The following is a 335,600-nucleotide window of genomic DNA, read 5'->3' on the forward strand; positions in this document are numbered from 1 at the left end:
CAAATGAGGATAAAATGACTGCTAACAGGTCGCTCAAGGCCGCTCACATACGTTCGCTGGACAGCTTCAGTCTGGGCATGCTTCGCATTTTATGCCCAGCCTTACGCTGCCCCTTAGCTCTGCGTTAAATTTCAGAAAGAGTATCAAAGTGTCCGAACAACAAATACCTATTGCGTCTCTCGATGAAAAACTATCGTACTTTGCAGAGCGCCTCAAATTGTTCGGCAATGTGATCGGTGGTTGGCCTACAAATTTGGAAAGCACAAGTCAAAAAAAAGAGATTCGAGCATTATGGGAAAAAGATTTTTCTCATGCACTAACGCTATACAAAGAATATCCAAATGAAATCGACGTAAAATTTGTGGTCGCCGATTTAGCAAGAATGGGACATAACATTGATGTACCAGACGCTGCGCGTAAAGCGGATTTGGTTCTGAACGAAATATTCAGAATTGACCAATTCAACATAAAAGCTATGGTATGTCGTGCTTCCATGTATGTAAGTCTTGCGCCGCAGTTTTTTCCAGATGCTGAACGACTATTTGCAAAAGTAATTGAGTTGACCAACCCAAGTGTTGATCCCATGATTTATCAGGGGTTGGGTTTTGCATGTCTTAATCAAAATAAGATAGAGGTAGCCATATCAAATTTTGAAACTTATCTTTCTTTGGTTCCAGAAGACGAAAAAATCACTCAACTCTTATCTCAATTAAAATCGGGAAAACGTGGTGAAGTTGTTCATGTAAATGGCGAACTTTCTCCCGCATCGGTTATCCCAGATACTGTTTCAAATAAACCTAACGAAAAACCGTGGTGGCAATTTTGGTGAAATTTAACATGACAATCGATCGGACTGGCCGCGACGCGGCTGAGTTCATTATGAATTCGTGGGCGGCCATCCGTTCATTTCTGCGTTAGGCCTCGCAAACCGCGCACCTGATCACCCACAGCCCGATAGTTTGCGACCCAAAGCACTCGGACAGATTTCTACTTGAAGATTGGACTAATCAGCATGAAAACCCTCATACCAAAGACGCTCCACACGGACGACATTGACCTGCAAGCACTATCAGAGATCTCTTCGTTTACCAAAAGCATCGGCCGTGTCCTCACAATGTTGGGACTTCTTTCGGCAGTCGCAATCGCCCTTGGCAGCAAGGATGTGCTACGAATCATCATTTCTTCTACGACTGACGAGACCAAATCGGCTATCGGCGTAATTCTATGGGCAACAGTTGCAGTGGCTGCGTGGCTCGCATTCGTTTTCCGCGCGAACTTTCTGGCGGACTACGATATTTCGAGACAGAGACAGCTCAATATTAAGTCAAGGTCCAACCAGTTGAACGCGCTCGTCGCGTTCCCCATTCTGGGCAGCCAAGACGTCACTTGGACGATCGAAGGCGAAGCCCACGAGAGTGCAGCGCACAAGATCACAATCGTTAGCAGACAAGGTTCACAGCGTGAACTTGAAGTCACCTTGGGAGACCAAGAGCTTGGAACTGACTCTTATGCGGCATCGTCTCGCGACCTGCTCATTGCATACTTCTCTCGCAAACTGATTGCATACTATTTTCCAATAGCATCTGCAGCTTTGGTCATTGTTGCGGCATTCAATGTTCCAGGCTAGTCACCTTGAGACCTAACATGGCGATTGAAAAAGGACGCGCATGAGTCATTTTCTATTTTATTTGTAAGCGCTCGCGACTTACAACTCGGCATTAAATCCAAGGAAAATAAGTGTCAAATTCGTCAACCTGCCCAGAATGTGGCAACAGTAACTTGTACTCAAGTGATGAAGTATCTTCCGGCGGCGGGTACGCGCCGAACTACCTTCCCGGCCTAGGTGGTTTCCTGTCGTCCGCTAAGTTCACGGTTGTAGTGTGCAAGGATTGTGGACTGTCGCGCTTCTTTGCTTCCAAGGAGGCGCGCGATAAGATCTCGGAGTCAGCCACGTGGCGCAAGATACGGTGACTCGGATTTAGGGCTGCGGTAAGGTTCTACTTATTCATTCAAGGGGAAACAATGTATGCAATTGTGTTCTCTTGACTTAGTCGTGACCTATGCTTTTCGAATTGAACTTGTACTGCACTTCTTGTCGTTTTGGTTAAACCGTATTTCTGTACAATATAACCAAAACGAAGCAAGCTACATGCGGGTTCCGAGGGAGTTGAAACAAATTGCATTTATTTTTGCAGTCGGTTATTTTTGTATTTTGCAAATTAATTCACTTATGCTTCAGAATAACCATCGCCGCGACGTTCGGAGCGACTACTAAATGAAAACAAAGTACGCAGCATTCCTTCGAACGGCATTTAGTCGTCATCTTTCGAAGCTCGACGCTGGAGACATCGAACCAAAGCTTGATTACTTGCCATATGACTTTGATGGAAAGATTGCTGAGCGCAAGTGGCACGTTTTCGGCGCGATGATGGTCGTAGATGAGCTTCGTGAGATAACAAATATCATAAATCACTGGCACGGCCTCCTTCTTCGTTGGCATGCGTGGAATAAGGTGATAGCGGACTACAACGAGGAAGACGCATGGGAGCTTCGCCGCGAATTCTTGGAACCATTGGCTCATCACTGCTTACTAAGCCCAAGCGCGGCACGCGATACGCTCACATTTGTTGCTACAAACTCAATTCACCAACTCCGCCTCGCCTTAGGGGGCGGCTATAAAGATCATATGGATGGCGATTCCGCGCCAGGAAAGAAGCCAAAGTACTTGACGAGAGCACGTAAGGAAGAGCGGCTGAAGAATCTTGTTTCGCCGTGGATCGAGGGTGGCGCTCTACTCTTAGCTATAGAGGCAATCGACGACAATACCTACCGTGAGGCAACCTCCGACTATCGCAATCGCTCAAGCCACGCGATTGGGCCGCGGCTTGCGCTCGGCCACACCCAAGCTGTTACAAGGTCGGTGGTACCCGCAACTAAACTAAAGAAGCAACCTGATGGAACCTATAAGGATGAACTGATACCTGGAAAAATGTCGATTTGCTATGGTGTTGGTGGTACACCGCCCTTAGACATGGAACAGGCACGAAAGGACAACCTTGTGCAGTATCATCGAGCTCGACATGGCTATGTTATCTATCGTAATCTCCTGTTTGCCGAAATTAACAAGCTTCCAAAGGCGGTATAAGCAAGTAGCTTGGGCTGAAAAGCCCAATAGTCGATGTCCGTATCGATCCATGTTGGGCTTCGCAGGCTCAGCGACAGCCTACACTAGATTGAGTTAGGTTCTGACATGACACATTTCGAAGATCAAGGTTTTCAAAAAAACACTTGTTCATTTGGACTGTAGCTGAAGCATAGGTTTGTTGAGAACGTCATACCGCACTCAACGTTCAGGTATAGAAAATGGATTAAAAACCTCAACACCAAGCGCTTTGAAATCAGCGATATTTCTCGTCACCACTATCAAATTATTCACGCGTGCAGTTGCTGCAATCATGGCGTCTTCGTATAAGGTGTCGGACTTTCTGTGCATGAGCTGCGCCCAATCCCGAAACGCAACGGCGTCCATAGGTAAGACGTTATAAGCGGCAGCCAAGAGCTCTAACCATGTTTGTATTTCTGCGGCTTTGTCGGGATCTTGTTCTCTGGTCAATTCGATACCAGCCTGAATTTCGCCTATGGTGACCGCAGATAAAAAGAGTTTCGCCTCGTCTACCGACTCTAGCCAAGCAACGACCGCACCGTGGGGTCGCGGTTTGCGTAATTCGGAAACGATATTGGTATCCAATAAGTACATGATCGTTACCGCATCAAGTCAACTGTTCGTCGTTTCGCATTGCCACGAGTTGGAATATTCAGGTCGCCACGTGCAGAATCTGATAGTAAAAGCTGTTTCAGCGATGGTCGGGCAGCGGATTGTAAGCGACGCCATTCCTGCACAGGTACCAAGACAGCAGCTTCCGCTCCACGTTTGGTGACCATTTGCGGTCCTTCGGCGAGGCAGGCGTCTAAAAATTCGCTAAATCTGGCTTTAGCATCCTGTACGGCCCATGTGTGCATGATTTTCACCATTTGTTAACTAGTCAGGTAACTAGTCTGTCAAAAATAATGGTGCTTGTCAAATGGCGCTTGGGGTGGCGTAACGATGCTGGAATAAATTGTCTTTCCTTTGATATTCAGTTATCTTTTTATTTAAAAATTAAATTTCAACAATCTTTAGGTAGGCAGCGTTATGAGTGATGACCCAGCTACTCGATGACTTCCGCGTCATCTGACAATTTCCCTCGTTCCATAAACACTTGCAAACATGTCTCAGCAGCGACGCGTAACTGCTGCCACGCTGGTGCAAGTTGTATGTATTCCAGTGCTGGTAGCGGGCGAACTAGTGTGTTATGAGTCTCTTGCCAGATCGCTTGAAACTGCGTGATGGCATCTCTCTCGGATTCTGAGAAGGTTGGGATTTTGAGCTCTTGTTGCCAGTTGGAGCTGACCCAGTCTGCCCATTGTTCTAGGACTTCGGTTGCCACGTGTAGTTGTGGTGATTGCGCTTGAAATTCTTGTTGGGCTTGGAATGAGGCGGCGATTTCTAGGTAGTCGATCAGGTGATTTCTCACGCGTTGTAAGAGTACGCGTTCGCTAGGGCGGGGGCTGCTTGTTGACATGACTTCTTCCGGCTTCTTAACCCAGAATTTCCAATGGAAAATCGGGGTTTAATTCACAATATCTTGAACTTGGGCGTACAAAAAAATAAAGCATGAGACGGTAAAGCCTCATGCTTTATCGATCGCTAGAAATTATTTCGCGCGGACTTTGCCTAGTGGATCGCCGGCTTTCCATGCTGGCATTTTAGCGGCATCGGCAACAGCACGACCAAGATTCAAAGTGAATTGCGCTTGTTGCACCATGCCGGATAAATCCCAGCTTGGATCGTATTCATCGCTGACTTGGTGATAGCGCTTGCCATAGGCTTTGGCTTTTTCTTTGGCGGCTTCTGGATCTTTAATGTAGTCCTTACCGCCACCGATAGAAAATGCTGGTACGCCAGCTTTCGCAAAACTGAAGTGATCGCTGCGGAAATAGCCTCCTGTTAAATCTGGCTGTGCGGGAGCGATTTTTAATTGCATGGACTTTGCGACTTTTTCTGCAATTTCACCTAATTCTGTGCGTTCACTGCCTTGGGTGCTGACATCGCGGGTGATGCCGACGAAATTTAAACTATCCAGATTCAGATTGGCTGCGGTTTTTTCTAGCGGCCATAAGGGTTGGGCTGCATACAAGGCGCTGCCTAACAGACCTTGTTCTTCAGCTGCTACCCACAAAAACATTTGGCTGCGTTTGCCTGGGGATTGAATCGCGGCCTTTGCCATTGCTAACAGACCAGCGGTGCCGGAAGCGTTATCCACAGCACCGTTGTAAATGGTGTCGCCAGTCGTGCCTTGTTTGCCTAAATGATCCCAATGCGCGCTGTAGATGATGACTTCGTCTTTTAATTTTGGATCCGTGCCTGGTACGACCGCGGCGACATTGTATTGCTCAATTTGACGAATCTCGGCTTTGGCTTCACCTGCTAATTTAGCATTGAGAGTGACTGGTTTGAAGTCTTGCTGTTCGGCGGCGGCGCGTAATTTATCTAAGTCCTGACCAGCGCCACTGAATAGTTTGCGTGCAGTATCTTCACTGATCCAGCCTTGAAAGCCCGTGCCAGGGGCAGCACCGCTTAATTGAAATTTTTCTACGGTGCCGCTGTTTTGCACCACTGACCAGCCGTAACTAGCTGAGGCATCGGTGTGAATTAAGAGGACACCAGCAGCGCCACGACGCATGGCTTCTTCATATTTGTAAGTCCAACGACCATAGTAAGTGAGAGCTTTGCCGCCAAAGCGTTTGGCATCGTCGGCTGTTGGTTGAGGATCGTTGACCATCATGATCAAGAGCTTGCCGCGCATGTCTTGGCCCTTGTAGTCGTCCCATTTTTCTTCTGAGGCGCTGATGCCGTAGCCGACAAACACGATCTCGTTATCAAACTGATGTGTGGCTTGCGCATCGCCTGGTGCCCACACCCAGTCTTTACCAAAATCGATCGCCAGTGCTGAGCCGCCAGCGATTAATTGCACACTACTTTGTGGTGGCAAGGCGCGGACGCCTGCGATTTTGACTAGTTGACGATAGCTGTTGCCATTGCCTGGTTTTAAGCCTATGACCTGTGATTGGCTTTCTAAATATTGTACGGTGAGGTCACCGCCACGTTGGCCGGTACCACGGCCTTCAAAGCTATCGGATGACAACAATGCCATATGGGCGCGCAGTGGGCCTTCTTCTACCATCGCGGTTTTGTTGGCGCGCACTTTGTCGGCGGCATGGAGTGGAAAGGCGATTGCCAAGCTGATGGCGATGCTACTCAATAAAAGCGGTTTGTTCATGATTCTCCTAATGCTGTTTTTAGTCTATGGGGGAAACGCGGGTCTTATTTTACCTGCATACAGACCCGGTGGCGTGGCGTAAGTTCCCGCTGTGGCGTGGACTTATGTGCCGCGCCCGTGTGACCAGTCTAATTCGATATTGGGGTCGAGTGAGGTTTTGACGACAATATGGCCTTGCGCAATTTGTTGCTCGACTTCGAGGGCGATATTGGTGATGTGGTCTTTCGCATAGTAATTGCCGAGCAAAAACAAGCCTACCCAGGCATTGCGACCACCGTGCTTGGCTGCATATAGACATTGGTCGGCGATATCCACCACTTGTTCCCAAGTGAAAGACTCGACCGAAGTCGGAATGAATGGATAGGTGGTTAAACCGATCGAGCATGTGCGATGTAAGGTTTTACCATCGGGTAGAATGAAGTTATGGTCGGCAATGCGGGTGCGGATGCGTTCGGCTAAGACTTCGGCTTCCAGATAGTTGGCATTGCGAGCGACGATCAAGAACTCTTCACCACCCCAGCGGATGATGGTGTCGGTTTCGCGCACCGCCTCACGCAGAATTGCCGTCGTTTGGATTAGTACGAGATCTCCCGCAGCATGGCCAAATTCATCATTCACAGATTTGAAGTGATCGATATCGACCATCATAAAGATGATGTCGACATTGAGTGAGGCGCGATTAATCTCACTGCCTTCGAGTTTTTGATAAGCGCGATTAACATGCGCGATGTCTTCATCAATCACCATATTTAAATAACGACGATTGCGCAATCCTGTCAGATGATCGGTCAGGCTTTGTTCTTCGAGCATTTTGCGCGACAACTCAAGTTCTCGGGTGCGTTCTTGTACCAGTTGTTCTAGGGTCTTATTGGCTTTGCTTAAGCGCCATAAACGCCAGCGAACTACGCCGACAATTAGCAAACTTAACAATAACAGGTATAGCGAATATGCCCACCAAGTTTGAAACCAAGCGGGTAATACTTTGATGGATAAACTCAGATGGTCTTCGCTCCAGCTGCCATTGCGGTTCGAGCCGCGTAATAGCAAGCGATAATTGCCCGGCGGCAGATTGGTGTAAGCAGCGAGGCGGCGGCTGTAGTCGGTTTCTATCCAGTTTTTATCGTAGCCTTCGAGACGATAAGCGTAGCGATTCCGCTCTGGAGCAGAAAAATCTAATGCGGCAAATTCCACCACCAGACTGTTGGCATCTGCTTGTATTTGAATATTTTTGGCTTGTTTGCCAACGAATCCGACATGACTTGCTGCCAGTGTTTTACCGCCGAGCTGGATGTTTGTGACTACCACTGGTGGTTGATAATCATAGGGTTTGACTAGCTCTGGACGGATCACGGTAAAACCGCCAACGCCACCAAAAATCAATTCACCATCGCGCATGCGGCCACCAGAATTGCTCCAATAGCCGGTAATTGCCACCCCATCAGATTCAACAAAGGAATCAATTTTCATGGTTTGTGGTTGGATGCGCACAAATCCTTCGTCGGTGCTCGCCCAGATATTTCCCTGTTTGTCTTCTAAGACCTTGTTAACCAGATCATTGGGTAAGCCTTCTTTTTTGCCAAAGTGTTCAAACACATATGGTGGGCCAGAGTTTGGTTTGCGCAACAAACTCAACCCTCCACCTTGTAGCCCGACCCACAACCAACCACGCGAATCAAATAAGATGCTCGACACGTTGCGGTGGGCTAGGCTGCCTTTGTTTTTTGAATCGGGTGCGAGATTGCGTAGCTCCTGAGTCTTGGGGTCATAGCGAAAAATACCATCTTGCGATGTCCCAATCCAAATCGCACCATCGCTTGCAGCTAACATAATGGTGATAAATTTATTGGCGATTGGCGCGGTCCAAGCAGGCCTGTTTGCTACCCCATCTTGTATTTGCTTTAAGCTAGTTTCCCAAATTCCTTCCGGACCGCCAATGAGCAGTTGATCGCCCTGCTGAAGTAAGGAGGCAATACGTAGTGAAGGATTTCGCGGGCTGAGTTTTACGTGCTTGACCCCGTAATTCTCATTGGTGGCAATGTATAGACCTTTGTCAGTGCCTATTAAAATTTGTCCATCGGTGGTCGGGTGGATTGTGAAAATAGCACTCTGTGGTAAGGCGGCGTGTAGCTTATTTTCGTCAGCTGTTATGTGTTTAAATTGACTGGCGTTTGGTTCCAAAATATTGATGCCATGGTTTTGCGAACCGATCCACGCATCACCGTTGTCAAAGCCGAATACCGAAAAGAAATCGATCCCGATCAAACCGTGGCTGCGATTCTCGCCGCCGTAAATCGTCAAGAAAGCGTTGGAAGAAGGGTCATGCATACTGAGACCTCGTTGACTACCAACCCAGATCAGTCCAGAACGGTCACGTAAGATCGACCAGATGGAATTGTTGGCCAAGCTGCTTTGACGGGTCGCTTCACTTTTGATCCATTTGGTTTGCAAAGTTTTCGTGTTGACAATGATGATGCCTTTGCCATAGGTGCCCAACCAGATTTCCTCGTTACTGGTTTTTTTGATGGTGAAAATATTATCATTGCTGGTGAATAATTCTCTGCTGCCGCTATTTTGTACCCATAAGCGATTGACGACCGGGGTATTGCTAGGCTCACTCGTATCTAAGTAAAACGCGCCTGAATCGAAGGTGCCTATCCATAAGCGATGATCGTCACTTAGGCCAAGGCTGACGATTCTTTGCACTTTGCCTGAGTCCAAAGGCAGATGAACTTTCACAAAACGATTGTTTTCCGCATCAAATTTAACCAGACCCTGACTCGTACCAACCCAAACACCACCTTGCTGATCGACCACGACGCTGCGAACGATGTCGCTGGGTAAACTATCTGGATTATTGGGATCGTGGCGGTATTGTTTGACCAATCCGGTATCTGGCTGAAAGTGATTGAGGCCACCGCGTGTCCCTAGCCACAAACCATTGTGACCGTCACTCGTAATGAAATTGACAGTGATATGACTGATGCCAGTTGCGCCAACTGGAACGCGGATAAAGCTATCGGTTTGGGGATCATAACGTGCCAAACCACCGCCATTCGTGCCTATCCATAAGCGATTGCGACTGTCGTTATAAATGTACGTCACATAGTTGTCGGGCAAACTAGCGAAATTATTGGGAATCGGTAAGTAGTTGCGAAAACGGTAGCCATCCCAACGTGCCAAACCGCCTTGCGTGCCGACCCAGATAAATCCCTCGACATCCTGTTCAACCGCAGTCGCGCTAAATTGTGGAAGTCCTTGTTGGGTCGATAGATGGTGGAATACCATATCCGCCATGCTGGCCCAATCATGCGTGATGGGTGTGCTGATTTTGTTGGTGCTGGTGGTATTGTTGACGATGGCGGATGCGCCAATCGAAAATAAGCTACTGAGGACAAAGCAAAGTAAGAGGCGTGAATGGGAGCGTGCCGATAACGTCATTTCTAGAAAAGCTCTTACGAAGTGAGGCATGCCTGAATTCCCAAAAAAGAACGTGACCTACTCGCGTCTTTGTTTGACCACGGTGACGGTACATTCCGCCTCTGCAACCACTTGTGCCGATACGCTGCCCAGATACCGGCGTAAAGTCGAACTGCCACGCGAACCAATAATAATCTGGTCCACATTATTATTATGCGCGTAGTCGATAATCGCAGCAGCAGGATCGTGTGCTTCTAATACATGAAAGGTAATTTTATCGTTGCGTACAAGCAACGGACGCGCCCAATGCTTGAGTTCGACCAATTGCTTCACGTGCATATTTTGACCATCTTGCACCATGCCTTCATCCAGGCCGATTCTGCTGGTTTTACGAATGGTGACACAGGCCAGTCGAGCGCCCGGTTCAGTTTGTAGTAGGCGCCTAGTAATCATACGTATGTCGTCGGCGAGTTCGGTGTTACTTTCGCTTAGATGCAAGGCAACCATGATGATAGGGGATTGTGATAAGTGATCTGACACGCTGTATTGCGCAAAAGGTTCTGCGCCTGCAGCCTGAAAGCGTCGCTTTAAGACCGACATAAAGCCATCTTGGCCTGTTTTGTCGGCACGTGCGGTTAAGCTGACTTGTGTCGGATTTTGTAACATCAAAGCGAGCTGTGCGGCGGTATCAAAACGCGCTTTGGGATCGACTTCTAGGCAGCGCAAAATGATTTCTTGCAGCCAGTTGGGAATGTCTGGATTGTGGCTACGAGGAGGCACTGGATCGCGATACAAGCGCTTCTTTAACCCCGCAACAGATGTTGGATGGCCATAGGGACGTTCACCAGTGGCTAGGTGGTATAACAAAACCCCTAAAGAAAATTGATCGCTACGCGGTTCATTGCGTATGCCCAAAACTTGTTCGGGGGCGATGTAAGGACCGGTGCCCATAGGCAAACGAAATTCTTCGCCCAGCAAATCAGGTAGTTTGTCATGGCGTGATAGACCATAGTCAATTAATACCGCATCGCCATCAGCACGGAACATGATGTTAGACGGCTTGAGGTCGAGATGCATAACATGTTGTCGGTGCAGATCTTGCAAAGCGGTCGCGACTTTGATCCCGATGTTGACTACCTCATCGATGGGCAATGGTGCGGCATCAAAGCGCGTTCTCAAGGAGACGCCACCAATTTGTTCCATCACGATAAACGGCTGGGTATCAAAATCGCCTGCGCCATAGTATTTGGGCACGTGCTTGCCTTTGAGTTTAGGCATGATCATTTGCTCGACTTCGAAGGCGACGATGGCAGTTGGATCGTCGATGCTAAACATTAGCGGCACCTTCATGATCAGGGCTGGTGCTTTAGATTCTGCATCGACAAATCGTTGTTGCAGGTCGGTGATGCGCCATAGCGCCGCCATACCACCCATGTGTAGTTTTTCCTCTAACTGATAGCCGTCAACCACCATACCAACCTGTAGTCGGCTCAGTTTTTTTGGCGTGGCACTCGTGGTTTCGTCCTGTGTGATAGCTGACTTTGACTCTGACATACGTTTATCCTCCGTGAATTAAACGCTGCGCCAGACTGGCTGGCAAACCGGCTGCCAGCACTTTTTGCGAGGCAGTTTCCGTGTCATAAGGTACGCGAAAAAAAGTCAGTTCTAATTGTTGTGTATCAAACAGTGCGTAACAGGCAGCGGGATTTCCATCGCGGGGCTGACCGACTGAGCCAGGCTGCGCCAACCAGCGGCGCAATCTGCTGAGTGGCACACTCAGATCGGAAATCGGGGTAAAGCTACCAACTTTACCGGAATGATTCATGTGATACAGGCTAGGCGTATGGACATGTCCGCAAAAGGTGATGGCGGCATTCGTGGCGCGCATGCTACGGGCCGCTTCCATCGCACCATCGACATATTCCCAGCGCTCCGGTGCCCAGGCGTTGGCGTGCACGAATAAACACTGTTCGATCTCAAATTGCATAGGCAGATCGCGAATGAAATTACGTTGCCCCTCGTCTAGCTGCTCGCGGGTCCATTCGACGACCAGGCGCGCATTGGGATTCATATCTTTGCGATCATCTTGCAGCACACCCAGATCGTGATTACCCATTAGGACATAGGCGCCGCGATTGACATAGGCCATCACCGTATCAAGCACCCAACCCGGGTCGGCGCCATAGCCCACCAGGTCACCTAAAAAAGCGAACTGGTCCGCCTGCCGTTCTTTGGCATGCGCTAAACAAGCCTCGAGCGCTTCGCGGTTGGCATGTAAGTCGGTGAATACAGCAAGTAACATGGAAATTACCTTCATTCGGAAAAAAGATTGTCAGGCTTAATTTTAGGGGCTGTTGTGGCTGCGATTGCATCAACGCGCGAAAGTCGATAAAAAAATCCTTGGCAAGGATACGAATACAACGCTAGCCGAAGAAAAAACCGCATAATCACAGTTTAAATTTCTGAATTAAGCTTATTTTTGGTCTTTTAGGCATATACTAAAAGAATTGATTAGAAGAAACTTTCTTCATTTATCATAACCCACTTCCCCGAGTGTGCGCGCAATGGCCGAAGTTCATCCTCAATTTATTAGTCCTGACGATCTGAAAATAGGGATGTATATTTATCTGGACATTGGCTGGATGGATCATCCGTTTCCGGTCAATAGTTTCGAGGTGCGCACACAGGATCAACTCATGAAGTTGCGTGGTTTGGGTTTGCAACAAATCCGCTATGCGCCCGAGAAAAGTCACTTACCAACCACGTCTATCGTGGTGAACCAAAGCGATACGCCTCACCCATCACTCACGCCCGAAGAGATCGCCGCAAAACAGCGCAAAGCCTTATTGCATCACCAGCAAGCGAGTTTAATGCAATGCGAGCGCCAGTTTGGTCAAGCGGCTCATGAGTTTAAACACCTCACTGACATTGTCCATTCAAAGCCATTGCAAGCACGAGATGCGGCGACGCAATTAGTACAAGGCATGCTACAAGGCATTCTCAATGAGGAAGAATCAGCAATTCGGTTGTTATCAGAAAAAGCTGGCGAGAAAACGGCTTTGCACAGCGTTAATGTCACCCTGATCTCGCTACTGTTAGGCAAAACTTTAGAATTGCCTAAGGACGATATGCTTGAGCTAGGCATCGGTGCGCTTTTGCACGATGTCGGTAAAATGGAATTGCCGGATCGTTTGCGTTGGCTTGATGAACAAAGCAGTCCAGCGGAACGTCAACTGTACCAAAGTCATGTTGCTCATGGCGTGAATATTGCACGTAAACTGCAATTGTCGACCGATGCAACATTGCTGATTGCTCAGCATCATGAGTATGCCGATGGCAGTGGTTATCCCAGCCAGATACACGTCGAAAAAATGACGCAGCTTAGCCGTATTATTTCCTTGGTCAATCGTTTCGATAATCTGTGCAATCCTAGTAACGTCGCCTACGCGATCACGCCCCACGAAGCCCTGTCACAGTTATTTACTAAGAGTAAAACGCAATCCGATACGCCGACGCTAACTGCCTTTATCAAGATGATGGGAATCTATCCGCCAGGTTCCGTCGTACAACTTAGCGATGAACGTTATGCTTTAGTCGTATCGGTTAACTCCGCCCGTCCGATTAAACCCAAAGTCATCATTCACGACCCGCAGGTGCCGCGCGAAGATGCTTTGATGATCAATCTGGAACATGAGACGCAAATCGGGATTCGACGCAGCCTAAAACCTATCCAATTGCCAAAGGCCGCCTACGATTATTTATCGCCTCGGAAGCGTTTGTGCTATTTCTTTGAGCGCGCCAGCGATCCTTTATCCTTGGCCAGTAATTTATCGGGATCATTGACATGATGCCGGGACAATGGGACGCCTTAATTGAGGGGATGTTGGAAGGCGTCCTATTAGTTGATCCTCTACAACTAGAAATTCTGGCGGCAAATCGTTCCGCCCATAAATTGTTGGGCTTAAGCGCAAACAGTCTGGTTGGTATGCCGGTCGTTGAGTTGGCGTCATCGCCGGAAGATATGTTTTTTTGGGAAGATGTCGCTGCCGGTTTATCGAATAATATCTATTCGGAAACGTTGTTGAGACGAGCAGATGGCAGTATCGTACAGGTGGTGCGACGGGTCAGTCTGGTACATCTGGATCAGGCTACAGCAATGTATGTCGTGGCGATTCGTGACCATACGGATCAGCGTCATGTTGAAACCGAATTAGAAAAACTCATCGCCGAGTTACGCGCGACTTTGGAGTCGACCGCGGATGGTATTTTGGTGACGGACTTGGATGGTGGTATCCGCAGCTACAATCACCTTTTTGCTAAGTTATGGAATTTGCCAGAGGAACTATTAACGCAGCGCGAAGATGGTGCGATCTATTCGTGGATGGATCAATGCATGGTCGACGCTAGTCACTACAACGAGAGACTAGCAGCAATCAGGCGCTCACCTTTGCTCGAGGCCAATGATGTCTTGGTACTGCATTCAGGCAAAATTTTAGAGCGCGTCACACTGCCGCAATACGCACGCGGAAGGCCAATCGGACGGGTTTATTCCTTCCGGGATATTTCACAAAAACTCGCCGATCAAGCGCGCATACAGCTGGCTTCAAAAGTATTTGAAGCCAGTACCGATGCGATCTTTATTACAGATCATGAACAAAAAATTATCACCATCAATCCCAGTTTTGTACGTCTGACCCAATTCAGCGAAACTGATATGTTGGGCACCACGATCAGTGATTTTTTGCTCAATCAAAACAACGCCGAACTACTCAAACGCTTACTGGCCGATTTAGATCATCAAGGATTCTGGGAAGGTGAGATTTGGAATCGTCGCAAAGACGGACATGCGTATTTATGCATGATTTCTCTGGTGCGGGTGCAAGACGATGAAGGACAAATTTTACATACCATAGGTTTCTTTAAAGACCGAACCGAGAGCTATAACGCCAAACAAAAAATCGAAGAATTGGCATTCTCCGATGCCTTAACTGGCCTGCCAAATCGGCTCTTGCTGGAAGAACGTATCAACCAATCGATCACCCACGCTAATCGTGGAAATGGTGAATTTGCCTTGCTGTTTCTTGATCTTGATAATTTCAAGCAGATCAATGATTCACTCGGTCATCCGTTTGGCGATCGCGTTTTAATTGAAGTCACAGAGCGTCTCAAAAAATGTTTGCGTCAGGTTGATACGGCGGCACGCCTGGGTGGTGACGAATTTGTTTTATTACTGCATCAAGCCAATGCCAGTGGCGCGGAGATTTGCGCACGGCGTGTACTCGCCGATGTCGGCGCACCTTTTGGTATTGACGGCATACAGTTCAGTGTCACCTGCAGTATCGGCATTGCCTTGTATCCGGCAGATGGTAGCAAAATTGAGGATCTGATTAAGAACGCGGATAGCGCGATGTACTATGTTAAAGAACGTGGTCGATCGGATTTTCGATTCTATCAACGCCAGATGAACATCGGCTTACTATCGCGCATGAAGATCGACCACGCGATGCGTCAAGCGCTCGAGCATCAAGAGTTTCGACTGTATTATCAACCATTAGTTTGCTTGCGCAGTAACCAAGTATTCGGTGCTGAAGCATTGTTACGTTGGACCGATAAAGAGTTGGGTGAAGTCAGCCCAGCAAAGTTTATTCCGATTGCAGAAGAAAGTGGATTAATTGTTTCCATCGGCAATTGGGTCATGCACACGGCGATTGCCCAAGCCGCCGCCTGGAATAAAGATGGCCGTCATTTGCGTATCTCGGTCAATGTCTCCGCCTTACAGTTTCAACAGACGAATTTTGTCGATGATCTCGCCAATGCACTCGACGAAGCCCATCTGGATCCGGATTGTATCGAATTGGAATTAACCGAATCGATCTTAATTCGCGACGCTGAAGAAACCCTAAAAAAACTCCAAGCGATTGCTAACTTAGGCGTCAGAATGTCAATTGACGATTTCGGTACTGGCTATTCTAGTCTCAGCTACTTAAAACGCTTTCCCATCAATAAGCTCAAAATCGACCGCTCTTTCATTATGAATTTGCCCAATGATGAAAGTGACATCGCGATCGTCACCGCCATTATTAGCTTAGCGCACGCGCTCAAACTCAGAGTCATCGCCGAGGGTGTGGAAACAGTTGAGCAAAGAGAATTATTGTGCGAATTAAACTGCAATGAAATCCAGGGTTTCCTAATTGCCAAAGCCCTCGATCCACACGAGTTTGAAGCGAAATTCTTGCCACCCGAAACGCCTTTGGAGCATCAATCAGGTGATTTGTTGGTGCGGTAAGTCAGTTGACATTGTTCGAAATGCAACGCCTCGTAGGCTATTTTCGACCTAATATGTTGTTCCGCCATGCGGATTGTGCTTTTACCCCACCAGTAAACAAGCCAGAAAATGATACGATAGCGAGCCCAAGCTTCGCCGATATGGCGTAGTTCTCAAATTTGTCGTTTTATAAAAATAATGCAGCCACTTATTATCAACTTAGCCCCTACCGGCATGATTCCCACTAGGGCGCAAACGCCGCATGTTCCCTTGACTAGCACAGAAATAGCCGATGAAGCTTTAGCTTGTGCCAAATTGGGCGTATCCATGGTGCATCTTCATGCTCGTGATGTCGATGGCTTGCCAACGACAGATTCGCGCTTATTTGCGGACATTGTTTCCAAAATCCGCACTGTCAATTCGGAGGTCATCATTACCGCTACGACGAGTGGGCGTAAAGTACCCGATGTCGAGCAGCGCGCGTCAAGCTTGTATCTGGACGGTGACTTACGGCCAGATATGGCGAGTCTGACCTTAGGTTCGATGAATTTTGCAACGGAAGCCAGTATGAATTCACCAGCGACTATCATGCGTCTGGCAGAAATCATGCAGAACAAAGGTATCCGCCCTGAACTAGAAGTGTTTGATTTGGGTATGATTAATTTTGCGAAGATTTTGATTGATAAAGGCCTGATAAGCGCGCCGTACTATTTCAATATTCTCTTAGGTAATCCAGCAACAGCCCAAGCGAGCATGTTACATCTGGCCACGATGGTGAATGAATTACCAGCCGGATCGATTTGGGCAGTGGCTGGTATCGGCCGTTTTCAAACTCGTGCGAATGCCTTGGGCGTGGTACTCGGAGATGGTGTTCGGGTCGGGCTTGAGGATAATTTATGGTGGGATCAAGAACGGACGCAATTAGCAACGAATGCCCAATTGATCGGCCGTGTGACGGCACAAGCGCAGGCCTTGGGACGCCCAATTGCCAGTGCACTTGAGGTCAGACAGCGACTTGATCTGCAAATTTGGTAAGCAAGCATGAAAAAGTCCTTAGTGATATTTGGTACCAGTAATATTCTCTCGGATATTTTTGATTGTGCTATCGCGAATCATTTATCTGTCGCTAAAGTTGTGCTGCATCTGCCCGAAGAGGTCGGCGAGCGTGACCGGACTTTAGCTGATCGTTTACAGGATTTTGGTACGACAGGCGCGATTCCTGAGGTATTGCCGTTGGATGAATTTATCCCAGCGGATAATGAAGTGTATATTCTAGGGCCAACCACGCCGACCCGGGCCGTTTTAGCGGCAGAAGTTCAGCGCCGTTTCGCGATTACTTTTACTAAATTAGTGCATCCGACTGCCTATGTCTCGCCCTTGGCAAGCTTGGGTGAGGGCGTCTTTGTTGGTGCCAACAGCGTGATCGGGCCAGGCGCAAAGTTGGCTGATCACGTCTTTGTAAATCGCGGGGTGACGATAGGTCATGACACTTGCATAGGATCTTTTTCACGGATTCAACCTGGTAGTAATCTGGGAGGTTTATCGCACATTGGCAGGGGTGTCACCGTTGGCATAGGCGCGACTTTGATTGAGCGCCTGGTGGTCGGTGATGATGCGTTTATTGGCGCTGGTGCCGTGGTGACCGCCGATGTCGCTACCAGCGTTTTGGTGGTTGGGATCCCTGCTAAGTTTAAGAAAAATCTCTCGGCATAAGTACTTTTTTTGGGTCAATTCAACTCAGAGTGACTGGTGTCGCACGCCGCTTGAATTTTTCATGTGTCAGGCTGATAGCACGCAACAAAGATGGTCCGGAATTATGTAAATTAATGCTAGTTTCAAATATTTGCTTTAACTGTTTTCCCTTGCTTTCGCGTGCTGTGGGGTCGTTAATTAATGCACTCAACTCGCTAAAGTAGTCTTCATGATTTCTTGCCGCCAGTGCGCCTAATTTTTTGCCACCATCGGTCTCATGATAGGCCAGTGTTGCAAGGCCTTCTGCCATCGCTTCGGCAACGCTAAAGCCTCCACCTAATCGTGGCGGATTGACGTAAATATCGCAGCACGCATAAACCCCTTTCAAGTTTGCTTGATACGGTAGTGATTTTATGTTGGGAATCTTGTTGGCTTGCAAGCCAATCGGAATGCCCCCATCGGCACCGACGATTAGCCATACTACCTGCGGGAAGCGAACACAAATCTCTTGCATCATACTTGCCCATTCACCGGTGATTTCTTTGTGCAATCTGGCCCCGGCCGTAATCAACACGACAGCATCGGCAGCTAAACCAAGTTCTTCACGTTGAATCGTGGCCAGCGTCTCTTTTGGAATGGTACGGAAAGGGTGGTAGTAGGCCTGACTTGTCGCTTCGGGTTTGCTCTCTTTTGCTGCGATATCTGCACTGAGCCACACATCAAGTTCGCCGCATGGCGCCACTGAGGTGACATTGAGCCCCAACAAAGGATAGCGTTGATAAAGTGACTTTAGGAGCAAAGATTGGTGTCCGATAAAAAAGCAAAGGTCGGGTTGAAATAGATCCATCAACTGCAAGATGCTTTGTGCCCGCAATGGTAACGAATATTGCTCTTGTGCCCTGACGATTTCTACTGGGGAAGTAAATGTGATTTGATGCTCGAAATTGGTCTCTGGTGGGGGAATTTTCAGGTGCCCATCATTACTTAGGTATTCCCTCATATTAAGAATGCTTTGTTCTTGGCAACTAAATATGCGGATTTCTATGCCCTCTAATTGCAGTAAACGCGCGTGTTCAAATGCCATCTTCGTAGGCGGATGCTTGTAATTGAACAATTGCGGAGTGTAGATGGCGATCCGCTTTATCGTCTTCGCAACTCTGATTGTCTGAGGCGGTGTACTTTGTTGAACGACCGTACCTGCCATTTCCATTAAGCGTGGAATATTCGCCTCTTCCATCTTCTGTATAAATTCGGTGCTATTTTGATTTTCCGCGACGATGTCGCCCCATTCAAAATTGACATAGGACATCAGGCGATCAATATGGATGGGTCTGATCTGTTCCAAGGATTTGCCAGCATTAATGATTTCACTCTTGATCCCCAACACATGCCGAAAGAAAATCGCGCGATAAAATCCTGCAAGACCATGCTGGTCAACTTCTTTGTTTAGGCGATATCTAATGGTGCGGAGAATTTCGGGATTCGTATTTTTGTGGCTTAGCATCCCTAGGCGGCGCCAACCATGTCGACCAAATGGATCAGTGATAACTTGATCGAGAGCGTCTAGGATGAGGAGGATGTCGGTTTGTTGCGTCATGAGTACATCGAATAAAAAGAACTACAGAGTGAATTGAAATGGGCGATGAAAGCTTGAATCGAGCTCCGAAGTATACTCAAGAAACAATTCCGACCTTCGTTATTTAGACAGATCTCTGGAATAAATCCAAATTAGTAGCTTTTATCGTTACACTATCGGCACTTTATTTTTGCCATGCTTGGTTTATTAAAAGGATCTCTTATATGAAAAAAAGTTCGATTGCACTCGTTGTGGTCGCTGCATTGGCCGTGGCCTATCCTGCTGCGTCCTGGATGACAGGTAAACGCTTGGAGGAAAAATTAAGTAAGATGGAAAAGAAGGATGTGCTGTTTTCCAATTTCAAAGTGGTAAAGCAAAGCTATACGCGTGGCATTTTTTCATCTAAACAAGAGAGTACGATAGAACTGGACGCAGGCGGGATGTCACCAGTGTTGACACCATCAGCCTTGCCCCATAGCTTGCAGGATACTGCCGCTACTACGCCAGGACAGGAAAGTGCGGAGGCTAAGGCAGAACCAGACATCAGTTCCCCAGTTAGAAAGCCCTTGCAGATCCAGGTTATTAATTACATACAGCATGGCCCAGTACCGGGTATTTTGGGTGTTGCCGCCGGTAAGATCGAAACGGAATTGGTACTGGATGCGAGTACCCTGGCGGAAATTAAGAAGGTCTTTGGGGATAAAAAGTTTGTCGAAATCCGCACGCTATTAAATTATGGCGGCGGTGGTAGTTTCGCTATTACGAGCCCGGCGGTCAAAACCAGCGTTGGTGTGAACCAAGATAAATTGGATTGGAAAGGTCTGCGATTTGAAATCGGCTTTGATGCGGCCTACAAAAAATTGAATTTCAATTTTAATTCCCCCGGGCTTGAGGTGAATGCCGCCAATGGTGGTATTTCAGCCAAAGTTGGTGAGATCAAAATGCAAGGTGATGCAGAACGGGTGTATCCGGATGGCTTTATTTATCTTGGCACCTCTAAAGCCACCATTAGTTCGTTTAGTTTTACGAACGCTCAGGCGCAGAACAAAGGGGTTAATTTAAAAGATATCAGCTTAGAGAGTAATACGAGTTTAAAAAATGATTTGCTCAACGCCGGCCTCAAATTTGGTATCGCGAATATCATGATGAATGACACTAATATAGGCAATTTTCATTACGACTATTCCTTGCAACGCCTACATGCACCAAGTGTGAATCAATTCTTTGTGCTGTTAAGAGAGATGGATCGACTTCAGCAAGATGCTGCGGCCGTGGTGGAGACGCAGAAAAAATTGAAAGAACTAGGCGTTGAAATCTTAAAACACGATCCGGTGGTTGCCTTAGATAGATTGAGTTTGACCAGTAAAAATGGTGAATTCAAGGCCGCGGCCAAGTTCGGCTTTGTGGGTGTTCAAGCGGAGGACTTTGAGGTACCGACCGCACTGCTTTCCAAGATGGAAGTGAGCGGGCAAGCGAGTCTAACTGGTAATTTGGCCGATGACTTTATTGATGCGAGTCAAACGGATCCTGAAGCTCGGGCGATGATGCGTAGTTTGTTTTACTCACAAATCGATACGTGGGAAACGCAAGGCTACATCAAGCGCGACAACAAGGTTTCCAGTGCCGATTTTTCTTGGAAACTGGGACAGATGCTGGTCAATGGCAAACCATTTCCACCTACGCCGACGGTAGGCGCAGCAGAGGCGGCTCCAGTAGAACGAAAGTAGAACAACAAGAGACAAGTCCTTTCGACGATACAATAAAAAAAGCGACCTCAAAAACAGGTCGCTTTTTTTTGAGCGAGGAAGGCGGTAGTGAACGTCAACAAAGTCAGCTACCGCCTTTCTGGCTGAGATACTTACTTCACGCCATGCATTAATTTTTGCATTAATGGTGCGATCAGGAATAAGACAATACCGGCACCTAGCAAAGAGTAGAAGCCAAATGTGTAGCCGCTCAATGCAGAGGCAACTGACATACCGCTATCGCCACTGACGTGGCTGGCGAAAATGCCGGACAAATTGTTACCAATACCTGTGGACAGGAACCAGCCACCCATGCCCAGACCAACTAAGCGGACTGGTGCGAGTTTTGTCACCATCGACAAACCGATAGGAGATAAGCACAACTCACCAATAGACTGGATCACATACACCATGAACAAAGTCCAGAATGGAATCTTGCTTTTATCATCGACCAAGAATGTCAATGCGTACATCAATAAACCGAATGCCAAGGCATTACCAATCAAGCCCAAGCCGAATTTACGTGGAATAGATGGGTTCAAGTTGCGACGACCAAGCATGACCCAGATTGCGGCAACGACAGGTGCGAAGCCGATGATCGCTAAGGAATTCACACTTTGGAACCATGCGGTTGGGAAGATAAATCCACCCAGATCACGGTCAACAATGCTTTCCGCCAAGAATGTGAATGAGCTGCCTGCTTGTTCAAAGAACATCCAGAACAAGATATTGAATGTAAAGATCAATAACATCGCAATGACTTTATCGCGCGCGACGTTACCATTACGGATACCTTCAATCATTAGCATGACTGCTAGGCCAATAAACAATATGGTCAAAATACCCTGTAATTTCGCTGCGCCCATCGACAACAAGAAATACGCAACAGGGATCATGCACAAGCCGCCAACGGCAACATAGATTACGCGTGAGAAGCTTTCTGTGCCTGCCGCTGGTGCGCCTATGCCCTTCAACATGCGGCGACCGATGGCAAACCAGACTAAACTTAAAATCATGCCGACACCAGCAGCGATGAAGACGATCTTATAAGCAGGTGTATCACCAGTGTTAAATATTTTTTGAGCCAAGAACTGAGTAAAGATAGGCGCTAAGAAACCGCCGACATTGATACCCATGTAGAAAATCGTGAAACCAGAATCACGACGCGTATCCGAGATGCTGTACAACTTACCAACCATCGTGGAAATATTTGGTTTAAACAGACCATTACCGATAATAATCGTTGCCAGGCCCATTTTAAAGATGTCTTGATTTGGAATCGAAATCATGAACAAACCAGCTGCCATGAAGACCGCACCGATCAAAATTGAACGTTGGTATCCAATGACACGGTCAGCTACATAACCACCAAACAAGGCTGCCGCATAGACCAGTGCTAAGTAAGAGCCATACGTTAGGTTGGCATCGGCCTGTCCCGCGCCAGAGCCTTGGTAAAACTGCTCGACGATATAGAGCACCAAAGCCCAACGAATACCGTAGAACGCGAAGCGTTCCCAGAATTCGGACATGAATAACATCCACAGTGGGGCTGGATGCCCCATGATTTGCTTAAACTCTGGGATTGGGGTCTCTTGACCCGGTGTGATTGCAGCACCGCTCATGCAATTTTCTCCTGTTTATATTTTGTAAAACGCATTTTAGATTTCTTAAAAGCTCGGTTTGTTCCGTTGTATCCCTGATGACTTTTCCCATTGCAGGATAGGAGCCCCCCAGATTGAATAATTACAAAAAATACAGGGGATTTTCAACGACGGTGCATTCTAAACTAGAAATGCCTGAGATGAGGCCAATTTGTCGTTTGAGTACGCTGAAGTTTTATTGCGCAATGCGGCAAAAAAGTTTGTTTGTAGTTTGCGGTTTGAGACGCGCTACGCAATCCTCTAGTGCATGCACGCAATAACTTCATCCGATGGCAAATGGTGCCAAACGCGCATAGTTATCCAAATCGATAAACGCATCTTCACGTCGGGCGATCTGACGCATACGACCTTCATATTCGAAGCCCAATTTTTGAATTAGCTTGGCGCTGGCAATATTGGCGGGTTCGATTTCCGCCTGAATTCTGTGTAACGCCAAATTGTCAAAGCCAAAACGTAAAATGCTTAATAGACACTCATGCATAATCCCCAATCCCCAGTAGTCGGGCAGTAACCAATAGCCAATATCGGCATTCTTGTTATAACTATCGATTTCATAAAGACCACAAGTTCCCAGCAACTTGTCAGGTTGATCCAAAGTACAGATCGCCCACCAATAACCAGTTTGCGCTTGTTGCATCGATTCATACCAATCAATCTGCTCTTGCGCCGCGATTTCGGTGTCGTAAGCAATGCCGTAATGGGCGATGACTCTAGGGTTGGATAAGCCGGCGAAAATCTGTGCTCTATCAGCTTGTTGGATTTGCCGTAGTAAGTAGCGACTGGTTTGTCGGATGGGGAAGCTTGGCTGAGCTGACATGGCTGAATGGAGTGCTGTTGGAAACAAGAGTCTAGCGGATTCTTCGTCATCCGCCTGTCAATTTCTTCACCTATGATTGTCAAAAAACCAAATTGATGAGTTTATTAGGAGGATAGACAATGTACCCAAACCGACAAAAAATGATCATTTTTGATGCTGATGGCACCATTATCGACGCCTTTAGCGCAATTGAAAGGACCTTTGCGCGCCATGACATGGCGATTGGTGATCTAGAGAGTTTTCAAAAACGACACAAATTCTTTAAATATCTAGGCGGACTGAAAGAGTTTCCGATCAATATCAAAAAGCAATTGGGCAAAAAGAGTCGTCAGCAAGTGCTCACCACCTTGACCGATATCTATCGTGAAGAAGCGCAGTTTTACGCGGGCTTCGCCGATTTAATCAAACAATTGATTGCACAAGACGATATCCGTGTCGGCCTGGTGACGCGTAACGTCAGCCATGAACCACGCATCACCATGGAAAAACTATTTGCCCGCCATGATATTGACTTAGACGATCTGGATTATTTCGCCCATGTCCCTATCAGAGCGAGTAAAGCTGATTTCTTCAAAGCAGCGCGTAAACAATTTGAAATCAATCCCGCACGCGCCTATGCCTGTGGAGATGAACATAAAGATTACGCATCCGCGTTGGCGGCAGGCATGGTGCCATTTGTGGTGTCGTATGGCTTTGAAGATCATAAGCGTTTGACAAAAAAATTTGATATCCCCGACGACATTATTTCGAATACGCCGCAGGAATTGTGTGCTCGTATTCGTAATAGCCTGGATCTGCCCGGCTAGACATGCGCAATTTTTTCAATTTTTAAAGTTTTTTGTTTTTCGATGAGCTGTTTTCTGATTTATCCCGCGTAAACCAGTGAGCAATCGAAAAGCGCAGCTTGCCCGCACTGAGCCATTTCTTTTTATGTTGATGCGCAGCTTGATTACGGTGAAGTTCTTACGGTTTGCATTCACGAAGTGGTTAAAAATTGAGAAAGGTGTCGATATGAGCAAGGTCTTTAAATTACGCCAAAGCGCATTGTTGTGCAGTATTGTTGCTGCTTCCCTAGTTGCCTGCGGTGGCGAATCTGCTACGCAAATCCCTGGCGCGCAATTGCAATCGGCGCCACCGGCTGCGCCGCCAGCAGCACCAGCCGAATCGGTGAGCTTCAGCGGTATCCGCAACGCTTACACCATCACCCGTACGGCGACGGGTTTTGCTGTAAAAGAAACTACTGGCATGGGCGCTACCGTCAATGTCTCTGCCACCGCGAGTTTGAAATTTAGCGACGTTATCGTCAATTTGGCTATAGGCGATAAAGCGAAAACAATATCAGATGCCAATCTACAAACCCTGATTGAACTCTATATCGCCTTTTTCAATCGCGTACCTGATGCCGATGGTATGGTCTATTGGATAGGAGAAGTCAAAAATGGCATGACAGTGGATGCCTTGGCGACGAGTTTTTACAATGCTGGTTTGGCGAATCCCGCTGTTACTGGCTATACAGCGAGTATGACGGACGCCGATTTCGTCAAAATCATTTATAAAAATGTCTTGGGTCGCACCGGTAATACCGCACCGCCAGATGAAGACGTAAATTACTGGGCTGGTGAGTTAAGTTCTGGTCGCGCAACGAAGGGCGATCTAGTTGTGAAAATGCTCAATTCAGCCCGTACATTTGTTGGACACCCAACATGGGGATGGGTACCGCAATTACTCGACAACAAAGTCAATGTTGGTCTGTTTTTCGCAATCGAACAAGGGCTTAACTATTTGACGCCTAAAGAATCAATAGAGAAAACCATGGCGATTGTGGCGAAGATCACTTCTAGCAATATTGCCGACGCAAAAATTGCCATCAACATGCTAGATCTCCTGTTTAAATCAGGTGCGCCTTATACACCGAATGGTAATGGCAGTGGTACGGGGTCGTCACGAGATTGCTATAACAAGAATTTGATCAAACAAGGCGTCACTTATAGCACGGAGTATTCTTCTAAAGTGACGACCTTAGGCACAACGACGCTATATGTCGTGAATTACAAACCAAATGGCACCGTGAATTTCAAAGGCATTAATGCCCAAGAATTGTTGACCGACACTGTCGTCATTAGCGGCATCGCCACTGGACTTGCTGGTAAAATTAAATCGTATATGAATGTATATGACGATGAGTCGCTCTACTACGGTAGCAACGTCACTGTCACTTTGCCTGGATTTGGCGACTACAGTGTGATTGGCACGATGACACCGCCACGTCGCACTCCATTTTCAATGGCGGTGAACGCGACTGATACGCAAACCTATACGTTCAAGCAAGAAGCATCTGGTTTGCCTTTCCCAATGTTGATTCCAGATGTGACGCAGACGGATAAATTAACATTCTTAGGCATCGAGAGTGTGACAGTACCCGCCGGTACTTTTTCTGCCTGTAAGTTTAAAAATGAGAGCACAAGCAGCGGTGTTGCTAGCACGAGTTATACCTGGCAAATTGCGGATGCAAGTTATCGTGGTTTAACCGCCAAAATCGAAGCACAAGATGTGATTACCGTGGCGACCAAGCTGAGTATTCAAGGTCAGTAAGTTTGTCACGTGCATTGCATCAAATCATTAAAAAAGGCAGCCCGTGCTGCCTTTTTTACTTTGTGAAGTGACTAGAATTTCGCTTGATCTACATCTTGGATAAAACGGATTAAGCCAGTAAAGTAATTGACGCTATCGTCGTACATCGACATGTGACTTCCATTCGGACAAGTTAATGCACGTCCATGTTTCACTTTGGCTGCCATCGCCGCCATATAAAGTGGGTCCATGGTGTCGTGTTGCCCGCCGATGGTGAGCGTCGGCACCGTGATTGCTAATAGATCCGCGCTACGATCCCATTTTAATAGCTTACCGCTGGCACCTAGTTCACTAGGGCCTTGCATCGATACATAAATCTTCGCATTCACATGTTTAAACGAGCGATTGACCGGATCTGGCCAAGTCGCTTGCGGCATTCTCAGCACGTGTTTTTCGTAGTGATGTGGAATCAGTAATTCCATATAGCGCGGGTCTTCATATTTCCCGGCTGCTTCCAAGGCTTGGGTTTCTTTTAAGACTGCTTGATCCATCGCTGGCATTAAGACCTTTTGTGCATAGTCATTGTAGGCAGGGATGCTGTCAACCATATTCGAAATAATGAGTGCCTTCAAATTTTGTTGATACTTTAGTGCATATTCCATCGCCAAAATGCCACCCCAAGAATGTCCCAATAAGTAGAAATTGGATGCGTCTAAGCCTAGTGCTTTACGTACCTGTTCCACTTCCTCAACATAGCGCGGTAAATCAACCAAACTTTGGTCGTCGGGCTGATCACTGAAGTGCGAGCCAAGTTGATCGTAGTAATAATATTCAATACCAGCATTTGGAAAGTAACTGTCGAAAACTTCAAAATATTCGTGCGTCATACCGGGGCCGCCATGTAGTAGCAAGACCTTAATTTTAGGATTATTGCCGACGCGTTTAGTCCAGACCTTGAAAGCACCTTTGGGTGTATTGATGGTGATTAACTTGACACCACCGGATAAGAGATCGTCACGCCCACTGTAGTCTAAGTAACTGCTGCTGGGTTTATTCGGACTTGTGTTTTCTGCCAATTTGGCTTGATCAGCCACGGGTTTATTGCAAGCCCCTAGGGCTAAAAGCATTAAGCAACTCCAGATGAATTTCATACTATTCCTTTAAATAAATTTGAGCGTTCACGAGTCAATATTGAAAAGCTGACGGTCATCAACGATCTTCTTTTAAAGCACTCTCGATGCGACGATCAGGGATTAGCCACATTAAGGCAACGGCCACATAAATCGCTTGCGATAACAATGCGATTTGAAATGCCAGCAGAATGCCGAGTCCATACAGTAGCAAGGACAACTTACCTTTGATATCACCACCAATGGCTTTTTTCAAGATCGAACTATCGCCGGCGGAGCAAATCAAACTGTATTGCAATAACCAATATGCCAAAGCCGCCATAAATAAATTGACGCCGTACAAAGCCGTAGGCGCAGCGGCAAAGTGATTTTCACCCATCCATCCGGTTGAGAACGGGATCAGGGAAAGCCAAAATAACAAATGCAAGTTCGCCCACAGATTTCCAGCACTAATTTTATGGGTGGCATGCAACAAGTGGTGATGGTTATTCCAGTAGATGCCAATATAGATAAAACTTAAAACGTAACTGAGAAAAACAGGAAATAAGGGCAGTAAGGTCGCGAAATCGCTACCATGTGGAACCTTAATTTCCAATACCATGATGGTGATAATAATCGCGATGACGCCATCGCTAAATGCTTCAAATCGTCCTTTTCCCATCATTGATCGATCTCCTTTTTTAAGTTCTTAGGTCAAATCATTATTTAAATTGACGCTTACTTTGACTGCGGAGCTGCAAGGCTCGGCTGTCTAGATCACATTCTAGCCATGTATGTTCAATGAAGTGAGACAGTAGGGCTGTACCGAGGGCACCACCCCAGTGCGACTTGCGTTCACTTCAGTCTCAGTCAAGTTATAGGACGTCGACTCTGTATTGCTGGCCTGATCGGTGAACGCAAAAGATGGTTTATCGGATTGGAAGCTCACCCGTAAACCATCACATTGGATTTGGCTTACTTCGATACAAAAGCTAGAGAGTATCTTAAAAGCCAATGATTGTAATGATTTTGATTGAGTCGCACTATTTTGTGTACTAACTTGTGTACTAAAAAACGAATGTGCCTATTCTGTACTGACTTGATCTGTTTATTAATCACAAGACTGGCTTACTAATTACCGCGCCGCTTAGGTGAATGTTTTGAATTGCCGTTTAACATATTCAAACAACTGATTATTTTCTGCGCGTGAAAATACTGTCGATGTCCCACCTCTTTGCCTTCCAATGTTTTGCTTCCCCCCCCACTGCACCAACTTCCAAAGAATCGCACTAATCACAATCCGTATGCAAACCCTCGCCTTCAAACCATGACTCCACCTCTTTTTGAATAGCTTGCTTCTTTGAGACCTTCACCGAAGGCTTCACAAACTCACCTGTCACTTCATCGAAGCAACTTGCCAATTGTTCGTTATCAGATTCGCGTGTGAAATCATCCTGAATCAACTGCTCATCACTTGAAATTTTAGCCTCAGAAAATCGAACCTCTACACAGGATAGAGGTTGACTTTTTGGTGTGTCATTTAATTGATGAATGTCTATAGGATTTGGTTGTTGAACCTCTATAGATATTGCTTCGAGGGTTTGCCATGTTCTGCTTGGCTTCCTTTCCTTAACTGGCTTAGTCATGATTCCCGCGAACGTGCCTTTAATTTTTGGCGTAGGCATGGCTAAACCTAGTGCTTGCATTATTGGCTCAGGGTTTTTGAAATGCGGCGCTAACAGGACGTGCAGAATGTCGCTACATAGTCCGCTATTCGCTTCCAAGACAGCAAACGCCGCATCTATCGCTTTAGTTCGTATAGCTGCACTGAAGCGCTTTAACGGGCTTTGGCGAACTAGTCCGTACTGCTTGCCTACCTGCTCATAGAAATCATCTTGCATAGCAAGGATGCGCTTCTTATTGCCCATTACCTCGCTTCCGCAAAGTCTGTCGCTTTTTATCGGAATCAGGATCGTGTGGCAGTGTGGCGCGTCCTCGTCCAAGTGAATCACGGCACTTACAATCGGGACTTGAAAGAAGCGATCTGCCCACATCACGGCATCCTTAAAATATGCATGATGTGCAATAGCGGCATCGCTAGGTAAGCTAAAAATCAATTCAATCGCACTTATGGTGTCTTTGCGCCACTTACTTACGCGCACATCCTGCATGAGTGCTTGCACTGCCATACTCACCGCGCCGGAGGATGTATTGCCTCGCAAAATGATGTTGTCCTTTGTTTTGATCGGGTCGATATGACTACCACTCGATACGCCAAACTCAGCTATGCTCTCACGTAGGTTGTGCGCCATGACACGCGGCATCACTAATTCACGCCCAGATGATCGCGTGCTTTTAGCGCTTAATCCTTTGATGCGCAAAAAGTGGGCATGAATCATTCTGCTCCCCCTAAATCCAATTCGCCTTGCGGGTTAGGTTCGGTGTTATCACGCAGTAGCACGTAACGCGCTATGCCTCGGTGCACCAAACCATCCGCACCAATGATCGTTTCCCGATTTGATGTAATAACGTAATTGGACGCTTCCATCTCTTGAATGCGCGTGGCAATCCGATAGTAACCGCAGCCTTCTGCCTCTTTAGTATTGATGCCACGATTGCCCAAATAACGCAGGACTTTAGGTAAGGTGCGGGCTTGCGATTCCCCATTCGCACTCAATAGTGCTAGACCTTTACTAGCTAGTTCTTTCCTTAGATTGCTGATATGCTTTGTATCGCATCGAAGCATATTTCCTTGCCGTTTCACGTTGCCTGCCAGCTTTGTGATTTTTACGCCTCCCTTGCCGGAGGCGTTTTGTTTTCTTGGACGCTTTGAAAATGTCATTTCACCACCTCCACTTTGTAATTTAGTGGGTCTGCAAAGAAGCGGTGCAGTTCTCGATTTGGGTAAGCCGTGCAGCGCTCAGAGAACTTGACGGGCTGCGGTGCTCTACCTGCTTTGACGAGTTGGCGGAATTTCTCACGACAGAAAGGTGAGAAGGGTGCTATCTGGTTCCAGCGGCTCAAACCGTCTGCTGGTAGTGTTTTGCTGGGGTTTGCTGCTGGGTTTGTGGTGTTGTTCATATTTGCCTATCCTTCACTTGTTACCGCTAGGTTTCACGGATTAAGGCAAAGAATAATTCGGCATTAAAGCTTATAAAACTTGCGTACTAGTAGGGTGCGCAGTCTGCTAGTAGGGTTACATTATTTTTGTTTTTTCCCATTCTCGACACCAATCGGTAATTACCTTTTCACTTGTTAATGCCTCATACGTCTTTAACATCTCCTGAGCAAAGTCTGTTTTTGTCTTGTACACCGTTTTGGGGTTCGGGTCGTTCATCCACAATTTCCAATGCATCTTCACGGCTTCTTTTGCTTTTTGTTTTCCATCTAGGTCGTTTGTTTTTTTTGTAGTGCCGCCTTTACTTCGATCGATTTCTGACATTGCGCCAATTCTAGCAAGCGGCAAAAGTTTGCTATTTACATATTCGTACCATGACGCATTTAATGCACAACACCAGCCCTCTATCGCGAGTTCATTGTGAATTTTGACCGCGTGAAGTGCACATGATCGCCATTCAAGTAGCTGTGTTAAACGCTCTGACTTTTCTATTGACTCCAAAAACGTGTCAAATTTTTCTAAGTTAAATCCATAACCCATTAGTACAAATGCTGCTATTTGCACTTCTTGATCTGAATAAGTGCAAAACCCTTTGTCATCAATGACGCGATTTATTTGTAATCCCATTAATAGTGCCTTTGTTTAAAATGGAAATCATGCCAGCAGAATGAAGCCGCAAATTAGTCTTCGCTTCTTCGGAGTAGGCACAATTAAATTGGTTATGCTGCTGTCTTACCAAAACTACCGATCACTACTTTTCTCTGTGTTTCGATCTGTGCATCTACAAAATCCGCCCATAGCTGCAAAATTTTCCTTCGTTCGTCCGCATACTCTGCACGGTTATATACGCCCTTAATGCCCTTGATGCTATGCGCTAATGCCTTTTCGATTGCGTCCGAGGATTGCCCCATCTCGTGCAAGTGGGTTGATGCTGTACGCCTAAAGTCATGAATCACAAAGTGCTGTACTCCAGTGTCCATTGCTCTAACTGCTGCATTAAGCGTAGATTTTGAAATAGGACGGTCTTCATATCCGCGCCGCATAGGGAATACATATTTTTGACTGTGTGACAGTTCCTTTAACTCTGCAAACATTGCGAGTGCTTGCCGTGAAAGGTGTATCCAATGCTCTTTGTCTTTTTTCATACGTTCGGCTGGTATGCGCCACATCCCATTTTCAAAATCAATCTCTGACCATTCAGCCTCGATCATTTCTGACTTGCGCACCATCGTAATCACTAGCAGGTGTAATGCCAGTTTTGAGGGTCGTGCCATATCGGAGGCGTAGATTTTGCGTAACATTAAGCCTAATTCATCCGGTGACAATACGCGGGTTCGGCTCTGTGGCGTAGCAATGAATCTTGCTACTAGCTGGTGTGCTGGGTTGATGGTGGCGACTTGGCGCGATATGGCATATTCAAACATACGCTTAATAATATTTCTGGTAAGCAGTGCAGCTTGTGGTGAGCCTCTGGCTTTGATCTTGTCGCAGATAACCAGAATATCCCCTGCATTCACCTCTGCTAGTTCCTTACTCCCTATCGCTGGGTAAATGTCTTTATCCAAAACTCTGCGCGTAACATTGCGGTACGACTCAGATTTATCGGCGATTAATGACTGATACCAATGCTCAGAAAATTCACGCACAGTAGTTAGTGACTTGGCAAACCCTCGGTCTTTTTGTGCGTCCGCAATCGGGGAAACACCTTTCGCTACGATCTCGGTGTATTTCACAGCCAGCTTGCGCGCCTCTTTTAATCCGACTGCTGGGTATTCGCCAATGGTGACTAGGGGCTGCTGTTTGCCGTTTAGTGAATAACGGTAGCGCCAAATTTTAGTACCTGAAGTCATTATCTCTAAGTACAAGCCTTCACCATCCGCTATAAGGTAACGCTTTTCCTTAGGCTCCAAGGCGCGGATTTTCGTGTCGTTCAGTGGGGTAGCTGCTTTAGGCATTTTAAGTACACAGGTTAGTACACAGGGTGAGCATTAATGATCTTGTGTACTAAAGTGTGTACTAAAAACTAGTGGTAGTCAATGGTCAATGATGGGCGAACTTTGCATAAGTCTAGCTATTTTCATAGGTAAAACTACTTGAAAATGGGCAAACCTAGCAAACCCTAAAACACTGTTTATTTTCCGATACAAAAACGCGAGAAAATCACACCGAGCAAATCATCCGAAGTAAATTCACCCGTAATGCTATTGAGACGATCCTGCGTTAGACGCAGCTCTTCGGCGAACAGATCGAGAGACTGATCATTTTGTGCCGCATAGGCAGCCGCTTGTTCTAGGTGTTCATGCGCATGTTTGAGGGCAATCAAATGACGTTCGCGTGCCAAGTACAAAGACTCACCAGTTTGCTGCCATCCTGCGATACGTAATAATTCATGTCGCAAGAGATCCATGCCTAGATGTTCTTGTGCTGACAAATAGACTTGGGTTAGGTCGCCGACCGTATCAACGCTGGCGTGATGACCAGAAATATCGATCTTGGTCCAAACGCAGATGACAGGAACACCTTCTGGAAAACGTTCAGCTATCTCTTCATCAGCGCGGGTCGGACCTCGACTGGCATCGAGCAAATGTAAAATAACATCGGCTTTTTGCACTTCGTTCCAAGTACGTTCGATGCCGATACGTTCAACCGCATCGATCTTATTGGCGACTTCACCAAGTTCAGGTGTATCGTGATCGTGACGTATGCCGGCGGTATCAATAATATTGAGAGGAATACCTTCAATGTGAATCGTCTCTGTGACCTTGTCGCGGGTAGTGCCGGCAATCGGCGTTACGATGGCGATGTCATCGCCAGCCAAGGCATTGAGCAAAGATGATTTACCAACATTCGGTTGCCCCGCCAGCACGACATTTAAACCTTCGCGCAGTAGTGCCCCCTGAGCGGCTTGTTCAAAAACAGCGCGCAAGGATTTTTGGATGCCGCTAAGTTGGCCGCGGGCGTCGGACTTTTCTAAGAAGTCAATTTCCTCTTCTGGAAAATCTAAAGTTGCTTCGACCAACATGCGTAGATGTACAACTTTTTCGACTAGCGCATGAATGACTTTGGAGAAAGCACCCGACATTGATTGCGATGCGGATTTCGCTGCCGCCTCGGTCGAGGCTTCGATTAAGTCAGCAACCGCTTCTGCTTGCGCCAGATCGAGCTTGTCGTTCATGAATGCACGTTGGGTGAATTCACCTGGCTCAGCCAAACGTAACCCTTGTTCTTTACCCGCTTCCAAACATCGGCTCAGTAACATCTGCATGACCACTGGACCACCATGGCCTTGTAGTTCAAGAACCTCCTCACCAGTGTAAGAATGCGGTGCTCTAAAAGCGATTGCCAGACCCTGATCGATCACAGTGCCATCGGCTTGCGTAAAATCTAGGTAGGTCGCGTGGCGCGGCTTTAGTATCACGCTGCCAAACAGCTTGCGACTAATGTCGCTCAGATCTCTTCCGGATATTCTCACCACGCCAATGCCTCCGCGGCCTGGTGCGGTGGCAATCGCTACAATGGGAGTGCTGTCGTATGTGTGTGTCATGAGGAAATTTTAACCTTGCTATAGGGAAATCTGTTGGGAATTCGTTGCTCGCTACGTTCCCAGATGTATCGTAAACACGACATGATCTGCAGCAAAAAGCAGAGCATTTGCTTACAAAAAAAGCCCATGATTCATGGGCTTTTTTGATTGATTGCTTTTAAATCTTATCGATGTTCTGGTGGAACAATTTTGTTATTGATGACCCATTGTTGACCAATAGATAAAACGTTATTGACAACCCAGTACAACACTAAACCGGATGGGAAGAACAAGAACATCACAGAGAACAGTAAAGGCATAAACAACATCATCTTAGCCTGTACCGGATCAGCGGGTGCTGGGCTGAGTTTTGTTGTGATGTACATAGAAATCGCATACAAGACTGGCAAAATGAACCAAGGATCTGGCTTGGATAAATCAGTAATCCAACCCACCCAAGGCGCACCGCGCATTTCGACTGAAGCCTGCAATACCCAGTACAGAGACAAGAAAATCGGCATTTGGATCAAGATAGGTAAGCAACCACCGAGAGGGTTAATCTTCTCCGTTTTGTAGAGCTCCATCATCGCCACATTTAATTTTTGTGGCTCGTTTTTGTATTTCTCTTTCAAAGCCGTCATTTTTGGCGTCACGACTTTCATCTTCGCCATACTGCGATAACCAGCAGCGGACAATGGGAACAAAGCCAATTTGATCGCAATTGTAAACACCACAATCGTCCAACCCCAGTTATTCAAGATGCTATGGATTAACTCCATGACCCAAAACATAGGCTTGGCAATCATCGCGAAATACCAATAATCTTTAACCAGTTCCATCCCTGGTGCGACTTTTTCCAAGATCGCCGACTCTTGCGGCCCAGAGTACAGACGCGCGTTCGATGAGGCAGTAGCACCTGGTGCAACGCTACCCAAAGCAATCACTGAGCTCACAGAATAAATATTTTCACGCACACGTTCGGTACGGATTTCGCGTTTTACTTTATCTTCTGGAATGAACGCCGACACAAAGAAATGCTGAATCATGGAAACCCAACCATTTTCAGAAACGGTTTCATGATCTGGCTTGGCATCTGCCTTGCCGTGACGTTTTTCAATATCTTCAAAACTAAGCTTTTGGAAATGCTTGGCTTCGGTATATACGGCGGGGGCATAGAATTCAGTTTGTCCTGACAACATGCCACCAGAAGTTGGCTTATTGCCATCGTGAATCAATTGCAAATACACAGAAGGCGCAATCGCAGCTGCCGTATTGTTAGCGACGGTGTGTTTTACATCGATCACATAGCTGCCTTTTTTGAAGGTCAATGTCTTGATCAACTTCACGCCGGCTTGCTCTGATTCCAGCACCAAATTCAATTCATTCGCGCCCTCTAAGGAGCGCGGACCTGGCAAGGCAACAAAACCAGATTTGTGGTTAGGGAAATTACCGCCTAACAAACCTGTCTGCGCAGCATAAGTGCGGGCTGGGACAGGAACTTCTTTTGTACCCTTGAACAAGCCAAAGAAACCAGTCTGTTCAATGCGTGTCTTGCCGCTATGACTGTCAAACAAAACCACGTTTTTCTTAGGATCATCACTATCTGGATATTTGAGTAATTCCAGACGTTTGATTTCACCACCAACAGTATCGATGTCTGCTTTGATCAAATCAGTTGTAATCGTAATTGTTTCGCTTCTGAACACCGGCGCAAAGATTGCCGCTGTGTCCGTCGCAGCAGTTGCTGCACTCGCGCTTGCCGCGGCGTTCGTTGGTGTAGTAGTTGCCGAAGCACTAGCATTCTTAGCTTGTTGTGCTGTCGTTGCAGGGAAAAACATGGATTGTTTTCCATTATGACGCATCCAGTTATCCCATAGGAGTAACAGAGACATCGAGAAAATAACCCAGAGGACGGTACGCTTTATATCCATTTTATCCACTTGTGTAGGAGTTAAAGATCGGGAAGTTAATGAGTTTGACTGATGCTTGATGTTGGGGGATTTGTTGAAATTTCATCCCCACTGTTAACATTTTTTTCACCAGATTTGGGTGGGACTAAATCGATGCCACCGGGATGCCATGGATGGCATTTGCAAAGTCGTTTGCCAGCCATCAACGAGCCTTTGGCTGCGCCATATTCACGAATCGCTTCCATTGCATACTCCGAACAGCTAGGATAAAAACGACAATTTTGACCCAACATAGGACTAATCGCCAGCTTGTATCCACGCAAGATCAGCAGCAGCAAAGGTTTCATGAGGAGGACTCGGGAATAGAGACAGCTTGTACACTGATTGCTGATTTTGCCGTCCGTTGTGAGACAAATAGACGTAGTACTTCGTCCCGCAAAGCACGCTTTAATTGCGCGTTAGTGGCAGGACCGGCTTTGCTATTGACTGGCTTAGATAAGCGCACAATGCAATCCACATTCATCAATTCAGACTGTCGAAAAATCTCACGTGTAACACGCTTGATCATATTGCGCGTAGCAGCGCGCGGTGCGAAACGTTTTGCAGCAACCACGCCAAGGCGGGCATGCGGCAACTCATTAGCGCGCGCATATAGTGCAAAATGCGCCGTTTTTTGCACAGGACGAAAACGAAAAGCGGATGAAAATTCATCCGCTTTAAGAATTCGTCGCTCCCGGGCAAAACTACCGCCGGACAACTGTTTTTGAGCTAGGTCAGGAGTTGTAATCAAATTAGTCACAATAAAAATTTCAGCCTATTGAACAAACTAAATTGACGAGGTATCAGACCAAGACGCTCGGTATTCAAGAAATTCAATTATAGGGATGCAGCGAAAGGCGCTTCCCGCAGCAATACTAAAGTATTGCGAGGACAAGCAACGAAGCGATGCGCCCTAGAATTGGATTTATTGGATGCCGATTAAGCTGCGAGGCGTTTACGGCCCTTAGCACGGCGTGCGTTCAAAACTGCGCGGCCACCACGTGTTGCCATACGAGCGCGGAAACCGTGAGTGCGCTTACGACGAACTACGGAAGGTTGATAAGTACGTTTCATGTTGATCTCACTATTTGAGCAAAAAATAAATCGGAATTACGGGTAATAGTGCATTGCGCCGTTGCTTCAATAATGTCCCGTTATGGAAGGACGCTACATAAACAATAGCAACACGCTATTCACACCATTACTGCCCCAAAACCGCTGCTCATGCTTGGTTTCATCTTGTGACTTCACTCTGATCATCAGCAAACTATCAAGATAGTACCGATGCAATAAAAGATCACATCTAACAAAACAGGGTAGGGAACCCGTAATTAGACACTATTTCGCAGATTGCTGTCAATTCATTTGGTCGCTTTTCTTCTTTTTTCTGAAGTGTTATTCAAAAGAAATTTCACATCCCCTGTGGATAACTCTACCCGCGAAGGGTAGAATAGAGGGTCTGAAGTATTGCCTCACGTAATCAAAAAAACAATGCTAATTAATGTTGTCAGCCAATGTCTTAAGTGCTGATGTATAGATTAAATAGTCAAGTGTGGTGTTTGAGCTAGCTTCAAAATAAAAATGGAATCGATATCTAAAGAGCTATAGTAGATCTTGGTTTTGATAAGAACAAAAACTTAAGTAATAAGTAAATAAACAGTAAAGCGATTCATGGAAAATTTCTGGCAAGCCTGCTCCTCACAACTTGAACAGGAACTCACGCCTCAGCAATTTAGTGCTTGGATTAAGCCTTTGACGATGGTTGACTTTGAAGAAGGTCATCTACGCATCGGCGCGCCTAATCGCTTTAAATTAGATTGGGTTAAAGCCCAATTCGCTAGTCGCATCGCCGAATTTGCCGCGCAATTTTGGGATGATACCGTCGATGTCGAGTTCATCATCGATCCACGCGCTGGCAAAAAACCGATTTCAACCACGACTGCACCAACTAATGCCGGACAAGGCAATGGTGCTGACCATGGACAACGCACCTCGCAAATCGGGCAAGCTGATGGCATTCCTAACGAACCGCCGCCAGAAACCGCGCCACGTCGTGACAACGCACGGATTAATTTCGACCTAACTTTCGATAGCTTTGTTACCGGTAAAGCTAACCAATTAGCACGCGCCGCAGCGATTCAGGTCGCAAACAATCCGGGCGTTTCTTATAACCCACTATTTTTATATGGCGGCGTTGGCCTAGGTAAAACGCATTTGATCCACGCGATTGGCAATCAAATTTTGCACGACAAACCGAATGCGAAAATTCGCTACATTCACGCCGAGCAATATGTGCGCGATGTGGTCACAGCGTATCAACGCAAAGGTTTTGACGAATTTAAACGCTACTACCATTCGCTCGATTTGTTGCTAATCGATGATATTCAATTCTTTGGCGGCAAGAGCCGTACGCAAGAAGAATTCTTCTACGCGTTTGAAGCCTTGATTGCCGCGAAGAAGCAAATCATTATTACCAGCGATACCTACCCGAAAGAAATCACGGGCATGGATGATCGCTTGATTTCTCGTTTTGATTCTGGTTTGACGGTCGCAATTGAACCACCCGAACTCGAAATGCGCGTCGCGATTTTGCTGAAGAAAGCATATACCGAAGGCGTACAGTTTTCAGATGATGTCGCCTTTTTCGTCGCCAAACATTTGCGCTCCAACGTGCGTGAATTAGAAGGCGCATTGCGTAAGATTTTGGCGTACTCACGCTTCCACGGCAAAGACATCACGATTGATGTCGTCAAAGAAGCGCTCAAAGATTTGTTGTCAGTACAGAACCGCCAAATCTCGGTGGAAAATATTCAGAAGACCGTTGCCGACTTTTTCAACATCAAAGTCGCCGACATGTATTCAAAACGTCGTCCAGCAAATATCGCTAGACCACGTCAGATTGCGATGTATTTAGCCAAAGAATTGACGCAAAAGAGTTTGCCAGAAATTGGTGAACTATTTGGCGGGCGCGATCACACCACGGTGTTGCATGCGGTACGCAAAATCACGGCAGATCGCGCTAAGAGTCCTGAGTGCAACCATGAGATTCATGTGTTGGAGCAGACTTTGAAGGGGTAAGAAGTAAAAGTATTTGCCGCAGAGATTTATTTCTCAGTCATTCCCGCGAAGGCGGGAATCCAGTGACGTAAAAACGGCGAAGATACTGTTACTGAACGAAAGACACTGGATCCCTGCCTTCGCAGGGATGACAGTAAAAAGGATACGGAATTTTTTGCGTATTCGGCGACAAATGAATTTGAATATAGCAGTAAGTAATCAGCAGTAAAGACCGGCGTAGGATTTACGTAAAATTGGCCACACCAACAATGGGCAGTTTTTCGCAAGTCCTCCCAATGCAAGAAGCAATGAGTTGCGATAGATGCAGCATCCTTTAACATTGAATTCATTAGTGAGGATATAAAAATGCAATTGGTAAAAACTCACAGGGATACCCTATTACGGCCCCTGCAAATCGTGAGTGGTATTGTCGAGCGTCGGCACACATTGCCGATTCTGGCCAATATCCTTATCCGTAAAGACGGCGAAAAAGTGTCCTTCTTATCGACGGATATCGAAGTGCAGATCACCACGCACGCAGAAATCGGCTCAGGTGGCGAAGTCACCGCAACCACAGTTGCAGCACGTAAGTTGCTCGACATCTTGCGCGCGCTACCAGATGACAACGACGTCACGCTGAAACTCGACAACAAAAAGATGACCGTGCAATCCGGTAAGTCACGCTTCTCTTTGCAGACTTTAGCAGCGGAAGAATTCCCAACCGTCGCCCAAGCTGAGCATTTCAATGCCAGCGTCAGCCTGCCGCAAAAAGCTTTGAAGCATTTGTTCAACATGGTGCATTTCTCCATGGCGCAGCAAGATATTCGTTACTACCTGAACGGCTTATTGTTAGTCGTCGATGGTAAAAACGTGATTGCGGTTGCGACGGATGGTCACCGTTTGGCGTATGCGCAAGTGGAAGTCGAACAAGAATTCGCACGTCAAGAAGTCATCATTCCACGCAAAACGATTTTGGAATTACAACGTCTGTTGGAAGACAAAGACGAACCAGTCCAAATCGACATCGCTAACAACCAAGTCAAATTGACGTTTGCGGATATCGAATTGATTTCCAAATTGGTCGAAGGCAAGTTCCCTGACTTCAACCGCGTGATTCCAAAAGGTTACAAAAACAATTTCACCTTAAGCCGTGAAAAACTCCTGCGCTCTTTGCAACGCGTCGCGATTATGACTTCGGACAAATTCAAAGGCGTACGTTGCGTGATCGAACCAGGTTTGATGCGCGTCTTGTCCACCAATGCGGATCAAGAAGAAGCCGTTGAAGAAATCGAAATCGATTACGGTGGAGACAGCGTCGACATCGGCTTTAACGTCACGTATCTGTTAGATGTATTGAACAACCTCAAAGTCGATCAGATTAATGTCGCCTTGGGGGATTCCAATTCATCGGCCTTGATCACGATTCCTGAGAATGGTGATTTCAAATATGTTGTGATGCCGATGCGGATTTGATGTCCTACTCCCTTCTCCCGCAAGCGGCGGGGTTGAAGATAAGGGGTCGGGGATGAGGGGCGTTCAGCGCACGATAAAAGTCTTCGTAGTCAAAACTCTGACTTTGCTAAATTTTCAGCTTGATTCGTGATTTAACCACCCTCACCCCAACCCTCTCCCGCTTGCGGGAGAGGGAGTATCAGAACTAATTTGAACTTGTAACAAAGCACGAATGAAGCACTGCTTAAGCGTAGCGAGCGGCCTAAGTTTGAATTGAGAAGCGGAGCTGTAGTCAAGTACAGTGAGCATCGGAAATTCAAAATTTGGTCGCGCAGTAACTTAAGCAGTGTTTCAAAAAAATCGCAGCCAAAAACTGCTCGTTAATTTCAGAAGGTAGCCATGTCCGAGAATACCCAAGACAACACAGCAACGCCAGCACCCGTACCAGCAAATGCACCAGCAACTGAGTCCGCCACATCCGCTGGCTATGGCGCATCGTCCATTCAAATTCTTGAAGGTCTCGAAGCCGTACGTAAGCGTCCCGGCATGTACATCGGTGACACCTCTGATGGCACTGGTTTGCACCATTTGGTATTCGAAGTTTTGGATAACTCCATCGACGAATCCTTAGCTGGCCACTGTACAGAAATTAACGTCACCATTCACACCGATAATTCAATTTCGATTACCGATAATGGTCGCGGTATTCCGACTGGCATTAAGTGGGATGACAAACACGAACCTAAGCGTAGCGCGGCTGAGATCGTCATGACCGAATTGCACGCAGGTGGTAAGTTCGATCAAAACTCCTACAAAGTGTCCGGCGGTTTGCACGGTGTGGGTGTGTCTTGCGTGAATGGCCTCTCCAAATTATTGAAGCTCACCATTCGTCGCGATGGCAAAAAATACGCGATGGAATTTGTCCGTGGCGTACCGCAAAATCGTGAAATCGAAACCATCGATGGCGTCGTTTGCTCACCGATCAAAGTTTTAGGCGACACAGACAAGCGCGGTACCGAAGTCCACTTCTGGGCCGATGAAGAAATCTTTACGCACGTTGAATTCCACTACGAGATCTTAGCAAAACGTATCCGCGAACTCTCCTTCCTGAACAACGGCGTACGCATTAAGCTGAACGATCACCGCACAGGCAAAGAAGAATTGTTCGCTTTCGAAGGTGGTACTCGCGGTTTCGTGGAATACATCAACAAAAACAAATCTGTCTTGCATCCAACGATTTTCCAGGCGACCGGCGAAAAGATGTCAGACCAAGGCACCAACATCACGGTTGACGTTTCCATGCAATGGAACGACGCCTACAACGAACAAGTGCTGTGCTTCACCAATAATATTCCGCAACGCGACGGTGGTACTCACCTCACTGGTTTGCGCGCAGCGATGACACGCGTCATCAACAAATACATCGACGAACACGAATACGCGAAAAAAGCCAAAGTCGAAGTCACTGGCGACGATATGCGCGAAGGTTTGACTTGCGTATTGTCCGTCAAAGTACCAGAACCAAAATTCAGCTCACAAACCAAAGACAAACTCGTCTCCAGCGAAGTGCGCGGCCCTGTCGAAGAAATCGTCACCAAGACTTTGACTGACTATTTAGCAGAACGTCCGAACGACGCCAAAATCATTTGCGGCAAAATCGTCGAAGCCTCACGTGCTCGTGAAGCCGCTCGCAAAGCACGCGAACTCACGCGTCGTAAAGGCGTAATGGACGGTTTGGGCTTGTCTTCTAAACTGGCTGACTGCCAAGAAAAAGACCCAGCGCTATGCGAACTCTACATCGTCGAGGGTGATTCTGCGGGTGGATCTGCGAAGCAAGGCCGTGATCGTAAATTCCAAGCGATCTTGCCACTGCGCGGTAAAGTTTTGAACGTAGAAAAAGCACGCTTTGAAAAAATGCTGTCCTCCGAGCAGATCACGACACTGATCGCGACACTCGGTACCAGCATCGGCCCTGACGAATTCAACGCCGACAAATTGCGCTACCACCGCATCATCATCATGACCGATGCGGACGTCGACGGTGCCCACATTCGTACGCTGTTATTGACCCTGTTCTATCGCCAAATGCCACAATTGGTAGAACGCGGCCACATTTACATCGCGCAACCACCTTTGTACAAAGTCAAAGCCGGTCGCGACGAACGCTATTTGAAAGACGATGCCGAAGAAGCGATCTACATGACCACAGTTGCATTGAACGGCGCAGCGCTTACACCAAGCACTGGCGCAGAGCCTATCGTCGGCGAAGCACTGGGCGAATTAGTCCGCCAGTTCAACCTGGCCAACGCCATCATGACACGCTTAACCCGCGTCATCGACCGCGCTGCTTTGACCGCGATCATGACCGGTGTCGCACTGAAAATGGACACGCCAGAAAACGCCGAATTGTCCGCACAAGAGTTGACCAAAACCATGAACGACCCAGCCGTCAAAGCCGTCGTTCGCAGTGACGAACTCTCAGGCATGCTCAGCCTGCGCATAGAACGCATGTACCACGGCAACGTCAAAGTCAGCAGCATCGATGCCGACTTCGTCGAAAGCAGCGATTACAAAGTATTAGAAAACGCAGCACAAACCTTCAAAGGCTTATTAGGCGAAGGCGCATTCATCCGCCGTGGCGAAGGCGAACGCATGAAAGAAATCGCAGTACAAGACTTCCACCACGCCATGCTCTGGTTACGCGAAGAAGCCGAACGCGGCGTCTCCAAACAGCGCTACAAAGGATTGGGCGAGATGAACCCAGACCAATTGTGGGAAACCACGATGGACCCGAAAGTACGCCGTTTGCTCAAAGTACAGATCGAAGACGCGATTGCTGCGGATCAGATCTTTACGACCTTGATGGGCGACGATGTAGAACCGCGTCGTGCGTTTATTGAGTCTAATGCTTTGCGGGCTGGGAATATTGACGTTTGATGTAGTTCAGTATCAAAGAAGCCCAGCAAAATTGCCGGGCTTTTTTATTGCGTATAAGTTTAAAGAGTACCGGCGGAGCGACTATGGCAATTCAACTCGATCTCAGTTCACTAGAAAATGCATTGAAGCGCCTTGATGAGGCCTTACAAGCCAATGCTACCGAACCGCAAAACTCGCTTTATCGTGACGCATGCATTCAACGATTTGAATTCTGTTACGAGTTATCGCACAAGATGCTCAAGCGCTATTTAGAATTAGCCTCACCCAATCCAGCAGAAATAGATGAACTTGCCTTCCCTGATTTAATTAGAACTGGAAGCGAACAAGGGCTATTGCGTAACGGCTGGGATATATGGAAAAACTACCGTCAAGCGCGCAGTATCACTAGCCACACTTACGACGAATCCAAAGCCATCGCCGTCATGCAAATCATCCCTGATTTTTTGCTAGAAGGCCAAGCGCTACACAAAGAACTCAGCCAGCGCACAAAAGGGTAGCGCTAAGCATGAAACCCTTACCCGACATCGCGATCACACTAGAGCAATGGGAAATCGTCGCAGCGATCTTACAGAAACATATCCCGAATAAAGCCATTTGGATCTTTGGCTCACGCGCTAAACATCAAGCCAAACCCTTTTCCGATTTGGACATTGCGATTATTGGTGAGACGCCTTTATCAATTAATTTACTCGCAGCGATGACAGAAGACTTCACCGAATCGGCATTGCCGTTTAAGGTTGATTTGGTCGATTGGGCGTCTGTCAGTGCTGCGTTTCGGGGGATTATCGAAAGCCATAAAGTGGTTATGGAATTTTGATAAATATTAAGTAAATAAAAGGGGTACGCTGCAATTAACCACTTAGTGATACCGCCCCTATTGATCGCAATTTCAGTTGATCAGATCATTACGACATTGATGGGCGACGATGTGGAACCACGTCGGGCGTTTATTGAGTCTAATGCTTTGCGGGCTGGAAATATTGACGTTTGATCGTCAACGCGATCCGGAGAAGCCCAACCTTGTGTTGGGTTTTTTTCGCTCTGAAAAACATAGTTAATAGGAACTAATTCGCGAAACACTGATTACACATACAGCGCTATTGTGGTTTAATGTGAAATTCTAGCGTGTCCATTTAGTTGGAGAGTAGTAAATTTTTCAATTGTTAATAGTCGTCTGAAGCGATCTTGATTCAGGCTAACCGTAAATTTTCATTTACCTATTAGGTAAAAATAAGTATTATGCACTGCGGAGAACATATCTTTGGAAATTCTCTTCAAGAACAAAAAATTACGTGACATTTGCGAAAAGCAAGCACACGCAAAAAAGCTTTTGGGCGATATCGGTGCAAGAAAGCTATTTTCTCGACTGTCTGATTTAGCGGCTGTTAACCGAGTGACAGATCTCATCGCTGGAAACCCTCATCCGTTGAAGGGCGATAGGTTAGGTCAATTTGCATTAGATCTTGCTGGCGGATGGCGCTTGGTGTTTGAGTCTGCAAATGATCCTATTCCACGTAATCTGGACGCATCAATTGATTGGTCCCGTGTGACCATCGTAAGTATTGAATTTATTGGTGATTATCATGACTAATCTCACTTTACAAAAAGCAAGCGATACCCAATCGTTCGCACCCGACTGGGTATCGCCACCTGGCGATACCATTTTGGATCTTTTGGAAGAACGTGATTGGACGCAAAACCAATTAGCAGATCGACTAGGCTATTCCACCAAGCACGTCAGCCAACTTATTAACGGTAAAGTTCCACTCAGCGAAGATGCTGCCATACGTTTACAAAATGTATTTGGTGCCTCCGCTGGTTTTTGGCTCACGCGCGAGGCGCAATACCGTCAACGTATCGCCTCGATTGAGGCCGCAGAGCAAAATGCGAATATGGTGTCTTGGCTCGATCAGTTTCCAATTAAAGCCTTGATGGATGCAGGCGTGTTAGACAAATGCAGAGTCGATGCCAAATCTAAACCGCAACTGGTTGGCAAGCTACTGGCATTTTTTGGAGTGGCGACACCGAATCAATGGCAAAGCCATTACTGCGACATGCAATTAGCGTTTCGTCGTAGTCGTGAAGAGCAGTCGAATATTGGTGCGATTTCAGCGTGGTTAAGGCTAGGTGAGCAAGCTGCAGAAAAACTCTTGTTAGATAAGTCGGCAAATCCCAAATACGATGAAGCACGCCTTCGCGCAAATCTGCCACACATTCGCGCGTTGACGACCTTAACACCAACAGAGTTTCTTCCGCAATTAAAGCAGCTTCTACAAGAAGCAGGAGTCGCACTCGTTCTTGTACCTGCGATTACCGGCACCCATGTCTCAGGCGTTGCGCGTTGGCTCAACCCACATCGCCCATTAATTCAGCTGTCGTTATACGGTAAGAGCAATGATAAATTCTGGTTCACGCTTTGCCACGAAATCGCACACATTCTGTTGCACAGTAAGGAAAAGAAATCCGTGTTTCTTGATGACACAGGACAGGCTGGTTCAAATAGCAAACAAGAGCAAGAAGCCAATGCTTGGGCACGGGATTTTTTGATCTAATAGACGACGCTACGCAGCTATGACTAACTTAACTGGTCGGCATCAACTATTGTTTAGTCGATACGAACCTTTTGATTGAATCTATTTCGAACTTGCAGACAAATTTTGAGAGCCACAACACAACAAATACGTAGCGCTCTCATCTGCACGGTATTGGGAAGCATCGAAGTAAATAGTCGGTGCCGCACATATCTTTAAGCTGATTCCCCTTCAAATCGAAATACATTCTCAATTAAAAACCGCTTCGCTTCACTAATCACATCCGCACGCAACGGAATACCAAGGATTTTTAGCCTAATTTCGGTTTGATTGATCCGATTCAAATACACAGTCTCGGTCACTTCTAATTGGTTTGATGGATAACAGAGAATCGCTTGTTTCTCCGAGCAAGTATCAAACGATGCATAGCCCAAGACTTGGTGGAGATCGTGGCGATAATCTGTTTTCAATTGTTCGCTGCCACTGGTTCTATTCAATAAGTGTGATTTGTATTTGGCGTCTATATACAGCAAGCTGTCGTTTTTCTTAAAGATGCCGTCTGGCTCCAGATGGTGTAACTCCCAAGTGTAATGTCGTTGAGAGTCGCGATTGATTCTGAAATTAGCAAAAAAACTTCCCCCGATTTGCTTTGCCACCGCAATGAATAGGTGTTGCACAAATTTTTCAAAAACATCAGAAAAATCCGCCCGCCAAGCCGTTCCTATATTTGCTTGATAACTTAAAACGCGATTCGCTTGTTGTTTGCAGCCATTAACGATGGGCAAATCAGATGGCCTTTCGATCAAACGATCTGTTTTTATTGGGCGATGAAAGTATAATTTTTCTTCCAGTACTTCAAGTTTTCTCTTGATGCGTAACTTCAGGCTTACTGGTGTGCGTGGTGAATTGATTTCATTTTTACAGAGGCCAAATACATAAGCGAGTTGCGCATATTCTGCGTGAAACACTGTCATTACGTTGGTGGTAACTGGATACCGCTGTTGATTCTCCACCTTGAATTGATTGGCGATGTATTTATTCCAGTTTACTTGTCCAACCGGTGCTTGCGCGATCTTTTCAATTCGCGAAAATTTTTGCCAATGCGTTTTTGAGAGTTCGGTAAGATAATCGACAAATTTGACCGCTTCTAAATATAGCGGTGGTCGAAAGTGGTAGCCAGATTTAAGTGGCAGGCTTTCTATAAATTGCGCTTCTATCTGATTGTCTAGTAAATTGAGAATCTCAACATAATCGGCGTAGCGATCACGTGCGATAAATCTCGGCACCACAACGAAGTCGCCAATTTGTTTGCCCGTATCTGGTGCGCGTAGCGGAACAGTCCCGACAAATTCGGAGGTTCTAAAACAAATCGATACATCTTGGTCGATGCCGACGATAGATGGCGTTATGCCGAGGAATTCGAAGGATTTGGCGTTGTAATTGACGAATTTTTGCAGCGCTTGAGCGAGATAAAATTTATCAACCTTTTTAAAGATTTTTTTCTGTAATTCCAATCCACTAAACAATTTTGATTGCTCAGTTAAGCATGGAAGTTCACAGAAAATGTCGTTAAACTTTTTCATTCAAATAATGCCTGACCTATTTCGCCAACGAAGTAACTGTTCAGTTCTTCCTTGGCATTACTGAGTAAACCTTCTTGCAGATATTCACGCATGAGTGGGAATAACTCATAACGAATTCGATTCTTCATCTCATCTTCATTTTGTGCGAGAAAATAGCCTTGCCCTGGCTGCAATGCGAGTTCAGTTGAGCTAGCATACCAATTGAATATTTCTTCAAACTTAGAAAAATGTTTTCCGTGGAATTCACTAGAATTTATCGCTTGCGGTTTGAGGTCATACCAAGCAAATCGTCTACGCAATGCGAAATCGACCACCGCCAAACTTCGATCGGCCGTGTTCATCGTAGCTATCACGTAAAGATTGCTTGGCATCTTAGAAATCGCGAGTTCCGGTGTAAGCACGATCTCGACGTTGGCAAAATCTTGCTTGTATTCGAATAAGTAAAACAATGGTCCTAAAACGTTCGATAAATTGGCGCGATTAATCTCGTCGATGATGAGTATGGTCTTCTCATTTGGATTCATTTGTGCGTGCTTAATTGCTTTCAGTAACACGCCTTCTTCACCAGAATAGGTCAAAGACGCTGCTTCCAAATTTGGACGTATGCCATAAATAAAATCAGAGTAAGACGTTTCTGCATGAAATTGTGTGAAGAAGGTTTTAGCTGTCCATTCCTCCGCAATACTTTTTGCGAGCCGTGTTTTGCCGGTACCCGGCGCGCCTTGCAGTACGACGTATTTTCGTTCCATGAGAAGGCGAGACACTCCTGCCTTATCGTCACTAGCCTTGTCGCTCGTGACTTCTTTGATCGCTTTGGTTATTGCTTTGCGCTGGGACTCATTCGTCGGCCAATTTCGTAATCTTGCATAACCAGCCAAGATAGCAGAAATTCGTCTTTTACCATGTTCAGAATTTGGGTCTTTGACGATTTGTGCGACCGGCAAAACATTGCGATATTTGTCTAAAGTTTTTTTGATATGCGTGAGTTCTTCCTGATCCAAGAAACTCCTCGGCAAGGACGATTCAATATCCGAAAAATCTGATTTGCAGATCCCATCTGCATCGATCAATTTTGAAAAAAAACGACGCGGCCCGGGATAAGTTGCTAGCTCATAATCATTTTTAAAACCACTTGAACCTACACCTAGACAAATTAGCCAAGCTTTGTTTTGATCATTAGGGAAAATTGTGAATGAAAAATCATGAAAAGGTCCTGAATTTTCCTCAGACGGATGAATGAACCCAAAATAGGCACCATTGTCGTTTAATGCATCAGCCTTGGTGTTATTTCGCTCGATGTAAAATCCCTTAGCGCCGAATTTTTCCGCTTCTTCTTTGACAAATGTTCTGATCGTTTCAATCATGCGGCTAATCTCCTAATTCTCATTGGATGTTGCTTGTTCTGATGTGTTCTCGCGGCAATGCGTGATTTATTGAAATGCGATAAACAGAAATTTTCTTACTGTTTGGGAGAGAATAATTCAGCTGACTCGACGTCTAAGGCTTTAGCAATTTTGAAGATATTGGCTAAGCTAACATTACGGACACCACGCTCGATGCCGCTGATATAGGTGCGATCGAGTTCGGCAATCAGACCAAGTTGTTCTTGGCTCAGCCCTTTTTCTTGTCGCAAATGTTTAAGATGCAGCCCAAAAGCCACTAGATCTTGATTGATCATAATCACCAGTACCGTTTCAATATATCGACGGGGCAATCATGCTGCTATGTGACTTATGAGTCTACGGACTATGAGTCACATATAAAATTTGAAGAAGAGACTTAGAAACTTTGATATTCGCGATATCGCTGTTTTAAGATACGGATCATTCGCAGGCAAGGAGGTGCTTAATTTGACGTGCTAGACCGATTTCTGTGAGTGACGATACGTAATGCTTGATTCTGAATTCAACACGCACATCATTATGCTGCGCCTCTGTCACAAGATAGCAAACGCGGTTTACGTAATGAATACCGGGGACTATCCATTGATCATTTGCTTCTCCATCGAGAACGGTCCAAATGAATTCGCTACACAGACTACAAACTAGTTCGTAGTTTGCATCGAAAGTTTCTAAATCAAATCCGCCCCAAATATCATAACTTGCTTTCGGATGGTGGTAGGGTTTGAAGTGTTTGTAGAAAGTATCTTCATGCAGTGTCAGAGTGGACAACTCATGTTGGTCTTTCCGCGAGCTTTGAAATGAATGCGGTGATGTCTCTGCTATGCGAATCGGTGGGTACGCTTTCAACTTCATTTATGCATTCAAACTCATGCCAATCGTGGTCCAGTTCCTCGTCATAGTCATCAAAGAAAAGCGAAGGAACACCCGCATTGACCGCATCAAAAAACATCTCATCAATGAGTCTCTGTTTGATCATTTCATTGAGCTTTTCTAGCGAAGTTTGATTTTTATTCGCAAAGACTACGGTGCCGAAATTTTTGAAATTTCCAGCATCACGATATAAGTAAGAAAATTCGATGTTCATCGCAAAGCCCCGATTTTGAGGCGTCAAACCAGAATGAATAATTATTCTACCCTGGTAATATTTGCAACGGTAGTCATCGTGTTTCTTTACTACCCACCCCATCTCTCACACAAGTTGACGTTATCCAATGAAAGGCCTCAGCATCAATTAATTTGTTATCGATGCACCCTTTCACTCCATATTTAAAAAACCCATGCATAAACTATGTGGCCTACCGAATCCCACCCGGCAAAACCCCCAACTCCCGCTTAACCAAATGCCGCAGCATAGTCCCATTCTGATAGCCGACACGCTCTGCGACTAACTCTATGGATAAGTTGGTCGACTCTAACAAATGTACTGCGCGCATCAGTTTTCGTCTTTGAATAAATTTGATAGTCGAGTCGCCGGTGGCTTCTTGTATTTTTCTTGATAGCGTTTTAGTCGAGACTGCGAATTGCGATGCGAGCTCTTGTACTGTGAGTGGGCGGGCGATGTTTTTATCTATCCATTTTTCGGCCGCGATGACGATGGGGTCGAGATGTTGATTCTGGGTGGGAATCATAAATCGTGCTTGCGATGAGCGTTGTTCGATTAAGAGATAGCGCGAGCACAAATAGGCGATGTTTGAGCCTACTACTTCCGCGACGATATCTAGCACCACATCCATCTGTGAAAAAACCGCACCCGCTGTGAGGATGTTACCGTCGCGCACCAGCATTTTGGCTTCGTCTAAGATGACATCGGGGTAGCGTTGCCTGAACGCCGTTGCTAGCCACCAACTGGTGGTTGCTGCCCTGCCTTTGAGTAAGCCCGCTTCTGCTAGCATAAAGGTCGAGGCGCAAGAGACGCTGAGGCAGCTTCCTCGTTCTGCATAGTGGTTAAGTACGTCCATGACTTGCGAGACTTCTTTGCTGCTCAAACTGTCTTCTAGTTCCGCGAGCAATTTTTTGCCTGAGCCTGGTAGTAGCACCCAATCGGCTTCCACCTCACCGCGTAGTAGCTGCTGAAACGTGTAGTCACATGTGAGCTCTAATCCCGCTCCCGTGCGAATTTTTTTGCGATGCCCGGCGGTGACGATACGAAAGCTTTGCGACTCGTGGTTGCGCTCGATGAGGAAGTTAGCCGTGCGCAAAATGTCCAGCGTAATTGCCAGACCGGAATCCAATATGCCTTCTGTGGCTAAAACAAGAAATGTTTTCATTTGTCCATTATCACATGAAATATGTCAGATTAGACACTTCAAAAACACGCACCCACATTCTATAGTTTGCCCACTGTCGCATTATTGAACTATTAAATACGAGGTGAGGTTTCATGAGTCAGGTTCCACAATCCAATGCAGCGCTACTACCTGCTGATCAGCCAAGTCCTTTGCTAGCGGGTTTTGAAGGGAAGATGTTGAGCTTCATTGGCAGCACGAAGAAAGTCTATGTCGCTGGTGATGGCCCAGCAGTGATCGTGCTCACCGAGATGCCTGGCATCAGTCCTCAAGTGATACGCTTCGCCAAGTGGGTGATTGATGCCGGCTTTACCGTGTATTTGCCGTCTTTGTTTGGTGTCGATGGCGCAGTGCCGAGTGCCGAAGACGGTGCTGCGATTTTGAAACGGGCTTGTGTCAGTGCCGAGTTTCGCGCCTTTGCTAGTAATGAGTCTAGCCCAGTGACGCAGTGGTTACGACAATTAGCCAAGCACGCGCATCAAGAGTGCGGCGGCGTCGGTGTGGGGGCAATTGGCATGTGCTTTACGGGGAACTTTGCACTCACCATGATGCTGGAGTCGGTCATGCTAGCGCCGGTATTGTGCCAACCTTCGTTGCCGTTCGATGATCCCTCAGCGATTAATATGTCGGACGATGAGCTGCATGCTGTCGTCGCTAGACTAGAGAAAGACGATTTGTCGGTGCTGGCCTATCGCTTTGAAGGCGATCGCTATTGCCGTGCTGAGCGCTTTGATGCGTATAGCAAGGCCTTAGGCAAAAGATTTGTCGCCAAGGTTTTACCCGATAGCGCCGCGCATCCTCATCCTCCCCCGTTCTTTGAAGAAATCGTCGCTTGTCCGCACAGCGTGGTAGCGGCTCATCTGGTGGATGAGCAAGGCCAGCCTACCATCGCTGCACGCGATGAAATTCTACAATTTTTCAAAAGCAAATTGTTGCCTGCGACGGACACCACGCTGTCTGAAATAGCGCCAGCGTCTTCCAACAATCATTGTTAGTGAAGGATGTGCAAATGACGATCAACACAGCAAACTTATCCTTAGGTGCAGATCAGTCGATACGCGCACTCGCGCCGCATGTGATTGCCGAGCTTAATTACTATCGACCTAGCTCTATCCGCCCCGTTAGTTATACCTTCGAACCACCTTTGGGAGTGCCTTGGGAGAGTGGCGACTATGACTTGCACAAAATGGCTATACACGACGCTAGGCAATTAGCCACGAGACCGCGACTTCAGGTGGAGGGTTTTGAGTTGTGGGATGCGAGTACCGAAGTGAGCGATTTTAGTGATCGTGCAAGTATCGAAGACATGTATTACCGAGAAGCCCGTCAACTTGCTCTCGCGGTGACGGGTGCCAAGCAGGCCTATGTATTTGATCATTTGCTCAGGCGTCGAGCGCCGAGAGGCAATCCTCTCGATTTTGGTAAGCGTGGCGCGAATGGTTATGCGGCAGCGAATGGTCGTATTCATAATGACTATACCGAGGAATCAGGAAAGCGACGACTCGCACTCGTGATTGAGGATTTGCACCAACGCGAACAAGTCACACGTTTTAGCATCATCAATATGTGGCGCGCACTCAACGGTCCCGTTCAAGATGCGCCTTTGGCGATTTGTGACGCGAGAACGGTGTCGAGCAAGGAATTATTCCATTGCGATGTGCGCTATCCGAATCGTACTGGCGACATCTATTTGCTTCAGCATTCTCCTCAACATCGCTGGTTTTACTACCCATCTATGCGTAAAGACGAAGTCCTGATCTTCAAGCAATACGATTCCTTGCACAACAGCACCTCACGCTTTACACCACATTCGGCCTTTGACTTACCCGCAGTTCCGCCCGATACGCCGCCACGTGAAAGTATTGAATTACGTTGTTTAGTCACCTATTAGAGTTCTCCATGCATAAAAACACTTCTGTAAAAGCTTTGCCAGAAATCGAATTTTGGTTTGAATTTGCCAGCAACTATAGCTACCTCAGCGTAATGCGCATTGAGGAATTGGCTCGTCTCTATCAAGTCAAAATAAAGTGGTGTCCGTTTTTACTCGGGCCTATTTTTAAATCGCTGGGCTGGAATACATCACCCTTTGTTCTGCAAAAAAATAAGGGGGACTATGTGTGGCAAGACATGGCGCGCCAAGCAAAAAAGTACGGCCTCGCATGGACGCAACCGACACAATTTCCTCGCTCTGCTTTGTTGCCAATGCGGGTCGCGGCTGCTTATATAAATGTGTCATGGATTGCTGATTTCTGTAAAGCGATCATGCACATCAATTTTGTGCGAGATAGTGATATCGATAGTGCTACGGTCGTTCATCAAGTGTTGTCGGATCTCGCACTAGACGCCAATCTCATATTGAGAGACATGGAGAGCGACGGGAATAAGATCAAGCTGAGACAACAAACCGAATTGGCAATGACGAAGAAGATCTTTGGCGCACCGAGTTTTATCGTAGAGGGGCAGCTGTTCTGGGGGGATGATAGATTGGAGGATGCTTTGCATTTTGCACGTGGGGTTTATGAGCGGAACTGAAACGCTTTGTTGTTAGGCTGGGCTTGGAATAGAACGATAGGTGGGATGGGAAATATCCCCTCTCCCGCAAGCGGGAGAGGGCTAGGGTGAGGGTAGCCCAGTGACAGCAAAGTGCTTGAATGCTACGAAACAGGACAAAAATCTAAGTATTGCGTGTTTAAAAATGGCATTCGAAATTGAACGTCCGTCAAAGCATGCTTTGACTCCCCAACCCTTCTCCCGCTTGCGGGAGAAGGGAGTATCAATCAAAAACTATTCTTATGATCCGGCATTCAGAGTTCACCTTTATTGAGAGATTAAAATGACCATGCCCAACCCAATCACAGAAGATCATCCAAAGCCACCAATTGCCGCTTCACAAGTCCCTGCGCGACTGACGCCATCTAACTATCCATCGATTTTCGCGATCCAAATGGTCGGACGAAAAAAGCAAGCGTTAGGTGACTATTTTGGTTTGAATAACTTCGGCGTGAATTTGACTGAGCTACAACCAGGTGCGCGTTCATCATTGGTTCACTATCACACGCGGCAAGATGAGTTCATCTACGTGTTGGAAGGTTGTGTGACGCTGATCCTTGGTGATAGCGAGCTATTGCTGCAAGCCGGTATGTGCTGTGGTTTTCCAGCGATGGGCGCTGCGCACTCGCTCATTAATCACAGTGATAAGATGGTACGTTATCTCGAGATCGGTGATAGAACAGAGGGAGATGAGGGAATCTATCCGCAGGATGATTTACAGGCGCTGCGCGTTGATGGGCGCTGGCAATTCGTGCATAAAGATGGGCGTCCTTATGGTACCGATGTCTAGTCGGGTTGTTCGCAATGTTGATTAACAAGGATAAATAAGCCAATGATGAATGTTTCTTCAAGAGCCTCCAAAGTCGCTTTGGTCACCGGTGCCAGCAGAGGGATAGGCGCGGCCACCGTCTTGGCACTTGCACGTGACGGCTATGCAGTCGGTATCAACTATTTGAGTAGTGACAGCGCTGCACAACAATTGCTGAACGAGGTATTGAAATTGGGTGGGCGTGCCGTGTTGTTGAAGGCCGATGTGTCACAGCAGAACGAAGTCGAGCAGATGTTTCTACGGTTGGATAAAGAGCTAGGAACGATCGATGTCTTGGTCAATAACGTGGGTATCTTGTTGCCGCAATCTAGCGTCGTCGATATGGATGCGGAGAGAATTCTTCGCTTGTTGCAGACTAATGTACTGAGCGCTTTCTTATGTAGTAAGTATGCAATCCAACGCATGTCAACGCAGTTTCATGGCAAAGGTGGTGCGATTGTGAATGTCTCCTCAGCCGCAGCCCGTCTTGGCTCGCCTAACGAATACGTCGACTATGCTGCATCAAAAGGCGCGATCGATACGCTGACCAAAGGCTTGTCCTTGGAGCTTGCGCCACAGGGAATACGGGTAAATTGCGTCCGTCCCGGATTCATCCATACCGACATCCACGCTGCCGGAGGTGATCCGCAGCGAGTCGATCGCCTAAGTGCAGGGATTCCCTTGGGACGTGGCGGGTATCCTAACGAGGTTGCAGAGGCTATTTGTTTTTTAGCGAGCGAGGCGTCGTCTTATATGACGGGTGCCTTTTTGGATATCGCAGGCGGTAAATAAGTAATTGTGTCATTCGGTAGTCTTCGCATTTTGCATGCAGACTGGCGAATCACCATAATGGAAACGGATTGAATAAATGATGAGCATCAGTGGACCAGAATTAAAACTTCGTGAACTCGGCATCGTCTTAGCTTCAGTAAGCCCACCCGCAGGGAATTACGTGTCGGTCATCAGAACCGGAAATTTGGTGTTGACATCTGGCCGAGCAGCGCCAGCAATAAACGGGGTCGTGCCTAAGGGCAAATTAGGCAGAGAATACACCAGCGATGAGGGTTATCAATTTGCGCGCCTCGCCTGCCTCGATTTGCTGGCGGCAGTGCAAAAGGAACTAGGCTCTCTGAATCGGATCGTGCGACTCGTTGAACTGCATGGTGCTTTGAATACCGCAGAAGATTTTACGGATCACGCGCATGTACTTGATGGCGCATCTGATTTGTTAGTGGAGATTTTTGGCGAAGCAGGCATGCACGTGCGCTCTATGGTTGGGGTGCACTCACTGCGCAATGGCGTGCCGCTGACCGTCAAGGCGACACTAGAAGTTTAATAACCGATTAGTATCGATCAAATTTAAATAGAGGGGTAGCAATTGATTTCACATGTCTTCATAGGAATTACCGAACACGCACGTGCCCATGATTTTTATTCCGCGATCATGGATGAGCTGGGCTATGTTTTGAAGTTTTGTTATCCCGAAAAATCTTGGTCGGGCTGGGTGGAGAAAGGTACGCTTCGGCCCATCGTCGGTATTGGTAAGCCCTACGACGGCGAGCCCATGAGTGTCGGTAATGGTCAGATGCTGGCATTGTTAGCCAAAACTCGAAAGATAGTGGATGCAACTTATGCTAAAGCTATCGTACTCGGCGCAACTTGCGAAGGTGCGCCTGGCTTACGCCCGCATTACCATCCCAATTATTACGGTGCCTATTTCCGTGATCTTGATGGCAACAAGATTTGCATCTGCAGTCATGAGATTGAAGGCTAGAATGTGTCGCCGTGGCAATTTGAGAAATACTTGCTGACGACAGTAAGATGGATGAAAGGCTGCGATTGCAGCCTTTCTTGTTTTTTTGCTCATGCAATTCACAGCGCCTTTTAAAAAGCAGTCGCTAGTAAGCGATAAACCGCACAGAAAACATGAAACAACTAGACGGCAAGTGCTCCAAAGGAATATTCTTTCATTATTCCCTCAGGTAACGGTTCTTTCGGATTGAGTATCTTGCTTAATGAACAAACTAATGTACATTGACTAAGCTTTTATCGAGTATTGAGTGGACAAATGATTAATTCAGTAAGCCTGTTTGCTGTACAGATCATTGATCAATAAAAATTCCACGCCACCGACGGCGACGATCAGTATCATTTTTGACAGAATATTTAGGAGTTGGTTATGGGTAAAGACGAAAACGGTGTCGTATATGGGACGGAAGATTTACTGACCAGTTTATGTAATTCGGTCACTCGCGTGCTGAATGTGGCAACACAGACCAAAATCCACTACTCCGCCATGGTGCAGCGTATTACCAAGATCGGCCTCAAGCCCGATATCGGTTGTTTCGTATTGTTTGATGGTGGCTTCTCTGGCTTGGTGGTATTGAATTTCTCAGGCTCTGCTGCTTTAGAAATTTACGAAAAATACATGCTGAGTATGGGCATGCCTAAATCCGAGCTTGCGACAGCGTTCACTTCTGATGAAGTGTCGAATATTTTAGGTGAGCTGATGAACCAAATTGTTGGTGATTTCACCGGGAAAGTTCGTCGTGAGCTGCAAACGAACATCACGCAAAACCAACCAAAGATGTTGGTACTGAACAAGCAAGTCATGCTTAGCGTTGATACGCCGCTAGACCGTCCAGAAATCCGTCGTGTCTCCTTCTTCACTGATAGCAATAATATCTTTTATCTCGAACTGGCAATTGATCGCACTGAATTCATCAAATTGCATGACTTTGATTCTAGTGAAGTACTCGATCCAGATGCTTTGCTCGATAGTGAGCAAGCTGATAAAGCAAAAGGTGCATCGGAGGCTGCCGTTGTGCCGGCTGGGGATGACGATAGTGATGAACTTTTGCGCTCGTTGGGAATGTAATTTCACTCTAAGAGTCACCGGTCAAAAAAATCTGTGTCGGTTTATATTTGAACGACACAGATCACTTTCAATACTGCGGCGAGTTTTTCGTCGTTAATCGCCAAACGATGTTCTTTAAGTCGCTAAGCCATCAATAGCGCATTTAAAAATTAACGTCCCAATGTAAAATCAAACCCAGCAATCACCTGCAAAAATATCTGCAAGGCGGGATTGGTATCGCCTTGACGCCAGAGCACTAACAGGTCTGAGGTCGGTGGCATTTTTATAAAATGGACTTCGTGCTTTAAGTGGTGTGAGTAAGAAATTGGCATCACAGAAATCCCCAAGCCTTTGGCGACCATACCCAACAGGGCGACACCGAAATCTGATTCGAGATGGATGATAGGGTCGAAACCTGCCACTTCAAAAATGGCGCGCAGTTGGGATGCATGTTCGCTTTTACCGGTGAGTGAAGGGAGTACAAATTCCTCATGTCTTAGCTTGTAAAGGTCTTCTAGTTTTAAGCCTTTTTTTCCGGCGAAACGATGTTGAGCGGAAACCACAAGTGCAAAATTTTCTGTCATTAAATGTCTGCTGGTGAGTTCTTTTGCCTTCGCTGTTTCACGATTAAAGGCAATGTCGATACGATGGGATTGCAGAAATGGATCGACATCATTGGCGTCAACTTCAATCATTTGTGCCACGATATGCGGGTGTTGTTGATGCAAGGCTAGCAGGAGATCAGGTAACACCGAAAAAGTAATCGACGCCGGAAAACCGATGCGTATCGCGCCAACTTCTCCCGATGCAATCAAGCTAGCCCGACGCGTAACGCTCTCATAGTCGGCCAACAATTTCGCATATTGATCGCGTAAAAATTCACCCGCTGGCGTCAGTTTCACATTGCGTTTATCGCGTTCAAATAAATCGAAACCTAGCTCTTGCTCCATGCTCTTAATGTGCCTACTCAGCGCTGATTGCGTAATGAATACTTTTTCTGAAGTCTTCCAAAAATGCAGTTCATCGGCTAGGGCCAAAAAGTATTGAATTTGTTGCAGGTTCATCGTCGCAGCCTAGTTATGGTGGATGTAACTAATTCATGTTTCACATTAATTGACTCGAATTTAGCATTTTTGCGCATTAAACGTAAGTGTAAATTACGTCTCTAGCAGTGGTGTACAACGCTGGCTGCACATCACGCCAAAGGCATAGGGAGAGAAGCATGGAAGTTGAGCAAATGAAGAACGATAACTTTTTGAATGCCTTAGGCTGGGGCGGCGGCATCGTCTGTTTGATTGCCTATGGTTTAAATACGCAGCAGATACTGATGAGTACCTCGCTCACCTTTTTGTTGATGAATGTATTTGGATGCTGCTGTCTGATTTATTACACCTACAAGAAACAAGCTTTCGCGAATACTTTTTTGAATGGCGTGTATCTATTCATGACGGTACTGGCACTGTTTGAACAGTTTTGAATCAGCATTATGAATACGCAAAGATAGATGGAGAAGACGATGATCAGCTTACAACGCACCGATTCGGATAATGTCGATTTTCAGCGACTGGTAGTGGCTTTAGATCGCTACTTGGCAATGACCGATGGCGACGAACACGCTTTTTATGCGCAATACAATAAGTCGGACGGATTGAAATACGTGGTAGTTGCCTACGATGGCGATAAAGCGGTGGGCTGCGGTGCGATCAAAAACTATGATCAACAGACCATGGAGATCAAGCGCATGTATGTCGATCCATCGGCGCGCGGTTTGGGTATTGCATCGGCGATCTTGCAGGAACTAGAACAATGGGCCTTGCAGCTTTCGTATGCCAAATGTTTGCTGGAAACAGGCGTCAAACAAATTGAGGCAATCAGGCTGTATGAAAAGAGCGGCTATGCCAAGATTCCCAATTATGGACAGTATCAAGGTCAAGCGAATAGCGTGTGTTTTGCTAAAGATTTGCCCAGAGCAAGCTCTGTTCACATTCGTTTCGCCGAGGCCAGCGATGTAGAATTATTGAGTCGACTAGGTAGAGAGACTTTTCATGAGGCGTTTTCTGTCTATCCACAAATGCCAGCGGCTGATCTCGCCAGCTATATTGAACAGGAATTTACTGTTGCTAAATTGGCCGCCCAATTAGCGGAAGAGAATTCGTTTTTTCTGCTGGCGGAACAAGCAGGGCAAGCGATAGGCTATGCAAAAATGGAAGTGAATCAAAGTATGCCTGGCTTAGATTTGAAAAACCCGATCAAACTAAGACGCTTGTATTGCAAGCAGCAATTTGTCGGACTAGGTGTCGGTGCCAGCTTAATGGAACGATGTGTACTTGAAGCGCACAAGCGACAGCATGATGGAATTTACCTTACGGTGTGGGAACATAATCTTCAAGCACAACGCTTTTACCAAAAATGGTCTTACGAGCCTTGTGGCATGCTCGACATTGTGCTCGGGACAGCGGCCTTACGCGACGTGGTCATGCAAAAGCATCTTAAGTAAAATTCCAGAGATCGCGTTCGGTATCGATTAAAATTCACGCTCTACATTGGGAGGAGTTGCGCATGGAGATGAAACGCATCAATGCTGGCAAGCTGCGTGCAATTGGCTATGATGCTCGCGAACGCCTGCTGCGGGTGGAGTTAGATGACGGCACAGCGATTGATTATGCAGGCGTTGGGCAAGAAGTCTGGCGTCGCTTATCGACTGCATCGTCGAGCACTGCCTGGAGTTTTTACCGCGACAATATCGAAGAAGAATTTCATGGCAAACGTGGTGTTGCGCGTTCCTCGTCTACTTCTGCTAGCCGTGCTGCTTTGGAGGATTTGTTTAAGCCGGTAGACCCACCCGACAATGCTTGAAGCATTTCTCTGTACAGCATTTCTTATTCGATCTCATCTGACTTGAAATGTCGATGAGCTATTTAAAGGAAGTGTTCTGGTTCTCGCTTTTTCCGTGCGTTCGCTAGCGAACAAACTTCCCTTCATTATGGGTGCATGCTGAACTTTTATCGGATGTTAAACGAAAAAGAGACAGCAAATGAATAGCGATCCAACTAGTGGCATTTTGATTCAAGTGCGCCAAAATCATGCGGCGCAGTGGGAAGTCAATCAAACCGGTGTTCAAACACCACTAGCGAGTTTTGAGACCAAAGAGCTCGCGGTGGAATACGCAACCGGCATCGTCGATTCGATACCAGACGCACGCATAGAAATCGCCGTCGAACCTAGCCAACAACAAATTGAAGAAACCCTGCTTGATGATGTTCTAGAAATGAGCTTTCCATCGAGCGATCCTATCTCCGTGAATTCCGGTATCAGCAGAATAGAAGTGGCACCCGAGATGGTGGATGCTGGGATCGATCACCAAAACAGCCAACGCATCGTTCCCGCAAAAACGGAAGAATAGATTGACCTCGTATCCACACGCTACTTCAAGTTAGGAAAACCTATGTCTCAATATCAAATCGCCGTCATCGTTGGCAGCCTTCGAAGTGACTCGCTGAATCGAAAACTCGCTACAGCAATGGCCGCCATGGCACCGCCAGATTTTACGTTTACCCAAAGTGAAATTGGGGATTTGCCTTTGTATAACCAAGACGACGATGCACATCAATGCGCTGCAGTGAAACGATTAAAGTCTGAAATAGCGCATTCGCAAGGCGTGTTATTCGTCACCCCAGAATATAACCGCTCGATTCCCGGTGTATTAAAAAATGCGATTGATCATGCCTCTCGTCCGTATGGCCAGAGTGCTTGGGCGGGCAAGCCTGTCGGGGTACTTGGTGTCTCTATTGGTGCGATTGGTACGGCGTTGGCGCAGCAGCATTTAAGAAATATTTTAGCGAATCTCGATGTGCCGACCATGGGACAACCTGAAGCCTTTATTCATGCAATCGAAGGATTCTTTGATGCCGATGGCAAGGTCAATCCCGGCTCAGAAAAATTTATCCAAACGTGGATGGACTCCTATGTGGCTTGGGTTAAAAAGCACACCACATAATCCGTCTGAAATTTTCAACGAATTCCCTGATTCCCTTTTTCACCGAAAGAACACCATGACCGATTTAAAAAAATCAACACACACTGGTATCGACACTGATGCCATCCGTGCCGCAGCTAAGAACTTTGACGATGGTGCCGTCACTGCCGGCTATCAAGGCGACCGCAAACAAGTCATCGCCATGTTAAATGCTGCATTGGCGACGGAATTGGTTTGCGTGCTGCGCTACAAGCGACACTATTACACTGCCAGCGGTTTGCAAAATGGACCAATCAAAGCTGAGTTTTTACAACATGCGATTGACGAACAAGCGCACGCGGATTTATTGGCGGAACGTATCGTTCAGTTAAACGGCAAACCTGACTTCAATCCAGCCACATTGATGGGACGCAGTCATGTTGAATACGACGAGGCCGACGATACTCAATCCATGATTAAAGCCAATCTAGTTGCCGAGCGTGTCGCGATTGAATCCTATCGTCAAATGATAGAGCAAATAGGTGAGACTGACCCGACCACACGCCACATGCTGGTCGGCATCATGGCGATGGAAGAAGAGCATGCGGATGATATGCGCGACTTATTGGCCTAATTCAGTTTGACTTTGTTGTTCATGGCGCTGCATGCGCGAACATAGTGCAATGAACAATGCCAGCATGATTAGCGCTGTCGCTACCGCGAATGTCATTTGTAGTCCGACTATGAGATCAGGTGTTGGCGTGTGATTAGTACTAGCCGCAGTAAATATGGTCGCCATGAATGATGCTCCCGTGATGAGGCCAAGGTTACGTGCAAGATTTAACATGCCTGAGATAATTCCTCGCTGCCCGGCATCGACACTGTGCATGACGGCTGTATTATTCGCAGTTTGAAATAGCGCGTAGCCGGCGGTAATTGAAACTAGGGGGGCGATATAAGAGGCGAGCCCAAAATTCCCAGCAAACGCAGTCAAAGAAGCACTGCCGATTCCCATGATCATCAAGCCAGCCGTGCACATAGTCGCTGCACCATAGCGATCGACCAAACGACCGGCAGGCAGGCCAGTGAGCGCGGCCACCATCGGTCCCGACGACATCACGAAGCCTATGTTGACCGCCGATAAGTGGTAGATGCCAGCGAGATAAAAAGGGCCAACTACTAAGCTAGCCATGACCACGGTAGTGACCAGTCCGCTCATGATAAAGCCACTACTGAGACTGTGACTACGTGTCCGATTGTGATGGCGATTGCGAAAGAGCGACAAAGGTATCAATGGTGCATCGGCTTTGCTTTGGTGGCGTAAAAATATTCCTAGGCCTATCATGGATACCAATAGTATGGCCGCGTTCAATCCATGGAAGCTGCCATGTCCGAGTGTCATCGCGAGCGCATAAGCGGCTAAACAACATGACAGTAAGAGGGTGCCGACAACATCAAAACGAATAGCTTGCTTCGGCTTGCGTGTTGGATCCGCAGGCAAATAGTAATAGGCCAGCACGCCAGTCAATAAACCGAGTGGCAAATTGATATAAAAAATCGATGGCCAACCAAGGCCAAAGATTAAAGAACCACCGATTGTTGGACCGAGTGCGGTGCCAATGGCCGACATACTTCCAAGTAGCCCCATGGCACTCCCGGTTTGGTCTTCCGCCACAGTTTCGGTCACCAATGCCATCGCTAGAGCCATCATGGTGGCAGCACCGCTGCCCTGCAACGCGCGTGCCGCAATGAGCACGTAGATGTCAGAGGCGATGGCGCATAGGGAGGATGCCATGGTGAAGACGAACAAGCCGGTCAATAATAATCTGCGCCGCCCGAACAGATCGCCCAATCGCCCGACGCTGACGATGAGTGTCGTGATCGCCAGCAAATACGCCAGTACTACCCATTGCACCACTTGCATGCTGACGTCAAAGCTGCGCGCTAGTTCGGGTAGGGCGACATTCGCGCTACTCGTGCTCAGTGAGGACAGCAATGCGCTTAAGCTCAGTGCCGCCAGCGCTAGCTTGGTCTTGAGATTTTCCGCTTTCATTTCGCCTATTTCCTTTCTGTATAAACTGTCTGTTGACCTCGTGAAAAGCGCAAAGTAAGGACAACCCTGTTGTGGCTGCATAAGTCGCAGTACACCTCGCGGCAATTGCTAGCTTTTAGGCTTGTTGCAAACTGGTCGGTGCTCGCAGCGATCAATTGTGCTCAGATTACGATATGTCTGGATGTGGCGGAAGACGCAATATTTGCACTTTATTCGTGCATGCAACGCCATATGTCGATGTCCTCGCGCTACAATCTCGGAATGATACGACCGGGCTTGAATCTACTCATCACACTTGACGCCATACTGACCGAGGGCAGTGTGGCCAAGGCTGCACGGCGTTTACATTTGAGCCCTTCGGCGATGAGTCGCGCCTTAGCGCGATTGCGGGACACCATGGGTGATCCATTGTTAGTGCGCGCAGGTCGCGGCCTAGTGGCAACACCGCGAGCTGTCGAATTACGTGAACAAGTCAGTCAATTGGTACAACAAGCCGAGGCCGTTTTGCGGCCATTGAGCGACGTCGATCTAAGCCAACTCACACGTACATTTACCTTGCGCAGTAGCGAGGGCTTTGCCGAGAATTTTGGCGCTGAATTAATCCAGCGCGCCCATACGCAAGCGCCCGGCGTGCGGCTAAATTTTATGATCAAAGCAGATAAAGACAGTCAGTTATTGCGCGATGGCGAAGTCGATGTAGAAACAGGCGTGGTCACTAGCACGATGAGCCCAGAGTTGCGCACTCAGGCCTTGTTTCGCGATCGCTTCATCGGTGTGATGCGTGCCGATCATCCAGCGCTTGTGCGCCTTCAACAAAATAAGAAAGCCGGTAATATAAAAATCAGTTTGGCTCGCTATCTGGACAGTCAACACATCGGCATCTCACGTAAGGGCCTTGTCTCTGGCCCAGTCGATAGCGCTCTGCAAGAGTTGAACAGAACCCGCCACATTAGCACTATCGTCGCAGGTTTTTCCACAGCGCTGGCGCTGGCACGCAGCACCGATTTAATCGCCAGTGTGCCTGAGCGCCACACTGGAAATTTGCGCGATGGCATGTACAGTTTTACCCTGCCGTTCACCGTACCTGAGATCAGTGTCGCCTTAATCTGGCATCCTCGTATGCAAGCTGATCCCGCGCACCGTTGGCTGCGCGAGTTGGTGCTGGCAACTTGCAGCAAGTCTTGAGACGTCATCGACTTCGTCTTCAAGAATTCTATTTATCTAAAAATTTCCCTTGAAATCTCTGCTCGCATCGTCCATATTGTTTTTAAACAGCTTTGCTTTTTCTTCTTTTGTTCTATTGATCTATTACTCCTACCAGATCATTTCAGTACCAACGCTGTATCCAGCCCTACCTTGTACTTCGCCAGTTTTTTGAATGAGCCAGTCGAAAGGATATTGTCATGGAACATAGCAAGCCTCCCACCAAAGCCCATGCCGATCAGGATAAATCGGTGCCGATGACAGAACTCAATATGACACCGATGATTGATGTCATGCTAGTGTTGATCATCATGTTCATTACGACTTTGCCTTTGTCACAAAACGCAGTAAATTTGAATTTGCCCACCGCCTGCAAAGCTAATTGCGCAAAGCCTGAGGTGGTGCGAGTGGATGTGGATTTTGATGGTACTTTGAGTTGGAATGGAGAGGTGCTGGAGAAATCTCAACTAGATCGCCGATTTTCGATTTTAGCCGAGATGCGCAAACAACCCGAAGTGCAATTGCTCGCACATCGTTTAGTCGCCTATAAGGAGGTTGCGGCAGTGTTGGCCTCTGCGCAAAGTCGCGGCGTCAAATCCATGGGCATTATCGGCAATGAGCAGTACATGACTCGGTAGTATGAATACTGATTAGCTTAAAGACGACTTTAGTGCGTCTGTGCCGCGTGGCAAATTGCACGCGGCTTTTTTGTTTTATTGGGCTGAAAATGGAGTGGTCTGTGAACAAAAAATTGATGCGTGATATGATCTTTCCCGCTTGTTGAAAAACCATTGGAGCCCAAGAAACGGCTCCATTTTTCTCCTCCCATTACTTCAGGAAACCATCATGCCACAACTCAAAATTACCTATTTCGATACTCACGGTGGACGTGCAGAACCAGTACGATTGGCTTTAGCCATTGGCAATATCGCATTTGACGATCATCGTTTTTCCTACCCAGAATTTGGCGAAGTTCGCAAAAACACCCCGTTTGGCCAAGTGCCGACTTTAGAAGTCGACGGCGTTCAAGTCACCCAGTGCGACTCCATGTTGCGTTATGCTGGTCAACTCGCTGGCCTCTATCCAAACGATGCGTATCAAGCTTTGTTGTGTGATGAAGTCATGTATGTCGTCGAAGAAGCTGGCGTTAAAATGGGACCAACCTATCGCATGGCAGGCGAAGAACAAAAAGCTGCACGCCTCGCCTTGGTCAATGGCTCTATTCCTGTTTATTTGCGTTGGTTAGAAAAACAATTGTTGGCACATGGCGGTGAATACTTCGCCGACAATCGTTTGACCGTCGCCGATTTGAAAGTATTCATCGATGTGCGCACGTTGAATTCAGGACGCTTGGATCACGTGCCGACCGATTTGGTAGAGCAAGTTGCGCCAGCGTTGAATGCGCATGCTAAGCGTATTGGTGAGCATCCGGCGGTGGTGGCCTATTATGCGAAGTTTGCTAAATAATCGATGAATTCGTGCTGATTGTTTTAGCCTGAGTTTGGTAAATTTGTTGGAAAGAATGCCCGCAATTGGGTTTGCTAATTGCGGGTGTTTTTTATTGTGGAATGTGTTTGGGGTGCGACGTTTTTGATACGATCGTTTTGCTATTTATTTTTAGATGACATCGTTGTCGTACATAATTTTGCTTTGTCAGGAATATTGGTGATCATTTCTTGTGCCTGATAATTACCCCAAATTGACAGAACTAACAAAGGGAGAAACGCCGTTAAATGGGCGTAAGCGATAAGTCGCGCGGCTTTACCTCGGCGGATTCTGGTTGGTCGATAAACCCTCTCACCGGCTGGTGGAAATTGATCATCGCGAATTATTTTGTATCCGCGCCAACCAAGCAAGGTGGCAACTAGCACGCTGATACTTGCGGGAATACCGACAAAAATGCCGTACCAAAAAATGCTTACGCCATCTATGCCGAACAGCTTATGACAAGGCGCAGAGACGGCAAACTCGGCAAGCCAAGGAAATACGTAAAGTTTGCCGAGGACGATGATTAACGCACCAAGAGTGATGCCAACAATCAGAGTCCTGAAGCGTTCGGCTGTGGTGTATTTTTGTGCAAATTCTGGTTCTGGTGACATATTCAATCCACTAACTATGTGACGTTTCTTTGATCGTTAAAAACAGTTTGTTCAGATCTTTCGATCTGTAATTGTCGCGTTAAACTCTATTTGGTCTTTTCATGCTTTTGTAGCCGTAGAGATAACGCCCATAAAAAACATAAAGCGGACACATAGAGAAAGCCGATGCCGTAAATGACACCCATGTGCATATCATTGCTGTTGTTAAGCACCAAAAAGACCTCGCTCAAAGGCTTCTGTGAAATCAAAGTTCCAAGTAAAGCGGTAAGGCCGAGTAAGGCGATGCCACTTAATGCAATTCGACCTGATAAGTGAAACGAAATTTTTTGATGCTGACGCGCCGCTATCCAAGCAAAGCATAAAGAAAAAATCAGTAAATTGATGAGTAGCTTTTGCATAGGCATTGATGTCAAAAGTGGGGCCAGATTTGGGTCTGCTCAGATACATTCTTGAGTTTGATCGCGCCCGTCTTCAGATGGAGATACTTGATAGATTGTAATTGCAAAGCTAGCGCCAATCGTCGCGATCTTGAGCAATGTATCCGCTGATATTTCGCTCTTATAGTATGGCAGTGTATTTCCACTTTCAAAACCAAAGTCAAATGTTCTTGAATTCGCTCTATTCCACAAGTCCCTCAGTTCAATAGGAAGCTTACTTATCTGCTCGACAAAGAAATTGGCGCAATTTTCGGGAGTCTTGTCTTCCTCATTAAACCAACATGGTTCTAAACTCAAATGATATAAATTATCGATCTTTTGATTTCCAAGGACGAAGGCGGGTTCTTCGAAGTGATCGGCTAATGGACTCAAGTTTTCGTCGGAGATTATCTCAACATCGAGCGTTATAAAATTTGGTGGAATGAGAGAGTCCATGGGCAAAAGTGTCTTTAAGGTGAAAATGCTGGGGCGCTGATTTCTCCCTAATTCAAAAAGGAAAAATCTACTTCTATCGGGAATTGAGTCTAGTTTTTCGCTAATTATTTTTCAGTCTAATTATCGATGGTGAAAAAGCTATTTTGCATTTTAATCCACATCCAACACCAGTTGTTGATCAACCAACGCCGCTAGACTCCTGCCTGCGCAGGAGTGACGACAAATTCGTGCTGATGTGAGTTTAGCAAAGCTGGCGTTACAGAAAGTGGCACACACTCATGCCTCGCAGTCATGCCTTGCACTAAAACCAGGCCACATCACCAACCTGACTTCAACCACCATTTGCACTACAATGCCGAACTTCCCAAGCTGATCGCTAGCTTGTCCTTGCCGCATAGATAATCACCATGAGTCAGACCTTTCCCCCGCATGCCGTTTCTCGTCTTCGTTCTGCACGTTTAGAACGTAGCACCCGTCCGTTTTTGGCGCGTGGTGGGCCTAGTGGTGAGCGTTGTGCTGGTTGCCGTTTGATTTTGAGTCATTGCTTGTGCGATTTGCGCAGTGTGGTGCCGACGCAGGCTGGGGTTTGTTTGTTGATGGCGGAGCATGAGACTTTGAAGCCTAGTAACACGGGTTGGTTGATCGCGGATGTGATTCCGCAGACCTGGGCTTTTGGGTGGGCGCGGACTACTGTGGAGCCAGCTTTGTTGGCACTCTTGGCTGATCCGCAATGGCAGCCTTATGTGGTGTTTCCTGGTGAATTCGTGCCGCCTGAACGGGTGGTTTCGCAGCTTTTGCCTTCACAGCTTGTCGGTGAAAGTCCGGTAGAGAAAAAGCCCTTATTCATTTTGCTCGATGCGACTTGGCCTGAGGCGCGTAAGATTTTTAAGAAGAGTCCTTACTTGAATGCCTTTCCGGTATTGAGTTTGGCACCGGAACAACTCTCGCGTTATCGCTTGCGTCGTTCTCGTCGCGATGATCATTTGTGTACGTCGGAAGTGGCGGCTCTGTGTCTTGCTCTGGCAGGTGAGACGCTGGCGGCGCAAACCATGGAAGCCTATCTCGATGTGTTCACCGAGCATTATCTGAGCGCCAAGCAGCAGCGCAAGATTGATCGTGAGGATGAGGTGCATCAACGCTTATTGGCCTTGCGCGCCTGACCATGGCTTGTCTTTGGGATTTGCTCCTACTGTATATCTCCTTGAAAAACGGCTAAACTAGCGCACTTCGCGGCGGGCTTGCTATGTTTGGACATCGCCAACGCCAGTTTTCACTCTTTTATAAGCTCATCATCATGACAGATACTAGCAAACCAGCATTCCCAGATCGTCTCTCTGTAGATCCACGTAATAAATACTATGTAGCTGAAATTTTTGATCATGAAGTCGGTATTTTGCTGAACGGCAAAGAGCGTTTGGGCGTGGAAGAATACTGCATCAGCGAAGGCTGGATTACCGTGCCAGCGGGTAAGACTTTAGATCGTAAAGGCATGCCGATGATGATTAAAGTTAAGGGCGTGGTTGAGCCGTTCTATCGTTAATTTGCGCTAAGACTTCAGCAACGTTCTCATGGCCAACTACAGCAAAGTGCAATTCATTTCCTGGGAGTTGTACACAGGAACGGCGAAGAAGTCGACTGATCCCAGTCAAACCTATTACTCTGGATTATCCAACACCACCAGCGACTATCGTACCGATGTGCTTGGTCAGTGTTGGGATATCGAAGCGCGCCTTGCGTTTATTGCCGACGCGATGCGCAAGGCTTTCGCCGCAGCCGATCCTAGCCCAACTACTTTAAAGCTTTTTATCGCGCCTGAATTTTTGTGTCGTGGTGCGGGTGGTGCGTATTTGCATGATTTGATTGATGGTTGGGTCGGTCCCGCGCCATCCGACTTCGGATTAAGCGCACCATACGACCGCGCTTGGGGTGGCTTGTTTGGAGGCATGCAAGATTTGGCGGCAAAGCCAGAATATGAACATGGCTTGTTTGTGTTTGGGACGGCGATTACTGCCTCGTTCCCAACTGCGGAGGCGCTCAACGGACAGTTTCTGTTAGACCCTACGCAGCCGGGCGAGGTGTATAACACGGCATTGATACAACGCGGTGGTGAGGACAACACCGAAGCGAACTACGCTTCACGCAAACAGTACATGTCGGGCATCGACTTTTTGAAATGGAGCGGCTCAGTCGCACAGCATACCTATCAACAAGTACACATGCTCGATCCTGAATACGTGATTCCTGCGGATGTGTTGGGCGTGACCGAAGGTGGCGCGAGATTTCGAATAGCTGGCATTCACGATGCGGCAGGACAGCCGATCGACTTTGGCATCGAGATTTGTTTGGATCACGCCAAAAGTGGCGGCAATCGCCAGCATCCCTATGGACGTTTGCGGACAGCGAATCAGTGGGTCAAGATACAACTAGTGCCCTCTGCTGGCATGGGCTTAATGCCTCCTTCTATCCGTTTATTGCCAGCGGCTGGCCCGACGCCACATGCTTATGCGATCAACTGTGATGGCTACACCACCTTAGAAAATAATGTGTTTGGCAGTCATACGCAAATTTGGAATGGCGCTAATGGCGCGGATGTACCCGAGGTGAACAGGTTGGTTGAGGTTGGTGGCGGTGATGCTTATCCAGGCACGCAATTACTACCAATTGCTGAACAGGTGATGACTAGCAATGGGATCGTGTTCGCCAAGCAGTTGTGGGGGAATGGCGGCTCGGTTAACGGCGCTGGTCACGTTCGCGTAATGCCACCGCTTGATTTGTAGGTCTGGTTTTTTAAAGAAGAATTTAGGAACGAATTTAGGAAAGAGTTTAGGAACAGCGATCATGTCAACAATAGAAAAAGCAATCCAAGTCGCCACACGCGCCCACGCTGGACGCATCGGTGAAGACGGTGATCCAGAAATCTTGCACCCATTGCGGGTGATGATGCGCTTGCAGGCTGACGATGAACGTCAGACGGCGATCTTGCATGATGTGATTGAAGATGGTGGCATGACGCCAGAGGAATTGCGCGCGGAAGGTTTTTCTGATGAGATTATTTTGGCGGTCGAAACACTCACGGGCCGCATGGGCGAGAGCTATGACGACTACATTCGTCGCGTGCTGCCTGTGCCACTAGCTGCACGCGTCAAGCGCGCGGATGTCGAAGAACATGCGTCCGTGGTCAGTCGTTTGCCAGTCTGCGCTGAACAAATCGAACGCATGGGTAATTATGAACGTGCGCGTGCGGCTTTAGCTACTGCTTAAAGCGCTGATGGCGATCCATCTTTGAGATATAGATCGCCAATCAATCGGCTCGCCAAGCCGTCACACTCGCTGGCACACCTTCGATAAACATCATGCCATTCCAGATTTTGCTATAGCCTGCGGGGGGCTGATCGGTGCTGAGCGTTAGTTTGAATGCGTTTGGTCGGGTTAAATTCAGTTCTTCAAAATTCATGCGATTGACGTTGCCTTGCGGTGCGCTGACCATCGTCGCATCGACAAAGCTTTTAAAATAAATCTCAAAATAGGCAATCGCTGCCTCGGTTTTTTTTAGAGAAAAATTACCATCACTCTCAGTTTGTGTGTTTGCCATATTCACTCCGTTATCGAATTAGGGGATTGCTTAGCAAGATTATTTGACGGTGATGCCAACGCTTTTGAGCGCGTCACGCCATGCCTGATCATTGCCTGGGTTGAATGCTGCCGAAATCGCATCGCTTGCCGCCGTAAAATCGCTGTAATTGATCGGCTTTCCAGTTATTTTGCTCATGATGGCATTGATCTTTTGTAGATTCTCTGGCGTGTTGGTCTTTAAGCTCATTAAGGCATCTGAGAGACTGAGGGCTGCTTGTATTTGTTCAGGGGTTGGGTCAATTAATTTTTGTAATTTGACATCGGCCTCTTGATTTTTCATGGACGAATCCAATTGAATCGCGTCAATTGCACCAATCAGTGTACCCGCCATTTCATAATTATTTAAGTCGTCCAAGGCTTGCGTAAATGGGTATTGGTCGATGTCCAATTTGACGCCATTTAAGATGCGCAGCAAGACCTGCTTTCTTTGCGAATTCATGGTCGCAATCAGCGCAGGGATGGTTTTGTCGAAGTAAAAATATTTGTCGATCGTCGATTTGCCGCCCGTGATTCCGGCCGCCGCCAAGGCGATATTGGTCTTGGCACGGATCGCACCGGTGGCTGCGCTCGCCAAATTTAATCCTATCAATACGCCATCGGTACCAGCATCCAGATGCTGTTTGTCCACGCCCAAGTCGCGTACAAAACGTTGGTAGCGAATATTATATAAAGCAATGCGGCCATTGACGAAATCATTGCGCTCTTTGGCGGTCGCATTTGCTTTGTAGGTTGATAATTTGGCTGCGGTTTGGTACATGTCTTCCAGCGCTTTGAGATCTTCCTCGTAGCTGAAAGAGGGTGCGGGCGCACCGCCATTTTTCATGCTGCTGCAGGCGCTCATGGTGAAGCAAGCAAGTGCGAGTAGGCTCCATTTTTTGATCGTGGTGTAGAGGCGATTTTTTGCTTGATGCATATCAGATTTCCTTTCTAAAAAGAGGCGAGCAGTGCCGCTCAGAAAAGCATAATTTTTGTGACGTAAAATCTAAGACGCTGTATTTCTGCCTTTGCAGGACTGACGTCTCGATGTGTTGTGCTTAACTGCTATACGTGACAGGACAATAACAATAAATGGCAATAAAAACGAGTGTAAATTTGCCTAGCTAAAACTATCTTTGCATTTAGCACCAATTTTGATGCAAGGAGGCGACACAATGCGATTTGCATTCGACACTTAGGCATTAAGATAGCGCCTGCAAACGCAGTAACTGCGAACGAAAATGTAAGACAGTGGGAACTAAGCGCACGCTAACTTGCCTAAAATCTTTTTCAAGGCTCGCGCAAGTCCAAATTGATTCAAATAGCTCCTAACAAGTCCAACCAAATTGAGAATCCAATTCATGAAACCTACCAGCATGTCCTTACTCATCGCCGCTGCGCTGAGTACCCTCGCCGTATCGCCAGTGTCAGCCACAACCCCCGCTGTCACGTCCAAGCAGTCAGTTAAGCCAGCAAAAGCCAGTCTCAAAGTCGACTATCAAAAATTCACATTAGCCAATGGCTTAGAAGTGATCTTGCATGTGGATCGCTCTGATCCTGTGGTTGCGGTGAATTTGACAGCGCATGTGGGCTCGGCCCGCGAAAAAGCAGGTCGTACTGGGTTTGCGCATTTGTTTGAACATTTGCTGTTTTTAGAATCAGAAAATCTGGGCAAAGGTGGCTTAGATAAAATGTCAGCACGCATCGGTGGCTCAGGCGCGAACGGTTCGACTTCACAAGATCGCACTAATTATTTGCAGACCGTACCAAAAGACGCTTTAGAAAAAATGATTTGGGCAGAAGCCGATAAGCTAGGTTGGTTTATCAATACCGTCACCGATCAAGTGCTGGCGAAAGAGAAGCAAGTCGTCAAGAACGAAAAACGCCAAAGCGTCGATAACAATCCTTATGGCCACAATTCCTATGTGATTGATAAAGCTTTGTATCCAGCTGATCATCCGTATAACTGGCAAGTCATCGGTTCACTCGAAGATTTGCAAAACGCGACGGTCGATGACGTTAAAGAATTTTTCCGTCGCTGGTATGTACCCAACAATGTGACCTTAGTGATCGCAGGTGATTTCGATGCCGCACAAGCAAAGAAATGGGTAGAGAAATACTTTGGTGAAATTCAACGCGGCGAAGAAGTGAAGGCGCTGCCGAAACGTGCAGGTGTGGTGAAAGAGACCGTCAAGCTCTACCACGAAGATAATTTTGCACGCGTACCGGCCTTGACCATGGTGTGGCCTGCAGTCGAACAATTTCATGCTGACTCCTATGCTTTGGATGTGCTCAGTGAATATTTGTCATGCGGCAAAAAAGCACCGTTTTACCAAGTCTTAGTCGAAGATAAAAAACTCACCTCCAACGTCAGCATAGGCAATCGCACTTCGGAATTAGCTGGTCAATTCATGCTCAATGTGCGCGCCTTTGATGGTAAATCTTTAGATGAAGTCGCCAGCGCAGTCAACGACGCATTCGCCAAATTTGAAAAAGATGGCATCTCAGAAAAAGATTTGAATCGCATCAAAGCCGGACAAGAAACCCAGTTTTATAACTCACTCTCCAGCGTACTTGGCAAATCTGCGCAATTAGCTGAATACAATTACTTAACCGGCAATCCAGGTTTCGTTGAACAAGACATCAAAAACATTTTGGCAGTCACGCCAGCCGATGTCATGCGTGTTTATGACAAATACATCAAGGGCAAAAACTTTGTTGCTACTAGCTTTGTACCAAAAGGTAAAGTCAATCTCGCCTTGAGCGGATCAAGCAAGGCCGAAGTCGCTGAAGAAAAAATCGTACAAGGTGCAGAAGCGGCAGTCGATCCAAATATCAACGCGACTTACACCAAAACACCGTCCAAGATCAAACGCGATCAAGAGCCAGCCTATGGTGCCGCAGCAGAAGTTAAAACCCCAAAAGTATGGGAAGGCAAACTGAACAATGGCCTGCGCGTGTACGGCATACAAAATGATGAAGTACCGTTAGTCCAATTTGAAATGCAAATCGATGGTGGCTTGCTGTTAGAAGACATCAACAAAGTCGGCGTTGCCAATTTGATGGCACGCATGATGACCCAAGGTACCGCCAAGAAAACGCCACAAGAATTGGAAGAAGCGATACAGCAACTCGGCGCTTCCATCGTGGTCACAGCACGTACCGAAGACATCCGCATCACAGTCAATACTTTGGCGCGTAACTATCAAGCGACTTTGGCTTTGGTGGAAGAAATCTTGTTAGAGCCACGCTGGGATGAAAAAGAGCTCGCCTTGTTAAAGCAAAATATGTTGAGTCAGATTCGTCAACAAGAAGCGAATCCAAATGTGGTAGCCGCCAACGCTTACAACAAGTTGATCTATGGCGACAAGAATATTCGCTCACGGAATATCTTGGGATCGGAAGAGACAGTCAAGGCGATTACGATTGACGATTTAAAAGCCTACTATCAAAAAAACCTGTCACCATCGATCACGCGTATGCACATTGTCGGTGCTTTACCTAAGGCCACGATTCAAAATTCATTAGCGTCACTGGCAAAGACATGGCAAGCGAAAAAAGTCGAATTGCCAGCTGCGAATATCGCTAGTACAGACGCTAAGCAAACGCAAGGCAAAGTGTTCTTTGTCGATATTCCAGATGCCAAACAATCCGTTTTGCAAATCGGCTATCCAGCACTAGCGGCAACCGATAAAGACTATTACCCAGCCAATGTCATGAACTACATCTTAGGTGGCGGCGGCTTTGCATCCCGCCTTACTCAAGAGCTGCGTGAAGGCAAAGGCTACACCTACGGCATTCGTTCGGGCTTTAACGGCACCAAGAGCATCGGTGAATTCAACATCAACAGCAGTGTTCGTACCAACGTCACGCTGGAATCAACGCAATTGATCAAACAAATTCTGCAAGACTATGCAGTGAGCTACTCAGATGCGGATTTGCAAACGACCAAGAGCTTCTTGATTAAGAGCAATGCCCGCGCTTTTGAAACGTCTTCAGCCAAACTCGGCATGTTAGACAACATCAGCAAATACGGCTGGACACCCAACTATGTGAAAGAGCGCGAACAAATTGTGAAGACCATGACCGTCGAACAGATCAAAGCGCTATCGCAAAAATACCTCGATCCAAACAAGATGATCTGGTTGGTCGTCGGCGATGCGAAAACCCAGTTGCCACGTATGAAGGAATTGGGATTTGGTGAGCCTGTGTTGTTGAGTAAATAGGGTTGGCTTCTTGGGCACGGCGAGCACGTGCCCAAGGATTTTCTGCGTTGATAGAAACTCGACTAAACGAATGCGAATCGTGATTTTCAAAAAGATCGCGATTCGCGTTGTTGAGGAAATTTTGTAGGTTGGAGCTGAGCTTGCGAAGCCCAACGTCTGTTAGTCGACCTGTTCTTACACAATGGTGAGTAGGCAGCGAAGCAGGCTGCTGGAACAGTCAGTTAATGCTCACCATCTACTAGCCACCGTCCATTCTTGCTCTAGTCGCCGGGCTTGGTCGCGTCCTCTTCATTCCAGACACTTAGCACATTTTCGTGTCCATGCTGAATAGCTAGGCGCTGCTTTGCGTCAACGAGATCGCGCGCAACAACTGTCGTTCGAAAGACGGCAGCACTTGCATCGGTTTGTACGATTAGTGCTTCGAATTCACGCAGTGGTTCTTGGACTGGCATAGCGGTTTTTGAGCCTTAACGCCCGTTAGATGACATTTGTGGACAAGAGATCTCCGCTGGGAAGTAAAAGATTCCACCATCGCTGAAGTTTTTTTTCGTTTGTAGCAAAGGCGCCCTCTAACAAGCCTAGCGTCAAGTGTTGCATGTCGTGCAAATCGTGCTCAAGTCGATCGAGCACGCCTGCCGTAAGCATTTCATCCACTTGGTCTTGGTACCGGAGGTGAATGTCAAGTGCGAACAGCATCCTCACTTGAAGCCAACGAAGAAGTGCCCATGATGAATTGATGTTTTGAGCGGATGGATACGGAAGGTTTGGGTCAGGTGATTCTAAAGTGCCAAAAAAATTTCTGACTTCGTCGCAGTTCGCGATGAGTATCTCTGCATTCTGCTTGGCTCGGTCTTGCTCTTCCTGTGTGCCCGTGAGCAATGATCCAAACAATGACTCTGATGTTTTTGAAAGTTCGATGATTTGGTACAACTCTGAACGTAGCTCTAATGATTGATGATCAAGAGCCCTTGCAGATTCAATGGGTAGTTGATAGTCCGCCTCCAATAGTCTCGCGTTGAACTCAAAGTCGATATTGATACGGTTATTGGAAGGCTTTCCAGCTGGCCTTGAGTGCTCGATTTCTTTACGAAGCAAAATTCCAATGTGCTCAACTAGCAAGACTGGATTACGCTTTGACGGGAGTTTCCTGAAGCAGCGTACCCTCGAAGTGCTTCTTGTTGTTAGCATCTCGTAGAACAGCGGGCCGCTGACAATCAGTTTATATTGATTCGATAGCTCAAGCAGGCGACTCTTGCTCACGCCTTCCAGAAAACACTTGTCGAGGATCAGACCCTGTTTCATGTTGCCTCACGCAATTTAATTTTCAAAATGCAAAGATACCCGAACACCCAAAATAAGACAATTTGTTTCAACTCTCTCAAAACCCGCATGGCAGCGACTTGATTTTGTTTATACCCAATGACATCAGCTTTGTAGGTGCGATTAGTGAAACGTAATCGCACGTATGTTAGGTATTCGTACAAATCAATGAAATGCTGGGGACATCTCCACCTAATAATCGATGGCGCAAGCCCAATTTAAGTTAGATTCTATTTTTCCGTTCGGTGGTGAGACACATGCGTGCGATTACGTTTCACAAATCGCTCCTAGATCCTTCGAATATCAAGCTACACTGCGCCACCGACCTGCCAAGCTGCTAAAGCCAAGCCGCCGAATAAGCAAATCTCTGCAATGCGCTGGATCAGCCCACGAACAGGATGTGGAAAGGATAATGCAATCGCGACACCGATCACAATGTATCCCGCAGTTTCGAAAGGTTCACCCAAGCTCTCAGCGAGCCTCATGAGTGCGATGCCGCCACCAATGTACTCAACAGCACCAGCAAAAAAATGAAGTGTATGGCTGACCGTACCGTATAAAGGTGCACCCGCGTCACAGGGGAATACAGCTGCACCAATGTAGCCAATTGCGATACAGAGCGCGAGCGTCGCTGCTGCAGGGGCGGCGGTGTTAATAATGTAGGCAACGATCAGGAGGGAAATGCCTACGGGTAGGAAAAGGCCGAAGGCAACAAAGCGCTGATTGTGCGCGCCAATCTCACCGATCTCGCTGATCGTGTGCTTGATGTGACTATAGCCAGCCTTTTTGGGCGCCAGTACTACAAGACTGGCGAAGAGGTAAATAGTAGCGATAGCTGTTACTACTGTTGCGAGCATTAGTTTCTCCACAATTAAAAGTGATTTAATTTTCAAAATGAAAAGATACCCGAACATTAAACTAAGGACAATTTATTTCAATTTGCACAGAACCTGCATGGCAGCTACCTGATTTAGTTCATATTGAATGGCATTGGATTCAACAAAGTCGATAAAAAAGTATGGTTGAGCCATAAGAAAAAAACTTTAAAACTTTATGTAAAGGACGCTTGACAAAGATTTTTTTTGGTTTACTATGTCAAACATGCTTTACACATTCGGCGAACTCTAGAGGAGCGGTGAATGGGGTAGGCAACAAAAACCAAGCAGCTCGCAATGAAGTTTTCGCACGCTGCTTATTTTTTAGTTTGGTGTGTCAAGCGAGCTTTACATGACGTTGAAATGATATCGTGTAGTGCTGTTAAAGGTAGCAAGGCGTCGTTGGATTCCCTGCTTTTTTTATCACCTGATGTGTCAACTTTGCTTTACATGCTTGTGCCGAAACGATTGCAATACACCAAAAACTGTCATCAAAAATTTATTTAGGAGAACATCATGAAATCAATTTCTATCAACACACAATCCCGTAACGAACTCAATGCATCGATCATATTCGCAGCCATGACTTGGTCGCTGATGATGATTTTTAAAACGGAATTGATCGCTGAGATTGGCGCAACGTTTTTCAATCTTTTGCCAATGTTGCCGATCGCTGCTTTTTGCTTCGCCTTTCACCGCCATCATCAACGTGGTGACCAAACGGCGTGCCGCGCGATCTCTCGCAAGATGGGAGTGGCAATGGCATTGACTGCCGTGTTTGTTTGCAATTTCAGCGCAGAAAAAGGCGCAGGCTTTTCGCAAATTAGTGCAATGTCTAGCTATTGTTTTTTTGCCGTGGCATTGGTGGTATTACTGTTGATTCGTCGTGGTCGCACTTGCTGATCGCGACACCATTATTTCACTAAATTGTCACTACCATTTTTGAATCTAACCCTACTTTATTTAGAGAGAACATCATGAACTTCACATCCACTGTAAAAATGACTTTGTCCGCGATGGCTTGCATGACCGCCTTTGCTATTACAAACGTATCGACCGTGTATGCCGCGCCCGCAGCCGCACCAATTAGCTCTAGCGCGAATGCGGCTGAGCAGTTCCAAGTAGGCAGTATGTACGTCGAGAAGTATGCCAACGCCGCTGCCAAAGGCGCACCCATCATCTTGATTCCAGGTTTATCGAGTGGCGCTTATGTGTGGGATGAGACTGTCAAGCATCTACAAAAAGATCACGAATTGTATGTGATCACCTTGGCCGGTTTTAATGGCAAACCGGCGATTGCTGGTCCTAAATTAGCGAAGGCGAAAGAGTCATTGTTGGAATTGATTCAAACGCAGAAAATCCAAAAGCCGGTCTTAGTTGGCCACAGCCTAGGTTCCGCGTTGTCGATGTGGTTTGCGCAAACGCACTCGAATTTAATCAGTGGTGTATTTGGGGTTGACGGTTTGCCGGTGTTCCCACGCACCGAGTTTATGAGTATGGAACAGCGTCTCGTTATGGCGGAAAATATGCGCCAGCAATTGGCGAGTGCGGATCAAAAAACCTTTGCACAACAGCAGACGCAATACATGCGCACCATGGGAATGGTTGATCCACAAATCGCCGATAAAATCGCGGCCTTTAGCGCAACGAGTGATTCCGTAGCGACTGCAGAATACATGGCAGATTTACTTAAGATGGATATCCGTAAAGATCTACCTGCAATCAGTGTTCCACTCGCTTTGGTCTCACCTTACTATGCACCAGATTTTGAGGCTATGAATGTCTCGGCAGAAGCCAAACATGCTTACTACGAAGGCTTAATGAAAGGCACGCCGAAATTGCGCATGGTACCGATTGCTGGCTCACGTCATTTCCCTATGTACGACCAGCCCCAAGTGTTTCAGGAGAAGTTGGCGGCGTTTTTGAATACGCTATGAGGGTTTAGATGGTCGATAGCACCGATTGTCGATCATCTCGGTGTTCTGGCGAATGTGGCTTAGGCCTGTTTGGGTCTGACTAGTTTTAATTTTTTAAGTGTTCGATGATAAGATAGGTAAATGTTTTAATACCATCTTGATTCGACTATTTGGCATTGCGTTTTTCTAGTCCACTCCCTACATTCGCTTTTACTTATTTATGATTTCACAAACTTCTATGGCCTTTAAGGCGAAGGTTTTTCTTGCTGGCTGGAAAAGCACTTTTGCCGTGTCTACCCTTTTGTTTTTAAGCGCTTGCGGAGGTGGTTCTTCGACGCCACCAGCTTCAATTCCCTCAATCGATATTGCACTGACCTCCTTGAGTTCAGAGGTCGAGGCTGGCGCACCAAATCTCGTGATTTCAGCGAGCATTAGCGGTAGTGCGGGTGCGCCAAATTGGCGGCTTGAAGGAAATCTCGGAAGTCTAGGTGCAAGTGCCGGCAACACAGTTGACTATATTCCACCACCGCTGGGCACGGTAGAAGCTGCGAGCAATGTCAAAATCACGGCAAGCGTGGGTACGGTGAGTAAATCGATCACCTTGCTTGTACGCCCTAGTGCCAGTGGCACCTATGCTTACGCTGGCGCCGTTCGTGGCTGGGGCTATATCGACGCTTTAGGAAATGCGGCACGATTTGCTCTTCCTAACGATATCGTGGCAGACGCTGAGGACAATTTGTACGTATGGGACGAGGGTAATAATCGCATTCGTCGTTTGAGCAAAGCAGCTGCGGTTAGTACGTATGCAGCCATCATTAAACCCTCCACGGCATCATACAAAGTATGGTTGAAGCTACGTCATTTTTCTGGCAGATTCATGTACACCAAAGACGGGGAAGAAGCGCTATTGATTTCTTCAGATGGAAGCAAAATCCCAGTCGATTATACCGACCTGCCAGACATCGCTGACTATCGCGATATCGATGGCAATATTTATCATCGTGGCTCGACGGTCTATGGTAAAAGTTTCGCCACCGTGACAAAAAATCGACAAGTGCTTGCCGGTAATGCGCCCGCCACGGTCGCAAAAGATGGTGTCGGCAGTGATGCGAGTTTTGTGGCAATTAGCAACTTGGTGGTCTTCCCAAATAAGATGGTCTATGTGTTGGACCAAGAACTCGCTAGCGGTAAATATCAGTTGCGCCAAATAAGCCCAGCGGGCGTAGTCTCGACTTTGAGTACAGCGAAATTCGAATCTCCTGCACGCATCATTCCAAATGCGGGCGCTCTTCCGACTGTGTTGGATCGTAATGGTATCCACAAATTGCAAGCCGGAGGCAATTGGAGTTTCACATCAATTAGTGATGGCAAGCTCCTTCCCGCTAAAAATCTTGAGTTCGATTCGCCCGATGCGACAGCCGATAAGGATGGCAATATTTATCTGACAGATCCTATTTTGGATCGAATTATTCGGGTTGCCCCACAGGGGAGTGTTAGCGTCTTTGCTGGCATGCTTGATGGGAAGCCACAAGGTAAGCGTCTTGACGGTCGCGTAGATGCCGCACGTTTCTTACGCCCTTTTGCGATGAGTAAAGATCCTGCGGGCAATCTCTATGTTATTGAAGACACGCCAAACCTTTTAGAATCTGATGGCCAATCTTGGAAACAATATGCCCTGACTTTGCGCAAGATCGCTGTCGATGGCACCGTCACGACATTATCTGCGCCAAATCTTTGGTGGGGAAAAGCTGATAGCACTAAGATGGCTGAAACTTTTACGGCACCGAATCAGCTAGTGGTCGATAACGATTCCAGCATCTGGATTTTCAATCGACTATTGATGGTAGGCAGCGTCTTTGTTCCGCCTACTCCTTTTGGCGAAAATGCTATTTGGAAAATTACCCCTGATGGCAAGCGCACGAAAGTGACGGCAAAAATTGCAGACTGCCCGACTGGCGTTCGTGAATGGAAAGTTTGCGATATGGTCTTTGATGGCAAAGACAATTTATTCGTTGCGGATGGAGATGGTGTGCACAAATTGCACGCCGACGGCAGCCTGACAAAATTATCAGGAATGGAATCTATAGGAGCGGTAAGCGCTTTGGCTTCGGATGGCAAAGGCAATTTGTATTTTGCCCGCGATCCCAGCAGTGACCCAGGTATTTACAAACGAACCGCCTTAGGCTCTGTCGCAAAACTGCACAACACAAATCCCCATTTGAACAGCAAGATGCTTGCTGATGACCAAGGCAATATCTATTTTTCCAAGGCTTGCGCTTTGTATAAACTTAGTTCTTCTGGGGTTGAAACCTTGATCGCTGGTGCGGCCGGACAGTGTGGAATGCAGCTTGGCAATCTGCAAAGTACCAGACTGCATCAAATTACCAGTTTCCTATGGTTAGGGTCAAATTCGCTGTACGCAACTGTGGATGACGCCATCTTAAAAATTGTGTTGCCGTAAATGACCACTGCGTGCCTGCTCGGATGATGAAAAGTGAACACAAGACGCGCTTGGCTGGGTTAGATGCTTAGGCCAGAATTTAATAAGCTTTGCCGCTTTGCGTGCAAATGACTGACAATGCCGCAAGAACGCCTATGCGGCATTGTCATTTTGACAGAAGATAATTTTTTATTACTGAAATGTCGGTGTTTTCAAGCTAATTGCATGATTTTTAAGCGAAAAATCGCAAAGCTATTAGGCATAAACAGCATCTAAGAGTAAACTACGGCCTTATGCTTTTTCGCATCCTGTGAAAAACGCGCCTCTTGTACCCGATGTTCCTCTAGTGAGCCCGCCCCATGTCTGAAGCCCAATTATCCCCGTCTATCACCTTTGCTGACTTGCAATTGAGTGAAGCCATCCAACGCGCCTTGAGCGACGTTGGTTACGAATCGCCATCGCCGATTCAAGCCGCAACCATCCCAACTTTGTTAGACGGTCGTGACGTCTTAGGTCAGGCGCAAACAGGAACGGGTAAAACTGCGGCGTTCGCGTTACCGATTTTGTCGAACATCGACATTCGTCAAACTGCACCGCAAGCACTGGTATTAGCACCAACGCGCGAATTGGCGATTCAGGTTGCAGAGGCATTTCAGACTTACGCGCGTTATATCCCAGGCTTTCATGTCTTGCCGATTTACGGCGGTCAAAGTTATGGTCCACAATTGTCTGCCTTGCGCCGTGGTGTGCATGTCGTCGTCGGTACGCCGGGTCGCGTGATTGATCATTTGGATAAAGGCTCACTCGATCTATCGCAGCTCAAAACTTTGGTGCTGGATGAAGCCGATGAAATGCTGCGCATGGGTTTTATCGATGACGTAGAACGCATCTTGCAAGAGACACCAGAAGGTCATCAAACTGCGTTGTTCTCTGCGACTATGCCTTCCGTGATCAAGCGCATTGCGCAAACTTATTTGAACAAACCTGCTGAAATCACAGTAGCGGCGAAAACCGGCACTGCCGACAATATTCGCCAACGCTATTGGCTGGTCAGCGGCATGCACAAGCTCGACGCATTGACGCGTATTTTGGAAGCTGAAACTTTTGACGGCATGATTATCTTCGCCCGCACGAAACTCGGTACCGAAGAGCTCGCTTCCAAATTGGCGGCGCGTGGTTTCTCAGTAGCAGCGATTAATGGCGATATTCAACAGCAACAACGTGAACGCACGATTCAACAATTAAAAGACGGCAAGATCGATATTCTGGTCGCGACCGACGTTGCAGCGCGCGGTCTGGACGTAGAACGTATCAGCCACGTCGTCAATTACGACGTCCCGCATGATCCAGAAAGCTACACGCATCGTATCGGTCGTACTGGTCGTGCAGGCCGTAGCGGTGAAGCGATTTTGTTTATCACGCCTCGTGAAAAAAATCTCTTAACCGCGATCGAACGTGCCACGCGTCAAAAAGTGTCGCCGTTGGAATTGCCGACCATTCAAGCTGTCAATGATGTGCGTATTTCACGCTTTAAAGATCAGATCACTGAGACTTTGGCACAGGGCGAACTCGAACAATTCTTGAACGTAATCTCTGAATACGAAAGCGAGCATAACGTACCCGCATTTGAAATCGCTGCGGCATTAGCCAAGATGGCACGTGGCGACGAGCCACTGCTGCTCGATAAGAATAAACGCGAAGTCAAGAGCGACGATAGCTGGCGCGATGAGGCGCCTTCACGTAGCAGCCGCACCGAACGTGGTGATCGTCCAGCTCGTGGCGACAGCAATGAGCGTGGCAGCCGATTTGGCGACCGCAGTGATCGCGAAAGCCGCGGCCCACGTCGCGAACATAGCCCACGCACAGCTGAGCCAGGTATGCGCACTTTCCGTATCGCGGTCGGTCATGAGCACGGCGTTAAGCCAGGCAATATCGTCGGCGCGATTGCGAACGAAGCGAATATCGATTCCAAGCATATCGGTCGCATTGACATCTACGACGATTACACGGTCTTGGATCTGCCAGAAGATTTGCCAAAAGATATGTTGTCGCATTTGAAGAGGGTACGTGTCGCTGGTCAAGCATTGAACATTCGTGCAGATGGCGAAGCTGCGAGTAGCAACGACGAAGCACCACGTAAGTTTAGCGAACGCAGCGATCGCGCAGAGCGCGCTCCACGTGCCGAGCGCACAGAGCGCAGTGATAGTTTCGAAAAGAAAACCGATCGTAGCAAACTCGACAAAGTGGTCGAACGCGCAGCCACTTTCCCAGCCGATGAAGCCCCAGCCAAAGCCGACAAAAAACGCGCTGACAGCAAAGGCAAAGTCGCGATTCCCATGCAAACCTTCCGCATTGAAGTCGGCAAACAACACGCAGTCACACCAGGCAATATCGTCGGCGCGATTGCAAATGAAGCTGGTTTAGACGCGAAGTTAATCGGTCACATTGGTTTGTTTGACGACCATTCTACGGTTGACTTGCCAGTTGGCATGCCAAAAGACATCCTCACGCATTTAAAAGGCGTGTGGGTCGCTGGTAAAAAACTTGATATCAAAGAAGTTGGCAGCAGCACGATGTTAGTGAATGCCAAGCCAGTCCCTTTGAAAGAACGCATTGCTGGTGGCAATCGTCGTGTAGCCGAAAAAGAGGCAGCCCCACGCGTCAAAAAACCAGCAACAGCACGCGGTGGTAGCAGTAGCCGTTTTGAAACAGTTAAAGGCGTTAGTAAGGCCAAGAAGTATTGATGTGAAGTCGAGCGACTTTGATCTGTGACCAAAGTCGACGTGACAAAACCCAATAAAAAGTCCACCCTAACAGTGATTAAGGTGGACTTTTTTTATGCAAATTTGACGACAGAAAATTGTAGTCTGCCATCCAAGTTGTTCTTGCTTGCTTCGATACGACGGTCTTAGCGGACTTCACAAAGTTGGCCAACATCGCCGGAGTAGATCAGGCGATTGCAGCGGCTAGCACTGAACTGTTGGCAAGCGCTTTGCTCACCTTGTGCGCAGGCGCATAAGAGATCAACGCAATATTCATAAGTAATGGCATAGGCGGGACTCATAGAAACTGCGATACCGAGTCCAATTGCAAAGCTAAACAGGGCTTTTTTTAATTTAATCATTTTTATCTCCGTTGATGAATAGGTTGAGTGACATGTTTCGAACAAGTCACAAAAAATAGTATCATGGAAAGTTTTTTTAAAAAATGAATTTGAGTAGATTTTAAGAATTCTTGTTGTTGATTGGCTAGTCGCCTAAAGATCATCCGCCTTTGGTCGTGGGCGAATGATCTTTTGCTCGTCGTTAGGCGATGATTTTTAGAGGATTGGTGGTCTTCCAATCACCACGCGTAAAGTCTGGGAAGACTTGAGAGTTACCATCTTCGGCAACTGACTTCTCACTCAGTGGGCCGACGGCTGACCAGAAGCAGCCTTCGTAGACATTTTGATCCAGTGCTTCGCCTTTGCGCAGGCACTCGATGATACGGTAGAGCATCAAGAAATCCATGCCGCCATGTCCGCCCATTTTCGTGGCTAGCTCACCTAAGCGCACATAGAGTGGATGTTCGTATTTTTGTGCAATCGCTTCCCACTCTTTGCCTTCTGCCCATTTGTGATAATTACTGGTGATCCCTTCAACAGAAATACGATTTGGGAAACCAGCTAATACGCCATTCACACCCCAGATCGTATTGTGGCGTGAATAAGGTCGTGGTGTGGTTTCATCCCACTGCACCATGATGGTACGGCCTAGTGTGGTTTTGATGATGGAGGTATTTAAGTCACCACCTTTAAAATCGAGCTCTCTAAATTTCTCCGAGGTCAGTTTTGTGGACTTTTTCGCATACGCTGCACGGCCTTTGGCTGGTGACGAAAAGGAGGAGATGCGGCCAAACGTATCTTCGCTACGCGCCAGATTCATGTATTGTGCGACCGGACCTAAGCCATGCGTTGGATATAGATTGCCGTTGCGTTTAGCGTATTCAAAAGTGCGCCATGAACCAGTGGAATCGCCATTCTCCATTTGGAAGCGTAGTGCATGAATATAGGAGGCTTCGCCATGCAACAAATCGCCCAAGACACCTTGTCTAACCATATTCAGATATAGCAATTCTTCGCGGCCGTAGTTGACGTTTTCCATCATCATGCAGTGACGGCCTGTCGCTTCCGAGGCGTCCACGATGTCCCACATCTCTTTGAGCGTGGTGGCAATCGGCACTTCAACAAAGGCATGCGCGCCAGCCTGCATGGAGGCAATTGCCATCGGTGCGTGCAGGCTCCATGGGGTGTTGATAAAGACGGCATCTGGCTTGGTTTCTGTCAGCATAGTGCGCCAGCCGTTGTCGTCGCCAAAATAAACTTTCGGTGTGTGTCCAAATTTAGCGACAGCCGCTTCGGATTTTTTTGCACGTGCTTCGACCACATCGGCAATACCGACAAATTGCACGCCATCGATGGCGGCGAGCTGTGACGCATGGCCTGAACCGCGTGCACCGACACCAATGATGGCGACTTTCACTTTATCCAGTTTAGGGGCAACGAAGTCGCCCATGTATTTGGCCTGGCGTGGACGTTGCGCGGTGTTGGTTTTTTGTGCCTTGCTTTGTGCGGCAGCTTGCAGGCTGGTCAAGCTGGCAAGGCCAGCGGTCAAGCCGCTTAAGGTTTGTAAAAAACCACGGCGCGTGGCGTTGTTAGATGAGGTCATAGATCGGTCTCTTTTGTTGGTGTTTATTGGTGTTGGTTCGTGTTGGTTTTGGCGTTGAATACAAAGCTGTCCGATCAAATTTTACCCAAACACCATACATATAACAGCGATTAATATTCAAGGCTTCGTTTAGTTATTTTTTAGGAGCTGCACTTGTCTATTCACCTGTGTTGATTGTGGTAGAGTCATTCGCATCACTTTTATTTGATGATTATCGCCATGCCACAGCTAACTGTAAAACAACTACAAGATTTTTTGCAAACCGATTTTCCGCAGAGTTCGGTGATCGTAGAAGCTGTCGGGGATCAGTGTGCGACTATTCGTCAAGTGATCGACGGCTCGCATTTACGTCCTGGTGGGACAGTGTCGGGTCCAGTTCTAATGGCGGTTGCCGATATTGCGATGTATGTCGCTTTACTCTCTGAAATCGGTATCGTGCCTCTGGCAGTGACCACAAATTTAAGCATTAACTTCTTACGTAAGCCGGCGGCTGATCGTGACATCGTCGCGCAGTGTCATTTGCTGAAAGTCGGTAAGACCTTGGCGGTGGGTGAGGTCTCCTTATTTTCTGAGGGCGTCAGCGATTTGTTGGCGCATGTCGTGTGCACTTATGCGATACCGCCACGGGTTTAGTCATAGTGTCTTTTTAATGTGGCTAATCATTTAAACTAATAATCCACAAAGCTTTGACAAGGTAGGCGCAAATTCGTATGCTTCGCTTGCCGCGCAGAAATTTTTTGCTGGCGGTACTTATTTCCTGCTCGCTAATTGTAGATTGATCGTCCTTATTTAATGAATCATCGTTGTATCCAATTGCTACTCGGTTTGTGTATCTGCAGTCTGTCGACACAGGCGTTTGCTGCGGATGCACTCAAACTGTTGTACGAAATTCGTGAACCGATGTCGTATCGCGATAGCCGTGGCAAAATTACTGGATTGGTGGTGACACCGGTAGAGCAGGCGATGCTCGCTGCTGATATTTCTTACGTGTGGATAGAGACACCGTTTAAGCGGCAACTGAACGTAGTCGAAGCCAATGATGACGCTGTGTGTGCAGTCGGTATGTTTAAAAACCGAGATCGGCAAAAGTACGCCAAATTTTCCCTCGCAATATTGCGTGATACCACGCGTCCATCCGTCATGCTCGCGCATAAGGATTTTCAGCCAGATAAGGGGATGGATCTATTGAGAACCTTGAGTCTACCTGGTATCAAGATACTGAAAAAAGAATCCGCTTCTTATGGCACCGTGATCGATGACGCGATTGAGCGTTCACGTATCACCGTGGTGGGTACTACTGCAGAATCAATGAACATGGCAAAAATGATCGCGGCAAGACGCGCTGATTTTATTTTTGTGCCAGAAGACGAAGCTTTAAATATGATCAAGTTAATCGGTGAAGATAAGCTGTACATTTTTAAACCGCTAGGAATGCCACAAGGGCCAGAACGGTTTTTGATGTGCAGCCAGCAAGTGTCGGATGAGTTGCTACAGCGGTTTAATAAGGCATTGCCGAAATAAGTATGTCCCCATGTTGTGAGCAATATTGTCAGCTGTATTGACAGGATAGAGACTATGACCAGATTACGCATCAGCTCAGGTTCGAGCTTCGAAGAGAAAATAGGCTATTCACGCGCCATCGTTCACGACAATTGGGTATTTGTTTCCGGAACCACTGGCTTTGACTATAGCAGCATGACCATTGCTGACGACATCGTTGTCCAAACTGAACAGTGCTTACAAAATATTATTGCTGCGCTCACTCAAGCTGGAGCGAGCTTGGCCGATGTCGTCAGGGTTAATTATGTCGTGCCCGATGCGACGCAATTTGAATTGTGTTGGCCAGTGTTGCGGCAATACTTTGGCGACATACGTCCGGCCGCTATGATGATTTCGGCGGGATTGGCCGATCCTCGGATGAAAATAGAAATTGAAGTCACGGCGATTAAGCAAGCAAAATAAAAGCTGACGATCTCAAAAAAAATCGCAACATGGCAGAAACCATGTTGCGATTTTTTTTGGGTACCTAGTTTTAGGCTCAGGCATCCAACTCGTTTTGTTGCACAATAATGCGCGACACTAAACCGTATTCCTTCGCTTCCACCGCGCTCATCCAATAATCGCGTTCGATATCATTGGTCACACGTTCTAAAGTCTGACCCGATTCCTTGGCGATTAAGGCCGCGATGCGTTCGCGAATCTTGACGATTTCACGTGCTTGAATCGCGATATCAGTGGCTTGGCCACCAGCGCCGCCACTAGGTTGGTGAATCAAGAAGCGCGTATTTGGTAAGCACACGCGAAGTTCTTTAGGCACTGCTAAAAATACATTAACGGCAGCGCTACCAACCCAGCCCGTGCCAACCACATGCACCGGTGCGTTGATAAAACGGATCATGTCATGGATCACGTCACCAGATTCTACGTGCCCACCAGGAGAGGATACCAATAAGGTAATTGGTTCATTTGATTCCGCAGACAAGGCGATTAAACGCTTGCTGACTTCTGCTGCCAACTTATCGTTGATGGTGCCAAAAACGAGTACGGTGCGGGATTTAAACGCTTTTTCTTCCAAGAATGGACTAGCGGCTTCGGCTTGCTTTTCTTTGTCTTCGGACATAATCACTTTCTCATTCAAAATAAACTGTGGTATCGCTGTTGCCACAGGACTGCAGGATTTCGGTAAAACCGACATGCTACTCGATTTTTAACGATGTTGGCGCTGGCCCGATATTCTTTAAATGTAACCAAAGGCGCTCTGCGTACCATTTTTGTGCCCAGATTTCGAACTCATCTGCAGGCATAGGGCGGGCGATGCCATAACCCTGTGCCAGATGGCAGCCCAGATCGAGTAAGGCCGCGCCATGTGCCAGTGTTTCGACACCTTCGGCAATGACCTCTCGGCGAAAGGCTTTGGCCAGGCGAATGACGCCTTCAACGATTCCCAGGTCATCGTTATCTTGCAACATGTCGCGCACAAAACTTTGGTCAATCTTTAAAGTATCAATGGGTAATTTGCGCAAATAAGTTAAGGATGAATAGCCAGTACCAAAATCATCCAGGGAGAAGTGCACGCCGAGTTGACGACATGTTTGCAAGATGGTGACCGCTTGTTCGATATCGGCGATGGCGGCGGTCTCCAAGACCTCCAACTCAAAGCATTGCGGGGGCATGTCGGGATGTTGCGATAAAGCGAACGCCAAGTGTTCGGAAAAATCTTGTTGTACCAAGTGATCGGCACTGATATTGACGCTAATGCTAAGCAGCAGTCCTTGTCTATGCCAAATTTCCCCCTGCGTTAGTGCTTGTCGTATTACCCATTCCCCCAGCTTTTGATCGAGTTGGCTACCATGGATATAGGATAGAAATTCTGATGGCGGTAAAATGCCTCGTTCAGGGTGCGCCCAACGTATCAGGGCTTCGGCGCCGATGATGTGACCATCGCGCAGATCCACCTTAGGTTGATAGTACAAGACAAACTCGTGATTGGTTAATGCCTGCGTTAATAGCTCTAGATAGCTGCGATGGAATTGCGCTTTTCGGTCTCCCTCAGGATCAAACAAGTGGTAACGATTTTTGCCAGCATTTTTTGCGATGTACATCGCTTGATCAGCGTGTCGCATCAGACTGTCTGCATCGACGTTATCATCGGGAAAGAGGCTAACACCAATGCTAGCGGATACCTGTAATGCTAATGCATCGAGTCGCACCGGGCGACTGACTGCCATTAAGATACGGTCCAACACTTGATTACTTTCAAAGCTGCTCTTGATGTCTGACAGTAGGATGACAAATTCGTCACCGCCCAAGCGCGCCAGTGTGTCATTGCTGCGTAACACGGTACGCATGTGTTCGGTCACGCCAATGAGCAGTTGATCACCAACATGATGGCCGTGTTCATCGTTGACCGCTTTGAAGCCATCTAGATCGAGAAAGCACACGGCCAATAAACTGCGGTCACGTTGCGCACGGATCAATGCTTGATTGAGCCTGTCGCTTAAGAGGCGGCGGTTTGGTAAGCCAGTTAAGGTGTCGTAATTGGCAATTTTGTCGAGTTCTGCTTCATGCGCTTTGAGTTGACTGATATCAGAAAAAACGCCAATGTAATGCAAGACTGTGCCGAACTCATCGCGTACCGTAGAGATCGATAAGAGCTCAATAAATTCCTCGCCGGTTTTTCGACGATTCCAAATTTCGCCACGCCAGAAATCATTTTTGATTAAGTCTTTCCAAAGGTGTTGGTAGAAATCGTCGCTATGATGTCCGGAGGATAAAATCTTAGGACTTTGGCCTAACACCTCATCCTCTCGAAAGCCCGTGATACGCATGAAGGCAGGATTGACTTTGCTAATCAAGCCATTGATGTCCACCACCATGATGCCCTCATAACTGCTGGTAAAAACCGTGGAGGCGTCACGTTGTGCGTGTTCAAACTGCTTCCTCTCGCTAATGTCGGTGTGGGTGCCCGACATGCGCAAAGCTTGACCCTCGCTATCCCATTCAACGACCCGTCCACGAGTTAGTATCCAGCGCCATTCGCCTGTTTTAGTCAGACAACGTAATTCCATCTGATGGCTCGGGCTAAGTCCCGCGAGGTGCCTTTTGATCGAGTCTAAAGCTTTTGGATAGTCAAGCGGGTGCACGTAGTTCGACCAGTATTCAGGTGTCTTTACTAATTCTCCAGCGGTATATCCGAGCATGGTTTCACAGCGGGCGCTCAACTCGAATTGGTCGGTTTGCAAATTCCAATCCCAATAACCTTGATCGGTACCTTCAAGTACACGCGCCAATTGTTTCTCCCGCTCCTGTAAAGCCTTTTGCGCGCGATGGACTTCGCTTAGGTCGCGACCAAAAGCCATGTAGCGACCATCGGGCAATTTCTTGGTAATGATCTCTACGTCGACAATCTCACCATTTTGATGCAACAAACGCCAATCGCGTCGAATAAAATTATCCCCACTTAGTTGTTCCAAATGCCCATCTAGCTGGGCTTTTTCCTCATGTGCTAATACATCCGCGATGTGCATTTGCCTTAATTGTTCTAATGCATGTCCGGTTAGTTTACAGGCGACCGGATTCGCAAACAAAAATCGTTGGCTAGCGTTGCTAATCCAAATAGCATCCCCGGCTTCTTGTAAGACCACCCGCAGATCTGCTTCAATTTGTTTGATGGCGCTGATCTCATGCGAGATCCCGTAAACGCCACAAACTTCGCCTTTCTCGTCAAATAGTGGTCCTTTAGTTGTCAGAAAAATCAGGCGCTTACCGGAAATGGTAACTAAAGAAGCCTCGTGGGTTTGTCTAAGCCCGGTCGTGGTAATTTCCTGATCTTTCGCGAGAATAAATTGGCAAGATCCTTCGTCAAATAAATCGCCATCGCTTGCCCCCAGAATGTCCTCGATTGGACGTTCCAGATAGTGACTGATGGCTTGATTTACAATTAGGTAACGGCCTTGCAAATCCTTCACGTATACCGCATCCGAAGTGCCGGAGATGATCGCATCGAGCAGACGCCGGTGATGCTCATCTTTCATGACGGATCGCTGTAGTAGCTCACTGAGGATGCTGACGGCTAAGCCATTGACGATAAAAAATAGCCACTGAAATAATTCTTTCGAATCCGGGGTCGTCAAACCATAAATTGGTACGAAGGAAAAAAAATATACGGCGATTGTTGCCAGACTGGTCGACAATAAGCCTGGCCAAAAACCACCCAACATGGCGCTTAAGACCACAGGAAAGATGAATAAGATCAGCATCGGCTTGGCGTGTATGCCAATCGCAATGAGCTGATGCAAAGTGAACATCCCTATGGTGAGCGCCAATGTCAGTCCATAAACTAACCAAGGAGAGTGTCGTTGACGGTGGTTGCTATGGTTGAGTAAGTTCAGCAGGCTCGATGCTTGCGCACTTTTGGCGGGTGGCACCGCACACATGGCAAAATAAAACAAAGTCGCCGTCGCTGCGACAAAGAACACACCCTTGGCGGTCGATAACCAAATCATCGAATCGACGTCGGTGAACATCGATAATAATTGATCGGATAAAAAAATCCATGCTAGTGCGAAAACGCTATACAACAGGGTAGCGAATAAAATGAAGCGTTGCCGCGTGACGCCCAATGGTGAGTTCATCGCTTAATGCCTTGGTTGTGCGGATTGACTTGACAGAGCAGGGTAGTTAGATTGCCTGAAAATTGGGAAGTGGTCTATGACTTATTACAAATTTTTGTGGAAAAACACACTGATGCGAGGCGAGATAAAAATTCAGATTGGTATGCGATTAATTTTGTTTCAACTCTTGATCTAAGATATCGCATAATGACCGCTTCAATTGCTATTTCATCACCGTTATGTCTCATCACATTATCCGCCCAGCGATCGCTGACGATGCCAAAGTACTCAGCGCATTAGCGCATCTAGTTGCGCCTTATTTTACGCTTCATGCCGACGGGCGCGACGCTGAATTATTTTTTGCCTCAATCACAGAAGCCGCCACGCTTGAACGCTTGAGGTCGTCGCAGTACCGCTATTGGGTTGCTCTAGATGGCAATGACAATGTCGTTGCCACTATTGCCATTCGTGATAACACTCATGTATATCATTTATTCGTCAATCCCGACCAGCATAGGCACGGCTATGCCAGCCAATTATGGTCACATGCAAAAGAGGCCGCAATGGCGGCTGGTAATCCTGGTGAGTTCACTGTCAATTCCTCTGTATTTGCACGAGCGATGTATGAAAAATTTGGCTTCCATGCCACTGCGGAGCAACAGCAAATGCACGGTCTGGCTTTTATCCCAATGGCATTTAAGAATGGCAGTCCACAATGATGCATTTATCGCGATTCGTCAGCTTTTGGCTTTGCGGCTTAATGAGCTTGTTCTGCGCGACACGATCGCAAGCGCAAATGTTGACGCAGACGACCACAGAGTTGAGTCATGGCTATCGTGTTCAAGAGTCGCAGCAAGTGAATGTAGCAGGACGTTGGCACAGTGACCTTCGCTTTAAGTTCTTATACTTTGAAAAACGCTATCTATGCCAATGTACCGAATTTAGCATTTCGCCTTCAGGGAAATATGCGGTTTATCAGATCAATGGTAGCAATGCGATCGTCAGCTTTAATCGGGATAAGGCAACGGCTACTAAGCATGACAAACTGCCGTCTGGCAAATTACTGCAAGTGACTTGGGGCAAGCAAGAGCGGCAAATTGAGATGCAATTCCGATCCGCCGAAAGCGGATCTGGCGACGTGATAAAAAAACGCCTAACGCTCAAGTAGTTCACTATTCAATATCGGAGCAAGCATGAAAACTTTGGGCTTAATTGGTGGCATGAGTTGGGAGTCGACCATTCCCTATTATCGTCACATAAATCAAATTGTGAAGCAAGAACTCGGCGGCCTGCATTCGGCAAAAGTGATTGTCTTTAGTGTGGATTTCCATGAAATCGAAGTCTTGCAACGGTGCGGGGATTGGGATGCCGCTGGAAAAATATTGGCAGAAGCTGCCCAAGTTTTAGAGCGTGCCGGAGCTGACATGCTGGTCTTGTGCACCAATACCATGCACAAGGTCGCCGCTACGATTGAAGCCGCAGTGCAGATTCCCTTATTACATATTGCCGACCCGACCGCTGCTGAAATTAAGGCGCAGGGATTGCAATGTATAGGTCTGTTAGGTACACGTTTTACGATGGAGCAGGCCTTTTATAAAGACCGCTTACAAGAACAGCACGGCTTACAAGTGGTAACGCCAAATGCCGCCGATCGCGACATCGTGCATCGCATTATTTACGAAGAACTTTGTCTGGGCAGCATACAAGACGCCTCCCGTCAGGAATATATTCGCATCATGGCAGAGCTGGTGCAACAAGGCGCTCAGGCCATCATTCTGGGATGTACGGAGATCTCACTATTAGTACAGACAGCACACGCCAGCGTGCCGCTGTTTGATACGACAAGTTTGCATGCACGCCGTGCGGCCTTGTGGTCTTTGGGGTGTTAGCCTCGATTTCGAGCGAAGAAACTGTAGATAGACCATAATCATCGCATCTATCTTTTGTATGAAGCAAGCATGAACACGCAAACCCAACCCGCCATTTTCCTTGGCCATGGCAGTCCAATGAATGCGCTGGAAAATAATCAGTTCACGGAAACATGGAAGCAACTCGGTGCGCGTTTTCAGCCGAAGGCGATACTGGCGATTTCTGCGCATTGGATGACGACGACGGTGGCCGTGACCTCCATGTCAGCGCCGAGGACGATACACGATTTTGGCGGTTTTCCGCCAGCTTTGTTTGCTGCGCAGTATCCTGCACCTGGTAATCCTGAATTGGCGCAAAGAGTGGCGCAACTGTTGGCGCCTATCCATGTTCATCAGGATCGCGACTGGGGCTTGGATCATGGTAGCTGGTCAGTGTTGATGAAAATGTACCCTGAGGCCGACATCCCGGTGGTGCAATTGAGTTTAAATATGAATCAGGATGAGGCATTTCATTTCGCCTTGGGACAACGCTTAGCAAGTTTGCGCGATGAAGGGGTAATGCTACTTGCCAGTGGCAATGTGGTACATAATTTACGTCGTTTAGATCCGCGTGTTGGTGGATTTGACTGGGCGCAACGTTTCAACCAGCAAGTTCGTGCAGCGATTGAGAATAATCATTTTGAGGCGCTAGTTAATTACACCCAGTTTGGACAAGATGCTCAGTTGGCTGTTCCGACCGTTGAGCATTATTTGCCTTTACTCTATATATTGGGTGCCAAGCGCGACACGGATCATGTGGAAATTCTTAGCGATGAACTCGTGATGGGCTCGATCAGTATGATGTCACTGGTAATTGCTGAAACCTTAAGTTAGAGGACTAAAAGTGAGTGTCGATAATCCGAGAAGACGAATGACTTTGAATCGAAGAATTATGTTTTTTCTCGCTTACGTTAGCACAGCCGTGATAGCCGGCTTTTTTATTAGCGATATGGAGTCCTATTGGAAAGCTAATTTATGGTTCCCCAAAAGCATACAAGACCTCGTTGTCGCCTTTCTGTTGTCTGATGATGTCTATGTGGCTGAACAGCAGCTTGAATTTTTCCAGGCGTGTTTTCATGCAGCATTCGCACTAGCGATACCGGTAGCTTTATTTTTTGCTATCCAGGGGAGGCGTGTTGCTCGCATTAAAGCCGCCCTCTAACTCAACGATCGACTCGGACGCTTCGCGCCAATCATTTCAGCGTTAGTTTTCTTGTAGTCGCCGTTCTATTTTGAACTCTCTCCCTGTGAGAGAGTTCCTATTTGCCGCCGATAAGTCTGGACAATGAGTTAAGACCGATTCTTTGGTCTTTCTCGCTGTTTCGACTTTTCTTGGCACCGCTTAGCATTTCCGCAAACTCATTTCAATCCGCATTTTTTGCGTTTCATCCCCCAATTCTCGCAACTCACAACATTGCACCTTGAAGCCAAGATGCTGCTGAGGAATACTCACCATCGCGAATTCCTCCATTACTTTAGCAGGTGCCTATCATGTTACGTAAAACCCTACTCGTTGTTGCGATTGCCACAGCTTTTTCCGCTATGACTGCCTGCAGTAATGCGCCACAAGACGGCAAAAAAGCCAGCGCGAGCGCCAGTGCGTCCGCGACAGTGGCTAAAAGCGACGCCAAAGCGGGTCCTGAGAAATTGATTATTGCGAACGAAGATATATTGAATTTGCAGAGTAATGCGATGGCATCAGGTCCGGTGGTAACAGGCTCCATCCAACCTGAGCGTAAAGCTGATTTGCGTGCAGAAGTGTCAACTGTGGTACTGCAGGTTTTGAAAGAAAATGGTGAGGCGGTCAAACGTGGCGATGTGATCGTGCGCTTAGATGAAACCTCAATTCGTGACAATCTCAATTCAGCCAACGATGCGGCGCGTAATGCCGCGTTAGCCTTGGATCAGGCGGATCGCAATTTGCAGCGTTTAAAAACCTTACGTGCCTCAGGCATGACATCGATGCAAGCCTTGGACGATGCCGAAGTGCGTAGAAATACAGCGCAGTCGGAAGTCTCTGCTGCCAAAGCGCGAGCCGCACAAGCGCAGCAGCAATTGCAACGCACGGTGGTGCGGGCGCCATTTGATGGTGTGGTAAGTGAGCGTAAAGTGTCCGCCGGCGACACCGCTTTAGCCGGCAAAGAATTAGTCAAAGTGATTGACCCGAATAGCATGCGCTTTGTCGGTCGCGTCTCGGCTGACAAAATCGGCATGGTCAAGACCGGACAAAATGTCAGTTTCCGCATCAATGGCTATGCCAATCAAGAGTTCCGCGGCAAAGTGACGCGTCTCGATCCAGCGGCAAATGATGTGACTCGTCAAGTGGAAGTCTTGGTCGCCTTCTCCGATAGCAAGCAACCACGCGTTTCTGGTTTGTATGCAGAAGGAAATATCGAAGCAGAATCTGTGTCAGCCCTGATGTTGCCAGAAGGTGCGATCGTCAAATCTGGTGACAAGTCTTTTGCCTGGAAAATACAAGGTAAGACTTTGAATAAAGTGGAATTAGCCTTGGGCAGTCGTGATGTTCGCACTGGTAATTATGAAGTGCGACGTGGCGTGGCGGCAGGTGACATCATTATGCGTAATCCTAGTTCTAATTTCAAAGAAGGCCAGGCAGTTGAAATGGCTACGGCACCTGTCACGAAGACAGCGATGGCAAGCACGACCTTGGCAATGGGGAACTGATCATGTTTCTATCTGATTTCAGTATTAAACGACCAATCGCTACCATCGTTTTGATTATAGCGATGATGGCGATGGGCTTACTCGCGATGAGTAAGTTGCGCGTCAATCAAAATCCCGATGTCGAGATTCCGGGCTTATTCGTTAGCATCCCTTATCCTGGTGCATCACCCGATACGGTAGAGCGCGAAATTATCAATCGCATAGAAAAATCGCTGCAAAGTGTATCCGGTGTGGACGAGGTATATTCTTACGCGAACGAAGGTAGCGCTGGTTTCGAAATGCGTTTCTCGTTCAAGAAAAATATGATTGAGGCCGCTGAGGAAGTGCGTAATGTGATTTCCACCGTGCGCTATAAATTGCCAACTGAAATGCGCGAACCTATCGTGCAGCGCTTTGATCCGTCGACGCAGCCGATCTTGAATCTGGCATTGTCGTCCAGTAGTCAAACGCATGCGGAAATTTCACGTTTGGCTGAAGATACCTTAGCCACTCGCTTGCGTGGTGTTCCGGGTGTAGCGACAGTCACTGTGAATGGTGCCTTACGTCGTGAGTTGTCAGTGCTGTTGCGTGCTGAACGCTTGCGCGAATTCAATGTTTCTGCTGGCGAAGTGGTTGCCGCATTGCGCAGTCAAAATACCAATGCACCTGTAGGCAAAGTGCGTGGTGACTTAGAAGAAGAGAGCATACGCTTGGTTGGTCGCATCGAAAGCCCAGCCGAGTTTCAAAACATCGTCGTTAAGCGTCGTGGCGACCAGATCGTACGCTTGGGTCAAGTCGCGACCATCGAAGATGGATTCGCGGATATCAATGGTCTGAGCATTCGCAGCGGCAAACCGAATGTCGGCATTCAAGTTACACGTTCACGTGAATCGAGTACCGTGAGTGTCGCGAAGAGCGTCGTCAAAGCAGTGGAGGAGATTAACAAAGATCTCGCTAAAGATCATCCAGGTACCAAACTAGAAGTGACGCGTGATGGTGGTAAAGACGCGCAAAACAGTCTGAATAATGTGATTGAGTCGCTGATTTTTGGTGCTGTTTTAACGATCTTTGTGGTGTATGCGTTTTTGAATTCATGGCGTTCGACTTTGATTACGGCATTGAGTTTGCCAACCTCGGTGATCGCGGCGTTTATCGCGGTCTGGTTGTGTGGTTTTACTTTGAATTTCATGACCTTGCTCGGTTTGTCCTTAGCCATCGGGGTTTTGATTGATGATGCGATTGTGGTGCGGGAAAACATTGTGCGCCATATGCAAAATGGCTCTGATCGTCGTACGGCTGCTTTAGAAGGAACCGCCGAAATTGGACTCGCGGTTGCTGCGACCACGTTCTCTATCATCGCTGTGTTTATTCCAGTGGCTTTCATGCCAGGTATTTCTGGTGAATGGTTCCGTCCATTTGCCTTGACCGTGACGTGTTCTGTGTTGGTGAGTCTTGGGATTTCCTTCACTTTAGATCCTATGCTGTCGGCCTATTGGGGCGATCCTGCTGATCATCACACTGCACCGAAAAAAGGTTTGAGCAAAGTATTGGCGCGCTTTAATGATTGGTTTGACAGTCAGGCAGATCGCTATGGTCGCGTGATTGCTTGGGCTTTGCATCACCGTCGTTGGATGGGCGCGATTGCCTTGGCGAGTTTTGTTGGTGCTTTGGTGTTGCAAGTGACTTTGGGCGGTACGAGCTTTTTGCCGACCGCAGATTCCGGTAATCTGATGATCGAAGTTCGCACCCCTGCATCGTCATCTGTTGAATATTCACGCCTGAAAATGGAAAGAGCCGCCGCCTTGGCACGCACGATTCCAGAGGTGAAAGAAACTAATAGTAATATCAATGCCTCTGGTGGCCGCATCTATGTCGATATCGGTAAGAAAAACTCCCGTGAGCGTAGTGCTAAAGAGATTGCCGTGGAATTGCGTGAAAAAGTGAAGCAATTGGTGGGTGCTGAATATGTAGTCTTAGATGATTTGAACAATGGTGCACGTAAGCCGATTCAGATTGAATTTACTGGTCCAGATTCGCGTAAGTTATTGGAGATCACCAGCGCTTACATGGATGAATTACGCAAGGTTCCAGGTGCGGTTGATGTTGGTTTGTCGCAGCAAGATCCTAAGAAAGAATTAAAGATAGAAATGAATCGTGGTCTGGCTAACTCGATGGGAATTTCTATCAACGATGCAGCACAAGCTTTACGGGTCGCCTTCGCTGGCATTGAAGTTGGTGACTGGGTCGATCCTACTGGTGAAACACGTGATGTGGCAGTGCGGCTACATCCGGCGGATCGCGTGAGTAAAGAAAATATCGAGCGTTTGCCGATTGCGATTGCAGGCACCAATGAGATGGTTCCTTTAGATCAAATTGCCACTGTCAGTATGGGTAAAGGACCATCCGCAATTGAGCATAGCAATGGCAAGCGTACGATCACCGTGTCTGCTAATGCGCAAGGTCGTGCCAGCGGTGAAGTGACCAAAGACGCGATGGCATTAGCGAAATCCTTCAATTACCCACCGGGCTATGGTCTGTCTTTGGCCGGTGCTGGTCAAGATCAGGATGAATTGTTTACTGAAATGTTGATTGCTTTGATTTCTGGTATCGGTTTGATGTACTTAATTCTGGTGATGCAGTTTAGCTCCTTCACCGCACCTTTAGCTGTGATGCTGTCTTTACCTTTGTCCTTGATTGGCGTGGTGATCGCTTTGATGATCACTGGCAGTACGATTAATCTGATGAGTTTTATCGGCATCATTATGTTGATGGGCTTGGTGGCGAAAAATGCGATTTTGTTGCTCGATGCGGCGCGCAAACAAGAGAAGGATGGGATGAATCGCGAAGACGCCTTAATGCATGCAGGCCGGGTTCGTTTGCGTCCTATCTTGATGACGACGTTTGCCCTGATTGCCGGCATGATTCCTGTGGCTTTGGGCTTGGGTGAAGGCGGGGAATTTTATCGCCCATTAGCCATCGCCATTATCGGCGGTACCATCACGTCTACGATCTTAACTTTGTTAGTCGTACCAAGTTTTTACGACAGCATCGAGATTGCACGTGATCGCATGATGGCAAAATTAGGCCGCCGCGCTGATCGTTACAACCAAGCTTTAGCCCTGATTGTGACGTTGATCGAAGCGGTGTTGACCTTAACTTTCGTACGCTTGATTTACCGTCTGGTTATGAAAGCCTTCTATGCCATCAGTGGCAAGAAAGCGAAGGTGGCGGCATCGTGATTTAATTTTTGTTGGTAAAGTCGACCTGAGTAAGCACCACTTCCTCGGCAAGACTAAGTGAGTAGTACCGGTTTGAGCCTGCTTGGTTTTCCACGCAGGCTCTTTTTTTGACTCAAGAATTTATGACGTCGTGATGACTGAGAAGTGTTCACTTAAGAGGAAAAATCGAAAAAATTCGGTCACAAATAGGTCATAGAGTCTTGTTATAGTCCACGCTTTTAGACCACGTAGGATGGACAACATGAAACCGAATCTTCTCTTGATCTCAGTTCTAGGCGCACTGAGCGTACTCGCTTCTGGTTGCAGCAGCAACACCAGCAATACTAACAATTCCAGCACCGTACAGCCCGTAGTCGAACCACCGAAGAATGTGATTTTCTTCTTAGGTGATGGCATGGGTATGACAACCCTGACTGCAGCGCGTATCTATGCCGTTGGCGAAGACGGCGAAATGACGATCGACACCTTGCCAGAAACCGCCTTCATTAAAACTTTTTCAAATGACGCACAAGTCACTGATAGCGCTCCATCCATGGCAGCGTATATGACAGGCGTGAAGATGAATAATGAAGTACTCTCCATGTCAGCAGAAACAATCGCAAAATCGCCAATTGCGGATGCGAATGGCAACTTTTTAGCGAACAATTGCGGCACAGGTAACGGCACTCCAGTCACTACGTTGTTGGAAGCGGCAAAAGCGAAAGGTCTGTCTGCTGGTGTCGTGACGACCACACGCGTAACGCATGCAACACCAGCGGCAACCTATTCCCATATCTGTCATCGTGATCTAGAAAACGACATCGCTGCAGCGGCTGTTCCAGGTGGCGTGGGTTACAACGCGGCTTTGGGCACAACTGGTTTGGATGTATTGCTCGGTGGTGGTAAGCAATTCTTCGTACCGGCAAAAGATGGCGGCAAGCGCGCTGACGGCCGTGATTTGATCGCCGAAATGAAAGCGAAAAACTATGCATTCGCGAGCAATAGCACAGAATTTGCAGCAATCGATGCCAGCAAGACAGATCGCCTGTTTGGTCTGTTCACGTCTAGTCACATGAGTTATGACTTAGATCGCGATCCAACAAAGGAACCAAGCTTGGCAGACATGACAACCAAAGCCATGGACGTTTTAGCGAAAAACAGCAAAGGCTATTTCTTGATGGTGGAAGGCGGTCGTATCGATCATGCTTTGCACGAAACAACAGCAAAGAAAGCTTTGCAAGACACAGTCGCGTTTGACAATGCGATCAAAGCGGCGATTGCAAAAGCGAAAGTAGCAGACCCAGAATTGAAAAATACCTTGATCGTCGTGACAGCGGATCATGATCACACTTTGGTATTGAATGGGTACGCAAAACGCACCGGCAAAACGTCGGCAACTAACCCAGGTGTCTTGGGTGTGGTGAAAAACTATGTGACCGGTGCAACGGACAAAGATGCAGACGGCGTTCCTTACTCCATCATTGGTTTCGGTAACGGTGAAAATCGTGCGCAAGGTGCACGTTCGATTTTGACGAACTTTGATGAAACCCTCACCAGCGGCAATACCTATCACCAAGAAGCCGCCATCCGCGTCGGTGCTGGTAGCGAAACTCACGGTGGTGCTGACGTATTTTTAGGTGCCATCGGTAAAGGTGCCGATACCTTCTACGGCACGATCGATAACACCAAGGTCTTCAATTTGATCAAGGCAGCAGTTGGTCTGTAATTCATTTACATGCTTATCGACACGCGCATCGACATCAAGAATCAAACAAAAATTGGAATTCATCATGAAAAATACTTCTATCGCTAACGCATTTGTAGCGCCGCTGGCTAAAACGCTGGCACTCACTTTAGCTATGGCATTCGCCAATACAGCAGCTGCCCAAAGCACAGCAAAAAACGTCATTTTCTTTTTGGGTGATGGCATGGGCCCAACCACAGTGACAGCATCTCGTATTTACAAATACGGTGAAGACGGTAGCTTGAATATGGATAAGTTGGAACGTACAGCACGTATCAAGACTTTCTCTGCAGATGCACAAACAACCGATAGCGCGCCATCGATGGCGGCATATATGACAGGCGTGAAGATGAAGAACGAAGTCATCTCCATGACTGCGGACACAGTCGCCACGCCGCCAGGTAAAGATGCTAACGGCAATCTCACAGTCAACAACTGTGCAGCAACTGGTAACGGCACGTCGGTACCAACTATTTTGGAGTTAGCTAAAGCCAAAGGTAAAGCAGTTGGTTCTATCACCACTACAGAGTTGACGCACGCGACGCCAGCAGCGACTTTTTCTCACATTTGCAACCGCAATGCGCAGTACCATATCGCTGCTCAGATTGTACCTGGCGGCGCTGGTTACAATGCTGCCTTGGGCGATGGCGTTGACGTATTGATGGGTGGCGGACGTAATCACTTCACACCATTCAATGCGACTAGCAACAAAAATGGTCGCGCTGACGGTCGCGATTTGTTAGCGGAAATGGCAGCAAAAGGCTATGTGGTTGCTGCGAATAAAGCGGAAATGGCTGCCGCACCAAACACCAAAAAATTTATCGGCTTGTATAGCAGCAAGAGCCAATTGGAATTTGAATTAGATCGTACTGCAACGCCACCATTGGGTGAAGGGGCGAACCAACCTAGTTTGGCGGAAATGACGACAAAGGCGATGGATATTCTTTCGCAAAACACCAATGGTTATTTCTTGATGGTCGAAGGTGGTCGTATCGATCACGCCTTGCATGGTACGAATGCTAAACGCGCTTTGACTGACACCATTGCATTTGACGATGCGATTAAAGCCGCTTTGGATAAAGCGAAATTGACTGACCCAACTTTGGCTAATACCTTGATCATTGTGACGGCTGACCATGATCACACCATGGCATTCAATGGCTACGGCAAAAAAGGTAATCCGATTTTGGATATCAATCGTGACTACAAAACTGGTCAACCAAGCAAAGATGCAGACGGCAATACTTACACGACTTTGGTATTTGGTAACGGCCCAAATCGTCCTGCTACACGTACCAACTTAGACAGCGTGACCGTATTGGGAGATAACTATTTGCAAGAGACAGGTGTACGTTTGAGTAGCGAAACACATGGCGGTGGCGATGTGAAATTACTTGCCACTGGTAGTAATTCGAAACTGTTCAAAGGCACGATCGACAATACCAAAGTATTTAATTTGTTGAAAACGGCGTTTGGTTTCTAAGTCGTATTGAGTCGTCATCGCAATAAAAATGAGTGAGTCCTCGACTCACTCATTTTTTGTTATTGAAATCTGTTATTGCAGTTTGTTTTTCCCATTTAGGTATCGTATGAAATTCGTTCCAAGCACACTACTCGCCCTTGTACTTCTCGGTTCCAGCCTTGCACTAGCCAATGATCTTCCCAAAGCACCTGAGCTTGATTTAAGCATCAGCTATTACAGCAAAGTGTTGACCCCAGAAGGCGTTACCCGTGAAGCAAAATATCAAGACAATATGCAGAGACGAGATGGACACATCTGGCTGTATCGCGTCTTGCCTAAGGCCGGTGGTGCTGCGCATGACCATGAAGCACCAACAGTCAAAAAAAACAATACAAAAAAAATAGTGAAGATACGCATCAGCATTTTAACCATGTGCTCGTACCGCGCCACGTGACTTTCGAAAACAACAAAGTGCAGTTGGAGTACATTGACACCGTCAATAAAATACGCATCTCGATCCCACCTACAGACTACGGCAATGTGAATTTCGATGGTTCGTGGGAAAACAGCTATTTCTTAGTCGATCCCAAATTAGTGAAAGCGATGCCGATGTCGAAACGAGTCTCTAATGTGCCGAATGCGGTTTGGTATGAACGCGAAAAGAATGGCGCCTTTCAACGTGTCTTGTGGGATGAGCAAAGACAGATTCCCCTGATCATTGAAAATGGCGACAAAGCCAGTAGCTCTTACCGCCTTATCGAGATACAAGTGAGTAACAAGTTGAGTAAAGAAACACCTTGGAAAAATACCAAAGGCTATGCGCAGAAGGAGTATTCTGACTTTCTCGACTAAGTTTCTGGTCTAGGCTCCAGCAATTGGTCGGTACCAGCCGACCATTTGCTCAGATATGTAGCAATTACTGTTAGCCAACAATTGTCCCGACAAATCGTATTGCCAAACTAGCTGCAGCACGCCATGCGATGACCCACTTCACATTCCATTTCAAACGAAGCAAAGCGATCGCTGCCAATCCTTCGATACCATCAGTGGTAAGAAAGAGAAGGTGGCTGCGCTATACATACATTTAGGAATTTTGTTGGTAAGGCGTGGCAAAGTCAGCACAACTTTCTTTGATGGGCTTTTGAGTCGTATTGAGTCGTACCGGCTTGAGCGTGCTTAGCTTTTCACGCTGACCCTTGTTTAGATTTTTCGCTCTAGATGTTGCCGTGTCATCTTATTGTCATGAATCCGTCATTTAGACGTCACACACGCTGACTATGATTCCCCGCTTCCTTCCCCCTCATCTAAACACCCACAGGAAAAGAAGCTATGAGTAAATCGAATGACAAAGCCCTATCGTTTGTAGATCCAGATGATATTGGCAATAACCACTCCAATAATGAACACTTTAGTGCGATCTTGGACTCACGTCTGAGCCGTCGTAGTTTGTTACGTGGCGGTGCCGCTTCCATTGCTAGTGCCTTCATTGGATCTAGCGCGCTCAGTGCCTGCGGAAGTAATGACACGCCGGTGGTGGTCACACCTGAGGTACCAAAGCCAGTAGAAAAATTATTGGGTTTTGCACCTGTGGCTAAGAGCTTGTTAGACAGCGTGATTGTGCCTGTTGGTTATACCGCTAGCGCCATTTATGCTTTGGGTGATCCTTTGACTGCAAGCACTGCTGCCTATAGAAACGACGGTACTGATACTGATTATGAAAACCGTGCAGGTGATCACCATGACGGTATGGAATGGTTTGGTTTATCCGCTGATGGTAAGGCGTCATTGACTTCAGTTGAGCGCGGATTGCTGGGTGTGAATCACGAAGCGACCACCAACGAAAAGCAAGCATCATTCTTCTTGCACGCGAATGGTGGTACATCCAGCTTGCCACGCCCAGCGTCCGAAGTTGATAAAGAAACCGCGATTCACGGCGTTTCTTTCGTCGAAGTGCGCAAGGCTAACGGCAAATGGGAATACGTTAAAGATTCAAGTTTCAATCGTCGCTTTACCTGCTTAACCGAAATGGAATTGTCTGGTCCAGTACGTGGTAATGCCTTGGCGATTACGAAGTATTCCGCCACCGGACAAAAAACACGCGGTACTTTAAATAATTGCGGCACTGGTAAAACACCATGGAACAGCTTCGTCACTGGTGAAGAAAACTGGGCTGGCTATTTCACCCGTAACGCCACTGATGACACCGCACGTGTCGGTGAAAAATCGATCGTTGCCTTAAAACGCTATGGTAGTTCTCAAGGACTCCCATCACGCCACGGTTGGGAAACTGGCGGTACAGAAGATAAATATGTGCGTTGGAATATCAGTAAAACAGGCAGCTCCACGAATGGCAGTGATGACTATCGTAATGAGATGAATGGCATGGGTTACATCGTTGAGATGGATGCTTATGACAAGACAAAACTGGCTAAAAAACGTACAGCACTCGGACGTTTTGCGCACGAAAGCGCGGCGTTTGGTAAGCCAGTTGCAGGCAAGCCACTAGCGGTTTATATGGGTGATGATTCCCGTAACGAATACATTTACAAATACGTTTCTACTGCCAACTGGGATGCGGCTGATGCGAATTCAACTAACCCATTAGCGACTGGCGATAAGTATCTCGATAGCGGTAAATTGTATGTCGCACAATTCAACGCTGATGGCAGTGGTAAATGGATAGAACTGAGTTTGAGCAATGCGCAAATCGCTGCTTACGCTAACTACAAGTTCGCTGATCAAGCGGATATTTGCGTCAATTCACGTTTAGCCGGCGATGCTGTCGGTGCGACGAAAATGGATAGACCAGAGTGGTGTTCTGTTAACCCAGCGAATGGTGAAATCTATTATTCACTAACGAATAATAGTAACCGTAACGTGAATGCGACTGGCTCTTCACAGTTAGTACCTGACTCCGCTAACCCACGTGCTTACACCGACATGAAAGGCACGACTGCGCAAAATGGTAACCCTAACGGTCACATCTTGCGTATGAAAGAAGGTACAGACGGTTCTGCAGCTTTGACATTCACATGGGACGTGTATTTGTTCGCAGCTGAAGCTAGTGCGGACGCGGGCAAAATCAACTTGTCTAGTTTGACTAATGACCAAGATATGTCTAGCCCAGACGGCTTGGCGTTTAGTCCAGCCACAGGAATCTGCTGGATACAAACTGATGATGGCGCGTTCACTGATGTGACTAATTGCATGATGTTAGCTGGTTTGCCAGGCCAAGTTGGTGATGGTGAAAAAGTGACATTAAACTATACCAAGACAGATGGCACACCACTAGCAGTGACAACCTATGTCGGCAAAAAGCCAACTGCGGATACTTTGAAGCGCTTCTTAGTCGGCCCTGTCGGTTGTGAACTTACTGGTATTGCTGAGACACCAGATGGTAAAGCTTTGTTTGTGAATATTCAGCATCCGGGTGAAACCACGGCAGCAGCAAATATCGCTGACCCAACAAAATACACTAGTCAATGGCCAGCAAATACCGGCTACGGTTTAGGTAAGCGTCCGCGTTCAGCAACGATTGTAATCACTAAAAATGATGGCGGTCGTATCGGTAGCTAAGAGCTAAGTTATCGCACCAAAAAAGAAAAGCGATACGCAGATTTGCTGCGTATCGCTTTTCTTTTGTGCTTTTTAAATTTCTAAATACCCGATCCTGTTACTTGGGATGCTGCGGATCTAAAAAATTACGTTTGAAGTTGATTTCATTCAGCTTTAAGCTGCCATTCTTTCATTTTGTAGTCTCGAATCCTGACGTGCCACCATGAGGTCGTCATCGTTGACTTTTGACTCAATATACAAGGTCAATAAAATCGCCAATGGCGATTGCATACACATGCCTTGTTCAAACCGACTTCCTTGCGACTGAGTAACGCCAAAGCGTGACCAGAATTCGGTTTGATTTTCTTTTAATTTCCTTCGCAGCCATTTGAGTTTATGTGCTGTTGGCATGCTTGACATTGTGGATATTTCAGGTGGGATGTTGTTCATCATAGAGCGCTCAGCTTAGTTATTGTTGATCCGTGGTTAAAAGTAGTCTTATCGAGTATTCCTGTATGACGGGGGGATGTTGAATGTAATCAGCATGGTTGCGTCATTCAATATGTCGTCAGTACAGAAGTGTTTGGGTAATCTTCGATAAGAGCGGGAGTAACGAGTTTTTCAACTATCACAAATAGGATGACAGACAGTGCAAAATAAAAAACCTAGTAGTTCTACTAGTTATTGATTTATGCATTTCGCATAAAAATGAAGACTTCAAAACCCGAAACCTACGGAGATATCATGCAATTACAAGTACAAATCGCTGCACGTCAAAGTTTCCAAAAACCTGTTCTTTGCGCGATGCATAGACTGCGTGCGAAGGTTTTCTGTGATCGTAAAGGCTGGGCAATTCCCACTATGGGAGGTATGGAGATTGATGGCTACGATGCGATAGATCCTCTGTATATGATGATGCACGAACCAAATGGACTGTTACGCGGCTGTTGGAGATTATTGCCGACGGATGGTCCCTATATGTTGAAGGACACTTTTCCTGAATTGTTGCATGGTCAAACTGCGCCGGAAGATCCACGTATTTGGGAGCTAAGCCGATTTGCTATCGAAACGGAGGGTCAGCAATCGTTTGGTTTCTCTACTATCGCAATGCAATCGATTGGCGAAATCATTCGTTACGGACATGAACATGGAATCGACCAATACGTGACCGTCACGACAACATCGATCGAACGGATGCTGCGTCGAGCCGGGGTCGTTACGCGTCGCTTTGGTCCTGCTTTGAAGATTGGTGTAGAAACCGCAGTGGCTTTGTATGTCGACATTGAAGCCTCATTAGTGGTCCTGAACGCGAATTCAGTGACAGGTTCAAACTTACTTAACTAAGAATAGTCAAGAGCTGAATTAAATTGAGTCAATTGATCATTCGCTAAAATGAAGGGCTAGAGATAACGGCCTTTCATTGCGGCAACACCTATTTTCAATATTAAATTTTGATCCAAAAGAGGTTTCATAAAGTCAAAAAACAGCTGAAATCGCGAAAAGTGATCTGTGATCCTCCTTCACGTAATCAGATTGATGATAAGATTAAAAACTACATATGCAGATTGCATGATTCGTTAGGCGTCAATCGTGGTCATTGATCGAGCGATACAAGTTATCAAGGCGTCGTTTGCGGATGTTAATTCGAAATTGTCATTGAAATGTCCCTATTACAAACGAATCAACTACTCAGTTTATTTGAGGCAAATAGCCAAACTGAATGGAATGCCAAACTTGAGGGCTTAGCCTCGCAACTCGGTTTTAAAAACATCTTGTTTGGACTTGTTACTGATAAACGCCAACCGCTTGAAACCGCCTATTTGGTGAGCAATTTCCCACATGCTTGGCGTTCGGCTTACGACCAGCAGCATATGCATAATGTTGACCCCACTGTGGCACATTGCCTAACTAGTTACTTGCCGATTGCCTGGCAGTCTGAGACTTTTCATGGGCCTGCACAAGGAAAATTTTATGAACAAGCCTGCGGCTACGGTTTGCGCTCTGGCATCAGTTTTCCTATGCATGGCAGTGGAAATGAGTTTGGTATGCTGAGTTTTGTTGCCAACGATAAGGATCATGCCGCCAATTCGCCACATATAGAAGAATTGGCTGTGATGTCGATGTTGCGTGATTATGCATTAGAGTCATCTCGAAAATTCGTTACGATGGCGTCGCAGCCCGCAGTGAGAATTAAGCTAACCGCAAGTGAATTGGAATGCTTAAAGTGGGTGACCGCGGGGAAATCCTCTTGGGAAGTCTCGAGAATTTTGAACCGTTCGGAAGCCACGGTGAATTTTCATGTCGCCAATATCATGCGGAAATTTGATGTACAAACACGTCAGCAAGCCGTAGTGAAGGCGATCAAATTGGGCATTATTACGCCAAGTTGATCGCTGATTGTCCTGCGCGATTTTGGGTGATTTAGTTTGTACCCAGAAAAGATATGATCCAACCAAACACAGCGCAACTGATAATCACCATCACCGCATTGACTTTGAATCTCCATATTGCAAGCAAGGCAGATATAGCGAAAACCGCGGACGTTAGGTCGATACGTGAACACCAGCCATCTGGTCACTGCATATGAATAGTAAAAAAAAGATCGTGAAGTTGGCAATCACGCCGACGAATGCTGCACCAGCAATTTCCACATTTTGGCATTTTTTATGCGTACGCACATCTATACGATGGGTGGCATGAATCACGATGGCGGTAACAGCGGATTTGATGCCATAAAAATTCCGGCTACTAGTGGCAATGGATAATTAGGATAAGAGAATTCAGAGCAATAACGAAGGTAATACAAAAATTGTGCCCGCAATGATGCTACCCCGACTACCATGCAATAACTTACTCAGATAAGTGGTTAGCTGCGGTGCTTCTGGGCCAAGCATTTGCATGCAATAGTTGAGCACATGCAGAAATCAATTTTCTAAAATCCAATGACGTCTTTCGACCAGCTCTTGATGCATGATGGCAATCTGTCCTGCCGGCCCTCCGAAACTGCTACAGCCAAGTTCTAGCCAAAAAAGACAGGCTTGCCGAATGCTTGGTGCAATAGGGGAATTTGACATGTTGGTGCGGGATACAATCGATTGAAAATAAAAAAAGCCCCGTATTTTATACGAGGCTTGGGTTGAAGTTAGTTTGCTAGTCGGCTATAGGCGATAAGACAAACGTAGGCGCAGAGCGTTTGAACTATTGCCTTCGTTAGAACGGTAATAGCCATAATTTAGAATAATGACCCATCCATTTTCTAACAGTAAGTCACCACCGATTCCCATGTGGAATAATCGGCGATCTAATTTGCTACCGTTGATAAGATACGGCGTGCTATTAGGATTGTCGACGAAATTAATTTTGATATCGTCACGTTTACCGACATCTTTTTGATACTCAAAACGTAGGCGTGGCGTGAGTTCACCGAAACGGGTTTTGATCAGAGTTTCGGTATTCATGCCCAGCGTAGTTCTTTGGCTGTTAAAGCTTTGTGGCTGGTAACGCAGGGCGCTACGTTCATCCCCAGTCTCGGTATAGGCACCAATGGTGATGACCGAGCGATCCAATCGCAGATATGGTGAGATTTTGAAGTCGGTAAAATCGACATCAAAGCCAACCGAAGTGGATCCCATTTTTTGTTTGCCTGACCATTTGCCGGTGTGCTGCGTTGTATTCGCTGGCGCCGCTGCGATGCCATACATCGGTGGACTCGCCATGCCGGATGCGCTGCTCAATTGTTCTGTTGTCCGGGTGTAGTCACTACTGATGTCATTGACACCAACGACCCAGGAGAAATTAAAGAATGGCAAAGGACTGAGTTGACCGTAATTCGCGATATTGCGCGCCTGTGCATTCATTGTGGCATTTTGCCCGCGTAATTCACCACGGCTATTGGCATAGCCAACGCCAAAGCCGATGAAGGTATCTGGACTGCCGATACAGCGATCTCCCCCAAAACTTGCCCCGCCATTGTGCTGCTTAATTTCATATTCAGCCGCAACTGAGCTAAAAGAATTTAAGCCGCCAGCCCAAAGTGCCACTTTGCTGCAGGCATCTTCATTTTTCTTTTTGTCTTCTTTGCTTCGCAAACCTGAGTTCTGACTGGCGATCTCGTTGAGACGGCTATTGAAGTTTTCGAGTTGCAGACGTTCAAATTGTGTGATGACAGCAGCTTTGGTGGTCTGAAGAGCCTGCACAGTCCGATCTTTGGCGGGATCTGGCCTGCCCGTAATAGTGAGTGTGATGATGGCGATATTTGAAGTAAGTCCATTGACACTGGCCACTATCCGCACCTGATCGCTGCCGGTGTAATTGAGGTTTGCATTGACGGTTAAGCGTGAGCCATTCATCGTGGCGTTGGCATGGGCGGCTTGCGAGGCAATGCTAAAGGTCGCAGTCGCGCCAGCGCTAGTGCTCAAAAGGCTAGCCAGATCGATGCTAGCGGAAGTGCCAGCTAAGATTTGAAGATTGCCATTCGCGAGTGTCGGTGGTTTGGCTTTGACAACCACGGTCACCACTGCTGGCGTCGAATTACCGGCGGCATTCGTGGCAAAATAAGTGAAGCTGTCAGTGCCGACGAAATTGGCTGCAGGTGTGTACAAAATGTCGACACCATTCACGACCGCAATACCATGGCTAGCTGGACTACTAATCGTGATCCTGTCGAAAGTGCCATTCGTATTGACTCGCACGACAATATTGGATTGAGTCGACTCAACAACCTCACTGATTGCATTCGCAATTGGCGGGGTTTGCTTGACGTTGATATTGACGAGTGCGTCGTTTGAACGTCCGCTGGCGTTCGCTGCTTGGTAACTAAAACTATCCGTACCGCTAAAGTCTTTGTTCGGTGTGTAGATAAATTGATTTCCGCTGATGTTGACTGTGCCGTGCGCAGGACTTCTGTTGATGTTCAGTTGCGTGAAGCTACCTGAAACACTTGCCGCAATCGGATTAGCATTGCTATTCATCATCACTTCACTACTGACCGGATTAGCGATCGGCAAAGGCAGTGTCGGTAAAGCTTTTACTGTGATAGTGACAGTCGCCGGGGTGGACTCACCGTAGGCATTTTTGGCGATATAGGTAAAGCTATCCGCACCCGAGAAATTGGCTTGCGGTGTGTAGGTCATGCCGAGACCGGATACGCTCGCACTTCCGTGCGCTGGCGCTGTGAGCAGCGCAATACTGACGGTGTTATCTGAGGTATCGCTGACAATGGCATTATTTCTGCTGTCGGTATCGACGGTCACTGCGATCGCATTGGCAGTTGGGGCGATGCCGTTGACCGTGACGGTGACTGCCGCTGGCGCAGAACTTCCATTGCTATTCATAGCCACATAGGTAAATGTATCGACCCCAATAAAGTTAGCTTGTGGCGTGTAACTTAGCTGCATGCCATTGATAGTGGCGATGCCATGTGCTGGATTGCTATTGATGCTAATGCTATTGGCGTTTCCAGTGATACTTGGCGTGAGTATTTGATTGCTGCTATTCGTCAGAATGCTGGTAGTAATGGGATTCGCTACGGGAGCTGTGCCTGTGACGGTGATTCTGACCGTGGCTGGAGTGGAGTTGCCCGCATTATTGGTGGCGAAATAGGTGTAGCTATCCGTACCGACAAAGCCTGCGGTCGGGGTATACGACATGGACAATCCATTGACGCTGACGATGCCTTTGCTTGGCGCTTGCCCGATACCAATGGTCGTGACAATACCACTGGTAGCGGCTGCGATTGGATTATTGCTACTATTGCTGATCACGTTGATGCTGATATCGCGTGCTGTGGGTAAGTTTGGGGCATCGATTGGATTGACCGTGATGTTAACGCTGGCAGCTGGAGAATTGCCAAAGCTGTTACTAGCGATATAGGTGAATACATCATTGCCAACGTAGCCTGAATTGGGCGTATATAAAATCGATGTTCCGCTCACTTGCGCTACGCCATGCTGCGGTACGCTCAAGATGGCGATAGAGCTGACCACACCACTGGTTTGGCTAGGAATAGCGTTGCTGCTACTATTGGTCAAGACCGCCGTCGTAATAGGGTTGGCACTAGGTGCGTTTCCGGTGACGCGAATGTTAACCGGAGTGCTACTAGAGCTACCAGTGGCATTGAACGCACGGTAGCTAAAGCTATCGTCACCGATGTAATTGCTGCTCGGTGTATAAATAATCTGTAATCCACTAATGCTGGCGGAACCGTGGCTAGGTGTGCTCGTTAACACGATGTTAGTTGGATTACCAATCACATTTGGCGTAATGCTGTTGGCTGTGCTATTCATCAAAACGGTCGCATTGACAGCACTTGCGACTGGCACACTATCCTTGACGATAATACTGATGCTGGCTGGAGATGACGTACCAAACGCATTTTGCGCAGCATAGCTGAAATTGTCCGTACCAATAAAGCCTGGATTCGGCGTGTAAGAAATCGACATGCCGCTAATGTTCGCAGAACCAAATGATGGCGCGCTGACCAAAACAATGCTGGTTGCGCCACCACCTGTGGCACTAGCAATGAGATTTCCGCTGCTATTGGAGAACACATTGGCGTTGATTGCATTCGCATTCGGTGCAATGCCGTTGACCGTCACTGAAACAGTCGCAGCGGCAGAGGTACCATAATTATTGGTGGCAGTGTAGGTAAAGGTATCGCTACCAACATAGCCACTGGTAGGTGAGTAAAGAATAGTTAAACCACTTACGCTGGCAGTGCCATGTAAAGGGGCACTGGCTACGGTAATACTGTCGACTGCACCAATGACGCTGCTGGCAATACTATTGTTGTTACTATTTGCTACTACCACTCTAGCCACAGGATTGGCGACGGGAGCAATGCCATTGACGTTAATATTGACATCGGCCACGGCAGAAGTGCCATAGGAGTTTGTAGCACGATACGTAAAATGGTCCGCGCCGACGTAACCAGCCGCGGGTGTGTAAATCATAGTTAATCCGCTAATGCTGACCGTTCCGTGAGTAGGCTGACTGACGATCGCAATGCTATTTGCCGTGCCAGTGATGTTGCTACTAATCGAATTGCTACTGCTATTTTGTAAGACGGTGGTGGTGACCGTATTCGCGACTGGTGCAACGCCGCTGACGGCGATGAAGATCGATGCATTGCTAGAGGATCCTGCGGCATTCGAGGCAATGTATTTGAAATTATCGGTGCCGACAAAACCTGCATTTGGCGTGTAGATAATATCTAAACCACTGACACTAGCCGAGCCATTGGCTGGTGCGCTGGTTAAAGTAATGCTGGTCGCGGTTCCGAGAATACTGCTGGGAATGACATTATTGCTGCTGTTCGCCAAGACAAAGCCATTGACGGTGTTGGCAGTGGGAGCGACTTGGTTGACCGTGATAGTGACGTTTGCCGCTGGTGAAGTGCCGCTCGCATTCGAGGCAATATAGCTGAAACTATCTGGTCCGACATAGTTGGGGGACGGTGTGTACAGTATCGTCATGCCGCTCACCGTCGCATTGCCATGGGCTGGGAGCTCGCTGATTGCAAGGGTAGTAGCAGTGCCGATGATGCTAGGGCTAATGACATTACTAGAGCTATTTTGCGCAACGCTGGAACTCACGGGGTTCGCGACTGGCGGGGTGCCGTTGACATAGATCGACACGGATGCAGGAGCTGAATCCCCAGCGATATTGCTTGCTTTGTAGAGAAACGTATCAGAGCCGATATAGCCTGCAACTGGCGTATAGATGATGCTTAATCCACTGACGCTGGCGCTGCCATGCAGAGGTGTGCTAACCAAACTGATGGTGGTCGCCGTGCCGACGATATTGGCAGGGATGATATTGTTGATCGAATTGGCTGTGAGATTCACACTTACCGTATTCACGGTCGGTGCGATTGGTGTCACGGTAATGCTAACTAACGCCGGTGCCGAGGTGCCCCCTGTATTTTGCGCGGTATAAGAAAAACTATCGGGTCCACTATAGTTAGCATTCGGTGTATAGATAAAGTTCATCCCACTTACCGTGACCACACCGTGTAACGCTGGAGCGCTAACTTGTACGCTGAGTGCGCCACCCGAGGTTAACGATGGTATGACATTGTTCGCACTGCTTTCCTGAACCGATGTACTAATTGGGTCTGCAATGGGCCCAGTACTCGGCAATGGTTGCATCTGTGCGATTGCGACATTCGATAGTATCAACGCCAGCCAACATAACAAACTCTGCCAAAGTGTCAGCATTCCTAGTTGTTTTGCATTGGGCATTCTGCTTGTGACTTGGTCGCATTGATTGCGCCTTGGATTCTTGTAGTTTGTCATACCTTCCCCCTTCGATATTCAAAAATTACATCGAAGGAAGTATAGAACGATTATGTATGAATGCGGTGTTGGTTTTAAATGTATTTTTGATATTTTATGGGTTCTTGTATGGCATATGGCAGAGTGAAATCGTCGCTATTACGCTATCACTTTGTTTTCACCTTGCATTGAGTGTGGTGTTGTTTTGTCGAATGCAGCGTGATTTTTATGAAAAGCCTAAAGTGCATTTAAATCACCCGCCTGTTCCAACGCGAGATTTGACCTGACGCTTATACTTGGTTATCCTTCGAACATTGCGCCGATTTGAAATCAGCTTGCGGGCGCGGTTTAATTATCTAAATAGATATTTGAACAAATAAATACGGCTAAAGCGAGCTTGAATGCCGCAGTACCTTCCTTCATTCAGCCCCTCTTTTAGCCCCCTTTTAAATTTATTTTTTTAAAGTTGAGACCGCTGGTCTCTAGGGAATAGCTTATGTCATCCGTTGGAATCGTCACGCCACAAGCGTATCGCTTCATTGAACCTCTGCCTTTGCAGAGCGGCGCTCGCATCGCCGACTACACCTTGATGGTGGAAACCTACGGCACACTCAATGCCGACAAATCGAATGCTGTGCTGGTCTGTCACGCCTTAAACGCCTCGCATCATGTGGCTGGGTATTATGCTGATCCGCCAAAAAATGTTGGATGGTGGGACAACATGGTTGGTCCCGGCAAGCCGTTGGATACGAATAAATTTTTTGTCATTGGTATTAATAATCTAGGCTCGTGCTTTGGCTCGACTGGCCCTATGCATATCAATCCCGCGACCGGTAAACAATACGGCGCAGATTTTCCGGTCGTGACGGTAGAAGATTGGGTACGTGCTCAAGCGCGTGTTGCGGATGACATGGGCATCACCCAGTTTGCCGCTGTGATGGGGGGCTCGCTCGGCGGCATGCAAGCTTTGGCTTGGAGTATTTTATTCCCTGAACGCCTGCGTCACTGTGTGGTGATTGCTTCAACGCCGAAGCTTTCCACGCAAAACATTGCGTTCAATGACGTAGCACGTCAGGCGATTTTGACGGACCCAGATTTTCATGGAGGCGATTTTTATGCACATAAAGTCGTGCCGAGAAATGGTCTGCGCGTGGCACGCATGATCGGTCACATTACCTATTTGTCGAACGACGACATGGCTGAGAAATTTGGTCGTGAACTCAAAACCGCCGACTACCAATTTGGTTATGGTGTTGAGTTTGAAATCGAATCCTATCTGCGTTACCAAGGCGACAAATTCTCTGACTATTTCGATGCGAATACCTATCTGTTGATTACCAAGGCACTCGATTACTTTGATCCTGCGCGTGAGCATGGCGGTGACCTGAGTAAAGCATTAGCGGTGACCAAAGCACAATTTCTGCTCGCTTCATTCACGACCGATTGGCGATTTTCTCCAGAACGTAGTCGTGAAATCGTTAAAGCCCTAGTGGATAACAAGCGCACCGTGAGCTACGCTGAAATTGATGCGCCACATGGTCACGATGCATTCTTATTGGATGATGCGCGCTATTTGAATTTTGTCGCCGCCTATTACAACCGTATCGCGCAGGAGTTTGCATGAACGTCCAAGAATTGAAATTATTACGGCCTGATCTCGCTTTCATCGCGGATTGGATTCGACCACAGGCGCATGTTTTGGATGTGGGCTGCGGTGATGGCGTCATGCTCGATTATCTGCAAACGGATAAACAATGCACGGGTTACGGTATTGAAATCGCTGACGATAAAGTGCTGGAATGTGCCAAGCGCGGCATCAACGTGATTCAACAGGATATGGAAAACGGCTTGAGCATTTTTGCCGAACATGCATTTGATACCGTCTTGTGTTTGTCATCTTTGCAGATGATGAAGCATGTCGAGCCACTTTTGCGGGACATCGCGCGCGTTGGTAACGAGGCAATCGTGTCCTTCCCTAATTTCGGTTATTGGCCGCACCGCACGGCACTGCTGCGTGGCAAGATGCCAGTGTCAAAGTCGCTGCCGTTTGAATGGTATGACACGCCCAACGTACGTTGTGCAACGATTTATGATTTTGCCGATCTGGCCGACGATGTTGGCTTAGAAGTGATGGAATGCGTCGCGCTGCATGAAGGCAAACAGATACACTGGCTACCGAATTTGCGTGGTAGTCTTGCGGTTTTCCGTTTACGCAAGAAATCTGCATAATGAGTCAAATCGAACCCGCTGCGAAATCGCATTTATTACGTTCCAAGTTATTTTGGGTAAGCCTTTTGTATTTTTCAGAAGGCTTCCCTTTGGGTTTGTTCTACGATCTATTTCCTGTATATTTCCGGCAGCAGGGCGTGGAGTTATCCAAGATTGGCTTGCTTAGTTTGCTCGGGTTGGCGTGGTCATTAAAATTTTTGTGGGCACCTGTCATTGATTACACTCGTCGGCATCGCTACTGGATGGCCGCAGTCGATATTGGCATGGGTTTGGTGATGATGTATTTCGCCTATAACGCTGGTTTTGGTTCCGGCGTTTGGGTGGCGATCGGCGTGTTTACCGTATTGTCGGCGACCAATGATATTGCGATTGATGGCTATACGATAGAACGTTTGAATAAGCGTGAATTCGGTCTAGCGAACGGTTTTCGGATTGGTTTTTACCGTGTCGGTATGCTGACCGCGGGTGCCTTATTATGGTTCTCTGATTATGCTGGCTGGAACGCGACTTATTGGTTGTCTGCGGTGATTTTTGTCGGTATGGCGATACTGAGTTTATCTGCACCAAAAGAAGATGCGCGTATTGAGAACGCGAACAAAGTTAGTGCGAATCAGGAGTTTGGTTTTCTGACTGAGAGCCCAGCATTGATGCTATCGATTGCGATGTTTATCTTGGCCTTGCTCTGGCCGATCTTTAACGCACTAAGCATTGAATCCATCGCGGTATTGAAGAAGGCTTGGTGGTTTAAGTCGATTCCAGTTGCGCTCATTTTGTTGGCGGCATTCATCTTCCGATATGGTTTCAAACGTATTTCGGCAACGCATTGGGAATCACTGCAAAACGGTCCGGTATTTGGTGCCTTGATTTCGCTACTAAACCGCAAGCACGCGTTCGTGATTATCTGTTTTATTTTGATCTTCAAATTAGCGGATTCATCGATTGGCTTTATGATCAAGCCGTTCTGGGTGGATAGCGGATTTACGAATACGCAGATTGGCATGATCTCGGTCAATTTGGGTTTGGCATTATCCATCGCTGGCGGTGTGCTCGGCGGTTGGTACACGGATCGCGTTGGTATTTATAAGGGCTTGTGGTTACTAGGATTGACGCAGGCATTTTCCAACTTAGGTTACGTGATTGCCGCGATGATGATTCCGCAAGTCGCGCAGGGTACTGACATTGCGCTGTCACATCAGGCGATTATGTACAGCGCGAGTGCGATTGAATCGTTGACGCAAGGCTTGGGCACTGGTGCCTTCTTGGCCTTTATGATGGCGATTGTGGATAAATCAAAAGCCACAACAGAGTACGCAATTTTGTCATCCATCTTCGCCTTCTCACGTTCCATTGCTGGATGGGCCGGCGGTGTTGGTGCGCAAGAAATGGGTTATACCTCGTATTTCTTGCTCACCTTTTTGCTGGCTTTTCCAGCCTATTTGATGCTGCCTTGGATTAAACAAGTGTTAGGCGATGCGGGAGCTGCTCCATCGGGCTCAACCAGCGGCAAAGAATCTGTATGAAAATCAACTTTGTTTGCCTACGCGGTTTGAGTTCGGGCAAGTCAAATTCACAATACTTTGCAGTTTTATAAATTGGAGAGTGCTATGATAAAAGTATTCAAACACCATAATGTCGCTATGAAATCTTCTTCCCTATCTTTGTTGCTTGCAGCAGGTTTGACTTTCAGTTTGCCTCTGATGGCGCAGAACAGCGCACCTCAAGAAGGCGTCAACGTCGGCAAAATGTCGATTATGCGAAAGATTGTGCCGAGTGGCGCCTTAGAAGGGCAAGCCGCCCAGCAATACACAACGACGATGCAAACCGCGCAACAGAAACGTGAATTGGCCCCGGATAATCATCCGCAAGTCATACGCTTGCGAGCGATTGCAAAGAAAATGATCCCGTTCGCTTTGCCATGGAATCCCCGCGCTAAGGAATGGAAATGGGAAGTAAACCTGATTGCCTCCCCGCAAATCAATGCGTATTGCATGCCAGGCGGAAAAATTGCATTTTACACGGGCATCCTCGATACCCTCAAGCTGACTGACGATGAAGTCGCGATAATCATGGGACACGAAATCGCCCATGCACTGCGTGAGCATGGTGCTGAACGTGCAGGTAAATCGATGGCGATGAATAGCGCAGCAAAATTGTTAGGCCTGTTTGCCGAATCAAAAGGTTATGACGGTAATATGGTCGCAGGCATTGCTGGCACGGCAGGTAATGTCGCCATGTTGAAATTTTCCCGTGAGGACGAAACAGAAGGTGATATCGTCGGTATGGATTTAGCCGCACGCTCAGGTTACGATCCCCGAGCCGGTGTCACTCTGTGGCAAAAAATGGGTGTGGTAAATCAAAAAGCGCCGCCAAAATGGTTATCCACGCATCCTGCCGGAGAAGATCGGATCAAAGAAATTCGCAAACATTTTCCTGAAGTCATGCCTTTATACGCACGAGCTAAAGGTGCCAACCTCGCGAGTTTGCCTCCCTACCGCAGTAATGTGAAGGGCATTCCGGACGTGAATTGAAGCGACTAGATTGCAGAATAAAAAAGCTTGGTGAACGTGAATTCACCAAGCTTTTTTTGCGTCAAATACGCGCTTATCAATAATTAATAATTGATAATTAAAGGTGCATGATCACTAAAGCGCTCTTCTTTGTATATCGCAGCGGATTTCGCTTTGGTCGCAATACCTGCGGTCGCGACATGGTAATCAATACGCCAACCCACATTATTCGCCCAAGCCTGACCACGATTACTCCACCAAGTATAGGCATCGCCAGTCGTGTCTGGATGTAGGCGACGATACACGTCCACCCAGCCCATCTCTTCAAATAAATGCGTCATCCAAGCACGTTCTTCTGGCAAGAAACCAGAGTTCTTTTGATTGCTTTTCCAGTTCTTGAGATCGATTTCTTTGTGCGCGATATTCCAGTCGCCACAGATCACCAATTCTCTTCCAGCATTGATTAAGTCTTTCAAATGCGGCGCAAATTCGCCCATAAAACGGAATTTTGCTTCTTGGCGCTCAGGAGAGGATGAGCCAGACGGACAATACACAGAAATCACCGATAAATCGTCAAAGTCGCAACGCACATAGCGTCCCTCTGGATCAAATTCTGCACTGCCAAAGCCGATGTGGACGGCATCTGGTTTTTTCTTGCTATAGACCCCAGCACCCGAATAACCTTTCTTTTCTGCATAGTGAAAATGACCATGGTAGCCGTGCGGCTGCAGAAACTCATCAGTCATATCCGCCTGCTGTGCTTTCAACTCTTGCACACAAAGAAAATCAGGCGACTCCTTCTCCATCCAATGAAAAAACCCTTTTTTTGCTGCGGAACGAATGCCATTTAAATTGGCAGAAATAATTTTGGTCATGGTGAGATCGTGTTCATAGTATTGATTGGTATGGCAACAGCGCTTGCCGACGTGTAGCAATTGTAACTTGCTTGCGTTTTGCACTTTCTATTAATGAGCGAAAAATGGGCGGAAAATGAAAAAAAATGAGCAAAACCAGGGGGGGTATTTTTTCCTTCGTAATTCTATGCTTTTATTCATGAGCCCAAATTCATCAGTTTTGATCGTGGATTTTTTGGTAAAATCTTTAACATTTTTTTGAGTTCAATGCGGCATCAAGATACGTAGTTGTGACGGTATTTTATGTTTCCCATCGGTGTATGAAAATAGCCTCTTCAATCTTAGCGCTGAGTTCGTGGCGTTTAAGTGAGTTTGGCTGTTTTTGTAATGGCAGCGAATAGATCAGTTGGGTATAGCGAATTTTAAGAATAGAAAGATCGGGCAAGCCAATCGATACAAACGGTACAAAATACTGTGCGTGAGCTGTGACAACGTAAAATAAAACATGTTTAAAAAAATAACTAGAACCCATCAATTTATCGTTCTTATGGCGATCATATGTTTGGCCGTATTCTTTTCAAAAAAAGTGCTGTTGCAGGGGGATATTGATGAATATGTCTTAATGAGCGACGCGCTTGGCACACACTATTCACCGGACATTCAACTGAATGATATACAGCGTTTGCAGACACTGATTCCTGAAATGAAAGGACATTTGCAATTGACTGTCAATGGCATGCAAACTGACTCACAGGTTCCCAAGCCAGGGTTTTATCGCGGGATGAACGGCCAGGTTTATGCGATCCATTTCTTTACCTACTCGGCACTTGCAGCCATTCCATTTCAGATTTTTCAGAAGATGGGAATAGCACCGATTGAGAGCTTTTTATTTGTTAACCTGAGTTTTATTTTGCTATTGGGAATCTGTTTTTTTAGATTCTTCGATAGTCAACGCAAAGCGTTTTTCAGCATTTTGCTTTTCTTACTTTCTGGCGGGTGGAGTTATTGTTTCTGGTTAGGGCCAGAAACGCTGAGCGCGGCCAGTCTGTGTGCCGCGATACTTCTTTACTTGAATGGGCGACCTATTTTCGCTGGAATATTGATCGGTCTAGCAGCAACACAAAACCCTCCGATTATCTTGGCGCTGGCTTTTGTTCCCTTGCTACGATTAGTGCACGACTATCAGCCAAGTAAGAATGCCTTGCTTAATGTTAAGCAGCAATTCTCTATCCCAGCGGTACTTGGACTTGCCATCGGTGTGCTGCTTTTTCTGAGTAGCATCGGCTTCAATTTGTGGGCGTTTGGCGTGTCCAATATCATTGTTAAAGTCGCGACAAATACCAGTTTGGTGAGTTGGGAGAGATTGGTTTCATTCTTTTTCGATTTGAATCAAGGGATGATGATTGGTTTTGTTGGAATTTGGTTGGGTATCGTTTTTCTTGTGGTACGGCTCGTTAAGTCTCAACCAGATTTTTTACGATACTTGGCTTTGGTTGTCGTCACCGTTTTATTTTCGATTGCGCTGTCTTTGCCTGCGCTGACGACTGGAAATTGGAATTCAGGTGCAATCGGCATGATGCGTTACGCTTTTTGGGCTGGGATGCCATTTCTGGCTCTTTTTCTAATGCTGTGGCGACAATTGGAAAGTAAAAATAGCTCGCTATTGATCACTGTGTTTGTGATTCAGCTGCTATGTGCTGTGAGTGCCCTTCGATACAATGAAATTGAATTTAGTCCAATCGCTAAGGCATTTGTGAAGCATCTTCCCGAATTTTACAATCCAGAGCCTGAGATTTTTGTAGAGCGAATGACCCATAGAGACGGCGCAGAGCTGGCGATTGATCAATTCTACAAATTTGAATATCGAGGTAAAGCCAGCAAGATTTTGTTTCATGGTTCGAATGCCAATGTCGATCAACAGCTCTGTGGTAAAGGACTGGTATTAGGCTTGGACAATCGGTACGCGAATGCCGCTCAAGGGTGGCGCTATTTGAATGGCAATTTACATTGTGTCGACGCGAGAGTGATTGATTTCGCTGCATTTTCAGATACAGGAAAGATTCAATTTAGTAGTGGTTGGAGTGGCATTGAGACTGGGGGCGGAGTGTGGAATGGACGTTGGTCTGATGGGGATAGCTCAGTCATCACCATTCCAGGAAATTCCCAGCAGAAGATCGCAGGTGTTAAATTAATCGGGCACTACTTTGGTAAGAACACACGAACTCGTGTTGTTATCAATGGTAGTGACTTAGGCTGGTTTGATCTGTCGCAGGCGCCAATTATTCAATTCAATGCGTCAGCAACAGGTGTCAAGATAGATCTGAAACATGAATTTCCACATGAGCCATCGAAAACGCCTCAATTCCCTGATGGTCGGCGTTTATCCGTATTTCTCCAGTCTTTGGTGATTTATTAGGTGAAATCGGAGGGAAGCTGGCGAATCCACACGATGTAATGTTGGGCAATTAAAAACACATAGTAAGTACAACCTCAATCCATTATGCAAAATAGGCTTTTCCCCTCCCGCTTCGACATAGATTCGTCATCTTTTGTTCTTAAACTCGCGTTTAGTTTCGTCGCCGTTTTATTGTTCCTGATTTGTTGGCGGGTTTGGGACTTGGGTCCTATGCACACCGATGACGCGACATGGATTTTGTTTGGTCAAAATCATGCTAAAGATGTGGTCGGAGAGTGGGCTAAAGAGCAGGGACGTATTTGGGCTTATGTGTCAGGCAGTCTTATGCTTTATACCTTGAAGGCACAGGGCACGATATGGGGCGAAGTGCTGCGACTAGGGAGCTTTGTATTATTCTTTATGTCGTTTTTCTTTTATCTGTCTAGAATTGCGGGCAATCGTTTTGCACTGTTGAGTGCCAGCATTTTCACTGCTTTTTTTGCAGTGAAATGGGATGGCTCGATACTGGTAACCTATCCCCTGTTAACTTGGGTGGCCGCAACGACGTTTATTGCTTCCTTGTATTTGGCGCGCCAATATGTACAAACAGGGCGACGTGGATTCCTTATTTTTTCCATTCTTCTATTCCTTTTCTCGTTGTTTAATCACGAGGGAGTGACTGTACTTTTTGTTCTGCTATTTTTGTCTCATGCAATTTTCCTGAATCATCAATTTGACAGCAGTAGCGTTGTTGTTGGTGTTCGAAAGCTTCAAATTCGTCATCGTGGTGCATCGGTATTTTTAGGTTTTTTTATCGCTAGCCTGACGTACGCCGTGCTCTACATCGCTTGGAAACATTTTCATCCCAGTATTTACGACGGGCATGTCGTCACAGCGTTTGACCTACATCGGTTTGTGACCACGTTATTTCACTTTTCAATGAGTGGATCAGCGCTCTTTGAATTCTTCTTCCCTTATGTGTTGGCGTTCAATGATCCCGTTAGCGGATCTAGTGAAACCATCACCTATTATCTTACTCGGAATTTACAAAGATCCTTGCATCAGCCCATCGCATTTGCGGCGTGTTGCATTACCTTATTCTTGTTCTATATCGCTATTTCAAGCAAGGGGAAAGAACAAAAAACCGTACTGTCTCTTCGGGGTATTGTGTTAGTCGGATTGACTATCGCCATTCTACCTATCGTGCCAGTAGCACTCACGGCAAAATACCAAGCTTGGGTGATGGAGGGGCAAGCTAGAGCTTATTCGCATACGATTTTTTCGCACTTTGGTTGGAGTTGCGTTTACGCTGCGGGGATACTTGGTCTGTTTGATTACCTAAAAAATGCAGCGGTTGTTCGCAAGCTTGCCATGATCATTGTGCTTGGTTTTTCTGGTTTGCTGGCAGCTCAGGCGTTCACTGCTAACGATGACAAAGCAGCAGATATGCGTCTGGAGGCGCGTCGTTGGAAAACTGTCGAAGAGATAGTCGAGATTAATCGTGATTTTTTTCATGCGTCCAAAATTTTGTCGCCACGACTCAATAGCGGCAGCCGCTTTACTCCTTTGTGGCCGAGCTATTGGTCAGATTATGCCGATGCAAAATGGAATGAAAAAATTAGTATTTTAAGTGTGGGTGCAGATCTCGATGAGCAGCTGGATAATGTGGCATTGCATGACGCCAATTATGACAAAATCGCGCGTAGTTTTGTCGCTCTCATGACCGCAGCGCCGCAACATGCGGGTGAGGATACGCGTATCTTGGTCTATCTAGAACATGGCATTCGCAGTCAGACTGATACTTACGTTGTGCATTTTAAAAACCGCCGTGGAGAAGCCCAGCAACTTCGTGTGAATCAACAGAAGTTAGATACTCAACATCCACATTGGATCGTCATTCAGCGCGCCGATGTCATCCCAAGTAGTGTTCGTTTAACTCGCTTAGATGAAAAAAATCAAATTCGTGAGTTGTGTGCCTTTCATTCAAAAGTTGGTGTAAAAATTCGCATCTCAGATCGCCATGCTAATGGCAACAAGAATGAAGAACGGTATTTTCACAATGCTCAAAATCGCTACACGGGATGGCACTCTGCTGAATTGAATGGAATGTGGAGTAGTCAGCCAGTCGCCCACTTATCAATTCCTCATTCCGCGCTCAAAGATGGCGATACAACTCTCCGTTTTGAGATGTCAACACTGGTTAGTATGGGGGCTCAAGGAGAAACGCAGACGGTCAGTGTGCAAGTACAAAATCAAAGCTTAGGGGAGTGGACTTTTTTAAATACGGACATACCAAAGGACATGCTTATCGTTGTTCCGGAGCGTTTGCGCAATCAGGCGAAGGGCATCGATCTCAATCTGCTTGTTTCAAAGGTGTTGAGTCCGGCAAAACTCAAAATGAACCAAGATAGTCGTGATTTAGGTGTTTATTTGCACGCTATCGAAATTAGTCAATGAGCGTGTAGAGCATCTTGAGAGACTGCGGATGACAGCCTATTTCAGAAATTACCTCTAAGATATTGCGCTTTTTTAATTATTAAGTCGCAAGAGTGCTTCTAAGTTTACGTACAGCCATGTAGCGTGCTGAGCTTTGCAGGCTCAGCGTTGATGGCGTCGGTTTTCAACTAAGATAATCAAGCACTATCAGTTATACTAGCGCACCTATGTATCTTACCTTGTATTGACTATGAATGAAGAGCAATTGCGAGCGGAGTTAGACTCGGTCTATCGCAGCCTATCTTGGCGAATTACAGCACCTTTAAGGTATCTGTCCTTGAATGTCAAACGCTTGCGTTTCGCTTTGAGGTCTCCCAAAAAAGCACTGATTCGTGCCATACAATTAGCAATTCGCAATCAAAAAATCGCGGCGTTTGGTCGACTTGTCGTGAATCGGTTTCCCGCACTGAAAACGCGACTCAGAGCATCGCTTGGCAACGCCCACGCCGTCAGCTATAACCCAGCACCAAGTCAATCGGCCATATCTGATATCCCGGTCGCTACTGATGTCGTGGCTTTGACGCCTGCGGCGCAAGAGATTTATGCGATGTTTCAGACTTACCATATAACGAAAAAGTAAATTCATATTCATGCGTATTCTTATTGATTTACAAGCCTGTCAATCGACTGGAAGTCGAAACCGCGGCATAGGACGTTATTCACTCGCTTTGGCTAAAGCGATGGCGAAAAGGTCCGCGCAACATGAGTTGCATTTTGCTTTGAATGGATTGTTCCCCGAAACGATTCCAGTTATTCGAAGTGAATTTGCCGACCTATTACCACGTCAGCATATTCATACTTGGAATTCGATTCCTTCCGTATTTGATGTCAATCCGGATAACAGCTGGCGTCGGCGTGCAGCTGAATTGGTGCGTGAGCATGCTATTAGTCAATTAAAACCCGATCTGGTTCATGTTAGTAGTTTGTTTGAGGGCTTGATGGATGACGCGATTGTCGATGTCCGGAGCTCTTCGCGTTCGCTGACCGCGGTCACACTGTATGACTTAATTCCTTTTATTCACAGTAAGCATTATTTGAATGATGAGAAAGTCAGTGCTTGGTACTTCAGGAAGTTACAAGCATTAAAGAATGCGGATTTGCTATTGGCGATTTCCAATTCCTCTATGATCGAGGCATTGGAGTGGCTTCAGTTACCAGCTCAGAATGTGATCAATATCTCTTCGGCGGTCGATGATCGTTTCGTGGTCACCAATTATTCTCAGCAGACAATGCAAGATGTCTTGTCGCGTCATGGTTTACGGCCACAATTTGTGATGTATACGGGCGGTATTGATCTTAGAAAAAATATTGATAGCCTCATTTCTTCTTACGCAAAATTGCCAGTCAATTTACGCAAGGCACACCAGCTCGCCATTGTCTGCAGCGTGCATGATGATGAAAGGAAGAGACTGTTAAGTCTGGCGAAAAAAGAAGGCTTGCTTGACGGCGATGTGGTGATGACGGGTTTTGTTTCGGATGAAGATCTGCCAGTGCTGTATCACGCTTGCCGCCTGTTTGTATTTCCTTCGTGGCATGAAGGATTTGGTCTGCCCGCGTTGGAAGCGATGGCTTGTGGTGCGCCCGTGATCGCGGCAAATACGAGTAGCCTACCCGAAGTGATTGGCCGTGAGGATGCTTTATTTGATCCCTTCAAACAAAGTGCGATTACAGAAAAAATGCAGCAAGCGTTGACTGATGAACATTTTTTAGAAAGCTTGCGTCAGCATGGCGTGCAGCAATCGAAGAAATTCTCATGGGATGAGTCCGCTCGACGTACTTGGGAAGGTTTTGAGGCGACGTATGAACGGCAGCAACATGCACAGAAAACCCAAGTGGCCAATGTCAGTGTCGCCAAGAAACCAAAATTAGCCTATGTTTCACCACTTCCACCAGAGCGAAGTGGGATCGCCGATTACGGCGCAACTTTATTGCCGGAGCTCGCCCGTTACTATGATATTGACTTAATTAATGATCAGCCTAGCCTCAGCAATCGATGGTTGGCCGCGAATTTTGCTTTGCGATCCGTCGCATGGTTTGAGGGAAACGCACATAAGTTTGATCGCATCATGTATCACTTTGGGAATTCACCTTTCCATGGACACATGTTCGATTTGTTGAAGAGATATCCAGGCGTGGTTGTGCTGCATGATTTCTATCTCAGTAATATCGTTTCCCATTTAGACTATATTGGAAAAACTTCGGGGGGATGGGTAGAGTCGCTCTACGCTTCGCACGGTTATAGCGCCCTGTTGGAAAATAAAGCGAACCCTGATATTCATCAGGTGATTTGGAAATATCCGACTAGTTTGCCCGTGTTGCATAACGCGACTGGCGTGATACTGCATTCTAACTATTCGATCGAATTGGCAAAAAAATGGTTCGGTGTAGCGTATGCGAACAAATCCAACTTTATACCGCTGCTAAAGGGCCTGCCTTCCAAGTTTGACCGCGAAGCAGTTCGCACGGCTTTAGGATTTAAGAACGGCGATTTCCTGATTTGTGCGTTTGGGTTGTTAGGGCCAACCAAGCTCAATCATCGTTTATTTCAAGCTTGGATAGCTTCTCGTTTGGCAGAGAATCCAAATTGTTATTTAGTATTCGTTGGTCAAAATGACGGAGCGCAATATGGTGCAAATCTACTTGAACAGATCAAGCGATCTGGCTTTGCATCACGCATTCGTATTACTGGATTCGCAGAAGAGGAAGAATTTCACCGGTACTTAATGGGAGCAGATGCCGCGGTTCAATTACGTACCATGTCTCGTGGAGAAACCTCGTTGACGGTGCTCGATTGTATGGCACATGGCGTGCCAACCATTGTGAATGCCAATGGAGCCATGGCAGAATTGCCCGAAGATGCTTTAATTCGATTGGATGATGACTTTGCAGACCAAGAGTTGATCGATGCCATATTGCGTCTCTATGGCGATGTGCAATTGCGGACTGATCTGGGCCTGCGTGGTATTGATCATATTAAGGCAAAGCATCATCCGTATGCTGTTGGGATCGAATATGCCAAGGTGATTGAAGAAAATTATGCCGACTCTGCTTATTCACATCCTAGACCCTTGTTGAAAAAAATCGCTGAGATCGATACGGTGCAGCGCCCAAGCAATGAAGAGTTGTTAGCCCTGTCTCAAAGTATCGCAGCTAACTCCAAGTCCTATCATGGGAAACGTCTGTTAGTCGACGTTTCAACTCTGGCGCAAGTCGATGCGAAATCAGGTATCCAACGCGTCGTTCGTGCGATTTTGGCGGCCTTAATTTCTGAGCCTCTATTTGGAGGGCGGGTTGAGCCAGTTGTTTTGACTGAGCACGGCCTTAAGTATGCGCGAACTTTTACCTGTAAACAATTCGACCTGCCACAGCTCGCTAGTGGCGATGATTTAGTGGAAGTGTCGGTCAATGATATCTTTTTAGGACTAGATCTCAATTGTGGTCCAGTGGTTCACTATCATCACGTCTTGCAGCGCATGAAGACTCAGGGTGTGCAAATATTTTTTGTTGTCTACGATATTTTGCCCGTGATCGCGCCACATTTTTTTGAGAAAAATTTGTCAGAGATTTTCTTAAAATGGATAGAGACAGTGGTGCAATATAGCGATGGTGCAATCTGTATTTCGCGTGCGGTGGAAGCGGAGTTAAAGACATGGATCGCGCAACATGATAAGAGACGCAGCGAACAATTTTTACTGTCGAGTTTTCATTTGGGCGCAGACTTAGAAGCTAGCCTTCCTGAAAAATTAGACGTCAAGCTAGAACCGATGCTGCAGAGTGCCTTAGATCATCAAGTTTGCTTCTTAATGGTAGGTACCGTTGAACCACGAAAAGGGCATGAATATGCCTTGAACGCCTTTGAAGCACTATGGGAAGCCGGGCATGATATAGCGTTAATCATCGTTGGCGGACAAGGCTGGAAGACGGAAGCATTGATTAAGCGTATCGAGCAACATCCTGAAAATAAGAAGCGATTGTTTTGGTTGCGAGGTATCGATGATGATACATTGCAAGATCTGTATGTGCGAAGCAAGTGCTTGCTCATGACGTCTTGGGGCGAGGGATTTGGCTTACCTCTGATTGAAGCGGCTCGATTTAAGTTGCCGATCATCGCGCGTCAATTGCCTGTGTTTGAGGAAATCGGTGGCGAGCATGTGTTCTATTTTGACGGACTAGACCCCTCGGTTTTGGTGGAGCGCATCGAGCAATGGTTGCGTCTGTATTCAGAACGTCAAATTCCTGATTCGGGAAAAATTGAATGGTTAACTTGGAAAGATAGTGCCGAAATGCTTTGCATCGCTTTGGACAATTTAATTAAAACTTAGCAAATCGGAGTTGTGAAACAGCTCTATTTATTTTACTGAAAAGTAGTCATTGAAAATGAAAAACTTAAAACAAGAATTTATCCAATTTGCCGTTGACGCTGAAGTGATTCGGTTTGGTGAATTTGTCACCAAGGCAGGACGTACTTCTCCGTATTTCTTTAATGCAGGTTTGTTTAATGATGGCGCAAATCTTGGCAAGATTGCTGATTTTTACGCACAGACATTGCTCGACTCTGGGGTCGAATTTGATATGTTATTTGGCCCGGCCTATAAAGGCATTACGCTCGCGTCCGCCACGGCTGTTGCGTTGTCGCAAAAAGGGCGGAATGTGCCTTTTGCTTACAATCGTAAGGAGGCTAAAGATCATGGGGAAGGCGGCAGTATTGTTGGTGCCAAGCTGCAGGGTAAAGTCGTGATCGTTGATGATGTGATTTCAGCAGGCACGTCGGTGCGTGAATCCGTGGAGTTGATTCGCGCAGCAGGCGCGACACCAGCGGCAGTATTGATTGCGCTCGATCGTATGGAGCGAGTCGGTAAGGACGATGCGCTTTCCGTGCATTCGGCTGTGCAAGAAGTGAGTCAAAGTTACGGCATGCCAGTGATTGCAATCGCCAACTTAAATGACTTATTTGCCTGCCTTTCAGCTGAAAATGCAGACGCAAAATTGTCACAGTACAAAGATATGGTGGCGGCTTATCGTCAGCGATATGGGGCGATCTAAAAAGTTAAGCTAATCACACTAAAGTGCGCATTTTTCTACAATAAGATGACAAAGTAATACTTCTGCGACATTCGATAGCAGGTATACTGTCAAAATGTGATAAACATCACAGATTCTGTACATGCATCATGAAACCATGATGATCTATAGAATGAATTTAGTTAAATGTCAACATTCGTTTCCGCTGAAAGTTTTTTGCAATGAATAAGAAAGCATTAGTCACTGGTATTACTGGACAAGATGGCGCCTACCTGGCTCAGCTCTTGCTCGAAAAAGGGTATACCGTTTATGGAACCTATCGTCGCACCAGTTCAGTGAACTTTTGGCGCATTGAAGAATTAGGAATTGAAAACCATCCACAGCTGCATTTAGTGGAATATGATCTGACAGATTTATCTTCTAGTATACGTTTGATTCAGTCTACTGAAGTGACCGAAGTTTACAATCTGGCAGCGCAAAGTTTTGTTGGCGTCTCCTTTGAACAGCCCGTTACGACGACAGAAATCACCGGCTTGGGTGCGCTTAATCTGTTAGAAGCGATTCGCGTTGTTAACCCTAAAATTCGTTTTTACCAAGCATCGACTTCTGAAATGTTTGGTAAAGTTCAAGCGGTTCCTCAAGTCGAATCAACGCCGTTTTATCCTCGCAGTCCGTATGGCGTCGCTAAGTTGTATGCGCATTGGATGACCATCAACTACCGCGAGTCTTATGGCATTTTTGCTTGTAGTGGTATCTTGTTTAATCATGAATCGCCATTGCGTGGACGTGAGTTTGTGACGCGTAAAATTACCGATTCGGTCGCGAAGATTAAGCTCGGTAAGCTCGATTGCCTTGAACTAGGCAATATGGATGCCAAACGTGACTGGGGTTTTGCCAAAGAATACGTGGAAGGCATGTGGCGTATGCTGCAGGCGGAGATTCCGGACACGTTTGTGTTAGCGACGAATCGTACGGAAACGGTACGTGACTTTGTAACGATGGCATTTAAGGCAGCCGATATCCATTTGGAATGGGAAGGTTCTGCTGAAAATGAAATCGCCCGTTGCAGTGTGTCGAAGAAGATTGTTGTAAAAGTGAATCCTAAATTCTATCGTCCGGCTGAAGTCGAATTGCTGATTGGTAATCCGCAAAAAGCCAAGGACGTATTGGGTTGGGAGCCGACTACTACTTTAGAACAGCTTTGCCAGATGATGGTGGAAGCAGATATACAGCGGAATACGCATGGACATTCTTTCTAAACATGCGCGTCCCCGCGCGCTGATTACAGGCTTACGCGGTTTTACCGGTGAGTATTTGGCGCGCGAGTTGAACGCCTGTGGCTACGAAGTTTTTGGAACCGCTTACGGTAACGAGGCTTTAGGACAAGGCGTCTATTATGTGGATATGTGTGATCCACTGGCGCTGCAAGAGGTGGTGAATCAGGTTCAGCCAGAGATCGTCGCCCACTTGGCGGCGATTTCGTTTGTGGGTCATGGTAATGTCGAAGACATTTATCGGATTAACGTCGTTGGCACGCGCAATCTGTTAGAAGCTTTGAGCAAATTGAAAGTGCCACCGCGTGCAGTTTTAGTGGCAAGTAGCGCGAATATCTACGGTAATTCAAATGCTGGTGTCATCGCCGAAACAGAAATCGCGATGCCCGCTAATGATTACGCGATCAGCAAATTGGCGACCGAGCATGTGGCGCGATTATGGATGGACAAGTTGCCGATTTTTATTACCCGACCGTTTAATTACACGGGTGTCGGTCAGGCCGAGAATTTTTTGTTACCGAAAATTGTTAGTCACTTTAAACGTAAAGCCACGCACATTGAGCTTGGTAATTTAGATGTCGCTCGTGATTTTTCTGACGTGCGTAATATTGCCAAAGCTTATTGTGAGTTGTTGTTGAAAGCACCGGCTGGGGAGACTTTTAATATCTGTACCGGTAAGGCTTACACCTTGCGTCAAGTGATTCAATTGGTGGAAGAGATCGCTGGTTATCAGATTGATGTCCAAGTGAATCCTGCTTTTGTCCGCGCCAATGAAGTTCGTGTGTTGGTAGGAGATCCAACTAAGCTACGTAATAGTATCGGTAGCTTGCCGGAAATCGACTTGCAACAAACTCTCAGATGGATGCTCGCCGATGTGCCTCCAAACTTAGTGCCCGTCGCGACGATCAGTGAGCCTAAGGCGATGAGTACGCATAAGCCTATCATTGAGGTTGCTGCTTGAAGATTATCCTCTCGATTGAGGTTATTCTTCCTCCTCTTGCTGGTATAGGTCGTTATGCGTGGGAGTTAGCAACGCGCGCACCGTTGCATCCCGACGTTGAGTCTATGCGCTTTATGTCGGATGGCCGTTGGACTGCGTTGCCAGAGATGGGGCAGAGTGCCAGTAGATCTACGCAAATCAACGCCGCATCTGGCCCTTCTTTTCGAACGAATTTGACCAGCAAACTACGCCAGCAACTGGGCCGTATTCCTTTGGTTTCTCGTTTGTACGGGCAGCTCATGCCGAAGTTGGTTGCCGGACAGCTGGATAAAGTTGACGATGCGATTTTTCATGGGCCAAATTATTTTGTGCCTAAAACCCATTTACCAACTGTGTTGACCATTCATGACCTGTCGGTATACCGTTTTCCTCAATGGCACCCCAGCACGAGGGTTGAGCGTATGTTGACGACGATACCGGAGTCGATACAACGGGCAAATCTGATTTTGACCGATTCTGAGGCGATACGACAGGAACTAATGCAGCAGTTTAGCTTGCCTGCCGAAAAATTGAAGACGGTCTTATTGGGTGTTGATCCGGCTTATTTTCCTCGCACAGATCAAGAGTTGTTACCTGTGTTAAACCAATTTGGGCTACGTGCGAAAGAGTACGCCTTATTTGTTTCTACAATCGAACCTCGTAAGAATCTAACTAACTTATTGGCGGCTTATGGCGCTTTGCCTGATCATTTACGCCAGCATTTTCCTTTGGTACTGGTTGGGGGGCGTGGATGGCAAAGCGATGCGATTCACGCTGAAATTGAACGCGGCGTGCAGCAAGGTTGGGTGAAATACTTGGGTTATGTCGAGCAGCATTTGCTCCCTTATTTGTATGCGGGTTGTCGTTTGTTTGCCTATCCCTCTTGGTATGAAGGTTTTGGTTTGCCGATCGTCGAGGCGATGGCGAGCGGTGTGCCTGTTCTCACGTCCAATACCTCATCGATGCCGGAAGTCGCTGCAGGTGCTGCACTCTTGGTCAATCCCGCCGATGTCGATCAGATTAAGCAAGGTTTGCAGCGTGGTTTGGAAGATCATGAGTGGCGAACACAAGCCATTACCCTAGGTTTGCAACGAGCAGCGCAATTGAGCTGGGATGCCTGCGTGCAAAATACCGTAGCAGCGTATAAAACTGTGTCTGTGAGATAGTTGCGTATGAAAGTTTTGCATTTTTATCGTACTTACTACCCCGACAGTTTTGGTGGTGTTGAACAAGTCATTCGACAGATGGTGACGGGATCTTCCCGTTTGGGTATTGATGCTGAAGTGTTGACTTTGACGCGTGATAAAGCGCATCTTGACATTGAGTTTGAAGGGCATCTAGTACATCGAGCACCTTTGAACGTGGAGATCGCCTCGACCGGATTCTCTTGGTCTGCATTCGCGCGTTTTAAGCAATTAGCAGAGAAGGCCGATCTTGTTCACTACCATTTTCCTTGGCCCTTTATGGATTTGGCGCATTTCGCTTGTCAGATTAAGAAGCCCAGCGTGGTGACTTACCATTCCGATATCGTACGTCAAAAATATTTGTTTAAGCTGTATCAACCTCTACAAAATCAATTCTTAAATCGGGTAGATCGTATCGTTGCGACCTCCCCAAATTATTTAGAAACCAGTCCAACGCTGGCGAGGTTCAAGGATAAAACAGAAGTTATCACTTATGGCTTGGCACAGGATATTTATCCCGAGCCTGATCTGGCATGCGTCGAACAATGGCGCACCCGGTTCCCGCAGCCATTCTTTTTGTTCGTTGGCATGCTGCGTTATTACAAGGGCTTGCATGTGTTGCTGGAAGCGGTGAGTGGAACGCAAATTCCTGTGGTCATTTTAGGGAACGGCCCGGTCGAAATCGAGTTGAAGCAACAAGCGCAACGATTGGGTTTGCATAATGTGCATTTTCTGGGGGCATTGCCTGAGCAAGATAAAGTAGCGTTGATTAAACAGTGCTATGCGCTGGCATTCCCTTCTCATCTGCGTTCCGAGGCGTTTGGTATCACCTTGTTAGAAGCGGCGATGTTTGGTAAGCCTATGATTTCCTGTGAGATTGGAACAGGCACTTCGTATGTGAATTTGCATCAACAGACTGGCTTAGTGATTGCGCCCAGCGATCCACAAGCATTGCGTACCGCCATGCAAAAACTGTTAGCTCATCCTGAGCAGGCGGCGCAAATGGGTATTCGCGCCGCTCAGCGTTATCAGGAACTGTTCACCGCTGAACGTATGGCAAGTAAGTACAAACAACTCTACGAACGCTTGCTCTAATTTATTGAGTGGTCGAGGAATGTAGAGTTGCGTGCTTGTGAACGGCAACTTCGAATGTTGTATCCAACCAGTGATTGCCAATAAAGACCGCTTTATCGACGTTAATTACATCAAATACTAAGAGATTATCTGACCATTCAAAGTTTTGATCTAAGTGCGATTCTCCACGGGTTAGTGCGGTGGTAATCGAATACGAACCAGGCCCTAAGTTACACTCAAATGGCAAGGTGTAAACCAATTTGTCGCCAGTCTGCAGATCTTTTTGCACTAGCTTAGTATGCCAAGTATTACTGCCCCAAATCACGCTGCCTTGTTTATCTCTGAGCATGACGCCGAACACAAGTTCGCCAATCTCTCCATGTACGTCAACTTCACAGTGCAGTTTGAGTTTTTGCCCAACCTGCGCGACGGCCAACTCTTCGGTAGAGTTTTCTGGCAGCAAGGAAAGGTGTTTTACTGTCGCAGTACCATTGCCTGATTTGGTCTTTAACCAGCCTTGTTGATCGCGCGATTGCTCGATTTGCGCGCGTTCATTTTCTTTTAGCGCGATCATTGCGTTGTAAAAATCGACGACTTCATCGGGCGCACCTTGTTTGAGGATATTGCCTTTATCAATCAAAATCACACGGTCGCACAAAGAACGCACCTCGCCCATGCCGTGAGTGACTAAGATAATCGACGTCCCTTGTTCTTTAAATTGTCGAATGCGTTCGAAGCTGCGGTGTTGAAAATAACTATCGCCAACCGAGAGAATCTCATCAACGATCAAGATGTCAGGACGCACGGCGGTGGCGACCGCAAAAGCCAAGCGAGCCTGCATACCACTGGAATAAACGCGCAATGCTTGATCAAAGAAGTCGCCAATCTCGGCGAAGGCTTCAATTTCGGGAATCAATTGATCTAGCGCGGCAGTACTCAGCCCCATCAATCCACCGGCCATGTAGGCATTCTGTCTGCCTGTAAATTCGGCGTTAAAACCTAGGCCCAATTCCAGCATGGCACTGACTCGGCCATTGACCGCAATCTCACCGACACTCGGTCTGACCGTGCCGGTAATCATTTTCAATAAGGTGCTTTTACCCGCGCCATTTTGACCGATGATGGCAATGGCTTCGCCTTGCCCGACCGTAAAACTGATGTCTTTATTGGCCCAGTATTGGTAGGCAGGTTTAACTGGCAAGCCCATCCAACTAAAAAGTCGATGATGTACGCTATTAAACTTGGTATAACATTTCCCCACGCCTTTGACGTTGAGGACGGTTTGTGTCGAGGTATTCATAAAGCATCTACCAAATCTGCGCTGGCGCGACGAAAAACCCAAAAAGAAAAAAGGAACAAACCAGTGGCGATGCCAAATGGGATAAAGAGATCTCCCCAGATCGGAAACTTCCCAAACAGCAGGACGTCTTGGTAAATTTTAACTAATCCCGACATGGGATTGAGCTGCAACAGAGGCGCAAAGTGCTTGGGTAAACTGGATGCCGTATACACCACGGGTGTGAGCCAAAACCAGAGCGGCAGGACAATGCCAACGACCTGCCCAACATCGCGTGAAAACACATTGAGAAGGCCAAGCAAAATACCCAAACCAAACGCCAACAAAACGATTAGCAAAGTTCCTATGGGTAGTACTAACCATGCCACATTGGGCGCATGCCCTAAGAATAAAAACACCACCGCAATTGCGATGAGCAAAAGGACGTGATTGAGTAGGGCGCTACCGCCCACGATGAACGGCAAGCACAGCCGGGGAAACGAGATTTTCTTTAGTGTATTGGAATACTCAATAAATACAGTGGTGCAGCGATTGACGATCTCTGCGAACAAACCCCAAGCGGCCGTGCCTGCCATGAGATAAATCGCGTAGCCAGTTTTGCTATCGATATTCGGTAATCTGGCAGCCAAAAGCTCAGACAATACAAGGGCAAAGATAGTCGTTTGCGCCAAAGGATTGAGGATCATCCATAATGCACCTAATTTACTGCGTGCAAAACGACCACGAAATTCTGCCTTAATGGAAGACAGCATAAAGTGGCGGAAATGCCAAAGCGAAATGAGGACTTGTTTCAATTTATTCTCGATACAGGATAGTGAAGGTAGTAAGCTTAATGCCGGTCAATCAATTGAGGCGGCCGAGACGTGCTGACCGCGTCAAGATTGATGAGAAAGGTATCCTTAGATCTATCCTTCAATGCGACCGTAAATATCGCCAAAGCGCACGATGTCATCTTCGCCTAGATAGGTGCCAGACTGCACTTCAATGACTTCAAGATCGCAGTCACCATGATTCTCCAAACGGTGTTTTACACCTAAAGGAATATAGGTAGACTCATTTGCCTTGAGTGTCATCACATCATCGCCGCGGGTGACTTGCGCCACACCAGACACCACAATCCAGTGTTCGGCGCGATGTTGATGCATTTGCATAGATAAGCGGCCACCGGGTTTGACCACGATGCGTTTAACTTGAAAATGCTCCCCCTTATCGACGGAATCGTAATGTCCCCAAGGTCGATACACTTTGCGATGATGGCTAGTCTGTGGATATGATTCTGCATTCAGGCGATTGATGATGCGCTTGATATTCGTCGTACCAGTTTTATTCGTCACTAGCACCGCATCCGGGGTTTCTACGATGATCACATCGTCCAAGCCTAAACATGCCACTAAGCGACTATCAGAAACAATCAGGCAATTGCGCGAATCTTCGACCAACACGTCACCGCGACTCGAATTGCCATCCTCATCTTTGTCAGAAACTTGCCATACCGCATCCCATGCACCCACATCTGACCAGCCTGCATCGAGTGGTACGACGCTGGCAGAAATGGCTAGTTCAGGTTGACTGGCGAGTTTTTCCATGACGGCATAATCGATGGAATCGGACGGGCAATTCTCAAACGCTTCTTTATTTAAGCGTACGAAATCACAATCCATTTTGGCTTCATGTAAAGATGCGACGCAAGCTTCGTACATCGCTGCATTCAGATGCTGGATCGCTTTGAGCCAGACACTGGCACGCATCATAAAAATGCCGCTGTTCCACAAATATTTGCCGCTAGCCAAATATTGCGCTGCGACCTCGGCATTAGGTTTTTCAACGAAATTGAGTAATGCGCGTGTGTTGAACGTATCTTGTGAGGCACCAACTTCGATGTAGCCGTAACCAGTTTCAGGACGGTTTGGAATGATGCCAAAAGTGACCATGCAATCAGCGACAGCATGTTTTAATCCGGCACTGATAGCACGATGAAAAGCCGGTGTGTCGGCAATATTATGATCGGCTGGCATCACCAGCATGATGCAATCTTGTCCATTGCTGATTGCGGAAAGCGCGGCGACGGTTAATGCCGGGGCGGTATTTCTACCCACTGGCTCAAGTAGCAAAGTTTGTTCTGTACAGCCAATAGCGCGTAGTTGTTCTGCGGTAATGAATCGGTATTCTTCGTTGCAAACAACGATCGATTTGTTGGAAACTGGTAAATCGTCGACAAAATTTTGCACACGTGAGACTGTCGCTTGCAGCATAGTCTCTTCATTAAATAGCGAGAGTAATTGTTTAGGGTGTTTTTCACGAGATAGGGGCCAAAGTCGTGTGCCTGAACCCCCCGAAAGAATCACGGGTTGGAGAAACATTGTTTGCTTTCTGAGATCGATGATGTGATGCTTTTCATTGAGGGACTTAGCAATGCAGATATGCATTTTAGCTAGGTGAATTCTTAGGCAATGAAAAGCGCAGCGCAGGAGGCGTTAATAAAATTCACATTGTACATGCAGACCGCAAAAAATAGATTTTTAACTTCGTCATCAAATTGTACGGGATAAAAACATATTTCAATTGTGGGGGTATTTTTATTTCATCATTTATACTCTCACTTTTGTCGTATAACGGCAGTCGCAATGGAATTAAACGCAATGGATAATCAGCATGTTTCAGGGCAAGGCGCTCGGCAGGAAAGTGCTCCTCACAAGCTACGTAGTTTTGGCGGTCGTCGTCATTTGGTGACTGAACAATTACCGATTGAAGAGAATTTTGGTTCACTGCCCGATCCTGTTATCCCAGCGTTGCGCAGGCCAGCAAGTGAAACGATCCGTTTCGAGACTACGCCTTTTCCAACCAGCGAATCTCAAGTTCCCCAATTACCGCAGACGCCGTCACCTGCATGTGAGCATTTTCCAATTCTTGCAAATGAGGAAGTGCACGAGCCTGGTGTCAAAGCTTATATCCTAAGAAAATTCAATAGTTTTACGCGCCCTGGCATATCTATCAAAGAAAGAATTCGCTCCCTGCCTCTTATTGGATATGCCATGGCATGGGGAAATGCGCTTTCTAAACTCGCGGTCACTCGGCATCATCATCAGTTAGCACTGGAGAACTTACGTGAGCAGAATCAAATATTGCGTGAGGATATTTTGATGATGCATCAGAAATTGAATGCCTTGGAGCGTGCCGACCAGCAATTTGAATTATCTCAAAAGCATTTGCAAACTGAGTTGCAAAGAGTCGCAACGAGTTTTGAATTGACGTATTGCGAACTAAGAGAACTGCATGCCTCAATTGCAGAAATGTTTGTCGCCATCTACCAAGGGCCAAACAGTTTGCTGGGCAGTATTCATGCCAGTTTGGTAGATGGAATAGCGCGATTTGAAGCAACAAATGAAAAAATTAATCGCTTGCGCAATGATATTGATAAAGTCAATGTGCGAACCAAAACCATAGAAGATAGTCAAGCTGATGCACGCTTACGTCAACTTGAAAATATGGATGGTGGCAACCGATTGATGAAGTTAGAACAATTGGAAATTGCGCGCAAATTAAATCAGTTAAGTCATCTCATCCGCAAGCAACAGCGGGATCAAAATGTAGCGGTACATGCCAACGTGAACGAGCAAAATCTGCAGCAGCAAGTGAGCCAAATTGAGCAACGCTTGAAGAGCCTGGTGTTGACCGCGTCATCAAGTGATGAACATAAGTATGAGACCGGCAAAGACATCGCTCATCTCGATCAATTTTATATTGAATTTGAAGATAAATTTCGCGGTTCCAAACAGGAGATCAAACAACGTCTGCGCGCCTATTTGCCCTACGTCGATGCATTTGCAAGGGCTTCTGATGATCAAGGTCGGTGTTTCGTCGATGTTGGTTGTGGGCGTGGCGAGTGGTTAGAATTGCTTGGTGAACTTGGCATTCCCGCGTTAGGAATTGACATGAATGCCGCTATGGTCGATGCCTGTATCGCGTCGGGTTGTGCAGCCAAAGTGGATGACGCGATTGCTTATCTGCAGCGGCAACCAGCTGGCAGTTTGGCAGGCGTGACAGGTTTTCATATTGTCGAACATTTGCCGTTTGAAACGCTGATTGCTTTATTCGATGCAGCGTATGCGGCTTTGGGTGATGGGGGCATTTTGATTTTCGAAACGCCCAACCCAGAAAACATGATCGTAGGCTCATGCAATTTCTATTACGATCCTACCCATCGCAATCCCATCGTGCCAGCAGTGGCGGAGTTTATCGCGACCCAGCGCGGTTTCACGAAGGCAGAAATCCTGCGCCTACATCCATTTCCTGAAAGTTATCGTGTGAAAGACGAAGGTTTTTCCGGTGACATCATTAATCAATTTTTCTATGGCCCACAAGACTATGCACTTATTGCGTGGAAATGATATGCAAGTGACTTCTATTCATCAATTTAGTTTTGCCTGCAGTACTGGCGATGGCGTCACCAATAGTTTGTTTTATATTCGCAAGCTGCTGCGTGAGTTTGGGTTTCATTCAGAAATTTACTCTGAGACGATTCCCAATGAATTGCGCTCTGAGATCAAAGATTTGTCCGAATTGGTTGATGAAGATGGCACGCTTTTGCTCTCTCATCATTGCATGGGATACGACAACTGGAAATGGCTGCTAGGCCTGCGTGTGCCAAAAGTCATGGTGTATCACAATATTACGCCGATTGAGTTGTTACCAGATGATGGCGACATTCGACGCTGGGCGCAATTAGGTCGCGATCAGTTGCATGAATGGGCACCACATTTTTTGGGCGCGATCGGCGTTTCCAGCTTAAATAGTGAAGAGTTAACGAGCAATTCGTATGCGAATGTCGCCACCATTCCTCTCCTTGTCGACTTTGAAAAATTAAGGCAAGTGACGCCCGACTTTTCGGGATTCGACGAGTTTCAGCATACCTACAACGTGTTGTTCGTTGGCCGTATTTGTGAAAACAAAAAACAAGACGAGCTGATTGAAATGATGCATCACCTGCGCTATCGCTCACGGTCGCCAGTGCGTTTGATTTTGGCCGGTGCCGTGACGAGTGGATTGTATAAAGCCGTCATCGAAAAACGCATTCGCGAATTAGGCTTGGACGCGCACGTGAGCTTTGTCGGTAAAGTCAGTGATGAGAGATTGCTAGGGCTATATCAAAGTGCAGATGTATTTGTCTCTATGAGTGCGCATGAAGGCTTTGGTATGCCTTTGATTGAGGCGATGCAGTACGAGCTTCCCGTTATCGCCAGAAACAGCAGCAATATCGCTGCTACGCTAGGCTCTGGTGGCATGTTACTGCCATCGCATACGAATCCATGGGAATTCGCTCAAGCGGTCGCTAAGTTGATGGATGCACCTGCACTGCGGCGACAAATTCTAGCCAAGCAACATGATAATCTGGAGAGGTTTTCAAAACGTACTGTGTTGTCACAATTGAGCACCTATTTGCAGCAAATTGGTGTGACCATTCCTAAGCCAGTAGAGATCCAACAAGGTTTTGATTTCTCATCTCGCTGGCGCATTGAAGGACCATTTGACTCGACGTATAGTTTGGCGATTGTGAATCGGCAGCTGGCACTGGCGTTGCAAGCGCAGGGTGTCGATGTTAGTTTGCGATCACATGAAGGGCATGGTGATTTTGCGCCATCGGCATCCTTCTTACAATCTGATCCGCAGTGCGCGCACATGTATCAGCGAGAATTGTCCGAGAAGATGCCACCTTACGCCGCCCTGCGGTTTTGCTATCCACCCTATGTCAATGACATGGCTGCTTCGGTGCGCGTGGTGCACTCGTATGGTTGGGAAGAAACTGGGTTTCCGCAAGACTATGTTGATGGTTTCAATCGCCGCCTCGACTTGTTGACAGTACTGTCAAACTCGGTCGCAAAAAATTTGCGTGACAGCGGGGTTCGTATTCCGATTGCGGTCACTGGCGCTGGGGTTGATCATCTATTGAATCTGGAACCAGAGTCGCTACCAGTCGGATTGTTGGATGACTGCAAACAATTTACATTTTTGCATATTTCTTCCTGTTTTCCTCGTAAAGCGGTTGATGTACTGTTACGTGCTTATGGTGACGCATTTCGGAGTACGGATGACGTGTCTTTGTTGATCAAGACCTTTCACAATATTCATAACGAGGTGCAGCAACAAGTAGACGCCTTGCGAGAAAATGATCCTGAGTTTCCTCATGTTCTGATTAGTTTTGAAGAATTAAGTCAAGCGCAAATGGTGTCTTTGTATCGCGCCGCAGATGCTTTCGTAGCGCCGAGTCGAGGTGAGGGTTTGGGCTTGCCGATGGCGGAAGCTATGTTGTTTGATTTGCCTGTCATTACCAATGGTTGGGGCGGGCAGACAGATTTTTGCGACGCCTCGACCGCTTGGGTTTGTGATTTTCAATTCGCCAAAGCTGATACGCATTTATCCCTGACTCACTCCTTGTGGGCAGAACCAAGCATGGGGCACTTGACGCAGTTATTGCGCGAGGTTCATGCCTTAGACGATGCTGATCGCAGAAGAAAAACAGATGAGGCTAAAAAGCGCGTTACGCAATCACTCAGTTGGTCAAAAGTCGCTGCGAATGTGATCGCGGCGATGGCGGCGTTGAAGCAAGAAGCGCTGCAGCCGAATACACCGAAAATTGGTTGGCTCAGCACTTGGAATGCTCGTTGCGGCATCGCTAATTACTCGCAATCCTTGGTGCAGGCGATTCCGCAAAACCGTCTCTTGATATTGGCAAATCATATTGCCGAACGTGTAGAAATTGATGGTCCCAATGTTATTCGGTGTTGGAACGCTAGTGATAGCGAATCCTTGGATTACGTCCTGGAAACTGCCTTGGAACAAGGGCTAAAATCCATTGTCATACAATACAATTTTAGTTTTTTTACCTTAAACACCTTAGCTTTATTCATTCGTCGATTGAAGTCCGAAGGCATTAGTGTTTTTATTTTCTTCCACTCCACTGCTGATGTTGTCTTGCCAGAGCAAACCAAGTCCTTAAGAACGATTCAACACGAACTGCAAATGGTTGACCGTATCTTTGTACACGGTATTGACGATATGAATCGGCTGAAAGCCTGGGGCTTATTGGATAACGTGATCTATTTTCCACACGGCATTCCTAGGGCTCAGAACCAGAGTTCAGAGCCTATCGCGCTAGACAGTCAAGAAATCGTCATTGCTTCTTATGGATTTTTGTTGCCACATAAAGGCATTCTGGAATTGATTGAAGCCTTTGCCATGCTGCTTGATCAACGCAGTAACTTACACTTATTGCTGCTCAATGCGATTTATCCTGTGTCCGTTTCCCAAGATCTTGCGCGTCAATGCCGTGCAAGAATCACGCAATTACAGTTGCAGGATAAGATCACTTTTATTTCAGACTTTTTAACAGAAGCTGAGACCCAGCAGTTACTGTCAGAATCGGATGTAATTGTCTTCCCTTATCAGGAAACACAAGAGTCCTCTAGCGCTGCGGTTCGAGTTGGACTGGCTGCGCGTAAGCCGGTGGTTGTGACACCACTGAGTATTTTTGAAGACGTCGATAATGTGGTGCTCAAACTGCCAGGCACCAATGCTACCCAAATTGCGGAGGGCTTACACAAACTGCTGGCGACACCAGAGACATTCTTGCAAAGACAAGAGATTGCCGATCAATGGTTGTCGGAGCGAGATTGGCCTGGTTTATCAAACCGACTGCTGAATATTATTGATGGACTCGCTAATAGCTTTGAGGTCAAGGCTTAACAATCGCCTCTGGTAATGTCAACGCAATCAGCAGTAGTCGGAATTATTTCTTGTTGGTGTTGGGATCGTCCACACCAACAGTAGCAACGTGCTTGAGTTGTTCAGGTTTGCGCACGATTAAGATGGTGCCTTGTTTCTCAAGAATATTCATTTTCATCAAAGTGTGAATAGCTCTGGAGACCGTTTCCCTGCTGGTATTGACCATGATGGCAATTTCATGCTGCTTTGGCAATCCTTCAATGACTTGGCCATCTTTAGATTCCCGCACAAATGTTTGTAATTGTGCGAACACCCGTTGAAATGCGTTTGGAATACTCAGTAAGGTGCGTTGGCTAGAGGCGGAACGTACGATTTGTGCGAAATGGGTCAGCAATCGCTTTGCAATTAATGGGTGATGGAAAATTAACTCGCGTGCCTGGCCGCTCGGCAAAAAAGCCACCTCTGATAACTTGACGGAAATGACTGAGGCGGAGCGTGGCTGCCCATCGATGACAGAAAGTTCGCCGAAGTACGCCCCTGGCTGAATAAAGTGAATACCGATTTCGCGCCCTTCCTCGCTGAGATCAACAACTTGTAGTTTGCCGCTGATTAAAAATGCTAGGCTGTCCGCAGTGTCCCCTTTGCGCATGACAATGTCATGGCTTTGAAAGCTTTTGCAAGACATGAGATTGGCCACTTTTTTTAAAGACGGCTCATCAAAATCCTTAAACAGGGGAATATTCGCAGCGATTTCTAAAGCAATTGGCATGAATTATTAAATCGATATGTATTGTGATAGTAGGTCGATTGGGAAAGAAAATTTATGGTTTAGTTCACAAGTGAGGCGCAAAGACTTGACTTAAAGTGAAAAATAAACTTAATTTCGGCTTCAAGAACAACAAATGAAATGAACTGTTGTAAAATCGCGTGTATATTTATAAGCTGAAATGAGAGTATAAATAGATTCAAGTGATTTTAGCTGTTTTGAGGAGTGTTTGGTGCTATGCAAAGATTTTTATATCAATTTCATAAAGTTGCGATTTTAGCGGTACTACTCGCGACCTTATCCGGATTTGTTCATGCGAATGAAGTCGCAGGCACCGTATCGTTCATGGTTGGCGATGCCAGCACTTTATCCTCTTCAGGTCAAAAGCAGGCTATTAGCCGCGGCGCCAATATTCTAGCTGGTCAAACGATTTTGACTGGCGACAACGGACACGTACACTTAAAAATGATAGATGGTGCATTCGTCAGTATTCGCCCATCTTCGAAATTTAAAATTGAAGAATATCTGTTTAATGCGTCTGAGCCTAAAAAAAGTAAAATCAAATTCGTTTTAGAACAAGGCACTGCACGAAGCATCACAGGTAAAGCTGGTGAAAGCGCGAAAGAGTCTTATCGCTTGAATACGCCTTTAGCAGCGATCGGCATTCGCGGTACCGACTTTGTTGTGCAAACTGAGAAAAATGTTACGCGTGTGGTGGTACAGAGCGGTGCAATCGTCATGACGCCTTTAAATGATGAGTGCTTGTCCTCCTCGTTTGGCCCATGCAACACACCGACTGCCAGAGTGTTGACGGCGGCGATGCGCGACGCCTATCTCGAATTGCGCAATCACAAAGATGCGCCTACCTTGATTCCAAACGAGAAAAATCTGGCCTCACCTAATTTGTTGTCTCCTCCTAGACCAGAGGAGCCAATGCCAGAGAAAAATAACAAGCCGGTTTCCGTGACCACGCCAGTGGTACCGGGCGATTTGACTCAGGTTGTGAAAGAAACTTCAGTAATTAATCAGATTGAAGCGATTAACAATAGTAAGCCGGTTGAGCCAAAACCAGTTGAGCCTACCAAGCCAGTCGATCCTAAGCCTGTTGAGCCAGTTGTCGTGACACCTGTTGATCCAGTGGTGGTTGTACCTCCAGTTGAAACAAAGCCAGAGGTACCGGTTGAAGTGAAGCCAGAACCTGTTATTCCTGCAAAAATTTGGTGGGGGCGTTGGCAGGCAATAGCGGGCGGTGATGGCTCAACTTACAATCCAGCCATCGCTCCTGATCGTGAGACCAGCATGTCCAATGTGGTATTTGGATTGTTCCGTGAAAAAGGCGATGTGGTCTTGCCAAGCGCAGGTGTTGCTCAATTTAAGCTGGCCGAGTCCGAAGTTTATTTACGGGGTGCAGATCAAACCCTCACAGCGGGTACGGTTGCGAAGCCAAGTCTGACAATTGATTTTGGTAATCGTACTTTTGATACAAGTTTGACTGTCAATGTCAGTGGTGTTAATTCGACGGAAATCCACTCTGCTGGAAAAATTTCATTCCAAGGGTTATTTCTGAGTGAAGTCAATTCACCCGATACGTTGGTAGCAGGTACGCTCTCTAAGAATAGTGATCAAGCTGGTTACTTGTTTCAACGTGGCCTTGCAGGTGGTGCCATGATAATTGGCGCAACGCGCTGGGTGCAATAGCCTCCTTTGGTTGCGCCTTATCGTTCAGGCTTGGCTATGACAACAAAAAGAAATCAGTTGCAACGACTGATTTCTTTTTTTTAGTGCTTCCATATGGTTCGCGAGAAAATTCGCCTGCTGGTGTTATTGATCGCGCTTTGCCTCTCAATTCTTAGCGCAGACTTTTTCCCAGAGATTATCCGTCCACTCGACAATGCGCTGAATGACTGGCGTGTTCGCATTAGCGTACGGATCGCGCAATGGCATGCTGAAAAAAATCATCTCGACTTAAAAGAACGACGTTTTGTGATCATTGACATCGATGAGCGTAGCGTTCTGGAGCAGGGTCCTTGGCCTTGGTCGCGCGAGAAGATTGCAGAAATGATGAAAATTCTTCTAGATGAGTATGCCGTGTCGGGATTGGCGCTAGATATCGTGTTTCCAGAAGAAAAAACATCTGACAACTTGTTAGCGCAGCAAATTCAGCGTCCCGAAGTGACAGGAGCTGTCGTCTATGATCTGTTAAATAGGCAGCTGCCAGCCTTAACGCATTTGCCAGATTTTGCGGATTCCATGACTTTCTCGAATGGTGTTCCTTTAGCATTTGGTGTGCCCGTCACAAGTAACAATCCTAAGGTTTTGCCAAGGCGACTTGGTCACATTACGCCATTGATCGACGAGGACGGTACGATTCGACGCTTGCCCCCCGTGATTTGTTCTAAAGATGGATCCAAAAATTGTCGGCCATTGTTAGAAATAGTCGCTTTCTCAGGTTTAATGAGCGATATTCGTTATGAGTTTCATCGAGGCTCAGGATGGCTCAAGCCTTATTGGGAAATGTGGCTTAAAGATGGTGCTGATGCTATCGTTGCTAAGGTGCCGCTCAACCGGGATGGTACGATCGCTATTCCTTATCGCCACGATGTAGATAGCTGGCTGGCTATCGCGGCGACTGATATCTTAAACCGCAAAGTCGACTCTCGTGTAATCAAGGGCAGCATTGCTTTGGTTGGTTCCACTGCACTTGGTACATCAGACGTGATTTCGACGCCCATTAAGGAGGTCGCATCGGGCATCGAGCCCCATGCGGAGGTGCTATCCGCACTTTTTGATAATCACTTCCCTTACATACCGAAGTATTCCCAACTGTTTACGCTGTTTTTATTGCTGCCTTTCTCTGTGTTGTTATTTGGTATGCTGAAAGCGATCAGATCAGCTTTGGTAACAACATTGATCTATCCCATGTGGGCTCTATTTTCTTTGCTCGCAGGCTTCTCAATTGCCGTGAGTATTTTTTGGCAGTTCCAGATCATTCTTCCTTTGTCTTCATTTTTAATATTTCCCTTCTTGACGATTGTTTTTTGCCTGTTGTTCGAGCTTCATAAATCGTTTGGCGATAAGGTCAGCGTGATCGGCTTACTTGCTGCTTATGTGCCCAAACAAGTCGCAAGCAGGTTGGCATTAACTGATCGAAAAAGAAACGCGATTGACACCAATATCGATGCATCCCGACGTGAAATTTCCGTACTCTTTGCCGATATTCGTGGATTCACAGGCTTGGTTGAGCGATGTAAGCCTGAAGTGATTGCGAGTCTCATGCAAAGAATATTTACTGAAATGGCTGATTCAGTAGTGCAACATCATGGTACTATTGATAAGTTTATCGGTGATGCCGTAATGGCGTTTTGGAATGCCCCAGATGACGACCCTCTACATGCGCAGCATGCATGTGCCGCAGCGCAAGAAATTGTCGCGCGAATTCAAGGCCTAGGTGACTTTTGCAGAGAATTGGGGATAGAGCCAATTAGTATTGGCATTGGTGTCGAAACAGGTTTTGCTTTGGTCGGTAATTTTGGTTCTGAACATCGCAGAACCTACACTGCACTTGGTGAAACCGTTGTCCTCGCAAGTCGAATTGAAGGACTCACCGCGCAATATGCAAAAAATATTTTGGTCGGCGAACACTGCGCACAAAAATTGGGTGTTGAGTATTTTGACTATTTGGGAGAAGCTGCTATCAGAGGGCGCCAAAAGACCGTTTCCGTTTACTCTCCATTGGAATGATCCTTATCGACGACTGTCCACAAAAATTTGGCTGACTTTACTAACCCGTTTGTACTTTCTCAACTTATCAACAATCAGCTATGCCGGATTTCTGTGTGCAGAATCCGTATCTCTAAGTTAGATCAATTTATTCATAATTCTTTCATGCGTTTTTTGTTTAGTTTTCTTTTTTCTTGCGCTCTGTTATTCATCGGGGTCGATCACGCCTGCGCGCAAAAAAATTCCAAAACAGAACAAGACATCTTGATGCAGTTAAAGACGTTCCCGCATGTGTATGATTTGGTTGTGCAATCAAAACTAAAAGAGGCGATTGAGGAGCTCAATAAAAGCGCAACAGACAATGAAGCCAATCCGATATTCTTTAATTTGTTAGGTGTATTACAAACACAACAAAAAGATTATGCTTCGGCTGCAATTTCATTCGAGCGTGTAGTTTTGATCGAGCCTAATAATGCCGGTGCATGGCTAGATTTAGCGATTGCGAGCTTGGAATCTGGAAGCGTCGTCAGTGCCAGTAGTTATTTTGACTATATAGAGACAAATTTCCCGCCGCCTGCGCCCTTAAAAAAAATGATGCAGTCATACAGGAAACGTATTGAGCTCATGCAAAGAGCGGATCGTAAGTGGCGTTTTTCGACTGACGCCATGCTAGGTTATGACAGCAATGCGAATAGTGGATTGCAAGTTGCTGTCATTCCAGTAACTTTTGGAGCAGACCGCGTAGAGTTAAAACTTGATCCTAAATATCAAGCGCGAAGCGATCAATTCGCACAAATGTCTGCAAATACACAGTTTCACCAAAACTATGCAACATTCGGGCTGGACTTCGGTTTGGCAGCTAAGCTACGCCAATATCGAATTGAACATAATTTTTCAAGTGTCGAGTTGAGTAGTAATCTTGCACTGCAACGTCCAACCGATTTTGGGTTAGCTAGTATTAGTATGACGGCCGATTACAATGCTTTAGCCGCCAAATCATTACTCAATAGCATGCGCGTTAACGGTTCCCTAGAGAGAAATCAGTGGGGCTGTCGCTATGGAGGAGGTGTCGAGTTGGAGTTGCGGCGCTATATCAACTTAAAAGAATTAAATGCCAATACCACTTGGCTGCAACTTGGTGGCGCCTGCAACGTACGCATCTTGCCAAAGCCTACTCACGTCGCTTTGATTTTGCGGGCAGGCCACGATAGACCGACAGGCAGTAGAGCGGGTGGACGCACCGTCAAACATGACCTGATTGTCCAGGTGGGCACATCTTTATCTGCCAATTGGCGTTTGGATCTGAGTGCAAACATATCGAATGGGCAGGATGACAGTGGTTACAGTGCTTTGTTGGAAAGCAACGCCGCTCGTTATTTACGTCGCAACATCTATCGCGCCCAAATAACTTACCCGCTCGATACAGATACGGATCTGTTTTTGCGAGTTGATGATAATAAGATACGATCAAACATTCCCCTCTTTACCCAATCTGGCAAGACTGCCAGTTTCGGCCTGCAAAAGCGCTTCTGACGCACATAACGGCGCGGTAGTTTTGTCTGCAAATTTACACTTAAAGTAAATTCTTACAATGTGCATACAAACAAGTGTTTACATTGAAATCATGATCTGCAGTAAAATCATGGACTACTGCGCATATTAGTTTCAAACAATAAAAAGTTTGTTAGGCGGTAAAAAAGTGAGTTGACTTGTTGTTTTTACGAAAAAAGATTGTAAACGTGATGTACATCACGTTTATTTCCGTTGCGCGTATTTACTATACGCTCGACAAGTAGCGCAACATGGCTGACTTGCAGTTTCTTTAATTAATATTAATTTCCTTTTAGGAGTTACACACATGGCTGTTACTACACAAATGCGCACGCAAGTGACTCAGTTGTACGTTTCTCTCTTTGGCCGCGCGCCAGAGGCAAGCGGACTGGGTTACTGGGTGCAGCAATTAGGCGAAGGTAAGTCGTTGCAAACGATCGCGCAAGACATGTTCAATGTTGCGCCATCACGCGTTTACTATCCTTCTTATTTGACTAACGAAGAAATCGTTGCCAAGTTCTACGTCAACGTATTGGGTCGTACTCCAGATGCAGGTGGTTTGGCTTACTGGACTGGCCGTTTGAATACAGAATCTACAACTGGCACAGCAGCAAGCAAAATGAACGCTGTTGGTACAGTGGTTACTGAATTGTTGGCAGCGGTAGTTGGCTACAACGGCACAGATGCAGCAGCGTTAGCTTCACAATCTTTGTTGAACAACAAAGTTGCAGTTGGTTTGCACTATGCAGTTGATTTGGGTGGTAATGATGTTGCATTCGCATCTACATTGATGCCTTTGGTAACTACAGGTCCTACCGGTGCTGCTTTGGCATTGGCTGCTGTCGATGGTACACAAAGCTACACGTTGACAAACGGTATCGACAAAGCAAGTGCTAACGTCTTTAATGCTAAGCCAGTGTACACACCAGGCGGCAACGACTTTATCAACAGCTTGCAAGATGAAGATTCATTGACAGGTGTTGGCGTAAATCCAACATTGAATGCAGTTTTGGGTCAAGCAAACGATGCAGCAGAAGGCATGATTTCTCCTATCTTGACTAATATCCAAACAGTCAACGTAGAAGTTACAGGCACAACTGGTATCGATTTCCAAGACGCTACTGGTGTTAAGAGCTTGAATATCAACCGCATCACAGCAACAAATGCGGCAACAAAAATGACGGATTTGGACAAATCCACTACAGATATCTCTGTATCTAACGCGACTCGCGGTGGCACAGTTGAGTTCCTGTACAAAGAAGACAATCTGTTGGCAACTGACAATGCATTGAACGTAGGTTTGAGCAACACACGTTTGAGCGTATTGACAATCGGCGAAACAGGCGATGACGCTGGTGAAGACAAAGGTTACGGCTTTGAAACAGTCAATGTAACTGTTGCTCAATCTAGCAACATCGATAACTTCACAATTGGTTCAAACCAACGTGAAGATGTAGCTGGTACAACAGCGGCACCTGCAAATCAAACAGTGAACATCACTGCAAATGCAACGACTGAAATCAATAACTTGCAAGCAGTTGGCGCAGAATTCATCAACTTGGTAGCAAATGCTGAAGTGATGATCGCTGCTGATGAACGCAATATTTTGCAAGCGTCTAACGACGGTATCAACACTAACGATTTGCGTAAACTGGTCATCACTGGCGCAGCTAACGTGACTATCGACGGCTTGAACGGTCATATCGATGAAAAATTGACAATCAATGGCGACGTTGGCACAACTTTGGTTGTTGACGCTTCTGCAATGACTGGCAATTTGAAATTGGGCGTACAAGCTGCAGCTGATGCAAACAATTCTGGCACATACGCTAACCGTACAGATAAAGACGTGAGCATCACTTCTGGTTCTGGCAACGACATCATCGAAACTTACACAGCATTGGCTGGTGATATCAGCACTGGTGCTGGTGATGATTCCGTGTTGATCAACAACGGTGCAACTACAGCAGTTTGGACAAACGTCGAAGGCGTTTCTACAATCAACACTGGCGCTGGTAAAGATTTGGTACGTGCAGCGGATTTGTTGGCAACAGCAGATGACGTATTGGCAGGTAACACAACATTCGGCGAAGTGACAGCAGCTTCTGTTGTAACTGGTGAAGGCGACGACACAGTTACAGTAGCAAACTTGTCGAACAACAAAGACTGGAACAACGGCGTATTGACAGACAGCAATGTTGATGACACATACTTCGTTAAAGGTGCTTCTATCTCCACAGGCGCTGGCGCTGACGTAATCACAGTAGCAACGGTTGCTGAAGGTGCAATGGTTGATGCTGGTGCAGATAACGATACATTGAAGATCGATATCAACGGCGGCACAATCTTGGCTGGTGATGACACAGTTAAGAATGGCGCAGCAACACCAGTATTCAGAGAAGTTGCTCTGGACGGTTCTGTTGATGTATTGGGTGCTATCGTTGAAATGGGTGACGGCGACGATACAATCACGATCGCTGATGCAGTGTCTTTGGCAACAGCGGCAACAACAATCGTTGGCACTGATGCTGAGTTGCGTGCTGGTGCAGGTAACGACGTATTGAACGTAACAGCATTGGACGCAGTTTCTGTAACTTCTGCTACAGACGCAGCAACTAAAGATACAAACGTTAACATCACTGGCGTTGAAACAGCAAACTTCACAGTCGCAAATCAGATCGATTTGGGAACTGCGACAGCAACTGGCGCGACAGAAAACGACAACGTTGAAACTGACGGTGCTATCACTGCAGACGTAATGCGTTTCGACACAGCGTTGGCAGCAATCAACCTCGTATCTCAAGAAGTCGCAATGTTGCAAGATGCGTCTACTGAAATCTACGAAGCTGGTCAAGCAACTGCATTCACACTGAATAACTTCCGTGATGGCATCGCTTTGACATTGAAAGCAAACGAAGCAACTGGCGTTTCTGCTGGTAAGTTGAAAGACGACGAAGCAGTTGACGTCAACTTGACAGTTAACAATGCAGCAGCACGTGGTCACGCAGAAGGCTTCACATTGAATATCGCTGAAGGTAGCGGCGCATTCGATTTGAACTTGAACTTGAACGCAACAGCAACTGACACAGTTGGCAATGCTGCTTCTAAAACTGACGACGACGACATGCGCGTTGAAAACGTTACAGTTAAATTGGCTGCAGACGACCAAGGTCACTACATCAATTTCAACAACTTCGGCGATGCAGTGCATTCCGATGCAATGTCTGAAGGCAGCAAAGTTGTTAACACATCATTGACAGTAACAGGCGGTACAGCTGGTACAACATTGGTGTTGGATAACGTGTCTACTGACAGCGTTAATGCAACTGGCGCAGCAAATGTTAAGTTGAAAACAGTTGGCAGCAACAACTACGTCATCAACACTGGTAGCGGCAATGACGTTATCAACATGTTCGGCGACGACGTACGTGCTAACGATTTGTCTGACGATCCAGCTGATGCTGATTCTGTTGACACGATCGATGAAGCAGATGCAATCAATGCAGGTTCTGGTAACGATCGTATGATCATCAACGGTAACGACAATCTGGGTAATTTCGCAGCATTGGGCGGTTTGACTGATGATGACGTATTCAACAAGATCAAATCTGTTGAAAGCATCGAAGTACAAGGTGGTGGCGCAAACACAATCATCATCGATGAAGCAGCTGCAACTACAGGCACAAACCTGCAAAACATCTACTTCACAGGTGCTGGTGCACAAACTACAACCGTACAAATTGGTAACAACTTTGTTAACAACAACGGTACAGTAGCAAATACATTGAACTTGGATTCCACAACAAGCTTCACAGCAGACAAAGGCGCAGCAGCTAAGTCTGGCGCGTTGACGTTGACTATCGACAATCAAGATACAGATCAAGATCAAGATTTGATCAACTTGAACGTTATGGTTGGCATGGAAAAAGGTACTGATGTTAATTTCTTCAATACTGGCGATAGCAAAGCTACAGTCAATATCACAGCAACAGTAGCTGCTAACTCAGCAAATACAGTTGGTAAGAGCATCGGTGCTGCTAACGGCAATTTGTCATTAGAAGTTACTACTGGTTCTATCGATAAAGTTACATTGTTGGATTCTGCTGATGCAGCTGACACAAACGACAATGGTCAAATCACTGTCACTGTTGACAATAGCTGGAGCAAATCCACATTAGAATTCGACGCGTCTGCAATCATGAACGACGACGAAGCTGGTATGGACTTGGCTGTTGAAGAAATCGAAGGTTCTGGCGATCCAGCAGTAACACAAGTTGCTGGTATCGACTTAGGTGATACAGGTGGTTTGGTATTCAATGGCGCAGGCGAATTGGATGCAAAATTGATCGTTCGCGGTACACAAAACGACGATGACATCACAGGTAGCAGCCAAGACGATACATTAGACGGCAATGCAGGCGACGATATCATCGTTGGCGGCTTGGGTGCTGATGCGATCTCTGGTGGTGCAGGTAACGACTTGTTGGTTGGTGGTGTTGGTAAAGACTCTATCTCTGGCGGCGACGGCGATGACTTCATCAACGGTGGTTTGGGTGCAGATGCATTGGATGGTGGCGACGGTGAAGACACGTTCTACTACACATCCGTAACTGAATCTAACGGCGGTGACGCTGACGTGATCACAGGCTTCGTATCTGCTGATGACACTATCGAAATCGATGGCGTTGTAGCTGGTAGCGCAGGTCAAGATTTCATCAACTTGGCATCTTTCAAAGAAGTGTCAACAGCTGGTGACGGCGACAACTCCTTAGCAGGTAACACTGGTGCTGGTAATGCAGTATTGGGTGATGCTTACTATGCAGCTGACTCTGGTCAATTGGTAATCGACGTTGACGGTAACGGCGACATCACTACTGGTGCTGACATCGTGATCAAATCTGCAGGCAAAATCACTGCAGCTGACATCAACTACACAATCACAGCTGGCGCAGGTAATGACTTCATCCGCGGTGGTCAAGGTTCTGATGACTTGAACGGTGGTGCTGGTAACGACACATTCGTATTGTTGGGTTCTTTGTCTGAAGCAGACGCTTCTGCTTATGCAGCGGCTTACCAAGCTGGTGGCAGTGTTCCTGCAGCAGTATTGGGCGCGACATTGGCAGCAGTTGATACGAAGATGATCGCAGCAAGCGAATTGATGTCTAGCCGCACAGCTACTGAAGTTAATGCTGGCGACAAGATCAACTCAGCAGGTGCAGATGCAACGGATACTATCCATGCATTCGGTACAGCTGATCTGAGCAACATCAACGCTGGTGCAGCATTGAATGTTGGTACTTTGGTTGTTCACTCTGCAGTGACTTTGACTTATGCTCAAGTAACATCATTGAACGCAATCGTATTCGACGGCAACATGCCACACGCCGTGACATTGAAAAATGATGCTAGCACAGGCGCAGATACAGTTGCAGCTCTCTTGGCTAAGACATTCTTCTTGGCAGCAGGCGCAGCAACAACAATCACATTGACAGCTCCAGACGGCGTATTGAAAGCTGCTTGGGATCCAGTTGACATGCGTATGGAAGTTGTTGCTGACAGCCGCGTTGTTGGTGGTGCTGCTGCTGGTACACCATTGCAAGGCTTGGGCGGCGCGAAGAACTTGTCTGACAAGACATACGCTTCTGCAGCTATCCAGTACGCTATGGGCTTGACAGGCTACGAAATCGTTGATGCAGCTGCAACTATCGCTGCTGGTACTACACCAGTGTTGAACGCAGCAGTTAGCGTCGCATTGACAGCCGGTGCAGCAAATGCAGCGGACTTGAACACAATCGACGGTAAGACAACTAACTTGGTTAATGCAACTGCAGTAAGCTTGTTGACTGGTACAGCGTTCGAATTGAACAATGCATTGGATGACCAATCTACGATCGACACAGCAGCTAACGTTGCAGTGCAATTGAGCGGCGCAGTAGGCTCTGTTCAAGTCGAAGCAGGTCTGTTGAATGCGATCAACGCAAACACAACTGGCATGGTCAACGCAACTGCTGCTGGCATGGTTTATGGTACAGCTGCTGATGTATTGAACTCCATGGATTCTCCAGCTGAGATGACAGTTAATCCTGACGTTTTTACAATTATCTATGATGCACAAGCTGCTGCTGCTGATTTGAACGCGATCGACGCATTGACAACAACAACTGTCAACGCGAACAACTACGTTGGTACAATCACTGGCACTTCCGCTGACGTATGGAACGCTATGGACGATCAAAACACGATCGATACAGGCTCTTATGTCAATGTTACGTTGTCTGGTTTGGTTGCTGCTGCTGATGTATTGAACATCGCTGGTCAAACTGGCGGTATTATCAATGCAACAACTGGTGTAACTGGCTTCACTGGTAGCGCTAATAACTTGAGCAACATGTTTGGTTTGGCTTATTTGTCTTACTCATCCACCGCACCAGTCACTGTAACAGGTACGACTGCTCAAGCTGCTGATCTGGTCAACATCGAAAACCACTCAGGTGTTACAGTCAATGCACTGGCAGTTACTGAGATCATCGGTACTGCAACTGAAGTGATGAACGCTATCGACGATCAAGTTGACACAGATACACGTCCTGATGTTGATGTCTTTTTGGTTAACGATGGTAACGGTATCGCTGCAACATTGAACGCGATCGACGCTGCAACAACTGGTATCGTTTATGCAGGTGCATACACGACTATCACTGGTACAGCTGCTGACGTGTTGAATGCTGTTGATAATCAAGCACAAATGGCTACAGGGCCTAACGTTGTGTTGATATTGGATGCTGGTACAACAACAGCAACAGTATTGAATAGCCTCGACTTTGCAACAAATGGTTTGGTGAATGCTGTTGCGATCACTGCTATCACTGGTACAGCCGCTGATGCTAAGAACGCAATCGACAATCAAGTAACAATGCAAACCAATGCTAACTTGGTAGTAACGGTCGCTGCTGGTGTTGCTGCTGCTGCTGATTTGAACGCGATCGACGCTGCGACACTCGCTGCGGTAAATGCAACTGCAGTGACAGAAATCACTGGTTCCGTTGCTGCGGTAATCGACGCAACTAACGATCAAGCACAATTGTCTACAGGTGGCGCGGTATTGGTTACTTTGGATGCTGCTGCAGGTGTTGCTGCTGCTGATTTGAATACAATCGACGGTGTAACTACTGGTTTGGTGAATGCAACTGCAATCACTTCAATCACTGGTGTTGCTGTTGCTGTATTGAATGCAGTGGATAACCAAGCGACAATGTCTACAGCGGCTAACGTTGCTGTAACAGTCACTGATGCGACAGTAGCTGCTGCAACATTGAACTCTATCAATGCTGCAACAACAGGTTTGGTTACTGCAACAGCCGCTACAACCATCACTGGTTCTATCGCTGAAGCAACTGCTGCTCTGGTTGACCAAACAGCAATCCTGACTTCTGCTTCCGTGAACGTGACATTGAACGATGTAACTACTACTGCAGCTGCATTGAACAACTTAGACTTCATCACAGCTTTAGGTGTCATCAATGCGAACACAGTAACGACAGTGACTGGTTCTGTAACTGAACTCACAACAGCGTTCCAATCTGCTGGTATCACATTCGGTCCAACAGCTGATGCAACAGTAACTGGCACAAGCACTATCACGCAATTGAACACATTGAACGCAACTGGCGTTGATGTGATCACTTTCGGTACAGCGTTTGCGACTACAACTACTGATGTTATCGATTTGACAGCTGCTGGTTTCGACGTTGGTGCACACACGATCAAGTACACAGCTGGTAATCAAACAGTTGCGTTCAACTTCACTGATCTTGGTGCAGCTGGTTTCAACGACGGTGATACATTCACACAAGCTGGCGCTGCAGACGTGATCCGTTTCGACGCAAACGACATCCTGGACTTGACAGCATTTGGTTTGGGTAGCTTGAATGCGCCGACAGCTCTGTACACTGCTACTAACCAAAAAGTTGGTGACAACGAATGGACTATGGTTCGTGGTAACTGGGTTGCTGGTACGTTCACAGTAGCTGCTGGTGGTGCAGATACATTGGTAATGTGGGACTCTAACGCCGCTGGTGTTGCAGTAACTCAATCTGCAGTTGTTATCACTGGTGTTCCATCCTTGACATTCGGTTCAACAATCTTGGTGTAATAAGATCGTTAGACTGTATGAATTACTCAGCTTAGAAGCCTTAAGCTGAGTAGGTAGGAAAATCGAAAAAGGGCATGTCTGTAATGGACATGCCCTTTTTCTTTATTGGTGCTTGGGAATGATTTGCGGGGAAGATTGTTGCGCGATTTGTAGTCCGAGCGATATTGATCTATGCGGTGATCTGAGTGAACAACAGCATGGGGCATTGGGTCTGTTGCGTGGGGAAAAGGACAGGCGTCAAGCGGTATGCTTTCGGTAGCATGTCGATCATCACTGACAAGCTAGGATTCCCATGATCTTCGTCAGCATTTAGCTTGTTTCCTTGATCAACCAACACCGCTGGATTCCTGCTAAAAGCACGCAGGAATGACGAGCATCACAGTGAAGTCAGCGTCGTCATGCCTACCGAGCATGTAAGAAAAGCGGGCAATTCAGAGTTCTATCAAATTGGGATAACGATGTCTGTTTGAAGATGCATGAGAAAGCACTTCAGAATACCGTAGAGAAACTGGTAGGTAGATGGAAAATGCTATGTGGTGTCGGTGCACCTAGCGATGTATGCTGTCTGCAACCCGAGTGTATGGATACAACTACGTCCGTCAATCTGCTATTGGTATCGATATTTAACCAAGTCGTCATCGAACCCGAATGAATCCTCGCCAGCGTTATTGCTATCAAACTGGACCTGATGCCGTGTTCAGAATTCACCTTTGCGCCAGCCAATCCTTGAAGGCGTGGATTACCAAATCAAAATTCGGCAATAGGAGTGAGGCTGTCTACTACCTAGATCACACCTCACTGGATTTCTAGCCTGTGTCTTTAGAAATCCGATGAAGTGCGACCTTAGCGTGGTCTCTATTTGACGATCACTTAAAAACGATATTGCGCACGGACATAAGCCGAGCGTCCACGTGGATCGGTATAGCTAGGATCGTAGCCAGAGATGAAGTAGAACGCTTGATTGGAGTACGGCGGCGGTGTATCCAAGAGATTTTGTATGCCCGCACGTAATTGCAGCGAGGCAGTCAATTGATATGATGCTGACATATCCCATAATGAATACGCCTTGACGCGATTGGGTGCAACACGTTTACCATCCGTGACATTGATCGCCGAATTTTGGTCTTCATAAGAGGACGAATACGTATTACTCAATTGCACCGCCAACGCCCCTTGCTCCCAGTCTAGGGCGAGGTGATGACGCCATTGCGGTACCGCACCCTCGGTCACGAATTTGCCAAGATTGCTGACATAGGCATCACCTTGATTGACTTGTAGTTTTGATTTGAGCATGTAGGTCCCTTGCAGGTGTGCATGCCAATTGCCAACGCTGGTTTGGATTTTGTGTAAATCTAGATTGAGATCGATACCGCTAGATTTTTGTGAGCCGCGATTGTCTTTGCGTAACTCAATCGAGGTAATTTTGCCGTCGCTACCGCGCTTGACCAGGCTACCATATTTATCCAAATTGCTCAGAATCACGTCATCACCAATTTCGCTTATCACTTTACTGCGCTGAATCTGCCAGTAGTCGAGACCCAATGTCCATTGCGAGTTGATCTCTGCGATACCGCCGAGTGTAAATTGTTGGCTACGTTCAGGTTGCAATTGGGCATTGCTAAAACGACGAGTCGTCCAGTTGTCGGCGCAGGCGGTCAAGTCATTGTTGCTAGTCTTGCAGAGCACGGGATCAGGCAAAGTCGCCGTGGAACTCACGACGGTTGGACGATACAGGTCAGACATGGACGGCGCGCGGAAACCGCTACCAGCAGAACCTCGGAGTAACAAATCTGGCGATGCCTGATACAGTAAGCCTAGCTTAGGACTGGTCGCACCACCGACGTTTTGATACTCATCATGTCGTACGGCGAATTGCGCTTCCCAATCTTTGGCGAAGGGCGCATGCAACTCGGCAAAAACACCTTGAATATTGCGGGCGTCACGGGTATTTCTGCCATCTTCTGGCGCTGGATCATTGTTGATGTTGTTACTCTTCAACAAAGCGGAAGGTCTGAAAACGCTGGTTTCGCGTCGCAGTTCGGCACCAAGCGCTAAATTCATCTCGCCGCCATCCATAGGCATGATCGCACGACTGGCTTTGAAGTCCAGCGACGTCATGGTGCTGCGGGCGTAGCGACTCTCATCATTCACTTGGATGCTGTCGTATAGGGCTTTGCCAGCTGGGCTGGATGGGCCAAATGCATTGATCGTGCCGTCGGCAATACCCGCTAATAATTTGTCGAGTAAGACATAGCCGTGTTTATCAAAATCCAGTGCTGTGTTGGCGCTCTGAGTGATCGCTGTGTCGTAATCCCACTCTTCGAATTTGCCGGTCATGCCGACCAAGACGCGCTGTCCTTCACTGATTACCTCGTTAGTGCGATTGCCCGCTTCGGCTAAGCGCATTCGCACGGCTAGTTGGCCTGGTACTGGATCCTTCACGGTGTTTAACCCTGTGTTCGCTAATTGCGGTACCAGTTTGTAGTCAATACTCGCGGTCACGCGTGTTGGCGAGGTGACGTAGTGGGTCGTTGCTTTGCCGAGATTAAGTTCGGCATAAACTTGCTGTTGCGGCGCGATTTGAAATACTGCACGGCTTAAGAAATTGACCTTTTCTGACTCTGGAACCAGCGCCGTGTCATTCATGTAATTGTAGGTGCAGCCATTTGGACCTGCCGTGCCTTTGGGGAGATTGATGTTGGCAGGAGCATTGCAAGTGGGGGCGGAAAAGTTGATCACGCGATTGCTGATCGGTGTTCCATTGATTGCAAAATTTTGCTTACGTAAATGGTCAAGTTGTTTGGCTGTCAAACGGATATTTGCCGGGCTACTTAACCCAGACAATAAGTGTCCAAGACGTTCTGGCACTTTTAGATCATCGATGAATTCACGATTGGCGGCAAATAAGCTGCCATTGCGCTGCGCATCAAGTACGGCAAAGATATTGTAGCCATCCTGTTCTAGATTGCCTATGCCACCACTCAGGGTCAGGGTGCGTTTGGCAGCGCCGCCTTCAAAGGTTTGTCCGATATGGCTGCTGATTTCTGCACCTTGAAAGTCTTTGCGGGTGATGAAGTTAACCACGCCCGCGATGGCATCCGCACCGTAGAGCGCGGAGGCGCCATCTAATAAGATCTCAACTTTTTGTATGGCAGCGGCTGGAATCGAATTTAAATCCACGCCAGCATCATCGCCGGGCGAGGCGAAATTCGAGAGGCGGCGCCCGTTGAGTAAGACCAAGGTCGATGAGCTACCTAATCCACGCAAATTAACCGAATTGAAGCCACGTTGATCGCCGCCAGTATTGAGGCTGACGCCATCGGTCAACGCGCCAATATTGCCAACGACTTTTGCCATTAATTCGGCCGCTGTTGTGGTACCAGAGGCTTCAATGTCGCCACGACTAATGGTCTGCACTGGCAATGCAGATTGGCTATTGATACGTTTGATTGCTGAGCCGGTCACTTCGACTCTTTGCGCCTCGGTATCGACGGTCTGCGCCAACAAGCTGGAGCTGTAGCTGGTACAGAGCAATAAACAAGCACATGCTAAAGGCTTACGGGTAAAACTTTGTAATCTGTTCATAGTCTATTTTTAGTGGGCAAATAATGAATCAATTTGTCATTTTATAAGAAGGTACATTCTGGCGCGTGAGTCTAATTGAGGAAGCAATCGATTTCAATTCAAAGTGGGCGATATCCGGGAAAACTTACAAATGCTTACAACTTATTGCCATTGATTGCTATCAATTTGTTCGGGTAATTACTTTGATCCGAAAAAAATGCTAGCGGCAATACTCATGAACTTAGTAGCAGTATGTCGAGAGCGTTGTTTCCACATGCAGAATGGCGAGTTTGAGATTCCTCGTGTGATATGATTTTGGGCTATTTAATTTCAGAGAAATTTTGAGCGAATACCTTGTCGCAGATAGTTACTTCGGTCAGTTGCTCAAATAATGCTTAGCTACGCGAAAGAAACATGAATCAAACAATGACATGGTGGTTGACCGGATTGTCAGGCGCGGGGAAATCGACCTTGGCGCAGGCACTGGCATCAAATTTAAGACAGTCTCAGCATGCGGTCTGTGTGCTCGATGGTGACGAATTGCGTTTGGGGCTATCCAAGGATTTGGGATTTAGTGCCGAGGATAGAGAGGAACAATGCCGACGTGTTGCGGAAATCGCGAAAACCCTCAATGCCAACGGCATTTTTGTGGTCGTTGCTTTGATTTCACCAACACTAAGCTCTCGGTCCAGAGCACGGCAAATCATCGGCAGTGAACGTATGTTGGAAGTGTATGTTTCGACGCCACTCGATGTTTGTCAGGAACGTGATGTCAAAGGCTTATACGCAAAAGCACGCAAAGAAACCAGTTTGCAATTAACGGGAGTGCAGGCGCCTTATGAAGCACCAGTTGAACCAGATCTGGTGATTAATACGGCGCAAGTTTCTCTGGACCAGGGAGTGCAGATATTACTGGACTCAATGGCAAAATGATTCTGTAGTTAATGCAGTACATCAGTTGCCACTGGTGTTAGAACATCCACTATTTACAACTTAAAAGATTCGATATGACGCATCCTAAATTTCACTTTATCACTGGCCTGCCACGTTCGGGTTCTACTTTACTATCAGCAATATTGCTGCAAAATCCGCGTTTTCACGCCAGTATGACAAGCCCGGTTGGTACGCTCATGACTGGGATGATTAATCAATTGGGCGCTGGAAGCGAATTTGGTGGTGTCGTCAGCACTGAGCAGCGTCAGCGTTTGGCGACGGGTATGTTTCATTCTTACTATTCGGATAAAGCGGATAAAGACGTCATTTTCGATACCAATCGTATGTGGTCCGCACATATGCCTTTGCTGTTGAAGCAATTCCCCGAAGCGAAATTTATCGCCTGCGTACGTAATGTCGCGTGGATTATGGACAGCTTGGAACGTCGCTATCGTGAAAATCCTTATGAAACAACACGCTTGTTTAATAACCCGGAAGAGCGCAGCACCGTGTATAACCGCGTTGAAACTTTATCCAAGGGTAATCGCATGGTTGGCTATCCGTGGACTGCCTTGAAAGAAGCCTTTTACGGAGAAAACTCTAATTCTCTCTTGATTCTTGATTATGATTTGTTGGCACAAGTTCCTGACAAAATTATGCCGTTGATCTACCAATTCCTAGGTGAGCCGGAGTTTGAGCATGATTTTGACCACCTTGAATATGATGCGCCGGAGTTTGACGCGCCATTGGGAATCCATGGCATGCACAAAATTCGCCCAAAAGTCGGATTTCAAAAGCGCGCCAGTATTTTGCCGCCAGATATTTTTGAAAGATTCAGCAAAATGTCGTTCTGGAACGATAGAACCAATAGTCGTTGCAGTGTGATCGCGGCGCAGCCGATTGTGCCGGAACAAGCGCAAGCGAATGCTGCGGAAAAGTAATAAGACATTGCCTTGATCGTCTGTACTTTTCTTGTTAATTTGGGATAAAAAGTACAGAAGATTGCCGATTGGCAATAAAATTTAAGCAAATTTGAGGGCAGTAAATCTACTCATTTAGAAAATTTAAATGAAATGAAATTTATTTTTCTTTATTTGCCTATTTTGCGCAAAATCTTTGTTGTGTATTTGTTGGAAGCTAACCTAAGTGAATTCCAATCGTTTAATATGATGTGCTTCTCGATGTTCGATATGTCGAGAATATTTTTATTTAATTAATTTGTGAATAAGACTACAATAGTTCGCCGCAGATTTACCTTGATTAGTTCAATTCAGGGCTGCTGTGAATGAAAAAGTTGGTGTGGTAACCGCTGATTGCATCGCAAAACGAATTAAATTGTGTTGCAAAAAATATTAAAAATAAGGACTTTAAACATGAATGCAAAAAAAACTGGCAAGAAGATGAGCGCTAAGTCGTCAAAACTTGCAAATAGCACATGGATTAAGCGCTTGCTGGCTTCGGCATTCGGTTTATCCGTGGGCGTCACCGCGTTTGCTTCCATTGCAAATGCACAAATTGCAATTGGGCAAGAAGTTGATCGTCCTACCGAGCGTGCTCGCTGGAAAGCAGAATGGCGCCAAGAAGGTGTTGCCGTTGATGCGCAGCAAGCAAAAGCAATGGGTGGCTCATTGCCGTTAGAATTCCGCAAAAAAATGTTGGAAGCAGCACAATTAGAGCGCGCTAAGTGGGGTTCAATGATCCCAAGCGTCACAAGCAAAGCGACAGCATTGCCTAACGTAAAATTGAGCGCAGCAAGCGAATCACAAGCAGCGATCATCCAAGCAGCGTCAAGTGCAAATGCTTGGGTCAATATCGGTCCAAATAAAGCAGACGTTGCTAAAAATGGCGTTATCTTGGCAAAAAGCGATGCGGGTCGTGTGACTGGCATCTCGATCAACCCAGATAACCACAATGACATTTTGGCGGCATTCTCTGGCGGCGGTCTGTGGAAAACAACAAATGGCGGCGCTAACTGGACGCCATTGACGGAAAGTTTGGGTTCTTTGTCTATCGGCTCTATGGCTGTTGATCCAAACAATCGCGACACGATCTTTTTAGGTTTGGGCGATGCATTTGATGGTACTGGCGTTGGTGTTGTTAAGTCTAACGACGGCGGTGCTACTTGGAGTGCGCCAGTTTTCCTCGGTACTTCGACTGTAGTGAAGGCAATTTCCGTTGCGCCTACTAATAGCAATATCGTGTTAGCTGCGACGAACAAAGGCTTGTTCCGCTCTGTGAATCGTGGTAATTCATGGACGCAAGTTAGCTTGTCAACAGGCTATGGTGCTGCACCATTTGTCTGGTCTATTGTTTGGACTGGCGGTACAAACTTCGCTGTCTCAGTTGCTGCTGGCGCTGCGAATGATGATGGTCAGGTATTTGTGACAACAAATAACGGCGCATTCTGGACCAAAGCTAAGTTCTTCAGTGTAAATGGTTGCGATGCATTGAACGCAGGACGTTGTCTGGCCCCAGAAACGAGTGGTATTGGCCGCTCAACCTTGGCTGCTGCACCAAGCAACCCAAATATCGTGTATGCAATGGCTGCGACACCAGCTGCCAGTGAGACTGATTTGGCAGATATTTTGAAATCGACTAATGGTGGTGTTTCTTGGACACGTTTGCGTGCTGGCGACAAACCATACAACGTGATCAACCTGGAAGCCAGCAATATGTACGGTATGTTGGGTGGTCAAAGCTGGTACAACCAGATGATCAAAGTGGATCCACTTAACGAAAATATTGTGTATTTCGGCGGTAATTTGGCAGCAATCAAAACAACAGATGGTGGTCAAAGCTTCACACCGATCACAAACTGGTTAGGTCGCTTTAACTTGCCATACGTTCACGCTGATTTCCATGGCGCTGCAATCGAAGGCTCCACGATGATTTTCGGTACTGATGGTGGCTTGTTTAAGTCAACTGATGGTGGTGCGACATTTACTGATGCTTTGAACATTGGTTTGTCTACACACTTGATTTACAGCGTTGGTTCTTCGCCTGCGAGTGAAAATGCTGTTATTGGTGGCTTCCAAGATAACGGTACACGTGTTCGTGCGGGTTCAACTTTGACATACAACCAATACATCGGTGGTGATGGTTTCGGTTCTTTGGTACACCGTACTAATCCGAATTTGATGTTGGGTTCTTTGTATTACACACGTATTCAGAAGAGTACTAATGGCGGCGTATTGTTCAGCTCTGCGACGACAGGTATTACTGGTACGAATAACCCTAACACAGCTCCATTTAACACGGGCATTACATACTGGGAAGGTCCTTCAAACGCTGATACCGTGTTCACATGGACTAACACAAGAGCCTATAAGTCAGTCAATTTTGGTAGTAGCTGGACGGCAGTTGGCGCAACTGGCTTGCCAGCAACTGGTTTGTTTATTCGCGGTGTTGGTGTAGCTAAGAGCAATGTCAATGTCATGGGTATCGTTGCGAACGGTAGCCGTGTATTCTTGACGCAAAATGGCGGCGCTAGCTGGAAGCAAGCTGGTTCTTTGCCAAACAGTGGTTCTTCTTTGAGTAAGTTGGAATTTGACCCAACGAACCCAACGGTGATCTATGTAACTTCAGTCGCTGCTGATGCAACACGTAGCCATATCTGGAAATCGATTAATGGTGGCGTGAGCTGGACAGCGATTGAGTCTGGCTTGCCAGCAGGTGTACCAATTAACACTGTGAAGGTTGATCCAACCAATAACAATATTGTGTACACTGGTACAACTTTAGGTATCTATCGCTCTGTTGATGGCGGCACAAGCTGGGCGCGTTTCGGTAGTGGTATGCCATTGGTTGAAGTGACTGATATTTATACTTCACCAGATGCAAAACTGTTGCGCGTTTCTACATTTGGTCGCGGCTTCTGGCAAATGAATAAGTAATATTTGTCTTAGCTTCGTATGTCTGGACGAGGTTTGTCCGACATCAAAAAAACCCGCTAATTTAGCGGGTTTTTTTGTTTTCATTTCCGCAAACAGATTTTGAATTGCGGCGAATTTTTAACGATGCTGAAAAACAGCGATTTTTAAAAAAACCATTTCCAGTCTTTAAGTCAGGGCAGTTTCCATTAAAGCCTGCAAGTTCATCGCGAATGCGATGTTGGTAAACGAAAGTAAATGCCCATCTATTTTTTCATAGCAGTTTCATGTCGGTTTGTATCATAAGCCTGGGTACGATGTTATTATCTTAAGTATGGAATCCAGATTTTGGCTCTGGTATGCATAGATGGGACAGGAATTTTGGAGTTTGATCAGCTCTTGAATATTTAAAGTTGGTTGAATTGCTTCAAATCCCCCATAAAGCTTGGCTTTATGGGGGATTTACTTTTGATGTATACCTTTTAATAGCAGTTCTTTGAGATCGCTACCGGAATTTCTGAAAAGAGTTACAAGCGCTACGTGGAAGCTGTGAGGGAAGATTTCTATAGTCGATCGCTGATTGAAAAAACTGAAGAATTGATGTCGCCGGGCTGTAAATCTGAACCTCGACATGAAATAAAGCGAAAATTTAAGGATGCTTTGGGAAGCGTAGCCGCCGTGTCGATGAAAAATGACGTAAATTCTACAAAGCCTGACGATCCCAACGCAGTGGCATGTATGGGATTCAAATAAATCTCGTAGCAGACTTATGTAAAGAGAAAGACAGTAGCAATGAAAAAAATATGTCTAGTATTGATATGCCTTATGTTGACCGCCTGCGGTGGCGCCAGTAGCGGTCCCGCTAATGTTGCCCCTGATCCTACCTTGCCTTCTGGTACCGGCGCTAATTGGAAAATGACTTGGGGCGACGGACAAAAATCTGCCCGCGTAATTGATCCTGTTACCTTAAAGCAGACCTCAGAAACTAGTTGGAATGTCTCAGCAGTGTTTCAGGCTTTGCTAGCGGAGCCTGCTGCTGCTTCGATTTTGATTGATGAGGGGCCTAATAAAGGCCAGCCTACCAATTTACGCTGGAAAGGTACGGGTATTCCTTACGATAATCGTTTTCATCCCATGACGCGGGCGGTTTGCCGAGTGACTGGTGGTGGCTTGGCTGGCTACGGGTCAACCGGGTCGTATGCCGTATATCAAGACGAAAATGGCGTCGGACAAATCTATGAAGGCCATTTGATTTACCGTATAGGGATGAATGTGGTGTCACAGCATACGGTGCCCGGTGTTGTGGCACCTGCATTATGTGGCCCTAATCCAGTGTGGTACACGGTTTATTATGATCGTGCCAATGTCGGACCTGGCGATGTGGTCATCTACAACGGTCAATAAATTAATGTGAAGTTGTTCAATGAGGTTGAGCGCGCAGGAAATCCTTAGAAAAAACCATGAAAATTCTTTTTATTCACCAAAATTTCCCCGGTCAGTTTAGGCATTTAGTGCCCGCGTTGATTCAGCAAGGGCATCAGATTGCTGCAACCGTGATGTCGCCAACACCGGTAAATGCGCCACCACATTTGACGCTACACACTTACTATCCGAAACGTCGCTCGACACCGAATATTCATCCTTGGTTGATCGACATGGAAACCAAGACCATACGTGCAGAGGCGATGTTTCATAAGCTGATGGAGTTAAAGGCAGCAGCTTATGAGCCTGATGTAATCATTGCCCACCCAGGCTGGGGTGAGAGTTTGTTTGTCAAACAAGTCTGGCCGAATACTAAGTTAGCGATTTACTGTGAGTTTTTTTATAGCGCAGAAGGGCAGGACATGGGTTTTGATCCCGAGTTCCCAAGTCGCTCGCTGGAAGACGCATGTCGTTTAACTCTAAAAAATAATAATAACTATCTGCACTTTGAAATCGCCGATGCGGGTATTTCTCCTACTTATTGGCAGCAAAGCACTTTCCCCGCACATTTCCGAGACAAAATCAGTGTCATTCATGATGGGATCGACACTGACTTGGTATGCCCAAATGAGACTGCATCCTTTGACATAGGTGATGGCTCTAGTTTGTGTAAAAGTGATGAAGTGATTACTTTTGTGAACCGGAATTTAGAACCTTATCGGGGATATCATATTTTCATGCGGGCCTTACCGCAAATTTTGCAAGCAAGACCTCAGGCTAATGTGGTGATCGTTGGTGGTGATGATGTCAGTTATGGTGCCAAGCCTAGCGATGGTAGAAACTGGAAACAAATATTCTTAGATGAATTGCGTCCAAAACTTAGTCCCGAGCAAATGGCACGCATCCATTTTGTTGGTAAGATTTCTTATCCCCGGTTTGTCAGCTTGTTACAAGTTTCTAGTTTGCATGTATATCTAACCTATCCTTTTGTGTTGTCTTGGAGCCTGCTCGAGTCGATGAGCGCGGCATGTGCAGTTCTCGCCAGCGATACGGCACCTTTGCGTGAAGTGATTTCGGATGGGGTAAACGGCTGTTTAGTCGATTTTTTTGATGTGGATGCCTTGGCTCAACAAGCGATTGCTTTACTCAATGATCCGGCCAGGCGTGCCCTACTAGGTCAGAATGCTAGGGAGTTTGCCCGTCAACGCTATGACCTAAAAACCAGGTGTTTGCCACAACAACTGGCGTGGGTTGGCTCTCTCTTGTAATATCTTATAGTTTTTGCATTTCCGTCGTTTTCGTGACGCTCACCTCGGTGTAGCATCTCTTGATTTGAACAGCTATTTGAAAAAAAGGAAGAACGCATGAGTTCGTGGACACAAGGCTATGTAGCAGATATCGGCTATACCTATGGATATTACTCAGAATTAAGTCCAATTCGGGCGAATCTTGCTTTGCTTTACAAGGGTAATGCACTGCCCCAGCAGGGTACGCATTGCGAATTGGGATTCGGGCAGGGGATGAGTATCAACATGCATGCCGCTGCTTCTGGCGATTGTTGGTATGGCACTGACTTTAATCCATCGCAGGTGAGTTTTGCACAAGAATTGGCAGCTGTGTCTGGTGCTGATGTGCATCTGAGCGACGATAGTTTTGCTGAGTTTGCACAAAGAACCGACTTGCCACAATTTGATAGCATAGGCTTGCATGGGATTTGGAGTTGGATTAATGATGATAATCGCGCGATCATCGTCGATTTTGTCCGTAGAAAACTCAAGGTCGGCGGGCAACTTTACATTAGCTATAACACCCAACCGGGCTGGAGTGCCTTTGCACCTATGCGACATTTGTTAACCCAGCATGCGGACGTGATGGGCGCCAACGGTCAAGGCATTGTTGGCAAGATCGACGGTGCAATTGATTTTGCTGAGCGTTTGCTCGCGACCAAGCCAGCTTTTTTACTCGCCAATCCACAGGTGGCGCAAAAATTAGAGAGAATCAAAGGACAAAATCGTCAATACATCGCTCATGAGTATTTCAATTTAGATTGGGAGCCCATGCATTTTGGCGATATGCATCAATGGTTGTCGCCTGCCAAGCTTGATTTTGCCTGCTCTGCACATTACAACGAGCACATTGATGAAGTGAATCTGACGACCCAGCAGCAGAATTTTTTAGCTGAAATCGAGGATAAAGTGTTTCGTGAAAGCACGCGAGATTTCATGACCAATCAACAGTTCCGGCGTGATATTTGGATCAAGGGCGCGCGTCAACTTGGTTCTAGAGATAGGGCTGAGGCGATTCGTGCGCAGCGAGTCATGCTGACGGTGGCACCAGCGGATGTTAAATATCAACTCAAGGGGAGTCGTGGTAGTTTTAATGTCGGCGATAAGATTTATGAGCCTATCGTCAATTATCTGGCCGACTACCGCATCAGGTCGCTTGCTGAGGTTGAACAAGCGGTGGCGGCTCAAGGACTCGATTTATCTTATGTCATGAAGGTAGCGTTGGCCTTGATTGGCATGGGGTATTTGTCTCTAGTGCAGAGTGATGAGCGTATGTTGAAGGCGCAACTTGCATGTGAAAAATTAAATACACACATATTGCAGCAAGTTCGAGGCAATATCGACTACCGTTATCTGGCGAGTCCGGTAACAGGCGCTGCGATGCTCATTGATCGAGTAGAAATGTTATTTTTGGCTGCTCGACAGATGCAGTTACATAGCCAAGACGAATGGATAGAATTCGCCTGGAAAGTCTTGGAGTCGAATAAGCAAATCTTGCTTAAAGACGGCAAAAACTTGGAAACCCGGGAAGAGAATTTGACTGAGTTAGCGGTGTTAGCGATCAAGTTCGCCGCCAATAAGTTACCGGTCTTACAGGCACTCAAAGTCGTGAAATAAGCGGTCGTTCCTGTTTGAAAGCGATGGATTGCTTCCTCGGCAATCCATTGCTAGTCCCGCACTCACCGCTGCAACTTCCAATTTTCCTCGACAGAGGACGCATCAAACGCCTAATTTCATCCGGCAGAAAATAAATTGTAGATTTCAAGAAGCAAAGGTAGTATCATTAAAAATGTGATGTACGTCACATTTTTAATGATGGCTAGCGTGGATAATGCGGAACTTTTTAATTTTCTCTGCGAAATTAGACCTTCGGTACTTTTGACTTTTTTTCGAAAGACGCGACAAGCGCACACATCTGTGTGCAGAAATGAACTATGAAATCTAAATTTCAACTCCCAAAAAATGAACTCGTCGATATCCTGACGACTTTCAAAGGCACTTTCAAAACCATTGGTGTTTTTAGTGCGATTATTAACTTGCTAATGTTGGTGCCGTCTTTGTACATGCTCCAGGTCTATGACCGAGTATTGCAAAGTCGTAATGAGATGACTTTGGTCATGCTGACCTTGCTGATGTTGGGTGCATACGGCTTGATGAGCGCTTTAGAGTTTATCCGTAGTTTTGTGTTGATTCGACTCGGTGCAAAGCTTGATATGCAGATGAATAAGCGTATTTATACCGCAGCTTTTGAGCAAAATTTAAAGCGCGGCGGCGGCAATGCTGGGCAAGCGCTGCAAGATTTGACGCAAATTCGTCAATTCTTGACTGGCAATGGCTTGTTCGCATTCTTCGATGCGCCGTGGTTTCCGATTTATTTAGCAGTGATTTTCATGTTTGATGTCTACCTTGGCTTATTCGCTCTGGTGGCCGTGATTGTCATGGTTATTCTCGCTTATGTGAATGAGCAAGTATCGAAGAAACCATTGGCTGAGGCAAACACAATGGCAATTATGTCGAGTAATTTGGCAACGAACAATTTGCGTAATGCCGAAGTCATTGAAGCCATGGGTATGTTGCCTAATTTGATGGGACGTTGGTATAAATTACACGCCAAATTTCTGAATTTGCAGGCTGAAGCGAGTGAAAAATCTGGCATGGTCACTGCCGCTAGTAAGTTCGTCCGTGTTTCGGTGCAATCTCTGGTGTTAGGTTTCGGTGCCTTACTAGTTATCGAAAATAAAATGACGCCAGGGATGATGATTGCCGGTTCGATCTTGCTGGGCAAGGCGACTGGTCCTATCGATCAATTGATCGGTGTGTGGAAACAATGGAGTTCGGTGAAGAGCGCGTATGAGCGTTTGAATGACTTACTGTCAAATAATCCAGTACGTGAAGCCGGCATGGAATTACCAAAGCCGCAAGGGCATGTGTCCGTTGAAGCCGTGACTGCAGCGCCACCGGGATCTACTGTAGCGGTATTGAAAAATCTGACTTTCGGTTTAACGCCAGGCGATGTATTGGGTGTGATTGGACCTTCTGGTTCAGGTAAATCGACTTTGGCACGCTTGTTGGTCGGTGTTTGGCCTGCTGCGGTTGGTAAAGTGCGCTTAGATGGTGCGGATATTTATCAATGGAATAAAGATCAGCTAGGACCTCACATTGGTTATCTGCCGCAGGACATTGAATTATTCGGTGGCACAGTGGCAGAAAACATCGGGCGTTTTGGCGAAGTGGATTCTGAAAAAGTCATCATGGCCGCTAAGCGTGCTGGTGTGCATGATTTGATTTTGCATTTCCCTAAAGGCTATGACACTTTATTAGGCGATGGTGGTGCAGGCTTGTCGGGTGGGCAAAAGCAGCGTATCGGTTTGGCTCGAGCCATGTATGACGATCCATCGATGTTGGTATTGGATGAGCCTAACTCGAATTTGGATGATGTCGGTGAACAAGCCTTGGTTGCGGCTTTAAATGATTTACGTCAACGTGGTAAGACCATTATCTTGGTGACGCATCGCCAATCGGTACTGGGCATTACGAACAAATTATTGTTGTTGCGTGATGGTGTGGCGCAGGCTTTTGGTCCACGTGATCAAGTTTTGCAAGCCTTAGCGCAAGCGCAGCAGCAAGCACAACAACAAGCGATCGCAAGTCAACAAGCAGCAGGAAAACCTTCTGCAGCGCAAGCACCAGCAGCGCCGGCGGCACCGTCGGCAAATCCTGCGAATGAAGCACCAGCTGATACGCAGGCAAGAATCGAAGCGGCAGCGCAGGAAGAGGACGCAAAATGAAAAATTTAGCATTACAGAAAAAAGATGTCACCGATGTCGCCGTGACTAATGTCGAAACCATAGAATTAAACACAGATGCCAACTCGTATGCACGTTTGGGCTGGTTGATTGTCTTGTTAGGTTTTGGTGGCTTCGTCTTGTGGGCCATGCTCGCACCGCTAGATCAAGGCGTACCGCTGCCGGGTACGGTGGCTGTCGCGACCAACCGTAAAGTGATTCAATATCAATCCGGTGGAACTGTAGACAGTATCTTGGTTAAAGATGGCGACAAGGTCAAAGCTGGGCAGGTCTTGTTGCAGATGAATAGTGTACAGGTAAAATCCGCTCTGGATATCGCTAAAACGCAGTTCTATTCCGCAAAGGCTACAGAGGCACGCCTTTTGTCGGAGCGTGAAAATGCCAAAGATATTGTATTCCCGCCAGCATTGTTGGAAGCGAAGGCAATTCCGCAAGTGGCCAACAACATCATGTTGCAACAGCAGTTATTCAATTCACGCCGTATGTCCTTGCAAAGTGAGATGGGCGCCGCCGATGAAACCGTGGCGGGCTTGCATTTTCAGTTGACTGGCTTAGAAGAGTCGATGCAGAGTAAAAAGCAGCAGCAAGTTTTCTTGAAAGAGCAGCTTGATAGCGTGCGAGAATTGTCCAAAGATGGCTATGTTGCGCGTAATCGCTTACTCGATCTGGAGCGCACTTATGCGCAGGTGAACGGCAGCATCTCCGAAGACATTGGTAATATTGGCCGGGCTAAGCGCCAGATTGCTGAACTAACTTTGCGTAAAACACAGCGTCAACAAGACTATCAAAAAGAAGTTCGCACATTGTTGTCTGACGTTCAAAAAGAAGCGGAAGCGCTGCAAAGTCGTTTGATGGCGTTGGAATATGATTTCAAAAATGTCGATGTCAAAGCGCCGGTTGATGGCACGATTGTTGGCATGAATGTGTTCACGATTGGTGCCGTGGTACCAGCCGGATTCAAATTGATGGAATTGGTACCAGTTGGTGACGCGTTGATTATCGAAGGCCAATTGCCTGTGAATTTGGTGGATAAAATTCATAGTGGATTACCAGTGGAGTTAATTTTCTCCGCCTTTAATTCTGCGACAACACCGCATATTCCAGGCGTGGTCACCAATGTCTCTGCAGATCGTACGGTCGATGAGCGCTCAGGCATGCCTTACTACAAAGTGCGGGCAGAGGTATCTCCTGAAGGTGTCAAAAAGCTGGCGCACTTACAAGTTCGTCCAGGTATGCCGGTGGAGATGGTGGTGAAAACGGGTGAACGTACGATGATGAATTATCTGTTGAAGCCAGTCTTGAATCGTGCAACTGGTGCGCTGAAAGAGGAATGATCATGAACGCCTTATTTCGTAAAACGATGATCTCTTCGGCGTGTATGTTAGCGTTGGGATTAGCAGGAAGTGCTAATGCGATTAGCCTGATTCAAGCCTATCAGGCAGCCTTGAAAAATGATCCGCAACATCGTGCAGCAATTGCTGATAACGTAAGTGGTCAGGAGTATCGCGTGATCGGACGCTCTGCGCTTTTGCCACAAGTGCAATACAGTTATTCCACTGCGAATAATATGGGTGAATCTATCGTTCCAGATAGTTTGGGGCGTCAGAGGTTATCTAATTTGGATTACCGCAGCACCAGTAAAGGTGTAACGATACGCCAAACCTTGTTCAACGTGGATGCTTATGCACGTTTTAAACAAGGTCAGACGCAAACTAAATTGAGTGATGCTCAGTTTGATGTCCGTACTAAAGACTTAATGGTGCGAGTAATCACAGCCTATGCCGATGCCAAATATGCCGAAGATCAGTTGCGTTTGTATCAGGCACAGCGTGACTCGTATTTGGAACAGAAGTTGGTCAATGACAAGCTGTTTCAAAAAGGTGAAGGCACCAAAACCGACATGCTGGAAACCCAGTCTAAATTAGATGTTGCTGAGGCATTTGTGTTGGAGGCGACCGATAATCTCTTTAATGCCAGAAATTCGCTAGCAAGCTTGGTAGGCACGGAAGTAACGCAGCTTGATGGATTGCAGGATAATTTTAATGTTGGCGGCTTATTGCAGGGTGATTTTGAATACTGGAAAACGACGACTGAAAAAAATAATGCCGAGCTGACTGCCGCGCAATTGGCTTTGGAAATTGCCGATCAGGATATTTTGAAAAGTCGCGCTGGACATGCACCAAGACTAGATCTGAATGCCAACTATAATCGCGGCAAGTCTGAAACTGTTGCTACGCAAACGCAGGACAATAATATTCGTAGTCTTGGCGTACAGTTAGTCATTCCTATTTATTCTGGTGGCTATGTGAATGCGGTTTCTAAGCAGGCGGTTGCTCAGAAAGAAAAGGCGAGAGCCGAAGTCGATGGAACACGAAACAAAGTCATGAACGAATTGCGTAAGCAATTTAATCTGGTGAAAAGTAGTGTCGCGAAGATGGATGCTTTGCAAAAATCAGTCGCATCCTCTACGGTATTGGTGGAAGCGACTAAGCAAAGTATTAAGGGCGGTGTGCGTATCAATTTGGATCTCTTGAATGCACAACAGCAATTAGTCACAGCGCAGCGCGATCTAGCGCAGGCTCGTTACTCCTACTTGATTGGTTTCATTAAATTGAAAGCCACGGCTGGCGTTGCCAATCTGGATGATTTGCATACACTTTCAGGATTGTTTGCGTCGAACTAAACTCGCGTTCGTCGTAGCAAAGAAAAAAGGGGCTTAGGTTTGACACCTAAGCCCCTTTTTTTATCCAGCCAATTTTTTCTTCAGTAATTCGTTAACTTGCGCTGGATTGCCTTTGCCCTTGGTCGCTTTCATCGCTTGGCCGACTAAGGCATTAAAGGCCTTCTCCTTGCCTGCACGATATTCATCGACTGATTGCTGATTCGCAGCCATCACGTCATCGATGATTTTTTCCAGCGCGCCGACATCGGAAATTTGTTTCAGACCTTTGGCATCGATGACTTTATCGGCCAGATCGATATCCGCAGCAGGGGTTTGCCACATTGCGGCGAACACTTCTTTGGCGATCTTGTTCGAGATGGTGCCATCGGTGATACGTTGCAATAACAAAGCGAGTTGCGCGGCATTGACTGGGATGCTAGTGATATCCATGCTTTCGCGATTCAGCGTCGAGGAGACATCGCCCATCAACCAGTTGGCGATTTGCTTGGCCTGCGCGGGCTTATCGCCTGCTGGGGAGGCCGCAATTGCCGCTTCAAAATATGCCGCCATCGCTTTTGATTGCGTGACGATCATCGCGTCGTAATCCGATAAGCCGAATTGCGCGATAAAGCGTTCACGCATAGCCGTTGGCAGTTCTGGCATGGTGCTGCGAACTTGCTCTACCCATTCGCGGCTGATGCGTAATGGTGGTAAATCAGGGTCAGGGAAGTAGCGATAATCTTGTGAATCTTCTTTGCTACGCATAGAGCGCGTTTCTTTGCGATCTGGGTCATACAGACGGGTTTCTTGGATGACTGTGCCACCGTCTTCGATCAGTTCGATTTGACGACGCACTTCGATATTGATCGCTTCTTCGAGGAAACGGAAGGAGTTCAAATTCTTAATTTCACAACGTGTGCCAAATTCTTTTTGACCGACTGGACGCACGGAGACATTGGCGTCGCATCGGAAGGAACCTTCTTGCATATTGCCATCGCAAATATCCAACCACATGACTAAGGAATGCAAAGCTTTGGCATACGCTACCGCTTCGGCCGCGCTGCGCATCACGGGCTCAGTCACGATTTCCAATAGCGGCGTGCCAGCACGATTGAGGTCGATGCCGGTCATGCCTTGATAGTCTTCGTGTAGAGATTTGCCGGCATCTTCTTCTAGATGCGCGCGCGTGAGTTCGATGACTTTAACTTCCGATTTACCATCTTTCTCAACCACGCAAGTGACCGTGCCACCTTGCACGACTGGGATTTCAAATTGGCTGATTTGATAGCCCTTAGGCAGATCAGGGTAAAAATAATTTTTGCGCGCGAAGATGGATTCTGGTGCGATGGTCGCGCCAACCGCTAGGCCAAATTGGATGGCTTTTTCTACTGCGCCTTTATTCATCACCGGCAAGACGCCAGGCAAAGCCAGATCAACTGGGCTGGCTTGTGTGTTTGGCTCGGCGCCAAATTGGATAGACGAACCGCTGAAAATTTTTGAATTGGTTTTGAGCTGTGCGTGTGTCTCAAAACCGATAACGACTTCCCATTGCATAATGAATCCCTAAATAATACGTTCGTGGTGTACCTAAGTTTTTATTCCCTCTCCCGCAAGCGGGAGAGGGTTAGGGTGAGGGTGGTTCAGATAAGAGAATGTTCAATTTTTAGATGTTTTTAAAATTCGACGCTACAAACAAAAAATTGTAATAGTAGCTGAATGTCCCTCATCCCAACCCTTCTCCCGTTTGCGGGAGAAGGGCTTTTAATTCAAATATTTATCTAGGCGCCTTAGTATGCCAATCAGTCGCTTGCTGAAACTGGTGCGCAACATTGAGCAACTTCGCTTCCGCAAAATAATTGCCGATGATTTGCAAACCAACAGGGCGCTTACTATTTTTTTCGCCTTGTCCAAAACCACACGGAATCGACATACCAGGTAAGCCTGCTAAGCTAGTCGATAAGGTGAAGATATCGGCCAAATAATTCGCGACTGGATCATCGGATTTATCACCAAGATCCCACGCTACAGTCGGCGCAACTGGCCCCATGATCACATCGCATTGTTCAAACGCCGCTTGGAAATCTTGCGCGATTAAGCGGCGGATTTTTTGCGCTTGCAAATAATAAGCATCGTAGTAACCGTGTGATAAAACGTAAGCGCCAGTCAAAATGCGGCGCTTGACTTCATCGCCAAAGCCTTCGGTGCGCGTCTTGCGATACATGTCATTTAGATCTTTGTATTCAGCAGCACGATGACCGTAACGTACGCCGTCAAAACGACTCAGATTAGAAGAGGCTTCGGCTGGTGCGATGATGTAATACACCGGAATTGATAACTCTGTTTTTGGCAGAGAAATATCGACCAAGACTGCACCCATTTTTTCGTATTCGGCTAAGGCGGCGCGGACGGCTTGTTCTACGTCTTTCGCTAAACCTGCACCAAAAAATTCACGCGGTACACCGATGCGTAAGCCTTTAATGTCTTGATGCAAATCGCGAGAAAAATCTTCTTTGTCGCGTTGTACGCTGGTCGAATCTTTTTCATCAAAGCCCGTCATCGCATTGAGCAGCCAGCTGCAGTCTTCCGCAGTTTGGGCAATCGGGCCGCCTTGATCGAGCGAAGAGGCAAACGCAATCATGCCGAAACGTGAAACGCTACCGTAAGTTGGCTTGATGCCGGTCACGCCGCAGAAGGCAGCGGGTTGACGAATTGAGCCACCTGTATCAGTACCAGTGGCTGCCGGCGCTAAACGCGCGGCAATTGCAGCAGCAGAGCCGCCAGATGAGCCGCCCGGAACAGCTGTGATATCCCAAGGATTTTTGACCGCGCCAAAATACGAATTCTCATTGCCAGAACCCATCGCGAACTCATCGCAATTGAGTTTGCCTAAAGTGACGGTACCTGCTTGATTAAATAATTCAACCACGGTCGCATTAAATGGGCTGACATAATTTTCTAACATGCGTGAGCCAGCCGTAGAGCGCCAATCACGCGTTACAAAAATATCTTTGTGGGCAATGGGAATGCCGGTCAGTGCAGTTGTATCGCCTCGCGCCAATCGTTGATCGGCGATAGTAGCTTGCGCCAAAGTCAATGCGCGATCGACATGGGTGAAGGCGTTTAGATTGCTGGCCTCAATGCGATTCAAATAATGCGTTGCTAGTTCAGTAGCGGAGACTTGTTTGCTCTGCAGCAGAGTAGAGAGTTGTTTTAGTGAGTGCGTGTGCATGGATTTTCTCAGCGTATTCTTGTGGTCGTTGCATCATGTCAGCGAGGGTGTCGCTTGATCGCAGACATGCATAAAATTGCTAGTGTTTGCTGGGGTGATAATTTGGCGCTCTACTCTATGACTTTTGGTACTAGGTAGAGGCCGTCTTGGGTCGCTGGTGCGACCTGTTGATATTCTTCGCGATGATTGCTTTCCGTGACTTTATCTTCACGCAAGCGTAAGAAAATCTCTGGCATGACCGTCGCAATTGGATGACTCAAAGGCGCTACGCCAGTGGTATCGACCGCTTCTAATTGTTCGGCGATTGCGAAAAACCCATTGAGTTTCTCCAATGTGCTAGTCGCTTCGGCTTCGGTTAATTCGAGTCGCGCCAAGTTGGCGATACGTTTTACATCGTTTAATTCTAATGACATGGTTTATTACGCTAAAGGTGCGCCAAAAATTAGGTTAATGACAAAAATGTTGCTTGAAAACGGAAGCTGAGACCGGGGCTGACTTATTCTTTTTTTGTGCTACCGGTGAGCCCTAAAAAATCACTGAAATTTGCAAATTCTATTTAGAGGATTGCCTATGATTTCTAGGATTATAAGGTAGAATGTCGGGTTAATACTCTTAAAATCGCCGAAGATATCGTGTTTGTTGATAGATTTTATGGTTTTGAAGTCGTGATCTGAATAATCTTTACTGCCTGTGGTTTTTGTAATTTGTCGTTATCTTGCAGTAAGTTCATTTATCACCTTATATTTTTATTCCAGTGTGCAGTCGTTTGTGAGCTGTTCAGCTGTGTTTTTTGTAAAGATAGGGTGAAGTTGGCTCAGCGAAACGCTCAAGTTAGACGATCTGGATAGATCAGCGATTGAGAGTAAACAATTTTTTTGATGCAGCAAAAAAAACTGCTGCTCATTTTGCCAATAGATTGATCTGGAACGATCTGGGTCGACAACACAGAATACACAGGAATTTACATGTTCGGTTTTTTTCGTAGTAATGATTTGGCAATTGATCTCGGTACTGCCAATACCCTCATTTATGTTCGCGGTCAGGGCATCGTTTTAGATGAGCCTTCGGTTGTGGCGATTCGCCAAGAAGGCGGCCCTAACGGCAAAAAAACAATTCAGGCCGTAGGTAAAGAAGCGAAGCAAATGCTGGGCAAGGTTCCTGGTAATATCGAAGCGATCCGTCCGATGAAAGATGGCGTGATTGCGGACTTCACCGTGACTGAGCAAATGCTCAAGCAGTTCATCCGCATGGTGCACGACAATAAATTATTTAAACCTTCCCCACGCATCATCATTTGCGTTCCTTGTGGTTCTACCCAAGTTGAGCGTCGTGCGATTCGTGAATCCGCATTAGGTGCTGGTGCTTCTCAAGTGTATTTGATTGAAGAGCCAATGGCGGCGGCAATCGGTGCTGGTTTGCCAGTGTCGGATGCAACTGGGTCCATGGTAGTCGATATCGGTGGTGGTACAACTGAGGTGGGCGTGATTTCTCTCGGCGGTATGGTCTACAAAGGCTCTGTACGCGTTGGTGGTGATAAGTTTGATGAAGCGATTGTCAATTACATCCGTCGTAATTACGGCATGTTGATTGGTGAACAAACAGCAGAAGCGATTAAGAAGACAATCGGCTCCGCTTTTCCAGGTTCTGAAATTAAAGAAATGGAAGTTAAAGGTCGCAATCTGTCTGAAGGTATCCCACGTTCTTTCACGATTTCGAGTAACGAAATTTTAGAAGCCTTGACAGATCCTTTGAATAACATCGTCTCTGCTGTTAAAAATGCCTTGGAACAGACGCCACCAGAACTTGGTGCTGATATTGCTGAAAAAGGCATGATGCTGACTGGTGGTGGCGCTTTGTTACGTGATCTGGATCGTTTGTTGATGGAAGAAACTGGTTTGCCAGTATTAGTCGCCGAAGAGCCTTTGACCTGCGTGGTACGCGGTTCAGGTATGGCTTTAGAGCGTATGGATAAATTGGGTTCTTTATTCTCTTACGAATAATGTTAGTGCTGGCAACATCTTTGATGATGCAAGGTGATGCCAGATACAGCAGAATATGCGTAGAATAAGTTAAAGATCTGGCTTGCCAGATCTTTTTTTAAATTCCGTCGGTCTTTGCTTTGAGCTTGGCGTCAACTTATGCAACATAGTCCTCCTCCACTTTTTAAACAGGGCGCATCGGCGCGCGTTAAAGTGGTGTTTTTTGCTGTTTTTGCGATTGCCCTATTAATCGTTGATTCGCGAATTAATTCCTTAGTACGCGTGCGACAAGTGGTCGCGACCGCGCTTTATCCTTTGCAAATGTTGGTCTTGATGCCGCGCGATGCCATGAACCAAATCGGCAGTTATTTTGCGTCGACGACCGTTTTGCAAAAGGAATTGACTGCGCTCAAGCAGCAACAGATTCTGCAGACGCAGAGTTTGCAGAAAAGTATCATGTTAGCGAATGAGAATGCGCATCTACGCGGACTCTTAGATCTGCAGCAGCGCACACCAGGAAAATCTCTCACCGCTGATATTTTGTATGATGCGCGTGATGAATATGTGCGCAAAATTGTCTTGAGTAAAGGCTTTCAACATGGTGTCGCGCTAGGGCAACCCGTGATCGATGAGCGCGGCGTGATAGGTCAGGTTACCAGAGTGTTTCCTCTGACGTCGGAAGTCACATTATTGACCGATAAAAATCAGGCGATTCCAGTGCAGGTTGAACGCAGCGGCATGCGTAGTGTGATTACCGGACGTGGACGTTCTGCCTACTTAGATATGCGGGTGACCAGCAACGCGGATATTAAACTCGGTGATGTCTTGGTCACTTCTGGTTTGGATGGCATCTATCCAGCGGGTTTGCAAGTCGCTAAAGTGGCGCAAGTCGAAAGCAAGGCTAGCACGACATTTGAAGTTGTACTATGCACTCCACTGGCGGGGATCGAACAACACAAACAGTTATTAATCTTGTTGGTTGAGACGACTCAATTGCCGCCACCAGAATCAGAGGAAGAAAGAACCAAGAAAGAAAAAATCAATCGTCGCATGACGCGTGATTCGGTGAAGGAACTTGATCGAGACGCTGTCAACGCGCCGCCAGTCAACGCCAGCGATGCAAATGTAGCTTCGCAACCAAATCTGTCGACATCACCCGCGCCGGCAGCACCAGCAACGCCACCTAAGTCAGAAATGACTGGTGCGGATACTGGTCTACTCAAAGACAATAGAAACAAAGCGGATCCAATTAAAGAGGATAAAAAATGAGCCATCCTCATTACATTTTATTGCCGGCGAATTCTTTTTTTATTGGCTTGAGTTTGCTGATCGCCTTTATGCTGAATTTGTTTCCTTGGGGTGTGCATGTTGGCGTGCCGGATTTTGTCGCCTTGGTCTTGGTATTTTGGAGTATTCATCAGCCACGTAAGGTCGGGATAGGACTAGCGTTTGTGATGGGTTTGTTGATGGATGTGCATGACTCGGTCTATCTCGGCGAGAACGCCTTAGCGTTTACCTTGTTATCGTATTTTGCGATTTCTATTCACCGTCGAGTTTTGTGGTTCCCCCCTTTCGTGCAGAGTTTGCAGGTATTTCCCTTATTTTTAGGCGTGCAGCTGATTCAATTGATGGTGCGCTTATTGTCTTCTGATTCGCATTTTCCTGGCTGGTTGTTTTTTCTAGAATGCGTAGTCACAACTGCATTATGGCCTGTTGCCTCTTGGTTGCTATTAGCTCCTCAACGTCGTCCTGTCGATAAAGACGACACACGCCCAATCTAACATTCCCAGCGGAGCGAGTATGACGGAGTTAAAGAATACCGAGCGAGAGCTGTATCTATTTCGAGTACGCCTTTTGGTGATTGGCTTGCTGGCCTTCGTATGTTTTAGTATTTTATTGGGACGCTACGTTTGGCTGCAAATTGTAAAGCATGAGTCGTATGCGACCAAGGCGAATGAAAACCGAATTTCGGTAGTGCCTATCGTGCCGAATCGCGGCTTAATTATGGATAGAAATGGCGTCATCTTGGCGCGCAATTACTCTGCCTATACATTAGAAATCACGCCTTCAAAAATCACCAAAGACCTTGATACTTTGATCGATGAATTGTCGACTTTGGTGGATATTCAGCCTAAGCATCGCAAGCGCTTGCGTAAGCTCATGGAGGAGTCCAAAAGTTTCGGCAGCTTGCCGATTCGCACCCGCTTATCGGACGAAGAAGTGGCGCGTTTTACCGCGCAGCGTTTTCGCTTTCCGGGCGTCGATGTGCAAGCGCGTCTGTTTCGCCAATATCCTTTGGGTGATGTCGCTTCCCACGTCATCGGGTATATCGGACGGATCAATAAGCGTGATGCAGAGTTAATCGAGGACAGTGAGGATGCCCCGAACTACAAGGGCACGAGTTACATTGGCAAAGAAGGATTGGAGAAAAGTTACGAAAAACTTTTGCATGGCAATACTGGATTTGAAGAAGTCGAAGTTTCTGCAGGCGGTCGTCCAGTACGTACCTTGTCGCGTAATTTGCCTAGCTCTGGCAAAAATCTGATTTTGTCAGTTGACATCGAATTGCAAAAAGTCATAGAAGAAGCATTCGGCGACAGACGCGGCGCTTTGGTGGCGATTGAGCCTGAAACGGGCGATGTATTGTCGTTTGTTTCTATGCCGACTTTTGATCCGAATTTATTCGTGGAAGGGATTGATCAGCAAAGCTGGAACGAATTAAACACTTCAGAAGATATTCCATTATTGAACCGCCCCCTGACAGGTGCCTATCCACCGGGCTCTACTTTTAAGCCTTTTATGGCACTTGCGGCATTGGAATTAGGCAAGCGGACGACGACCCAAGCGATTGTAGATCCTGGTTTTTTCGCCTTCGGCAGTCGGGTATTTCGTGATGATAGAGTGGGCGGGCATGGTCTGGTCGATATGTATCGTGCCGTTGCTTTGTCGTGCGACACGTATTTTTACCAACTCGCCAATGAAATGGGCGTGGATGCTATTCATGACTTTATGGCGCAATTTGGCATGGGGCAAATTACTGGCATCGATTTAGATAACGAGCGCAAAGGTTTGCTGCCGTCGACAGAATGGAAGCGCACCGCCTTTAAGAAAGCGGTCAATCAACGCTGGATTCCTGGAGATACGATTTCACTCGGAATTGGTCAGGGGCAAAATACGTTTACGCCATTACAAATGGCGCACGCCACCGCGACGTTGGTGAATAACGGCATCGTCATGAAACCGCATTTGGTCAAGCAGGTAGAGGATCCGCAAACGAAACATAGAACCTTGACTGTGCCCAAGGAAAGCAACCGCATTCCCTTGAAGCAGGAAAATGTGGATTTCATTAAAAATGCGATGGCGGGAGTGGTTAGAGAAGGAACTGGAGCACGTGCCTTTGCGGGAGCTGCCTACATCTCTGGCGGAAAGACCGGGACCGCACAAGTGGTGGCGATGAAGAAGACTGAGAAGCACGGTACCAAACACGCCAATGAGCGATTCCGCGATCACTCTTGGTATATCGCTTTTGCCCCATTAGACAAACCGAAAATCGCGATTGCAATTATTGTTGAAAATGGCGGCTATGGTTCCGAATCCGCCGCACCGATAGTGCGTAAGGCGATGGATTATTATTTATTGGGCAAACGTCCTACCGAGAAAGTGGCACCGGTGCAGCCAGCGGTCGGTAATGAAATTGAAGATGTTGCGCATGTTGATGGTGAGGAGCATGTGATTCCTCCACCGCAACCCACATTACCAGCAAATCCAGCTATGCCGCAAACAGCTTCCAAGCCTACTGCTGAAGTACAGAATAAACCTGTACCTGAAGTGAAATCCGCAACGGTGAAAAAATAATATGAATAATAAATCCGTTTATTGGAAGCGCCTGCGGTCATTCTTTTTAGTATTTGATGCGCCGCTTTCCATTTTGTTGTTCTTGATTGCCTCGACCGGTATTGTCACCATGTACTCGGCCGGACTAGATTTTCCAGGACGTTTAGAACATCACATGCGCAATATTGTGATCGCATTTTTTGTGATGTGGTTTGTCGCCAATATCCCACCCCAAACCTTGATGCGTTTCGCCGTGCCTTTATATACGGTGGGTATCGCCTTATTGATTGCCGTCGCCATGTTCGGCTTGGTCAAAAAAGGAGCGCGACGTTGGCTCAATGTTGGCACGGTGGTGCAGCCCTCCGAGATTTTGAAGATTGCTTTGCCCCTGATGTTGGCTTGGTATTTTCAAAAGCGCGAAGGCTCTTTGCGGTGGCGTGATTTTGGTATTGCGACTGTGATTCTCGCGATCCCCGCGGCATTGATCGCTAAACAGCCAGATTTAGGGACGACGATTTTGGTGTTTGTTGCTGGTTTTTCGGTGATCTTTTTTGCCGGATTGTCGTGGCGATTATTGGGCGGATTAACGGTTTTAGGTTTAGCGAGTTTGCCATTGGTCTGGCAATTCTTACTGCATGACTATCAGCGCCATCGGGTCGAGATTATGTTTGATCCAACAGTCGATGCGCTAGGAAAAGGCTTTCATATTATTCAATCGATGATTGCAGTCGGTTCCGGCGGGCTCAGTGGTAAGGGGTGGCAAAAAGGGACGCAGTCTCATCTTGAATTTATTCCAGAGCATACGACCGATTTCATCTCCGCTGTGTATCTGGAAGAGTTTGGATTTTTAGGCGCGGCTTTTCTCGTGACGCTTTATTTTCTATTTGTGGTTCGCGGCCTGATGATTGCAGCGAATGCACCGACCTTATTTTCGCGTTTGATGGCAGGCGCTATCACCATGATTTTTTTCACTTATGCTTTTGTGAACATGGGAATGGTTGTTGGTATCTTGCCTGTGGTTGGCGTGCCTCTGCCATTTATGAGTTTTGGTGGTACTGCCATGGTCACGTTGGGGATGGGCGCTGGCATTCTGATGAGCGTACAACATCATCGCAAGTTGATGAAATCTTAGAGGTCATCCATGCAAAAAATCCAACCTAGCTTAGGCCATCTTAGTCTGCTTAGTTTGATCTTGGTCGTCGCCTGTTCTAATCCACCCAAAGTGATTCCAGCGGCGAAAGAAGCGCCTGTCACAAGCAGCGTGGCGACCGCTACGACTGCTGCCAAAACCACCGCCAATAAACCACCTCATCCAATATTGCCAAAAGCGAATTCGGGCAAAGGTGGTTACTACCTCGATGATGGTCCGGGCGACGACATCCCGGAGGGTTTGGAATCGACGGTTGATCCTATTCCCACGGTAGAGCCCTATTCAAGAACGGGCAATAAACCCTATAAAGTGTTCGGCAAAGAATACACACCGATCAATGACAGCACCACACCATTTAAGCAAAGAGGCGTTGCGAGTTGGTATGGCAAAAAATTTCATGGCAAACGTACTTCTTCGGGTGAGCCGTACGACATGTATAAGATCACGGCAGCCCATCCTACCTTGCCGATTCCTTCGTATGCACGGGTCACCAACCTTAGCAATGGCAAGCAAATTATCGTTCGCATTAATGACCGCGGACCATTTCATTCCAGTCGCATCATGGATTTGTCGTACACTGCCGCCCTAAAACTCGCGTATTTGGGTAAGGGAAGTAGTGAGGTCGAATTGGAACGATTGCTGCCTGAGGATATCGCAAAGATGGCGGAAAATAGCCAGAATCAACTGGCGGTCAATACCGCTGTTGCGCCGAGTTCGACGGCGACAACGGGAAAAAATGAGAAAGATGGCATTAGCTTAGAAACCATGATTGCTGCGCAAGAGCGCATAATTAAAACCGAGTTATCGGCTAAGGATAACAAGCCCATTGTGAGTGCCGAGGCCAATACAGCAACGTCAGCAACGTCAGCAACTAAGGGCAGTTTTTATTTGCAATTTGCCGCTTTTGCGATTCGAGCCAATGCTGAAGCCAGCCTGGCACATCTGCAACAGTTGCTAAAAAGCCGACAAAATCGCGGTGACATTGCGGCTGATATTAGCCTAGAAATTGTTCAACAAGGAAATCTGTATCGCTTACAAAGCGGGCCATACTTACAGCGTGATAAAGCGCTAGCCGCGGCGCAGGAATTCGCCGTTGGTAGCGCTAAACCGATCGTGATTCAGCGTTAATAACGCTTACTCTTCTTCTTGTTTCATAGCGAGTGCGATTTGATATAGAGCGTTTTTCTTTTGTCCAGTAATTTGTGCCGCTAAAGCCGCAGCCTGTTTGACCGATAATTCGGAAAGCAAAATTGTCAGCACGCGTTTCGCTTCGAGCTCATCATCACTGCTATTGCTGCTGGCACCTTCAATGATAAGCACGTATTCGCCTTTTTCGCGATGACTATCTTGTGCCAGCCAAGTGGCAGCTTCTGATAATGTACAGCGATGAATCTCCTCAAATAATTTTGTTAATTCACGTGCAAAGATGATGCGACGATCTCCACCAAACGCGTTTAATAAAGCTTGTGTGGATTCTATAATTCGGTGCGGTGCTTCATAAAAAATCAGACTGGCGGGAACTTGCAGCAGGCCTTGTAAAACACTGTCGCGTTGACCCGCTTTGGCAGGCAAGAAGCCCACAAAGTAAAACTGATCATTCACTAAGCCGCTCGCAGATAAAGCGCTGATTGCTGCCGATGCGCCCGGCAGTGGTGACACCCGTAATCCAGCCGTGCGTACCGCATCAACGATAATGGCGCCCGGATCCGAAACTGCAGGTGTGCCGGCATCAGAAACCAGAGCGATCCGTTCGCCTGCTTGCAGACGGCTAATGATCTTTGCCGCGACTTCGTGTTCATTGTGTTGGTGCGCCGCGATTAATGGCTTGTGCAGGCCATAGCGCGTCAATAATTGCGCGGTATTACGAGTGTCTTCACATGCCACTGCATCCACTAAATTGAGTAGGTGAAGCGCGCGTAGAGAAATGTCTGCGCTATTGCCGATGGGGGTTGCCACTATGTACAGGGTGGCGTTAGGATAGCTTTGCAGTTTAAGCGCCTCAAATAAAGCAGACGGATTAAAGGCGGTATCGTGATCTTGGCTCATAGGGCTATTTTTCAATGTTGGTAAGGCACAGGTAAAGATTGTACGCTATGGCAGAATCGAATTGGTTAGCGCGGCGATTAGCCGCCATTCGCACCAGCAAGCAAAGAGTGGGCGATGCGGCTGAGCAGCAGGCGATGTTGCACTTGCAGGCTGCTGGATTGCTATTGCTTGAGCGTAGTTTTTTATGCAAGGGGGGCGAAATCGATTTAATCATGCGAGACGGCAAGCATTTGGTCTTTGTCGAAGTGCGCAAACGTAGTTCGCAGCAATTTGGTGGCGCTCTAGCCAGCATCACACCCGCGAAGCAAAAACGCATGATACATGCCGCCCAAGTTTACCTGCAAAACCTTAAATCATTGCCGCCTTGCCGTTTTGATGTGGTGGCGATACAAGGGGAGGAACTCATCTGGTTAAAGAATGTTATCTCTGGCTGAGGTAACATGAGGCGCTTTTACTTTTAATTTACGTCGATAGGCTGGCATTTATCTCGATGACGGTAATAAAAACATTCTTTTACCTGCAAACTAGGTATCCACTTGAACAGCTCTAACCTATAATCGCCCCACTATGAAAAATTCACGGATCCTTTCGCACTTTCAGGAAAGTGCAGAACTGAAAATGATCTCGGCTGAGTTATTAGCCGAACCCATTGAGCAGGCGATAGAACTGATGTTCACGGCTTTATCCAATGGTAACAAGATTCTTGCTTGTGGTAATGGCGGCTCAGCTGCGGATTGCCAGCATTTTGCAGCCGAATTGGTAGGCCGATTTGAACGCGAGCGCTTGCCTCTGCCTGCATTGGCTTTGACGACTGACACCTCGATCATGACAGCGATCGCCAACGATTATAGTTTTCAAGAAGTGTTTTCCAAGCAAGTACAAGCCTTTGGGCAGGCGGGTGACATTTTGTTGGCCATCACGACGTCTGGAAATTCACAAGGCATTTTGAATGCGGTCGATGCCGCCTTAGAACGCGATATGCGAGTGATCGCTTTAACCGGTAAAGGCGGTGGTGAGATGCGCAATAAGCTGACAGATGCTGATGTGCATATTTGCGTGCCGCATGATAGAACGGCACGGATACAAGAAGTACATTTATTAACCATACATTGCATGTGTGACGGCATTGATGCCGCTTTATTTGGAGGTGATACGGATGAATAAGCCTTTTTGGAATCCGCTGGTAAAACGTTTGGCACGCCCTTTGTTGGTGGCGAGTTTGTCATGCGCAGCTGTCGTTAGTTTGCAAGGCTGTGTTGCGGTGGTTGTGGGTGGTGCCGTGATGGGAACTTTGGCTGCGACAGATCGACGTACTTTTGGTGCGCAGACTGAGGATAAGGCGATCATCTTAAAAGGCGAAATCGCGATTAAACGTGTTTTAGGTGACGCTGCCCACGTGAATGTGAATAGCTTCAATCGCTTAGCTTTGTTGACGGGTGAAGTCGCTGATGAGCAAGCGCGTTTGGCTGCGGAAAAAGAAGTGAAAGCGATTCAAGGCGTGTTAGCAGTGCAAAATGAGATTTTGGTCGCTGGTCTATCGAATTTCTCCTCACGTTCCTCTGATGCTTTAATCACGACTAAGGTTATAGCTTCTTTGGTTGATACTAAAGATTTATACAGTAGCGCCTTTAAAGTTGTGACCGAAGCTAGCACGGTGTTTTTGATGGGACGTGTTACGCATCGTGAAGGCGACTTGGCCGCTAGAGTGGCTGCAGGTGTGAATGGTGTGCGCAAGGTGGTTAAAGTGTTTGAGTACATCACTGAAGATGAATTAAAGACGTTGCAAGCGACCTCAGGCAAAGTCGATTTGAATGAATCAGCGAAGTAACTAGGGTAGAAAATTTTAATAAGGCTGCATTGAATAATGTGGCCTTTTTCTTAGGAGAATTAGAATGGGAACCATTATTTTCTTGGTGATTGTTGGTGGATTAATTTTTTGGGTGATCAGTACCTACAATAATTTGGTCAGCTTTCGTAATCGTTTCAAAAATGGTTTTGCACAAATTGATGTGCAGCTAAAGCGTCGTTACGACTTGATTCCGAATTTGGTCGAGGTCGCAAAAGGCTACATGAAGCATGAGCGTGAAACCTTGGAAGCCGTGATAGCCGCACGTAACCAGGCAGTCACAGCGAATGCCAAAGTTGCGGTTGATCCTGCGAATGCAGCCGCGGTGCATCAACTGTCGAACGCCGAAGGCGCATTGGCATCGTCTTTAGGCAAAATGTTTGCCTTGTCGGAAGCCTATCCTGATCTCAAAGCCAATGAAAACATGTTGCAGTTGACGGAAGAATTGACCAGCACTGAAAACAAAATTTCCTTCGCGCGTCAGGCGTATAACGACAGTGTGATGCAGTACAACACGGCCTGTGAGCAATTCCCCGGCAATATTTTTGCTGGCATGTTTGGTTTTAAAGTCGCTGAGTTGCTTGAGTCGACCGAGGCACCGGAAGAGCGTAAGGCTGTGAAAGTGTCTTTCTAAAGTTTGCCGGTATTTTGTCGCAATGAATTTCTTTGAACATCAAGCGCAAGCCCATAGAGAGAGTAAGAAATTGTTATTCCTATTTGGGCTCGCGGTGATTGCGATCGTGCTGGCCGTCAATGGCACGCTGGCTGTGCTATGGATTTGGATGAAGGGGCAGTACGGTAGCGGCTTATATACGTTTCCACGCTGGTTTTTCGCCACCAACACTGCCGTCACCTTGTTGTTTATCATCGGCGGTACTTTGTTTGAAATGGCGCGTTTGCAAGAGGGCGGAGATGCGGTGGCGCGGATGGCTGGAGGTAGGTTGGTGATGCCAGATTCACGTGAACCGCAAGAGCGACGCTTGTTGAACATTGTTGAGGAAATGGCGCTCGCATCGGGAATTGCCTGCCCTCGTGTGTATGTGATGGATGATGAGGATGCGATCAATGCGTTTGCCGCAGGCTATCATCAGAATGAAGCTGTCGTCGCGGTCACGCGCGGCACCTTGGCGCGTTTGAGTCGAGATGAGTTGCAAGGTGTGATCGGACATGAATTCAGTCACATCCTCAACGGCGATATGCGTATGAATGTGAAGCTGATCGGCGTTCTGTTTGGGATACAGATGTTGGCTGGATTTGGACAGCACATGATGGAGTGGGGGGCTCGGTTTGGCGGCGGACGTAGTCGTGATGAAAAAGGACCATCGATACAATTAGTCTTATTTGTTTTTGGTGCGGCTTTGTTTGTAATCGGCTATATCGGTATATTTTTTGGGCGTTTAATTAAATCGGCAGTGTCGCGCCAGCGCGAATTTTTAGCTGACGCCAGTGCCGTGCAATTCACCCGTAATCCCGATGGTATTGGCGGCGCCTTACGCAAGATAGGTGGGCTGACACGTGACAATCAATGTGGCTCTCGGATTAATCATCATAATGCGGAGCAGTTATCTCACATGTTCCTAGGCGCGGCGCGTCCTAATTTGTTGTCTGGTCTATTCGCCACCCATCCACCAATAGAAACACGTTTACAGCGCTTGTATGGACGCAGCGTCACTTATCTGGATGCCAGTGAAATCGTAGAAGACAGCTTCGCGAATCCCGCTTCTGCAATGGGTTTTGCTGCAGGTGGCATTGATTCTGGAGCGAATACGAATCCCAGTAATTTGCCTTCACCCTTGCAGCTGTCACCGTTAGGTTTTCATCCTGAATTTGGCTATCGAGCACCAGAGCAAGCTGCGATAGTGGCTGATAATTCTCAGCCTGCACCTAGCGTAAAAATTCCTACTGAGGTCGTGCAAGCCGCACGCAATCCGCAAGCGGCCAGCGCCTTGGTCTTCGCACTCTTATTAGATCGCAACGATAAGGCCAGCTACCAAATGCAAATCGACATCTTGCGACAAGCGGTGGCGCAGCAATGTGCATTAGCGACGCTCTTGCATGAAGCAGTGGAAACGATGTCCGCGAGTATGCGTTTGCCTGTGCTGGATTTAGCCATGCCTGCACTCAAATTATTGAGCCCCGAGCAACGTCAACAGCTATTAGGAATCGCAGCAAGATTGATCGCCGCGGATCAAATCGTCACGCAGTCAGAATTTGTTTTACAAACGCTATTGCAACGCCGGCTCAGTCCCCTGGCAGGACGAGAAGTTGGCGTCAGATACCAAGATTTAACGCCATTGAAAGCGGAAACTGGCTTGTTAGTATCCTTGATGGCGACGACCGAATTCGAAAAGGACGCGGCATTACAGGCGTACTTGCGATCCGTTAAAAGCATGCCAGATTTGGGTTTGACCCAAGAGCAGTTCGTCTCACGTGAAGCATTAGATTTTTTTGAGGTGAAACAAGCTTTGGATCGCTTCCAACAACTCGCACCATTGGCAAAACCGTTTGTAATTCGTCTGATGCTGAAAGCTGGTGGCGAACAATTAAGCAGTGAGGGTGCTGATCTACTGCGCAGCATATGTGCTGCACTCGATGCGCCAGTGCCAGAAGTCGTCAGTGCCAGTTATGCGTCGATACCGGCACTGTGAGCTTAGTGTGGGCCGATTATGCGCGACCGACAATCGCCGCAGTCGCCATTAATTCTTCGATCAAAGCCAGTGACATCTTGCCCGACATACGATGCGGGTTGAGTTCAGGCAAAGCAGAGTATTTCAATAAAATTGATGGATTGATTTTGCCTAAATTCGCTTGTCCCATGGTCCAACCAGAGTAGCGGCGTTGGCTGATTTCTTCGTAGTCGAGCAATATCACATCGGTGTGACGAGGATCGCGCAAGATATGCGAGTACAAAGTGTTGATGGCCTCGCGCCCCCCCTCTAATACTTGCATAAAGACCTGATCGCTGTGGCAAAGTATGCCGGTGATCCCGTGTTGTGGATTGTGATCACGCGATTGTTGCGTAATGCTTTGTACGATTTCACTCAAGTTGCCATTGACAGCGCGGCTGGCATATAAAAGACGAACTAACATACGGTATTCCTCCTCACGGTTGGTATTCTTGCAGGATTTACTTCTTAATCAGCGATAAAAATTCACGGCGCAAGTTGGGATCTTTTAAGAAGGAGCCATGCATCACGCTATTGATCATTTTCGAATCCATATCTTTGACACCGCGCCAATGCATACAAAAGTGATCGGCTTCCATCACCACTGCCAAACCATCGGGCTGCATTTTTTCTTGTAAAGCGTCGGCTAATTGCACCACGGCTTCTTCTTGAATTTGTGGGCGGCTCATAATCCAATCCGCGATGCGTGCGTATTTTGATAAGCCGATCAGGTTGGAATGTTCGTTCGGCATCACGCCTATCCAGACTTTGCCGATGATAGGGCAAAGGTGATGCGAACAGGCTGAGCGTACGGTAATCGGACCGATGATCATCAGCTCGTTCAAGTGCGAGGCATTCGGAAACTCTGTCACTGGCGGCATCGGTAAATAGCGGCCTTTGAAAATCTCATTCAAATACATCTTGGCGACGCGTCGTCCAGTATCCAAGGTGTTGTGATCGCTGGCGGTGTCGATCACCAAGCTTTCCAATACACTTCGCAATTTGCCTTCGACTTCAGTCAATAATTGGTCTAACTCACCAGGTTCGATAAAGTCGGCAATATTGTCATTGGCGTGATAACGCACTTTGGCGTTGACAATGCGCTCGCGTATGCGTTGTGAGACGGGAATGGCGGGGATTGCTTGATAATTAGAATCGGTCGGCATTATGTATCCAATCGGCGTAGGCGCCAAAATGCAAGAAGTCACTATGGTAACTGAAACGCTCGCCTTGTGTTTTTTGCGCCGTTATTTTTAACGGTTCAATCTTGATCTGAGGACTTTCCTGCCGCCATTTGTTTCATTGCACTTCGTATGGTGCGCATTTGCGTACCAAAATTACTACAAGAGCGACACATGCTTAAATGTATTTTAAGTTGTGCACGCTCAGTCAGACTGAGTTGTCGATCTAAATCCTCAGAGAGTTTTTGGTGTGCTTGTTTGCAGGTATAAAGAAATAACATAAAGAACTCTATTTTTTCGTGGTTGTATGAGCGAACCAATTCAGTTCTAAGCACTCGCGCAGACGCAATCGTGCTCGATACAAGAGAACCCAAAGATTAGACGTGCTCACACTTAATTCCTTACAAATTTCTTCGGTCGATAATTCCAACCATTCGCGCATCATGAATACCCGTGCGGTTTGTGCGGGCAATTTTTCCAGACAAATTTCTAAAGTCTTGAAAAAGTCTTGTTGCTGCAAGCTTGCTTCAGGAGCACCCCAAGCACTGGCGACCTCGACGGTATGCCCATTGGCTTCAAATAAATGATCGACAATATCATCGTCAGATTGGTCTTCGCCGGCAAAATCGGCTAATTGCGCTTCACGATTACCTGCTCTGAGAAAATCAATAATCTTGAATTTCAAAATGCCAATGACGTAAGTGCGCAGACTAGACTTGCCACTGAAGCTATCGGGTTTTTCGAGCACGGCCAGCAAGGTTTCCTGCACTGCATCTTCAGCATGTACAGCATTTCTCAGCTGCAGCATGGCAAAACGCTGAAGGGCTGGGCGCATCACTTCTAATTGTTGATGTAATTCCGCAATGTGGGACATGAATAAAAATACCTGATCAGGTTTTAACGGGCATCGCATTTGCCTGTAAAATTCAGGCTAAGACCTCGATACTTCATAGGATACCCCTAATATGAGCATTACGACAAACATCCCTCACGAAACTTCTGACCGCTTAGCGGGAGTAGAACCAGAAATTAAGGCAGAAATTCTGGCCGAAGCGTTACCGTATATTCGCAAGTTTCATGGGAAAACCATCGTTGTGAAATACGGCGGCAACGCGATGACGGAAGAGCGCTTAAAACACGGTTTTGCCCGCGATGTAATTTTGCTCAAGTTGGTTGGGATGAATCCAGTCGTCGTGCATGGTGGTGGCCCGCAAATCGACAATGCCCTGAAAAAAGTCGGCAAACAAGGCACCTTCGTTCAAGGTATGCGTATCACCGATGAAGAAACGATGGAAGTCGTGGAATGGGTATTGGGTGGTGAAGTGCAGCAAGACATCGTCATGCTGATCAATCACTACGGCGGTCAAGCAGTCGGTTTAACAGGCAAAGACGGCGGCTTAATCCGCGCCCGCAAAATGAAAATGCCAGACCGCGAAAACCCAGGCGAATTCTTAGACATCGGCTTCGTCGGTGAAATCGACGCAATCAATCCAGCGGTCGTTAAAGCCCTACAAGACGACGCCTTCATCCCTATCATTTCCCCAATCGGTTTCGGCGAAGACGGCCAAGCCTACAACATCAACGCCGACTTAGTCGCAGGCAAAATCGCCGAAATCCTGAAAGCCGAAAAGCTAATCATGATGACGAATATCCCAGGTGTCTTAGACAAACAAGGCAATCTGGTAACCGACTTATCCGCCAGAGAAATCGACGAAATGTTCGCAGACGGCACAATCTCAGGCGGCATGCTGCCAAAGATTTCTTCTGCTTTGGATGCAGCGAAATCAGGTGTGAATACGGTGCATATTATCGACGGACGCATACCGCATTCGCTGTTGTTAGAGATTTTGACTGAACAAGCTTTTGGTACGATGATTCGATCCCACTAGCATAAATCTCATTTATAAATTTCATTTTCGGGCGCATTGCGTTGTTGCTTGTCCTCGCAATACCTGAGTATTGCTGCGGGAAGCGCCTAGCACTGCATCCCGAGAATGAAATTTTTGGTTAGTGGAATATCGTTTCATTGATAGATAATATTCTTGAGCAATTAAATGATTCCTTTGCCCCAATTTGCTGCGGAAATCGAATTTCACTTTCGCGAACATTCTGCTGAGCGTAGACATTGGTTTATGTTTGACGAGTCATTGCATCGGCGAGTGCCGATGCGAATGGACGGTATCGATGGTTTGAATACTGTTGGTATGTGGATTGAACAAGCAGGCATATTTAAATCTGGAGATGTCATTTTTGTTCGATGTGTTGTACTTGCTCCAGAGCTGTTCAGCCCAGTCGTGAAGCCAGGAGTTAAATTTGAGCTTTGGGAGAGTGGTTTCATAGCATCTGGAATTGTCAGAGAGCGTTTTCAGACTGGTTGGTGATTTTTCGATTTGAACGATGTGCAACGGTAAATTGGGTAATTTCCCCTAGAGTTGATCCATCGGTCTTTCCGCATGTGACACTGCCAATTGTGCGGGACAGAAAATGGAAAGAGAAAGCCTTGCTGTTTGAGCCGAAGGCGAGTTTCAAGGCTTTCCCATTTTTTGTCTTGCACAATTGGGAACCCGAAGGGCAGTGGCGCCTGCGTCGCCTTTTTTGGGTTACCTTTTTTGGCGAAGCAAAAAAGGTAACTGGCTGTCGGGCCACCCCCGACCTGTGAACGATCAGCTTTGCTCAAAACGTAAAGCCAAAGCTAAATGGCAAAGTGAAATGCAAGCAAATCAAACCATCTGGCTATTCGACCTAGACAACACCCTACACAACGCCAGCGCAGCAGTCTTCCCCAGCATAGCCAACAACATGACCCGCTACATCACGCAAGTGTTGAAAGACGCCAAGCATCCATCCGACCCAGAAACAGTCGACCAACTAAGAGTCAGCTACTTAAAACGTTACGGCGCAACCCTAAAAGGCATGGTCATCCACCACGGCGTGAATGAAAAAGACTTCCTACGCGAAGCCCACAAATTCGATCACTTGCCGGATCTACTAAAAAGAGAACGTGGTTTATCAAGAATACTCGCCCGATTACCAGGCAAAAAAATTCTATTCACTAACGCACCACAAGACTACTCACAACAAGCGATCCGACACTTCAATCTACACCGCCATTTCGCCGCCCATATCTCGATAGAAAATATGCGAGTCCACGGAAAATCCCATCCCAAGCCCAGCAAGCCTTACTTGCGTAAACTCTTAGCGCAACACGGTTGGCAGCCAAGTCAATGTATCTTGGTCGAAGATAGTGTGGCGAACATCATCGCCGCCAAACAGATAGGCATACGCACCGTGATGGTGACCGGACATGGTCAGCACGTGCAACAGAAAAGTATTTCTGCCAGCGCCGATATCACAGTAAAATCAGTCTTTGAATTGCCGCAACGATTACGTCAATTACGCATGTTTAGCTAGCACATCTGATCTGTACTCTTCATACCATAAAAAACTATGTCTACCACCAAGCCAGGTGAGCGCAAGCTCCAGATTTTGCAAACACTAGCTGCCATGCTAGAAAATCCGAAAGGTGAAAAAATCACCACCGCAGCGCTTGCCGCAAAAATTGATGTATCCGAAGCGACTTTATATCGGCACTTCGCCAGTAAAGCGCAGATGTTTGAAGGTTTGATCGAATTTATTGAGACCACGGTGTTTGGTCTGATTAATCAAATTAGTGTGCAACATAAAGACGGCATACAACAAGCGCACGGCATCACCTTGATGTTGCTGAGTTTTGCAGAGCGCAATCCAGGAATGACGAAAGTCTTAATCGGCGATGCCTTAGTCAATGAAGATGAGCGCTTGCAAGTTCGTATGAATCAATTTATGGACAGAGTTGAACTGGCTTATAAGCAAGCATTACGGCAGGCAGGAGCGCAGGGACAGGTGGCGGAATCGGAAGTCGCGATGCGGGCGAATTTACTCACGACATTTGTGCTTGGACGCTGGCAGCGTTACGCAAAAACAGGCTTTAAAGCCAGCCCTACCGAGTTTGCTAGTGCGCAAATTGCAGCTTTGCTTTAAGACTTAGTTTGCGTTCAAGCGCTCTAGATTGCCGCGTAGCAGATTGAATGCTTCCTGATAAAAGGCATCGACTTGATTGGCTTTTAGTTGGATCGTCAAGATGGCACGTTCTGCATAATCGGCTTGCACAATACTCGCTTGATAGTGATCGCAGATATGGCGCAATTGTGATTCATCGGCAAAATTCACGGCGAGCTGGATTTCACTCAAGACTTCAATTGCGATCAATTCCGCATTCTTAAACGCATCAGAAATGGCTTGTCCATAAGCGCGGGTCAACCCCCCAGCGCCTAGTTTGGTGCCGCCCCAATAACGTACGACCACCGCCAGCACATTGAAAAGTTCTTTGTGTACTAAGACGTTGTACATGGGCTTGGCGGCAGTGCCCGATGGCTCGCCATCATCGTCTAAGCCAGAATCGCCCTCACACAATAAAACCCAACAGACGTGCACAGCATTGGGATGCTGTGCACGAATCTGACTGAGTAATATTTGTGATTCGCTGCGACTATAGACGGGATAAAGCTGACCGAGAAAGCGACTTTTTTTAATTTCGATTTCAGCCGCTACTGCTGATTTAAGCTGATACATGTACCACTTTACAAAGAGAAATCATGGCTTATTGGATTACGAAATTTATTGAATCACAAAATTCTCAAAGAAGATATCAACGACACCATCGTCGTCTTTGACAGAAATGGCTTTATTGATGCGGCTGCGTAACTCTTCAATGAGAAGTTTTTTTCCTGCATTGCCTTGGACATCCTCTCCTTGTTTGCTACTGAGCGTCATGATGACAGCATGACGTACCATAGGCATGGACACTTTGATCTTCTCGCTCAGCTCTGGCGTGCTCAGTTGTAGGGTGATGATGGTTTGTAAATATCGATCAAAGCTAGCTAAGTTGACGACAAATGGTTCTAACCTCGCTATCGCAGCACCACTTCCCGCGCTAGCTGAGGCTTTGTCACTAAAAGCCCAAGCTTGTCCACAGGATATTGCTGAGCCTATGAATAAACTGCAGATTAATATAAAACGGAATAATCGTGTGTGCATCATGAGCTCCCTATGAAGTGGTGAAATATTAACTTTGATAGCGGTTACACTGTCAGAGGTTTGTAACGAATACGCTTAGGTTTGGCACCTTCTTCACCTAAACGTTTTTTCTTGTCGGCTTCATATTCTTGATAGTTACCGTCAAAGAAGCTCACTTGGGAATCGCCTTCGAAAGCTAGGATATGCGTTGCAATACGATCCAAGAACCAGCGATCATGCGAGATCACCATCACGCTACCAGCGAATTCCAGCAAAGCATCTTCCAAAGCGCGCAAAGTTTCGACGTCCAGATCATTCGATGGTTCATCGAGCAATAAGACATTGCCGCCTTGCAGTAATGTTTTTGCCAGATGCAAACGACCACGTTCACCACCAGACAAATTGCCGACGATTTTTTGTTGATCACCACCTTTGAAATTGAAACGTCCGAGGTAAGCGCGCGAAGGCATTTCGAAACGGCCTACAGTCAAAATATCTGCACCATTGGCGACATCTTCAAACACGGTTTTGGTATTGCCGAGGTCTTCACGCGATTGATCAACCAGAGAGATTTTTGCAGTTTGACCGAGAGCCACTTCACCGCTATCTGGTTGCTCTATACCTTTGATCATCTTGAACAAAGTCGACTTACCAGCGCCGTTCGGGCCGATAATACCGACGATCGCGCCTGGTGGAATCTTGAAACTCAGATTGTCGATCAAGAGACGGTCGCCAAATGACTTGCTGACGTTTTTGAACTCGATCACTTCATTACCTAAACGCTCAGCCACAGGGATGAAAATCTCCTGCGTTTCATTGCGCTTCTGGTATTCGTGCTCGCTCATTTCGTTAAAGCGTGCCAAACGTGCTTTACTCTTCGCCTGACGAGCTTTTGGATTTTGGCGCGACCATTCCAATTCTTTTTGCAAGGCGCGTTGACGTGCAGATTCAGTTGCTTCTTCTTGTTTCAAGCGGGCTTGCTTTTGATCGAGCCATGAAGAGTAATTACCTTTCCATGGAATACCAGCACCGCGATCCAATTCCAAAATCCATTCAGCAGCGTTGTCCAAGAAATAGCGATCATGCGTAATCGCCACGACAGTGCCAGGGAAGCGTAAGAGGAATTGCTCCAGCCAATCGACGGATTCTGCATCCAGATGGTTGGTCGGTTCGTCGAGCAAGAGCATGTCAGGTTTGGATAACAACAAGCGGCACAAAGCGACACGGCGTTTTTCACCGCCAGACAGAACGCCAATTTTGGCATCCCAAGGTGGCAAGCGCAGAGCATCCGCAGCCATTTCTAATTGCAGCTCGACATTGTCACCAGCAGAGGTGGAAATGATCGCTTCTAAGCGAGCTTGTTCATTTGCCAGTGCATCAAAGTCAGCGTCTTCTTCGGCGTACGCGGCATACACCAACTCTAACTTTGCTTTGGCTTCAAACACTTCACCGAGCGCACCTTCAACGGCTTCGCGTACAGTTTGTTCTGGATCGAGTTGTGGTTCTTGCGGTAGATAGCCGATGTTCAGATTTGGCATAGGCACGGCCTCGCCCTGAATATCTTTATCGATACCCGCCATGATTTTTAACAGGGAAGACTTACCTGAACCGTTCAGCCCCAACACACCGATTTTGGCACCTGGGAAAAAGGATAGAGAAATATCTTTTAGAATTTGACGTTTAGGCGGCACGATTTTGCCGACCCGGTTCATGGTATAGACGTAATTTGCCATTTTTGGGAATATTTTGAGGGGAAATTAGAAGTCGTTAGGATACCTCAAGAGCGAGCGGAAGCGTGTTGAACGCAAGAAATTTTTTGCTCGTTTGTCCCACGTTGGCCTTCTAGGTTGTGGGTCGACGTAATAAATTCATATTTTTTCAATTTCTTTCGCAGTGGAAATACGACAGGTTCACGCTAAAGCTGTGAATACAAGCTGCTAATTCACAAAGTCATGTGCGAAAGTGTTGCTATCAATTGTCATAAGAAGTTAAGATGACCACAGAAACTCTGTGAAATGGTTAGAAAATAAATAAAATGCTGTTATAGTTTCGTCCTTATGTGTTTTGCATATAAGCCTCTATTCAGTTCGCTTGTTGATTGAAAATCGAGGCTAGACAGGGCAGAGTGATGCATAGATTGTGTGTTAAATTTGCCAAGGCAACACCGCTGCAATTACTTATTTTTGTAATGCTGTTTCATTGAAAGTCGTTCCCTAGACTGTACTTATGGAATCAATCATTAAACATTTGATGGAGATTACGGGTCATCGTGACCATGATCTGCTGAACATCTCCGTTATCTCTGCCTTGAGTGAATTAACCCATGCGGCTCGTGCACGCGTGCTGGATATCTTGCATGTAGGTGACAAGGTTTTTGTTAAAGCGCAAATCACGATCGATCATGGCAAGTTAGCAGCAAGCGAAGAGCATTTAACGCACTTAGTACCAGAAATCCCCATTGAGCAATTCCCGCAATTAGCAAATGGTTTGCAAAAGCACGACAGTGTCATTGAGTTCGTCGCTGAGAACGGTGAGCGCACATTGTGGTTGCCGATCTGGATGAATGATAAAGTCAATGTCTGCCTGGAAATCCTCAATCCCGCTGTGTATTCCGAAAACACCAGAGAAGTGATGAGCGGTATTTTGGTGGTGTATCGTAACTTCCAAAATTTACTCGATTACAGTGAACGAGATTCACTCACAGGCCTGTTAAATCGTAAAACTTTTGATGATAACTTCTCAAAAATTTTGCGTACTAGCGTACAACGACAATTGCAGGACGAAGTCAATCAGCCTGAAGTTGAGCGCCGTCACAATGACAAAGAAAAACAACATTGGCTGGCGGTACTGGATATCGATCATTTCAAACGCGTGAATGACACTTTTGGCCATTTATATGGCGATGAAGTTTTGATTCTGATCGCCAATTTGATGCGCTCTTCTTTCCGTCCAACGGATAAATTATTTCGCTTTGGTGGTGAAGAGTTTGTGATCTTGTTGCGTTCGACCACGAAAGAAGATGCGCACATGATCTTTGAACGTTTCCGTGAAAATGTGGCACGCTATCCTTTCCCACAAGTCGGCACCGTAACGATCAGTGTCGGGTTTGCGCACATCGATCCATTTGAGCCTGCTGTTGGCATTATTGGCCGAGCGGATCAAGCCTTGTATTATGCGAAAAGTAATGGGCGCAATCGGATTTGCCACTATGAAGATTTAGTGGACTCAGGAGCCTTGCATATCGAGCAGTCACAAGATAGCGTTGAGTTCTTTTGACAGCATAGGACGAACCCAAATAATCACACTCGGCGCAGTTTTTCTGCGCTCTTTTTTTGCCCAGTAATTTGAAGAATCAATGCCATCATGGAATTACGTCAGCTACGCTATTTTGTCGCCATTGTTGACCACGGTTCCTTATCGCGAGCAGCGCGAGTTTTGCATATCGTGCAGCCGGCATTGACGCAACAGATTCAACAATTAGAAGAAGAGTTAGGCACGAGTCTCTTACATCGTTCCGCACAAGGCATGCAAGCGACCGATGCCGGCAAGATTTTTTATGAACACGCATTGGCGATACTAAAACAGATTGCCGATGCCAAATCCGCCGTCAATCAATCGACCGACAAGCCAAGCGGAACTGTGGCACTCGGTATTCCGCAGAGTGCCTCTGGTGCACTAGCTTTACCTTTACTCAAGGCGGTGCGTGCGGCATATCCTGATATTGTGTTTCAACTGACCGAAGAACTGACGGGTAATTTAACCGAACAGTTGGCATCAGGGCGTTTGAATTTGGCGATTTTATTTGATGACGGCCAACTAGGTAAATTTCATTGCAAGCCCTTGGTCGAAGAGGAGATGATGTTTATCACGCGGGCTGATTCACAGTTTGCCTGCAAACGAAAAACCATTACCTTAGAAAAGGTGTTGGCGGTACCCCTGATCTTGCCGAGTATTCAACATGGTGTCCGGCCACGTATAGAGCAAGTGGTGCGCGATTATGGTAAGCGTATCGACAACGTGATCGACATTACGTCGATAGCGATTTTAAAGTCGGCAATTCTGGCGGATATGGGCGCAACCATCTTGCCCGTCTCGCCTCTACTGGCCGAAATTCAGCGCGGGGAAATGCGCGCCTGTGCGATCAGTGATGTTGCGTTGTCACGCACGGTGAGTTTGTGCTCTTCTAAAAATATCCCGCTCACCAATGCCGCCATGGCAGTGGAGAAACTCGTCTTAGATGTCGCTCATGATTTGTGCTCGAGCGGACAATGGCTGGGTGCCAAAGATTTGACATGATGCCAGTCGCCGAAAAAAACCATGTATGGACGATTAGCTTTATCGGTGGATCATTGTTGTTTTGGGCGCTCATGGTGGCGGTTGCAGTGCAAGATTATTTGCGTGACGGTGGCCAGCATTTGTGGGAGCCAATTTTTTGGGAGAGCTCCTCAGCGCTGGTTGGTAGTGCGATTTTTTATCTGCAATGGCCCTTGCTTACCAATAAAAATTTACTACAAACACCACGTCGCTGGTTTTTGCGCTTGACCGCTTATTTGCCTTTGGTGTGTCTTGGTTTTGTCTGTGTCACTTTTTCGATTCGTCATGCTGTCTATGCTGTTATCGGTGACACCTATTCGCACGACCCCTGGCTGGAAGTGCTGATGTATGAATCGATTAAATTATCGATTTTTTTCGGCTTGTTTTATCTCGTGGTTTTTGGCGTGCAATCCTATGTGTTGTTGCTCGAAGAGAAAGCTAATGTCGAGCGCGCAGCCAAGCTATTACAAGACGCGCAATTGCAAAGATTGAGTCAGCAAATGCAGCCGCATTTTTTGTTCAACGCCTTAAATACGATTTCCGCTTTAATGTATTCCGATCTGAAGGCAGCAGATACCGCGATCAGTCGCTTGGCAGAATTATTGCGACATACTTTAGATTTGGCAGAGCAGACAGAAACTAGCTTAGCGCACGAGCTTGATTTGTTGCATGCTTACGCTGACTTGATGCAATTACGTTTCGTCGACCGCGTGAGTATTTCCTGGCAAATTGATCCCTATGCCATGAGCTGTAAAGTACCGACAATGTGCTTGCAAGTGCTACTCGAAAACACCTTCAAACACACAGTAGAAAAGCGCTCGGCAATGACCAGAATCTGGGTGCGTACCACTTTGCTAGATGGTGTGTTGAGTCTAGTTGTGGAAGACGACGCGGGACAATTGGGACAGAATCCAAACGGTCTAGGATTGCGTAATTTGCGTCAACGACTACAGGTGATGTATGGCGATACCGCGCAATTGCAGATAAGGCAAATTGCACCCGCGGGTGTGAGTACAGCAATGCAAATTCGCTGCCATCGTTCGGGCAGCGAAGTTGAGATGAGCGCGGCAGCATGAAGCCCAGCTTAAGTTTTTTGATCGTGGACGACGAACGTCCAGCACGCGATAAATTACGGCGCCTGCTAACTACGCATGCCAATGTAGGATTTATTGCGGAAGCACGGGATGGTGTTGAGGCACTTAAATTGCTGGCTGAGCAGCAATTCGATGCCGTGTTTCTTGACATGCACATGCCAGAATTAGATGGGCTCAGCGTAGCGCAACAATTGGCACAACCAGCACCGCTAATCGTCTTTGTCACGGCTTACGATCAATTCGCTTTACAGGCTTTTGATGCGAATGCGATTGACTATTTACTCAAGCCCTACGATGAAGAGCGTTTCTTGCGTGCATTACAGAAGCTGAGTAGTTTAGTCGAAGCGCGACAAGTGCAGTCACAGCGTCAAATTGACTGTCCGCCATTGATTATTCAAGAACGAGGTAATGTTACTGTCATTCCCATGGTGGAAATACATTGGGTGGAGGCGGCAGATAATTATGTGCTGCTGCATACTGTTCGAGCTTCGCATATGTTGCGCCAAACTCTAGCATTGACCGCGCAGCGATTAGGAGGAGAATTTTCACGTTGCCATCGCAGCTACCTAGTGCGCCGCGATCAAATTCTACGCTTTGAGGCCAGTGGTAAAGGTGACGGTGATTTTTATTTGCGTAGTGGGGCAATTGTTCCTTGTAGCCGTCAGTATCGCGAGGATATTTTGTTATCCTTATAGATTATTCATAAATGACTTATTGTTTTTTGTTGATTTTGGAGAGTTCATTATGCAGTTCTCAATTCGTGCCTGTTTGCGTGTCTATGCCTTGTCATGTTGCTTGCTTTTTTCAATCCTAAATCAAGCTCACGCCGAATTTATTCAATCTGCCATTAGCATTGGCGAGGGGACTAATACCTTGTATGGTAGCTTGCTCATTCCTGGGCATAAGACCAAACCGCCTGTGATTTTGTTAATCGCGGGCTCTGGACCCACCGACAGGGACGGTAATAGTGCCGCGATGAAGGGTAAAAATGATAGTCTGAAGATGTTGGCGGAGGAATTGGCGATTGCCGGGTTTGCTTCCGTGCGTTATGACAAACGGGGTGTGGGCGAGAGCTTTGCCTCAGGAAAAGCTGAGGAAGATTTACGATTTCAAACCTATGTCAGTGATGCACAAACTTGGATTAAATTTTTAAAAAGCGATCCCCGGTTTGGCGGCGTTGCTGTGTTGGGGCATAGCGAAGGCGCTACCTTGGGACTGATCGCTATTCAATCTGAAGCGGTGAAAGCCTATGTATCAGTGGCAGGGCCAGGGCAGTCAGCGGCAAAAATATTGCGAAGCCAGCTAGCCAGTAAATTGCCGCCTGACTTGGCAAAGGCCAACGAACACATTTTGAGTAATTTGGAAAAGTCTACGTTTGTTAATGATGTTCCGGCACCATTACTGGCACTGTATCGTCCTAGCGTGCAGAACTATTTGATATCTTGGTTCCCGATAATTCCGACAGACGAGATCAAAAAAATAGCAATGCCGATGGCGATATTTCAAGGCGATACCGATATTCAAGTGAGCGTCAGTCAGGCGACTCTGTTAGCGCAGGCGCAACCTAAAGCGGAGCTGCATATCATCAAAGGGATGAATCATTTGATGAAGTCCGTTCCTTTGGATAATAGCCAGCAAGTCTCGTCTTACAGCGATCCGAATCTGGAGTTGACAGCCGAGTTCGTTAAAACTTTGGTGAATTTTCTGAAGAAAAATGTGTTGCCAAAATAGGGTAAAGCAGGCTTTAACCAAACCATCTAATCAATCCATCTAATCAAGAAAAAAGCGCATCGAAATGGATGCGCTTTTGACTTTTCCCTTCAAAGCTAGGCGTTTAAGGCAACATGCGTTTTAAGGTGTTGTCTTTGACGATGTAGTGATGATACAAGCCAGCTAATGCGTGTAAGCCAATCAAGAAATAGCCGGTCTGGCCAAAAGTCACGTGCAAGTCCTCGATCGTATGTGCCAGCTCTTTGTTCGGGCTCATTAAGGGAGGTAATTCCAGTCCGAAAAATGGAATGATTTGCGCTTCACCGCTTAAAATCAACCAGCCACCTATTGGCATTCCTAACATTAATGCATACAAGGCGAAATGCATGAATTTCGCTAACCATTTTTGCCAAGTAACGAGGGGCGGAACGATGTCGGGTGCCTGAGTGCGTAGACGTGTCGCCAGCCGCAGGATGGCGAACATAAAGACCGATAGACCCAACATAAAATGCCACATCTTCATGGCTTTGCGTGCATCTGTGCCTTTGGGGAAAAGTTCGCGTAATTCGATCGTGGCATACACCGCGATTAGTAATAACAGCATCAACCAGTGCAGGCCAATACTCAGTTTGTGATAACGCGCATCACTGACTGTAGAAAGCGGTTTCGGTATCGCCATGATGTTTCCTTATGTCGTCTTGGTAAATTGTATGATAGGCGAAGTCTGGCAGTCGCAGTGGGAAAGTGTCGTATTATTTATCTCGGTATGTCCAGAAAGAAGCGAGTTTTTGACATGAGTCAGCCACCTAACGTATTTGAGAATAGGAAACTCGTATTTGATCGCAATTGCGTGGCGCGGCGAATCCAAGTTCATTACAGTGATCCTTATCGATCATAAATAGGACTATGTATGTGGAAAAAAATGAGCGCGTGGTACAAGGAATGGAATGATGAATTGCTCGATGTGTTGCTCAGGCCCGAGCGTGCAAATCTCATTACCATTGCCTGGCGCCGCAAAATGGCCGCTAGATTGGTAGCGCTGAGTGAGATTGAACGAACCCAGCTTCATCAATTTTGCATGACCTACCAGGGGACGAAGTTGTGGTTGAGTGTGCTGAAATTGAGCATAGTATTTTCCTGTTTGGGATGCATTTTGTATGTCGTCAAAACAAAATTGCCACTATTACTTGCGATTGCCGTGAGCAATCTATTGGGCTGGATGTTCGTGTTTGCCTTAATGGGCATTTGGTTCAATTATCGACGGATTTCGCGATATCGTTTTCGAATTTCCTTGAGTGCTGTTCGAGGCGTGTTAATTGGTTTCTTCGGTGCGACGGCGGTGAGTTCTTTGGTACAAGGCAAGGATATTGTGGCGTCGATTTTGAAAAATGGACCCATGGCATTGGCCGTGGCGGCGATCATGGGTGCTGTGTATATGCTCTTGGTCGGTATCGTTGCCGGTTGGCGAAATCAAGGCTATGAAGTGATCACTGCACAGTTAGCGTTAGCGGCTGAACGTGAGAAAAATGCACGTCAAGAGAGTGAATCGCAGTTAAGACTACTTCGCGCGCAGATCGAGCCACACTTTCTTTTTAACACCCTCGGCGCGGTTCAACAACTGGCAGAAACGACAGCACCGAAAGCGGCAGAACTGACCGCCAATCTGATCGTATTCTTGCGAGCTTGCATGAGCGACATGCGCAGCGAACATAACCATTTGTCGGAAGAATTTCGTTTAATACGAGCCTATCTGGAAGTGATGAGAGCTAGGATGGGGTCACGCTTGACTTTTCAATTGCATTTGCCGGATGACATGCAGGACATTATTGTCCCTAGCATGATGTTACTGACATTGGTAGAAAATGCGATTAAACATGGGATAGAGCCAGCGCTACGAGGTGGCAATATCGATATTGCGGCGAGATATGTGGGGACTGAAATCGCCATTGCGGTGAGTGACAATGGAGTTGGTTTAAGTGATGTTCCGAGTCAAGGAATTGGTTTGCAAAATGTACGAGACCGTTTGCGCTTGCAATATGGTGAGCGTGCGCTTTTAACTGTGGCAGAGTCGGACGATGGCGGCGTTATCGCTGAGGTGCGGTTTCCGTATCAATTGAAAACTGAGTTATTTGGACAATGAAAACAAGAATTCTAATCGCTGAAGATGAGCCACTAATGCGCGAGCGTTTATCATCACAGTTGGAAAAATTGTGGCCGCAAGCTGAGGTCGTGATGTTGGCCGAAAATGGCAATGATGCCTGGGATGGTTTTTTAGCGCATCAACCAAATTTGGTTTTTTTAGACATTCGCATGCCGGGTTTATCTGGTCTGCAAGTGGCTCAAAAAATTGGCAAAGCGGCGCATATTATATTTATTACTGCGTATGACCAGTACGCCATTGACGCCTTTGATGCGGGGGCGATTGATTATTTACTTAAGCCTGTGCAAGAAGATCGCCTGCAAAAGGCAATCGCCAGGGTGCAAGAAAAAACACAAGTTCAGCCCTTAGATCTGAGCGCGATATTGAAGAGCTTGCAAGTAGCCATTCCTGCTCCCAAGTCTGAAAAATTGAAATGGATCAAAGCCAGTGTGGGGAAGCAGATTCGGTTGATCGCCGTTGATGAGGTTCTGTTTTTTCAGTCCGATACGAAATACACCCGCGTGGTTCTACAAGATTCTGAGGCTCTATTGCGTACTCCTTTGAAAGACTTGTTAGAGAGTTTGGACGAGGAGCAATTTTGGCAAATACATCGATCCAGCGTGGTGAATGTCAAAGCGATTGCGGCAGCGGAGCGGATTGATGCAGAACGTATGCAGGTATTGATCAAGGGACACCAGGAAAAATTGCTCGTGAGTCGAAATTTCACTCATCTTTTCCGTGATTAGCCCAAGTGGTATGCATTGGCACTTATTTTTTGTTAAGCCGAAAAAGCAAAATTCTTGTCTCGTTAGTGGTTAAAATGATCTTAATTCGTAGATATATTTTTATCTTCGTTTGTTTTTTGCAACCTCAATGAAAATTCTTTTGATCATATTTAATTCAGTGTTTCTCTATAAGATTGGACATTTTTTACATAATTTTGTAATTTTTAGATCGAAAATTTTGTCTCGTACAAATTGCGACTTTTGGATACACTTTTCATACAAATTCAGACCTCAAAAAGAATTGTGATTAATTGAGTCAAGTCTAGCGATCGGGGAGATCTCTGTAGCCACAAGTTACAGGCTTTGAAATCAATAATGTGTAAATTGGCTTCACTGCGGCGTGAGCAATCTAATTTTTTGCGTGCGTCGATAAATCTGCCTGCTCATAATTATTTAAAAAAAATCTTAGGGATATTTAATTATGGTAAAGCAGCACAACATCGTAGTACGTCCAGTCGTCATGGCACTCTTGGTAGCGGGCGCGTTTGGTGCGCAAGCAGCAGACCGTCAAGTCATGAAAGACTTGTCAGCAAATACATTAGCGCAACCTGCCTTTCAAGGTTCAACACTGCAAGCAGAACGCAGCATCACCTATCCAAACGGTTTGGTTGTGACTCGTCATCAGCAAACTTTCCAAGGCATTCCAGTTTGGAATGAAGCCGTGGTTGAACATGTTGCCAAAGATGGTAAGCGTGAAGTTGTTGGTGCGATGTTGCGCAACTTGGATCAAGATCTGCCATCTGTAACACCGATTTTTAATAGAATGCAAGCCTTGATGCAAGCGCAAACGCAAGCGCAAATTTTTGACATTGAAAATCAACAGGTCAAAATGTACGTCAAGCGCGAAGCGAACAACACAGTGCGTTTGATCTATGTCGTTTCTTTCAATGCCAAGAATACCGAAGAGCCACGCCGTCCTTTCTACATGTTAGATGCGAACACAGGCGCAGTGATCGATCACTGGGAAGGTATTAATCATGCTAACGGCACAGGTCCTGGCGGTAATGCCAAAACCGGTCAATACGAATTCGGTACAAAATATGGCTATTTGAATGTCACGCAATCAGGTTCGACATGTTCATTGAATAGTACGAACGTCGCAACTTACAATATGAATTCGTTGAGCACAACGCCAAAAGCACCACATAGCTTTACATGCCCACGTAACACCGTGAAGGCAATCAATGGTGCCTACGCACCAATGAATGATGCGCATTATTTTGGCAATGTTGTGTTTAATATGTATCAAGCTTGGGCGGGCGTACGCCCTATTCGCCAAAAGTTACTGATGAAAGTCCATTACAAAAAGTCCTATGAAAATGCATTCTGGGACGGTACTGCCATGTTCTTCGGTGACGGCGCAACCACATTCTATCCTTTGGTTTCTTTGGACGTGACTTCGCATGAAGTGAGCCACGGTTTCACTGAGCAAAACTCTGGCTTGGTGTACTCCGGTATGTCTGGTGGGATGAATGAAGCTTTCTCTGACATGGCTGGTGAAGCTGCTGAATCCTACATGAAAGGCACGAATGATTTCTTAGTTGGTGCCGAAATCTTCAAAGGTACAGGCGCTCTGCGTTACATGGCGAACCCACCACAAGACGGTCGTTCTATCGACAACGCTTCTAAGTTCACAAGCACTATGGATGTGCATTACTCTAGCGGCGTGTACAACAAGGCCTTCTATTTGTTAGCTAAGAAAGTTGGTTGGAATGTGCAAAAAGCTTTCCAAGTGATGGCAGATGCTAATCGTTTGTACTGGACAGCTAGCAGCACATTCAATCAAGGTGCTTGCGGTGTAGAAAAAGCGGCAGTGAATCGTGGCTTTGTAAAAGCTGATGTGACTGCAGCATTTTCTTCAGTTGGCGTGAAGTGCGTGCCGTAAATTACTGACAGACTGCTGTTATCGAAAACGCCTGGCGCTTAGCGTCAGGCGTTTTTTTATGGGTAGTCGCAAGTCCGAGTGTCAATGAATAACGAGCTGAGCAAGGTACACATACAAGGGTATACCGAATAATAAGTTGAGTGGGAAAGTCAGCGCTAATGACATGCCAACGTATAAGGAGGGATTAGCCTCAGGTATTGCATAGCGTACGACAGCAGGCACGGCAATATAGGAGGCACTAGAGGTGAGTACCATCAACAAAATGCTATTGCCCAAAGACAGCCCGCAGAGGGATGCCAAAAGTAAGGCCAGACTCGCATGGAAAAGTGGCGCGATAATGCCGAAGGCAAATACCCAAGGAGACTGATGTTTCAGGCCAGGGACATTACGTGCAGCGAGTAAGCCCATATCTAATAAAAAGAATGCTAACAAGCCTTTGAATAAATCTACTGAGAATGGACGCATCATATCTTGGCCGGCTTCACCACTGATCATGCCTATGATTAATGAACCGAGCAACAGCAATTGCGCGCCATCGGTGAAGGATTCATGCAGCAGTTTTTTGATCGACAGCGTATGGACGGGGATAGACGAGCTTTGTCCCAATGCCAATGTTTGCCGGTGGCGAATTTGATTGGCGAAAAAAATCGCCATGATGATTGCCGGCGATTCCATCAACGCCATCGCTGCCGCCATATGACCGCCAAACGCGATTCCTTGATGATCGAGTATTTGTGTGGCAGTGATGAAAGTCACAGCACTCACGGAGCCATAAGTCGCGGCTAAGGCGGCAGCGTCGAAATGGGGAACTAGACGTTTTAAGATTTGAAATGCGATTAGAGGGACCGCAATCGCTAAGCTGACGGCACAAGCTAAGCTGATGATGACTTCCGTAGTCAAACCGGTTTTTTCAAGTGCAAAACCGCCTTTTAAACCGAGCGCCATCAATAGATACAAGGATAAAAAGCGTGAGATTTGTTGCGGAATTTCTAGATTGGATTTGAAGAAGCCTGCCAAGAGGCCGAATAAGAAAAAGAGAATGGCTGGGTCACTAAACGTCATCATAAAAACAAGTTCCTGGTGCGGTATTGAATTGGGCGCCATTGTAGTGGGCTAGGTGTATAGAGTAAAATCAATAATAATTATGCCAATCATCGATAAAAATCTATGAACCTGAGTTTTCGCCAATTGAAGTTATTGCTCGCTGTGGCAGAGCATCGCAGTATTACCGCTGCGGCAAACGCTTGCCACATCACCCAACCGACGGTATCAATGCAATTGAAAGCGATGTCAGATGAAGTGGGTTTGTCGCTCTATGAAGTGATTGGCAAACAAGTATTCTTAACTGCCGCAGGCGAAGCCGTAGCGCAGTCTGCGCGGACGATTCGCGATGAGTTTGATTATTTGCAGCAGACCATCAGCGCGATGAAAGGACATACAGAAGGGCGCTTGCGGGTCGCGATCGCTAGTACGGCTAAATATTTTGTGCCACGCATGCTGGGTAATTTTTACAAACAATTTCCCAATATTGATATCGCGTTTGAAGTGTTAAATCGGGATGGTGTCGTCAATCGTTTGAAGTCGAATGCGGATGATCTCTACATTATGTCGATCCCGCCTGAGGACTTGGATTTGGAACGGCACCGATTTTTGGATAATCCCTTAGTCGTGATCGCTGCCGCAGACCATCCGCTGGCGCAAAAAAAACGCATCAAGCGTAAAGATTTGGCGAATGAATTATTTGTGTTACGTGAAGCAGGTTCAGGCACCCGTTTAGCGTGCAACGCCTACTTCGCTGAGCATCAGTTCCAGCCTAAAGTGCGTTTGGAGTTGGGTAGTAACGAAGCCATCAAACAGGCAGTGGCGGGCGGCTTAGGTTTGGCCATTATCTCCAAGCACGCACTACATCAAAATGTCGATGCAGAGGGCTTGAAGATATTAGCAGTAGAAAATTTTCCCATTCATTCCAATTGGTGGATTATTTATCCTAAGGGAAAACGTCTTTCACCGATTGCCAAAGTGTTTTTTGAACATTTGCAGGATTGGGCTTAGAACGCCAAGGTCGTGATTAGGAAAATCGGCAGACAGTTTGTTTACAATTTGTCTGCTACACGCTCTCTTTCAACAAACGCAATAAGGCTTCAGTATCCATTCGTCCCGCCGCATCACCACCATCCAATAAACTATCCGCTAGATCACGCTTTTCTGCATGCAATGCGAGAATTCTTTCTTCTATGGTGTCCTGCGTCACCAGTCGATAAATCGTCACCGGACGTAGTTGCCCCATGCGGTGGGCGCGATCAGAGGCTTGGTCTTCTACTGCTGGGTTCCACCAAGGGTCGAGGTGAATCACGTAATCGGCGGCAGTTAAATTTAAACCAGTGCCGCCTGCTTTTAAACTGATTAAAAAGATGTCGCCTTTACCCGCTTGAAAAGCATCGACGCGCTTTTTACGTTCTAACGCAGGCGTGCTGCCATCCAGATATTGATAGGCAATGCCTTGTTCATCTAGCCAAGCGCGCACGATGGCTAAGTGATCGACGAATTGACTGAAGACTAAAGCCTTGTGGCGATTGTCGAGGAGCTCTTCCACCGTGTGTTGTAAGACCGCGAGCTTGCTGCCACTGATGTTGGCGTTCTTCATCACTAATTTGGGATGGCAGCAGAAGCGACGTAGCTTGGTGATCTCTGCCAACACCTGCATCGATTTGCCCGCTGTCGGATCGATCTGCGCAATCTTGTCGATGGCTTCTTGTCGCAGTGCTTCGTACAAATGACGCTCTTCATCGCTGAGTTCCACTTGCAAATTGATTTCAGTGCGCGGTGGTAATTCACTTAAAACTTGCGTCTTCGTTCTGCGCAAGATGAAAGGTTGAATCAGCTTCTTTAAATGCGCACGAACCGCTTTGTCACCACGTTCAATTGGATGACTAAATTTGTCGGCAAAATTGTCTTTCGATCCCAATAAACCCGGATTGATGAAGCGGAATAAATTCCACAATTCACCCAAATGATTTTCTACTGGTGTGCCGCTGGCGATCATCTTGAAATCAGCGGTCAGTGCCATCGCCGCTTGACTGCGTTTGGTCGCGGCATTTTTGATGACCTGTGCTTCGTCTAGCACCACGCTATGCCAATGTTGGGCGGCAAAGGCAGCTGCATCTTGTTGCAACATGCCATAACTAGCGATCACGATATCAAACGCACCTAGGTCGTTCAATGAGCGATCTTGCTGATAAGCGCGGATCTTTAGAGTGGGGGCGAAGCGGGCAACTTCACTTTGCCAATTCATCGCGACCGAAATAGGCGCGACTACCAAGGCGGGCCCATTCGGTGCGCGATCCACCAACAGCGCTAAAGTTTGTACGGTTTTACCTAAACCCATATCGTCTGCTAAACAAGCACCAACGCCCCATTTGGCTAACTTGGCTAGCCACTGAAAACCTTCTAGTTGATAGTCGCGCAATTGGGCTTGCAAAGTGGATGGTACTTGCGGCACGAAGCTGGCGAGCGCATCGAGTTTTTCGACTTGCTCACGCCATGCTTTATCGACTTTGAGCTCTCCCACTTCGTCGGCTAATTCAGCCAACGCTGGTGCGGCTAAGGAATTGATGCGTATGCCGTCTTTTCCACTTAGTTCAGCGAAGTGGCGTAATTCATCTAAACGTTTGCGGAAGCTATCAGTCAAAGCGAGGAAATCATTCTCGCCGATTTTTAAGAAACGACCTTTGCTGGTTTCTGCCATTTGCATCAGCTCGCGTAATGCCAATACCCGACCATCATCGAGCGTGACTTCACCACCAGCGACAAACCATTCACCTTGCTTCTTAATGCTCAAGCGCATATTGCCAAGCGAGCGTTGCCCTTGCAGGCGGAAGCGTTCGCCTTCAGGCCAGACTAATTGCAATTGCTCTTCAGGGATGGCTTTGAGTTGGCTTAATAATTCCAGACATTGTTCAGGTGTTTGCCACTGCCATTCATTGTTGTTTTCTTCGGCTTCGTCGAAGGCTGCACAGCTCTTGAGTAAGCTTTGTAATGCGGTATTTTCTTGAGTCAAATCGCGACTTGCTTGCACGGTTTGCCCATCGATTTCACCCAGCACATTGGCCGCACCTTTGCCGGGTGTGAACCAACCACCTTCGGCGAGTGGCCGCACTAATAATTGCAAACGCAAACCTTCTTTGAGTGGCAGTAAATGCGCAAACAAAGTGGGATCCGCCGCGACCGTATGGATGTGCTGTGCTAACTCTGGTAAATCAGAATGGATCGCCAAATGCGGCGCGATCGCCGCGATGACATCGACTAGCTGTGCTTTTGCCGCGCTTGGTACCGTGAGGCCGGAACCGAGGATGCCAGCGATCTGTTTAATCTCTGCGCTGGAACTATAAATGGCCAAACGGGTTGGTGTTTCTTTGCGGGCGACATAGGCTTGTTGTGCTGTGATCGCTGGTTCTAATTGCAAGCTGATGTGATCGTTTTTTTCTTTAAGAAATAAGGCTAATTCGCCTTTGACGATATCGATGCGAATATCGGGCGCGTCGCTCCAATACACCTGCGGATGATTGACTAGTAGTGGTAAAGCTTTCTCGGTATCTAAGTTATATTCGACATTGCCGTAGTAGCCGTCCATACTTTTGCGTATGCAATTGGCGATCTGTTTATCTTGTGAGGTCAGATACGGTAAGCTATCTTGCTCTTGCGCTAAACGCTTTAAGGCAACCGGGCGACCTTTGCTCCACACACCTTTGGCGTTGACTTTTTGTTCGCGTGGTTCTAGTCCTGCATGATCGCGTAATAGCGTTAACAACCAGACTAATCTTTGTTCGCTGATTGGTTTGCTGTTGTCATTGCTGGTATTGAGATTTAATTGACTTAGTGCCGTTAAGGCGCGTTGCCAAGATTCTTCGCGTTGCAAGACTTGGTATAGCGGCTTGAGTTGACGCTGGGCGTGCCAACCATCCATTTGCGGTGCGTCAGCATAATGCTTGACCAACAGCGCATCAGCTTCGGCCGCCAGCCAGTGATAGCCGTGTTTGACATAAAGTTGATAGGCACCGCGTAAACGCTGATGTGCATCTTCACGCAGCGGTTCACTTTCCCAAAATAATGCCAGACTCTCAAATAAAGTTTCTACTCCGAGTTCCCGTTGCAAGATATAGCGTTGCGCTTTGAGTGGCACACCTTTAGCGAGATGATTGGTGAGGGATTCCAATAGAAAATAAGTGAACGCATCGTTTTGCTTAATGCCATCATCGACATGTTCTTTGAGCTTTTTACGATTATCTGTGTTGTCTACGGCGAGCAAACAAACGGTGTAGAGCAAGCCAAGCAAATCTGCAAAATGCACTTTGCGTTTGCCGGTACTTTTTTTGATGGTTTTGCTGATGTTGTCGATCTGCGCAAGAGCCGCGGAATAATCAGCACGAATAATCGCCATTGCAAAAGCATGGGTGCCGCGATGTTCTTCCAAACAGTAGGGCTCTATGTCGGCGACGAAAGCAAAATCACCGCGCAGCAAGGCTTGCCAAATCAATTGTTCAGTAATGAAATAGACACATTCACCGAGGCTGTTCAGATGGGTTTGCGCATACTGATAGGCCTTATGACTATCACCCGCTGACCAGTTCGTTTGAAAGAACAAATCCGATAGCAGCACCGCTTTGGCAACTTCCGAAAACTGCGCAAAGATCGTCTGCCCTGCCACGCTCTCAAACAGTTGTTCAGCCAGGTTTTTTTTCTCGCCCGTACGGGCTTCAAAAAATTCATGGCGCCAGTAGCCGATGCCATCGGTTTCATTGATTAAACAAGAGAAGAGTAATTCACGTCGGCAAAAAGCAGCATTGTGGACCTTCCAATGTTTGTATTCTTCATGCTTACTCAAAATCATACGAATGCTGCTGACCCATGCGGCTATATCGTTATGCTCAAGCAAATGACAGAGCACGGGCATTTGCAAATCTGCATTGAGAGCATACCCTTTGCCACTAATCGGTGTTACCAAATGTTTTTCATGCAGCACGGCTAATTGATCACGGACGGCAATTACGCCCGGTACCACGCCAGCTTTGCCAAACGATTCGCGGCGCTGCAATAGCAGCTCTAGCATCACGTTCTGACTCAGCGGTGCGTCGAATAGCGCTAAGGCGTACAAAAATGGGAGTTCGTGCGCGTCCAGATGATCGAATTGGTGCATGGAATGTTGATGATTGAGGATTGCAGATGAAGTCGCGATTTTACCTGATCTACTGGCTTACCCGTTGACTTGAAAAATTAGCTCTTTTCACAAAAAAGTGCTGATAATATGACGCGCATCTGTATTGAGCGCATTGTTTTCAATGAAAAACTTATGATTATTCTAGAAACATCTCGTCTCATTTTGCGCCAAATGCTTGGTGATGATGCTGCATTTATGTTGTGCCTGTTAAATGAACCGTCTTGGTTACGATTTATCGGTGATCGCGGTGTGCGTAGTCTTGACGATGCCAGAAACTATATCTTGGATGGTGCGGTTGCCAGTTATGCGCGCCATGGATACGGGTTTTATTTGATGGAACGGAAAGATACGGGTGCTGCCATCGGTATGTGTGGATTGGCGAAGCGCGACTATCTGGAGCATGCGGATATCGGATTCGCATTGTTGCCGGAATATATGGCGCATGGCTATGCCCATGAAGCGGCCATTGCTGTTGTTGACTACGCCAAACTGAGTTTGGGTTTGCCACGTTTATTGGCTACGACCCGAGTTGACAATACCAGTTCGATCCAATTGTTGGAAAAAATCGGCATGCACTTTGAAAAAACGATCTTGCACCCTGACGGTGATAGAGAGTTGAATTTATTTTCCATCGATCTTGTCTAGGTCAAACCATGATTCTTAATTACCGATCCCCGGCCCTTCATGGTTTCCTGACTTTCGCTATTTTTGTCGGGCTAACTGCCTGCAGCTCTGATACGCCGCTGGGTTTTGCTGCAGCTTGCATGTTGAGTGCCATTTTCGCCTGGTTCCGACCTTGTTATGTGCCATTTGTGTTTGGTGCATCGTTCGCTTTGTTGTTGGCAGGTTTGCTTAGTTTCCTGTTGATAGATGGCGCCGATGCGCTGATGCTGCTGCCGTATATGTCAATTAGTTTCGCCTCCGCCGCACTGTTAGGGTTTGTACTAGGGCGATTTCTGAAGTTGATCTTTATACGATTTTTTTAATTCAATATGTCGAGTACATCGGCAAGGTGCGCACGGCAATCGTTTGCGCTTTTGGGTTAAATGATCGGTGTTGGCGTCAGTGGTGTTTTGTTTTGTGGTGTGTCATTGATGTTGATAATTTTTTCAGAGGCTTCTGAACTGATGCTTTCGACATGATTTTTCCCATCAGCAAAGTTGACTTTGAGCGTGATTCTGGTGTCAACATCAGCCTGAATTAACAAGTAGGTGCTGGCTGCTGCCCCTATTGCCGTCATTGGTTTCATGCAAAAAGCGATGTGGGCTAGTCCATGACATCCGCTAGTGTTTTCGATATCGTTATTAGTGCATGAAAAGCATTGCCATGCGCAGCTGCATTGACAGGGTGTGACGTTTTACCGCAAAATCACAAGGCCACAATCGAGTTAAAATAGGAAACTCTGAATCTTTCAATAAAGTGGCGTAATTAGCTGCTCGCTGGTCTCATGTTAAGTCAAACAACAACACTGACAATACGTCAAATGCTGCCCACAGACATGGATAGCATTATGCAAATTCAAGCCCTGTGTTATAGCGGCGATATTCCAGAGTCAAGACACTCATTAAGCGCAAAATTACAGGTTTCACCAACTACTTGTTTTGTCGCGCAAGATGGCGCACAGATTATTGCCTATCTGATTGCGCTACCGTGGTCGCTACAAGCACCGCCGGAATTAAACGCACCCTCGTGTGTGTTACCAGCTGATCCTGACTGCATCTACTTGCATGACCTGTCGGTAACACCTAGTGTCCGCGGTAGCAAAATTGGGGGCGGGCTGGTCGCTCAATTGTTTGATCTTTGCCGTCGCTTATCTTATTCGCAGCTGAGTTTGGTTGCGGTACAGAATTCGGCCGATTATTGGCGGCGTTTTGGTTTTACAAATCAGCGTTTGAATTCCTTAATACGGGAAAAACTGGCAAGCTATGGTGATGGGTCGGAATTCCTAGTGTGCCAAGTTGATGGGGAATGGCCAACGGCACCAGATTGAAAAACACGGTGCCTTTTGTTAAAGCGTGAATTACAATTGATCTAGTCAGTCTGGACGACCTGCTGACGGTAGTTTTTTCTGGGACGACCCTGATTAATTCTCTTTTGGAGTCGGTATGAACTGGGTAGTCTTATTGTGTGCAGGCATGTTTGAAATTGTGTGGGCAATTGGTTTGAAATACAGTCATGGTTTCACACGCTTTTGGCCCAGCCTGATTACTGTTGCAGCGATGCTGATCAGCGTCGTCCTATTGGGGTATGCCATGAAAACCTTACCCGTCGGTACCGCCTATGCGATCTGGGTCGGCGTTGGTGCGCTCGGTACTGCGGTGTTTGGTATTGTATTGTTTGGGGAGCCTCTGAATCTGATTCGCGTGCTGAGTTTAGTGCTCATTTTATGTGGCATTATCGGATTGAAATTAAGCAGCACGGCGTAGTGCGACTTGGGTTTGGTAGAGTCGATTCATTGATGTTAGTCGACTTATATTGCCAGGGTTGAATACTACCAATCGGAACGCTTGGCACTACTCAATTTTTTAGTCACTATGCATTTATTTAAATCTGTCTATGTCCAAATAAACATCAAATTTTTTCATTTGGTTTGCATTGTTGGTTTGCTCTTTGTTCCTCATGGCATTCCTGAGGCCATCGCCCAAAGCAGCGAGTACGGGAGGCGTATCGAGGCCGAAATGCGCCTGAGTCCGCAGGACATTGACAGGTTCGAAAAATTTCAACCGCCGGAAGATAATCTCAAGCCTCTTAATCCAAATCAAACTTTAGATTTGAAGACGGAGGATTGGCTTGGTAACGCCATTTATGCCACCAAAGATGCCGGCCCATATACCCTTGTTGTGACATTGATTGGCAAGGCGACAGCCGCTGGCGATGTTAGCACCTTGTGGAATTCCGGTTGGCGTCTAGGCGATGGCGCGGAACGAACCGCATCTTTTCCTGGTTTGTCCAAATTAAGTGTCAAGGCCGGTCAGCGGGTGGAAATGACGAAAGCAAGCCAGCCTATGCGTTTTAAAGAATCACAAACGATTCGACCTTTGTTAGCGTTGGTGAGAGCAAAAAACTTTGCATTTGAATCGATGACCGTACAGGTCTGGTCAGGTGTAGGAGACAATTCATGGAAAGACATTTTGCTGTCATTCCGTTGGCTCATAGGTGGTTTGGTTTTCTTATTGCTCAGATGGTGGTGGGTAAAGCGCTGAATGGGTTTATTTGAGCTACAGCGCGGGATTGAACGCTGGGCGTAAGATTCGCTGATTCCTCGCAAATCCTAAAGTTAAGTGCTGAGAAAAATTAAGGCTTTACGAAGTTGAAGTTAGCTTGCTACAATTAAAAACAGATCGGCCTAGCTGATTCGTTTTTCACAATCTCTGAGAACAACAATAAAAAGGAGCTCATCATGAATTCAATCAACCTGCACCCACAACACGCTTTTATTTTTAGCGGGTTGCGCCAGGCTTAAGCATATCTCCTCGACCTGATTGATCTGATTTGTCAGATCGAATCAGTAGAGAGACTCTATCGCAAGATTGACTGCCAATACGTCCTGGTGACGACCTGCATTTTTCACAGGTTGAAACTCAATGGGCAATTCCTCATTACAAATCATCGCAGATAATGTGTCTGTGATCGCCTCACCAACAACATGGATTGAAGGAGGCGCAATCCAACAATTACAAACCACAGCAAAGCTACCCGGTATGCGTCGTGTCGTCGGCATGCCTGACTTACATCCGGGGCGCGGCTATCCGGTGGGCGCAGCTTTTTTTTCAATCGGACGCTTTTATCCCGCTTTGATCGGTGGCGATATTGGCTGCGGCATGCGTTTCTTAAAAACCGATCTCACTATTGGCAAATTATCCCTCGATAAATTGGTCAAACGATTGGGTAATATTGATGCGCCTTTAACTGAGCACAGTGACTTTTGGCAAGAGCGCGTCGATGCGTATCAGATGCGCGACACAGGCTTTGAACGAAGCTTGGGGAGCATCGGCGGTGGTAATCATTTTGCCGAGTTACAGCAATTTGACGAGATCTACGATCGCGCGGTCTTCGATAGTCATGCACTAGATCGTCAGCAAGTCATGCTCTTGGTACACAGCGGTTCGCGCGGTTTTGGCGGGCAAATTTTACGTCAGCATATTGATCACTTTGGCCATGTTGGACTGCTCGCAGGCTCATCGGCTGCTGCCGCTTATTGGTCACAACATGCCAGAGCTTTGCAGTATGCAGAGGCAAATCGTAGTCTCATTGCGGAGCGTATTTGCGCCAATCTCTCGACCACGGCGGATGTTGTTGTAGATGTTCATCATAATTTTTTGAGTGAAGTCTGTATCGATGGTGAACATGGTTTTTTGCACAGAAAAGGCGCGACACCAGCCGACCCAGGACTGCTGATCATTCCGGGCTCACGTGGTGATTATTCCTATTTAGTGCAAGCGCTTGATACGGAATATTCGAGTATCAGTCTATTTTCACTCGCTCACGGTGCAGGTAGAAAATGGATGCGTAGCGAATGTGAGCCACGATTGAGTAAGCGTTTTACTGCAACACAATTAAGTCGTACCGCGCTGAATAGTCGGGTCGTTTGTCATGATAAAGCTTTGATTTTTGAAGAAGCACCAGAAGCTTATAAACCGATTGATACGGTGATTCATTCTTTGCTGGAGGCTGGTTTGATTCGCCTTGTTGCTAAACTTAAACCCTTGGTTAGTTACAAAACGTCGGGGGCTTGCTGCGTATGATGTTGGTACAAATAAGTGCCGGGCAAGGCCCCGCAGAATGTTGTCTGGCAGTCGCTAAAGCTTGGCAGGCATTGCACTTGGAAGCTGAACGGCATCATTGTCGATTAGATGTCATCGAGATGGTGGTAGCAGAGCGTCCTTCGACCTACAAATCTCTTTTATTCAGCTTAGAAGCGCGAGATGCAGAGCAAGATATGTCATGGATTCAAAGCTGGCAGGGAAGTTTGCAATGGATATGTGAAAGCCCTTATCGGGTGCGCTACCCACGTAAAAACTGGTTTATTGGTGTGCGTTTGTTTCAAGTTGAGGAAACAGCGGCGGATAAGCATATACGTTACGAAGCTTGTCGTGCCAGTGGACCTGGCGGTCAGCATGTGAATAAGACCGACAGTGCGATCCGCGCCACACATGTTGCCAGCGGAATCAGTGTTAAAGTACAGACCGAGCGTAGTCAGTATGCGAACAAGAAACTAGCCACAATGTTGATTGCGCAAAAATTAGCGACCCTGAATGAGCAACAGGCATTGCAGCAACGTAGCGAGCGTAGGATTGCCCATCATGATTTAACACGAGGTGCGGCGCAGATAGTGTTTAAAGGCTGGGATTTTAAGCGTTGTTGATTATGTTGAATGACAATAGGAGTCAGTTTGATGCAGGAAAAATTGAAACAAAAAATTATCGAAGTCTGTGAACGAAAAATCGCACAAAAGGGCAGGGATGTTGGCCTATCTTTTTACGCTTTCTTTGCCAATAAAAATGATGATCCAGAACTCTTGATGGAAGCTGCGACTTGGTGGATTATGACGCATCAGTTAGATCATTTTGAAAAAGCCGAAAAGATTAAAAAAATGGTTGAGGCCAACTAGTTTTTTTATCGCTATTGTTTATATTTCAAGGAGCCATAAATCGATGAGTACATTTTCAGAAGATATTAAAAAGTTTAACGGTATCTACAAATTGCCAGTCAGTGCCACGCCTACGCTTGATGTTGGCGTGCCTGCGGCGGAACGAATGGCAGCGTTTAAGGATATTTTGATGGAAGAAGTGCATGAGATGGATGAGATCATTGCTGCGCAACAAGCGGGCAAAGATCCACTTGAAGTCTTGACCATGCTGGCCGATTTGCTCGGCGATATTCAGGTTTACTGTGCATCAGAAATGGCCAAGTTTGGACTGCCTTTAGATCAGGTGTTATCGATTATCATGCAATCGAATTTCTCGAAACTTGGTGCGGATGGTTTGCCGATTTATGATGAGCGCGGCAAGGTCATGAAAGGGCCAAATTACTGGAAGCCTGAGCCAAAATTGCAAGCCATGTTAACAGAATTGGCTGCTCCAAATTCTTCTTCGGAATAAATTCATGCACAAGAAAATTTTGTATGGTCTGATGCTAGTGTTGAGCCTAGGTGTTGCGGCTTATGCGACGATTGCTTATGCCGCTTTCCCGTTGGGAAGTCTGGTGCATCCAGATATGAAAACCAATTTTGAAAATCATCGAATTGCAGTGTATCTGCATATATTTGCTTCGAGTTTAGCTCTAGTGATCGGGCCATTTCAATTTTCCAAACGCCTGCGGGCGAGTCGACCGCAAGTTCATCGCTTGCTAGGCAAGTTCTATTTGGGCTTGGGCGTACTTTTAGGCGGAATCGCGGGTTTGCTGATGGCAGCGTTTGCCTATGGTGGTTTAACTTCGAATTTGGGTTTTGGTATATTGGCTTTGCTGTGGCTGTACACTGGGGCTCGCGCTTATTGGGCGATCCGACATGGCGATATTGCTAGTCACCAGCAATGGATGATACGCAATTTTTCTCTAACTTTGGCCGCAGTGACTTTGCGTATTTATTTACCATTGTCGATGGTGCTCGGTCTGCCGTTCGAACTTTGCTATCCCATTATTTCTTGGCTGTGCTGGGTGCCAAATTTGATTATTGCAGAATGGATTTTTAATCGGCCATTGTCGGTGTGAGTGTTTGTCAATTCTGAAACAGCGAATGGCACTGTATGAAATCGTCGTCACTCTTGCCTAGCAAGAGTGACTGACAAAGTCAGGTGCTCAAACCTTTTTCAGGTAACAGGCCTTGAGCATGAAATTGCCCGCATCCATCTTGCAGTCGACTTCATGATCGCCACCGACTAAACGTATGCTCTTCACTTTGCTACCTTGTTTTAAGGTAATCGAAGATCCTTTGACTTTCAAATCCTTAATCAACACGACGGCATCGCCATCGGCTAGGACATTGCCATTGGAATCTTTGACGATGCGTTCATCCGATTCTTCGGCTGCTGCTTGCATAGGCCACTCATGACCGCAATCTGCACAGACATAATTGTCGTTGTCGGGATAGGTGTTTTCCATGCCACAAACTGGGCAGGCTGGTAACTGAGACATATTTTCTTTCTGACAAAAGCTTGAGAGTCACTAGTATAACCGACCGCGCCTATGATTTTGTCATCACGATGTTTGATATAGCTCGATAAAGTGTGTTGTTGTCTGTGTTTAGCGGGAACTTAGGCTTTGTTGCGGAAAATGATGTGATATGGAACCTGGTATAAAAAAAGAGGCGAGCACAAATTGCGCCCGCCTCTTTTTGTAGATAAGTGATGTTAACTCTTACGCTACATGGCTCAATTGACCGTTGCTTTGACCGTCAAAGTGTTGAATGCGGAGTAAGCATACACACCGAGGTAGTAACGACCTGCTGCTGGCGCATTGACTGTACAGGTTTCGATGGAGGTTGCACCATCCGACTTACACTTGTATGCCGCAGTCGTTGGTTTCACGCTCAATTGTGAGTACAAATCAGCATCCCCATTTGCACCGTTGATATTGAATACCACGCTGGTTTTGCCTGCAGGGACATCAATTGCGTAGTATTTCCAAGCGCCGGTAGAGGCACTTTGATTCGCCAGACCGACACCGCTGGTGAGCATGACATCAACGGGCGGCGTGCTGCCAACCAATGAGCCTTTCATGCCGTAGTAGCCGAGTGAAGAGTAATTGGAAAAACCATTTGAAGGTGTACCTTCAGCACCGCCAGCGATCACCAGACGGTAGTTACCTGCGCTTAAATTCAAACCGATAAATTCAGCTGAACGGTTGACCGCTTTATTGCTACTGGCGACTAAAGTATTGGCAGAATTGTAGATTTTGGCGTCCACATCCAACATGCCGAAATATTCAATTGGATCAATTTTTAGATCCAGCTTGCCATTGCCTGTGACAGTGAAATTGAAAGTGTCGGTATCGCCAGTTTTTTCGATTTGACCAAAATTGGTGCTTGGACTGATGTTGCCAGCAGCATCTACTGCTAAGTTTTTGCCAGATGGATTGTCATCGGCAACATAGGGGATCGATTCATTCACGTTCATAATGCGTAAATCATCTTCGAAATTCGATGCCGTGCTGTATTCGCCTTTACTCCAAGTCCAACGACTAGATGCCCAGTTCGCACCCATCCAGTAGTTGCCCATAATAGGGCCCCACTGATAAGCCGCAATCCCTTCGAAATATTCCCCTCCACTGCCACCACGATCATGGTTCATGCCCATTTGGTGACCGACTTCATGTGCAGCTGTCATACCGATGCCATAGCCATAGTCAAATCCGCTAGATGGATTGCGATATAGCGTACCAGCGGAGGTGGTGCCAAATGAGCTCAAAGGGGCATTTGAACGGCCGTCTTGGTTAACAAAATTGATCACGCCTGTACGCAAGATATTTGCGGACTTTGCCGCGTTATATACGGCGGGATTGGTGGTGATGTTGATGTTGTACATCGAATATTGATCGGCAACGATTTGCCATGCACGATACATGTTTTCTTTTGTTACACCGTTCAATGGTGTGGTGCCGCTCATCACTGCTGAGTGATTTAAATAGAACACCCACGCACTGCCTGGTTTGCTTTCCAGTTTAGTCACATCTTCATTATTGTATGGGCCAATATGGCGGGCTTGACGTAAAGCCATAGTGCTATAGACAGGATGAATTGCACCAGCCAGATTGTTGACCGTGGTCGCTTTTAACCAGCCTTCATCGAGGTCGGGAATCACTTTGCTAATAGGCACTTCGGTAACGCTGACTATACCTTTGGCATCGGTGCTGTACTCATAAGCTTTCTTTTGATCACGTTTGATCAAATAGCCGTGCAGATTTTTTGCGGTGCCTTTGAGGTAAAAAGTCGAATTGGCGACTCCGCGAGCTTTACCGGACACTGATAGAACACCATCCTTGAAATGGTAGTCGGTAATATCGTTATCGAATTGTTGATTTTTATTGATCGCAATGTCGTCTGATCCAGCAACGCGAGCATTGGCGTTGCTGTTCGGGTTGGCATGCTGACTGACCAAACTACGGATTAAGGCGTCGGCACTACCGATTTCTTGGCGTGCCGCCAGCGTATCGGCGGCTCCTGCACTAAATGCTGTGCTTAGTAAAGCGCAAAGAAGGCTAGAGCTCAGCAAGCGCTGAGCTGGATTCTTCGATTGTTTCTGTTGATTGCTCTTCATGTTTATCTCCCATGGTGAACTGCGGTCATGTGCTGATGGTGCACTTATTGGATTTTTGATTTACGCCCCAAGTAGAAAAACACTGTTTGCAGATCCGAAAATCGTGCAAACAGTGTTGTGAAGATGGAGCGAGGAGAGAGTTAAACAGAAAATGAGAGATTTCAATATACCTGAGGTATATCCAAGATATGTGTACTTGTATATACAAATAGCATGATTTTTGAATAAATTTTCTTTGTGACTTACTGATTCATATAATGATCGTTAATTACTTGTTTTAAACAGGGAATCCACGGTTTTATACTATTTATATCACAGGATTTTTAACATATTGGTAGTTGATAATTTCATACTAATACTGTGGTTTTTTTGAGTCTACTGATTTGCCAGCGATTTCGTTTTTTACCACTGAGATCTCTATGTACAAATATACTTTCTTGTCCGTCGTCTTACTGCTGGCCATAGCGTGCAATTGGTCGCAAGCGCAATCTGATGACTTTCGTCATGGATATATCTTTGAGCAATCGTACGTTAAACGTATATCGCTATCCAAGGCCGAGCAACTGATCAATGTTGAAAGCTTTTTCACACCATTTACTTCCGCCGATTGGGGTAAAGAAAAAATTACAGATGCCCGTATATCTCGAGCTGGAACAAGCTTATCAATTCAGTTTTCGGGAAAAACATCTTTGAATCTACGGGATTTCACTAAGAACGCAAACAGGGAGAAGGATGGTGAATATCAACGATTTCGCTGTTTAGGGAATGTTGCACATTTCCATTTGATCGGTGTGGAATTCGGTCATGATCAGCACACATTTCTCCTAGTGGATTACGCGGGACGAGACATTTATTTTATAGATATGTAATCAGGTCTTTCATCACAGCCGAACAGTAGGTTCTACACATGCTTGATAGTAGAACTTACTGAATCCATTTCCAGTGCTAACTCATCAAGATGGCGTGATCGAAGACAATCCGTAATCTGTTGGCAGTCACTTTGGTGCGATGTATTGGTAAAGCCAGTTTGTGCCTAGCAATACCTTAAACCTGATGGCTTTAGAATGTATCGACGTGCTTGCTTCGTAAGTGAAACAGAAAAGCTGTTCGAATTTCCGTACGAAAGTGTGTAAAGTGTACGGCTTTCCATACAATTGTGCGTGCGCACAATTGTTGCAAATCAGTAAACCTGCAATTTGTACCTACGTAGTCTAGTCACGCTTTTGCACGATGGCATAATTAAATCCGACTGAATATTCATTAAGTCAAATAAAGTAGCAGGCAGGTGGCGGAGAACATTTGTCGTCACTATCTCATCGAATAATTCCAAGCGAAGTTTGCAAAAAATTTTCCCAAATCAAGAAAGAGACATCATGATCGTAGGCGTACCGAAAGAGATTAAGAACCACGAATATCGTGTGGGCATGACCCCGTCTTCTGTGCGTGAATTGACTTCACGCGGGCATCAAGTATTGGTGCAAAAAAATGCAGGTACTGAGATTGGTTTAACTGACGAACAATATCAAGCCGTCGGCGCAGAATTGGTCGAAACAGCGAAAGAAATTTTTGAACGTGCGGAGATGATTGTTAAAGTCAAAGAGCCGCAACCCGTAGAGTGTGCGATGCTGCGTCCGGGTCAGATTTTGTACACGTATTTGCATCTCGCGCCCGATCCAGAACAGACTGCAGCTCTGGTGAAGTCAGGCGCGATCTGTATCGCCTACGAAACGATCACTGGCGCCAATGGTGGCCTTCCTTTGTTGGCACCCATGAGCGAAGTCGCTGGTCGTATGTCAATTCAAGCTGGTGCTGCACATTTGGAAAAATCTAAAGGCGGTATGGGTCTGTTACTCGGTGGCGTTCCAGGTGTCGCCCCCGCGCATATTGTGATTATTGGTGCGGGTGTGGTCGGTACCAATGCCATGCAAATGGCAGTCGGTACTGGGGCACGCGTGACCGTATTGGACAAAAGCGTCGATCGTTTGCGTCAACTAGATCTGGTGTACGGCAATCGTATTTCCACGGTGTACTCCAATGCTCAGGCGATCGAAGAAGCAGTGCTGTCCGCAGACTTGGTCATTGGTGGCGTATTGGTGCCAGGAGCCGCAGCACCAAAACTGGTCAGCCGTGATCTGATCTCTCGTATGAAAAAAGGTGCAGTAGTCGTTGACGTCGCGATTGATCAAGGTGGTTGCTTTGAGACCTCTCATGCGACGACGCATGCAGAGCCAACCTACGTGGTTGACGGTGTGATTCATTATTGTGTGGCAAATATGCCTGGTGCGGTAGCCCGCACCTCAACATTCGCCTTAAACAATGCAACGGTCGGTCATGCTGTTGCACTGGCCAGCAAAGGATGGCAGCAAGCACTGCGTGATGATGTACATCTGCGCAATGGTTTAAATGTCTGCGAAGGTAAAGTGACGTATGAAGCAGTAGCGCGCGATCTGGGCTACGAATATGTAGCGGCAGAAAGTGTGTTGAATTAATCAAGTCGCCAATAAAAAAGCCAGTAAGGAATTTCTCTTACTGGCTTTTTTTATGCGCATTTATCAATGCCGATATCTCTTATTTCCCCGCACTAACGCCGCCAATACCCTCAACTGTTTTGTTGATAGACTTAGGGTTGCCGAAGTAATTCAAGGAACCGATACCTTGCACATTGGCTTTGAGTTTTTCAGTGGCAGTGACTTCGACTGAGCCTATGCCTTCTACTGTGGCATCGACGTTTTCCGCAATCAGGCCTTTGGCATCAACGAAACCCACGCCTTGTGCGCGCAATTTAAAGTCACGTACTTTGCCACTCATTTTTAGCAACCCGACGCCCTCATAATTTAGTTCGAAGCGATCACCTGCGATTTTGCTGACGGTCGTTAAGCCTGCGCCTTCCATTTTGAATTTTGTCAAACTTGGCATCGTCACTAATACTTTTAAATCATCAGACAGCCGAATATTTTTCTTCTCTTTGTAGCTAATTAGGAGCTCATCACCGGCGATATCGGTAATGATTTTATCCATGTATTTATCATCGCCTTTGACGGTAATGGAATGTGTGCTGCCAACGACAACCTCGACGGATAATGCACCTTGAGTGCGTATCGTGCTAAATGGAGACACTTTGCGAACTTGCTCACCTGCGGCTGCAAAAGAACTAGCGAGAACCAAACCAACTGTAAAACATGAAACGATTAATTTGTGCATGTTGAGCTCCAAAAAGTAGGTAATAAGGAAAACCGAAGTGATGCTAGTGTGCCTGCATTTCTGCAACTTGTCTGCGGAAAAAGATGAAGTGCTAAATTCTGTGCTTAGAATGCAAAAACGACGCACCAAGCGCCGTTTTGTTAACCACCAAAAGCTAAAATTATTTGCGGATAGCCGCTGCTGCAGTCGCTGGTACAGGTTTTTCTGACGGAGCCTTGGCTTGATTTTCCATTAGGTTTTCTTCCACTTTTGCCGTGATCGGTGAAGTTGTGGTAGCGACTTTTTTCGGACTTGTGTTGGGTGTTGCAGCTGCTGCTTGTGTAGTTTCTGCTTTGTCTATCACTGCAGTGCTTGTTCCTGTCGCAGTTGTCGTCGCTGCTGCAGCTGCTGGAGCAGCAGGTACTGTGGCTGCCACCGCTGTTTTTGCAGTTGCGGGTGTCTGTTCTGCATGTGCAAATGCCGCACCGAAAGAGAGGCTTGCAGCAACGAGTGACAATGTGAGTTTGTTCATGTTAAACCCTTCGCGTAGTCAATCAATTAAACACCGTTATTTGTTGCACTTTGGGGTTCATTTTTCGCTGGAAAGTACAATGTACTTGCAGCGTACTGTGATAACGCGGTCAAGCAAATGATAGTTGACCGATTTCAAATTATTCTTAAAAAAAGGTTCGAAAAATTCAGGAAAAAATGACTTCACTATGATCTGAATCTTCAAAAGAAACGGCGCAAATTGCGCCGTTTTTCATACAAATGTTTTTGCGTTTATTTGCTTGTTGCAGGTGTTGATGCTGCTTTTTCGCTGACTTTTTCAACTGCTTTTTCAGACGCTTTTTCTACTTTCTTTACAGCTTTGTCGGCATGTTTTGCTGGTGCGCCTTTGACATCGATGCTGGCCGCTGCTTTTGCTGCAGTTGGCACACTTGCTGCACTTGCGGCAGTCGTTACAGCAGGCGTGCTAGCTGCTTTTGTCGTTGCACTCGCTGCAGCACTGGATGCCGAATTTACTGCTGTAGTTGCTACAGTCGTTGCTACAGTGCTTGCAGCTGTTGCTGCAGCAGCTTTTGGTGCGGCAGTTGCCGTGGCGACTGCGGCTTTGCTTGTTGCGCTCGCTGTTGGTGCTTGCTCTGCACTAGCGAATGCTGCACTCATAGACAATGTCGTTGCGATGATAGTCAATGCGATTTTTTTCATGATGGATTCCTATGTAGATCAAGTGGATAAAAGTGAGTTTATGTAATTCGGTACGACTTATTTTTTGTCTTGCTGTTGCGCAGTGCTTGCTGCGTACTCCCATAACGAACTCAAGTTTTTTTGTGTTGACATACATTTGCATTTATTTTTTGAGGATTTGAAAATTTAATGCTTTTTGACATTTCTCGCTGATTTCAAAAATGCATCTGATGGCATAAAAACGCGGTGAAATGGGGATGAAATTTGCGCATTCAAGAGTCAAAAAATTTAAATTATTTTCTCTTGAAAACCCTTTTCCTAATCTACATATCGGTATCAGCAGATGCTCAAGTGAGGTCTGCCAATTTTTTAAAATCTCATATCGCTTCAACTTAAAAGGATATATATCATGCGTAATTTTGACTTCTCCCCTCTCTATCGTTCCGCTATTGGTTTTGATCGTTTAGCGCACTTATTTAATGAAGCGCAACGTGCCGAGGCAACACCTAGCTATCCGCCTTACAATATCGAGCTGGTCAACGAAGATCAGTACCGTATCAGTATGGCCGTCGCTGGTTTTGATCGTAGTGAAATTGAAATTGAAACCGAGCGTGATGTGTTAAAAGTTGTAGGACGTAAAGCGAAACCAGAAACCCAGGGTACCTATTTACACCGCGGTATTGCCTCGCGCGATTTCGAACATAGTTTCCGTTTGGCCGATCATGTGAAAGTCGTCGGTGCGCGCTTAGAGCACGGATTGTTGAATATCGAATTGCAACGTGAAATTCCAGAGGCGCACAAACCTCGTCGCATTTTGATTGATGGGGAAACTTTGCGTGCTGTGAATCCAGCAGATCAACTGCAAGCAGCTTAAATTGTCACCTTTGTTGTAAGTCGTTTCTAGTTCCTCTCCTGGCGTGACTGGCAGCAGTCACGCCTTTTTTCGTTACATTAATTTTGCGTTGGATCTACTTCTTAGCGCCCTCAGCTCTGTTACTATTTTGCCTATCGAAAAATATTTTTGGAGAAGCGATGTATAACTTGAAAACGATCCTCGCCGCGAGTCTTTTATGTGCGAGCCAGCTTGCGTTCGCCCAGCAGCTTGCAACTGTTCGTGTTGATTATCTGCATAGTGGCAATGCCAAAACTGAGCACTATGCGCTTGGCCGTATTGTGATCGAAGCCTTGCCTTGGTCGGGGAATCAAAAGAAGAATATCGACACCACCAATCGCGGTGTGAATCTATTTGAAGTGCGGGATAAATTGAGTGGTGAGTTGTTGTACTCACGCGGGTTCTCTACCGTTTTTGGCGAATGGCAGAGTACCGCCGAGGCAAATAAAATTGAACGGGGCTTTCAAGAATCTTTACGCTTTCCAAAACCAGACAGGCCTGTCAATGTGCGCATACTAAAACGCGATGACAAAAATCAATTTCAAGCGATCTGGAGTGTCGATATCGATACCGATGCGCAAGACGTGGTGAAGAAGCCAGTTGTATCTGATCTCAAGCCTATTCCTATTCATGTTAGTGGTGACCCAGCAGACAAAGTGGACTTGTTGATTCTTGGTGACGGTTATACGCAAAAGGAGATGCAGAAGTTTGTTGCGGATGCTAAGCGCTTAAGTAAGTATTTATTTACCGTCTCTCCATTTAAAGAGCGCGCCAAAGATTTCAACATTTGGGGTTTGGCGGTAGCGACCAAAGAGTCTGGTGTGTCTCGCCCTTCGACTGGGCAATACCATGCATCTAGCCTCGGTGCTAGTTATGATATTTTTGGCAGTGAACGCTATGTATTAACCTTAGATAATCGTGCTCTGCGAGAAATCGCACAGCATGCGCCTTATGAGTTTATCGAAATTTTGGTTAATAACGATACCTATGGCGGCGGTGGTATTTTTGGCCAGTTTTCAACGGCCGCTGCCAAAAATGATTGGGCTGACTATTTGTTCGTCCATGAATTCGGCCATCATTTTGCCGGTTTGGCGGATGAATATTACACTTCCCCAGTTGCCTATCAGACTGGTACCGACATTAAGATGGAACCTTGGGAGCCGAATGTCACCGCTCTACAAGATCCTCAACAACTAAAATGGAAACAGCATGTGAAAAGCGGTACGGCTCTACCGACCTCATGGCCTAAAGCGCAGTATGAGGATGCTTCTCGTGCCTTTCAAAAAATCCGTGCGGATCTGAGAAAGAATAATCGTCCAGAAAAAGAAATGAGTGCCTTGTTTAAAAAAGATTTGAACGAGTCAACGCAATTATTTTCCAAAGATCCTCACTATCATGTCGTCGGCGCCTTTGAAGGGGCGAACTATGAAGCAAAAGGCTATTATCGTTCGCAAATGCAATGCCTGATGTTTGATCGAAGTGAAAAATTCTGTCAGGTTTGTCAGGATGGGATTGTTAGCATTATTGATTTGTATTCGAGATAATTGTTGCGATGTGCGCCATCACTCTGCACGAAAATAGCGTGATGGTGAGAGGCAAATGGTGGGGTGAATTAATCCGCAAAACATGCCACCAATAATGCGCGCAACCATTGATTGCCTTCATCCTGCGCAAAACGTCGATGCCAGAAAATATTGGTTTGTAAAGTCGGTAATTTGATTGGCGGTTTACTGTACGCAAGTCGAAACGGTGTAGCCGCGCTAACAGCCAATTTTTGCGGCACGATCACCACCAAGTTAGTGCTACTGATGATATAAGGAACCGCGGAAAAGTGTGGCACCGTAAAACTCGCGTTTGCTTTAATCCCGGCTTTTTCTAAACTCTGATTGATTTTGTCGTAAGGACTTTCGGTGGTGGACACAATCAAATGTTCCGCGCTCAAGAACTCCCGGTTCGACATACCAGCCTTCATCAGCGGGTGATGTTGACGATACATACAAACATAGTCTTGCTGGAACAAACGGCGGTGATACAGTGCGCCAGAGACCTTATCAAATGCGCCCAATGCCAGATCGATGCGGCCAGTTTCCATCTCTGCCATGAGATCCACACTGCTGGCACGTACTGTTGAGATTTTGACCTGCGGTGCGTGCAAACGGCATTGTTCGACTAACGCGGGCATGAAATACATTTCGCCCACATCGGTCATCGCGATCGTGAAATGCCGCTGGCTACTTGGTACATCAAAGGTTTCCTGCTGATTGAGCGCTTTGGTAATGTTGGCTAAGGCCGCTGCGACCGGATCCGCTAATTGCTGCGCCAATGGTGTCGGCTGCATACCTTGCGAGGTGCGGACAAATACTTCATCGTTAAAGGTTTTACGTAAGCGCGCAAGCGCATTGCTGACTGCCGGTTGCGACAAATTTAGCTTGCGTGCGACACTGGAAATCTGGCGTTCCTGAAATACTTCCTGAAAGACAACCAGAAGATTCAGATCGATGTCTTTAGCTTCGATCAAAGTTTACCCCACTATTGATTTGGTGAATGCTCTACATTTTAGTATTTATATCGCAAAAAAGGGGCGATTGCACTACATTAGCGGATTCTCGTGTTTCACAAGGATTTGCGAAAAACTGCAATGCGAGATGCGTTCCGCAGGCAAGTTCAATTTTACGTAAGTCCTTTTTCTCTATTTGGATAAAATCATGACAACAAACTACATGAGTGGTTTCGCGAATGAATTTGCGACTGAAGCATTAGCAGGTGCATTGCCAGCCAATCAAAATTCACCGCAACAATGCGCGTATGGTTTATATGCGGAACAGATTTCCGGTACGGCCTTTACCGCACCACGTCATTCCAATCGTCGCTCATGGACGTATCGCATTCGTCCTGCCGCCATGCATCAGCCTTTCGTACAAATCGATAATGGCAATATGACGAATGATTTTGCACAAGTACCGAGTACGCCGAATCAATTACGTTGGGACCCACAACCTCTGCCAAGCACGCCAACTGATTTTATCGAAGGCTGGTTGACGATGGCGGGCAATGGTTCTGCCGACTCACAAACCGGTTGTGCGATTCATTTGTATGCCGCCAATCGCGATATGACGGATAAGTTTTTCTACGATGCCGATGCGGAGCTATTGATTATTCCGCAGCAAGGTCGTTTGCACATCAAAACCGAGATGGGCTTGGTCGATATTGAACCACAAGAGATTGCTGTGATTCCACGCGGCGTGCGCTTTCAGGTGACACTGCCAGATGGCGAAGCCCGCGGCTATGTGTGTGAAAATTTTGGCGTCATGTTGAAGCTGCCAGATTTGGGTGTGATTGGTTCGAATGGTTTAGCCAATCCTCGTGACTTTTTAACCCCAACAGCATGGTATGAAGATCGCGAAGGTGATTTCAAATTAGTCGCCAAATTTAGCGGCAATTTGTGGCAAGCGGCGATTGGTCATTCACCACTTGATGTGGTGGCTTGGCACGGCAATATGGCGCCCTACAAATACGATTTGCGCCATTTCAACACGATCGGTTCTATCAGCTATGATCATCCGGATCCATCGATCTTTTTGGTTTTACAATCACCGAGTAATACGCCAGGTGTAGATACCATCGATTTCGTGATTTTCCCACCACGCTGGTTGACTGCTGAAAACACCTTCCGCCCGCCTTGGTTCCATCGCAATATTGCGAGTGAGTTTATGGGACTCATTCATGGGCAATACGATGCCAAATCCGGTGGTTTCCGTCCGGGTGGTGCCAGCTTACATAATTGCATGAGCGGTCATGGTCCCGACGCGCCGACTTTTGAAAAAGCCAGCAACATCGATACCAGCACACCGCAAAAAGTCGATAACACCATGGCCTTTATGATAGAAACCTGTACTATCATCAAACCAACCCGCGCTGCGATGAATTCGCCGCAGTTACAAGCAGATTATTTCCAATGCTGGCAAGGGATTAAAAAGAATTTCAATGCTAATCAAGCTTAATATTTACGTTTCAAATTCAAGTCTAAAGAAAGCAATTCAAGTATGAGCGTTCAACTGAATGACACTCACAATCCAGCTCTGCGTAGCTGGGTTGTTTCTGCCAACGATGGCACTACCGACTTTCCGATTCAAAATTTACCCTTCGGCGTATTTCGTCGTGCCGGTAGCAATGAACCATTCCGCATTGGCGTGGCGATTGGTGATCAGATTTTAGATCTGAGTATCGCCCTGCATGCTGGCGTGTTTGCCGACATCAGTAACGCTGCTTTAGCGCATGCCCTAACAGCATCAACCCTGAATGCCTTAATGGATTTGGGCAACCATACCTCGTCTCAAGTGCGTGCGGCATTGTCTAAAGCCTTGCGTGAAAATGCAGTCGCGCAAAAGCAATTGGTCGGAACACTAGTGGCGCAAGCCGATGCGGAGTATGCCTTGCCAGCGCAAATTGGTGACTACACCGATTTCTATACTTCTGTCCATCACGCCACTTCGGTCGGTAAATTATTCCGCCCTGATAATCCACTACTGCCGAATTACAAATGGGTGCCTATTGGCTATCACGGTCGGTCGTCCTCAATTGGCGTATCAGGTCAGCAATTCCGTCGTCCAATTGGGCAAACCATGCCGCCAAATGCAACGACCCCATCATTTGGCCCCGCCAAGCGTATGGATTACGAGTGTGAAGTCGGCGTCTTCATTGGTCAGGGTAATGCCTTGGGTGAAGTGATTGATATCGATCACGCAGAACAACATGTGTTCGGCATGTGTTTATTGAATGACTGGTCAGCACGGGATGTGCAGGGCTGGGAATATCAACCTCTCGGCCCATTCTTAGCGAAAAACTTTGCCTCGACAATTTCACCTTGGGTGGTGACCTTAGAAGCCTTAGCGCCATATCGTAAGGGCTGGTCACGTGACGCTGCCGATCCGCAGCCACTGCCTTATTTGGACAACGCCGATTTGCGTAGTACCGGTGCATTTGATATTCAACTCGAAGTCTTGTTGCAAACTGAAAAAATGCGACTAGACGGCATCCCAGCACAACGCTTGTCTTTATCTAATTTTAGTCATTCGTATTGGACTGTATCGCAAATGGTCACCCATCATACGGTCAATGGCTGTAACTTGCGCGCGGGCGACTTCCTTGGTTCCGGTACCCAATCCGGTCCAGCGGCGGAAGAAGCTGGTTCATTGTTGGAATTAACTGACGGTGGTAAAAAAGCCATCGTGTTTAGCAACGGTGAACAACGCATTTTTATCGAGGATGGCGACAGTATCATTATGCGTGGTTGGGCACAAAAAGACGGTGCCCCGCGTATTGGCTTTGGTGAAGTTGAAGGACGCCTATTGCCAGCACGCAGCGTCACGTGAGCTTGATGGCAATGTCGTGATTTATGTAAAGGATGGGTAATGTTTTGCCCGTCCTTTTTTTATCAGTCGAATGTTGATCTACCTCAGGTTCGGCTTTAAAAACCACGACTACGGTACCAAATTCACCTCATCAAATCTAATTTCAACAAAAAGCTTGAGTTGTCGATACTTTTAGCTTTTCATCATGGTGAGAATTTGCTTAAATAGCTGTTCAAAATGAGTTTTCATCATTTGCCAATACATTACAGGACAACCATGGTGCGTTTAATTAGATTATTTACCACGACTATTATTTTGAGCGCAGGAATTTTGACTGGCTGTGCTTCGGTCAAGATGGCAAGCCAAAGTGAAGACGCTAAGGCGAAAACCTTTGCGACCAATCCTCAGCAAGCTAACGTGTACGTCTATCGCAATGAGTTTATCGGTGCCGCGCTTAGTATGGCGATAGAACTAGATGGAAAAGAAATTGGTAAAACAGGACCTAAATCCTATTTCCTATTGGGCCTAGAGCCGGGTCATCATACTTTAGTTTCGAAGGCCGAAAATGATTCGCTCTTAAATCTGATTACGGAAGCTGGCAAGAATTACTACGTGTGGCAAGAAGTAAAAATGGGTTTGTTATTGGCGCGTTCCAAGTTGCAGCTGATGAGTGAAGCGGAAGGACAAGCAGGGGTTCGTGAATCTAAGCTCTTAGAAGTGAATGGTGCCTCTCCAGTCGCATCAGTGCCTGTGACAAAATCTGAGGTCGCAACCAAGCCAGTCGAAAAAACGATCAGTCAGCCCGCACCGGATTCGGTCGTCGTTGCTAAACAGGCTGAGCCTATACCAGCAGCCACTGTGAACGCGTCACTTCCATCGCCCGCACCAGTTGCCTCCAATAACATAACAAAAATCGAACGTGTGCCATTTGAAATAGGCGTGTCATCGGTCACGGTTGAGCGCATTGCAAAACAAAATAGCTGTCAGTCCACTAAAGGGGCAGGTTTACTTTACAAAAAAGGGCCAGTCGAAGTGTACCGCGTGCAATGTGAAGATGGTCGTGAAATTAAAGCCCGCTGTGAAATGCGCCAATGTGAAATTTTTACACCGTAATGCGTTCAAGCTTGTCGGCCATCCATTCTTCATCGCCTCAGCAGCGATAACAAAGTCCTATGCGAAAGCGAATCAAGTCTGTGTTGTGCTTGATGTTGTTGTACTTACAGCCTGTTTTGTCTTCGCATGCGCAAACATTGACAGTCGCTTGGCGCGAAAAGCCACCGCATCAATATCTTGAAAATGGCAGAGAAAAAGGTATCTTGCTGGAGCTCACTAAACGAGTGTTTGCGGATAGCAAATTAACGACACGATTTGTGGAAGAACCAGCTAGGCGAATTTGGCAGAATTTTTCAAAAGGAACGCAAAATTATTGTTCTTTTGGTTGGTATAAAATTCCCGAGCGCGAAGCGATTGCGCATTTCAGTGACAGTCTGTACAAAGATCCTCCGCATATGCTGCTAGTGAGTAATCTTCTTCTCAATAAAGTACAAGCTCACAGAAATCTACAATCTTTGTTAGCAGATGCTAGCTTAAGTCTGGCAATTGTTGATGGCGTATCTTATGGTGTAGAGCTTGATCAGCTATTTTTGCACAGCAAAAATAAAATCATACGCAGTAGCGCGGCACCGATGATTATGGCGAGAATGGTGAATGCTAATCGCGCTTCCATGATGCTGATTGATCGTGAAGATTGGCATTATTTGAGTGGCAAAGAAGAGCAATTGAGTGAGCTAACTCAAATCGATATCGATGGTATCCCCGCTGGATTAGACCGCTACATCATTTGTAGCAAAGACGTGGCACCAGCCGTCATGACAAAGATCAATGCGTCGTTGGCGAAAATAACAGCTAGTAATAAATTAAGATAAATCGATAAAAACATTCGATGTTGCGGATTCGTGAATATCTAAATCGTGATTGAATTTGACCAGCGACTTGGTACTCAAAGAATTCTTCATGGCAAAATACTTTACCCTCCCTCTCAGTGCTTTGCACTGTCAATAGTATGACTTCAGCAAGCTAAGCATAGATAGTCAAAGTTATCGTTAATATAAGTGTGATAATATATGAAAATATTATTTTTTATATATTTGATTGATGGTGAAATTCCTACTAGCTTGGTCTTACTATGCACTGACTTATGTCATTTTTTTATTCATCAGCGGATGTGGCGGATCTCAGCCTGACCATGTGCGCACACTGCATGGCCCGCCACTTTTCACATCAGGTTCCATCCCAGATAGTAGTGATGCTAGCTTGCTTGTAAGATTTAACATGCCCCGCAATAATTATGCCATCACCCGTACCGCGATCGGTTTTTCAGTCATGGAAAAAACGGAAGCCGCAGCTGCAGTTAACATCACGACACAAACCACCCTGCAATTTTCTGATGTTAACATCAATCTAACGGTAGGCGAGAAGTCAAAAAACATATCCGATGACCAGTTAAAAACACTGATAGAACTTTATATTGCGTTCTTTAATCGCGTTCCAGACGCGGATGGCATGGCCTACTGGATGGGGGAAATAAAGAATGGCATGAGCATAGATCAACTAGCGAACAGCTTCTATGATGCCGCCATCAAATATTCGGAATTAACATCTTACTCGGCGAGCATGTCAAACGCTGATTTCGTTAAAGTCATCTACAAAAATGTACTTGGACGCAGCGGTACCAATGCGCCTCCGGAGGCAGATATTAATTATTGGGCGAATGAATTAGCATCGGGAAAATCTACCAAAGGTATGCTGATCGCCACGATGCTGAATTCAGCACATACTTTTGCGGGTGATAGCAAATGGGGATGGGTGCCGCAACTATTAGACAACAAGGTGAGCATAGGCAAATACTTCGCTATTGAGCAAGGACTCAATTACAAAACTCCGGAAGAATCCATTACCAAAACCATGCATATCGTCGGAAAAATCACGCCGACCAATTTGAATGACGCTTATCAACTGATCGATATGAAAGACCTTTCATTTAATCTGACGCGCACCACAACCGACAGTAGTATCACGCAAATCAATCACTGTTTCAAAATCAATTCAGGCATCGTCAATTACACAATGGGTCAAGTGAATTCTTTAGGTTTTGCGACGGCAGCGAGCAGATATGAACTCATTCCAGTGTCAGGTTTAGGAGCAAACGGCAAACACAAATTAAACATCTATGCAGTTGGTGCTGCGTCTGGCAAGCCTTTGATAACGAACGAAGAAGAGCTCACTTCGGATGGTTTAAAACTGTTATCGGAAGTTAATGGGCAAGATGGCGCAATGCAAACTACCATAACTTATTTGGATGGAAGACGCATACCATTTGATCTTCTAATAAACGAAGAAAAAGCGATAGAGCAATCAATTCAGGTAAAAACAGTGGCGAACGGCGCTGTCCTCTTGAATGCCAACATGCCTCAAGTGACGGGCGTTACGCTGTTAGATATTGGGCCGCTTACTACCTATGGCAAACATTTTCCGCTTACTTGCAAAGTCAAAATAAGACACATCTCTACGAATCACAAACCTGATATTAGTGGCACCTATGCAAATGTTTGGTTCGCTTCAGGGTATGGTGCTGTTCGCATTGACACATACTCACCAAAATTGACCCCGCCTCTTTCTGGAATCGAGGTGATTTCAATTGAAAATGCACCTAACTAGTTTGCATTGTAGTTTGCATTGATTGGCGACAGAAATGATTCGTCTGTATTCGCCACATCTTGCCAACTCGCAGATGGGAACGCTGCTGCCCTTGCAAATTACTAAGGAGAGCGAAACGAGTGCAGGGTTTTTTTATCGACACGTCGACGAAACCAGCCAGTCAAAGACATTCTGTCCCGCGTTGCAGGTAGGACTTCATGCAATATCTCTGCCGATAGAAATACCACCATGCGGCAGGCGATGGGCGAAATGTCGTGGGTCGGTAGCAGGTGCGGATGTAAGCGTAGGGCGCCGCCCTGTGCCGTTAGCCACTGATCATTGAGATAGATAACGATCGAGATCGTGCGTGCATCATCGTGTTGAAAGCGATCCAGGTGTTTGCTATAGAAGGCTCCTGGAGCATAAAACGAAAAATGGCTTTCGTAATCTTCCAGTCCCAAATATAAAGTCTGATTGAGTAAGACCCGTACATGTTCCATCATCAGCAAATAGGCATCACAAGCCGTCGATTGCCCAGCTCGTAACCAGGCGATTTGGTCGCTGCGAATTGTACTTTGTAAAATGGTATGCTTGCCGCTACCAACACGCGCCAATTGTAATACGTCGGATTGCTGTAAAACGAGGCACTCTGCGGCAAGGGTATCGCTGAGTTCTGCGGATAAAAAAAGGTCATGTTGTGACCTGCCATGCTGGACTAAATTCTCACACAGTGTCGTGCTAAGTGTGTCGCAAATGGTGGAGCCCACCGCTAGCGGATTGAGATGTGGAGCGCTTAACATAGACAGCCTTTTCTCGGTTTACATCGTCATGCTTGTGCATCGTATTGGCCCCAAAAAAGGGAGAAGTATGTAACCTGAGGAAATCGATGAAACCGCGATATTTTGCGCCTTTATTCGCCCAATAAATCTAAAGTTTCCTGCCATTGTCTCGTCCATGGCGACAAACATGCGTGTTCTAAAAATACGCGCTTTAAGCGTGACATGGGAACTCGATAATTCTCATGCAAGCCTAATGCCAAGGTCACAGGATTCCATAGCCATTTGTTTTTTGCTGCTTTTGCACCGGGCTTAATCCGCGCCCCTTCATCACCAAATAGCGCTTCAGCGCTCATGAGGGCGGCTTCTAAATTGAGCTTCACCAAACCACCAAAAACGAGTAGGACTTGGTCTTTGGTGATTCCTTTAGTCGATTCTGAAATCACGACTTTCTGCACTTGAGCTGGTGCTGCGTCTAATTTGATTTGCTCTGATAGACGATGCAAATCCTTACGCAAAAATCGCAAATTATCTAGCGGCACACGTATCCCCGGTGGCGGCAATTGAATGGCAATATTGTCGGCATCCTTGGTCATGCTAATCAAAACGTCAGCGCTACCAGCCGCTAATCTTTGCGTATCGCCCTGAAAAAATATCGGTGCCGCATAGCCGCCCGTAGCGTCTCCAAACAGTTCAGGAAAATGCTCGTCGTAATCTAACCAAACAAAGGGCGTGATGCCATGTCCGATCAGGCTCGATAGACTCCACGGCTTTCCAGTTTGTGTTTGTAACCATGTACAGGCTTCTGCCAACGTGGCTCGGTAGGCTAATTCGGTATTGCTCATGAAAGTTTTCTGCAAAGGCGACGTGGAAGCGCGTGAGGGGATAGGGGATTATAGGCTAGTGTTGCTGGTCGTAGTATGTTAATCGTCGCGCCGAGTTAAGCTGGTGTCTATAATGCCTTCTGACCTTCTTTCACTTCGACGCTTTGAATGCATCCTAGATATCAAGGTGAATATGGCAAATGCACAAAGAAAGTCGTGCCCTTATTAACTTCTGTTTCGAAAGTAATTCGGCCATGATGTTTGTTAATGACTTTTTTCACGATATCTAGACCTAAGCCGCTGCCTTCACCGATGCCTTTGGTGGTGAAGAAGACTTCAAAAATTTTGTCGCGTATGGCGACTGGTATGCCAGTACCAGTGTCACTCACTGAGACCACTGCCTCATTGTCGATTTTTTGTATGCGTATGGTCAGGGTGCCGCTGTAGTTCATGGCTTGCAAGGCGTTATGGATTAAGTTGACCCACACTTGTACGAGTTCATCAGGCCAGCAGGCAATCGCTGGGATGTCGTCAAATTGGCAAATTAGTTCTGTCCCTTTGTTGATTTTGCTTTGATAGAGTGTAAGAACCGTTTCCATTCCTTCGCGTAAATCGACTTGGGTTTTTTCGTGATTGGTCCCAATGCGCGAGAAGGATTTAAAGGCAAATACAATTTTCGATACCCGATCAACGGCGACATGAATATTCTGTGCGCTGTTGATAATCGCCCCAATCTCGTTGGCAGCGTGCAAAATTTGCTCGGACTTGTGGTGCTGTAACAATGGCAGGAATGTCGATAACTGTTGGTGAACTCGTAACTGCACCAAGATACCTGCTTTGCGGCGACTATCGGGTATGCCTAATTGTTCTAGTTGATTCGCACAGTCCTTCACTAACTTACGCTCTTCTCGTGTATTTAGAAAGCTGGTACTGAGTTTGATTTCATTGATCAGCTGTAAAAATAGTTCGCGAGTATCTTGATCCAATAAATGCATAAGCTGCGATAGATTTGACATTGCTGTGTTTAAGGCATTGGAAATATTGTCACCACTTGACTTGATCGCGCCGATTGGTGTGTTGATTTCATGGGCAACATTGGCGACTAACTGTCCTAATGACGCCATTTTTTCTTGCTGTGCAAGTTGTTTCTGCGCTTCGATCAAATGCCGGTGGAAGTTTGAATTGGCGATGGCAATGGCAACGTAGTTTGCTATTGCTCGCAAAAATTCTAGTTGGTCGGGTGAGTAGGCATTTTTGTTGGTGCTTTGTGCGGTCATACAGCCGACCACTTCCTTTTCTACAAACAAGGGAATATAAACAATCGATTCTGTAGCTTTGCCAGAGCGCACTGGTGCAATGCTCTGCACATAGTTGAGTACTTCTGTCAGATTGTTTGTGATGAGTTCTTGTTGGTGGATGACGCACCACACTGCAGGTCTTTCTTTTTCCTCTAATGTGTAGTGAAATTGACCTTGCCTGACACCATCCTCGACCATGTAATCGACCTCGATCATTTGTGTCGTTTGATCGAAGAAGCCAATACCAAAGACTTGTGCATCGACCCTTGTGATGACTTGCTTATGTATCCGTTCGAAGGCTTGTTCAATGTCAAGTGTGGCGGTTAAGCTTTGACCGATTTCACCCAAATTTAAAATGTCGGCAGTACGCGCTGCGACCATGTCCTGCAGACTGCGTTTCTCGGCTTTGACCCGAGCCATACGCCACCGATATACGCTATAAATACTACCGCTCAGGGTCAGAAATACTAAGGCAAAAAACCAGTTGGTTTGCCAAAATGCGGGTAGTACGCGAACCGGTATGGTCAAAGCCTCACGCGTCCAGTCACCGCTAGCGTTGCCACCTTTGAGTTGTAGTTGGTAGTCGCCAGGCCACAAATTGCCATAGCTGACAGTGCGATGCATGGCATCAGATTCTATCCAAGCGTCTTGGTAACCAAGTAGACGATACGCATAACGATTTTTGTCCGGTGCGAGATAATCAAGCGTTGTATATTCCACCTCAAAATTGCGTTGCCTTGGATGCAGAGTAATACCCTCTCGTAGGTTCAAAAATTGTTCACTACCATCAATTTTCAATCCGGTTGCTAGCACGAGCGGTTCATGTTTCCAGCGTTCAAATCGTTCTGGATCTACGATCGCAATTCCTTTGGTTCCCCCATATAAAAAATGACCGCTTTTAGTTTTTAAATGTGCGCCAACCCAGGCCGTGCCGAGATCTATTCCATAGACTTTTGAGAGCTCGATAAGTTGATTTAACTTGGGATCATAGACAAACCATTGCGTCCAGATTCTGCCATGCTGATCCTCAAATAAATTCGCACCAAAATACAATCCAGCCCTGCCGAGATCTGCACTCACATGAACAAATTTTGCGCCACTTTCATCCCAGCTAATTAATCTGTCCAACCCCTGCGCGGTGTCTACCCATAATTGCCCGCTGCGATCGATCAATAAGCCGTTAACTTCGTTTGAGCTGAGGCTATGAATGTCTTTTGCGTCATGCTGAAATTGTTGCAGCGATTCGTTTACTGGATCGTAAAGCCATAAACCAGATTCGCTGCCTATCCATAGCTTTCCATCTGTTTGTTCCGCAAATGCTGTGACATAGCTATTCATCGCGACTGCTTGCTTTGAGCTAAACGTCATAAAGCGTTTCTGTGCGGCTTGCCACTTTGCCAGACCTAAGGTTGTACCGACCCATAAATCATTGCGGCGACTGACATACAGGCTGCGAATTTGATTGCTTGGCAAGCCACTGCTGACGGTATAGGTTTTCCATTGTTGACTGTGTTTTTGCAGGCTCTGTAAGCCAGACTGACGGGTGCCCGCCCAGATCGTCTGGTCTGCGCTTTCCGCTAAAGCTAATACCGCCAAGGCGACGCTGCTATCGGCTTGTTGAGCTTGATTTCGATAGCCGCTGATCAAACCACGCTTACGATCGAATACATCGATACCATTGCCATCAGTGCCAAATAATAGACGTCCATCTTGGGTTTCTAAGAGACTGCGTATGTTTGCTCGTGATAAACCATTGGCCTGATTACTACTGTGCCTAAGCATTCGTATGGCTTCTTGTTTGCCGCTGTAGCGTTGCAGGCCACCTCCCCATGAGCCTATCCACAAAATTCCCGACTGGTCTTTGAACATACTGCCGATCTGGTCAAAAGCCAAGCTGCCGGGCAGGGCAGGGTCATTGCGAATGCGTTGTAATATCTTTCCAGTCGTCGCATCGAGTACGTAAATTCCGTAACCGTAGCGTGATACCCAAATTTCCTCTGGGCGTACCTGCGTGATGATATCGACCACGTTGTCACCTAGCTTATTCACGCCTAAAGTATCCAGTTTCACTAATTGAATTTTGCCACTCTGTGGATCAATCCAAGCGGCGCCATTTTTGGCAAAACCCAACCAGATTTTTCCATCATCTGCTTCATACAGACTACGAACCTCCTGACCGGCTAAGATTTCCTTTCGTACCGCATCACTGCCAATTGATTCAAAATCAAGCGCCTTGCTACTGCGTTTTTGTAGGCCACTTACCGTGCCTACCCATAAAGTTCCCTGACGATCCAACATAATGCTGCGTACGCGGTCATCTAATAAGCTACCTGGATCTTTGTCTTGGTGGCGATAGTGGTGCAAGCTTTTGCGATCTGCACTTAAATGATGTAAGCCAGTTTCCGTACCGACAATCCACACCCCACCTTGCTGATCACCTTTGATGGCTTGAATGGCGCCAATTTCCAGTTTAGTCGATAGGTTTGGACCATACAGTAATTGCCGGAACTTGCCACTGTCTGGATCAAAAATAGAAATGCCTCCGCTAATGGTGCCCACCCAGAGCTCTCCATTCGGTGCTGCCCATAAGCTTTTAATATTATCGCCAGATAAGGAAGATTGGTCGCGATTAAAGTGCGTGTATTTTTGAAAGCGATAGCCATCGTAACTGACTAGTCCAGCCTGAGTTCCGACCCACATCAGCCCACGTTTGTCTTGCGCGATGGCAGTCACGACGTTGATTGGCAGGGAGTCTTCATTGCCCACCCGCTCAAATACACGATGGGCGAAGGAGAAATCGGTAGGGTCTTGTGAACGCTGATCTGCGGCAGCATTTGTCGTTTGCGCTGTAGCCGACGTTGTCAAAAGGCAGATGATGCTTAGGCATAGAATCAAGATCCAGCGATAAGCTGTCAATGCGCTATCGTCAACAAAATGCCTGTTTTGTTGTTTCTTGAGTTTTGAAAACCAGGGCGGAAACAACAGTTTTATGGAAAGTTGATTCGCTTGATAACGACGATGGTTGTGTGATTGCATCTTAAGCTTAGTTTTTTATTGAGCCAAAGACCCGTCTTCAGAGTTTGTCTGCATAGTAACACTGAGTCTTGCGAGTTGAACTTGGAGTGTGGGCATTTTGCAATGTAGGCTGGAAACGAAGGAATCTTTTGAATTGAATTTCATTCTTGTCATGAAAAATGGTCGCTCAAATTGTCTTGCAGTTAGGTATAAATTCAGGAATACTTTTGTTGGAATGTTGTTGATCTAGATGCCGTTTGCGACGATCTGGGAATACTCAAGTTCTTGTCTGTCGCAAAGCCGGTGTAGCGCGAGCTCTGTTTTTTCCTGTACTTTCATGTCATTGACGTATATGCCAACGGTGGATCTGACGTATGAAGGATAGCGGAATCATTTTATGTGTGGACGATGACACGACCGTACTGGTGGCGTTGCGTACTTTATTAGCGCATGTATTTGGCAGCAGCCATCTGGTAGAAATTGCTGAGAGTGGTGATGAAGCGCTAGAAATACTAGCGGACCTTCAGAGGCAAGGGCAACAACTCAGTATTATCATTTCGGATTTCATCATGCCAGGTATGCGTGGCGACGAGTTACTCATCGAGTTGCATCAACGCAGCCCCAAAACCATCACCATCATGCTGACCGGACAGAGTGATTTTGACGGCGTTAAAAAGGCAATTAATCAGGCTAATCTCTACCGATTTTTAGAGAAACCGTTTAATCACGATGACATCATCTTGACCGTGAAATCAGCCTTTCAAGCATACGAGCATGAACAAACCTTGTGCGAACAAAATACCCAGTTACGTGGTCTCAATGTCGAACTCGGCGAGATGCTGACCAAGGTAAAAGAGTCGGAACGTTTGCTAGAAGAACGTGTGAAACAACGGACCAGTGAACTCGACGAAAAAAATCAAGCACTGCAGCAAGCCCTTAGAACGCTAGAAGACGTCGAGCGCATTGCTCGCCACGACTTAAAAACACCACTGGTCAGCATCTCTGCAGCACCAGGTTTATTGCGTGCAGGCCGTACCGTGAGTGAACACGAAGAAGAGATACTGGGCATGATAGAGAGTGCCGCGAACCGTGCCCTCAGTATGGTCAATTTGTCCTTAGATTTGTTTCGCATGGAAAGCGGTAGTTATGTGTTCCGTCCTAGCATGGTGGACTTGAAAGCGATTGCTTCCAGCATCGCATTAGGCTTAAGTGCGCAAGCGAAGTCGAAGTATGTACGAATACAAATTGTCGGGGCGTGCGACGATATGATCGTTGAGGCGGATGATTCTTTGTGCTACTCGATTATCGGCAATTTGACAAAAAACGCAATTGAGGCAGCGCCAGAACAGAGTACCGTCACACTAAATATCGATGTAGATCCTGACAATATAGAGATCATTCAATTAACGATTCATAACCTAGGAGCTGTGCCGCTGGCGTTACGCGATAACTTTTTCTCGAAGTATTCTACAGCTGGCAAATCCGGTGGGACGGGTTTAGGCACTTACTCTTCGCATCTGTTGACGACAGTGCAAGGCGGTAGCCTACAAATGCAAAGTTCCGAACTAGATGGCACCTGCTTATCACTGCGATTAAAACGCGGAAGCGCAATCAAAAAGCTATCTTGTATGCGACAGCAGGAGTCACCTGCCATGTTAGATCAAAACATTTTGCGGCTGCTGTTGGTCGATGACGATGACTTCAATCAAATGGTCATGAGCGAATACATTCCAGAGTCTTGGTTTGAACTTGATACCGCTATCAATGGCAGGATGGCCTTGGATAAAGTTGTGGAACACAGACCGGATATCATTATTATGGATCTGGACATGCCAATTATGGGCGGCACGGAAGCTTTGCTACAAATCCGCCAATCGCAATGTGATCGACAAGATCGCCCTAGTTTTATTATTGCCTACTCTGGCAATGACGATGAACAAAGCCGGTCTCATTATCGTCAACTTGGCTTTGACGCCTGTCTGAATAAACCTTGTAGCAGAGAAGACGTGCTGGCGATGTTACAGTTGGCAAGAGATTCAATTTGGAACCATTCACATCCATGATCTCGGCATCATCGCTGCCGTAAGCCGCCGCGCAATTTTCCAACGATCCCCGTCGGGAAAAAATACACCGACAAAATAAACAAAACACCCAGCCACAACATCCAGCGATCAGGATGGAAGATTTGCGCCAGAATTGGAAAATCGACTAACGCTTCTGATCCCTGTGCCATCAAATTTTTCAGATAATTTTGCGCGATGATAAATAGTGCCGCGCCAATCACCGCACCATACAATGTTCCCATACCACCGATGACCACGATCAATAAAATATCGGTCATGACTTCAAAACTCAGCATGGTCTTTGGCCCAACATAGCGCAACCACAGCGCCATTAAAGCGCCAGCTAAAGCGGCAAGTAAAGCTGCGAGACAATTGGCAAGAACACGGTAGACCACGGTGCGATAGCCGAGGGCTTCGGCACGGAATTCATTTTCACGTATCGCTTGCAAGACTCGACCAAATGGTGAATTGACGACGCGAAGTAAGAACAAGAATAACAGCACACAAATACTAAATACGATGTAATAGGTAATCACCTTGCCATCGACCGTTCGTCCAAAAATATCATTTTCAAATAATTGAAAACCGGGTGTCAGTATCTCTGGAACACGAAAAGTGATGCCGTCTTCGCCGCCCGTTAAATCGGATAATTGCGATGCCAAGACCGCAAAAGACGACGCGACAGCCAGCGTAATCATAGAATAGAAAATCGCACGGACCCGTAAGGCAAACAAACCTATCATCAAGGCCAAGGCGACCGTCAAAATCAATGCCAACAATATGCCGATGATGATCACACCCCAACCAGGTGTACCCGACGACAGCGCTAAGCCAACACCGTACGCACCGATGCCAAAGAACATCGTATGTGCGAAGGATACGATGCCTGTATAGCCGAGCAATAAATCATACGAGGCGACCAAAATAATGTAGATGCAAATTGTCGCTGCCGTATTCAAAGGACGTGCACCGCTGGTGATGAATGGTGCGGCTGCTAAGCCGAAGAATGTCAGCAGCAACAAAGCCGACAGCATGCGACTGCGCGGCAGATCATCGGATAAGAGTTGACGGAACAGGTTCATAAGATTTTCGTTCTCGAGGTAAATTGCTGCAAATTTCTACGTCACACCCTTCTCCCGCTCGCGGGAGAAGGGCAGGGGATGAGGGACGTTCAGCTTGGTATAAAAGTATTCAGAAACACGCCGTATCTCCTTGGTTTTTGTTCCTGCTATTCATACTTTGATTGATTTCTTGCACTCGTGCTTCTATGCCCCGCGTCGACCTATTGCATACAAACCAGCAGGTCGCCACAACAGGATCGCCATCATTAACGCAATATTCGACACCAAGGCAAATTTAGGCGCTAAGAATCCGGCGTAGTTGGTGACTAGCGCCATCAATAAAGCGCCGATAAAACAGCCACCAACCGAACCCAGTCCACCAATAATGACGACGATGAATACCATCACCATCACTTCGCTTCCCATTGCCGCCGTCAAGGTCTCTTTATACAAGCCCCACATCACACCGCCTAAACCGGCTAATGCAGAACCAGCTGCAAACACAGCGATGAATAAGCGACGGATGCGGTAACCTAGCGCTTCGACCATTTCGCCATTTTCCACGCCAGCGCGTATCAGTAAGCCTAGTTTGGTACGATTCAAAATCAAGAACATCGCCAAAAAAACGACGATGCCAACGACCACGGCAATCAGGCGATATTTCTCAATCGCAGCGTCACCGATAAAAATCGCGCCACGTAGACTTTCAGGCAATGGCAAGGGAATTTGTTCAACACCCCAAATCACGCCAATGATTTGTTCTGCGACGATCATGCCGCCCATGGTGATCAGAATTTGTTTCAAATGTTGTCCATACACCGGCATGATGATCAAGCGTTCAAACGCCCATCCTAGAATCGCAGTGACCAACATCGCGAAGAGCACCGCTAAACCGAGTACACCCAGATTGACCCACAAAGAATCAATCTCTAACCAGCCCTTCATCGGCAATAGCACCATCGTCGCTGCGTAAGCACCGACTGCAACGAATGCACCGTGACCAAAATTCAAAACATCCATTAGACCAAACACTAGTGTTAGGCCACTAGACATGATGAAGATCATCATCCCCATCGCGAGACCCGCAACAGTTAAGGTCAGCCAGGTCGGAAAACTGCCTATCAAAGGCAGCATTGCCAACGCTAATACTGGCACCAAAAAGAGTGGCGCTAGATCGCGTGGCTTGCTTGGTAGATCAGGATTGTTCATATGCTGTCATTTGCCTATCGCTTAATTTATCTTGGACTTACACAAAACAGACGCTGGCGTTGTTGTGTTCGCCTCGTCGTGCAATTTTGCGTAAGTCCTAGGTCCTACTATTGCCGTGTTTTTTTACTGATGGCTTGCCAACGACAACCCCAGCAATTTCTGCTGTAAGTCTTCATTGTCTGCCAGTTCACGCATTGTTCCGGTGTGCACCACGCGTCCATCGTCCATGACCGCAACCGTGTCACCCAAATTTTTCACAAAGTTGAAATTTTGTTCGACCAATAGGATGGTGGTATCGCTGGCCTTGAGTTCCTTGAAGGCTTCCATCAGACTTTGAATGATCGCCGGTGCTAAGCCCTTGGTTGGCTCATCGACCAATAATAATTTGCGCGGTTCTATCATGGCGCGTGCAATTGCCACCATTTGTTTTTGACCGCCTGACAAATTACCAGCGGGATAATTCCAGAATTTTTTCAAGGCGGGAAAGAAGCCAAAAATCCATTCGAGTCGCTCGGTATTCATCGCGCCATTGCGCGCCGCTAAATGCAGGTTTTCTTTAACAGTTAGATCCGAGAAGATCGCCATACTTTCTGGCACATAAGCGATACCAGCTTGCGCAATCGATGGTGTTGAGAGTGCCGCAATATTTTGCCCGTCAAATTGAACGCTACCTTGGCTGGCTTTCCATAAACCCATGATGGTGCGCAACGTGGTGGTTTTGCCCGCGCCATTGCGACCTAATAAAACGGCAAGTCCGCCACGTGGCACGCACAGATCGACACCTTGCAAAATATGGTACTCGCCGATATGTGTATGGACGCCTTTTAACTCCAGCAGCTTTTGAGCTGCCTGAGTTTGCCCTGCTGGAGCTTGAGTTGCTGCATCAGACATCTTGCGCGACTCCTTTACCTAAATAAGCTTCCTGTACGATGGCCGATGCCATCACGGTCGCTGGTTCACCATCGGCGACCAAAGTGCCGTTATGTAAAACGATAATCCTGTCGGCTAGGGAACGCACCACATCCATTTTGTGTTCGACTAAGAGGATGGTTTTATTTTTTTCTGCTTTTACTTCTTGAATCAGATTCAAAACTACGGGCACTTCATCTACGCTCATGCCGGCAGTTGGTTCATCAAACATCATGATCTCTGGCTCCAGCGCTAACAAGATCGCTACTTCTAATTTGCGCTTGTCACCATGCGATAAAGTGATCACGCGGTCATCGCGACGATTCGCTAATGCCACGCGTTCGAGATAATGTTCTGCGCGTTGTATCAATTCTTTATGGCTCGACCACAGCGAGAAGATATTTAAGCCTATACCAGCACGACTTTGCACAGCCAATCGCACGTTTTCCATCACCGATAAATGCGGAAATAAATTCGTCAATTGAAACGCACGACCTATGCCAGCGCGCGTACGTTTGGCTGCGCCGAACTTAGTAATGTCTTGCCCGAATAAACTGACGCTACCCGAACTCGCATTGAGCTGACCTGAGATCAAATTAAAGTAGGTGGTTTTGCCTGCGCCATTTGGTCCGACAATGACGGTTAAGCTACCCGGATAAAAATCCGCGCTCACTTGATTGACCGCGACATGACCACCAAAGTGGATGCTCAAGTCGCGGGTGCTCAAGGAAGGTGTGCTAACAGGTGGCGTGCTAACAGAGGATGTGCTGCTGGTTTGCATGTGCTGTGCGATCTAGGATTGACTATCGTTTGTTTTTTACTGGAACAGGAATATCGCTAGCAGGAATTTCGCGTACCAATTCCAAAATATCCCATTCGTTTTTCTGATCTTTTTTGATCTTGAAGTGATACATGGATTGCAGTGCTTGATGATCGTCTTTGCGGAAATTCATCTTGCCTTTTGGCGTGTCAAATTCCATGCCTTCCATCGTCGTAATCAGTTTTTCGGTATTGGTGGATTGGGCTTTGCTCAATGCGGTGTATACAGCACTAGCTGCGGCGAAGCCACCAGCGGTAAAGAAATCTGGTGGTGCTTTAAAGCGTTTGGTGTGCTCGGCAACTAACCAGTCATTCATTTTGTTTTTTGGGAAATCATAGTAGTAGTAAATCGTGCCCTGTGTCCCTGCATACGATTTCCATAATTTCATCACTGGCAAAATATTGCCGCCTGGTGCCAAGTTGATGCCGAAGCGCTCTGGTTTTAAGTCTGCCAATTTATTCATCGGGCTAGGCCCAGCCCAAACGATTTGCAAGAGACGTGGTTCTGGCTTATTTTTTAAAGCATCAAAAATTCTTTGTGCTGGTGCCGTGAAATCTGTCGTGTTTTGTGCTGCGAATTCTTCGTGCACGACTTTAGCTTTGGAACCAGCCGTTGTCAGTGCTTCTTTCGCAGCTTTGATGGCGTCGCGGCCAAAGGCATTGTCTTGACTGAGGAAGGCAATACTGCCGCCGGACTTGATCGTACTGGCAGCCGCCAAGGCATCTTGCATAGAGTTGCGGCTGGTGCGGAAGATATAACGATTCCACTTGTCGCCAGTAATCGCGTCGGCGACTGCTGGTTCAACGATCAAGATTTTTTTGTATTCTTCCGCTACTGGCAACATCGCTAAAGCAGAACCAGACGAGGTCGTACCGACTGCGATATCGACTTTATCGTCACCATAGGCTTCCGCTAATAATGCACGGCCCATATCGGGTTTGCTTTGATCGTCTTTGATGATGACCTTGATCTTCTTGCCGTTGACTTCCATTTTGCCACCGGTCAGATATTCCAGGCCCATCATGAAACCGGTTTCGGTTTCTTTGGCATACGGTTCCAATGCACCTGTCTTACCCGCGATCAGGGCGATCTTGATGTCTTGTGCGAGCGCTGCGCCTGCACTGGCAATCAAACTAAATCCTAAGCCAAGACTGAGAGCGAGTTGCTTGAGTTGGAAGTTGCGACTCTTTTTGTCAGTGGTAATCATGTGTGCTCCTTTTATATTTTCTTAGGACTTACGCAAGACAGACGCTAGCGTCGTTATTGTCGCCTCGCTAGCGCAATTTTGCGTAAGTCCTATTTCTATTGTGTGTTTATTATTCGACTTGCTGTAAAAAATTCTGTAATGCTTGTTGCGCTTCCGGTTCGGTCAGCATAGGCGCGTGGCCGATTTGTGGGACTTCAACATACTGCAATTGCGGACAAACTTGTTTCATATAATTTGCCTGCTCATCTTCTAATAAATCGGAAATGGAACCACGCACCAATAGGCACGGGCGATTTCTGCTCAACCGCTTAAATGCCCAGCGCGCTAACCATGAAGTTGCTTTTAATTTGCCGGTCTTGAGTGGTGTTGCAATCAAAGGATCATACTGCAATTCCAATTCGCCCTGCGCATTCTCGGCAAAAGCACGGCGCGCCCACTTGTCCCATTCTTCATCGGTATTATGAGGGAACGCAGATTGATTAATGTACTTGATGTAGTTGCGTGCTTGCTCCCAGTTGGCGCAGTGCATACCGTCACCAGCGTATCCAGCGATTCGGTCTAAGCCTTTTTGTGACAGCTTCGGACCGACATCGTTCAATACCGCTGCTGCGATGAGCTTAGATTTGCGCAGCGCCAGCGTCATCGTAATTAAGCCACCCATCGAAGTGCCGATGAATACGGCGCGATTAATACCAAGTTGCTCTGCCAGACTTACGATGTCATTTGCATACACCCAAGGGTGGTAATGTGCGACTTTGTCAGCACGTTGTGAACGACCACGACCACGGACATCGACGGCAATGACGCGACGGCCTTGTTGCGCAAGTAAGGGCGCCAATTCATTAAAGTCTGCTGAATTACGGGTCAGGCCATGAATGCAAATGACCGGCAATTTTGAAGAGGGCTGGGCTGCAGCATAGTCGCGTGCATACAAACGCAGACCATCTTTGCTAGTGAAATAAACGTCTTTGTAATCGCTCACGATATTCAAGCCCAAATTGAAAGTGTTGAGTTTGCTGAATTTTTTGAATTTTGTATCGGTGAATAGCAGCTGCCCGGCAGCACGAGAACTTGGCAAAAAAACGACCAGCCCAGCTATGAGCTGGTCGCAAATTTTCTAAAACGTGATTGAGATCATGGCGACTGCATACCAGAGTCGCCACCTATCTCCGTTTTAGAAACGATAGTCCAAAGTCAAAGTGTAAGTGCGTGGATTGCCGTAGAAGGCGGTGGTGCTGCCTTCACCCAAAGTTGGGAACAAATAACCAGCCACTTTGTAACGGGCATCATTCAAGTTTTTGCCATGCAAGCCAACGCGTACGCGATTGTCAGAACGGCTCCAAACTAAGCTAGCATCCCACAGCTTGTAACTGTCTTGATCGAGGATAGGTGTTGGTGTTTCGAACTGATAAGTCTTGCCACGGAATGCCAAGCCACTGCTCAAAGTGAGTTTGCCAGAATTGCCCAACATCGCCATATCCCAATCGTAGTTAGCACGGATGCTGGCTGTTTGTTTTGGTGTGTTTTGGAATACGCGTAAATGAGCGACGTCGATGTTCCCTGCGCCGACATACTTCGTATACTTGGCATCGATGTAGCTGAACATGCCTGACATGCTAAATGCGTCGGTCAAACGGGCTGTCGCTTCGAGTTCGACACCATCGATCTTGGCTTTACCGGCGTTGGTTGTCACACCCGCGAAGCTATCGTCTTTGCCATCACCATTCGTATCAATCGCGACTGAGCCAGGGATTTGCACATCTTTGTAATCGCTATGGAAAACCGCGACGTTCGTCAACACGGTATTTTTAGCAAAAGCTGATTTCAGACCAATTTCAAAGGTACTGATTTGCTCTGGCAAGAAACCTTGTTTCGCTTTGTCCAAAGTGAGTTTGGAACCAACCAAATTCATACGTGGATCGAAACCACCGCCTTTAAAACCTTCGGTCCAAGAAGCGTAAACGTTTTGATCCGCGCTAGCTTTCCAGCCGAGGGAAATGCGTGGTGTGAATTTTTTGTCTTCACGATGTAAATCGGATTTCGTTAAATTGGTATCGGTTCTGAACAAGACAGCCGCTGCATTGCCCATGCCAGGAGAACCCGCTGTACCCAAATAGATTTGACGCAAGATACTGGCTTCGCGTTTATCGACAGTGTAACGACCGCCAACCGAGAGGTTCAGGTCTTTACTCAAATCAAAACTGACATCAGCGAAAGCTGCCCAAGCTTTAGTATCGATATCGCCTTCCGTAAAAGTGGAAGTGCCGAGTAGGCGCACGTCAAATTTATTGTACGCATTCGCATCAATATAGTAGACGCCAGCCACACCTTGGAAGGCTTTGCCAGTGTAGGTCAACTGAAATTCCTGGCTGAACTGTTTGTTTTTATACTGTGCTGGTACGTCAAAATCGACAGTGCCCAATGAGTCGAAATCAATCGGCGCATACGAAGTGTCATGACGCGATGATGTGACCGATTTCAACATCAGATCCGATTCGAGCTGATATTCGACTAAAGCAGAAATGCCGCTTTGTGTCACTTGTTGTTTGCGACCGAGCGCGGTGTTCAAGTTAGCTCGGGTGTCATACACATTACTCAAGACTGGTGCGCCACTGATTTTGCCGACGGTTAAACGATGACCGTGTTTAGGATTGGAATCGTCTTGGCTGGTGTCCGCAGAAACGCGGATGAACAAAGAACTGTTTGGCAAAAACTCTGCGCTTAAGCGCGCTGCGGATACATCTTTGTTGTAGTTGTCTTCACCTGTCGTGAAGTTAGTACCGAAACCATTGCGTTTGAATTTTGCTAGCGTTCCGCCAACGCGTACTGTGTCTGATAATGCAGTGCTTGCTGTCAATACACCATCCATTTGACCATAGCTACCAACCGAGGCTTTTAAGCGCACATCAGTCGCTGGTCCCATTTTGCGTGTCACATATTTGACCGCGCCACCGATGGTGTTACGACCATACAAAGTGCCTTGTGGTCCACGCAAAACTTCGATGCGTTCGACATCATAAATATCAGCAACCGCACCTTGTGGACGTGCCAGATAAATATCATCGAGATAGATACCCACGCCAGATTCAAAACCGGCGAGTGGATCTTGTTGACCTACGCCGCGGATGAAGGATGTTAGTGTGGAGTTAGTACCGCGTGACGCGCTCATTGTCGTGTTCGGCAAAGTTAATACCAAGCCAGTGATATCGGCGACGCCGCTTTTTGATAATTGATCGGCGCTATACGCGGTAACAGAAACAGGTACGTCTTGCAGAGTTTCTTCGCGGCGGCGTGCGCTCACGACGACTTTGGAAATTTGTGTGTCGTCGGCAGCTTTTACTGCTGCGTCGGTAGTTTGCGCTTGGGCAAAGCCAACGCCGCTGCCATAAATGGCGAGAATGGCTGCTGCTGAACGGCTTAGCAAAATAAGTTTGCCTTGTGATTTTTTGGATGAGGTCATGATTTGTCTCCAGAGTTGTCGATATCTTTTATTTCGATCAAACCGAAGCTTGCAATGAATGTGCAATGGGCGGCTTATCGAAGCGGTCTTGCTGTTTTATTCGTTTCAGGTGGTATGCGATTGCATTAACACGGATTGGAGTGTGTATGAATTCAAAGCGCTTAGAAACCCGCGCTATTGCGCACCCACTGTGCATAAATGCACATTGATGTGTTATTTGCAATCAAAAGCGTAGTTTGTGAAGAAAAATGGGCGATTTACGCTGTTTTGGCAGAAATAAGCCCCAATATTGTGCAGTGCACGCACGTGGTAAGTGCGCAACAATCTGATCGATGCGCCAACTCGGCGCATTTTCCTCTTAATAAAAGAATATTTTTAACTAAATTGAAGTTGATTGCTAAACTTATGTGCTTTGATGCACAATCAAAGCACGCCGCGCAATCTTGTTTGCGGAATTGGACGAAATACTGAAATTGAGGAATGTGATGACGACTTTGCCCGAATGGACCGATCTGCGTTTCTTTCTAGAATTGGCTCGCACAGGTACCTTGTCTGGCACCTCGCGACGCTTGTCGGTGGAACATACAACGGTCGCACGACGCATTGATCGCCTCGAAGAACAACTAGGCGCAACCCTGTTTGATCGTAGTCGCGAGGGCTATCAATTGACGGAAATGGGACTCGCCTTATTGCCTCATGCCGAAGCGATGGAAAGCGCGGTTACCGCGGCACAAGATGAATTGACCGGTGCGCAAATTTCTGTGCGCGGGATTGTACGTTTGGGCGTACCAGAGATTTTAGGTTCACGCGTGGTTGCACCAGCCTTAGTCGACTTATTGCAAGCCCATCCTGATTTGAGCGTGGATCTATTGTTGCTACCGCGCTTTGCTAACCTGGCGAATCGTGAAGCGGATCTCGGTGTGATGTTAGATCCGCCGAGCACTGGACGTTATATGGTGACGCGCTTAGCCAGCTTTCGCATGTATATCTACGGCGCGCCTTCTTATTTGGCTAAGCACCCACCGATCACAGCGCATGCTGATTTAATCAAACATGACTTTGTCGATTATGTGCAGGACCGATTAGCCAGTAGTGGCTTGAACTACATGGGTGAACTTGGCTTCACACCGCATCGCCGTATGTGTTGTACTAGCTTGGCTGCCCAATGTGAGGCCGCAGCGTTGGGCTTGGGATTGATCCTAGCGCCACCTTATGCGGTACCTGACGATGGTCGTTTGGTGCGTGTCTTAGAGAATAATTTTTATGCAGAGCGTTCGTTCTGTTTGGTCGCGCCCACGGATCTGTATCGCTTGCAGAGAGTGCGTGTCGTGTGGAATTTGTTGCGTGATGTGGCGGAGAAAAATCCTGCCTTGTTTATTATTCCTTGAGTGCCCGATAATCAATTCAATGATCAATTTAATTTTGGGAGACAAGTGAAAAATTTTGCTTCCTAAGCACCGTTGCACTGATACATTAATAAAATGCATGACAATTTGTGTGTAAAATTCAGCCTGTTATTTTTAAAAAAAACACCAAATGAAACGAGTACACCTCTCACTCGCAAAGCAGTCTGGCGGTATCAGTTTATTGATGACAGCTGTGCTCATGATGGGGATTAGCCTCATAGGTATGAGCGTTCTCTATTACATGCGTTTTTCGCAATGGCCGATGCAGGCGAGTTTTAATCGTTGGGGGCAATCCCTGGGTGTCATTCAACAAGAAGTCAAAAAGGGTGCGGGGCTCGTTTCAAATAGCGCTGATTCTTCAACACTCGGTGAAGGACTACGCAAATGCAAGATTAAGGGCAAAGTCGTGTATTCCAATGTCGATTGTCTCGACAGTAATGACACGACGCGTTCACTGACATTGCAAGATAGTCGAGGTTTTTCTTTGCCACCACCTTCAGAAAAAAACGCTGCTTTAACCGCGAATTCGGGCCCGACTATACAAGAAAAGATGATGGACAGGGCTATAGATAAGGCGACCAAGTAACGCGTGTTTTTCACGGGGTCAATGCTTCCCGTAATAAGTCAGGCACTAGTGCAGTAGCGTTTTGCAGTCGCGTTTTGTAGTCCATGCTCTTGCAACACTGAATCTTTGATTGCTTCTACAATGCTTTCTCTTTAGATTAAAGTTAAACGTATAATTTTCATGGCATCATTTTCATCGTTTAAGTTAGGTGCCAGATTACTTCAGTCGCTGGTGTGGTGTCGTTCTTATCCTTGGCGTGCCGCGTGCGCATTGATACTGAGCTGCTTGCTCTTGTTCGATCAGGTTTTTCCACCGCCTATTCCGCAGGATGAAGCCGGGATGGTGGTGGTGGCGCGAGATGGCACGCCATTGCGAGCATGGCCAGACGCCGATGGCGTTTGGCGTTTTCCTGTGACACCTGACAAAGTTTCAGAAAAATATCTAGACGCCTTATTGACCTACGAAGATCGTTGGTTTTACTGGCATTTCGGTGTGAATCCACTGGCACTCACGCGTGCCGCTTGGCAATGGATGCGATATGGCGAGATCGTCTCCGGCGGCTCAACTTTAAGCATGCAAGTGGCGCGTGCTTTAGAGCCGGTACCGCGCAGTATGTCCGGCAAGCTCAAGCAAATTGCGCGTGCCTTGCAATTAGAGATACGTTTATCCAAACGAGAAATTCTCACCTTGTATTTGAACCACGCGCCAATGGGTGGCATCGTCGAAGGCGTAGAAATGGCGAGTCGCAGTTATCTCGGCAAAAGCGCCAAGCAACTTTCTGCTGCCGAAGCGGCATTATTGGTGGTATTGCCGCAAGCGCCTTCACGTTTACGGCCAGATCGCCATCCCGCACGCGCGCAATTGTATCGCGACAAAGTTTTAAAGCGCATGGCGCAATTGCAGCATTGGTCGCAAGCAGAAGTTGATGATGCCTTGATTGAAAAAGTTGGGGCTAATCCACCCCGCTTAGCGTGGCTTGCCCCCTTAGCTGCCGAGCGTTTACGGCAGTCGGCGAAACGTCAAAAAGTGAAAAAGATCGGCGGGGAAGCGACCATCGTACAGTCGACTTTAGATCGTGAGGTGCAGACTTTACTGGAACGGATGCTGGTAGATAAAGTGAGTCAATTGCCTCGCTTCGTGTCGATGGCAGCGCTAGTGATGGATAGTAAGACGATGGAAGTGCTCGGCTATGCTGGCTCGGCCGACTTTGCTGATGAACGACGTTTTAATCATGTCGATATGGTGCGAGGAATCCGTTCTCCGGGCTCGACCCTAAAACCTTTTCTGTACGCGATGGCTTTAGATGATGGGCTGATTCATTCCGAGAGTTTATTGGCTGATACACCGCAGTCATTCAGTGGCTATGATCCTGGCAATTTTCAAGCGAATTTTTCAGGGCCGGTGAGCGTGTCAGAGGCTTTGCAGAGATCCTTAAATGTCCCTGCTGTTGACCTGCTTGATCGCATTGGATCTGCGCGTTTTGCGGCACGCTTGTCAAGCGCTGGTTTGCGTTTGCGGCTTCCCAAAGACGCCATGCCTAACCTCAGTATCATACTCGGTGGTGCTGGCACTAGTTTGGAAGAGTTAGTCGGCGCCTACCGTTCTCTGGCTATGGCAGGTATGGCGGGAGCACCACGCATCACGCCCGATGCACCAGTGCGCGAAGCGAGAATGATGAGTGCAGGTGCTGCTTTTATTATTCGCAATATCTTGGAAACTGGCGGACATCCTGATCAACCTTTTGTAGAGGATGACGGCAGCGGTGTCCGCTTAGCGTGGAAAACTGGAACGAGCTATGGATTCCGCGATGCCTGGGCAGTTGGTGTGAGTGGTCGTTACACCTTGGGTGTGTGGGTCGGACGTCCTGATGGTACACCGAACCCCGGTTTTTTTGGTGCCAATGTCGCAGCGCCCTTATTGCAGCAAATTGCTTTCGCGTTACCACGTAGTTACACCTCACAATCCAGACCTGCCGCCGTAAGTACTGCGCAAATTTGTTGGCCGCTAGGGATTTCCGCTGATAAAACCTCGGCGGCACACTGTCACGTTAAACGAAGTGCATGGATCTTAAATGACACTATTCCACCAACGCTCCCTGATCGTCTGCGGACGAACAGCCTGATAGAAACCATCTGGATCGATCCGCAAACGCAACTACGCACCACGCCAAGTTGTCATCAACAATCACAACAAGCAGAGGTGGCGCGTTGGCCTGCACTATTAGAAGCATGGCTTAGTCCACAACGCAAACAAGATCTGGGTTTAGTTCCTTGGGCTGCTAATTGTGTGCAGCTTAATGTGATCGGCAGTATTAAATTGATGGGAATTAACCAAGGCAGTCGACTGCGTAACGCCCCAGGAAAGTCAGATGTGACGATTAGCCTGGACGCTGTCGGTGGCACCGGTCAACATTATTGGCTATTGGATGGTAAGCAAACTGAAAATGCCAATGGCAAAAAGCGTCAAAGTTTTATTATCAGTACCAGCGGTACTCACAGCATTACCGTTATTGACGCCGCAGGTCATGTGGATAGTGTTAGTTTTGTAGTGGATAAACGGAATTAACTTAATGCTGCTTGCTATGTTGACCAGACTGGTTGCGATTAACAATCGACCGGCAATGTGAAATCACAGTTAGCTAGTCGGTATTACTCCGGTCTATCCAACTTAGTCGACAACAATATCGTCGAAAACGTATCCACCACGCCTTTAATCAACCGTATCTTATCAATCACGGCATCAAGCTCATGCGTTGATTCGGTTGATAGCATCGCACACAAATCATAGCGCCCGCTGACGGTATAGAGTTTGATGATTTCATGCCGCTTGGTGAGGGCGCGCATGATTTCTGGCTCGTGTTGCGATTCGATAGAAATCAATACCATCGCCCGAATGCTGGGGCGGCTGCGGCTGACCGAGATATCTACCGTGTAGCCGCTGATAATGCCGCGATCTTCTAGTGACTTTAAACGCAATTGAGCTGTGCTACGCGCGCAGCCTAGAGCCTTTGCCATTGCGACGATGGGGAGGCGGGCATTCACTTTGAGTAAATCGATGATTTGTTGGTCGAGTGGGTCAATTTTGTTTGGCATGGCGGAATTCGGCTAATTTCAGGCACTTTGTTTGATTGTCATACATTATGACTGATTTTCGTCTGTTGTTTAAGTCGTTTTGTGCGTTTGTGGCGGCATAACTCCTCTTTACACTATCCCCCTGTCACCCACATGGGTATCGATCACATTCTGCTGGCATTCCTTATATAAAGAGAGAGACATCATGGACCAAAAAGTCGAGTTTAATCCAATCAAGAAATTACTGACACGCGCGGAATTAGACGCTTATGATCCAGAGTCTGAATCTTGGCAAAAGCAGTTCACACGTCGTTATTCTCATCACTCCGAATTGATGGGTGTTTTGAATAATGTGGAAGACGTGGATAACACAGTCTACAAAAAATTCGCGGTGGCGATTACGCCATACATGGCGCAACTGATGGATAAAGATGATCCTAATTGCCCTATCCGTTTGCAATACATGCCTTCTCATCACGAGCAAACTATCCCTGGTTTCGCGACCTCTTTGGACCAATTAGGTGAAGAGGGCGATACGATTCCTGGTACTAGCGTGGTGCATCGTTATCCACGTCGCGTGTTGTTCTTGGTATCGAATACATGCGCAACTTTGTGCCGCTTCTGCACACGCAAGCGTATGGTTTCTCAGCCTGATGGCTCCGTCGCTAAAGACGAAATCGAAGCATCTATCGATTACATCGCGAGCAATCCAGAGATTGAAGACGTGCTCTTGTCTGGTGGTGATCCATTGACATTTACCGATGAGCGTTTGGATTACATCCTCGGCGAATTGCGCCGTCGCGCACCGCATGTCCGCTTCTTGCGTATGGGTTCACGTATGGTCGTGCAATTGCCAACACGCGTTACACCAGAGTTGTGCGCAGTATTGGAAAAGCATCGCGTACAGATGATCAATATCCATATCGGCCATCCAAAAGAAATCACACCTTTGCTGCGTCAACGCGTAAAGATGATACAAAAAGCCGGCATCATGATGGGCTTGCAAACGGTCTGTTTGAAAGGCGTGAATGATGATGTGATGGTTATGCGTGATTTGTTCATGCAGACGATCGAAATGGGTGTACGTCCTTACTACGTTTATTCCACAGATATGGTGGAAGGTGCAGCACATTTCATCGTGCCACATCACCGCATGATTGAATTGTATGAAGGTTTGCGTGGTTGGATCAGTGGTCCAGCAGTACCAACCTTCGTGGTTGATGGTTTGGGCGGCTTGGGTAAATTGCCTATTATTCCAACTTATGTACGTGAAGAAGAATTACCTGATGGTAGCGGTACAACGGTGAAATGCCGTAACTACAAAGGCATGACTATCGATATGCCAGGCTTGGGTCATGACTTCAGCTTGCCTACGCGTAGTAACTAAGAAGCTGGCATTTGAAGCCCTTCTCCCGCAAGCGGGAGAAGGGTGGGGATGAGGGGCGTTCAGGAATGAATGTCGGGCGTTAATTGAGTAAATTTCAGCATTGATTCTTTCCAGCGATGCAGCGATTTCAGCCACCCTCACCCTAACCCTCTCCCGCTCGCGGGAGAGGGGATATCCGCTGCACTCATCCACCAAATTATCCCATTCTGCTCATCATGACATTCACAACCCCAAGCTCCCCATACGGTATCCACCGCGTCATCGAACCCCTAGGCGTCCTGCCACAAGGCGCATGGAAAATCGATAACACGATGGAGATCACAGATAATGAAATCCTGATCGATGTTTCTGCATTGAACATCGACGCTGCCAGCTTCACGCAAATCAAACAAGAAGCCAATGGCGATGAAGCTAAGGTTGCGGAAATTGTGAAAGGCATCGTTGAGAAACGCGGTAAGCATCACAATCCGGTGACGGGTTCTGGCGGTATGTTGATTGGTACGATCTTAGAAATCGGTTCTGCACTCGCAGGCAAGATTGATCTGAAAGTTGGCGACAAGATTGCCACGTTGGTGTCTTTGTCTTTGACACCATTGCGCATCGATGAAATCGTCAAGATTCATATGCAAAAAGATCAGATTGAAATCAAGGGTAAAGCGATTTTGTTTGAAACCGGCCTGTACGCCAAACTGCCAGAAGACATCGATGAAAAGATGGCATTGGCGATTTTGGATGTGGCTGGTGCGCCTGCGCAGACAGCACGTTTGGTGAAAGAAGGCGACACCGTCGTCGTTATCGGTGGCGGCGGAAAATCAGGTACTTTGTGCGTATATGAAGCAAAAAAACGCGCAGGCAAAAATGGTTGCGTGATCGGCGTTTCCCCGTTCGAAAAAGACTGCCAACGCATGAAGGATTTAGGTTGGGCTGATCATACTTTGCAAGTCGATGCGACCAATGCTTTGGCGTTGATGGAAGCTGTGTCCAATGTGACGAATGGCGCGATGGCGGATCTGGTCATCAACTGTGTAAATATTCAGAACACCGAAATGGGCAGCATCTTGTCCACCAAACAGCACGGCAAAATCTATTTCTTCTCGATGGCAACTAGCTTTACCGCAGCAGCCTTGGGTGCGGAAGGCGTTGGCAAAGACGTAGAAATGATCGTTGGTAATGGCTACGCGACTGGTCATGCAGAGCACTCATTGGCTTTATTGCGCGAGAGTGAAACACTGCGCAAGTTGTTTACCGAACTCTACGTTTAATAGCTTAGAAAGTCATCGACGATGGAATTCAAAAATCCTACTCTGAGCAATATACAAACCAGCCCGCTTTGGCAGCGCATCCACGATAGTGGTATGCAAACCTTGGCGCTCATGGGTATGACCAAAAATACCGGTAAGACAGTCGCGATGAATCACGTGCTAGCGCAAGCAGCGGCGGGGCAAGTGGATATCGGTTTGACCTCGATTGGTCGTGATGGTGAAGACCGCGATCAAGTATTTTTCAACCCTAAGCCACCGATCATGGTGTGGCCTGGCAATCTGGTCGCTACCGCACGCGAGACTTTGCAGCGCGCTAAGGTGCGTTGGAAGTTAATCGATTCGACCCAAATCGATAGCCCTATGGGTGAGATTCTGGTCGTCAAAGTCTTGGAATACGGTGAGATGGAAGTCGCTGGCGCGTCGCGCGGCAGTGATCAGCTAAAAGTGATCGCACGTCTACGTCAATGCGGCGCGAGTTTAGTGATTTTGGACGGTGCTTTAGGCCGTAGTCACCATGCGTCTCCAGCGATTGCTGATGGCGTGATTCTGGCAACCGGTGCCGCAATCGGCGGCGGGATACAAGACGTAATTCGTAAGACACGTGATCGTCTTGGTATCCTCGGCATCAAACAAGCTGACGATGGCATAAAGGCGCAATGCGAAGCCGTGTTCACACAAGGCGGTGTTGGTATTTGGGATCAAGACGGTAAGACACTCTTCTTGGAAGAAATCGCTACTTTGAATGCGGGCGCGAAGTTGATGGAATTTATCGATGCCGATGTGGGCACGATTGCGGTTAGTGGTGCAGTTGGACGTCAATTGTGGCGCGCCTTAAGTAGCTTGGCGGAACGTCATCCGACATTGACTGTAGTTGTTGCAGATGGCACGAAATTATTTATAGAAAACACCGATTTATTGATCTTTCAAAAGCTTGGTGCGAAATTGGTCGGGTATCGTGGTATTAATTTGACCGGGATCACCTTGAATCCATTTTCGCCCATGGGTGGCAGCTTTGAAGCTGCTGAGTTTTTGGATGTGGCAAAGAATGCCTTCATCGGTTACGACGTATGTGACGTTGTACTAGAAGCGACATCGGACGAAAAAATTAAAGAAACAGGAGAAGCAGCATGAGCCATTTACAACTAGATCAGGCACAAATCGATCGCGCACGCGATTCAGCGCGCCGCATTGCACGTCAAGTGTTCGATGAAATGTCACAGTACACCACCACGACAGTCGAACGCGCGACTTTGCGTTTGTTAGGTATCGACGGCATTGATGAAAATTATGTGCCTTTGCCAAACGTGGTCGTTGATCATTTGCAAGCGCAAAACCTATTGCAACATGGTGCGGCACCGATCGTGGTCGCTGCTATGCAAGAAAATAACATGACGGCTCAAGAAGTTGCCGAGGCGGTTTCTAAAGGCACGTTGACATTGGCTTTGCCAAAAGATGCAGATGCTGCGCGCAAGGCAACCGAAGCGCAAGCGGCGATCATGTGCGAACGTATCGCCAATCAACGCGCTTTCCGCGCTAAGCAGATTGAGACGATGGGCGAAGCACCAACGCCTTGGCTGTATCTGATCGTCGCGACAGGCAATATTTATGAAGACGTAGTGCAAGCGCGTGCTGCCGCCGAGCAAGGCGCTGACATCATTGCGGTGATTCGTTCGACCGGTCAAAGTTTGCTCGACTACGTGCCTTACGGCGCAACCACCGAAGGTTTTGGTGGTACGTATGCGACACAAGAAAACTTCAAATTGATGCGCGCCGCTTTGGATGAAGTTGGTGAAAAACTCGGTCGTTATATTCGTTTGACGAACTACTGCTCCGGTCTGTGTATGCCAGAGATTGCAGCGATGGGTGCGATTGAACGTCTCGATATGATGCTCAATGATTCCATGTACGGCATCATCTTCCGCGACATCAATATGAAGCGTACTTTCATTGATCAATTCTTCTCACGTATGGTCAACGCCTATGCAGGCATTATCATCAATACGGGTGAAGATAATTACCTGACGACGGCCGATGCTTATGAAGCTGCACACACCGTTTTGGCTTCGCAGTTAATTAACGAACAGTTCGCCTATTTGTCAGGCTTGCAGCCAGATCAAATGGGCCTCGGCCATGCATTTGAAATTCACCCTGAATTAGAAAACGGCTTCTTGTGGGAAATGGCACATGCCCAATTAGTGCGTCAGGTTTTCCCTGATGCTGCATTGAAATACATGCCGCCAACTAAGCATATGACAGGTAATATTTTCAAAGGTCAGGTACAGGACACCTTGTTCAATATCGTCAGCACCGTCACCAATCAAAATATTCACTTGCTCGGCATGATGACCGAAGCGATTCATACGCCTTTCATTCAAGATCGTTTCTTAGCGATTCAAAACGCGAAATATGTGTTCGGTACTATGAAGGATTTGCATTCTGAGATCGAATTCAAATCAGGCGGCAAGATAGAAACACGTGCGCAAGAAGTTTTAGCAGAGACAGAAAGTATCTTGGCAGAGATAGAAAAAATGGGTTTGTCAGCAGCGATTGGTAAGGGCACCTTTGCAGAGATCTCACGTACACCAACTGGCGGTAAAGGTTTGGCTGGCGTGATCACTAAAGCCGCGGATTACTACAATCCATTCCCACAATTGATGTTGTCAACGAAGTTGCCAACGAAGTTGCCAACACAAGCAGCGTAAGGAGAAAAACATGACAACAATGGCTGATATCAAAAAACCAGAACAATGGGTCAAACCTTACGGCGACACCATGAACGATGGTCGTGTACAGGTCTCATTTACTTTGCCAGTGGCACTCGATGAAACTTCCAAAGAAGGCGCGAAGCGCCTAGCTTTGTTGATGGGCTTGGAAGAACCCGCTGTCGTACATTGCGAGGACATGGGTAAAGGTTTTAGTTTTTACGTGGTCTACGGTCAGTGCAAACATCAGGTCGATTTGTCTAGCTTCCAAGTGGTGAAGCCAGAATACGAAACGCTCGATAAATATGCGATCGATGCTTTGATCGCCGAGAAAATGGGTCGTCGTATGGTCGTGATTGGTGCATGTATTGAAACTGATGCGCACACCGTTGGCATTGACGCGATCATGAATATGAAGGGCTACAACGGTCACAAAGGCTTAGAGAGTTATCACGAAGTGCGCGCCATCAATATGGGTGCGCAGGTCGATTCCGAAGAATTGATCGCACGTGCCATCGAAGAAAAAGCCGACGTGATTTTGGTGTCGCAAGTCGTGACGCAGAAAAATATTCACCTCGATAATTTGACTAAGTTGTCCGACTTGTTAGAAGCCGAAGGCTTGCGTGATAAGGTGATCTTGGTCGTTGGTGGTCCGCGTATTAGTCATGAATTGGCGAAGGAACTTGGCTACGATGCTGGCTTTGGTACTAAGTCGTATGCAGAAGATGTGGCATCGTTTGCGATTCATGAATGGATTAAGCGTCACGCTGCTTAATGGAGTGTATATCCCCTCTCCCGCAAGCGGGAGAGGGCTAGGGTGAGGGTGGTTCAGAAGCGATGAAGCCCTCAGTGATCAAAAGACTTCGGTGCAGAATGGTTTTTTATTTAAAATTATTTTATCCGAATTAGAATCACCCTCATCCCCAACCCTTCTCCCGCTTGCGGGAGAAGGGAGTGTTGATCACAATTAAAAAGAGGTAATGATGGAAGATTTATCCAAGTACACGAGTTTGATTCGCCTGCGTATGGGTTCGCACGATGCGCACTATGCAGGTGATCTGGTTGATGGCGCGAAGATGTTGAATTTGTTTGGCGATGTGGCGACAGAATTGTTAATTCGTAGTGATGGCGATGAAGGTTTGTTTGTGGCCTACGATAATGTGCAATTTATGGCACCGGTGTTTGCTGGTGATTATATTGAAGCGACGGGTCGTATTGTTTCTATGGGCAAGACTTCACGTAAGATGGAGTTTGAAGCGCGTAAGGTGATTTCTCCTGCGAAGATTGCTGGTCAGGTTTCTGCTGCTGATGTGTTGGCTGAGCCTGTTGTTGTTTGTAAGGCTTCTGGGACCTGTGTGGTGCCTGCGGATTTTCAGCGGATTAAACGCTGATCTGTTTTTGCTTGGTTTGAGGTTGTTGTGATGTGATTTTTGTAGGGCGGGTGCAACCCGCGCTGTGTTGTTTGGGTTTTGATTTGACGTTACTTGTTGCTTGTGGTTTAGTAGGTCGGGGGTGGCCCGACAGCCAGTTACCTTTTTTGCTTCGCCAAAAAAGGTAACCCAAAAAAGGCGACCACGCTGCCACTGGCCTTCGGCTTCCCAATTGTGCGGGACAAAAAATGGGAAAGTGTCGAAACTCGCTTCGCTCAGACAACGACACTTTCTTTATCCATTTTCTGTCCCGCACAATTGGCAGTGTCAGAAGTGGATGAAAGTCAAAGTCAAAAACAACGTCAAAAGCAACGTCAAAAGCAACGGCAACATCAAAACAATCAGTACCGACGGCATTAAGTTTTCTAATAGCGGTTGTAGGTCGTTGCTTTTGACCTACCCTCGTTTGAGACGATGTAATTTGCGCTTCACAGAAAATGGATAAGAAAGTGTTGTTGTCTGAGCGTAGCGAGTTTCAACACTTTCCCATTTTTTGTGATGCGCAAATTATGCTGAAGCGAAGCGTAAGCACCCCGAAGGGGCGAGTCTACGGTCGCCTTTTTTGGATTACCTTTTTTGGCGAAGCAAAAAAGGTAATTGGCTGTCGGGCCACACCCGACCAGTGAACGATGAGAAAGCTCGAACGAGAAAACGAAGTATAGAAAATGCAGACTTGTGAAGGACGAGTAAATGCGAACGCGAAAACGAAGTACAAAAGAAGAAACAGCGCGGGTTGCACCCGCCCTACAAATAAATTAAAAAGTCTGTGCAAGAATGCGCAAAGAATGTACTGAATAAAGAGACAAAAATCATGGAAAAACTCATCATCACAGCCGCACTAACAGGCGCAGAAGTCACCCGCGAACAACAACCCAATCTCCCCATCACCCCAGACGAAATCGCCGATGCCGCGTTCGAATGCGCCAAAGCCGGTGCCGCCATCGTCCACGTACATGGTCGCTACGATGACGGCACACCAACCCAAGACAAAGAAGTCTATCGCCAAATCATCACCAAAGTACGCGAACGTTGCGATGTGATCGTACAGGTTTCAACGGGTGGTGCAGTTGGCATGACTGCACAGGAACGCCTCGCACCAGTCACACTCAAACCAGAAATGGCAACCCTGTCTATGGGCTCCGTCAATTTCGGTAATGATGTATTCATGAATCATCCCGACGATATGGATATCTTCGCGACGACTATGAAAGACTTGGGCGTCAAAATCGAGTATGAAGTATTCGACACCGGCATGATCACGACCGTGAATCGCTGGTTGAAAAAAGGCTTAATCACCGCGCCATTACACGTGGATTTCGTACTCGGCATTCCCGGTGCGATGGCTGGTACGCCAGAGGCATTGATGTATATGCGTTCGCAATTGCCCGCTGATGCAAGTTGGACGGTAGCGGGTATTGGTGCTGCCCAATTGCCATTAGCAACGATGGCGATTATTCTTGGTGGTCACGTGCGTGTTGGTTTTGAAGACAATGTGTACTACCGCAAAGGCGAACTTGCCAATAGCAATGCACAATTAGTAGAGCGTGTGGCACGCATCAGTCGTGAACATGATCGTGCGGTTGCAACGCCGGATGAAGCGCGTAAGATTTTGGGGATGCCTGCACGGGCTTGAGGCGTTCTTTTCGGCTAGCGAAATTAAAAACGCAGATAGGAACCTTTGTTTCTATCTGCGTTTTTTTAGATTAAATTAGATGGAGAGAATAGGGTTAGCGAAACGTCCTTATTTTTCAGTTTTCTGCTTTTCACTAAGCACAAATTTGTATGTCATCTGATTCCATTCTTTTGCTTGGCTTTGTAAGAAAACTAACTGCCCATATTCATCCATGGTTGATTCGCGACCAGATATTTTTAGCCAAGTGTCATAAAGCTTATCGAACTCAGTTAAATCTAATTCTGGGAGTTTAGACTTAGAGATATCAATAACACTTATGAAGTCCTCGCTATTCAATAGAAACTTTTCTTGAGAATTGTCGATGCCAAGCAAATCAAATAACAGTTCGAGTTCCTTGTTGTTTGACAATGTGACGACAAAGAATTCTTCGCAAGCTTCACTCAAGGCTTCCATTGAGTTAAAGTTCTTTTCATCGGCGTTATTTGTTGATGCAAGTAGAAAATGGCGCATTCACCTTTCTCCTTGAAAGAGACAACTTAGATTAATCATCCCCCAAACTAGCCAACAACTCAGCCTGATGCTCAGCCACCAGCGCATTGGTCAGTTCGGTCAGATCTCCATCCATAATGAAATCGAGTTTGTACAAGGTCAGGTTGATCCTGTGATCCGTCATGCGGCCCTGTGGGTAGTTGTAAGTACGGATACGTTCGCTGCGGTCGCCAGAACCGATCAAACTCTTACGGGTCGCTGCTTCTTCTGCTTGTTTCTTGCGCAATTGACCGTCCATGATGCGGGTCGCTAATACGCGCATGGCTTGCGCTTTGTTTTGATGTTGGCTGCGACCATCTTGGCATTCGACCACGATGCCGGTTGGGATGTGGGTTAAACGTACTGCGGAATCGGTCTTATTAATATGCTGACCACCGGCACCTGAGGCGCGGAAGGTATCGATGCGCAGATCGGCATTGTTGATCACTACGTCGGTGAGTTCATCGGCTTCAGGCATCACCGCTACGGTACACGCCGAGGTGTGAATACGGCCTTGGGTTTCTGTCGCCGGTACGCGTTGAACACGATGTCCGCCCGATTCAAATTTGAGTTTGGAATACGCACCAAAACCAGCGATGCGAATAATGACCTCTTTATAGCCGCCAAGCTCGGAAGGTGATTCGGACATCACTTCGATTTGCCAGCGATTGCGTTCGGCAAAGCGGGTGTACATGCGCAATAAATCACCTGCAAACAAACCGGCTTCGTCACCACCTGTACCGGCACGAATTTCTAACAAAATATTGCGTTCATCGTTAGGATCTTTCGGTAACAACATGGTTTGCAGTTCGCGTTGCAAGGCTTCGATGCGATCTTTGCCTGCTTGAATTTCTTCTTGTGCAAAGTCCTTCATATCGGGATCGTTCAACATCTCTTGCGCTTCGACGATGTCACTCTGCGCTTGTTGATAGTTGTGATACAGCGCGACCAAAGGCTCTAATTCCGCATGTTCGCGATTGAGTTTGCGATAGGTGTCCATATCATTGGTGACACCTTCTTGTACCAGTAATTGACCAACCTCGACCAGACGTTCTGAGAGTTGATCGAGTTTATGTAGCATCGATGGTTTCATGATTTTATTTCGCTTTATGCTGTAGTGGCTCTCGATATTCTTGAATGTCGTTGAGCCATGAATAATTAAATCGGGGGAAGTCGTCGTGACGACGAGGCATGCAGTTGGTATCGTGCATGCTCAGAAAGCTTGAGGTAGCTAACGCTTAGTGCGGAATAATTGTGGCAGCAGGCGCACCAGATGCGCGCGTTCTTCGCCTTGCGCTTGATGCAAAGCTTGCTGTGGACCGTGCAAGAATTTGGCTGTGATGCCTTTAGACAAAGCTTCTAACACCGCTTCTATATCATCGCCGCGTGCCAGCATTTTACGGGCGCGTTCTAATTCGTGTTGGCGTACTTGTTCACTGGTTTCGTGCAAATCTTGGATGACCGGTACTACATGACGACCATCAACCCAATGCATAAACGATTGCACCCGGGTCTCAATAATCGCTTCTGCTTGCGCCACTGCTGCATGACGATTTTCTAAACCGCTTTGCACTACGCTGGCTAGATCATCAACAGTGTACAAAAACACGTCGTCGAGTTGTGCGACTTCGGATTCTATATCACGTGGTACGGCTAGGTCGACCATGAAAATTGGGCGATGTTTGCGTGTCTTAATTGCTCGTTCTACTAAACCGAGACCGATGATGGGTAGTGAAGATGCTGTGCAAGAAATGATGATGTCGAATTCATGTAAGCAATTCGGCAACTCAGCCAGACGAATCGCTTTGCCGCCAAAACGATTGGCGAGTGTTTCACCACGTTCTAAGGTGCGATTGGCAATCGTAATGTTCTTAGGATTTTGTGCAGCAAAATGCGTTGCGCACAGTTCTATCATTTCACCTGCGCCGATAAACAGCACTTTTTGATCCGCAATTTTGTCGAAAATGCGTTGTGATAAACGTACTGCCGCTGCCGCCATAGAAACACTATGTGCTCCAATTTCTGTCGTCGAACGGACTTCTTTCGCCACCGCAAAGGTACGTTGAAACAATTGATGCAAATAAGTGCCGAGTCCACCCGCTTCGTCAGCTTGACGTACCGCTTCTTTCATCTGCCCGAGAATCTGCGGTTCACCTAAGACCATAGAATCTAAACCAGAAGCCACGCGGAAGGCGTGACGCACTGCATTGTCTTGCGGTAGGGTGTAGAGATGGTGGCGTAAATCTGCGTAAGGCAACTTATGAAAATCTGCCAAAAAATGCGCAGTCATATCGATAGGATTGTCTACATCGGCAACCGCGTATAGTTCAGTACGATTGCATGTCGATAAGACCGCTGTCTCTGATGCCTGAGTCGATCCGTTACGTGCAAACCACGAGCGCGCGCCTACCACTGCCTGAGAAATTTGCTCAGGAGAGAACGCCACCTTCTCTCGTAAAGAGACAGGGGCAGTCGTGTGATTGAGGCCGACGGCGAGTAGTTGCATAGGATTATTTGGTTGGAGGGCGCCATTATAGCGCGACTCGCCTCATCCTTCATCATCGCTTAGGGCTTCTTGCTTTAAATTAATATGCTGAGGAAACGAAGATTATCAAAGCATGTATAACGGATTTTTCTAAATGCAACTTTTTATTTAATTTATTTTATTTAATTGAAGTAAGTGAATTTACTAATATGTAGCATCGTTGCTAGCATATATTGTAACATGCAGGCATTTTGCCAGAAACGAACTTATTGGAGACTATTATGAAAAGTAAATTGAGTAAGAAGATTTGTTTTGCCACACTTTTGTTTTTTGCATCGATGAGTGCATCGTTCGCGATGGCACCACAGTGGGTAGAATGTGTTGAAGCGTGCAAAGAAGCTGGCGGGAGTTTTATTCCATGCTACGATTTTTGCCGCGAACTTTTCCCTCCGAATCCTTAACAGCTAGAGTAATTTGCAATTGATAAAGTATTGCAATTGACTTGTGTGATTTCACGATCTGAATCATTGATCGTGAAACTGCGCTTGGTTGCTAAACGTGACGATTAAACCTTCGTTAGTCTCGACAGATAGGTTGAAAGACTTTTGTATGGCAATAGAGTAGTCTTAATTTAAAGAATTTTATGAAAACTTTTATTTATTTTTGTCCGCTCAAACTAGTTATTGTAAGTTTTATTTTTGTCATCGGGGGAACATCTGTCGCTAAGGTGAGTTCACAAGACGAAGTGCCGAAGCCAAAAACGCGAAAAGAATGTGTCAAGATGTTTAAGGAGAAATTTAGCGATCCGGTCGATATCTCAGCCCAAGCTAGTAAGGAATTACTTCAACTCATTCAGGACTTGGAAACCGCGACCGATCCTGATAAGCGAAAATTGTTAGAGGAAAAGAAGAAGGTAGAAATGGTGAAGTTCTCGGAAAATATAGACGCGCTAGCCAACAAACTGTGTGATCGCTTAATTAAGTAATGAGTCTTTTTTATGCATACGTTGATACGACGGCAGTCCAAGGAAAGAGTGAGAAATATCTGTGCGTAAATTGAATGTAATTTGTGGCTTGCTACTGTGTTGCACACCAGCATGGAGCCAGAATCTTTCCACCGCTACTCAAAAGAGCGCCGACAATACTATTGATAAAAGGGCAGATAAAATCGAGCCTCAAAAAGTCACCATTAATGCAGCACAAACAGACATTGCCGCCAGTCGTGATTTCGCTGCCGGTAAGCTCATTATTGGACGTCAAAGAATCGCAGAAAGTGGTTTACAAAATGCGGCGGAAATGCTCAAACGTGAGCCCGCCGTGACCGTCGGTAAAGATGGGCAAATTGGTTTGTTGGGTTTGCCTGGCTACACCCAGATTCTATTAAATGGTCAAAATCCAGTCGGTAGAAATCCTTTGGACATGGATTTGTCTGAAATCGAACGAATAGAAATTATTAAGTCTGCGACCGCTCAGACCGGACCCTTTGGGATCGCTGGGTCGATTAATATCATTACAAGGAAGATAGCGCGCACCAAGTCTCAGCAAGTCTCTGCTGGCGTGAAAGACGCGGCTGGTGCTTATGGGGTAAATGGTGCTTGGTCGATTAACGAAGCGAGTCTGGATAGCCCATGGCAGTCGAGATTATCGGTTTCCGTCGATCGGAGACATGATAAGAACCCTTTCGTCTTTGTGCAAAACGAAGGAGATAGCGAGCAAAAAGCGCCAGCGCAATTTCAAGGCCAAGGGCGAACTGAAAACATCCTTGAAGGATTGAGCATTGAATCGAATTTCGCGTATCGATTTAATACCGAAAATACGCTGTCGTTTAATCCTAGCGCGAACTATCTAAAATTAGATACTCAAAATGAGGAGGATCGTTATTATGCAAATGGGACACTGTGGCAAATCCTCGGGAATTCAAATACAAAATTATTGATGCTCAGCGCACCACTATCCTGGAGTCGCCAAGTTGGAGAGGATGGTCAACTAAAAGTCGATGTAAGTGCAAGTCGCAATCAAGTTTTAACCAGCTCCGATAGCCGCAATAGGCTAAATGCCCCGTCCCCGATGACTAGTCATTCCCTGAGTGAAGACAATACAGACACGAACACCTATCGCCTCAACGTCAATTATGTACAGAGTATGGAAGGTGGACACGAACTTACTACAGGCTTGAATTGGACGAAGAAAGTGCAAAATTCTACTAATCATTATTGGCTCAATGGCCGGCCTGATGTGAGTCTGGCTCAGTTTGGTGCCGCTAATCGTTTAGATAATGCGGCGCTTCGTTTATTTATACAAGACGAATGGCGCATGAATAAAACTACCGCTTTCAATGCGGGCATGTCAGGTGAGGATAGTGCCTCTGATATTCGCGAGGGACCTTTAGTCAGTCGAGCGCATTATCGGGTATGGTCGCCGACGTTTCATTTTTCTAAAAAGGTCCCGGGCGATATCAAACGACAATTTCGATTGTCTTTGGCCAAAAGTTTTAAAGCCCCCTATGCAAGTAGTTTGATGTTGCGACCCAATGTGAATGTGCTTGCCCCGTGTTCTTCTTACTTGGTGTGCCCTCAAAATTCGCTCGACACAACTGATAGTGCCGGCAATCCAGGCTTGCAAGCGGAGCGCGCCTTGGCACTCAATTTAAGTTACGAACATGGATTGAGTGACGATAGTCAAATTGGTTTTGAAGTCTATGCAAGACAGATAGAGCAGCAGTTTGGGCGAGCAATTTCACTTGAAACGGTTGCCTGGTCAACGCTGCCACGGTATGTGAGTCGTCCGGTCAATATAGGTGATGCGCAGATTGTTGGTGCTAGTGTTGATTGGACATTGGCCTTGCGTGACGCGTGGCAAACAGCACCGAAGATAGAGGTTAGAGGTAGTGTTGGCCGCGCGCATTCTGTCGTGAGTAATTTGCCTGCACCATATAACCATCTCGAAGGCCAAACACCGTGGCGCGCCAAATTGGGCATGACTTACGATGTGACCGGCGTACCTTTGAAAATCAATGTCGATGCGAACTGGCTGCCTGGTGACTGGATACGCAATAATCTAGTCCAAAAAACTTACGAATCGAGACACGCCTCTTACAGTGCGAATGCGACATGGACGGCCAGCAAAACGATGAAGTGGATCATGAGTTTAAACAATCTGTTTGCGCCTACTAAGTACGGCATAAAAGAGTATATCTTCGAGGGAAATTCAGGTCAAAAATTCATACAAAGACAATCCGAGAAAACCAGTTATACGCAGCTAAGTGTGCGTGTAGAGATAAAATTGTAGAGAGAGATTATGCAAGGTAAGGTAAAAATTTGGCTTAGAGATGGCGTAGTATTATTAGCGACTATTGCTTTGGCTATTTGGTTGGGCGCGCAACTACCGAGATGGTATTCAATGGTAAAAGGGCCATTCAAAAATGGTGATTACTCACAGCATGTTAAGTCGCAAACTTACGCACTTACCTTATATGGCACTTCTACATGCCCTCACTGTGATACGGCGCGTCGTTTTTTGAACGAGGCGGGGATTCTGTTTAATGATTTAGTCGTAGATAAGTCTAAAGTCGCGGAAGTTGCCTACAAAACCTTGGGCGAAAAAGCCGTTCCTGTTTTTGTAAGTGAGGACAAATTGATCGTAGGTTTTGATAAAGAGGCTTATCTCAAATTGATAGCGTCGGTGAAGTCTAAATAGATAATCTGAATCAGTGGGAATGCGCTTGTTGAAAAATTTACGCATTTTTAACTATTGTGTGCCGGAATGTCGATCTTAAAACAAGTCCCTTCTCCTGGCACGCTGGTAAAACCGATCTGCGCAAAATGGCGGTCAATGACGGTTTTGACAAACACCATGCCCAAGCCTATGCCGTCATTTTTGATTTGTTCTGCGGATTTTCCATAGCCTAATCTTTGGAATCGTTGGAATAAGCGACTTTGATCAGAGCGGGCGATGCCATAGCCTTGATCTTGTATGCAACAGACAATGATGTCGTTCAGATTTTTTGTTTCGAACGCTAAAGTACAGGTGACGATGGTATCGGTAGGGCTATATTTGATCGCATTCGATAAGAGATTGGTCAGTACTCGCGTCATTAAGCTGCGATCCACCCGTACTGGATAATCGCCTTCAGGAATGTTGGTGACGAGCTGTATGCGTTTTGCTTTGGCGAGCGTCCACATTTCTTCGGTGGCATCGATCAAGATGTCTTGGAAATCCAATTCGCTGTAACGATATTCATTCGATTCGGCGTGCGCGAGTTGAACAAAACTATCTGCCAAACTCAGCGTGGTGTTGGATGCTTTTTCGATGCGGCTTAAGAAGTCCTCGTGAAGAATGGCTGTTTTAGTATTTTTCTGCAATTCGATTAAGGCCAAAATCGATGCCTGTGGTGCCCGCATATCGTGCGAAATGAAGTGCAGTGTCTCATCGCGACGGCGTTCTGCCTGACGAATGTCTGAAATATCAATGATGCTGATAATCCAACCGATCAAGACTTTTTTTCCTGAATAGCAAGGTGCACTTTTGATGATTAAATCCCGTCCTTTGGGGTCGAGAACTTCGACGCCTCTCATCAAAATATCGCTTTGTTTAAGATCCAGAATATGCCACCAGCTAAAGCTATCGCGTTCACTGGTGTAGACTGTGTGCGGGTGACTCATGTTGGAGAAAAGATATGGGACCAATGTGTCGATCACATGCGGCATTCCTATGCTTTTGAAATACTCGATAGCGCTGGGATTGGTGAGTACGACATTGCCATCGGTTGTGGTGACCATGGTAGCGTCGGGTAAGCTGGTTAAACTATCGGTAACGAACTGACGCAGATCTCGTACCCGCCTTGCTGCTGCTTGCATGGCGTTAATATGACGTTCTAATTTATCTTCAATGGCGCGTTTGATAGGCGCTTGACTGCCATTTGCCAATGTCATGTCAGGATTGAACTCTGGCAATAAATGTGGTTCTTGGTCGAGTAAGATGAATTCTTCACCCAAGAATCCGATTGCTGCTTCTAGTCTGCGCCAACTCCATAAAGGATAGGCGACTAGCAGCACCATGACGCTGCTGGCTGGTGGTAGCCAAAAACCAAAGTGGAGTAGGACCACGCTAGCGATCAGGGCACCAGAAATTAGGGTAATGACGGTAAGTAGCGCAACACGTGGCGAGAAAAATAGAAAGCTGAGTAAGGCAAGCAATACAGTGAGCAAGCTCGCGGCGGTGGTTTGCCATAGGCTAGCCTTGATGATAGAGCGGCCATCTAGCAAACTGGCGAGAATATTGGCGTTGATTTCGATGCCTGATAAGGCACCGTCATTGGAGGTCACTGGTGTAGGGAATGCATCGGCCATGCCTTGTGCGGTTGGGCCGACTAAAACGTATTTATCGCGAAAGAAGTCTGTGGGCACTTCACCACGAAGAACCGACACATAGGGAACGGAGCTGAAATGACCGCTACTTCCATAATAGGGAATGTGCATCTGAAAGTCGCGATGCCAGATGCCTTTTTCTGTTGTACTAGTAGCCTGATTCGCCACCGTGCCGGGAAAAGTTTTTAGGTCCGCAATCGCGAGAGGCTTAGCTTGCCCAATTGTATATAGAGCCAGCGCGAAATGTGGCCACCATTGTCCTTGTGTACCCTCACGCAAAAATACGCTGCGAGCGACACCATCGACGTCTAATTCAATATGAATATGTCCCAGAGCGTCAGCTTGATTGGCCAGCGCAGGAATAGGGGCAACTGCCTGTAAGCCAGCACCTGCGTTCATGGAAATTAAGGGTAATACGACCTTGCTGTTGTTCAGCGCCGACGCGAGTAATTGGTCGCCATCAGCGTTGGTAGTTTCGGTTGGCTGCCGTGCGGATTCTGCCTCAGAAAATAAGATATCCACGCCGATAGCGCGTGGTTTTGACAGATTGATTTGCTCAATCAGCTGGGCGTGGCGGGCTCGTGACCACGGCCATTTTCCTAACTCATTGAGGCTGAAATCATCAATCGCAACAATGATAATGTCTTCACGTGCCGGGTGACTTTGTGTGCGTAAAAGCTGGTCGTAAGCACTTTGGTCGAGGCGTTGTAGACTATCCGTTGTGATCAGGAGTGTCGCCAACCCCAATAAAAACAGTGCGAGCACCAGCCACTCACGCAAGGCAATCTGCTTGCCTTGAATAGATTCCTTGCGGGTGGTTTTTCGCTTGGTATTGAACATAAATTCTATCGATGCTGCTGGTGTCCAGTCACGCTTCCCGTAGGATTATTGTTTGTTGGGTTGCACTGCGCCACTGCCAGAATTAAGTGGTTCGCCGCTACTCGTGGTCCAGCGAAGGACGATGTCGAACTTTTGTGGTTTGGAAAAACTCCCGATAATGCGATCTGCGTCAGTGGCGCGCACACGGATGTAGTAAGTGCCAGCCTCTGGGCGTGGAATGGTTAAATTAGGCTGATCAAGTTCCTTACTCAGTAAGAGTTTTTTAAAGTCAGCATCTGAAGAGAGCTGCACTAAGAAACTTTGTCCCGGTTCGGCTGGCCAGGAGAAATTGATCTGGTTTTCGCCATTGTCGGCAAAGGTATTCATGCTCTGTGGTGGTAATACATTAAAACTCTGCACAGGTGAATAAGGACCTTGATCCACTACTCCATTTTTTTCGATGACGGAAGCGACTCTCCAGAAGTATTGATGAATGCCAAGCGCTCCAGTGGAGAACTCTGCCGCATCAATATTGGCTTGGTCAAGCACGATCTGTTTGAAAGTGGCATCGGTCGCGACTTGTAAATGATAAGACTTTGCTTCGCTTGATTGCGTCCATTTAAAATCGACATTCGTGGCACGGACTTTGTGTTTTGGATGCAGCAAAAATGGCGGTTCAGGACGCGCTTTTAAGGTGAAAGCTGTCGTAGAAGGAATGCCTTCTAACTGATTTTTATCGATGGCGGTGATACGAATAAAATATTGACCATCGCTTATGCCATCGAATTTAAAGCGTAGATCTTGCCCCATGTTTTCTGCGATGACGTTTTGCACATTGGCGTCTTTCGCGATTTGTGCGCGGTAAGAGATTGCGTTGGGCACCGGATTGATGGCGAATTGTAGGCTAGGGCGTTCCTGCAGTTGAAATCCATCAAGCAAACTTGGGGCGGGTAATAGATCGATAGCCTTACCGACGCCAGCGCTACTGACGATATTGCCTTGTCCCGCTGGTAGCACGATAGCATTGGGTTTTTCTTTGTTGCCGACGGCGACGCCGCCTTCCAAGACTTCATTGGCAATTCCATTGTCGTTCACGCCGACACGGAAATGTGTGCCGCGAACACCTGCGATAGCCAGTGGTGAACTAACTTCAAAGCGACCTTTATTGTTGTTCAATGGACTGACGCGCGACTCGACTCGGCCTTGTACTAACTTGATCAGCGTGCGCGGACTTTTGACATACTTCGTCATGCGTAATTTACTTAGGCTCACTTGGCTATTTGAAGGCACGGAGACCCGTGAATCATCTGGCAGGGCAAAGGTAACGAAGCTGTTTTTCTCAGTGTTGATTTGATTGCCTTCGTAGACGATGCTGCCTACCGCCAGATTGGTTTCAGTAGACCCGGCTTGAATCGCTTTCACATTACCCGCGAGAGCGACAACGGTGGCCTGACTGGCTTCTTCGACTAAGAGCTCGACGGGAATCAGGATGCCGTAGCCGATTGGGATGGCCCTATCATTGCCAATTTGATTTAATTTCCCTAATGCTTCCCAATTGTTCGTGCTCGCTGTAAATTGTTTAGCGATCGTGATCAAGGTGTCGCGTTCCTGTGCATAGTACGTAATCCCAGCGGCATCGATTTTAATGCTGCCCGGTGCACCTTTGAGTTTTTCCGCGGCGCTGCTTTGACCTAAGGCTAGGATAAGAAATAGTGCTAGTGAACAGATGAGTTTGAAGGTCATTGATGTACGGGTGTCGGATAAAGGTGAATGAAGCATGCGTCTCTCCTGCGAAAGGTGATCAGATTTAACCATGACTTGATAGATTGAATCCAGGCTTGAGCGGCCTTGAGGGAGCCAAGAGCGGGTGCAAAAGAAAGTGCCGACACTGGTATCGTAGCGGCACGCATTGCTTACTCTTTTGCGAGTTGTTCTAGGCGATAGCCATAGCTGTACACAGGCGCTAGTCGAAAGCCATTTTCTGGACGCAAATCGAGTTTGCTACGAACTCTGGAAATATGGGTATCCATGGTACGTGAAGGAATTTCGATGTCACGCGACCAGACGGCTTCTAAGATGTAGGCACGTGATAATGGACGTCCGAGATTTTGGAATAACAACAGCGCAAGATCGAATTCTTTTTGCGTTAGCTCGATGGCCTCGCCATTGAGTTTGGCACGACTGGCACGTACTTCAAATTCATAGCTGCCAAAGGTGATGATTTCGCTCGCAGTTTGGGTAGGATAAGCCCGGCGCAGTAAGGCGTTTACGCGTGCAATTAATTCCGCACGACGAATAGGTTTAATCATGTAATCATCAGCACCAGCCGCTAAGCCGGCAACGATATCATCTTCTCCAGAGCGGCTAGTCATAAACAAGACAGGCAGGGTGGCGGATAATTTTTCACGAACCCAGTGCAAAATTTCGGTACCGCTCAGATCGGGTACTTGCCAGTCGAGAATCAACAGATCATAGCTTTCACGATGCAGTTGATGCAACATGGCTTTGCCACTGGTAAATGGATGGCAAACGTGATTGGCCTCAGTCAAAGTGGCGACCGTCAGGTCGAGTAAATTCTGATCATCATCCAGTATGGCAATTCGCATAGATTCTTGGGTAAAAAAACTTGGTTACGATCGAAAACAAAAAAACTTGATGGGCATGATAAAAATCTGGCCCATCAGTTTGCTAATTATTTTTTTAATTACGTGATTCTGCATCGGGCAGAATCACATTCACATCCAACACTTCCAAATTGCCTTGTTTGTCTAAAGACACTTTAATGTCATCAGGATTTACCTTGGTGTATTTGGAAATCACTGCAATCAGCTCTTCACGTAACGCAGGTAAAAAATCATAACCTTCTCGGCCGCCATTGCGTTCGCGAGCGATGATGATCTGCAAGCGTTCTTTGGCCGCACTGGCGCTTTTTGGTTGAGATTTAAACAAAAAATCAAGCAAAGCCATGTTACTTACCTCCGAAAATACGTTGCAGCAAACCTGGCTTTTCGTAGTCAACGAAACGTAATGGTGGTTGCTCACCTAAGAAACGCGCCACCACATCGGTATACGCTTCTGAAACATCACTGCCTTTGACATGAATGGCTGGATTGCCATGATTGGAAGCATGTAAGACGGCTTCTGATTCTGGAATCACACCGATCAAGGGAATGCGTAGAATTTCTTGTACGTCTGTGTAAGACAGCATTTCGCCAGCATCGACACGTTTGGGAGAATAGCGAGTAATCAGCAAATGTTCTTTGACTGGTTCGCCACCGGCTTGGGCGCGTTTGGATTTGGCTTGGATAATGCCCAATATACGATCCGAGTCGCGCACGGAAGACACTTCTGGATTCGTGACGACAATCGCTTCATCTGCGAAAGTTAATGCCATTACCGCGCCACGTTCAATTCCGGCTGGTGAGTCGCAGACGATGTATTCAAAATCCATTTTGATCAAATCGTTCAAAACGCGTTCAACACCATCCTCAGTCAAGGCGTCTTTATCACGTGTTTGTGAAGCTGGCAGGATATAGAGATTGTCGCAATGTTTATCTTTAATCAGTGCTTGATTCAAAGTGGCTTCGCCACTGATGACATTGACCAGATCGTACACCACACGGCGTTCGCAGCCCATGATCAAATCGAGATTACGCAGACCAACGTCAAAATCGAGGACGGCTGTTTTATGTCCGCGCAGCGCTAGGCCGGACGCGAAACTCGCACTCGATGTGGTCTTGCCTACACCGCCTTTACCAGATGTCACAACGATGATTCTTGCCACAGGGTACTCCTTTGTTGAGCTAGAAAATAACTGAAATAATATGGATATATGAAGCTTAAATGACGTTCAAACTATACGAAAACTAAGCTGATTTAATAGATGATACTTCAATACTGTCACCCACTAGTTTGATTTGTACCGGGTGGTTCGCCGTTAGTTTGGGGAAGCCTGCATCAAAAGTTTGGTAGATCCCTGCGATGGAGACCAACTCCGCTTCCATGCTGGTGGTGTAAATACGTGCATTAGTATTTCCACGCGCTCCCGCTAAGGCACGGCCTCGCAATGGTGCATAGATATGAATACTGCCATCAGCGATGACTTCAGCGCCATTGTTGACCGATGCAGTAATAATCAAATCACAGCCTCGTGCATAAATACGCTGACCCGCGCGTACAGGGGTATCGACGATCATTGCCGGAATATGCTCAAGCGCGGCAGGCATTGCCTGAGGCATCGGTGCTACGGTTTCTGGTACTACTGGGGAGGTTAACGTTTCGCTTGCAGGCGAAATTTCCAAGTCTGTTGGTAACTCTGGCTTGACCTTATTAACGATGTCAATACTCAATCCATGAGCGCGAATTGCCGCATGTTGATCTTCGTTGGCGTTACGCACAGCAACTGCATTTAAGCCACATGCCTTGAATAACGTGATGAGCCCTATCCAGTCGATGGATTCAAAAGCAATATTTTCAACGTCAATAATGGCAAATTCATCGTCGAAAAAATCCGGTGTGCCACCGGTCATTTCTTTCAATGCGTTTTCCAAGGTGGCTATGTTTGCATCATTCAAAATGAGCGCAACTGCCACAACCGTGGATATTTTGATTTCTATGGGTTTGCGGGTCAGACTATTTTGCATAGTGCAGATCAATCAGAAATAAAAAAATGCCATAAAAAGTGGCTCATGATAAAAATTTTGATTGAGATACGACTTAAAGGCTTACGTGAAACCGCTTTATCATCATATTGATTGATTCGCAGAATTCATTTAGCTTAAGTCGTGTACTCATTCATAAAGGCGTGTCAAATTTGCTTTGTAAACCGATATATTCTTGAAAAAAATAGGGAAATTACGCGAAAAACCATAGAAATTTCATGAAGCCTCCATCCTACCAATTGATTGCCCACTTAGCAAAAAAACTGCGCACAAAATAGTACGAGGAAGTAGAAGAGTGTGCTGAAAGAGGGAAAACTATATAGTTAACACAAGAAAAAATGCATTAGTCTCCTCATTTTTTTATTTGTAATCAATCTAATTTCTCATTAAAGCAACTAAAAAAATAATTTTAAAAAAATATCCTGACCTATGGTTTTTAATTGATATGATCTTTCGATATTATTTCGCGTCGTCAAAAATTAAGGATTGGAAATTCATGTTTTTAAATAAAGTCAAAATTTTCTTGTCGTATGTTCTAGTGATGGCTGCCGGCTTAGTGATTGGCTATGCCGCGATTAATTTGCCAAGATGGCTGAAAGCGCCATACACCGAGGGGGATTATGCACAATATTTCCCGAATCCTGATACAAAAGTCATCGTATATGGCACGCAAAGCTGCCCGTTCTGTATTAAGACGCGAGATTTATTCTCGTCACAAAAAATTCAATTCGCAGATTTTGATATCGAAAAATTGGATAAGGCCAGACAAGAATTTCAGAAGTTAGGTGGTGAAGGTGTCCCGCTGATCATCATCGGCAATCGACGTATCGAGGGCTTTAATCAGGCACAGATTGAAGCCGCACTTGCGGCTCTGACTTTGCCAAAAGCTAAAAAATAGGGTCTGTGGTCATCGCGTATTTCACATCCATGCGCTAATTTCAAGATGGGGAATGATGCGGCGACATTCACTCATCGTTTGTTTTTGCTCTCGCTGTCATAAAAATTGATCGTTATATTGGAGACTTACAATGAAAAAGAAAATGGTTTTGTTTTTGTTGGCTTTAGGTATGGGAACTTCGATGGCATATGCAGCTGGTCCAAGTTACTCCTACTGCAAAGCAAAATGTGCCGCAGAATATAAGGCTTGCATTGCATCTGGTACGCCTAAAGCCGAGTGCGATGACAATCGCGTTTCTTGTATTCCGGATTGCATGCTCTGGTAGTATGGATCTGGAGTGAATTCGAAGGATGCAATAAATATTCGGTTTCCGTTTCCTTATAGAAATGCCATTCAAGATTAATTTGAATGGCATTTTTTATTGTCTTGTCAGTGATTAAAATGGCAATTCGCTTAGTTGATCCGTTTTACGTCGGCCAAGGCTGCGACGCCGACCATGGCTTTTCCTTGTGTCCATGTATGGTTGGCAATGAGTATGACGCCTTTCTTGCAAACGGCGGTCTGTTGCTTGACGTCTCTCTATTTGCGGCCACGTTTCATGCAGTTTGACCGGACCTTGCTGTTCTATCTCGGGTGAGTTCTTGGCCAAAGGACTGAGCATCCCTGAGAATTTTGCAAGTGAATTAAAAATTTGTGTGAGTGCCATCTACCCTCTCCTAAGTCCTGAATGCAATAGATTCTGAAGATACATGTCTAAGCAGGTTTTATGCCCACTATGCAACCCGAAAAAGAATTACATCAAATCTATCGATACGTTTTTAAGAGTATATGAAGAGCGGGTTTTCTTGTGTGTTAGCAAATGTTAACGATGTATAAATGGCGTGCTTCGCGAAGTCGGTACATCGTTTTACATGTAAAAAGACAGCTCGTTGTCGGCGAATTTCACATTAACCTTGAAGCGAAATCGGACGATATTGACTTCTGTTGTCATCAACTCGTCGTCCATCGGAGCGGCGACGGCCTTGCATTTTTCTGGTGTTGAGAAACGTCGCTTGCTGCTTTTCACGTCGTTCCAACGAACGCCGATCAGTCAACTTACGGCGATCGTCTATGGTTGGATTGGTTGGTGAACTCGTACTTTCCTTATCGTTACCGACGGTGTTGCGCACGTTATCGTTCCGAAGCGGGTCTGCAGCGGGTTGTTGATAATCAAAAATGCGAGTTAGTTGCAGCGGTAGCATGATTTCGAGCGGTTGGAGTAAAGCGATAGGGTAATAACGGTAATTTATTAGGAAAACTTTAGAAATATCCTTAAAAAACAATAGCTTGCATATCAGAAATATTTTTCTATTGGGTTTGGGCAATAAAAAACGGCATATCCTTGTGAAGACATGCCGTTTCGATTGGTTAAAATGCTACTAGTTATCGAGTGTCTGTACCGACTCCATGTGCCTGTTGGTCAGCATGGTAAGACGATCGAACCATCGCCCCAACAGCGGCATGGGCAAAGCCCATTTTGTAGGCCTCTTCTTCGAACATCTTGAATACGTCAGGATGCACGTAACGACGCACAGGTAAGTGGTGACCGCTTGGTGCTAAGTATTGACCAATGGTGAGCATGTCGACATTGTGAGCACGCATGTCGCGCATCACTTGCAGGATTTCTTCGTCTGTTTCACCTAGGCCAACCATGATGCCGGATTTGGTTGGGACATTCGGATGTTGTTCTTTGAAACGCTTTAACAAATTCAAAGAATATTCGTAGTCAGAACCTGGACGTGCTTCCTTGTAAAGGCGTGGTGCGGTTTCTAGATTGTGATTCATCACGTCTGGCGGTGCCATGTTGAGAATTTCTAAAGCGCGATCCATGCGGCCACGGAAATCTGGGGTCAGAATTTCGATGCGTGTCAATGGTGACAATTCGCGGATTTTAGTGATGCATTCAGCGAAGTGGGCCGCGCCGCCATCGCGTAAGTCGTCGCGATCAACCGAAGTGATGACCACATAACTTAAACGTAATTCAGCAATCGTCTTCGCTAAATTGAAAGGTTCATTAACATCGAGTGGATCTGGGCGGCCGTGACCAACGTCGCAGAATGGGCAACGACGTGTGCACTTGTCACCCATAATCATGAAAGTCGCGGTGCCTTTGCCGAAACATTCACCGATATTCGGACAAGTGGCTTCTTCGCAAACCGTTACCAATTTGTTGGCACGTAGAATGTCTTTGATTTCGTAGAAGCGTGTGGTTGGTGAACCCGCTTTAACGCGGATCCAGTCAGGTTTTGGTAAGCGTTCAGCTGGTACGATTTTGATAGGAATACGGGAAGTCTTGCTCGCACCCTTTTGTTTTTCTGTTGGGTCGTAATTGATGTTATCGGTGGCGAGTGTGGTGTTTTCTGTAGTCATAGCTCAATTCGTGGCTCATTCGGCGACGGTCAATAAATGTTGTAAACGTTGTGCTAACGCGGTTTGTACCTGTTCTAGAGGGACTTGTACTTGCAGCGTTCGCATGTCAATCGTGGCAAGTCCCTCATAGCCACAAGGATTAATCCAAGAAAATGGCTGTAAATCCATCGCCACGTTCAGAGATACACCGTGATAAGTACAGCCATTCGCGCGTACCTTTAATCCTAGTGCGGCAATTTTTGCACCTTGCCATTCACCTTGCTTCAGGTAAATCCCAGGTGCTCCGGCAATTCGTTCACCAGCAATATTATACGCTGCTAGGGTGTCGATCACCGCTTGTTCGATTTGATGGACGAATTCGCGAGCGAATAAACGCCCTTTAGTGTGACGACGTTTGAGATCGATCAAAAGATAAATCACGACTTGGCCGGGACCATGAAATGTCACTTCGCCACCACGATCGGTTTGAATCACGGGAATGTCATGCGGCGCCAACACGTGCGAATGATCTGCACCGAGGCCCAACGTAAACACGGGTGGGTGTTCTACGATCCACAATTCATCAGGTGTTTCGGCAGTGCGGGCATCAGTAAAGGCGCGCATTGCTGTGAAGCTTGATTGGTAGTCTTCTTGTCCACGCTGGCGGATGGTGATTGCCAGCGGATTCGTTGTTGTCTCAATCATGCTTGTTGCGCCAATCGTTTGACGGTGACGCGTTGAATGAAAAATTGACCATCGATCACTTTGCGAAATGGAATGCCATCCAACTCAAAACCCGGGCCACCTGTCGCAATCCATGACTGTGCTAGACGATCAAATGCCACGGGGTCTAAGCCCAGCATCGGTGCCGAAATAACAAAGCGGGCACCGACCTTTTGTTTGTCTACGATGGATTGTAATGCTTGCATAGCGATCAGGAATTTTTAAGAAGTATCGGTGCGATTGGTCAAAGCACAGTGTGGTCAAGCGATACTGAGCGCGAAACCTGTTGCGGTATTCTGATTCAGTAAATTGTGCGTGCTTTGTTTGTGCTTATAACACCATCTTCACCATAGGGTGCGCCGATAAATCGCGATACAAATTATCGAGTTGCTCGCGGTGAATCGCGCGTATGGTGACTGTCAACGCCAGATAATTGCCTTTGCTGGACGGACGCATTTCCAGTTTGCCCGCATGAAAGGTTGGATCGTGAATCATCACGACTTCGACGATCGTTTGAGCAAACGAGTCTTGCATCACACCCATCACTTTGATAGGGAAGTCACAAGGGTATTCAATAAGGCTGTCTTCGGGTTTGATTTCGTGCATGATAAAACTTTTTAAAAAGGCAAGCTGAGTGGGAGAATTAACAGGATTTACGCTAAATAGCGATGAAAATTGCGGTTTTACCTGTTTCTCATGCCTAAATGGGGACTTTTCCGCCAAAAACAATAGTTTGAACCCCTATCTGCCAGACTGCAAGTTTTGTTTAGACGATCAGATGTAAAACACTTGTGACTTTGAGCGCAGGCAGGCGGTCTTCTTTAACGGTCGCAGCTTGCGCACCTTAGGGCGGCAAATCTTGCCACTTTGTCGTTTGTGCTCGACTAGTTCAATATATAGGATGTTATTATTGTTGCACTGTTTTCTTTTGTAGGGAGATGCGATGGAACAGCCAAACAAAGTATTAGATTGGATAGCGCAGGGCCGAGTGAAAGTCGGCAGCGAAGTCGTTGCGCTGAACCTGGCAGGTATACAACCAGAAGCTGCCCAATGGCGCAGATTTATTGATCAGATGTTGCTATGGTGTGGCGCGATCGCGCTTGGCGCATCGTTGATTTTCTTTTTAGCTTACAACTGGCAAACGATGGGGCGATTTGCGAAATTTGGCTTAGCCGAAGCCGCTGTGCTCATTGCCTTGATGGCTTGCTGGAAGCTAGGCTTGGAGAATATCGCAGGTAAGGCGAGTTTGTTATTGGCCAGTCTTTTTACGGGAGGATTGTTGGCACTGGTCGGACAAACTTACCAAACAGGAGCCGATACTTACGAGTTGTTCCGCGCATGGGCGATTGCTTCTTTGGTATGGATGATGCTTGCCCAATTAAGCGCGATGTATCTATTTTGGTTGGGCTTAGTGAATCTGAGTGTACTTTTATATTTCCAGACTTTCGGCGGGTTTTTCGGTCTGGTATTTAGTTCAAGCAATCAACTTTGGGCAATGTTGATACTCAATGCAATCGCCTTAGCGGCTTGGGAATGGTTGCGTTGGCGTGGCGTGCAGCACTTGCAGGAGCGTTGGTCGGCGCGAGTGGTCGCGACGGTGGTCGGGGTGTTGGCGACGATATTAATGCTAGAAGCGATTTTTAGCGATGGTGATCGATATCGTCAAATAGGCTCGTCGGCAAATTTGCTTGCGATGATCAGTTACCTCGTATGGGCATCCCTTACTTTCTGGGTTTATCGGAGAAAAGTGAAAGACTTGTTTGTGTTGGCAGGATTGGTTTTGAGTTTAATTATTACGGTTAATGCCTGGTTAGCGCGCGAGGTATTAAGTCATAGCGATGCGGCTAGATTCTTGTTCGTGGGTTTGATGATTATCGGCTCTTCAGCTTTAGGCGGCATCTGGCTAAAGACCATGATGAAGGAGATGCAGTCATGAACACTTCAAAACCTCGGTCGCTGTCGCCATTGGCGCTTTGGACAAGCCTCTTGCAAGCAAACATAGTGGAAGGCGAGATGCCCGCACCTGATCCTGTGCACAGTATCAGCCAGCCTTGGTATATTCGAGTCATGCTAGGCTTTTCTGGTTGGCTAGGCGCTTTATTTTTGATGGGCTTTGTCGGCATATTATTCAGCCTCGCTAAAGATCATGGCATCGTTACGGTTTGTATCGGCGCTGGGCTTTGCACGCTTGCTTATCTGTTGTTCCGCTTACCTGGAAATAATGATTTCTTGTTGCAGTTTGCGTTGGCGGTGAGCCTGGCTGGGCAAGGATTTTTTGTATTTGGTTTGTTTCAGGAATTGCGTAGTGATGGTGCTGAAGTCTATTTGGTGATCTTCGTATTTGAAGTGTTTTTGACTGTCTATGTGTCGAACTGGATTCATCGTTTTTTGACGACATTAGGTGCGGTATTCTCAGCCTATTTTTTCTTCCAACAATCCGCGATGTTTGGGGTGATACATGGCTTGGTCGCATTGGCAGTTTGTGGCTTGTGGTGGTCGCCGATTTTATTGCGTAAGCCAGAGTTACTTCGTCCAGTGGCTTATGCTTTAGGGTTTGCCCTGTTATGTACAGAAGGTGGACGTTTTATCAGCCGATTGGCATTTGATCCCAACCACGGATGGTGGCTGTTACATGGGTGGCGCGTCGGTACTAGCTTAGTAAATTTAGCGCTGCTAGCTTCCACTGTCATTGTTATTCAAAGACAGCATTTCGCTTTGAACTCCTTACCCGCAATAGTAGGATTATTGGCCGCAATTATTTTATGTGGATTTTCTTATGTGGCTCCTGGTTTAAGCAGCGCGCTACTGTTGATTCTGATTGCGTATAGTTTTTCTGATCGAGTTTTGCTCGGTGTCGGTTTATTCGCACTATTAAGTTTTGTGTCGCACTACTATTATCAACTACAGGTGAGCTTGTTATACAAATCGATCGTCTTGATGAGTTTGGGATTGTTGTTGCTGGCAACGCGTTTCGTCCTTTGTAGGCTTTTTCCAGAGGCTCTTTCGGCGACAAACAATGTGGAGAAGGAGTCCGCGTATGATTAAGACTACATTTAGTCTGAGCAGCAAAATCAGAGTCTGGTTGGCAATTTTGTCTGGGATCTTGATTTTAGTCGCCGTCAATATATCGATTTATCAACGTGAACAATTGCTTCAACATGGCCGTTTTGTCTTGCTTGAATTAGCACCGGTAGATCCACGCTCCTTGATGCAGGGCGATTATATGGCGCTACGTTTTCAAGTGGCGAATCAGGCTTTCCCCAATTTTCAATGGGGAAACCAGCGCGCGATTGATGGGGTAAAAGCAAATATCCCTGACGGGGCTTTAGTTGTAAATATTGATCAGAATCAGGTCGCGCATTTTCAAAGGATAGCAAAGCCCGGTGAAGTACTTGCACCAAATGAACTCTTGATGCGCTACCGGATACGCAATTCCCAAATCAAGTTTGCGACGAATGCTTTTTTCTTTGAAGAAGGACAAGCCCATCTTTACGATAAAGCGCGTTACGGCGGTTTTCGTGTCGCTGGCAATGGGGACATGTTGCTAAGCTCCATGCACTCTGCTGATTACATGCTTTTGCAAAAGCAAGCTGAACGATAAAAATAGACAGTCACGACTTTGGTATGAAGCGAAAACCTAGCGGCAAATTCTTGTATGATGGCGTAGATTTTACTTGAGGAAAAATGATGCCTAAAAATTTGCAAAGACAATGGTGGTTTATGTTCCCCATCACATTTATCTCTGGATATGGCGCTTATTTGTTGGTGAGCGCAGCCGGAATTGGAGGGTTGGAGACCTTGGCACAAATGCTGGTGTTCGCATTGTGTTTCGCAGCACTGCGTACGGGTTTGCAGTTTATTTCATGGCTGGGGATTGTGGCATTTATGCCTAAGTTGGCAAAGTCGGTGTTGGATCAGGAAGCGGCGTCTAAATAAGCGCTAAGTAAGCACTAGGGAAGCAATGAGAAGAAAAAGCCCGCAATTACTTGATGTAATCGCGGGCTTTTGATTTTTTTCGTCGTCGAAAATTATTTAAACAAGAGACGAATAGAATCCCAGGCACGTCCAAAAATACTGGCTTGACGTACATCTTCTAAAGCTAAAACGGGAAACTCAGCAACGGACTTTCCATCTAACATCATCTTCATGGTTCCAACACGGCTGTTCAGAGCAATAGGCGCAACTAGTGGGTCTTTACGTTCTAAGGCGGGTTTTAATCTGGCAGCGCTGCCTTTTGGTAAAGTGACATACAGATCTTGGTTAAAACCGACCTTGATTTTACCTTGACTGCCTTTCCAGACATCCAGAGTTTCTATCGCTTGCGCCTTGTCATACAGTTTGACTGTGTCAAAATTTAAGTATCCCCAGTTGAGCAATTTTAAACTTTCCTGCGCCCGGATTTGATCGCTTTTTGTCCCAGTGACGACTGAAATTAAACGCCGTTGACCAGTACCATTCGGACGAATCGCAGAAGAAATTAAGCAATAACCAGCCGCTTCCGTATGTCCGGTTTTCATACCGTCTACAGTTGGATCTAACCACAACAAACGGTTGCGATTTGCTTGGGTGATTTTGTTATAGGTGAAGCTCTTCGTTGAGTAGTAAGTTTTGTAATATTCTGGGTGATCGGTGATCAAGCGTGACGCAAGGATTGCTAAATCAAACGCTGTAGAAAAATTATCTGGACTAGGTAAGCCGTGTGAATTGGCGTAGCGCGTTGCTTTCATGCCGAGGCGGGCGGCTTCGCGATTCATCTGTACCACGAAGGCATCTTCACTGCCAGCCACCGCTTCAGCCAAGGCCACAGAAGCATCATTGCCGGATTGAACAATCAAGCCAAATAAGAGATCGCCAATGTTAACGGGCGTCGCTGGATCGATAAACATTTTTGAGCTGCTTGCATCGACTTTCCAAGCACGTGTGGAGACTGTGATTTGTTGATTCAAATCTAAGCGCTTCTCTTTCAATGCATTGAACACCAAATACGCGGTCATAATTTTGGTCAGCGATGCTGGTTCAATCTGCAAAGTCGCATTGTCAGAATTGATGACTTGATTGCTGGTCGCATCTAACAATACCCAGGATTTAGCATCCACCAGTGGTTTAGGTAGCGTTTGTGCTTGAGCGGTGCCACTGCATGCTGCGACAACGACTATGAGCGAGGAAAACAGAGAAGACAAGAATTTTTTCATTGGATGTAAAACAAAAATAAAAGTTAAAAACAAAAAAGTCGTAGAAAAAGTGGCGCGGTCTACGTCCACAAATCGCTGATAATTTTTTTAATATGGGGCAAGCGACGATGGAAGAAATGATCGGCACCAGGAATCACCACCACCGGAATGTCTTGCGGACGGAGCCAGTCAAACACAGCTTGTAGTGGAATCGTATCGTCTAGTTCGCCGTGGATTAAAATCGTGTCGGCTGGAATATCTGGCATCGCCCATTTACCCGCAGCAGCCCCCACAAGAACCAGTCTTTGCACAGGAATACCAGCGGTGGACAGGCGTTGGTGCAAGCGTGATTGCACGAAAGTACCAAAAGAAAATCCACTTAGTACCAAGGGCAGATCAGGATAACGTTGGCGCATGTGTTGCAACAGCGTTTCCATATCGTCAGTTTCACCGATACCGGCATCGTGTACGCCTTCAGATTGCCCGACACCACGAAAATTCATACGTACCGTGACATACCCGAGCGAGACAAACGTGCGCGCCAGTGTTTGCGCAACTTTGTTTTCCATCGTGCCACCAAATAGCGGATGCGGATGCGCTACGAGCGCTAAACCAGTTGGTGCGGGAAACAAATCAGGATCAGGATGATTCACTGCGCATTGGAGTTGCCCAGCATTGCCAGGAATAAGAAATTGTTCGGTGTGAATATTCATGGGTCTTTATACTTTGAGACGTTCGACCACGCCACCACCAATCAGATCGACATCAATAATTTCATCGATGTCGCTTTGATCAACATAGGTGTACCAAGTACCTTGAGGATAGACCACCAACACTGGGCCTTGTTCACAACGATCAAGGCAGCCTGCTTTATTGATGCGAATTTTGCCGGCTCCATTCATATCAAGTTGCTTGATGCGACGCTTAGCATGTTCTTGCGCGGCTTGCGCGCCACTTTTGGCGCAACACTGACGGCCATCGTCACGGTCGTTCAGACAGAAGAAGACGTGTTTTTGAAAATGTAGAGTGTCAGACATGAGATTTTTTCATTTATGCGAATTAAGCTAAGGCAGCTAGTTTCGCGTGGTAGATGAACGGAAGCCGCTATGATACATCGAATTGAAATAGCGAATGCTTGGGAAAAGCCTAAGCCGCTTGAAGGCCACTGGCAAAAGCATGCGATTTTTGAAAGCCGACGATTGTGGATGCCAAACGCGGCGCAAGACGGAGGAATTGAGCATACCATTTCTCGTCAAATATAATGTGTTCAAGTCGTTCGTGTAATGTGATTGGCTCGTTGATGTTTCAGTAAATACCAAATCGCAAGGAAAGGCCAAGTGACAGACAGAAATTGTGCCGCGCCGTAAAAATTCAACATTTTCCCTTGCACCATGGTTTGTAAGGTGTTTAAAAAATAGGGGTTGCTAGGGATTAAATTCACCATCAGTAGACTGATGCACAATAACAGCACCGCAAGTCGTCGTTGTGCGTGACTGGGGGCAAAGGAGAACCCATATAGCATGATCGTGCTGATTAGGATACCCCCCTTAGCACCTGGTGCTAGCCAAAGAAATGCATTTTCGGGCTGAAACATTAACGCACTCGATAAAGCCTTGACTGCGAGAGCAGCGATCAATAATAAACAAGCGAGCGCGAATTTTGGCGCATGTCGATTGAGTAAAGACAGACAAATCAAAATGGCTCCCGTGCAGGCACAGGCAGTAATAATGGTTTCCGACAATAAATAGGTTTCGGGACTCAACTCGATGCCATGACGGAGATAGGCACTGAGGTCAATGGTGACATCTAAATATTCTTCGCACCATAGCGAGATGATGGGCAAAATTTGGCCGTGTCCAAATAAGAAGGCCTGCGGAAAAATTTGGGCGAGTGGCCATAAACCTAGTACCACCAACTCAGGCGAGGATTCGCGTTGTAGCCATTGCGCGCGTAAAGATTGTAGGCGGCCATTTTCTAAAACATACGGCACTAGCAGAACACCACACAAAGCACCTAAGATGCCGCCCGCTGCATTGGTCAGTAAATCGAGTAGTGATGTGACACGGTTGGGCAAGAAATACTGGATACTTTCCATTAATAAGCTCATGCCAGCGACACACAGACAGGCGAGTAAGAAAGACCAGCGTAATTTCAGTAGTGGATAGAGCGAAAATACGAGCAGGACGCCAAAAGGAATATAGCCAATGACATTGACGATGGCGTCGAATTGCGACCAATAGCGTGGCCATTGCGAGATCTGTGCTGAGAAGGCCGCAAGGTTTTCGAATTGCCAATCGGAAAATGGATATAAACTCGCATAGACGATCAAGACCGCGTAGGCCACTAGGCTAGCGCGGGAGAGTGGTGATGCAGTCAGGTCTGGCTTTGATGTCATGCGATTGTTGACGTATTTTTAGGTTGTGCGCTAAAAGTGAAATTGGGTGAGAACTTTTCTTATTTCACTTGAGTCTGCAACCACCCAATAAGTTCCGTAATCGCCATATCTGTTGCTAGTGGCATCGCTTTCGCTCCACCTTTCGCGTCGGCGCTGTCACACTTTGCTTGCGCCTGAAAAATTCTTTGTGCAAGCAATTGATTCTGATTGATCAAGCTGGCGCGCCAGCGCAGTTGTACCTGACTCTGATTAGTACTAGTAAAGTGCTGCGCGAATTCTTCGAGTTCTAGCCTAAGAATCGGTAAATTTTTAACGCCATCGCTCGTAGCCAATACCGTGCCACCTTGCTGATTGATTTGCGTCTTAATTCTTTGTTTGAGTAACTGAGCCGGCGGCATGCTCCAACGACTTTGAGCGTATGGGCGTAATTCTTGACTGTTGTCATATTGCAGTCGGTACAGCATAGCCGTCCCCTCTAAACTACTTGGCACTTGTATTTCGGCCAGCAAAATATTGAGCTTGGGATTGACCTTTGTAGTTGATAGCTTGGTGTCGGACTCGACTGCAATGCCGCCAAAATCAAACTGTTGGCGCACCGTAGGACTGGCGCACGCAAATAAAAGACTTGCGAGTGCGATTATGATTGTCAGGCGAGGCCGCAAAATGGTGGAGTCGTAGTGAGTATTCATAAGTGTCATTGTTACCAAAGCGAATTGATTGGGATAAGCCTAATTATTTTTAAAGCCTGGTTCGCCTGGCCCTGGCGGAATCGGCTTCGGGCCAAACAGCAAACTTTGCGGACGATCATTAAAATTCTCAGTGCTACGATTGATGCCACGCAAAGCTCCTCCAGCGTCGAGGATGAGGCTATTCATGGCAGGTAAAGTCTCGTACTGTAGGTTTTGGCTCACTTGCTCGAGGTTCTTGCTTACACGCGCTATGCTGCCGTTTTCGCCTTGAAGATTGGTTATCAATTGATTTAAATTGCTACTGGTATTTTTTGCGTTCTCAGCGAATTGCTTAAACGCCAGAGCGCTTTCTCGTGCGTGGTTGATGGTTTGCGGCAAACTGGTCAACACTGGATCGAGTTTTGCTGGCAGAGCTTCCCATGCAGCGGCTGTTTTTCCGATTTGTTTCACTGTATTCGCGAGCGATGCGCGATTGTCTTGATCCAATAAAGCATTGAGTCGTTTACTCAGTTCTTCAGTTTGATTCAAGATAGCCACCCCGTGTTTTTCAACTTCCTGCAATAAACCGGGCCGTAAAGGAATTCTCGCCCCTAACAGTGGATCACGCACGATCGCAGCTGGTTTGCTGCCGTCATCGTCTAGTTCAATAAACGCGATGCCAGTGACACCTTGATAGCCCAAGGTCGCGTAGGTAGATTGCGTGATGGGCGTATCGGAAACGATATCAAGATTGAGTAAGAGCTGTCCTGGTACTTTGCTGTCAAAATCGATGTCCGTGACTTTGCCTACCTTAATACCTTTATAACGCACCGCGGCTTGAATGTTCAGGCCCGATACTTTGAGTTGTGTGGCAATCGTATAGGGCGTGCGCTGAATTTCATCTTTGCCTAGCCACAGTGCCAGCGCGCCGGCAAGGATTGCCAGACCGATCGCGAACACGCCGGCGATGAGGGCATGAGATTTACTTTCCATCATTGACTCCTGATTCTGTATCGGTATCAAGCGTAGTCCGATCCTGCTTGATAGCCGCTTGCGGTAAAACTTCCATTGCGCGGATGCCGCGACCACCACGGAAGTAGGTTTGAATAAATGGATGTTGAACCTGTGTCACTTCTCTCGCACTCCCAACGGCGATCATCTTTTTATCGGCAATCACGCCTATCCGTGATGATAGGGCAAACAAGGTGTCAAGATCGTGCGTGACCATCACAACCGTGAGTTTAAGTGATTGATGGAGTGACTGAATCAGATTGACGAAACCGTCTGAACTATCTGGATCTAGACCTGCGGTTGGTTCATCGAGAAATAATAACTCTGGATCAAGCGCAATCGCACGCGCCAAGGCAATCCGTTTAATCATGCCGCCAGATAGATCGGATGGCATTTTTTTTGCGTGTTCGAAACCTATGCCAGACATGTGTAATTTTAGATAGGCGATATCCATGACCAAGGATTCCGGCAAATTACCAAGTTCGCGCAGGGGTTGAGCCACATTCTCGATGACGTTTAAGGCGGAATACAGGGCGCCATGTTGAAACAACATGCCAGAACGGCGGCGCAAATGTTCAAGATGCTGCTGTTTTGGCGCATGGATATCGTCCCCAAAAACTCTGATGGAGCCGCTTTTTGGTACTTCTAGTCCTAATATCTGACGCATCAATACGGTTTTTCCTGAGCCAGAGCCGCCAACTATAGAGAAAATTTCTCCTCGGTGAATTTGTAAGTTTAAATCATCATGAATTACCGTGCGACCAAATTGGGTTCGCAAGTGCGCTATCTCGATGACAGATTCAGTGAGCGCCGGATCAGTTTGGTTTTGCATACGATTAATAAGCGACATTGCGGAACAGAACGGCAAAAAAAGCATCGGCAATAATGACAGAAGTAATCGAGACAACGACTGAACTGGTGGTGCCTTGTCCAAGACTTTCTGTATTCGGCTTGATTCTTAGCCCATAGTGACAAGCGATAATTGCAATCAGCACACCAAAAACCACGCCTTTTCCTAAGCCTATCCAATAATTGCCCAAGCTGACAACGTCAGGTAGTTTGTGTAGGAAAAATCCGGGTGACATATCGAGGATAAATTGCGCTGAAATGGCGCCACCAATCAAGGCCATGACATCAGTCCAAATCACAATGAGAGGCATGGTGATTGCCAACGCAATGACTTTGGGCATAATCAGCCGAAAACCTACCGGAATTCCCATCACCCGCATAGCATCGAGTTCTTCAGTGACTTTCATCACGCCCAATTGCGCGGTAATGGCCGAGCCAGAGCGACCCGCGATGAGGATCGCTGCCAGCATAGGACCGAGTTCGCGAATAATGCTGATGCCGAGTAGATTCACGATGAAAAGGTCGCCACCATAATTACGCAATTGTTGGCCAGATAGATACGAGAGTACAACGCCAATGAGCAGACCAACCAAAGCGGTGATTGCCATTGCCTGAAAACCTGTACGATAAATATTGGCAGAAATTTCTTTCCACGGGCCTCGCGTAGGATGACGAACTAGACGCCCGAAATCGAGGATGAGCTGACCGATTAATTCGATAATGCCGATGACGTGCAAGGCAAAGTTCAAAGATAAGCGTCCCAGTTTGCCAAATGGTGGCACCACAGGCTTGGGTGGCTCCAGCACAGGTATTGCTTGCACTTCCGCTAAGCGATTGAATAATGCTTGGTGATGCTCATTGACTTGTAAATTGGCGGGAAAGCGTTTGCCCCAGCTTAGCCATAATAATTGAGCGCCAATGTGATCAAGTGCGCTGAGTTGGCGCAAATCCCAATGTAATCCTGGCTTATTTTGTGTCGTCTGCAGACTCGCGTTTATGGCCTGCATTAAGCTTGGCTCTACCAGTAAATCGGTGAGCCAGGCTCCATGAATTTGAACAGTCGCTTTTCCATCGTTGAGAAAAAGCAAAGTGGGGGTGGAGTCGCGGCGCATGGTAGAAGTGTAAGTCACAAAGGCAAGCTGAGCAATTTATATCAAAAGATAAAATGAATCAGTGATTCTGAATTTATTTATCCTGAACCAATGGCGTTCCATTATCAATGACTTCTCGACAGTCCCCTTTTAAATGCGAATCATCGTAGTGGGTCCAGCCGTAGCTATCCACATAGCGGGTGTGATAAGTCCATTTCGGACTAAACACACTGCGTTCCAATTGCTCTCCAGGATAACGAATATCGACCATGTCGACGATGGAATGGAATACGTTTTCAGTAGTAAGTTTGGCGTTTTGATGGGCTTTTAACTGGTGAATTTTTTCCGGGTGTTGTGCCGCATATTGATCTGAATACCAAACAAACGCAGGGATATGAAATTCAAATTGGGTGTTGTGCCCATGAAAAGCGAGATTGCAACTGCCATCATAAAGCGTTTGTCCATGATCTGAAACATACCAAAGCGCAGTCATATGCGGTACCGCTTTAAGTTGCGTGATCATGCGCGACAATACCCAATCGTTGTACAAATTTGAATTGTCATAGCTATTGTTTAGGGCTTCTTTGTTCTTCAAATTGGTATAAGCTGGATTGGCGACGCCAAATAAAGATGGTTTCCATTTGTCGTAATCCTGTGGGTAGCGATGGCTGTAATTCCAATGATTACCAAGGCTGTGAATTACGATCAGTTTATTTGGAGCATCATCACTTAGGGCTTTTTGCATCGGCGCCAGTAAAATTTGATCGTAACTAGATTTGTTGGTGAAGCCGCCGAGGTTGAGAAATTGGGTGACATCTGCTTCTTTCGCTATCACCGACGTCGGCGTGTCAAATTGACCAAAACTCATCTGATTGGAAATCCAGAAAGTCTTAAAACCCGCTTCTTTATAGGCGCTTAAAAAAGACTTCTCACTGAATCCCGCTTTTAGACTTTGCGTGGCGGGTTTGCGTGTTGTTATGACGGGTACGGAAAGTCGGGTCGCTGCGACTGATGTAATCATATCGCTGAAGCTAACTAGGTTGTCTTCTTTGCCGAGATGCGGATTGGTGAGCCGGTGATACCCATTTAGACTCCAACGATCATAGCGTGAGGATTCGCCAATGACGACAACGATGGTTTGTTGAAAGTCGTTGCCTGGAGCTTGTTCCGCTTGAAACCGAAAAAGTCGATTCTTTTCACTCAAAACTGCAAGATATTGGCGTTCTTGATAAAAATCCCAGCTACGCGCCCAAATTCCCATTGGCCAACTGCGAGAGAAACTCTCTAAGTCATACAAGGGTTCGACCCAAATAGGCAATGGTTCTTGTTTGTCGAAAAATTCTTGTAAGGCAGTCCATGAACCGACACTCATTGAGCCTTGGTGCGAGTAGTCTTTTGTCATTGCACTGCTTCGATCTGCTATTGACGCACTGGCAACCCCAACTTTAGCGCCATACCCCCAAACGATTGCAATGCACACTAATGCCGTCAGGCATATCCAACGGCTCGAACCACGCCAGTCCAAGTGACGATTGTGAATGGCGACTTTGAGCAGTGACCACCACCAGGCTAATGTAGTGCTAACAACAAAAATCAATAGCCAAATCTTATTCCCTAAAAATTCTATTGCCTCTTTGGGGCTAGTCTCGGTCATGATTCCCAAATGGTGTGTGGAGATTCCTTGTCCAAAATACATGCGCAAATAGATCTCGACAGGAATTGCTACAAATGCTGGCAGTAAAAGGTAGTGGAACCATCGAGGACCTTGGAGCACTGCCCATAAAATGAACCAGCAGATCGCTTCGTACACCAAAATTCGAATCGGATGCTCAACGGGTTTTCCAAAAACATAAGCCAAAAAAGGCAGACAACTAATGAGGAAATAACTAATGAGTAGCAGTATTGGAGACGTTCGAGAAAGGCGGTTCATTCAAAAAAATAGGCGGTTGAAGTGTTTTAGTCGGCTGAAGTGGAGGGCATTCTAAACCTGAAAAGCCAACTCGCGTTTGCGCCTTACCATTTTTATTGTTTTCATAGGGAATTTGGTTCGGAACGCCGATTCAGATATGATGCTAAGTGATTGTTTTCATTGTTTTTCATTGACTTTGCCTAAATTAAAGGTGTACACTCGCGAGTTCTCGATTTTATATAGTTTATTCTTACGCACTGCCAATTTGTGAGTGAGTATAGATGTTCGAGAGCTGGCAAGCTTAGTTTGCGAGTGAATATATAGATTTTAAGTGCCCGGGCAACCGTTTCCGGGCGTGTGTTTAACGTTGTATTTTGTTGGATTAAAAACGATGCCAACCATCAATCAACTGATTCGCCAACCACGTGTTTCTGCAGTGGTTAAGAGCAAATCTCCGGCGCTGGAAAACAGCCCGCAAAAACGCGGCGTATGTACCCGTGTTTATACGACAACTCCAAAAAAGCCTAACTCGGCTTTGCGTAAAGTTGCCAAAGTACGCTTGACCAACGGTTTCGAAGTTATTTCGTATATCGGCGGTGAAGGCCATAACTTGCAAGAACATAGCGTAGTTTTGTTGCGCGGTGGTCGTGTAAAGGATTTGCCAGGTGTACGTTACCATATGGTTCGCGGTGCTTTGGATACTCAAGGCGTTAAAGACCGTAAGCAAGCTCGTTCCAAATATGGTTCTAAGCGCGCTAAGGCTGTTAAGAAGTAATTTTCTAGTTCACTAGAATTTTGTTTTGTAATCAGCTTGTAAATTAACCTCTGTAAAATCTCCGTAATTCGGATAGGTGTCGGTCTCGAATGAGCCGAGTAAGTGGTGGCTATGATGGCTTACCGCGAGCGTTAATAAATTTGTTATTGACCGCTCAACTGAAGATTGAAAGGAATTGAAATGCCACGTCGTCGTGAAGTCCCCAAGCGGGACATTTTGCCGGATCCAAAATTCGGTAATGTTGAAGTATCTAAGTTTGTAAACGTGTTGATGTTGTCTGGCAAGAAGTCTGTTGCTGAAGGCATCATTTATGGCGCGTTTGATCACATCCAATCTAAATCTGGTAAAGATCCATTGGAAGTGTTCGCAACTGCAATCAACAATGCTAAGCCATTGGTTGAAGTTAAATCCCGCCGTGTTGGTGGTGCTAACTATCAAGTTCCAGTTGAAGTTCGTCCAGTTCGTCGTTTGGCTTTGTCTATGCGTTGGTTGCGTGAAGCAGCAAACAAGCGTAGCGAAAAATCTATGCCGCAACGTTTGGCTGGTGAATTGTTGGAAGCCGCTGAAGGTCGCGGCGGTGCAATGAAGAAACGTGATGAAGTGCATCGTATGGCTGAAGCCAACAAAGCCTTCTCCCACTTCCGCTTCTAATCGTAAAGTGAGAGACCATTGTGGTGTCGTTGCAATGGTTTTGGTAAGAATATTGAATCAGGCCGGGCGTAATTTCTTCATGAAAATTGCGCTCGGTTTTGTCCATTAAAAGATTTAGGAATAGCTATGGCCCGTAAGACCCCCATTGAGCGCTACCGTAATATCGGTATTTCGGCTCACATTGATGCTGGTAAAACCACGACAACCGAACGTGTTTTGTTCTATACCGGTGTAAATCACAAAATCGGTGAAGTGCATGATGGCGCGGCTACCATGGACTGGATGGAGCAAGAGCAAGAGCGCGGTATTACTATTACTTCCGCTGCGACAACTTGCTTCTGGAGTGGTATGGCGAATAACTTCGCACCGCACCACATTAATATTATTGATACGCCAGGCCACGTTGACTTCACGATTGAAGTTGAACGTTCTATGCGTGTTTTGGATGGCGCTTGCATGGTTTACTGTGCAGTCGGTGGCGTTCAGCCACAATCCGAAACAGTTTGGCGTCAAGCTAACAAGTACAAAGTTCCACGTTTGGCATTCGTCAACAAGATGGACCGTACTGGCGCGAACTTCTTCAAAGTGTACGATCAAATGCGTGCGCGTTTGAAGGCAAATCCAGTGCCTTTGCAAGTGCCTATCGGCGCTGAAGATTTGTTCGAAGGTGTGATCGATTTGGTTAAGATGAAAGCGATCATCTGGGACGTGGCATCGCAAGGTATGAAGTTTGAATACGGCGAAATCCCTGAGAATTTGTTAGCTGATGCTAAAAAATGGCGCGAAAACATGGTGGAAGCAGCTGCTGAAGCTAGTGAAGAGTTGATGAATAAATACCTTGAAGAAGGCGATTTGTCTGAAGCTGAAATTAAAACTGCTTTGCGTCAACGTACGATCGCTTCTGAAATCGTTCCAATGTTGTGCGGTACTGCATTTAAAAACAAAGGCGTTCAGGCGATGTTGGATGCGGTCGTTGAATACTTGCCATCTCCAGTAGATATTCCACCGGTTCCTGGTACGAATGAAGATGATGAGCCAGTAGTTCGTGAAGCTAAAGATACAGAGAAATTCTCTGGTTTGGCGTTCAAGATTGCAACTGATCCGTTCGTTGGTCAATTATGCTTCGTGCGTTGCTACTCAGGTACTTTGAATTCTGGTGATACGGTTTATAACTCTGTTAAAGAGAAAAAAGAGCGTATTGGTCGTTTGGTGCAGATGCATGCAAACCAACGTGAAGAAATCAAGGAAATGTTGGCGGGTGATATTGCTGCGGTGGTTGGTCTGAAAGACACAACAACTGGCGATACCTTGTGCGACGAAAAAGCGATCGTTGTGTTAGAGCGCATGGTTTTCCCTGAGCCAGTTATTTCTCAAGCAGTTGAGCCAAAGACTAAGCAAGATCAAGAGAAAATGGGCTTGGCATTGAACCGTTTGGCTGCTGAAGATCCATCTTTCCGCGTACGTACTGACGAAGAATCTGGTCAGACAATTATCGCTGGTATGGGTGAATTGCATCTGGATATTATCGTTGACCGTATGAAGCGTGAATTCAACGTGGAAGCAACTGTCGGTAAGCCACAAGTTGCATACCGCGAGACAATCCGCAAAACATGCGAAGAAATCGAAGGTAAATTCGTTAAGCAATCTGGTGGTCGTGGTCAATACGGTCACGTTGTATTGAAGATCGAACCGCAAGAACCAGGTAAAGGCTTCGAATTCGTTGACGCGATCAAAGGTGGTACAGTTCCACGTGAATACATCCCTGCAGTTGAAAAAGGTGTACGTGAAACATTGACTTCTGGTGTGTTGGCTGGTTACCCAGTGGTTGACGTTAAAGTCACTTTGTTCTTCGGTTCATACCATGACGTTGACTCCAACGAAAACGCCTTCCGTATGGCGGGTTCGATGGCATTTAAAGACGGTTGCCGTAAAGCAAGCCCAGTTATTCTGGAGCCAATGATGGCCGTCGAAGTGGAAACACCAGAAGACTACGCTGGTACAGTGATGGGTGATTTGTCTTCACGTCGCGGTATGGTTCAAGGTATGGATGAGATTGCTGGTGGTGGCGGTAAGATCATTAAAGCTGAAGTGCCGTTGTCTGAGATGTTTGGTTACTCAACATCTTTGCGTTCAGCGACTCAAGGTCGTGCGACTTATTCTATGGAATTCAAGCACTACTCTGAAGCACCGAAGAATGTTATCGACGCAATCGTTACATCAAAAGCTAAGTAATTTAAATCGGAAATCCTGCTCTGCTTATCAAATGTAAGTGGAGTAGGTAATTAATCTAATCGTTCTTTTTGAAGGAAGAATAAAATGGCAAAAGGTAAGTTCGAACGCACCAAGCCGCACGTTAACGTCGGTACAATTGGTCACGTGGATCACGGTAAAACGACATTGACAGCAGCGATTGCGACAGTATTGTCTAAGAAATTTGGCGGCGAAGCTAAAGCATACGATCAGATCGATGCAGCTCCAGAAGAAAAAGCGCGCGGTATTACCATTAATACAGCGCACGTAGAATACGAAACAGCAGGTCGTCACTATGCTCACGTTGACTGCCCAGGCCATGCTGATTATGTTAAAAACATGATTACTGGTGCTGCTCAGATGGACGGCGCGATCTTGGTTTGCTCCGCAGCAGACGGTCCAATGCCACAAACACGTGAGCACATCTTGTTGGCACGTCAAGTTGGTGTTCCATATATCATCGTTTTCTTGAACAAATGCGACATGGTTGATGACGCTGAGTTGTTGGAATTGGTTGAAATGGAAGTTCGTGAATTATTGTCTAAATACGAATTCCCAGGTGACGATTTGCCTATCATCCAAGGTTCCGCAAAATTGGCGCTCGAAGGCGACAAGGGTCCATTGGGCGAAGAAGCGATCATGAAATTGGCTGATGCTTTGGATTCATACATCCCAACTCCAGAACGTGCTGTTGACGGCGCATTCTTGTTGCCAGTAGAAGACGTATTCTCAATCTCTGGTCGCGGTACAGTTGTGACTGGCCGTATCGAGCGCGGTATCGTTAAAGTCGGCGAAGAGATCGAAATCGTTGGTATTAAGGATACAGTAAAAACAACATGTACTGGTGTTGAAATGTTCCGCAAATTGCTCGACCAAGGTCAAGCAGGCGATAACGTTGGTGTATTGTTGCGCGGCACTAAGCGTGAAGATATTCAACGTGGTCAAGTTTTGGCGAAACCAGGTTCAATCAAGCCGCATGATCATTTCACAGGCGAGATCTACGTTTTGTCTAAAGATGAAGGTGGCCGTCATACACCATTCTTCAACAACTACCGTCCACAGTTCTACTTCCGTACAACGGACGTAACTGGTTCAATCGAGTTGCCAAAAGATAAAGAAATGGTTATGCCAGGTGATAACGTTTCTATCACAGTTAAGTTGATCAACCCGATCGCGATGGAAGAAGGTCTCCGTTTCGCGATTCGTGAAGGTGGTCGTACTGTTGGTGCAGGTGTTGTTGCTAAGATTATCGCTGGTTAATTATTTCAAAAATTATCGAAGATCCTAAATCTGGATTCAACGATAAAATTTAGAATAATTCGAAATTTGTAGTACACTAGTCGGCTGTCGTGCTTTTTTAGCTCGACAGCCGTACTTTTTAGTAATCGCTCTTTGTTAAAAATGCCACTTTCCCGCATTGTGGCCCGTTCTTTACAGGAAATATCATGTCTACAGCAAATCAAAAAATCCGTATTCGCTTGAAAGCGTTCGATTACAAGTTGATCGACCAATCAGCTTTGGAAATCGTAGAAACAGCTAAGCGTACCGGCGCTGTTGTTAAAGGCCCAGTTCCTTTGCCAACACGTATTCAACGTTTCGACGTTTTGCGTTCCCCGCACGTCAACAAAACTTCCCGTGATCAATTCGAAATCCGCACGCATCAGCGTTTGATGGACATCGTTGATCCAACGGACAAGACTGTTGATGCATTGATGAAACTCGACTTGCCAGCAGGCGTTGACGTAGAAATCAAATTGCAATAATCAGTAATACTTCTCGATGAATTGATGATTGCTTGAAATCGAAGTGATTATCAAGAAATCAGAAAAAACTGACATACCATAAAATTTTCCATTTTCAAATAAATTTTTCTTGTAAGTGGAAATTTTTCGGGTTACAATCGAAGGCTTAGATTTTGATAGGCTTTTGCCTGTCTATTTTTAAGTCTTAAAAGTAAGTTTCTAAACATCAGCCTCACCCAATCGTAGGTGAGAATGGAGAAAACAATGAGCTTGGGCCTAGTTGGTCGCAAGGTTGGTATGATGCGCATTTTTACTGATGATGGTGATTCAATTCCAGTCACAGTATTAGATGTCTCAAACAACCGCGTGACACAAATCAAAACTCCTGAAACAGACGGTTACTCCGCTGTTCAGGTAACATTCGGTCAGCGCCGTGCATCCCGTGTAACTAAAGCGGCTGCAGGTCACCTCGCAAAAGCGGGCGTGGAAGCTGGTACTGTCTTAAAAGAATTCCGTGTTGACGCTGCTAAAGCTGCTGAACTGAAAGCGGGCGATGTTGTGCCTGTTGGCTTGTTCGAAGCTGGTCAAAAAGTTGACGTGCAAGGTGTGACAATTGGTAAAGGCTATGCCGGTACTATTAAGCGTCACCACTTCGCATCTGGTCGTGCAACTCACGGTAACTCACGTTCACATAATGTACCTGGTTCTATCGGTATGGCGCAGGATCCTGGTCGCGTTTTCCCAGGTAAGCGCATGACTGGTCACTTGGGTGATGTTACGCGTACAGTGCAAAATCTTGTTATCGCTCGTGTAGATGCTGATCGCCAATTGTTGTTGGTGAAAGGTGCTATTCCAGGCGCGAAAAACGGTCAGGTGATTGTATCGCCAGCTGTTAAAGTTAAAGCAAAGAAGGGGGCTTAATCTATGGAACTGAAGCTCCTAAATTCAGACGGTCAATCTGCTTCTAACGTCGCTGCACCAGATACTATTTTTGGGCGTGATTACAATGAAGCCTTGATCCATCAAGTTGTTGTTGCTTACCAAGCGAATGCTCGCAGTGGTAACCGCAAACAATTGGGTCGTGACGAAGTTCACCACACAACCAAGAAGCCATGGCGTCAAAAAGGTACGGGTCGTGCTCGTGCTGGTATGTCATCTTCCCCATTGTGGCGTGGAGGCGGTCGCGCTTTCCCTAATTCTCCTGATGAGAACTTCTCTCACAAAGTTAACAAGAAGATGTATCGCGCAGGTATCTGCTCGATCTTGTCTCAGTTGGCTCGTGAAGGTCGTTTGAATGTTGTTGACAGTCTGACTGTTGATGCACCAAAAACTAAGTTGTTGTCTGAAAAATTGAAGACAATGGGTTGCTTGGATTCAGTATTGATTATTACTGAAGACTTCAACGAAAACTTGATGTTGGCTGCTCGCAATCTGGTTAACGTTTTGGTTGTTGAGCCACGTTATGCTGATCCAGTTTCTTTGGTGTTCTACAAGAAAGTGTTGATCACTAAAGCGGCCTTGACAAAGATTGAGGAGATGCTGGCATGAGCGTAATCAAGCATAGTGAAGAACGCCTGATGAAGGTGTTGCTGGCTCCGGTGATCTCTGAAAAAGCAACTATGGTTGCAGAGAAAAACGAGCAAGTTGTTTTCCTGGTTATGCCAGATGCAACTAAGCCAGAAATCAAGGCTGCTGTTGAGTTGCTGTTTAAGGTTCAAGTTGAATCTGTGCAAGTAGCTAACCGCTTGGGCAAACAAAAACGTACTGGTAAATTTAATGGCCGTCGCAATCATACAAAACGCGCTTTTGTATGCTTGAAGCCAGGTCAAGAAATTAACTTTACCGAGGGGGCATAAGCATGGCACTCGTTAAGATGAAGCCAACCTCACCAGGCCGTCGTGGTATGGTTAAAGTGGTAACTGAAGGCTTGCATAAAGGTCGTCCGTTTGCTGCTTTGTTGGAAAAGAAAAATAAAACTGCTGGCCGTAACAACAATGGTCATATCACTACTCGCCACATCGGCGGTGGTCATAAGCAGCACTATCGTTTAGTCGATTTTAAACGTTCTAAAGATGGTATTCCTGCGAAAGTTGAACGCATTGAATACGATCCAAACCGTACGGCGCACATTGCTTTGTTGTGCTACGCGGATGGTGAACGTGCATACATCATTGCATCCAAAGGTATGGCTGCTGGTGATCAGGTTATGAATGGCTCACAAGCGCCAATCAAATCTGGTAACTGCTTGCCAATCCGCAATATCCCAGTCGGTACAACTATGCATTGCGTAGAAATGTTGCCAGGCAAGGGTGCGCAGATTGCTCGTACTGCTGGTGCTGGTGTGGTGTTGATGGCTCGCGAAGGTACATACGCTCAAGTGCGTTTGCGCTCTGGTGAAGTTCGTCGTATCCATATCGAATGCCGTGCAACTATCGGTGAAGTCGGTAACGGTGAGCATAACCTCCGTAAAATTGGTAAAGCTGGTGCGATGCGTTGGCGCGGTGTTCGCCCGACAGTTCGCGGTGTTGTCATGAATCCTATCGATCACCCACACGGTGGTGGTGAAGGTAAGACAGCAGCAGGACGTCATCCAGTTTCTCCATGGGGTCAGCAAACTAAGGGTAAGAAGACACGTCGCAACAAGCGTACGACTTCCATGATCGTTTCACGCCGTGGTAAGAAATAAGGGGTAACACATGACACGTTCAGCTAAAAAAGGGCCGTTTTGCGACGCCCATTTGGTAAAGAAAGTCGAAGCTGCGCAAGCAAATAAAGACAAAAAGCCAATTAAGACTTGGTCACGTCGTTCGACAATCATGCCTGATTTCATCGGTCTGACTATCGCTGTACACAATGGTAAGCAGCACGTACCAGTGTACGTTTCTGAAAACATGGTAGGCCATAAATTGGGCGAATTCGCATTGACTCGCACATTTAAAGGTCATATCGCGGATAAGAAAGCGAAGAGATAATATGGAAACCAAAGCAATATTGAAGGGTGTACGTCTGTCCGAGCAAAAAGGTCGCTTGGTAGCAGACTTGATCCGTGGTAAGAAAGTCGATCAAGCATTAAACATCTTAGCCTTCAGTCCGAAAAAAGGCGCGACTATCATTAAGAAAGTCTTGGAATCAGCAATTGCTAATGCCGAGCACAATGATGGTGCCGATATCGATGAATTGAAAGTTACGACGATTTATGTCGAAAAAGGACCAATTCTCAAACGCTTTACAGCGCGCGCAAAAGGTCGTGGTGATCGTATCTCTAAACAATCCTGTCACATTTATGTGACTGTTGGTAACTAAGGAGTCACGATGGGACAGAAGATACATCCAACCGGTTTCCGTTTAGCGGTAACACGTAATTGGTCTTCACGCTGGTATGCTGGCAATGCAAATTTTGCCACTATGCTCAACGAAGATATCAAAGTACGTGAGTACCTCAAAAAGAAATTGAAAAATGCATCAGTAGGTCGTATCACTATTGAGCGTCCGGCAAAAAATGCACGTATTACTATTTACAGCTCCCGTCCAGGCGTTGTGATTGGTAAAAAAGGCGAAGATATCGAATCCTTGAAAGCGGATTTGGCAAAGATTATGGGCGTGCCAGTGCACGTAAATATCGAAGAAATTCGTAAGCCAGAAATCGATGCTCAATTGATCGCTGATTCTATCTCTCAGCAGCTCGAAAAACGTATTATGTTCCGTCGCGCGATGAAACGTGCGATGCAAAATGCAATGCGTTTGGGTGCTAAGGGTATCAAGATCATGTCTAGTGGTCGTTTGAACGGTATCGAAATTGCTCGTAAAGAATGGTATCGCGAAGGTCGCGTGCCTCTGCATACTTTGCGCGCTGATATCGATTACGGTACAAGTGAAGCATCTACGACATACGGTATTATTGGCGTTAAAGTGTGGGTTTACAAAGGTGATCGTTTAGCTAATGGCGACGCTCCAGTGATCGAATCTACGCCAGAAGACGACAAAAAACGTCGTGGCCCACGTCGCGAAGATGGCAAGCCAAATAGCCGTCCTCGTGCAAAGCGCCCTGAAGGTCAAACGCCAACTGGTACAGCAGCAGCTCCAGCAGCTAAACGTGTTCGCACGAAAGCAGCTGACGGCGCAGCGGCACCAGCTGAGAAAGCAGGAGAATAATCATGCTGCAACCAGCACGTAGAAAATATCGTAAGGAACAAAAAGGCCGCAACAAGGGTATTTCCCATGATCGTGGTACAGCAGTTTCTTTCGGTGAGTTTGGTTTGAAATCAATTGCACGTGGCCGTATTACAGCACGTCAAATTGAAGCTGCACGTCGTGCTATGACTCGTCATATCAAACGTGGTGGCCGTATCTGGATCCGTATTTTCCCAGACAAGCCAATTTCTCAGAAACCAGCTGAAGTTCGTATGGGTAATGGTAAGGGTAATCCAGAGTACTACGTAGCCGAGATTCAACCAGGCAAAATGTTGTACGAAATGGATGGCGTTGATGAAGCGCTGGCACGCGAAGCTTTCCGCTTAGCCGCTGCTAAATTACCATTGTTGACAACGTTTGTCGTACGTCAAGTCGGCACTTAATAGGGAGTTGTAAATGAAAGTATCTGAACTCCAAGGCAAAGACTCCGCAGCTTTGACGAAAGAATTGAATGATTTGTTGAAGGCACAATTCAGTCTGCGTATGCAAATCGCAACGCAACAGTTGAATAACACTTCGCAACTCAAAAAAGTTCGTCGTGACATCGCCAGAGTTAAAACAGTCATGAATCAGAAGGATGCCAAATAATGAACGATCAAGTTAAAGTTGCCCTGAAGCGCACATTGATTGGCAAAGTTGTCTCCGACAAGATGGACAAAACAGTGACAGTACTAGTTGAACGTCACGTTAAGCATCCTTTGTACGGTAAGATCATCGTGCGTACTGCGAAATATCATGCGCATGATGAAGCTAACCAAGCAAAAGCCGGTGATACAGTCGAGATTCAAGAAGGTCGTCCAATCTCTAAAACTAAAGCCTGGACATTGACTCGCGTTGTACAAGTTGCGCCAGTTTTATAAATAGTTGTTGCAGCAATCGTTTTTTGATGTAATAATGATGAGCTGTCATTTGCAATCGTTGCAAATGACAGCTTAAATGTCTCTCAGGCTAGTAATTTGAGAGTGGTTAAAAAATCGTCCACCTAATCGGTTGACTCGTGCATTGTTATTTGTGCTTCTAAGGCGTCTGACAATAAAAGAGTTGGCTGGCGGGACCAAGACTGACTACAGATTTGCAGTGTGCGGATTGTGTGGATTAAGTTGGGAAAGAGAACAATATGATTCAAACAGAAAGCCGGCTAGAAGTGGCTGACAATACTGGTGCGCGCGAAGTTTTGTGCATTAAAGTATTGGGCGGTTCTAAGCGTCGTTATGCAGGGATCGGTGACGTTATTAAAGTCACAGTGAAATCCGCTGCTCCACGCGGTCGCGTGAAAAAAGGTGAAATTTACAATGCAGTTGTTGTTCGTACTGCTAAGGGTGTTCGTCGTCAAGATGGCTCTTTGGTTAAGTTCGATAGCAATGCTGCAGTGTTGTTAAATGCAAAGCTCGAGCCAATCGGAACTCGTATTTTCGGCCCAGTTACACGCGAATTGCGTACTGAGCGCTTTATGAAAATCGTTTCCCTTGCTCCTGAAGTGCTGTAAGGGGTCGTGATGAATAAGATTCGTAAAAACGACGAAGTCATCGTCTTGACGGGTAAAGACAAAGGTAAGCGCGGTCAAGTGCAGCAATGCGTTGATGCAAATTACGTTGTTGTTGCAGGTGTTAATGTTGCTAAAAAAGCGACTAAGCCTAACCCAATGACTGGAGCAGTTGGTGGCATCGTGGATAAAGTGATGCCGATTCATGTTTCCAATGTGGCGTTGTTTAACGCTGCATCTGGTAAAGCAGACCGTGTAGGCTTTAAGGTTGTGGATGGTAAGAAAGTCCGCGTCTATAAGTCGACTGGCGAAGTTGTGAAGGCATAAAGTCATGGCCCGTCTACAAGCATTATATAAAGATAAAATCGTTGCAGATTTGACTGAGAAATTTTCTTACAAGTCTCCAATGGAAGTTCCTCGCATCTTGAAGATCACCCTGAATATGGGTTTGTCCGAAGCGATTGCTGATAAGAAGATTATCGAGCACGCAGTTGGCGATTTGACGAAGATTGCAGGTCAAAAACCTGTCGTAACTAAGGCACGTAAAGCTATCGCTGGTTTCAAAATCCGCGAAGGCTATCCAATTGGTTGTATGGTCACCCTGCGTGGTAATCATATGTACGAATTCTTGGATCGTTTCGTGACTGTGGCTTTGCCACGCGTTCGTGATTTTCGTGGTGTATCTGGCCGCGCATTTGACGGTCGTGGTAACTACAATATCGGTGTTAAGGAACAGATCATTTTCCCTGAGATCGAGTACGACAAGATTGACGCGTTGCGTGGTATGAATATTAGTATTACTACGACAGCTAAGACCGACGAAGAAGCAAAAGCGCTTCTCGCCGCATTTAAATTTCCGTTCAGAAACTGAGGTCGCCATGGCAAAATTGGCACTGATTAATCGTGAGCAAAAGCGTGCAGATTTGGTGAAGAAATTCGCTGGCAAACGCGCCGAATTGAAGGCCATCATTGATGACCAATCAAAAACTCCAGAAGAGCAATATTTAGCTCGTTTGAAGTTGCAGGCATTGCCACGTAATTCTAATCCGACTCGTCAGCGTAATCGCTGCGCTTTGACAGGTCGTCCACGTGGCACATTCCGTAAGTTCGGTTTGGGCCGTATTAAAGTCCGTGAATTCGCCATGCGTGGTGAAATCCCGGGTATGACTAAAGCTAGCTGGTAATAGGAGAATAAGCAATGAGTATGAGCGATCCTATCGCCGATATGCTGACCCGCATCCGTAACGCGCAAGTTGTTCAAAAAACTGCCGTCGCGATGCCGTCCTCTAAGGTAAAAATTGCAATTGCAAATGTACTTAAGGACGAAGGCTACATTGAGGATTTCGCAGTAGTTGACGCTGCTGGTAAATCTGAATTGAAAATCGGTTTGAAATATTATGCAGGACGTCCTGTTATCGAACGCTTGGAGCGTGTATCACGTCCAGGTCTCCGTATTTACAAAGGTAAAGACGAGATCCCAAGTGTGATGAACGGTTTAGGCGTGGCGATTGTGTCCACACCTAAGGGCGTTATGACTGACCGCAAAGCGCGCGCAACCGGTGTCGGTGGCGAAGTTATTTGCTACGTCGCCTAAGGAGTGCAAGATGTCTCGAGTAGGTAAAATGCCAATCGCGTTGCCAGCAGGTGCAGAAGTTGCAATCTCAGCAGCGGCGATTACAGTAAAAGGTCCAATGGGCGTATTGACGCAAAGCTTAAATGGCTTAGTGACAATCGCGAACGAAAGTGGTGTCCTGAATTTCAAGCCGGCAAATGACAGCCGTGAAGCTAATGCTATGACTGGTACCTTGCGTGCCTTGGTTAATAACATGGTGAACGGTGTTACTAAAGGTTTTGAGAAGAAGTTGAACCTCGTCGGTGTTGGTTATAAAGCGCAAGCGCAAGGCGATAAGTTGAATCTCTCCTTGGGTTTTTCTCATCCTGTCGTTCATGACATGCCAGCTGGCGTGACATGTGCAACACCAACTCCAACTGAAATTCTCATTAAAGGTGTGAATAAGCAGCAAGTTGGTCAGGTCGCAGCAGAAGTTCGTGCATACCGCAGCCCAGAGCCTTATAAAGGCAAGGGTGTCCGCTACGCGGATGAAGTGGTTGTGATTAAAGAAACCAAGAAGAAGTAATAGGGGTTAGACGATGGATAAGAAACAATCACGTCTGCGCCGCGCGACTCAAACCCGTGCCAAGATCGCAGAGCTCAAGGTCACACGTTTATCTGTGCACCGTACGAATCTGCATATCTACGCCAGCATCATTGATGCAGATTCCAAAGTATTGGCATCTGCTTCTACAGTGGAAGCTGAAGTGCGTGCAGAATTGGCAGCGGCATCTAAGCACGGTGGTAATGCTGCGGCAGCCACTTTGATTGGTAAGCGCGTTGCGGAAAAAGCATTGAAAGCAGGAGTTACCGAAGTCGCGTTTGATCGCTCCGGTTTTCGTTACCACGGTCGTGTGAAGGCGTTGGCAGAAGCCGCGCGTGAAGCCGGCTTGAAGTTCTAAGGAATATTGTCATGGCAAAAATGCAAGCAAAAACAGCAGCCGACAAGCCGGATGATGGCATGCGCGAAAAAATGATCGCGATCAACCGTGTAACCAAAGTGGTTAAGGGTGGTCGTATCATGGGTTTCGCAGCACTGACAGTCGTTGGTGATGGTGACGGTCGCATCGGTATGGGTAAAGGAAAATCGAAAGAAGTTCCGGTAGCCGTACAAAAAGCGATGGAAGAAGCCCGCCGCAAAATGATTAAAGTAACTTTAAAAAACGGTACATTGCAACATGCAGTGACTGGCAAGCACGGCGCCTCATCAGTCATGATGATGCCTGCTAAAGAAGGTACTGGCGTTATTGCTGGTGGTCCAATGCGCGCGATTTTCGAAGTGTTGGGTGTGGTGAATGTAGTTGCTAAGTCAAATGGCTCTACTAATCCATACAACATGGTTCGTGCAACTTTGAACGGTTTGTCGAAAATGAGTACGCCTTCCGATATCGCTGCAAAGCGCGGTAAGTCCGTTGAAGAAATTTTGGGCTAAGGTGAGCGAAATGACAACTACAGTTAAAGTACAATTGGTCAAGGGTTTGATCGGTACGCGCGAGTCACATCGTGCTACTGTGCGCGGCTTGGGTCTGCGTCGCGTTAATTCAGTTTCTGAATTGCAAGACACACCAGCAGTGCGCGGTATGATCAATAAAGTCTCGTATCTTGTGAAGGTTGTATCGTAAGCCCTCGGGGTTGCGATCGGAGCAAATTATGGAATTAAATACAATCCAACCAGCTGATGGCGCTAAACACTACAAACGTCGTGTTGGTCGCGGTATCGGTTCTGGTATCGGTAAAACAGCGGGTCGTGGTCATAAAGGTCAAAAATCTCGTACAGGCGGCTTTCATAAAGTCGGTTTCGAAGGCGGTCAGATGCCTTTGCAACGCCGTTTGCCTAAGCGTGGTTTTAAATCTTTGGCTACACCTTACAAAGCAGAAGTTCGTTTGTCAGACTTAGAAAATTTGCCAGTTACGGAAATCGACGTTTTGGCGTTGAAACAAGCTGGTGTGGTTTCTGAATTGGCGCGGGTTGTTCGCGTGATCTTGTCAGGTGAAATCACGAAGAAAGTAACTTTGAACGGCTTAATCGTCACTAAAGGTGCGAAGGCTGCGATCGAAGCTGCTGGCGGAACAGTGACTGAAATAGTAGTTGCACCGGTGGTTAAGAAATTGCCTGCCAAAGTTAAAGCAGCTGCTTAATTAAGTCAAAACAGGAGCAAACATTGGCAACATCTCCTCAACAAACTAAAAGTGCGGCAAGTGGTTTTCCTTGGGGAAGACTGTGGTTTTTGCTTGCAGCACTAGTTGTATATAGGATAGGCGCACATATACCTGTTCCTGGAATTGATCCAAAGGTATTGGAAGATTTGTTTAAGCAAAACCAAAATGGTATTTTGGGTATGTTTAACATGTTCTCTGGTGGTGCTTTGTCTCGCTTCACAATTTTGGCGTTGGGAATTACGCCTTACATTTCTGCCTCTATTATTATGCAGTTAATGTCAGTCGTATCCCCGCAGCTCGAAGCTCTGAAGAAGGAAGGTGAGTCGGGTCGTCGCAAGATTACTCAATACACGCGTTACGGCACTCTGGTGCTAGGTGTGGTACAGGCTTTCTTCATTGCTTTTGGTTTGGAAACGCAAGCAGGTTTAGTTTTAGATCCTGGAATGGCGTTTAGATTTACTACTGTCGTTACTTTGGTAACTGGCACGATGTTCCTGATGTGGTTGGGTGAGCAGATCACTGAACGTGGATTGGGTAACGGTATTTCTATCATCATCTTTGCAGGTATCGTGGCTGGCTTGCCAGGTGCTTTAGCCGGTTTGTTCGAATTAGTTCGTACAGGCTCTATGCAAGCGTTTTCAGCGTTGATTATTTGCGTGATGGTTGCCGCGGTTACTTATCTGGTTGTGTTCGTAGAGCGCGGCCAACGTAAGATTCTAGTCAACTATGCGAAGCGTCAGGTTGGCAATAAAGTTTATGGTGGTCAAAGCAGTCATTTGCCACTCAAGTTGAATATGGCGGGTGTTATTCCTCCAATCTTTGCGTCTTCTATCATTATGTTGCCTGCCACGATCACTGGCATGTTTGCAAAAGGGGCGCAAGATCAGGATTCTGGTTTTGTTCGGTTCTTGCAGGATTTAGCAAGTTCCTTGACGACTGGTGAGCCCGTGCATGCGATTTTGTACGCTGTAACGATTATCTTCTTCTGCTTCTTCTACACTGCGCTGGTATTTAACAGCAAAGAGACAGCAGATAATTTGAAGAAGAGTGGTGCTTTTGTCCCAGGGATTCGTCCAGGTGATCAAACATCCCGTTATATCGACAAGATTTTGATGCGTTTGACTTTGATTGGCGCGGTATACATTGCATTAGTTTGCTTGTTGCCAGAATTGCTGATCGCTCATTGGAAGGTACCATTCTATTTTGGCGGCACATCGCTGTTGATTATTGTGGTGGTGACCATGGACTTTATGGCTCAAGTGCAAAATTACGTAATGTCACAGCAATACGAATCGCTTCTTCGTAAAGCAAATTTCAAGGGCGGCATACCTTCAAGGTAAGCACACCAAAGGAACAGCAGATCGAATGGCAAAAGACGACGTTATACAGATGCAGGGAGAGATTCTAGAGAATCTTCCGAATGCAACATTTCGAGTTAAGTTGGAAAATGGGCATGTTGTGCTTGGCCATATTTCAGGAAAAATGCGAATGAACTATATCCGCATTCTTCCTGGTGATAAGGTGACAGTAGAATTGACGCCTTATGATTTGAGCCGAGCACGCATTGTGTTCCGGACCAAGTAAATTAAATTGAACTAGAAGGGAAGAGGGCAAAAATGAAAGTTCTCGCATCAGTTAAGCGGATTTGCCGCAACTGCAAGATCATCAAGCGCAAAGGTGTTGTTCGTGTAATTTGCACAGAACCACGCCATAAACAGCGCCAAGGTTAATTAACGTTATTGAACGAGGAATAACGAATGGCACGTATAGCAGGGGTTAATATCCCAAATCATCAGCATACCGTAATTGGCTTACAAGCAATCTATGGTATTGGCGGCCCACGCGCAGCAGATATCTGTGCAGCAACGGGTGTATTGACAACTAAAAAGGTCAAAGATCTGGACGACAACGAGTTAGAAAAGCTTCGCGACAGTATTGCAAAATACGTTGTTGAAGGTGATCTTCGTCGTGAAATCTCGATGAACATCAAGCGTTTGATGGACTTAGGCTGCTACCGCGGTCTGCGTCATCGCAAAGGTTTGCCTGTTCGTGGTCAACGTACACGTACGAATGCACGTACACGTAAGGGCCCACGTAAAGCAGCGCAATCATTGAAGAAATAATCCAGTAAGCTGGATTCAAGGAACCAATTATGGCAAAAGCACAAAATAACGCAGCGGCAGCACGCGCTCGTAAAAAAGTTAAGAAAAATGTTGCTGAAGGTATCGCACACGTTCACGCATCTTTCAACAACACCATCATCACGATCACTGATCGTCAAGGCAATGCATTGTCTTGGGCAACAGCTGGTGGTCAAGGTTTTAAAGGCTCACGTAAATCTACTCCTTTCGCGGCTCAGGTTGCAGCGGAAGCAGCAGGTAAAGTTGCGGTTGAGTGCGGTATCAAAAACCTCGAAGTTCGCATCAAAGGTCCAGGTCCAGGCCGTGAATCTTCTGTGCGTGCTTTGAATAATTTGGGTATCAAGATCTCCTTGATCCAAGACGTTACGCCAGTACCACATAACGGCTGCCGCCCTCCAAAGCGTCGTCGTATCTAATTCATTGCTTAGCTTCGGCTAAGCTTTGGATCATTCTAGCAATCATGTTAGAATGCAGCCCGCCAATTGATTTGGTGGGTTTTGTCTTTCGTATTTTTGATACGATTTTATTTTTTCTTATTCGATTTTTATTTAATAAGACCACTGTCTGATTGCAGGTAGATCAGACTAGCGTAGGTTGTCAATCGGCACTTACGTCATTTTTAAAGGAAATTATTGTGGCACGTTATATCGGACCTAAAGCAAAATTATCCCGTCGCGAAGGCACGGATCTGTTCCTGAAAAGCGCACGTCGCTCTTTGGATTCAAAATGCAAATTAGATGTAAAACCAGGTCAACACGGCGCGAAATCTGGCGCACGTACATCTGACTTCGGTAATCAATTGCGTGAAAAACAAAAAGTTAAACGTATGTACGGCGTTTTAGAGCGTCAATTCCGTCGTTATTTCGCAGAAGCTGATCGTCAAAAAGGTAACACTGGCGAAACTTTGTTGAAATTGTTGGAATCCCGTTTGGACAACGTTGCATACCGTATGGGTTTCGGTTCCACACGTGCTGAAGCGCGTCAGTTGGTCAGCCACAAAGCATTCACAGTCAACGGCGGCGTAGTTAATATCGCTTCTTACCAAGTTAAAGCTGGTGACGTTGTTGCTGTTCGTGAAAAATCCAAAAAGCAAGTTCGTATCGTTGAAGCTTTGGCCTTGGCTGAGCAAATCGGTATGCCATCTTGGGTTTCAGTAGACTCCAAGAAAATGGAAGGTACTTTCAAGGCGATGCCTGATCGTAGCGACATCGCTCACGATGTCAACGAATCTTTGATCGTTGAATTGTACTCACGTTAATATTAAGTTTCACCGCCTGCCCATTTTACGATGGGCAGGCTTTTTTCTTTTTGCCATCAGCCTTATCGGTGTAACGAGCCGAGGGTATTGAAAAGGACAAATAATGCAAAACAATCTGTTTAAGCCTCGTATTATCGACGTTGAAATGTTGGGCCCTGGCTCAGCGAAAGTAGTGATGGAGCCATTTGAACGTGGTTTCGGTCATACACTCGGTAACTCTTTACGCCGTGTCTTGTTGTCTTCTATGGTTGGCTACGCGCCAACTGAAGTCACCATCGCTGGTGTAGTTCATGAGTATTCGACTCTCGATGGCGTGCAAGAAGACGTCGTCGATATTTTGTTGAACTTGAAAGGCGTAGTCTTCAAGTTGCACGAACGTGATGAAGTTACTTTGACTTTGAAAAAAGAAGGCGAAGGCGCAGTATTGGCTTCCGACATCGATTTGCCACATAACGTAGAACTGATTAATCCAGATCACGTGATTGCTAATTTGACCGCTGGCGGCAAATTGGATATGCAAATCAAAGTAGAAAAAGGTCGTGGCTACGTTCCTGGTAACGTACGTCGTTTGTCTGAAGATGCGAACAAAACTATTGGTCGTATTATTTTGGACGCGTCTTTCTCTCCAGTGCGTCGTGTTTCTTACTCTGTTGAGTCTGCTCGCGTTGAACAACGTACAGATTTGGACAAGTTGATCATCAATATCGAAACAAATGGCGTGATCACTCCAGAAGAAGCGATTCGTCAATCTGCTCGCGTTTTGGTCGATCAGTTGCACGTATTCGCGGCTTTGGAAGGTACAGAAGCGGCTGCAGAAGCACCATCACGTGCACCTGCTGTTGATCCTGTCTTGTTGCGCCCAGTCGATGATTTGGAATTGACTGTCCGTTCAGCAAACTGCCTGAAAGCAGAAAACATTTACTACATTGGTGATTTGATCCAACGTAGCGAAAATGAATTATTGAAGACACCAAACTTGGGTCGCAAATCTTTGAACGAAATCAAAGAAGTATTGGCCTCCCGTGGTTTGTCTTTGGGCATGAAGTTGGAAAACTGGCCACCAGCTGGTTTAGAGAAGTAATCTTGATGTCGGGTCGACTCGTTTGACCCGACGTTTTATTTGTAGTGCGTAATAAGAACATTACCGGTCCGCGTCAAATGGTTTGACGATAGAAGAACTGGAATTTTTAAACAATCGAAAGGAAGTACCATGCGTCATCGTCACGGCTTACGTAAGCTGAATCGTACATCATCACACCGTTTAGCAATGTTGCGCAATATGACAGTTTCCCTGTTGCGCCACGAAGCAATCAAAACAACTTTGCCAAAAGCAAAAGAATTGCGCCGCGTTGTTGAGCCAATTTTGACTTTGGGTAAAACAGACACATTGGCAAACAAACGTTTGGCATTCAACCGTTTGCGCGATCGTGAAATCGTTCAGAAGTTGTTCGCTGAATTGGGTCCACGTTTTGCAAATCGCAATGGTGGTTACCTGCGTATTTTGAAAATGGGTTTCCGCGTCGGCGACAATGCGCCTATGGCATATGTAGAATTGTTGGATCGTCCAGAAGTCTCTGACGCTGTAGATGCACCAACAGTTGACGAATAAGCTAAGTTGTAATTAGCAGTTCTGAAATAAGAAGCCGTTCAGTAAAATGAACGGCTTTTTTTATTGCTTGATGCCGATCATCGGGCAAATACAGGTGGGGCATTTTCCCAATTCATAGAAATGTCGATAAGTGATTTAAATGTCCGCCTTAGTCAAGAAACTTGGTTGTTCAACTTAGACGCCGAACTAAGTGGGCTCCGCTGACGTCGTTTCTGGTATTCCGTTAAGATAGCGAATCCCGCCGCTAGTCCGCTTACTTTGGATAAAGTGAACTATGAGGGCCTGTCCGAATCTGAAGACAAATGTTTTGAATTTCAAAGAGAATGATGAAATCTTTCCCCTGTATGCAATTGATGCGCGATAACTTGCTTCCTTTATTCTCAGTTAATCGCGCTATGCGGCTATTCCTGGGGTTTTTGAGTATCCTCCTCCTATTTGTATCGACAGTAAGGGCGGAAGAGTTCCTGGAGCCGGAGAAGGCATTCCAGGTCAAGGCGCAGATGGTAAGTAAAGATCAGGTGCGCATTACTTACACCATCGCCGATGCTTACTATCTTTATCGAGAACGTTTGAAATTCGGCGCGCAAGGCGCTGAATTGGGTGCGGTTCAACTCCCCGCAGGCAAAATCAAATTCGATGAGACTTTTCAGAAAGATGTCGAAACCTATCACCACGAATTGGTAGTGTTACTACCTGTAAAAGCAACTGCTGATTTTCAATTGAAATTGGAACTACAAGGCTGCGCTGAAGCTGGCCTATGCTATCCGCCGATGGAACTGACTTTGCCTGTGGCGCTGGCAGATATTGCGAGTGACGCAGGAGTAATGCCACAGGTCGCACAGGAAAGTGGTGAACAATCTAGCATCGCCGACGCCTTGAAAAGTGGTCGTTTAAGTTTGATCATCCCTTTGTTTTTGTTGCTTGGATTGGGTCTGTCGTTGACACCTTGTGTATTGCCTATGGTGCCTATCCTCTCGTTCATTATTGTTGGCGAAGGCGCTGCAATAAAGCGTAGTCGCGGCTTTTTCTTGTCGTTGAGTTACGTTCTCGGCATGGCTCTGGTGTACACCAGTTTAGGTGTCGCCGCAGGTTTATTGGGTGAGGGACTTTCGGCTGCTTTGCAAAATCCTTGGGTGCTGTCTGCGTTTGCATTACTAATGATCGGCTTGTCTCTGTCGATGTTCGGTGTCTATCAACTGCAAATGCCAGCAGCGATTCAAACTCGTTTGACCTATTTCTCTGAAGGTCAGCGTAATGGCAAGATGGCGGGTGTATTTCTGATGGGTGCGATTTCTGCATTGATCGTTGGTCCTTGTGTCGCCGCGCCTTTGGCTGGTGCTTTGGTGTATATCAGTCAAACGAAGGATGTCGTGGTGGGTGGAACCGCTTTATTTTTCCTGGCTATGGGTATGGGCGTGCCATTGCTGTTGGTTGGGATATCCGCAGGTAGTTTGTTGCCACGCGCCGGGGTTTGGATGGAGCAGATCAAACGCTTCTTCGGCGTGTTGATGTTGGCAATGGCGATTTGGATGGTCTCGCCAGTCTTGCCGCCCGTGGTGCAAATGATTGCTTGGGCAATTTTGCTGTTGGGTTACGGGATCTATCAGTTGGCTGTTTATCGAGGTAAATTACTTTCCAAGTTGATTGCAATCATTTTTGTGCTGGCTGGCGGGATGCAATTACTTGGCGTTGCGACGGGTGGACGTGATGCCTTGGCGCCGATAGCGCACCTCACCGGAAGTGTGCAACATGTGAAGTTTCAACGTATCAAATCGTCTGCTGAATTGGATGCTGTGTTGGCGCAATCCAATGGCAAAATCGTGATGCTAGATTTTTACGCCGACTGGTGCGTGTCGTGCAAAGAGATGGAAAAACTAACTTTCGTCGAGCCAAGAGTGAAAGCTCAACTGGATCAAATTTTGTTGCTGCAAGTCGATGTCACAGCGAATAACGCGGATGATAAAGCATTATTGAAACGCTTTGGTTTGTTTGGCCCGCCAGGAATTATTTTCTTTGGAGCACAAGGCAAAGAGATTTCCAACACGCGCGTGATCGGTTATCAGAATGCGGATAAGTTTTTGAATTCTTTGCAGAAGCTGAAATGATGTAAGGCGCTTTTGAGATTAGCTGATGATGAATGAAAGGCTGGCTTGGTTGAATACTAAGCCAGCTTTTTTATATGTATTAACGAATAGGAACAACTAGCTCGGCATAATCATAGAGTGCGCCAAGAATCTCCTCGGCCTCTTCATCAGCAGATTCTGAAAGTTGATCGATCTCATTGAAATACATATCGACTGTCCTTGCATTCGCTTCGCCATCTAATAGACGCGCTACGCGATGTTCTTCCCACGTGTTCACTTCATCATTGCTGAGAGATTCAGGAAAGTTACGTGCACGATAGCGGAATACTAATTCTCTCAAACGTTGATCGTTAAAAAGCGGATGTGCGTTCGCTAATTGCTGTGGATTCATCTGACGCAAATCATTCATTACTTTTCTATCTGCGCCACTGATAAAGCCACCATACAAGTCTTCATCTACGTCGACTGCTTCGAAGCTTGGACGAGCGTAGACTTGCTCCCATAGTTGGGGGTTGAGAGTTGCATGTATGTTCTTCGCAGTCTCAGCGTATGCCATGGTTTCTTGCATATCAATGCCCCATCGCGTTGCCATTTCACTGCTTAGTGTTTTCAGGTTGCCGATCACGATAGGCGATTTATTCAGATGTATGCTTTTCACAGGCAAACGCGTCACGCCATCTGGCAAAGCATCCTTTTTGCTGAACATGCGTTGCTGTATGGTTGCCACATCTAAATGCTGCAATTCGCTGGGATCACATTGCAAATCCCAAGCAATCACTTCATTTCTATTCGTCGGGTGTATCGCTAAAGGCCACATCACAGCAAGGCAACCTCGCTCGGTACTAAACATGCCGGAGATATGTAAAAATGGTTTCCCAAGCAGGGGCAAACCGATTTCGGTAGCAACCCTATCTTTTTTGTGTAAGGCAAAACAAAAATCAAAGAGCTTAGGTTGCTTCTCTTTGATTAGTTTTGCCAGGGCAATGGTGGCGCGTACGTCCGATAAAGCATCATGCGCCGCCGTATGTGCAATGCCATTGGCAGCAGTCAAATGTTCTAGGCGAAAACTAGGTTTCCCCTCGTCATTCAAAGGCCAGTTAATGCCTTCTGGACGGAGCGCATAGGTCGTACGAACCATATCCATAATATCCCAGCGTCCGCATTGATTTTGCCACTCGCGCGCATAAGGATCGATCAAATTGCGCCAGAACATAAAGCGCGTAATTTCATCATCAAAACGTATGGTGTTGTAGCCCACGCCTATGGTGCAGGTGGCAGCTAACGCACGTTCTACTTGAGCGGCAAATTCATGTTCTGGGATGCCATGTTCCAGACACTGTTGCGGCGTGATGTGCGTGATCAGACAAGATTGCGGATCAGGTAAAAAATCATTCGCAGGCTTACAGAAAATATTGATAGGTTCGCCGATTTCATTCAGGTCTGCATCGGTACGAATCGCGGCAAATTGAGCTGGTCGATCACGTCTGGCTTGTGCGCCAAAAGTTTCATAGTCGTGCCAGAGAAAGCTATGTGTATGCATGCGAGTAGATTTAGGTGAAATTGAATGAAGCTTGAACTTGAAGAACTCAGTGATCAGCGCGTTGACCGCGATCTCCGATGTAGCGTTGCAGTCCTAAGGCAATCAGGAATAATAGTACCGATAGGCCCATTAAGCCGATAGTCCATTTAAAGCCAGTCTCCTCATTAATCCACGGCATTTTCGTAAAGTTCATTCCGAAGATACCAGTGATTAAAGTTAAAGGCATAAACAGTGCAGTAATGACGGTCAAGAGTCGCATCGTTTCACTTGTCTTGTGCGCGACAGCAGCAAAATGAATTTGTACGGATGATTCTAGGGAGGCTTCTAATCTACGCGTATGATTTAAGACGCGGTTAATATGTTCCATCACATCGTTTGTGCGTACTAAAAGCAAATCTTTTGCACGGCTAAGCTCGCCACCTTCAGTATCATAGGTATCGACAAAGTGATCACGTAACTCTTGTATTGCATCGTATTGCTCTTCACATAGATGTTCGAGTTTGCGTAACTCGACGCGTGAATCGAGCAACGCGACCCAATTATTAAATGGTTTGCGTGGATCTAATAAAGCATGTTGCCAGCGATCTAATTGATTGGTCAAAGGCTGCCGCAAATCGAGGTATTGATCGACCATCAGATTTAACAAACGCAACATTAAATCTTCGGGCGATGCGGGCAAGCGGCTGCTGAGATTATTGCTGTCTTTTGATTTGTAACTGAGTAGACGCGTTCGCATACCTTCTATCGTACGGCTTTGTATCGAGCGTATGGTGATTAAGGTATTGCCGAGTAAAAGAAAAGAAACAGGTTGTGTTTGCAAACGATGCAATGCGGCTGGTATTTTCTTTTTGATGGTTTCGGTCGCGTTGTTTGCTTCACCATTTAAAGCTAATTTTTGAAAGACGACTAATTCGTAATCTTGTGTAGCATCAAAATAGGATGGATGGCTTAGGTTGCAGACATCTTTTAAATGCAAATCGTAGACACGAATGCCTGTTATTTTTTCGATCTGATCGCGCCACGAGTCGGTGTCGCCAGCAACTTCGTCGTGTGTGCAATCTATCCACATGAACCCGGGTGATTCATCAGCATGATCATTTTCGCCGTCGCCAATCAGGCCGTGGTCGTCGGCCTTAGCGTTGAGTGTGACTTGTATTTCGCTGATGAAAAAAATATCCATGTTTTACAAACTAAGCCATCAAATTGTGTCGATATGTCCTGCTAGAATTTACTTCAGTAAGCGTGCAATGTCGCGAGCAAAGTAAGTCAAAATACCGTCCGCGCCAGCACGCTTAAACGCGAGTATCGCTTCCATCATGGTCTTGTCGTGATCGAGCCAGCCGTTTTGTGCGGCAGCTTTGATCATCGCATACTCACCACTGACTTGATAAGCGAAAGTCGGTACTTTGAATTCGTCTTTGACGCGGCGTACAATATCGAGGTAAGGCATGCCAGGCTTCACCATCACCATGTCTGCACCTTCGGCCAAATCTAAAGCAACTTCGCGCAGGGCCTCGTTACTGTTGGCAGGATCCATTTGATAATTCGCCTTGTTACTTTTACCAAGATTACCAGCAGAGCCGACTGCATCGCGGAATGGACCATAAAATGCTGACGCATATTTGGCTGAGTAAGCCATGATGCGGGTATAGATAAATCCTTGCTCTTCTAAGGCACTTCTGATCGCACCAATTCTGCCATCCATCATGTCACTTGGTGCAACGATGTCGGCACCCGCTGCCGCATGTGTAAGTGCTTGTCTGACTAGCATCGCCGTCGTTTCATCATTTAGAACATAACCATCCGCATTGATTAAACCATCTTGCCCGTGGCTGGTGTAAGGGTCTAGGGCGATATCCGTCAATATGCCTAAATCTGGGCAACGTGCTTTGAGGGCACGAATGGCGCGTGGAATTAAACCATCAGGGTTGGTTGCTTCTATCCCGTCTTCTGTTTTTAAGTGGCTATCAATTGATGGGAACAGGGCGAGAACTGGAATGCCTAAGCCGACACAGTCATCGGCAACTTCCAATAGCTTATCCAAACTCATGCGTTCAACACCTGGCATGGAGGCAACTGCTTCCACGCGGTTTTCGCCATCGACCAAAAAGACTGGGTAAATTAAATCCGCGGCAGTCACATGGTTTTCGCGCATCAAGTTGCGGGAGAAAGCATCGCGACGCATACGGCGCATACGAATGTGCGGAAATTGGGTAGTGAGTGTGTTTGGCATAGTGAATAAAAAAATTATCGAGGTTAATGAAACTTTTCTTACGAATTTGGCTCTTAGGATTAGGCATTATGCTTACCGCTGGTCCTCCCTAAGCGGGCGCCACTTGTTCCCATTCGATTGGCGTATTTTCCCCCGGTACTGCAAAGTACTGGGGTTTTTTTATTGCGACGCGCCTACATTCTCGTTGTCGTCTAAGGTAGGTAATGTCGGTAAAACGTCCAAGCCAGTCAATTGACGAATTTTGGCATCCGCCTCTTCAATACCGGTACGATTTAAAGCTGAAAACAATTGCGCAGTAAAAGGATATGGCGTGCCATCTTCATCAACATAACTTGCCAAAATATTCTGCGCCAGACGCAAGGCATTGGTAGCATCATTTCGGTTCAATTTATCCGCCTTCGTCAGCAAGCAATGAATCGGACGACCCGTTGGCGCGAACCACTCTAACATCTGTTTATCTAAGTCCGTGAACGGGCGACGTGAATCCATGATCAAAATCAAAGCGGCTAACTGATCGCGTGTTTGTACGTAATTGCCGAGCAAGACATTCCAGTGATTCTTGGCAGCACCCGGAACTTCAGCGTAGCCATAACCTGGTAAGTCAACCAGCAAGGCACGAATTTCGTCCTGACGGGTTTCATCTTTACGATGTTGCCCCACATGTGCACCGCCAATGGAAAAAAAGTTAATGTGCTGTGTACGTCCAGGTGTCTTCGACGCAAAGCACAGTTTTTTCTGATTGCACAAAATATTGATGGCAGTAGATTTGCCTGCATTGGAGCGGCCAGCAAAGGCGACTTCCGGCACCGGCAAAGTAGGAAGATCGCGCAAATGATTTACCGTGGTGAAGAACCGAGCTTGCCAAAGGATAGACATAAATATGAAGCCAATCAAAAAGAAATGATGCAAAAAAATGCAAAAAATAGGGACAAAACCAAATGTTCTCGTCCGAAATGTGAGGTTTCCTAGCGTCAATTGACTTGGAATAGCTCAACATTTCCATGAAAGCTATTGTACAATAAGGGGTTAGCTACGTGGGCTTCATAGTATTAATCGGAATTCCGTACGCTTTTTGCTTCCCAGTTAAGTTCAATAGAATCGATTTCCAATTTTTGTCTCAAGGTGTTTGAATGAACCGTGCATTTTTATCCTTTTCTAAGTCACTCAGTATGTTTGCTTTAGTGGCGTCTTCATTCGTTTCTGTTGCTTCTGCGAATGAACCGGCAGCAAAACCGGCAAAAGCCGATGCAGTTAAAGGTGAAGCCTTGTACACCAATGGTGATGCTGCACGCGGTATCGTTGCCTGCGTATCTTGTCATGGTGCAGCGGGTAATTCGACTATCAGTGTTAATCCAAAGCTCGCCGGCCAACACGATGCCTATTTGGTGAAACAATTAATGGATTTCACGACGCCAGCGCGTAACAACGCTGTGATGACTACGTTTTCTAAGTTAATGACGCCGGAAGACATGAAGAATGTTTCCGCATTCTTGGCGGTACAAAAACCTAAGGCAGGCGCAGCAAAAAATAAAGATATCGTTAAATTGGGCGAAACGATTTATCGTGCTGGTATCGCTGAAAAGAATATTGCAGCATGTGCAGGTTGCCACAGCCCGAACGGTGCTGGTATCCCTGCGCAATTCCCACGTATCGCTGGTCAGCATCAAGATTACACTGTGGCACAGTTGACAGCGTTCCGCACTGGTGTACGTAAAAACAGCGCGCAAATGGTGACAATTGCGAAGCGTATGTCCGATGATGAAATGAAAGCAGTTGCTGATTATGTTGCTGGCTTGAAATAAGCATATCGACAATACGTAAAAAGATTAATGGAGGGGGTGGCAAATGCCATCCCCTTTTTGTTTTTGGAAATGTATGGAACCTGAAATCAATACCTCTGGCCTGGAAATTAAGACTCAACGTCGATGGCTGGCGCATACTGTTGAGTTGCTATCGTCCATGCGCTTCGCAATCAGCTTACTGACGATCATCGCTATCTCTTCAATAATCGGGACGGTGCTCAAACAGAATGAGCCTTTGCCGAATTATGTGAATCAATTTGGACCGTTCTGGTTTGAGGTGTTTCAACATTTGAGTTTGTATTCACTGTATTCAGCATGGTGGTTTTTGACCATCATGGGTTTCTTGGTGCTGTCTACTAGTCTGTGTCTGATTCGCAATGCACCTAAAATGTTGAAAGACATGCGCAGCTGGCGTGAAAACGTGCGTGAACAATCTCTACGAAATTTTCACCACAAAGCGGAGTGGAAGAGTGACTTGAGTAATGAGGCTTTGACGGCTCAGTTAAGCATGCAAATCAAACGGCTTGGTTATCAATTCAAAGTCGTGCAAAAAGACAATGCCACGTTGATCGCTGCAAAGCAGGGGGCGGGCAATAAGTGGGGCTATATTTTTGCCCATGCAGCGATTGTGGTGATTTGTATTGGCGGCTTGCTCGATTCTGACCTGGCGATTCGGTTTCAAACTTGGTTTGGCGGGAAAGTGCCTTTTGAGGGCAGTGGTGTATTGATTTCGCAGATTCCAGATAAGCATAAACTATCTTTGGCGAATCCTACCTTCCGGGGCAATATTGCAATTCCTGAAGGTATGAGCGGGAATACTGCTGTGATTCCACAAACTAAAGGCGTTTTTTTGCAGGATCTGCCATTCACGATAGAGTTAAAGAAATTCAATATCGATTTTTACTCGACTGGAATGCCGAAGTTATTTGCCAGTGACGTTGTGATTAAGGATCACGAAACTGGGCAGAGTTTTGCCGCGACGGTGAAAGTGAATCATCCATTACTTTACAAAGGCTATGCAATTTTTCAGTCTAGTTTCGATGACGGCGGAACTCGCTTGCAGATCAAAGCGCATGCAATGTCTGGTGGAAAAGCAGCACAGTTTCCGATGGATGCCAAAATGGGAGGATCAAATCCCTTAACCATAGAGCAGACTGGGGGACGTGGTGAGTACACAATTGAGTGGACAGCGTTTCGTCCATTTAATGTGGAAAATTTGGCGCGTGATGGACAAGATTTGCGCGCAGTCAATCCTAACAAGAATTTCGCCCAACAATTAACTGCAGATTTGGAGAAGCATTCAGGTTCTGCAGCAAAGAACGCAAACAATAAAGACCTCAAAAACGTTGGTCCAAGTTTGCAATACAAATTGCGTGATAAAACGGGGCAGGCACGTGAATTCAATAACTACATGCAGCCAGTTTTATTGGATGGCAATTGGGTATTTTTAGCCGGTGCGCGTGATACTCCAAATGAGCAATTCCGTTTCTTGAGAATTCCCGCAGATGAAAACGATAAGTTGGACGAGTGGATGCGTTTGCGTGCAGCCTTGGCCGATGTTGAGCTAAGAGCGGCAGCTGCCGAAGCCTATGCTAAACGTGCTTTACCAACGGCGAGTGCGGCGACAATGCAAGCGCAGTTAGCAACATCGGCTAAAAAAGGTTTGGGGATTTTTGCGGGAGAAGGCGAGGCAAAATTGGCCGGTTTTACGGCCATTGCCGGCTTCTTGGAGAAAATTCCAGCAGCGGAACAAACCAAAGCTGCTGACGTGTTTATGAAAATTCTCAATGGCAGTATGTGGGATCTATGGCAGTTGGCACGCGCGAAGGATGGTTTGCCTGCCTTGGAACTGACAGAAAAACGAGCATTGTTCTTGCAGCAAGCGACTTCGGCGTTGTCCGATGCATTTTTCTATGGCGCGCCGGTGTATTTGCAGATGACCGGTTTTGAAGAGATCAAGGCCTCGGTGTTTCAGGTGACGCGGGCGCCGGGACAGAATGTGGTGTATCTTGGCTGCTTGTTCTTGGTCATCGGCGTATTTGCCATGTTCTATATTCGCGAACGTCGTTTGTGGCTTTGGATTAAACAAGACGCAAATGGAAGCCAAGTTTTGATGGCATTGAGTTCACAGCGTAAGACACTCGATTTTGAGAAAGAGTTTGAGCAATTGAAGTTGCAATTGAGGCCACAATCTGTTGCGATAGATACGGCCTCTTGAACCCCAATTAAGTTAAGAGTCTGACGCCGATCGCAGTTAGTGCGTAAAGTATTAAAAATTATTCTCACAGGATATGTATGGAAACTAGTCTGACCTATCAAAGTTATTGGAAGCGTTTAGGCGCTTTTGATTGGCTATACGCGCTCATGTTGAGTGCAGGTGCTTTATATGCGTTCAACATGTATGGTGCGCATATGGACATTTATGAAGAGGTGATTTTACTTCTGACTGCGCCAACTTTTGCCGTGTTGGGATGGAATTGGAAACCGATTCGTGCACTGATGATTGTGTTGGCGGTATTGTCTCTATTTGCGATTTCACAATATGCCGGTTCTCTAGATCTGGCGAATAAGAAGTTCTTTTTGAAGTATCTACTATCGAGTCAGTCAGCGATTTTGTGGATGAGTACTTTTTTTATCTTGTCGACGCTTTTTTATTGGGGTGGCTTGATTGCGCGCTCTGATTTTGGCGCCTCAGTCGGATCTGGCTTGTGTTGGGCAGCAGTTGTTATGGGCTTTACCGGTTTGTTAGTGCGATGGTATGAGTCCTATTTAATCGGTGCGGATGTTGGTCATATTCCAGTATCGAATTTATATGAAGTGTTCATTTTGTTTTCGATGATTACAGCTTTGTTCTATCTCTATTACGAAGAAAGTTATGGAACACGTCAGTTGGGTGCCTTCGTACTATTGATTATCTCCGCCGCGGTCGGATTTTTGTTGTGGTACACCGTGAGCCGAGATGCCGCGGATATTCAGCCTTTGGTGCCAGCGCTACAGAGCTGGTGGATGAAGATTCATGTGCCGGCTAACTTTATTGGTTACGGTACTTTCTCTTTAGCTGCAATGGTTGGTGTAGCGTATTTGTTTAAATCAAAAGGGATGTTGCAAGATCGTTTGCCGAGTTTAGAGGTGTTAGACGATGTCATGTATAAGGCCATTGCGGTCGGCTTTGCGTTCTTCACAATCGCCACGATATTGGGTGCCTTATGGGCAGCAGAGGCATGGGGCGGATACTGGTCTTGGGATCCAAAGGAAACTTGGGCTTTGATCGTATGGCTAAATTATGCAGCTTGGTTGCACATGCGTCTGATGAAAGGATTGCGCGGTCAGGTTGCTGCATGGTGGGCTGTAGTCGGTTTGCTGGTGACGACCTTTGCTTTTCTGGGTGTAAACATGTTTTTGTCGGGCTTACACTCTTACGGTTCTTTGTAATTTAATTGATTAGAATTGATTAGTTCAGAAAGGAACGGCATCGACTTTATTGGTCGATGCCGTTTTTTTTCGTAGTGTCGGTGAGAAATATTGGATAAAGCCTGCCCGCGCTGGAAACTTTCAATTTCTTGTAAGATTCAAACGCCTTCTCCGACTTATGAGACACTGAGACGATAGTTCATAGTTCTTTGAAGATAGATCGATTTTAAACAGTCAGAAGTCGGGCGAGTCTCCAACAGAGCGAAACCTCACTTAACCAGCACATCAACAGGAGTGATTATGCGCAATCCGTTACAGCAATATGGCGACCATCCACCCAGTGTTTCAGAAATTACGCCACGTGAGGTATTTGAGTCGCGTCGCGATTTTATGCGTCAGTTAGCGGTTGGATCGATCGCCAGTGCTTCCTTGGTGGAAATGGCAAGTCGTGAAGCCTTTGCGCAAGCCACTGGTGGACAAAAATTGGCGGCGATGGTGAATCCTGCCTTTGTTGTTATGGATAAAAAAACCACCTACAAGGATGCGACTAGCTACAACAATTTCTACGAATTCGGCACCGACAAAGCAGATCCAGCGGAAACAGCCGGTAGTCTGAAAACCCGGCCTTGGACGATCACCATAGAAGGCGAGGTGAAGAAGCCGATCACTCTCGATATCGATAGCTTGTTGAAACTGGCACCTTTGGAAGAGCGTGTGTACCGACTGCGTTGTGTTGAAGGTTGGTCGATGGTGATCCCGTGGATAGGTTATTCCTTATCGAATTTGTTGAAAAAAGTCGAACCGACCGGCAATGCCCGCTTTGTAGAATTTATTTCCTTGGCTGATAAGCGCCAGATGCCGGGTGTGAATAGCCGAGTATTGCAATGGCCATATACAGAAGGGTTGCGGATGGACGAGGCCATGCATCCACTCAGCTTACTTGCACTTGGTATGTATGGTGAGGTACTGCCAAATCAAAATGGTGCCCCTGTGCGCTTGGTCGTACCTTGGAAGTACGGATTCAAATCGGCAAAATCTATCGTCAAAATTCGCCTGACCAAAGATCAGCCGCGCACCTCTTGGAATCTATCTGCTCCCGATGAATATGGCTTCTATTCAAACGTGAATCCGGAAGTGGATCATCCTCGCTGGTCTCAGGCATCCGAACGACGTATTGGCGAAGATGGCTTTTTGAGTCGCAAGCGTAAGACGCTGATGTTCAACGGATATAGTGAAGTCGCCAGTTTGTATAGCGGTATGGATTTGAGAAAAAATTATTGAGGCAGCACATGAAGTCACTAAGTAATCGTCAATTGCAATTGCTAAAACTAGTCGTTTTTGTACTCGCGGCGTTGCCATTCCTGCGTTTGGTGTATGCAGTTGCTCAAGATAACTTGGGTGCTAATCCGTTGGAATTTATTACCCGCAATACTGGTGACTGGACTCTCTATTTTCTCTGCATCACACTGGCAGTGACCCCGTTGAGGAAGCTTCTAAGTTGGCACTGGTTGATACGCTTGCGTCGTATGCTAGGCTTGTATAGCTTCTTTTATGCCTCTTTGCACTTCTTGACGTTTTTATGGTTCGACCATTTCTTCGATATCAGCGACATGTGGCGTGACATCATCAAGCGTCCCTTTATCACCGTCGGCTTCATTGCTTTCATACTGTTATTGCCATTGGCGATTACCAGCAACAACGCGATGATACGGCGTTTGGGTGGCAAGCAATGGCAATTGTTGCATCGCTTGATTTATTTGATCGTGCCACTTGGGGTGTTGCACTATTTTTGGATGAAGGCGGGCAAAAACCTATTGCTGCAACCTTTGATATTTGCGGTGATAGTGGGCGGCTTGTTGAGCGTGCGGTTGTATTGGCGTTTGCAATCTAAATCGACGATTACTTAGCCGGTTCTGTTGCTTGCGGTGTCTTCAGTGCGGGGGATGGTGACGTTGCCGCGGCAGAATTCGCCGATTTTTTCTCAGGCATATACAAAGGACCTTTTTGACCACAGGCGCTGAGCAATACAGTACTAATCGAGATTAGCCCTGTTGTTAGCAGGGAGATGTGCGTGCGTTTATTCAAAATCTGAGAACCCGTATAGAATGCTGCTTGTTAGAGAATATCAATCCAAGCAGGAGTGTAACATGACGGAATCAGAATTTTTAGTAATGGCCGATAGCTGCTTGCAGCAGGTACAGGATATGTTTGAGCAGGCATTCGAAACTGACGTATGGGATGTCGATACCAAACGTAGTGGCAATGTTTTGGAAATTGAATTCGTCGAGAATGGCTCAAAGATCATCGTCAATAGTCAGGCGCCCATGCAGGAGATGTGGGTTGCAGCGCGTTCAGGTGGATTTCACTACAAACATGATGGCGAATTCTGGCGCAATACGCGCGATAGTTCCGAACTATTTGCTGTATTGCGCAGCATTGCTGAGACTCAAAATAAGGCTTGATTGCATGTTCAAGTATGTGTCTTGAAAAAAACGGACAAAAAAATAGCGAGATTTCTTCTCGCTCAGATCGCTGACAAACCCCGTCTTTTATTAAAAGCGGGGTTTTTTATTGGGTAATGATTGCGTCTCTAGTAGGCACTTTAAAAATAAAAGAACTTCGCCACGTATTTTTCAAACGAAGACTCAAT

At 46.7% G+C, this 335,600-nt stretch carries 305 protein-coding genes; 195 read left to right on the forward strand and 110 right to left on the reverse strand.

Annotated features, from left to right (window positions below):
- Window positions 1-148 precede the first annotated feature (148 nt).
- The 4 genes from H8K52_RS02090 (at window position 149) to H8K52_RS02105 (ending at window position 3,145) form a co-directional block, all read left to right on the forward strand.
- Window positions 149-829, forward strand: coding sequence for a tetratricopeptide repeat protein (locus H8K52_RS02090; protein ID WP_186920969.1), 681 nt, complete (start codon window positions 149-151; stop codon window positions 827-829).
- A 183-nt stretch (window positions 830-1,012) separates the two neighbouring features.
- Window positions 1,013-1,627 (forward strand): hypothetical protein, encoded by a 615-nt coding sequence (locus tag H8K52_RS02095; protein ID WP_186920971.1) that lies wholly within the window; start codon window positions 1,013-1,015, stop codon window positions 1,625-1,627.
- 110 nt (window positions 1,628-1,737) lie between these two features.
- Entirely contained in the window at window positions 1,738-1,971 is a 234-nt protein-coding gene (locus H8K52_RS21930; protein ID WP_222613655.1) for a zinc ribbon domain-containing protein, read from the forward strand.
- A gap of 304 nt (window positions 1,972-2,275) precedes the next feature.
- Window positions 2,276-3,145, forward strand: a complete 870-nt coding sequence (locus H8K52_RS02105; protein WP_186920975.1) for a hypothetical protein — start codon at window positions 2,276-2,278, stop codon at window positions 3,143-3,145.
- A 198-nt stretch (window positions 3,146-3,343) separates the two neighbouring features.
- On the opposite strand, the gene H8K52_RS02110 is transcribed toward H8K52_RS02105, so the two are convergent.
- The 7 genes from H8K52_RS02110 to H8K52_RS02140 form a co-directional block, all read right to left on the reverse strand.
- The gene (locus H8K52_RS02110) at window positions 3,344-3,757 is read right to left on the reverse strand and encodes a type II toxin-antitoxin system VapC family toxin (RefSeq protein ID WP_186920977.1); all 414 of its coding nucleotides are present in this window, start codon (window positions 3,755-3,757) and stop codon (window positions 3,344-3,346) included.
- A gap of 5 nt (window positions 3,758-3,762) precedes the next feature.
- Window positions 3,763-4,020, reverse strand: a complete 258-nt coding sequence (locus tag H8K52_RS02115; RefSeq protein ID WP_186920979.1) for a type II toxin-antitoxin system Phd/YefM family antitoxin — start codon at window positions 4,018-4,020, stop codon at window positions 3,763-3,765.
- Window positions 4,021-4,208: 188 nt separating this feature from the next.
- Window positions 4,209-4,622 (reverse strand): hypothetical protein, encoded by a 414-nt coding sequence (locus H8K52_RS02120; protein ID WP_186920981.1) that lies wholly within the window; start codon window positions 4,620-4,622, stop codon window positions 4,209-4,211.
- A gap of 132 nt (window positions 4,623-4,754) precedes the next feature.
- The gene (locus H8K52_RS02125) at window positions 4,755-6,380 is read right to left on the reverse strand and encodes a M28 family peptidase (protein ID WP_186920983.1); all 1,626 of its coding nucleotides are present in this window, start codon (window positions 6,378-6,380) and stop codon (window positions 4,755-4,757) included.
- A gap of 102 nt (window positions 6,381-6,482) precedes the next feature.
- Window positions 6,483-9,848 carry a ligand-binding sensor domain-containing protein gene (locus tag H8K52_RS02130; protein ID WP_186920985.1) on the reverse strand — a complete coding sequence of 1,122 codons (3,366 nt, stop codon included), beginning with the start codon at window positions 9,846-9,848 and terminating at the stop codon, window positions 6,483-6,485.
- Window positions 9,849-9,875: 27 nt separating this feature from the next.
- Window positions 9,876-11,351 (reverse strand): bifunctional serine/threonine-protein kinase/universal stress protein, encoded by a 1,476-nt coding sequence (locus tag H8K52_RS02135; RefSeq protein ID WP_186920987.1) that lies wholly within the window; start codon window positions 11,349-11,351, stop codon window positions 9,876-9,878.
- Window positions 11,352-11,355: 4 nt separating this feature from the next.
- The gene (locus H8K52_RS02140; protein WP_186920989.1) at window positions 11,356-12,099 is read right to left on the reverse strand and encodes a metallophosphoesterase family protein; all 744 of its coding nucleotides are present in this window, start codon (window positions 12,097-12,099) and stop codon (window positions 11,356-11,358) included.
- Between the two features lie 262 nt (window positions 12,100-12,361).
- On the opposite strand from H8K52_RS02140, the gene H8K52_RS02145 reads away from it, so the two are divergent.
- Genes H8K52_RS02145 through H8K52_RS02160 form a run of 5 tightly spaced genes read left to right on the forward strand, consistent with a single transcriptional unit; the run spans window position 12,362 to window position 17,775 of the window.
- The gene (locus H8K52_RS02145; RefSeq protein WP_186920991.1) at window positions 12,362-13,645 is read left to right on the forward strand and encodes an HD-GYP domain-containing protein; all 1,284 of its coding nucleotides are present in this window, start codon (window positions 12,362-12,364) and stop codon (window positions 13,643-13,645) included.
- Entirely contained in the window at window positions 13,642-16,083 is a 2,442-nt protein-coding gene (locus H8K52_RS02150) for a sensor domain-containing protein (RefSeq protein ID WP_186920993.1), read from the forward strand. The genes H8K52_RS02145 and H8K52_RS02150 overlap by 4 nt, the downstream gene beginning before the upstream one ends.
- 20 nt (window positions 16,084-16,103) lie before the next feature.
- Complete coding sequence (locus tag H8K52_RS21520) at window positions 16,104-16,232, forward strand: hypothetical protein (protein ID WP_281387928.1); 129 nt, start codon at window positions 16,104-16,106, stop codon at window positions 16,230-16,232.
- Between the two features lie 28 nt (window positions 16,233-16,260).
- A complete protein-coding gene (locus tag H8K52_RS02155) occupies window positions 16,261-17,097 on the forward strand; it encodes a beta-keto acid cleavage family enzyme (RefSeq protein ID WP_222613656.1) in 837 nt (278 codons plus the stop codon).
- 6 nt (window positions 17,098-17,103) lie between these two features.
- Window positions 17,104-17,775 (forward strand): acetyltransferase, encoded by a 672-nt coding sequence (locus H8K52_RS02160; RefSeq protein WP_186920995.1) that lies wholly within the window; start codon window positions 17,104-17,106, stop codon window positions 17,773-17,775.
- Window positions 17,776-17,794: 19 nt separating this feature from the next.
- Here the strand turns inward: H8K52_RS02160 and H8K52_RS02165 are convergent, their stop codons facing one another.
- Window positions 17,795-19,351: a glycosyltransferase family protein gene (locus tag H8K52_RS02165; protein WP_186920997.1), complete on the reverse strand. Its 1,557-nt coding sequence runs from the start codon at window positions 19,349-19,351 to the stop codon at window positions 17,795-17,797.
- A gap of 203 nt (window positions 19,352-19,554) precedes the next feature.
- Here H8K52_RS02165 and H8K52_RS02170 point away from each other — a divergent pair, with 203 nt between their 5' ends.
- Entirely contained in the window at window positions 19,555-21,057 is a 1,503-nt protein-coding gene (locus tag H8K52_RS02170; RefSeq protein WP_186920999.1) for a YdgA family protein, read from the forward strand.
- A 131-nt stretch (window positions 21,058-21,188) separates the two neighbouring features.
- Here H8K52_RS02170 and H8K52_RS02175 read toward each other — a convergent pair whose 3' ends face one another.
- Window positions 21,189-22,697, reverse strand: coding sequence for a peptide MFS transporter (locus H8K52_RS02175; protein ID WP_186921001.1), 1,509 nt, complete (start codon window positions 22,695-22,697; stop codon window positions 21,189-21,191).
- A gap of 301 nt (window positions 22,698-22,998) precedes the next feature.
- A complete protein-coding gene (locus tag H8K52_RS02180; RefSeq protein ID WP_186921003.1) occupies window positions 22,999-23,553 on the reverse strand; it encodes a GNAT family N-acetyltransferase in 555 nt (184 codons plus the stop codon).
- 119 nt (window positions 23,554-23,672) lie between these two features.
- On the opposite strand from H8K52_RS02180, the gene H8K52_RS02185 reads away from it, so the two are divergent.
- Both H8K52_RS02185 and H8K52_RS21145 read left to right on the forward strand, forming a co-directional pair.
- Window positions 23,673-24,359, forward strand: coding sequence for an HAD family hydrolase (locus H8K52_RS02185; protein WP_186921005.1), 687 nt, complete (start codon window positions 23,673-23,675; stop codon window positions 24,357-24,359).
- Window positions 24,360-24,435: 76 nt separating this feature from the next.
- A complete protein-coding gene (locus H8K52_RS21145) occupies window positions 24,436-26,145 on the forward strand; it encodes a DUF4214 domain-containing protein (RefSeq protein WP_186921006.1) in 1,710 nt (569 codons plus the stop codon).
- A 71-nt stretch (window positions 26,146-26,216) separates the two neighbouring features.
- Here H8K52_RS21145 and H8K52_RS02195 read toward each other — a convergent pair whose 3' ends face one another.
- From H8K52_RS02195 to rpmH, 12 genes are all read right to left on the reverse strand, one after another.
- The gene (locus H8K52_RS02195; protein ID WP_186921007.1) at window positions 26,217-27,275 is read right to left on the reverse strand and encodes a proline iminopeptidase-family hydrolase; all 1,059 of its coding nucleotides are present in this window, start codon (window positions 27,273-27,275) and stop codon (window positions 26,217-26,219) included.
- Between the two features lie 58 nt (window positions 27,276-27,333).
- Complete coding sequence (locus tag H8K52_RS02200) at window positions 27,334-27,915, reverse strand: TMEM175 family protein (RefSeq protein ID WP_186921474.1); 582 nt, start codon at window positions 27,913-27,915, stop codon at window positions 27,334-27,336.
- Window positions 27,916-28,522: 607 nt separating this feature from the next.
- A complete protein-coding gene (locus tag H8K52_RS02205; protein ID WP_186921009.1) occupies window positions 28,523-29,632 on the reverse strand; it encodes a plasmid recombination protein in 1,110 nt (369 codons plus the stop codon).
- On the reverse strand, window positions 29,629-30,075 hold the full coding sequence (locus H8K52_RS02210) for a helix-turn-helix domain-containing protein (protein WP_186921011.1): 447 nt from the start codon (window positions 30,073-30,075) through the stop codon (window positions 29,629-29,631). Before H8K52_RS02210 ends, H8K52_RS02205 begins: the two co-directional genes overlap by 4 nt.
- Window positions 30,072-30,314, reverse strand: coding sequence for a helix-turn-helix transcriptional regulator (locus tag H8K52_RS02215; protein WP_186921013.1), 243 nt, complete (start codon window positions 30,312-30,314; stop codon window positions 30,072-30,074). The genes H8K52_RS02210 and H8K52_RS02215 overlap by 4 nt, the downstream gene beginning before the upstream one ends.
- A gap of 115 nt (window positions 30,315-30,429) precedes the next feature.
- Window positions 30,430-30,978, reverse strand: a complete 549-nt coding sequence (locus H8K52_RS02220; protein ID WP_186921015.1) for a hypothetical protein — start codon at window positions 30,976-30,978, stop codon at window positions 30,430-30,432.
- Between the two features lie 92 nt (window positions 30,979-31,070).
- The gene (locus tag H8K52_RS02225) at window positions 31,071-32,306 is read right to left on the reverse strand and encodes a tyrosine-type recombinase/integrase (RefSeq protein WP_186921017.1); all 1,236 of its coding nucleotides are present in this window, start codon (window positions 32,304-32,306) and stop codon (window positions 31,071-31,073) included.
- Window positions 32,307-32,482: 176 nt separating this feature from the next.
- Window positions 32,483-33,895, reverse strand: a complete 1,413-nt coding sequence (mnmE, locus tag H8K52_RS02230) for a tRNA uridine-5-carboxymethylaminomethyl(34) synthesis GTPase MnmE (RefSeq protein WP_186921019.1) — start codon at window positions 33,893-33,895, stop codon at window positions 32,483-32,485.
- Window positions 33,896-34,059: 164 nt separating this feature from the next.
- Window positions 34,060-35,805 carry a membrane protein insertase YidC gene (gene yidC / locus H8K52_RS02235; protein ID WP_186921021.1) on the reverse strand — a complete coding sequence of 582 codons (1,746 nt, stop codon included), beginning with the start codon at window positions 35,803-35,805 and terminating at the stop codon, window positions 34,060-34,062.
- A 35-nt stretch (window positions 35,806-35,840) separates the two neighbouring features.
- Window positions 35,841-36,131 (reverse strand): membrane protein insertion efficiency factor YidD, encoded by a 291-nt coding sequence (gene yidD / locus H8K52_RS02240; protein ID WP_186921023.1) that lies wholly within the window; start codon window positions 36,129-36,131, stop codon window positions 35,841-35,843.
- On the reverse strand, window positions 36,128-36,583 hold the full coding sequence (locus tag H8K52_RS02245; protein ID WP_343044123.1) for a ribonuclease P protein component: 456 nt from the start codon (window positions 36,581-36,583) through the stop codon (window positions 36,128-36,130). The genes yidD and H8K52_RS02245 overlap by 4 nt, the downstream gene beginning before the upstream one ends.
- Before the next feature lie 179 nt (window positions 36,584-36,762).
- The gene (rpmH, locus tag H8K52_RS02250; protein WP_061535510.1) at window positions 36,763-36,897 is read right to left on the reverse strand and encodes a 50S ribosomal protein L34; all 135 of its coding nucleotides are present in this window, start codon (window positions 36,895-36,897) and stop codon (window positions 36,763-36,765) included.
- Window positions 36,898-37,494: 597 nt separating this feature from the next.
- Here rpmH and dnaA point away from each other — a divergent pair.
- From dnaA to H8K52_RS02285, 7 genes are all read left to right on the forward strand, one after another.
- Window positions 37,495-38,901 carry a chromosomal replication initiator protein DnaA gene (gene dnaA, locus H8K52_RS02255; protein WP_186921025.1) on the forward strand — a complete coding sequence of 469 codons (1,407 nt, stop codon included), beginning with the start codon at window positions 37,495-37,497 and terminating at the stop codon, window positions 38,899-38,901.
- A gap of 345 nt (window positions 38,902-39,246) precedes the next feature.
- A complete protein-coding gene (gene dnaN / locus H8K52_RS02260) occupies window positions 39,247-40,353 on the forward strand; it encodes a DNA polymerase III subunit beta (protein ID WP_186921027.1) in 1,107 nt (368 codons plus the stop codon).
- Window positions 40,354-40,731: 378 nt separating this feature from the next.
- Entirely contained in the window at window positions 40,732-43,269 is a 2,538-nt protein-coding gene (gene gyrB, locus H8K52_RS02265) for a DNA topoisomerase (ATP-hydrolyzing) subunit B (protein WP_186921029.1), read from the forward strand.
- An 83-nt stretch (window positions 43,270-43,352) separates the two neighbouring features.
- The gene (locus H8K52_RS02270) at window positions 43,353-43,766 is read left to right on the forward strand and encodes a nucleotidyltransferase substrate binding protein (protein ID WP_186921031.1); all 414 of its coding nucleotides are present in this window, start codon (window positions 43,353-43,355) and stop codon (window positions 43,764-43,766) included.
- Between the two features lie 8 nt (window positions 43,767-43,774).
- Window positions 43,775-44,086 carry a nucleotidyltransferase family protein gene (locus tag H8K52_RS02275; protein ID WP_186921033.1) on the forward strand — a complete coding sequence of 104 codons (312 nt, stop codon included), beginning with the start codon at window positions 43,775-43,777 and terminating at the stop codon, window positions 44,084-44,086.
- Between the two features lie 444 nt (window positions 44,087-44,530).
- Window positions 44,531-44,860, forward strand: a complete 330-nt coding sequence (locus H8K52_RS02280) for a type II toxin-antitoxin system RelE/ParE family toxin (RefSeq protein ID WP_186921035.1) — start codon at window positions 44,531-44,533, stop codon at window positions 44,858-44,860.
- Window positions 44,853-45,821, forward strand: coding sequence for an ImmA/IrrE family metallo-endopeptidase (locus H8K52_RS02285; protein WP_186921037.1), 969 nt, complete (start codon window positions 44,853-44,855; stop codon window positions 45,819-45,821). Before H8K52_RS02280 ends, H8K52_RS02285 begins: the two co-directional genes overlap by 8 nt.
- A 194-nt stretch (window positions 45,822-46,015) precedes the next feature.
- Here H8K52_RS02285 and H8K52_RS02290 read toward each other — a convergent pair whose 3' ends face one another.
- From H8K52_RS02290 to H8K52_RS02315, 5 genes are all read right to left on the reverse strand, one after another.
- Window positions 46,016-47,383 (reverse strand): hypothetical protein, encoded by a 1,368-nt coding sequence (locus H8K52_RS02290; protein WP_186921039.1) that lies wholly within the window; start codon window positions 47,381-47,383, stop codon window positions 46,016-46,018.
- On the reverse strand, window positions 47,380-48,747 hold the full coding sequence (locus tag H8K52_RS02295; RefSeq protein ID WP_186921041.1) for an McrB family protein: 1,368 nt from the start codon (window positions 48,745-48,747) through the stop codon (window positions 47,380-47,382). Before H8K52_RS02295 ends, H8K52_RS02290 begins: the two co-directional genes overlap by 4 nt.
- A 95-nt stretch (window positions 48,748-48,842) precedes the next feature.
- Window positions 48,843-49,061, reverse strand: coding sequence for a helix-turn-helix domain-containing protein (locus H8K52_RS02300; protein WP_186921043.1), 219 nt, complete (start codon window positions 49,059-49,061; stop codon window positions 48,843-48,845).
- A 494-nt stretch (window positions 49,062-49,555) separates the two neighbouring features.
- On the reverse strand, window positions 49,556-49,870 hold the full coding sequence (locus H8K52_RS02310; protein WP_186921047.1) for a hypothetical protein: 315 nt from the start codon (window positions 49,868-49,870) through the stop codon (window positions 49,556-49,558).
- A gap of 211 nt (window positions 49,871-50,081) precedes the next feature.
- Window positions 50,082-51,053, reverse strand: a complete 972-nt coding sequence (locus H8K52_RS02315; protein WP_186921049.1) for a GlxA family transcriptional regulator — start codon at window positions 51,051-51,053, stop codon at window positions 50,082-50,084.
- 113 nt (window positions 51,054-51,166) lie between these two features.
- Here H8K52_RS02315 and H8K52_RS02320 point away from each other — a divergent pair, with 113 nt between their 5' ends.
- The 8 genes from H8K52_RS02320 (at window position 51,167) to H8K52_RS02355 (ending at window position 57,307) form a co-directional block, all read left to right on the forward strand.
- Window positions 51,167-52,066, forward strand: a complete 900-nt coding sequence (locus tag H8K52_RS02320; RefSeq protein WP_186921050.1) for a dienelactone hydrolase family protein — start codon at window positions 51,167-51,169, stop codon at window positions 52,064-52,066.
- A gap of 14 nt (window positions 52,067-52,080) precedes the next feature.
- Complete coding sequence (locus H8K52_RS02325; protein WP_222613657.1) at window positions 52,081-52,962, forward strand: CmcJ/NvfI family oxidoreductase; 882 nt, start codon at window positions 52,081-52,083, stop codon at window positions 52,960-52,962.
- Window positions 52,963-52,970: 8 nt separating this feature from the next.
- On the forward strand, window positions 52,971-53,603 hold the full coding sequence (locus tag H8K52_RS02330) for a 2-hydroxychromene-2-carboxylate isomerase (protein ID WP_186921052.1): 633 nt from the start codon (window positions 52,971-52,973) through the stop codon (window positions 53,601-53,603).
- 301 nt (window positions 53,604-53,904) lie between these two features.
- Window positions 53,905-54,411 (forward strand): cupin domain-containing protein, encoded by a 507-nt coding sequence (locus H8K52_RS02335; protein WP_186921054.1) that lies wholly within the window; start codon window positions 53,905-53,907, stop codon window positions 54,409-54,411.
- A 42-nt stretch (window positions 54,412-54,453) separates the two neighbouring features.
- On the forward strand, window positions 54,454-55,221 hold the full coding sequence (locus H8K52_RS02340; RefSeq protein ID WP_246464232.1) for an SDR family oxidoreductase: 768 nt from the start codon (window positions 54,454-54,456) through the stop codon (window positions 55,219-55,221).
- Between the two features lie 79 nt (window positions 55,222-55,300).
- Window positions 55,301-55,765, forward strand: a complete 465-nt coding sequence (locus H8K52_RS02345; protein WP_186921055.1) for a RidA family protein — start codon at window positions 55,301-55,303, stop codon at window positions 55,763-55,765.
- A gap of 42 nt (window positions 55,766-55,807) precedes the next feature.
- Complete coding sequence (locus H8K52_RS02350; RefSeq protein ID WP_186921057.1) at window positions 55,808-56,203, forward strand: VOC family protein; 396 nt, start codon at window positions 55,808-55,810, stop codon at window positions 56,201-56,203.
- 405 nt (window positions 56,204-56,608) lie between these two features.
- Window positions 56,609-57,307, forward strand: a complete 699-nt coding sequence (locus H8K52_RS02355) for a DUF3334 family protein (RefSeq protein WP_186921059.1) — start codon at window positions 56,609-56,611, stop codon at window positions 57,305-57,307.
- A gap of 149 nt (window positions 57,308-57,456) precedes the next feature.
- Here H8K52_RS02355 and H8K52_RS02360 read toward each other — a convergent pair whose 3' ends face one another.
- Window positions 57,457-58,350, reverse strand: coding sequence for a LysR family transcriptional regulator (locus H8K52_RS02360; protein WP_186921061.1), 894 nt, complete (start codon window positions 58,348-58,350; stop codon window positions 57,457-57,459).
- 158 nt (window positions 58,351-58,508) lie between these two features.
- On the opposite strand from H8K52_RS02360, the gene H8K52_RS02365 reads away from it, so the two are divergent.
- The 6 genes from H8K52_RS02365 to H8K52_RS02390 all read left to right on the forward strand — a co-directional run bounded on the left by H8K52_RS02365 (window position 58,509) and on the right by H8K52_RS02390 (window position 61,875).
- Entirely contained in the window at window positions 58,509-58,763 is a 255-nt protein-coding gene (locus tag H8K52_RS02365; protein ID WP_186921063.1) for a CBU_0592 family membrane protein, read from the forward strand.
- A 39-nt stretch (window positions 58,764-58,802) separates the two neighbouring features.
- Window positions 58,803-59,783 carry a GNAT family N-acetyltransferase gene (locus tag H8K52_RS02370; protein ID WP_186921065.1) on the forward strand — a complete coding sequence of 327 codons (981 nt, stop codon included), beginning with the start codon at window positions 58,803-58,805 and terminating at the stop codon, window positions 59,781-59,783.
- A 62-nt stretch (window positions 59,784-59,845) separates the two neighbouring features.
- Entirely contained in the window at window positions 59,846-60,142 is a 297-nt protein-coding gene (locus H8K52_RS02375) for a KTSC domain-containing protein (RefSeq protein ID WP_186921067.1), read from the forward strand.
- Between the two features lie 178 nt (window positions 60,143-60,320).
- Complete coding sequence (locus H8K52_RS21020) at window positions 60,321-60,689, forward strand: hypothetical protein (protein WP_222613666.1); 369 nt, start codon at window positions 60,321-60,323, stop codon at window positions 60,687-60,689.
- Between the two features lie 42 nt (window positions 60,690-60,731).
- Entirely contained in the window at window positions 60,732-61,283 is a 552-nt protein-coding gene (locus H8K52_RS02385; RefSeq protein ID WP_186921070.1) for an NADPH-dependent FMN reductase, read from the forward strand.
- A 55-nt stretch (window positions 61,284-61,338) separates the two neighbouring features.
- Window positions 61,339-61,875, forward strand: a complete 537-nt coding sequence (locus H8K52_RS02390) for a ferritin-like domain-containing protein (protein WP_186921072.1) — start codon at window positions 61,339-61,341, stop codon at window positions 61,873-61,875.
- Here H8K52_RS02390 and H8K52_RS02395 read toward each other — a convergent pair.
- Window positions 61,864-63,294: an MFS transporter gene (locus H8K52_RS02395; RefSeq protein WP_186921074.1), complete on the reverse strand. Its 1,431-nt coding sequence runs from the start codon at window positions 63,292-63,294 to the stop codon at window positions 61,864-61,866. The two genes, H8K52_RS02390 and H8K52_RS02395, sit on opposite strands and share 12 nt — an antisense overlap.
- 261 nt (window positions 63,295-63,555) lie before the next feature.
- On the opposite strand from H8K52_RS02395, the gene H8K52_RS02400 reads away from it, so the two are divergent.
- The 3 genes from H8K52_RS02400 to H8K52_RS02410 all read left to right on the forward strand — a co-directional run bounded on the left by H8K52_RS02400 (window position 63,556) and on the right by H8K52_RS02410 (window position 65,964).
- The gene (locus H8K52_RS02400) at window positions 63,556-64,479 is read left to right on the forward strand and encodes a LysR family transcriptional regulator (RefSeq protein WP_186921483.1); all 924 of its coding nucleotides are present in this window, start codon (window positions 63,556-63,558) and stop codon (window positions 64,477-64,479) included.
- 218 nt (window positions 64,480-64,697) lie between these two features.
- Complete coding sequence (locus H8K52_RS02405; protein WP_186921076.1) at window positions 64,698-65,135, forward strand: ExbD/TolR family protein; 438 nt, start codon at window positions 64,698-64,700, stop codon at window positions 65,133-65,135.
- 208 nt (window positions 65,136-65,343) lie between these two features.
- Window positions 65,344-65,964: a glutathione S-transferase gene (locus H8K52_RS02410; protein WP_186921078.1), complete on the forward strand. Its 621-nt coding sequence runs from the start codon at window positions 65,344-65,346 to the stop codon at window positions 65,962-65,964.
- 140 nt (window positions 65,965-66,104) lie between these two features.
- Here the strand turns inward: H8K52_RS02410 and H8K52_RS02415 are convergent, their stop codons facing one another.
- From H8K52_RS02415 to H8K52_RS02425, 3 genes are all read right to left on the reverse strand, one after another.
- Window positions 66,105-66,596 carry a hypothetical protein gene (locus H8K52_RS02415; RefSeq protein WP_186921080.1) on the reverse strand — a complete coding sequence of 164 codons (492 nt, stop codon included), beginning with the start codon at window positions 66,594-66,596 and terminating at the stop codon, window positions 66,105-66,107.
- Between the two features lie 86 nt (window positions 66,597-66,682).
- Complete coding sequence (locus tag H8K52_RS02420; RefSeq protein ID WP_186921082.1) at window positions 66,683-66,994, reverse strand: hypothetical protein; 312 nt, start codon at window positions 66,992-66,994, stop codon at window positions 66,683-66,685.
- Window positions 66,995-67,033: 39 nt separating this feature from the next.
- The gene (locus H8K52_RS02425) at window positions 67,034-67,468 is read right to left on the reverse strand and encodes a hypothetical protein (protein WP_186921084.1); all 435 of its coding nucleotides are present in this window, start codon (window positions 67,466-67,468) and stop codon (window positions 67,034-67,036) included.
- Window positions 67,469-67,875: 407 nt separating this feature from the next.
- Here H8K52_RS02425 and H8K52_RS02430 point away from each other — a divergent pair, with 407 nt between their 5' ends.
- From H8K52_RS02430 to H8K52_RS02445, 4 genes are all read left to right on the forward strand, one after another.
- Window positions 67,876-68,628 carry a tRNA-uridine aminocarboxypropyltransferase gene (locus tag H8K52_RS02430; protein ID WP_186921086.1) on the forward strand — a complete coding sequence of 251 codons (753 nt, stop codon included), beginning with the start codon at window positions 67,876-67,878 and terminating at the stop codon, window positions 68,626-68,628.
- A gap of 134 nt (window positions 68,629-68,762) precedes the next feature.
- The gene (locus H8K52_RS02435) at window positions 68,763-69,008 is read left to right on the forward strand and encodes a DUF3297 family protein (RefSeq protein ID WP_186921088.1); all 246 of its coding nucleotides are present in this window, start codon (window positions 68,763-68,765) and stop codon (window positions 69,006-69,008) included.
- A 28-nt stretch (window positions 69,009-69,036) separates the two neighbouring features.
- Window positions 69,037-70,245 carry a hypothetical protein gene (locus H8K52_RS02440; protein ID WP_186921090.1) on the forward strand — a complete coding sequence of 403 codons (1,209 nt, stop codon included), beginning with the start codon at window positions 69,037-69,039 and terminating at the stop codon, window positions 70,243-70,245.
- Window positions 70,246-70,306: 61 nt separating this feature from the next.
- Entirely contained in the window at window positions 70,307-70,729 is a 423-nt protein-coding gene (locus H8K52_RS02445) for a GTP pyrophosphokinase (protein WP_186921092.1), read from the forward strand.
- A gap of 40 nt (window positions 70,730-70,769) precedes the next feature.
- Here H8K52_RS02445 and H8K52_RS02450 read toward each other — a convergent pair whose 3' ends face one another.
- Window positions 70,770-71,060 carry a hypothetical protein gene (locus tag H8K52_RS02450; protein WP_186921095.1) on the reverse strand — a complete coding sequence of 97 codons (291 nt, stop codon included), beginning with the start codon at window positions 71,058-71,060 and terminating at the stop codon, window positions 70,770-70,772.
- A 39-nt stretch (window positions 71,061-71,099) separates the two neighbouring features.
- The gene (locus tag H8K52_RS02455; protein ID WP_186921097.1) at window positions 71,100-72,014 is read right to left on the reverse strand and encodes a hypothetical protein; all 915 of its coding nucleotides are present in this window, start codon (window positions 72,012-72,014) and stop codon (window positions 71,100-71,102) included.
- A 424-nt stretch (window positions 72,015-72,438) separates the two neighbouring features.
- On the opposite strand from H8K52_RS02455, the gene H8K52_RS02460 reads away from it, so the two are divergent.
- Window positions 72,439-75,303 carry a M16 family metallopeptidase gene (locus tag H8K52_RS02460; RefSeq protein WP_186921099.1) on the forward strand — a complete coding sequence of 955 codons (2,865 nt, stop codon included), beginning with the start codon at window positions 72,439-72,441 and terminating at the stop codon, window positions 75,301-75,303.
- Window positions 75,304-75,563: 260 nt separating this feature from the next.
- On the opposite strand, the gene H8K52_RS02465 is transcribed toward H8K52_RS02460, so the two are convergent.
- The 3 genes from H8K52_RS02465 to H8K52_RS02475 form a co-directional block, all read right to left on the reverse strand.
- Window positions 75,564-75,755 carry a hypothetical protein gene (locus H8K52_RS02465; protein WP_186921101.1) on the reverse strand — a complete coding sequence of 64 codons (192 nt, stop codon included), beginning with the start codon at window positions 75,753-75,755 and terminating at the stop codon, window positions 75,564-75,566.
- Window positions 75,756-75,780: 25 nt separating this feature from the next.
- Window positions 75,781-76,605 carry a hypothetical protein gene (locus H8K52_RS02470; RefSeq protein WP_186921103.1) on the reverse strand — a complete coding sequence of 275 codons (825 nt, stop codon included), beginning with the start codon at window positions 76,603-76,605 and terminating at the stop codon, window positions 75,781-75,783.
- Window positions 76,606-76,931: 326 nt separating this feature from the next.
- Entirely contained in the window at window positions 76,932-77,480 is a 549-nt protein-coding gene (locus tag H8K52_RS02475; protein WP_186921105.1) for a DUF998 domain-containing protein, read from the reverse strand.
- 534 nt (window positions 77,481-78,014) lie between these two features.
- Between H8K52_RS02475 and H8K52_RS02480 the strand changes: the two genes are divergently transcribed.
- From H8K52_RS02480 to H8K52_RS02495, 4 genes are all read left to right on the forward strand, one after another.
- Window positions 78,015-78,401, forward strand: a complete 387-nt coding sequence (locus H8K52_RS02480; protein WP_186921107.1) for a hypothetical protein — start codon at window positions 78,015-78,017, stop codon at window positions 78,399-78,401.
- 74 nt (window positions 78,402-78,475) lie between these two features.
- A complete protein-coding gene (locus H8K52_RS02485; protein ID WP_186921109.1) occupies window positions 78,476-79,435 on the forward strand; it encodes an alpha/beta fold hydrolase in 960 nt (319 codons plus the stop codon).
- Window positions 79,436-79,703: 268 nt separating this feature from the next.
- Complete coding sequence (locus tag H8K52_RS02490) at window positions 79,704-81,875, forward strand: NHL repeat-containing protein (RefSeq protein ID WP_186921111.1); 2,172 nt, start codon at window positions 79,704-79,706, stop codon at window positions 81,873-81,875.
- Between the two features lie 338 nt (window positions 81,876-82,213).
- Complete coding sequence (locus H8K52_RS02495) at window positions 82,214-84,598, forward strand: DEAD/DEAH box helicase (RefSeq protein ID WP_186921113.1); 2,385 nt, start codon at window positions 82,214-82,216, stop codon at window positions 84,596-84,598.
- Window positions 84,599-84,762: 164 nt separating this feature from the next.
- Here H8K52_RS02495 and H8K52_RS02500 read toward each other — a convergent pair whose 3' ends face one another.
- Both H8K52_RS02500 and H8K52_RS02505 read right to left on the reverse strand, forming a co-directional pair.
- Window positions 84,763-84,978: a hypothetical protein gene (locus tag H8K52_RS02500; protein ID WP_186921115.1), complete on the reverse strand. Its 216-nt coding sequence runs from the start codon at window positions 84,976-84,978 to the stop codon at window positions 84,763-84,765.
- A gap of 181 nt (window positions 84,979-85,159) precedes the next feature.
- A complete protein-coding gene (locus H8K52_RS02505) occupies window positions 85,160-86,560 on the reverse strand; it encodes a Gfo/Idh/MocA family protein (RefSeq protein ID WP_186921116.1) in 1,401 nt (466 codons plus the stop codon).
- A 219-nt stretch (window positions 86,561-86,779) separates the two neighbouring features.
- On the opposite strand from H8K52_RS02505, the gene H8K52_RS02510 reads away from it, so the two are divergent.
- The 3 genes from H8K52_RS02510 to H8K52_RS02520 all read left to right on the forward strand — a co-directional run bounded on the left by H8K52_RS02510 (window position 86,780) and on the right by H8K52_RS02520 (window position 88,522).
- Entirely contained in the window at window positions 86,780-87,193 is a 414-nt protein-coding gene (locus H8K52_RS02510; RefSeq protein ID WP_186921118.1) for a PaaI family thioesterase, read from the forward strand.
- Between the two features lie 159 nt (window positions 87,194-87,352).
- Window positions 87,353-88,081 (forward strand): substrate-binding periplasmic protein, encoded by a 729-nt coding sequence (locus H8K52_RS02515; protein ID WP_186921120.1) that lies wholly within the window; start codon window positions 87,353-87,355, stop codon window positions 88,079-88,081.
- Between the two features lie 54 nt (window positions 88,082-88,135).
- Complete coding sequence (locus tag H8K52_RS02520; protein ID WP_186921122.1) at window positions 88,136-88,522, forward strand: RidA family protein; 387 nt, start codon at window positions 88,136-88,138, stop codon at window positions 88,520-88,522.
- Between the two features lie 76 nt (window positions 88,523-88,598).
- Here the strand turns inward: H8K52_RS02520 and H8K52_RS02525 are convergent, their stop codons facing one another.
- On the reverse strand, window positions 88,599-89,180 hold the full coding sequence (locus H8K52_RS02525; RefSeq protein ID WP_186921485.1) for an ATP-dependent Clp protease proteolytic subunit: 582 nt from the start codon (window positions 89,178-89,180) through the stop codon (window positions 88,599-88,601).
- A 76-nt stretch (window positions 89,181-89,256) separates the two neighbouring features.
- Window positions 89,257-92,694: an EAL domain-containing protein gene (locus H8K52_RS02530; RefSeq protein ID WP_186921124.1), complete on the reverse strand. Its 3,438-nt coding sequence runs from the start codon at window positions 92,692-92,694 to the stop codon at window positions 89,257-89,259.
- Window positions 92,695-92,912: 218 nt separating this feature from the next.
- Between H8K52_RS02530 and H8K52_RS02535 the strand changes: the two genes are divergently transcribed.
- The 12 genes from H8K52_RS02535 (at window position 92,913) to H8K52_RS02585 (ending at window position 107,244) form a co-directional block, all read left to right on the forward strand.
- Window positions 92,913-93,392, forward strand: coding sequence for a GNAT family N-acetyltransferase (locus H8K52_RS02535; RefSeq protein WP_186921126.1), 480 nt, complete (start codon window positions 92,913-92,915; stop codon window positions 93,390-93,392).
- Window positions 93,389-93,841 carry a hypothetical protein gene (locus tag H8K52_RS02540; RefSeq protein WP_186921128.1) on the forward strand — a complete coding sequence of 151 codons (453 nt, stop codon included), beginning with the start codon at window positions 93,389-93,391 and terminating at the stop codon, window positions 93,839-93,841. Before H8K52_RS02535 ends, H8K52_RS02540 begins: the two co-directional genes overlap by 4 nt.
- A 25-nt stretch (window positions 93,842-93,866) precedes the next feature.
- A complete protein-coding gene (locus H8K52_RS02545; RefSeq protein ID WP_186921129.1) occupies window positions 93,867-94,562 on the forward strand; it encodes an aspartate/glutamate racemase family protein in 696 nt (231 codons plus the stop codon).
- 69 nt (window positions 94,563-94,631) lie between these two features.
- On the forward strand, window positions 94,632-95,414 hold the full coding sequence (gene ygiD, locus H8K52_RS02550) for a 4,5-DOPA-extradiol-dioxygenase (RefSeq protein WP_186921132.1): 783 nt from the start codon (window positions 94,632-94,634) through the stop codon (window positions 95,412-95,414).
- A gap of 10 nt (window positions 95,415-95,424) precedes the next feature.
- A complete protein-coding gene (locus H8K52_RS02555; RefSeq protein ID WP_186921134.1) occupies window positions 95,425-95,742 on the forward strand; it encodes a hypothetical protein in 318 nt (105 codons plus the stop codon).
- A gap of 329 nt (window positions 95,743-96,071) precedes the next feature.
- Complete coding sequence (locus tag H8K52_RS02560; protein ID WP_186921136.1) at window positions 96,072-97,265, forward strand: efflux RND transporter periplasmic adaptor subunit; 1,194 nt, start codon at window positions 96,072-96,074, stop codon at window positions 97,263-97,265.
- A 2-nt stretch (window positions 97,266-97,267) separates the two neighbouring features.
- Window positions 97,268-100,483 carry an efflux RND transporter permease subunit gene (locus H8K52_RS02565; RefSeq protein ID WP_186921138.1) on the forward strand — a complete coding sequence of 1,072 codons (3,216 nt, stop codon included), beginning with the start codon at window positions 97,268-97,270 and terminating at the stop codon, window positions 100,481-100,483.
- A 241-nt stretch (window positions 100,484-100,724) separates the two neighbouring features.
- Window positions 100,725-102,188 (forward strand): alkaline phosphatase, encoded by a 1,464-nt coding sequence (locus H8K52_RS02570; protein ID WP_186921140.1) that lies wholly within the window; start codon window positions 100,725-100,727, stop codon window positions 102,186-102,188.
- A gap of 133 nt (window positions 102,189-102,321) precedes the next feature.
- Window positions 102,322-103,689, forward strand: a complete 1,368-nt coding sequence (locus tag H8K52_RS02575) for an alkaline phosphatase (RefSeq protein WP_186921487.1) — start codon at window positions 102,322-102,324, stop codon at window positions 103,687-103,689.
- Window positions 103,690-103,795: 106 nt separating this feature from the next.
- The gene (locus H8K52_RS21150) at window positions 103,796-104,122 is read left to right on the forward strand and encodes a hypothetical protein (RefSeq protein WP_246464234.1); all 327 of its coding nucleotides are present in this window, start codon (window positions 103,796-103,798) and stop codon (window positions 104,120-104,122) included.
- Window positions 104,119-104,520 (forward strand): hypothetical protein, encoded by a 402-nt coding sequence (locus tag H8K52_RS21155; protein ID WP_246464236.1) that lies wholly within the window; start codon window positions 104,119-104,121, stop codon window positions 104,518-104,520. Before H8K52_RS21150 ends, H8K52_RS21155 begins: the two co-directional genes overlap by 4 nt.
- A gap of 477 nt (window positions 104,521-104,997) precedes the next feature.
- Window positions 104,998-107,244: a PhoX family protein gene (locus tag H8K52_RS02585; RefSeq protein ID WP_186921142.1), complete on the forward strand. Its 2,247-nt coding sequence runs from the start codon at window positions 104,998-105,000 to the stop codon at window positions 107,242-107,244.
- Window positions 107,245-107,397: 153 nt separating this feature from the next.
- Here the strand turns inward: H8K52_RS02585 and H8K52_RS02590 are convergent, their stop codons facing one another.
- Window positions 107,398-107,634 (reverse strand): helix-turn-helix domain-containing protein, encoded by a 237-nt coding sequence (locus tag H8K52_RS02590; RefSeq protein ID WP_186921144.1) that lies wholly within the window; start codon window positions 107,632-107,634, stop codon window positions 107,398-107,400.
- Window positions 107,635-107,967: 333 nt separating this feature from the next.
- Between H8K52_RS02590 and H8K52_RS02595 the strand changes: the two genes are divergently transcribed.
- Window positions 107,968-108,567, forward strand: coding sequence for an acyl-homoserine-lactone synthase (locus tag H8K52_RS02595; RefSeq protein WP_186921146.1), 600 nt, complete (start codon window positions 107,968-107,970; stop codon window positions 108,565-108,567).
- A gap of 317 nt (window positions 108,568-108,884) precedes the next feature.
- Entirely contained in the window at window positions 108,885-109,613 is a 729-nt protein-coding gene (locus H8K52_RS02600) for a helix-turn-helix transcriptional regulator (RefSeq protein ID WP_186921148.1), read from the forward strand.
- Window positions 109,614-110,147: 534 nt separating this feature from the next.
- On the opposite strand, the gene H8K52_RS21935 is transcribed toward H8K52_RS02600, so the two are convergent.
- Both H8K52_RS21935 and H8K52_RS02610 read right to left on the reverse strand, forming a co-directional pair.
- Complete coding sequence (locus H8K52_RS21935; RefSeq protein ID WP_425507520.1) at window positions 110,148-110,297, reverse strand: chromate transporter; 150 nt, start codon at window positions 110,295-110,297, stop codon at window positions 110,148-110,150.
- Window positions 110,298-110,381: 84 nt separating this feature from the next.
- The gene (locus H8K52_RS02610; RefSeq protein WP_222613658.1) at window positions 110,382-115,517 is read right to left on the reverse strand and encodes an Ig-like domain-containing protein; all 5,136 of its coding nucleotides are present in this window, start codon (window positions 115,515-115,517) and stop codon (window positions 110,382-110,384) included.
- A gap of 475 nt (window positions 115,518-115,992) precedes the next feature.
- Between H8K52_RS02610 and metX the strand changes: the two genes are divergently transcribed.
- The 4 genes from metX (at window position 115,993) to H8K52_RS02630 (ending at window position 120,253) form a co-directional block, all read left to right on the forward strand.
- Window positions 115,993-117,120 carry a homoserine O-succinyltransferase MetX gene (gene metX, locus H8K52_RS02615; RefSeq protein ID WP_186921152.1) on the forward strand — a complete coding sequence of 376 codons (1,128 nt, stop codon included), beginning with the start codon at window positions 115,993-115,995 and terminating at the stop codon, window positions 117,118-117,120.
- Window positions 117,117-117,725, forward strand: a complete 609-nt coding sequence (gene metW, locus H8K52_RS02620; protein WP_186921154.1) for a methionine biosynthesis protein MetW — start codon at window positions 117,117-117,119, stop codon at window positions 117,723-117,725. Before metX ends, metW begins: the two co-directional genes overlap by 4 nt.
- On the forward strand, window positions 117,725-119,245 hold the full coding sequence (locus H8K52_RS02625; protein WP_186921156.1) for an MFS transporter: 1,521 nt from the start codon (window positions 117,725-117,727) through the stop codon (window positions 119,243-119,245). Before metW ends, H8K52_RS02625 begins: the two co-directional genes overlap by 1 nt.
- An 84-nt stretch (window positions 119,246-119,329) precedes the next feature.
- The gene (locus H8K52_RS02630; protein ID WP_246464237.1) at window positions 119,330-120,253 is read left to right on the forward strand and encodes a M48 family metallopeptidase; all 924 of its coding nucleotides are present in this window, start codon (window positions 119,330-119,332) and stop codon (window positions 120,251-120,253) included.
- 83 nt (window positions 120,254-120,336) lie between these two features.
- Here the strand turns inward: H8K52_RS02630 and H8K52_RS02635 are convergent, their stop codons facing one another.
- A complete protein-coding gene (locus H8K52_RS02635; protein WP_186921158.1) occupies window positions 120,337-121,107 on the reverse strand; it encodes an exodeoxyribonuclease III in 771 nt (256 codons plus the stop codon).
- A 526-nt stretch (window positions 121,108-121,633) separates the two neighbouring features.
- Between H8K52_RS02635 and H8K52_RS02640 the strand changes: the two genes are divergently transcribed.
- The 9 genes from H8K52_RS02640 to H8K52_RS02680 all read left to right on the forward strand — a co-directional run bounded on the left by H8K52_RS02640 (window position 121,634) and on the right by H8K52_RS02680 (window position 135,531).
- Window positions 121,634-123,502 carry a glycosyltransferase family 87 protein gene (locus H8K52_RS02640; RefSeq protein ID WP_186921160.1) on the forward strand — a complete coding sequence of 623 codons (1,869 nt, stop codon included), beginning with the start codon at window positions 121,634-121,636 and terminating at the stop codon, window positions 123,500-123,502.
- 210 nt (window positions 123,503-123,712) lie between these two features.
- Window positions 123,713-125,938 carry a hypothetical protein gene (locus H8K52_RS02645; RefSeq protein ID WP_186921162.1) on the forward strand — a complete coding sequence of 742 codons (2,226 nt, stop codon included), beginning with the start codon at window positions 123,713-123,715 and terminating at the stop codon, window positions 125,936-125,938.
- 229 nt (window positions 125,939-126,167) lie between these two features.
- The gene (locus H8K52_RS02650) at window positions 126,168-126,557 is read left to right on the forward strand and encodes a hypothetical protein (RefSeq protein ID WP_186921164.1); all 390 of its coding nucleotides are present in this window, start codon (window positions 126,168-126,170) and stop codon (window positions 126,555-126,557) included.
- Window positions 126,558-126,567: 10 nt separating this feature from the next.
- Entirely contained in the window at window positions 126,568-130,299 is a 3,732-nt protein-coding gene (locus H8K52_RS02655; RefSeq protein ID WP_186921166.1) for a glycosyltransferase, read from the forward strand.
- Window positions 130,300-130,354: 55 nt separating this feature from the next.
- Window positions 130,355-131,020 (forward strand): orotate phosphoribosyltransferase, encoded by a 666-nt coding sequence (gene pyrE / locus H8K52_RS02660; RefSeq protein WP_186921168.1) that lies wholly within the window; start codon window positions 130,355-130,357, stop codon window positions 131,018-131,020.
- Between the two features lie 200 nt (window positions 131,021-131,220).
- A complete protein-coding gene (gene gmd, locus H8K52_RS02665; RefSeq protein WP_186921170.1) occupies window positions 131,221-132,258 on the forward strand; it encodes a GDP-mannose 4,6-dehydratase in 1,038 nt (345 codons plus the stop codon).
- Window positions 132,242-133,234: a GDP-mannose 4,6-dehydratase gene (locus H8K52_RS02670; RefSeq protein WP_186921172.1), complete on the forward strand. Its 993-nt coding sequence runs from the start codon at window positions 132,242-132,244 to the stop codon at window positions 133,232-133,234. The genes gmd and H8K52_RS02670 overlap by 17 nt, the downstream gene beginning before the upstream one ends.
- Entirely contained in the window at window positions 133,231-134,418 is a 1,188-nt protein-coding gene (locus H8K52_RS02675; RefSeq protein WP_186921174.1) for a glycosyltransferase family 4 protein, read from the forward strand. The genes H8K52_RS02670 and H8K52_RS02675 overlap by 4 nt, the downstream gene beginning before the upstream one ends.
- Before the next feature lie 6 nt (window positions 134,419-134,424).
- Window positions 134,425-135,531, forward strand: coding sequence for a glycosyltransferase family 4 protein (locus H8K52_RS02680; protein WP_186921176.1), 1,107 nt, complete (start codon window positions 134,425-134,427; stop codon window positions 135,529-135,531).
- Between the two features lies 1 nt (window position 135,532).
- Here the strand turns inward: H8K52_RS02680 and H8K52_RS02685 are convergent, their stop codons facing one another.
- From H8K52_RS02685 to H8K52_RS02695, 3 genes are all read right to left on the reverse strand, one after another.
- Complete coding sequence (locus H8K52_RS02685; RefSeq protein WP_186921178.1) at window positions 135,533-136,810, reverse strand: ABC transporter ATP-binding protein; 1,278 nt, start codon at window positions 136,808-136,810, stop codon at window positions 135,533-135,535.
- Complete coding sequence (locus tag H8K52_RS02690) at window positions 136,807-137,601, reverse strand: ABC transporter permease (protein ID WP_186921180.1); 795 nt, start codon at window positions 137,599-137,601, stop codon at window positions 136,807-136,809. Before H8K52_RS02690 ends, H8K52_RS02685 begins: the two co-directional genes overlap by 4 nt.
- Before the next feature lie 111 nt (window positions 137,602-137,712).
- Window positions 137,713-139,167, reverse strand: a complete 1,455-nt coding sequence (locus tag H8K52_RS02695) for a mannose-1-phosphate guanylyltransferase/mannose-6-phosphate isomerase (protein WP_186921182.1) — start codon at window positions 139,165-139,167, stop codon at window positions 137,713-137,715.
- 264 nt (window positions 139,168-139,431) lie between these two features.
- Here H8K52_RS02695 and H8K52_RS02700 point away from each other — a divergent pair, with 264 nt between their 5' ends.
- Together H8K52_RS02700 and H8K52_RS02705 are read left to right on the forward strand one after the other, a co-directional pair.
- Window positions 139,432-141,195 (forward strand): class I SAM-dependent methyltransferase, encoded by a 1,764-nt coding sequence (locus H8K52_RS02700; RefSeq protein WP_186921184.1) that lies wholly within the window; start codon window positions 139,432-139,434, stop codon window positions 141,193-141,195.
- 1 nt (window position 141,196) lies between these two features.
- Window positions 141,197-144,547, forward strand: a complete 3,351-nt coding sequence (locus H8K52_RS02705) for a glycosyltransferase family 4 protein (protein WP_186921186.1) — start codon at window positions 141,197-141,199, stop codon at window positions 144,545-144,547.
- Between the two features lie 43 nt (window positions 144,548-144,590).
- Here the strand turns inward: H8K52_RS02705 and H8K52_RS02710 are convergent, their stop codons facing one another.
- Window positions 144,591-145,295, reverse strand: coding sequence for a Crp/Fnr family transcriptional regulator (locus tag H8K52_RS02710; RefSeq protein ID WP_186921188.1), 705 nt, complete (start codon window positions 145,293-145,295; stop codon window positions 144,591-144,593).
- A 234-nt stretch (window positions 145,296-145,529) separates the two neighbouring features.
- Between H8K52_RS02710 and H8K52_RS02715 the strand changes: the two genes are divergently transcribed.
- From H8K52_RS02715 to H8K52_RS02730, 4 genes are all read left to right on the forward strand, one after another.
- On the forward strand, window positions 145,530-146,990 hold the full coding sequence (locus tag H8K52_RS02715; RefSeq protein ID WP_186921190.1) for a FecR family protein: 1,461 nt from the start codon (window positions 145,530-145,532) through the stop codon (window positions 146,988-146,990).
- A gap of 93 nt (window positions 146,991-147,083) precedes the next feature.
- On the forward strand, window positions 147,084-149,033 hold the full coding sequence (locus tag H8K52_RS02720) for an adenylate/guanylate cyclase domain-containing protein (RefSeq protein ID WP_186921192.1): 1,950 nt from the start codon (window positions 147,084-147,086) through the stop codon (window positions 149,031-149,033).
- Between the two features lie 144 nt (window positions 149,034-149,177).
- Window positions 149,178-150,545, forward strand: a complete 1,368-nt coding sequence (locus H8K52_RS02725; RefSeq protein WP_186921193.1) for a tetratricopeptide repeat protein — start codon at window positions 149,178-149,180, stop codon at window positions 150,543-150,545.
- Between the two features lie 325 nt (window positions 150,546-150,870).
- Window positions 150,871-158,715: a DUF4214 domain-containing protein gene (locus H8K52_RS02730; protein ID WP_186921194.1), complete on the forward strand. Its 7,845-nt coding sequence runs from the start codon at window positions 150,871-150,873 to the stop codon at window positions 158,713-158,715.
- Window positions 158,716-159,585: 870 nt separating this feature from the next.
- On the opposite strand, the gene H8K52_RS02735 is transcribed toward H8K52_RS02730, so the two are convergent.
- Window positions 159,586-162,300, reverse strand: coding sequence for a TonB-dependent receptor (locus H8K52_RS02735; protein ID WP_186921195.1), 2,715 nt, complete (start codon window positions 162,298-162,300; stop codon window positions 159,586-159,588).
- A 393-nt stretch (window positions 162,301-162,693) separates the two neighbouring features.
- Between H8K52_RS02735 and cysC the strand changes: the two genes are divergently transcribed.
- From cysC to H8K52_RS02780, 9 genes are all read left to right on the forward strand, one after another.
- Window positions 162,694-163,212 carry an adenylyl-sulfate kinase gene (gene cysC, locus H8K52_RS02740; protein WP_186921196.1) on the forward strand — a complete coding sequence of 173 codons (519 nt, stop codon included), beginning with the start codon at window positions 162,694-162,696 and terminating at the stop codon, window positions 163,210-163,212.
- Window positions 163,213-163,286: 74 nt separating this feature from the next.
- Window positions 163,287-164,153 (forward strand): sulfotransferase family protein, encoded by an 867-nt coding sequence (locus tag H8K52_RS02745; protein WP_186921197.1) that lies wholly within the window; start codon window positions 163,287-163,289, stop codon window positions 164,151-164,153.
- Window positions 164,154-164,585: 432 nt separating this feature from the next.
- On the forward strand, window positions 164,586-167,105 hold the full coding sequence (locus tag H8K52_RS02750; protein WP_186921199.1) for a WD40/YVTN/BNR-like repeat-containing protein: 2,520 nt from the start codon (window positions 164,586-164,588) through the stop codon (window positions 167,103-167,105).
- A gap of 801 nt (window positions 167,106-167,906) precedes the next feature.
- Complete coding sequence (locus H8K52_RS02755) at window positions 167,907-168,485, forward strand: hypothetical protein (RefSeq protein WP_186921201.1); 579 nt, start codon at window positions 167,907-167,909, stop codon at window positions 168,483-168,485.
- 56 nt (window positions 168,486-168,541) lie between these two features.
- Entirely contained in the window at window positions 168,542-169,771 is a 1,230-nt protein-coding gene (locus H8K52_RS02760) for a glycosyltransferase family 4 protein (protein ID WP_186921203.1), read from the forward strand.
- Between the two features lie 96 nt (window positions 169,772-169,867).
- On the forward strand, window positions 169,868-171,406 hold the full coding sequence (locus H8K52_RS02765) for a class I SAM-dependent methyltransferase (protein WP_186921205.1): 1,539 nt from the start codon (window positions 169,868-169,870) through the stop codon (window positions 171,404-171,406).
- A gap of 317 nt (window positions 171,407-171,723) precedes the next feature.
- Window positions 171,724-173,577: a type I secretion system permease/ATPase gene (locus H8K52_RS02770; protein WP_186921207.1), complete on the forward strand. Its 1,854-nt coding sequence runs from the start codon at window positions 171,724-171,726 to the stop codon at window positions 173,575-173,577.
- Window positions 173,574-174,929, forward strand: coding sequence for an HlyD family type I secretion periplasmic adaptor subunit (locus tag H8K52_RS02775; protein WP_186921209.1), 1,356 nt, complete (start codon window positions 173,574-173,576; stop codon window positions 174,927-174,929). Before H8K52_RS02770 ends, H8K52_RS02775 begins: the two co-directional genes overlap by 4 nt.
- 2 nt (window positions 174,930-174,931) lie before the next feature.
- Window positions 174,932-176,278, forward strand: a complete 1,347-nt coding sequence (locus H8K52_RS02780) for a TolC family outer membrane protein (protein ID WP_186921211.1) — start codon at window positions 174,932-174,934, stop codon at window positions 176,276-176,278.
- 60 nt (window positions 176,279-176,338) lie between these two features.
- Here the strand turns inward: H8K52_RS02780 and gatB are convergent, their stop codons facing one another.
- From gatB to gatC, 3 genes are all read right to left on the reverse strand, one after another.
- Entirely contained in the window at window positions 176,339-177,811 is a 1,473-nt protein-coding gene (gene gatB / locus H8K52_RS02785; RefSeq protein WP_186921213.1) for an Asp-tRNA(Asn)/Glu-tRNA(Gln) amidotransferase subunit GatB, read from the reverse strand.
- A 220-nt stretch (window positions 177,812-178,031) separates the two neighbouring features.
- The gene (gatA, locus tag H8K52_RS02790) at window positions 178,032-179,486 is read right to left on the reverse strand and encodes an Asp-tRNA(Asn)/Glu-tRNA(Gln) amidotransferase subunit GatA (protein ID WP_186921215.1); all 1,455 of its coding nucleotides are present in this window, start codon (window positions 179,484-179,486) and stop codon (window positions 178,032-178,034) included.
- 110 nt (window positions 179,487-179,596) lie between these two features.
- On the reverse strand, window positions 179,597-179,899 hold the full coding sequence (gene gatC / locus H8K52_RS02795) for an Asp-tRNA(Asn)/Glu-tRNA(Gln) amidotransferase subunit GatC (protein WP_186921217.1): 303 nt from the start codon (window positions 179,897-179,899) through the stop codon (window positions 179,597-179,599).
- A 552-nt stretch (window positions 179,900-180,451) separates the two neighbouring features.
- Here gatC and H8K52_RS02800 point away from each other — a divergent pair.
- The 6 genes from H8K52_RS02800 to H8K52_RS02825 all read left to right on the forward strand — a co-directional run bounded on the left by H8K52_RS02800 (window position 180,452) and on the right by H8K52_RS02825 (window position 187,577).
- Window positions 180,452-181,486, forward strand: a complete 1,035-nt coding sequence (locus H8K52_RS02800; RefSeq protein WP_186921219.1) for a rod shape-determining protein — start codon at window positions 180,452-180,454, stop codon at window positions 181,484-181,486.
- A gap of 138 nt (window positions 181,487-181,624) precedes the next feature.
- Window positions 181,625-182,734 (forward strand): rod shape-determining protein MreC, encoded by a 1,110-nt coding sequence (mreC, locus tag H8K52_RS02805; protein WP_186921221.1) that lies wholly within the window; start codon window positions 181,625-181,627, stop codon window positions 182,732-182,734.
- Window positions 182,731-183,246: a rod shape-determining protein MreD gene (gene mreD / locus H8K52_RS02810; protein WP_186921223.1), complete on the forward strand. Its 516-nt coding sequence runs from the start codon at window positions 182,731-182,733 to the stop codon at window positions 183,244-183,246. The genes mreC and mreD overlap by 4 nt, the downstream gene beginning before the upstream one ends.
- A gap of 19 nt (window positions 183,247-183,265) precedes the next feature.
- A complete protein-coding gene (mrdA, locus tag H8K52_RS02815) occupies window positions 183,266-185,320 on the forward strand; it encodes a penicillin-binding protein 2 (protein ID WP_186921225.1) in 2,055 nt (684 codons plus the stop codon).
- A gap of 1 nt (window position 185,321) precedes the next feature.
- A complete protein-coding gene (rodA, locus tag H8K52_RS02820) occupies window positions 185,322-186,431 on the forward strand; it encodes a rod shape-determining protein RodA (protein ID WP_186921227.1) in 1,110 nt (369 codons plus the stop codon).
- Window positions 186,432-186,440: 9 nt separating this feature from the next.
- Window positions 186,441-187,577: a septal ring lytic transglycosylase RlpA family protein gene (locus H8K52_RS02825; RefSeq protein WP_186921229.1), complete on the forward strand. Its 1,137-nt coding sequence runs from the start codon at window positions 186,441-186,443 to the stop codon at window positions 187,575-187,577.
- Between the two features lie 6 nt (window positions 187,578-187,583).
- Here the strand turns inward: H8K52_RS02825 and rsmI are convergent, their stop codons facing one another.
- Complete coding sequence (rsmI, locus tag H8K52_RS02830; protein ID WP_186921231.1) at window positions 187,584-188,495, reverse strand: 16S rRNA (cytidine(1402)-2'-O)-methyltransferase; 912 nt, start codon at window positions 188,493-188,495, stop codon at window positions 187,584-187,586.
- 47 nt (window positions 188,496-188,542) lie between these two features.
- Here rsmI and H8K52_RS02835 point away from each other — a divergent pair, with 47 nt between their 5' ends.
- The 5 genes from H8K52_RS02835 (at window position 188,543) to H8K52_RS02855 (ending at window position 192,989) form a co-directional block, all read left to right on the forward strand.
- Window positions 188,543-188,929, forward strand: coding sequence for a YraN family protein (locus tag H8K52_RS02835; protein ID WP_186921233.1), 387 nt, complete (start codon window positions 188,543-188,545; stop codon window positions 188,927-188,929).
- A 133-nt stretch (window positions 188,930-189,062) separates the two neighbouring features.
- The gene (locus H8K52_RS02840) at window positions 189,063-189,659 is read left to right on the forward strand and encodes a phosphoheptose isomerase (RefSeq protein WP_186921234.1); all 597 of its coding nucleotides are present in this window, start codon (window positions 189,063-189,065) and stop codon (window positions 189,657-189,659) included.
- On the forward strand, window positions 189,652-190,323 hold the full coding sequence (locus H8K52_RS02845) for a BON domain-containing protein (RefSeq protein WP_186921236.1): 672 nt from the start codon (window positions 189,652-189,654) through the stop codon (window positions 190,321-190,323). Before H8K52_RS02840 ends, H8K52_RS02845 begins: the two co-directional genes overlap by 8 nt.
- A gap of 64 nt (window positions 190,324-190,387) precedes the next feature.
- Window positions 190,388-190,975, forward strand: a complete 588-nt coding sequence (locus tag H8K52_RS02850; RefSeq protein WP_186921238.1) for a LemA family protein — start codon at window positions 190,388-190,390, stop codon at window positions 190,973-190,975.
- A gap of 22 nt (window positions 190,976-190,997) precedes the next feature.
- Window positions 190,998-192,989, forward strand: a complete 1,992-nt coding sequence (locus H8K52_RS02855; RefSeq protein ID WP_186921240.1) for a M48 family metallopeptidase — start codon at window positions 190,998-191,000, stop codon at window positions 192,987-192,989.
- A 16-nt stretch (window positions 192,990-193,005) separates the two neighbouring features.
- Here the strand turns inward: H8K52_RS02855 and H8K52_RS02860 are convergent, their stop codons facing one another.
- The 4 genes from H8K52_RS02860 to H8K52_RS02875 form a co-directional block, all read right to left on the reverse strand.
- On the reverse strand, window positions 193,006-193,431 hold the full coding sequence (locus tag H8K52_RS02860; RefSeq protein WP_186921242.1) for a BLUF domain-containing protein: 426 nt from the start codon (window positions 193,429-193,431) through the stop codon (window positions 193,006-193,008).
- Between the two features lie 37 nt (window positions 193,432-193,468).
- The gene (folE, locus tag H8K52_RS02865; protein WP_186921244.1) at window positions 193,469-194,173 is read right to left on the reverse strand and encodes a GTP cyclohydrolase I; all 705 of its coding nucleotides are present in this window, start codon (window positions 194,171-194,173) and stop codon (window positions 193,469-193,471) included.
- Window positions 194,174-194,268: 95 nt separating this feature from the next.
- Window positions 194,269-194,469, reverse strand: a complete 201-nt coding sequence (locus tag H8K52_RS02870) for a zf-HC2 domain-containing protein (protein WP_186921246.1) — start codon at window positions 194,467-194,469, stop codon at window positions 194,269-194,271.
- A gap of 8 nt (window positions 194,470-194,477) precedes the next feature.
- Complete coding sequence (locus H8K52_RS02875; protein ID WP_186921248.1) at window positions 194,478-195,062, reverse strand: sigma-70 family RNA polymerase sigma factor; 585 nt, start codon at window positions 195,060-195,062, stop codon at window positions 194,478-194,480.
- 91 nt (window positions 195,063-195,153) lie between these two features.
- On the opposite strand from H8K52_RS02875, the gene argB reads away from it, so the two are divergent.
- The 4 genes from argB to slmA all read left to right on the forward strand — a co-directional run bounded on the left by argB (window position 195,154) and on the right by slmA (window position 198,208).
- The gene (gene argB / locus H8K52_RS02880) at window positions 195,154-196,077 is read left to right on the forward strand and encodes an acetylglutamate kinase (protein ID WP_186921250.1); all 924 of its coding nucleotides are present in this window, start codon (window positions 195,154-195,156) and stop codon (window positions 196,075-196,077) included.
- Between the two features lie 165 nt (window positions 196,078-196,242).
- Window positions 196,243-196,569, forward strand: a complete 327-nt coding sequence (locus H8K52_RS02885; protein ID WP_186921252.1) for a hypothetical protein — start codon at window positions 196,243-196,245, stop codon at window positions 196,567-196,569.
- 328 nt (window positions 196,570-196,897) lie between these two features.
- Entirely contained in the window at window positions 196,898-197,599 is a 702-nt protein-coding gene (locus H8K52_RS02890) for a pyrimidine 5'-nucleotidase (protein WP_186921254.1), read from the forward strand.
- A gap of 36 nt (window positions 197,600-197,635) precedes the next feature.
- A complete protein-coding gene (gene slmA / locus H8K52_RS02895) occupies window positions 197,636-198,208 on the forward strand; it encodes a nucleoid occlusion factor SlmA (protein WP_186921256.1) in 573 nt (190 codons plus the stop codon).
- Between the two features lie 3 nt (window positions 198,209-198,211).
- On the opposite strand, the gene H8K52_RS02900 is transcribed toward slmA, so the two are convergent.
- The 3 genes from H8K52_RS02900 to ettA are packed head-to-tail and all read right to left on the reverse strand — an operon-like array spanning window position 198,212 to window position 200,976.
- Entirely contained in the window at window positions 198,212-198,799 is a 588-nt protein-coding gene (locus H8K52_RS02900) for an IMPACT family protein (RefSeq protein ID WP_186921258.1), read from the reverse strand.
- A gap of 45 nt (window positions 198,800-198,844) precedes the next feature.
- The gene (locus H8K52_RS02905) at window positions 198,845-199,264 is read right to left on the reverse strand and encodes a flagellar basal body-associated FliL family protein (RefSeq protein ID WP_186921260.1); all 420 of its coding nucleotides are present in this window, start codon (window positions 199,262-199,264) and stop codon (window positions 198,845-198,847) included.
- Between the two features lie 44 nt (window positions 199,265-199,308).
- Complete coding sequence (gene ettA, locus H8K52_RS02910) at window positions 199,309-200,976, reverse strand: energy-dependent translational throttle protein EttA (protein WP_186921262.1); 1,668 nt, start codon at window positions 200,974-200,976, stop codon at window positions 199,309-199,311.
- Window positions 200,977-201,469: 493 nt separating this feature from the next.
- Here ettA and H8K52_RS02915 point away from each other — a divergent pair, with 493 nt between their 5' ends.
- From H8K52_RS02915 to H8K52_RS02935, 5 genes are all read left to right on the forward strand, one after another.
- Window positions 201,470-202,519 (forward strand): GGDEF domain-containing protein, encoded by a 1,050-nt coding sequence (locus H8K52_RS02915; RefSeq protein ID WP_186921264.1) that lies wholly within the window; start codon window positions 201,470-201,472, stop codon window positions 202,517-202,519.
- 87 nt (window positions 202,520-202,606) lie between these two features.
- Window positions 202,607-203,539, forward strand: coding sequence for a LysR substrate-binding domain-containing protein (locus tag H8K52_RS02920; RefSeq protein WP_186921266.1), 933 nt, complete (start codon window positions 202,607-202,609; stop codon window positions 203,537-203,539).
- Window positions 203,536-204,633, forward strand: coding sequence for a sensor histidine kinase (locus tag H8K52_RS02925; protein ID WP_186921268.1), 1,098 nt, complete (start codon window positions 203,536-203,538; stop codon window positions 204,631-204,633). The genes H8K52_RS02920 and H8K52_RS02925 overlap by 4 nt, the downstream gene beginning before the upstream one ends.
- A complete protein-coding gene (locus H8K52_RS02930; RefSeq protein ID WP_186921270.1) occupies window positions 204,630-205,346 on the forward strand; it encodes a LytR/AlgR family response regulator transcription factor in 717 nt (238 codons plus the stop codon). The genes H8K52_RS02925 and H8K52_RS02930 overlap by 4 nt, the downstream gene beginning before the upstream one ends.
- A gap of 49 nt (window positions 205,347-205,395) precedes the next feature.
- Window positions 205,396-206,382 carry an alpha/beta hydrolase gene (locus H8K52_RS02935; RefSeq protein ID WP_186921272.1) on the forward strand — a complete coding sequence of 329 codons (987 nt, stop codon included), beginning with the start codon at window positions 205,396-205,398 and terminating at the stop codon, window positions 206,380-206,382.
- A 103-nt stretch (window positions 206,383-206,485) separates the two neighbouring features.
- Here the strand turns inward: H8K52_RS02935 and H8K52_RS02940 are convergent, their stop codons facing one another.
- A complete protein-coding gene (locus H8K52_RS02940; RefSeq protein WP_186921274.1) occupies window positions 206,486-207,040 on the reverse strand; it encodes a cytochrome b in 555 nt (184 codons plus the stop codon).
- A 243-nt stretch (window positions 207,041-207,283) separates the two neighbouring features.
- Between H8K52_RS02940 and H8K52_RS02945 the strand changes: the two genes are divergently transcribed.
- From H8K52_RS02945 to H8K52_RS02955, 3 genes are all read left to right on the forward strand, one after another.
- Window positions 207,284-208,501: a sensor histidine kinase gene (locus H8K52_RS02945; RefSeq protein ID WP_186921276.1), complete on the forward strand. Its 1,218-nt coding sequence runs from the start codon at window positions 207,284-207,286 to the stop codon at window positions 208,499-208,501.
- Window positions 208,498-209,247 carry a LytR/AlgR family response regulator transcription factor gene (locus H8K52_RS02950; protein WP_186921278.1) on the forward strand — a complete coding sequence of 250 codons (750 nt, stop codon included), beginning with the start codon at window positions 208,498-208,500 and terminating at the stop codon, window positions 209,245-209,247. Before H8K52_RS02945 ends, H8K52_RS02950 begins: the two co-directional genes overlap by 4 nt.
- 460 nt (window positions 209,248-209,707) lie before the next feature.
- A complete protein-coding gene (locus H8K52_RS02955) occupies window positions 209,708-211,171 on the forward strand; it encodes a M4 family metallopeptidase (protein ID WP_186921280.1) in 1,464 nt (487 codons plus the stop codon).
- An 81-nt stretch (window positions 211,172-211,252) separates the two neighbouring features.
- On the opposite strand, the gene H8K52_RS02960 is transcribed toward H8K52_RS02955, so the two are convergent.
- Window positions 211,253-212,236 carry a sodium-dependent bicarbonate transport family permease gene (locus H8K52_RS02960; RefSeq protein ID WP_186921282.1) on the reverse strand — a complete coding sequence of 328 codons (984 nt, stop codon included), beginning with the start codon at window positions 212,234-212,236 and terminating at the stop codon, window positions 211,253-211,255.
- A 102-nt stretch (window positions 212,237-212,338) separates the two neighbouring features.
- On the opposite strand from H8K52_RS02960, the gene H8K52_RS02965 reads away from it, so the two are divergent.
- The gene (locus tag H8K52_RS02965; RefSeq protein ID WP_186921284.1) at window positions 212,339-213,223 is read left to right on the forward strand and encodes a LysR family transcriptional regulator; all 885 of its coding nucleotides are present in this window, start codon (window positions 212,339-212,341) and stop codon (window positions 213,221-213,223) included.
- Window positions 213,224-213,278: 55 nt separating this feature from the next.
- On the opposite strand, the gene H8K52_RS02970 is transcribed toward H8K52_RS02965, so the two are convergent.
- Window positions 213,279-217,364 (reverse strand): DEAD/DEAH box helicase, encoded by a 4,086-nt coding sequence (locus tag H8K52_RS02970; protein ID WP_186921286.1) that lies wholly within the window; start codon window positions 217,362-217,364, stop codon window positions 213,279-213,281.
- Between the two features lie 153 nt (window positions 217,365-217,517).
- Here H8K52_RS02970 and H8K52_RS02975 point away from each other — a divergent pair, with 153 nt between their 5' ends.
- Window positions 217,518-218,030: a GNAT family N-acetyltransferase gene (locus tag H8K52_RS02975; protein ID WP_186921288.1), complete on the forward strand. Its 513-nt coding sequence runs from the start codon at window positions 217,518-217,520 to the stop codon at window positions 218,028-218,030.
- Between the two features lie 8 nt (window positions 218,031-218,038).
- Entirely contained in the window at window positions 218,039-218,371 is a 333-nt protein-coding gene (locus H8K52_RS02980; RefSeq protein ID WP_186921290.1) for a hypothetical protein, read from the forward strand.
- Between the two features lie 56 nt (window positions 218,372-218,427).
- Here H8K52_RS02980 and H8K52_RS02985 read toward each other — a convergent pair whose 3' ends face one another.
- Complete coding sequence (locus H8K52_RS02985) at window positions 218,428-218,634, reverse strand: hypothetical protein (RefSeq protein WP_186921292.1); 207 nt, start codon at window positions 218,632-218,634, stop codon at window positions 218,428-218,430.
- 198 nt (window positions 218,635-218,832) lie between these two features.
- Between H8K52_RS02985 and H8K52_RS02990 the strand changes: the two genes are divergently transcribed.
- The 8 genes from H8K52_RS02990 to H8K52_RS03025 all read left to right on the forward strand — a co-directional run bounded on the left by H8K52_RS02990 (window position 218,833) and on the right by H8K52_RS03025 (window position 224,096).
- The gene (locus H8K52_RS02990) at window positions 218,833-219,375 is read left to right on the forward strand and encodes a GNAT family N-acetyltransferase (RefSeq protein ID WP_186921293.1); all 543 of its coding nucleotides are present in this window, start codon (window positions 218,833-218,835) and stop codon (window positions 219,373-219,375) included.
- A gap of 115 nt (window positions 219,376-219,490) precedes the next feature.
- Window positions 219,491-219,811: a quaternary ammonium compound efflux SMR transporter SugE gene (gene sugE, locus H8K52_RS02995; RefSeq protein ID WP_186921294.1), complete on the forward strand. Its 321-nt coding sequence runs from the start codon at window positions 219,491-219,493 to the stop codon at window positions 219,809-219,811.
- 108 nt (window positions 219,812-219,919) lie between these two features.
- Entirely contained in the window at window positions 219,920-220,588 is a 669-nt protein-coding gene (locus H8K52_RS03000; RefSeq protein WP_186921296.1) for a hypothetical protein, read from the forward strand.
- Window positions 220,589-220,969: 381 nt separating this feature from the next.
- A complete protein-coding gene (locus tag H8K52_RS03005; protein ID WP_186921298.1) occupies window positions 220,970-222,130 on the forward strand; it encodes an RNA ligase RtcB family protein in 1,161 nt (386 codons plus the stop codon).
- A complete protein-coding gene (gene prfH / locus H8K52_RS03010) occupies window positions 222,130-222,750 on the forward strand; it encodes a peptide chain release factor H (RefSeq protein WP_246464239.1) in 621 nt (206 codons plus the stop codon). The genes H8K52_RS03005 and prfH overlap by 1 nt, the downstream gene beginning before the upstream one ends.
- Before the next feature lie 42 nt (window positions 222,751-222,792).
- Window positions 222,793-222,996, forward strand: coding sequence for a DUF6500 family protein (locus H8K52_RS03015; protein WP_246464241.1), 204 nt, complete (start codon window positions 222,793-222,795; stop codon window positions 222,994-222,996).
- 43 nt (window positions 222,997-223,039) lie between these two features.
- The gene (locus tag H8K52_RS03020; RefSeq protein WP_186921305.1) at window positions 223,040-223,486 is read left to right on the forward strand and encodes a nucleoside triphosphate pyrophosphohydrolase family protein; all 447 of its coding nucleotides are present in this window, start codon (window positions 223,040-223,042) and stop codon (window positions 223,484-223,486) included.
- Window positions 223,487-223,490: 4 nt separating this feature from the next.
- Complete coding sequence (locus tag H8K52_RS03025; RefSeq protein ID WP_222613659.1) at window positions 223,491-224,096, forward strand: DUF2306 domain-containing protein; 606 nt, start codon at window positions 223,491-223,493, stop codon at window positions 224,094-224,096.
- 87 nt (window positions 224,097-224,183) lie between these two features.
- Here the strand turns inward: H8K52_RS03025 and H8K52_RS03030 are convergent, their stop codons facing one another.
- On the reverse strand, window positions 224,184-224,519 hold the full coding sequence (locus H8K52_RS03030) for a zinc ribbon domain-containing protein YjdM (RefSeq protein ID WP_186892453.1): 336 nt from the start codon (window positions 224,517-224,519) through the stop codon (window positions 224,184-224,186).
- Between the two features lie 236 nt (window positions 224,520-224,755).
- Window positions 224,756-226,639 (reverse strand): pre-peptidase C-terminal domain-containing protein, encoded by a 1,884-nt coding sequence (locus H8K52_RS03035; RefSeq protein WP_186921307.1) that lies wholly within the window; start codon window positions 226,637-226,639, stop codon window positions 224,756-224,758.
- A 419-nt stretch (window positions 226,640-227,058) separates the two neighbouring features.
- On the opposite strand from H8K52_RS03035, the gene H8K52_RS03040 reads away from it, so the two are divergent.
- Both H8K52_RS03040 and ald read left to right on the forward strand, forming a co-directional pair.
- Window positions 227,059-227,508 (forward strand): hypothetical protein, encoded by a 450-nt coding sequence (locus tag H8K52_RS03040; RefSeq protein WP_186921308.1) that lies wholly within the window; start codon window positions 227,059-227,061, stop codon window positions 227,506-227,508.
- A 504-nt stretch (window positions 227,509-228,012) separates the two neighbouring features.
- The gene (gene ald, locus H8K52_RS03045) at window positions 228,013-229,128 is read left to right on the forward strand and encodes an alanine dehydrogenase (protein ID WP_186921310.1); all 1,116 of its coding nucleotides are present in this window, start codon (window positions 228,013-228,015) and stop codon (window positions 229,126-229,128) included.
- 79 nt (window positions 229,129-229,207) lie between these two features.
- On the opposite strand, the gene H8K52_RS03050 is transcribed toward ald, so the two are convergent.
- The 3 genes from H8K52_RS03050 to H8K52_RS03060 form a co-directional block, all read right to left on the reverse strand.
- Window positions 229,208-229,840, reverse strand: coding sequence for a head GIN domain-containing protein (locus tag H8K52_RS03050; protein WP_186921312.1), 633 nt, complete (start codon window positions 229,838-229,840; stop codon window positions 229,208-229,210).
- Between the two features lie 160 nt (window positions 229,841-230,000).
- Window positions 230,001-230,351 (reverse strand): hypothetical protein, encoded by a 351-nt coding sequence (locus H8K52_RS03055; RefSeq protein WP_186921314.1) that lies wholly within the window; start codon window positions 230,349-230,351, stop codon window positions 230,001-230,003.
- Between the two features lie 251 nt (window positions 230,352-230,602).
- Window positions 230,603-231,031 carry a hypothetical protein gene (locus H8K52_RS03060; protein WP_186921316.1) on the reverse strand — a complete coding sequence of 143 codons (429 nt, stop codon included), beginning with the start codon at window positions 231,029-231,031 and terminating at the stop codon, window positions 230,603-230,605.
- A gap of 388 nt (window positions 231,032-231,419) precedes the next feature.
- Here H8K52_RS03060 and H8K52_RS03065 point away from each other — a divergent pair, with 388 nt between their 5' ends.
- Together H8K52_RS03065 and H8K52_RS03070 are read left to right on the forward strand one after the other, a co-directional pair.
- On the forward strand, window positions 231,420-231,884 hold the full coding sequence (locus H8K52_RS03065; RefSeq protein ID WP_186921318.1) for an Hsp20 family protein: 465 nt from the start codon (window positions 231,420-231,422) through the stop codon (window positions 231,882-231,884).
- A gap of 158 nt (window positions 231,885-232,042) precedes the next feature.
- Window positions 232,043-233,446: an IgA Peptidase M64 gene (locus H8K52_RS03070; RefSeq protein WP_186921320.1), complete on the forward strand. Its 1,404-nt coding sequence runs from the start codon at window positions 232,043-232,045 to the stop codon at window positions 233,444-233,446.
- Between the two features lie 68 nt (window positions 233,447-233,514).
- On the opposite strand, the gene H8K52_RS03075 is transcribed toward H8K52_RS03070, so the two are convergent.
- Entirely contained in the window at window positions 233,515-234,420 is a 906-nt protein-coding gene (locus H8K52_RS03075) for a LysR family transcriptional regulator (protein ID WP_186921322.1), read from the reverse strand.
- Between the two features lie 187 nt (window positions 234,421-234,607).
- On the opposite strand from H8K52_RS03075, the gene hmgA reads away from it, so the two are divergent.
- The 5 genes from hmgA (at window position 234,608) to H8K52_RS03100 (ending at window position 240,970) form a co-directional block, all read left to right on the forward strand.
- The gene (gene hmgA, locus H8K52_RS03080; protein WP_186921324.1) at window positions 234,608-235,903 is read left to right on the forward strand and encodes a homogentisate 1,2-dioxygenase; all 1,296 of its coding nucleotides are present in this window, start codon (window positions 234,608-234,610) and stop codon (window positions 235,901-235,903) included.
- A 42-nt stretch (window positions 235,904-235,945) separates the two neighbouring features.
- Window positions 235,946-237,274, forward strand: coding sequence for a fumarylacetoacetase (fahA, locus tag H8K52_RS03085; protein WP_186921326.1), 1,329 nt, complete (start codon window positions 235,946-235,948; stop codon window positions 237,272-237,274).
- Window positions 237,275-237,529: 255 nt separating this feature from the next.
- Window positions 237,530-238,366 (forward strand): DUF2846 domain-containing protein, encoded by an 837-nt coding sequence (locus tag H8K52_RS03090; protein ID WP_186921328.1) that lies wholly within the window; start codon window positions 237,530-237,532, stop codon window positions 238,364-238,366.
- Between the two features lie 59 nt (window positions 238,367-238,425).
- On the forward strand, window positions 238,426-239,178 hold the full coding sequence (locus H8K52_RS03095; protein WP_186921330.1) for a transporter substrate-binding domain-containing protein: 753 nt from the start codon (window positions 238,426-238,428) through the stop codon (window positions 239,176-239,178).
- A gap of 406 nt (window positions 239,179-239,584) precedes the next feature.
- Window positions 239,585-240,970 (forward strand): DUF4214 domain-containing protein, encoded by a 1,386-nt coding sequence (locus H8K52_RS03100; RefSeq protein WP_186921332.1) that lies wholly within the window; start codon window positions 239,585-239,587, stop codon window positions 240,968-240,970.
- A gap of 101 nt (window positions 240,971-241,071) precedes the next feature.
- On the opposite strand, the gene H8K52_RS03105 is transcribed toward H8K52_RS03100, so the two are convergent.
- The 3 genes from H8K52_RS03105 to H8K52_RS21165 form a co-directional block, all read right to left on the reverse strand.
- A complete protein-coding gene (locus tag H8K52_RS03105; protein ID WP_186921334.1) occupies window positions 241,072-241,749 on the reverse strand; it encodes a 2OG-Fe(II) oxygenase in 678 nt (225 codons plus the stop codon).
- Window positions 241,750-241,859: 110 nt separating this feature from the next.
- Window positions 241,860-242,570 (reverse strand): hypothetical protein, encoded by a 711-nt coding sequence (locus H8K52_RS03110; protein ID WP_186921336.1) that lies wholly within the window; start codon window positions 242,568-242,570, stop codon window positions 241,860-241,862.
- Between the two features lie 161 nt (window positions 242,571-242,731).
- On the reverse strand, window positions 242,732-246,883 hold the full coding sequence (locus H8K52_RS21165; RefSeq protein ID WP_186921338.1) for a two-component regulator propeller domain-containing protein: 4,152 nt from the start codon (window positions 246,881-246,883) through the stop codon (window positions 242,732-242,734).
- A gap of 353 nt (window positions 246,884-247,236) precedes the next feature.
- Here H8K52_RS21165 and H8K52_RS03120 point away from each other — a divergent pair, with 353 nt between their 5' ends.
- Complete coding sequence (locus H8K52_RS03120) at window positions 247,237-248,925, forward strand: response regulator (RefSeq protein WP_186921340.1); 1,689 nt, start codon at window positions 247,237-247,239, stop codon at window positions 248,923-248,925.
- Between the two features lie 8 nt (window positions 248,926-248,933).
- Here the strand turns inward: H8K52_RS03120 and H8K52_RS03125 are convergent, their stop codons facing one another.
- From H8K52_RS03125 to H8K52_RS03155, 7 genes are all read right to left on the reverse strand, one after another.
- The gene (locus H8K52_RS03125) at window positions 248,934-250,001 is read right to left on the reverse strand and encodes a branched-chain amino acid ABC transporter permease (protein ID WP_186921493.1); all 1,068 of its coding nucleotides are present in this window, start codon (window positions 249,999-250,001) and stop codon (window positions 248,934-248,936) included.
- Window positions 250,002-250,190: 189 nt separating this feature from the next.
- Window positions 250,191-251,195, reverse strand: a complete 1,005-nt coding sequence (locus tag H8K52_RS03130; protein ID WP_186921342.1) for a branched-chain amino acid ABC transporter permease — start codon at window positions 251,193-251,195, stop codon at window positions 250,191-250,193.
- Between the two features lie 123 nt (window positions 251,196-251,318).
- A complete protein-coding gene (locus H8K52_RS03135) occupies window positions 251,319-252,086 on the reverse strand; it encodes an ABC transporter ATP-binding protein (protein ID WP_186921344.1) in 768 nt (255 codons plus the stop codon).
- Window positions 252,079-252,885, reverse strand: coding sequence for an ABC transporter ATP-binding protein (locus tag H8K52_RS03140; protein WP_186921346.1), 807 nt, complete (start codon window positions 252,883-252,885; stop codon window positions 252,079-252,081). The genes H8K52_RS03135 and H8K52_RS03140 overlap by 8 nt, the downstream gene beginning before the upstream one ends.
- A gap of 22 nt (window positions 252,886-252,907) precedes the next feature.
- Complete coding sequence (locus H8K52_RS03145) at window positions 252,908-254,131, reverse strand: substrate-binding domain-containing protein (RefSeq protein WP_186921348.1); 1,224 nt, start codon at window positions 254,129-254,131, stop codon at window positions 252,908-252,910.
- Window positions 254,132-254,240: 109 nt separating this feature from the next.
- Entirely contained in the window at window positions 254,241-255,209 is a 969-nt protein-coding gene (locus H8K52_RS03150) for an alpha/beta fold hydrolase (RefSeq protein ID WP_246464243.1), read from the reverse strand.
- 96 nt (window positions 255,210-255,305) lie between these two features.
- A complete protein-coding gene (locus H8K52_RS03155; protein ID WP_186921350.1) occupies window positions 255,306-257,591 on the reverse strand; it encodes a TonB-dependent receptor in 2,286 nt (761 codons plus the stop codon).
- A gap of 485 nt (window positions 257,592-258,076) precedes the next feature.
- Between H8K52_RS03155 and H8K52_RS03160 the strand changes: the two genes are divergently transcribed.
- The 3 genes from H8K52_RS03160 (at window position 258,077) to pbpC (ending at window position 262,127) form a co-directional block, all read left to right on the forward strand.
- The gene (locus H8K52_RS03160) at window positions 258,077-258,979 is read left to right on the forward strand and encodes a LysR family transcriptional regulator (RefSeq protein ID WP_186921352.1); all 903 of its coding nucleotides are present in this window, start codon (window positions 258,077-258,079) and stop codon (window positions 258,977-258,979) included.
- Window positions 258,980-259,127: 148 nt separating this feature from the next.
- Window positions 259,128-259,583 carry a hypothetical protein gene (locus H8K52_RS03165; RefSeq protein WP_186921354.1) on the forward strand — a complete coding sequence of 152 codons (456 nt, stop codon included), beginning with the start codon at window positions 259,128-259,130 and terminating at the stop codon, window positions 259,581-259,583.
- A gap of 159 nt (window positions 259,584-259,742) precedes the next feature.
- On the forward strand, window positions 259,743-262,127 hold the full coding sequence (gene pbpC / locus H8K52_RS03170) for a penicillin-binding protein 1C (protein ID WP_186921356.1): 2,385 nt from the start codon (window positions 259,743-259,745) through the stop codon (window positions 262,125-262,127).
- An 83-nt stretch (window positions 262,128-262,210) separates the two neighbouring features.
- Here pbpC and H8K52_RS03175 read toward each other — a convergent pair whose 3' ends face one another.
- Window positions 262,211-262,654 (reverse strand): Lrp/AsnC family transcriptional regulator, encoded by a 444-nt coding sequence (locus tag H8K52_RS03175; RefSeq protein WP_222612449.1) that lies wholly within the window; start codon window positions 262,652-262,654, stop codon window positions 262,211-262,213.
- Between the two features lie 184 nt (window positions 262,655-262,838).
- On the opposite strand from H8K52_RS03175, the gene H8K52_RS03180 reads away from it, so the two are divergent.
- The 7 genes from H8K52_RS03180 to kce all read left to right on the forward strand — a co-directional run bounded on the left by H8K52_RS03180 (window position 262,839) and on the right by kce (window position 271,047).
- Window positions 262,839-264,020, forward strand: coding sequence for a KamA family radical SAM protein (locus H8K52_RS03180; RefSeq protein WP_186921358.1), 1,182 nt, complete (start codon window positions 262,839-262,841; stop codon window positions 264,018-264,020).
- Window positions 264,021-264,235: 215 nt separating this feature from the next.
- Window positions 264,236-265,282, forward strand: a complete 1,047-nt coding sequence (kdd, locus tag H8K52_RS03185; RefSeq protein ID WP_186921360.1) for an L-erythro-3,5-diaminohexanoate dehydrogenase — start codon at window positions 264,236-264,238, stop codon at window positions 265,280-265,282.
- A gap of 21 nt (window positions 265,283-265,303) precedes the next feature.
- On the forward strand, window positions 265,304-266,413 hold the full coding sequence (gene kamB, locus H8K52_RS03190) for a lysine 5,6-aminomutase reactivase subunit KamB (protein WP_186921362.1): 1,110 nt from the start codon (window positions 265,304-265,306) through the stop codon (window positions 266,411-266,413).
- Window positions 266,410-267,984, forward strand: a complete 1,575-nt coding sequence (kamD, locus tag H8K52_RS03195) for a lysine 5,6-aminomutase subunit alpha (RefSeq protein ID WP_186921364.1) — start codon at window positions 266,410-266,412, stop codon at window positions 267,982-267,984. Before kamB ends, kamD begins: the two co-directional genes overlap by 4 nt.
- Window positions 267,985-267,994: 10 nt before the next feature.
- A complete protein-coding gene (gene kamE / locus H8K52_RS03200; RefSeq protein ID WP_246464244.1) occupies window positions 267,995-268,759 on the forward strand; it encodes a lysine 5,6-aminomutase subunit beta in 765 nt (254 codons plus the stop codon).
- Window positions 268,760-268,967: 208 nt separating this feature from the next.
- On the forward strand, window positions 268,968-269,375 hold the full coding sequence (kal, locus tag H8K52_RS03205) for a 3-aminobutyryl-CoA ammonia lyase (RefSeq protein ID WP_186892694.1): 408 nt from the start codon (window positions 268,968-268,970) through the stop codon (window positions 269,373-269,375).
- 850 nt (window positions 269,376-270,225) lie between these two features.
- A complete protein-coding gene (kce, locus tag H8K52_RS03210; protein WP_186921366.1) occupies window positions 270,226-271,047 on the forward strand; it encodes a 3-keto-5-aminohexanoate cleavage enzyme in 822 nt (273 codons plus the stop codon).
- 108 nt (window positions 271,048-271,155) lie between these two features.
- Here kce and H8K52_RS03215 read toward each other — a convergent pair whose 3' ends face one another.
- The 3 genes from H8K52_RS03215 to hemA form a co-directional block, all read right to left on the reverse strand.
- Window positions 271,156-271,557: a hypothetical protein gene (locus H8K52_RS03215; protein WP_186921368.1), complete on the reverse strand. Its 402-nt coding sequence runs from the start codon at window positions 271,555-271,557 to the stop codon at window positions 271,156-271,158.
- Between the two features lie 31 nt (window positions 271,558-271,588).
- Window positions 271,589-272,668: a peptide chain release factor 1 gene (gene prfA / locus H8K52_RS03220; RefSeq protein WP_186921370.1), complete on the reverse strand. Its 1,080-nt coding sequence runs from the start codon at window positions 272,666-272,668 to the stop codon at window positions 271,589-271,591.
- Window positions 272,669-272,806: 138 nt separating this feature from the next.
- On the reverse strand, window positions 272,807-274,081 hold the full coding sequence (hemA, locus tag H8K52_RS03225) for a glutamyl-tRNA reductase (RefSeq protein ID WP_186921372.1): 1,275 nt from the start codon (window positions 274,079-274,081) through the stop codon (window positions 272,807-272,809).
- 622 nt (window positions 274,082-274,703) lie between these two features.
- On the opposite strand from hemA, the gene H8K52_RS03230 reads away from it, so the two are divergent.
- The 3 genes from H8K52_RS03230 to H8K52_RS03240 all read left to right on the forward strand — a co-directional run bounded on the left by H8K52_RS03230 (window position 274,704) and on the right by H8K52_RS03240 (window position 277,755).
- Entirely contained in the window at window positions 274,704-275,045 is a 342-nt protein-coding gene (locus tag H8K52_RS03230; RefSeq protein WP_186921374.1) for a hypothetical protein, read from the forward strand.
- A gap of 61 nt (window positions 275,046-275,106) precedes the next feature.
- Complete coding sequence (locus tag H8K52_RS03235; RefSeq protein ID WP_186921376.1) at window positions 275,107-277,347, forward strand: TonB-dependent receptor plug domain-containing protein; 2,241 nt, start codon at window positions 275,107-275,109, stop codon at window positions 277,345-277,347.
- Window positions 277,348-277,356: 9 nt separating this feature from the next.
- The gene (locus H8K52_RS03240) at window positions 277,357-277,755 is read left to right on the forward strand and encodes a glutaredoxin family protein (protein ID WP_186921378.1); all 399 of its coding nucleotides are present in this window, start codon (window positions 277,357-277,359) and stop codon (window positions 277,753-277,755) included.
- Between the two features lie 47 nt (window positions 277,756-277,802).
- On the opposite strand, the gene H8K52_RS03245 is transcribed toward H8K52_RS03240, so the two are convergent.
- From H8K52_RS03245 to minC, 6 genes are all read right to left on the reverse strand, one after another.
- Window positions 277,803-280,265 (reverse strand): CHASE2 domain-containing protein, encoded by a 2,463-nt coding sequence (locus H8K52_RS03245; RefSeq protein ID WP_186921379.1) that lies wholly within the window; start codon window positions 280,263-280,265, stop codon window positions 277,803-277,805.
- Window positions 280,266-280,310: 45 nt separating this feature from the next.
- Window positions 280,311-282,023, reverse strand: coding sequence for a FecR domain-containing protein (locus H8K52_RS03250; RefSeq protein ID WP_186921381.1), 1,713 nt, complete (start codon window positions 282,021-282,023; stop codon window positions 280,311-280,313).
- A gap of 134 nt (window positions 282,024-282,157) precedes the next feature.
- Complete coding sequence (locus tag H8K52_RS03255) at window positions 282,158-282,850, reverse strand: response regulator transcription factor (RefSeq protein ID WP_186921383.1); 693 nt, start codon at window positions 282,848-282,850, stop codon at window positions 282,158-282,160.
- A gap of 94 nt (window positions 282,851-282,944) precedes the next feature.
- Window positions 282,945-283,211, reverse strand: coding sequence for a cell division topological specificity factor MinE (gene minE, locus H8K52_RS03260; RefSeq protein ID WP_186921385.1), 267 nt, complete (start codon window positions 283,209-283,211; stop codon window positions 282,945-282,947).
- A gap of 1 nt (window position 283,212) precedes the next feature.
- Window positions 283,213-284,028, reverse strand: coding sequence for a septum site-determining protein MinD (gene minD, locus H8K52_RS03265; protein ID WP_186921387.1), 816 nt, complete (start codon window positions 284,026-284,028; stop codon window positions 283,213-283,215).
- A gap of 82 nt (window positions 284,029-284,110) precedes the next feature.
- The gene (minC, locus tag H8K52_RS03270) at window positions 284,111-284,887 is read right to left on the reverse strand and encodes a septum site-determining protein MinC (RefSeq protein WP_186921389.1); all 777 of its coding nucleotides are present in this window, start codon (window positions 284,885-284,887) and stop codon (window positions 284,111-284,113) included.
- Between the two features lie 514 nt (window positions 284,888-285,401).
- Between minC and H8K52_RS03275 the strand changes: the two genes are divergently transcribed.
- From H8K52_RS03275 to H8K52_RS03285, 3 genes are all read left to right on the forward strand, one after another.
- The gene (locus H8K52_RS03275; RefSeq protein ID WP_186921391.1) at window positions 285,402-285,803 is read left to right on the forward strand and encodes a glutaredoxin family protein; all 402 of its coding nucleotides are present in this window, start codon (window positions 285,402-285,404) and stop codon (window positions 285,801-285,803) included.
- Between the two features lie 130 nt (window positions 285,804-285,933).
- Window positions 285,934-286,128 carry a hypothetical protein gene (locus H8K52_RS03280; protein WP_186921393.1) on the forward strand — a complete coding sequence of 65 codons (195 nt, stop codon included), beginning with the start codon at window positions 285,934-285,936 and terminating at the stop codon, window positions 286,126-286,128.
- Window positions 286,129-286,211: 83 nt separating this feature from the next.
- Window positions 286,212-286,412 carry a hypothetical protein gene (locus H8K52_RS03285; protein ID WP_186921395.1) on the forward strand — a complete coding sequence of 67 codons (201 nt, stop codon included), beginning with the start codon at window positions 286,212-286,214 and terminating at the stop codon, window positions 286,410-286,412.
- 338 nt (window positions 286,413-286,750) lie between these two features.
- Here the strand turns inward: H8K52_RS03285 and H8K52_RS03290 are convergent, their stop codons facing one another.
- From H8K52_RS03290 to H8K52_RS03310, 5 genes are all read right to left on the reverse strand, one after another.
- Window positions 286,751-287,044 carry a hypothetical protein gene (locus H8K52_RS03290; RefSeq protein WP_186921397.1) on the reverse strand — a complete coding sequence of 98 codons (294 nt, stop codon included), beginning with the start codon at window positions 287,042-287,044 and terminating at the stop codon, window positions 286,751-286,753.
- A 181-nt stretch (window positions 287,045-287,225) separates the two neighbouring features.
- Entirely contained in the window at window positions 287,226-288,212 is a 987-nt protein-coding gene (gene lipA / locus H8K52_RS03295; protein WP_186921399.1) for a lipoyl synthase, read from the reverse strand.
- 15 nt (window positions 288,213-288,227) lie between these two features.
- The gene (lipB, locus tag H8K52_RS03300; protein ID WP_186921400.1) at window positions 288,228-288,896 is read right to left on the reverse strand and encodes a lipoyl(octanoyl) transferase LipB; all 669 of its coding nucleotides are present in this window, start codon (window positions 288,894-288,896) and stop codon (window positions 288,228-288,230) included.
- The gene (locus tag H8K52_RS03305) at window positions 288,893-289,120 is read right to left on the reverse strand and encodes a hypothetical protein (RefSeq protein WP_186921402.1); all 228 of its coding nucleotides are present in this window, start codon (window positions 289,118-289,120) and stop codon (window positions 288,893-288,895) included. The genes lipB and H8K52_RS03305 overlap by 4 nt, the downstream gene beginning before the upstream one ends.
- Before the next feature lie 124 nt (window positions 289,121-289,244).
- Window positions 289,245-289,520, reverse strand: coding sequence for an HP0495 family protein (locus H8K52_RS03310; RefSeq protein ID WP_186892673.1), 276 nt, complete (start codon window positions 289,518-289,520; stop codon window positions 289,245-289,247).
- Window positions 289,521-289,857: 337 nt separating this feature from the next.
- Here H8K52_RS03310 and H8K52_RS03315 point away from each other — a divergent pair, with 337 nt between their 5' ends.
- The 4 genes from H8K52_RS03315 (at window position 289,858) to H8K52_RS03330 (ending at window position 292,850) form a co-directional block, all read left to right on the forward strand.
- Window positions 289,858-290,850: a DUF2157 domain-containing protein gene (locus H8K52_RS03315; protein WP_186921404.1), complete on the forward strand. Its 993-nt coding sequence runs from the start codon at window positions 289,858-289,860 to the stop codon at window positions 290,848-290,850.
- Window positions 290,847-291,959 (forward strand): DUF4401 domain-containing protein, encoded by a 1,113-nt coding sequence (locus H8K52_RS03320; RefSeq protein WP_186921406.1) that lies wholly within the window; start codon window positions 290,847-290,849, stop codon window positions 291,957-291,959. Before H8K52_RS03315 ends, H8K52_RS03320 begins: the two co-directional genes overlap by 4 nt.
- On the forward strand, window positions 291,952-292,515 hold the full coding sequence (locus H8K52_RS03325) for a GDYXXLXY domain-containing protein (protein ID WP_222613660.1): 564 nt from the start codon (window positions 291,952-291,954) through the stop codon (window positions 292,513-292,515). Before H8K52_RS03320 ends, H8K52_RS03325 begins: the two co-directional genes overlap by 8 nt.
- Before the next feature lie 86 nt (window positions 292,516-292,601).
- Window positions 292,602-292,850: a hypothetical protein gene (locus H8K52_RS03330; RefSeq protein ID WP_186921408.1), complete on the forward strand. Its 249-nt coding sequence runs from the start codon at window positions 292,602-292,604 to the stop codon at window positions 292,848-292,850.
- Window positions 292,851-292,942: 92 nt separating this feature from the next.
- Here the strand turns inward: H8K52_RS03330 and H8K52_RS03335 are convergent, their stop codons facing one another.
- From H8K52_RS03335 to H8K52_RS03345, 3 genes are read right to left on the reverse strand one after another with little or no spacing between them, the layout of a single operon-like run.
- Window positions 292,943-294,106: a D-alanyl-D-alanine carboxypeptidase family protein gene (locus tag H8K52_RS03335; RefSeq protein ID WP_186921410.1), complete on the reverse strand. Its 1,164-nt coding sequence runs from the start codon at window positions 294,104-294,106 to the stop codon at window positions 292,943-292,945.
- Between the two features lie 59 nt (window positions 294,107-294,165).
- The gene (locus H8K52_RS03340; protein WP_186921412.1) at window positions 294,166-294,798 is read right to left on the reverse strand and encodes an alpha/beta hydrolase; all 633 of its coding nucleotides are present in this window, start codon (window positions 294,796-294,798) and stop codon (window positions 294,166-294,168) included.
- Window positions 294,799-294,804: 6 nt separating this feature from the next.
- The gene (locus tag H8K52_RS03345) at window positions 294,805-295,122 is read right to left on the reverse strand and encodes a (2Fe-2S) ferredoxin domain-containing protein (RefSeq protein ID WP_186921414.1); all 318 of its coding nucleotides are present in this window, start codon (window positions 295,120-295,122) and stop codon (window positions 294,805-294,807) included.
- Window positions 295,123-295,191: 69 nt separating this feature from the next.
- On the opposite strand from H8K52_RS03345, the gene H8K52_RS03350 reads away from it, so the two are divergent.
- Window positions 295,192-295,347, forward strand: a complete 156-nt coding sequence (locus H8K52_RS03350; RefSeq protein WP_186921416.1) for a hypothetical protein — start codon at window positions 295,192-295,194, stop codon at window positions 295,345-295,347.
- A gap of 5 nt (window positions 295,348-295,352) precedes the next feature.
- On the opposite strand, the gene H8K52_RS03355 is transcribed toward H8K52_RS03350, so the two are convergent.
- The 6 genes from H8K52_RS03355 to H8K52_RS03380 form a co-directional block, all read right to left on the reverse strand.
- Entirely contained in the window at window positions 295,353-296,480 is a 1,128-nt protein-coding gene (locus tag H8K52_RS03355; protein WP_186921418.1) for a VanZ family protein, read from the reverse strand.
- Window positions 296,481-296,539: 59 nt separating this feature from the next.
- Complete coding sequence (locus H8K52_RS03360; RefSeq protein ID WP_186921420.1) at window positions 296,540-297,169, reverse strand: ABC-type transport auxiliary lipoprotein family protein; 630 nt, start codon at window positions 297,167-297,169, stop codon at window positions 296,540-296,542.
- A 39-nt stretch (window positions 297,170-297,208) separates the two neighbouring features.
- A complete protein-coding gene (locus H8K52_RS03365) occupies window positions 297,209-298,141 on the reverse strand; it encodes an MlaD family protein (protein ID WP_186921422.1) in 933 nt (310 codons plus the stop codon).
- Window positions 298,131-298,991: an ABC transporter ATP-binding protein gene (locus H8K52_RS03370; RefSeq protein ID WP_246464246.1), complete on the reverse strand. Its 861-nt coding sequence runs from the start codon at window positions 298,989-298,991 to the stop codon at window positions 298,131-298,133. Before H8K52_RS03370 ends, H8K52_RS03365 begins: the two co-directional genes overlap by 11 nt.
- Before the next feature lie 4 nt (window positions 298,992-298,995).
- Window positions 298,996-300,120, reverse strand: coding sequence for an MlaE family ABC transporter permease (locus tag H8K52_RS03375; RefSeq protein WP_186921426.1), 1,125 nt, complete (start codon window positions 300,118-300,120; stop codon window positions 298,996-298,998).
- A 73-nt stretch (window positions 300,121-300,193) separates the two neighbouring features.
- Window positions 300,194-301,753, reverse strand: coding sequence for a phosphoethanolamine transferase (locus H8K52_RS03380; protein WP_246464248.1), 1,560 nt, complete (start codon window positions 301,751-301,753; stop codon window positions 300,194-300,196).
- A 646-nt stretch (window positions 301,754-302,399) separates the two neighbouring features.
- Between H8K52_RS03380 and rpsL the strand changes: the two genes are divergently transcribed.
- The 34 genes from rpsL (at window position 302,400) to dsbD (ending at window position 323,985) form a co-directional block, all read left to right on the forward strand.
- Window positions 302,400-302,783, forward strand: a complete 384-nt coding sequence (gene rpsL, locus H8K52_RS03385) for a 30S ribosomal protein S12 (protein WP_186886132.1) — start codon at window positions 302,400-302,402, stop codon at window positions 302,781-302,783.
- Window positions 302,784-302,963: 180 nt separating this feature from the next.
- Window positions 302,964-303,434: a 30S ribosomal protein S7 gene (rpsG, locus tag H8K52_RS03390; protein ID WP_186921430.1), complete on the forward strand. Its 471-nt coding sequence runs from the start codon at window positions 302,964-302,966 to the stop codon at window positions 303,432-303,434.
- A gap of 126 nt (window positions 303,435-303,560) precedes the next feature.
- Window positions 303,561-305,666, forward strand: a complete 2,106-nt coding sequence (gene fusA, locus H8K52_RS03395; RefSeq protein ID WP_186892659.1) for an elongation factor G — start codon at window positions 303,561-303,563, stop codon at window positions 305,664-305,666.
- A gap of 84 nt (window positions 305,667-305,750) precedes the next feature.
- Entirely contained in the window at window positions 305,751-306,944 is a 1,194-nt protein-coding gene (tuf, locus tag H8K52_RS03400; protein ID WP_186921431.1) for an elongation factor Tu, read from the forward strand.
- 185 nt (window positions 306,945-307,129) lie between these two features.
- Window positions 307,130-307,447, forward strand: a complete 318-nt coding sequence (gene rpsJ / locus H8K52_RS03405; RefSeq protein WP_186892579.1) for a 30S ribosomal protein S10 — start codon at window positions 307,130-307,132, stop codon at window positions 307,445-307,447.
- Window positions 307,448-307,690: 243 nt separating this feature from the next.
- A complete protein-coding gene (gene rplC, locus H8K52_RS03410; RefSeq protein WP_186892580.1) occupies window positions 307,691-308,347 on the forward strand; it encodes a 50S ribosomal protein L3 in 657 nt (218 codons plus the stop codon).
- 3 nt (window positions 308,348-308,350) lie between these two features.
- Window positions 308,351-308,974: a 50S ribosomal protein L4 gene (gene rplD / locus H8K52_RS03415; RefSeq protein WP_186921433.1), complete on the forward strand. Its 624-nt coding sequence runs from the start codon at window positions 308,351-308,353 to the stop codon at window positions 308,972-308,974.
- The gene (gene rplW, locus H8K52_RS03420; RefSeq protein WP_186892582.1) at window positions 308,971-309,282 is read left to right on the forward strand and encodes a 50S ribosomal protein L23; all 312 of its coding nucleotides are present in this window, start codon (window positions 308,971-308,973) and stop codon (window positions 309,280-309,282) included. The genes rplD and rplW overlap by 4 nt, the downstream gene beginning before the upstream one ends.
- A 2-nt stretch (window positions 309,283-309,284) precedes the next feature.
- The gene (gene rplB / locus H8K52_RS03425; RefSeq protein WP_186892583.1) at window positions 309,285-310,112 is read left to right on the forward strand and encodes a 50S ribosomal protein L2; all 828 of its coding nucleotides are present in this window, start codon (window positions 309,285-309,287) and stop codon (window positions 310,110-310,112) included.
- A gap of 10 nt (window positions 310,113-310,122) precedes the next feature.
- A complete protein-coding gene (gene rpsS, locus H8K52_RS03430) occupies window positions 310,123-310,398 on the forward strand; it encodes a 30S ribosomal protein S19 (RefSeq protein ID WP_186892584.1) in 276 nt (91 codons plus the stop codon).
- Window position 310,399: 1 nt separating this feature from the next.
- Window positions 310,400-310,729 (forward strand): 50S ribosomal protein L22, encoded by a 330-nt coding sequence (gene rplV, locus H8K52_RS03435; RefSeq protein ID WP_186892585.1) that lies wholly within the window; start codon window positions 310,400-310,402, stop codon window positions 310,727-310,729.
- A gap of 9 nt (window positions 310,730-310,738) precedes the next feature.
- Window positions 310,739-311,578 carry a 30S ribosomal protein S3 gene (gene rpsC, locus H8K52_RS03440; RefSeq protein WP_186921435.1) on the forward strand — a complete coding sequence of 280 codons (840 nt, stop codon included), beginning with the start codon at window positions 310,739-310,741 and terminating at the stop codon, window positions 311,576-311,578.
- Between the two features lie 2 nt (window positions 311,579-311,580).
- Entirely contained in the window at window positions 311,581-312,000 is a 420-nt protein-coding gene (rplP, locus tag H8K52_RS03445; protein ID WP_186892587.1) for a 50S ribosomal protein L16, read from the forward strand.
- 13 nt (window positions 312,001-312,013) lie between these two features.
- Window positions 312,014-312,205 carry a 50S ribosomal protein L29 gene (gene rpmC, locus H8K52_RS03450; protein WP_186892588.1) on the forward strand — a complete coding sequence of 64 codons (192 nt, stop codon included), beginning with the start codon at window positions 312,014-312,016 and terminating at the stop codon, window positions 312,203-312,205.
- A complete protein-coding gene (gene rpsQ, locus H8K52_RS03455; protein ID WP_186892589.1) occupies window positions 312,205-312,477 on the forward strand; it encodes a 30S ribosomal protein S17 in 273 nt (90 codons plus the stop codon). The genes rpmC and rpsQ overlap by 1 nt, the downstream gene beginning before the upstream one ends.
- A 257-nt stretch (window positions 312,478-312,734) precedes the next feature.
- Window positions 312,735-313,103 carry a 50S ribosomal protein L14 gene (gene rplN / locus H8K52_RS03460; protein WP_016836029.1) on the forward strand — a complete coding sequence of 123 codons (369 nt, stop codon included), beginning with the start codon at window positions 312,735-312,737 and terminating at the stop codon, window positions 313,101-313,103.
- 9 nt (window positions 313,104-313,112) lie between these two features.
- A complete protein-coding gene (rplX, locus tag H8K52_RS03465) occupies window positions 313,113-313,427 on the forward strand; it encodes a 50S ribosomal protein L24 (RefSeq protein ID WP_186921437.1) in 315 nt (104 codons plus the stop codon).
- A 4-nt stretch (window positions 313,428-313,431) separates the two neighbouring features.
- Window positions 313,432-313,971, forward strand: a complete 540-nt coding sequence (gene rplE / locus H8K52_RS03470) for a 50S ribosomal protein L5 (protein ID WP_186921439.1) — start codon at window positions 313,432-313,434, stop codon at window positions 313,969-313,971.
- A 7-nt stretch (window positions 313,972-313,978) separates the two neighbouring features.
- Window positions 313,979-314,284 (forward strand): 30S ribosomal protein S14, encoded by a 306-nt coding sequence (gene rpsN, locus H8K52_RS03475; RefSeq protein ID WP_186892592.1) that lies wholly within the window; start codon window positions 313,979-313,981, stop codon window positions 314,282-314,284.
- 14 nt (window positions 314,285-314,298) lie between these two features.
- Window positions 314,299-314,694, forward strand: a complete 396-nt coding sequence (rpsH, locus tag H8K52_RS03480; RefSeq protein WP_186921441.1) for a 30S ribosomal protein S8 — start codon at window positions 314,299-314,301, stop codon at window positions 314,692-314,694.
- A gap of 10 nt (window positions 314,695-314,704) precedes the next feature.
- A complete protein-coding gene (gene rplF / locus H8K52_RS03485; protein WP_186921443.1) occupies window positions 314,705-315,238 on the forward strand; it encodes a 50S ribosomal protein L6 in 534 nt (177 codons plus the stop codon).
- Window positions 315,239-315,251: 13 nt separating this feature from the next.
- Window positions 315,252-315,614, forward strand: coding sequence for a 50S ribosomal protein L18 (gene rplR, locus H8K52_RS03490; protein ID WP_186892595.1), 363 nt, complete (start codon window positions 315,252-315,254; stop codon window positions 315,612-315,614).
- Between the two features lie 11 nt (window positions 315,615-315,625).
- Window positions 315,626-316,144, forward strand: coding sequence for a 30S ribosomal protein S5 (rpsE, locus tag H8K52_RS03495; RefSeq protein WP_186892596.1), 519 nt, complete (start codon window positions 315,626-315,628; stop codon window positions 316,142-316,144).
- A gap of 10 nt (window positions 316,145-316,154) precedes the next feature.
- On the forward strand, window positions 316,155-316,334 hold the full coding sequence (gene rpmD, locus H8K52_RS03500) for a 50S ribosomal protein L30 (protein WP_186892597.1): 180 nt from the start codon (window positions 316,155-316,157) through the stop codon (window positions 316,332-316,334).
- A gap of 28 nt (window positions 316,335-316,362) precedes the next feature.
- On the forward strand, window positions 316,363-316,851 hold the full coding sequence (gene rplO / locus H8K52_RS03505) for a 50S ribosomal protein L15 (RefSeq protein WP_186921445.1): 489 nt from the start codon (window positions 316,363-316,365) through the stop codon (window positions 316,849-316,851).
- A gap of 23 nt (window positions 316,852-316,874) precedes the next feature.
- The gene (gene secY, locus H8K52_RS03510) at window positions 316,875-318,212 is read left to right on the forward strand and encodes a preprotein translocase subunit SecY (protein ID WP_186921447.1); all 1,338 of its coding nucleotides are present in this window, start codon (window positions 316,875-316,877) and stop codon (window positions 318,210-318,212) included.
- 25 nt (window positions 318,213-318,237) lie between these two features.
- Complete coding sequence (gene infA, locus H8K52_RS03515) at window positions 318,238-318,456, forward strand: translation initiation factor IF-1 (RefSeq protein WP_005663428.1); 219 nt, start codon at window positions 318,238-318,240, stop codon at window positions 318,454-318,456.
- A gap of 32 nt (window positions 318,457-318,488) precedes the next feature.
- Window positions 318,489-318,602, forward strand: coding sequence for a 50S ribosomal protein L36 (rpmJ, locus tag H8K52_RS03520; RefSeq protein ID WP_014004415.1), 114 nt, complete (start codon window positions 318,489-318,491; stop codon window positions 318,600-318,602).
- A 27-nt stretch (window positions 318,603-318,629) separates the two neighbouring features.
- Complete coding sequence (gene rpsM / locus H8K52_RS03525) at window positions 318,630-318,995, forward strand: 30S ribosomal protein S13 (protein ID WP_186892600.1); 366 nt, start codon at window positions 318,630-318,632, stop codon at window positions 318,993-318,995.
- Between the two features lie 29 nt (window positions 318,996-319,024).
- Window positions 319,025-319,429: a 30S ribosomal protein S11 gene (gene rpsK, locus H8K52_RS03530; protein ID WP_186892601.1), complete on the forward strand. Its 405-nt coding sequence runs from the start codon at window positions 319,025-319,027 to the stop codon at window positions 319,427-319,429.
- Window positions 319,430-319,647: 218 nt separating this feature from the next.
- Window positions 319,648-320,271, forward strand: coding sequence for a 30S ribosomal protein S4 (gene rpsD, locus H8K52_RS03535; RefSeq protein ID WP_186892602.1), 624 nt, complete (start codon window positions 319,648-319,650; stop codon window positions 320,269-320,271).
- A 103-nt stretch (window positions 320,272-320,374) separates the two neighbouring features.
- On the forward strand, window positions 320,375-321,352 hold the full coding sequence (locus H8K52_RS03540) for a DNA-directed RNA polymerase subunit alpha (RefSeq protein WP_186892603.1): 978 nt from the start codon (window positions 320,375-320,377) through the stop codon (window positions 321,350-321,352).
- A 129-nt stretch (window positions 321,353-321,481) separates the two neighbouring features.
- Window positions 321,482-321,880, forward strand: a complete 399-nt coding sequence (gene rplQ, locus H8K52_RS03545; RefSeq protein ID WP_186921448.1) for a 50S ribosomal protein L17 — start codon at window positions 321,482-321,484, stop codon at window positions 321,878-321,880.
- A 395-nt stretch (window positions 321,881-322,275) separates the two neighbouring features.
- Window positions 322,276-323,985, forward strand: a complete 1,710-nt coding sequence (dsbD, locus tag H8K52_RS03550) for a protein-disulfide reductase DsbD (protein ID WP_186921501.1) — start codon at window positions 322,276-322,278, stop codon at window positions 323,983-323,985.
- Window positions 323,986-324,064: 79 nt separating this feature from the next.
- Here the strand turns inward: dsbD and sbcB are convergent, their stop codons facing one another.
- The 4 genes from sbcB to yihA all read right to left on the reverse strand — a co-directional run bounded on the left by sbcB (window position 324,065) and on the right by yihA (window position 328,613).
- Window positions 324,065-325,504, reverse strand: coding sequence for an exodeoxyribonuclease I (gene sbcB, locus H8K52_RS03555; protein WP_186921451.1), 1,440 nt, complete (start codon window positions 325,502-325,504; stop codon window positions 324,065-324,067).
- Between the two features lie 46 nt (window positions 325,505-325,550).
- Window positions 325,551-326,684, reverse strand: a complete 1,134-nt coding sequence (locus tag H8K52_RS03560; RefSeq protein ID WP_186921453.1) for a magnesium transporter CorA family protein — start codon at window positions 326,682-326,684, stop codon at window positions 325,551-325,553.
- Between the two features lie 48 nt (window positions 326,685-326,732).
- Window positions 326,733-327,737, reverse strand: coding sequence for a porphobilinogen synthase (gene hemB, locus H8K52_RS03565; protein ID WP_186921455.1), 1,005 nt, complete (start codon window positions 327,735-327,737; stop codon window positions 326,733-326,735).
- 159 nt (window positions 327,738-327,896) lie between these two features.
- Window positions 327,897-328,613, reverse strand: coding sequence for a ribosome biogenesis GTP-binding protein YihA/YsxC (gene yihA / locus H8K52_RS03570; RefSeq protein WP_186921457.1), 717 nt, complete (start codon window positions 328,611-328,613; stop codon window positions 327,897-327,899).
- 254 nt (window positions 328,614-328,867) lie between these two features.
- On the opposite strand from yihA, the gene H8K52_RS03575 reads away from it, so the two are divergent.
- The 5 genes from H8K52_RS03575 to H8K52_RS03595 all read left to right on the forward strand — a co-directional run bounded on the left by H8K52_RS03575 (window position 328,868) and on the right by H8K52_RS03595 (window position 334,857).
- A complete protein-coding gene (locus H8K52_RS03575; RefSeq protein WP_186921459.1) occupies window positions 328,868-329,539 on the forward strand; it encodes a c-type cytochrome in 672 nt (223 codons plus the stop codon).
- Between the two features lie 73 nt (window positions 329,540-329,612).
- Window positions 329,613-331,757 (forward strand): cytochrome c biogenesis protein ResB, encoded by a 2,145-nt coding sequence (locus tag H8K52_RS03580; protein ID WP_186921461.1) that lies wholly within the window; start codon window positions 329,613-329,615, stop codon window positions 331,755-331,757.
- A 77-nt stretch (window positions 331,758-331,834) separates the two neighbouring features.
- Window positions 331,835-332,971 carry a c-type cytochrome biogenesis protein CcsB gene (ccsB, locus tag H8K52_RS03585; protein ID WP_186921463.1) on the forward strand — a complete coding sequence of 379 codons (1,137 nt, stop codon included), beginning with the start codon at window positions 331,835-331,837 and terminating at the stop codon, window positions 332,969-332,971.
- 279 nt (window positions 332,972-333,250) lie between these two features.
- Window positions 333,251-334,231: a protein-methionine-sulfoxide reductase catalytic subunit MsrP gene (gene msrP / locus H8K52_RS03590; RefSeq protein WP_186921465.1), complete on the forward strand. Its 981-nt coding sequence runs from the start codon at window positions 333,251-333,253 to the stop codon at window positions 334,229-334,231.
- 8 nt (window positions 334,232-334,239) lie between these two features.
- On the forward strand, window positions 334,240-334,857 hold the full coding sequence (locus tag H8K52_RS03595) for a protein-methionine-sulfoxide reductase heme-binding subunit MsrQ (protein WP_186921468.1): 618 nt from the start codon (window positions 334,240-334,242) through the stop codon (window positions 334,855-334,857).
- On the opposite strand, the gene lptM is transcribed toward H8K52_RS03595, so the two are convergent.
- Window positions 334,850-335,035, reverse strand: a complete 186-nt coding sequence (lptM, locus tag H8K52_RS21940) for an LPS translocon maturation chaperone LptM (RefSeq protein WP_222613662.1) — start codon at window positions 335,033-335,035, stop codon at window positions 334,850-334,852. The two genes, H8K52_RS03595 and lptM, sit on opposite strands and share 8 nt — an antisense overlap.
- A gap of 62 nt (window positions 335,036-335,097) precedes the next feature.
- Between lptM and cyaY the strand changes: the two genes are divergently transcribed.
- Window positions 335,098-335,412, forward strand: coding sequence for an iron donor protein CyaY (cyaY, locus tag H8K52_RS03605; RefSeq protein ID WP_186921470.1), 315 nt, complete (start codon window positions 335,098-335,100; stop codon window positions 335,410-335,412).
- Window positions 335,413-335,600: the final 188 nt, after the last annotated feature.

This window comes from Affinundibacterium seohonense (genome assembly GCF_014284305.1).
Lineage (GTDB): Bacteria > Pseudomonadota > Gammaproteobacteria > Burkholderiales > Burkholderiaceae_D > Undibacterium > Undibacterium seohonense.

What these genes read in the sequence shown, in the direction of transcription:
- H8K52_RS03340 (WP_186921412.1), bottom strand. Translation starts at nt 294,798, where the DNA reads ATGAATATTCACACCGAACAATTTCTTATTCCTGGCAATGCTGGGCAA.
- H8K52_RS03315 (WP_186921404.1), top strand. Translation starts at nt 289,858, where the DNA reads ATGGAACAGCCAAACAAAGTATTAGATTGGATAGCGCAGGGCCGAGTG.
- rpmH (WP_061535510.1), bottom strand. Translation starts at nt 36,897, where the DNA reads ATGAAACGTACTTATCAACCTTCCGTAGTTCGTCGTAAGCGCACTCAC.
- H8K52_RS02655 (WP_186921166.1), top strand. Translation starts at nt 126,568, where the DNA reads ATGCGTATTCTTATTGATTTACAAGCCTGTCAATCGACTGGAAGTCGA.
- H8K52_RS03330 (WP_186921408.1), top strand. Translation starts at nt 292,602, where the DNA reads ATGCCTAAAAATTTGCAAAGACAATGGTGGTTTATGTTCCCCATCACA.
- H8K52_RS02340 (WP_246464232.1), top strand. Translation starts at nt 54,454, where the DNA reads ATGATGAATGTTTCTTCAAGAGCCTCCAAAGTCGCTTTGGTCACCGGT.
- H8K52_RS03230 (WP_186921374.1), top strand. Translation starts at nt 274,704, where the DNA reads ATGAAAACTTTTATTTATTTTTGTCCGCTCAAACTAGTTATTGTAAGT.
- yihA (WP_186921457.1), bottom strand. Translation starts at nt 328,613, where the DNA reads ATGTCTATCCTTTGGCAAGCTCGGTTCTTCACCACGGTAAATCATTTG.
- H8K52_RS02545 (WP_186921129.1), top strand. Translation starts at nt 93,867, where the DNA reads ATGAAAACTTTGGGCTTAATTGGTGGCATGAGTTGGGAGTCGACCATT.
- rpsH (WP_186921441.1), top strand. Translation starts at nt 314,299, where the DNA reads ATGAGTATGAGCGATCCTATCGCCGATATGCTGACCCGCATCCGTAAC.
- dnaA (WP_186921025.1), top strand. Translation starts at nt 37,495, where the DNA reads ATGGAAAATTTCTGGCAAGCCTGCTCCTCACAACTTGAACAGGAACTC.
- H8K52_RS02530 (WP_186921124.1), bottom strand. Translation starts at nt 92,694, where the DNA reads ATGAACTCACCATTGGGCGTCACGCGGCAACGCTTCATTTTATTCGCT.
- H8K52_RS03095 (WP_186921330.1), top strand. Translation starts at nt 238,426, where the DNA reads ATGCGAAAGCGAATCAAGTCTGTGTTGTGCTTGATGTTGTTGTACTTA.
- H8K52_RS02225 (WP_186921017.1), bottom strand. Translation starts at nt 32,306, where the DNA reads ATGCCTAAAGCAGCTACCCCACTGAACGACACGAAAATCCGCGCCTTG.
- H8K52_RS02145 (WP_186920991.1), top strand. Translation starts at nt 12,362, where the DNA reads ATGGCCGAAGTTCATCCTCAATTTATTAGTCCTGACGATCTGAAAATA.
- gatA (WP_186921215.1), bottom strand. Translation starts at nt 179,486, where the DNA reads ATGCACACGCACTCACTAAAACAACTCTCTACTCTGCTGCAGAGCAAA.
- H8K52_RS02840 (WP_186921234.1), top strand. Translation starts at nt 189,063, where the DNA reads ATGAAAAATTCACGGATCCTTTCGCACTTTCAGGAAAGTGCAGAACTG.
- H8K52_RS03305 (WP_186921402.1), bottom strand. Translation starts at nt 289,120, where the DNA reads ATGCAAGCATTACAATCCATCGTAGACAAACAAAAGGTCGGTGCCCGC.
- H8K52_RS03280 (WP_186921393.1), top strand. Translation starts at nt 285,934, where the DNA reads ATGAAAAAGAAAATGGTTTTGTTTTTGTTGGCTTTAGGTATGGGAACT.
- H8K52_RS02940 (WP_186921274.1), bottom strand. Translation starts at nt 207,040, where the DNA reads ATGGCGATACCGAAACCGCTTTCTACAGTCAGTGATGCGCGTTATCAC.
- H8K52_RS03000 (WP_186921296.1), top strand. Translation starts at nt 219,920, where the DNA reads ATGCATTTATTTAAATCTGTCTATGTCCAAATAAACATCAAATTTTTT.
- H8K52_RS03375 (WP_186921426.1), bottom strand. Translation starts at nt 300,120, where the DNA reads ATGCGCCGCGACTCCACCCCCACTTTGCTTTTTCTCAACGATGGAAAA.
- H8K52_RS03575 (WP_186921459.1), top strand. Translation starts at nt 328,868, where the DNA reads ATGAACCGTGCATTTTTATCCTTTTCTAAGTCACTCAGTATGTTTGCT.
- folE (WP_186921244.1), bottom strand. Translation starts at nt 194,173, where the DNA reads ATGCCGACCGATTCTAATTATCAAGCAATCCCCGCCATTCCCGTCTCA.
- H8K52_RS02185 (WP_186921005.1), top strand. Translation starts at nt 23,673, where the DNA reads ATGTACCCAAACCGACAAAAAATGATCATTTTTGATGCTGATGGCACC.
- metX (WP_186921152.1), top strand. Translation starts at nt 115,993, where the DNA reads ATGTCATCCGTTGGAATCGTCACGCCACAAGCGTATCGCTTCATTGAA.
- rpsS (WP_186892584.1), top strand. Translation starts at nt 310,123, where the DNA reads ATGACACGTTCAGCTAAAAAAGGGCCGTTTTGCGACGCCCATTTGGTA.
- gmd (WP_186921170.1), top strand. Translation starts at nt 131,221, where the DNA reads ATGAATAAGAAAGCATTAGTCACTGGTATTACTGGACAAGATGGCGCC.
- H8K52_RS03345 (WP_186921414.1), bottom strand. Translation starts at nt 295,122, where the DNA reads ATGTCTGACACTCTACATTTTCAAAAACACGTCTTCTTCTGTCTGAAC.
- H8K52_RS02200 (WP_186921474.1), bottom strand. Translation starts at nt 27,915, where the DNA reads ATGGGAAAAGGACGATTTGAAGCATTTAGCGATGGCGTCATCGCGATT.
- H8K52_RS02460 (WP_186921099.1), top strand. Translation starts at nt 72,439, where the DNA reads ATGAAACCTACCAGCATGTCCTTACTCATCGCCGCTGCGCTGAGTACC.
- H8K52_RS02535 (WP_186921126.1), top strand. Translation starts at nt 92,913, where the DNA reads ATGTCTCATCACATTATCCGCCCAGCGATCGCTGACGATGCCAAAGTA.
- H8K52_RS02925 (WP_186921268.1), top strand. Translation starts at nt 203,536, where the DNA reads ATGATGCCAGTCGCCGAAAAAAACCATGTATGGACGATTAGCTTTATC.
- fahA (WP_186921326.1), top strand. Translation starts at nt 235,946, where the DNA reads ATGAGCGTTCAACTGAATGACACTCACAATCCAGCTCTGCGTAGCTGG.
- H8K52_RS02425 (WP_186921084.1), bottom strand. Translation starts at nt 67,468, where the DNA reads ATGGACTCTCTCATTCCACCAAATTTTATAACGCTCGATGTTGAGATA.
- H8K52_RS02440 (WP_186921090.1), top strand. Translation starts at nt 69,037, where the DNA reads ATGGCCAACTACAGCAAAGTGCAATTCATTTCCTGGGAGTTGTACACA.
- kal (WP_186892694.1), top strand. Translation starts at nt 268,968, where the DNA reads ATGGAAGATTTATCCAAGTACACGAGTTTGATTCGCCTGCGTATGGGT.
- H8K52_RS02330 (WP_186921052.1), top strand. Translation starts at nt 52,971, where the DNA reads ATGCATAAAAACACTTCTGTAAAAGCTTTGCCAGAAATCGAATTTTGG.
- minE (WP_186921385.1), bottom strand. Translation starts at nt 283,211, where the DNA reads ATGGCTTTGCTTGATTTTTTGTTTAAATCTCAACCAAAAAGCGCCAGT.
- H8K52_RS02150 (WP_186920993.1), top strand. Translation starts at nt 13,642, where the DNA reads ATGATGCCGGGACAATGGGACGCCTTAATTGAGGGGATGTTGGAAGGC.
- H8K52_RS03035 (WP_186921307.1), bottom strand. Translation starts at nt 226,639, where the DNA reads ATGAAGAGCAATCAACAGAAACAATCGAAGAATCCAGCTCAGCGCTTG.
- H8K52_RS02685 (WP_186921178.1), bottom strand. Translation starts at nt 136,810, where the DNA reads ATGAATACCTCGACACAAACCGTCCTCAACGTCAAAGGCGTGGGGAAA.
- hmgA (WP_186921324.1), top strand. Translation starts at nt 234,608, where the DNA reads ATGACAACAAACTACATGAGTGGTTTCGCGAATGAATTTGCGACTGAA.
- tuf (WP_186921431.1), top strand. Translation starts at nt 305,751, where the DNA reads ATGGCAAAAGGTAAGTTCGAACGCACCAAGCCGCACGTTAACGTCGGT.
- H8K52_RS02500 (WP_186921115.1), bottom strand. Translation starts at nt 84,978, where the DNA reads ATGATTAAATTAAAAAAAGCCCTGTTTAGCTTTGCAATTGGACTCGGT.
- H8K52_RS02520 (WP_186921122.1), top strand. Translation starts at nt 88,136, where the DNA reads ATGACCAGATTACGCATCAGCTCAGGTTCGAGCTTCGAAGAGAAAATA.
- rplD (WP_186921433.1), top strand. Translation starts at nt 308,351, where the DNA reads ATGGAACTGAAGCTCCTAAATTCAGACGGTCAATCTGCTTCTAACGTC.
- H8K52_RS02710 (WP_186921188.1), bottom strand. Translation starts at nt 145,295, where the DNA reads ATGCCAATTGCTTTAGAAATCGCTGCGAATATTCCCCTGTTTAAGGAT.
- H8K52_RS21150 (WP_246464234.1), top strand. Translation starts at nt 103,796, where the DNA reads ATGAAATTCGTTCCAAGCACACTACTCGCCCTTGTACTTCTCGGTTCC.
- rplN (WP_016836029.1), top strand. Translation starts at nt 312,735, where the DNA reads ATGATTCAAACAGAAAGCCGGCTAGAAGTGGCTGACAATACTGGTGCG.
- H8K52_RS03215 (WP_186921368.1), bottom strand. Translation starts at nt 271,557, where the DNA reads ATGCGCCATTTTCTACTTGCATCAACAAATAACGCCGATGAAAAGAAC.
- H8K52_RS02435 (WP_186921088.1), top strand. Translation starts at nt 68,763, where the DNA reads ATGACAGATACTAGCAAACCAGCATTCCCAGATCGTCTCTCTGTAGAT.
- H8K52_RS02540 (WP_186921128.1), top strand. Translation starts at nt 93,389, where the DNA reads ATGATGCATTTATCGCGATTCGTCAGCTTTTGGCTTTGCGGCTTAATG.
- rpmC (WP_186892588.1), top strand. Translation starts at nt 312,014, where the DNA reads ATGAAAGTATCTGAACTCCAAGGCAAAGACTCCGCAGCTTTGACGAAA.
- rplR (WP_186892595.1), top strand. Translation starts at nt 315,252, where the DNA reads ATGGATAAGAAACAATCACGTCTGCGCCGCGCGACTCAAACCCGTGCC.
- H8K52_RS03275 (WP_186921391.1), top strand. Translation starts at nt 285,402, where the DNA reads ATGTTTTTAAATAAAGTCAAAATTTTCTTGTCGTATGTTCTAGTGATG.
- kdd (WP_186921360.1), top strand. Translation starts at nt 264,236, where the DNA reads ATGACATTCACAACCCCAAGCTCCCCATACGGTATCCACCGCGTCATC.
- H8K52_RS02510 (WP_186921118.1), top strand. Translation starts at nt 86,780, where the DNA reads ATGCCACAGCTAACTGTAAAACAACTACAAGATTTTTTGCAAACCGAT.
- H8K52_RS02575 (WP_186921487.1), top strand. Translation starts at nt 102,322, where the DNA reads ATGGCATTCGCCAATACAGCAGCTGCCCAAAGCACAGCAAAAAACGTC.
- kamB (WP_186921362.1), top strand. Translation starts at nt 265,304, where the DNA reads ATGGAATTCAAAAATCCTACTCTGAGCAATATACAAACCAGCCCGCTT.
- H8K52_RS02405 (WP_186921076.1), top strand. Translation starts at nt 64,698, where the DNA reads ATGGAACATAGCAAGCCTCCCACCAAAGCCCATGCCGATCAGGATAAA.
- H8K52_RS02205 (WP_186921009.1), bottom strand. Translation starts at nt 29,632, where the DNA reads ATGATTCATGCCCACTTTTTGCGCATCAAAGGATTAAGCGCTAAAAGC.
- lipB (WP_186921400.1), bottom strand. Translation starts at nt 288,896, where the DNA reads ATGATTGAGACAACAACGAATCCGCTGGCAATCACCATCCGCCAGCGT.
- H8K52_RS02115 (WP_186920979.1), bottom strand. Translation starts at nt 4,020, where the DNA reads ATGCACACATGGGCCGTACAGGATGCTAAAGCCAGATTTAGCGAATTT.
- yidD (WP_186921023.1), bottom strand. Translation starts at nt 36,131, where the DNA reads ATGAAACCTTTGCTGCTGCTGATCTTGCGTGGATACAAGCTGGCGATT.
- sugE (WP_186921294.1), top strand. Translation starts at nt 219,491, where the DNA reads ATGAACTGGGTAGTCTTATTGTGTGCAGGCATGTTTGAAATTGTGTGG.
- H8K52_RS02400 (WP_186921483.1), top strand. Translation starts at nt 63,556, where the DNA reads ATGATACGACCGGGCTTGAATCTACTCATCACACTTGACGCCATACTG.
- H8K52_RS02980 (WP_186921290.1), top strand. Translation starts at nt 218,039, where the DNA reads ATGATTCTTAATTACCGATCCCCGGCCCTTCATGGTTTCCTGACTTTC.
- msrP (WP_186921465.1), top strand. Translation starts at nt 333,251, where the DNA reads ATGCGCAATCCGTTACAGCAATATGGCGACCATCCACCCAGTGTTTCA.
- H8K52_RS03090 (WP_186921328.1), top strand. Translation starts at nt 237,530, where the DNA reads ATGGTGCGTTTAATTAGATTATTTACCACGACTATTATTTTGAGCGCA.
- H8K52_RS02760 (WP_186921203.1), top strand. Translation starts at nt 168,542, where the DNA reads ATGAAAATTCTTTTTATTCACCAAAATTTCCCCGGTCAGTTTAGGCAT.
- rplQ (WP_186921448.1), top strand. Translation starts at nt 321,482, where the DNA reads ATGCGTCATCGTCACGGCTTACGTAAGCTGAATCGTACATCATCACAC.
- gatC (WP_186921217.1), bottom strand. Translation starts at nt 179,899, where the DNA reads ATGTCATTAGAATTAAACGATGTAAAACGTATCGCCAACTTGGCGCGA.
- H8K52_RS02650 (WP_186921164.1), top strand. Translation starts at nt 126,168, where the DNA reads ATGAATGAAGAGCAATTGCGAGCGGAGTTAGACTCGGTCTATCGCAGC.
- H8K52_RS02635 (WP_186921158.1), bottom strand. Translation starts at nt 121,107, where the DNA reads ATGACCAAAATTATTTCTGCCAATTTAAATGGCATTCGTTCCGCAGCA.
- H8K52_RS02750 (WP_186921199.1), top strand. Translation starts at nt 164,586, where the DNA reads ATGAATGCAAAAAAAACTGGCAAGAAGATGAGCGCTAAGTCGTCAAAA.
- H8K52_RS03060 (WP_186921316.1), bottom strand. Translation starts at nt 231,031, where the DNA reads ATGAAAAAAATCGCATTGACTATCATCGCAACGACATTGTCTATGAGT.
- H8K52_RS02480 (WP_186921107.1), top strand. Translation starts at nt 78,015, where the DNA reads ATGAAATCAATTTCTATCAACACACAATCCCGTAACGAACTCAATGCA.
- rplW (WP_186892582.1), top strand. Translation starts at nt 308,971, where the DNA reads ATGAGCGTAATCAAGCATAGTGAAGAACGCCTGATGAAGGTGTTGCTG.
- H8K52_RS02700 (WP_186921184.1), top strand. Translation starts at nt 139,432, where the DNA reads ATGGAATTAAACGCAATGGATAATCAGCATGTTTCAGGGCAAGGCGCT.
- H8K52_RS02845 (WP_186921236.1), top strand. Translation starts at nt 189,652, where the DNA reads ATGAATAAGCCTTTTTGGAATCCGCTGGTAAAACGTTTGGCACGCCCT.
- H8K52_RS03100 (WP_186921332.1), top strand. Translation starts at nt 239,585, where the DNA reads ATGCCCCGCAATAATTATGCCATCACCCGTACCGCGATCGGTTTTTCA.
- rpsQ (WP_186892589.1), top strand. Translation starts at nt 312,205, where the DNA reads ATGAACGATCAAGTTAAAGTTGCCCTGAAGCGCACATTGATTGGCAAA.
- H8K52_RS02915 (WP_186921264.1), top strand. Translation starts at nt 201,470, where the DNA reads ATGGAATCAATCATTAAACATTTGATGGAGATTACGGGTCATCGTGAC.
- H8K52_RS03070 (WP_186921320.1), top strand. Translation starts at nt 232,043, where the DNA reads ATGTATAACTTGAAAACGATCCTCGCCGCGAGTCTTTTATGTGCGAGC.
- H8K52_RS03110 (WP_186921336.1), bottom strand. Translation starts at nt 242,570, where the DNA reads ATGAGCAATACCGAATTAGCCTACCGAGCCACGTTGGCAGAAGCCTGT.
- H8K52_RS02645 (WP_186921162.1), top strand. Translation starts at nt 123,713, where the DNA reads ATGCACACCGATGACGCGACATGGATTTTGTTTGGTCAAAATCATGCT.
- H8K52_RS03250 (WP_186921381.1), bottom strand. Translation starts at nt 282,023, where the DNA reads ATGCTTCATTCACCTTTATCCGACACCCGTACATCAATGACCTTCAAA.
- H8K52_RS02945 (WP_186921276.1), top strand. Translation starts at nt 207,284, where the DNA reads ATGAGCGCGTGGTACAAGGAATGGAATGATGAATTGCTCGATGTGTTG.
- H8K52_RS02625 (WP_186921156.1), top strand. Translation starts at nt 117,725, where the DNA reads ATGAGTCAAATCGAACCCGCTGCGAAATCGCATTTATTACGTTCCAAG.
- H8K52_RS02390 (WP_186921072.1), top strand. Translation starts at nt 61,339, where the DNA reads ATGACCGATTTAAAAAAATCAACACACACTGGTATCGACACTGATGCC.
- H8K52_RS02705 (WP_186921186.1), top strand. Translation starts at nt 141,197, where the DNA reads ATGCAAGTGACTTCTATTCATCAATTTAGTTTTGCCTGCAGTACTGGC.
- mnmE (WP_186921019.1), bottom strand. Translation starts at nt 33,895, where the DNA reads ATGACACACACATACGACAGCACTCCCATTGTAGCGATTGCCACCGCA.
- H8K52_RS02835 (WP_186921233.1), top strand. Translation starts at nt 188,543, where the DNA reads ATGGCAGAATCGAATTGGTTAGCGCGGCGATTAGCCGCCATTCGCACC.
- H8K52_RS02180 (WP_186921003.1), bottom strand. Translation starts at nt 23,553, where the DNA reads ATGTCAGCTCAGCCAAGCTTCCCCATCCGACAAACCAGTCGCTACTTA.
- H8K52_RS02680 (WP_186921176.1), top strand. Translation starts at nt 134,425, where the DNA reads ATGAAAGTTTTGCATTTTTATCGTACTTACTACCCCGACAGTTTTGGT.
- H8K52_RS03065 (WP_186921318.1), top strand. Translation starts at nt 231,420, where the DNA reads ATGCGTAATTTTGACTTCTCCCCTCTCTATCGTTCCGCTATTGGTTTT.
- H8K52_RS02290 (WP_186921039.1), bottom strand. Translation starts at nt 47,383, where the DNA reads ATGAAAAAGTTTAACGACATTTTCTGTGAACTTCCATGCTTAACTGAG.
- cysC (WP_186921196.1), top strand. Translation starts at nt 162,694, where the DNA reads ATGAATCAAACAATGACATGGTGGTTGACCGGATTGTCAGGCGCGGGG.
- H8K52_RS02890 (WP_186921254.1), top strand. Translation starts at nt 196,898, where the DNA reads ATGCAAGCAAATCAAACCATCTGGCTATTCGACCTAGACAACACCCTA.
- H8K52_RS03055 (WP_186921314.1), bottom strand. Translation starts at nt 230,351, where the DNA reads ATGAACAAACTCACATTGTCACTCGTTGCTGCAAGCCTCTCTTTCGGT.
- H8K52_RS03255 (WP_186921383.1), bottom strand. Translation starts at nt 282,850, where the DNA reads ATGCGAATTGCCATACTGGATGATGATCAGAATTTACTCGACCTGACG.
- H8K52_RS03180 (WP_186921358.1), top strand. Translation starts at nt 262,839, where the DNA reads ATGGACCAAAAAGTCGAGTTTAATCCAATCAAGAAATTACTGACACGC.
- H8K52_RS02420 (WP_186921082.1), bottom strand. Translation starts at nt 66,994, where the DNA reads ATGCAAAAGCTACTCATCAATTTACTGATTTTTTCTTTATGCTTTGCT.
- dsbD (WP_186921501.1), top strand. Translation starts at nt 322,276, where the DNA reads ATGCGGCTATTCCTGGGGTTTTTGAGTATCCTCCTCCTATTTGTATCG.
- H8K52_RS02385 (WP_186921070.1), top strand. Translation starts at nt 60,732, where the DNA reads ATGTCTCAATATCAAATCGCCGTCATCGTTGGCAGCCTTCGAAGTGAC.
- H8K52_RS03165 (WP_186921354.1), top strand. Translation starts at nt 259,128, where the DNA reads ATGAAACGAGTACACCTCTCACTCGCAAAGCAGTCTGGCGGTATCAGT.
- H8K52_RS02730 (WP_186921194.1), top strand. Translation starts at nt 150,871, where the DNA reads ATGGCTGTTACTACACAAATGCGCACGCAAGTGACTCAGTTGTACGTT.
- rpsL (WP_186886132.1), top strand. Translation starts at nt 302,400, where the DNA reads ATGCCAACCATCAATCAACTGATTCGCCAACCACGTGTTTCTGCAGTG.
- H8K52_RS02360 (WP_186921061.1), bottom strand. Translation starts at nt 58,350, where the DNA reads ATGAACCTGCAACAAATTCAATACTTTTTGGCCCTAGCCGATGAACTG.
- H8K52_RS02300 (WP_186921043.1), bottom strand. Translation starts at nt 49,061, where the DNA reads ATGATCAATCAAGATCTAGTGGCTTTTGGGCTGCATCTTAAACATTTG.
- H8K52_RS02345 (WP_186921055.1), top strand. Translation starts at nt 55,301, where the DNA reads ATGAGCATCAGTGGACCAGAATTAAAACTTCGTGAACTCGGCATCGTC.
- H8K52_RS03335 (WP_186921410.1), bottom strand. Translation starts at nt 294,106, where the DNA reads ATGAAAAAATTCTTGTCTTCTCTGTTTTCCTCGCTCATAGTCGTTGTC.
- H8K52_RS02160 (WP_186920995.1), top strand. Translation starts at nt 17,104, where the DNA reads ATGAAAAAGTCCTTAGTGATATTTGGTACCAGTAATATTCTCTCGGAT.
- H8K52_RS02495 (WP_186921113.1), top strand. Translation starts at nt 82,214, where the DNA reads ATGTCTGAAGCCCAATTATCCCCGTCTATCACCTTTGCTGACTTGCAA.
- H8K52_RS02285 (WP_186921037.1), top strand. Translation starts at nt 44,853, where the DNA reads ATGACTAATCTCACTTTACAAAAAGCAAGCGATACCCAATCGTTCGCA.
- rpsE (WP_186892596.1), top strand. Translation starts at nt 315,626, where the DNA reads ATGGCAAAAATGCAAGCAAAAACAGCAGCCGACAAGCCGGATGATGGC.
- H8K52_RS02985 (WP_186921292.1), bottom strand. Translation starts at nt 218,634, where the DNA reads ATGAAACCAATGACGGCAATAGGGGCAGCAGCCAGCACCTACTTGTTA.
- H8K52_RS21935 (WP_425507520.1), bottom strand. Translation starts at nt 110,297, where the DNA reads ATGTCAAATTCCCCTATTGCACCAAGCATTCGGCAAGCCTGTCTTTTT.
- H8K52_RS03595 (WP_186921468.1), top strand. Translation starts at nt 334,240, where the DNA reads ATGAAGTCACTAAGTAATCGTCAATTGCAATTGCTAAAACTAGTCGTT.
- mrdA (WP_186921225.1), top strand. Translation starts at nt 183,266, where the DNA reads ATGACGGAGTTAAAGAATACCGAGCGAGAGCTGTATCTATTTCGAGTA.
- infA (WP_005663428.1), top strand. Translation starts at nt 318,238, where the DNA reads ATGGCAAAAGACGACGTTATACAGATGCAGGGAGAGATTCTAGAGAAT.
- H8K52_RS03140 (WP_186921346.1), bottom strand. Translation starts at nt 252,885, where the DNA reads ATGCAAACCAGCAGCACATCCTCTGTTAGCACGCCACCTGTTAGCACA.
- H8K52_RS02515 (WP_186921120.1), top strand. Translation starts at nt 87,353, where the DNA reads ATGAATCATCGTTGTATCCAATTGCTACTCGGTTTGTGTATCTGCAGT.
- argB (WP_186921250.1), top strand. Translation starts at nt 195,154, where the DNA reads ATGAGCATTACGACAAACATCCCTCACGAAACTTCTGACCGCTTAGCG.
- rpsG (WP_186921430.1), top strand. Translation starts at nt 302,964, where the DNA reads ATGCCACGTCGTCGTGAAGTCCCCAAGCGGGACATTTTGCCGGATCCA.
- H8K52_RS03540 (WP_186892603.1), top strand. Translation starts at nt 320,375, where the DNA reads ATGCAAAACAATCTGTTTAAGCCTCGTATTATCGACGTTGAAATGTTG.
- H8K52_RS03290 (WP_186921397.1), bottom strand. Translation starts at nt 287,044, where the DNA reads ATGCTACCGCTGCAACTAACTCGCATTTTTGATTATCAACAACCCGCT.
- H8K52_RS02140 (WP_186920989.1), bottom strand. Translation starts at nt 12,099, where the DNA reads ATGTTACTTGCTGTATTCACCGACTTACATGCCAACCGCGAAGCGCTC.
- H8K52_RS02175 (WP_186921001.1), bottom strand. Translation starts at nt 22,697, where the DNA reads ATGAGCGGTGCTGCAATCACACCGGGTCAAGAGACCCCAATCCCAGAG.
- cyaY (WP_186921470.1), top strand. Translation starts at nt 335,098, where the DNA reads ATGACGGAATCAGAATTTTTAGTAATGGCCGATAGCTGCTTGCAGCAG.
- H8K52_RS02780 (WP_186921211.1), top strand. Translation starts at nt 174,932, where the DNA reads ATGAACGCCTTATTTCGTAAAACGATGATCTCTTCGGCGTGTATGTTA.
- rpsC (WP_186921435.1), top strand. Translation starts at nt 310,739, where the DNA reads ATGGGACAGAAGATACATCCAACCGGTTTCCGTTTAGCGGTAACACGT.
- rpsJ (WP_186892579.1), top strand. Translation starts at nt 307,130, where the DNA reads ATGTCTACAGCAAATCAAAAAATCCGTATTCGCTTGAAAGCGTTCGAT.
- H8K52_RS02570 (WP_186921140.1), top strand. Translation starts at nt 100,725, where the DNA reads ATGAAACCGAATCTTCTCTTGATCTCAGTTCTAGGCGCACTGAGCGTA.
- H8K52_RS02135 (WP_186920987.1), bottom strand. Translation starts at nt 11,351, where the DNA reads ATGTCAGAGTCAAAGTCAGCTATCACACAGGACGAAACCACGAGTGCC.
- dnaN (WP_186921027.1), top strand. Translation starts at nt 39,247, where the DNA reads ATGCAATTGGTAAAAACTCACAGGGATACCCTATTACGGCCCCTGCAA.
- slmA (WP_186921256.1), top strand. Translation starts at nt 197,636, where the DNA reads ATGTCTACCACCAAGCCAGGTGAGCGCAAGCTCCAGATTTTGCAAACA.
- H8K52_RS02430 (WP_186921086.1), top strand. Translation starts at nt 67,876, where the DNA reads ATGAGTCAGACCTTTCCCCCGCATGCCGTTTCTCGTCTTCGTTCTGCA.
- H8K52_RS02755 (WP_186921201.1), top strand. Translation starts at nt 167,907, where the DNA reads ATGTTGACCGCCTGCGGTGGCGCCAGTAGCGGTCCCGCTAATGTTGCC.
- H8K52_RS03175 (WP_222612449.1), bottom strand. Translation starts at nt 262,654, where the DNA reads ATGCCAAACAAAATTGACCCACTCGACCAACAAATCATCGATTTACTC.
- rplC (WP_186892580.1), top strand. Translation starts at nt 307,691, where the DNA reads ATGAGCTTGGGCCTAGTTGGTCGCAAGGTTGGTATGATGCGCATTTTT.
- H8K52_RS03030 (WP_186892453.1), bottom strand. Translation starts at nt 224,519, where the DNA reads ATGTCTCAGTTACCAGCCTGCCCAGTTTGTGGCATGGAAAACACCTAT.
- metW (WP_186921154.1), top strand. Translation starts at nt 117,117, where the DNA reads ATGAACGTCCAAGAATTGAAATTATTACGGCCTGATCTCGCTTTCATC.
- H8K52_RS21520 (WP_281387928.1), top strand. Translation starts at nt 16,104, where the DNA reads ATGCAACGCCTCGTAGGCTATTTTCGACCTAATATGTTGTTCCGCCAT.
- prfA (WP_186921370.1), bottom strand. Translation starts at nt 272,668, where the DNA reads ATGAAACCATCGATGCTACATAAACTCGATCAACTCTCAGAACGTCTG.
- H8K52_RS02110 (WP_186920977.1), bottom strand. Translation starts at nt 3,757, where the DNA reads ATGTACTTATTGGATACCAATATCGTTTCCGAATTACGCAAACCGCGA.
- H8K52_RS02365 (WP_186921063.1), top strand. Translation starts at nt 58,509, where the DNA reads ATGGAAGTTGAGCAAATGAAGAACGATAACTTTTTGAATGCCTTAGGC.
- minC (WP_186921389.1), bottom strand. Translation starts at nt 284,887, where the DNA reads ATGCAAAATAGTCTGACCCGCAAACCCATAGAAATCAAAATATCCACG.
- H8K52_RS03145 (WP_186921348.1), bottom strand. Translation starts at nt 254,131, where the DNA reads ATGATTACCACTGACAAAAAGAGTCGCAACTTCCAACTCAAGCAACTC.
- H8K52_RS02965 (WP_186921284.1), top strand. Translation starts at nt 212,339, where the DNA reads ATGAACCTGAGTTTTCGCCAATTGAAGTTATTGCTCGCTGTGGCAGAG.
- H8K52_RS02470 (WP_186921103.1), bottom strand. Translation starts at nt 76,605, where the DNA reads ATGAAACAGGGTCTGATCCTCGACAAGTGTTTTCTGGAAGGCGTGAGC.
- H8K52_RS03560 (WP_186921453.1), bottom strand. Translation starts at nt 326,684, where the DNA reads ATGGATATTTTTTTCATCAGCGAAATACAAGTCACACTCAACGCTAAG.
- H8K52_RS02315 (WP_186921049.1), bottom strand. Translation starts at nt 51,053, where the DNA reads ATGAAAACATTTCTTGTTTTAGCCACAGAAGGCATATTGGATTCCGGT.
- H8K52_RS02870 (WP_186921246.1), bottom strand. Translation starts at nt 194,469, where the DNA reads ATGTTATTTCTTTATACCTGCAAACAAGCACACCAAAAACTCTCTGAG.
- H8K52_RS03120 (WP_186921340.1), top strand. Translation starts at nt 247,237, where the DNA reads ATGAAGGATAGCGGAATCATTTTATGTGTGGACGATGACACGACCGTA.
- H8K52_RS02465 (WP_186921101.1), bottom strand. Translation starts at nt 75,755, where the DNA reads ATGCCAGTCCAAGAACCACTGCGTGAATTCGAAGCACTAATCGTACAA.
- H8K52_RS03020 (WP_186921305.1), top strand. Translation starts at nt 223,040, where the DNA reads ATGAGTACATTTTCAGAAGATATTAAAAAGTTTAACGGTATCTACAAA.
- kamE (WP_246464244.1), top strand. Translation starts at nt 267,995, where the DNA reads ATGACAACAATGGCTGATATCAAAAAACCAGAACAATGGGTCAAACCT.
- H8K52_RS02525 (WP_186921485.1), bottom strand. Translation starts at nt 89,180, where the DNA reads ATGTCCGAAGACAAAGAAAAGCAAGCCGAAGCCGCTAGTCCATTCTTG.
- H8K52_RS03350 (WP_186921416.1), top strand. Translation starts at nt 295,192, where the DNA reads ATGATACATCGAATTGAAATAGCGAATGCTTGGGAAAAGCCTAAGCCG.
- H8K52_RS02310 (WP_186921047.1), bottom strand. Translation starts at nt 49,870, where the DNA reads ATGAACATCGAATTTTCTTACTTATATCGTGATGCTGGAAATTTCAAA.
- pbpC (WP_186921356.1), top strand. Translation starts at nt 259,743, where the DNA reads ATGGCATCATTTTCATCGTTTAAGTTAGGTGCCAGATTACTTCAGTCG.
- rplE (WP_186921439.1), top strand. Translation starts at nt 313,432, where the DNA reads ATGGCCCGTCTACAAGCATTATATAAAGATAAAATCGTTGCAGATTTG.
- ygiD (WP_186921132.1), top strand. Translation starts at nt 94,632, where the DNA reads ATGAACACGCAAACCCAACCCGCCATTTTCCTTGGCCATGGCAGTCCA.
- H8K52_RS02270 (WP_186921031.1), top strand. Translation starts at nt 43,353, where the DNA reads ATGGCAATTCAACTCGATCTCAGTTCACTAGAAAATGCATTGAAGCGC.
- H8K52_RS02640 (WP_186921160.1), top strand. Translation starts at nt 121,634, where the DNA reads ATGGCGATCATATGTTTGGCCGTATTCTTTTCAAAAAAAGTGCTGTTG.
- H8K52_RS02715 (WP_186921190.1), top strand. Translation starts at nt 145,530, where the DNA reads ATGCAAAGATTTTTATATCAATTTCATAAAGTTGCGATTTTAGCGGTA.
- H8K52_RS21165 (WP_186921338.1), bottom strand. Translation starts at nt 246,883, where the DNA reads ATGCAATCACACAACCATCGTCGTTATCAAGCGAATCAACTTTCCATA.
- H8K52_RS02695 (WP_186921182.1), bottom strand. Translation starts at nt 139,167, where the DNA reads ATGTTTCTCCAACCCGTGATTCTTTCGGGGGGTTCAGGCACACGACTT.
- H8K52_RS02505 (WP_186921116.1), bottom strand. Translation starts at nt 86,560, where the DNA reads ATGACCTCATCTAACAACGCCACGCGCCGTGGTTTTTTACAAACCTTA.
- H8K52_RS02720 (WP_186921192.1), top strand. Translation starts at nt 147,084, where the DNA reads ATGGTTCGCGAGAAAATTCGCCTGCTGGTGTTATTGATCGCGCTTTGC.
- H8K52_RS03160 (WP_186921352.1), top strand. Translation starts at nt 258,077, where the DNA reads ATGACGACTTTGCCCGAATGGACCGATCTGCGTTTCTTTCTAGAATTG.
- H8K52_RS02450 (WP_186921095.1), bottom strand. Translation starts at nt 71,060, where the DNA reads ATGGCAAACACACAAACTGAGAGTGATGGTAATTTTTCTCTAAAAAAA.
- H8K52_RS02455 (WP_186921097.1), bottom strand. Translation starts at nt 72,014, where the DNA reads ATGCATCAAGCAAAAAATCGCCTCTACACCACGATCAAAAAATGGAGC.
- H8K52_RS02765 (WP_186921205.1), top strand. Translation starts at nt 169,868, where the DNA reads ATGAGTTCGTGGACACAAGGCTATGTAGCAGATATCGGCTATACCTAT.
- H8K52_RS02610 (WP_222613658.1), bottom strand. Translation starts at nt 115,517, where the DNA reads ATGACAAACTACAAGAATCCAAGGCGCAATCAATGCGACCAAGTCACA.
- H8K52_RS02325 (WP_222613657.1), top strand. Translation starts at nt 52,081, where the DNA reads ATGACGATCAACACAGCAAACTTATCCTTAGGTGCAGATCAGTCGATA.
- H8K52_RS03355 (WP_186921418.1), bottom strand. Translation starts at nt 296,480, where the DNA reads ATGACATCAAAGCCAGACCTGACTGCATCACCACTCTCCCGCGCTAGC.
- H8K52_RS02975 (WP_186921288.1), top strand. Translation starts at nt 217,518, where the DNA reads ATGATTATTCTAGAAACATCTCGTCTCATTTTGCGCCAAATGCTTGGT.
- ald (WP_186921310.1), top strand. Translation starts at nt 228,013, where the DNA reads ATGATCGTAGGCGTACCGAAAGAGATTAAGAACCACGAATATCGTGTG.
- pyrE (WP_186921168.1), top strand. Translation starts at nt 130,355, where the DNA reads ATGAAAAACTTAAAACAAGAATTTATCCAATTTGCCGTTGACGCTGAA.
- H8K52_RS02735 (WP_186921195.1), bottom strand. Translation starts at nt 162,300, where the DNA reads ATGAACAGATTACAAAGTTTTACCCGTAAGCCTTTAGCATGTGCTTGT.
- H8K52_RS02215 (WP_186921013.1), bottom strand. Translation starts at nt 30,314, where the DNA reads ATGAACAACACCACAAACCCAGCAGCAAACCCCAGCAAAACACTACCA.
- H8K52_RS03310 (WP_186892673.1), bottom strand. Translation starts at nt 289,520, where the DNA reads ATGCACGAAATCAAACCCGAAGACAGCCTTATTGAATACCCTTGTGAC.
- H8K52_RS03365 (WP_186921422.1), bottom strand. Translation starts at nt 298,141, where the DNA reads ATGGAAAGTAAATCTCATGCCCTCATCGCCGGCGTGTTCGCGATCGGT.
- H8K52_RS02415 (WP_186921080.1), bottom strand. Translation starts at nt 66,596, where the DNA reads ATGTCACCAGAACCAGAATTTGCACAAAAATACACCACAGCCGAACGC.
- H8K52_RS02990 (WP_186921293.1), top strand. Translation starts at nt 218,833, where the DNA reads ATGTTAAGTCAAACAACAACACTGACAATACGTCAAATGCTGCCCACA.
- H8K52_RS02335 (WP_186921054.1), top strand. Translation starts at nt 53,905, where the DNA reads ATGACCATGCCCAACCCAATCACAGAAGATCATCCAAAGCCACCAATT.
- H8K52_RS02410 (WP_186921078.1), top strand. Translation starts at nt 65,344, where the DNA reads ATGCCACAACTCAAAATTACCTATTTCGATACTCACGGTGGACGTGCA.
- ccsB (WP_186921463.1), top strand. Translation starts at nt 331,835, where the DNA reads ATGGAAACTAGTCTGACCTATCAAAGTTATTGGAAGCGTTTAGGCGCT.
- H8K52_RS02935 (WP_186921272.1), top strand. Translation starts at nt 205,396, where the DNA reads ATGCAGTTCTCAATTCGTGCCTGTTTGCGTGTCTATGCCTTGTCATGT.
- H8K52_RS03360 (WP_186921420.1), bottom strand. Translation starts at nt 297,169, where the DNA reads ATGAATACTCACTACGACTCCACCATTTTGCGGCCTCGCCTGACAATC.
- H8K52_RS02120 (WP_186920981.1), bottom strand. Translation starts at nt 4,622, where the DNA reads ATGTCAACAAGCAGCCCCCGCCCTAGCGAACGCGTACTCTTACAACGC.
- H8K52_RS02320 (WP_186921050.1), top strand. Translation starts at nt 51,167, where the DNA reads ATGAGTCAGGTTCCACAATCCAATGCAGCGCTACTACCTGCTGATCAG.
- H8K52_RS02670 (WP_186921172.1), top strand. Translation starts at nt 132,242, where the DNA reads ATGGACATTCTTTCTAAACATGCGCGTCCCCGCGCGCTGATTACAGGC.
- H8K52_RS02825 (WP_186921229.1), top strand. Translation starts at nt 186,441, where the DNA reads ATGCAAAAAATCCAACCTAGCTTAGGCCATCTTAGTCTGCTTAGTTTG.
- H8K52_RS03320 (WP_186921406.1), top strand. Translation starts at nt 290,847, where the DNA reads ATGAACACTTCAAAACCTCGGTCGCTGTCGCCATTGGCGCTTTGGACA.
- gyrB (WP_186921029.1), top strand. Translation starts at nt 40,732, where the DNA reads ATGTCCGAGAATACCCAAGACAACACAGCAACGCCAGCACCCGTACCA.
- H8K52_RS03580 (WP_186921461.1), top strand. Translation starts at nt 329,613, where the DNA reads ATGGAACCTGAAATCAATACCTCTGGCCTGGAAATTAAGACTCAACGT.
- H8K52_RS02585 (WP_186921142.1), top strand. Translation starts at nt 104,998, where the DNA reads ATGAGTAAATCGAATGACAAAGCCCTATCGTTTGTAGATCCAGATGAT.
- rplX (WP_186921437.1), top strand. Translation starts at nt 313,113, where the DNA reads ATGAATAAGATTCGTAAAAACGACGAAGTCATCGTCTTGACGGGTAAA.
- rsmI (WP_186921231.1), bottom strand. Translation starts at nt 188,495, where the DNA reads ATGAGCCAAGATCACGATACCGCCTTTAATCCGTCTGCTTTATTTGAG.
- H8K52_RS02630 (WP_246464237.1), top strand. Translation starts at nt 119,330, where the DNA reads ATGATAAAAGTATTCAAACACCATAATGTCGCTATGAAATCTTCTTCC.
- gatB (WP_186921213.1), bottom strand. Translation starts at nt 177,811, where the DNA reads ATGCAATGGGAAGTCGTTATCGGTTTTGAGACACACGCACAGCTCAAA.
- H8K52_RS02295 (WP_186921041.1), bottom strand. Translation starts at nt 48,747, where the DNA reads ATGATTGAAACGATCAGAACATTTGTCAAAGAAGAAGCGGAAAAATTC.
- H8K52_RS02275 (WP_186921033.1), top strand. Translation starts at nt 43,775, where the DNA reads ATGAAACCCTTACCCGACATCGCGATCACACTAGAGCAATGGGAAATC.
- H8K52_RS02955 (WP_186921280.1), top strand. Translation starts at nt 209,708, where the DNA reads ATGGTAAAGCAGCACAACATCGTAGTACGTCCAGTCGTCATGGCACTC.
- H8K52_RS02850 (WP_186921238.1), top strand. Translation starts at nt 190,388, where the DNA reads ATGGGAACCATTATTTTCTTGGTGATTGTTGGTGGATTAATTTTTTGG.
- rplP (WP_186892587.1), top strand. Translation starts at nt 311,581, where the DNA reads ATGCTGCAACCAGCACGTAGAAAATATCGTAAGGAACAAAAAGGCCGC.
- H8K52_RS02125 (WP_186920983.1), bottom strand. Translation starts at nt 6,380, where the DNA reads ATGAACAAACCGCTTTTATTGAGTAGCATCGCCATCAGCTTGGCAATC.
- sbcB (WP_186921451.1), bottom strand. Translation starts at nt 325,504, where the DNA reads ATGCATACACATAGCTTTCTCTGGCACGACTATGAAACTTTTGGCGCA.
- H8K52_RS02745 (WP_186921197.1), top strand. Translation starts at nt 163,287, where the DNA reads ATGACGCATCCTAAATTTCACTTTATCACTGGCCTGCCACGTTCGGGT.
- H8K52_RS02355 (WP_186921059.1), top strand. Translation starts at nt 56,609, where the DNA reads ATGGGTAAAGACGAAAACGGTGTCGTATATGGGACGGAAGATTTACTG.
- H8K52_RS02165 (WP_186920997.1), bottom strand. Translation starts at nt 19,351, where the DNA reads ATGACGCAACAAACCGACATCCTCCTCATCCTAGACGCTCTCGATCAA.
- H8K52_RS02860 (WP_186921242.1), bottom strand. Translation starts at nt 193,431, where the DNA reads ATGTTAGTTCGTCTTTTATATGCCAGCCGCGCTGTCAATGGCAACTTG.
- H8K52_RS02095 (WP_186920971.1), top strand. Translation starts at nt 1,013, where the DNA reads ATGAAAACCCTCATACCAAAGACGCTCCACACGGACGACATTGACCTG.
- ettA (WP_186921262.1), bottom strand. Translation starts at nt 200,976, where the DNA reads ATGGCAAATTACGTCTATACCATGAACCGGGTCGGCAAAATCGTGCCG.
- H8K52_RS02590 (WP_186921144.1), bottom strand. Translation starts at nt 107,634, where the DNA reads ATGCCAACAGCACATAAACTCAAATGGCTGCGAAGGAAATTAAAAGAA.
- rpsM (WP_186892600.1), top strand. Translation starts at nt 318,630, where the DNA reads ATGGCACGTATAGCAGGGGTTAATATCCCAAATCATCAGCATACCGTA.
- rpsK (WP_186892601.1), top strand. Translation starts at nt 319,025, where the DNA reads ATGGCAAAAGCACAAAATAACGCAGCGGCAGCACGCGCTCGTAAAAAA.
- kamD (WP_186921364.1), top strand. Translation starts at nt 266,410, where the DNA reads ATGAGCCATTTACAACTAGATCAGGCACAAATCGATCGCGCACGCGAT.
- H8K52_RS02770 (WP_186921207.1), top strand. Translation starts at nt 171,724, where the DNA reads ATGAAATCTAAATTTCAACTCCCAAAAAATGAACTCGTCGATATCCTG.
- hemB (WP_186921455.1), bottom strand. Translation starts at nt 327,737, where the DNA reads ATGCCAAACACACTCACTACCCAATTTCCGCACATTCGTATGCGCCGT.
- H8K52_RS03245 (WP_186921379.1), bottom strand. Translation starts at nt 280,265, where the DNA reads ATGTTCAATACCAAGCGAAAAACCACCCGCAAGGAATCTATTCAAGGC.
- H8K52_RS02130 (WP_186920985.1), bottom strand. Translation starts at nt 9,848, where the DNA reads ATGCCTCACTTCGTAAGAGCTTTTCTAGAAATGACGTTATCGGCACGC.
- H8K52_RS21020 (WP_222613666.1), top strand. Translation starts at nt 60,321, where the DNA reads ATGAATAGCGATCCAACTAGTGGCATTTTGATTCAAGTGCGCCAAAAT.
- H8K52_RS02210 (WP_186921011.1), bottom strand. Translation starts at nt 30,075, where the DNA reads ATGACATTTTCAAAGCGTCCAAGAAAACAAAACGCCTCCGGCAAGGGA.
- H8K52_RS02475 (WP_186921105.1), bottom strand. Translation starts at nt 77,480, where the DNA reads ATGCTCGCAACAGTAGTAACAGCTATCGCTACTATTTACCTCTTCGCC.
- H8K52_RS03240 (WP_186921378.1), top strand. Translation starts at nt 277,357, where the DNA reads ATGCAAGGTAAGGTAAAAATTTGGCTTAGAGATGGCGTAGTATTATTA.
- H8K52_RS02920 (WP_186921266.1), top strand. Translation starts at nt 202,607, where the DNA reads ATGGAATTACGTCAGCTACGCTATTTTGTCGCCATTGTTGACCACGGT.
- H8K52_RS02375 (WP_186921067.1), top strand. Translation starts at nt 59,846, where the DNA reads ATGGAGATGAAACGCATCAATGCTGGCAAGCTGCGTGCAATTGGCTAT.
- H8K52_RS02600 (WP_186921148.1), top strand. Translation starts at nt 108,885, where the DNA reads ATGTCCCTATTACAAACGAATCAACTACTCAGTTTATTTGAGGCAAAT.
- H8K52_RS03130 (WP_186921342.1), bottom strand. Translation starts at nt 251,195, where the DNA reads ATGAACAATCCTGATCTACCAAGCAAGCCACGCGATCTAGCGCCACTC.
- hemA (WP_186921372.1), bottom strand. Translation starts at nt 274,081, where the DNA reads ATGCAACTACTCGCCGTCGGCCTCAATCACACGACTGCCCCTGTCTCT.
- H8K52_RS03025 (WP_222613659.1), top strand. Translation starts at nt 223,491, where the DNA reads ATGCACAAGAAAATTTTGTATGGTCTGATGCTAGTGTTGAGCCTAGGT.
- H8K52_RS02595 (WP_186921146.1), top strand. Translation starts at nt 107,968, where the DNA reads ATGCAATTACAAGTACAAATCGCTGCACGTCAAAGTTTCCAAAAACCT.
- mreC (WP_186921221.1), top strand. Translation starts at nt 181,625, where the DNA reads ATGCAACATAGTCCTCCTCCACTTTTTAAACAGGGCGCATCGGCGCGC.
- H8K52_RS02560 (WP_186921136.1), top strand. Translation starts at nt 96,072, where the DNA reads ATGTTACGTAAAACCCTACTCGTTGTTGCGATTGCCACAGCTTTTTCC.
- prfH (WP_246464239.1), top strand. Translation starts at nt 222,130, where the DNA reads ATGTTGGTACAAATAAGTGCCGGGCAAGGCCCCGCAGAATGTTGTCTG.
- H8K52_RS02905 (WP_186921260.1), bottom strand. Translation starts at nt 199,264, where the DNA reads ATGCACACACGATTATTCCGTTTTATATTAATCTGCAGTTTATTCATA.
- H8K52_RS02485 (WP_186921109.1), top strand. Translation starts at nt 78,476, where the DNA reads ATGAACTTCACATCCACTGTAAAAATGACTTTGTCCGCGATGGCTTGC.
- H8K52_RS02220 (WP_186921015.1), bottom strand. Translation starts at nt 30,978, where the DNA reads ATGGGATTACAAATAAATCGCGTCATTGATGACAAAGGGTTTTGCACT.
- H8K52_RS02900 (WP_186921258.1), bottom strand. Translation starts at nt 198,799, where the DNA reads ATGTATCAGCTTAAATCAGCAGTAGCGGCTGAAATCGAAATTAAAAAA.
- H8K52_RS02855 (WP_186921240.1), top strand. Translation starts at nt 190,998, where the DNA reads ATGAATTTCTTTGAACATCAAGCGCAAGCCCATAGAGAGAGTAAGAAA.
- mreD (WP_186921223.1), top strand. Translation starts at nt 182,731, where the DNA reads ATGAGCCATCCTCATTACATTTTATTGCCGGCGAATTCTTTTTTTATT.
- rpmJ (WP_014004415.1), top strand. Translation starts at nt 318,489, where the DNA reads ATGAAAGTTCTCGCATCAGTTAAGCGGATTTGCCGCAACTGCAAGATC.
- H8K52_RS02565 (WP_186921138.1), top strand. Translation starts at nt 97,268, where the DNA reads ATGTTTCTATCTGATTTCAGTATTAAACGACCAATCGCTACCATCGTT.
- H8K52_RS03370 (WP_246464246.1), bottom strand. Translation starts at nt 298,991, where the DNA reads ATGCAAAACCAAACTGATCCGGCGCTCACTGAATCTGTCATCGAGATA.
- H8K52_RS02395 (WP_186921074.1), bottom strand. Translation starts at nt 63,294, where the DNA reads ATGAAAGCGGAAAATCTCAAGACCAAGCTAGCGCTGGCGGCACTGAGC.
- H8K52_RS02370 (WP_186921065.1), top strand. Translation starts at nt 58,803, where the DNA reads ATGATCAGCTTACAACGCACCGATTCGGATAATGTCGATTTTCAGCGA.
- rodA (WP_186921227.1), top strand. Translation starts at nt 185,322, where the DNA reads ATGAATAATAAATCCGTTTATTGGAAGCGCCTGCGGTCATTCTTTTTA.
- H8K52_RS02155 (WP_222613656.1), top strand. Translation starts at nt 16,261, where the DNA reads ATGCAGCCACTTATTATCAACTTAGCCCCTACCGGCATGATTCCCACT.
- H8K52_RS02970 (WP_186921286.1), bottom strand. Translation starts at nt 217,364, where the DNA reads ATGCACCAATTCGATCATCTGGACGCGCACGAACTCCCATTTTTGTAC.
- rplB (WP_186892583.1), top strand. Translation starts at nt 309,285, where the DNA reads ATGGCACTCGTTAAGATGAAGCCAACCTCACCAGGCCGTCGTGGTATG.
- yidC (WP_186921021.1), bottom strand. Translation starts at nt 35,805, where the DNA reads ATGGATATAAAGCGTACCGTCCTCTGGGTTATTTTCTCGATGTCTCTG.
- rpsN (WP_186892592.1), top strand. Translation starts at nt 313,979, where the DNA reads ATGGCAAAATTGGCACTGATTAATCGTGAGCAAAAGCGTGCAGATTTG.
- H8K52_RS02960 (WP_186921282.1), bottom strand. Translation starts at nt 212,236, where the DNA reads ATGATGACGTTTAGTGACCCAGCCATTCTCTTTTTCTTATTCGGCCTC.
- H8K52_RS03005 (WP_186921298.1), top strand. Translation starts at nt 220,970, where the DNA reads ATGGGCAATTCCTCATTACAAATCATCGCAGATAATGTGTCTGTGATC.
- kce (WP_186921366.1), top strand. Translation starts at nt 270,226, where the DNA reads ATGGAAAAACTCATCATCACAGCCGCACTAACAGGCGCAGAAGTCACC.
- rplO (WP_186921445.1), top strand. Translation starts at nt 316,363, where the DNA reads ATGGAATTAAATACAATCCAACCAGCTGATGGCGCTAAACACTACAAA.
- H8K52_RS02775 (WP_186921209.1), top strand. Translation starts at nt 173,574, where the DNA reads ATGAAAAATTTAGCATTACAGAAAAAAGATGTCACCGATGTCGCCGTG.
- H8K52_RS02800 (WP_186921219.1), top strand. Translation starts at nt 180,452, where the DNA reads ATGTTCGGTTTTTTTCGTAGTAATGATTTGGCAATTGATCTCGGTACT.
- H8K52_RS03155 (WP_186921350.1), bottom strand. Translation starts at nt 257,591, where the DNA reads ATGACCTCATCCAAAAAATCACAAGGCAAACTTATTTTGCTAAGCCGT.
- H8K52_RS02445 (WP_186921092.1), top strand. Translation starts at nt 70,307, where the DNA reads ATGTCAACAATAGAAAAAGCAATCCAAGTCGCCACACGCGCCCACGCT.
- H8K52_RS03285 (WP_186921395.1), top strand. Translation starts at nt 286,212, where the DNA reads ATGGCATTTTTTATTGTCTTGTCAGTGATTAAAATGGCAATTCGCTTA.
- H8K52_RS02170 (WP_186920999.1), top strand. Translation starts at nt 19,555, where the DNA reads ATGAAAAAAAGTTCGATTGCACTCGTTGTGGTCGCTGCATTGGCCGTG.
- H8K52_RS03135 (WP_186921344.1), bottom strand. Translation starts at nt 252,086, where the DNA reads ATGTCTGATGCAGCAACTCAAGCTCCAGCAGGGCAAACTCAGGCAGCT.
- H8K52_RS02195 (WP_186921007.1), bottom strand. Translation starts at nt 27,275, where the DNA reads ATGAAATTCATCTGGAGTTGCTTAATGCTTTTAGCCCTAGGGGCTTGC.
- fusA (WP_186892659.1), top strand. Translation starts at nt 303,561, where the DNA reads ATGGCCCGTAAGACCCCCATTGAGCGCTACCGTAATATCGGTATTTCG.
- H8K52_RS03050 (WP_186921312.1), bottom strand. Translation starts at nt 229,840, where the DNA reads ATGCACAAATTAATCGTTTCATGTTTTACAGTTGGTTTGGTTCTCGCT.
- lipA (WP_186921399.1), bottom strand. Translation starts at nt 288,212, where the DNA reads ATGACTACAGAAAACACCACACTCGCCACCGATAACATCAATTACGAC.
- rplF (WP_186921443.1), top strand. Translation starts at nt 314,705, where the DNA reads ATGTCTCGAGTAGGTAAAATGCCAATCGCGTTGCCAGCAGGTGCAGAA.
- H8K52_RS02725 (WP_186921193.1), top strand. Translation starts at nt 149,178, where the DNA reads ATGCGTTTTTTGTTTAGTTTTCTTTTTTCTTGCGCTCTGTTATTCATC.
- H8K52_RS03105 (WP_186921334.1), bottom strand. Translation starts at nt 241,749, where the DNA reads ATGTTAAGCGCTCCACATCTCAATCCGCTAGCGGTGGGCTCCACCATT.
- H8K52_RS02875 (WP_186921248.1), bottom strand. Translation starts at nt 195,062, where the DNA reads ATGTCCCACATTGCGGAATTACATCAACAATTAGAAGTGATGCGCCCA.
- H8K52_RS02105 (WP_186920975.1), top strand. Translation starts at nt 2,276, where the DNA reads ATGAAAACAAAGTACGCAGCATTCCTTCGAACGGCATTTAGTCGTCAT.
- H8K52_RS02885 (WP_186921252.1), top strand. Translation starts at nt 196,243, where the DNA reads ATGATTCCTTTGCCCCAATTTGCTGCGGAAATCGAATTTCACTTTCGC.
- H8K52_RS03380 (WP_246464248.1), bottom strand. Translation starts at nt 301,753, where the DNA reads ATGACCGAGACTAGCCCCAAAGAGGCAATAGAATTTTTAGGGAATAAG.
- H8K52_RS03040 (WP_186921308.1), top strand. Translation starts at nt 227,059, where the DNA reads ATGTACAAATATACTTTCTTGTCCGTCGTCTTACTGCTGGCCATAGCG.
- H8K52_RS03325 (WP_222613660.1), top strand. Translation starts at nt 291,952, where the DNA reads ATGATTAAGACTACATTTAGTCTGAGCAGCAAAATCAGAGTCTGGTTG.
- rplV (WP_186892585.1), top strand. Translation starts at nt 310,400, where the DNA reads ATGGAAACCAAAGCAATATTGAAGGGTGTACGTCTGTCCGAGCAAAAA.
- H8K52_RS02950 (WP_186921278.1), top strand. Translation starts at nt 208,498, where the DNA reads ATGAAAACAAGAATTCTAATCGCTGAAGATGAGCCACTAATGCGCGAG.
- H8K52_RS02930 (WP_186921270.1), top strand. Translation starts at nt 204,630, where the DNA reads ATGAAGCCCAGCTTAAGTTTTTTGATCGTGGACGACGAACGTCCAGCA.
- rpmD (WP_186892597.1), top strand. Translation starts at nt 316,155, where the DNA reads ATGACAACTACAGTTAAAGTACAATTGGTCAAGGGTTTGATCGGTACG.